Annotated in this window: 322 protein-coding genes, 3 pseudogenes and 1 riboswitch (2 of these 326 cut by a window edge); of the genes and pseudogenes, 62 read left to right on the top strand and 263 right to left on the bottom strand. The window is 48.5% G+C overall.

Annotated elements, in window-relative coordinates:
* The 7 genes from ICC18_RS02220 to ICC18_RS02190 form a co-directional block, all read right to left on the bottom strand.
* Positions 1–315, bottom strand: partial view of a beta-galactosidase gene (locus ICC18_RS02220; RefSeq protein ID WP_188172739.1) — the beginning only. Its footprint begins 2,472 nt before the window's first position; 315 of the gene's 2,787 nt are visible here — the first part of the coding sequence; the start codon lies at positions 313–315; its stop codon lies off the left edge, out of view.
* A gap of 323 nt (positions 316–638) precedes the next feature.
* Positions 639–1,292: a carboxypeptidase-like regulatory domain-containing protein gene (locus tag ICC18_RS02215; RefSeq protein WP_188172738.1), complete on the bottom strand. Its 654-nt coding sequence runs from the start codon at positions 1,290–1,292 to the stop codon at positions 639–641.
* Positions 1,289–1,963, bottom strand: coding sequence for a copper amine oxidase N-terminal domain-containing protein (locus ICC18_RS02210; RefSeq protein ID WP_188172737.1), 675 nt, complete (start codon positions 1,961–1,963; stop codon positions 1,289–1,291). The genes ICC18_RS02215 and ICC18_RS02210 overlap by 4 nt, the downstream gene beginning before the upstream one ends.
* A gap of 163 nt (positions 1,964–2,126) precedes the next feature.
* Entirely contained in the window at positions 2,127–2,612 is a 486-nt protein-coding gene (locus ICC18_RS02205; RefSeq protein WP_312029481.1) for a DUF418 domain-containing protein, read from the bottom strand.
* Positions 2,576–3,265, bottom strand: a complete 690-nt coding sequence (locus ICC18_RS02200) for a DUF418 domain-containing protein (RefSeq protein WP_188172736.1) — start codon at positions 3,263–3,265, stop codon at positions 2,576–2,578. Before ICC18_RS02200 ends, ICC18_RS02205 begins: the two co-directional genes overlap by 37 nt.
* Before the next feature lie 364 nt (positions 3,266–3,629).
* Positions 3,630–4,148, bottom strand: a complete 519-nt coding sequence (locus ICC18_RS02195) for a DinB family protein (protein WP_188172735.1) — start codon at positions 4,146–4,148, stop codon at positions 3,630–3,632.
* Between the two features lie 129 nt (positions 4,149–4,277).
* A complete protein-coding gene (locus tag ICC18_RS02190; RefSeq protein WP_188172734.1) occupies positions 4,278–4,661 on the bottom strand; it encodes a DinB family protein in 384 nt (127 codons plus the stop codon).
* 726 nt (positions 4,662–5,387) lie between these two features.
* Between ICC18_RS02190 and ICC18_RS02185 the strand changes: the two genes are divergently transcribed.
* A complete protein-coding gene (locus ICC18_RS02185; protein WP_188172733.1) occupies positions 5,388–10,862 on the top strand; it encodes an S-layer homology domain-containing protein in 5,475 nt (1,824 codons plus the stop codon).
* 165 nt (positions 10,863–11,027) lie between these two features.
* On the opposite strand, the gene ICC18_RS02180 is transcribed toward ICC18_RS02185, so the two are convergent.
* On the bottom strand, positions 11,028–11,966 hold the full coding sequence (locus tag ICC18_RS02180; protein ID WP_223192254.1) for a nucleoside hydrolase: 939 nt from the start codon (positions 11,964–11,966) through the stop codon (positions 11,028–11,030).
* Between the two features lie 221 nt (positions 11,967–12,187).
* Entirely contained in the window at positions 12,188–13,369 is a 1,182-nt protein-coding gene (locus ICC18_RS02175; RefSeq protein ID WP_188172732.1) for a stalk domain-containing protein, read from the bottom strand.
* A gap of 389 nt (positions 13,370–13,758) precedes the next feature.
* On the opposite strand from ICC18_RS02175, the gene ICC18_RS02170 reads away from it, so the two are divergent.
* Positions 13,759–14,673 carry an NADP-dependent oxidoreductase gene (locus ICC18_RS02170; RefSeq protein ID WP_188172731.1) on the top strand — a complete coding sequence of 305 codons (915 nt, stop codon included), beginning with the start codon at positions 13,759–13,761 and terminating at the stop codon, positions 14,671–14,673.
* A gap of 124 nt (positions 14,674–14,797) precedes the next feature.
* On the opposite strand, the gene ICC18_RS02165 is transcribed toward ICC18_RS02170, so the two are convergent.
* From ICC18_RS02165 to ICC18_RS02135, 7 genes are all read right to left on the bottom strand, one after another.
* Complete coding sequence (locus ICC18_RS02165; RefSeq protein ID WP_188172730.1) at positions 14,798–16,288, bottom strand: WG repeat-containing protein; 1,491 nt, start codon at positions 16,286–16,288, stop codon at positions 14,798–14,800.
* Positions 16,289–16,327: 39 nt separating this feature from the next.
* The gene (locus ICC18_RS02160; RefSeq protein WP_188172729.1) at positions 16,328–17,872 is read right to left on the bottom strand and encodes a response regulator; all 1,545 of its coding nucleotides are present in this window, start codon (positions 17,870–17,872) and stop codon (positions 16,328–16,330) included.
* An 11-nt stretch (positions 17,873–17,883) separates the two neighbouring features.
* Positions 17,884–19,680, bottom strand: a complete 1,797-nt coding sequence (locus tag ICC18_RS02155; protein WP_188172728.1) for a sensor histidine kinase — start codon at positions 19,678–19,680, stop codon at positions 17,884–17,886.
* A gap of 25 nt (positions 19,681–19,705) precedes the next feature.
* Positions 19,706–21,010: an ABC transporter substrate-binding protein gene (locus ICC18_RS02150; protein WP_188172727.1), complete on the bottom strand. Its 1,305-nt coding sequence runs from the start codon at positions 21,008–21,010 to the stop codon at positions 19,706–19,708.
* A gap of 108 nt (positions 21,011–21,118) precedes the next feature.
* A complete protein-coding gene (gene pckA, locus ICC18_RS02145; RefSeq protein WP_188172726.1) occupies positions 21,119–22,687 on the bottom strand; it encodes a phosphoenolpyruvate carboxykinase (ATP) in 1,569 nt (522 codons plus the stop codon).
* 341 nt (positions 22,688–23,028) lie between these two features.
* Complete coding sequence (locus ICC18_RS02140) at positions 23,029–23,793, bottom strand: hydroxypyruvate isomerase family protein (RefSeq protein WP_223192253.1); 765 nt, start codon at positions 23,791–23,793, stop codon at positions 23,029–23,031.
* 66 nt (positions 23,794–23,859) lie between these two features.
* Positions 23,860–25,509, bottom strand: a complete 1,650-nt coding sequence (locus ICC18_RS02135; protein WP_188172725.1) for a GMC family oxidoreductase — start codon at positions 25,507–25,509, stop codon at positions 23,860–23,862.
* A gap of 190 nt (positions 25,510–25,699) precedes the next feature.
* Here ICC18_RS02135 and ICC18_RS02130 point away from each other — a divergent pair, with 190 nt between their 5' ends.
* The 5 genes from ICC18_RS02130 (at position 25,700) to ICC18_RS02110 (ending at position 29,766) form a co-directional block, all read left to right on the top strand.
* The gene (locus ICC18_RS02130; protein WP_188172724.1) at positions 25,700–26,137 is read left to right on the top strand and encodes a DUF1259 domain-containing protein; all 438 of its coding nucleotides are present in this window, start codon (positions 25,700–25,702) and stop codon (positions 26,135–26,137) included.
* A gap of 149 nt (positions 26,138–26,286) precedes the next feature.
* Positions 26,287–27,201, top strand: a complete 915-nt coding sequence (locus tag ICC18_RS02125) for a decaprenyl-phosphate phosphoribosyltransferase (RefSeq protein WP_188172723.1) — start codon at positions 26,287–26,289, stop codon at positions 27,199–27,201.
* Between the two features lie 22 nt (positions 27,202–27,223).
* Positions 27,224–27,583, top strand: a complete 360-nt coding sequence (locus ICC18_RS02120; RefSeq protein WP_188172722.1) for a DMT family transporter — start codon at positions 27,224–27,226, stop codon at positions 27,581–27,583.
* On the top strand, positions 27,570–29,360 hold the full coding sequence (locus tag ICC18_RS02115; RefSeq protein ID WP_188172721.1) for a hypothetical protein: 1,791 nt from the start codon (positions 27,570–27,572) through the stop codon (positions 29,358–29,360). The genes ICC18_RS02120 and ICC18_RS02115 overlap by 14 nt, the downstream gene beginning before the upstream one ends.
* Position 29,361: 1 nt before the next feature.
* Positions 29,362–29,766, top strand: coding sequence for a divergent PAP2 family protein (locus ICC18_RS02110; RefSeq protein WP_188173194.1), 405 nt, complete (start codon positions 29,362–29,364; stop codon positions 29,764–29,766).
* Here the strand turns inward: ICC18_RS02110 and ICC18_RS02105 are convergent.
* The 3 genes from ICC18_RS02105 to tdh all read right to left on the bottom strand — a co-directional run bounded on the left by ICC18_RS02105 (position 29,761) and on the right by tdh (position 33,196).
* Complete coding sequence (locus ICC18_RS02105; protein WP_188172720.1) at positions 29,761–30,525, bottom strand: SDR family oxidoreductase; 765 nt, start codon at positions 30,523–30,525, stop codon at positions 29,761–29,763. The genes ICC18_RS02110 and ICC18_RS02105 overlap by 6 nt on opposite strands.
* A gap of 433 nt (positions 30,526–30,958) precedes the next feature.
* A complete protein-coding gene (locus ICC18_RS02100; RefSeq protein WP_188172719.1) occupies positions 30,959–32,137 on the bottom strand; it encodes a glycine C-acetyltransferase in 1,179 nt (392 codons plus the stop codon).
* An 18-nt stretch (positions 32,138–32,155) separates the two neighbouring features.
* Positions 32,156–33,196, bottom strand: coding sequence for an L-threonine 3-dehydrogenase (tdh, locus tag ICC18_RS02095; RefSeq protein WP_188173193.1), 1,041 nt, complete (start codon positions 33,194–33,196; stop codon positions 32,156–32,158).
* Positions 33,197–33,333: 137 nt separating this feature from the next.
* Between tdh and ICC18_RS02090 the strand changes: the two genes are divergently transcribed.
* Positions 33,334–33,894, top strand: a complete 561-nt coding sequence (locus ICC18_RS02090) for a helix-turn-helix domain-containing protein (RefSeq protein WP_188172718.1) — start codon at positions 33,334–33,336, stop codon at positions 33,892–33,894.
* 124 nt (positions 33,895–34,018) lie between these two features.
* On the opposite strand, the gene ICC18_RS02085 is transcribed toward ICC18_RS02090, so the two are convergent.
* On the bottom strand, positions 34,019–34,306 hold the full coding sequence (locus ICC18_RS02085) for a late competence development ComFB family protein (RefSeq protein WP_188172717.1): 288 nt from the start codon (positions 34,304–34,306) through the stop codon (positions 34,019–34,021).
* 194 nt (positions 34,307–34,500) lie between these two features.
* Between ICC18_RS02085 and ICC18_RS02080 the strand changes: the two genes are divergently transcribed.
* The gene (locus ICC18_RS02080; protein WP_223192252.1) at positions 34,501–34,986 is read left to right on the top strand and encodes a GNAT family N-acetyltransferase; all 486 of its coding nucleotides are present in this window, start codon (positions 34,501–34,503) and stop codon (positions 34,984–34,986) included.
* Between the two features lie 64 nt (positions 34,987–35,050).
* On the opposite strand, the gene ICC18_RS02075 is transcribed toward ICC18_RS02080, so the two are convergent.
* From ICC18_RS02075 to ICC18_RS02050, 6 genes are all read right to left on the bottom strand, one after another.
* Positions 35,051–36,682: a hypothetical protein gene (locus ICC18_RS02075; protein WP_188172716.1), complete on the bottom strand. Its 1,632-nt coding sequence runs from the start codon at positions 36,680–36,682 to the stop codon at positions 35,051–35,053.
* A gap of 88 nt (positions 36,683–36,770) precedes the next feature.
* Positions 36,771–37,478: an anti-sigma factor domain-containing protein gene (locus tag ICC18_RS02070; protein ID WP_188172715.1), complete on the bottom strand. Its 708-nt coding sequence runs from the start codon at positions 37,476–37,478 to the stop codon at positions 36,771–36,773.
* Positions 37,479–37,481: 3 nt separating this feature from the next.
* Positions 37,482–38,048, bottom strand: a complete 567-nt coding sequence (locus tag ICC18_RS02065) for an RNA polymerase sigma factor (RefSeq protein WP_188172714.1) — start codon at positions 38,046–38,048, stop codon at positions 37,482–37,484.
* Positions 38,049–38,193: 145 nt separating this feature from the next.
* Complete coding sequence (locus ICC18_RS02060) at positions 38,194–39,876, bottom strand: hypothetical protein (protein ID WP_188172713.1); 1,683 nt, start codon at positions 39,874–39,876, stop codon at positions 38,194–38,196.
* A 440-nt stretch (positions 39,877–40,316) separates the two neighbouring features.
* A complete protein-coding gene (locus ICC18_RS02055) occupies positions 40,317–40,523 on the bottom strand; it encodes a hypothetical protein (RefSeq protein ID WP_223192251.1) in 207 nt (68 codons plus the stop codon).
* A 135-nt stretch (positions 40,524–40,658) separates the two neighbouring features.
* Positions 40,659–42,092, bottom strand: a complete 1,434-nt coding sequence (locus ICC18_RS02050; protein WP_188172712.1) for a serine hydrolase domain-containing protein — start codon at positions 42,090–42,092, stop codon at positions 40,659–40,661.
* Positions 42,093–42,240: 148 nt separating this feature from the next.
* Here ICC18_RS02050 and ICC18_RS02045 point away from each other — a divergent pair, with 148 nt between their 5' ends.
* The 4 genes from ICC18_RS02045 to ICC18_RS02030 all read left to right on the top strand — a co-directional run bounded on the left by ICC18_RS02045 (position 42,241) and on the right by ICC18_RS02030 (position 46,955).
* Positions 42,241–43,845 carry a LytS/YhcK type 5TM receptor domain-containing protein gene (locus tag ICC18_RS02045; RefSeq protein ID WP_188172711.1) on the top strand — a complete coding sequence of 535 codons (1,605 nt, stop codon included), beginning with the start codon at positions 42,241–42,243 and terminating at the stop codon, positions 43,843–43,845.
* Between the two features lie 6 nt (positions 43,846–43,851).
* Positions 43,852–44,598 (top strand): LytR/AlgR family response regulator transcription factor, encoded by a 747-nt coding sequence (locus tag ICC18_RS02040; protein WP_188172710.1) that lies wholly within the window; start codon positions 43,852–43,854, stop codon positions 44,596–44,598.
* Positions 44,599–44,695: 97 nt separating this feature from the next.
* Entirely contained in the window at positions 44,696–46,756 is a 2,061-nt protein-coding gene (locus tag ICC18_RS02035; protein WP_312029467.1) for a carbon starvation CstA family protein, read from the top strand.
* Between the two features lie 4 nt (positions 46,757–46,760).
* On the top strand, positions 46,761–46,955 hold the full coding sequence (locus tag ICC18_RS02030) for a YbdD/YjiX family protein (protein ID WP_188172709.1): 195 nt from the start codon (positions 46,761–46,763) through the stop codon (positions 46,953–46,955).
* 158 nt (positions 46,956–47,113) lie between these two features.
* Here ICC18_RS02030 and ICC18_RS02025 read toward each other — a convergent pair whose 3' ends face one another.
* The 5 genes from ICC18_RS02025 to ICC18_RS02005 are packed head-to-tail and all read right to left on the bottom strand — an operon-like array spanning position 47,114 to position 50,699.
* Positions 47,114–47,305 carry a hypothetical protein gene (locus ICC18_RS02025; RefSeq protein ID WP_188172708.1) on the bottom strand — a complete coding sequence of 64 codons (192 nt, stop codon included), beginning with the start codon at positions 47,303–47,305 and terminating at the stop codon, positions 47,114–47,116.
* A complete protein-coding gene (locus ICC18_RS02020; protein WP_188172707.1) occupies positions 47,298–48,101 on the bottom strand; it encodes a serine/threonine protein kinase in 804 nt (267 codons plus the stop codon). The genes ICC18_RS02025 and ICC18_RS02020 overlap by 8 nt, the downstream gene beginning before the upstream one ends.
* 44 nt (positions 48,102–48,145) lie before the next feature.
* Positions 48,146–49,681, bottom strand: a complete 1,536-nt coding sequence (locus tag ICC18_RS02015) for a polyamine aminopropyltransferase (RefSeq protein ID WP_188172706.1) — start codon at positions 49,679–49,681, stop codon at positions 48,146–48,148.
* 27 nt (positions 49,682–49,708) lie between these two features.
* On the bottom strand, positions 49,709–50,101 hold the full coding sequence (locus tag ICC18_RS02010) for a DUF350 domain-containing protein (protein WP_188172705.1): 393 nt from the start codon (positions 50,099–50,101) through the stop codon (positions 49,709–49,711).
* Positions 50,102–50,120: 19 nt separating this feature from the next.
* Positions 50,121–50,699 carry a DUF4247 domain-containing protein gene (locus ICC18_RS02005; RefSeq protein WP_188172704.1) on the bottom strand — a complete coding sequence of 193 codons (579 nt, stop codon included), beginning with the start codon at positions 50,697–50,699 and terminating at the stop codon, positions 50,121–50,123.
* Between the two features lie 125 nt (positions 50,700–50,824).
* Between ICC18_RS02005 and ICC18_RS02000 the strand changes: the two genes are divergently transcribed.
* Positions 50,825–51,235: a cupin domain-containing protein gene (locus ICC18_RS02000; RefSeq protein WP_188172703.1), complete on the top strand. Its 411-nt coding sequence runs from the start codon at positions 50,825–50,827 to the stop codon at positions 51,233–51,235.
* 49 nt (positions 51,236–51,284) lie between these two features.
* On the opposite strand, the gene ICC18_RS01995 is transcribed toward ICC18_RS02000, so the two are convergent.
* The 4 genes from ICC18_RS01995 to ICC18_RS01980 all read right to left on the bottom strand — a co-directional run bounded on the left by ICC18_RS01995 (position 51,285) and on the right by ICC18_RS01980 (position 54,585).
* Positions 51,285–51,884, bottom strand: a complete 600-nt coding sequence (locus ICC18_RS01995; RefSeq protein ID WP_188172702.1) for a hypothetical protein — start codon at positions 51,882–51,884, stop codon at positions 51,285–51,287.
* 146 nt (positions 51,885–52,030) lie between these two features.
* Positions 52,031–52,528, bottom strand: coding sequence for a hypothetical protein (locus ICC18_RS01990; protein WP_188172701.1), 498 nt, complete (start codon positions 52,526–52,528; stop codon positions 52,031–52,033).
* 139 nt (positions 52,529–52,667) lie between these two features.
* Positions 52,668–54,125: a catalase KatA gene (gene katA / locus ICC18_RS01985; protein WP_188172700.1), complete on the bottom strand. Its 1,458-nt coding sequence runs from the start codon at positions 54,123–54,125 to the stop codon at positions 52,668–52,670.
* Between the two features lie 166 nt (positions 54,126–54,291).
* The gene (locus ICC18_RS01980; protein WP_188172699.1) at positions 54,292–54,585 is read right to left on the bottom strand and encodes a Dabb family protein; all 294 of its coding nucleotides are present in this window, start codon (positions 54,583–54,585) and stop codon (positions 54,292–54,294) included.
* Positions 54,586–54,989: 404 nt separating this feature from the next.
* Here ICC18_RS01980 and ICC18_RS01975 point away from each other — a divergent pair, with 404 nt between their 5' ends.
* The gene (locus tag ICC18_RS01975; RefSeq protein ID WP_188172698.1) at positions 54,990–55,577 is read left to right on the top strand and encodes a response regulator transcription factor; all 588 of its coding nucleotides are present in this window, start codon (positions 54,990–54,992) and stop codon (positions 55,575–55,577) included.
* Positions 55,578–55,585: 8 nt separating this feature from the next.
* Here the strand turns inward: ICC18_RS01975 and ICC18_RS34510 are convergent, their stop codons facing one another.
* On the bottom strand, positions 55,586–57,043 hold the full coding sequence (locus tag ICC18_RS34510; protein WP_188172697.1) for a sensor histidine kinase: 1,458 nt from the start codon (positions 57,041–57,043) through the stop codon (positions 55,586–55,588).
* A 155-nt stretch (positions 57,044–57,198) separates the two neighbouring features.
* Here ICC18_RS34510 and ICC18_RS01965 point away from each other — a divergent pair, with 155 nt between their 5' ends.
* Positions 57,199–57,528, top strand: coding sequence for an ArsR/SmtB family transcription factor (locus ICC18_RS01965; protein WP_188172696.1), 330 nt, complete (start codon positions 57,199–57,201; stop codon positions 57,526–57,528).
* A gap of 89 nt (positions 57,529–57,617) precedes the next feature.
* On the opposite strand, the gene pruA is transcribed toward ICC18_RS01965, so the two are convergent.
* Positions 57,618–59,186, bottom strand: a complete 1,569-nt coding sequence (gene pruA, locus ICC18_RS01960; RefSeq protein ID WP_188172695.1) for an L-glutamate gamma-semialdehyde dehydrogenase — start codon at positions 59,184–59,186, stop codon at positions 57,618–57,620.
* Positions 59,187–59,213: 27 nt separating this feature from the next.
* On the bottom strand, positions 59,214–60,128 hold the full coding sequence (locus ICC18_RS01955) for a proline dehydrogenase family protein (protein WP_188172694.1): 915 nt from the start codon (positions 60,126–60,128) through the stop codon (positions 59,214–59,216).
* A gap of 242 nt (positions 60,129–60,370) precedes the next feature.
* Between ICC18_RS01955 and ICC18_RS01950 the strand changes: the two genes are divergently transcribed.
* The gene (locus ICC18_RS01950) at positions 60,371–62,116 is read left to right on the top strand and encodes a sigma-54 interaction domain-containing protein (RefSeq protein ID WP_188172693.1); all 1,746 of its coding nucleotides are present in this window, start codon (positions 60,371–60,373) and stop codon (positions 62,114–62,116) included.
* Positions 62,117–62,551: 435 nt separating this feature from the next.
* On the opposite strand, the gene rocF (ICC18_RS01945) is transcribed toward ICC18_RS01950, so the two are convergent.
* From rocF (ICC18_RS01945) to ICC18_RS01930, 4 genes are all read right to left on the bottom strand, one after another.
* The gene (gene rocF / locus ICC18_RS01945; protein ID WP_188172692.1) at positions 62,552–63,457 is read right to left on the bottom strand and encodes an arginase; all 906 of its coding nucleotides are present in this window, start codon (positions 63,455–63,457) and stop codon (positions 62,552–62,554) included.
* A 31-nt stretch (positions 63,458–63,488) separates the two neighbouring features.
* Complete coding sequence (locus tag ICC18_RS01940; protein ID WP_188172691.1) at positions 63,489–64,676, bottom strand: ornithine--oxo-acid transaminase; 1,188 nt, start codon at positions 64,674–64,676, stop codon at positions 63,489–63,491.
* A gap of 18 nt (positions 64,677–64,694) precedes the next feature.
* Positions 64,695–65,606 (bottom strand): arginase, encoded by a 912-nt coding sequence (gene rocF / locus ICC18_RS01935; protein WP_188172690.1) that lies wholly within the window; start codon positions 65,604–65,606, stop codon positions 64,695–64,697.
* Positions 65,607–65,784: 178 nt separating this feature from the next.
* Positions 65,785–66,660: a LysR family transcriptional regulator gene (locus tag ICC18_RS01930; RefSeq protein WP_188172689.1), complete on the bottom strand. Its 876-nt coding sequence runs from the start codon at positions 66,658–66,660 to the stop codon at positions 65,785–65,787.
* A 144-nt stretch (positions 66,661–66,804) separates the two neighbouring features.
* A riboswitch (cyclic di-GMP riboswitch) is annotated at positions 66,805–66,888 on the top strand.
* A 359-nt stretch (positions 66,889–67,247) separates the two neighbouring features.
* Between ICC18_RS01930 and ICC18_RS01925 the strand changes: the two genes are divergently transcribed.
* From ICC18_RS01925 to ICC18_RS01915, 3 genes are all read left to right on the top strand, one after another.
* Positions 67,248–68,207, top strand: a complete 960-nt coding sequence (locus ICC18_RS01925) for a ParB/RepB/Spo0J family partition protein (protein ID WP_188172688.1) — start codon at positions 67,248–67,250, stop codon at positions 68,205–68,207.
* A gap of 21 nt (positions 68,208–68,228) precedes the next feature.
* On the top strand, positions 68,229–69,227 hold the full coding sequence (locus tag ICC18_RS01920) for a zinc-binding dehydrogenase (RefSeq protein WP_188172687.1): 999 nt from the start codon (positions 68,229–68,231) through the stop codon (positions 69,225–69,227).
* Positions 69,228–69,815: 588 nt separating this feature from the next.
* Positions 69,816–70,331 carry a hypothetical protein gene (locus ICC18_RS01915; RefSeq protein ID WP_188172686.1) on the top strand — a complete coding sequence of 172 codons (516 nt, stop codon included), beginning with the start codon at positions 69,816–69,818 and terminating at the stop codon, positions 70,329–70,331.
* Between the two features lie 33 nt (positions 70,332–70,364).
* On the opposite strand, the gene ICC18_RS01910 is transcribed toward ICC18_RS01915, so the two are convergent.
* The 18 genes from ICC18_RS01910 to ICC18_RS01825 all read right to left on the bottom strand — a co-directional run bounded on the left by ICC18_RS01910 (position 70,365) and on the right by ICC18_RS01825 (position 94,262).
* Complete coding sequence (locus tag ICC18_RS01910; RefSeq protein WP_188172685.1) at positions 70,365–71,417, bottom strand: substrate-binding domain-containing protein; 1,053 nt, start codon at positions 71,415–71,417, stop codon at positions 70,365–70,367.
* Positions 71,418–71,452: 35 nt separating this feature from the next.
* Complete coding sequence (locus ICC18_RS01905) at positions 71,453–72,475, bottom strand: ABC transporter permease (RefSeq protein ID WP_188172684.1); 1,023 nt, start codon at positions 72,473–72,475, stop codon at positions 71,453–71,455.
* 6 nt (positions 72,476–72,481) lie between these two features.
* Positions 72,482–73,999, bottom strand: a complete 1,518-nt coding sequence (locus ICC18_RS01900) for a sugar ABC transporter ATP-binding protein (RefSeq protein ID WP_188172683.1) — start codon at positions 73,997–73,999, stop codon at positions 72,482–72,484.
* Positions 74,000–74,096: 97 nt separating this feature from the next.
* Complete coding sequence (locus ICC18_RS01895) at positions 74,097–75,041, bottom strand: substrate-binding domain-containing protein (protein ID WP_312029466.1); 945 nt, start codon at positions 75,039–75,041, stop codon at positions 74,097–74,099.
* Positions 75,038–76,234, bottom strand: coding sequence for a response regulator transcription factor (locus ICC18_RS01890; RefSeq protein WP_188172682.1), 1,197 nt, complete (start codon positions 76,232–76,234; stop codon positions 75,038–75,040). Before ICC18_RS01890 ends, ICC18_RS01895 begins: the two co-directional genes overlap by 4 nt.
* A gap of 7 nt (positions 76,235–76,241) precedes the next feature.
* On the bottom strand, positions 76,242–78,020 hold the full coding sequence (locus ICC18_RS01885; protein ID WP_188172681.1) for a cache domain-containing sensor histidine kinase: 1,779 nt from the start codon (positions 78,018–78,020) through the stop codon (positions 76,242–76,244).
* Between the two features lie 740 nt (positions 78,021–78,760).
* A complete protein-coding gene (locus ICC18_RS01880) occupies positions 78,761–79,771 on the bottom strand; it encodes a zinc-dependent alcohol dehydrogenase family protein (RefSeq protein ID WP_188172680.1) in 1,011 nt (336 codons plus the stop codon).
* Between the two features lie 86 nt (positions 79,772–79,857).
* On the bottom strand, positions 79,858–80,835 hold the full coding sequence (locus ICC18_RS01875; protein WP_223192310.1) for a LacI family DNA-binding transcriptional regulator: 978 nt from the start codon (positions 80,833–80,835) through the stop codon (positions 79,858–79,860).
* A 161-nt stretch (positions 80,836–80,996) separates the two neighbouring features.
* Positions 80,997–82,091 carry a glycoside hydrolase family 172 protein gene (locus tag ICC18_RS01870; protein WP_188172678.1) on the bottom strand — a complete coding sequence of 365 codons (1,095 nt, stop codon included), beginning with the start codon at positions 82,089–82,091 and terminating at the stop codon, positions 80,997–80,999.
* A 35-nt stretch (positions 82,092–82,126) separates the two neighbouring features.
* On the bottom strand, positions 82,127–82,939 hold the full coding sequence (locus ICC18_RS01865) for a carbohydrate ABC transporter permease (protein ID WP_188172677.1): 813 nt from the start codon (positions 82,937–82,939) through the stop codon (positions 82,127–82,129).
* 11 nt (positions 82,940–82,950) lie between these two features.
* The gene (locus ICC18_RS01860) at positions 82,951–83,838 is read right to left on the bottom strand and encodes a carbohydrate ABC transporter permease (protein ID WP_312029465.1); all 888 of its coding nucleotides are present in this window, start codon (positions 83,836–83,838) and stop codon (positions 82,951–82,953) included.
* Positions 83,839–83,919: 81 nt separating this feature from the next.
* Positions 83,920–85,251 (bottom strand): ABC transporter substrate-binding protein, encoded by a 1,332-nt coding sequence (locus ICC18_RS01855; RefSeq protein WP_188172676.1) that lies wholly within the window; start codon positions 85,249–85,251, stop codon positions 83,920–83,922.
* Between the two features lie 88 nt (positions 85,252–85,339).
* Entirely contained in the window at positions 85,340–86,683 is a 1,344-nt protein-coding gene (locus ICC18_RS01850; RefSeq protein ID WP_188172675.1) for an ABC transporter substrate-binding protein, read from the bottom strand.
* Between the two features lies 1 nt (position 86,684).
* Entirely contained in the window at positions 86,685–88,253 is a 1,569-nt protein-coding gene (locus ICC18_RS01845; RefSeq protein ID WP_188172674.1) for a response regulator transcription factor, read from the bottom strand.
* A 21-nt stretch (positions 88,254–88,274) separates the two neighbouring features.
* Complete coding sequence (locus tag ICC18_RS01840) at positions 88,275–90,053, bottom strand: cache domain-containing sensor histidine kinase (RefSeq protein ID WP_188172673.1); 1,779 nt, start codon at positions 90,051–90,053, stop codon at positions 88,275–88,277.
* A gap of 137 nt (positions 90,054–90,190) precedes the next feature.
* Complete coding sequence (locus ICC18_RS01835; RefSeq protein WP_188172672.1) at positions 90,191–91,864, bottom strand: ribulokinase; 1,674 nt, start codon at positions 91,862–91,864, stop codon at positions 90,191–90,193.
* Between the two features lie 135 nt (positions 91,865–91,999).
* Entirely contained in the window at positions 92,000–93,793 is a 1,794-nt protein-coding gene (locus ICC18_RS01830; RefSeq protein WP_188172671.1) for an L-fucose isomerase, read from the bottom strand.
* A 31-nt stretch (positions 93,794–93,824) separates the two neighbouring features.
* Complete coding sequence (locus tag ICC18_RS01825) at positions 93,825–94,262, bottom strand: RbsD/FucU family protein (RefSeq protein WP_188172670.1); 438 nt, start codon at positions 94,260–94,262, stop codon at positions 93,825–93,827.
* A 335-nt stretch (positions 94,263–94,597) separates the two neighbouring features.
* Here ICC18_RS01825 and ICC18_RS01820 point away from each other — a divergent pair, with 335 nt between their 5' ends.
* Both ICC18_RS01820 and ICC18_RS01815 read left to right on the top strand, forming a co-directional pair.
* Positions 94,598–95,485, top strand: a complete 888-nt coding sequence (locus ICC18_RS01820) for a helix-turn-helix domain-containing protein (RefSeq protein ID WP_188172669.1) — start codon at positions 94,598–94,600, stop codon at positions 95,483–95,485.
* Positions 95,486–95,663: 178 nt separating this feature from the next.
* Positions 95,664–96,938: a glycoside hydrolase family 27 protein gene (locus ICC18_RS01815; protein ID WP_188173188.1), complete on the top strand. Its 1,275-nt coding sequence runs from the start codon at positions 95,664–95,666 to the stop codon at positions 96,936–96,938.
* A 79-nt stretch (positions 96,939–97,017) separates the two neighbouring features.
* Here the strand turns inward: ICC18_RS01815 and ICC18_RS01810 are convergent, their stop codons facing one another.
* On the bottom strand, positions 97,018–97,785 hold the full coding sequence (locus tag ICC18_RS01810) for a cyclase family protein (RefSeq protein WP_188172668.1): 768 nt from the start codon (positions 97,783–97,785) through the stop codon (positions 97,018–97,020).
* 3 nt (positions 97,786–97,788) lie between these two features.
* Positions 97,789–98,871, bottom strand: coding sequence for a glycoside hydrolase family 172 protein (locus tag ICC18_RS01805; protein ID WP_188172667.1), 1,083 nt, complete (start codon positions 98,869–98,871; stop codon positions 97,789–97,791).
* 179 nt (positions 98,872–99,050) lie between these two features.
* Between ICC18_RS01805 and ICC18_RS01800 the strand changes: the two genes are divergently transcribed.
* From ICC18_RS01800 to ICC18_RS01785, 4 genes are all read left to right on the top strand, one after another.
* Entirely contained in the window at positions 99,051–99,947 is an 897-nt protein-coding gene (locus tag ICC18_RS01800; RefSeq protein ID WP_188172666.1) for a helix-turn-helix domain-containing protein, read from the top strand.
* A 113-nt stretch (positions 99,948–100,060) separates the two neighbouring features.
* A complete protein-coding gene (locus tag ICC18_RS01795) occupies positions 100,061–100,258 on the top strand; it encodes a hypothetical protein (RefSeq protein WP_188172665.1) in 198 nt (65 codons plus the stop codon).
* Between the two features lie 237 nt (positions 100,259–100,495).
* Entirely contained in the window at positions 100,496–100,741 is a 246-nt protein-coding gene (locus tag ICC18_RS01790; RefSeq protein WP_188172664.1) for a hypothetical protein, read from the top strand.
* Positions 100,742–101,154: 413 nt separating this feature from the next.
* On the top strand, positions 101,155–101,373 hold the full coding sequence (locus tag ICC18_RS01785; protein ID WP_188172663.1) for a hypothetical protein: 219 nt from the start codon (positions 101,155–101,157) through the stop codon (positions 101,371–101,373).
* 63 nt (positions 101,374–101,436) lie between these two features.
* Here ICC18_RS01785 and ICC18_RS01780 read toward each other — a convergent pair whose 3' ends face one another.
* The 9 genes from ICC18_RS01780 to ICC18_RS01740 form a co-directional block, all read right to left on the bottom strand.
* The gene (locus ICC18_RS01780) at positions 101,437–102,135 is read right to left on the bottom strand and encodes a hypothetical protein (protein ID WP_188172662.1); all 699 of its coding nucleotides are present in this window, start codon (positions 102,133–102,135) and stop codon (positions 101,437–101,439) included.
* 90 nt (positions 102,136–102,225) lie between these two features.
* Complete coding sequence (locus tag ICC18_RS01775; protein ID WP_188172661.1) at positions 102,226–103,158, bottom strand: dihydrodipicolinate synthase family protein; 933 nt, start codon at positions 103,156–103,158, stop codon at positions 102,226–102,228.
* A gap of 118 nt (positions 103,159–103,276) precedes the next feature.
* Entirely contained in the window at positions 103,277–104,917 is a 1,641-nt protein-coding gene (locus ICC18_RS01770; protein WP_188172660.1) for a sensor histidine kinase, read from the bottom strand.
* Positions 104,914–106,491: a response regulator gene (locus ICC18_RS34505; RefSeq protein ID WP_188172659.1), complete on the bottom strand. Its 1,578-nt coding sequence runs from the start codon at positions 106,489–106,491 to the stop codon at positions 104,914–104,916. Before ICC18_RS34505 ends, ICC18_RS01770 begins: the two co-directional genes overlap by 4 nt.
* Before the next feature lie 124 nt (positions 106,492–106,615).
* A complete protein-coding gene (locus ICC18_RS01760) occupies positions 106,616–107,434 on the bottom strand; it encodes a carbohydrate ABC transporter permease (RefSeq protein WP_188172658.1) in 819 nt (272 codons plus the stop codon).
* Positions 107,435–107,477: 43 nt separating this feature from the next.
* Positions 107,478–108,341: a carbohydrate ABC transporter permease gene (locus ICC18_RS01755; protein ID WP_188172657.1), complete on the bottom strand. Its 864-nt coding sequence runs from the start codon at positions 108,339–108,341 to the stop codon at positions 107,478–107,480.
* 108 nt (positions 108,342–108,449) lie between these two features.
* Positions 108,450–109,805, bottom strand: a complete 1,356-nt coding sequence (locus ICC18_RS01750; RefSeq protein ID WP_188172656.1) for an ABC transporter substrate-binding protein — start codon at positions 109,803–109,805, stop codon at positions 108,450–108,452.
* A gap of 754 nt (positions 109,806–110,559) precedes the next feature.
* Positions 110,560–111,027, bottom strand: a complete 468-nt coding sequence (locus ICC18_RS01745; RefSeq protein ID WP_188172655.1) for a NanQ anomerase/TabA/YiaL family protein — start codon at positions 111,025–111,027, stop codon at positions 110,560–110,562.
* A gap of 11 nt (positions 111,028–111,038) precedes the next feature.
* Entirely contained in the window at positions 111,039–111,986 is a 948-nt protein-coding gene (locus ICC18_RS01740; RefSeq protein ID WP_188172654.1) for an N-acetylneuraminate lyase, read from the bottom strand.
* 253 nt (positions 111,987–112,239) lie between these two features.
* Here ICC18_RS01740 and ICC18_RS01735 point away from each other — a divergent pair, with 253 nt between their 5' ends.
* Entirely contained in the window at positions 112,240–113,025 is a 786-nt protein-coding gene (locus ICC18_RS01735; RefSeq protein ID WP_188172653.1) for a helix-turn-helix domain-containing protein, read from the top strand.
* 3 nt (positions 113,026–113,028) lie between these two features.
* Here the strand turns inward: ICC18_RS01735 and ICC18_RS01730 are convergent, their stop codons facing one another.
* From ICC18_RS01730 to ICC18_RS01705, 6 genes are all read right to left on the bottom strand, one after another.
* Positions 113,029–113,451: a DUF6526 family protein gene (locus tag ICC18_RS01730; protein ID WP_188172652.1), complete on the bottom strand. Its 423-nt coding sequence runs from the start codon at positions 113,449–113,451 to the stop codon at positions 113,029–113,031.
* Positions 113,444–113,893 (bottom strand): SRPBCC family protein, encoded by a 450-nt coding sequence (locus tag ICC18_RS01725; RefSeq protein ID WP_188172651.1) that lies wholly within the window; start codon positions 113,891–113,893, stop codon positions 113,444–113,446. Before ICC18_RS01725 ends, ICC18_RS01730 begins: the two co-directional genes overlap by 8 nt.
* Before the next feature lie 14 nt (positions 113,894–113,907).
* The gene (locus ICC18_RS01720) at positions 113,908–114,366 is read right to left on the bottom strand and encodes an SRPBCC family protein (protein ID WP_188172650.1); all 459 of its coding nucleotides are present in this window, start codon (positions 114,364–114,366) and stop codon (positions 113,908–113,910) included.
* A 14-nt stretch (positions 114,367–114,380) separates the two neighbouring features.
* Positions 114,381–114,719 carry an ArsR/SmtB family transcription factor gene (locus ICC18_RS01715; RefSeq protein ID WP_188172649.1) on the bottom strand — a complete coding sequence of 113 codons (339 nt, stop codon included), beginning with the start codon at positions 114,717–114,719 and terminating at the stop codon, positions 114,381–114,383.
* 89 nt (positions 114,720–114,808) lie between these two features.
* On the bottom strand, positions 114,809–115,645 hold the full coding sequence (locus tag ICC18_RS01710) for a sugar phosphate isomerase/epimerase family protein (protein WP_188172648.1): 837 nt from the start codon (positions 115,643–115,645) through the stop codon (positions 114,809–114,811).
* Between the two features lie 19 nt (positions 115,646–115,664).
* Positions 115,665–116,741: a Gfo/Idh/MocA family protein gene (locus ICC18_RS01705; RefSeq protein ID WP_188172647.1), complete on the bottom strand. Its 1,077-nt coding sequence runs from the start codon at positions 116,739–116,741 to the stop codon at positions 115,665–115,667.
* A gap of 149 nt (positions 116,742–116,890) precedes the next feature.
* Between ICC18_RS01705 and ICC18_RS01700 the strand changes: the two genes are divergently transcribed.
* The 3 genes from ICC18_RS01700 to ICC18_RS01690 all read left to right on the top strand — a co-directional run bounded on the left by ICC18_RS01700 (position 116,891) and on the right by ICC18_RS01690 (position 120,377).
* On the top strand, positions 116,891–117,760 hold the full coding sequence (locus ICC18_RS01700) for an AraC family transcriptional regulator (RefSeq protein WP_188172646.1): 870 nt from the start codon (positions 116,891–116,893) through the stop codon (positions 117,758–117,760).
* Complete coding sequence (locus ICC18_RS01695; protein ID WP_188172645.1) at positions 117,760–118,071, top strand: hypothetical protein; 312 nt, start codon at positions 117,760–117,762, stop codon at positions 118,069–118,071. The genes ICC18_RS01700 and ICC18_RS01695 overlap by 1 nt, the downstream gene beginning before the upstream one ends.
* A 257-nt stretch (positions 118,072–118,328) precedes the next feature.
* Positions 118,329–120,377, top strand: coding sequence for a choice-of-anchor J domain-containing protein (locus ICC18_RS01690; protein WP_188172644.1), 2,049 nt, complete (start codon positions 118,329–118,331; stop codon positions 120,375–120,377).
* A 56-nt stretch (positions 120,378–120,433) separates the two neighbouring features.
* Here the strand turns inward: ICC18_RS01690 and ICC18_RS01685 are convergent, their stop codons facing one another.
* Positions 120,434–120,781, bottom strand: coding sequence for an MFS transporter (locus tag ICC18_RS01685; RefSeq protein ID WP_188172643.1), 348 nt, complete (start codon positions 120,779–120,781; stop codon positions 120,434–120,436).
* Between the two features lie 18 nt (positions 120,782–120,799).
* Between ICC18_RS01685 and ICC18_RS01680 the strand changes: the two are divergent.
* The 3 genes and pseudogenes from ICC18_RS01680 to ICC18_RS01670 all read left to right on the top strand — a co-directional run.
* Positions 120,800–120,964 (top strand): annotated as a pseudogene (locus tag ICC18_RS01680) (winged helix-turn-helix transcriptional regulator); the annotation flags it as partial.
* 202 nt (positions 120,965–121,166) lie between these two features.
* Positions 121,167–121,304: an NIPSNAP family protein gene (locus ICC18_RS34695; RefSeq protein WP_223192250.1), complete on the top strand. Its 138-nt coding sequence runs from the start codon at positions 121,167–121,169 to the stop codon at positions 121,302–121,304.
* 206 nt (positions 121,305–121,510) lie between these two features.
* Positions 121,511–121,852, top strand: coding sequence for an NAD(P)H-dependent oxidoreductase (locus ICC18_RS01670; RefSeq protein ID WP_312029480.1), 342 nt, complete (start codon positions 121,511–121,513; stop codon positions 121,850–121,852).
* Positions 121,853–121,958: 106 nt separating this feature from the next.
* Here the strand turns inward: ICC18_RS01670 and ICC18_RS01665 are convergent, their stop codons facing one another.
* On the bottom strand, positions 121,959–122,642 hold the full coding sequence (locus ICC18_RS01665) for an SDR family oxidoreductase (RefSeq protein WP_223192249.1): 684 nt from the start codon (positions 122,640–122,642) through the stop codon (positions 121,959–121,961).
* A 282-nt stretch (positions 122,643–122,924) separates the two neighbouring features.
* Positions 122,925–123,269 carry a winged helix-turn-helix transcriptional regulator gene (locus ICC18_RS01660; protein ID WP_188172642.1) on the bottom strand — a complete coding sequence of 115 codons (345 nt, stop codon included), beginning with the start codon at positions 123,267–123,269 and terminating at the stop codon, positions 122,925–122,927.
* Between the two features lie 174 nt (positions 123,270–123,443).
* Here ICC18_RS01660 and ICC18_RS01655 point away from each other — a divergent pair, with 174 nt between their 5' ends.
* Together ICC18_RS01655 and ICC18_RS01650 are read left to right on the top strand one after the other, a co-directional pair.
* Positions 123,444–124,037 (top strand): NAD(P)H oxidoreductase, encoded by a 594-nt coding sequence (locus tag ICC18_RS01655; RefSeq protein WP_188172641.1) that lies wholly within the window; start codon positions 123,444–123,446, stop codon positions 124,035–124,037.
* Positions 124,034–125,482 carry an MFS transporter gene (locus ICC18_RS01650; RefSeq protein ID WP_188172640.1) on the top strand — a complete coding sequence of 483 codons (1,449 nt, stop codon included), beginning with the start codon at positions 124,034–124,036 and terminating at the stop codon, positions 125,480–125,482. The genes ICC18_RS01655 and ICC18_RS01650 overlap by 4 nt, the downstream gene beginning before the upstream one ends.
* A gap of 308 nt (positions 125,483–125,790) precedes the next feature.
* Here the strand turns inward: ICC18_RS01650 and ICC18_RS01645 are convergent, their stop codons facing one another.
* Positions 125,791–126,561 carry an isocitrate lyase/PEP mutase family protein gene (locus tag ICC18_RS01645; protein ID WP_188172639.1) on the bottom strand — a complete coding sequence of 257 codons (771 nt, stop codon included), beginning with the start codon at positions 126,559–126,561 and terminating at the stop codon, positions 125,791–125,793.
* A 43-nt stretch (positions 126,562–126,604) separates the two neighbouring features.
* Entirely contained in the window at positions 126,605–127,843 is a 1,239-nt protein-coding gene (locus ICC18_RS01640; RefSeq protein ID WP_188172638.1) for an MDR family MFS transporter, read from the bottom strand.
* Between the two features lie 139 nt (positions 127,844–127,982).
* Here ICC18_RS01640 and ICC18_RS01635 point away from each other — a divergent pair, with 139 nt between their 5' ends.
* From ICC18_RS01635 to ICC18_RS01625, 3 genes are all read left to right on the top strand, one after another.
* Positions 127,983–129,821, top strand: a complete 1,839-nt coding sequence (locus tag ICC18_RS01635; RefSeq protein WP_188172637.1) for an ABC transporter substrate-binding protein — start codon at positions 127,983–127,985, stop codon at positions 129,819–129,821.
* A 198-nt stretch (positions 129,822–130,019) separates the two neighbouring features.
* Positions 130,020–130,451, top strand: a complete 432-nt coding sequence (locus tag ICC18_RS01630; protein ID WP_188172636.1) for a helical membrane plugin domain-containing protein — start codon at positions 130,020–130,022, stop codon at positions 130,449–130,451.
* 22 nt (positions 130,452–130,473) lie between these two features.
* Complete coding sequence (locus ICC18_RS01625; RefSeq protein ID WP_188172635.1) at positions 130,474–131,655, top strand: NAD(P)/FAD-dependent oxidoreductase; 1,182 nt, start codon at positions 130,474–130,476, stop codon at positions 131,653–131,655.
* An 89-nt stretch (positions 131,656–131,744) separates the two neighbouring features.
* On the opposite strand, the gene ICC18_RS01620 is transcribed toward ICC18_RS01625, so the two are convergent.
* Positions 131,745–133,619 carry an LTA synthase family protein gene (locus ICC18_RS01620; protein ID WP_188172634.1) on the bottom strand — a complete coding sequence of 625 codons (1,875 nt, stop codon included), beginning with the start codon at positions 133,617–133,619 and terminating at the stop codon, positions 131,745–131,747.
* Between the two features lie 170 nt (positions 133,620–133,789).
* Between ICC18_RS01620 and ICC18_RS01615 the strand changes: the two genes are divergently transcribed.
* Positions 133,790–135,478: a DUF6044 family protein gene (locus ICC18_RS01615; RefSeq protein WP_188172633.1), complete on the top strand. Its 1,689-nt coding sequence runs from the start codon at positions 133,790–133,792 to the stop codon at positions 135,476–135,478.
* A 167-nt stretch (positions 135,479–135,645) separates the two neighbouring features.
* Entirely contained in the window at positions 135,646–136,026 is a 381-nt protein-coding gene (locus tag ICC18_RS01610) for a hypothetical protein (RefSeq protein WP_188172632.1), read from the top strand.
* A 62-nt stretch (positions 136,027–136,088) separates the two neighbouring features.
* Here ICC18_RS01610 and ICC18_RS01605 read toward each other — a convergent pair whose 3' ends face one another.
* The 6 genes from ICC18_RS01605 to ICC18_RS01580 form a co-directional block, all read right to left on the bottom strand.
* Positions 136,089–137,288, bottom strand: coding sequence for a DHH family phosphoesterase (locus tag ICC18_RS01605; protein WP_188172631.1), 1,200 nt, complete (start codon positions 137,286–137,288; stop codon positions 136,089–136,091).
* Positions 137,289–137,369: 81 nt separating this feature from the next.
* Positions 137,370–138,194, bottom strand: a complete 825-nt coding sequence (locus ICC18_RS01600) for a carbohydrate ABC transporter permease (RefSeq protein WP_188172630.1) — start codon at positions 138,192–138,194, stop codon at positions 137,370–137,372.
* Between the two features lie 52 nt (positions 138,195–138,246).
* A complete protein-coding gene (locus tag ICC18_RS01595) occupies positions 138,247–139,173 on the bottom strand; it encodes a carbohydrate ABC transporter permease (RefSeq protein ID WP_188172629.1) in 927 nt (308 codons plus the stop codon).
* A gap of 41 nt (positions 139,174–139,214) precedes the next feature.
* The gene (locus tag ICC18_RS01590; protein WP_188172628.1) at positions 139,215–140,528 is read right to left on the bottom strand and encodes an ABC transporter substrate-binding protein; all 1,314 of its coding nucleotides are present in this window, start codon (positions 140,526–140,528) and stop codon (positions 139,215–139,217) included.
* A 35-nt stretch (positions 140,529–140,563) separates the two neighbouring features.
* Complete coding sequence (locus ICC18_RS01585; protein WP_188172627.1) at positions 140,564–141,592, bottom strand: serine hydrolase domain-containing protein; 1,029 nt, start codon at positions 141,590–141,592, stop codon at positions 140,564–140,566.
* Positions 141,585–142,442: a MurR/RpiR family transcriptional regulator gene (locus ICC18_RS01580; protein WP_376745594.1), complete on the bottom strand. Its 858-nt coding sequence runs from the start codon at positions 142,440–142,442 to the stop codon at positions 141,585–141,587. Before ICC18_RS01580 ends, ICC18_RS01585 begins: the two co-directional genes overlap by 8 nt.
* A 539-nt stretch (positions 142,443–142,981) precedes the next feature.
* Between ICC18_RS01580 and hflX the strand changes: the two genes are divergently transcribed.
* The 3 genes from hflX (at position 142,982) to ICC18_RS01565 (ending at position 145,977) form a co-directional block, all read left to right on the top strand.
* Positions 142,982–144,247 carry a GTPase HflX gene (gene hflX, locus ICC18_RS01575; RefSeq protein WP_188172625.1) on the top strand — a complete coding sequence of 422 codons (1,266 nt, stop codon included), beginning with the start codon at positions 142,982–142,984 and terminating at the stop codon, positions 144,245–144,247.
* A 178-nt stretch (positions 144,248–144,425) separates the two neighbouring features.
* The gene (locus ICC18_RS01570; RefSeq protein WP_188172624.1) at positions 144,426–144,707 is read left to right on the top strand and encodes an ArsR/SmtB family transcription factor; all 282 of its coding nucleotides are present in this window, start codon (positions 144,426–144,428) and stop codon (positions 144,705–144,707) included.
* Between the two features lie 67 nt (positions 144,708–144,774).
* Positions 144,775–145,977, top strand: coding sequence for an MFS transporter (locus ICC18_RS01565; RefSeq protein ID WP_188172623.1), 1,203 nt, complete (start codon positions 144,775–144,777; stop codon positions 145,975–145,977).
* A gap of 406 nt (positions 145,978–146,383) precedes the next feature.
* Here the strand turns inward: ICC18_RS01565 and ICC18_RS01560 are convergent, their stop codons facing one another.
* From ICC18_RS01560 to ICC18_RS01540, 5 genes are all read right to left on the bottom strand, one after another.
* Entirely contained in the window at positions 146,384–147,406 is a 1,023-nt protein-coding gene (locus tag ICC18_RS01560; protein WP_188172622.1) for an S-layer homology domain-containing protein, read from the bottom strand.
* A gap of 32 nt (positions 147,407–147,438) precedes the next feature.
* The gene (locus ICC18_RS01555) at positions 147,439–152,640 is read right to left on the bottom strand and encodes a phosphodiester glycosidase family protein (protein WP_188172621.1); all 5,202 of its coding nucleotides are present in this window, start codon (positions 152,638–152,640) and stop codon (positions 147,439–147,441) included.
* Positions 152,641–152,663: 23 nt separating this feature from the next.
* Positions 152,664–155,102, bottom strand: a complete 2,439-nt coding sequence (locus ICC18_RS01550) for a SpoIID/LytB domain-containing protein (RefSeq protein WP_188172620.1) — start codon at positions 155,100–155,102, stop codon at positions 152,664–152,666.
* Between the two features lie 419 nt (positions 155,103–155,521).
* Positions 155,522–156,925 (bottom strand): MocR-like pyridoxine biosynthesis transcription factor PdxR, encoded by a 1,404-nt coding sequence (gene pdxR, locus ICC18_RS01545; RefSeq protein WP_188172619.1) that lies wholly within the window; start codon positions 156,923–156,925, stop codon positions 155,522–155,524.
* A 42-nt stretch (positions 156,926–156,967) separates the two neighbouring features.
* A complete protein-coding gene (locus ICC18_RS01540; protein ID WP_188172618.1) occupies positions 156,968–157,477 on the bottom strand; it encodes a DUF4037 domain-containing protein in 510 nt (169 codons plus the stop codon).
* Positions 157,478–157,724: 247 nt separating this feature from the next.
* Here ICC18_RS01540 and ICC18_RS01535 point away from each other — a divergent pair, with 247 nt between their 5' ends.
* Entirely contained in the window at positions 157,725–158,009 is a 285-nt protein-coding gene (locus ICC18_RS01535; protein ID WP_188172617.1) for a hypothetical protein, read from the top strand.
* 131 nt (positions 158,010–158,140) lie between these two features.
* Here the strand turns inward: ICC18_RS01535 and ICC18_RS01530 are convergent, their stop codons facing one another.
* From ICC18_RS01530 to ICC18_RS01495, 8 genes are all read right to left on the bottom strand, one after another.
* Positions 158,141–159,412, bottom strand: coding sequence for an MFS transporter (locus ICC18_RS01530; RefSeq protein ID WP_188172616.1), 1,272 nt, complete (start codon positions 159,410–159,412; stop codon positions 158,141–158,143).
* Between the two features lie 216 nt (positions 159,413–159,628).
* Positions 159,629–160,516 carry a 2-hydroxy-3-oxopropionate reductase gene (gene garR / locus ICC18_RS01525; protein ID WP_188172615.1) on the bottom strand — a complete coding sequence of 296 codons (888 nt, stop codon included), beginning with the start codon at positions 160,514–160,516 and terminating at the stop codon, positions 159,629–159,631.
* Positions 160,513–161,406, bottom strand: coding sequence for a 4-hydroxy-tetrahydrodipicolinate synthase (gene dapA, locus ICC18_RS01520; RefSeq protein ID WP_188172614.1), 894 nt, complete (start codon positions 161,404–161,406; stop codon positions 160,513–160,515). Before dapA (ICC18_RS01520) ends, garR begins: the two co-directional genes overlap by 4 nt.
* Positions 161,396–162,424: a mannonate dehydratase gene (locus ICC18_RS01515; RefSeq protein ID WP_188172613.1), complete on the bottom strand. Its 1,029-nt coding sequence runs from the start codon at positions 162,422–162,424 to the stop codon at positions 161,396–161,398. The genes dapA (ICC18_RS01520) and ICC18_RS01515 overlap by 11 nt, the downstream gene beginning before the upstream one ends.
* A gap of 28 nt (positions 162,425–162,452) precedes the next feature.
* Complete coding sequence (locus ICC18_RS01510) at positions 162,453–163,292, bottom strand: carbohydrate ABC transporter permease (protein ID WP_188172612.1); 840 nt, start codon at positions 163,290–163,292, stop codon at positions 162,453–162,455.
* A gap of 11 nt (positions 163,293–163,303) precedes the next feature.
* Positions 163,304–164,182, bottom strand: coding sequence for a carbohydrate ABC transporter permease (locus tag ICC18_RS01505; RefSeq protein WP_188172611.1), 879 nt, complete (start codon positions 164,180–164,182; stop codon positions 163,304–163,306).
* Positions 164,183–164,221: 39 nt separating this feature from the next.
* A complete protein-coding gene (locus ICC18_RS01500) occupies positions 164,222–165,562 on the bottom strand; it encodes an ABC transporter substrate-binding protein (RefSeq protein WP_188172610.1) in 1,341 nt (446 codons plus the stop codon).
* Positions 165,563–165,588: 26 nt separating this feature from the next.
* Complete coding sequence (locus tag ICC18_RS01495; protein WP_223192248.1) at positions 165,589–166,581, bottom strand: mannonate dehydratase; 993 nt, start codon at positions 166,579–166,581, stop codon at positions 165,589–165,591.
* A 278-nt stretch (positions 166,582–166,859) separates the two neighbouring features.
* Here ICC18_RS01495 and ICC18_RS01490 point away from each other — a divergent pair, with 278 nt between their 5' ends.
* From ICC18_RS01490 to ICC18_RS01480, 3 genes are all read left to right on the top strand, one after another.
* Complete coding sequence (locus ICC18_RS01490; RefSeq protein WP_188172608.1) at positions 166,860–167,585, top strand: response regulator transcription factor; 726 nt, start codon at positions 166,860–166,862, stop codon at positions 167,583–167,585.
* A gap of 1 nt (position 167,586) precedes the next feature.
* The gene (locus tag ICC18_RS01485; RefSeq protein ID WP_188172607.1) at positions 167,587–168,411 is read left to right on the top strand and encodes a cache domain-containing protein; all 825 of its coding nucleotides are present in this window, start codon (positions 167,587–167,589) and stop codon (positions 168,409–168,411) included.
* A 63-nt stretch (positions 168,412–168,474) separates the two neighbouring features.
* Positions 168,475–169,347, top strand: coding sequence for a sensor histidine kinase (locus tag ICC18_RS01480; RefSeq protein ID WP_188172606.1), 873 nt, complete (start codon positions 168,475–168,477; stop codon positions 169,345–169,347).
* An 87-nt stretch (positions 169,348–169,434) separates the two neighbouring features.
* Here the strand turns inward: ICC18_RS01480 and ICC18_RS01475 are convergent, their stop codons facing one another.
* From ICC18_RS01475 to ICC18_RS01345, 27 genes are all read right to left on the bottom strand, one after another.
* The gene (locus ICC18_RS01475) at positions 169,435–170,673 is read right to left on the bottom strand and encodes an MFS transporter (RefSeq protein ID WP_223192305.1); all 1,239 of its coding nucleotides are present in this window, start codon (positions 170,671–170,673) and stop codon (positions 169,435–169,437) included.
* A 136-nt stretch (positions 170,674–170,809) separates the two neighbouring features.
* The gene (locus ICC18_RS01470; protein WP_188172604.1) at positions 170,810–171,613 is read right to left on the bottom strand and encodes an endonuclease/exonuclease/phosphatase family protein; all 804 of its coding nucleotides are present in this window, start codon (positions 171,611–171,613) and stop codon (positions 170,810–170,812) included.
* 67 nt (positions 171,614–171,680) lie between these two features.
* Entirely contained in the window at positions 171,681–171,893 is a 213-nt protein-coding gene (locus tag ICC18_RS01465; protein WP_188172603.1) for a hypothetical protein, read from the bottom strand.
* Between the two features lie 2 nt (positions 171,894–171,895).
* The gene (locus ICC18_RS01460; RefSeq protein ID WP_188172602.1) at positions 171,896–172,780 is read right to left on the bottom strand and encodes a carbohydrate ABC transporter permease; all 885 of its coding nucleotides are present in this window, start codon (positions 172,778–172,780) and stop codon (positions 171,896–171,898) included.
* A 16-nt stretch (positions 172,781–172,796) separates the two neighbouring features.
* Positions 172,797–173,687, bottom strand: coding sequence for an ABC transporter permease (locus tag ICC18_RS01455; RefSeq protein ID WP_188172601.1), 891 nt, complete (start codon positions 173,685–173,687; stop codon positions 172,797–172,799).
* Between the two features lie 83 nt (positions 173,688–173,770).
* Entirely contained in the window at positions 173,771–175,420 is a 1,650-nt protein-coding gene (locus ICC18_RS01450; RefSeq protein WP_188172600.1) for an extracellular solute-binding protein, read from the bottom strand.
* Between the two features lie 244 nt (positions 175,421–175,664).
* On the bottom strand, positions 175,665–176,753 hold the full coding sequence (locus ICC18_RS01445; RefSeq protein WP_188172599.1) for a response regulator transcription factor: 1,089 nt from the start codon (positions 176,751–176,753) through the stop codon (positions 175,665–175,667).
* Positions 176,728–178,485, bottom strand: a complete 1,758-nt coding sequence (locus ICC18_RS01440) for a sensor histidine kinase (protein WP_188172598.1) — start codon at positions 178,483–178,485, stop codon at positions 176,728–176,730. Before ICC18_RS01440 ends, ICC18_RS01445 begins: the two co-directional genes overlap by 26 nt.
* A 207-nt stretch (positions 178,486–178,692) precedes the next feature.
* Complete coding sequence (locus tag ICC18_RS01435) at positions 178,693–181,074, bottom strand: EAL domain-containing protein (RefSeq protein WP_188172597.1); 2,382 nt, start codon at positions 181,072–181,074, stop codon at positions 178,693–178,695.
* A gap of 319 nt (positions 181,075–181,393) precedes the next feature.
* A complete protein-coding gene (locus ICC18_RS01430; RefSeq protein ID WP_223192246.1) occupies positions 181,394–182,725 on the bottom strand; it encodes an MFS transporter in 1,332 nt (443 codons plus the stop codon).
* On the bottom strand, positions 182,712–184,334 hold the full coding sequence (locus ICC18_RS01425; RefSeq protein ID WP_188172596.1) for a PEP-utilizing enzyme: 1,623 nt from the start codon (positions 184,332–184,334) through the stop codon (positions 182,712–182,714). The genes ICC18_RS01430 and ICC18_RS01425 overlap by 14 nt, the downstream gene beginning before the upstream one ends.
* A gap of 67 nt (positions 184,335–184,401) precedes the next feature.
* Positions 184,402–185,304: a PEP/pyruvate-binding domain-containing protein gene (locus ICC18_RS01420; protein ID WP_188172595.1), complete on the bottom strand. Its 903-nt coding sequence runs from the start codon at positions 185,302–185,304 to the stop codon at positions 184,402–184,404.
* A 194-nt stretch (positions 185,305–185,498) separates the two neighbouring features.
* Entirely contained in the window at positions 185,499–188,747 is a 3,249-nt protein-coding gene (locus tag ICC18_RS01415; protein WP_188172594.1) for a DUF2961 domain-containing protein, read from the bottom strand.
* 282 nt (positions 188,748–189,029) lie between these two features.
* On the bottom strand, positions 189,030–190,391 hold the full coding sequence (locus tag ICC18_RS01410; protein WP_188172593.1) for an FAD-dependent oxidoreductase: 1,362 nt from the start codon (positions 190,389–190,391) through the stop codon (positions 189,030–189,032).
* An 11-nt stretch (positions 190,392–190,402) separates the two neighbouring features.
* Positions 190,403–191,245: a carbohydrate ABC transporter permease gene (locus tag ICC18_RS01405; protein WP_188172592.1), complete on the bottom strand. Its 843-nt coding sequence runs from the start codon at positions 191,243–191,245 to the stop codon at positions 190,403–190,405.
* Positions 191,235–192,176 carry a carbohydrate ABC transporter permease gene (locus ICC18_RS01400; protein WP_188172591.1) on the bottom strand — a complete coding sequence of 314 codons (942 nt, stop codon included), beginning with the start codon at positions 192,174–192,176 and terminating at the stop codon, positions 191,235–191,237. The genes ICC18_RS01405 and ICC18_RS01400 overlap by 11 nt, the downstream gene beginning before the upstream one ends.
* A gap of 24 nt (positions 192,177–192,200) precedes the next feature.
* Positions 192,201–193,529, bottom strand: coding sequence for an ABC transporter substrate-binding protein (locus ICC18_RS01395; RefSeq protein ID WP_188172590.1), 1,329 nt, complete (start codon positions 193,527–193,529; stop codon positions 192,201–192,203).
* Positions 193,530–193,639: 110 nt separating this feature from the next.
* Positions 193,640–194,380 carry a response regulator transcription factor gene (locus ICC18_RS34500; protein WP_188172589.1) on the bottom strand — a complete coding sequence of 247 codons (741 nt, stop codon included), beginning with the start codon at positions 194,378–194,380 and terminating at the stop codon, positions 193,640–193,642.
* A 4-nt stretch (positions 194,381–194,384) separates the two neighbouring features.
* Positions 194,385–196,145: a cache domain-containing sensor histidine kinase gene (locus ICC18_RS34495; protein ID WP_188172588.1), complete on the bottom strand. Its 1,761-nt coding sequence runs from the start codon at positions 196,143–196,145 to the stop codon at positions 194,385–194,387.
* Positions 196,146–196,261: 116 nt separating this feature from the next.
* The gene (locus ICC18_RS01380; protein ID WP_188172587.1) at positions 196,262–198,022 is read right to left on the bottom strand and encodes a glycoside hydrolase family 2 protein; all 1,761 of its coding nucleotides are present in this window, start codon (positions 198,020–198,022) and stop codon (positions 196,262–196,264) included.
* A 38-nt stretch (positions 198,023–198,060) separates the two neighbouring features.
* Positions 198,061–200,448 carry a family 43 glycosylhydrolase gene (locus tag ICC18_RS01375; protein ID WP_188172586.1) on the bottom strand — a complete coding sequence of 796 codons (2,388 nt, stop codon included), beginning with the start codon at positions 200,446–200,448 and terminating at the stop codon, positions 198,061–198,063.
* Between the two features lie 32 nt (positions 200,449–200,480).
* Positions 200,481–201,497 (bottom strand): hypothetical protein, encoded by a 1,017-nt coding sequence (locus tag ICC18_RS01370; RefSeq protein ID WP_188172585.1) that lies wholly within the window; start codon positions 201,495–201,497, stop codon positions 200,481–200,483.
* A gap of 3 nt (positions 201,498–201,500) precedes the next feature.
* A complete protein-coding gene (locus ICC18_RS01365; RefSeq protein WP_188172584.1) occupies positions 201,501–202,307 on the bottom strand; it encodes a carbohydrate ABC transporter permease in 807 nt (268 codons plus the stop codon).
* Between the two features lies 1 nt (position 202,308).
* A complete protein-coding gene (locus ICC18_RS01360; RefSeq protein ID WP_312029464.1) occupies positions 202,309–203,250 on the bottom strand; it encodes a carbohydrate ABC transporter permease in 942 nt (313 codons plus the stop codon).
* An 80-nt stretch (positions 203,251–203,330) separates the two neighbouring features.
* Positions 203,331–204,680 (bottom strand): type 2 periplasmic-binding domain-containing protein, encoded by a 1,350-nt coding sequence (locus tag ICC18_RS01355; protein ID WP_223192245.1) that lies wholly within the window; start codon positions 204,678–204,680, stop codon positions 203,331–203,333.
* A 228-nt stretch (positions 204,681–204,908) separates the two neighbouring features.
* Positions 204,909–205,835: an ArsR/SmtB family transcription factor gene (locus tag ICC18_RS01350; protein ID WP_188172582.1), complete on the bottom strand. Its 927-nt coding sequence runs from the start codon at positions 205,833–205,835 to the stop codon at positions 204,909–204,911.
* A gap of 181 nt (positions 205,836–206,016) precedes the next feature.
* Positions 206,017–208,305 carry a glycoside hydrolase family 183 protein gene (locus ICC18_RS01345; RefSeq protein ID WP_188172581.1) on the bottom strand — a complete coding sequence of 763 codons (2,289 nt, stop codon included), beginning with the start codon at positions 208,303–208,305 and terminating at the stop codon, positions 206,017–206,019.
* Between the two features lie 200 nt (positions 208,306–208,505).
* On the opposite strand from ICC18_RS01345, the gene ICC18_RS01340 reads away from it, so the two are divergent.
* Both ICC18_RS01340 and ICC18_RS01335 read left to right on the top strand, forming a co-directional pair.
* Positions 208,506–208,841, top strand: coding sequence for a golvesin C-terminal-like domain-containing protein (locus ICC18_RS01340; protein ID WP_188172580.1), 336 nt, complete (start codon positions 208,506–208,508; stop codon positions 208,839–208,841).
* A 173-nt stretch (positions 208,842–209,014) separates the two neighbouring features.
* Entirely contained in the window at positions 209,015–209,995 is a 981-nt protein-coding gene (locus tag ICC18_RS01335) for an aldo/keto reductase (protein WP_188172579.1), read from the top strand.
* 405 nt (positions 209,996–210,400) lie between these two features.
* Here ICC18_RS01335 and ICC18_RS01330 read toward each other — a convergent pair whose 3' ends face one another.
* Both ICC18_RS01330 and ICC18_RS01325 read right to left on the bottom strand, forming a co-directional pair.
* Positions 210,401–210,862 carry an SRPBCC family protein gene (locus ICC18_RS01330; protein ID WP_188172578.1) on the bottom strand — a complete coding sequence of 154 codons (462 nt, stop codon included), beginning with the start codon at positions 210,860–210,862 and terminating at the stop codon, positions 210,401–210,403.
* 33 nt (positions 210,863–210,895) lie between these two features.
* On the bottom strand, positions 210,896–211,771 hold the full coding sequence (locus ICC18_RS01325) for an MBL fold metallo-hydrolase (RefSeq protein ID WP_188172577.1): 876 nt from the start codon (positions 211,769–211,771) through the stop codon (positions 210,896–210,898).
* 201 nt (positions 211,772–211,972) lie between these two features.
* Between ICC18_RS01325 and ICC18_RS01320 the strand changes: the two genes are divergently transcribed.
* The 3 genes from ICC18_RS01320 to ICC18_RS01310 all read left to right on the top strand — a co-directional run bounded on the left by ICC18_RS01320 (position 211,973) and on the right by ICC18_RS01310 (position 218,220).
* The gene (locus ICC18_RS01320) at positions 211,973–213,787 is read left to right on the top strand and encodes a bifunctional metallophosphatase/5'-nucleotidase (protein ID WP_188173185.1); all 1,815 of its coding nucleotides are present in this window, start codon (positions 211,973–211,975) and stop codon (positions 213,785–213,787) included.
* 142 nt (positions 213,788–213,929) lie between these two features.
* Positions 213,930–214,094, top strand: coding sequence for a hypothetical protein (locus tag ICC18_RS01315; protein WP_188172576.1), 165 nt, complete (start codon positions 213,930–213,932; stop codon positions 214,092–214,094).
* Between the two features lie 532 nt (positions 214,095–214,626).
* The gene (locus tag ICC18_RS01310; RefSeq protein ID WP_312029463.1) at positions 214,627–218,220 is read left to right on the top strand and encodes a family 10 glycosylhydrolase; all 3,594 of its coding nucleotides are present in this window, start codon (positions 214,627–214,629) and stop codon (positions 218,218–218,220) included.
* A gap of 394 nt (positions 218,221–218,614) precedes the next feature.
* Here ICC18_RS01310 and ICC18_RS01305 read toward each other — a convergent pair whose 3' ends face one another.
* From ICC18_RS01305 to ICC18_RS01280, 6 genes are all read right to left on the bottom strand, one after another.
* On the bottom strand, positions 218,615–219,310 hold the full coding sequence (locus tag ICC18_RS01305; RefSeq protein WP_223192244.1) for a YesU family protein: 696 nt from the start codon (positions 219,308–219,310) through the stop codon (positions 218,615–218,617).
* A 44-nt stretch (positions 219,311–219,354) separates the two neighbouring features.
* Positions 219,355–220,938, bottom strand: coding sequence for a sulfatase family protein (locus tag ICC18_RS01300; protein WP_188172574.1), 1,584 nt, complete (start codon positions 220,936–220,938; stop codon positions 219,355–219,357).
* A 2-nt stretch (positions 220,939–220,940) separates the two neighbouring features.
* A complete protein-coding gene (locus ICC18_RS01295; RefSeq protein ID WP_188172573.1) occupies positions 220,941–222,140 on the bottom strand; it encodes an oligogalacturonate lyase family protein in 1,200 nt (399 codons plus the stop codon).
* Positions 222,141–222,212: 72 nt separating this feature from the next.
* Complete coding sequence (locus ICC18_RS01290) at positions 222,213–223,775, bottom strand: extracellular solute-binding protein (protein WP_188172572.1); 1,563 nt, start codon at positions 223,773–223,775, stop codon at positions 222,213–222,215.
* 108 nt (positions 223,776–223,883) lie between these two features.
* Positions 223,884–224,765, bottom strand: coding sequence for a carbohydrate ABC transporter permease (locus ICC18_RS01285; protein WP_188172571.1), 882 nt, complete (start codon positions 224,763–224,765; stop codon positions 223,884–223,886).
* A 60-nt stretch (positions 224,766–224,825) separates the two neighbouring features.
* The gene (locus ICC18_RS01280; protein ID WP_376745604.1) at positions 224,826–225,791 is read right to left on the bottom strand and encodes an ABC transporter permease; all 966 of its coding nucleotides are present in this window, start codon (positions 225,789–225,791) and stop codon (positions 224,826–224,828) included.
* Between the two features lie 286 nt (positions 225,792–226,077).
* On the opposite strand from ICC18_RS01280, the gene ICC18_RS01275 reads away from it, so the two are divergent.
* Positions 226,078–228,078, top strand: a complete 2,001-nt coding sequence (locus ICC18_RS01275; protein ID WP_188172569.1) for a beta-galactosidase YesZ — start codon at positions 226,078–226,080, stop codon at positions 228,076–228,078.
* A 95-nt stretch (positions 228,079–228,173) separates the two neighbouring features.
* Here ICC18_RS01275 and ICC18_RS01270 read toward each other — a convergent pair whose 3' ends face one another.
* The 16 genes and pseudogenes from ICC18_RS01270 to ICC18_RS33525 form a co-directional block, all read right to left on the bottom strand.
* Positions 228,174–228,335: a hypothetical protein gene (locus tag ICC18_RS01270; protein WP_188172568.1), complete on the bottom strand. Its 162-nt coding sequence runs from the start codon at positions 228,333–228,335 to the stop codon at positions 228,174–228,176.
* Between the two features lie 106 nt (positions 228,336–228,441).
* A complete protein-coding gene (locus ICC18_RS01265; RefSeq protein ID WP_188172567.1) occupies positions 228,442–229,536 on the bottom strand; it encodes a glycoside hydrolase family 88/105 protein in 1,095 nt (364 codons plus the stop codon).
* 33 nt (positions 229,537–229,569) lie between these two features.
* Positions 229,570–232,176, bottom strand: coding sequence for an exo-rhamnogalacturonan lyase family protein (locus tag ICC18_RS01260; RefSeq protein WP_188172566.1), 2,607 nt, complete (start codon positions 232,174–232,176; stop codon positions 229,570–229,572).
* Positions 232,177–232,355: 179 nt separating this feature from the next.
* Positions 232,356–234,656, bottom strand: coding sequence for a helix-turn-helix domain-containing protein (locus ICC18_RS01255; RefSeq protein ID WP_312029462.1), 2,301 nt, complete (start codon positions 234,654–234,656; stop codon positions 232,356–232,358).
* The gene (locus ICC18_RS01250) at positions 234,643–234,921 is read right to left on the bottom strand and encodes a hypothetical protein (protein WP_223192243.1); all 279 of its coding nucleotides are present in this window, start codon (positions 234,919–234,921) and stop codon (positions 234,643–234,645) included. The genes ICC18_RS01255 and ICC18_RS01250 overlap by 14 nt, the downstream gene beginning before the upstream one ends.
* A 148-nt stretch (positions 234,922–235,069) precedes the next feature.
* Complete coding sequence (locus ICC18_RS01245) at positions 235,070–235,945, bottom strand: PRD domain-containing protein (RefSeq protein ID WP_188172563.1); 876 nt, start codon at positions 235,943–235,945, stop codon at positions 235,070–235,072.
* 31 nt (positions 235,946–235,976) lie between these two features.
* Positions 235,977–236,483 carry a PTS sugar transporter subunit IIA gene (locus ICC18_RS01240; protein WP_188172562.1) on the bottom strand — a complete coding sequence of 169 codons (507 nt, stop codon included), beginning with the start codon at positions 236,481–236,483 and terminating at the stop codon, positions 235,977–235,979.
* Positions 236,470–237,822, bottom strand: coding sequence for a PTS transporter subunit EIIC (locus tag ICC18_RS01235; protein WP_188173183.1), 1,353 nt, complete (start codon positions 237,820–237,822; stop codon positions 236,470–236,472). The genes ICC18_RS01240 and ICC18_RS01235 overlap by 14 nt, the downstream gene beginning before the upstream one ends.
* A 189-nt stretch (positions 237,823–238,011) precedes the next feature.
* Positions 238,012–239,349, bottom strand: coding sequence for a glycoside hydrolase family 68 protein (locus ICC18_RS01230; RefSeq protein ID WP_188172561.1), 1,338 nt, complete (start codon positions 239,347–239,349; stop codon positions 238,012–238,014).
* Between the two features lie 59 nt (positions 239,350–239,408).
* On the bottom strand, positions 239,409–240,752 hold the full coding sequence (locus ICC18_RS01225; protein WP_188172560.1) for a glycoside hydrolase family 68 protein: 1,344 nt from the start codon (positions 240,750–240,752) through the stop codon (positions 239,409–239,411).
* 340 nt (positions 240,753–241,092) lie between these two features.
* Positions 241,093–242,367, bottom strand: a complete 1,275-nt coding sequence (locus ICC18_RS01220) for a glycoside hydrolase family 32 protein (RefSeq protein WP_188172559.1) — start codon at positions 242,365–242,367, stop codon at positions 241,093–241,095.
* 460 nt (positions 242,368–242,827) lie between these two features.
* The gene (locus tag ICC18_RS01215) at positions 242,828–244,171 is read right to left on the bottom strand and encodes a NosD domain-containing protein (RefSeq protein ID WP_188172558.1); all 1,344 of its coding nucleotides are present in this window, start codon (positions 244,169–244,171) and stop codon (positions 242,828–242,830) included.
* Between the two features lie 529 nt (positions 244,172–244,700).
* Entirely contained in the window at positions 244,701–245,546 is an 846-nt protein-coding gene (locus tag ICC18_RS01210; RefSeq protein WP_223192242.1) for a carbohydrate ABC transporter permease, read from the bottom strand.
* 16 nt (positions 245,547–245,562) lie between these two features.
* Entirely contained in the window at positions 245,563–246,444 is an 882-nt protein-coding gene (locus ICC18_RS01205; RefSeq protein WP_188172557.1) for a carbohydrate ABC transporter permease, read from the bottom strand.
* Between the two features lie 70 nt (positions 246,445–246,514).
* A complete protein-coding gene (locus ICC18_RS01200) occupies positions 246,515–247,894 on the bottom strand; it encodes an ABC transporter substrate-binding protein (RefSeq protein ID WP_188172556.1) in 1,380 nt (459 codons plus the stop codon).
* A gap of 147 nt (positions 247,895–248,041) precedes the next feature.
* Positions 248,042–248,143, bottom strand: a pseudogene (locus ICC18_RS33525) (DUF2961 domain-containing protein); the annotation flags it as partial.
* 272 nt (positions 248,144–248,415) lie between these two features.
* On the opposite strand from ICC18_RS33525, the gene ICC18_RS01190 reads away from it, so the two are divergent.
* A complete protein-coding gene (locus ICC18_RS01190) occupies positions 248,416–249,297 on the top strand; it encodes a helix-turn-helix domain-containing protein (protein WP_188172555.1) in 882 nt (293 codons plus the stop codon).
* 31 nt (positions 249,298–249,328) lie between these two features.
* Here ICC18_RS01190 and ICC18_RS01185 read toward each other — a convergent pair whose 3' ends face one another.
* The 11 genes from ICC18_RS01185 to ICC18_RS01135 all read right to left on the bottom strand — a co-directional run bounded on the left by ICC18_RS01185 (position 249,329) and on the right by ICC18_RS01135 (position 304,237).
* Positions 249,329–250,432 (bottom strand): threonine aldolase family protein, encoded by a 1,104-nt coding sequence (locus tag ICC18_RS01185; RefSeq protein WP_188172554.1) that lies wholly within the window; start codon positions 250,430–250,432, stop codon positions 249,329–249,331.
* A 49-nt stretch (positions 250,433–250,481) separates the two neighbouring features.
* Positions 250,482–251,663 carry a hypothetical protein gene (locus tag ICC18_RS01180; protein ID WP_188172553.1) on the bottom strand — a complete coding sequence of 394 codons (1,182 nt, stop codon included), beginning with the start codon at positions 251,661–251,663 and terminating at the stop codon, positions 250,482–250,484.
* A gap of 162 nt (positions 251,664–251,825) precedes the next feature.
* Positions 251,826–253,043 (bottom strand): RNA-guided endonuclease InsQ/TnpB family protein, encoded by a 1,218-nt coding sequence (locus ICC18_RS01175; protein WP_188172552.1) that lies wholly within the window; start codon positions 253,041–253,043, stop codon positions 251,826–251,828.
* A gap of 246 nt (positions 253,044–253,289) precedes the next feature.
* Entirely contained in the window at positions 253,290–254,573 is a 1,284-nt protein-coding gene (gene ectB, locus ICC18_RS01170; RefSeq protein ID WP_188172551.1) for a diaminobutyrate--2-oxoglutarate transaminase, read from the bottom strand.
* 51 nt (positions 254,574–254,624) lie between these two features.
* Positions 254,625–256,406: an ABC transporter ATP-binding protein gene (locus tag ICC18_RS01165; RefSeq protein WP_188172550.1), complete on the bottom strand. Its 1,782-nt coding sequence runs from the start codon at positions 256,404–256,406 to the stop codon at positions 254,625–254,627.
* The gene (locus ICC18_RS01160; protein ID WP_223192241.1) at positions 256,384–258,192 is read right to left on the bottom strand and encodes an ABC transporter ATP-binding protein; all 1,809 of its coding nucleotides are present in this window, start codon (positions 258,190–258,192) and stop codon (positions 256,384–256,386) included. The genes ICC18_RS01165 and ICC18_RS01160 overlap by 23 nt, the downstream gene beginning before the upstream one ends.
* 24 nt (positions 258,193–258,216) lie before the next feature.
* Complete coding sequence (locus ICC18_RS01155; protein ID WP_188172548.1) at positions 258,217–270,900, bottom strand: non-ribosomal peptide synthetase; 12,684 nt, start codon at positions 270,898–270,900, stop codon at positions 258,217–258,219.
* A gap of 9 nt (positions 270,901–270,909) precedes the next feature.
* Positions 270,910–278,580, bottom strand: coding sequence for a non-ribosomal peptide synthetase (locus ICC18_RS01150; RefSeq protein WP_188172547.1), 7,671 nt, complete (start codon positions 278,578–278,580; stop codon positions 270,910–270,912).
* A gap of 32 nt (positions 278,581–278,612) precedes the next feature.
* Positions 278,613–286,307: a non-ribosomal peptide synthetase gene (locus ICC18_RS01145; protein ID WP_188172546.1), complete on the bottom strand. Its 7,695-nt coding sequence runs from the start codon at positions 286,305–286,307 to the stop codon at positions 278,613–278,615.
* Between the two features lie 31 nt (positions 286,308–286,338).
* Positions 286,339–303,402, bottom strand: a complete 17,064-nt coding sequence (locus tag ICC18_RS01140) for a non-ribosomal peptide synthetase (protein ID WP_188172545.1) — start codon at positions 303,400–303,402, stop codon at positions 286,339–286,341.
* 31 nt (positions 303,403–303,433) lie between these two features.
* The gene (locus ICC18_RS01135) at positions 303,434–304,237 is read right to left on the bottom strand and encodes a thioesterase II family protein (RefSeq protein ID WP_188172544.1); all 804 of its coding nucleotides are present in this window, start codon (positions 304,235–304,237) and stop codon (positions 303,434–303,436) included.
* Positions 304,238–304,660: 423 nt separating this feature from the next.
* On the opposite strand from ICC18_RS01135, the gene ICC18_RS01130 reads away from it, so the two are divergent.
* Positions 304,661–306,253: a PGAP1-like alpha/beta domain-containing protein gene (locus ICC18_RS01130; protein ID WP_188172543.1), complete on the top strand. Its 1,593-nt coding sequence runs from the start codon at positions 304,661–304,663 to the stop codon at positions 306,251–306,253.
* Between the two features lie 85 nt (positions 306,254–306,338).
* On the opposite strand, the gene ICC18_RS01125 is transcribed toward ICC18_RS01130, so the two are convergent.
* The 22 genes from ICC18_RS01125 to ICC18_RS01020 all read right to left on the bottom strand — a co-directional run bounded on the left by ICC18_RS01125 (position 306,339) and on the right by ICC18_RS01020 (position 337,919).
* Positions 306,339–307,781: an alpha/beta hydrolase family protein gene (locus ICC18_RS01125; RefSeq protein WP_188172542.1), complete on the bottom strand. Its 1,443-nt coding sequence runs from the start codon at positions 307,779–307,781 to the stop codon at positions 306,339–306,341.
* Between the two features lie 79 nt (positions 307,782–307,860).
* Positions 307,861–308,565 carry a 4'-phosphopantetheinyl transferase family protein gene (locus ICC18_RS01120; protein WP_188172541.1) on the bottom strand — a complete coding sequence of 235 codons (705 nt, stop codon included), beginning with the start codon at positions 308,563–308,565 and terminating at the stop codon, positions 307,861–307,863.
* Positions 308,566–309,768, bottom strand: coding sequence for an ABC transporter permease (locus ICC18_RS01115; RefSeq protein WP_188172540.1), 1,203 nt, complete (start codon positions 309,766–309,768; stop codon positions 308,566–308,568).
* On the bottom strand, positions 309,765–310,454 hold the full coding sequence (locus ICC18_RS01110) for an ABC transporter ATP-binding protein (RefSeq protein ID WP_188172539.1): 690 nt from the start codon (positions 310,452–310,454) through the stop codon (positions 309,765–309,767). Before ICC18_RS01110 ends, ICC18_RS01115 begins: the two co-directional genes overlap by 4 nt.
* A complete protein-coding gene (locus tag ICC18_RS01105; RefSeq protein ID WP_188172538.1) occupies positions 310,451–311,560 on the bottom strand; it encodes an efflux RND transporter periplasmic adaptor subunit in 1,110 nt (369 codons plus the stop codon). Before ICC18_RS01105 ends, ICC18_RS01110 begins: the two co-directional genes overlap by 4 nt.
* 214 nt (positions 311,561–311,774) lie before the next feature.
* Positions 311,775–313,883, bottom strand: coding sequence for a hypothetical protein (locus ICC18_RS01100; protein WP_188172537.1), 2,109 nt, complete (start codon positions 313,881–313,883; stop codon positions 311,775–311,777).
* A gap of 192 nt (positions 313,884–314,075) precedes the next feature.
* On the bottom strand, positions 314,076–315,053 hold the full coding sequence (locus tag ICC18_RS01095) for an ABC transporter permease (RefSeq protein ID WP_188172536.1): 978 nt from the start codon (positions 315,051–315,053) through the stop codon (positions 314,076–314,078).
* Positions 315,050–316,606: a sugar ABC transporter ATP-binding protein gene (locus tag ICC18_RS01090; RefSeq protein ID WP_188172535.1), complete on the bottom strand. Its 1,557-nt coding sequence runs from the start codon at positions 316,604–316,606 to the stop codon at positions 315,050–315,052. The genes ICC18_RS01095 and ICC18_RS01090 overlap by 4 nt, the downstream gene beginning before the upstream one ends.
* Positions 316,607–316,711: 105 nt before the next feature.
* Positions 316,712–317,713, bottom strand: coding sequence for a substrate-binding domain-containing protein (locus ICC18_RS01085; RefSeq protein WP_188172534.1), 1,002 nt, complete (start codon positions 317,711–317,713; stop codon positions 316,712–316,714).
* Positions 317,714–317,885: 172 nt separating this feature from the next.
* Positions 317,886–319,664 (bottom strand): sensor histidine kinase, encoded by a 1,779-nt coding sequence (locus tag ICC18_RS01080; RefSeq protein ID WP_223192239.1) that lies wholly within the window; start codon positions 319,662–319,664, stop codon positions 317,886–317,888.
* 13 nt (positions 319,665–319,677) lie between these two features.
* On the bottom strand, positions 319,678–321,285 hold the full coding sequence (locus ICC18_RS01075) for a response regulator (RefSeq protein WP_188172533.1): 1,608 nt from the start codon (positions 321,283–321,285) through the stop codon (positions 319,678–319,680).
* A gap of 4 nt (positions 321,286–321,289) precedes the next feature.
* Positions 321,290–322,297: a substrate-binding domain-containing protein gene (locus ICC18_RS01070; protein ID WP_188172532.1), complete on the bottom strand. Its 1,008-nt coding sequence runs from the start codon at positions 322,295–322,297 to the stop codon at positions 321,290–321,292.
* A gap of 157 nt (positions 322,298–322,454) precedes the next feature.
* A complete protein-coding gene (locus ICC18_RS01065; protein WP_188172531.1) occupies positions 322,455–323,492 on the bottom strand; it encodes a sialidase family protein in 1,038 nt (345 codons plus the stop codon).
* A 24-nt stretch (positions 323,493–323,516) separates the two neighbouring features.
* Positions 323,517–325,178, bottom strand: coding sequence for an extracellular solute-binding protein (locus tag ICC18_RS01060; RefSeq protein ID WP_188172530.1), 1,662 nt, complete (start codon positions 325,176–325,178; stop codon positions 323,517–323,519).
* Between the two features lie 64 nt (positions 325,179–325,242).
* Entirely contained in the window at positions 325,243–326,109 is an 867-nt protein-coding gene (locus ICC18_RS01055; protein ID WP_188172529.1) for a carbohydrate ABC transporter permease, read from the bottom strand.
* Positions 326,110–326,129: 20 nt separating this feature from the next.
* A complete protein-coding gene (locus tag ICC18_RS01050) occupies positions 326,130–327,086 on the bottom strand; it encodes an ABC transporter permease (RefSeq protein ID WP_188172528.1) in 957 nt (318 codons plus the stop codon).
* A 177-nt stretch (positions 327,087–327,263) separates the two neighbouring features.
* The gene (locus ICC18_RS01045; RefSeq protein ID WP_188172527.1) at positions 327,264–330,005 is read right to left on the bottom strand and encodes a sensor histidine kinase; all 2,742 of its coding nucleotides are present in this window, start codon (positions 330,003–330,005) and stop codon (positions 327,264–327,266) included.
* Between the two features lie 23 nt (positions 330,006–330,028).
* Entirely contained in the window at positions 330,029–331,633 is a 1,605-nt protein-coding gene (locus ICC18_RS01040; RefSeq protein WP_188172526.1) for a response regulator transcription factor, read from the bottom strand.
* Between the two features lie 235 nt (positions 331,634–331,868).
* Positions 331,869–332,744: a carbohydrate ABC transporter permease gene (locus ICC18_RS01035; protein ID WP_312029461.1), complete on the bottom strand. Its 876-nt coding sequence runs from the start codon at positions 332,742–332,744 to the stop codon at positions 331,869–331,871.
* Positions 332,745–332,760: 16 nt separating this feature from the next.
* Positions 332,761–333,696 (bottom strand): ABC transporter permease, encoded by a 936-nt coding sequence (locus ICC18_RS01030; protein WP_188172525.1) that lies wholly within the window; start codon positions 333,694–333,696, stop codon positions 332,761–332,763.
* A 72-nt stretch (positions 333,697–333,768) separates the two neighbouring features.
* On the bottom strand, positions 333,769–335,373 hold the full coding sequence (locus tag ICC18_RS01025) for an extracellular solute-binding protein (protein ID WP_188172524.1): 1,605 nt from the start codon (positions 335,371–335,373) through the stop codon (positions 333,769–333,771).
* A 182-nt stretch (positions 335,374–335,555) separates the two neighbouring features.
* A complete protein-coding gene (locus tag ICC18_RS01020; RefSeq protein WP_188172523.1) occupies positions 335,556–337,919 on the bottom strand; it encodes an AraC family transcriptional regulator in 2,364 nt (787 codons plus the stop codon).
* A gap of 544 nt (positions 337,920–338,463) precedes the next feature.
* Here ICC18_RS01020 and ICC18_RS01015 point away from each other — a divergent pair.
* Positions 338,464–338,939: pseudogene (locus ICC18_RS01015) on the top strand (CBO0543 family protein).
* A 42-nt stretch (positions 338,940–338,981) separates the two neighbouring features.
* Here ICC18_RS01015 and ICC18_RS01010 read toward each other — a convergent pair.
* The 3 genes from ICC18_RS01010 to ICC18_RS01000 are packed head-to-tail and all read right to left on the bottom strand — an operon-like array spanning position 338,982 to position 341,804.
* Positions 338,982–339,995, bottom strand: a complete 1,014-nt coding sequence (locus ICC18_RS01010; RefSeq protein WP_188172522.1) for a zinc-binding alcohol dehydrogenase family protein — start codon at positions 339,993–339,995, stop codon at positions 338,982–338,984.
* Positions 339,996–340,012: 17 nt separating this feature from the next.
* Entirely contained in the window at positions 340,013–340,957 is a 945-nt protein-coding gene (locus ICC18_RS01005; protein ID WP_188172521.1) for an aldo/keto reductase, read from the bottom strand.
* A gap of 16 nt (positions 340,958–340,973) precedes the next feature.
* Positions 340,974–341,804, bottom strand: a complete 831-nt coding sequence (locus tag ICC18_RS01000; protein ID WP_188172520.1) for an amidohydrolase family protein — start codon at positions 341,802–341,804, stop codon at positions 340,974–340,976.
* A 166-nt stretch (positions 341,805–341,970) separates the two neighbouring features.
* On the opposite strand from ICC18_RS01000, the gene ICC18_RS00995 reads away from it, so the two are divergent.
* Positions 341,971–342,834 carry an AraC family transcriptional regulator gene (locus ICC18_RS00995; protein WP_188172519.1) on the top strand — a complete coding sequence of 288 codons (864 nt, stop codon included), beginning with the start codon at positions 341,971–341,973 and terminating at the stop codon, positions 342,832–342,834.
* Between the two features lie 108 nt (positions 342,835–342,942).
* On the opposite strand, the gene ICC18_RS00990 is transcribed toward ICC18_RS00995, so the two are convergent.
* The 14 genes from ICC18_RS00990 to ICC18_RS00930 form a co-directional block, all read right to left on the bottom strand.
* On the bottom strand, positions 342,943–346,368 hold the full coding sequence (locus ICC18_RS00990) for a glycoside hydrolase family 2 TIM barrel-domain containing protein (RefSeq protein WP_188172518.1): 3,426 nt from the start codon (positions 346,366–346,368) through the stop codon (positions 342,943–342,945).
* 106 nt (positions 346,369–346,474) lie between these two features.
* Positions 346,475–346,597, bottom strand: a complete 123-nt coding sequence (locus ICC18_RS34255) for a hypothetical protein (RefSeq protein ID WP_262495824.1) — start codon at positions 346,595–346,597, stop codon at positions 346,475–346,477.
* Positions 346,598–347,198: 601 nt separating this feature from the next.
* Positions 347,199–349,439, bottom strand: coding sequence for a glycoside hydrolase family 88/105 protein (locus ICC18_RS00985; RefSeq protein WP_188172517.1), 2,241 nt, complete (start codon positions 349,437–349,439; stop codon positions 347,199–347,201).
* A 14-nt stretch (positions 349,440–349,453) separates the two neighbouring features.
* Entirely contained in the window at positions 349,454–351,190 is a 1,737-nt protein-coding gene (locus ICC18_RS00980) for a hypothetical protein (protein WP_188172516.1), read from the bottom strand.
* 1 nt (position 351,191) lies between these two features.
* Positions 351,192–352,142, bottom strand: coding sequence for a sugar phosphate isomerase/epimerase family protein (locus tag ICC18_RS00975; RefSeq protein ID WP_188172515.1), 951 nt, complete (start codon positions 352,140–352,142; stop codon positions 351,192–351,194).
* Between the two features lie 96 nt (positions 352,143–352,238).
* A complete protein-coding gene (locus ICC18_RS00970) occupies positions 352,239–353,261 on the bottom strand; it encodes a Gfo/Idh/MocA family protein (RefSeq protein ID WP_188172514.1) in 1,023 nt (340 codons plus the stop codon).
* A gap of 131 nt (positions 353,262–353,392) precedes the next feature.
* Entirely contained in the window at positions 353,393–355,072 is a 1,680-nt protein-coding gene (locus ICC18_RS00965; protein ID WP_223192237.1) for a type 2 periplasmic-binding domain-containing protein, read from the bottom strand.
* 57 nt (positions 355,073–355,129) lie between these two features.
* Positions 355,130–356,002 carry a carbohydrate ABC transporter permease gene (locus ICC18_RS00960; RefSeq protein WP_188172512.1) on the bottom strand — a complete coding sequence of 291 codons (873 nt, stop codon included), beginning with the start codon at positions 356,000–356,002 and terminating at the stop codon, positions 355,130–355,132.
* Positions 356,003–356,022: 20 nt separating this feature from the next.
* Positions 356,023–356,877, bottom strand: a complete 855-nt coding sequence (locus ICC18_RS00955; RefSeq protein WP_223192296.1) for an ABC transporter permease — start codon at positions 356,875–356,877, stop codon at positions 356,023–356,025.
* Between the two features lie 221 nt (positions 356,878–357,098).
* Complete coding sequence (locus ICC18_RS00950; protein WP_188172510.1) at positions 357,099–358,652, bottom strand: response regulator transcription factor; 1,554 nt, start codon at positions 358,650–358,652, stop codon at positions 357,099–357,101.
* Positions 358,645–360,444, bottom strand: coding sequence for a sensor histidine kinase (locus tag ICC18_RS00945; RefSeq protein ID WP_188172509.1), 1,800 nt, complete (start codon positions 360,442–360,444; stop codon positions 358,645–358,647). Before ICC18_RS00945 ends, ICC18_RS00950 begins: the two co-directional genes overlap by 8 nt.
* Positions 360,445–360,774: 330 nt before the next feature.
* Entirely contained in the window at positions 360,775–361,077 is a 303-nt protein-coding gene (locus tag ICC18_RS00940) for a DUF6223 family protein (protein ID WP_188172508.1), read from the bottom strand.
* A gap of 357 nt (positions 361,078–361,434) precedes the next feature.
* Positions 361,435–361,881 (bottom strand): DUF6220 domain-containing protein, encoded by a 447-nt coding sequence (locus ICC18_RS00935; protein ID WP_188172507.1) that lies wholly within the window; start codon positions 361,879–361,881, stop codon positions 361,435–361,437.
* Positions 361,882–361,988: 107 nt separating this feature from the next.
* Positions 361,989–362,165, bottom strand: coding sequence for a heavy-metal-associated domain-containing protein (locus ICC18_RS00930; RefSeq protein ID WP_312029479.1), 177 nt, complete (start codon positions 362,163–362,165; stop codon positions 361,989–361,991).
* A 229-nt stretch (positions 362,166–362,394) separates the two neighbouring features.
* Between ICC18_RS00930 and ICC18_RS00925 the strand changes: the two genes are divergently transcribed.
* On the top strand, positions 362,395–363,081 hold the full coding sequence (locus ICC18_RS00925) for a response regulator transcription factor (protein WP_188172506.1): 687 nt from the start codon (positions 362,395–362,397) through the stop codon (positions 363,079–363,081).
* Positions 363,078–364,220 carry a sensor histidine kinase gene (locus tag ICC18_RS00920; protein ID WP_188172505.1) on the top strand — a complete coding sequence of 381 codons (1,143 nt, stop codon included), beginning with the start codon at positions 363,078–363,080 and terminating at the stop codon, positions 364,218–364,220. The genes ICC18_RS00925 and ICC18_RS00920 overlap by 4 nt, the downstream gene beginning before the upstream one ends.
* A gap of 534 nt (positions 364,221–364,754) precedes the next feature.
* On the opposite strand, the gene ICC18_RS00915 is transcribed toward ICC18_RS00920, so the two are convergent.
* From ICC18_RS00915 to ICC18_RS00715, 41 genes are all read right to left on the bottom strand, one after another.
* A complete protein-coding gene (locus ICC18_RS00915; protein ID WP_188172504.1) occupies positions 364,755–366,053 on the bottom strand; it encodes a Gfo/Idh/MocA family protein in 1,299 nt (432 codons plus the stop codon).
* A 52-nt stretch (positions 366,054–366,105) separates the two neighbouring features.
* Positions 366,106–368,805, bottom strand: a complete 2,700-nt coding sequence (locus tag ICC18_RS00910; protein WP_188172503.1) for a glycoside hydrolase family 78 protein — start codon at positions 368,803–368,805, stop codon at positions 366,106–366,108.
* A gap of 514 nt (positions 368,806–369,319) precedes the next feature.
* Entirely contained in the window at positions 369,320–371,488 is a 2,169-nt protein-coding gene (locus tag ICC18_RS00905; protein ID WP_188172502.1) for a COG1470 family protein, read from the bottom strand.
* 19 nt (positions 371,489–371,507) lie between these two features.
* On the bottom strand, positions 371,508–373,430 hold the full coding sequence (locus tag ICC18_RS00900; protein WP_223192235.1) for an ABC transporter ATP-binding protein: 1,923 nt from the start codon (positions 373,428–373,430) through the stop codon (positions 371,508–371,510).
* A 46-nt stretch (positions 373,431–373,476) separates the two neighbouring features.
* The gene (locus ICC18_RS00895; protein ID WP_188172501.1) at positions 373,477–374,835 is read right to left on the bottom strand and encodes a four-carbon acid sugar kinase family protein; all 1,359 of its coding nucleotides are present in this window, start codon (positions 374,833–374,835) and stop codon (positions 373,477–373,479) included.
* Positions 374,836–374,875: 40 nt separating this feature from the next.
* Complete coding sequence (locus tag ICC18_RS00890; protein ID WP_188172500.1) at positions 374,876–376,135, bottom strand: ribulose-bisphosphate carboxylase large subunit family protein; 1,260 nt, start codon at positions 376,133–376,135, stop codon at positions 374,876–374,878.
* Positions 376,126–376,803 (bottom strand): aspartate/glutamate racemase family protein, encoded by a 678-nt coding sequence (locus ICC18_RS00885; RefSeq protein WP_188172499.1) that lies wholly within the window; start codon positions 376,801–376,803, stop codon positions 376,126–376,128. The genes ICC18_RS00890 and ICC18_RS00885 overlap by 10 nt, the downstream gene beginning before the upstream one ends.
* 54 nt (positions 376,804–376,857) lie before the next feature.
* On the bottom strand, positions 376,858–378,849 hold the full coding sequence (locus tag ICC18_RS00880) for an alpha/beta hydrolase family protein (protein WP_188172498.1): 1,992 nt from the start codon (positions 378,847–378,849) through the stop codon (positions 376,858–376,860).
* A complete protein-coding gene (locus ICC18_RS00875; RefSeq protein ID WP_188172497.1) occupies positions 378,842–380,167 on the bottom strand; it encodes a Gfo/Idh/MocA family protein in 1,326 nt (441 codons plus the stop codon). Before ICC18_RS00875 ends, ICC18_RS00880 begins: the two co-directional genes overlap by 8 nt.
* A gap of 180 nt (positions 380,168–380,347) precedes the next feature.
* On the bottom strand, positions 380,348–383,617 hold the full coding sequence (locus ICC18_RS00870; protein WP_188172496.1) for an S-layer homology domain-containing protein: 3,270 nt from the start codon (positions 383,615–383,617) through the stop codon (positions 380,348–380,350).
* A gap of 353 nt (positions 383,618–383,970) precedes the next feature.
* Entirely contained in the window at positions 383,971–384,852 is an 882-nt protein-coding gene (locus ICC18_RS00865; protein WP_188172495.1) for a creatininase family protein, read from the bottom strand.
* Positions 384,830–385,816, bottom strand: a complete 987-nt coding sequence (locus ICC18_RS00860) for an aldo/keto reductase (protein ID WP_188172494.1) — start codon at positions 385,814–385,816, stop codon at positions 384,830–384,832. Before ICC18_RS00860 ends, ICC18_RS00865 begins: the two co-directional genes overlap by 23 nt.
* Positions 385,817–385,830: 14 nt before the next feature.
* Positions 385,831–386,148: a MocE family 2Fe-2S type ferredoxin gene (locus ICC18_RS00855; protein WP_188172493.1), complete on the bottom strand. Its 318-nt coding sequence runs from the start codon at positions 386,146–386,148 to the stop codon at positions 385,831–385,833.
* A complete protein-coding gene (locus ICC18_RS00850; protein WP_188172492.1) occupies positions 386,145–387,239 on the bottom strand; it encodes a fatty acid desaturase family protein in 1,095 nt (364 codons plus the stop codon). The genes ICC18_RS00855 and ICC18_RS00850 overlap by 4 nt, the downstream gene beginning before the upstream one ends.
* Before the next feature lie 21 nt (positions 387,240–387,260).
* Complete coding sequence (locus ICC18_RS00845; protein WP_188172491.1) at positions 387,261–388,163, bottom strand: sugar phosphate isomerase/epimerase family protein; 903 nt, start codon at positions 388,161–388,163, stop codon at positions 387,261–387,263.
* An 18-nt stretch (positions 388,164–388,181) separates the two neighbouring features.
* A complete protein-coding gene (locus tag ICC18_RS00840) occupies positions 388,182–389,288 on the bottom strand; it encodes a Gfo/Idh/MocA family protein (RefSeq protein WP_188172490.1) in 1,107 nt (368 codons plus the stop codon).
* A gap of 20 nt (positions 389,289–389,308) precedes the next feature.
* Positions 389,309–390,295, bottom strand: a complete 987-nt coding sequence (locus tag ICC18_RS00835) for an aldose 1-epimerase (protein ID WP_188172489.1) — start codon at positions 390,293–390,295, stop codon at positions 389,309–389,311.
* Positions 390,296–390,310: 15 nt separating this feature from the next.
* Positions 390,311–392,044, bottom strand: coding sequence for a glycoside hydrolase family protein (locus tag ICC18_RS00830; protein ID WP_223192234.1), 1,734 nt, complete (start codon positions 392,042–392,044; stop codon positions 390,311–390,313).
* A gap of 18 nt (positions 392,045–392,062) precedes the next feature.
* Positions 392,063–392,947, bottom strand: coding sequence for an ABC transporter ATP-binding protein (locus ICC18_RS00825; RefSeq protein ID WP_188172488.1), 885 nt, complete (start codon positions 392,945–392,947; stop codon positions 392,063–392,065).
* Position 392,948: 1 nt separating this feature from the next.
* Positions 392,949–395,858, bottom strand: a complete 2,910-nt coding sequence (locus tag ICC18_RS00820) for an ABC transporter permease (protein WP_188172487.1) — start codon at positions 395,856–395,858, stop codon at positions 392,949–392,951.
* 12 nt (positions 395,859–395,870) lie between these two features.
* The gene (locus tag ICC18_RS00815) at positions 395,871–396,914 is read right to left on the bottom strand and encodes an efflux RND transporter periplasmic adaptor subunit (protein ID WP_188173176.1); all 1,044 of its coding nucleotides are present in this window, start codon (positions 396,912–396,914) and stop codon (positions 395,871–395,873) included.
* Positions 396,889–397,593: an ABC transporter ATP-binding protein gene (locus ICC18_RS00810; RefSeq protein ID WP_188172486.1), complete on the bottom strand. Its 705-nt coding sequence runs from the start codon at positions 397,591–397,593 to the stop codon at positions 396,889–396,891. The genes ICC18_RS00815 and ICC18_RS00810 overlap by 26 nt, the downstream gene beginning before the upstream one ends.
* An 88-nt stretch (positions 397,594–397,681) precedes the next feature.
* On the bottom strand, positions 397,682–399,064 hold the full coding sequence (locus ICC18_RS00805; protein WP_188172485.1) for an S-layer homology domain-containing protein: 1,383 nt from the start codon (positions 399,062–399,064) through the stop codon (positions 397,682–397,684).
* Between the two features lie 124 nt (positions 399,065–399,188).
* Entirely contained in the window at positions 399,189–400,553 is a 1,365-nt protein-coding gene (locus ICC18_RS00800) for an ABC transporter substrate-binding protein (RefSeq protein ID WP_188172484.1), read from the bottom strand.
* 50 nt (positions 400,554–400,603) lie between these two features.
* On the bottom strand, positions 400,604–401,617 hold the full coding sequence (locus tag ICC18_RS00795) for a hypothetical protein (RefSeq protein WP_188172483.1): 1,014 nt from the start codon (positions 401,615–401,617) through the stop codon (positions 400,604–400,606).
* Between the two features lie 78 nt (positions 401,618–401,695).
* Positions 401,696–403,009 (bottom strand): ABC transporter substrate-binding protein, encoded by a 1,314-nt coding sequence (locus ICC18_RS00790; RefSeq protein WP_188172482.1) that lies wholly within the window; start codon positions 403,007–403,009, stop codon positions 401,696–401,698.
* Between the two features lie 132 nt (positions 403,010–403,141).
* Positions 403,142–403,828: a hypothetical protein gene (locus ICC18_RS00785; protein ID WP_188172481.1), complete on the bottom strand. Its 687-nt coding sequence runs from the start codon at positions 403,826–403,828 to the stop codon at positions 403,142–403,144.
* Between the two features lie 32 nt (positions 403,829–403,860).
* A complete protein-coding gene (locus ICC18_RS00780) occupies positions 403,861–404,604 on the bottom strand; it encodes a hypothetical protein (RefSeq protein WP_188172480.1) in 744 nt (247 codons plus the stop codon).
* 36 nt (positions 404,605–404,640) lie between these two features.
* Positions 404,641–405,357, bottom strand: a complete 717-nt coding sequence (locus ICC18_RS00775; RefSeq protein ID WP_188172479.1) for a hypothetical protein — start codon at positions 405,355–405,357, stop codon at positions 404,641–404,643.
* Between the two features lie 36 nt (positions 405,358–405,393).
* Positions 405,394–406,311: a carbohydrate ABC transporter permease gene (locus tag ICC18_RS00770; protein ID WP_376745603.1), complete on the bottom strand. Its 918-nt coding sequence runs from the start codon at positions 406,309–406,311 to the stop codon at positions 405,394–405,396.
* A 66-nt stretch (positions 406,312–406,377) separates the two neighbouring features.
* Entirely contained in the window at positions 406,378–407,238 is an 861-nt protein-coding gene (locus tag ICC18_RS00765; protein WP_188172477.1) for a carbohydrate ABC transporter permease, read from the bottom strand.
* Positions 407,235–409,508 (bottom strand): DUF5696 domain-containing protein, encoded by a 2,274-nt coding sequence (locus tag ICC18_RS00760; protein ID WP_188172476.1) that lies wholly within the window; start codon positions 409,506–409,508, stop codon positions 407,235–407,237. The genes ICC18_RS00765 and ICC18_RS00760 overlap by 4 nt, the downstream gene beginning before the upstream one ends.
* Positions 409,505–411,619, bottom strand: coding sequence for a YIP1 family protein (locus ICC18_RS00755; protein ID WP_188172475.1), 2,115 nt, complete (start codon positions 411,617–411,619; stop codon positions 409,505–409,507). Before ICC18_RS00755 ends, ICC18_RS00760 begins: the two co-directional genes overlap by 4 nt.
* 54 nt (positions 411,620–411,673) lie before the next feature.
* Positions 411,674–414,808: a glycosyl hydrolase gene (locus ICC18_RS00750; RefSeq protein WP_188172474.1), complete on the bottom strand. Its 3,135-nt coding sequence runs from the start codon at positions 414,806–414,808 to the stop codon at positions 411,674–411,676.
* Positions 414,795–416,864 (bottom strand): beta-galactosidase, encoded by a 2,070-nt coding sequence (locus ICC18_RS00745; protein WP_188172473.1) that lies wholly within the window; start codon positions 416,862–416,864, stop codon positions 414,795–414,797. The genes ICC18_RS00750 and ICC18_RS00745 overlap by 14 nt, the downstream gene beginning before the upstream one ends.
* The gene (lacZ, locus tag ICC18_RS00740) at positions 416,861–420,016 is read right to left on the bottom strand and encodes a beta-galactosidase, LacZ type (protein ID WP_188172472.1); all 3,156 of its coding nucleotides are present in this window, start codon (positions 420,014–420,016) and stop codon (positions 416,861–416,863) included. Before lacZ ends, ICC18_RS00745 begins: the two co-directional genes overlap by 4 nt.
* Positions 420,017–420,041: 25 nt before the next feature.
* Positions 420,042–422,135, bottom strand: a complete 2,094-nt coding sequence (locus ICC18_RS00735; RefSeq protein WP_188172471.1) for a hypothetical protein — start codon at positions 422,133–422,135, stop codon at positions 420,042–420,044.
* Complete coding sequence (locus ICC18_RS00730) at positions 422,090–425,167, bottom strand: glycosyl hydrolase 2 galactose-binding domain-containing protein (protein ID WP_188172470.1); 3,078 nt, start codon at positions 425,165–425,167, stop codon at positions 422,090–422,092. Before ICC18_RS00730 ends, ICC18_RS00735 begins: the two co-directional genes overlap by 46 nt.
* A gap of 23 nt (positions 425,168–425,190) precedes the next feature.
* A complete protein-coding gene (locus ICC18_RS00725) occupies positions 425,191–426,846 on the bottom strand; it encodes a hypothetical protein (RefSeq protein ID WP_188172469.1) in 1,656 nt (551 codons plus the stop codon).
* Entirely contained in the window at positions 426,836–427,711 is an 876-nt protein-coding gene (locus tag ICC18_RS00720; RefSeq protein ID WP_188172468.1) for a sugar phosphate isomerase/epimerase family protein, read from the bottom strand. The genes ICC18_RS00725 and ICC18_RS00720 overlap by 11 nt, the downstream gene beginning before the upstream one ends.
* Positions 427,708–428,802, bottom strand: coding sequence for a Gfo/Idh/MocA family protein (locus tag ICC18_RS00715; protein ID WP_188172467.1), 1,095 nt, complete (start codon positions 428,800–428,802; stop codon positions 427,708–427,710). Before ICC18_RS00715 ends, ICC18_RS00720 begins: the two co-directional genes overlap by 4 nt.
* 165 nt (positions 428,803–428,967) lie before the next feature.
* Here ICC18_RS00715 and ICC18_RS00710 point away from each other — a divergent pair, with 165 nt between their 5' ends.
* The 3 genes from ICC18_RS00710 to ICC18_RS00700 all read left to right on the top strand — a co-directional run bounded on the left by ICC18_RS00710 (position 428,968) and on the right by ICC18_RS00700 (position 433,094).
* The gene (locus ICC18_RS00710; protein WP_188172466.1) at positions 428,968–430,800 is read left to right on the top strand and encodes a cache domain-containing sensor histidine kinase; all 1,833 of its coding nucleotides are present in this window, start codon (positions 428,968–428,970) and stop codon (positions 430,798–430,800) included.
* Positions 430,797–431,612 carry a response regulator transcription factor gene (locus tag ICC18_RS00705; protein ID WP_188172465.1) on the top strand — a complete coding sequence of 272 codons (816 nt, stop codon included), beginning with the start codon at positions 430,797–430,799 and terminating at the stop codon, positions 431,610–431,612. The genes ICC18_RS00710 and ICC18_RS00705 overlap by 4 nt, the downstream gene beginning before the upstream one ends.
* Positions 431,613–431,768: 156 nt before the next feature.
* A complete protein-coding gene (locus ICC18_RS00700; protein WP_188172464.1) occupies positions 431,769–433,094 on the top strand; it encodes an ABC transporter substrate-binding protein in 1,326 nt (441 codons plus the stop codon).
* A 506-nt stretch (positions 433,095–433,600) separates the two neighbouring features.
* On the opposite strand, the gene ICC18_RS00695 is transcribed toward ICC18_RS00700, so the two are convergent.
* The 19 genes from ICC18_RS00695 to dapA (ICC18_RS00605) all read right to left on the bottom strand — a co-directional run.
* Positions 433,601–435,958, bottom strand: coding sequence for a glycoside hydrolase family 95 protein (locus ICC18_RS00695; protein WP_188172463.1), 2,358 nt, complete (start codon positions 435,956–435,958; stop codon positions 433,601–433,603).
* Between the two features lie 5 nt (positions 435,959–435,963).
* Positions 435,964–437,412, bottom strand: coding sequence for a DUF5605 domain-containing protein (locus tag ICC18_RS00690; RefSeq protein WP_188172462.1), 1,449 nt, complete (start codon positions 437,410–437,412; stop codon positions 435,964–435,966).
* A 22-nt stretch (positions 437,413–437,434) separates the two neighbouring features.
* Complete coding sequence (locus tag ICC18_RS00685) at positions 437,435–438,868, bottom strand: DUF5605 domain-containing protein (RefSeq protein ID WP_188172461.1); 1,434 nt, start codon at positions 438,866–438,868, stop codon at positions 437,435–437,437.
* Between the two features lie 41 nt (positions 438,869–438,909).
* Positions 438,910–439,809 (bottom strand): carbohydrate ABC transporter permease, encoded by a 900-nt coding sequence (locus ICC18_RS00680; RefSeq protein ID WP_188172460.1) that lies wholly within the window; start codon positions 439,807–439,809, stop codon positions 438,910–438,912.
* The gene (locus ICC18_RS00675; protein ID WP_223192288.1) at positions 439,810–440,733 is read right to left on the bottom strand and encodes a carbohydrate ABC transporter permease; all 924 of its coding nucleotides are present in this window, start codon (positions 440,731–440,733) and stop codon (positions 439,810–439,812) included. It lies immediately after the preceding gene.
* Between the two features lie 37 nt (positions 440,734–440,770).
* Positions 440,771–443,746 (bottom strand): extracellular solute-binding protein, encoded by a 2,976-nt coding sequence (locus tag ICC18_RS00670; protein WP_188172458.1) that lies wholly within the window; start codon positions 443,744–443,746, stop codon positions 440,771–440,773.
* Positions 443,747–443,763: 17 nt separating this feature from the next.
* Positions 443,764–444,885 carry an ABC transporter ATP-binding protein gene (locus tag ICC18_RS00665; RefSeq protein ID WP_188172457.1) on the bottom strand — a complete coding sequence of 374 codons (1,122 nt, stop codon included), beginning with the start codon at positions 444,883–444,885 and terminating at the stop codon, positions 443,764–443,766.
* Between the two features lie 111 nt (positions 444,886–444,996).
* A complete protein-coding gene (locus tag ICC18_RS00660; RefSeq protein WP_223192232.1) occupies positions 444,997–446,055 on the bottom strand; it encodes a dienelactone hydrolase family protein in 1,059 nt (352 codons plus the stop codon).
* 63 nt (positions 446,056–446,118) lie between these two features.
* Entirely contained in the window at positions 446,119–447,009 is an 891-nt protein-coding gene (locus ICC18_RS00655; RefSeq protein ID WP_188172456.1) for an AraC family transcriptional regulator, read from the bottom strand.
* A 121-nt stretch (positions 447,010–447,130) separates the two neighbouring features.
* The gene (locus ICC18_RS00650; protein ID WP_188172455.1) at positions 447,131–448,198 is read right to left on the bottom strand and encodes a sialidase family protein; all 1,068 of its coding nucleotides are present in this window, start codon (positions 448,196–448,198) and stop codon (positions 447,131–447,133) included.
* On the bottom strand, positions 448,195–450,369 hold the full coding sequence (locus tag ICC18_RS00645; RefSeq protein WP_188172454.1) for an MGH1-like glycoside hydrolase domain-containing protein: 2,175 nt from the start codon (positions 450,367–450,369) through the stop codon (positions 448,195–448,197). The genes ICC18_RS00650 and ICC18_RS00645 overlap by 4 nt, the downstream gene beginning before the upstream one ends.
* Positions 450,370–450,484: 115 nt before the next feature.
* Complete coding sequence (locus tag ICC18_RS00640; RefSeq protein WP_223192231.1) at positions 450,485–451,465, bottom strand: sialidase family protein; 981 nt, start codon at positions 451,463–451,465, stop codon at positions 450,485–450,487.
* Positions 451,462–453,837 carry a glycoside hydrolase family 95 protein gene (locus ICC18_RS00635; RefSeq protein WP_188172453.1) on the bottom strand — a complete coding sequence of 792 codons (2,376 nt, stop codon included), beginning with the start codon at positions 453,835–453,837 and terminating at the stop codon, positions 451,462–451,464. Before ICC18_RS00635 ends, ICC18_RS00640 begins: the two co-directional genes overlap by 4 nt.
* A 16-nt stretch (positions 453,838–453,853) precedes the next feature.
* Entirely contained in the window at positions 453,854–456,565 is a 2,712-nt protein-coding gene (locus ICC18_RS00630) for a hypothetical protein (RefSeq protein ID WP_188172452.1), read from the bottom strand.
* Entirely contained in the window at positions 456,562–457,884 is a 1,323-nt protein-coding gene (locus ICC18_RS00625; protein ID WP_188172451.1) for an alpha-L-fucosidase, read from the bottom strand. The genes ICC18_RS00630 and ICC18_RS00625 overlap by 4 nt, the downstream gene beginning before the upstream one ends.
* Positions 457,885–457,912: 28 nt before the next feature.
* Positions 457,913–458,683 carry an SDR family NAD(P)-dependent oxidoreductase gene (locus tag ICC18_RS00620; RefSeq protein ID WP_188172450.1) on the bottom strand — a complete coding sequence of 257 codons (771 nt, stop codon included), beginning with the start codon at positions 458,681–458,683 and terminating at the stop codon, positions 457,913–457,915.
* 303 nt (positions 458,684–458,986) lie between these two features.
* On the bottom strand, positions 458,987–459,631 hold the full coding sequence (locus tag ICC18_RS00615) for an SGNH/GDSL hydrolase family protein (RefSeq protein WP_188172449.1): 645 nt from the start codon (positions 459,629–459,631) through the stop codon (positions 458,987–458,989).
* Positions 459,632–459,655: 24 nt separating this feature from the next.
* Complete coding sequence (locus ICC18_RS00610) at positions 459,656–460,573, bottom strand: dihydrodipicolinate synthase family protein (protein WP_188172448.1); 918 nt, start codon at positions 460,571–460,573, stop codon at positions 459,656–459,658.
* Between the two features lie 19 nt (positions 460,574–460,592).
* On the bottom strand, positions 460,593–461,373 hold the 3' portion of the coding sequence (dapA, locus tag ICC18_RS00605; protein WP_188173173.1) for a 4-hydroxy-tetrahydrodipicolinate synthase. It continues 113 nt past the right edge of the window; only the last 781 of its 894 coding nucleotides appear in the window; its start codon lies off the right edge, out of view; it ends in the stop codon at positions 460,593–460,595.

Below are 461,373 nucleotides of genomic sequence, written 5' to 3'. Positions count from 1 at the left end.
TTCAGAGCAAATATAAGGACCGGGTCTGGCTATGACCCAGAGCCCCGCCTCCGCAGCATCGCGAAGGAATTGCTCCGCATCCTTTTCCCCGGTGAAGTCCCATACGCCTTCCTCCATTTCGTGGAAATTCCAAGGGAAATATACATCGATGCAGTTATATCCGAAAGCTTTTAGTTGGCAAAGCCGTTCCTTCCATAAAGCTCTGGGGATTCGAAAATAAAACAGAGACGCACAGAGCAGTAATTCTGACTTCCCGTTAATTCGAAAAGCGTCCGGCGATAATTGAACAGCGGCTTCGCTATTTTGCAATTTCAAAGTTTTAAACCTCCCCTGCTGGACCGTTTTGTCTTTATGAAACCCATTTCATTTTCAAGTGAAACCTTCTTGCCTCTTTAAACCAATTATAGAACCGATTTAAAGCGCTTACATTGGAATAAACTTCAAGTTATATAACAAAACTACGAAGCTTTTTGCATAGGCAAATAATAACAGCCCCGAATTTTATCCTAATTCGAGACCGTTATCATTCAATTTATCTATGATTTGTTATAAAAAACACGGAAGTTTCGTATGAATAAGACAGCCTACCGAAGCAAGCTGCCTTTAACCAAATATGAGAGGCTGCGTATGCTCTGCATCTAATTTCCGGTCTGGCTGCTGAGCTTGGCTTCAAACTCGTTTAGAAAGATGGAAGGCGCTCCCAATGGATTGTGGAAATCGAATTCGGAAGACTGGACAAATTTACCGACGCCTTTTATACGTAGCAGCATAGGCATAGGATCGTGCCCCTCTGGCATCCATCTAGCAGTTAACTTGTACCGGCCGAGCGGTATTTTCTCCACTCCGTGACCGCCTGTTGAGAGTACTTCCGCACGTTTCGTTATCGTTTGGCCGGCGCTGCCATCAAGTAACGGTCCGACAGGCGTGAGTGTAACTTCCAGGTCGCTCATTTGGAATTCTGGCAAACTATCGTCAAACGACCAAAAATCAGGATTGATTTCAATGTGCCCTACGATATTCTTCAAGGTAAAATTCCGAAAAGCCCCTGTACTACCGGCGAATGGCTGATCGACGTCAGACCTTAAAAAGAATTTGAGCTCCTTGCCGTTATACTCACGGGTGAAACTCGTAGACATATTCCAGGTTGTGGCAAAGTGAGCCAATTCAATCCGATAGTATCCATTCTCATCAGTGACCCCTCCTATGTTGCTGTCATAAAGCAATTGGTTATCCGCATATACCGTAACTCCTGGTATTGGATTCCCCTGCGCGTTACGTACGTAGCCTTTCACGACGTACGGCTCAATTTCTCCAGCCGATGGCAGAGGTGTCGGTTCCGGGCTTGGTGCTGTTCCGGTGTTGGTGCCGGAGCCGGAGCCGGCGTCGGTTCCGTACCCGTGCCAGGGGCAGCGTCCTCGATCTTAATCGTCCAAACATTGCCGCTACTGGAGAAAGCAACATGGTTGCCGCTGCTCTCCGACACGAAGCGCAAAGGCACCATCGTGTGACCGTCAATGATCTGAGCAGGTACGTCCAGGGCAACAGCTTTACAGTTTACGATCCCATTCGTACTATTGATCGTCAATTCAATGGAGAGGCCGTTCTTTGTTCCGATTGCCTTCCGAACAGATCCCTCTTCCACCCATTTCACTGTAAAACCTAGAGTTTCAAAAAGTTTGCGGAACGGGACAAGCGTGCGACCGTCTTTCACCGTCAAAATGAAGTTCTGCCCCTTTGAAAAACACAAGGATCGCAATATCTTTCGATCCGTCCGCAGGAACAGGGACGGAGCTGGAACAGGACTCGGCGTTGGTACTGGCGCAGGAACAGGAGCAGGCGTCCCCTCCGAAATCATCGGATTCTTGTACTTAATCGGCTGGGATTTGATCGAACCCTCCGGCGTCTCAATTTCCAGCACATAATACTGCGTTTCCTTGATCGTGCCGTTGTCGCTGGCGTACAAGTCGAACGTAAGCTGCCCTTCATATAAGTTGAACGGATGTCAACCGATTCAACATCAAATGGAAATACAATTGGAAAGAAATGTTACACGATCGCCGATAATCGGATTTTCGATCGTTTGGCTTTTTCGATGAGGTGTCATAAGTCCGTTCCCCCTTCAATCGCTAAGCTCGCGTTGCGGTTGAAGGTGCTGAAGCCTCATTCGGCCGTACCCGCTCAAGCTTTCCGTAAATAAACCGCCGCCAAACCCATTCCATCGGTCCGAGAGGAAACCGGTTCAACCACCATTGGCTAATCCCAATTTCGGCAGCGATCACGAGCAGGCAATACCCGGCAACCTCAATAAAATCCAGTTTGGCATAGAAGCCAAGTCCTTCAAAAACCGCTATCGACAGTACCGACTGAAGAATATAATTAGTCAAACTCATGCGTCCCACGGACTTCAGCGGTTGAAGGAGCTTCTTGCCGAACGGCTTCTGAAAAAGCAGCACCAAAAGCGAGATGTACAGAAAACTGAGGAATATGCCGCAGCCATAAATAAGAAATTGACCGAGCCGCGCTTGATAGGCTCCTAATTCGAAGTATCCCAGCCGGGTGCACGCAAATAAAATAATCACAAGAAGGCTGACCATACCGCTAATGTTTCTGATACTTCGAAATAAACGCGCATATTTCCCGATATTCTCGAAAGCACCGATTCTGCCGAAAAAAATCCAAGCAGCATCATGGCGAACATGCTGGGATAGCCGATCTGTTCCGCCTTCAAATTTGGGAGTACCTCATATTCAAGATGGAAGGCCAGCCACTCGCCATAATTGCCTTGCTGGTAGGCTGCAATTGCAGCGGCGGCGGTATCTTCCGCAATCTTATAATTCGTGATGCTCCCGGAGTTCAAAGCCTCCTCCGGTTGGAGGAAGGCAAGCGAAAACATGGCGAGGAAGATGACAAGAATTGAAATGGCCCAGATGAATACGGTCTTGTCTCTACGGCGGTAAAACAACATCAATAAACAGCCGATTAAAGCATAGTTGTGCAGAACGTCGCCATTGTAAAAAAACACCATATGCACAATGCCCAGAAGGAACAGAACAAGCATCCGGCGAGAGAAAAGCCTGTACACCCACTCCCCCTTTTGCTCGGAACGGCGCATCAACAGGAAGAAGCCCAATCCGAACAAGAAAGATAGAATCGGATAAAACTTCCCTGCAAAAAACATATCGATCTCGAGCCTTACCCCTTGATTGACAGCTGACTCCTCCGGCAACACGCCGCCACGCTGGAAAAAGAGATCAGGAGTACTCATGTTGCAAGCATTCCTTCCTTTCACATAAACTCGGCGCCATTACTGCAACTATAATGAATTTCTTTCCAATAAGGTATCACCCATAGGGATAAACCGATATATACTTAGGGATAATCCGATATATGCTTAAGGTGGTTTACAAGCGATTCTGAGTCAGGGATGAAGATGAATGATCGGTTGAGTTCTTCCTAAATACTTTCCCTCAAATCGGATGCCGGTTGAAGAAACGAGAGAGAAAAAAGACCTAAAATGCTTAAGAGGTAGTACCGATGGGGCACTCACTCTTCATGCATTTTAGGTCTTGCCTGCAAACCAGAAACAATCCCAACTTATTTGATTTTAATGGAGGTTCACATGTCAATCATTACTTTTTCAATATACCCAAATATTCTATCCAAGGCCCAACGTCTGCCCTGTATCTCCCGGCCATTACCCGTAAGATTTGAGCAATGTGCGCTAAATCATGAACAACCCAGGTAGAAAGTAATTCTCTTAACTTCACTACACCTAATCTAGGGTGTATACCCGTCAATTCAAGATTCAACTCAGTTTCAATATGAATCTTAAGTTTGGTTAGATTTTGTGTTCTAAGCGTTTTAAATTTAAGCAATTTTTGTTCAATCGTTGAACTTTCATTTAAATGAGAATAGCGATCAAATGAGGGAAATGGTTTACTTTCACCTTCCTGAAGAATAAATTCTAACCTCGGTATCCAATTATCGTCCTCTAACTCAATGAGGTGGTCAATTACTTCAGTGGCATTCCAGGTTCCTTCGCCTTCATTGCAATGGAACCATCTATCAGATATACCAGATAAAAAAAACTCCAAAGCTTGTGGTGTACGTTCCAGAATCTCAATTGCTTCTTTCATATTAAAATTCATATAATCTACTCCTTTCTTTCTATGATTAATCCCGATGTTGCGAAATTCGTCTATAAGCCATATGTTTACGAACTTCACAAAAATAACAAAAGATATTTAAATATTCGCGAACTAAGCGTTACTTCCCTTTTAAGCTCCCTCAAAGAATAAGGATTTTCTCACGAATGCTGGAAGTTTTTTATCAAGATTGCCGAGACATGCATCTGTAATCTCAACCAGTTGTTTCTTTAATACATCTATTAATTCATGAATATTCGGAGGGTCAACTTCCCATGTTTTGGGGCTCGTCCCTTTTCGAAATATAAGGTGATAGTGGTGAGTAACCCTATGAATTTGTTTTAGTTTTGGAAATATCCAATGGTCACATGCAACGATAATATGTCCAACATTCCAAAGAATATTGTTATTGAATCCATCTGGAACAATATGGGCGATGTCAGAATTCATCCCTTTAACAAAGGCTATAGTTCTGTTCCGAACGTCATTAAACTGACTAATCATGTTATTATCCAATATTTATTCCTCCTCTTTGTTATTATTTCGCAATACCCTTCTACGAAGACTTCTTGAATAACTTTCTTCTGATCCCATTACAAAAAAGATGATATGAATCTATATTCAAAAAATTGTGCCCTAATGTCGAAATATGGAAGGTATTTCATATTTAGTATCGAATTATGAAATGGATAAAAAATACATCTGGAGGTATATTCTGCATGATCACAAAAGATAAAGGACTTAAGTTTTTCTGCCAATTCTCTAAACCACGGATCATTTATATTCTTGGCAAAATGAATCCTAAATTAAGTCAGTAACCTTGTGTGTAAGTTCAAAGCGGGACAATCCGTTGTCATAACGGCGCCACCGGCAATTTGGGTACGCTTATTTTACGCTCCAAGAATTGGAAGGTTGCCCATTGCTGTCCATCCCACGGTTTCAAGGGTTTATCTTACATATGCTCACTCGCAGGATTTCAACACCCATAGATCTGACGAATACTCGAAAATAAGTTCACGTAAGAACATGGTTCGCATTTGAGGCACATTTCCCTATGTTGTTATGGTCCTGTGATGGTGTCATATTCCGGGAAAGGCACTGTTAAGAAATTGTTCAGTATTTTCATATATACTAATATTTCGATGGGAATCGACAAAATTCGGAGTGAAAGAGCGGTGGTACTGTGACAAAAGCCCATAAAGAAAAGGAAGAACGTTACGAAACGAAAGGAGTTTTACCGTGTTGTTGAAAAGACATGCTTGGACCTTGATTACAGCCGGCATTCTGTTGTTATTGGCCTTCTGCGGCGCGAATCAGCACGCTTTTGCGGAAGGAAGCCGCGACCTGGTGAGCCAGGGAGGAAACAGGCCATTCATGGAATGGGATATTGAAAAGAATACATCGGGAATAACCAGAACGACGGAATTGAACGTCTATGCCAAATCAGGAGAAATCATCCATCTGGGATCAAGCATTCATACCTCTTATGACGTAGGCAGCGGTGTGCGGGAAGATATCGTGCTTATCAGCCCGTCCGGGACCAGGCAGGTGCTTGATGTCGTAAAGGACGGCGCCGGGTATATCGGCACGGTTGCCCAGGAAACGGCGGGACCGAATATCAACAATTCCGCGCCGGCAGGTTTTACGCCGCGTTCTGTTACGGCTAACGAAGGAGGCTGGTGGAAGGTTGAATTCCATGCCGCAGCCAGAAGCCGTAATGTAGCATCGGATCCTGCGGCTATTTTGACAACGGCGCAGTGGCTGGATAATGGTGGAAATACGCCAGTCGTGCCCGCATGGGATGTTACCGTTACGGATGCAGGAGGAGCTGAGAAAAAAGGGAGATTGTTCTCCTACTCGCTTGCATTGAATATGGGCGGTAACAATAACATCGCTCTTAAATCGAAAGTGTATATTTTAACAAAAGATGGATTTCAATATTTGACGGATATGAATGGCATTGATCCATTCGGATTCATCTTCTTTTCGAACAACCGCGGTTATATTGATAACGGCAAAACGCTGTATCATTCGGTAACGCTGTCCACCGATACGAATCCTGCTCCATTGGGCGGGGTAACGGTGCAAAATCCGAAACAGCCGGATACGGTTACGGGTATGACGCATCGCGTGTTTTTCAACCAGCCGAGCGAGGATTTGCCGTCCGACATTCCTACGGCGCCGCTCAGTTTGCCGGCACCGGAAAACTTCAATTTTGTCAATGCGGCCGGCGCCGGTCCGGTAACACCGGTCCAACAGGGTGGGACCTTCTCATTCACACTAAATCGTTCCGCGACGTACCAGCTTATTATCGATACGGACAGCAATGGTGTATTTGACCCGAGCGCGGACAAGGTAATTGAGGATGTCGCAAGTCCGGGATTGAATCAACTTCAGTGGAACGGGAGTAACCGCGCCGGCAATGCTGTTCCTGTAGGGGCATACAAAGCAAAGCTGCTGATCAAGGGCGGGGAGTATCACTTTCCTCTGCTCGATGTTGAACATGCTCCGAACGGGATCAAAATTAACATGCTGAATCCGCCAGGTGCTTTCCCGACGGGTGTGACGAACAGCACGGTTTATTATGATGACAGCAATTACACGACATCAAACGGTACACCTATCAGCCTTGATCCGGGAACAGGCATGGTTGCTCCCAGCCCGAGGAATGCAGTTACGGGCCAAGACAGCTCGAACGGAGCGCACGGGTTTAGCGGCAACTATGGCAACAACAAGGCAATGGATACATGGATTTACTTTCCGGGACCGAGCAGCGAGTTTACTGCTTATGTGACTGATAGTTCGATTAGCGGGGTTGTCTTTATGGACACTGACCAAGACGGCGTACAGGATTCCGGAGAAGCCGGAATTGCCGGTGTGGAAGTGAACGTGACCGATCCGTTGGCAGGAACTTTTACGGTAACGACGGATGCGAACGGGGCCTATGCGCTACCGGTTAATCGAGGTTCGGTTACGGTGGAGATTGACCCATCCTCCAATACGGAATTGAATGGAATGGCGTCCACCACCGGCGGATCAAGCCAAACGGTCAGTGTGACAATCAGCGGCAATGCTGCCGTGCCCGCGTTCGGGTATGTGAACCGGCCGCCGTCTGTAGCGAACATCGCGAAGTCTGGCATGGCCGGAGAGGACATCGCGTTTGCTGAGGCGGATTTTACGGCGAAGTTCACGGATCCTGAGCAAAGCCCGCTGGCGAAAGTGAAGATCGTGACGCTGCCGCAGGCGAGCGAAGGGACGCTGAGGCTTCTCACGGGTGCAGGCAGCACGCTTGTGACGGAGGGTCAGGAGCTTGCGCTGACCGATCTGGACAAGCTGGTATTTACGCCGGCGGCCGGCAAAACGGGCGAGGTGACGTTCCTGTGGAACGGTACGGATGGCTCGGCCTACGCGGTGGCGGACGCGCAGGTGAAGATCACACTGAACACTCCGCCTGTCGTGAGCGACATCAACAAAGCAGGCCTCAATGATACGGTGATCGAATTTACAACCGCCGATTTCGCGCAGAATCCCGCCTATCAAGATGCCGATGGCGATACGCTGGACCATGTGCTTATTACGCTGCCGAATCATTTTGATGAACAAGGCAAGCTTTGGTACACAAGCACCGTTACTGGTGTGGTATATATTAGCCCTGGAATCGATACTTTAATCAGCAGAGCGGAGCTGAACAGCTTGAAGTTTGCCCCGGCGGAAGGTTTGCCGAACGGCACAGTTTCGTTCCCTTGGCAAGCGCATGACGGACATTATTACTCAACGTCCGCTGCGCTCGTAAATATTGCCTACAACGGCAAGCCTGTGGCAGAACCGCAAACTGTAACAGCGGAGGAAGGAACAACGATAATCAGGCTTGTCTTAAAGGGCGCGGACCAAGAAACGGTTACAGGACTGGTCTACTCGATTGTATCCCAGCCAGGGAAAGGGACGCTTGCTCCTGCTTCAGACAACTTGAGTGAAGACGTGTGGAATTACACGCCGAGTGCCGGCTTTACCGGAGGAGAAGACAGTTTTAGCTTTACGGTCACGGACAGCGACGGCCAAACGAGTCAGCCTGCAACTGTGACGATTCTCATCAACAAAGCGTTAGACGGATGGGTCGGGACCAAGAATCAAGGCGACGAGACCATTGTCAAAGCAGTGCCGGGAAACCCGCTCAAGCTATCGGCGGTAAGTTCACTTCTGGCCGATGAAGTCACAGCCCTCGTTAACGGAACGCAGGTTTCGCTCCTTCTCGCAAACCCGGAAACGTACCAAACGGATGGCTTCAAGAAATGGGAGAAAGCGAATTATACACTTCCCGCTGCGACAGCGGCAGGTGAATACACCGTAACTTTTGAAGCGAAAAAAGCCGATCAAACGTTGCTGCCTGCCGAGAAGAAACTGGCAGACAATAAGTTCCGGGTTGCAGGTGCCAGTCTGCAGTTAACAGCTAATCCCGATAGCATTATTGGCGATGGCCAATCGACAACGGTGCTGACAGCCGTGATTCAGGATGTCGACGGGCAGCCGATTGCCGACGTAGAGGTGGTATTCGCTGCGCCGCCTGGTGGAGGCTCGTTTGTCGGATCGGATCGGGCCATAACGGATGCGCAGGGTAAAGCCACTGTCACCTACAGGTCAGCTAATATTTCGAGCGATGAAGCGCAAAGCATCCCAGTTACGGCCACGGTGATTGATGAAGCCAAAGGATTGGCCGCACAGGATCAAATAACCGTCATCTTTATGCCGGCGACGATCAGAGGCATTATTACGAAAGGCAGCAACAACGAGGATGTTGCTGGAGCAACGGTGAGAGTAACGCTCGATTTAGACGGAGACGGCGTCATTGAGCCGGGGGTCGATTTTGACAAGACGGTTATAACGGGTGCTGACGGTTCGTATTCCCTTCCCGTTCCCAAAGGGGACCAATTATACAGCCTGGAGATCACGCAAACGGTGGCTGTCGGCGGAGTTCAAACACCGATAACCTACAAGCAAACAGCGGAAGTGGGTAAAATATCCGGCAGCGGCGTAGAGGATTTTGATTCCAGAAAAACCGTAACAGGCATTATTCTTCTCAAGAAGCCTGACGGACTGTCCAGTTTATTCAGCAGCGATGTGATCAGCAAGACGAAGGTATATCTGAAAACGACCGAGGGAAGCTACATCATGGATGGAGCGCTCCCTAAAGCATTTGGGCTGCAAGGCAGCGGGGTATTCAGCGCAGACGGTTTAGCCGTTGGGACGTACAGCGTGGAAATCCGTTATGAAGTGGAGCCAGGCCAGGAGATTATCATCAATCGCAGCGAGGTCACCGTGAAAAAGGACGGGGAAATGAACATCTCGGAAGAACTGGTCGACCCCTACGGAACGGTTACGGACGGCGACTTCCCTCATGCAACGATTCAGGGTGCCGTAGTTACGCTGTACTATGCCAATACGGCCAGAAACGGCGCCAAAGGCGGAACCCAGGTTACGCTGCCCGGAATTCCCGGCTTCGAACCGAACAACAACGCGAGCCCGGTGCAAAACACGGACGCGAACGGATTTTATGCTTATATGGTATACCCGGACACGGATTATTATCTCATCGTAACGAAAGACGGATACGATACGTATGTGAGTCGGACGATTTCTGTCGGTAAGGAAATTGTCAAGCACAATGTGCAGCTGTTCCGTCCGGAATCAACGTCGTCCTCATCCTCTGTTACGGAATCAGCAGAGTATAAGGCAACGATCAATCTTTCCGTGGATCGTAATCTGGTGGAAGAAGGCGGCACAACCGCCATTACCGTTGATTACAAAAACATCGGATCCGGCTCCATTCCGAGCGGCGAGGTCATCATTACACTACCCAAAGGTGTGGAAGTGGTTGATGCGAATGGCGGTAAAGTGAAGGAAGACACGATTACATGGACAATCGGCAACTTGCCTGCCGGAGCCTCCGGCAGCTTTAAGATTATTGTCAAGTGGCCGCAGTTGACGACCGCGGAACAACAATTTGAACTGTCCGGACAGTTCAGGGCCGTCGGCAATAAAGCAAATACAGTCAGCTCGAATGTGCTGGTGAAGGTATTCGCGAATCGTTTTGGTCATCTGCAGCATCAGCGCTATATTCTTGGATATCCGGATAAAATGTTTAAACCGGATCGTTCGCTGACCCGCGCCGAGCTGGCTGCCATTGTGGCCCGGTTAACGGAGAACGGCAAGATCAGCGACCCGCTCCAATTTAACGATGTGACAGAAGCCCACTGGGCCGCGAACTACATCAAGATTGTAACGAAGCATCGCTATTTTGGCGGTTATGAAGACGGCAGCTTCCGACCGGAAGCAGCGGTAACCCGGGGCGAGCTGGCTTCCGTGATGACACGCTTCCTGAAATTGGAGGTTAGCCCGATAGCCGAGCTTCACTTCTCAGATGTCAAAGGCCATTGGGCTGGGGCGGCGATCGAACAGCTGTATCGAGGACATTTTCTCACGGGCTACCCCGATGCGACATTTAAGCCTGATCTCGCTATTCGCAGGGACGAAGCGGTAACCATGATCAACCGGATGCTGTATCGCGGACCGCTGAAAGGCTTGTCTCCGCAATTCCCGGATATGCCGGAAACCCATTGGGCATTTGGAGACGTACAGGAAGCAACCGTATCGCATGAATCAACCCGGAATAAAGACGGAAGCGAAACCTGGAAGAACAATATTGAAGATGATGTCCGCTAAGTTGACAAAGGCGATTTCTTAGCCTAAACAAAATGTTTAGCGAAACGAAAGACTGTCCCAAACAATAGAACTAGCGGCAGCCATGGACTAGAAAATAGTCTTAGGCTGCCGCTGTTTTATTGAACGTTTTCCGATTAATAAATGTTATTTAGCGTTTTTTAATAATCATTTCTCAGTAAGTGCAAAAAGCGTTAATTTAGCATAGAAGTCCTCTAGAATAAAACGAGAATCAACACTCCGATACACCCGTATTTTCCTGTTACCAGGTCTGGGAATATAACTCATATCTGAAGCTATTTCAGGTGCCTCTATCCAATCATAATCGAACGGTTGGTCATTAAGCAGCAAAGAAACAGCTGGGGAATCACCCAGAATCCAAATCTCGCCTTTTGGCCATTCGAGTCGATGCCCATTTTTCATATTATGACTAATTAGATATTCATACAGGTATTTCCCAACTTTTCCATGTGGATAAACTTTTACAGCTAATTCGGCTAGCTCAACACGAACCATATCGTAAACGTTCTTGGGTACCTGCCATAATCGTATAGGTGAATTAAAAACCACACGAGCCGCATCTATATCGTTGGAAAGATTAAACTCTGGATTTCCTTCAGGGTAGGTCCCACCGCCAATCCATATTGCAGTAAGACGCTCTGCGATTCCGGGCTCTTGCAGATACGCAGAAGCCAAATCTGTTAAGGGTCCTTGAAAGGTGACAAACAAGGGTAATGGGTCTTCTTTAAGGGCCTCGCGAATAATTAAATTTGAACCTTCCGAAGGAATGGGCGTATTGGGGTCGGGTAATTTACAAGGTGCACCATGCAAAACATCAAACTTTCCTAGCATCCCCATCAAATCGAGTACATGATTGATTTCATAATAGGAGTCTTCCATTGCCGTGGCACTTCTAGTACCAAAGTGCGCACCTATAATACCTTTTATTTGCAATCGGGGTGATAAAACAGCATGTACAATAGCATATTGATCATCAGCCTCACATTTAGCTTCGGTATTGATAATGAGTCTAATTTGTTTTTCTTTAGGTACTTCAAAGGGCATATTCCTAAGCAACATTTTCAACTCCCAGATTGTTTTGTTCATTCTATTTATACCTTAACGAACATCACTGGTATTAAAAATGAAGTTTATTAATTCCTTTGTGCAATTTTTTAATGTATTTCACTAATCTGCCCGTTACTTCAACGAACATCAAAAAGAAGCTGCCTTCGCGGCAGCTTGTTGACTATTATTTTGCCTCTGATCGAATGGGAGAAAAATGCAACACGTTCACATCATCTCTTGAATAAAACACGCTCTGTCATTTAAGGGAGTTTCAACTCAATCTCTATGCGGTTAATCCCGCTTGTAATGCTCGTAAAATCTGTAGTCAAGGAATCCGAGTATTTATCTTCTCTAACCTTACGAATCATCATTTGCACAGGTTCTTCACCTTCCGGCATGAATCTGGCCGTGATTGTATACCTGCCAAGAGGAACATCCTGTATGCCGAAGCCATCCGGTGAGTTCGTGCCATTGCCGGTGATCACCTGTCCGGGACTACCGTCAATAATCGTTCCTTCAGGGATCAGCGTAATCTCCACATCTTCCCTATTCGGCGGAGGAAGCGTGCTGCCTTTCGGATTGATCAAATCCATCATATAAAAGAGAACTTTCCCTTGACAGGAATAGCATCCTTCGGGCTTGGTACCGCTAGCATTCCATGTGAAATTGCGAATCGCTCCGTCATCGCTAGCGAATGGCTTGTCGTTATCGGAAATGAGGTTAAACGTATACGACTCGCCGTTATACGGACGTGTGATTCGGGCGCTCACCAGCCACGTAGTCGCTCGCATGCCTAACGGGATCCGGTAGTAACCATCCGCGTCGGTTACCGCTATCGCGTTGCTATTATACAGCAATTGATTATCGGCGACGACCTCCGCACCCTTGATCGGGTTTCCCTGAGCATCAGAAACGCGACCTTTTACAATTCCAGATTCGATCATTTCATTACTGGAGTTCTGCATTCCGCCATCGTTGGCGCCATTGCCTTCGATGTTAATTACAAACCCGCTGCCGCTATCGGCAAACATCACTTCATAACCGCTATTCTCCGAAACAAACCTCAGCGGGACCATGGTCTTGCCATTTAAGATTTGCGCAGGCACTTCCAAATCAACCGCTTCACCATTAACCATCGCTTTTAGGCTATCAAGCGTAAGTTCGATCTCCAGGCCGTCTTTGGCTCCTGTTGCCTTTCGAACTCCGCCCTTATCGGACCAATTTACTTGAAACCCTAGCGTTTCAAACAATTGTCGGAAAGGCACGAGCGTGTTCCCGTCTCTGATCACCGGGTGTGCGTCTTCAAATTTCAGCAAATCTCCATTAAAGTAGACCTTCAATGCGTTCGATGCGGCAAAAACGGACTGCCATGTCATAACAATAAAAAGCGCAATACCAAAAAAAAAGACTGACAATATTTTAAAAGCGGAAAATTTCTTCAAGATTTCATTCTCCTTTCTTGTCATAGCCATACTCTCTTATTTGCCGAGCATCGGTTCACCGACAATACTGCCGTATCCCTTAAATTCTAATTCCAGCTCAAGACCGGAATGTAACTATCTTACTGGTAAACACCGCTTTCAAACATGATGCTGCGGAACCCATTTTGTTCCATTAATCGCTGTGACTTGTCATGAATTTTCATGACTCAGTCATCTTAGAAAATAGGCGATGCATGTATTTACCCCTCTTATATACTTAAAGGAATAAGAAACATAGAATATAATATATTTTTATTTATTGAATATTCACTATAAAATAGCACTAAGCAACAACATGCAAGTTTGAAAATACTGCGAACTCGCAGCGAACAGTAAAGGAGGAGTGAAGTATGAAAGCAGCAGCATTTTCATCGATCGGCGGACCGGAAGTCTTGAAAGTCATTTCTTATCCAGATCCGCAAGCCGGTCCAGGACAAGTAAGAATTCGTGTAAAGACGGCTGGGGTACAACATTACGATTGTGCAGTCCGAAGCGGCTGGACCCCACAAGGTGTCTCTATAAATCTTCCTCAAATACCAGGTAACGAATTTGCTGGCGTCATAGACCAGATTGGGGAGGGAGTAACCGAATTCTCCGTGGGTAACGAAGTGCTTGGTTTCTCAACGTTGAATTGTTATGCCGAATATGTGGTCGCAGGTACTGATCAAATCGTGAGAAAACCGGAAACGATGTCTTGGGAAGAAGCAGGCGGGTTAACCGGAAACGGCCAGGGCGCTTATATCGCGTTAAAAGCGATCGGTGTCGGACCTGGCGATACCGTACTGATCCATGGAGCGGCTGGATCGTTAGGTGCTTTCGCCGTGCAGTTGGCAAAAGAATGGGGAGCTAAGACCATTATCGGTACCGCCAGCGAGAGTAATCACGATTATCTTCGATCCCTCGGAGCCATACCGACTACTTATGGGGAGGGTCTTGTTGATCGCGTACGTTCACTAGCACCGGGAGGTATCGATGCCGCATTCGATACGGCTGGGGCTGAAGCTTTACGGGCTTCAGTTGAATTGGTGAAGGATAAGAATCGGATCTGTACGTTCGTCGCATACGACCTCATTGAAGAGCTCGGACTTCGTGTCGTTCGTGGCGAACGCTCAGCAGCCCGCCTTGCCGAATTGGTAGATCTGCATTCAAAGGGCAAGCTGCGCATCCATATCAGACAAACGTTCCCCCTTGATCGTGCCGATGATGCGCACCGCGCTATCGAAACCAGGCATGGACGCGGCAAAATCATCCTTACAATCGATTAAACGGTACATAACGAGGCTGCCAATCAATCCAGAGGCAGCCTCGTTGTGTAGTTTATCGGACTATCGTAACCCATAAGCATAGTAATGAAGTTATTTCTCCGAAGCGGTTTCCATTCCCAGCCTTTTATATATCAAACTCTTCCAGATAAAATACAGGTTCGCCTGTTAATTTACTCATGTACATAAATCGTTCCTTGTATTTAGCTTTGAATATGGTATTTTCCCTCATTGAGAACATAATAGTATTGTAATATTTTTGAGGTTTATGTAGCAGACTGCCACTCTTGTCTATAAAAGAAGTTTTCCCCTTGATGCTGACCATTGCGATACCGTTTAAAAACTCAAAAGCTTCGTCAAATGCCGGTTCGATAACCATATTTCCGCAAATGTCTATGTATCCATATTGATGTTGAAATTTAATGCTCAGCAAACCTTCCTTAAAGCAATTCCAGGTAAACGGTAATTGCTCCAGCAACAAAATTCCCTTAGTATCAATGACACCGCATGTATGTCTCTGACTAACGACAGCCAACCCTTCCGAAAAAGAACTCCCGACTCTATACCCCTCCGGTACATGTAAAATATCTCCTTTATCATTGATAAAGAGCGTTTGTCTCGATGGCAACGTAACCCATGCATATCCATCATTAAAGTGCCCAGCCTCCTTGTAGGTTGGCTCTATGAACCACGAACCGTGTTCATTCATAAAGCCATAAAGCTTTTCCGGAGTTTCAACGTTTACTTTCCCTTCCCTAAATTTCCAATTCGATGTATAACTTTTCCTATCGATCTCCGAGATGAGCTCACCGCTTCGGTTTATTACCATAGACCGGTCTGCCTTATCCACAACACAGCGATTATCGCTAAATGATGATGCCCAGTCCAAATCAGGTTCTATGACATATTCTCCTGCATGATTTATAAATCCAATCTTACCTTTATAGTTAATTCGTCCAAGTCCATTAGAGAAATAATTTGCCCGGTCAAAAATAGGTGGAACCACGATATCCCCTTGGTCATTTATATAACCGTATTGTCCATTTTTTCGGAATGGGCTTAAATCAGTAGTTTCATTGGATATCAGGGGGATCTTTGACTCTTCACGAAGTTGGACCTCAAGAACTGTAATAGAATCTAATACATCTTCATCGCATTTATCGTAGTTTAGCCACGACATATTTTCTATTTTCAAAATCTTCTTAAACTTATCAACGTTCTTGTTTCCAGCAAGCACTTCTTGCAGTAAAATGATGTGCCTTTTTGAAAGCTTGAATATTGAAAATATATCTGCATCTGTATGTTCTCCATGGGTGCTTATGTGTTCTTCAACGTTAGTTTCATACTCCACATTGAATTCTGCATGGAGTGCCCCCCTTAGGAATACGATATACCCCCAACCATGATCCTCGTTATTCCAGAAATACAATAGCGGTAATTTATGAGACAAATTTTCACAAAATTCTTCCGTGGAAACCGTGCTAGGAGTAAATAATACCGACCATTTGGAGTTCAAGTGATTCACAATACAATTAAAATCCGTAACCCGATTAACATAATTCGCAACTAAACGTATATCTTTCCTTAAAAACAATATCCCGCTTGTAAACTCACTCATACCATTCCTCCAATGCTCACGTTTCCATGCTCCAATAATTTATCTCATTGAAGATCTATAATCCTTGACTGTCTTCCCCTCTAGCTCCTTAAAAACTTTACAGAAATAAGAAGTCTCCTGGAAGCCGGTACGTTCAGCGACTTCGTACACTTTTAAGGTGGAACCGCGAAGTAATTGCTTGGCCTTTTGAATCCGGAAACGGTTCATATATTCGATGATGCGCATGCCGGTTTCATTTTTAAACAAATTGGATAAGTAGTTCGTACTTAAGTTCAGCACTTCGGCCATCTTGGCAACGGTTACATCTTCTGCGTAGTGATCGTGAATATAGGCTATGGCCAATTGAATTTCCCAGCGAACTGCTGAACGATCCATGGAACTCCCCATCACTTGACGGACCATTTCCAGAAACAACTGCTCGAAACGAACCAAAGGCTGCAGCGTATCGATGGCTTCAAGCAATTCCCCGTTCCATTGCTGCATCTGATCGGTGAGCTTGTTTTTTTCCAAAGCTAGTGCTTTGATCAGCGCATATAAATCAATCAGCAGTTGACGAAGCTCAGCAAATACAAGCTTACACTCACCCAACTTTTGAAATAAAACTTCGATTTGTTTTTCCACATCCGTAATATGGCTGTTTTTCATCGTTGTGATTAATGGCTCCAAAGACTGCGCGTTCATCGTGCGTTCAGCAGTAGATTTGCCTAAGAGATGTATGGTTGAATACGTATACACTTTACCCAATCCCTCATAAATAGCATGATGCAAAGCCGCTTGAGCCTGTCCGTACAAAGCTGCCAAATCTTTCAAGCCATAACCGATGGAGCTGATGCCAACAGTCAAGGTACCGTCCCGCTGCTTAACACGTGCATACAGTTGTAACACTGCTGCTTGCGCCTCCTCCGCGCATTTCCGTTCGCTCTTCTCATCAGGAAAGGAGTAGATCACAGCCGTCTTCCGCTCAGTAATGGGTACGATCATACATGGCAGAGCAAGGTCACTCCGGCACTCATCCGCTGTTAGCCTGCCTTCCGCCAACAATACCATACAGGGGCCGTCATGAACAGGAAAATGAATGGCAGCGGCCTGGTCTTCCATATCCCTTAAATCCTTCAACTCGCCAAAAAGCAGCTTTCGGCCTAATATCCATTTCATCTCTAGCAGACTGGACGCGAGAATCGTTTCTTTTTTCCTCCGTTCCTGATCGGCCATGATCTGCGCCCTCATCTGCTGGAGAAGCTTCTGTATCGCTGCAGGCTCCAGATCATGCTTTAACAGATAGTCCTCCGCGCCGAGCTTCAACGCTTCTTTCACAAAACGAAAATCATCGTAGGAGCTTAACGCCACAATTTTAATAGCAGGGTCGGTGCGTTTGACGTTCTGAATGAGGTCTATACCGTTCATTTCCGGCATCGTGATATCGGTTACGATCAAATCCACATGATGATGCTGAAGCAAGCCCAGCGCATGGCTTCCGTTCAGCGCCTCGCTGACAATCCGGAAGCCGTAATCTTCCCAGCGGATAATGGTTTTAATGGCATATCGGTAAATGGCGTTGTCTTCTACTATCATCGCATTCAGCATATCCGGTCCTCCTAAGAGCTTTTATATGGCAAACGCAAAATCGCTTTCGTCCCTTGCCCCGGAACACTTTCGTAGCTTAAACCATACCTCTCCCCGTAGTATAAGTGCATCCTTTCGTTCACATTGCGAATACCTATGCTGGTTACCCCAGGCATAGCTTGTTTACGGTTTTCCCCGTTCAGAATACGGGTGATTTGCCCGGCATCCATGCCGACCCCGTTATCTTCCACGGTGATAACAAGTTGGTGTTCCTCTTTCCACGCCTGAAGATTAATGACCCCGATGCCTTTGGACATTTCAATTCCATGAAGAATAGCATTCTCCACAAGCGGTTGGAGGATAAAATAAGGCACCTCACAAGCTAATACCGAATCGTCAACCTCGTATTTCATCTGGAAAGCTTCGCCATACCCGATTTTCTGTATAAAGATATAGTTTCGCAAATGGTTGATTTCCTGTTCCAGACTATGAAACTCCCCTGCACGGCGGACCGAATACTTCAGCAAATCGATGACAGCTGTCAACATACGATCGATATCAGGCTGATTGTGCATGCGGGCATACCATTTGACGGTTCCCAAAGTATTGTAAAGAAAATGCGGGTTAATTTGGCTCATCAAGACCGTGAACTCGGCCTGCTGCTTGGCAATCCGCTCTTTATAAACCGTATTGATCAGATCGTTAATACGAGAGACCATGAAATTAAATCTCACAGATAAGCTGCCGATTTCATCCCGGCCGAGAGGGGCAATGCGAACGTCAAAATTACCGTCCTCCACTTTGCGCATTGTCTGCTCCAGTAATTTAATATTGCGCGTAGTTGAGTTAGAAAGCAGTATCGCAATGCCTGTTGAAATCAAAATAGCAATCAAGGAGACAAGGACAATGACCAGCACCAACACTCGTGTATCCGAAAGCAGATTGGACAAAGGAATAAAACAAAGCACCCGCCACCCAAGGGTTGACGTTCGTTCTTGAATAAGCAGATGTCCATCCGCCTTGGCATTATGAGCGAAAGCCGTTGAGGATTGAGTATCTTGCAAGGTGGAGGCTAAGCTACTGTTGATAAGATCATCCGCTTCCTCGGTCTCTCCCCCTGCCAACAGCTCGTTTGTTTGATTGAGAATGGCCATATTATTGGGCTGAATGATGGAACTATTCGTGCTCAAAGATAAGAAATAGTCCGCATCGACACTGAAGATGATCGTACCCAAACTTTGGTCAATTTGGCTTACATCCACAAAATCCCGAACGAGAAATACTTCTTTCCTTTGCCGAAAAGAGGGCGCCCATCCTTTGTTGTTTCCATGCGCACGCAAATAAGCGGAACCTGTATTCGTAATCTCTTGAACCGCTTTCTGGTCAAGCGCATAATCGAGCCCTTTTTTGTTTTCCCACCAATAAACCCTGCCCCCTTTCGTTTGAATGAATATCGAATTCATATAGGGGTTGCCATTACCGTATTGAGCAAGCAGATACTCCATGCGGCTGCGAAAAGCCGGATAATTCTCGTTAGTTACCGCTTCGCCTGTCTCCGAGACGATTTGCCGGATCGCGCTGTCGCTCATCACATAAACCGATGAAGTGAACACCTCTTTCGCCCGATTCTCAATGTTATCTGAAACTTGATGAATGACCTGTACGGCGAGGTCTTTCGTATTGGATTCGATGAATTGAATGGATGCATACAGGGCGACTCCACCGATCGCTAATGTAATAAATAAAATAATAATCATATTGGATAACAATATTTTTGTCCGAATGCGATAGTCTTTGATCCGACTCAGTTTCCAAGGGCTAGTCATCATAATGGGAGCTCTCCTTGCTTACTTGTCATTTCGCCCGCTTGCGTATCCGGTCAAAAGCTTGGTCCAGCTCTTGGATACACCGGTCAACATTGTGGTCCCGATCAATCACAAATTTTGTAAGCGCATCCATATAAGTTCTGAAAAGGTCTTGATTTGAAAAATCATTCGTATATGGAGACCAATCATAGACTCTTTCGGTTTTGATGTACTGCTGATCCAATTCAATGTAAGTGGGATCAAAATCGGTCGGCAAGCCCTTAATGACCGATAGCGCCTTCTTGTCCTTTTGGAACACATTGCCCATTTCTTGCGAAGCGAATAGCTCGAGCACTTGAAGCGCCGCTTCTTTATGCGGGGAATTAGGATTAATCACGATCCCGCCGGTTGATTTCAAACCGAATTTGGCGTCCTCCGGATTCTCGGAATTCGGAAAAGCAAAAAGTCCGAGATTGCTTGCCGGATTTTTGGATTTCACCCCATCAATGGTCCATGTTCCGTTCAGTATCATTCCAGCCTTCCCTTCGGCGAGCATTTGCTGAGCCTGATTCCAATCCGTTTCGAAGGGCTTGTCATTAATATAAGCTAGTCGCTCTCCGAAGCGCTTCAGCACATCCTTGAAATGAACTTGGTCGTCTGCAAAAGTGGTTTTCCCTGTCTCTACGTTGGAAATCCAATTTTGACCGCTGATGAACTGTTTCGCCATCAGATCGCCGGCAATGTCCCAAGAAAGAGTCCAGCTATCCTTATAGCCGGCAGCGATCGGGATAATGCCCGCCTTTTTTAACTTATCGCAAGTCTCCAGAAACGCAGACCAGGTCGACGGAACCGTGCGGATGCCCGCTTTGGCAAAAGCGTCCTTATTATAAATGACGCCAACGCCGTTGACATCAATTGGCAGTGCCCATATTTTTCCATCCTCAGTCTTCACCCCGTTCAAATATTTCTCGTCGATTTGCGATAGAAACGGCTGCCCGGTTAAGTCCATCGCATGCCCCGTATGGATTAAATCTTTTGCATAGCTGATCGAATCGAGCATATAAATATCCGGCATATTGTCAGATATGGCACGGGCACGTAACAGATTCATGTAGGCACCGCCGTCAACGCCCATCAGACCGAAACTATACTCCGGATGCTTCTTCGCGAACAGCTGCGTTCCGGTGTCCAGCCATTTCCTGGCGCCCTCTTCTTCAAAATGATGAATCCAAGTAAGTGTTTGCGGCTTGGCTGCTCTGGACTCCTGCGAAGGCATTAATGTCGACGTTTTCGAATGACATGCTGAAAAGATGATCGGCAACAATACTAGTAATGCAATCCTATATGGCTTCATAGTTCCCCTCACTTCCATGATAGCGGTTACAATTATTATAGCGGACATTGGCGGCAAAAGAATATATGAAAAAGCATGCTGCCGCGGCAGCATGCTTTTATTTTCTTGCTAATCTTCCAAACGTGGTCCTGCCATCACAATTTGTTCATCGACGCCGGTGAATTTCTTGAAATTTCGAATGAATCGGTTGGCCAGATCCCAAGCCGCACGCTCATATGCTGCCGGATCCTCCCACGTATTCCGGGGCTGCAGAACTTCGCTCGGTACGCCAGCCACAGAATCAGGGCACTGAAGACCGAATGTCTGATCAGCCTTGAAATTCGCCTGTTCTATGGTTCCATTTAATGCTGCCGTAACCATCGCTCTAGTATATGCTAATTGAATTCGTTTGCCTACGCCAACCGGGCCTCCAGTCCACCCGGTATTGACAAGGTACACCTTCACGCCATGCTCATCAATTTTCTGGCCAAGCATTTGTGCATAAACGGTTGGCGCAAGTGGAAGAAACGGTGCTCCAAAGCAGGATGAGAAGGTCGCCTCCGGCTCCGTAACCCCTCTTTCCGTACCCGCCAGCTTCGAGGTGTATCCGGACAAGAAGTGATACATCGCCTGCTCTTTCGTTAGCTTCGAGATCGGCGGCAGCACCCCGAAAGCATCTGCCGTTAAGAAAATGATGACGCCTGGATGGCCGGCAGTTCCCGGTATCATAGCGCCCGAAATCGCTTCGATCGGATAGGCTGCGCGCGTGTTTTCCGTAATCGTCGTATCATGATAGACAGCCTTAGCCGTTTCAGGCTCAAGCACCACATTTTCCAAGACCGAGCCATACCCGATTGCCTGCCAGATCTGCGGTTCTTTCTCCTCAGAGAGGTAAGCACATTTGGCGTAGCAGCCGCCTTCAAAATTGTACACGCCGGAATCCGTCCAACCATGCTCGTCATCCCCGATCAACCGGCGGTTCGGGTCGGCTGATAGCGTCGTTTTCCCCGTGCCCGATAGACCGAAGAACAGCGCTACGTCGCCTTCCACGCCAACGTTTGCCGAGCAGTGCATCGGGAGGGCCCCTCGAATTGGCAGCAAGTAATTCAATACGCTGAAAATTGATTTTTTCATCTCTCCTGCATATTCAGTACCGCCAATCAGAACGATTTTTTTCTCGAAGGATATGCAAATGAACGTCTCGGAGTTCGTACCATGAACGGCAGGGTCTGCTTTTAAACCCGGAAGCGCGATGACGGTAAACTCGGCTTTATGCTTCAGTAGCTCTTCGGTAGTCGGGCGAATGAACAGTTGTTTAACGAAAAGGTTATGCCACGCATATTCATTCACGACACGAATCGGCAGCCTATAGGTAGAATCCGCTCCTGCAAATCCATCGAAGATGAAAAGTTCCTTATCCGCCATGTAGTCCTGCGCCTTCTGATACAGCAGATCAAACTGCTGACGCGAGATCGGCTGGTTTACAGCCCCCCAGTCCACTTTGTCCATAACGGACGGTTCTTTGACGATAAATTTATCTTTAGGCGAGCGGCCTGTAAATGCACCTGTGAATACTTGGAGAGCTCCAGTTGACGAAAGCCCGCCTTCTTTTCTCTGCAATGCGAGTTCAACTAATTGTGAGACTGATAATTGATAATGAGTGCTTCCTTCTTTAACATGCTGAACGTTAGCTTTCATTCCCTGTTTCACCCTTTTCGCCATAATTAGTATGTTTCATTTGTTATTTAGTGTACATTATTTTTTGATTATTGTACATAAAAAATCATTAATCGGGTATAAAAAGAATGTTTATCGCTGAAAACTTTTATATATGACATATTATTGAATCAAAAAAAGAGAAACCTGATAAAGGTTTCTCAACGATCATATCCATATAAATCTGAGGGGGGATTAAGATGACACCCCTTTGTCTTTAGACGATTGAAAGGTAAGCGAGATGATTTGATCGACTTTCTTAATCACTTCATTGGAACCAAATCCAGGAGTATAGCTAAATAGGGGTGTCGCAAGCTCTCGGTTTATGATGTCGAAAGGTCGAACGCCTGCATGATTCCTTCAGCAGCATCATTTTCTGGGAAATATTCGAGACCTACGGCTCCGGTATAACCCGTCGCTTTAATGGCCTGAAAAATGCGGTCGTACGCTAGTTCGCCGGTAATCAGCTCCCGCCTGCCCGGGATCCCGGCCGCATGAAAATGGCCGATCCACTTGATGTTATTATTAATCGTTGCCATAATATGTCCTTCGGTAATCTGCTGATGATAAATATCATAGAGGACACGGACATGCGGGCTTCCAACCTGCTTGATAATATCAAATGCTTCAGACGATGAGGCCAAAAAGTAGCCCTTGTGGTCAACTCGCGTATTTAGAGGCTCAACAAGCAGCGTGATGCCCGCCTGCTCAAGCATTGGAACACAGTTTCGAAGTCCTTCGATCAGCGACTGTTTCTGCTCTTCTCTAGAAACCCCTTCTAATTCCTGACCTACTTGAGAAATTAACTGATGACAGTTCAGCCGCTGAGCGACTGCAATCGATTCTCTGAGTCCTTGCATATAAGCTTCCCGATGCGAAACATCTACCAAACTGATGAATCTCGTACAGATTGCCGCAACCGATACGCCATTTTCACTCACTGCTTGCCCCACCGCTTCAAGATCCTTATCCCACCACGTCCAAAACTCAATCGTATCGCACCCGGCAGCCTTAATCTTCCTCACGCTTTCAGTAAAATCCTGATTTCGGAACAGCGCATCTACACAAACGGATAGTTTCATCATCATCCCTCTTTCTGCACGATTACCTGCATCATCTATTTTCTCATAAATTCGGATAGATTGCTTTATCGTTCATTCTTCATACTCTCCATATCGTTTACTTTTGTTTCTATGAGTTCGAAAATATCTATTTCTTAATCGTAATTGCCGTGCAATTGTATAACCAACGAGATATGCAGGGGCTGCCGTATTACCGTCCACGGTAAATGGAAAAATGGAAGCATCGGCAACTACCAAGTTTTTGACTCCATGAACCCGTCCCCGGCGATCGACAACACCTCCCCTTTGTAGAGGGGCCATTCGAAGTGAACTTTGTTGATGATGATTATGTGCAAAATTTTGCTTGATAAACTCCTCGAGCTGCGTGTCGTCATCGATTACCTCCGGCGTTGGAGACATGAGCCGATATGCAGGGTCAATTCGCGCAAGCTCTTCTGCGATATTTCTTATATAAATTTTATAAATGTTTTTGACTGTATCCAAATCGCCGGGAATCGTAAGAAATCCCTCGTCGGCTAGCACAATTTTCATTGGATCGTTATTCTGTATTTTAATGGACCCGCGGCTTCTGGGGCGTAAGAAAATGATAGCGATAGCTAATGAACTGTTTGAGCCGATTCCAACAAGCTGCACCTCCCGGCGTTTCGGATCCGCCCCGGGTGTCGGATTAGGCAAGAATGCACCGCCAGTGTAAAGGGCATTTGGATCGTCAGAAGGCAATGCTCTATCATTCGGATTGGTCGTAAAAACCGCAAAATTAAGTGTGTGATTTCTGAGGTGTTTACCCACATTCGGATTATTAAATAGAACAGGAATTCCTGCTTTTCTAAGAAGTTGAGCGGGTCCTATTCCGGACAGCATTAAAAGCTGGGTGCTATTAATACCTGCAGAAACGATGACCATCTTGCGAGCGAAAACGCGTATGCACTTGCCCTCTTTGAGAAATTCCACTCCAACAGCGCGTTTATTGGAAAAAAGCACACGAAGAACTGTAGATTTATAGAGAACTCTCAACTTTCGTCCTTTTATACCATGACCGTTTGAGGTCATAATATCTGATGAGAGAAAGGCAGTTGAGGCGCTTTCCCTGCGACCGTTTGGCTTCTGATACAATTGCCAGCGGGTAAAGGGACCAAGGGGCGTTTTAGGATCATTATAGTCAAGAATCTCTTGGAATCCGGTCGCTAGTTCGATGGCTGTAACTAGTTTCTCTGCCATGACGGTAGGATTTACCGGAGCCTGCCTTATGTGGATACGGCCCTTAAACCCGTGTGCACCGGGGTTATTGGTCTCGCCGTTATATTTCTCCAATCTTTTAAAATGGCGAATAGCCCGTCCGGGCGACCAAAGCGGTCCTAGAAGCCGTTCCCACTCCCTAAAAACTACTGATGTAGGCCGTACATACTGTTCGCCGTTAATCGAAGAACCGCCTCCTGAGAGTCGCCCTGTTGTCCATTCAAAAGTACGCTCATCAAGTTCTTCCTGCGGCACTCCTTCTCCTTGCCAGAAGTATTGCGGAAAAAAACTTTCTTCAAGCTCGGGAGCAAATGTAGAATCCCTAATCGGCTCATCTCTGTCGTTATTTTCCCCTGCTTCCAGGACAAGAACGGAAGTCTTTTTATCATCCGTAAGCATCTTTGCAATCACGGAACCGGCTGGACCCGTCCCAATTACAATATAGTCAAAAATGAGTTTCCTGCCGTTCTTTTTAAGATTATTCATTAAATGATCTCCTTATTGTAGAGTTGGGCTATTGTAGCGTATTAGTCTGTTTTGTCCGGTGTGCCGAACTATTTTAAAAATCATAACGATTGCTGGAAAAACAAACGAATCATCCGTATGTTAAGCCCTTACCTAAAATTGTTCTCTTCCATAGTATGTGGATAGATTAATGGATATGGAGGAGTGTTCAATGGCAGTAAGCCCGCTTTGTCAACAGTTTGCTTCAATTCTAAGAGCCCAGCCGCAAATCATTAATGGTGTTTGTACGGCTTCTTCGGTCAGAAACAATATTAGACCGACCATCTTAGGTAAAAACTCAAGATCATTTCTGACGATCCCTCAAGCTTTTTCTTTTGAAAGTGTCGGCCGCGATGGAAGAGCCTTATGCCTGGGTGAAACCGTTATTTTAACGGCAGAAATAAATCCTTTTATATCGCGGCTCCGCAGACATGGAGTGATAGTAACGGCTTTGCATAACCACTGGCTGTTTACAAATCCCAATCTGTGGTACATCCATTTCGAAAAGGTAGACAGACCGTTAAATTTTGCAAGAGGCGTGCGTGATTCCCTCAATGTATTGACAACAAGAATAGTAAGACCGACTGTTCTGAAAAAAAGAACCAGATAATCGTAAAAGCATGGCTCGACCAGCATAATGGCTGATCGAACCATGCTTTTTCTTATTACTCCTTTACAAAATCACCACAATAAATCAGTGAAAAATTAATATTGCAATGACAAATATCAATTAAGGTGTAAAAAAAGGAGTTGATGGAAATGATTCCAAGTCGCGATGCGTTACCCGCCAGAACTTCAACATCGTTTGTAGAAACCGTGAAACTCTTGCTTTTGCAGCTTCGCCCCAAACAATGGAGTAAAAATTTGCTCGTATTCGCCGCACTTATTTTTTCCGTCGATAATGATCAGGTCATGAATTGGCAACTTGGCGTAGGTGCCTTCTTCCTCTTTTCCTTTGTATCGGGATGCGTTTATATTTTGAACGATTTTATGGATCGGGAAGCCGATCGGCTGCATCCTGAAAAACGCTTGCGTCCGATGGCTTCTGGAGCGCTTCATCCTGGACTGGCGCTTACTGTAGGAGCAATCTTATTAGTTAGTTCCTTGATTGTTGCCTTTACGATGCATCCTTTGTTCATGCTGCTGCTTACTCTTTACTTTGTCATGAATGTCGCTTATTCCATCAAGCTTAAGCATGTCGTGATTATCGATCTGATGATTTTGGCCTCGGGTTTTGTCATTCGGGCGCTCTGCGGGGGTATTGTCGTCGGTTTGATATTCACACCGTGGTTCCTGCTTTGTGTATTCCTTCTATCTTTATTTCTGGCTATCGGCAAACGCCGCCACGAACTTCTGCTGCTTCAGAATAACAAGGGCTCGCACCGCAAAGTGCTTGATTCGTATTCGGAGCCGCTGCTGAATCAAATGTCCATGATCGTCACGACGATGGCGATTATGTGCTACTCCATGTTCACATTCATGTCCGGGCATTCCATCTATTTGATGTGGACGATACCGCTAGTCATTTACGGCATTTTCCGTTATTTGTATTTGATTCACGTTCTGGGCAAAGGCGGAAAGCCCGATGCGCTGCTTTTTGAAGATAAAGGCATCTTGTCCTGCGCCCTTTTGTTCGGTATTTCCGTCGTCGTTATTTTACACTTGTTTGGTTGATCTCAAGAAAGGAGCTGTGCCGATGCAGGCTTACATATTTGTCTTTTCTTCGATTTTGCTCGGTGCGGTCGGGCAGGTGCTGATGAAGCTAGGAGCAACCAAGTTGAATATGGCTGCCGCCACTTCATTCTTTGCGAAGCTTCTGACGATGTTTACGCAGCCTTATATCATCGCAGGATTGTTTTGCTACGGCTTATCAGCTGTATTTTGGATATTCGGCTTAACCCGTCTTCAGTTGTCTGCGGCTTATCCGATGGTGGCTGCCGGTTATGTTATTGTGTTTATATTGGCAGTATTTCTTTTTAAAGAAACGGTTTCACTGGTGAAAATCGGAGGATTGTTAATGATTATCATGGGAGTGATTGTCCTTGCCAAATCCTAGCACTGCGCCTGCAGCCCAACCTGCGCGTTCCGTGAATCTGATAGCCGGCTTGGCTGAATGGGGACTGGCCGTTTCTTTCGGCTTGATGGGAAGTCTGGGGATTTTGTATGTCTCTGCATATTTGATTCTGCTAGCACGTTTTCCTTTTCAGCCTCTAACGGTATCAACCGTGTTCTTAATAATTGTAGGATGCCTCTTGCTATGGGGGAGGATGGTAAAACGGGTTCTTTGGCGCAAACTTGGGATCACCCTGTTGCCTGTCTGCGTGATCCTGTTATTGGCCGTTTGGGGTTCGGGGCTTATCTACGATACTTCCTTCGATGGACAAGGGTATCACCAGTTAGCCGCTTTCAGCATTCATAATGGCTGGAATCCGATCTACGAGCCTGAGTTTCACGATTCGCTCTGGGTGAATCATTATCCCAAAGGCATCTGGGTGCTGGCTGCCGCTATCTATACGCTTACCGGTCATTTGGAATCAGGAAAAGCTGTCAATCTTATTGTGATGATTGCATCTTTCTGCGCTACCTTTGGGACTCTGTTGAAATGCTGGTCTCTTTATGAACCGCAGGTGCAGGAGCGAAAACAAATCATGCCGGTTTTCCTCCGTCCCCTTATGGCTCTCCTCCTTGCTGTATGCGCAGCTTGCAATCCGGTGACGCTTGTCCAATTACTTACGAACTACAACGACGGCGCTATTGCCAGCCTATTGCTTACGTTGATAAGCGCATGCATCTGCTATGCGGTGAGTCACGATCGTAAAGCTCTTTCTTTAGCTGCAATAGCTGTAGTTATTCTGGTCAATATTAAGTTCACGGCAATTGCCTATGCCGGACTTATTTGCACATGGCTTGTCGTTGCTCTGATCGTTTTGGAACTAAGGAAGGACGGTGCGAACGGTTGGTCATTGGGAAAAAGACTTTTTCATTCCTGGAAACGGCCTCCTGTGCTTCGCGCCATCCTTGTTTTGATGGGCAGCGCGTTAGTCGGTCTCGTTGTGTTCGGATGGAACCCCTATGTTGTTAACGCCATGAACTATGGGCATCCTTTTTATCCGCTTACCGGGAAGAACGCCATCGATATTATGACTTTAAATTCTCCGCACAATTTTATCGGGGAGAACCGATTGAAAACGTTCCTGCTCTCGTATACTTCCAAAACGGTAGATGCCATCACGCCGATGGACGCTACCCGTGCGATGCTATGGCCTATCCCGTGGGAAGACTTTCAGCATGTAAACGTCGATACTCGGGTTGCGGGTTTTGGCCCTCTTTCGCCATGGATTCTGATCGGATCTGCTTTCACGTGGGTACTCGTGTGCATCTTCCGCCCGAGGACAGCTGCGTTCTCGACTCTACTCATTTTGGCATTGTTAACGACTGTATTTATTAATCCGGAGCCGTGGTGGGCCAGATACGTACCCCAATTGTGGCTCGTACCGTTACTTGTTGCCATGGCGGGTATGTGGTCACAACGACGTTTCGTTCAAGGAATCGCCTTGTTGTTGTTCATCATCATGGGCACAAATGCGTTGAAATCCGCAGACGCTATATTCCACACACACATTAAACAAAGCGTGCAAGTTCAAGAACAGTTTGCAGCCCTGACCGGAAAACAGCTTACCGTGTACCCGAACGGATTTATATCCCCTATGGTGCATTTAAAAGAACGGGGAATCGCGTATTCGCTCGCGGCGGGCAAGGAACCTATCTGCCGAAACCCTATGACATTTGCTTTTACTCAGGCCTTTTACTGTGACAATCAGGAGAGTGAATAAGATGTATGCCATGTATGCAATAGCCCCCTTTCTCGCCTGGTTATGTGCGGGGATACTGAAATTCGTCATCAATCAATTGCGTTATGGGAATGCCCGTGCGCGCATCGGTAATGGCGGATTTCCCAGCAATCACACGACGATTATGACAACCACCGTCATGCTGATCGGGTTTCGCGAGGGCTTTGATAGCGCGTTATTCGGCCTGGGGGCAGCGATCACGTTCATCGTCATCATTGACGCAACGGGTCTCCGCCGACATGTCGGCCGGCACGCCGAACGCATCAATGCGCTTCAAGAGATGAATAATGGCCCAAAGCTGCGTGAGAGCATGGGCCATAATCGGATTGAAGTATTAGGCGGTTTAGTCCTCGGAAGTCTTCTCGGGTATGTCTTGAGTCTATTATAGATGTGAGCCGCCACTGGCATCGATCAGTTGACCGGTTACCCAGCGGCCGTCGGGAGAGGCAAGAAAAGCGGCAATGTCCGCTACATCCGCAGGCTGCCCCCATCTTCCAAAAATCGAAAAATCCGCACCAAACTTTCGAGCTTCCGGATTTTCCAGTAATGCAGCATTCATGTCTGTGGCAATGAATCCTGGTTGGATCGCATTGACCGTAATCCCTCTCGGTCCAAGCTGTTTGGCCAAGGTGAGCGTAAGGGTGTTAATGGCTCCTTTCGTCATGCTGTATGCGGTAATGTCGGGAATGGCTATTCTCGTCACTGCGGATGAAAGATTAATAATACGTCCATCCTCCCGCAATCGTGGTAAAGCTTGTTGAATCAAGAAAAACGGAGCTTTTACATTGATTGCCATCGCTTCATCAAACGACGACTCCGTCAAATTTTCAACAGATCCAAATACCGGTATGCCGGCGTTGTTCACCAGAATATCGAAGTCGGAGCTTCCGGTGCGATCTTGCAGCGCCTCCGAAAATGACGCGTAAAGCGCTTCAACACCACTTAATGATCCAAGATCCGCTCCGATCGTGAAAGCAGCTCCGCCATTCTTTTCTATTTCGCGAACCACCTCTTCCGCAGCATCCCGGTTTTTCCCGTAATGAACGGCAACTAATGCACCCTCTTCTGCCAGCCGCCCCGCGATAGCGCGACCTATCCCCCGGCTTGCTCCTGTAATTAATGCAACTTTGCCTTGCAGTTTACTCACATGATCATCTCCCTAGTGAATTTCGAGAGCACCCAATTTCTTCGGTGCTTCTTGATATAGTTTTATCACAGGATGGCTTTAGAATTGTTGCCCTCTCATTCCTATAGGATGTAAATGGGAGTGGCAGCTGAGATACGTGTGTGGCGGCGGGGTAGTGAGTAAATGACGTTCCTCTTGAGAACAAAGTTCGTTATTAGAGTACTTGCTTGACGCTATTTTATTGGGGTAACCACCAAATCATAGCTTCAGCGACCAAAGTTCTCTATGTAACGAACATTGTTCGTTCATCAGCGCCACTTGGTCTCTATACCCCAATTTACGAATTTCTGGCTAGATTTAGCGCCCATAGTGTCGTTAATAACGAACGGTGGGCCCTAAAAAAGCGCAGCCCAATCAGCCGAAAGACCGATGGACTGCGCTTCTGAGCACGTTATTATGAAATAATCCCAAATTCCCGGCCGACCTTCTGCAAGCTGTTTAAAGCAAAAGCAAGATCGTCCTTCGTATGCTGCGCCGTCACGATGAGTCTTACGCGGCCTTTATCCATCGCTACCGTCGGATAGACAATGCCTTGCGCGAAAATGCCTTCCTCCAGTAGACGGTCGGAAAAGCGCATCGTTTGCGCCGGGTCGCCGATAATGACCGGAATAATCGGTGTTTCGCTAGCTCCCGTATCGAAGCCTAGCCGCTTCAGATCCGCTCGAAACCCATTGGCATTGTCCCAAAGCTTAGCGACTAGATCCGAGCTCTCTTTCAGCACTTGAATGGCGGCCAAGCAGGTCGCTGCAACCGCCGGCGCTTGCGACGTACTGAAAAGGAAAGGCCGCGCCGAGTGAATGAGATGCTCCTTCAGCAACTGAGCGCCGGCCACATAACCGCCAACAGCGCCGATCGCTTTGGATAAGGTGCCGATCTGGATGTGCACTCTGCCATGCAGGCCGAAGTGATCTGCCGAGCCTTTGCCGTTCGTACCTAACACACCGCTGGCATGGGCATCATCCACATATACGATGGCATCGTACGCTTCAGCCAATTGCACAATATCGGGAAGCGGAGCGATATCCCCGTCCATACTGAACACACCGTCGGTAACAACGACGCGCTTGCGGTGATGCTGCGTTTCTTTCAGAACTGCTTCCAGCTGATCCATGTCTTTGTGGGCGAAAATTTTACGGCTCGCCTTGGTCAGTCGAATCCCGTCAATGATACTCGCATGGTTCAATTCGTCGCTGATCACGACATCATCAGCGCCAAGTATCGCTGAAAGTGCGCCTTGATTCGTCGTGAAGCCGGATTGGAATACAAGCGCAGCTTCCGTGCCTTTGAATTTGGCCAGCTCCAGTTCCAGTTCATTGTGGATATCAAGCGTCCCTGTAATCGTCCGGACCGATCCGCTGCCTACGCCGTATTTTTCAATGGCCTCAATTGCCGCTTTCTTCAGCTCTGGATGATGAGTTAATCCTAAATAGTTATTAGAGGACATCTGGAGAATTTTTCTTCCGTTCAGATTCATCCATGTATCGGAGCCGCTTTCCCATACTTTGATCGTCCGATATCGCCCTTCGCGTTTCCAGCTATCGATATCCGCAGCCAAATCGTTCAAATAGTTCATAGTAGCCGCCTCCTGATTTTAATGGATAAATACAATTTTACCGCATTGACCGGTATCCATTAATCGAAAAGCTTTCTCGTATTGATCTAACGTGAATCTATGCGTGATGACCGATGCAAGATCAATTCGCTTCTGTTTCAGCAAACCTTTCATCTGGTACCAGGTCTCGTACATCTTGCGTCCCGTTATTCCTTCAACCTTCAACCCTTTAAAAATAATATGATTAGTCACGTCCAAACTGACCTCTCTCGTCGGGATGCCGAGCAAAGAAATTCGCCCTGCATGAGCTGCAGCTTCAAATCCGTCCACGATTGCCTGGGGGTTGCCGGACATTTCAAGAACCACGTCGACGCCCTCACCGTCAGTCAAAGCGCGCAACGCATCAGATGTACGCGCTTCCATAGCGTTGATAATTACATCCGCTCCCATCTGCACGGCCATCTCCAAGCGATTCGGATTAATGTCAACAGCAAAGATGGTTCCAGCGCCACAAGCTTTTGCAACTTTAATCGCCAGTAATCCAATTGGTCCTACGCCAATAATCGCAACTGACTTACCCACAATATCACCCGACAAAACCGTCTGAACCGCATTGCCAAGCGGGTCTTGGAGACAAGCGATTTCAAAAGGCAATTTCTCATCGTTTTGAATGATATTGCCGGCCTTCACAACCGCATACTCGGCGAAGCAACCCGGCGCCGTAATTCCAAAGCTTTTTGTATGAGGACATACATGCGCATTACCGGTTCGGCATGCTTTACAAGTTCCACACACCATATGCCCTTCAGCGGATACGTGATCTCCGATTTTAACCCCTGTCACCCGTTCTCCGGTCTCGACGACGATCCCTGCAAACTCATGTCCGAATACGTTGGGCGTTACAACTGTTTTTTCCGCCCACGCATCCCATTTATAAATGTGCAGGTCCGTTCCGCAAATTGATGTTGCTTTAATCTTAACCAGCACCTCATCCGATCCGCATGTCGGAATTGGAACTTCTTTTAGGGTGGCACCGGGTCCTCGGTGCTCTTTGACCAACCCTACCATAGCAGCGCTCATCATACATCCCCCATTACAAATGCACTATATTATACGTTTGTGCGTTTTACTATCTATGTATATGATATTACACGAGTGTATGTTATATTGTAAACAGACTTTTTATAACGGAATCCAGCAATAAAGGAGCAATCATTATGAACGAACCGATCCACAAGATGGTAGGCAGAAAGATATTGAACATACGCAAAACCAGAGGATTAAGTCTAGATCAAGTCGCCGATCTGACAGGCGTCAGCAAGGCGATGCTGGGGCAAATTGAACGCGGTGATTCGAATCCGACGATCTCGGTGCTATGGAAAATCGTGAGCGGACTGCAAATATCATTCACAAGTCTGATTGAAGACGACGAACCGAAAATTACGGTTGTCCGGGCTGCGGAGCTCTCCCCCTTCGAAGAGGAGGATGGGCAGTACCGGGCCTACCCTCTGTTCCCCTTTCATCCGCAAAAAAACTTCGAAGTATACACGGTTGAGATGGAATCCGGCTGCACCCATGCCTCCGATCCCCATAACAATGGCGTCGAAGAGTATATTTTAATGGTAGCCGGTACAATTGAATTGACGATCGCCCAGGAAAGCTACATCCTGAACGTTGGCGATGCCATACACTTCTCGGCAGATCGTCCGCATACGTATACGAACTTATCTGATACGAAGGCGGTCTGTAAGACGCTGATTTATTATCCGTCTTCGTAGGAGAGGCGCCAAGTCCATAATATAAAAAAAAGCCCTCTAAGAACGGCATTCTTAGCGGACTTCTGTGGCAATTCTTCGCTTATTATTCGATTCGGACGAATAGGTGTCATATTTGTGGCAAATATCAATGCTGCTTGACCTTGTCACTCGCATGGTTTTGATTGTGTTCGACGATTAGAGCCGCTCGCATAAGCTCACTCATGACATCAGACTGCAGTTGCGGATTTAAATAAAGGCTTTTGATAAACAGCTGTCCCTTATCGCTCGACGTATATTTGGGAGGTATACGATTTAGAACGAGAGCAAGAATGTCTTCCTTGCATTGCTCGCACTCGCACTTAAGTTCATAGCTTTTTTGAAACTCTTCATACATGTTGCTGACGATTGTTTCTACTGCATTATATAGTCCCATTTTTGTTCAGACTCCTCTACAAAAGAGATAGTTTCAGATTGTGTCCAAATCCACTATCGTCATCCTTATTAAACCATGACGCCTGATTTATATCAATCCTCCGTAATGCTCATATTGAACCATGAAAATGTTTAATAAGTGTTAGGTCATGCATGCGCTAACGCGAATTCTGAATTGAGAGAGGTGGTTATCCTATGGTAAATATTCGTCCGATTGTAATGGAAGACGTAGATTTCATGTGGGAAATGCTTTATGAGATGATTCATATTCCGGTTAACAAACCTCCTAGAGAGGAGCTGCTCAGTAAGCCGGAAGTTAAACGCTGTTTGTATGGTTGGGGAAGAACAGGAGATAGAGGGTTTATTGCTGTTGATGACGATCAAATATCTGTTGGTGCCGGATGGTATCGACTGTTTCCCGCCAATGAGCCGGGATATGGTTTTATCGACGAACAAACACCGGAAATTGAAATCGCTGTTTCCTCTTCCTCGAAAGGTCAAGGTATTGGATCCCAACTATTAAGGAGGCTGATCGAACAGGCTGGACTCGACGGATATCAAGCTATCTCCTTGAGCGTGGACCCCACCAACGCTGCTTTGCATTTGTATGAAAGATTCGGGTTCACGAAGGTTGGGACGTCGGGGACATCCTGGACGATGAAACTTGATCTGCCGAAATAATTGGTTTGCATATAAAAAGAACCTGTCGTACATCAACAGGTTCTTACTTTTGGACTGCTTTGGTTTAAAGTGCAGCCGGGGACATAAAGTATGAAAACCATAAGTTCGTCATAAAACCGTCCAATAGTACAAAATAGAAAAACTCTAATCCCACCTTGCGCTCATCCAAACCCCTTCTCCATACTCTCGTAACTGCGTAGGCAATGGCAGCGAAAAGTGTCAGAATTGCAAAATACGCGAGAAGAGACTGTAACGCAGGAGGCATAACTTGCAGCGCCGTAGCTTTACGGTAGTCTCCAATAAAGAGCGCTTTAGCCGCCAGGTACATACCGATAGACAGACCGAAGTGGAAACCGGGATGCGAATCGTAATGATGCTGGCGGAATCCGATCAATGCGAACAAATACAAGCAGGGCAGAGCGATCCATTTTAAGCCGAGCAACGCAGTGAGCAGTCCGATCCCCCATAACAGCGGTAAAGTTTGGGCAGCAATACGAATATCGTCTGTGGTCAGCTTGCTCGTTCTCTCTTTGTAAGCAGGATGATCGGTTGCATAATTCAAGTGAAATTGCCCGTCTCCCATCGGGTCAAGCCATACGACAAGAGCACTCTCTCCGATAAACGTCATCGCCGGATACTCGGCAAAGCCGCCTGACTGGCTTATCGGCATCGAAGCGGTAGGTTTACCATCTTTGAAACCTATCCGGTACACTTCTTGACTCGTCAGACGCCGATTCTTTTCGTAAACCGATGAAACAAGAAGCGATAGCTCGCCGGATGGAGCCTTGGCAAATGTCGGATGCAAAATCGTATCTGATAAGGAGGATGCCGTAACCGGAATTTGCAATTCATGGTCTTCCACCGTTACCGGGTGATCCAACGGAAAGGACAGTATCCGCAGATAGCTTTTGCCCGATTTAGATGAACTGATCCTATAAGCAGCTATCATCGATGTTCCGTATGTGCTGAACTCCAGTTCCTCCATTTTGTTGAAGGCAGCGAGCTCCACATCCTTCAGCTTATCTTCCTGTAGAGGCCGCAGCGTGTCCGCTTCCAGTTTCGCATAACCGATCGAAACTATGCCATCCTTACCCGCGCTGTAGACAACGATTATGCTGCCGTCTTTATCCAGAACGCCTTGTACCCGGCTAATGCCCGGGATATCAAGTTTCGACCAGCTAACAGCTCTTCCCGCTTTATAAATACCCGCATATAGCTCCAGCTCGCTATAAGCGAGCAGCACCCTTTTGCCATTTGGTTCACTCGTGGTTTGAAATCCTGTTATCGCACTTCCGCTCAGTTCTTTCCTTGGCGACCAAACGCCTTGACTCCACTCACTCGCGTACAGTTTGTTCCCGCTCCCGATCCAAAAAGCTTCGTTTCCGGTTAACTTGTAAGAACTGAATAGTTCAGTATCCGGTATGGGCCGTGTTTCTGAGACATACTGTCCGTCCTCCTTCACCTTCATGTAAATGAGGGTGCTTCCTGACCGGTAGGCAAAGGCGCCTTCGCCGACAATTTGCACCGGTCCCCCGTCGGTCGCCGGTTGAGGCAGGGCCGTAGCTCGACCGAACGGTTCAGGATACGGTTTCGATTGCTCTTTAGCGAGCATCCATGTGTGAATCGTTCCAATCATTAAAATGATGATTAAAAAGGGGACGCACGTATAAATATTCCTTAAAAATTTACTTTTCATTTGTAGTTTCCTTCTGAGGCTGCGCCTCGAGTCTATGACTGAACAACCTATACGATTGGGTTCGTATTCGGATTAAAAACGTTTGGCGTTAAGAACCGAGTACTTTTTTCCCCCTCGGCTGGGTGCCGTTCGGATCCGGCTCCAGCGTAACGCCGATGGAATCAATGTGCAATTCTTTAACACGAACATCATAGCTAAGTACGCCAATGCCTTTATCGTCGACTCGAAGCGTCCCGCAGTTATATTTCTTCCCGTTATGATTCAGCCAAACTTGATACGCCCAATCCCCTTGCGTTTCCTTAAGACCGGACAGATTAACGACGACATTATAGGCTTCCCCGTGTTGGACAATCCATGCCGTACCTAAGGCCGATGGCATCGAACTATCCGCCGATTTCAACGTAAACGTATTGACAACTTCAGCAGGGTTTCGCAGCAAAGCGCTTGCCGCTTCTTTGGATCGGGCAGACTCGCTGTAGTTCCACCACGTTCCCGCCATAATACCTAGTACGATAACAGCAGCAGTTCCATATAACCACGTAAACGATCGTTTGCGTTTGGGTGGTTCTGTAACACCAATTGATCTCATCACCTGCTGCTTTAAATCCGCCGGAACTTCCACTTCTTCCATGTGAAAAGGGAGCGTTTGCCATACGGCTTGCAATTCGCGCAGCTCTTCTTGACATGAGACACAGGTTCGCAGATGCCGTTCATAAGAAGCGCGTTCCAACTCCGTACACTCGCCTGTCAAATAGTTGATAATAAAGCTGCAGTCTACAGGTTCATGTTCGTTCATACGTCATCCCTCCCTCAATGATGTCAGATGCTTGCGCAATATTTTTAAACATTGGTGCAGACGGCTTTTTACCGTTCCCACAGGTTCATTCTTTTGGGTCGCAATTTCGCTTAACGAATACCCTTCCCAGTACATCAGTTCGATCAACTCGATCTGGTTCGTCGATAAATGTACGTACGCCTGTTGAATCTGCTCTCCCATCCACTTACGGGATAAAACGGACTCCGGGTCAGGTTCCCCGGAAATCAAAGCTTGCTCCCACTCTCGCGGCTCAAATCGGACCACTTCTTTCAGCTTGCGGTTCTTGCGAACGTAGTCAATAGTTATGTTGCGTGTGATCGTAATGATCCAGTTGACAAAGCCGCCTTTACTTGCGTCATAACCTTTTCCCGTCGTCCAGAGCCGTGTAAACACCAATTGTACAATTTCTCTGGCGGCTTGCTCATCCTTCATGGATTTCATGGCAAATGAATAGACCAGCTTGGCATAACGATCGTAGAGTTCTTCCAAAGCAGGATGCTCTTTGGCCATGACCAGCTTCATGAGCTCCCCATCTGTTCGATTTCGCATAGTTCGGCACTCCCCGAGTCGAAAATGACGTTTTTTTCAGTCTACCACAGATTGGGCTGAAAAAGACAAACACTCCAACCCGGCTGCCGATTGGCAGCGGGTTGGAGCTTGAATGTCAGTTTAATTTGTGATAGAACGAAGGCTTCTATCTATTTTCAGTTTTTGCCGGGTCGAGGACAAACCAAACTTTCCCTACATTTTGCCCTGTCGTATCTCCTGGGTTCTTATCCTTAATCCAATAATACAGCGGCCAGCCTTTATAAGTGTTCTGCATCGTGCCGTCGTTTCGTGTCAACACACCAAAGTCGCTTGCGTTCAAATCGCCTGATACGGTTAGATTTGCATCATAGAAAATTGGCCAGTTGACCAAACATTGGCCGACGCATGAATTCGGATCCGCTTTATCCTTCGTGAACAAATACAAAGCCATACCGTTCGAATCAACCAGATACGTGCCGAGCTGATCCGATTTGGTTGTTTTCACCGAGCTGTTCACGGCTTTCGTACCGCTGAATTTCACAGGATCAATAACGAACCATACATTTCCGACATTTTGCCCGAGTGTGTCTCCCATTTTCTTATCGTCTACCCAATAATATAAAGGGAAGCCTTTGTAGGTCGTTTGCTTTTTCCCGTCGGCACGAATGATCGTGCCAAAATCGGCCTGATTCACACCAGTAGGAGCTGAAAGGTGCTCGGCATAGAAAAGCGGCCATTTCTCCAGGCATTTGCCGGAACAGTTGCTGACACCTTTGGTATCTTTATCATAATAATAAAGCGCCATCCCGTTCGCATCCGTCAAAAAGTTCCCCAGATCAGCTTTTGTCCCAACAGAGATTCCGTTAGAAGGCTTAATGACATACCAGACCTTCCCTACCGCTTCACCAATCGTATCGCCAACTTTTTGGTCTTTCGCGAAATAATATAGCGGCCAGCCTTTATAAGTCACATGTTGTTTACCGTCTTTTCGTACGAAAACGCTGAAGTCCGCAGCATTGAACCCGGCAGGTACTATAAATTGATCATCATAAAAGATCGGCCAATTGACGAGACAGTCACCCACACAGGAATTGATGTCGGCAACATCTTTCGTAAAATAGTAAAGCGTCATCCCTTTGGAGTCGGAAAGATAGCTGCCCAGTTTTTCAGATTGTTTTAGTTGCAAGGAAGGGTATGTAAGCACATCAAGCTTATTCGAGGAGAGAATCCCCTTTGTAGATAAGTCAGCTGCCAAAGTGTTGGTACTGCCCTTCACCGGTGCCCCCAATGCCTCGATCGATGCGGTTGCTATGTTCATGTTGACGATGTTCTGCACGCCGGCGATTTTAGACAAACCCTTTTGCTCCGCAAAAGCAAGCGCCCCGGCGAACTCAAAATCCACGCCTTGCTTGTAGCCGAGCGCTTCCAGCATGACTTTGTAATAGGCCTGCGCGGTGATACCGGCTTGCGGATCGAACATATTGTCACCAGTTCCCTGCCAGCCCAGCTCAGGATGCGCTTTCAAATAGGCAAGAATCGATTGGCCTTCTTTGTACACAAGGCTCGCATCTCTAAAATTATCCTGTCCGCTGCTAAAAGCGAGTGCTTCTCGCTCCAACCCCTTCAGTCTGAGAAACATGATCGCCGCTTGAAACCTTGTGGTTGACTTGCTCAAGTACTCCGCTGTGAGTCCGTTCCCGTCCCCTTGCAAAATACCGAGATCACCCGCAACATCGGTTTCAGATTTCACAATCACTTGTTCGGCCGCCGCCGCTGTCAAGGCGGTAAGTCCCATGACAAGACCTAGCAGTAAAAGAGCTGAAAAGATCAATTTTCTAAAATTCCGCATACGTGATACCACGCCTCCTTAATAAGATGAAGATCATTCAATTCTGTATGAATGCCTTTCCTATTTAAGGTAACGAAGCTAGGATGGGATCGGTTTGATATATCTGCAAGAAAAAACTATGGCCGTACAATTATCGAAATTAGAGCACATCGCACCGAGAGTACTTTAGGTTCCGATTGTGTTGATCGTAGTCCGATTTCGCCCAATTGCAAAAGCATGGTAAATGGAGTTAGCGGCTGGAGTTTGATTTTGCCAGCTAATATTGCGCTCATCGAACACCCTCTTGCACAAACCAAGCTGCAATTATGTAAAATCGGACTTCAAACTATGTTGGTGGTTTTATCTTATATGCAATTGTGTTTTTCCGGACTTTAGTAGCAAAATGCTCGATTCCTGCACCTTTTAGATATGGCTTTTAACAAGGTGTAAGACCCAACAGCCTACGGTCGAGCCGAGGTACCGTCCGGCGTACGTGCCAGCGTCCACTCGGGAAGACGGTTGGTGCATAGATATTTGGCGGCCAGCTTCTCGTCGATATCGATTCCCAGGCCGGTGCCCTCGTTCAGATATATATATCCGCCTTTCAGCTCTGGACAGCCGGGGAACACTTCCCTGATCGTTTCGGAAAATCCGTACCATTCCTGCACACCGAAATTGGGAACGCACAGATCGAGTCTCCAGCCAGTTCAAATCCGTGTTTATGCCAATCAATCGTTGTTCTTAAGCCTAATCTCACAAGATATTCATCATCAACGATTAGAATTCTCAATGTAACCGGCTCCTTAGCTGCGTACTTTCCCTACAATCGTTATCGGCTCAACACCGCCGAACGAAACGTTCTGGTGAATTTGCAATTGAAAGGTATCCTCCGGGAACGTACATACAATCGTTAGACAGAATGGTGTCTCCACATATCTTAACGTTAACACAAGGGTATCGGCATCCCGCCATGTCGCCGAGCCAAATGCTGTATTTGCTTCTCTCATGTGCAACGTATACGTACCCTCGGACCACTCGTTTCTGCCAAAGTGTACGCCATGCTTGCCCTTATCGTTTTCTATGCTAACGATGACATGTGTTTCTTTGAAATCAAATGAAAACGCTCGAAGCCCCACTTCGTTGTCATCCAGCACATACTCAATTCCGGAAATGTCTGCTTCCATAGGAGAATGCTCAGCCGTTCTTGGAGGTTCCAAACTTAGTCCCTTCAGCAGTTTGTTCAACGACTCATCCGCCTCCCTGTCAGCAGGCAGCTCCCCGGCATTCATCGCAGGCAGCAGATGTTCCCAAATCACGTCGAGAACGTGCTGCATATCCCCCACGCCCGACGTAATCGCGATGACGGCATCCTGTTCAGGCATGACGATACAGTATTGTCCGAATGCGCCGTCTCCACGGTATGCCCCGTGACGGCATCTCCAAAATTGATAGCCGTACCCTTGCGCCCAATCCGAATTCTCATTCGAGCCATTGGCAATTTGTTTAGACGACGCTGCTTCCACCCACGCTTCAGGAAGGAGCTGTTTCCCTTGCCATCGTCCTTTTTGCAAATAAAGCTGTCCAAACTTGGCAATATCTTCAGTTGTAATCTTCATCCCCCAGCCGCCAATGTTGATGCCGCGGGGACAGCTCTCCCAAGTTGCGCCCACGATGCCAAGCGGCTCCAGCAGTCGAGGTTCAAGGTATTCAAGCAATGTAATCCCCGTTACCTTCTGTAGAATGGCGGAAAGCATATAGGTAGCCCCGTTATTGTACACAAAGTGCGTCCCTGGCTCATGATCTACAGGAAGCTGCAAAAAATTACCTGCCCAGTTATCGGAGACTTGCATCTTTCCTGAAGTGTCTTCCGCGTGGCCTGTTCCCATCATGAGCAAATGCCGAATGCTCATCGCAGATAAATGAGGTGAAATATCGGCTGGAGCTTCCTTTGGAAAAAAAGAGACTACCCGTTCATCCAGCGTAATTAGGCCCTCAGCTTCTAACAAGCCAATGGCTGTAGAAGTAAAGCTTTTACTTAATGAAAACAGCATATGAGGACGTTCAGGCAAATAAGGCGCCCACCAGCCTTCCGAAACAACATGTCCATGTCGTACGAGCATGAAACTGTGAAGCTCCAGACCGCTTTCTTGAATTTCTTTAAGAAAACTCGTTACACCAGTTGCTGGAATACCTTGAGACTCAGGCAAACTTCTTAGTAAGGATTGATTTGCGCTCATTGACTTCTCTCCTTTGACGTATCCAGAAAATGTAAATCTCCTTATCTAGTATATCATTTCATACTGCAAGTTAAATCATTTTCTGCTAGGATTACCTTATAAAAGGTTTTAAACATTTACTAACAGATTATTCAAAGGTGTGAGAACCATGCTGCAATTGTTCGTCGATATGATCGAGCGGGTCGGATTTCTGATAGCGCTTGCATTCGCCTTCTCCCGCAGCCGTTGGATGCGCAGCTATATGAGCTATCAGGGCGATAAGACGTACCAGTGGCGGTTTCTTTTCTTTTTCACCGCTTATGCGATTCTTGCCACCTACTCCGGTGTAACCGTTACGGAATATTCCTACCGGCCGGCCCCATGGATCGGCGAGGTTTCTCCGACAGCGGCAATCGCCAATTCACGAACGGTAGGCGTCGTCATTGCGGGTCTGCTTGGCGGGGCCAAAAGCGGGCTCATCGTCGGTATTGCGGCCGGTTTGCATCGCTACAGCTTAGGCGGCTTTGTTGCTTTTGCTTGCATGATCGCCCCTATCCTGCAAGGTTTCCTGGCGGGACTTTGCCGCAACGCATTCAAGAAACGATTCCGCAAGGTGGCCTCCGTGCAGCTCGCCTTTCTCGTCGGTTTCATGGCTGAAGCGCTGCAAATGGCGCTTATTCTCGCGCTGGCTAGGCCCTGGGAGAGTGCGCTGAACCTCGTTGCGCTCATTGGTTTGCCTCAAATGCTCGCTAACGGCGTAGGCGTTGCACTCTACTTCGTGCTGTACAATACGATGGAGCGCGAAGAAGATCGTATCGGTGCGGAGCATGCGAATAAAGCGCTGCAAATCGCCGATATGACCTTGCCGCTGTGGCGGCTCGAGTTCAATATGGCGGTGCGCGAAATCGCCAAAGTGTTGAATGAGGAAATGAAAGCGGCCGGCGCTTTCTTCAGCAAAGACGGCTCATCATGGATTGCTGAAGGCAGAAAAACGAAGTATGGGATCGACCTGTTCATCGGCAGTCCGAATCAGCGTCCGATCGGGCAATTCCGCTTGTATTTTGAGCGGGAGCAAGAAGATAATCCGTATCGCAGACGCATGCTGGCGTCGCTAGCCGGACTGCTCTCCCAGCAGTATGCATTCGTCGAATCCGAGAGGCAGACGCAGCTGCTGGCCGATGCGGAAATTCGCTCGCTGCAGGCGCAGATGAACCCGCATTTCCTGTTTAACGTGCTGAACACCGTTAAATCGTTCATCCGGACCAAGCCGGAAGAGGCCCGCCAGTTGGTCATGCATTTGTCCAAATTTTTGCGCAAAAATATGGGCAACGGCAACCAGAGGATGATTACGATCCGTGATGAATATGAATTGGTTATTTCCTACCTGAGCTTGAACAAATCCCGTCTTGGGGATCAGCTGGAGTTTTCCGCGGATATCGATGAAAGCATACTGGATCATCAGATTCCCCCTTTTACCATTCAGCCTCTCGTCGAGAACGCGATCGTTCATGGCATCAAAAACATAGAGGGAATTGGTGTGATCCGGCTTTCCGTGAAGGAAGAAATCGAAGGTGGAGTACGTCATGCGCGCGTTACCGTCGAAGATAACGGGGTCGGATTGGAAACCGCCCGTCTTCAGAATGGGGAAGAACACGCAGGCATGGCACTGCGCAATATTGAACAGCGTCTTAGCTACCACTATGGCAAGGAGCATCCGCTCGAGATTGACAGCAAGCCGGGTGCAGGCACAAGAATCAGATTTTGGGTGAGGTGATTGGCGTTGGGCTGGAATATTGTGATTGCGGACGATGAGGCACCGGCTAGGGAAGAACTGGTGTATCTCCTGGAGCAGTTCCATGATGTGGACAAGGTGACTCATGCGACCTGTGGCATGGATGCCATTAAGAAAGTAAAAGAACAAACCCCGGATGTGCTGTTTCTCGATATGGAAATGCCGGATTTGAACGGGCTGCAGATCGCCGAAATCGTGGGCGAAATTCAGCCGCAGGTGAAGATTGTCTTCTCCACTGCGTACGATCAGTATGCGGTCCATGCGTTTAAGCTGCGGGCATTCCACTACATGCTCAAGCCTTACGACGAAGAAGACTTAGCCATCGTCTTTCGTGAGCTGCGTAAGAGTCAGCTGGAGACGGCATCTGTTATCCCGGTTAACGCGACGACTGCCGGAGCGACGAGCGTGAAGCTGGCTCTTGAATTGGAAGAAGGTATCAAGTATGTCTTTCCGAAGGACATTGTTTATATCAGCAAAGAAGGCAAATATGTCCAGGTTCATATTCGCGATCAAGCTTATGACGTCACTTATACGTTATCAGAGCTCGAACAAAAACTGGAACCTTTCGGATTCTTTCGCTGTCACAAAAGTTACCTGGTCAACTTAGGCTCTATTGCCGAATTGAAGTCATGGGTCAACGGTGCTTATAACCTCTTAATGGACGATGCGCTGCGCAGCAGTATCCCTGTCAGCCGGAATTACGTGAAAATGCTGCGTTTGAAACTTGAAATTTAACATCATACCAGCCCAAATCAGCATGATACGCTCCAGGTATTTCGTGTGGGCAACAAAACATTTATACTTCATGTAAACGCTTACTAGGAGTGATAATGTGAAGAACAAACTATTGTCCTATTTGATCTGGGGGGCCATTGCGGCGCTTGGCGCAGCGGGTTTCGCGATGCTGGCGCTTTCCAATGGAGAGAAAATTTCCGCAGCGTGGCTGATTATCGCCGCAATCTGTACGTATGCTTTTGGCTATCGATTTTATAGCCGCTTTATCGCAAAAAAGATCTACGAGCTAAACGACAGCCGTGCTACACCGGCTCATGTGCATAACGATTCCAAAGACTACGTCCCTACGAATAAATTTGTACTGTTTGGCCATCACTTTGCAGCCATCGCCGGCGCAGGGCCGCTTGTCGGTCCGATCTTGGCGGCACAAATGGGCTATTTGCCCAGCATCCTGTGGATTATTATCGGAGCGGTGCTGGCCGGCTGTGTACAGGACTTCGTAACTCTCGTCGGTTCCATGCGGAGAGACGGAAAGTCGCTCGGGCAAATGGCCAAAGACGAAGTCGGACGATTCGGCGGTACGTTAGCGTCAATTGCAACGCTAGCCATCCTCATTATTATCGTCGCTGTTCTTGGACTCGTTGTCGTTAAAGCTTTAGCCGAGTCGCCTTGGGGCATGTTTACGATCGCTATGACCATGCCGATTGCCGTATTCATGGGCTTTTATATGCGATATATTCGCCCTGGCAAAGTGATTGAGGGCTCCATTATCGGTTTTGTCTTACTGATGATTGCTTTATGGGCAGGACAATTCGTAGCGGAAAGTCCGGCACTCGCCAAACTATTCACTTTCACCGCTCCGCAAATCGCCATCATGATGGTCATATACGGATTGATTGCTTCCATTTTACCGGTATGGGTACTGCTTGCTCCCCGTGACTATTTAAGCTCTTTCTTGAAAATCGGCGTCATTATTCTTCTTGCCGGCGGCATCATGGTTATTTTACCGGAATTGAAAATGCCGGCCGTGACCAAATTTATTGACGGCACAGGACCGGTATTCTCCGGCAATTTATTCCCGTTCTTATTCATTACGATCGCATGCGGCGCAGTTTCCGGATTCCATTCCTTAATTTCTTCCGGTACGACACCGAAAATGATCGATCGCGAAAGTCATGCTCCCTTTATCGGTTTTGCCGGTATGGCCGCCGAGTCTTTCGTCGCAGTCATGGCACTGATCGCGGCATGCGCCCTTGAGCCAGGCATCTATTTCGCGATGAACTCTTCGCCTGCTGTAATCGGAACCGATGCAGCTGCCGCAGCAGCCAAAATCTCATCGTGGGGCTTCACGCTGACTCCGGATCAGATAACAGCCACGGCCAAAGAAATCGGCGAAAAAACGATTCTCTCCAGAACAGGCGGGGCACCAACGCTTGCTGTAGGTATGGCTGAGATTTTCTCTTCGTTCCTGGCAGGAGCCAAAGCGTTCTGGTATCACTTTGCCATCCTTTTCGAAGCCGTATTTATCTTAACAGCGGTGGATGCCGGTACTCGGGTAGGCCGCTTTATGCTCCAGGATTTAATCGGTAATTTCTACAAGCCGTTTGCCAAAACCAATGTTTTCGCCTATAACTTCATTGCTTCGATTCTTGTTTGTTCCGCTTGGGGCTACTTCTTGTATCAAGGGGCAGTCGATCCGTTCGGCGGCATCAATTCCTTATGGGCGCTGTTCGGTATCGCCAATCAAATGCTGGCAGCAATTGCACTCGCCGTAGCCGCCACCATCATGATCAAGATGGGCAAAGCCCGCTACGCCTGGGTCGGCATCGTTCCTTTCGTGTTCCTGGCGGTGACGACTTTAACGGCAGGATTCCAAAAAGCATTCTCCGCTAACGCCAGCATCGGATTTTTGGCAGCAGCGAAAAAATACCAAACAGGCATCGACAACGGTCAAGTCATCGCGCCTGCAAAGAATATGGACGTCATGCATCAAATCGTGACGAACAACTATGTGGATGCAATTCTTACGATCTTCTTCGGTATCGTCGTTATTCTCATGATTATTGAATCTTTACGAGTCTGGTATCGAATCCTGATTCAAAAACAGCGGCCGAAATTACATGAAGCGCCGTTTGTACAATCCACTTTCGGAGCGTGATGCCATGAAAACGGTAACGAACCTTGTTCGGAAGGCCAGAGCGACCATCAAGATCATTTTCAGCATCCCGGATTATGACAAATATTTGAAGCATCAGCAAGAGCATCATCCCGAGGCAACGCCAATGACGGAAAAAGAGTTCTACATGTGCTCGCTGCATGAGCGTTACAATAGCGGCAAAATAAATCGCTGCTGTTAACGTAGCGGGCTGTCCGACTTGAAACCCCTTGGCTTTCTTTTCGTAGTAATAAGTAAAGCCAAAGGAGGAATGCAGAGTGCTCAAACATTTGCTTCATAAACTATTAGGATCTGTTCTCCATTCCAAGCATAATCAATACCGCCGCGGAGGCAACAATTTCAATCCTCATTACGGTCGCCGCCATTCATCATCGGATCATCGTGCGGGATATGGACATAATCAGCACGGGCATGGCTATTACAAAAATAGAAATAGAAGCTCCAGCTAAACAAAGTCCCCCAAAAGTGATCCTTAACCTTCGAAGTATATTCCGATAGGCCGCGACCAGCGGCTTTTTCTTTTTCAATCATTCAACGCAGCGTCCAAATCCACGATAAATGCTTGCGCACTCACGTATGTCGGGTCGATTTGAAGCAGTTTGCGTAATATTTTCTTCATATTCGGAGAGACTTCGAGCTCCTCTTCCCAGCCGCCGGATGCTTCCACGCCAGGTACTTTCGGTTCAAATGCCGAATACAGCATAAACAAAATAAAATGACCGATCGCATAAAGATCGGAGGAGACTTCAACCTTTCTTCTCCGAGCGAGCTCCATATCTGCTCCGGGATCTATGTGGGCAGGCTCCCCCAAGCGTGAGGCAAGACCAAAATCAATCAAGCTTATCCGCTCCCCCTGCAGGATAACGTTAGGAATCCTGATATCGAGATGGACAAATCCCTTATCGTGCACGTAACACACAATCTCCATTAATTTGCGAACGATGCCAAACGCCTCTTTTTCCGTGAAGAGCGCTCCCCTTTCGAATATCAGCTCTTCCACCGTTTGTCCTTTCACATATTCGGTCACCATATACAGCCGCTTCTGCTCTTCAAACGATGCCAAGCACCTCGGAATGGATCTATGATTCAATTGTCCCATAATCTCGATTTCCCTGCGCAATAGCTCTTGACCCAGCCGTCCCTTGCTTGGCTTAGCTTGCTTAAGCACGATCTCCTCGCCGGATTGAACATCCTGACACAAATAAGTCAATCCGTAACTCCCGATCCCGAGGAAACGTTCTATTCGGTATTGGCCGGCAAGCACCTTCCCTACTCTTTGCGGATAGTCGATCCAAGCCTCATACACGCGTTTAAAGTATCCCGACAAGTCCTGGCGCCTCCTTATCCTGTGATCAATATCCCTGACGCAACCTAGTAATTTCGCCAACCTTCGTAATAATAGTCCAGCAGCACGGGCCGATTCATTGTATTGATCTGCAGGTTAAATGGCTTACCTTCCTCGATCAAGTCATTATCTTCATCTTTTCCAAAGTGGAATAAGCTCGGAAGCATGTTATTATGCAAATACTTCGTTTCAACTTGAATGCGCAACTTATTGGGATTCATCGGATACTTGGAAGCCAGAACAAAGCCCCAACTTCCAAAGGAAGGAATTTCAGCATGATAGTTATTGACAAAAAGCCCTGTACTTTCGATGGTTTTGCTAATACTCCAGTACGCTTTCGTGGCAAATAACGGGCTCGTCGCCTGAATGCCGGCAGCCCCATTTTCCGTGAGATGACTTTGAACAAGCCTATAAAACTCCGACGTGTACAGCTTGTTCAGCGCTTCATTATTCGGATCCGGCAGATCCACGATGATCGCATCATACTTCTCCGGCTGCGCTATCAAAAACTGAAACGCATCATCATAAACAAGCTGCATCTTGCTGCTGCTTAATGAACGCTGGTTTAGCTTCGTCATTAATGGATCATTAGCGGAGAACTCCACCATTTCTTTATCCAGATCGACTAGAGTCACGTGCTCGACGTCTTCATACTTACATATTTCACGCAGCGCCAGCCCGTCTCCGCCGCCTAGCACAAGGACTTTTCGTCTGACGTCCAGCGAGCTCATTAACGGATGCACAAGCGCTTCATGATACCGGTATTCGTCAGAAGAAGAAAACTGCAGGTTACCGTTCAAATACAACCTCAAATCATCCTGCGCTTTAGTTACAATAATCCGTTGGTACTTGGATTGAAATGCCCGTATCACCGGATCCCGATAAAGCTTTTTCTCCCAGTCCGAAGCGAGCTGTTCCCCGAGCAAAAATCCGGCTGCCAGCAAGACTAAACAAATAAATCCTGCTGCTAATAGTAGGCGGAATCGCTGCAATTCTCTGCGAAATGATAGTATCAACCATAAGGCAACGCCTGCATTGATAAGCCCAATAAAAAATGCCGACTTAATCAGCCCGAGCCACGGTCTTAGCCATATAACGAAACATACGGCGCCGATTAAGCTGCCCGCATAGTCAAAAAATAATATACGAGCAGCGCTTTTATTTAACTGAAGCCCGATTTCATTCGCCTTTCGAATTAATATAGGCAATTCCACGCCTGTTAAGCCGCCGATGATTAAAGTAACTGCAAACAGATACATTTGGGCGGTCACAGGATCAAAATGAGATAAGCAGTAAAAAAGCCAGAAGCTCGAAAAGCCTCCGACCAAAGCGATTGCCAGTTCTATTTGTATGAATTTAGATACCAGAGCATGCGCAAGCCGTTCGCTGAAAGCCGATCCAATACCCATTCCGCTTAAAAATAAGCCGATCGTGAGCGCGTATTGTTTGACACTATCGCCGAACGTATAGCTGCCCGCAGCCCCTAAAAGCACTTCAAAAATAATTCCGCAGATGGATACGATGGCACTGGATATGTATAATTTTCTAAGATGAGATTCCACGCGTTCACCTCAATACCTAAGTTTTCGTTATGTAATGCTAGCACCGACGATGAAGGATAATCCAACCGATATGAAAAAGGACAACCAGCCGACAGCACGGTTATCTCGGCCTATTTCTTCATCGACGTGAATTTTTTGAGTTAGAAATTCAAAGACGAAATAGCTAAGCACTAGCAGGAAGAAGCCGTATACTCCCCAAATAAGCGTTTCTGCAATCGTATCATTATGCTCAATGGAATATCGGAAAATATTACAAATCCCGAGCAGTTTGCCGCCAGTTGCGAGCGCAACTGCAACGTTACCTTTTCTAATCTCCTCCCAGTCCTTGTATTTTGTCACCAATTCGAAGACATACAAGAAGATAATAATGCTGATTCCGGCTGCAGCGTAATAAAGCAGTGTATTGATATAAGGGTTCATCGTATTGTTGCTCCTTTCATTATTTTCCGGCGGATATCCCGCCGCCGCGCTGTGGCACGAATCCGCTTGATTCATAAACAACTTGTTGGGACGGCGCTACCATACGTGCAAATTGTCCTGATAGATCAATATAACCTTCATATTTGCCGTTAATGGTCTTCGATAGGTTCCATTGTTTTGCAGCTATATTCGAAACCTGATACCGCTCAAGCATGGATATATTCATAACCTCGGCCACGAGATCCTTGTTTGCAAGCTCTATCCAAATCAAGTCCGGTTTACTGGAGTCACGCATGATGAGTACGAGGTCCTCGGGATACACCATTATGGCGCGGTGATCCTCTATTTTACCTAGCTGATTAGGTTTTACTTGTTGTGTCAATTGATCCACGATTTGCTGAGCGGTCTTATTTTCGGCCGAATAAATCCTCGTTATCGAATCTTCATCCTGCTGGGCAACAGGATACCCGTTATCATGAAACGTGAAACTGTCTCTGATCACTCTGTCTATTCGGTTATCCCGATAATCTTTGACAATGAAAAAAACCAAGAATAGGAGAAAAGCTGCAACGATTAAAGCAATAATCTTTTTTGTCATTCTTCATCACCTCCGGTTTATTTTCCTATATTTTCAAAAAACGTTCAACCCGATTCATGAATTCTTTTCCAATTTCTTTTTCATATCATGAGATGATGAGTAATTTTTTGGAGGTGTGTGGACAAATGAGTCTGGTCCGTAATTGCAAGGTCATTCGTTCCTCGAAAACATATCACGGGAAACAAGGGTTTGACTATGGAGAAGCGATATCAACCGAGAGCGTTGGTTCAGAGGGGATTTGTATGCATTTACTCACGATTCCGCCAGGCCAAAGAGCAAAAGCGCATCTTCACGAAAACCACGAAACAGCGATCTACATGATTCAAGGCAAAGCAGCAATGTGGTTCGGTGAAAAGCTTGAGCAGCATATGGAAGTAGAAGCCGGAGATTTTTTGTATATTCCTGCCGGCATGCCCCATCTGCCTTATAATCCGAGTGAATCGGAAACTTGCACAGCAGTAATCGCCCGGACGGATCCAAATGAACAAGAAAGCGTCGTTCTGCTTCCGGAGCTTGATGACATTGTTGGAAAATAAAAAAATCACCGGATGGTGATTTTTTTATTTTGTACGCTATATTTTTAGATCAAGCTATTATGCTGTAATAAAGCCTATTGTTCAAGCGGAAGAACAAAGAAAATCCGATGTCAGGTTCAAATTCCGGCGAAGGCTGCTCGCGGGTAACCTCAACGCGAACGAGCTGCGGTGCGGTTACAACTTCGCGGACTGCCTTCGTGAGATCCGCCGAATTGTTCGTGTTGATTGCACGGACAAGCCTGGCGGCGTACACGCGATCCAAGGAGATTCGTAGGTACAGCGGGATCATCGCCAGAGCGATGGTTCTTAGCTGTGCCGCATTGGGGGCCGGTGTTCGGAGCGCGAATGGGAATGTCCCGAAGCAATTAGTCGGTCGCGGCGATGTAAAGCAGACAAAAAATCCGCCAAGCTCTGTAACGGAAATACGTCTGGTATATAAGGTTTGAATAAGCTTTTCCACTTCTAACGTTGAAAGCTGATCTTTGAGCAGGGCCGCCAAACGTGCAGCAAAAGCACTATCGGTTGCGATTTTCCGATATAGCCGCAAAGCCCTGACGGATGTGATCCTGAGGGAGTTCACATTTGCAAGCGGCAGCGCCTGGCCCGGCCGTACTCTCTTACATTTTCTTTTACGATGAAGAATACTCATCAAGTACCTCCTCTGAATATTGCACAATCCCCACAATACGTATTGCGGTAACGGATTATTTTTATTCATCTGAGAAGGTTGTTGCGTGGACCTTTGAAGGTCAGCCTATCCTGATTTAATATCGACTTATATTCTGTGAAAGTTACTCAATGAAAATTCACGTCACATTTTGACCCTACGGGAATGATTTCCTGCAAATAATGGATAATTAACTTCTGATCACTTTCGTCCACTGCCATGATGGAATGGAAATCAAAATGGATCGTTCCAACCGCAGAATCGTAACTATTAAAAGCCAATCGGCCGTAAGAGAACAATTTATTGATAACCGCAGTAATTCCATATTGGTTCAAGCCTCTATTCATAGCCGCTTTAATGATTACTTCCGGCAGCTCCCTTTCAACCACTTGCGGAACATGATCGTCTTGGATCATGTTGTACGATTTGACTTTGAAGCAGACATACGGTTGTAAATATTCAGATGCGAATTGCTTCAAACTGCGAATCTCGTTATCAAGCAAATGTAAATCCTCATTCCACGCATAGATGGTAGCTGCATATTTGCCATGTGTATGGACTCTTACATACCTGATTTTAGGGAAATGGTTTTTAATTAAATGTTCAGATAATAAACGCGTTCCCACTGTGATCACCTCGTTTTCTTGTTAACGCTTACATCTAAGCTTAGTTTATTAATCGTCATTCAAAAATAATACGGCAATTTGCCCATAAATGAGAGAAAACAGCTACCCTTTACGAATAAAGGATAGCTGCCTAAGACGTTTAAATGTCTTCAGGTATCGATAAACCAAGCCCCGCAGCAATGCGTTGTCCATAGTCCGGATCCGCTTTATAAAAGTGTCCGATTTGTCTTAACTTGATTTCGTCGCTTTCAACGGGCTTCATCGCGCCAACAATCGTTTGAACCAACCGCGAGCGTTCTTCTTCGCTTAACAGCCGATATAAATCGCCCGGTTGGGTGTAGTGATCATGATGATCGTAGGCTACGCTATCTGCAGTACCAGACACCTCATACGCTGCCGGCTTATTTTCGGGCGTTTCTTTGGGCCCGCCAAAGCTGTTAGGCTCATAATACACGGAACCTCCGCCATTATTATCGAAGCGCATTTGACCGTCTCGTTGATAATTGTTCACGGCATTACGCGCAGCATTAATCGGCAAAGCCTGATGGTTCGCCCCTACCCGGTAGCGATGCGCATCATGGTAGGCAAACAACCGGCCCTGCAGCATTTTATCCGGAGAGACGTCGATACCGGGGACTAAGGTTCCCGGAGAAAATGTAGCTTGCTCAACCTCGGCAAAATAATTGTCCGGATTGCGGTCCAGAACCATACGGCCTACTTCAATGAGCGGATAGTCTTTTTGAGACCATACTTTGGTTACGTCGAATGGATCAAAGCGATACGTATTGGCGTCTTCGAGCGGCATGATTTGCACGCACAATCTCCATGCGGGGTAGTCACCGTTTGCGATAGCGTTGAATAGATCTTCCGTATGATAATCCGCGTTCTCTCCGGCGATTTGCGCAGCCAGTTCCGGAGCCAGGTTTTGAATCCCTTGTTCGGTTTTGAAATGATACTTGACCCATACGCCTTGACCTTCCGCATTCACCCATTTGAACGTATGGCTTCCGAAGCCATGCATATGACGGAACGTAGCCGGAATACCGCGGTCGGACATCAGAATCGTCACTTGATGCAAAGATTCCGGAGAGAGAGACCAGAAATCCCAGATCGCATTCGGGTTTTTCAAATGCGTCTGCGGATGACGTTTCTGCGTATGAATGAAGTCCGGGAATTTAATGGCATCACGAATGAAGAACACGGGCGTATTGTTCCCCACCAGGTCATAATTGCCCTCTTCCGTATAAAACTTCACCGCGAATCCGCGCGGATCGCGAACCGTATCCGCAGAGCCGTTCTCGCCGGCTACCGTTGAGAAGCGAACGAACAAGGGCGTACGTTTCCCTACATCTGATAAGAAGTTAGCTTTGGTATATTTCGTCAAATCGTTCGTTACTTCAAAATAGCCGTGTGCTCCGGCACCTTTCGCATGGACGACCCGTTCAGGCACACGCTCTCTGTTGAAGTGCGCCAACTTCTCCAGGAGGTGGACATCTTGAATTAATGTTGGTCCGCGCGAACCGGCTGTAATGGAGTTCTGGTTATCCCCAACGGGAGCCCCCCAACTCGTCGTAAGCTTGTTCTTATCCGTACTCATAATAGAATCACCTCATTGATATATTTTGCTGTTTAACGTGAAGCGTTTGCATATATATCTATTCATACAAGTTGTCGTTCAGACCAACAGGTAGACAAGTTTCGAGGAAAAGAAAAAAGCCTGCATAAGGTTTATGCGGCTTCTCTTGAACATTTTCATAGCGTTTTTAGACTTCCATATCGACAATGATGCTGTCCACTCTGCCAACTTCCCTAATATAAGCGGCAACAGCTTGATGCTCAGGGTTCGGCCCATACGCTTCCAAAGCTGCCCGATCTTCAAAACGAACTGACAGGATGACTTGATAGCCTTGATTTTTCTCTGAGAAATTGAGACCTGCTTGAAGATCGACGATCCCGGTAAGATGGCTTCTTAACGCTTTAAATCGGGTCACAACTTCCTGCAGCTGCTCTTGAGTTGTCGTTTCGCTAAATTTAACAAGTACAATGTGATCAATCATGGTCGTGCCTCTCTCTGTTTTAGATTTATGACTCTCTCATTCTAGCTCATTCCAGAGCTTCGTATCAATATACTCTTAGAGCTGCTATAAAAGAGGAAGTGCCCAGCATGCTGTATGTTCAGCAACCGGGCACATGGAATGAAGATATGAGAGGATGATTGGATCATCAATCGAGGAATATCTCAAGGGAAGAGAGGTTTGGCGGGGGATAATACTAAGCAAATCTTCATGCATCGCATTTCTTTATACTTTGGATTATACAAGTAGACGGTAATGCTGAGTAGGATGAACTTTTATCACCCCCCGGGGTTAAAAAAGATCACCCTTTAGATCGCCACTATGACTTGGTATAATATGATAGATGACGCAAACGGCGTATTTGAAAAAATTAGGGGTGGCTATAAGTGAACAGCATTCGCGTGATGCTCGTCGAAGATGACCCGTTCTGGCAGCAAAATTTGACATCGGATTTGGATATTGAGCCTGATATCGAAGTTGTGGCTCTGGCTGCAACGAAAGAACAAGCGGTCCAATTCGCGTGTGACAAGCAGATCGACGTCATTTTAATGGATATCAATCTGACCGGGAATAACCTGGACGGCCTTGAGGCGACAAGCGAAATTTTGTCTTTATCTCAGCAAAACAATATCAAAATCATTATGCTTACGTCACTCACTGAAAAAGAAATAATTGTGAAATCGTTCCAGATAGGCGCCCTTAACTATATTAATAAATCAAGCTACAAGGACATCGTCCGTGCGATACGGGAGGCTTACAGCGATCGGTCTTCGATCCACTCTGACGCAGCCCGGATCATGCGCAATGAAATCCAGTTGATGACTTTGACCGCTACCGAGAGAGAAGTATTCGATTTGCGGAAGGAAGGCTTGAGTAAACAGCAAATTTCCGAGAAGCTGCATAAATCCGCCAATACGATTAAAACCCAGCTTAAGAGCATTAAAGCGAAATTAACACACGCTAAAGAAGAATAAAATAGAGGCTAAAACACGGATGGCGCCTTCCACTCCGAAGTAGGAATCACCTTGGAAGACGGCGTAAATTTCTGTATCGGAAACTGCAGACGAACGGTGGTTCCTTTGTTTATTTCACTTTCAGGTATACTCAATTGCCCGCCGTGCTTTAACAATACACTGTAACAGTATGACAACCCTAGACCGTGATTCAGGGTGTTTTTTTTCGTTGTATAAAAAGGTTCAAATATTTTGGACAGATTTTCTTTTGGAATCCCCGCACCATTGTCTTTCAGTTCGATATAAAATCCTTTTCTTGTCACATAGGTTCGTAGTTGGAGCACCCCGCCCTGGCTGGGCATCGCATCGATCGCATTTTGGATCAAATTGGACAGCGTTTCTTTCAAATGGACCGGATCGCAGTAAAGCTCCCCATCGGCTTCCATACTCAATGTAATTCCGATCTCCTTATGCTCTACGGAAGGCTTCATGAAATCCACAGCCGCTTCAAGCAGCTCGCGAATCGGATAATTTTTCTCTTGAAGCACGACATCGTCCGCTTTCTCTTTGATGCTGCTCACCATATTCAACAAGTGTGCCGTAATGGTATGGACTTGTTCCATCGCTTGCAGCGATCGTTCGGGCTGATTGCCCCGAATCAAATCACTGCTTTTCTCGGTTAAATAATTGATTTTTTGAATCTCGTTTTTGATCGAGTGATTCAGAATCGACACGCCCATCGTTAACGCCCGCATCGAATAGTCTAACCGCTCCCGCTCAATTTTGAGCTTGATGCCCAGAAATCCATACCTCACGGTATTATAAATGACGAGACCGACCAACAGGAGAATCAAAATAAAATTGTACTGCCAAGTACCATTGCTTTGAAGCTCAAACTTCCACATGCCCAATTTCAACTGTTCGAAACCCACATAGTCGCTAAAAAATGCCCACGTCATTCCCGAACTGAAAATGAAGCCCACCCGGCGTTTGCTTTTCTTCGAAAATGCATCTGTTTCTTTTTGAACGGACATAAAGTAAAAAACGCATCCTAATGCCACATAAGCGCCGTCCCACCAGCGGAAACGGCTTACATCAAATTGATTCCAGCCTTCAACCCACGCGTGATTCAGCATAAGAACGACCGGAATAACCGCCATCGCTGTGGACAGAACGACCCTTATCTTTATTGAAAAGTTGTTGCTGAGCCATAAGCCCCCCATGCTAAATATATAAGGCAGAAAATAAAAATAAAGATTCATCGCAATCACACTTACGACATAGAGAAATGCGCTAACTATAGGATGAACGAGATCATACTTTAGCAGTACTGGCATGATTGACAAATGCATGGCAAAAGTAAAACTGGCCATCCCTCCGACCAATAAGCACATCCCGCTCCAAAAGTTATTTTTATTGGAATTCAACAAGAATAAAATACCTGTCGTCCACATGGAAACGAACATCAGTACATAAATGACTTTCACTACATGATCCCCATCCAATCCTCCGGTCTTGTTATAAATTATAACATTACAAGCCGACGATTGACTACGAAAAGAGCCCTTGTTCTGTTCGCTATTTCGATAATTATAGAACTATGATATTATTGTCATAATAACTTCCGGGTAGGTGATCGAACTTGAGAACGCTCTATCATCCAAGTTTGAATGAAATGAATCTGTCTACTGTGCTTTACGCACTTAGTGATCAGATTAGGCTTGATATTGTCAAAAGTTTAGATGAAAATGGCGAAGAATCGTGCAGCGCCATGGAAATACCCATTCCCAATTCGACCCTCTCCCATCACTACAAGGTGCTTAGAGAATCAGGCGTTACTCGAACGAGACTAGAAGGTACGCAACGATTAATATCTCTTCGATATGATGATTTGAATTCGCGTTTTCCTGGTGTACTGCCAGCCGTTCTTCAAGGCTTGAAAAATAAAAAGTCCCCCAAAAGCAACGCTTAACCTTCGAAGCATATTCCTGTTACTTTGAGGAGCCTCCGTACTACAAAAAGAGCCTTCCGCGCTTTGAAGCCGGAGGGCTCTTTTCATGATTATATTTTACGGGACGTCATTTTCGCTTGAGTGAACAGCAACAGATAATCATAGCCGCCAGCCTTGGAATCCGTGCCTGACATGTTGAAGCCGCCGAATGGGTGAACGCCGACTAATGCGCCTGTACATTTGCGGTTAATGTAGAGGTTGCCGCAGTGTACGGTTTCCAGCGCCTCAGCGATACGCTCCTCATCCGTAGAGAAGTAAGACCCTGTCAAACCAAATTCAGTATCGTTGTACATGGCGATCGCTTCTTGCCAATCTTTCGCTTTCGCCAGTGCCAGAACAGGTCCGAAAATCTCTTCCTGCATGATGCGCGCTTTACCGCTCACATCGCCAAATACAGTCGGTTGAATGTAATAACCGTTACCGTCAGCCTTGTTGCCGCCGACAAGCAAAGTTCCTTCTTGTTTGCCAATTTCAATGTATTCCAGAATCTTATTGTAAGAGTTCTTGTCGATAACCGGACCCGCTGCGAAGTTATCCTCCGGAAGACCGACTTGCAGCTGCTTCGTCAATGCGACTACTTTATCTGCAACTTGATCGTATACGGATTCGACGATAATCGCTCTGGAGCCTGCCGAGCATTTCTGGCCTTGGAACCCGAATGCAGATGCAACAATTGCCGCAGCCGCAGCCTCTAGATCAGCCGTTTCGTCAACGACGATGCCGTCTTTGCCGCCCATTTCCGCAACGACGCGTTTGATCCATATTTGACCTGGAACCGTATCCGCGGCTAATTTGTTGATTCGAAGCCCAACTTCTTTAGAACCGGTAAAGCTGATGAATCTTGTCTTTGGATGTGTCGTCAAGTAATCGCCGACTTCAGCGCCGCTTCCCGGAATGAAGTTGATAACGCCCGCAGGAAGGCCGACCTCTTGCATCAAAGCAACAAACTTATGCGCAATCACCGGCGTTGTCGATGCCGGCTTCAACAGAACCGTATTCCCCGATACAACGGCAGCAGTCGTCATTCCTACGCAGATCGCCAGCGGGAAGTTCCACGGCGGAATAATAACGCCAACTCCAAGAGGGATATATGAAATATTATTGTCTTCTCCGGCAATTTTAGTTAGAGGCTGAGTTTCACTGATTTCACTGAGACGGATCATCTCGCGTGCATAGAATTCCATGAAATCAATCGCTTCAGCGGTATCAACATCCGCTTCCACATAGTTTTTGCCTGATTCCAAAATCATCAATGCAGAGAATTCATGTTTGCGCTCACGCATAAGCTTTGCTGCTCTGAACAAGTATTCCGCACGTTCTCTAGCGGGAACCTTTTTCCAGGATTCGAACGTTTCCAGAGCTACGCCCATCGCTTTCTCCGCCAAAACTTGATCCGCTTTGCTGACATAACCGATCACTTCATCCACATTCCCCGGATTAATGGAAGTGATTTTTGCTTCAGTAACGACTTTTTCCGCACCGATATAAAGCGGGTACTCTCGGCCGAGTTCCGTTTTCACCTTCGCGATAGCGGCTTCCATCGCTTTTTTATTTTCTTCTAATGCGAAATTAGTAAAAGGTTCGTTGGCATAGGTAGTTACTTTTGTAAATGTAGTCATTGTAATTGCTCCTCTCCGTATGCGGATCTATTTAAACATATTTTTAAGGACAAACCAGACATTCGCCGGCCGTTCGGCCAACCGTCTCATGAAATAACCAAACCAATCGACACCATAGGGAACATAAACGCGCACCCGGTATCCTTCTCTCACTAATTGCTTTTGCAGGTCTTCACAAATACCGTATAGCATTTGAAATTCAAATTGTTCTCTGTCAATGCCGCGAGCGCTGACGAATTGTTTCGTGAAATTAATGATCGCCTCGTCATGGCTTGCGACTGCGGTATAATTGCCATTGGCAAGATGCATTTCAATGATTTTTTTGTAATTATCGTCAACATCCCGCTTTTCAGGGAAAGCGACTTGCGGGGACTCTTTATAAGCGCCCTTAACCAGACGCAGGTTGGCTTTCAGAGCGTTCAGATCTTGGATATCTTGTACGGTTCTGAACAGGTAAGCTTGAATGACGATACCCACATTATCATACTGCTCCCGCAGTTCTCTATAGATATCCAGCGAGATTTGGCAGTGGGCGTAATCCTCCATGTCAATACGCACAAAATTACCATGCTGGCGCGCACGATCGAGTATTCGCTTCATGTTCTTCATACAAAGCTCACGGCTGATATCCAAGCCTAGCGATGTCATTTTCAAGGAGAGATTAGATTGAACGCCTGAGCTCGCAATGGCATCCAAAGTTTGTATGCACATGTCCGCAGATTGTATAGCTTCCTCTTCACTGAATACGAACTCGCCGAGATGGTCCAAAGTCGCCACGCGCCCGTCTTGGTTAAGCTGCCTTACTGCGTCAATGGACTGTTTAATTGTTTCGCCGGCTACAAACCGGGCAGCGCCAAAGCGTAGACCATACTTTTTCGCTAATTTATTTGCTGAACGGCTTTTACCCAGTGCTTGAAACATATTTTTCAGCATCATTTCCATATGTGTGATTCCTCCGTCGGAATTGTACAATGTTGTATAATTTAATGTCTTAATTATACACTATACTCAAGAATTTGAACAGTTTTTGTTTAACAATTCTGAACGTTGGACAAACTTATCAGAAGAGATTGTACAAATCCGTCTAAGATAGGAATGTTTGTATACTTTCTTTACCGTGTTGAATCGATAAGGCTTTCATGGTAAATTTATACGAAACGAATGTTACGCGTGCGAGGTACAATATGTTCAAAAATGAACAGTTTCCGTTGAACAATCATTTTCATGAGCTTACTGTTGATTCAAAGATCGAAGAGCTGGTCACCTATTTAAATAAAGAACAAGCTGTACTAGTCGCTGTCGGCAGCCAGTATTGTCTGTTTATACCTGAGGATCTTGGTCTGATCCGCAATAACACTGAGATGAATATCGGAGCGTTCGTGCAAGCAAACGAGCACCTCATGTCCGCCATCCTCCCTTACGACGAGACCCATTTGCTCGATATATTATTGCTTCATATTCCACTAACGACGAATCGTCCGCTTCTTATTCAAGATTCAGGGGGCAGCATACGGGGATTCGCTTACTTATCTGCGCTGTTGCATTATTCGATTCGGGAACAGCAGCGATGGTCCGCCTATTTTTCAACATTGGCCCGGACGGTTACAGATGCCGTTACGGTTGTAGACCGCAATGGAGAGGTTATCTGCTGGAACCCGATTGCTGAAGAACTCTATAATCTCCCGCAAGCCGATATATTGGGAAGACGAATCGGTGAACACTTCGAGACTGAAACACTCATGGTTCTAAAAATTCTCGACGAAGGTCGCATGATTCGTAACACCTACCATCGTCCGCGGCCAGATACACACGTGCTAATCAACGCCTCACCGATTCGGGATGTTCAAGGTCATATCATTGGCGGCATCGCCACCGAACAGGACATTACGCAGCTGGTTCGTTTGAACGAGCAATTAACCGCGTCCCACACCTTCGAACCGCATCATAAACCGAATACGGAAGATCTATTTTCTTTTATTAAAGGTAAGGGACCCGCCATCGGAAAAGTAGTGCAGTGGGCCAAAAAGGTCGCCGCCACCGAAACTCCCGTGCTCCTGATCGGCGAAACGGGCGTCGGAAAAGAACAGCTTGCTCAGATCATTCACAACGCAAGTCCGCGTTCGGAACAGTTATTTCTGTCCGTCAATTGCGGTATCGTTCCCGCGGGACTTCTCGAAACCGAGCTGTTTGGTTTTCAAGGCGGAGCCTTTACGGGCAATCAGTCGGGACAGGCCGGCAAGCTGGAGCAGGCGAAGGACGGCACATTATTTATTAACGAAATCGACAGACTGCCATTGGATTTACAAGCCAAACTGTACGACTACATCAGTCAACAAACGATTATCCGCACGGGCGGGAATACGCCGATAGCCGTTCGGACCCGCATTATCGCTGCCTCCACACAAGATTTGTCCGTCTTGGTTCAGAATCACGAATTCCGCTCGGACTTGTACTATGCGCTCCATGTAATCTCCATTCGCATACCGCCTTTGCGTGAGCGAATCGAGGACATTCCTGCGATGGTCCATATGTATCTCAAACAGTTTTCCTTGCAGTATCAAAAGCCGCTTCCAACGCTTTCTCCTGAAGTTATCCTGGCTTTCACCAACTATGATTGGCCGGGAAATTTGCAAGAGCTTAGAAATGTTGTAGAGCGGTGCGTTATTCTAAGCGATGAGGACATGATCACGCTCGATCACTTGCCTCCATCCTTGCAAGAACGACAGCCGAGTCTTCTCTATCCGGAGACAGAAGAGATGCTCTCTTCAAGTGATAAAGCATTGAAGCCTAAAATATCTGAGCAAGATGAAATAGGCATGATTGAAGAAGCATTGGCGAAAACAGCCGGGAACAAAAGCGCGGCAGCCAAACTCCTGGGTATCTCCCGAGGGACACTGTACAATAAGATGAAAGAGTACGAAATGGAATGAAAGCTGCATGGAGCTAAATTCAATAATGATGACAAAAAATGCTTCTTCCTAGATGGGAAAAGTACAGCCAGAACACATGCATGGCGGGTTGATCCGACTTGTAAGCGCCTTTGTTGAGCGGTGAGCGCTGTAGTACGATTTCACCCAATTATGTATAGCTGATGAGGAAAATAGTTGATGCAGTCCTATTTTAACCACTTACGACGACTTTACTGAACTTGTGATCGTACAACCCATTTGTAATTAGGTAAAATCGGACTGCAGATATTTGGCCGGATACAGCTTTCTACGCAATTGGGCGTTTTCGGACAGCATTATATTTTCCTGGAATGTTCGTAAGAGAGGGGAGCATAATACTTTCGTTCTGAAAAGAACATTCTGGCAAAAAAAGCCGCTGCGAATGGTCCGAACCGAACCAATCGTAACGGCTTTTTTTCATAGAATTCGCTTGCCGAGCAGGGAAGCGATCAAACCAACTGCAAGCCGTGCGGTACGCCGGCTTTCATCCTGCAACGAATTGACTTCTACAACATCGATGGACGTTATTCGGCCTGATTCCGCAAGCAGCTCGCAGGCAAAATGCGCTTCCCGGTAAGTCAACCCTCCAGGCACGGACAAGCCAACCCCCGGAGCTTCCAGTGGATCCAGGCAATCGGCATCAAAGCTTATATGGATACCGTCAGTACCATCTCCGGCAATTTCCATCGCTTTTTGGATTACCTTCTCAATGCCCATCCGATCGATATCATGCATCGTAAAGCAGGTAATGCCTTCGGATTGAATCAGTTCTCTCTCCTCCGGCTCTACATCGCGAACCCCGATGATGACCAAGTTCTCCTTCTTAATCGGCATCGCACCGTCCGCCGCATCGCTCAGCTTCAACCCCGCCTTGCCTAGAGCCACCGCCAGTGACATCCCATTCAGATGGCCTGTCTGCGTCGTTGTCTCTGTATTCAAACCTGCGTGCGCATCAAAACAAATAACGCCAAGATTTGCATTTTGAGAAGATAGCCCGGCCAGCACGCCGATGGTCACGCTATGATCGCCTCCTAGAACTAGCGGTAAGGTATTGTTTCGAACCGCTTGCGATATCTGCTTCGCCACCAGCCTGCTCATCTCTTTCACTTCCGGCAGATGTTTGACCTGACCATCGTTTGAATTTGCCGTAGCCGGCAGCGGACATCTCACCTTATATTCACCGGCTAGTTCGTAGTCTGTTTTGCGAAGCTGCCGAATCAGGCCGGCCTGCATCATGCTATCCGGCCCCTCTTCCGTTCCAGGACGTCCGGCTCCAAGACCGAATGGCACTTGAATGAGGCTGAGCTGTTTGTTGGTCGACATCGTCATCACCATCTCTTTCCATTATCGAAATCTAGAGCACAAGTTTAATTCGCTCAAGCGCCCAATCTAATTGCTCCTTAGTGATCGTAAGCGGAGGTGCAAACCGTATCGTCGTCTCGTGCGTTTCTTTACAAAGAATGCCTAGTTCTTTCAATTTCTCGCAATACGGGCGGGCCTTCTCGTGTAATTCAACGCCGATGAACAAGCCGCGGCCACGCACCTCTTTGATATGCGGGCTCTCCATTTGACGCAGCTTCTGGGTAAAATACGCTCCAAGTTCTAAAGAACGGCTGGTCAATCCCTCTTCCTCCAGCACATCGAGTGCTGCGATTGCAACCGCACAGCCTAATGGATTGCCGCCGAAAGTCGACCCGTGCGAACCAGGATTAAACACGCCGAGAATGTCCTCATCCGCCGCAACAGCGGAGATCGGGAACACGCCGCCACCGAGCGCTTTACCCATTATATATACGTCCGGTTTCACCGCTTCCCATTCGCAAGCGAAAAGCTTCCCCGTGCGGCCAAACCCTGTCTGGATCTCATCCGCAACGAAGAGTACGTCATTCTCTTTACATAGCTGGTAGGCATCAAATAAGAAACCTTCTCGCGGAATCACAATTCCTGCTTCCCCTTGGATCGGCTCGACGAGAAAAGCTGCGGTATTAGCCGTAATCGCTTTCTTTAATGCTTCCAGATCTCCATAAGGAATCATTTTGAAGCCCGGAGTAAACGGTCCAAAGCCTTCTTTATATTCTTCCGAAGAGGAAAAGGAAGTCACTGTGATCGTACGACCGTGGAAATTGCCCTCGCAGACGATAATTTCAGCTTGATTCACAGGAACTTGTTTGATCTGATACGCCCAGCGTCTTACGGCTTTGAGCGCAGTCTCGACCGCCTCGGCCCCTGTATTCATGGGCAAAACCATGCTTTTCCCCGTCAAAGCGGACAACTTTTCATAAAATTCCCCAAGCTGATCATTATGAAACGCTCTCGATGTCAATGTCACTTTATCCGCCTGATCCTTGAGAGCTTGGATGATTCTCGGATGCCTGTGCCCATGATTCAAAGCCGAATAGGCACTTAACATATCCATGAAGCGGTTGCCTTCCGGATCTTCAACCCACACGCCTTCTGCCCGCGAAATGACAATTGGCAGCGGATGATAATTATGGGCACCGAATCTCTCCGTTTGTTCAATGATGCTGTTTGTTTTACTCATGCCGTCGCCCTCCTTCAGTTATAAAATCCTTTCTCCAAACACGGAGCCAATCAACTCAACGGCTGTTCTCGCTGTTTTGTTATGTTGATCCAGCATCGGGTTCACTTCGACAAACTCAGCCGAGACGAGACAATCGCGCTCATACAGCATCTCCATGGCCAAGTGGCTTTCCCGATAAGACATGCCGCCGGATACCGGCGTACCGACACCGGGCGCATCATCTGGATCCATGCCATCAAGGTCCAGACTGAGGTGAACGCCATCGGTTCCGTTCGTAACAATCTCAAGCGCCTCTTCCATAACCTGCTTCATGCCGTTCCGATCTATATCATGCATCGTAAATACACGGATGCCTTTCTCTTTGAGGAACTTCCTTTCACCCTGATCAATCGATCTGGCACCGATAATGACGACATTCTCGGATCTAATCTTTTTGTCAATACCTCCGATGGAAACAAGCTCTTGATGACCATACCCAAGAGCAACCGCCAAGGACATGCCATGAATATTGCCTGAGAATGTAGTTTCCTCCGTATTCACATCCGTATGAGCGTCAAACCAGATGACGCCAAGCTTGTTCACATGCTGTAGAACCCCTTTAATCGTGCCGATCGCAATGCTATGATCACCGCCAAGGACGAGCGGGAATTGCCCTTTACCAATTTCATCAGCAATAACTTGGCACAGCCGGCTGTTTACATTCCGGATTTCCTTCAAATGCTTAAGCTTTTCCCCTGCCGCATAAGCTTCGATCATTTTATTCACATGAATATCGCCTAAATCTTGAATCTGATAACCAAGAGCTTCCAATCTATGCTGAACATTCGATCCTCTGATTGCGCTCGGCCCCATGTCCACACCTATGCGGTCAGCACCGTGCTGCAGCGGGACGCCGATCATCGAAATCTTGTTGTTCTTCACCGCATTCATCAGACGCACCTCTTCCTATCTCCCGTAGTACCGCCATTGTACCATGCATATATTCATTAAAATAATTGAATGTTCCAATCGTTACGATTGAAAAACATTATACTTATCCCCCTATTAATTAAAAAATCCCCCTACAGCATAAACCGTTTATCACGGCCTATGACTCAGGAGGATCGAACTACATTTCCGTCCAGATTCGTTTGACGATCTCGGCGAAAGAATAAATATTTTTCTCATCCATGCGTTTCTTCAAGATGACCATCGACGTCTCGATTTTGCCGGGGAAGCGGTGAAGTTCAGCCAAAGTCCCTTTTCGAAGCTCCTCCTCCACAAGGGCGGAACCAAGCAAAGCAATCCCTGTATGATACAGGACCGTTCGTTTAATCGTTTCATCGGTTACACACTCAATGTAATTTTCCGGCGCGAATCCATACTCCTCCATACACTCGTTGACCAGACGCTGGATATTAGAGCCCGATTTATAGGTGATGAACGGATATTTTTCCATCAGAATGTTCTTATCGTCATACTTTTCATATAGCTCTCTAGTCGTCACAAGGACGAGATCCTCCTTACCGAGGGGGAGAGTTTCCATGATCGGTAAATCGCAAGGACCGGCAATGATCGCTAGGTCGGCTTCATTCGCGGCAACCTTTTTCATCGCATCGTTGCTATCGCAAGAGAACAGCTGCAGTTTCACCTGCGGATTTTGAGAAATATAGGAATGGATGATCAGCGACAAATAATGTGTGCAATAAAATTCCGGCGCAGCCACGGTCAACAATCCGTGAGGGTTCTCGAGCTTCTTGAGCTCCCGTTCCATTTCTTCGTGTAATGCAAACATTTGATCGACATATTGTTTGACCAGTTTACCGGAAGGCGTTAGGAAGGTTTTCTTCCCTACGCGATTGAATAACGTGACACCCAGCTCGCTTTCCAGCGATTGCAGCTGAAGGGTAATCGTCGGCTGCGTATAACCCAGTTGATCGGCCGCTCGGGTTAAATTCAGACAATCCGCAACAACCTGAAAGGTTTTGTATTTTCTGAAGTCCATGCTCCTTCACGCCTCTCGCTTAAATGCTTTTCATGATGATAATGTAACCAGATAATCAAATAGTTTCAAGTAAATTTGAATTTTCGTGTCATTTTTCACAGAATTCGACCGGTTATTTATGTTATTCTAGTGCATACACAATGTAAATATGTGGAAAGCAAAGAAAACGTTTCTGTATCTGGGCACTTTGAAACGTTCGAGCTATTAGTGCAACCGGCCATCTTATTCAAGATGGTCTATTTTTGTTTTTATTTTTATAGCGGAGAGGAAACCCTATGCGAATTCTAAACTGCGAAACCGTTGTCAGACAGTTAGGAATCTCCCCTGAAAGGTTCGAAATCTGGAAAAGAGAGCAAGCCGGCTCTTAGTATCCGCATCACCCATCTCCCACGGTATGTTAGCCCTTCATTGACCCCGTCTTTTAATAAATTCCCCTTTCGATTTCTCGTAATTGAAACCTAAAATTTTCATCAATTACGAGAATTTTCCTTCATTATGGTTCGCTCCTTATTTGAATTATTGTATAATACATATGACCTCTACGAGTGCTTCTTGCGAAGACTTAATCGAACGATAGGAGAAATCATATGGATATTATCGAAATTAGAGCGGATTTAATTGATGAAGATACCGATCAGCCCCGCTATCAATTTGCCGAAGAATCGCTGCAAGAATTAATGAAAAGCATCGAGGAGATCGGCCTGTTATCCCCTATCAAAGTAAGAACAACGAATAACGGCCGATATAAAATCATTTACGGAAACAGACGCTACAAAGCGTGCATGATGCTGGGCCGCCCGACAATCCCTTGCATCGTCTCGGCAGTAACGGATGAATTGGAAATCTATCTGGAACAGGTCGCAGAAAATTTAACGAGAGAGGGCTTTTCCCCGATTGAAGAAGCGGATGCGTTCGACAAACTTTTGAACAATCCGAAGTTCAGCAGTTCGATCAAATATCTCTCTAACAAGCTTGGTAAGCCGGAAACCTATATTAAAAACAAATGTGATCTGCTCAAGTTCAGCAATCCCGTCAAAAAGCTGATCGTCAGCGGAACGGAGATCAGGAAAGATAAGTTAACGGAAGATCAGCTGATGCCGATTAAAGATTTACCTATGGAGCACCGGGACTCGCTCGCTCTAATCATAGCAAGAGATGAACTGCCTGTGAGCGATGTCAAAAAAATCGCCCGCTTATTCAAGGATAAAGACATGTCGGCAAGCACAAAGGACAAGTTATTGTACAAATCCGGACCCGATCTTGTGGAAACCTGGTCGGTATATGAACAAAATAAAGCTGAAAGGGCGAAGGCAATCAAGCCAAAATCAGCATCTAAACCCGGTAAGACCGCCATTTCTATCGAAGTTAAGCTGCAGCGATTTATTGCTGCTCTGCCGGCAAACGCTGCTTTGCCGGACGAGAATATAGAAATCCAAACCGATGACAAAGAAAGCTTTTTGCGGGATGTAGATCAGCTCATCGAGAATCTGGAAAAGCATGCGGCGGAATGGAGAAAGATCAAAGATTTGGCATTGGCTAAAATTTAAGCGAGAGTAGGATGTATGGGGATGTCTAAAACGATGCATGCTGTCATGTTAAACGAATATAACGGGAGCTCGGGAATCGCCTATGGGGAAATACCGGTTCCAGCAATCAACAGTAATGAAGTGCTGATTAAAGTTCACGCCGCTTCGATTAATCCTGCCGACTTACTTTTCATCCATGGAAATTATGGGATCAAGCGGGATCTCCCTTGCGTAGGCGGTATGGAAGGATGCGGAACGGTTATTGCAACAGGAAACAGCCTTGTAGCACGGATGCTGAAAGGAAAACGCGTCGCCTTCGTATCTGAAAACTACGGTTCTTGGGCGCAATATACGAAAGCAAGCGCAATGACATGCATGGTACTTCCTGATGCAGTTTCGGACGAACAGGGCGCCGTTTTCTTCGTAAATCCGGCAAGCGCCTTGGCAATGATCCGAATAGCCAAAAAGCAAAAATCCAAAGCCATTGTACAAACAGCCGGGGCAAGCGCGCTCGGACGTATCTTAGTGAAGTTGGGTCAAGAATTCGGCATACATATTATCAGTATCGTGAGAAAAGAAGAACATATAGGACTCCTTCGGAAGGCCGGGGGCGCACATATCTTCAACAGTCAATCGGCAGCCTTTGAGAAAGATTTAAGAGTTTTATGCTATGATCTTGGGGCAACGGTATGCTTCGATGCTGTAGGCGGTGATCTGACAGGACAAGTTCTGTCAGCGCTTCCTGACGGTTCTACGTTGTTTCAGTATGGACGGCTCAGCGGCAGTACAACTACGTTGAATGCGGATGATCTTGTTTTCCGCAGCAAACGCATCGATGGCTTCTGGGCGTCCGACTGGGTCAAGACGCAGTCCATCCTGGATCTTTTGACTTTACAAACCTCGATGAAGAAGTTCATCGGCTCCATGATCCAGACTGAAATCAGCAAAACCTTTCCGTTAGAACAAACAGCCTCTGCTATAAGCCATTATCAGTCTCAAATGACTGCGGGTAAAGTTCTGCTCTACCCTTCCGAAAGCTAAACATATTTAAAGGCCTGAGACATTGTCTCAGGTCTTTTTCATATCTCTCTTTTGAGGTCAATATCCAATATCGTATAATCATTGCACATTGAATCCATACTATGGAAAATCATAATAACTACGAGGCTGATATGGTCATCTCCCTTTATATCTCTATGAGTTGGTTTCTTATTGCAAGCTCCGCTATTATGTATAAAAAGTTTCCTCGCAAAGATTTTGCCTTCGTGTTTTTGTTCGTCGATTTCCTAAATACAAATCTATATTATTTATTCGGCGATGCTTTCCATTTTTTTATGATTTCGGATGATCCCATGCTCTATGTCTCATTAGCTTTATTGCAAAGCATCATCATCCCCCTTACTATAGCGATTATGATTAATGTTTCCGTTCAAAATCAAGTAATGTCTAGAAAAGCTGCGGTTCAATTAGCTGCAATTGGTGCTCTGGTTTGCTTGGAGCTAATGAGTCACCTTTTACTACTAATCACTTATCATGGGTTCCTTACTGCGATTTGGTTATTCTTATACCGGCTGGTGCTCTTTTACATGGCTTATCTAGCTTTGAAATGCTTTAAAAGGATGTGCAGCTATGGTCTTTATTGAAGGCAAGTTTGATTTAAATGACTATTTTCTGATTTCATGCATCATCGTTGCATATGGGGTTATTTACTTTATGCCAAGACGGTTTTCAGTATCGATTAGTCTTCTCCTGCTAATATTCGGTTCTACTGTTGCGAGTATGTTAGATAATTCCATTGGGGGAGGTATTTTTGACCTTTATGACATTATGGACGGTCCTGCCTATTCGGTTATGGATCTTGTCGCTTATTTGCTTTATGCGCCTTTCGGATATTTATTAATATATTTTTACGATCTATTTCAAATAAAGGGAATGAAAACCATTGGATATATTGCACTTTGTTCTTTGATTTCAGTCATTTTCGAATGGATTTGCGTACAAGCGGGAGTATTTACTTATAAAAATTCCTATATGATTTATTACTCTTTTTGTATTTACTTATTTACTCAATCATGCACCATTTTGTTTTATCGGTTCATTGCAGAGAAAAGGACCTTCATTTCAGAAAAAGAAAACGACCGCTAATGTAATGCGGTCGTTTCGTTATTAACCTTTGACTTATTTGCCGCCAAATTGCTTATAAACGTCAGCAGCGTTATTTTTTGTAACTTCTACTGTGTCCAGCGTGATTGACTTTTCGACTTTTTCGCCGTTTTTCAAAATTTTAATAGCGTTGTCGATGGCTTCTTTACCGCCTGTTGGATATACGTAAGTCGCGGACAATCTGCCTTCGATTACCGCTTTAATACCTCCGTCAAGAGTAGGCAGCGCGTCGATGCCGATGAACTTCATTTCGCCTTCTCGCTTAGCGTTTTTAGCCGCAATATAAGCTCCCTCGGCTGCAGGATCGTTATGACCGTAAACGACATCGATCTTCTTGTTCGCTTGCAGGATGGATTCCATAACGGTAATCGCTTTGTCTCTCAACCAATCTGCGTTTTGGGAAACGATGATCTTCACGTTCGGATTGCTCTTGATACCTTCCATGAAACCGTCATGGCGTTCCTTCTGAGGCGTTGCGCCCTCGAGTCCTTTAACCTCAACTACATTCCCGCCTTTATCGCCAAGCAGCTTCGCTACGAATTCTCCGGCTTTTTTACCGATTAATTTGTTGTCGCCGCCAATATATTGCGTGTAAGCATCGCCTTCTACTTTACGATCCAGGACGATAACCGGAATACCCGAGTCATAGGCTTTTTTCACCACAGCCGTAAGGGGCTTTGCTTCGTTCGGGGAAATGATCAGCAGGTCGATTTTTTGCTGGATAAAGTTTTCGACATCTGCGATCTGCTTGCTGTTGTCCTGCGCGGCGTCGGCAAACACGACTTTTAATTCCGGATGCTTGGAAGCGGCTGCGGCAATCTGGTCATTCATCGCGACACGCCATGGCTCACCCAAGTTAGCTTGCGACATACCAATCAAGAAATTGGTTTTCTTTTTAGGCTCTTCAGGTTTCTTTTCTTCTTTAACAGCGGTTGTTGCAGCTGGGCTAGCTGCAGCAGGCTGGGCATCTTTCGATGAGCCGGAGCCGGTCGAACCGTTACCGCATGCGCTTAAAGATATTAACAGCAAGACGAGAACAAACGATGAAAAAAATTTATTTTTTATCATTTAATGGAACACCCTTCCTAATAGAGGTTGTATACTTATTTTTTTCTTTGCAGCACTACGGCGATAATAATAATTAATCCTTTGAAGACCATTTGCAGATTGTTATTGACGTTCAACAAACCTAGCATATTATCGAGTACTCCCAAAATAAGCGCTCCGATGACCGTTCCCGGAATCGTACCGATCCCGCCCGACAAGCTGGTTCCACCTATAGCGACAGCTGCAATGGCGTTAAGCTCGTAGCCGATCCCGTCATTTGGGCTGCCTTGATTTAATTGAGCCGCATGAATCAGTCCCGCTACCGCCGATAGAACTCCGCATATCATGAAGACCGCGATCTTGATTCGGGTTACCTGAATGCCGGATAGATGACTTGCCGTTGGATTGCCGCCGATGGCATACACATACCTTCCGAATCTTGTATATTTCAGTACGACCGCGATCACGATGCTGATCCCGATGAAGCAAATAGCCGGGACGGGAATCCCCGCTATTCGTTCACTAAGAATCGAATAAGACGCAGGTGCAAGATTCGATTCGTTCCCATAAGAAATGGGAATTCCGGCGCCGCCTGACCAAAATCGGGCGATGCCTCTTGCAACGCTCATGCTGGCTAATGTGACGATAAATGATTGTATGGAAAGTTTCGTGCTGACCGCACCGTTGAACAAACCGATCAGCGCACCGATCAAAAGAACGACAAGAATGGTGCTGAGCGTCCCGAACTCCCTGTGCATCATCAGATCGGCGGCGACTGTTGCCGTAAGCCCCAAGATCGCGCCAACGGACAAGTCAATTCCCGCCACCAGGATGACAAGCGTCATACCTACAGCAATAATGCCGTTTTCGGATATCGCCCTTACGACGTTGGCCAAATTGGTTGGGTTCAAAAACAAATTTTCCCCGTCCCTCACACATAGAACAGAGGCGAGAACAATGATGCCCACAAGACCAAAGACGCTTTGAAACTTTTTGATGCCCTGCCAGGAGATTAATGTTCTTCTATGCAGCAGGCTTTCTTTTCCTTGCCACTTGTCAGACCATTTGATTTCAGACATGCCGGTTCACTCCCTTAACGTCGCTGCCGATAACAATTTTTCCGGCGTTGCTTCTTCTCTGGAAAATTCTCCCGTAACTCTTCCCTCGCAAACGGTAATAATCCGATCGCAGTTACCGATTAATTCAGGAAGCTCGGAAGAAACCATGATGATGCTTTTTCCTTCGCTAGCCAGCTTTTGGATAAGCTGATAGATTTCCGCTTTCGCTCCCACATCAATCCCCCTGGTCGGTTCATCGAGCAGCAGGATGTTTGGATTCATCATCAGCCACCTGGCAAGAATGACTTTTTGCTGGTTGCCCCCGCTTAAAGTCCCCGCCGCAACATTCGCGCTATGCGCCTTGACTTTTAAATTGTCGATTTGTTCGCGGCAATACTCTTCTTCTGCGCGAAATCGGAGAAACAGCCAACGACTGAGCTGCTTGAGCAGCGGAAGCGTCATATTTTCACTGATCGGACGTCCCAGGACCAGTCCCTGACCCTTACGATCCTCCGTTACAAAAGACATCTTGTAGCCGATGGCCTCCTGCGGACTGCGAATCCGGACTTTTTTCCCCTGCAGTTTGATCGTCCCTGAGGTATGTGCGGGAAAGAGGCCGAAAAGGCATTCCAGTATCTCGGTTCTCCCGGCCCCCATCAAGCCTGCTATGCCAAGCACCTCCCCTTGATGCACCTTGAAAGAGACGTTGTAGAGCCTTTTTTTAGAACTCTCGGCAGGCGGGAGGTACGTCATTTGCTCAACGGCCATCATTTCCTGTCCGATCTTCGCACGGCGAGCCGGATATAAATCGGAGACGGTACGCCCCACCATCATCTGGACCAATTCATCTTTGGTGACGTCCTTCGTATGGACAGTCGCAATGTACTCCCCGTCTCTCATTACGGTAATGCGGTGGGTCAGCTCGAATATTTCCTCCATCCGATGAGATATGTAAATGATGGAAACCCCTTCGGATGAAAGGCGACGAATGACGGTGAACAACTTCCGGGTCTCGGCTTCGCTTAGTGCCGATGTCGGTTCGTCCATAATTAGGATGCGGGCTTGAAGAGATAATGCCTTGGCCACCTCGATCAGTTGTTGTTCCCCGAGCCGAAGTCCACCCACCTTGGCTGTTTCCTTCACGGATAAATCAAGCGCTTCCAAATACGGCTCTGTCTCCCTGTTCATTCTTGGAAAGTCTACCAAGCCGAAACGGTTCCTCGGCTCCCGTCCGAGAAAAATATTCTCCGCTACGGACAACTCCGGGACAAGCTGCAGCTCCTGATGGATCTTGGCAATCCCTAACCTTCTCGCGTCAATCGGATTGCGAATCTCCACTTTCTTATCAAGCAAATAAATGTCCCCTTCATAATCCCCGATAGCGCCTTGCATAATATTCATTAGCGTTGATTTCCCGGCTCCGTTCTCTCCCATCAACGCAAGAACCTCGCCCCTTTTTAGATCCAGGTTAACGCCTTTCAGTGCTTGTACGTTAGAGAACGATTTGCGAATGCGTTCCAAGCGAAGCAGCGTCCCTTCTTCCATTTTCATCACCTCCCCTTCTTTTTCTAAGATGATTATAGGACTCGGGACCTGTTAAAGTATTTACGAAAAAACGCCAGAATTCATAAATTTACGCAATTCATTGCGAGAGGTACTCCGATACATTTTCTTGCGTAACTTTAATGCTGTCCAAGGTGACTCTCTTAGGGAGGTTCGCTTCATGATTTAAGATGCTGAACGCATATTGCACAGCTTCTTTGCCCCCCGTTGGGTAAATGAATGTCGCTTCCAGCACCTTTCGCCCGACAAGTTGAATCCCGCCCCATTGTCCGGACAAACCGTCAATGCCTATAAATTTGATACCTTTTCTCCCCAGAGCGCTTGCCGCCCTGGACGCCCCCAATGCCATGGGATCATTTTGGGCAAAAACCACATCCACATTCGGCCACTTCCTAAGTTGTTCCTTCATGAGATCTTCCGCTTTATCTCTGAGCCAATCCGCTGTAATCGTACCGACAATATGAATATTCTCATGCTTGGCGAGCTCCGCCCTAAACCCATCGCTTCGGTCCTTGGCAGGCGTAGAACCGAGGAGACCTCCGATTTCCACTACTTTTCCCCCTCGAGCCCCCAACAATTGACTAACGAACTGCCCCGCCTTCCGGCCAATCAATTGGTTGTCGGCGCCGATGAACATGGTATAGTTACTATTTTCGATTTCACGATCCAATACGATAACGGGTATTTTTCGATAGGTCTCTTGGACAATAGGAGTTAATGGTTTTGCCTCGTTCGGTGAAATAATGAGCAGATCGATCCCCTGCTTCATGAGCCTCTCTACATCGCGAATTTGCTTTTGGCTGCTTTGTGCCGCATCTGTAAATATGACTCTTGCATTCTTGTGCTTATTTGCCTCCTCTTGGATCTCTCTATTCATGCTCACCCGCCAAGGCTCCCCAAGGTTAGCTTGCGACACCCCGATCACATATTCAATTTCACCAACCTCATCCTCCCGCCCGGTGAACGAACATCCGGTGAATGCGAGTAAACAAACGATGAGAACAGGCACTAGTATCCGCTTCACTTGACTCCACCCTTTCGATATTCAGCAGGGGAAACGCCCAATACCTTCTTAAATGCCATACTAAAATAATGCTGCCCGTTATATCCAACCCGTTTCGAAATTTCAAGTATCTTGATCATCGGATCTTGCAGTAAAATGATGGCCTGCTTGATTCGAACTTGCGTCAGATAGTCAATAAAAGACGATCCGGTTTCCTGCCTAAGCAGACGGCTTAAATAGGAAGGACTGATTTTGATCATGTCGGCCACTTCTTTTAAATTCAGATCCTCTTTGTGATAGTTGTCCCGAATATATTTTTTGGCAAGCAAAACAATCGGTGTCGCGCTGCTTTCACCGGCTGCCTCCTGATATAGCCGTTCATATGCGATAGGTGCTTCCGTCACGATGGAATCGCCTTCTCGGCAAAAAGCGAGCACCGTTTTTTTCAAAACTTGTTCGACCGTCGAGATAACCGCCGTAACGATTTCACTGCCTGTATGTTTGTTATTCAGCGTAACTAAGGCGACGATATACTCTTTGCGATCGCGAAATACGATGTATGAACCCCATTTCCGGAGTACATCCTCCACCACATTTTGCACGGCAAACAACAATAGCAGTCGATCCCATTCTTGCGGTTTGTCATGGAGTTGTATTCGGTCAATAACTTTAATCAATACCAGACAGAAAGCGGAGTCGAACGTACATTGCAGAAAGCCGAGTTGTTCCTTAACTTCCACCTCGGTTAAACTGCCTCCGATCCAGTCATTTAAAAAGCGTTCCTTCATCTGCGGCATATGTTTGGAAACCTGCTCGGCGGTCCAATGCATGTATTTTCTCTGCTGAAGACGTTCCTTCGCTGCCCCCAAGACGGCATATAATTGATCCTTGGATGCAGGCTTCAATAAATAATCAAATACGCCTAATTTTAAAGCCTTCTGCGCATATACGAATTCATTGTGACCTGTAATGACGATAATGACGGAGTCCGTTAAAAAAGCGAGCATCTTTTCAACGAATTCCAATCCGTTCAAAATCGGCATACAGATATCCACCAGCAAGACATCGGGTTTAAGCTGCTCGGACAGTTCCAGGGCTTCCAAGCCGTCTTCCGCTTCGGCAATAACTTCCATGTCAAGAGACTGCCACTCGACATTGTTACGCAATCCTCTGCGAATTTTGGGCTCGTCATCCGCGATAAGCACTCTCCACATTTTTTCCTTACCCCCTTTTTAACGGATACCAGACTTCCACAGTCGTTCCTTCGCCTACGGTACTGTATATCTTGATGCCGTACGGTTCTCCGTAAACAAGCCGAATGCGTTCATGCACATTAAATAAACCGAATCCCGTAATTTCTTCGTCAGCGGAATTTCCCGACAGCCTCGCACGCAGCTTCACTAATTGGTCAGGGGGAATACCCGCACCGTTATCCCTGACGTACATTTTCAACCTGCCCTCCGCTTTAATCACTTCGATATAAATGCGCCCTTGGCCTCGACGAGCTTTGATGCCGTGGTAGATTGCATTCTCCACCAAAGGCTGCAGCGTTAATTTGATGATAAGTTCCCGCTCGGCGTCCGGGTCTACGTATATTTCATAATTCAATTTCGATTCATACCGTGCTTTTTGTATAAATAAATAGCTCTGAATATGCTCGATTTCTTCGCTGACGAGTATCGTTTCCTTCCCCCTGCTTAAACCGATACGGAACAGATTCGTCAATTTAACGATCATCACCACGATATCGTCAGCTTTTCGCTCCTGCGCCATCCATTGGATCGTATCGAGGGTATTATAAAGAAAATGAGGTTTAATTTGCGCCTGCATAACCCTAAGCTCTGCATCCCTCTTACTCTTTTGTTCCTCATAAACCAATTCGATCAGCTTATGAATTTCCGCAATCATATTGTTGAAACTATGTCCAAGCTGACCGATTTCATCGCGGCTCGTCATCTCATACCGGACGGACAAGTCGCCGGCTTCGGCCCGCTTCATCAACTGTCTCAATCTGCCAATGGGCCTGACGATCGATCGCGTAAAAAAGAGTGAAGTGAAAACAGCCAAAATAATGGTCAATCCCCCTAATACGAATGAAATATTGCGGAGCTTCGTTACATCCTGAAGCGTTTCGTTCAACGAAAACAAACCCACTGTCTTCCATTTCGTAAAGTCGGAAAGCGTATACATAATCTGATACCGTTCGTTTCGTATCGTCTTCACAATAGATGCGCCGTTTGGTTGTCGCATCCATTCGGCCCTGACCCGGTAGACTGTCGAATTCTCAGGCGCGTAGACGATTTCCCCGTTGTTATCCATAATATAAATAAAGCCGTTTTTACCTAATGTGATGTCGCGAACCAAGGTCTCCATCCTCGTCAGCTTATAATCGATAAGTACCACACCATGATAGAGCCCTGTTTCTGAATTGCGTATCGCCTGCACCACGGATAATACATCATCCGGACTATAGTTGAAGTTCGTCGTAATGTTTCTCCCGATCGGCTTGCTGATCAAAAGCGGCTTCTCCGGAGCTTTCATCGCTTTGCTGTACCACTCTTCACTTGTCAATGGGTCCCTGGCTACACGATACATTTCGTTACTGATGTCCATATCGTTATCGTTCACAATGATGATTCCCGCAATATCCGGGTAGATGGTTGTGAAACTGCTTAACATTCTTCTTACTTCAACTTCCACGGCTTGTCGCTGCTCAGCAGAAGTCTGCGGGTTAACAGCAAGAAAACGCCCGGTCTCCGGGTTTGACGATATCAATTGGAGGGTTTGCGCTACATTTTGCACATAGAAATCAAGGTTCTTGGTAACCTGTCCAATCATCTGTTCCGTATGCGTATTCGCTTCATTCTCCAGAGTCTTAACGGAAACCCAATTTCCGATAACCCCTAAAGTTGCGACAGGCAACAAGATTAAAGTGATAAAATATATCAACAATTTAAATCGAAGTCCTTTATTGCGAAAAAGATGAAGCCAGTGCTTCAAATCGACATCTCCTTTGCCGGCAATGTCCGTCGTTTGTGAGGCTGGATGCAGATGTGAAAAATCCCTCTTGCATCACAGCAGGTACTTGACAGGCTGTCAACAAGAAGGATTATGCTGGTCGGACAGTGTCAAGCCATATCGGCGCCAGGTGCCCGCTGCACCGCCTCCAACATGATATCAAGTAGATGGTGAATGCATTCCCCCGGATCAAATAAGAACTCAATTTCAAACTCACATGCATACTTTGCTCCTCGTCTGTTACATTTGCGAAAAAGAAAGCGAAAGTTTCATCCCGATAACTCCATGCGGAATGAACGATGGCGCTTACTTCAAGCTCCCCACTGTCTTCGTATTCCTTGAATTTGATATCGCAATTATAGTGATGCCAATGCAGGGCTATCGTACCAGCTTTAAATATGAGAGGTTGAAGCATTTTGCCTTCGTCTAAATAGCGCTTGCCTACTCCTGTTCGCAATGCTGCAAATTGAGAGATGTATTGAGCTCGGGCTTTCGAAAACGCAATTTGAACCTCTCCTTTTCTAAATTGTTGATATATTGAGAAACGCCCGAAGACAGATCACCCTATGTAAGCCCTTTCATTCGTAGCAAAGGTAACGGTATCCCTTCACACAATTCTCAGTAGATGTGTAATCGTTTACATTGTTTGAATAAAATAACTCCTTTTTTCACTTTCACTATGAATGAGAGTTACGAAAAGCAGGAGTTATTTTCTTTCGCAATCATCTCACTCTAATCTGTACTTTAAGATCATCCGGATCGCGCGGTCCTTTTAAATAAGCCAGCGTGTCCTCGAGCGATATTTCCCTTGAAATGAGCGGCCCTACATCAATCCTTCCCGACTGAATCCATTGGAATGCAGGCAAGAATGTATGATTGATCGCCATGGAACCGATAAGCGTCCAGTCCTTATTATAAAGTTGAAAAGGATCCAATTCGATAACAGCATCCTTTGGCGTAACGCCGAACTGTAAATATTTGGCTCCCCTTCCCATAAACGAAAGCGCCTCTTGAATCACGGACGGAATACCTGTCGCGTCGACAACGATATCATATCCTTCCGGATTCGCATTTTTCTCCGCAGTTAATTCCGACTCATTACTGAGGATGCAGCGTGTCGCTCCCCTGGATTTGGACATTTCCAGTTTGCCGGGTGATATATCTACAACAGCAAGTTCCGAAACGCCGGAATGTACTAATGTCTGAATCAACTGCTGTCCCATAGCGCCGGCGCCAAAAAGGATCGCTTTATCCCCGGCTTTTACCCCAAGCCGGTTCATGGCATGAACAACGCAAGCCATCGGCTCAATAAATGCCGCCTCGGCAAATGACATGCTGTCGGGTATCTTCACAACATTTCCCGCCGGAACACGAACATATTCGGCCATACTGCCGTCCACGGTATTGCCTAAGGCTCCCCAATTCGTGCACTGATTCCCTTTACCCGTCTTGCAATAAGGACATTGGCCGCAAAACAGCGAAGGATCGGCACTCACTCTGTCTCCTTCGCGCAGCCCGGTTACGCCCTCCCCGATCGCATGGACGACGCCGGAAAATTCATGACCCGGCACAATCGGGTAAGGAGAAATAAATTCACCTCTGTAGATATGGATATCCGTTCCGCAAATTCCCACATTCCTGACTTCAATGGTGACTTCGCCATCCCCCGGAGCCGGGTATGGAACTTCTTTGATGACCGCTTGATAAGGCGCTTCAATCACAAGTGCTTTCATTAACGGGTCCTCCTCAAAATTGCAATTCAAGATTATGTGTTATCGTTTACACACCTTCGAAAAAAATGATCTGTAAGATCATTCATTTACCGCGATGGCACAAGACGCGGCATTAAAATACGATTCTCTTTAGCGTCGTCATCCCCGTTTAACCGCCGGATTAACAGATCGCCGATCGTTTCCCCAAGCTCCTGGGGATTTTGCATAATGACGGAAAGCTTATGCTGAAACAAGGATGAAAATTCAAGGTCCCCGAAGGAAACCACTTCTACGCTGTCGAGCGGTATCCCCAATTCCTGCAAGCCCAAATAAATGCCGAACGTCATTTCGTTATTGGAGGAAAATATGGCCGTAGGCCGATCAGGCAATTGACTGAAATGCTGAATGGCTTTGATGCCTGACTCTCTCGTATAATCGCCTTCGATCATCAGTTCCGGCAATAAGCTTATCCCCGCTTCCTCTAAACCGATAAGCGCACCTTGTCTTCTCTCCCTAGCGGTACTGATCGTCTGCGGACCATGAATGATCCCGATCCGCTCATGTTTCTTCTCCAGCAAATACTCAACCGCTGACTTGGCGGCGTAGAAATTATCTTCCGTCACGGTATCCAGTTTCAAATTGGAGAAGCGTCGGTCGAACAAAATAACGTGAATGCCCGAATCGCTGATCGTCTGGATTTGATCCCGATTCGCGCCGGTTCCTGCAAGGATCAAAGCTTCGATTCTTTTTTCGGTCAGGAAGTCAAGCGCTTCGCTTTCTTTCTCCGGATTCTCTTCGGTATCGATAAAGAGCAGATGATAGCCTTCTTGAAAGCAGCGGTGCTGTATAGTTCGGGCAATTTTCATAAAATACGGGTTCGCCATATCTGGCAGCACAATACCGATACTGCGTGATTTTTCCTGCTTTAGGCTTCTGGCAATGGCGTTAGGCTGGTAGTTGAATTTCCGGATGACTGCAAGTACCTGCTGCTTCACATCATGGCTGACATAGCCGGAATTGTTCAAAACACGCGAAATCGTTGCTGTGGAAACCCCCGCTTCTCTTGCCACATCTTTGATTGTCATTTTGGTCAAAGGGGATCCATCCTTTACATCAAAGTCATTGAGCCGTTTCTCCATGTTAACGTTATCATATTAATATTATCTGGAGAACCCGGTTTCGTCAACGACTGCAAATGCGAATAACCGCAGCTTTCAAGGATGAGAGCAGCGGCTATTCGATCGGATTAATAGTCAAAGCATTTTTTCAGGTCTTCCGGCTTGAAAGGCAAAATTTCAGGTAACGGCAATCTCTTATCCACCGGCAAAATGATCGGATGGTCTTTATGAGGCTCCGTCTGATACCAATAAGCGGTGCTGGAGTAATCGTCGCTGCGATGGTTATTGTGTCCGTGCTCGATTGTCACTTTAATGGACGTGTCAAACATCACAGGATCTTCGATATGAAACCGGTAAGCCGAGATTTTGCCTGACCAGTTAGGACCGCCGCCGAGAATGATGCCATGATTCGGAGAATGATACTCTTGCGTCGGACACCAGGCCGTGTTGAAGTAATCCTCCATTCCCGTGCCGTGCAGCGAAGGCGGCCATGGTTCCCCGTCAATGAAGATCATGTCGTCTCCCTCGCCGTACCAGTTCCATTCCCGCGTCATCCGCAAGTTATGAATGTTCAAGTTACAACCGACATAATGGCCTTTTCCGACTGCATCAAGCATCACGTAGTTTCCATCGCCTGTTGTGTTTTTGCCGCCAAATTCGAAAAACGCATTGGAAATGTTATCTTCAATACCGTCTGTAAGCTCACGGTGCCAAATCGCATGAAACCTGAGTTCGCTGTCAATCGGGAACGCGTATTGTTCGTAATCGACATAATAGTAAAATTTGATCGGTTGATCCGCATTGGATTCGACTTCAATTCTGGCATTGCGGCCAAACGGCATCGGAAAGAAACAATTAAGCGATCTTCCGTCTTCCGGGCTCATAGCAAGCGGCGTCGAGCAGTAATTTTTCGTAATGCCATGACCCATACCGAAGAAATCGCCGATCGGTGCCTGTACACTCGGATTCTCTTCGCCGTCCCAATACATTCTCAGTACAACTTTACGATGCAGGAACGTTTCAATCGCAGCGTCATCCAGGGGCGCCATCGTCATCCAGATATGGGTAATACAGCCGGATCCGGCAATATCAAAAATATTTTTTTTATCGCCAGGGTATAGCTTGAGATAATCACGGTTTCCCCCCGTTGTATCATAACTGGAAGCCCTTTTGCGTTTTCCTTGGCGCGTTCTGTATAAATCTCGTAATGATGATCCTAGCATGATCTGTTCAGCTCCCTGTTGGTTGAAATTCGGCATCATTTAATACCGGTCATTTTGATTCCTTCTACCAAATATTTCTGCATCACGAAGAATAGCAAGAAGGTAGGCAATGCAGCAATCACCGCCGCGGCAAGCACGATGTTCCATGGCGTCACGTAGCCCCCGCCGACCAAGTTAGCGAGTTGAACCTGGATAACCCACATGGTCTCTTTTTGCGTAATGATGAGGGGCCAGATATAGGAATTCCAATTAGCCAAGAAAAATCCGATCGTTAATGGGGCGATAATCGGCATGGAAAGCGGCAATGCGATCCGAAAAAACGTCCCTGCCTGAGAAAGCCCTTCTATATAGGCTGCCTCTTCCAGCTCTTTAGGAAATTCCCGGTAAAACTGACGGAACAGAAAAATTCCATAAGCGTTAAAAATGGCAGGAATGATCAAACCGGAAAAAGAGTTGGTCATGCCAAGATTCTTGGTAATCAAATACAAAGGCAGCATGATCACAGCGAACGGAATCATTAATGTACTGAGCATCCAGGCGAAGATCACGTTTTTCCCCGGAAAGTTAAAGCGGGCCAGCGCATAACCGGACATCGCGTGGAACAACATGGCTACTGCTGTAACGGTTGTGGAAACGATCAACGAGTTCATGATCGATCTAAGCAAATGGGATGAGGTTACAGCCTCCACAAAATTGGCAAACACAAACTCTGTCGGCCATAACTGAATGTTGAAAACGTTGGTCTCCGAACGAAAAGAGCTGATGAACAGCATGTAAATCGGAAAAATCATGGCGATCCCGACAATGATCGAAACCGAGGGCAATAGAAACCGGTTCATTATTCTCATAGAAGCACCGCCTAATCTTTAGAAGAGAAAAATTTAAGTTGAATCATGGAAAATGCAAAAACAATCAGGAACAGGACAAACGCGAGAGCAGAAGAATAGCCCATGTTCAGCATTTGGAAAGCTTGCTTAAAGATATAAAGCACACTGACTTCCGTGGAATCCATAGGTCCGCCTTTCGTCATCACGATGATATGATCGAAGATTTGAAAGGACGCGATTGTCGTAACAATCAAAATAAACGTATTCGTTTCCCGCAGCAAAGGGAATGTAATAAACCGGAAACTTTGAAAACGGGTTGCCCCGTCAATATGGGCCGCTTCAAAATAATCATTCGGAATTTCCTTGATCGCGGATAGAAAAATAGTCATGTTGTAACCAAGGTTGATCCAAAGCAAGGTCAGAATGACACAATAGATGGCCTGCGTAGGAGACCCGAGGAATTGTTGGGTTCCGATGCCGAACAGTGAAAGAAACTGATTGGCAAGACCGTTCCTGGGATCGAGCAAGAACATCGCAATAATGGCAGAAATGACCGATGTGACGGCAAAAGGGAGCAGAAACATCGTTCTGACGATACCCACCGTCTTCCCTTTCAATCCGTTCACGAGCAGGGCGGAAAGCAAAGCGAGACAGAATAACAATGGCACATATACGAGGCTGAATAACAACGTTCTCGTTACGGAATGCCACCACTGATCATCGGATAACAAGGTAACATAGTTTTGAAAGCCGACGTACACTTTCGGTGACAGTGCGTTCCAATCGTGCAAACTGACATAAAAAGCATATAAAATCGGAATAAACACAAAGATCATTAATCCCAAAATATTGGGAAGCAAGAAGCTGTAAGCCGTAACCCATTCTCGAATCATGCGGGCATTGGTGCGTCTTGGAGTCACTTTTTACCCCTCCCCCGGTAATAGAAAAGGGAGAAACGTCTTGCAGTATTACGGAGCAAGCCGTCTCCCCCAGATTCCAAACTATTTCTGTTTGCTTAAGATATCCGTAATTTTGGCATCAATCGTTTTGGCTGCTTCAGCACCTGACATTTTACCGTACATGACATACTGCATCGCATCGCCAACTGCATCGACCACTTCAGACGGATAACGAGGCTCTGGGATCGCGGAGTTGTAAATTTCTTCAGTGAATACTTTACGCAGACCTTTGTTATAAATGTCCTTACCCTTTTCGACTACGGATTTACGAGGGGAGTAAGCGAATTTCACTTCTGTGCCCCATTTCAAGGCATGTGTAAGATCCGATGAACCGAATGCCCACATGACGAACTTCGCAGCTTCAGCCGCATTCTTGCTTTGACCGTTAACAGCCAGTTTCCAACCGCCTGCGTCTGTTGCAGCTTTGCCGCCGGCAGGAATAGGAAGCGGAGCTAGACCGATCGGTACATCTTTATATTTCTCTTCAATTCGATTGATGGCCCATGTTCCGACAATTTGCATGGCTGCGGTTTTGTTACCGAGGTTATCGATTTCCCAAGGACCGAGCTGCAGTTTTTTCGGAGACAGACCGTCTTTGAAGAAGCTTCCCCAGAAATCGAGCGCTTTAGCCGTCTCTGGCGTGTTGAACGTTGATTTGGTTCCATCTGCACTCAGCACGTTTCCGCCTTGCTGCCACAAGAATGGATACCAGATAAAGTTAAAGTAAGGGCCTTTATCCGGCGGGATAATCAAACCTGCTACCTTATCGGTTGTCAGTTTCTTCGCAGCGGCATGGAGTTCGTCCCATGTTTTCGGAACTTGAACGCCGGCTTTATCCAGCATTTCCTTGTTGTAGTAAAGACCTAACGTTTCTAATTCAAATGGCAGAGCCATAATTTTGCCGTTATACGTTACAGCTTCGAGAGACGCAGGCAGGAAATCCTCTTTCACGCCTGCCGGGAAATCCGGAGTCAAATCTTTCATTAAGCCTGATTTAGCGAATTTCATAAAGTCGCCAGGGCTGATCATGTAGATGTCTGGACCTGCACCGCTTGCAAAACCGGTTGGAAGCTTGGTTGTCGTGTAAGAAGCCTGGTCGTATGTCGAATACTCAATTTGCACTGCATCTTGCGATTTGTTGTAGGCATCGACCAAATCTTTGAAGAACTTGCTCTCAGCTTCGGTATGCATGTCCCAGAAAGCCAGTTTGACTTTGTCTTTCTTGGCGGAGCTTGTATCCTTGGCGGCTTCTGTACCTTTCGGAGTTGCTTCGCCCGCTTTTGGAGCTTCTGTCGTTGATGCACCGCAACCCAGCTGTAAAACCAGTGCCGAACTAACCGCGGCGACCCCTAACACTTTCCATGTCTTTTTCATAGCTTGTATCCCCTTTCATTTCGTCTACATCTTGAGTATAATCCGGGGGAACAGCTGTACATAACGAGAAATAATTTAGTTAGGTGGACTATTTTTGGATTTTGGACAGGAAGCGATCGATCTTCTCTTCCATGCTTTGAGCCACTTCTTTACCTGAAAGCTTGCTGTACAATAAGCTTTGTAACGATTGGGTAAATGTCCGGTTGATTTCTTCCGGATACTGCGGCTCCATCCGCTCCGTGCCGAAAATTTCATTGGTAAAGACCGCTCGAAGGCCGCGCCGGTAATAGTCGGTTCCAGCTTCCATGACGGATTTGCGCGGGGAATAAGCAAACTTAACATCGCTGCACCACCTGAGCGGTATGCTCGTATCGCCAGAAAAAGCCCACATCACAAACTTCGCTGCTTCGCTTGCATACTCGCTTCGCGAATTCACGGCAATTTTCCAGCCGCCTGCGATGGTTAGTCGATTCCCGCCATCCGGCGTCGGCAGGGGAACAACACCGATCGGCTGATCGGCGTATTGCGTCTCCAGCATGCGAATATTCCACGTCCCGCTCACCTGCATCGCCGTTTCACCGTTCGTCAAAATGCCAATATCCGTTGCAGGGCGCGATGGCTGCATATTAATTAACCCTTGATTGACCATGCTGCGGAAAAAATTGTACATATCCTCGCCTTTCGTATGGCCCAGTCCGGAATGCTTGCCGTCTTCAGAGATCAAATCGGCACCGGTTTGCCACAAAAACGGAAACCAGGAGAAGTTCTGGTATACCCCGCCGAACGTTTCAATCGTTAAACCGCTTACGCGTGGCGATCTCAGCTTCTGCGCCGCCTCCATCATCTCATCCCAGGTTTTAGGCGGCACCAGCTCATGCTTTTGAAACATCGATTTATTGTAAAATAAACCCATCAGTTCCGTTTCAATCGGAACCGCATAAATATTGTTGTACAAAGTAACGGCATCCAGCGCGGCCGGGTAGAAATCATTTTTCATTTCCGGCGTAAAATACGAGTCCAGCGGCATTAGCATACTGACATCAACGAGCCGCTTGATCATGGGCGACGATACAAAAAAGATATCCGGACCCGTTCCGGAGGCGAATGATGAAAGCAGCCGTTCACCTGCAAAATAATCATCGCTGGACACGTACTCCACTTTGATTTCTATTTCCGGATGGAGCTGCTGATACTGCTTGGCCAGCTCCTGCCAAAATTCAAATTCCTTAGATGTATGGAACGACCATAAGCGAAGAACAGTCTTAGGTGCATTCGTCTCCTTGCTTTGCCCTGCCGCCGAACGAAACAGCTTGTCTAATTCAGGTGATTTCGTTGTCGGATCTTGCACGCAAGCGACCAGCAGGCTGAACATCGCTAATAAGATCGCCAGCTTGCGGGTAAAGTTAACCCTCATCGATGTTTTTTTTTTCATCTCAATCCTCTTTTCGGAAGAAAAATTGCCTGTATTCCACGGGGGTGACACCCATTTTTTTCTTGAATAACCGTGAAAAATATTTTACTTCCTTATAACCGACCATTTGTGCAATTTCATATAGTCTTAATTGGGAATCCATCATGAGCGTTTTCGCTTTCTCCATGCGAAGCCCCGTTAAATATTCAACAAAGGAGCTTCCGGTTTCGAGTTTAAAATAGGAGCTGAAATAGCTTGGATTCATCTGGACATGCCGCGCCGTGTCTTCTAATGAAATGTCTTGCGAATAGTTCGATTGAAGGAAAGACAGCGCCTTTTCGATTGTCCGATTCTGCTTTTGCGTTTTATTCCATTCCATCGACACCATACACGATTCAATGAGACTCAGCATAAATTCAACATACTCTTCGAGCGTAAAATTCCTGTCAAATAAGTCGATTGGACGGTCCAGATTCTGGAGCACCAGATCGTACATTTTTTGTTCATAGGTCAAACGAATAACGGAAGAAACCAATTGCAGGCAAAACCTCCGAAACAACCGGAATGAAACATTCCTTTGTTTGACCGTTTCAACGAACTCGGATAATACGCATGCAGAGTGATCCGATCGTCCGCTTCGAATCGCCTTAATGAGCTCCGTTTCTAACCCATTCGGGTAGCCAACCTCTATGATGTCCTCCATTTTCAAGTCATCGTAATCGCTTACGGTTCCACACCCGTAAATCCATTTATTTTGTAGAGCTACGCGCGCATGCTGCAGAATATCCGGCAATTCAAGGTAGGTATCGGTGACGTCGCTAATCCCGATGGAAATCGATATTTTGAGCCAGCGGCGGACTTCCTCGATGCATGTTTTGGCTAGCTGTCTCGTATTTTCTTCATTGATGGTGAGAAAGAACAATTGAGCACCGTTCACGAATAAAAAGTGGGCGTCCGAGTTTGTTCTCATCCCGGTAATGTCTTGGATAATATTACGAACGGCGAACAAGACCAACTGTCTGTCCCCCCATTGATCCTCGTTGATAAGCTCATCAATGAGATCTACTTCGATGACCATGATCCGGAACATGGAAATATCGATAGGGAATAAAGGGCTGAGCAGCTTCGGAGGTTCTTTCTCCTCCTGGAGTCCGAGCAGCCAATCCTTCCACAGCTTGGAATAATTCGGCCGATTGGAACTGGTCTGTGACACAGCCGGAACCAGTTGCCGTTCTATCTTCACTCTTTTCAACACACTCTCGATGTCTTCAGGCTTCAGCGGCTTTAACAAATAATCGAAAGCGCCATATTTAACCGCCGTTTGTGCGTATTCAAAATAACCGTATCCCGATAAGATGACGACATGCACCGGATATTCCTTCAAATGGCTAAGAAGATCCAACCCGTTCATATGCGGCATGCGGATATCCGTGATAACCAAATCAGGCATCTCTTTCTTGACTGCCTCCAGCGCATCGTACCCGTTCTTGGCTTCACCGATCACGGTCCAATCGCTGTCAAGCTTCGGAATCAGACTGGTCAGACCTCTGCGAACTCTCGGCTCGTCATCTACCACTAAAACCTTGTACATGTTGATCTCCCCCGTTATGTCTTAACGAATATAAGGCAGGATAATGGTGACGATGGTTCCTTCGCAATAGACCGATTGTATCGTTGTCCCGTAGCTCGGTCCATACTCCATCTTCAACCGCTCATCCAAATTATAGATGCCGATACCATGGCTCCGGCGTTCTTTAATTTGTTGAAGCTTATCCGCAGAAATTCCTCCGCCGTTATCTTGAACGATGACCATAAGCTTCTGATCATCCTCACTTCCGGTGCTCTGAACTGTGATCCGAATAACGCCGCCCGTGTCGATATCTTCCATCCCATGGATGATCGAATTTTCTAAATAAGGTTGGAATAGCAATCTCGGTACTTTTAGATCCATGGTGTCAATTTTCACATCAAAAACGACTTCAAATTTATCTTCAAATCTCATTTCTTGCAAGTAAGCATAATTTTGAGCCCACTTTAGCTCCTCTTCGATCGTAACCAACTGTTCGCCAGGCTTGATCGCATATCTCATAATATCGCTCAAAGAGGTAATCATACGGCTGATTCGGGTTTGGTCATTTTCGATCGCCATCCAGTTGATCGCATCGAGTGAGTTGTAAACAAAATGCGGATTGATCTGAGCCTGAAGCGCCCTGACCTCAGCTTCTTTTTCCTTATTGGAGATCAACCTTACTTCCTTGATCAGCTCGTTAATCCTTCCTCGCATACTAAGAAACGCGCCCTGCAGCATGCCCATTTCGTCTGAAGACTGGGATAGCGGCGTCATTTCGAAATTGTCCTTATGAATTTGCTTCATCGCCAGTGCCATCAGACGGATCGGACGTGTAATATAATTCGATGTAAATGCGGCCAGCAATATGAACAAAGCGGCGAAAGCGACGACTGTCGCTGCCAGGAAGCGCTTAAGATCATTGGTTTGTTCGTTTAAATCGGAATGCGGAACAAAGGAAAAGTAATACCAGCCATTATAATCGGAACGTAGAAATGTGCCCCGATAGGAAGTACCGTTAATTTCCTGGGTAAACCGCCCGTCTTTATGTTGATCCAATTGATTAAAGAAAGGATACACCGACAAATTAATGCCGTAGGCATCGGGATTTCTGTTCCATATCAAGTTACCTTGATGATCGGTAATTAATAACACGCTATTGGGACTTACTTGAACGTTACTGATGATTTTATCCAAAGCATCGATTTTGACGTTGGCAATTAAGGTGCCCAGCGTCTGCAGGGAATCATATACGTCCTTGACCTGCATGCCTACTGCAAAATAATGTGAAGGCTTTGAGTTGTACTCGTTAGGCGGAAGCTCATAGCTCGGCAGCCAGACAGCCCGTCCGGTTCCTAAAGCAATGAACCGTTCCCACATCGGATGATCACGATAGATGTGGGCAAAAAGGTTTGGTCCTTTAAAATCGCCGAAATACGTAGCCTTGAGCGTGAACAAATAAATGGAATCCAAATCATCCTTCCCTCTCAGGAAGTCGCGAAGATAGCGATTTACGGTATCGTCGCTTTGTATTATCTGCTCACCTGACTTCGTTTCAGATGAAGCGCTGATTTGCTTAATGATATCTTCATGCTCATAAATATCGTTCAATTGGGATTCATATCCCTTGAGCAGTTGATTAACGTTTTGATTGACGAGCGTAAGTACCTGCAGGCTCTCTTTATCCGTCCTTTGCGATACGAGGTCTTTGGAACTCTGATAAAACAAGATGCCGAATATCATGAGCGGCGCTAAAATAAACAACACGAGAATAATCATGAATTTTGTGCGCAGATTCAAAGTTTTCATGAATGATACATGCATCGACCGTTTCTCCAATTCGCGTAGTCTTTGACAAAAGTATAACATAAGCTGCCTGGATAGCAGTCTGTAATATCATCCATTTGCGGGATGAGAAAAAGTGCTTTTCACCTTGACAGGTTAAAGCACTTGGAGGGTATTTATGTGTTTCTGATCCGTTTCACATTCTTCATCACACTGTCTGCATCTTTACCGAATACATCATGAAGACGTTTATACTGATTGTATAAGTCCTCATAAATCTCAACGTTCCCTGGAATCGGCTTTACGGTCTCCTCTTTGACTCTGGCCATGTACACGGCCGCCTCTTGGAGCGAATGATAACCGCCTGCCTCGGAACCGGCCACAACCGCCGCGAACATCGCTGCACCAATAGCAGGAGTCAGATCTGTATCCGACAGCTTGATCTCCATATTGTTCACATCCGCGTAAATCTGCATGAGAAGCTTATTGCGTTTCGGAAGGCCTCCGCAAGCATAGAGTTCGCTCACGTCTAAACCACCCTTGCGGAAAGCTTCTACAATCGTACGTGTGCCGAACGCTGTTGCTTCGAGCAGCGCACGGTAGATTTCATGCGGCTTCGTGCTTAGTGTCATGCCAAGCATTAGTCCGGTTAGGTCAGCGTCCATTAATGTGGAGCGATTGCCGTTGTGCCAATCCAGTGCCAGTAATCCGCTTTCTCCAGGCTGGAGCTGCGAAGCCTTTTCTTCGAGCAACTCGTGAATGGAAATGTTTCTATGCGCGGCTTCGGCTTCCATATATGCCGGTACGGACTCGTCAACGAACCACCCAAAAATGTCGCCGACTGCAGATTGACCGGCTTCGTAGCCGAACAATCCCGGAATAATGCCGTCTTCCACAACGCCGCAAATGCCTTCCACCGCGCGTTCTTCTTCGGCAAGCAGCATGTGGCATGTGGATGTGCCCATAACCATGACCATCTTTCCGGGAGACACGACGCCAACCGCAGGCACTGCGGCGTGCGCGTCGATATTGCCCACGGCAACGGCAATTCCAGGGCGCAGATTCATTTGTTCGGCGATCTCCGGCAGCAAGCCTCCTGCCAAACTTCCCAGTGGCGATACTTCTCCGCGCAGCTTCGTCTCATAGAGATTGGCCAATTCAGGATGCAGCTGCTTCAAAAACTCGCTCGACGGATAGCCATCGGTTTTGTGCCAGTTGGATTTGTAACCGGCCGTGCAGCTGTTTCGTTTCAGCTGACCGGTCATTTGCGCGACGATCCAGTCTGCGGCCTCCACGAATAAATCGGCCTGAGCGTAAACCTCTGGATCCTCATTTAATATTTGCAAGCTCTTCGCCAGCATCCACTCTGAGGAAAGCTTGCCGCCGTAACGTTGCAGCCACCGCTCCCCGCGGGCTTCCGCCAGCTTATTGATGGCTGTCGCTTCCTCTTGCGCCGCATGGTGCTTCCACAGCTTTAGCCAAGCATGCGGCCGCTCTTTCCATTCGTCTTTCAGGCAAAGCGGCTGAAACTCTGCATCCACGGGCAGCATCGTGCAAGCCGTAAAATCGATGCCGATCCCGATCACTTGCGACGGATCGCTCCCGGACGCTTTGATCACGGCAGGTACGGAAGTGCGCAGCACCTCCAAATAATCTTCCGGATGCTGCAAGGCCCAATCCGGCTTCAGCTTCATGCCGTTCGAAGGAAGGAACTCATCAATGACTCCGTGGCGATACGGAGTCACATGTGTCGCTTCCTCATGTCCATTCTTTATATCTACGAGCACAGCGCGGCCCGATTGCGTACCATAGTCAATTCCGATTGTATAAAGCCTGTTTGCTGCTGGCATAAGTACCTCCTAAGAGCAATCTGTTAAGATTGCTTTCTTCGTAAGCATAAGCTGAGTTTTCCGAAGGAAAACTTGCATCGTAAGCATAAGCTGAGTTTTCCGAAGGAAAACTTGCATCGTAAGCATAAGCTAAAATTAACGATATAACGGTCCGAAGTTCGCGCATGCACGGAAATCGGCGCCTGTTGGTTCCATTACGCCGAATGCAGTCCACGTGCTTGGACGGAACACGCGATCTTCCGGGACGTTATGCATGCAAACCGGAATACGCAGCATGGATGCCAGCGTAATCAAATCGCCGCCAATATGACCGTAGCTAACCGCACCGTGATTAGAACCCCAGTTATTCATCACAGCATATACATCCTTGAAAATACCTTCTCCTGTGAGGTTCGGAACGAACCAAGTCGTCGGCCATGTCGGATTCGAACGTTGATCCAGCTTGTCATGAACGTCATCCGGCAGCTCTACCGTGTAGCCTTCGGCAAGCTGAAGAACGGGGCCAAGCCCTTTAATCAGATTGATTCGAGCCATAGTCACCGGCATTCCTTCACGCGTTGTAAAATCGGTTGAATATCCTCCACCGCGGAAGAAGTCAACCGCTGGGCACCATTTTGTCGCTTCCAAACACTGCTTCACTTCGTCCTGCGTAATTTCCCAGAACGGCTTCATCGCCGGTTTTCCGTCTTTCGTTTGTCTGCCGGTGCCATCCAGTGCCGCAGGGCCGGAGTTAATGAGATGAATAATTCCATTCGCGGCCGAACCCGTCAGTTCATGGCCTGTTACTCGCTTCACTGCATCCGGACTCCAGTACGTCCGCACATCGGCGAAAATTTGCGCAGCATCCGTCAACAGGTGACCGAAGAGCATCGTTATTCCGTTGAGCGTATCATTCTCTGTAGCCAGCATGAAAGGTTCGCGAATGCCATTCCAATCAAAAGAGCTGGTTAGAATCGCTTCCATGAAATCACCGTTCGGGAAGTGATCCGTCCAAGCGCGTTGGCCTTGGAATCCCGCTGCGATAGCATTGCGGCCTAGCGCTTCCTCGCCGTAACCCATTTGCGCGAGCTTCGGATTGCCCACCATCATGTCACGGGCGATGAGCGTCATTTTCACCACAGTCTCCCAATCGCCTTGCTTCTGTTCATCCGTCCTTGTCAGATGAGGCGGATTAACATCCTGCCCGATTTGACAGTTCTCTCTGGTCCATGCGAGGGCTTTTTCAAACTCCTCATGATCATAGATCCCGCGTTCCATTCTGCGCACGAATTCGCTCATGTCCACGTACTCGTTTCTCATGCCCAGGTAGTTCTGGAAGAAGCTTTCGTCTACAATGCAACCCGCGATTCCCATCGATACAGATCCCATCGACAAGTACGACTTTCCGCGCATCGTTGCTACCGCAAGGCCCGCTTTGGCAAATTGCAGCAATTTGGCCTGAACATCATCAGGGATGGAATTGTCCCCCATATCCTGCACGTCTTTTCCGTAAATGCTAAATGCAGGCAGCCCTTTCTGGTTGTGAGCGCTCAGCGCTGCAGCCAGATAAACGGCACCCGGGCGTTCCGTTCCATTAAAGCCCCAGATCGCTTTAGGCATATGGGGGTCCGTGTCCATCGTTTCCGTAGGGTAACACCAGGATGGGGTCACCGTAATCGTCAGCCCGACGCCCGCGCGAGCAAATTTTTCCACTGCTTGCGCAGCTTCTGCTACGCCGCCGATACAGGTGTCGGCAATTACGCATTCGACATCCAAACCGTTTGTATGCTTTATGTTCTCGCTTAAGAAACGAGCAACCGTAACGGCCATGTCCATAGTAACGTCTTCCAACGACTCGCGAATTCCGCCTCTTCTTCCATCAATGACAGGACGGATGCCGATCTTGGGCATAGAACCTTGCAAACGATTTTCAACTTTAACATTTTCCATTAGTCGATCACTCCATTATGAAATTTGGGTTTTACTTATCTTCGGGTATAACGATACCTTTTCTAATAATGACGTTGGCATATAAGGCGCTTTCACCGGTAGCCACGACGGCAAATGCATTCCTGCATCGCTCATAGAATGCGGAGCGCTCGAGCGTCATGATCGGGACAGGATGATTGTTGGCGTTCTGAACAATTTGCTTGTAATCCTCCCAGATGACCGGGATTACAGAGTCGCCGGGATCTACTTGCATGACGGTAACCGGTACGGCTGACGTATCGAGAGGGAACAGCTTAAGCACGGCTTCGAGCAGCGGTTTCGCACCGTGCCCATCCGCTCTTATTAGCCGCTTGGCGCAGCTCGCCGAAGGAAAATTGCCATCGCCTAGAACAAGCTCATCTCCGTGCCCCATTTCCATGAGGACTTTTAACAAATCAGGCGATAAAAGACTCGGTATCCCTTTTAACAAGAATCTCTACCTCTCTTCTGCAGTGAGCAAATCACGTTTTGTGTAATCGATTACGTAATCGTTTACACATATTCTAAATCTGATCTGCCGCAGCTGTCAACAACATTTTCAATTGGCAAATTAAAATACAGCTGACCGGCTGAAGGGCCGGTAAGCAGCCTTTAGCTGGTCAGCTTGGATTCATGGTACTTTTCCGGCGTGTTCCGCAAGGGTTACCTATAAGGTAAATCTACAATAACTGTGGTAAGATTAAAAGTCTGATCTCATCGTTGTATACTTGTTACTAAAATATCAATTCATCATACATCATTCGCGAAGGAGAACGTGACATTGCGATGAAGCCTCATCTCCCTTATCAAACTTTGGGCTTCCGGTTCTTGGATACCATGGATGATTCCGAACTGTACCAGCTCTTCGCCATTGGCTATGACAAAGTGACTTCCCACGCATACAATTGGGACGGCATGAAGCGAATTGACGGGCCCCTCTATTTGTTCCAATATACGGTTTCCGGTTATGGAACCGTCATCTTAGACGGTCAAACTTACCGGGTGGATCCGGGATATGCGTTTCTTGTCGATATTCCGAGTTGCCACCGTTATTTCCTGCCTAAGTCAAGCGAATCGTGGGAATTTTACTTTATCCTGTTCCGGCCGGCGAAACTGGAGAACCATTGGCAGGAGCTGATCCAAAGGCTCACTCGGGTTCCATATATCCCGCCGGACAGCTCCGTAATCCGCAGTTTGCATGATACGTTTTACGCCGGGATCAACAACCGGATTACGGACGGTTATTTGGCATCGTCTATTGTGTACCGGTTCATGATGGAGCTTCTCCGGTTCAGCACGGGCCGCACCAAAGAGAAGGAGAGTTGGCCGACTGCCGTCCGCCAAGCTGCCCAAGAGTTGGAAAAGCGCTACCGCCAAATCCAAAGCCTCGATGAAATCGCAGCGGGCGCCGGCCTGTCGAAGTATCATTTTGTCAGAGTGTTTCGGAAGTTCACAGGCTTCACGCCTATCGAATACTTGACGAAAATCCGGGTAGAACGCTCCATTGAGCTGCTTCGCAGTACCGACTTAAACATCGACGAGGTGGCCAAAGAGGTCGGCTATGCCGGCGGCAGCTATTTTATCAAGGTGTTCCGGCAGTGGGTCGGCTTTTCCCCTGGAGAATTCCGTTCGGGCCGCGAACTGGTTGGACTCCAGCGTATGAAATTCGATTGATCGTCCAGACCGCTTTTAGAGGAAGTTTTTCGGAAACTTCTAAAATTCATATGTGCTCAGAAAGAGCAATATTTTACTATCGGGAGCAAAACATTGTTATAGATACTAGCCATTTCATTCCCTATCATACAAGTAGAAGTACTATTTGAGGAATGAGAGGGGTAAAAACAATATGAGCTTGAACCATCACCGCATTGCGGCAACTCCCCCCATGGGTTGGAACAGTTGGGACTGCTACGGGGCTAGCGTGACAGAGGAGGAGGTACTCGGCAACGCCCGGTATATGGCGGAGCGCCTGAAGCCTTACGGTTGGGAATATGTCGTGGTCGATATCCAGTGGTATGAGCCGGGGGCAAACTCCTCGCAGTACAGGCCTTATGTCCCCCTGGAAATGGATGAATATTCACGCTTGATTCCGGCAACGAACCGGTTTCCGTCAGCCGCCGGCGGCAAAGGCTTCAAGCCTTTGGCGGATCAGATTCACGGCATGGGGCTGAAATTCGGCATTCATATCATGAGGGGCATACCCAGACAAGCGGTGCATGCCAATACGCCCATTCTTGGAACGGATCGCCGTGCCCGGGACATAGCCCAAAACAACATTTGCCCGTGGAATACGGATATGTACGGCGTGAACGCGGACAAAGACGGCGCGCAAGCATATTACGATTCCCTCTTCCGGCTCTACGCGGAATGGGAGGTCGATTTCGTCAAGGTGGACGATATCGCCGCTTCCCGCTTGTACCATATCCACGACCGGGAGATCACAATGATCCGCACAGCGATCGACCGCTGCGGCCGCGATATGGTGCTCAGCTTATCCCCGGGACCGGCTCCGCTGGAATTCAATGAAATGTTCGTCAGGAACGCCAACATGTGGCGGATGACGGACGATTATTGGGATTTATGGCAGCTTCTTCGCGATATGTTCGAACGGTGTGAGAAATGGTATCCGCACGTTGGTCCCGGCCATTGGCCAGACTGCGATATGCTTCCACTGGGCCACATTGGAATCCGTTCCGTAGACGGCGGCGCCAGCGACCGTTGGACACGGTTTACCAAAGAGGAACAGGTCACCATGATGACCCTGTGGACTATATTCCGGTCCCCTCTCATGTTCGGCGGTGAACTTCGCGACAATGACGAATGGACCCTTTCCCTTCTGTCCAATGAAGAGGTTCTGGCGGTTCATCGGGAGAGCACCGGTAACAAACCGCTGTACCGGGAGGGTGATCATATCGTATGGACCGCGTCCGGCCCTTCGGGCGAGCTATACGTTGCGCTATTTAATACGGGGGACGAGCTCGCAATCATCCGGACTTCTTGGGAGCAGTTGGGACTGCAGGAACCCAAACAGGCACGCGATTTGTGGGAGCGTAAGGACTTGGGCACCGTAAGCGAGCTGGCCTATGCTTTGCCGCCTCACAGCTCCATGCTGGTGAAATTGAATTGAGCCGAACAAACAGGCTCGCAGATATACAACAAAATGGGTTAGGATGTTGTCCTTAACCCATTTTATCTTCCTTATCCAATTACGGTATAACTGCGAGCGCCCTTATCGGGGATCCTGTGCCTCGGGAAATTTTTAGCGGAGCAGCCATAAAAAAACACTTGGGCGGAAGCTGTTCCAATTGATTCAAACACTCCATCAAATAGATGCCTTTCCTCAGTAACTTCTCATGAAAGTAACAAGGTCCTGCTATTGTACCGTTAACAACCGGTGTTCCTACTGCAGCAGTATCCGTGCCAACGGCTTTTACTTTCTTGTGAATGAAATAATCCGCGACATCTTCGGTGAAGCCAGGTTGGTTGTTCGCGTAGTAACTCCATGCATTCGATGTTGTCCAATAACGCATCCAACCGAAGTGGATCAACACGATGTCCCCTTCCTCAACTTCGAAATGCGTTTCTTCCAATGCCGCAGTTATGTCCGCTAAGCTTGCTCTTTCACCAGGCTTCCATCCTTTACGGGATAAATCAATGACGGTACACTTACCGATCAGTGAGCCCGGATCCATATGTTCAATGGTACAGTTCGACAAGTCGCTGTGAATATGAAATGGAGCGTCCACATGTGTCCCCGTATGTTCCCCGAGAAAGATGGATTGACATGCATACCCGTCGTGTTCATGGGTTGCCGTCGGATCGATGACAAGTGATGGATGACTGGCCCATTTAGGTATTCCTTTTTCTAAAAGCACCGATAAATCAACGATCTTAGAGGATCGAATGAGTTCGTTTAAGATCGTAATCCGATCCAATCCAAGATCAGCTAAACGATCTATCCCTCCTGGTTCCATCGGTTAGATAACCTCCCGTTCATCATTCCCAGGCAGCTCGGGAAAGCCGGCGTGCGGCTCGGTCTGGTACCAGAATGCGGTCGAAGCGATATCGCTTTGCTGCGGCAAATATCTTCTACCGGAGCGCCATCCCAAATCCTGAATCGTTACTTTCAAGTTTTGTTCAAAACGGATAGGGTCCATGACATGCCAGCGATACATCCCAAAACGCTGCTGGCTGCGGTATAAACCATCCGGTTTAATAACCTGGTGCATCCCCAAAAATGGCGTCGAATAGGTACCATATTGTCCCTGCGGTTGCTCCCAATTCCAGGCGCCGCCAAAATAATCCTCTGTCCCTGTACCGCAAATCGATGGGAATTCGTCGTCTTCGTCCATGAAAAATTTGATTTCTCCTTCTCCCCACCAGCCTGTATTGTTGACCTGCCAAGCCAGGTATGTACCTACGTAATGCCCTTTACCCTTCAATTCGTCTATGATGGTATGCACACCCTTGTAAGGTACAGGGTTGCTTCTTCGCCACCCGGCATGAAAGTAAGCCATATCTTCCGGCACATCGGTAAGCGTATAGTCGACTTGATAATAAAGAACGACTTTATCCGGCTCAAGATTTTCAACGGTGATCTTGGCGAATTTGCGGAAAGGCATTAACCAGTAGCTGTTCATGCCCCCTGCCGGATTAACCGCAACAGGCAACGAGTTGACGTTGCATCGCTCCTGCCACCCGTTGCAGAAGAAATCGCCGAGCGGAACTTCTACAGACGGCTCCGTCTCATCGTCCCAATACATCCGGATGATGAGATTGCGCCAATGGCTGGGAAAGCAGGTCAGCCAAATATGCTGAATCGCACCCGGTCCTTCGATTTCCGCCATTGTAAAAGTGGTACCCGCTGCAATCTCTACGGATGGGGACACTTTCCAGCCGATTCCCAAATCCCGCGCACAGTCGGCGCCGGTTCCTACTGACGCCATGCCTCCCTTACCTTTTTCGCCTGTAAAATTTTCCGCACTAATCGATCGTGTCTTGGCATTAGACAGTTTCGCAAGACTTCCTATTCCCATATCCAATCCATTAAACAAATACATATTGCCTCTCTCCTATCCGATTCAGTCGTTATACAGATAATATTGCTTGCTCTCCACCAATTATCCTTTATATAATGATAACGTTTACATCTCCGATATTATCAAAATTGCCTTTGCTTTTCTTTGCCCGTTATTGTTAAAACATATCTATTCTTGCTTTTTTGGAGGCGAAGTTTCATATGGATGTCACCGTGACCGATAAAAAAAATCTCTTGATACGTCTCTCTCCGAACGTGCGCAGAGCATGGAACCACCGTGCACCAGAGATGAAGTTGAAGCCGCGGATTATTTTCGATTATGAGCTTTTATATTTGGAAAGAGGCGAGCTAAGGATTCGTATCGAAGAGACCGGCTTTTCACTTGAGCCGGGTGACATGGTTCTTTTCAAGCCGGGAAAGGAGCATGAGTTTGTAGGCTCTGCCGGTGAGAGCTGGATGCCGCACATTCACTTCGATGTGCTGTATTACGATAATTTTGAGGAGGTTCCGATTAATTTCAAAAAGAAAAAAGAATGTCAGGACGAGGAGATCGCATGGATTCGACCGGACGTTCTTGGCAGCATATTAAACATTCCCGATGTCATCCGGATTAAAAATCATAGTGAAGTTCATAAAAGCCTGATTCAATTGATCCATACCTATGAAAGAAGAGATGCGGATTTCCCGATTCTTCAAAAATCCATCATGCTTAGAATCCTGTATCTGATCTTGAAAGGACTCGAGGCGAATGATAATGCCAAATTCAACCTTCATCAAACGGCTTTGGAGAACACGGTCACGCACATCATGGAAAACTATAATCAGTCTATCAGCCTGGATGATTTATCAAAAATAGCTTGTTTGAGCGTTTACCATTTCTCGAGATTATTTAAGCAAAAATTCGGCGTCTCCCCCCATCAATTTCAAATGCAATACCGGTTTGAAAAAGCGAAGGAGCTTATGATCTACAGTCAGCTTTCCTTGACATCCATCGCCGAAAAGATCGGCTATAGCAGCGTTTTTGCCTTCAGCAAAGCATTCAAACAGTCAGAGGGTGTTTCACCCAGGCAATTCATGCAGACGTTCCCAGGCGGCTAGATCCGCATCCTCTTTCAAGCATCTTGCTCCTTTCCCAAAGTGCGAATGAACTTTACCCATTTGTAGAATAATAACATGAATCTAATTACAAAATTGACATCGGAGTGATTTCAATGGATCAAAATAAACTGCAAAAACAGCTGGACCGTCCTGTTAGCTGGGCACAGACAACGAATCCGTCTGAAGCGGCCCTTTCGGATCAAGTGGAACATACGGATGAGGAAATCCCTTCAAACTATCAGGCGATGGGTGAAAGTTACAGCGATACGACCAACTTTGAAGTGAATAAATCGCCGGGAAGACTAAATTAGCAAAAATGATTCGGCCCCTGCTTGCAGAGTAACTGTGGAGATTTTGATCTTCGCAGTTATTTTGCTTTAGGGGAGCATCGTTATTTTTTTGATCAGTACGAAGCCTAAAGAGCGGCGAGGCCAATGGTATTTATGCAATTGAATACCCGTATTAATAAAGTGTAAAATGTTACTAATAAAAGAGGTTTACACAGCGCTGTTTGTGTAGACCTTTTTTCGGGAATGGAGGATTACATAATGATTCAATCATTGAGATGGGTGTTAATCGCTTCTGGAATCTTCTTAGTAGGACTAGCGGGCCTAGAAAAAGTAATTTTATTTTCAGCAGTTTTTAATAAGACACACGCGATGGGTAAAGACGCAATATTAATCAATATACCTGGATATTTTTGGAATATAACTAATTATACAGGGTACTTCGGTTTCACACTGATAGTAGCTGGAATTGCAGTAGTTGTATATTCGAAAGTTAAAGGTATTTAGCACTAATTGACAGCTGAAGGCACCCCTATATGTTGATAGCATCTGTCTATCTGAATATGTTAAGGACATACCTTTTATCATTTTATTTCGGTCCTGCCAGGCGGTGAATTATTCTACGAAGGATAAAATGATCAACGGGATCAGTGTGCCTATGTAGGCCGATCATGGTGATCTGTAGACCATAGAATGATTGACGAGCTGAAATAATCAGGTCGTCTTTTTTGCATCTTTCTCGGGTATTCCCGATTCTGATTATCACCGGTACTAGCCGATCGGAAGACGGACCACTGCTATTCAGTATGATACCAATGAATACTATATGGGGTCACGCAGAAAGCGGCGGCGTATCGTTTCATATGATTTTGGAAATAGTAACTTTGATAAATAACCCAAATTATAGGAGGTGGAGTTGGATGTCTGATCATCAATCCGAACAACAACAAAACGCAGAAATCCAGGCCCATAATGCTGTAGCTGATGCACTGCACGAATTGAATGTAGCACAGACGAGTAACAATCACAGACGACGAGCTATTCAGGAAGCTCATCAGGAACTTGACCAGGCTCATGCACAATTAGCAGAAGCCCGGGCTGCGAAATCCAATAATGCTGATCAAGAAAGTCTCACGTAAAATATAAGCCTAATCTAGCAGCGATGAAAGCTGCCTGGTTAGGCTCTTTTAATTGTCAACCCCCTAATCCTTCGAACTCAAAATTCCAAGATTGCTATCTACGAACCAATATCTTGTCGTCCAATGCCCTTGGCTGTTATCGTATGATAAGCTTCTCAATAGTTCCCGATCTCCCGAGTTAACCGGTGTCAATTCGCTTGCGAACAAGGTCGGGAACTCCTTATTGTTCAATTTGAACTTGTAAGATAATAAGCCATCGCCATCTGCAGACAGGCCAAGCAGGGCATATTCCGTTCCATTGCATGATGCATACTGCCTGACGGTCAATAAATCAGAGCCCCAATCTCCGTTATTAGGTAATACCTCCAGCATCTTTCTCTGGTCATTAAACTCAAGCGCCTCTGTCCCAAAAGGATGAATCGTCTGTAGTGCCGTAACAGTCCCTTCCTGACTTCGCAGGTAAAACGAATAATGCCCTGTTCGAAGCGTGTCTCCCGGTTGAGCTGCACAGGATGGGTCAGTAACTTGGATGATTTGCTCATCGGAGGCATACAATATCACTTCGTTTTGACTGCCCTCTTGACTGTTAAGGAACACTCTGAGATTGCTTATAGCTAAATCGCTGTCGATAGCAGCTTTCGGTCCAACTGTTTCTTGCAAAGTATCGTTTTCCGTTGGCATCTCGCTATCTTTTCCCGTTTCACAGCCGGCAAAAGCGGCTAAAGCAATCAGCAGCACAATAACGCCCCTGTGCATACCCATATCGATCTCCGCTCCCAATAATTGTAACTTCGTTAAGTAGACGTAGTCATCAACTGAAAAGTTCGCAGTTATAAGCTTACGGGGAGGGCATTAAGCCTTCATAATCTCTGGTATCAACTCGTACGCGATAGGACGCAGACGTTCTGCTTCGAATTCCGGAATACTGCGGTACGGCCAGCGCATCCTGCTGCCCACATCTGCCCAGCCCCCGACGACCGACATCAGCTTGTCACAGGCTGCATTACAATAACCTTGCTCCGTGATGAAAGGAGCGATATATTCCACCATGAACCGTTGGATCCGCTTTTCGATCTCGAGCGCGCGGGGCAAGTCGGAGATCATTAAGTCGTACCATCGCTGCGCGCCTTGCGGGTTGAGACAGGCGACGTTAGAGTAGGCTCCATGAGCACCTTGTGAATAGCCGGTAGCCAGGTAATGACCCGGAACGAAGATAGAAATCCCCTCCGCATACACCTTCATGGCTTCATACCACGACGCATCTCCCCCGGCCACCTTGATGCCGACTAGATTCGGTACCGCTTGTTTCAGCTTGCCGTAAACCTCCGGGACTAATACCCGCTTAGCGTGCGGCGGATTGTACAATACAAGACCGATGCCGTCAGCCGCCTCCGCCATCCGCAGCAGGCAGTTGATCGCTTCGTCGTCTTTGAGCGGAAACCAATCGGATAGGATCACTTGAATAGCGCCTGGCCGGTACGTCACCGCACGCTTAATCCGTTCCAGGGAAAGCTGCGGACTCATATGGCTCGCACCGATTTGAAACGGCACGCCATTCCGTTCACAACGATCCGCTACAAGCTCGCTGATGCGGATGTATTCCTCCTCGCTTTGGGTGTAGAACTCTCCGGCCGTTCCATTCGTGTAAATCCCGTTCAGTCCGATTCCCGCCATGTAATTGACGACTTGTTCCAATCGGATAAAGTCAATTCGATCATCCTCGTTTACGGGAAGCATCAGTGTTCCCCAGTTTCCTACAATTTCATCCGCTGCCATTGGTTTCATTGGTTTACCCTCCTTCTCTTTGAGAAAATACGCAGCCCCTAACGGCATATTGGCCTTCCATTTATTCCGCATCGATTGAAAAATTGTCCTCTCGAAGGCTGCATCATATGAATAGGCTTCACATAAGAGGATGACGGATCGTCGCCTTGCAGCCCCCGTTAGCTCTGCTCGTCAGCGATACGCCGTATTTGGCGCCGAATCGTATGTTCAACCTGCGGTTGACGTTGAACAAGCCGACGCCTCCGGTTTCTCCCGGCGGCAGACTCGGTCGGCTGATTTGGGCCTGAACCTCTTCGGAACAGCCGGGACCGTTATCCTCGACCGTACATACCAGTTCCTCGCCCTCGATAAACACGCGAATCAGGATTTTACCCTGCCCGGACGGCAGCTTGCTCAGACCGTGCCGCACCGAATTTTCAACAAGCGGCTGAATGATTAATTTTAAAATCGGCACATTCAATGCGCGCGGCTGTACGTTCGTGATGACCTGGAAAGTATCATGGTTTCTTAGCGATTCTATACTCAGGTAGCTTTTGACATGCTCAATTTCCCGCTCGACGGTAGTAAACTCTTCCCCGTTATTGATGCTGTAGCGGATTAAATTGCTTAACGACGTGACCATCTCCGCAATGGTTGATTCCTTCACATGATCGGCTCTCCATTTAATGGCATCGAGCGTATTGTACAGAAAGTGCGGATTGATCTGATGAATCAGCATTTGCATTTCCGTTTGCGATTTCTCGGATTCCATCTGTTTCGTCGTCGCAAGGAGCTCTTGCAAACCGAAAATTAATGAATTATACCCTCTGGCCAGCTGGCCGATTTCATCACTGCGTTCCCCATACCTTTCGCTTGGTACAAGCTGTCCCAATTGCACCTTTTTCATATGGCTCACAATGTGCTTGATCGGGGAAATAAAGCTGTTCGTAATCAGTGCCAGCAAAATCGAGATTAAGCCGATGCTTGCCAGCACCAGCAGCACGGAGAAGCGTTTAATCGTTTCCACCGGGCCGATCAAATCCTTCTCGGGAATGCTCGCGACCAGTTTCCACGGAAGCGTGCCGAGCGGAATTTCCGACATGAACACATCCTTTTCCCGGGAATGCATCTTATTATGACTTGCCAACAGGACAGCTTCACGCTCGTCGTCGACGATATAATGCTGGAAATTCGGGTATTCCGCCGGAGACAGGATCTGCTGATTGGCGAGCGCTGCCGGAAAGCTCAGCTGAATGACCGCCAAATGCCGCAGATCGGACATCGAGCGGATCAATCTGGCGAAAATGAACCTGTCGTTATCGAAATACCATAACCCTTTGCCCTGGAGCATGATAGCCTTGTGGAGCCATTCCGAATCTGCAGACTTCGCGCCAGATTGGATCAATTGCGAGTAGGATGCGTACCTCGATTCATCCGCGGGATAAATCGTCATCTCGTAGGTTCCTCTTAATTCGTTCATTAACGTAATCGATTTGCTTAGAAACGGGCGATCCTCCAGTTCATTATCAAGAATCTCCAGTTTCCCGGAGGCGATGATTGAATCCGAATGAAGTTCGGCTTGCATGAAATATTGCTCGATACGCAGACGGTTCTGCTGCAAATTCTCGGTAAGCAGAGCGGAAGTGACATGCTCGATCTGCCCGCTGGATTTGTTGAAATACCAGACGCCAAGAATCGTGACCGTCACCGATACGGAAAGAAACAATAGTATGAACATTTTGACGAACAAGGTTAAACTGCTGATTCTTAGTAGCTTCATTTGCCGTATCTGAACTCCTTTGGAGTCATGTTCGTTCTTTTCTTGAACAGCTTGCCGAAATATTGAATTTCGTGATATCCGATTTTCTCGGCGATTTCATAGATTTTCAGGTTCGTGCCGCGCAGCAGCTGCTTCGCTTGTTCGATACGGATTTCGGTCAAATAATCCAAGAAATTTTGACCCGTCTCTTTTTTGAACAGGCGGCTCAGCCACACTGGGTGAATATTGAGTTCATCGGCCACACTCTGCAGCGTAACTTCTTCCCCGTATTTCGCTTCGATGATCCGCTTCGCTTTATCGATCATGTAATTGGGATGACTCGGCTGCTGCTGATCGAGAACAAGCTTCATGAGCTCGCTAAGATGCTCTTGCAGCAAAAGCTTCAAATCGTCCACCGTCGGGCAGCGTTCCGCCTTTTCCCAAAGCTCCATCGGAAAATGGCTGATTTCCATGTCTACCTTCTCAGCCAGGCTGCTGTGAACCTCAAGTATCCATTCAAAACATTTGATCGATAAATCGCCGGTTTTACTTACGTCCCTGTCCAGCATGAAGCGCTCCATCGCTTCCCCCAGCCACCGCCGAACAGCTTCATCATCCCCATCCAGAACCGCCTCGGCCACCCATTGACTGATCCGCACATCATTCTCTTCGTCCATTCGATCGGTTATATCCGAATAGCTGACGATCCGATTGCTGCTGTTAAGTATGGCGATCTTGAGCGCTTTGCGCGCTTGTTCGTACGCTACCGATATGGCTTGAAAGGAGTGCATTCTTGGGCTGATGCCAATGGCCGGTTTTATTTTCTGATATTTCAGAACCCGATCATGGATATCTTGCGCCACATCCTGCTCCTGCTCCCAAGCCGTCAGGATGACCCAATCATGGTGGATGCTGCGGATCATGACCGAAGGCTGGTAGCTCATCATAATATCTTCCGCAATATTGCCGATAGCAAACAGGTCCAGATTAATATCCTTATCCTCTTTGCCCCGGAATTCGTCCTTATTTATGCTTAATGAAATCACAACATACGAATGTGTCTCCAGCCATTGCAGATCCCACACCTGCAGCCGGTGATGAATATGCTCTTGCAGCGCCGTTTTGTGCATGCACAGACCCAGCACGAACTTTTCCTTGAGCGCTTCCGTTCCCAAACGGGCATAGGCCATTTGGTTTTTGATCTGGTCGGCACTGATGCGCTCACGCTGAACCATATCATAGACAGAGCCGATTTTTTCGATCAGCTCCTCTTTTTGGGCAGGCTTGAGAATATAATCGACCGCTCCCAATTGAATACTCCGCTGGGCGTACATAAAATTGCTGTAGCTGCTGATGACGACGACTTTGGGCTGGTAACCGAACGCTTTGACCGATTCCAACATATCCAAACCGCTCATTTCCGGCAGCAAGATATCCGTTAATATAATTTCAGGACGGCATTGCTCAATTACTGTAAGCGCTTCCTCTGCGGTGTGTACCGCAAATACTTGCTCGAATGGCAGCCCACTCTGTTCGATGACCTCTTGAATACCTTTTAAGATGTCGACCTCGTCTTCGATGACTATGATTTTCACGCGATCACCTCATAACAATTATAACCTAAGCCGGGATATACCAGTATACCAATCCCCCGATATCCAGAACGTCCCCCAATATCCAAAAATGCAAGAAAACCCGTAAAATACGGGGTTCTCCGGCCTATCCTTTTACCGAGCCTAATGTGATTCCTTTAATGAAGCTTCGCTGCAGCAGCAGGAAAAAAATGATCATCGGCATCGCCGCCAAAGAAGCTCCCGCCATCGCATAGCCGTAATTCACGTTGTTTTCGGAATACGTAATCGTCGAGATGCCTAGCGGGAGCGTCAGCTTCTCCTTGGACTGCAAAATAATAAGCTGCCATAAGTAATCGTTCCAAGTATGCATAAAAGCAAAGATGGACAGCGCACCAAGCGCCGGCAAGAGCAACGGCAGCACGATCGTAGCGAACAACCTGATTTCGCCCGCTCCGTCGATTCTGGCCGATTCAACGATTTCATCGGGGATGGATTTGGCGAACTGCCGGACGATGAATACCCCGAACGGAAAAGCGATTGCGGGCAGAATGACACCCAGATAACTGTCGATCAAGCCAAGCTCTCTGCAAAGAATGTACAAGGGAACGAGCGTGACCTGGGTCGGCATCATCATCGTGGCAATGACGACAAAGAATAATACTTTATCACCCGGAAACTTTTTCTTCGCATACGCATACCCCGCCATCGCCGAAAAAATTACGACAAAAACGACCGTGACCAGGCTCGTAAACACACTGTTGAACATCCACAGCGGCGCAGGCGTCGTAGAAAAAATATGAACATAATTCAGCAGCCTGAACTGGGACGGAAACCATTCCGGAGGAATCGCCCAGATCGATACTTGCGTTTTAAAGGAGCCCGTAATCATCCAATACAACGGAAATATAAATATGATTGATGCCAGCAAAAGAAACGTATATCTGGAGACAACATGTAATTTCATCCGGTTCTATTCTCCTCTATCGAATCGAATCTGCGCTGTCCGTTTAATCGGTTTTGGATTTCATGAAGCGGAATTGCAGCAGCGAGATGATTAAAATAATAATAAACAGGATAACGCTTTGCGCCGAAGCTTTACCGAATTCCAAAGATACGAAAGCGGTCTGGTAAATCGTATATACGAGAGATTCGGTTCCATGATAAGGACCGCCGCCGGTAAGCAAATGGACCACGACGAAAATTTGGAACACACTGATGGTCGAGGTGATCACAATTAATATCGTCGTATGGGAGATCATCGGAAGCGTGATGCTGAAAAACGTTCGAAGCGGACCTGCCCCGTCGATTTCCGCAGCTTCGTATAACTCCTTCGATACGCCTTCCATCCCCGACAAATACAGGATAATGGGCTGACCGACCATCCAGGTGACGACAATGCCGGAAAGCGCCAAAATTGCGCTCAATTGCCCGGAAAATACATCGACCGCCCCGAAGCCGAGCAGTTCGGAGAAATACTTGATAATACCGAAGCTGGGATTGTACATCCAGCCCCAAACCAAGGAGAGTACAACCGGTGTACTGACAACCGGTAAATAAAACACGAGCCGGAAAAAACTTTTGGATATTTTATGGAATCCCTGCATAAACGCGGCGATGACCAGCGAAATGATCACAACACAGGGAACGATGATCAGAACAAAATAAAACGTGTTAACGAACGATTTGCGAAACAACTCTTCCCCGAACAAACTGCTGTAATTATCCAATCCTACGAAGGTGGACGAATAAATGTCGGCTTCGAAAAAGCTCAAATACATCGTATAAAACAAGGGAAACACCAAAAATACGGATAGAAACAACAAATTAGGTCCGATAAAAAAATAACTCCATAACCATTGTCGAAGCTTCATTTGCACAACACCTCAGCTATTCCTTATCATATCGCCTGCAGTGAAAACACCTTCGTCCTAGTAACTGGAGGACAGACTAGGACGAAGTGATGCACCGTTATTTATTTCTCACTTCTTGGCTGCCAGCTCATTTGCTTTTTTGACAAAATCGTCAAGCGCCTGCTGCGGACTCTTTGCTTTCAGGAAGGCCGCTTGCATTTCCGGGAAAAACGCTTTTCTTAGCGACGAGAAGTAAGCTCTGTTTTTGCCCAAGTCCACGATATCCAACTTGTTTAACTGTTCGAATACCTCGGAAGCGTCTTTATTTTTAATCTCGTACGTAGCCGACTTGCGTGCGGAGATCCCGTACGTCGCCTTGTTGATCGCTTTAATATTGTCCGGCTGGGTCAGAAACTTGACGAATTCAACCGCCATCTTTTTCTTTTCTGCATCGGTTTGTTTAAAGATCGCATAGCCATTCTCGCCTGTCACCGTGATTTGCGGCTTAACCCCTTCTTTCATGACAGGGATAATCCCATACGCCTCTACAGAAGGATCGACCGCTCCGTTCTTCTTTCCAGCCTCCAGATCGCCATAAACCGGGGATGTATGATTCAAAATTGCCAGCTTGCCTTGCTTGAACAGCTCGAAGTTCGCGTTGACATCCATCGTTGCCGTGCCCGGAGCTACCAATCCTTCCTCCTGCAAGCCCAGCATAAAGGTAAGAGCTTCGACGCCTTCCGGATTGTTCACCGAATACTGCGTGAAATCCTGGTTCGCCCACTTGGCGCCGGCGGAGAGCAGATTATTGACCATCAGTTGGTCCGCTTGCTCGCTTTTGGCGAAATATGCGATGCCGTACGTGTTTTTATCGGCCACTTTTTTCAGGGCATCCTTCATTTCGTTCCACGTCCAGGAGCGATCCTGCGGCATTGTAACCCCTTTTTTCTCGAAAAGGGTTTTATTCAGGAAGACGACCTGAGGAACGCTGCCTAACGGAAGCGCATACAACTTCCCATTGATCGTGCCCATGTTAAGGAAGGCTTCTTTCCAATCCGCTTTATCGTCTTTGACGACTTCATCCAGCTCGTCCAGTACACCGTTGCGCGCGTGCTTGCTAATGCGGATCGGAATGTTATCGTACAAAATGTCCGGAGGATTGTTACCCGCAACAGCTACGTTCACTTTCTGCTCGATGTCCGAAAACGGCACGGATTCGACTTTAACGGTCACATTCGGATGCAGCTTTTGGAACTCTGCCGCCTTTAGCTTTTCCCAGTCTCCATAGTTCTTGCTATCATAGCCTTCAATATCTTTGAAGCCCGTGCCCGCCCACATCGTAAGCGTAATCGGCTTGGCATTTGCATCGCCCGCTGCTCCGTTACTTGTTTGCGGCTTCGTATCCGCACCAGGGCTTGACGCGCAACCCACGGCAACGGTTGTTATTAATAAAGCAGCAACTCCTGTTTTGAACATCTTTTTCATCGTGTCACCCCTGCTTTTTTTTCTCAACAATCACTCTGGTGTGTGTTGTTATCCTGATTATAAAGAAAGTTGCAGGCCATTTTAACATGCGTATATTAGCATTTTACAATACAAAATTAACCTCAATTACATAACCATCATGAATATGGAATTGAAAATGATAAAAACGACAGAATATGTATTGGTCGGTTCGATTCATGTATTCGTTCAAAGTATGCAGATTATTTTTTAACACATTATTCAATCAAAATTACCGGCTTTGTTATTCTTCATTGTTGATTTCTAACCATGAGATAAACCTCTATCGAGGTCTTTCGAAGATGTGCGACCGCGTTCAGAGGAAGGTTTATTCGCCAATAAGAATTTCGTTTTCCGACTCATCGGAAACTTATAAATTCTTATGTGGTAAGATAAACCACCTAAACAATTAGCGATCAATTCGAAACTATCGTTCCCCCATTTATATACCCGAAAAATCATACAGATTTATCCTTCAAACGGTAATTTCCATAGTTATACACGAAAAATCATACACAAAAGCTCTAATTGAAGCGAAGAGCCCGATTTTATATGAAATTTCATACAGAATCGTTGTTTCTGTGATTTATGAACCTTCACAGTTCCACTCTTTTTTTAGTCCCGTTACTTAAATAAAGAAAATCAACAACAAAGTTTAACAGAGCCAAATTATCAAATAAAAATATCCCGTACCATGGGTAGCTCGGCCATGGTTCGGGATGTTTTTACGGTTGCTTCAAAATAGATCGCGGTGAATCTTGACTACCAGTTTCACCAAATGAACGCTGCCCTCTGGATGACAGTTCGGGCGGTGAACTTCCCCGGGCCAATAGACGCTGAAATCGCCCGGACGGAGCAGGATACGCGTCTCGTTCTCGACATGCGAATACAGCGCATAATCGTTCTCTTCCAACCGATCCTCGACTACACGGTTGTTCTCGGACGCAGGGGCGAAGCCCTGCCTTTTCTCCCCTTCCGCCACCACATGGATGTCAGCATGCTGCGCATGGCTTTCGGCAAGCTTTTCCTCGAAAGTCCCTGTTGCCGGACTCTGCTTCATGACATACATCCGTTTTCCGTCAATCTCGAGCATTGACGGCATTTCAGCGATGTTCACATTCGCGACAAAGGCAAGCGCTCGGCGCACCGCATCGCCGTACTGCCCCTGGTTATGCTTCCATTGGCTAATCGTATCGAGAATCAATGCGATCCCTCCTAACGCTCGCCATTTGCAATAAATCCATGACGACGCAGCACTTCGCTTTTCGCATAGTATGCCTCGATCCGTCCGCGCTCTTCTGCATTGAATTGCTTCAATGGCTGACGGACGGTCGGTGTCGCCAGAACACCTTGAAGATATAACATATATTTCTCGTAGGCGATCACATCGAATTGAATCATATGTGCAATCACTTCGTTAGCTTCCGCCTGCATCGACTGCAAAGCATCCATTGGCGGCCGGTCTTCAGACGAGATTAGCCCGTACATATCTGCGAACAATCCCGGCATCATGTTGAATGTGCTGCCGATGGCGCCGTCAGCGCCTGCATATGCACCGCCCGTATAGACTTCATCGTGTCCGTTATAGATGAGGAAGTCTTGCCCGCAGCGCGCTCGGATTTGCTGCATCTCAAAAAGATTCAACGAAGTGAATTTGACGCCGATGCACTGCGGATGACGGCTCATCTGCTCGTAGAAGTCCATGGATAGGCTGACGCCCGTCGCACCCGGGAAATGGTAGACGATCATTGGCAGCTCCACAGCGGCCATGATCGCTTCATAGTGCTCGCGTATTTCTTGCATGGATACTTTATAATAAAACGGAACGACCGCAGATACGGCATTGACGCCTTGAAGCTCGGCATGCTTTGCCAGCTTGATCGCTTCCCGCGTACTGATGCAGCCAACGTGAGCGATAATGGTCACGCGACCCGCAGCTGCCTTAACCACGGCTTCGAGCACCTGCTGACGCTCCTCACTAGTCAAAATAAACCCTTCGCCGGTGCTGCCGCCTACGTAAAATCCATGAATGCCTTGAGCGATCTGATGCTCAACCAGTCGAGCCAAAGAGTCGAAGTCAATGTCGCCATTCTCGTGCATAGGCGTCAGCAATGCAGTAAAAATACCGCCAAAGATTTCGCGGTTATTCGTTGTTTTGTTCATCGGATTCGTCCTCTCCCTTGCGCCATTCGCGCAATATGTCATTCGTAATGAATGTATTGTAGCCCGCGGCGCTAACATCCATTTTTCATTTTTTTTAAAATCCTTTCATTTTTTTACGAAATCTAAATGAAGTATAATAGAGCTAACACGATCAGGAGGCGAGCTTAGCGCGATGTATCCGCAATACCTTTTCGAATACCCCAATATCGATACCGACTTTCCTTTTCATATGAAAAAAAAGAGGTACACATCAGTGCCCTCTCATCGCCACGATTTTATTGAATTTTCGTTGGTTCTTGAAGGTAAAGGAAAAGAATGGATCAACGGTACCCAGCATGATATGGTCCCTGGGACTATCGTGCTCCTGCTCCCTTACCAGATTCATGAGTATAAGGCCGATACGGACGACTCCCTGCTGATGTTCATTTGCAATTTCGACATGAAGCTTCTCACAACAGGACCTGAAGCTGCCTGGGGTCTGAACGAGCTTTTGTTCGGAAGGGACAACGCTCAGCCGGCATATATCCATTTGCAGGGCAAAGAATATGAAGAAAGCTTGCAGTTATGGGAACGTCTATACCGGGAACATGAAGCGTCGCTCGCTTGGAAGCCGATCATGCTGCGCTCTTTGCTCCTGGAAGCACTATCGCTATATGCACGTAATGGCGGACAAAACCAGAAGCCGCGTTCAGAATTGCAGCGTTCCGCTCCCGCGAAGAGCATTTGGTCTGTGGTGCAATATGTGTACGACCATTACCTGGAGCCGCTATCTCTAACCTCATTGGCTGAAAAGTTTCACATCCATCCGGCGCAGCTTAGCACGCAGTTTGGAGAAACGTTAGGCATTTATTTTGTCGACTTCCTTCATGAGCTGCGGATTCGTCATGCTTGCAGCCTGCTGATTACTTCTGAATTGCCCATTTCGCAGGTAGCCTTTGAATCCGGATTTTCTTCGTATCCTACTTTTTCGCGAGCGTTCCATCGCATGAAGGGGATGACTCCGCGGCAATATCGGGAACAGAAAACTGTAAGAGCTTAACCTCTATATTCTATAATTGTCGGCTCTCCAGGTGTTAATCGACTTCTTAATCGCGTTCGGACTTAAGTTTTGTGCTGCTGCCTTCCGGCATAACTCAGGAAACTCCGCATCGCTCGCAAAACGCAAAGCGGTAATTTGAGAGATGGTGAGCCGTGAATCCAGCAATTGCCCTGTCAGCACGTAATGCCGAAGATTCTCTTCAGCTCTGATAGCTCTGTCCTGCGCTTTTAGCGGGTAAGCTCTCACTAAAAAGAAACTGACTGCAATAATGACGAAAATAAGCAAAAATAGTACGGCAGAGAGGCTCAAACCCTCTCTAATAACTAGAACAACAATTCCGGTCAAAGTTGCCAGCAGGACCAAAGTTAAGAAAAAGTGATAGATGGGGTGCAACCTGCGGTGATTGCTGTAAGTTTGGCTATCCATGGTTATGTCCTCCTTCAAGAATTTCTTTTATTTTTTTCAAGTCTTTCCGATTTGCCCGTTTCATCATGGAAGACATAAACGGAGCAAATATTCGGGAAAATCCCGACGGATTTCCCCGGTTCCGTAATGTCATTCGGGTCGAGTCGCCCCGGATCGTTTCCCAAATGTAAGTCGTCTCCATCGGAAAGGGGCCGTCCGCTGTTCTCATGACAAGCTTCTTCCCTGGATTATATTCCGCGATCTCGTAAATATATGCAAGTTCCCTGCCGAGAAATTGCGCTTTGAATGCGATTTGAGAACCGACGGCTAACGGCTTGGCCGTTTTCCACTCCGCCGATTTAATATTGACATACCACTCAGGAGCCTTGTCGGGATCGGCCGCATACGCTGAAACTTTCTCGCGCGGACACGCTATGTTGATTTCTGTTACAACGTCCACCATGTCTTATTCCCTCACTACTGTTCCAAAAATTTCTTGAAGCTGCCTTCCAATGAGCTGCTCCAACCATTGTTGTGATTTTCCGCTTCTTCCTTCGTCGAAAAGTTCTCATGTGTCATAACGAGTTCAGTTCCAGTGCCCTGCTCAAAAAATTGAATGGTTACTTGTGTCTCGTCCTGCTCCCCACCCATTGCACCATGCTCCCATTTCCAAGTAAATACCAGCTTTTCATTCGGGATAATCTCAATATACTTGCCGCCGATAATATGATTAGATCCATTCGGTGCGTGCATAATAAAACGGTAATTGCCTCCAGCAACAACTTCCATACGATCAATCGTTGTCGTAAAGCCTGCAGGTCCCCACCATTGTTGCAGCAGCTCTTGCTTCGTCCATGCTTGAAATACCCGTTCTCTGCCCGCCTTGTAGTTATGTTTGAGTTCAAGTGTAAAATGGCCGTTTTGCATGTGGATCATGATCATATTCTCCTTTAATCATCATTCGTATTTTGGTCCAAAAAGCGTTCAAGACTGAATAACTGTGAAGTCCAGAATTGCTGTAAATTCGTTATCCATTGACTCGCACGGTCTATAGCTGCAGGATTTAGATAATAATACCGATACCTCCCTTCCTTCCGCACAGAAACCAACCCAGCCTTTTCCAGCACCTTGAGATGCTTGGACACCGCGGGTAGCGACATCTGAAAAGGCTCTGCTAATTTCATGACCGTCATCTCGCCTTTGGCTAACTGTGCAATCATTTCTCGTCTCGTAGGATCCGAAAGTACAGAAAATACATCGTTGAGTATCTCGTCATCACATTTAACCATATGGTTAAATATATGAGTTTAAGTTTTGAATGTCAAGCTGTAAAATAAAAAGCCATCTCCAAGGATAACCCTTGAAGACGGCTCATACATTATAGACCGGCAGCGTTATAAACTTTGTCGAACCCTGTTTTGGATCGGGCGATCAGTCTTTCCGGCGAATCCGCCTGCGGCGTTGAAGTAAGAATTTCTTGAGCAACGACTCCCTTGTAGCCGATGCGATGAAGCGCCCCAAGAAACCCGACCAGATCAATCACGCCTTCACCGGGATATAGACGCCCGTTGTCCAGAGCTTCTTGAACAGGTACATCAGGAGCGTCATTGATATGAACATGGACGATTTGCTCTGGGCGAAGACGTTCGATATCCGCCGCGGTCAGCTCATTCGTATACCAATGGTAAGCGTCGAACAGCAAGCCTACATTGCGCTCACCGATGGTATCGATCCAGTCAAGCGTTTCTTGAAGCGTCCATATGAACGGATGCTTCCAGCGCGTACGCAGATGGTGAGGACCGACGAATTCCAGCCCAAGACGTATGCCGTAAGCGCCAAGAATTTGCGCGCAAGTCCGTAATCTGCGTGTCGCATGCGCCATAAAATGGGCAGCCTTCAGATCTGTGGAGGGCAAGATGTAAGTGCAGCAGCTTGTGCAACCCAATGCTGATGCTGCCGCTGCGTTTTGCGCCAGCTTGACTAAACCGTCGCGGAACGCCTCCTCCGTCGTTCTCCATTCTACCGGCAGGCCGATGGAGCCGATCTCGACCCCATGGTTCTGCAACAGCTCATGAGCACCTTTGATGCCATGTACATCCACTAGCCTGGAAGCGTCCAAATCCACCGCGTGAAAGCCGTATTGGGATGCTAGTCGGATGAAATGTTCATCGCTCTCGATGCTGCCGACTCCCGCATATGTTAATCCTTTGAGCATAGGTAGTCTCTCCTTTTTATTACAAATTCCAATCCAGTTTCACTTCATTCCCGGTTCTTGATGATTCATAAATGGCATCCAACACCAGATTGTTGGTAAATCCGCTTAATGCCGACGTAATCGGCTGCTTACCTTCTCGGATACACGCCAGGAAATGGCGACTTAAGCGTTGACGCTCACCTTCGTCGTTGTCAGGCTTGATCAACTCCGTCTCGATCGGGCGGTCAAATTTCTCTGTAAGCAACTTGCCTTTCGAGCCTCTATAACTGGCCCCGCCTTCGGAACCCATCAAATGGATGAACGGCGTATTGTCCGTATCCATATGAACAGCCCAGCTAACTTCAAGCGTTAATGTGCTGCCATTGTCCATTTTGATCAAGGCCGTGGCCAAATCCTCCACATCGTAGATGCCGTTCCAGTCGGGTTTCCCCCAGCTGCCGATCCCTCTCTTACGAGGTCCAAATTCCGCATAAGTTGCACCGTAGACCGATACCGGCTTAGGATTGCCCATTAAGTACAGGGCCAGATCCAGCATATGTACGCCAATATCAATTAGCGGCCCGCCTCCGGATTGATCCATCCGGGTAAACCATGTTCCCCAACCCGGAATTCCCTTGCGCCGGAACCAGCCGGTTTTGGCCGTATAGATGTTCCCGAGTTCGCCCCGCACGATTTGCTCTTTGATCTGCATCGGAACCGCTTCGAAGCGCATTTGGTGGCCGATCATCACGACTTTATCCGATGCCTCGCTCGCTTTCCAAATATGCCGGGCCGCTTCCGAGTTGATGCCCATCGGTTTTTCCAACAGCACATGTTTGCCGGCCTCAATGGCTTGTATGGCAAGAGGGGCATGGTGCTGGTTCGGCACGCCAATTATGACCGCATCCACATCCGGACTCTGTATCAACTCCTCAGGAGTAGCCGCAACCTTGGCAATGCCGTGCTCTTTCGCTCTCGCCTCGGCCAGCGGTAAATATGCGTCGGTGATCGTAGTAATATCACACGTATCAGCCAATTTGGAAAATTCCTTCATATGGACGTTGCCGATATTTCCCGCCCCGATGACTCCGATTCTAATTTTGTTTACAGCTGTCATCCTGATTCCTCCAATGAGTTTTCTGCTTTCGCAGGAAATCTTACATAGTAAGCTTATCTACTTGTTCGAGTTCTATGTTAAAATAAAAGATAAATGAAAACGCTCCCTATTTTTCGAAAATCGTCTCAATTTTTCGGAGGAATGAACGGATGACCTACTTTCCCGATTATTTAAAAACATATCCCAATATGCATACGGCTTCACCGCTTCATCTCAGCAAGAATCGTCTGAGCAACGGTTTTCGCGCGCACCGTCACGATTTTTTGGAATTTTCCTATGTGGTGGAGGGCAGCGGCTCGGAAACGATCAACGACATTCGTCATCCGATGTGTCCGGGCACTTTCACTTTCGTGCTTCCTTATCAGGTTCACGAGCTGTTCACCGATCCTGGAAGCACACTGGTCTTATATAACTGCATGTTCAGTATGGATTTGCTGATGGAAGCCGGATTGAATGACAGCTTGGCCGAACTCATCAACGATACGAGCCCTTTGCCGGCATTCGCTATTTTATCGGGACAGGATCAAGAACGAATGCACCTTTTGATCGAGGACATGTTCAGGGAATATAACGGAGAAGAGCGTCATCGGCGAATGATGCTGCAGATCAGACTGAAAGAAATCCTGGTTCATTTCGATCGTTACCGGCGTATTGGTGAAAAAGAGCGAAGCGATTCGCTCCAATTGTCCAAGGGAAGTCCCACGGTTTGGCCGATCATTCACTATATTCATCGTAACTACCAGGATGAGCTGACTCTGACGGATCTGGCGAATCTGTTCGCCATGAGCATCTCGCGGATCAGCGAGGTCATTAAGCAAACGACCGGGCAAACGTTCGTCCATTTTCTGCACGATTTGCGTCTCCGGCATGCCTGCAGCCTGCTCGTGTCTACGGATATGAGCGTGATAGAGATTGCCCATGAGGTCGGATATGGTTCCTATAAGACGTTTTCCCGTATTTTTTGTGAAAGTAAGGGGGTTGCGCCAAAGGATTACCGCAAGCAGAAAGGAGGACGCTGATGAATAGCGCGATCGAACAGGCATTTAATATCATGTTAAGAAACTGGAATTCCATGTCGGGCACGGATAATGATGAAGCGGAAGAAAATGCGAATGAGTTTGAAGCCTCTTTTTACATCTTTATCGAAGCTGTCCGTGAGTGGGTTTATGGGTTGGAGCAGCAGCCGCAGACATTGGAGGAAATGATGGGGTTGCCCGGAATGCAAATCTTGCTCGACCAGCTTCCTGCGCCGCTGCATTTGAACTTCGAAACCGAAGCAGAACTGATCATAGAGAATATAATCAGAATCGATGAGGACAAGTACGATTAGTCCAAACGGATCAGAAAACCGGGTATCACTCTTCGAGGGGTGCGCGGTTTATCATTGATCTTGTAAAAGCGGCCAATAATAAGTCGATTATCAGATGAGGTAGTTCTTTGTACTTGGGCTAGGAAGCACTTTCGGTGCTTCCTATTTTTGTTATTTAATGTGAATATCGGAAGACATGCCTGTTGATTTCTGCCGATTGATGATCCATGTAGGAAACCTTACAATGGTCAATTCTTTCAGAGGAGGAACTTATTCACATGCGCAGTCGAAAAGCACTTACCCTTGCTACATCTATTTTTTTAGCTGGAACTATTCTCACCCCCTCTTCCGCTTTGGCACAATCGAAAAGCTTCAATCCGAATCCATCCGTTCAGGATGTCGGTTCCAAACTCCGGTCTGAGTCTCTCGCCGATGTGAAAGCTGCTGGCCGACTCGATTTATCTGGTGATGCCGCAGCGAGCGGCGAGTCAGGCGCAACTTCAAGAATAACGTTAGCTGCATCCGATGTAGGCATTGTGAAGAAATGGCTAACGAATAACGATTATACAGGCAAATACGCACTGACCGATTTCACTTTACGAGCGGTAGGCACCTACGGTGAAGTGTGGGTTGCCAATAACCTCCAATACCCTAGCGGTGACCCTCGTAATTCCATGGTTTCAATTACCGATGAACAAATTCAATATATGCTGAATGAGTTCGATAACCGGATGTATCAAAAGGAAGTCGAATTCTTTGGCCCTCCTCAGGAACGCAAAGGCGAGGCTGGCTATAACGGCTGGTACAAGGATGAAAGCGGCCGCACCGTTATTCTTATTGATAACATTAAAGACCAGAGCTATTATAATTCCAATTACCCCAGCTATATTGCGGGATATTTCTCTCCAACGATCAGCGATTTTGCCGATCGGAATATCATGACGGTCGATGCATATGACTGGTTGAATCGTACAGGACCAAATGCAACGAAGCCTTATCTGTACGAGGGTACGTTTGCCCATGAATTCCAGCATCTGCTGCATCGCGACTCGGATTCCGGCGAAGAGAACTTCATTAACGAAGGGCTTTCGGATTTCGCCCAGTATCTGGTCGGATATGGTCACTCGCAGGGACATGTCGATTTCTTCATGAATCATCTCCGTAATTCACTTACCCTATGGGGGGATCAAACGGACCTGCAGATTCTCGGCGATTACGGAAACGCCTATTTGTTCCAGCTGTATCTGTATGAAAAATACGGCGAAGCTTTTATCCAAGAAGAATTTACTAGTCAAAAGCATGGCATCGACAGCATTAACGCCGCATTGGCCAAAGTCGGTGCAGGCAAAACGTTCGATCAAGTTTATGCCGATTACATGACAGCTGTCCTGCTCGACGGTACCTATAAGGGCGACAGCAAAACGTACAATTTCGATGCTATCGATCTTCATGCGAACGTGGAAAGTTCCGTGCTCGCCGATAACACTGCACCGGCATGGGGCACTGACTTCAAAACCATAGTGCCGGACAATAAAATCGACCACCTTTATTTTAAAGGGCTCGACTTCCTCGGAACGAATTGGACAACGGCTCAAGATTCTGAACGGGGAACTGTTCTCTGGGGCAATACCGGTGATCAAGCCGATAATTTCTTAATTAAAGAGCTTGATCTGACGAATCTGACGCAGGCATCGCTATCATTTGATACGAGCTACAATATCGAGGAGCAATGGGACTTCGGAAGCGTCCAAGTCTCTACTGACAGCGGTAAAACTTGGACTTCTTTGGCTAATAGCGATACTCGCAGCGACATCGTGGATAATGGCTATCCGAAAATCAAAGAGAATCTCCCGGGTTTTACAGGAAATTCCAATGGGTGGAAAACAGAAACATTTGATCTAAGCCAGTATTCCGGACAGAAAGTACTCTTAGGCTTCCGTTATATGACGGATTGGGGCACTACGGAATCAGGTTGGTATATCTCCAATCTGAAGCTAAACGGCAGTACCATTGATCCCATGACATCAACATCCGGCTTCTTAAGCTTAGAGCAAGCAATTCAAGAATATATCAACTACCAGGTCCAATTCATCGGCTACAAAAAGGGTCAAGCGAACGGCAAAGATAACCATCTGAACGTTATTCGTTTCCCTGATCTGCTCAATATGTCCGAACAAGACCGGATCGACCTGCGCGAGATGCTTCATAGCTCACAGTATGACAGGATTCTCATGATGACCACCTATGCCGCACCAGAAGGCAAAAACGGAAGTGTCTCCTACGATTACAAAGTGGAGATGAAGTCTAATAAAACGAAAGTAAAATAAGTGACCGGCAAACAAGCCTTCAACTCCACTTCGACTGTGGTTTTGAAGGCTTGTTATCATTCAACGCACCTTCTTTGAAAAAAAAATTGGCGATAAATGAATAAGAGTGCACATGCGAAAATGATCACGCAAGCATAAAACTCCAGTTGGAAACCGTAGCGGTAAAATAACGTCCCTACGACCGGACCGATTGTCATCCAAAAGTAACGAAAGAAATTGTATACGCCTGTTGATGTAGCGCGATGTTGCGGCAGAACATTAGCGAGAAGCGTTGTTTGCAAAGGCAGCGATAAACCAAGAAAAACCCCAAAGAGCGAGATGCTAACAATTAAAATGCGCAAGGAAAGCGCAGCGGTTGCTGCAAAAAACAGGATAGAGAGCATATTCAAAAATGCCGTTGCCATTAGCAATTTTTCCAAAGACAAGTCTATCCGGTAGTCCCGCCGAAGGTTGAATACGAGTTAACTCCATTAGATGAAGGTTTACGACCGGCGGTCGAACATCTGATACAGTGGGGTATGCAATTCATTTCCGTTGATCTGAATGAATTACAACCCGTAGTCGAGGACGCAAAGGAGGTACTATAGGAGCTAAAATAATAAGTGGCAGTCTAGAACATGAAACTTCGTTCTAGACTGCCACTTTTTTTCATTCGTACCATGCCCATACTTTCGTTCTAGTAAGTATTGAACGTAAAAGTGAATACTTACATTTAATTAGCTAATTACGTATGATTAGTCATGTGGACCACAATACACAGTTTCAAGGAGGCTGACATGGAGGTGAAATATGCTATACGAACTTAGAATCTACCATATACATCCTGGCAAGATGCAAGAGATCCAAGCAAGATTTAGAGATCGTACGCTGCAAATATTTGCAAAGCATGGCGCTTTGAGAAATTTCATCATGATCCGGAATGGATAAAGCTCAAACGTGCCAGTGAACAAAACGGACCTCTTTACGAGAAAATCGACGTTGTTTATATGAAGAGGGTTCCTTTTTTCACCAACCGACAAATCCAAAATTAAGGGGTAATCCATATGAAAACATTAGTTATTGTGACACAACCAAATATTAACGAATCCCGCATCAATAAGGCGTGGGTCCAAGAATTACAGTAGCACAGCAACATAACAATTCACCAATTATATCAAGCTTATCCGAACGAAGTGATTGATCTCGCCCGGGAGCAAGCGCTGTTGGAAGCGCATGACCGCAGCATTTTGCAATATCCGTTCTATTGGTATAGTACACCGCCATTATTGAAAAAATGGTTTGATTCCGTGCTGCAATACGGCTGGGCGTATGGTCCGGGTGGTGATAAAATGCATGGCAAAGAGATCGGACTTGCGATCTCCACTTATGGATCGAAAGAATCTTATCAGGAGGGCGGTGCGAATCTTTTTACGATCGATGAGTTGACCAAACCGATTGCTTCAATACGCCTAACACCAAGTCGTCTCATCAGCTAGCAGAATGATCCCGTCGCCTAAGATTTCTCAGCGAACTGTGCTACTTTGCAATTTTTGAAACTCTGCTCTTATTGTGACCTTGATCCTAAACACAACTTAATGGTTGCTATAGGCCTTGTGCAAATCCACCATCAACAGGCAATTCGACACCGGTGGTGAAGGTCGCATCGGCGGCCAAAAACAAGGCGGCGGCGGCAACCTCCCCGACCGAACCGTGCCGCTTGAGCGGAGTAATTTCGTCGCCCTGCTTCATAAACTCGGCTCGTTCTTCTTCTGTCAAGCCTGGTACACCCATGGTCGGGGTATCAATGTAGCCGGGGGCCACGGAATTCACTCGGATCTTCCTTGGCAGAAACTCGGCAGCGAGCACCTGAGCAATAGCACCTACAGCCTCCTTCGATCCGGAATATGCAGCTATTCCAGGGAAAATCCTATCATTGGCAACTGTAGTGAAGACAATCGCGCCGCCATCCTTAATAAGGGGAGCAAGCCGCTGAATCGTGAAGAACGCTCCCTTGGTGTTGATATTAAAGTGCCTATCCCAGGATGCCTCGGTCACCTGCTCAAGCAGGTTGATTTCTGCGATGCCGTGATTGACGAACACGTAGTCGATATGGCCCAGTTTTTTCTCGACGATCCCACCGAGAGCTTCGATGTCGGCCATGTTCGCCGCATCGGAGCGAACGACATGCGCCGCTTCCGATTGGAGCTCGGTCCGGGCATTATCAATGTTCTGCTCATTCCTACGTAAGCACGACTTCAGCCCCTCCTTCCAAAAGCGCCTTGACAATCGCTAATCCCATACCATGGGTACCGCCTGTGACGACGGCTTTTTTTCCAGCGTACTTGTTCATATGAATCCTCCTTGAATAGTTAAGAAAATGACTTTCGAATCAAACTCTAATGTATGAAATTCGATTTGAGAAGTACGCACTTTATTGTGCTGTTAGCACCAAAAAGTTATATAGGTACCGAGAAGTACCTGTTTGAAAATCACCTTCATCGACAGAGAGAGAATGGAGAAAATAAAAAACGGCTGCCGCAGCAACCGTTATTTCAGTATCGATCATGATTAATTCTTTCCCCGGTGAAACTGGCCCTGAATGAACTTTTCCCCCCACTCGCACAGTTGGTCCAATACCGCTTTCAGTGTCTCTCCGATTTCACTCAGTTCATAGACCACTTTCGGCGGTACTTGATTGTAGACCGTCCGGATAATAATTCCGTCGTCTTCCAATTCCCGCAATTGCTGCGTCAACATTTTTTGCGTAATACCAGGCATAGCTTTCTTAAGCTCGCTCGTTCGTTTGGAGCTATAGGACAAGTGGCATAGAATCAGCATTTTCCATTTGCCCCCTATAACTTCGATAGTTGCTTCTGCCGGCATATTGTACGTGCGTTTCGGCTGGGCTTCCATTTGTTATCTCCTCCCGTCGATAAACGTGTCATTCATTGTGTTCTTAGATACTTTTTAGTGCCTATATAACTTTTTGGTGTTAATGGCACAATAAAGTGCGTTCTTTTCAATTCCCATTATAGGGTACATAATCACCACATGCCACAAAATAATCATTGGAGGTTGGGAAACGTTATGAATGTACTTATAGTCGCAAGTCACCCAAGAACGAATTCGTTCACTTTTGCGGTTGCGGACCGCTTCGCGCAAGGTCTTCAAGATGCCGGACATCGAGCGGAGTTGCTCGATTTGTATAGCATCGGCTTCGATCCCGCTCTGAGGGAAGCGGATGAGCCCGTATTCTCGTCTACACGCAAAATGTATTCTCCCGAGGTAGAGGCTGAAATCGCGAGAATGATGAAGCACGAAGCGCTGGCCTATGTTTTCCCGATTTGGTGGTACAACATGCCGGCCATGCTGAAAGGATATATCGATCGCGTATGGAACGACGGCATTGCCTACGGTTCCGGCAAACTTCACCATGAGCGGGTGCTTTGGCTCGGTCTCGCAGGCGCTTCCCGCGAACATTTCGAGAAGAGACATTACGACGATATGCTCAAGCGTCAGCTCAATGTGGGAATGGCCTCTTACGCCGGCATCCCTGTCTCCAAAGTCGAGATCTTATACAATACTTTGGATGCAAGGCCGGGTTTGCATGAACGGCTGTTGGCGCAAGCTTATGACCTTGGTTTTCGGTATCGTGAAATGAAAGGGGATGTCTTCGAATGATAAGCAATAATTCAAGCGCACTTCGAAATGCGGACGTTAAAATTTCATGGGGGTTGTTGCTCGTACTTTGCGGGGCGATATTTCTCGAAGGGATCGACGTGTCGATGATGGGCGTCGCGCTGCCGTCGATCCGCGACGAACTGAACATGACCACCGGCGAGCTAAGTTGGGTCGCAAGCGCCTATGTGCTTGGTTACGGCGGCTTCATGCTGCTAGGGGGGCGTGCCGCCGATTTGCTTGGCCGGCGGCGGATGTTCCTGGGATGGCTTTTGGTGTTCCTTCTCTTCTCCGGACTCGGCGGGATGGCGACCGAAGGATGGATCCTGATCCTCTCGCGGTTCGTAACGGGGGTCGCCGCCGCCTTCATGACGCCGGCCGGTTTATCCATCATCACGACCAGTTTTCCCGAAGGACCGTCGCGCAATAAAGCTCTGCTCGTCTATGCGGGGACGGCGGCTGCAGGCTTCTCGCTCGGTCTCGTCGTTGGCGGTTTGTTAACCGCAGTCGATTGGAGGTGGGTATTTTTCGCTCCGGTCGCTTTGGCACTGATCATTCTGCTGGCCGGGATACGTCTTATCCCTTATTCGGGACGTCCGGAACGTTCGTCGCATGGCTTCGACCTCGCCGGAGCGGTCAGCGTGACAGGGGCGATGCTCCTACTCGTTTCTGCGGTAATCAATGCACCGGAAACGAAATGGGTCTGGACGATCGGAACGGCTGCCGCCAGTCTCGTCCTTATGATCGCATTCATTGCCATCGAACGTCGTTCTGCTTCGCCGCTTATGCGGCTCGGCATTCTCCGATCGGGTGCGCTCGTACGTGCCAACCTGGGGGCTCTATTGTTAGCCGGATCCTTCTTCGGATTCCAGTTTATCGCAGTACTTTATCTTCAAGAGCTTCGCGGTTGGTCGGCTCTCGAGACCGGGCTTGCGCTCTTGGCGATCGGCATCGACGCCGTGCTTGCTCCGACGGTTACGCCTCGTCTCGTAAACCGATTCGGCTACACCCGGGTCATTTTCGGAGGATTTTCTATCGCCGCCGTATCCTACGCTTTATTCCTGCCGGTTGATCTCGACTGGACGTATGCAGCTATGTTTCCGACCATGATTCTCACTGGTATCGCTTTTGCACTGACCTACGGGCCGCTCACCATTGCGGCCACAGACGGCATCGCAGAAGAAGAACAAGGACTTGCGAGCGGCATTCTTAGCACATCTATCCAGTTCGGCGCGGCACTTGGTCTCGCGGTTGTGACCGCCGTCAGCGTTATCTCCACTGGAACAGATGGATCCCCCCAAGCCATGTTGGACGGCTTCCGATCCGCTCTGATCGTGCCGGTTGCGGGTACCGTCCTAGGAGCAACCATTACGGCAACAGGATTTCGTAAGCGCGTGGAACGCCGTCGCGGGGAACGGCTCGATCGGACGGGAGCCACGTTCGAGTAACGTCCCCTTTCAGACTTAATCTGACTCCTTTTCGCCGGCGCCAGACCGCAGTATGCATCACTGGAGTTGTAGCCGTGTGCCGCATCCTCCAGTTTTTCAGTGAAGGTTGTCTATTCTGTAATACCGGATCACTTGTGTTGATTAAGTACTATGTAGGCACTTTTATGTCGTTAGATTTCTTCTCTTAAATCCAACGACACAAATGCCCACATTAACGAAACAATTTCCTCTACGACAACCCCGGAAATTCATAAATTCTATAATGTTAAAAAAACAGCAAAAAGCCCCATACCGGGGCTTTTTGCAAGTTACTCGTATAAAAAAGCGGTATCCCTCACCTCATAAAGCTCAGCTGCGCTCTCTTCCATAAAAGCTGCAACCTTGTCGGAAAATGCATTTCCAAAGCTAAACCGTTTCACGCCTAGCTCATTAAGCTTCTTCACATTGGTTAGTCCAGGCAATGATAGGACATTCAATGGAGCATTAACTTGCTCCGCAACCGCCTTAATCTCCTCTTCTTCTTTTAATCCGGGAACAAAAATGCCGCTTGCTCCACTTTCGACATAAGCCTTTGCCCTGCTGATGGTTTCAGCAAAAGGATCCTGAATTTGAAAGTACGTATCGATCCTAGCGTTTATATAAAAATTGTTATAACCACGATTCTCTAATGCTGCCCTTATTTTTGACAACAACTCGCAATGACCGGATAACTCTCTTAAGCCTGTTTGTTTTTTGAGAGAGTCCTCGATATTGATACCGGCAACACCCAAATCTGCCGTTCTCAACACATTTTCTATGATGGCTGTTTGGGTATCCCCATAACCTGACTCGATATCGGCGGAAACTGGAATTTTCACATGATCGACAATACTTTTAATTATGCCCAGATGAATATTAAAATCAATCTTTTCACCGTCTGAGTAGCCCAGTGTCCTGGCAATTCCCCAGCTTGTCGTCCCAAGTGCTTGAAATCCGGCTTTTTCAAGAGACAACGCGGAGAGCAAATCCCAAGCATTGCCGATAAATAATATGTCATCTCCATGATGAAGATTATGAAAATCTTGAATGTTGCTGCTCATCAAATCACCCATTCCCCATTATTATAGTTAGCTGTAACTGAACTTACGCAACCACGCCGCTAGTTCTTTCAACCCGATGCTGCTGCCCGCGCAATTGCTGGCCTCGATGAAAAAATGGAAATGCAAGGAAGGTCAACAGCATCAGAATCCCGAATATGAGCGGCCCTTGACCGAACCCGAATACATTCAGCAAGATTCCCCCCAGCCAAGCACAGGCGCTTTGCCCGATAAAGGCGAACCCGCTGGCGCCATAATAAGCGCCTCTTAGATGTTCCGGCGCAATTTCGCCGATAAGCACATCGCCGATCACAAAGCACAATATTTCACCGATCGTAAAGATCACCATCGATAAGGACAGCATAAAGATATTGTGAAAGACGCCGAATCCGAACAGCCCCAGCCCGAACAACAGACACCCTGCCTTCAATGCGGTTAGCGATGAAAAGCGCTTCATCAGTTTTGCAAGCGGATATTGAAAGACAAGTACCGATAATGTATTCACGACGAACAAGAAGGAATAAGCCTCTACCCGGTCATGTCCAATATATTGCGATAAAGTGGAATCCAGATGGGAATAAGCCCCCGCCACGAATACATTCCCTAAAAGGAAGTATAGGAACACTTTGTCCGTAAACACGATTTGCACCATTTTCCTCATAGCAACAGGCGCCGACTTTTCCGGAAGCTGTTGATTAAAGGCAATCATGAAAAACACTAAGACAACCGCGTAAACAGCGAAGATTCCCGCACTCACCATGAACGGTAAAAATGATGAAGCCCCCCCTGCGCCAAGCTTCAATCCCACTAACGGTCCTATGGCTCCCCCAATGTTAATGGCAAAATATCTCGCGTTAAACACATCCGAACGCTGCTCAGCGGGCGTGACATCCGCCAGCAAAGCTCTTGCGGTCGGTTCGAAAATACTGCGGCAGAGGCCGTTTAATCCGCTCAATACAAAAAACATCCACGTAGCATTCGCAAAAGCAAACCCTGCGAGAACCAGACTCCATAGCGCCATGGATGCAATCATAACCAAGTATCTCCCAAGCCGGTCGGATAGCGCCCCTCCGACAAAGCTGCATAATGTCCCAGCGAACAAGCTGACCGCTAAAATCGCCCCGATCGTGGCGGGATCGATGCCTTTGACTTTACCCAAATAAATGCCCAAAAACGGCAAAGTCATAAAAAAGCCGGTACGTGATAAAAAGGTTCCGATGATGACCCCCCATGCAACCGGATGAAAGGCCGGTAGTCTCATTCGTCTTTTTGCGTTTATTTTCATACATGTGTCCTCAACTTTCTATCTAGTTATCATTAGCGGAAAAGATTCAATGTCTTAAGTATACCTATCCAAAAGGGGATGAAAAGTGTATGATTTGAGTAAATCACTTCACCTTTTACGGAAGGAGATGAGGCTCATTATGCAAACTACACATCATTTTTTGGAGCTTCGCTTATCTTTTGCCGATCAAGCCATGAATACCCCTTTTCCAGTTACCGTTGAAAAGCTTACAGGTATCTGGCACTGTTCGCCCCGTTACGCGAAATTAATCGTCCGTAAGCTTTGCGAATTAAGCTGGATCGGATGGCAAGCCGGACAGGGCCGAGGTCATACCTCGGTGATGACGCTGCTGACGGATGCTGATGACATCCTTTTGGAAGAAGTCAAGAACCGGATGGGGAGAGGCGATATCAAGGAAGCGATGGAGCTCATGAACCGGTACGGGGGGACTGCCGTCAAAGACCAAGTGATGGACTGGCTCTCTGAGGGAATGGGCTTCTCAACGCAAACCATTTCGAATATGCCGCAAGATACGCTGCGGTTCCCCGCGTACCGAAACATTTTCACCCTGGACCCCGGTTTGGTTTATTACGCTTTCGACTTCCACATGACAGGGCAAATATTCAATACGCTCGTGGAATACGATCCCGAGAGTCGAACGATTATTCCTTGCATCGCGCACTCATGGGAAAGTGACCGTAATGCGTTGGAATGGACGTTGCATTTGAAAAAAGGGGTGATGTTCCATCACGGCCGGGAACTGACGGCTGATGATGTCGTTTATTCCATTCAACGACTTCGCATGAAGCCGGAACACTATGAGGCTGGTTGGATGTTTCAAGACATTGAACGGATCGAGGCCATGGATCATAAAACCGTTCGGATCCGCCTCAAGGAGCCGAATTATTTATTCCTGCGGTTTCTGTGCGCAATTCCGGCCAGTATCGTGCCAGAAGATATCGGAAGTAAAAGCGAAGCGGATTTTGCCAAAAATCCGGTAGGGACAGGGCCCTTCCGTTTGGTGCGCCTAAGTGAAGGAATTTGTGTTCTTGAAGCCTTTCCTCTGCATTTTCGCGGCAGGCCGCATCTGGATCGTGTCGAGGTGCTCATCTTCCCCAAGGAGGAGACCGGCCGTCTTAAGGAACCCGACTGGACGTCCGTTATGTCAGGGGACGGCGATGCAACCCATATGCTGAAGAAATCCAGCATCCGTCAGGATGATGACTGGCATGAAATGGAGAATTTATTCTCCTGCTGCAGTCTGCTTGTCTTTAACCAATGGAAGACGGGTCCGCAGAATCATTACAAATTCCGCCAAGCGATGCATCATATTCTTGACCGGCAGCAGATGATTGCCGATTTGGGAGATAACCTGATCTATCCGGGGTGCGGCTTCCGTCCTCTGCTGCCCGCTTCCGGGAATACGGCTGAGGATCCCCCCTTAGACCATGATGAAATCATGGCACTGCTGGATGCAAGCGGCTATAACGGCGAAACATTCCGCTTGGCCACGAACTACTATCACCAGGAGGAAGCGGCTTGGATTGAGGAGCGCTGCAGATCGTTCGGCATCCATGTGGAAACCTATATGAAGATGGAGCTTGCTGATTTGAACCATTCAGCTGCTTTGCCGGAGCACGATGGTCAATTGTTTGGTTATGTACTTAATAACGACGAAGTTCGTGAATTAGAGGTATATGCCCAGAGAAATTTTTTCTTATCGGCATTTGACGAACAGCTTGCAGCTAACGTGAAGAGAACTATGCATGCCATATTTCGGGAACCCGATGAGAAGGAGCGCCAGAGCAAACTGGGGATGCTGGAGGATTTGGTCAGGCAAAAGCATGCTGTCCTGTTCCTTGTCCACACAAAGAGCAACACCGCGTTCCATAAATCGGTTCGCGGCGTGAGCATTAACGCTTACGGCTGGCTCGATTTTCATAAAATTTGGTTTCATCCTCAGATTAATTATTCATGAATTTGAAATATTTTCTTTTATAAATTTGCTGTCAAAAGGTGTAGAATAGATGAATGAGGTTCAAATCCAATTGTGTCATTGTTGCCGGACGTTTTCTTATGTGAAAAAAGTTACAATCTTTAGGGAATAACGTCTTTCGTTCGTAACACAATCGCGACTGCACCCGATTTTTTTTATAGCGCAAAGGAGGATTTTCAGATGACACAGACACCTGCTGTTCAAGAAGTGGCGGCGACGCTTGCCGCGGAACCAAAATCGTTAGATATACTTGAGCAATTGCTGAAGCCTGAGGTACAGCAATCTTTGACTGTACTGGTCGATAATCTGCCTAAATTGGCGGAAATGGTGACATTGTTGACTAAAGCCTATGATTTCGCGCAGAACGTTGCCACAGACAAAGTACTGATCAACGATTTTGCCCAAGGCATTGGCGAATTCGTCAAACCGGTGCAAGAAAAAGCAAAAGACATCGCCGCGGCAGCGATCGAGGCCGGCGAACGTTCGCAGGCAGAGGCCGGAACGACCATCGGTCTTTTCGGAATTCTTAAAATGCTGAAAGATCCTGAAGTGCAGAAGACGCTTCGTTTCGCTCAAGCATTCTTGAACGTACTCGCTGAACGCAAAAATTAATACAGGCAAGGAGATGTTAACGATGTCGAAACAAATACTCATTCTTGGCGGCGGTTACGGCGGTCTTCTGACCGCGCTGACAGCGCGAAAGCACCTGACGGCAGCGGAAGCAAGCATAACGGTCATCAACCGTTTTCCAACACACCAAATTATTACGGAACTTCACCGTTTGGCTGGCGGCACGATCAAGGAGAAAGCCGTTGCGCTTCCTCTACATAAATTGCTTGGCGACAAAGACGTGAATATCCTTGTCGATACGGTTAAAGAAATAAATCCGAATGAAAAACAAGTCGTGTTAGGCGGCGGCACTACCCGCGCCTATGATGCGCTTGTCGTTGCGCTTGGCAGCGAAACGAACTATTTCGGCATTCCAGGATTGGAAGAGAACAGCTTCGTGCTCAAATCTGCTGCTGATGCAAACCGGATTCGCGAGCATGTAGAAGCTCGTCTGGACGCTTACAAAGCTTCGGGCAACAAAGCGGATGCAACGATCGTTGTAGGCGGCGGCGGTTTGACCGGGGTTGAGCTTGTCGGCGAATTTGCGGATAAACTGCCTGAAGTTTGCCGCAGCAAAGGTATTGATTTTGGCGATATTTCGATCTACTGTGTAGAAGCAGGACCGGCTATTCTTCCGGTATTCCCTAAAGTGCTCATTGAGCGTGCAATGACGAGCCTTGAAAAGCGCGGCGTAACGTTCCTTACGGGCGTTGCGATTACAGAAGCTACGAAAAACTCCGTTTCGCTGAAAAGCGGACAAACGATCGAGTCGAACACCATCATCTGGACGGGCGGCGTCAAAGGAAACCCTGTTGTCGGAAGCTGCGGCATCGCTGAGGACCGCGGGCGCGCAACAGTGAAACCGACGCTGCAATCCACATCTCATTCCGATATCTTCCTTGCAGGCGACTGCGCGGTTGTGTTCCCGGAAGGCAGCGAACGCCCGTATCCGCCAACTGCCCAACTTGCTTGGCAAATGGGCGAAACGGTCGGTTATAACTTATCCGTTCAGATCAAGGGCGGCGTTATGGACAAATTCACACCTGTATTCTCTGGAACACTCGGCAGCTTGGGCCGTAAAGACGGCATAGGCACGATCGGCGGCAATAACACGCAGCTCAAAGGCTTACCGGCCTCACTTATGAAAGAAGCGAGCAACGTTCGCTATCTGTCCCATATTCACGGTCTGTTCGCTCTAGCTTATTAAGATATTAAAAGGATGTCCCGCAAAGCCTAAGAAGACGGCGGGACATCCTTTTTTTTCTATTTGAGACAGCCTCTATTCATTCCCCCTTCTTAACTTTTCGCCTTAAAGTTGAGGAAGCGAAGTAAGTCCCCGTAAATGATGTCATCGGAAAATTTCAGGGAATTAACTGCATTTTCCTTGTAATTTTTACACACTTCTATGTCTATTTTTTCAGCCGTCGATTTGTCGTAGCATCCATTCTTGGTGTATACATACTTGTCCGTCACAAAGTTGCCGTTTCTAAGTACAACAAATTCAGGCTTGTTCACGGCAAATAGATCATTGCCGAAATCAGGCTCTTGCTTTGTTTCGATACCTAGAAGATGAAGAATGGTTGGCTTCAAATCAACTTGCCCTCCGACCGTATTGATTTTTTTTCCTGCTACGCCGGGAATATGAATAATTAGCGGTACCCGTTCAAGCTGTATTTGATCAAGCGCTGTCTTTTTTTCTTTGCCGAGTAATTGGGCCATTGCTTTACTGTGTTTTTTCGAAATGCCGTTATGGTCACCATAAAGGATAAAAATGGAATGCTCATATGCCCCTATGGCTTTGACCCTTTCAAAGAAATGCTTCAGTGCCTCGTCCATATAACGGACAGTCGGAATATAACGATTTACCGTTGCTGATTTCGATGTAAATTCCGGGATCATCCGGTCCTCTTCTTTAAGATCGAAAGGATAATGGTTCGTTAATGTGACCAGCTTGCAGTAAAAAGGTTGCGGAAGTGAACGGATTTTCTCTATGGACTGCTCGAAGAACGGAATGTCCTTCAGACCCCATCCGACCGAGTTCTCTGCAGTAATTGAATAATCGCCAGAAGCAAAAAATTTCTCATATCCCATGTTCGGATACATCTGGTTACGATTCCAGAATGACTGGTGATTGGCGTGAAACACCACAGGGTAATAACCGTGCTCCTTCACGATGTTCGGTACGGTACGATAAGTATTCCGTGGATGCGAAAAGAAAACGGCACCTCTCGGAAGCGGATATAAGGAGGTGTCGACAGCGAATTCGGCATCTGAAGTTTTTCCTTGTCCGGTTTGATGATAGAAGTTCTCAAAATAAAAGCTGTCTTTAAGTAAGGTGTTTAAAAAAGGAGTGATTTCTTGGCCGGATACCTGCCGATTGATAACGAAACTTTGCAGAGATTCCAAGGAAATTAGAAAAACATTGCGCCCTTTGGCTATCCCAAACGTATTCGGATCCATTATATCTTTGGGCAATTGCAGCATGAAATTTTCAATGGCAGCTAAATCGTCTTTTCTTGCGAATACTTTTTTGGATTCCATCTTGAAGTTCATCACAGCATCATATACGTGATAGTTGTAAGTGCCAATGCTTTTTACAACAATATTTCGGTCAAACGTGCGGGTTAACAACTCAGGCCGAACATGCTCCGCCATTAACAAATTAACAATAAAAAGTAAAAATGAAAAATGAATGACCGAAATCATTTGAATAGGATTGAATGCCTGAGCCCGGTATTTTTTTACGAATATCATAAAGATGAAGAAAAGCGTATCGGTAAATACCAGAAGGTCAACCGGACGAAAAAGGGCAAAGATACTGCTCCACAAATCCCCGATAAGTTTGAACTGTTCCCAAGCAGGTATGGTAATAAAATCATTAAAACAACGATAATATAGCAGGTTTGCAAACAATATGAACGATGATGCAGCACTGATTACGATAACTGCCGCGTGCGAATGTCCTTTGAAAAAAAACATACCAAAACAAAGCGCAAGCAGAATAGAGCTTACAGGATTTATTAACAGTATGAACTCCTGATACCAGCCTTCTACCGGAAGGTCAAAACCGAAGCGCTGCACAATGTAGGTTTTAGCCCAAATTAACATAGTCACAACAATGAAATAAACATATTGATCTATCGAATGCTTAAAATAGGCTATTAATTTCATCGTTTCCCCCGCACAGAATTATCTTAATAATCGAATAAAATTATGGTTTACCTCAAGTTTCCTAAGTATACATAATCTAACTCGTCAGATGCATAACCGTTGACCTGAATCCTCATGATAACTACGTGGGCACAATTATTCATCATATTTTGGGGATCAGGAGTTATCGAATGCGAATTTCTTCCTTTGAACAAAAGTCATTATGGACTGCCGTTGTCGTTATGATCATCTATCTGTCCCCTTTGTTTATTTTGGGGCAAGATGCACATATCCGGGTTCATGATAATTTGGATTCTAATATTGTCTGGTACAAAGTTCTGATCCAAAGCGGCGAATGGTTTGGCTCGATATCAGCGGTAATTCCGCAAGTAATTAATGGCTTACAGCGAAACGCCATGGGAACAGAATTTAGCGGAATCGTCGTTTTGCATGCATTTTTTCCAGCGATGGCAGCCTATGCATGGAGCCAAACCATCACTAGAGTTTTCGCCTTCCTTGGTATGTATTTACTATTAAAAGATCACCTTGTTCCAGATTCGGATGCGACTTGGATTCGCGTCGGCGTTGCCCTTACCTTTGCATTAACACCGTTCTGGCCTTCGGGAATGCTCAGTACTCTTGGACAACCCTTAGCATTATGGGCTTTCCTCAACATCCGGAAGGGGAGTTGGACCTGGAAAGAATGGTTCATTATAATAGCTCTCCCCTTCTACTCCAGTCTGGTTCTTGGTTTTTTCTTTTTCCAGACAGCCATTGCTTTGGTCTGGGTATGGGATACCATCATGAACAAACGATGGAACCTGCCATTTTTGGGAAGCGTCTTCCTTATGGGTCTCGTTTATCTCGCTATCGAATATCGCCTTCTTGCTTCTCTTGTGATAACGAATACACCGACAAACCGGAATGAATTCGTCTCGTCCCGATTGAACGTATGGCAATGTGCTCGATTGACCGTCAAAAATTTCATATTTGGGCATCATCATGTAGGCACCGTTCATACCTGGATCATACTTCCGCTTATGGTTCTTACTGTTTACTTCTGCATAGTAAACCAACAATGGAGAAAGGATTCAACGTCTCGTTTATTTATCATTCTCTTCGTACTTAATGTTGCGCTTTCAACATGGTATGCATTTTGGTTCCATACTGTCTGGCAGCCTTTAAAAGAACAATTCGAGCTATTAACTACGTTTAACTTTGCCCGGTTTCACTTTCTTAGACCGCTAGTCATTTATATGGGGTTTGCTGCAGGATGTGTCCTGCTTTGGCGCAAAGGGGGGAGCAAGGGAAGATTATTAACAAAATTAGCAGTCGCCGGACAGATTATTTTGCTATTTGCCTATAACGAAGAAATTATGTATCGCTCTGCAAACAAGCCTTCATTTCGGCAATTTTATGCCGAAGAACAATTTCAGGAGATCGGAGAATATATTGGAGAGCCTAAAGCGTCGTATCGTGTGGCCAGTATCGGCTTGCATCCGGCAATAGCGCAGTATAACGGCTTTTATACCTTGGATACCTACAATAACTTTTATTCACTGTCGTACAAACATACGTTTAGAGAAATCATTGCCAAGGAATTAGACAAAAGTAAAAAGCTTAAGACCTACTTTGATACTTGGGGCGGACGATGTTATCTATTTGTCGCAGAACTCGGGAAAAAATATGACTATAGCAAAACGTCAAAAAAACAAATCCGGAATCTTGAGCTTAACACGGATGTTTTCAAGAAATTAGGCGGAAAGTATATCTTTTCCTCGGTACCCATCCGGAACGCGTCATCTAACCGTCTATTACTTCGCAAAACATTCAATCATGAACATTCCGCATGGAAAGTATATCTTTATGAAGTGAAATGAGAAACACGAAGCTTCATCATTAATAGTTAGAAAACGACAACGATTTTCGAGCGACATTTTAGTTATAATCCGTTAATCTATGAAAAAAACATCTATCGACGTACTTTCATAGAGGAATAAGATATCCCCTTCAATGAGGAAATCCATCCAAAAAAGGAGGCCGTACCGTGGCACACCAGGTAATCAGTGAAGAAGAGTTACAATTGCTGCTATCGTCCAATTACCATAAGGAGGAACCGTCAGAGAAACCGAAGCTTACCTTGAAATTTCTGCATGAGCTAATCAGAAAGCTCCAGCATGAGAATCTATTGCTTGCTAAGCGTGTAGTCGAATTGGAGCAGCAATTGGAGTCATTCCAGCGGATTCAAGTGGAGGCGGCCGCCTCGCTTGAAGTTCCCGTACTCGCTGAACCTGAAGCAGAAAGGACGGAAACAAATCTTGATACCGATCTCCCTGGCACGTTCCTTATTCCCCGCTCCGAGCGTCACTCCTCTGAAAAAAAGAAGCAGAAGCCGTTCTGGAGCCTATGGTTTCGTCCTAGCAATTAAAGTCGAAACAAAAATAAGCAAAGCCAAGGCAGCTGAAACGTCCTTGACTTTGCTTTTTTTATTCATACAGGCTCAGGAGTTTTAGTTTTTCTCGCAGCCATATGTTCCATAAGGAAGGCGACATAGGTTTCGTCTCGGGCTAACCAGGCTGCATACTCCCTTTTCACATAATGCTCCGCCTCTTCGAATGTTGAAAAAGATCGGTTCAATTCGACCCCGTCCACATCGATTTCCCACTTCCCCGCAGAAGGAAAAATGAACGCTTGCTGATCATTCCTATTTTCGTAAAGCGATCCGTAAACGGAGCTCTTCAGGTTAAAGGCATTTTTAGTTGCATCTGCGCGTATGGGTTCCATCGGAAACGGCTTCGCTACATATAATTGATAGGCTTCCTCCGTCAGTGAGCAGCCGGCAGCTTTCGCATGGCCTCCTCCACCGTAAAAACCCGCTATTTCGGAAACGTCGATATGATCGTGAATCGTTCGAAAGCTCATCTTTTTACCACCCATATTCATGATGGCAACATAATCCAGGTGAGGGTTTTCTTTGCCTAGATCATTACCGAGTTCAGAATGATACGATTCTGCATGAACGATGCCTACAATATGATCGCGAATGCTCGATTGAATGATCTCTCTCTTTTTTCTACGCAAATAGCGTTCGATTTTGTCTTCTTCCATATCCAAAATTTTTTCTTCGAATTCATCGAACGCAAAATGCTCGCTTTGTCTGAGGCGCGATACCATCTTTTCCTCAAATTCTTCAATGGAAACCAGATAAAAGAGATCGTTTAACCGCTTGGCCTGTATGTTATCGTTCTGATCCCATTCCCAAGTATCGTATTGCCGGACCAGCTCGACAAATTCATCTGTCGCCTTCTCGGGCTTCAATAAACCGTTTTGGATTAAATACTCATAAAATAGAGAGGTTGCCGAAGCGAGCTTTCCATTTTCATATACGACCTGAACCAAGCTCCATGGATATTTGCCCATATGGAGAGAGGTTTTATGATGATCGATAAGCTTTACTTTTCCGCCCGATTTCACAAACTCGTTAAGTCCTTGTTCATTCGCTTCATCTACGGATAAATCGGTAATAAACAAATCGTTCTTTTTTCTTGATTTTTCCAAAAAACGTTTGACTTGCAGATTTAACCCTCCGACCGAATTGTACCGGATTTCTACCTTTTCACCAAATGCCAATCTGGCTACGATACCGCAACCTACTCCATCCAGATCATTATGCGTATACAAATGATACAAGGGTACAGCCTCCTGTTAATGATTTCCATTAGGGTACCCTTGATAAAGTCATATTATTCTTGTTCCGCATTTTCAATCATGCTACTTCACCGCTCCCGCCGTCATGCCTTCCATGAATTGTTTCGACGCCAGGAAAAACATGACGATCATCGGCACGGATGCCAGCGTTAATCCCGCGAACAGCATGCTCAAATCCGTGGAGTATTGCCCGAACAGCGATAACATCCCGACGGGTATCGTCTTTTTCAAATCGTCTTGGATAAAGATAAGCGGGAAGAAGAAATCGTTCCACGCCGTAATGAAATTCATAATCATAACCGTCCCGAGCGCCGGACGGATAAGCGGCATCAGCACGTGCCACATCACACCGAAATCCGAGGCTCCATCGATTCGCGCCGCTTCCTCCAGCTCCTTCGGCAGCGTCCGGAAGAAACCGGTTAAGATCAGCACCGCCAGAGGCAAACCGATCGCCGTATACACGCTAACCAGCGACCACATGCTGTTCAACATGGCAAGCTGCTTCATCAAAAGGAATAGGGGTACAATCCCAAGCTTGATGGGAATCATCATGCCCAGGAGAAAAAAGAAGAATAGCGCGCCGTTCCAACGGAACGGATATCTGGCGATATAAAACGACGCCAAGACGGCAAACAGCAGAATCAGCGCGACGGAAACGACGCTGACTGCGAGACTGTTCCAAAAATACGTCCCGAACGGAATTTGATGGATCAGTTTGTTATAAGCCGTGAACGACAATGAGGTCGGCAGCGACATCGGATTTTTCAAAATCTGTATATTCGTCTTTAAGGAGGAGGTCAGCATCAGAAAGATCGGATACAAACTGACCAGAGCTCCCAAGTACGCCGCAACGTACTGGAGCCCCCGAACGGATTTGTTTGTTTTCATCGTCTACCACCATTTATAGGGATCTTTGGTCGGAGAGCAAAGTCTCTCCTTATTAGTCCGCCGATTGGTTCCTGGTGAAATACAAGAACAAAGCGGATATCGTTGCGATGATGAAAAACAGGACGACGGCGAGAGCCGATCCGAGCCCTAATGCGACCGAATCGCCGCCCGACGAGCCGCCGAATGCAATGCGATAGAAGAAAACGGCCAGCGTGTCGGTGGAATTGAACGGTTCTCCCTGCGAACCTTCCATCGCATAGATAAGCTCAAACGCCTCGAAAGCGTGGATAAACGTAAACACCGTGACGATGATCAGTGACTGGCTCATCATCGGCAGGATGATGGAACGAATCAGCCGCAAGCCTTTTACTCCGTCCAGCCGCGCCGCTTCAATGATTTCCGTTGAAATCGATTGAAGACCGGCGAGGAAAATCAGCATGGAGAAGCCGATGCCGAACCAGCTGTTGACGAGCGTAATTGAGGTCAACGCCGTAGCCGGGTCTCCGAGCCAAGGCTTAGCCCACGAAACAAGGCCGATCTTTTTGAGCAGCACATTGACCACGCCATTGTTCGGATTCAGCATAAGCTTCCACAAAAAGCCTACGACGATGACAGAAAGCAGCCGTGGCAAAAAGTAAGCCATTTTCAGAAAGCCCGAGCCCTTTAGTTTGCTGTACACAAGGTAGGCGAGCACGAACGCTAGCACGTTCTGCACGGCCATTTCAATAAAGAAATAGTAAACATTATGGCCAAAAGCATTCCAAAACAAATGGTTGAACGGTTCCTTCGTAAACAGGCTCACAAAGTTGCCTAGCCCGATAAAGTCCCCTCGGACAAGACCTTTCCAATCATAAAAACTGTAGCCGAACGCCGCCACGATCGGATATATCACGAACAGGATGTAAACGGCGAGGGCAGGAACCGGGAACAGATGAACCGCTCCCTTTTTCCACCCGGACGATTTGGCCAAGTTATTCATGCCCCACACCTCATTTTAAACATATTCAGATCATCTACTGCTTACTTCTTAGGCTTAAACCATGTATCGGCGCTCTTCTGCACTTCTTCAGTAACCTGCTCCGGTGTCAATTTGTTCAAATACATGCCTTGAATCGAGTTTTCCAGTGTAGCTTTTGTTGTCGGGTTGCCCGCGTTGAAATAAACGACTGCTGCGTAAGGTGTTGAGATCGTGTCGGCATTCTTGGCGATTTTGGCCACCAGCGGATCTTTCGCCGCCACTCCTGGGATGGTGCTTGGTTTTTGCAGCTCATTAACGGCAAGCGCGCCGAATTCCTTCGTGGTCAAGAACTCCATAAATTTAAGAGCTTCTGCTTTATGAGCAGATTTGGCATTCACAGCAAACGAGCCGTCTACCCAAGTCGTCACCGTTGCCTTACCATCCGCTTTCATCGGAGGAACGGGGAATACATCCATTTGCAGATCCGGATTCGTTTTCTTCATGACCGCGTACTCCCAATCACCCATGACCATCATTGCGGCCTGCTCGGTAACGAACATGTTTCTCATGTCATCCATGCCGATGCCTACGTAATTATCCGCGAAATACGGCGTCAAATCTTTCAGCATTTTGATGGAGCTCACGAATTCGGGACTTTTAAAATTAGCATCGCCTGCGAGGATTTTTTTGATGAAATCCGTACCGTAGACGGAAGGGGCAAGTGTACCTTGAGTCAGGGATAGAATCCAACCTTCCTTGGAGCCAAAAGCAAACGGGGTTACTTTATTTTTCTTCAGCGTATCGGCCGTTTTCAGCAGTTCATCCCACGTTTTGGGCTCCTGAAGATTGTATTTTTGGAAGATTTTCTTGTTATAAAATAATTGCGTCGAGCTGAATACCGTCGGTACGCCGTATACTTTGCCGTCCTTGCCGGTAGCGGCCAGCAGCGTATCTTTGGCGAACACATCCATTCCCTTCACGCTGCTGAGCGGCTCCAGGTAGCCGGCATCGGCCAAAGCAGCGCCGGCGGCGTAAGGGCGAAGATGAATGATATCAGGGCCGTTGCCGCTTTGCAGCGCCGTGTTCAAGGCCGTATTATATTCCGTATTTTTGGTCGGCTTGAAATCAATATCGATGTTCGGATTGCTCTTCTTGAATTCGGCAATGATTTTAGCGTAAGCTTCCGTATCTTCCGTACGCCAGCTGCCAATCGTCAGCTTTACTTTTTGCTGTAGAGCTGCCGTCGGCGCTGCTGTCGGCGCCGTACTTGCTCCACCAGGAGTTGCGCTAGGAGTTGCGGTGTTGCCGCTGCAAGCGACCAGCATGGAAGATGCAGCGACCATAGTTACCAATGCCCCACTGAATACACGTTTCATTGAGAAAAGCCTCCCTTTATTTTACGCTTATATGTTTAACCCCATGATGAACATGAGGACAAAACCGCTTCGTGCAAAACCGGCCGGAGCTCCCGGATCCGGTTATTGCGTCCGAAATGAACCGCATTGGTGAGAAACACAACGCTGAGACCCCGTACCGGCTCAATCCACAGGCTCGTGCCGGTAAAACCCGTATGGCCGAAGCTGCCATTCGGCCAGCTTTCCCCGCAACTTGGCACGTTCGACGGGTCGTGATACACTTCCCAGCCGAGTCCCCGGCCGCGGACCGGATACGCTGTGGCATCCCGCATCAGCGAGGGCGGCACAATGTCCCGGCTCTCCGGCTGCAACCACCAGGCCGCATAGCGTGCCAGGTCGTCCGCCGTCGCGAACAACCCGGCGCTGCCGGATACGCCGCCCAGATGGAAGCTCTTCTCGTCGTGAACTTTGCCGACGACGAAAGCTCCGTCCACCAGTTCCGTAGCGGCAATGCGATCTAGCAGCTCCGGACCGGGGTTGAACATCGTACTGCGCATACCTAGCGGATCGAAAACTTCCTGCTTGACGAAAAGATCAAGCGGCTCGCCGGTTACTCGTTCAATAAGGATTCCGAGGAGGATCATGCCAAGATCGCTATACTTCATATCCGCACCTGTCTGATAAGACAGATCCTGCGCCATTATCTCATCGACCAGCCCGGGACGCTGATCCTTTCGCGGCACAAACGATAAGCCAGCCGGCAATCCGGAGGCATGCATGAGCAGATGGCGCAGCGTTACTTGCGGGTGGCGGAACGCCGGCAAGTAGTCCTTCAGGGATCTGTCCAGCGACAACGTCCCCTCCGCCGCCAGCTCGAGAATGGCCGGAAGCGTGGCCGTTACTTTCGTAAGCGATGCGATGTCGAACAGTGTGTCTAGCCGGACAGGATATTCCTTAGTACCGTCTGAATACGATCCGTATGATTTGCTGAATCGGAACCTGTTCAATAAGGTAACTTCGAGAACGGCGCCCGGCAGGACTCCGTCACGTACCCAACCCTCTACCAAGCGATCCGCTTTATCCATTGCGCTTCCCCGCCTTAACCGCCTGTCGCGTCTTCTCCAGAGATTGGACGCTTTCTTCGTAATGACGACCGGCGACCCCAACATACAGAATATCGATCACGTTCAACTGAGCGATCCGGGAAGCCATCGCTCCGCTGCGAATGCTTTTCTCCAGAGTGCTGATAAATAGCTGGATATCCGCAAGATCCGCCACCGGATTTGATCCGAATCGGGTTAATGTGATGACGGAAGCGCCGTTTTGCTTGGCAATCTCAAGCGTACGGATCATATCTTCCGTCTGGCCCGCATAGGAAATGCCAAAGACAGCGTCGCCGGGAAGCAGATTGGCGGCAATCGTGGCTTGCGCATCGAACCCGGTACCGATTTCACACCAGCGGTTGATACGGGACAGCTTTTGCTTGAAATCTTCCGCGATGACCGCCGATGCCCCGACGCCGAACAGGCCGATTTTTCTTGCGCCGCTCAACGCAGTTATCGCCTTCTCCACACTTTCCGGTGAGAGCACCGTTAATGTATCTTGGATGGAAACTATATTATTATGGGACACCGACTTGATGAGCTCCCCAATCGAGCCGTCAGTCCGGATCTCCTGATACGACTCAGCAGGCAGCGACGATTGCGATAAATCGCCGGCGATTCGCAGCTTTAACTCCTGAAAGCCCTTACAGTGCAGGGACCGTGAAAGCCGTACGATCGTCGCTTCGCTCACGTCGGCGTACTCCGCCAGCTTCTGCACCGAAAGGCTGACTACTTCTTCCGGATGTTCTAAAATGTACTGCGCAACTTTGCGCTCCATCGGCTTTAAACTGCCCATGGCCGCTTCTATGCTCACTAAGCCACCCTTTAGCATAAGAATCATCCTCTATGATTTTGTAATTTGTTCCTTCTTAAACTTATTATATAGAATTTTATTTCACATTGTAAATATATTTTTGAAATATTGTTTCTTTGCACAATGATTGATATCGGTATAACAAGTACTGTGTTGAAATCGTTTTCAATATGAATAAAAAACAATTATATCTTTTCTTGCCCGTGAAAAAGCACTTACGCTTGTGTTAATATAAGCTTACTTTAGAGAACGGAGGGGTTACCTGTGATTGATTTTATCCGAGTTAGATCTTTGCGCGGCTAATTAGATTGCGCCAAAGACTCTGTGTGTGTACAGAGGACTCAGGATAGGTCTGTCCATTTTTAAAGGTAACCCTATGATCAGAACATGCGTCGGGGCTGTATCGCTTTGCCTGCTTCGCACATACCTTTAGATTTAGGCGTATTTTCATTGCGGTATATTTCCCTTTGAAAAGCCATGTCATGCGTCCTCCTTACCGAAAACACAGGCAGTCTGTCTGTGTTTTTTACTTTAAAACTTGAGAGGATGGTACCACTATGGAACAACTGAAACAGCAAGCAATTATCGTCGGGGTCAATCTTTTGAACCGCCCGGACTTTTCATACTCGATGGAAGAACTCGGCAACCTGGCTGCTGCGTGCGAGATCGAGGTAGTCGGTGAGCTTACCCAGAAAGTAAGTCGCATCAACGCCTCCCACTACCTCGGAACCGGTAAAATTCAAGAGTTATCGGCGCTTATTGAAGAGAAGGACGCTTCCGTCGTGATTTGCAATGATGAACTGTCTCCTTCCCAAATTCGAAACTTGGAGGCAGCCCTCGATCGCAAGGTGATTGACAGGACGATCTTGATTCTGGATATTTTCGCGGATCGGGCTCAAACGAAGGAAGCGCAGCTGCAAGTGGAGGTTGCCCAGCTGCAGTATATGCTCCCCCGACTGGTAGGTCTTCGGGAATCGTTAGGCCGGCAAGGCGGCGGGTCCGGTTTGAAAAATAGAGGCGCGGGTGAAACCAAGCTTGAACTCGACCGGAGGAAAATTGAGGAACGTATCACGGCCCTGCAAACGGAGCTCGAGAAACTCGTAGCCCAGCGCCAAACCCAGCGAAAGCAGCGCCGCAAGAATGAAGTTCCCGTAGTTTGTCTGGTCGGCTATACCAATGCAGGCAAATCAAGCTTGATGAACGCCATGATAGATTCTTTCAATCCGCGGGCAGTTAAGCAAGTGCTGGCCAAAGACATGTTATTCGCTACCCTGGAGACGTCGGTTCGCAGCATCCACCTGCCTGATCGCAAGTCATTCTTGTTGACGGACACGGTGGGATTCATAAGTCAGCTTCCCCATCATTTGGTTAAAGCGTTCCGTTCTACTCTGGAGGAAGTTACCGAAGCCGACCTTTTGATTCACGTCGTTGATAGTTCCAATCCGGAATACGAGCAGCACATAGCTGTTACAGTAGAAACTTTGAAAGAACTGGGCGCGGATCAAATCCCGACGATTTTCGCTTACAACAAATCGGATCTGACAGAGCATGAATATCCGCAGGTCCAAGGCGACTGCGTATACCTGTCCGCCAAACATCAAAGCGGTATGGAAGAGCTTACCCGACTGATCAGCGATCGCATTTTTCTAAATTACATGCAATGCGAAATCGTGATCCCTTACGACCAAGGCCGACTGGTGGCTTATTTTAATGAACATGCTCATGTGCAAACAACGAGCTATGAAGAGAGCGGTACACGGCTCAAAATGGAGTGCCGAGTGACCGATTTCGAACAATACCGCGGCGATTTCATTCAGCTTTAAAAATCCCCCAGTTATCCACAGAAATGTGCTTCGCATAATTTCCTTTTCCTTACAAGCTCAAGGAGCAGTCTAAATCAAAAAACTTTTAGGCTGCTCTCCTGTTTACTTTCGTGGAAACCTATGGTATCTTTATTTCGACGGTTATAGAAATAACGACTCCAGCAAGGGTGAGGTCACGATGGTAGAAGATAACGCAGATGTACGCCAAGCTGTTAAAGTATACAAAGCTCTCGGAGAACCGACTCGGCTCAAAATTGCCATGCTCCTTACCGAGGAGAGAAATTTATGCTGCTCCGATATCGGAAGCAAACTGGAATCCGTCGCAGGCTCAACCCTGTCTCATCACTTGAAGCAGTTGACGGACTGCGGTCTGCTGAATCTTCGCAAGGATGGTACTTACATCTACTACAGCGTAAACCGTGAAATGGCGCAAAAGTACGCACCATATTTGCTGGAATGATTTTTTTGTCAATATTTCTATATATTTAGAAATATAAAATAATAGAGTGGAGAGAGGTGCAATAAGTATGGCGAACACATGGAAAATTTATATGCTGGCCGTCGTCAGTTTTTTGGTAGGAACATCTGAGTTTATCATCGCAGGGATTTTGGATAAGGTCGCGGGTTCTATCGGGGTGTCGGTATCCGCAGCGGGTCAGCTCATGACCGTCTTCTCGCTGGCCTACGCCTTCGGGACTCCTGTTCTTATGGCCGCAACGGCACGACTGGAGCGTCGGAAGCTGCTGCTCTACTCGCTTGCCATATTCGTTATCGGCAACGGAATCGCTGTTGCATTGCCGGGCTTCGGATTTCTTATCGGCTCGCGGATTATACTGGCTCTCAGCACCGGGGTGTTTGTCGTTACTGCGTTAACCGTAGCTTCCAAGCTCGCCCCGGAAGGCAAACAGGGCAGCGCTATCGCAACCCTCGTAATGGGCTTCAGCACCTCCCTGATTATCGGCGTGCCGCTTGGCAGGTTGGTCGCATCCGCCTATGATTGGAAGTTGATTTTCGGAGGAATCGGCTTGCTTGGCTTGCTCGCCATCCTTGTGATTGCGTTCACGATTCCGCGTACGGACGGAGAGGAACCGGTGCCGCTTCGCAAACAGCTGGCGCTGCTGAAGGAACCGAGAATTGCCGTAGCCTTGACATTGACCTTCTTTTGGATCGTCGGGTATTCCATCGTCTACACCTATATTTCACCTTTCCTTCTCACCGTTACGGGGATGAGCGAAAAAGTAGTAAGCGCAGGTTTGTTCGCTTTCGGCGTCGCCAGTTTGATCGGTTCGAAAGTCGGAGGTTTTAGCACAGACAAATGGGGTGTGCCGCGTACCCTGGTCGGCGGCATGCTGCTTCATGCAGCGGCTTTGATCCTGATATCGCTGGCTGCCCAATCCCCTGCTCTTGTATTCCCGCTGCTTATGTTATGGTCATTCTCAGCTTGGTCGTCGGGTCCTACACAGCAATACAATCTAATAACACTTGCTCCGGAGGCATCCGGCATTATGCTTAGCCTAAATACTTCTGTTTTGCAGCTTGCCATGGCTGCAGGCGCAGGAATCGGCGGCATTGTTGTGGAGCAAGCGTCACTCACGACCCTTAGCTGGATCGGGGCGGCAGCAGTCGTCATCGCCGCGGGGATAGCCGCTGCATCCCTTGGACGATCCCGCGCCCGCTCCACGTCCACTCGCGAGTTGGAAGAACGAAATTTGCAGAAGACGGGAGCTTGATTCCAGGCTCAGTTCATAAGCGAAGCTGTCTCGCCATCCCTAGAAAAAACTGTAGCGCCCTTAATGGGCGCTACAGGCGCGGAGAAGCGCATCCTCCAGACTCTCCTACTACGCCGAGCATGCTGGTAAGAGAGTGCGATGAGCTATAAGACAGTCGGAAAACCGGTATCCGCGTTTCGAACTTATGCTTAGGCGCGATGTCATTCGGCGGGATTGCCGATGAAGCCCGCTCGGCGGCGGATTGCTGAGCGGCAAAGGCCGAATTACGGCATTATTTGCATTTTATCCAACTCTGTAAGCAAATATGGCTGAAAAACAGGCATTATTTGCAGGTATGGAGCCGGCTCGCGGGAAAAAAAGGCCTGTTCCATCAACAGCTTCAGCTGCCAGCGGAACAGACCCAATCTCATTTCTTATAAGTCATCACGGATAGAATCAGAGTGACCGCTTCCGCCCTTGTGGCATGATCGGCCGGAACGAATAGATTGCCGTCTCTTCCTTGAATTAATCCTGCCTTATGCGCTGCCGTAACGATAGGATAGGCCCAATCCGGAATATGATCCGCGTCGGCAAATGTGGATACGGCCGCTGTATCGACGTTTAACTTCACCGCCCGTGCAACCATGGCTGTCATTTCGGCACGAGTAATCCTGTTGTCGGAACGGAACGTGTTGTCATCGTAGCCGTCGACGATACCGGCTGCCATCGCCGCCGATATGCTTGACCTTGCCCACTCAGGGATACGCTCCAGATCAGCAAAGGATTGCTTCTTATCCCCGTTGTCCGGCAGCTGAAGTGCCCGAGCCAGCATCACAGTGAACTCAGCACGTGTAATGAGCCCCTGCGGTCGGAAGGTATCGTCTTCATACCCGTTCACGAACCCGAGTTTAACTGCTTTCTCAATCGCTTCTCTCGCCCAGTGACCGGCAATATCGCGGAATGCAACAAGCTTACCGTTTTGGATATCGGTTGCTATTTGCATACCGGCTTTTTGGGTCGTTGAGGCCAATTGACTATTAACCAGTTTTACATCGGTAAGCTCCACTTTGGCTTTTCCTTTGCCGATCGCTTCAAACGTAATGATACACAGTGTCGCATCCCCATTCACCCCGGGGTCATCACCGATTTTGGTGCCCGCAAATTGAATGCGGTCTTCCTTCACGAGAGCGGGTACGGTGAATCCTGGAATTTCACTCTTCGCTTGCTTAAACCGCAATCGGCCGGCATCGTAGACAAAATTAACTTCGTATGCATACAGATCCTTAAGGTTATGTCCCTTAACAGTAACTTGGACCTCTTGACCGCCTTCCGGTTTATCGTTTGAAATCGTTAGCGAGTAGGAAGCAGTATCTGCCGCCAACGCGGTTACTGGAAGCAGTAAGATGAACAGCAGCAATGCCAAGCTGACAGAAAGATGTTTGCGTCTCATGGAGAATCTTCCTTTCCCGGGGATACGGCAGATCATTCGATGATTTTCTTAGCAATCGCCGCAATGTCGACAATATCGATAATGCCATTGCCGTCATAGTCGGCTGACTTGTATCGGTTCCAATCCGGATGCTTGTTGTCGATGCCGTAGTGGGCTGCAGCGATGGAAAGATCGCCGATCGTGTACTTGTTGTCATTGTTCGAGTCGCCGGGCAGTCCAGGAGGCGGAGTCGTCACATCAACGCGGATGGTCGCCGGAAGCGCCTGACTCTCATGGCCCTGTGCGTCCCCTAAGGTCGCAGTCGTAACGGCAATCGATCCGCTGGCATTTTGCGTTACCTGCTTTGCGATGAATTGCAAATCGATATATTGCGAATCGCCCGTAATCGCATGCTCCATCCCTACGCTTACGCCAAGAAGGCGAATTTGACCGGGAGCTTGCACAGCCTTTTTATACAATTCCATTTCATCCAGGGTTGAGACCGCATCTCGGAAATCATATAGATTTGTATCATACTGAAACGTTAAATCCTGCGCCAGCACCAGGTTTTGCACATGCTTCAGTCCCAAGCGTACGGTAAACGGTGCTCCCGTCATGACAGTGGCAGGACCAATCAATGTCGTTTCCGTTTGCTGAACGGCTTGTTTCGTCACATACACCTGCGCGGTCACTGTTTCTCCGCCGTAAGCAGCTCTAATCGTCGTGCTTCCTTCCGCTACTCCGGTCAGGATGCCCTTCTGATCGATAGAAGCGATGCTGTTATCTGCCGTCGTAAATACAGTTAACGAAGTTACATCCGTTCCTGTATTCGATCCGCTGTATGTCGCCGTGACGACCGTTTGATGCGAATCGCCGATTTTCAGGTTATAAGACGGACTGTCTAGGCTGAGTGTGATTGGCTCCGGTTCCACCGTTTTATGTAGTGTAAATTCATCCACGACCCGTCCGCCTACCGTCTTGGTTACGACCTTCAGGTCGTTGCCATGAATGTCCACAACTGCATACATTTGCGTCAACTCGGCATCCGTAACCTTCTGCCATTCTCTAGGTGTGAGCGAATAAAACTTAGGTCCGGTCGAGCCTGCAACCATGTATGTCGTTCCTTGTCCTTCAGCGACAGGCTTACCGCCACTCATTGGGAACGTCCGCAAGTAAATGTGGTCATGACCGTTAATGACGAGATCGACCTTGAACTCGTCAAATACCGGCACCCACTGCTCCCTCACATTTACAGTATCATAGATGCTGCCATAAGGGCCTCTGTGAAAACCGACCACTTTCCATTTTTTCGTCGTCTTCGCAAGGTCCTGACGCAGCCACTCCTTCTGCTCCTCAATCGCATACTCGCTGTTCAGCACGATGAAATGCATGTCTTTGTAGTCGAATGAGAAGTTCGTGCCTTTCAGCGAGCTCACACCGTTGCCCGGCTGGTTAAAGTGGGCGAGAAAGTCGGTATTTTCCCGGTTGCCCATCACTTCATGGTTTCCAATGAATGCGACTAGCGTGGAATTCATGAGCTTCTGCTGCGCAGTGCTGAACCACATATTCCATTCGCTTTCTTTATAGCCGCTGTCGATCATATCGCCGGCATGCACCATAAATTCAGCATCCGGATGCTCTGCCACCGCTTTATCCACGGTATTGCCCCACAGCTTGTAACCGTTCAAGTCCGATGCTTGCGAATCGGCAAAATACAAGAACTTCGTATGATCCCCGCTCGTCTCCGTCGTTTGGAACGATCCCTGCGCACTGTAATTGCCATTGCCGTCCCCAACGCGATATACGTAACGGGTATCGGGCTCAAGTCCGTCCGCCACTGCTTTATGCACCCGGGCAGTTCCAAGGTCATACGTATTGTAAACGAAGCTGCTGCCAACAACCTTCTTGACATTCGTTTGTGAAAAGTCGGTAAACTCCGCTTCCTTCACGATCTCCACCACAGTCGGTTCCGTACCGGGATGCGTATGCCAAGCAAAAGACCTGGATACCGTCGGATCTTCACCCATCGTAACGCTGATATTGTATGGAACCGGCGTACCGGCTAGCGGCGATACTTTAAAGCTCATGACCGGGCTGTACATGGTCTCTTTGACCGCTTGCAGCTGATAAGTCTTCACTGCAGCCGTCAACGCATTCGTCTCCAGAATGCCCTGAGCGCCGGTCACACCGACCTCAATGCCGTCTGCGAGCAGCTTCGCGCCTTCGACGCCGTTTCCGTTCTCATCCGATACGGTAAACTTCGTCGTATACCCTTGTACGATACCGAATTCATCCCAGCTTACCTTCAAATGGTTCTTGATCGTTGATGCAATCGGCAAACCGAAGAAAGGAAAATGCGTATCTCCCGAGTCAATAAACGATATCGATCCTGCTTGGAAGCCGATTTCGTGCGATCCGGTTGCCGCTGCCTTCACTTTGTAACTGATTTGACCGAGCAAGTCATCATCCGATAGCCCTGCCGTATGAATCTCGTCCCAAGTTAAGCGAACCGTACCCTGTGCCGCATCGACAGAAGATTGCCACATGCTGTCAGTGAGCTTGCCGCCTTTGACCGCTTCCAACTCCTCGACTTTACCCGGATCGAAACGGAATTCGATCTGACCGTCACGGATTTGCACTGCATGAAATCCTTTTACATCAAGCATATAGGTATTGCCTGCATAGGTTTCCGCAGGGGCCTGATAAACGAGCTTAGGCGCACCCGTGTCCACCGTGAAGGTCCATTCTTTCGTCGCTTGATTGCCGGATAAATCTTTGATTTGAATCTTGACCTTGTGCACACCGTCTGTCAACGGCACATTCGGCGTATACGAAATACGGCCTTCCGGCGGGTAGAGCGCATGCGGAACACGGACATTATCAAGATAAAACCGGATTTTGTCCGGATCGATCAACGTCGTGCCCGGATGCGTCGCCGGGTCATAGCCAAAATCCTCGCCGTTCGCGCGGATCGTCGGTATGTTCGTATGCACCGTTGTACCTTCAGCCGGCGTCATATTTTTCAGTACCGGCGGATCCATATCGTCTTTGCCCGGTCCATAGAGCGCACGGATCTGATCGACGTAGATGACGCCTGCATCCTTCTTGGCTGCCTGCGTTTCCATATAGCGGACCGGCATATCCATCGTGAGCGGAAGCGTTCTTCCTTTAGGAACCGTTGCCTCTACATATTTCCATCCCGTCCAGTTAACTCCCGTACTCTGATCGGTGAAATCAATCGGTATCGCTCCCTTGGCATCGCGCATTTGCGCCCGCAGCCAGTGCATACGGCCATCGCCGTATACCCACATGCTGATTTTTTCCGGATATCCCGGAATTTGAATACGGGACGCAACGTCTTTGGCCGCCAAATACGAGCCGGAAGTGCCGGGTTTGCCGGTAAAATCATACTCCAGCTTCAACGACTTGCTCCCAAACCGCACGAAATCTTCATTCGTTTCGATGCTGGCGATACTTTTGACCGCCTGTGCGGATGAACTTGTGAGATAATTGCCCAATCCTTTTTCAAAATCTTCAAGAATGACCGGAGGCAGGCCTACATTAACATCCATGAAAGTTTCTACGCCTCGATAACTCACATAAATTTTGCCGCTTTTTTCCGTTTCGTTCGTAGCTGTAAACGTACCCTTCTCATCAATGGTGCCGATCGGTCCTTCTACCCGCCATGACAGCTTGCTGTTATCGGCCTGAACGACTTGACCGTTACGCAGCGCCGTAACCGTCAAATCGGCGGATTTACCGGACGCAAATGTCTTGAGCGCATCGGGAAACTTCAGCTCTGTCAGAACATCTACGACTTCAACCGTCGCTTTGCCTGCCGTCAAGCCGTCGCTGCTTGCCGTAATTCCGGCAGTCCCTGCTGCTGTGCCTGCGGTAAATTTGCCGGTGCCGTCCACCGTTCCTACCGCAGAATCGGCGCTCCAGGCAGCAGAACCGTTCCAAGCTGCAGGATGCCCGTTAGTATCGACAGCAACTGATTTGAACGTTACGGAAGAGCCGGCCAGCACGCGTTCCAGATTAGGCTGAACAACCAGCTTGGACGCCGCCCCTTCCGGTGCCTTGTTGACGAGCAGCAAGCCATTTGCCGTTTTACGTTCGCCTCCGTCGGAAGGTCTGTTCATTAAGGAACGCGACGTATCTCCCGGACTCCTGACAATGACAGTTGAGGAACCGCCTCCGTCCAGATTAAGTGCCTGAACAACGCCGAGATTTTTCATCATCTGACCTAATTCCTGAAGCTGCACACCTTCGCTGAAACCCGGCGCACGACCGTCAACCTCGATCATGACAACCGAGCCATCGGCTTTGGTGCCGATCGCCGACCGGGGGTGGACTGCCGTATCGCCGTTCGGCTGTACTTCGCCGTCCTTCACCAGCAGCTCCGATCCTCCGATGACTGTCCTGACATCCCGCCAAGCGGATTCCAGCTCGAAACTTGCCGTCAGTTCATCACCGATCTGCAGCCCGTTTAGCAAAGATCTGGCCGTCCCGGATGCCGATAAAACAACTTTACCTTCAGTAAGAGCGGTGTTTCCTTTATCCTTCTGAATACCAGCCACGCGCAGCTTCATCGTCTGCCCGCTTTTTACATCGCCCTCCACAATATCGAGCACAACTTCATCCCCAAGATCATTGGTGGTTGTCGTCGTATGGAAATCAGACGTATAGAGCACAAGCGCATCGGTGCCCCGCAAGCGGTTAATGTGAGTCAGCGGAGTCGTCTTACCGGTGATCGTAACCGTTCGCGTCAATTTCGGACTCGGCCCGTATATCGTCGTTCCGTCAGCTTTCAGCCCGAATGCATACCAGTTGTTCGGCGGACTCGTCAAAATCCGGCCATCGCCCATAAACATGCCGTGCGGAATACCGTTCGCTAAATCGTAAAAGTCCCCATTGATCCCCGCAATGACCCGGTTTCCTGTTTTGTCCGCATCACTGGCCATTCGGGAAACGCCCTGCATCCCATATACCTTGCCGTCCGTTTTGCCCGGCTGCAATTCGAGCTGCGAATTCTTTGGATCGAACATGACCGTATGTACCTTCTCCAGGCCCCGGTCTAACTTTATATCGTACCAGCTGTATGCAGCTCCAGGACCGATTTCCATCGTTCGTTCATCAATAATCTGACTGTTCAGCGGGGGAATCGCAGCCGCTGCCGTTCCGTATGGCAGAAGTGCCGATAATACCGTCACGCCGCATAGCAATAAGGACAAACTCCTTCGAAGCTTCTTCATTCAAAAGCATCCTCCTGATTACTTTATTCCAGAATCTTCTGTGCGATCGCCGCAATGTCGCTAATATCAATATTTCCGCTGCTATCGATATCTGCCGTTTTGATTTGATTCCAATCCGGACTGCTGCTGTTCTTGCCGTAATGAGCGGCTGCGAACGAAAGATCGCCGATCGAGAACTTGTTATCGCCGTTCGAGTCGCCCGGCAGACCAGGAGGAGGCGTCGTAACTGTAACGTTCAACGTCGCCAACTGCACTTGGCTTTCTCTTCCCTGGTCATCGCCAAGCATCGCACCGGTTACGGATATCGTACCGTAAGTCCCTTGCGTAACCGTTTTTGCTAGGAACGAAAGCTTCACAAGCTCGGCATCGCCGTTAACCGCATTGCCGGGACTTGCCAGGATCAGCCTGATTTTACCCGGCACCGCTTTCTCCGTCACAATCTCGACGCTCGGCTTCATGGATGTGGAGGAGACATAATCCGCAATATCCGTGTTGTATTCAATCGTGATGTCCTGTGCGTAGACGTTCGATGTGACGCTGTGCAGGCCGAAATTGACAGTAAAAGGCTGACCGGTAAGGACGGAGCTTGGCCCGGTTAAAACAGCTGACGGTTGTCTGAATGCGTTCAAATCCGTAAGCTGCATGCCTTTATAGTACGCGTCAAGAATCCGATCGTAGCTCCATCCCAGATTACCCAGCATTTGTGCGCCGAATTGGCTCATTCCCACGCCATGGCCATTGCCCCCGCCATAGAAGGTGACTTCGGACAAATTGCCTGAGCCGTCGCGAATCAGATCAAAAGTAAGAAATGCGGAATACAAAATGCTCGGATTTTTGAGCGTAGCCGCCTGGTCATAAGCCCCAGCTCCGCCTTTGGCCCGGTAAGCCAGCACATCTGTCGCTGACCCCGTATCCGTTTTATTCGGTCTGATCGTGAAGCGGATGTTGAATTCTTTTACAATTTTAAAAGTGCCCGTACTGCCCTCAATGACAAGTTCCATCGCGTTGCCGCCGGCACCGCGTCTCGAGACATACATATTGCTGATGGTGCCTGCACCCTCTACCGGAATCGGCTTGCTGACAAAGCTGCCGTTCGTATCTTTCGTCAAAATAAACAGAGGATCAGCCGCATAACGGAGAAGGATATTTTTATTAACCGTTTTTTCGAGTTCCGATTTCGTCAGGCTGACTTTCCAACGGAAATACAGCGAGTCCGAATCGTAGCCCTTATAGTTCAAGTTTTTGTAAAATGCATTCAGCGCTTGCTCGTTAGAGGTATTGATGTTCAGCATATTGCCGTTGTTCGCCGGATCGTAGGTATAGCTCCTTCCGGTCAAATACGGCAGCGGAGTGCCCGGGAACTGATTCGTTTCTACATCGTGCCAAACCTCGTGCTTCGACGCGCCGTAACCGCCGGATGTCGAGTAGAATCTCGCATCCACCAGTTGGCTGCCATTCTTCATGATTTTACCCGTCGTAGCGTCAACGGCTTGTGACGTCAGGGCATTCTCCGAAGTGTTGTTGTACACTTGGCTGAGTGTACTGTCGTCTATGTGAAAGCCGCGATCGGCGAACCGGCTGGTCAAATAATCGGTAAGCGCATATGTACGTGCCGCTATGGACTGCGCCTTCAGCGCTTCCAGTCCGAAGGATGACGGCATTTCACTCGGTACCACCTGGTATAAATACTTCTCGATGTCGAGCTCATTGATCAGCCTCAATTTATCCTTGGCCGGGTTCAGAAAAAGTTCGAATACACCTCTGTACTGGGGCTTGCCCTGCGCACGGGTAATCGAAGTCACCTGCAGCAGCGAATCGACGCTTGCCGGCTCTATGTACAATCGGTTTACGGTTCGGAGCAACTCCGCACCGTTCTGTGTAATGACAATCTGTCCGTTGCCGGCCGTAAACGTAACTTCTGTCCCCGCCGTTATGTCAAACTGCCGGCTGGCCGTTTTGTCTTTGATGCGATAGCCTTGCGCCGATTTCATATTGATTTGCGGGTGATCAATCTGAGTCATGTCTGCGATGTTGCTAATATCTTTGCGGATGCCGACGCGCATTCGGTTCAACGGTGTATCGCCGACGATAACGATTTTGGCGGCTTTCCCGTCATTGCCGAGATAGACATCTACGTTCTCCGCTCCAACCATCACATCGCTCAATGACTTTGCAATGACCGTACTGCCGAACTGCTGCTCAACCGTCAGCGTGTCACTGAGCCCTACCGTTCCTTTAAATTCTAGGTCGATCGTTTTGGCTGCGGCATTTTTCGCCATCACTTTTTCACGGATCGGGACAGACGCCGATGAATTTGCAGCTGTTGTGCTCGCTAAACCTTCCTGCGCATAAGCTGCCGGTAAACCGTTTCCAATTCCTGTTAAAATCGTGCCGCAAAGCAGCATAACTGCTAACGATGCATGCATTTTCTTCCGCAATGGAAATGACAAGCTACTCGTCAAAACGGACACTTCCTTTCTATTTTCTGATCAACCCAAACAAACCAATTGTAGTTTCAAAACTATGGAATCAACTCTGCATCAGCATCACCAGCCCCATGGAATTCACCTTTAAAATGATACATTTTGTATCTAAACAAATTGATCAGTGCCATTTTTCTGTAGGAAGTGTAAAATATTGTTTTAAAAAATTATTTTATATTAACAATTTATTTACAAAATTTAATTTCAAATTCTACCACTCAAGTGTAGCTTGAACTTTCTAAGTTGTACAGAGCGAAAAATGACTGTTTCTGTCTAATTATCCCTTATGTTTACCGACATTTCTCGCGAAAAAAAACACAAAAAAACCGAGGAGAGCGCTTCGGTCATCTTGTGCATATTAGAGGTGCTGGATAAAATCCAATGAAAGGGGAGTACTATCATACACTTTTCAAAACTTGTTGCAGTCGGGCCACCCCTTCTTTGATTTCTTCATTCGTCAAATGTCCATAACCGATGATAAGTTTGTCTTTATGTTTGCCTTTTTCGATGGTGTGATCCTCTACGGGATACACGTTTACTCCAGCCTCCCGAATTTCTGCAAGTAATTCTGCGTTGAATTGCACGTCCAGGAGCTGAGCGATCAAGTGCAGACCTGTGGAATGACCGGAAATATGCACCCGATGAGCGAAGGCGGATTTCAGACATTGGATGAGGATATCTCTTCGATGTTTATAAATCCTTTTCATTTTCATAATATGCCGTTCCAAATAGCCGCCCTCAATAAACCGGGCCAGGATAAGCTGATTTAGCGAAGGCGTATGCAGATCCGCAAACCATTTCAATTTGCGGCATGTTTCTACGAGTTGCGAAGGCAGTATTAAATACCCCATCCGCAGGCCTGGCGATAAAATTTTACTAAATGAACCTATATAGAGAACCCGCTCCGGATCCAATCCTTGCAGCGAGCTTACAGGAGGCCCTTCATGGCGAAATTCGCTATCGAAATCATCTTCGATCAGATAGCAATCTTTTTGCCTTGCGTATTTGATTAGTTGAACCCGCCGTTGAATGGGCAATGTTCCGCCTAAAGGATACTGATGGGAAGGAGTCGTAAAGACGAACCTGGGTTGAATATGTAAAGGCAGCAATGTTGCATCCAATCCGTCTTGATCGGCGGGAATCGGATAGATGGATGCTCCTGAACGGGTAAAAATCGTTTGAATATCATGAGTTATCGGATCTTCCATAATCACATCGTCGCCCGGCGACAACAGCAGCTTAGCGGCAAGCGTTAATGCCTGAGTCGCACCTGAAGTAATTACTAATTGCTCCGGATGGCAGTATACGCCTCTTGTTTTGAGCAAATAGCCGGATAAAACCTGCCTTAATTCAGGTCGTCCTTCGGGCATATCGTAACCGAGAGCGGATGAAGCTGCTTCATTCCACATCGTTTGCGACAATTTTGCCCAAGTTTTTCGCGGAAATAAATCCAAAGCGGGGATCCCTGAGCGAAAATTAATGATGTGACTGCCTTTATTCGTTTGTTCATCCCAGGGCAAAGCCTCAATTAACGGTGCTTTTTTATGCTGTTCTAAATAAGTTCCTTCCGCAACAAAAGTCCCCGAACCTGAACGGGCAGCCAAGAAACCTTCGGCCAATAATTGGTCGTAGGCTTCTAAAATAATGTTCCGGGACACTTGTAGCTCTGAAGACAGTTCCCGTGTTGACGGCAGTTTAGCTCCGGATGCAAGCTCCCCGCTTAATATGCGTTCCCGAATTTGCCCGTAAACCTGCCGGGTTAAAGTTAAATCAGATGATCGGTCAATAGGTAACCATAGCATGGCGTCGTGAGCCCCTTATTCCTTCTTTGATAGATGACTCGATTAAGAAGCGATCTTTTTCGTTTCACGAACAAGTGTTTCAAATAGGCCGATTGCCTTGGACAAATCGGAACGGTCAGCCGACAAGCAAGCGAAGCCTTCCCGAATGCGTGACTCGAAATCGATGGGAGCCTTTGGGAACCGGTCGCACTGGGCAACCGCCCCTTTCTCATTCAGCAGATATACTCCATTGCAAACGAACAATACTTGAACCATACAACTTACCGTCCGAAAAAGATGACCTGCCGCATAAGAAACATCATTCCGGCCAATCGCTTTCTTGGCATTCGCAACGGAAAAATCCGCTTCCCACAAGAACTTGGCTATTGTCGCTTGCCGAAGGCCATCCGGATACTGCGCTGTTCGCGTCTTCATTTCGGCGACAAGACCGTCCGGATCCCAGAGCGGCCGGCAGTACGCCGCTTCTCCCATATAAATCGATGTGCAGAATCCATGAGGGTGTCCGGGCTGATAATGGATACCGATGCGGCCTTGACGGCAATCGTCGATCACATAAACCGGCTGACCTCAAGATCCTTTAATTTAGTTCCGACTGGAAACGAATAATTTTTCAAAGAAGAATCGAACTATCTGCAAGTCTTCCTTCTTCATAAAAATTACAGATGGTGCAACAAAAACTGACAAAACTTCTTATTTTAGCACCCTACAATAATTTATGGATGTGTTATAAAATAAGGGAAAATTGTGTAAATGTCTATGAAACTATGAATTCATTCATATAAAAGAAAGGTGATGTACCATGCAGATTAAAAAGAAAAACGACATTGATATCATTTTGGACAACTTTTCTTCCATAGCTGAATGGGATCATACAGGCAAAAAACTATACCTCGTATTCCCGGACCGAAAGCGCGGAGGACAATGGACCTTGATGCGCTATGATGACAATCGTTACAGCGTACACGGCCTCGGCCAAGAATATTTGGACGAAGCCGAATTGTTTTTTGACGAACGAGACAGCATCATTTCGTTTTTATGGGATAATCGAGCAGCTTTTAACGCTAGTTTAAAAGTTGCCAGATAACAAAACGTCAATTTCCGCCGCTGCGCGGGTTAATCCTTCTTCTACGCTCAAACAAAGAAAAAATGCCGGTCCTCACCATGCAAAGCGGCGTAACCGGCATTTTTTCTTCCACCGAGGGGGAAAGATGACTCTTAAGCTTGAGCCTGCTGAAGCGAATTGCTCGCTTTGGAGATCCGGATCGCCATCAAGGCGGCAAACAAGCACACGAACCCGGCACCGATAAACGGAATGGTATAAGTCCCCAACCACTCTCTCATAACACCTGCACCATAAGCCGCTGTTGAAGCGCCTAATTGGTGAGCGACGACGACCCAGCCGAAAACCATGCCGGCCTTTTCCTTGCCGAACTCCTTCGATGCAAGTTTAACCGTCGGCGGAACGGTAGCAATCCAGTCCAGACCATAAAAGATAGAGAATATCAGAAGTGCCGTCGGACTCGTATCAAGCGCATAGGGTAAAAAAAGCAAGGAAAGTCCGCGAAGCCCGTAGTACCAAAACAGCAGCCAGCGGCTATCATACCGGTCTGACAACCAGCCTGAAGCTGTCGTGCCGATGAGGTCAAACAGCCCCATAAGCGCAAGCAGTCCAGCTGCCATCACTTCCGGAATCCCGTAATCGCCGCATGCAGGAATGAGATGTGTGCCGATTAAGCCATTGGTCGAGAAACCGCAAAAAAAGAACGTGCCTGCGAGCAGCCAAAACGTCTTATTGTTTAATGCTGACCGGAGGGTAAGCAGCGGTGTGAGAAAGATGTTTCCCTGGAACGGCGTTGGTTTGACAAGTTCCTCAGATCCATAAGCGGCAGCACCTACATCATACGGATGATTTCGCATCCAAATCGCAACAAAAACCAGCAAAATAACGATAGCTCCAACCGCCGTATATATGGCATATCGCCAGCCTATATCTACTGTTATTTTGGCAAGCATCGGCAGGAACAACAATTGGCCTGTAGCTGCACTAGCGGTTAGCAATCCCACGACAAGCCCTCTCTGCTTCACGAACCATTGATTGGACACCGTTACGCCCAGCACGTTCGCCATCATTCCTGTCCCTAACCCTGCAATAAGTCCCCATAAGATTTGAAATTGCCATAAATACTTCATCAGCGGCGTAATGGAGAGGCTCAAGGCCAACACAGCCAGAGAGATGACCATGATTCTTCGAATACCGAACTTTGCGAGCAGCGCAGCAGAAAAAGGACCTACTAAACCGTATAAAAAAATGCCGATCGAAATAACGCCGGAAATGCCGCCGCGATTCCATCCGAACTCTTTTTCAAACGGAAGCATGAGAATGCTCGGCATAGAACGAATCCCCGCTGATACGAGCAAGGTCACAAAAGTGATGAGAACAACCACCCATCCGTAATGCAATCTCAACGTTTTGACGCTTGAGTCCATCTGCTCCTCACTCCGCTTCCATTATTTTGTTTGTACATACAAATATATAATGCTGTTTTAGCATTGTCAATACAAAAAAAAATAAGCTATTCCAGTAATTGGCGTACTGAAATAGCTGCAATCTATGCTGATCATGAACTTGTGTCCTATGCTCCGCCTTCATCCGAAGTCCACTGCCGATTAATCTGTATACCCAGCGTGTCGCTCCTTCGAAATCTACCTGCTTACTTCAACCTTAGCCATTTTCTCATAATAACGAATCAGACTGCCGTGGTCGCAGTCACCCATGCCATCTACCTTCAATGCCTGCATCATTTCCATAACGGCAGCTGTAAGCGGGAGTGGCACGCCGACTTCATGGGACGTTTCCAAAACGTTGTGCAAATCCTTGATATGCAGGTTGACACGGAATCCCGGATCAAATTTGCGGTCCATGACGAGCGGCGCTTTCGCATCCAGTACGGTGCTGCCGGCGAGGCCACCGCGAACCGCCTGATAAACCAGTTCCGGCTGAACGCCAACCTTGCTGGCGAGCACGAACGCCTCGGACATCGCTGCAATGTTAATGGCTACGATGATCTGATTGGCCAGCTTAGTCACATTTCCCGCACCAATATCCCCTGTAAGTATAACAGTGGCGGCCATTGCTTTCATCACATCATAGCATCGGTCGAACACTTCCTTCTTCCCGCCGACCATCACGGACAAAGTCCCTTCAATCGCCTTGGGCTCGCCACCGCTCACCGGCGCGTCCAGCATTTCAATGCCCTTTTCCTCCAGTTTCCTGGCGATTTCCTGACTGGTCAGAGGCGCGATCGAGCTCATATCGATCACAACAGTTCCCGGTGCGGCCCCTTCGATTACGCCATTCGGACCCAGTACTACTTCTTTTACCTGCGGCGAATTCGGCAGCATTGTAACAATTACATCCACCTGCTCGGCCAAAGCTTTGGGCGTAGATGCCGTACGGGCCCCCATCGGCGCAAGTTCAGACCTGTTTTTGCTAGTTTCGAGAACAACAAGCTCATAGCCCGCTTTGAGCAAGTTTTTACTCATGGGCTTACCCATAATCCCCAACCCGATGAATCCGATTTTCATCTTCATACAAGAGCTCCCATCTGCTTTAAAATATCAGCGAGCTTACTTCTATTCATTTGCGAACAGCCGGTATTTGGTAATATAGAAGCACCAACGTCAAGACCGATCAGGTTCATGGCTTCCTTGGTTACGACCGGAAAACTGGCTAGATTAAAAGCCATGCGAAGAGGAGCCAGCTTAAACTGAGCTTCCCGGGCTCCCGCCAGATCCCCGGCAATGAACTTCTCGTAGATTTCAACAACCAACGCCGGCACAATATTAGCCGTTGACGCGACGCAGCCCACGGCACCGTAAGCCAGGGAACCGAGGATCATAACGTCCCGCCCGGCCATGACCTTAAATCCCGTATCGCGCGTTCTGCGGATATACTCGGCAGTCAAGGTTAAATCGCCGCTGCTGTCTTTTACGCCGACGATATTCGGAATACCGGCAAGCCTTTCGATCAAATTCGCCGAAATGTTGTTGCCCACGCGATCCGGGTTATTATAGAGCAGGATCGGCAAGGCCGTCGCTTCGGCTATTTTACGGAAATGCTGAAATAACTCTTCTTCCGAGGGCGTAAGAAACATGGGAGGCAAAATCGTAATCGCCTGCGCATGCTGCCTTTCACCCATTTGGGCTAACTGCACGCACTCTTTGGTCGTGATCGCCCCGATACCCATATAAACGGGGACCCGACCGGCAACCTGCTCGATCGTCATGTGAACGGCCCGCTCCTGCTGCTCATGGTCCAAGCCGTAAAACTCGCCATTACTCCCTAAAGATAATATGCCATGTACGCCGCCTGCTATGACGTGCTCTACGACTCTGCGGAGTCCTTGTTCCTCCACGCACTCTTCAGCATCAACGGGTGTAACGATCGGCGGAATGACTCCTCGAATGAAACTAGTGTCCATAGCGTATGCCCTCAAACTCAGCAAGTGCCGCCAGCAGAGCCCTTACATAACCGATGGAATACCCCCAACCGATGCTCGACGATTTCCAACTGATACCCGAATGAGCCCAGCTCTGATCCAAATCGACGCTATCCCCTTCCAACTGTGTAATATGATCGGGATTGATGCAGCCTTTATACCCGACTTTCCGCAGCTCAAGCAATATGTTGAATACGTTCAAATCGCCATCGTCGAGAAGCGCTTCTTCAAACGCTCCGGCTGTAGGAAGGCTGCCCCTCACATTACGAAGGTGCACCAAATAGATCTTGCCTTTACGCCCATAATGATTGATTTCATCCATCACCAACGAGCTTCCGCCTTCTTCGGCCCGCGTTCCGATACAGTATACGAATCCGACGTTTTTGCTTGGAAACGCATCGATGATCCGATGGAAACCAAGCCCGCCGAAAGGTGTCCCATGGTTGGGCGTATCGGATGGATGAACCGTCAACTTCACATCGTAATCCTCAGCAACCGGAACCAGTGTGCGGAATGCTTCCGTAAAGCGGCTCCACCAGCGCTCCCGCTCCCCCAAACCGGGAATTTCGGGCTTATTCTTCATTAAGCCTAGACTTTCGCCCCGCGCTATTGCACCGCCCCGCTGCACGGCTTTATAGCCGGACGTCAAGACAGGGACGGTATCGCCGGCGAAACGCTGCCTGACAATCGGCAAGCCCGCTTCGCCGAATACTTTGATGGCAGTAGCCGAATTCTCCAGCTCTTTTTCACTGCCGGGCAAATTGTTCATATACCGTTCGGTAAGGTCCGGCAGCGTAACCCGGTTCATTTCCAGTCCAAAGGAACGCACGCGTCTGCGCAATTTCAGCAGTTGATCCAAATCCGGATAACCCTGTTCCTTCACTCCAGGAAATGACGAGCCCTTGCCGAAATCGATGTAATCGATGCCGAGCTGACTCATTTGTTTTAAATCAAGATCAGTCAGTTCGCAAGTATTCACTGTAACCGATATATTCATCATTGGTTATCCCCTATTCACAGGTTATCAATCATTTGACTCCGCCGGCAGCCAATCCGCTCTTCAAAAATCGTTGTGCCAGGAAATAAAGGAAAATGGCAGGCAAGGATGCAATCACGGACGAGCCCATCAGTAATCCCCATACGGCCTGATCAGAAAACTTAAAGCCGGAAATACCGATATTGACCGTCTGCTGTCCCGGGCTGGTTGTCAACACCAAAGCGTACAAATATTCGTTCCATGCGAGTGTAAAAGCAAAGGTTGATACAACGGCAATGCCGGGAGCCGCTATGGGCAAAATGATTCTGAACAAAGCCTGTAGGCTGCTGCAGCCGTCGATCAAGGCCGCTTCCTCCAGCTCTTTGGGAATCGCCTTAAAGTAGCTGATGAGCATGTAGCAGCAGTAAGGGACGATGATGGTAGGGTAAACGATCAACAACGCATTTTTGTTATCGTTCAGTCCCAGCTTGCTTACCGCTACATACATCGGGATAAACAACACTGCGGTCGGCAGCAGATACGTATAAATAATGCTTTGCGAGAAAAAGATTCTCCCCCGGTAACGCAGCCGGGTCATGCTGTACGAGCCCAGAATACTGATGCTGACCGATATGAGGGTAACGAGCGAAGCCACATAGAGACTGTTTTTCACAAAGTTCATGAACTTTGTTTTTTGAAACAGTTCCTTGTAATGGGATACCGTCCACGCTTCAGGGATTAAGCCTGGCTTTGGCGTATACATGAGCTCGTTAGGCGTGAAGGATGATTTGACCATCCAATACACCGGAAACAACGTCCAGATGGTAAAAATAAACACAATTGCGTAGATGATCGTCTGCTTTCTTATCTTTTTCCATGTTTTCGGCTTCATGCGCGTTCCTCCTAATCATCCGCTTTCATTTTTCTCATGGAGACGACAATCATGATGACCAGAATAGGAACGACGGAACCCGCTACGGCCAGCGCCCGACCCATTAGATTTTGCTGAAATGCAACCTCATACGTATACGTCGAGATGATCGCCGATGCGTTGAGCGGGCCGCCGCCCGTGATCAAATAAACACTTTCAAAATTGTTAAATGTCCAAATGCAGGAAAGCAGCGTCGTAATGGTGATGACCGGCATGATCGAAGGTACCGTAATCGCGAAAAACTGTCTTACCCACCCCGCTCCGTCGATTGTTGCCGCTTCATACATTTGCGAATCGATGGTCTGCAAACCGCCCAGTAAGCTGAAGATGAAAAAAGGGAGACCTTTCCAGACGTTCACGATGATGACCGAAACAAGTGCGATATGAATGCCTGAAGTCCAAGGAATGGGCGTATCCGTAATGTTCAGGCGAAGCAGCAAGGAATTGATGATACCGTAAGTATCGTCGTACATCCAACGCCAAGTGATGGCGGCCACCATGCCGGAGAGTGCCCATGGAATCAGCAAGATCATGCGAAATAATCCCCGGCCGAAGAAAGACTCGTTCACGACGACCGCCAACATCAGACCAACGGCTAACTTGATGCCGACGCTGAAGATCATATAGATGAGCGTGTTTTTGAGCACCTTCCAGTATTCTCTGTCCGTGAGAATATGAAAATAGTTGTCGAGTCCGACAAATCGGGGCTCCACGCCGACAACTTTGTCCGTAAAGCTTAAATAGATGGCATTGATAAACGGGAACCCGATGACCACAAAGATGACGAAAGCTACCGGTATAATTAATATATATCCAAGCGTCATATCATATTTTCTGCCTAGCTGTCCCATGTCAGGGATCACCGCCTTATTGCGTATACTTTGAGCCCGTTACTTCTTGCCGTAAAGCTGTTTTAGTTCTTGTTCAAGCTGATTGAGAGATTTCTGGGGATCCATCTTCTCGACTACAATTCTTTGCACCGCTCTCGTCGTAAGCTGCATCGATTTGGCCTTCGACCCGAGATCGTCCTCCGGACCCGGATAATTGCTCGAACCGACGACGCTGTCGACCATTTTCATCCAACCGGCGGCTTTATTGTTCGGATCCTTCCAGAATGGCATCTCTTCCGAGCCTTTGAGCACAGGCTGGAATTTCCCGCCCATCACTTCCACGAATTTATTGTAGAAATCTTTGTCAAAAAATTCAGTTACGAATTTTTTGGCCCACTTCGTGCCCTTGGCGTTCTTGAATATGGCGAATACGTTGCCGCCTCCCAGTATAAAATCGCCCTTAGGGCCGGCGAGCTTCGGAATCAGAAGCGTATTTTTTTCCAGCTCCGGCTTATCCTTCTTGGCCTGATCGTATACGCTTCCGCTGTTGATGATGAAGCCGACCGTGCCTGCGAGATAAGCGTTGTTATTGCCGTTATCGTCCCAAGTCACGGAAGACGGCGGCGTTAAGCCTTCTTTCCAAAATTGAGCGAGAAACGTGAAGGCTTCAAGCGTCTCTTTCGAATTGACCACGATATTGTTATCCTTATCGACAACGGCTCCGCCATAAGCAAGAATCACATCACGGACAAAGCTCTCGGCGTCGCCACCCCCGGACTGTCCGAGCGGAAGGCCTACGGCATAAATGCCGTTTTTCGGATCATTGACGATTTTGGCTTGCTCGTAAAGCTCCTGCCATGTTTTCGGGATAGGTAAATTATGCTTTTCCCATAAATCTTTACGCAGGTAGGCTCCGCCCATTTGGAAAGACTGAGGAACCATGAAATATTTATCTTGCACGACGGAAAACTTTTTGGCGCCCTCCGTAAAATTAATTTTCGTAATAATGTCCGAAGTGTCCACCAGTTGGTCGGAAGCGACAAACTGCTTCGCCACAGGGTCATTCGCCACAATCAGATCAGGCGGGTTTTTGGCTTCAATCGCAGCAAGCAGCTTCGTTTTCAAGTCGTTCTGGGATACGACCACGTATTCCGTTTCAATATTGTTCGCCTTTCCGAATGCCTCTACGCGTTCCTTCATCAGGTTGTTATAGGCCTGCGTGTATTCCCCTTTATCCCAAAAAACGAATTTCTCTTTGGCTCCGTTAGATACAGCAGCCGGTGAACTCTCGTTGCCGACCGGTGTAGAAGTTGCAGCTTTATTTCCTGTCGAGCAGCCCGCAGCAATGGATCCGAACAAAACTGTAACCGCTAAAACAGAACTCCATCTATGCCAATTCATTGTCTCACCCCGTCATTGGATTTTGATTATATCGCGTACATGGCGCAGAGCAGCGCTCTGAGATATCCGATGGAATAGGCCAGACCGATGCCGCAGGCGCTGCGATGGTCGCCACTGTGACGAACCGGATCGTCCCCTTCAAGAACGGGAATATGATCCGGATTGATGCATCCGTCATAGCCTACCTTCCTCAATTCCATTAATATCTTGAACATATTCAAATCCCCGTCGTCTAACAGCGTCTCTTCAAACCCGCCCGAGGTCGGCAGGCTGCCACGCACATTTCTCATGTGGATCAGATGAATGCGCCCTTGTCGGCCATAATGGTTAATTTCGTCCAGCACGAGCGACGATCCGCCCGCTTCGGCCCGAGTGCCTATGCAATAGATGTAGCCCACTTGCTTACTGGGAAAAGCATCCGTAATGCGATGATATCCCAGGCCGCCGAAAGGTGTATCCGCGTTGGGCGTATCCGAGGGGTGCATCGACAGCTTCACCTTGTAGTCTTCAGCTATCGGAACCAGTTGACTATAGACGGTCAGGAAACGCTCCCACCAAGATTGCAGTTCTTCATATGTCGGCGTCTGTTGCGGTTGCTTGGTAAGACCTAGGCTTTCCCCCCGGGAGATATAGCCTCCTCGCAGCACCGCATCATACTTGGTCATCAAGTGATCGAACGTATCTCCGGCAAACCGCTGCCTGACGATGGGAACACCCGCTTCGCCGAATACCTTCATGGCGTTAACAGTATTGTCCAGTTCATTTTCGGAGCCGGGAAGATTGCGCATGAACCTTTCCGACATGTTGGGCAGCGTCACCCGGTTCATATCGAGCCCAAAGGATCGAAGCCTGCGTCTTAGTTTCAGCAGTTCATCCAAATCCGGATACCCCTGCTCCTTCACTCCTGCGAAGCTGGAGCCGTTCCCGAAATCGAGGCAATCGGCCCCCAGCTGAACAAGCTGCTTCAAATAGCTGTCGGGGTGATCCGTTCTTGCGGTTGTTACGGAAATTCTGATCAATGTCCTCATCCTTTCACTGTCGCTTAGGGCAATTGGGAAACGCTTTCATCTACCTTTGATTATAAAGACTGCAAAAAGAATAAAAAGGCGGTTCATTCCTCTTTTGGTATCATCTATTGGCTTCATAAGGACACGCCGGCTAAAAAGTATCATCTTTTAACAAAAGGGAATCATTTGATGTTCAATTGAACAAATGGAGGTACGATAGCCTGCAATCAATGCTATAATGTGCCTATATGAGGTTGTTTACACTTTTCCGAACAGAGAGGCGGGCCGCCGTGTATAAGCTCCTTATTGCTGATGATGAATTTGAAATCAGAAATGGCTTAAGCAACTACTTTCCCTGGGGTGACATTGGCTTCGAAGTCGTGAGTCAGGCTGATAATGGCGTGCAGGTTATGGATTACACCGCTAGGCACGAAGTGGACGTCCTTCTTTGCGATATCCGGATGCCGATTATGACCGGTATTGATGTGGCCAAAGAGCTTTACCATAAAAAATCACCCATTAAAGTTATTTTTTTAAGCGGTTACAAAGATTTTGAGTTTGCCCAGCAGGCGCTGATCTACGGGGTAAAAAATTATATCGTCAAGCCCACGAAATACGATGAGCTAATGAACATTTTCATGAGCATCAAAGAGGAATTAAGCCAGGAGAGGAAAAAAGATGCGGAGCCCGAAGGCGGCATTTCCGATAAAGTGATTGCGGTTATCAAAAACTACGTAAAAGAGCGCTACCGTGACGCTGCTCTGGAAGACGCTGCGGAGTTAGTTCACATGAGCCCTTACTATATCAGCAAATATTTTAAGCAGAAGACGGGTGAAAATTTTTCGGATTATGTCATTTCCGTCAAGATGGAGAAAGCCGCCCAATTTTTAAAGGAAATCGATTTTAAAACGTATGAAATCAGCGAGATGATCGGCTATAGCAACCCTAAAAACTTTACCCGCACCTTTAAAAAATATTTCGGCAAAAGCCCGCGTGAATTCAGAAATGCGGAATAAAATGAAAACCTACCATGCGTTCTTCCTGAAAAATTTATTCACCTTCTTGATCCCGATGCTTGTGCCCATTCTGATCCTGGGAACGATGTCCACGGTCATTATAAAAAGATATGTAACGGAAGAAATTAACCATAATACGACCAATATGCTGAAACAAACCAAGGAAAATGTCGAGCTGATCTTTAACGAGCTTGACTCGCTGAATATCCATTTTATGGCCAACGCCATCGAATTTGCGAATTTAAAAAGCCTTATGCTCAAACCGTCGCTCGAACTCGATGACTATAAAATACTCGCAACCATCAAAAATCTGATCGATGCGCCCGCCATGGCCATGCCTTATATCGATTCCGTCTATGTCTATTTAAATAATGACAAGAATCGTTTGCTATCCACGACCTCCGGCGGGCTGATCGAATTACATGAATTTTATGATAAGGCATGGTTCGACAGCTACAAAAAGCATCAGCATGGCGATGAGTTGGTATGGACGGAAAACCGCACCGTTAAGAAATATAACTTTGAGAATTCGGCCGTGGAGCTGATCACGCTTTACCGCAAATTGTCCCGCGATCAAGGAGACGGGCTCCTCGTATTGAACATTGACGCCAAATATATCGAAAACCACTTGTCCAACTTGTCCACGTTGCCGGATCAAACCCTGCTGATTCTTGGCGCAAACGGTGAAGTGATGTTTAAAAACAAAAAACTTCCCTATTTTAATCAGTTGAATACGAATCAACTCATTTCAGAGAAGCTTTCATTCTATGAGACGGACCTGAACGGCCAGACGTTTATCGTATCCAAGTTGAATTCGGATAAATAAGGCTGGACGTTTTTATCGATCGCCCCCAAAGCCTCGTTGTATAAGGTTCCCAATGATTTAAACTTGACGAGCCAACTGCTCCTGTTGGTTTCCTTTTTATTCGGCGGCGGGTTGACGTATTATTTGACCAGAAAAAATTACCGCGATGTGAAATCGATCGTCACGATTCTGGAATCGGCCGAAAACAACAAGCCATTGCCCGCCCTGCCTTCACGCATCAAAGACGTATACAGCTTCATCATTCACCGTATCCTGAAAAATTTTATCGAGCAAAACTATTTAACCATCCAACTTTCCGAACGCAAGTACAAAGCGCAGGCCATGGAACTGATCGCACTGCAGTCGCAGCTGAACCCTCATTTTCTGTACAATACGCTTGAGACGATCAATTGGAAAATCGCAAGCCTTACCGGCAAGCCGGGGAATTTGAATAAAATGGTCGAAAATCTGGCCGATATTTTGCGCTATGCCCTGGAAGGACACAACAAGCCGGTCATCCTGCAAAAAGAAATCGCATATACGTTAAGCTATATCGATATCCAAAAGGTCAGATACCAGGACAAATTCGACGTCATCTGGGAGTATGAGGAGTCTGTAAAAAAATACAATGTTCCGAAGCTTATCCTGCAACCGCTAATTGAAAATAGTATTTACCACGGCATTAAGGTGAAGGAAGGCAGATGCCGGATCAAAATCAAAATATGGAAAACCGGCGAGCTGCTTCATGTGGCGGTTATCGATAATGGGCTCGGCATCGACAAAGAAAGGTTGGCACAGATCAAGGATGATCTGAAGCGGGATATTGGAGAAACGGATCATATCGGCCTCTATAACACGCACAAAAGACTGAAGCTGCTCTATGGCGAATCGTTCGGCATTAGCATCCGTAGTAAATACGGCCGAGGAACGGCGGTCTACTTAACTATTCCTATATGAGCATGAAAACAAAAGGGCTGCAGCAGCAAGTCATGTTTATCGACTTCTGGCGACAACCCTCTTTTTTTTTCAATAATACGGGTGCCTCTATGCTACACCCGCTCTATCCGAAGCGGCTCTCCCTTCCGACAGTCCGCCGGAAACGAGCAGTCCTGCCAAAGCTACAGCCAGCAAGCTGTAGAACAATTCATGGTAGTCTATAAAAAGGCTAACCATGACGGATGCGGCTATGCCGCCGATATACCGGAACGTAGAGAAGATACCGGAAGCAACGCCGGATACGTCTTTAGGGACAGCTTGCAGCGAAGCGGTCTGCATGGAAGGCGTCCCCATACCCGAACCGATTCCGCCGATCAGCAAGACAAGCGCGATGTACGGGAAGGTCGGGTACCAATAAATACCGAGAAATCCCAGTAATGCTGCGCAGGATACGGCAAAAGACAATAGCACGAGCCGCTTCTTGCCCAGACGCTCGGAAAGCGCCCCACCAAACCATGAGCATGCGGACATCGCAAACGAGAATATGAACAGTAAGATACCGACGCTTTGCACCGAGTAGTCGTATTCTTTCTGCAGCAGAACGGGCATCACCAGAATCGTGCTGTACATGATCGCGTTGCTAAGCAAAATGGCGACATTGGCGCTTATGAACATACGGATCTTGAACAGTGCAAACTGGATAAGCGGCTCTTTGCATCGTCTCTCCTGCCAAATAAACAAGAAGACGGTGAGCGCCAAAATGGCTATCGTCCACATACTCAACATTTTCGGGTGGGTGACGGCCAGTGTAAACAAAGTCAGTCCGGCGGTCAAATACAAAGAACCTGGAATATTCCTGTTGGCGATAACGCCTTGCCGGGCAAGCAAATCGCCGAGATTCAGCAGGAACAATCTAGACTTGGCAGGCAGCATGGCGTCGATGTAGAAATGATGGTCTTCATCCAATCCCCAGCTGTCCCGCGCTGAGAAGAGAGATGACCAGCATCGTTTCAGGCTTTCCAGCAGATGCGGTAAGTCAGTCACATTCAGGATCGTTTCATACTGTCCGGCGAATGAAGCTTCTTCCAGATCCTCTGCACACGAGGAAGAGCGCACCGCCACCCCGCCTCCAAGTTTAGGCCCATCCTGAAGCGATTCGAAAGCAGCTGCAACCTCTCGAAATACTTCATCCGGCAATTCCTCATCGGCGAGCCGTTCATCCATGCCGGACCAATCCTGCTCATGGCTCAGCCCGTTTGCTGACATGAAACGATGTAGCGCATTGGATGTAACGACAAACCCGCCCGGTATGCTGACATTTTGATCTGTCAATTTCGCGAGTTGCAGCGCTTTTGAACCACTTTAGTCATGTCAACAAAAAAAATCGGCGATCGCTCCCTGTTGAATACAAAGTATCGATCGCCGAGTTCGGCGGGTATGTGCCGCGTCTTTCGGAAGGAGAGGGTTGAAGAGGGTTACAGCCTTAAGCGAGTTTCAATCTGGCAACAATCGGATAATGATCGGACGGGTAACCGCCGTCGATCTGTCGCCGGTCGACTAAGCATTCCATGACCGAAATTTCCGGCGAGACGAAAATGTAATCGATCGGCTTGCCTTCGTCTCCTCCATGAAAGTTGTGAGCCGTCAGGCCAGCCGATGCAGGAAGCACTGTATAGGCGTTAGTCAGCCATGGCATGCCGTCAATACCACCTTCAATCTTAGCTTCCTCCTCTAGAAACCGGATCGGCTGATGCTCAGGAAAGCTGTTCATGTCTCCCATCAGGACGGCAGGCAGCCCATAAAGAGAACGGTGGGTAATGATATATGACCAGATCACTTCAATTCCCCGGTCCCGCGCTTCCTGACTGGCGTGGTCCAAATGAGTGTTATATAGCATGAACTCCCGGTTCTCAGCGATAAGTCGGCAGCGAGCCCAGGTGCAAATACGCGGAAAGTAGCTATCCCAGCTCTTTGAGGCGACTTCCTCCGGCGATTCAGAGAGCCAGAACTGCCCGTGCTCGAGGATTACTACCCGATCATTCTTGTAAAAGATCGCGCAGTGTTCGTTATCCTGTCCGCCGAATCGCCCCGAGCCGATCCACTCGTAACCCGGCAGCTGTCCGTGAAGCTCGATCAGCATATCACGGTACCCTTCCTGCGTGCCGACGATGACCGGATCGCGATCCTGAATGATGCCGGATACGCGGTGTACGCGCAGCGGCCAAGCGTTCTCTCCGTCGTTCGGTGTGTTGTACCGCAAATTGAAAGTCATCACTGTCAATTCCATATCGAAACCCCTCGCGTTCGTTATTCGAAATAAATGGGATTCGTAATGGCTGCCAAGAGATTCTGATCTACCTCGGAAAAATGGCGCCATACTTCCGCCCTGTTAAAGTCCGTCCGACCGTTTCAGCCTCGAATTCAGTCCAAAGTTCGCCTTCCAGGCTCACTTGCAGAGCTGCCGAATCATCTCCGCCGAGCGCACCTCCGCTCCATCCCCTTACCCGCCGTTCGTCACGGAGTGACCGTTGTACACTCTTTCTCCCTTTGTTGCATCCACTGTTCATCCTTACTCCTTAACAGACCCAAGCATGATGCCGTGTATAAAATATTTTTGCAGAAAAGGGTATACCACGAGAATCGGCACCATTGACACGACGATTTTGGCGCTGTTCAGCGTTTTATCCGATATTTTGGCGAGCATTTCCTGCTGGGATGAATCGATCTCCGAGATGTTCAGCTGTACGACGAGCTGCTGAATATAAGTTTGCAGCGGATAATACTCCATGCTCCGCATGAAAATCATCCCGTCAAAGAATGCATTCCAATGGCCAACCACACTGAACAGTGTGACGGTGGCGAGCGACGGCAGGGAAAGCGGAAGGAAAATTTGCAGCAGCATGTACCAAGGTCCCGCTCCATCTATATAAGCCGCATCGGTCAATTCCTTGGGCATGTTGCGGAAAAAATTCATCAGCAGCACAACGTTGAAAACCGGCACAGCACCCGGCAGAACAAGCGCCCATATCGAGTTGAACAGACCGAGTGACTTCACCGTCAGGTAGAGAGGAATGACGCCCCCGCTGAACAACATTGTGAAAAGCATGAACCACATATAGACGTTCCGTAGCGGAAATTCTTTGCTGCTTCTGGAAAGCGGGTAAGCCATTAATACGGTTAGAAGGAAGTTAACGCCTCCCCCAATGATAACGCGCTTCACCGAAACGAAGAACGAATTGATGAAGTGAGGCTCTTCAATGATTTTACGGTAAGACTCGATATTGAAGCCCACGGGCCAAAATTTGACCAGACCTCCCGCTGCTGCCGCCGTATTGCTGAATGATACGGAAACCGTATGAACGACCGGCGCCAGCGAGATGAGCGAGATAACAAGCATAAGCGCGATCACTGCGGATTCGCCTAACCGCGCCGATAGCGTTTTATTCCGTACCATGTTTTAACCTGCCTCCTCAGAAGATGCGGTAATTAGCGAATTTGTAAGCGATGCGGTATGAAAGGACGATCAGGATAAACCCGATCACCGATTTCAGCAAACCGACGGCTGTTGCGAAGCCGTACTGGGCTTGAACCAGTCCGACCCGGTACACGTAAGTATCAATAATATCTCCCGATTGATAGACAACGGGATTGTACAGATTGAAGATTTGATCGAATCCGGCATTTAAAATGTTGCCGATGCTGAGAGTAGCGAGCAGCACCGTCGTCGTCATCAGACTTGGCAGCGTGATGTACCAAATTTGCTTGATCCTATTCGCCCCGTCTATCTCCGCAGCTTCATACAGCGAAGGATTGATGCCGGCGAGCGCGGCCAGATAGACGATGGCGGCGAATCCGAATTCTTTCCAAATATCGGTGCCGACCACAATGGCGGGAAACCAGGTATTGCTGGTCAAAAACATGACCGGTTCCATTCCCATGGCCTTCAGCGAATAGTTGATGATCCCTCTTAAAGAGAACATCTCAATAATAACTCCCGCTAGGATCACCCAGGATAAGAAGTGCGGGAGATATACGATGGTCTGCACCCACCGTTTGACCATCATGAAGCGAACTTCGTTCAACAGCACCGCAAAAATGAGCGGTACGATCAAGTGTACGATAATTTTGCATAATGAAATGAAGACCGTATTGTATAAAATAATGCCGCTATCATTAATCTCAAATAAATATTTGAAGTTCTCGAGACCGATCCATTCAGATCCTAAGATGCCTCGGCCGATCCGGAAATCTTGAAAGGCGATGGCAATACCGAACATCGGCACGATATGAAAAACGATCAAAAGGATGATGCCGGGAAGCAGCATCAGATGGTAATGCTTATAGTAAGATTTGATGTTCATGCTCGGCTCACCTCCGGTCGATAAGCGAAGAAAGCACCGCCTTACTCGAAGGGAGGTGCTTCTTTGCTTACCCGATGTCAAGATTACTTGCTGGCTGCCTTAAGCTCGTTTTGGACTTCTTTCGTGATTTCGTCGCCGCCCTGAGCTTTCCAATCGCTTACGAATTTGTCAAACGAATCAAGAGGCTGATCGCCCATGACAATTTTAAAGAACGCTTCCGTCTCCAGCTTTTGCAGATTCGCCCACTTCCGTTCCATCGTTTTGGTGACGGCCGTATATTCGCTGTACACTTTATTGTAATTCTGCTTCAGCACTTCTGCCGGAACGGTGTATCCCCAGTATCCCTTCCAGTCCTTAACGTCCTTGCGGGGATTCGCTTTGTCGCGCATCGCTTTGTCATACATATCTTTCATTTCCGGGTTCAGCTCTTCCGGCTTCATCGCGCCGCTCATTGCCTTCTTGAGCATCTCGGACTTACGTTCCACGGCGTCCGCATAGTCATAAGTGGCATTGCCAATCGGCCAATAGCTGGCATCAATGGAGAAATCCAGCTTCAAGGCGTCCGGATCCACTTTTCGCTGTGCGGCAATAAAATTGTTTGCATAAATCATCGCAGCTTCCGGATGTTTCATTCCTTTTTTGACGACGATGAAGCGGTTGCTGACCGGAACCATCAGATTGTTTTTCTGGCCTTTCGCATCCATGATCAAATAAGGGGTGAAATCGGCTTTTGGGTTGTTGGTGAACGTATCGGCGATCATGCCGGTTGCCCACCAAGGTCCGAAGAACAAACCAGATTTGCCGCTAATGACATTGGGGTTCGCATTTTTCAGGATGGCGAATTCCTTGTCAATCAAGCCTGCGGCGTACATTTCACGAAGTTTGCCGAGCGCCTGCTTCGTCTCTGGCAGCGTAGAACCATAGACGACATTCCCGGAACTGTCCTTCACCCAATTCGTAGGGTAAGCGTTATACGCCTCGAATAGCCCTTTAAAGTTATGGAAACTAGCTTTGCCTCCGTTTTCGAACGCTTTGTCGTATCCCGTCAACCCGATCGTATCGGTTTTGCCGTTGCCGTCCGGATCTTTCTCGACGAACGCTTTGGCAATCGTCGCGATATCGTCGACCGATTTCGGAGCCTGGAGGCCAAGCTTCTCCATCCAGTCCTTTCGAACCCAAAGGAAGCTCATCGCATCCGCTTGTACGCTGATGTTCGGAATCCCCATGAGTTTGCCTTTATAGGTTGCCTTCTCAATAGCCTTATTGCCGGTCGAGTTGTAAAGCTCTTTTGTCAACGGTGATGCATATTTTTCATATACTTTGGACAAATCTTCAAGTTGACCGGCGGCTGCGAGGCTCAGGAACGTCCCCTCGTCGACGAGCATAATGTCGGGAATATCATTGCTTGCTACGGCGAGGTTGAGCTTTTGCGTATAGTCCGCTCCCGAAGCGTACCAAAGCAATTTAAACGAGATGTTTGTCTTATCTTTGATGTACCGTGTGTATTGGTTATTTTCCGCCGTATCTCCTTCCGGAAGTTTCGCCCCTGCCGTAACTCCTTTAAAGGTCGTGATTTCAATCGGATTGGGCATTTTGAACTGGTCGACTTTTTCGTTTGGCACAGCTGAGGCATTGCCGCCGGTATTCGTGCTCGCCCCTGGATTCTGGCTGGTGCACGCTGACACGAACGCGGCGGTAAGTACGAGTAGAATAAGCGATTTCCCTTTTTTCATTCTTGTCCCTCCTTGTATGCCCTTCTACCTTAATCATAGTTAAAATAATGGGTATCAGCGTCAGATTGCGTCTTGAATTCGGTAACATTTCATCTCTCATTCAAACTTCCGGGTGATTGAAAAGACAAAAGTATACCGGTTCGAGGACGGATTGTAACCATGCCCTGCTAGTTCGAATGATAGTACGGAACTCTCTCCCTTTCTGCCGTTTTTTGTAAGCCTGATATGAAGAAGGGGTTAAGCGCTATACTTGGCGTTTTGATTCATTTTCTTTTTTCCGAAACTCGCTAGGCAGCATCCCGGTCACATCGCGAAACACGCGGCAAAAATATTTCTCATTCGGATAACCGGACTGAGCAGCGATCCATCCGATCGTTTTCCCGGTTTGCCGCAAGAGCGCCTTGGCGTGCTCCACCCGGATATCCCTGACGTAATCGTTAAATGTCTGCCCGACAATATCTCTGAAACAGCGGCTGAAATAACTTCGGCTCATATTGACCCGTTTGGCTACATCAAGCAAATGAAGATTCTCTTGAAGCTCGCGCTGAATGAAATCGACGGCTTTCCAGATGCTCGCTTTCACTTCAGCCGAGTAGTCCTTCGATCGGTTATAGGTCTCTGCGGCTGCACGGACTTCCTCCAGCCATGCTGCCCAATCATTCCAGTCCGCGTACTGGCGACCTGGAAAAGCTTCCGGCAAAAATTCGCTTCCGAACAGTCTCTTCCAATGATCTGCGGCAACGTAAAACAAACGTTCCAGCTGAGCGGCAGTAAGTTTCAGCCGATCGGTTTCGTCGATTAGGCCCCTGAACACTCTCTCATCCATCATCCAATCCGGCTTTGCCCAGCATTCCCCAATTTCATGAAGCTCCTGCATCGATATATGACGATCAAGGTGATCATCGTCCTTTTCACGCTGTCTGGAGGAAGCATGGGACTCCGTAAGCGCCTTCCATTGATGGATACGTTCAACAACCCGGCGCAGCACTTCATCGAGCTGCTCTTGTTCCAGTTCTATTTTGGTAATATAATCCAGAGCACCGAGCCGCAGCGCTTCCTGGATCAGTTCGAAATCCTGATGAAAAGTCAGAACGACCATATCTGTCTCCGGATAGCGATGTTTAACTTCTTTCATTAACTCGAGTCCCGACATCACCGGCATCGCCAAGTCCGTAATCAGCAAATCCACTTGGTGCCGTTCCATGAATTCCAGCGCTTTTTTGCCGTTCCCAGCTTCACCAACGACACGAAGACCGTATATTTCCCAAGGCATCATCGCGATGAAGCCCTTACGAACCAAATGATCGTCATCCACGATTAAAACATTGATCATTACGCTCCTCCTCCTGCATGACCGGCAAACGAAGCCGTATCGTCGTGCCGCCTCCCAGCTGACTCTCAATCCGAAAGCTCGCTGATGCTCCGAATTGAAATTTGATCATTCGGTTAACATATTGCAGACCGATCCCCATGCCCACTTTCTTGCGATTCTCCGTTGTCTCACTCATCAGACTGCTGATTTCTTCTTCCGACATGCCGTCCCCGTTGTCCTTGACGCTAATCATGACATGTGTTCCCCCGTCTTCTTCCACCCCAACTTCGATCACACCTTTGTCTTCAAGACCGTGATAAAGGGCATTTTCTACGAGCGGCTGAAGGATGAAACGGGGGATAGCCAATTCCAGTGCCTTATCGGATGCGTGAATCTTAATGTCGAATTCAAAATTGTAGCGGATGCCCTGCAATTCAACGTAATGTTTTAACGCTTCGATCTCGTCCTTGATGCGGGCTTGCCCGCCTTTACCCAGATTGTAATAAAGCACTTTGTTCAGTGTGGAAACCAGCCTGTCGATCTCCTTTTGCCCGTTGGCTCGAGCCAGCCAGCGAATCGTATCGAGTGTATTATGGATGAAGTGAGGGTTGATCTGCGTCATCAGCTTCTCCACCTCCAGCAGCGCCTTGCTCTGTTCTTTGCGTTCCACCTCGTCGATCAATCCCCCGATCCGGCTTCGCATCTCGGCAAACTCCCGGTAGATGACGGCGAATTCCGCGATCCGCGACCGCCTGGCCGGTGAAAATTCCGTATTGTTTTTCACATTACGGATGTCCATGATCAACAGGTTTAGCGGCCTGTACATCATACGCCAGATGATCCATGCGATGAATCCGCTTGCCGCAAGTGTCAGAAAAGCCGACAATACGAATTGCTTGATCCACCGGTTGATCTCCAGCCGGTAATCAGCCTCGGGGATCGCTGCAACAACTTTCCATGACTGGTTGCTGGTCTCCTCGAACCGGTAGTACTTGCTCCGACCGTCATCATTAGACTCAGAGGCATATAACGCTCCGACAGGAAAATCCCGTTGGTTTTCGCTGTAAGCAATCCGCCCCTCATTGTCTACAATGAAATGGGCCAGGTGATTCCCGAATTGATCGCTGCTGATGATGCTTTCCGCCAGCTTGAAATTGGTCTCGATATATACGTAGATATCGTTTCGTCCCGGAATCTCCACCTGGCGCATAATGGATAGAACCTGGTTGCCATCGATTGGATTAAGCGACAGATGAGGCCCGAAATACGTGATTGTGTTGAAGCTGAACAGCTTAGGGAGCTTGCTTAGATCGCTGTACTCGCGAACTGAGAAGTTCTCAAACAATATCTCTTTTTCATTTCCCAGATAATAGAAGATGAGCCCAAGCGTAGGATTCGTAAAATGGATCAGATTAAGCTGGCTCTGTATCTCATCGTTCAGCAGCTTTTTCTGATACAGATCAGTCGTAAGATAATTGTCCAGCTTTTGTCCGACCCGTCCGTCAAATGCAAGCTGCTGGGAGGTGTGATTTAATTGGCTGAGCGTATTTTCAAGTGAAATTCTGACCTGATGCAGATTGCTTTTTACGCCGGCTTCTGCCTTGTTCTTGAGGATCGCGTACATTGAAAAGTAGGATATCGTACCGATCAGTACTAGCGGGGTCAGAGAACTAATAAACAGCATAAAGATAAGACGATATTTCAGCGAATAAGGACGAGACGCAAACATATCCCAAAATTTCGAAGCGGACATCGATCAGCCTACTTCCCGGATTTTAGTATGGACTGCATAATGATTTTGCTGCAACTGACCTGAGCATAAAGGAAAGCGCTTTCTTTTCACTATAACAAACACCCCCCCAAGAATTCAATTTACTGAGGTATTCTGATTCATTTTAAACAGAAAAAAACAGATCATACTCCAGTAATCAGTTACATGGGTGTGATCTGCTTTTTTAGCTCATCTAACTAAATCATTTGTATGTAACAACTCAATAACCCGGTCGGCCGGTACCGGTTTACTGATAAGAAATCCTTGAATTTGATCGCACCGGTACGTTCGGAGAAGATGAAGCTGCTCCGGCAGTTCAACTCCCTCCGCCACTACGGTAAGTTTAAGCCGGTGTGCCATTTCTATTAATGTCGAGACGACAACTTGGCTTCGAACGTTATCTGCCAGTTGATCAATCAGCGTTTTATCAATTTTCATACATTGTATGGGCAGTTGGCATACATATTTCATCGAAGAGTAACCTGCTCCAAAATCGTCGATCGAAATCATAAATCCCAAATTTCGCAATTCGACAAGAATGTTGATCACTTCTTCAAAGTTTTCAATCGCAAAGCTTTCGGTCACTTCCAGTTCAAAATGGCACGGATCGACGTTTTCATCAGTAAATACGCCTTGAATCCGTTCAATAAAATTGGGCTGAAGCAACTGGACGCCTGATATATTGATGGCAACAATCAGAGACATGCCGGGAGATTGCTTTTGCCAAGCGACGAATTGCCGGCATGCCGTTCGCATAATCCATTCGCCCATATCGTTAATGATGCCGGAAGACTCGGCAATGGGAATAAATTCGTAGGGTGAAACGTGCCCAAGCTGCGGGTTCGTCCACCTGAGAAGCGCTTCCACCCCGGCAATTTTATTTTGCACAAGATCCCATTTAGGCTGGTAATGAAGGGTAAGCTCTTCGCCATTGATCGCATCTTTCAAGAATTGCTCAATAAGCATTCTTCTTGTCCGAATATCCTCAATCGTATCCGAAAACCAACGGTAATTATTTTTACCGGTTTCTTTAACATCCAGCATAGCCATGTCGGAATGATGCAGCAGGCTCTCCGAATCGGTACCGTGTTCCGGATACAAGCTTATTCCGATACTGGCCGATATCGAGGCATGATAGCCACCGAGAACATAGGGCGCATTGATCGTCTCTTTGATGACTTTCGCCAGGTGATCGATTTGGCCGAAGTCATGAACAGCCTGAGAAATGATACAAAACTCATCGCCTCCCAACCGGCAAAGGAATTCACCTTCCTTGATACAGCGCCGCAATCTCACGGAAACCTCCTTCAGCAGCAGGTCGCCCATATGATGTCCCATCGTATCGTTGATTAATTTAAACCGGTCCAGGTCGATAAAGATGACGGCAAAGCTGGAATTAACCTGTTGGCTGTGTCTGATCCTGTCCTCGAGGTACTCAAAAAAAGCTTTCCGATTAGCAAGATTAGTCAGCTTATCATGATTCGCTTGATATTGGATCTCATTTTGCGATTTTTCGAGCGACGACATCATGTGGTTAAACGACTTCTCCAGTTGAGTAATCTCGTCTCTGCCGGATTCCCGGATGCGAATCGAAAAATCTTGTTTCGTCTTAATGACATTCATACCGCCTATCGTATGGTTCAATCTGGCAAATATCGTTCGCTGAAGGACGTAACTAATGATAAAGAAGAATACCAATCCGGAAAGCCCGAAAAAGAACATGTAAAACATGATGCTTCTCTGTGCTTCTTGATATAATTCTCTTGGCTTCATGAACTGTAAAAGGATAGCAGGTTTATTATCGACGTCCGGAAGCAGAGTGAAACTTTTTATCGTCGATTCATCGGACTCTGTCCAAAATGGAAAGGACCGATTTTTGGAAATTGTTATGGCCGTGGCTTGCGCAGGTGGTCTAAAGGACGGATCCACAATAGATATTGTCATAGGGATGTCCGCTTTTTCAGAGATATACCGAATATAGTTCGAATCCAAAAAACGCGCAAAAACCAAGGTTCCGTGAACGGGTCCTTCATTATTGCTCGTTAAAACGGGGTACGAGGCAGCGATCAGAGGCTGCTTGTCCACAATCAATAACCCCTGCTTACGGGAAGAAGCATCCGGTTGTTCAAAGAAAGAAGCATGTTCTTTCATTAGCATATTGATCATTGAGCTTGGATACTCAAGAGGGAGGTTATTGGCATAATCGTAAGCTTTTCCAAAGTAGATTTGTTTGCTGTTATTCATCAGCAGCGTCATATTGAGTCGGCTTGATGTATACAAAGAATCGGTATAATTGACTGTGAGGTAAGGGTCGTTGTTACCAGGAATTGTCGGTCTGGCAACAAAGTTGTAGGTATCATCCCAGCCTGCATAGTTGATCGTAATTGCGCCTAGATTCGTATATTCATCAAAATAGGAAAGCAGGCTTTGCTTCATGTTTTCACGCAAACCGTCCAGTTCCATCCGCTTATAATTATTCAGCAATGTCCTCTCTGAAATCAGGTACAGAAGCGTCAGCAGGCTAAGTGTGGTCAACCCGACATAGATCATGATTTTCCGGCGAAGTGACATAACTGTATCAACCTCCGAAGATGAAGTTTCATTTTGCAATAACATTTAGGTTGAAGAGCTGGGTTTGCCATTAACGGTATTCATCTATGTATTTATCTGAATTGATTATAAACGATTAGGCAATGAATAGTACATAAGTATTATATAAATTAATACTTCTAGGCATTAATGACTAGTATTAAAATAAAATTAAAAAAGGATCCTCATTTACGGATATTGTAGGTTTAAGTGTAAAAGATATGTAACTTTAGTCATGTTTGAAAAACGGCGATCCTTCCCTGTTGAATACAGAGAATCGATCGCCGTGGGCAATAATTTGCTATGCCGCCCCCGCTTGATCCGAAGCGACTCGCCGCTCCGACAGTCCGCCGGAAACGAGCAGTCCTGCCAAAGCTACAGCCAGCAAGCTGTAGAACAATTCATGGTAGTCTATAAAAAGGCTAACCATGACGGATGCGGCCATGCCGCCGATATACCGGAACGTAGAGAAGATTCCCGAGGCAACGCCGGATACATCTTTAGGGACGGCTTGCAGCGAAGCGGTCTGCATGGAAGGCGTCCCCATACCCGAACCGATTCCTCCGACCAGCAAGACTAGCGCGATGTACGGGAAGGTCGGATACCAATAAATACCGAGAAATCCTAGCAATGCTGCAAAGGATATAGCGAAAGACAACAGGACAAGCCGCTTCTTGCCCAGACGCTCTGAAAGCGTCCCGCCAAACCATGAGCATGCGGACATCGCAAATGAGAAGATAAACAATAATATACCGACTCTTTGCACCGAGTAGCCGTATTCATTTTGCAGCAGAACGGGCATCACCAGAATCGTGCTGTACATGATGGCGTTGCTAAGCAAAATGGCGACGTTGGCGCTAGTGAACATACGGATCTTGAACAGTGTAAACTGGATAAGCGGCTCTCTGCATCGTCTCTCCTGCCAAATAAACAAGAAGACGGTAAGCGCCAAAATAGCTATCGTCCACACGTTCATCAACTTCGGGTGGGTGACGGCCAGTGTAAACAAAGTCAGTCCAGCGGTCAAGTACAAAGAACCTGGAATATCCAGGGCCGCTCCTCCAGCCTGTTTACGGCTTTTGGGCAAGTATCGCGCTGCGAGCAGCAGACTGAAAAGCGCGAACGGAATGTTGATCCAGAATATCGACGTCCAGCCCCATGCGCCAATCAGCACAGATCCAACAAGCGGGCCTATTGCCGCGCCTAGCCCCATTAACAGGCCGAACGTCCCGAACGTTCGGCCTAGCTTTTCCTTCGGCACAACTTCGCGTATCAATGCACTGGCGTTCGGAGACGCGATAGCGCCGCCAATCGCCTGCAGCGCCCGAAACAGGATGAGCCAAAGCAGATTAAACGACATTATGCAGGCGGCGGCTGCCACAAGAAATAGCAGCATGCCGAGCAGGAACATGTTCCGCTTTCCGTACAAATCCCCCAATTTCCCGGCAATGGGTTGAATGGTGGCCATTACAATCAAATAAATGGTAATCACCCAGGATACTTGAGTAAGGGTGACGCCAAGAGAATCGGCTATCGTCGGCAATCCTACGGCAATCATGGTGGAGTTGACGGGAACAAGGAACGTTCCCGTCAAGATGGAAGTTAAGATAAGCCGTTCATTAGGATTGCCCAAAATAAACCACTCCCTTGGTTCCGTCCACCGTCACTTTGTCCCCGTCTTTCAATAAGGAGGTGGCGACTTTGGAACCGACAACTGCAGGCAGCTTATATTCCCGGGCTACCGTCCCCGCATGAGACAAGATACCGCCGGCATCAGTCACAATCGCGCCTGCTATGGAAAACAGCACGGTCCAAGGAGGTGTCGTCGTTCTGCATACGAGAACATCACCGTTCTGCAATTTACCGAAGTCTTCCGCACCCCGTATGACTTTGACCGTACCGGTATATGTACCTTGCGAAGCCGCATATCCGGTAAATGTGCGCTCCTGCTCCTTGATTTCCGGCGGTTTGCCCCCGAATACCTTCTCGAGCACCGGATCCATCGGTACAGATGGCGTTCCGTAGAAAGGCGCCGCCTGCTTGCGCTTATTCGCCTCATGTTCGCCCTTGCGCGCTTCCACTTTGTCTTGATGGGATTCCGGCTGCGACAAAACCTCAAGCAGCTCATCCGCATAGAGATAGAAAATGTCACTCCTGCTGGCGACAATATCTTGCTCGACCAGCAAATCGCCGAGATTCAGCAGGAACAATCTCGATTTGGCAGGCAGCATCGCGTCGATGTAAAAATGATGGTCTTCATCCAATCCCCAGCTGTCGAGCGCCCACCCAAGCATGGTGATGAAAGTCTGCTTCAGTTCCCCTTCCGGCATCTTCGCAAGAACTTCGGCTGTCTTCAGTTCCCGACGCCTTACCGTCTGCTCGAATTCCCGGTCGAAATCATAGTCCTTCTGTACGTATGCGGAAATAAACTGCAAGGCATGCTCCGGATTCTCCACCCACGTCTCATCGTTGAATTCGTGAGAATTCGCCGTGCGGTAACCGTAGACCTCGAGCAGGTCCTGAAGTCGTGCAAGCAGCGTCCGTCCTGCCTCCCACTGCTGCAAATGCGTTTGGAAGCCGCCTTCCTGTGAAGATGCGAACAATGCGACCAGCTCCGGAGACGTTTTGGCCCAATCTGCCAGCTTCCACAGTTCCCGGTCTGTTTCAAGCGATTTATTCATCACGCCGGACAATAGCTCATAGATCACAACGGAATCGCTTTGGCCGGTCAATTGCGTGTACAACTGCTCAAGCGCTATAAAGGCGACGCGAGGCATAACGATCTCGAAGTGAAGCTGCCACGCTCTACGGTAAAAATCAATTAGCTCCTGTACCTTCTCCTTCGCCTCCGCCAAGCTGAGTTTCTGCTGCCTGGCATCATCCAAACGACGATAAAACGGTAAAAATTCGTTATCCACATATTCCTGAAGAATCTTATTAGACATCGGCAAGATCGGCCCTATCTGCTCCTTATGCTGCTGCAGCCGTTCCTCCGGATTGCCCGGATACGGAACATTTTCCTGATAAATACGTCCGTCCGCTAGTTTAAACCGGAACTGCAGAAGCGGAAACTTCAAATTTTCGAAGGCTAATTTGGTTCCCTCTGTTACCGCAGGGACCATAAAAGACGCGAACAACGGCGTCAGCGCATGCGACAAATGTACATCGTCCTGTACCCAAAAACCCTGCTGTTTCTCTTCTTCGGTAAGCGTGATTTGTTGTTGCAACGTTGCTTTGCTCATTGATAAACTCATCCTTTCATCATAGAACGTTGTATATTGGTGATGATTCATATAAAATGCAGCCAGTTTAGGCGGTAATCGGTCTGGCTTGCAAAATATACACGTGGCCGTCCTTCACGGCAAATTCGATATCAACCGGCATGCCGAAGAATGCCTCGATGGTTCGGGTCTGTTCGGCGATATCAAGAACCTGGGCATCGCTCAAACAGTAACGTCTTCGTTCTTCCTCTGTCGTTTCCACTTCCATCGTTTCCTTGTCCGCTGCGACGATCTTCAGTTCTTTGGGCCCGAGCTCCTTGTTCACTCGTCCATTCTGCTTCCCGACATAATAGCAATCTGGAGTGACCAGTCCTGATACAATCGCTTCCCCTAAACCGTAGCTTGCATTAATGACGATTTCATTGTGATTCCGGGTAACCGGATTCATGCTGAAGACGACGCCCGACACATCCGCCTGTACCATCTGCTGAACGAGAACGCCCATCGGCAACCTTTCGACATCCAAATCGACGTTTTTTTGACAAGCGTAATTTCGCACACGCGTCGAAAAGAGCGATGACCAGCACCGTTTCAGGCTTTCCAGCAGATGCGTCAAGTCCGTCACATTCAGAATCGTTTCATACTGCCCGGCAAATGATGCGTCTTCCAAATCCTCTGCTGACGAGGAAGAGCGCACCGCCACCCCGCCACCAAGCTTAGGCCCATCCTGAAGCGATTCGAAAGCGGCTGCAACCTCCCGAAATACTTCATCCGGCAATTCCGCATCGGCGAGCCGTTCGTCCATATCGGACCAATCCTGCTCATGTCCCAGCCCGTTAGCTGACATGAAACGATGCAGCGCGTCGGATGTAATGACAAACCCGCCCGGTATGCGGATATTTTGATTTGTCAATTTCGCGAGCTGCAGCGCTTTCGATCCAATCCTTCTTTTATGCTCACGGCAAGCCTCATGAAGTGTGACCGTATACAAAGCAAGCACTCCTTACAATGGAAATTTACAATTTCTTAACAAAACACATTGTAAGTTATTTCAGCGAAAAAACATGTAACTTTTTGTCATGCTTACAAAAAAAAATCAGCGACCGCTCCCTGTTCATACAGAGAATCGATCGCCGTGGGCAACTGCCCCCGGATCATCCGTCGGCAGCCTTGTAATATTGATGACTAGTCGTTTAGCAGCAAGCTTAATATATCGATTCCCGCGAGATAGCCGGTAGACGAGGCCGACTTACCGGTTACTTTTAGGGTGAGGGAGTGCTGGCCAGACTTCAGTTGCAGCTTTCCGAGATTGATCGGATCACTCTTCACGACGGTTGGGTTAAAGCCATCAAAGGCTTCACCTATGTTTTGCCCGTCGATTGATAACTGCACCACTCCGTAATCACGCGCTTTTGTTAATACTGCAGCAAGATCGTACAAACCATCCTGAGGCACTGTGAACGCAACGGTTGCGTAGTCACCCGGCTGCATACCAAATAACCACAGCTGTTTGTCGCCGGACCAGGTGACACCGCAGCAGTTACCCTGTGCCGTCACAAATGACGCCCTCGATTCCAATGCGGGCAGAAGCGCTTCTGCTTCTATAATTAGCTTGCTCCCGGTTGTAGCCTGAACTTCAGCGGAGGCACCGCCCGTATTACCTTCGTAATCGACGGCAGCGACCCGAAAACGCCAAGTTTCACGTAACCCTGCTTTATAGGTAATACCAGTCACGGTTGTCTCGCCTAGAAGCGTTTCCGGACCCGGCGTAAACCCGTTCTCGCGGCTTGCGTAGACCTGATAGTGCGCTACCCCTACATTGTCATTAGCGGGTTGCCACGATACACGAATTTCATTGGTCTCACCGCTTTCAGCTGAAAGCCCCGTCACTTCGTAAGGGGATTTACGGTCGTCCGACGGCTTAACGCGGCTATAAGCGATGTACTCCGCTGCGTGCCAGGCAGGTGCGCCGTCCTCGGGTACAATGCGGACCTTGATAGCCTTTTTACCGGAAGTCAGAGCAGCCGGCAGCTCAAAGCTATCGTCGAGCCAGCGCTGCTTATCGTTCCCGAGCGGTTGGAACCACCGGCCAGCGGGCTTCCCATCAATGTACACCTGCGCTGCTTGAGAGCGATCCTTCTGATCGCTAGTCCGCTGAAGCCGCACTCCGTCGTTCTGCTTATCTATTAAAAGCTGAAATTCTACAGCCCCCGTAGTGGTGCGACCAATGCCGCTAACCTGGATATGATCATCGTCGCCTTCATATACGGAAGTAAGATTCACAGGAGTGCTCACACTTTCTTCGAAGTACTGATGCGAGGTCTCACTGGCCTTATCACCGACATCAAGGGTATCCGTGCGTAGCAGTCCGTAGTTCGGTTGAGCATACATGTATGCAGTAGACGAATATAGCGCCGGTTCATTAGATACGGGACCGTGCTCGATGCCGAATCGCAGATGGTTCAAGTAAGAGATCGCATCACCGATAAAAAGCCGGTAGACGGAATCACACTCGTATGTGCAGCCGAGCCCGTTACGCTCGTGACCGGTGTTACCTGTCATCGGATTGGAATAAGTGCCGTAACTAAAGTACCAGCCCGACTCGTAAAAGTCCTCGGTTCCGGTGCCGTAGATCTGCGGAGTCTTCGCCCCGTCCACATACACCCTCTCGTCTCCCTCAAGGTAGTTGCGCGTATTTCCTGAAGTAATTTTGCCGTTCATCGTATGACTGACACCGACGAATTTACCGCGCCCGCTTATATCAGCAAAGATATAATCCTTCCCGTCAGCAACGTCTTCGCTTCGAGATAATGCTGTGAAATAGCCGGAATTACCATGTGGAGAAAGCTCTTTCGCCCATTGGTGACCAGGTGCCGATGCGACTTCTGCGTCAGCACTGCGAATCGTTTGACTTGAATGATTGATCAAGGTAACCGCTGCTGTCTCTCGATAGGGCATTAACCACCATGCCGAGTACCATCCGTCTTCGCTTGTATCCATTGCAAAGAACAATGACCGAACCGGATATTCACCAAGCCCCGATCCGAAAAATTCGCCAATCGGCGCATCGACAGTGTTTCGCCCGTCGAAAGAGATTTGAATTCGGGTATCGCGAAGTATCTCATCGGATGCAGCTATTCGCGCAGCTTCTTGCGGATCTAATGTTTCGGCCGGGTAACGGGCCGTGTTGGTGCCTTCCCACGTTTGCGCCTTGATCGAATAAGCGTGCTCATGCTCGTTCGTCTTGTGTGATGGCCCTACATCAAGGGTATCAGTCCTCTTGAGTTGTTCCCCGACATGTGAGTCAGCCCAATAGGCAAACTCATTAAAATCAAGGTCGGAAGAAATAAATTCATTGCGGATCACGACGGATGACTTCCCCCCCGTGACGGATTTAGGAAGTTCCACTGCCTGGTCGAACCACTGCCCATCCTTAGGAGGGATTGGCTTCCACTCGCCTGCTTCGACGCCGTCAACGAGGACACGAGCACGCTGGTTACCGATTTTCTGGTCAACACGGCGTATAAGCCGAACTCCCTCATTATTCGGATCGATTGAAATTCGAAACTCGCTATATCCGTTTTTGCCGAAGGCACGGCCGTCATCAGTAAAATCCTTTATTTTAGAGCCTATGACCTCGGGCAATCGCAAGCGCAGCTCATTGATCGCGCCTGGTCCGTTGAGTTTGGCCAAGGTAACCTGTTCTCCGGGTGCGAGTTCAAATTGCTTATTTGTCGTCTTAGTCCCTGAAACGATCGGTTTGGGATCACGCTGCCCTGCGGAACGCAGAAGCTCGATGACATCCTCTGCACGGTCATTAGGATCGAAAGTTTTTATGCCCTCGGCACTCGAGAAATTACGGTAGGTGACATGATAGAAAAACGGGTTATTTTGCGTCGTAATCCGCATGGATTGCCGATAGGGCATAGGCACCTTTACAACTACTCCGCCAGAGGACTCGCTGTAGCTGGCCACCAACGGATATACAAACGGGGCGCCGAGCTTCCCTTCGACCAGATCCTTCAAAGAAGCATCAATAATATGATTGCCGTCAAGCTCGATCCGGATTTTACCAGTTGCACTTAAATCACCGCCTCGTGTGAACCAGATGGACTCAATTTCACCGGGACCGGATGACTCGGCAATTACACAACCGACTGCCGATTGGCTAAGGCAGGAGTATGTGCCCTCAAAACCATCATTATTTCCCCCGCTTCGGTCGTAACTGGAAAACTGCCGGGTCTTGGTTCCTGACGCAAGCTCAGGTAACCGTTCCAAGTGCCTGTAGACATCCCAACCGACCGGCCCATTATCGTTTAATTGCATCTCTGTGTTATTCTTGGCGGTGGCAAGTGATGGAACCATCAACATACTGATGGCCATCAAGATTGTCATCGGCACGGTATAAATCTTACGAACAGGACGTTTTCGCATGCTAACATCGATCCTCTCACACGATTTATTGTAATGTTTCTTTGCCCGGCATCCTCGTTGAATTAAAGGCTGCATTGGATACCGTATAGAAATTCCCCCCTTTCATTTGGTTACATTATAAAATTTATAACAGGTACAAGTATTTATAATAAACATCAAAATTGTACGATAATACGCAAAACTCTATGGACTAGCAATTCACAATAAAAAGCTAAAAAGAAAAACCACTGCTATGAGTGGTTTCCATGTATAAAAGAAAATTCAAATCAAGACGGAACTTGTTCATTGAAATGCAATCGCATCGCCGAGATGAGCATGCCCTTCGATTAATTTCTGCTGCAGCTCTTTGACATCAATTTGATGCGGGGTAAGTCCGCGCAGCACCGCGATGCCGGCCGCTGTGCCCGCCGCTTGGCCCGTGGCCATGCAGCTTGGCGTCAGTCGCGTCGTCGCCAGCGCTTCATGCGTCGTGGAGATGCATCTTCCCGCACAAAGCAGATTGTCGATTATTTTCGGCAGCAGGCATCGGTACGGAATATCATAGGCTCCGTCTCCTTTGACCCATGCAGCGGTAACGCCATTGCCGGACGGATCGTGAATGTCGATCGGATACCCGCTGCGGGCGATGACATCATCGAACCTTCTGCCTTCCAAGACGTCCGCCACCTGCAGCGAATAACGCCCGTCGATACGGCGCGTTTCCCGAATGCCGATTTGCGCGCCGACCTGAGAGATCGACGCTTTCTCGAACCCGGGCAGACTGCTGGTCATGAAATCCGCGACCATCATCACTTGCTTGCGGCCCAATTCTTCCGCATCCGTCAATTGCTCCACGTTCGTTCCATCCAGCCCCTGTACGCGCGTCGTATTGACAAGCACCTCATCATCAGCCGGTCCGGTAAAAAACAACACCTGGTCGCGGTTGATCGGCAAATCCGCTTCCTTCCAATGCTTATAGAAGCCGAGCACGCCCGATAGCGGAAGATCCGCCAGTTCATCAAAAGGCGTTTTATGATAAAACTCCTCCGGATGCTCCAGCATATATTGCTTGACGCGGTTCAGATCAACTCCGCGCATACGGAATTTCATCGTCATCGGCTGCGTTTTGTTATCGCCGGCTCGCCCTTGCAGACATGGAGCGCCTGCTAAATAAGCAACGTCGGCGTCGCCTGTCGAGTCCACAAACACTTTGCCCCGCACATCGATGCGTCCCGATTTGGAAGTCAACTGAACCGATTGAATACGGTCTCCTTCGACTTCCACATGATCGACGAAGCTGTGAAGAATCAGCTTGACGCCGGCTTCTTTCAGCATGTCGATGGCAAGAATCTTATACACTTCAGGATGGTAAGGCGTAATCGTATGAACGAAGCCAACCGTATCTCTCAAGTGTCCCGGGGAAGCGCCCATGGCACTCAATCTGTCGATCATTTCCTGGGCAATGCCTTGAATGACCTGTTTTCCTTCCACCGTGTGGAAAGTCATCCAAGGATAGACGAGCGCTGCCGTCGACATGCCCCCGATAAATCCGTATCTCTCGATAAGTACCGTCCTCGCCCCGTTGCGCCCTGCGGCAATCGCCGCATTGACGCCTGCGGGTCCGCCGCCAATTACTACTACATCTGCATCTATCACTCGTGTCATGGTAAGTCCTCCTACTTCAAACCTGTGGTTGCGATACCGTCAATGAATTTCTTCTGTGCGACAAAAAACACCAGGAGCAGCGGCAACGTAGCCATGACTGATGCGGCCATCAAAAGATGCCAAGCGGTACCCGCCATATCCGTAAATAATTTCATCGCAACCGGAAGCGTAAACAGCTTGGATGAACTGATATAAATGAGCGGATCAAGGAAATCCTCCCAGCTGCTCAGGAATGTAAAAATAGACAGCGTGGCAAATGCGGGCGAAGCAAGCGGAACCATAATTCGCCAAAACGTCTGCCAAGGCGTGCATCCTTCGATCTCGGCAGCTTCATCCATATCTTTGGGAATCGTAATATAGAACTGTCTCAGCAGGAAAACGCCGAAGATTCCCCCCGCCCCCAAGATCGGCGGAACAATAAGCGTAAAATGGTTGTCAACCAGGTTCAGCTTGGAAAACCAAATGAAGTTCGGAATAATGGTCACTTCGTTAGGAATCATCATCCCGCTGAGTAGAATCAGAAACAGCACGTTTTTAAAACGAAATGAGATCTTCGCAAACGCATAGCCCGCCAGTGCCCCCACGATACAAGTGCCGATTGTAACAAGCACGGCAATGTATAAGCTGTTCCAGTATTGAGTCAGAAACAAAGGCTGTGTAACAAAGACTTGCTTGTAATTCTCCCAGACCATCGGGCTGGGAATCCACTGCGGAGGAAATTGAAACACTTTCGTTTCATCCTTCAGCGAAGTCGTCAGCATCCACAGAAAAGGAGTCAAAATAACGATAGAAACAAGGATAAGCAGCAAGTAGCGTATACCGTCGGTTATGATCTGCAGCGCTTTATTGTTCATGGTGCACCCACCTTTTCCGCAAATTCCATTGCATGATGGTCAAGAGCAGAACGAGGAAGAAAAGAATAAAGGCGACTGCCGAAGCATAGCCAAGGTCGAACGTCTTGAAAGCCAACTTGTAGATGTAATATACGAGCACGTGCGTACTATTCCCCGGTCCTCCATCGGTCATCACGACGATTTGCGAGAATACCTTTAAGGAACCGATAAGCGTAATAATCAAGGTTAAAAATAGCGACGGCGAAATCATCGGCAGCGTAATTTTCGTAAACTGCTTCCACTTGGAAGCGCCGTCAATCGTTGCGGCTTCGTAGTACATTTTGGGCACATCATGCAGGGCGGCCAAAAAGATAACCATATTCATGCCGACCTTCTTGAGTACGCTTACCACAATGACGACAGGCATGACAAGCTTGGTATCATACAACCATGCCGGACCTTCGATGCCCGCATAGCTGAGAAGCTGGTTCAGCAGCCCCGCATCGGTCGCAAACACATACTTCCAGACAATGGCCCAGACGATGATCGAAGTCACCACCGGGGTAAAAATGGCTGTGCGGAATATCCCCACCCCGCGCAGCTTATTGTTCAGCAGCAGCGCCAAGGACAGCGCCAGAATCAAGTTTAGCGGGATCAGTCCTGCCGAGAAGTACAGCGTATTCCACACCGATTTCCAGAACATATCATCTTTCGTCAGGACATGGATATAATTGTCCACACCGACGAAAGAAGTGGAATGAAGCAGCGAATAATCGGTAAAACTTAATCCGAGAGCGGCCACAATCGGACCCGCCATGAAGAACAGGAATCCCAGCATCATCGGGGCAATAAACAGATATCCATACACGGCGTTTCTTCGTTTCAACCGACTTCTATTCACCACGCCTGACAGATTGATCTCTCGCTTTTTCTCTATAGACACGGTACTCATGATGTTCTCCACTCCTTCGGGTTACTACTTGCCTAAGACAGGCGTGACATCCTGCTCCATTCTTTTCAATATGTCAGGGATCGGTGCGGATTGCGTGTAAATCGTGTCAAAATTCAGCCGCATCTTTTCATCGATTTTCTGGAAATTTGGGTAGCCCTGTCTGACTCGCGCCTGCGCCATCTGATCGAGTACGGCAATCTTCACGCTTTCAGGCGATGGACCTTGCTTCAGGAAGTCTTCGGATCCGAGAACGGATTTCCGGCTTGGCACAAAATACTGGGAAGTCACCGTCATATTTTCCGGATTGCTGAGGAATTTCACGAATTCTTTGGCTTCCTCTACGTTCGGGTTCCCCTTCGTTACAAAATAGGCCGCATAGCCGAGCGTTGTCCCCTGACCGCCGGGACCTTTGGGCATCGGCGCAATGTCCCACTCGAAATCTTTGACCGCCTTGGCCTTTCCCATGTAGCTGAACAGCTCCTGCTGCATGGCGATTTTGCCGGATTCAAACGTCGTTTGATCGCCTGGCTTCGGATGAATCTTGGATTTGAACATCGCGTCGCTGAAGGTTTGCAGCGCTTGTTCGCCTTGCTTCGTATTCAGCGTGAAACTCTTGCCGTCTTTGCTGAAGAAATCCGCTCCGTAAGCCCAAACCAGCGTCTGCAAAGATTCGGTCCAACTCGGATTCCAGCCGCCCGGACGAATCAGGTTAACACCGTAAATGCCTTTATCCGGCTGGGCAATCGCTGTTGCCGCCTTGGTCATCTCGTCATAAGTCCAATTGCCTTCCTTATAAAGCTCGCCAGGCGTTTTCAAGCCTTTTTCCTGGAACAGTTTCTTATTGTAGTAGATCATGTTAGGCGGTGTGGAAAAAGGAATGCCATACAGCTTCTCGCCCTGCGACACCAGCTCCAACGTAGAAGGAATCAGGTCGTCCGCTTTATAGGCGCTATCGGATTTAATGGAAGAGATATCTTCCAGCTGACCTGCATTCATAAATTGCGGAATCGCCCTTTCCATCAGCCATATCACATCCGGCGCCGTTCTGGACGCCATCATAACCGAAAGCTTTTGCTGATAGTCCGTACCCGGGATCGTCATAATTTCAACGCTTACATTTGGATGCGTTTTCCGGTATTTCTCGATCAGACCCTCGTACATTTTTTTATGCATATCATTTCCCCAAATACTGAAAGTCAGCTTAACATCCTTCGCCGGCGCTTTCGCGCTTGCCGCCGTTGCTCCCGGCGCCGCCGAGGCTCCAGCCCCGTTCCCTTTCGGTGCGGATGAACAGCCTGCGAACAGGCTAGCCGATACGATGACAGCGCTTAAACACAACAAACTTTTTCTCATATGCGAACCCTCTTTCTCATTTTTTAACCGCTTACAAGGTCGATTATAAAGAAAAAATCGCATCGAAATAACGACACGATTTCCATATTAGGTATAAAATCGTAAGATGTTTAGAGATCCCGAAATTCCGTCGGCGTGCACCCGTTATGCTGCTTAAACAAAGAAGCGAAATATTTATGGTTGGCAAATCCGCATAACTGCGCGATATCGGCAATCCGCATGGTCGTTTCCTTCAGCAGCTTCTTTGCTTTCTCAAGCCTGCGCTCCGTCACGTAATCGGACAAATTTTGTCCCGTTTCCCTTTTGAACATATCGGACAAATATTTCGGATGAAGGTAAACATGCTGCGCAAGCATCGGCAAGGAAATATCCTTATCGAGCGATTGGCCCACAAATTCCTTCACTTTACGGATCGTCAACCGTTCCTTATCGTCCTCCTGCTGCCCCGCATCTTTCGCCGCAACTTCATGCTTGCTGCCGCCGATCATCTCTTGCACCCGCCCAAGCACGCGGGCAAGCTCAACCCGGTCAATCGGCTTCAGCAAATAATCCAGCGTTCCATAACGCATCGCTTCCCTTGCGTACACGAACTCATCGTAACCGCTAATCACCACAACATGCATGCCCGAATGGGTTTGATGCACTTTTTTGATTAGTGCGATGCCATCCATTTCGCTCATCCGGATATCTGTAAGCATCAGATCTACATGATCTTGCGTTTTCAGCCACTCGATCGCTTCCTTCCCGCTGCTTGCTTCTGCGACGGAAAGTCCTGAAGTTATGACATCTTCGACGATTTTACGGAGGCCCTCTCTAATCTTCGTCTCATCCTCCACAATTAAAATCTTCACTTCGTTATTCCTCCCATTGAAAAGGCAGCCTTAATACGATAGTTGTGCCCTCCGATCCTGCCGACGACTGGATGGATAGCCCGTAAGATTCGCCATATAATAACCTGAGTCTTTGATGTATGTTACGTAAAGCGAATCCTTTTGACCTTTGACCGGATGCGGATTCTTGTGTAAGTTCATGCTGCTGCGCTAATCTTGTCTCGATCAGCTTCATTCTTTCAGCAGGTATCCCGACCCCGTTATCCTGGACATAAATAAACAGATCATTGTCCTCGGCTCTCGTATAAATCGTCACCTTCAAGGGACGGGAACCGGGGCCGTGCTCTATGGCGTTCTCTACCAACGGCTGAAGAATCAGCTTTGGTACAAGCGCATACTCATGTAAAAAATCGACCCGCAGCTCGCTGTCCAGCTTGTCTTCCAAGCGAAACGTCTGGATATTCAAGTAGCTTTCGACAAAAGCCAGCTCATCCTTCAAATAAACGAGCCGTTCCTGCTTATTCACCGTATACCTCAACAGCTTGCCAAGGCTTGTAATAACGTCCGAAAGCTCCGTGTTGCTTTGTTTGTGCGCCGCCATACTGATCGATTCCAACGTGTTATATAAAAAATGGGGATTGATCTGGCTTTGCAGCGCGTTCAATTCCGATTCCTTCTCTCTGAGCCGCAGCTCGTACATATCCTTGATCATCGACTCCAATTGGGACACCATCGTATTGAAGCCCTCCGTCAGGAGACCGATTTCATCATTCGAATAAACTTCCGCCCGCTCGTGGAATTCCCCGTTCTGCACTCGCCTCATTTTTTTCTGCAGATGCCCGATCGGCTTCACCATCCTGCTTGAGGTAAATACTGCCGCCACGTATGCCATGAGCAGGGAGCATAGAGAAATCCAGAGCGTATATGTGGTCATTTGCTTCGCTTCAGAAAGCACGTCTTCCCTTGGAATGAGCCCAACGATTTGCAGCACTCCGTAAGCCGTAGCGCGGCTGGAGACAAGGACATCTCTAGTACTCTTGTTTACAATGTCCTGGTAGCTGTCGCCGCGGCTGTCCGAAAACGGATAAACACGCTTGAAATCTTCGTTAAACACATATAACTGGCTATTCTTGGTTACTTTAACGGAAGAAACAATTTTTTGAAATCCCGCGTTAGTAAGATCCGCCTTCACGTATCCGAGATCCTGATTCGTTACCGGGTCCTTAATCAGTCTGGCTAAGGAAAGCACTTCCTTCGGCGCCTCCAGGTAGTAGCTGCCTTCCATTGGCGGAACAATCGTAAGGCCGCCGTCCTTCCACTTCGCCTGCTGCATCCAGCTGTTGGACTCCGGTTTCCAACTCAAGCGGATCGTCTCCTGCAAATTACTGAACAAACTGCCGTCGAGCGCAAAAATGAACAGACCTTCCATTTCCGTTTGCTCAATGATGCCGGTTGAAATAAGCTGATTCATCTTGGAGATCTCGTCGACCTTCAGATAGCTCTCATTTTGCAAAGGCCCCCTGTGGTTTTTCAGAATTTGCAGCACATCAGGATTATAATATAAGGCAATCGTAATCCGGTCCATCTCTTTTATATACCGTTCCAGATTAATGGTAACTTGCTCGACGATCTGCTCCGAGTAAGCCTCCGCATTTCTCTCGCTATTCGCTGAATATTTCTGATAGGCAAGCAGCCCGCTGATTATAAATGGAAGCGTAATCATTACGCAAAATAAAATGATGAACTTGGTTCGAAGCGATACAAAAAGCCGTCTTATGGCTCTCACACCCTGTCATGTAAAGGTTGCCTTATGTGTATTATATACTATATCTTCTAGACGGGCAGGACAACAAAAAAAACATAACCTAAGCCCATTCAAGGACTTAAGCTATGTTTTTTCATTTAAGAGAGATTGATTTCTTTAATAAGTTCCAACGCGACCTTTGGCTTTCGGTCCTCGGTAAGCAATCCGTTCACTTCCTGCTGAACATCCGTAATCTGCGTATAGCAATATCCGCATACATATTCCGTATCCTTGATCGCCTGCGTGATACTGCGGAATCGCTCAAGGAAAGCCGCCTCATTATCAACCTGGTTTCCATATCCCCAGCCTTTATCTGTTTTAAAAGCAATGCCCCCAAATTCTGAAATGATGATTGGCTGGCCTCGATACGCATATCCTTGAGCCATCGCGTACTTCAAATGATTAAATGAAAATTCATTGTTAGTAACCGCATGTTTGTCTGCATATCGCTTGGAAAATGCCTCGCCGCGTTCTTCGTAATCATGAAGCGTCAGTATGTCGGAAACGGTATGCTCCCAACCGTCGTTCACCACGACAGGGCGATGCGGGTCCAGCGATTTGGTCAGATGATAAATGCCCTCAGTAAATTTCTGCTGCTGGGCATGCGTTAAAATTTGCTGAATGCCCCATGATTCATTAAAAGGCACCCATGTCACAATACTTGGATGATTGTACTGCTGGCGGACGATTTCGACCCATTCCGTGGTGAAGTTGTCGACCGCCTCGTCATTGAATTCGAACGTCGCCGCCATTTCCGACCAGACAAGCAGACCTAACACATCGCACCAGTACAGAAATCTGGAATCTTCAATTTTCATGTGCTTCCGGACCCCGTTGTAACCCATCGCCTGAACAGCACGGATGTCCTCGATCAACGCTTCCTCCGAAGGCGGCGTCAGGTGGCTTTCCGGCCAGTAGCCCTGATCGAGAATGAGGCGCTGGTAGTATGGCGTGTTATTGAGCAGCACTTTGCCTTTTTCGATCGATACCTTTCGCATTCCAAAATAGGAATACACATGGTCAATAATCGTATCCTCTTCATAAAGGACGAATTCCACATCGTAAAGGTTCGGTCTCTCCGGCGACCATGTCTTCACTTTCCACGGCCCGTTCGCCTCATGGAACAACTCCACATCGAGCCCAAGCCACGGGCGATCGATGACTAAACTGGATTGTTTAATCAATTGGTCCTGAAGGCTGATCCGCGTTTCCAGACGGAGCTGTTTGGAAGAGGCAGCTCTGTGCGTCTGGTACTCAAAGCGAACCGAGTTGCGGTCGATATCGGGCGTTATTTTAACGGACTTGATATATGAAGGGGCCACATACTCCACCCATACACTCTGCCAAATGCCTGTGGTCTGCACATAAAAACACTCAAAATTGTTATCGATCCAGCGCTGTTTGCCTCGCGGTTGCGTACAGCTTTGCGAATCTTCCGCCTTCAGCACGATGCGGTTGTCCGCTCCAAATTGAATGTAAGGCGTAATGTCAAAAGAAAATGCTGCATATCCGCCTTGATGCTGACCGACTTTGGTTCCGTTAACCCATAGCTTCGCTATATAATCCACGGCCTGAAAATGGAGAATGACTTTATTGCCTTCCTGCTCCATAGGGATAGCGAGCGTGCGTTCGTACCATACGTTCGGATGAAACGTTTCTTCGCCAATGCCGCTTGCTTTCGTCTCGTAAGTAAAAGGAACCGTAATTTTGAGATTTCCATTCAACTGCCGATACCATTTCTCCGATTCTCCGGCATTGTCATCATCAAAACGGAAGTCCCATTCTCCGTTCAAGCTGAGCCAGGATTGGCGTACGAATTGCGGTCTTGGATAATCTTTGATATACATTTTAGTCGTCATGGTTTTTCTTTCGCTCCTTATGAATCTATATTTTTGTGCTATTGCAAACGAACTTGATGAAAAATAATATCGGAATGATTGGAAAGGAGACCGATCTTCCCATGCGTATAAGCTCTCGGGTCGAAATAATCGATAACGGGATCCGGCGATCCGTTCCAATAAACGCGAATTCTATTGCCGGATACTTCAACACTCATGCGGTAAGCAACTTCTTTTTGAATGTCCAAAGGTACGCTTTGCAGCACTTCCTGTTTCCCGTAATTCACTTTTTTCAGCGAAAGTCCATCTTGATCCACGGACGCGTAATATCCTGTAAATGCATCATGAACTTGATGCGGGTAGTAAGATTCATGGACGGATCGTATCAGTAAGCCGGCATCGCTTGTCGGGTCGGTCGGATAGTGGAACTCGGCATCCATTCGGTAATCGGTCCAATCTTCGCTGCCTGCGAATGTTTTGATGTACTCATGCGAGCGGGTTTCATATCCGCCGTCCACAGGAATCCACATGCCCACCATCCGTTTCGGCACATTTTCGATGGGCGTAAAAGCTTCTCCGCTTGAATAAAACGTCATCGTTCGGAACGAAAGCGAGCCTCTCAGAACACTGACTTTTAGTCCGGCATAGCCTTCTTGAAGTTCCATACTTCCTATGCGTATTCGTTCCCACTTTGAGTCCGTATGACCTCTTCCCTGCAGCACAAACTGCTGCTTCTCCCCGCCTGCGGCAATTTCAATGGTTGTCTCATCTTCAACAGGCAGCAAATCCATATCGATGCCATAAGTTCCTGCCTTCTTAACCTGAACATGATACTGAAGCCAGTCATCGGCGTTAGGCAATTCGGCTGAGCGACTGCCGTCATCCGTAACTCGTTTGTCGTCCGATCCTGCATCGGAATAACCACGGCCCTTGTCTTTCAAGTGATGCACAGCCTCGATGTTACCAGGTATCGGTTTAACGGTTTCATGGTCGCTGCTTCCCCCTGCGTCGTTGCTATAAGCTGTGAATAAAATAGCAGGAACCGCCGAGATATCGTACAAGTAGCCAATTTTACCGCCTCGGACCTGAGTATCTGCCTCGATTTTGTGCATCTGGTCCCAATACACGTGAATAGCCCCGTCATAACATTCAACCCGGACGGTATGCAGCTTGCTTAAATCCGTTTCATTAGGGAGCTGTGCTTTGGATAACAGACTCGCATTTCCATCCTTTACAGCATGTAAAGTCAGCTCATGATTTCCGTTCACACCAGCAAACATATAATTTTTCCCATTCTCGTATGCAAAAACGACACCCATGCTTGGTGAGGCTCCACCCGCTGCCATGGCGCGGAAATTATACTCCGCTGTGAACGTCGGGTCAGTCTCGGATTCGCTGACGACGAACGTCATCCCCTTCATCTGCTCTTGCTTCCAACCGGCCGTAGTTCCGGGAAGCACCTCTTTCGATGCAAAATCAGGCATGCGGGCTGCAGGCCGGTTCATGTCATAAGTAGGCCCAAGCAGCGACATGCGATCGCCGTTAAACTGCAAACGGTCAATGTTCAGCATGCGTATGGGAGGACCTTTCGTTGAAGCTCCTATCAGATTGTGATAGACCAAATAATACGAGTCCAGATCAGGCCCGAGCACCGTCGAACTGTGGCCAAGGCCGTTAAACGCGTCATCGGTGCTGATCACGAACGGATTGTTTTTCGGCGTTCGGTACGGACCTAACGTTCCTTTGTCGGAAATGGAATACTGGATTCGGTAACCGGTACTGAAGACATGATTACCTGTATACGTCATCAGGTATTTACCGTGTCTTTTCCATATCATCGAGCCCTCTGTCCAGTGCTGCATGTAGGCTTCCGGGATCAACCTGGCCGAACCGAACGTATAAGGATCGGTCATTTCGTGGGCCACGATGCCCCGGTCGGATGCACGCGTAAAATACCATTTGCCGTCATCGTCAACGAACACCGAGCCGTCGATCGTCATTCCCAGATTTTCCGTCTGAATCTTAAACGGACCTGTGGGACTGTCGCTGCGCAGCACATAATGTCCGCCGCCTCCAGGAGACGTGTACATATAGAAATAACCGTTCCAATAGACGACTTCCGGCGCGTATGCGCCTTGGGTCAAAGGCTCCTCTGTAACGAGTCCCTCCGGCTTCCAATTGGCTAGATCTGCCGAGCTCCACGCCTTAACGCCAATCTGATCGTCCCGCGTACTGCAGTACAAATAGTACATGCCGTTATAGCGAAGTACAAAGGGATCGCCGATTCCGTATTCGTCCCACTCTTCAGCCAATTCCATAGGATTGCTATAGGTAGCGGACTGACTCCACTTCTTCATATCCATGCGCTGCGGCCCCTCTTCCCGGCAAGAAGCAAGAATGAGTACAAAGCTGATCATCATCACGAGAAAAAGTATGCGCCTCTTCACATCTTCGCTCCTTCCTTGAGATATGTTTGTGCTCACCCGCTGACGGAGACCTTGGACTTCAACGTTTTCGTAATCGTGATCCGAATGAAAAAGCTAATGAGAAGGAGCATACCGACAGCGAACCAGAAGCATTCAGCCGTGCTTAACAATAGCTGTCCCTGATTGTGCTTTAAAGTAAAAATCATCATATTGCTCAGCAGCAGATAAAGCAGCACGTTTTGACCTAAAACTAGCAAAAAGCTCGCATACCTCAATCCGGAAGCCAGCGCCTTAGCAGCGAGGAAGTACACATAAAGCAGGAAAGCCGAGCTTAGAATCCAATAAATGGATGGCGGGAATCGTTCAGGCAAGCCATGCTTAACTGCGACATAAACGATAAAGATACCTGATGATATGAGCGAGCCGACCATAAACTTCCAGTCCCGGCCCAGCTTATAGCGTGATGCGTACATCCCTATCAAATAGTACGGGAAGTATTGGAGCACAGGAAAAGCGGCAAATCGCTTCGATCCTATCAATATTCCCAGCTGATTCACAGTCACTTGATCATAAGGGATCCAGGTTGCTGCCAGCAGCGCGAGAACAATCGTCCAAAATATGATTTTGCGCTCGACAAGCCAAATCAACGGTTTAAATAACGCCAACCCGACGAGCATAATCAGCGAGAACGATACGAGAAACTCCGACCATCCGGGAATATCCTGCAGAATGAGAATCGGCTTGATCGTCTCCCACTCTAAGAGCTTGTGATCCAGATACAACCGGTAATACGTACCGGATATATAGAATGCAACTAATGTTTTCAACGCAGTAGAGAGCATTCTTCCATACACGGCTCTGAATGGCTTGCTATAATAAGCCAATTGACCGACGTATCCAAAACTAAATACAAAGCCGGAAAAAGTAACGATATTCATAACATCGATCACTTGCTGCGCCCCGGCAAAAATCTTGGGATCGCTGAAAAACTGTAAAATATGGCAGTATACCATGCCGATCACGAGCAAACCTTTGAACACATCGATGCTGTAGTCTCTCTCTTGGTTCATGCATTACCCCTTAATCCCTGAAAAGCTCAACCCTTTGACGATTTGCCGCTCAAAAAATAAGAAAGCGAGCATGACAGGAATGGAGGAGACGGAGTTGATCGCCATCGGTCTCACATAATCTTCCGAATACTGGGACATGAGGGTAGGAATCCCCATTGGCAGCGTGAATAATTCTTCGGATGTAATCGCGATAAATGGCCACAAAAAGTTGTTCCATTGGCCGATGAACGTCAGAATGACGATCGATGCCAAAGCCGGCTTCGCAAGAGGCAGTACAATACTGCTGTAAATCCTCAGTTTGCTTCCCCCGTCCATCTCGGCGCTTTCCAGAAGCTCATTAGGAACCGCAGCGAAAAAGCTGGCCAACACAATAACCGCGAACGGAGATGCAACTGCCGGTAAAATCAAGCCCTGGTACGAATCCAGCATGCCCAAATCCTTGACCACCTGATAAAGCGGAATCAGCGTCGCTTCTCCAGGAATTAACAATCCGGCCAAGATGAAAACGAAGATGAATTTCCGATACCGGAACTTGATCTTGGACAGCGCAAAAGCGCTCATCGAGCAAAACAGCAACGTCATCAGCGTAACGATGGAAGCAACGACGAGGGAGTTGAACATCCACCTCATCAACGACGTTTCTTGAAAAATATATGCGTACGTCTCAAACGTATAAGGCGGCTTATACCAATCGAGTACTCCGGTAATTTTCATCCCTTCATCTTTAATCGAAACGATCAGCATCCAAGAGATCGGCACTAGAAAAAGCAGCGCTAAAATGAACGATAATGTCAAGCGAAGAGCCCGCATTTTAGATCTCCTCCTTCTTGGCGTTCATTCTCATCTGAATCAAGGATACGATCAGAAGTATGGCAAAAAGCGCATAGGACATCGTCGCTGCATAGCCCATGTGATTATTTTTGATTCCCTCTTCGTAAATGTACTGAATGATGGGGCGCGTATCTGTGCCCGGCCCGCCTCGCGTAATGATGTAGATTTGTAAAAACACTTTATAGGATGCAATAATTTGCAGCAGCAAAATAGTTTTCGTAATCGGCCCTAGCAGCGGGAGCGTAATTCGGAAAAACATTTGACGTTCCGTGGCGCCGTCAAGTCTTCCCGCTTCGTAGATATCATCCGGAATATCCTGCATCGCCGATAAATACAAGATCATATTGACACCAACCGTCCACCAAAGTGTAATGGCCGTTATCGCGATCCATGCAAGAGAGGTTTCCGTAAGCCAGAATATTTCCTGATCTGCCGAAAGAATGCCCAGTAATTTAAGTAAATTGTTCAAAAAGCCCGTGTAAGGTTGAATAACGAACAGACCTACGTAGGAAACGACCGACACCGATAAGACAGACGGCAAGAAAAATACACTGCGAAAAAACTTCTGAAGACGTGTCTTCTGATTCGCGATTACGGCGAGAAGCAAAGCGAATACCAGCATGCTTGGCGTAGATAAAATGACAAAATAAGTAGAATGCCAGATCGCGCTCCAAAAATTTGCATCCTTGAGCATTGTCGCGTAATTATCCAGGCCGACAAAGTCCATTTTTTTAATCAATGTCCAGTCGTACAGACTCATCTGGAGTCCCTTGATCATAGGGAATATCGTAAATACGACGTATAGTACCAAAAAAGGCAAAAGAAATAAGAAGGCCAGAATATCCAGCCGCCATTGTTTGGCATTGGTCTTTGCTTTTACGCTGACAGCAGTTTTCTCCAATTCGATCTCGTTTGTGGTCACGCCGGTTCTCCCCTCGCTTTCTTGAACATAACAAGCTTGAAGCATGGTCACTTCAAGCTTGTTATGGCCGTAAAATTCGCTTATTTGGACATCGTCGTTTTTAGCTCGCCCTCAATTTTCTTGAATACGGCATCCGTCGCTGTTTTATTCAACCAGATTTCATCCAAATATTTTTTCAGGATATCGTTCTTCGGCCATGTTTTTTCGGATACCTTCGGGAAGACGACATCGCCGGCAACATTGGCATAGTCGCTGCGGTATTTCAAAGCCTTAAATTCCGGAGTATCGAGGACCGTTTTGTTCGCAGGAATATGACCTGCTTTGGCCCAAATCTGTCCGCCTTTTTCCGCCACATAATTGGCGAATGTCAATGCGGCTTCGCGTTTCTTCGGATCTTCTTTCGCCGTTACCGGCAGGATGATCGTATGGGAATCGCCCCATGTTTTCGTATTTCCGAAAATATTAGGAATCGGCATAGCGCCAAAATCAAGATCTTTGGTCGTTTCCCAAGTGCCCGTTGCCCACACGCCCGTCATCATGATAGCGCCTTTGCCACTTTGGAACGTTTTGTAGAAGTCAGGGTCCTGCGGTTTGATGACCTTGCTTGTATAATATAAGTCCTTGATGTAGTTCGCCGCTTTGATCGCTTTGTCCATATCAATTGACGGTGTTTTACCGTCATCGGCAATGACGTCATTGCCGCCTTGTTGAGAATAGAGTGCCCACCACAGACGATAAGGGTCATCGGCGTTGTTGGAGAAAGCGAAAGGGGTTACATCCTTAGGCAGCTTATCTTTCAATGTCGTCAAAAACTTCACGAATCCGTCTCCGCCCGGTTCAAGGGTCGGTTTGCCATCCGCGCTAAGCAATCCGGCAGTCTGCAAATGCTTTTTATTGTAATACATGATGAAAGGATGGGTGTCGATCGGAACCGCGTAATGCTTGCCGCCGACTGTAGCCGAGCTCAAAATATTGCTGTTGTAGTTGTCCCAATTGAGGTTAATGGCTTTACCCGTAGCATCTAACTCCGTTACGACGCCGGCCTTGATAAGTTCAGGCAATTTCGACGTGTGGGAAATCCCGATATCCGGCCCTTTGCCGCCTGAAACTCCCGTCACCAGCTTCGTATAATATTCCGCCCACTCCAGCTTGACGTTCTTGATCGTAATATTGTCTTGCGATTTATTGAATGAACTGATGATTTGATCCATGTATTCTCCGTCTCCGCCGGCAAACAGCGTCCAGAATACAAGTTCCGTTTTCTTCCCGCCCGTATTATCCGCTTTAGGCGTTTCTGCCGCTTGTTCTTTCTTTGGCGCTTCGCTGCCTGCCGGTGTTGAACTTGTACCCGCGTTACTCGAGCAGCCTGCCAAAAGGGATATTGCCATCGCCCCGCCAAGCATCGACGTTAATACTTTCTTTGTTTTCAAATCAATCGCTCCCTTTTTATCATTCAAGATACATAAAACAATAAAAGTGTATTACAACCATTTTTTTGTATCTTATAGGGATATAATAACGCTTACATCAAGTCATGTCAATTAATATTTTAATATTTTTGTAATACTAGAACATGATTAGATTATTAATACAGATATTTTGTATGTAAAGACGCAGCCACACAACAATCTTGTTGGTATGGCCATATTCTCTATCGTTTAAAACGTGTAGAACACCTTCATATTGATCCCCTGTTCGTAGTCGCCAAATTTGTTGCCGAAAATGTTAATCCCGCCTTTAAAAGTTGCGTCATCTTTTACACCAAGCCTTAGGTCTATAAAACTATGACTTTCTAACGCTAATTGATGTAAATTGACGGATGATACTTGAACATTATCGATTGCCGTCATATTGCCGTCCACACTCAAAGTTTTGAGGAGCCCGAATTGCGTCGAATTGTCCGGCCACCATTCCGGATTGAGCTTTCCTTTGCGTCCCCCGAAATCGCCGGGAGAGGTCCATGATCCGACATCAACGCCGTTCACCCAGAACGAAATGTCCGATGGCCAGTTATTGTCGTAGTTCGGCGCTTCCGAACAAATCTCAAGGCTGAACTGAACCGATTGAACTTTCGCTCCTTTCGGCAGTTCCAGAGGAAACCTGTAGTCGACAAACCCTTTTCGGAACCAAATAATTTGCGCTGATGAGCGGTCGGGATGGAAAAAGCCGGCGGGCGAATCCTCCTGGATAATCATTTTATCCGTATTGGCCATCCCGCAGGTCGGCGATACCTGGCAATTCGTAAAATAGCCGATGGGCATTTCAATCTCATAGCAGTTATTCGTCGGCTGCTTGTTATAGAACTGTGAATTTAAAACAATATGAATGTCATGATACGTCCGAGTACATACCTTCATTGCGCCGCGCGTTGCCGGCAGCAGCTCCGTTTCTATAAGCCGCGCCTTCTCCAGAATCTTCACATTGGAAGCAGCGGTGGATACAGGAATCTGAAGCGCTTCAGCAATTTCATTTATATTCAGTTTTTTTGTATTTAATAATTGGATGATATTCACCCTTAAATCCGTAGACAGCGCGTGTGCAACAAGGACTAGCTCTTCCGGATTTTCAATATTTAACTCTAGCATCGAGTTCACCCCAAATTTTTTGTATGAATACACATATCATATAACAAAATGGGGGTGCGCGTCCATGTAAAGGCTTTAGCGTGCAAAAAATGAGGGAGTACCCATGCCGGCGAAAAAAATAAGAGGCCTGCTAACCCTCTCCCTAGCAGAGAACTAGCAGACGCTCTTATAGGCACATTACCTATTTAGAAACAGTAAAATAATCAAAATCCGTCGTGAGATTTACATTGGACCACGTTTTAGACATCACGCCAACAGAGATAGGCGACGCATGAGGGTAGTAGTCGCTCGAGACGTTATTCCACGGATCTCCGGCATTCGCTTTGTAGTCGACGTAATATCGCTGACCGACCTTTCTCATTCTGAGAAATACCGAAGGATCGGTATAATTCGCGACGACGCCAAGGGCAGGATAGCCGGACCTGCTGAATTCCAATCCGTTCCCTTTTAACTGACCCCATATAAAATAATTGTTAGGGCCGAATTTGACGGTAAGTCCGGTATGAAAGTTGGTATTAGCCGAATACGTAAACAAGTTCAGCTTCGTTTCTATCGTCCAGTCCCCCGCTCCCATATCGGTCCTGGTCAATTTAGGGGAATTATCGACTGAAGTCCAATTATCGTAACTGGTTGTATTCGGCAGGCTCATCCTGAAATTTCCGTTTACAAAAGAGTTCGTCGGTCCTGCCAAAGGGGCGCTCCATGTCCATGCGCCTGCAAGCGAACCATCAAATGTATCTGTTGCCGTCGACGTGTAACGATCTGAGTAGTACACTTCCAACTCACTTATGGTCGTGAAATTGGCCGTTCCTCCTGGAGTACCTATAATTCTGACGCCGTCGCCCCACGTATCGTCAAAATTAAACGTATACGTTTTATACGGAGCCGATGTGCCATCGCTGGGGTAATCCGGCGTTGCCGACAGGCCTGCAACATCGACCCAATTGAAGTTTTGTCGGACTTGAACTTTAACTCCGCTGCCGAACCAGCCGCCGTCCGGGAACGAATTTCCTGTCGTATAGACGACCTTATTCATGTTATAAGGACGCCCCCACGTATAGCCCCAATAGCTTTCCGTTTTGGCTTCTCCATTCCAATCATCGGCGTTCACATTTTTAACGCCGTCATTCAGCGCCCATGGATTGCCTTGGTGGAAGCTGGCTTTCGCAATCGGCGTTTTGTTTTCTCCGCTGACTGCGAGATTATTCGTACTGCTTTTGGCATTATTAGGTGTCAGACTTGCGTTATAAGGAGTTACAAACAATTGGCGCAATGAAAATTTATAATTATTCACCGGACCTTCGAACGTATTCGCATTAAACCACATTCTTTTCCCGTCCGCACTAATGTATTTAGACGGCATTACGGTTGTATAGCCTCCGTTTTTGGCGGTTGTCCAAGGTGAATTGTAAGGGCCTAAATCTTTGGAAAGGAATTTTTTCCACGGTCCCCAAGGCGCAGGCGCTTCGTAAAACTCAAAGGTATATTCTGTCCAGGAAAGATAAATAAATCTGTTCAAAGCGCGGTTATAGGTTACGCTGCCCTGAGAAATCTTGGTCATATCTTTAATATCGCCGCCAGGGAATCCGGCGTTTGTATTCGAGTACGCCCTTGAATCATCCTGCAGAACAGGCTTCTTTGAAGCTATGCTGCCAAAAGCCGACCAGGATTCTGCGCCTCCGCTCAATCCCCCAGTCCAAAACTGCCATTTGGAAAGATCCTGCACATTGTCTGTAGCTAAAATTCTCGCTAAATACAGCTTGGTTGGATCAGGTACCGTGTTGCTGAACGAATCGCGCCAGTTGTAGTCCATGCCGTAAGCGTAAATATAATCATCTATGGTCGAGTTCGGATCATTATCTACCCCGTCCTTCCCCCAATCCAGAAATATGATCGTCGTAAAAACATTGTTCGAAAACATAGGAGACGTATTATTATAGGTCCAAGTAACGCCTTTGTCCGTTGATTTTAATATCGTCGCATTCGGGGCGTCATTGAATGTCGGACCGTAAAATTTGGCGCCGGGGCACCGATTCAAATCTTGTACGGCCATCCATAATGTGCCGCCACGGGAGGTTAGTCCTGTCGGTTTGCGATTATAAGTTGCCGTACCGTCCGGGCACGTCGACGAATTCCACACTTTTCCCATACCGGCGCTTATCCGGTTGCCGACCAGATTTCGGCTGTCCGGATGTCCGCTGGTAATTCTGTTAAAGACGATATCTTGCCAGCCTTGATTGGTCCATCCCCATCCATCACCGTTAGCCAAATAAAGATAATCGTCATTCGACCAGGCGGACGGCCATAGATCGCCATCGCTATTTGTATTATAAATGCTGCCTTCCTCAACAAACGCTGTAGAAAAAAACGTGCTTTCTTCAGGTACAACGGCATGAGCCTGGTTATTTGTAAGCGTTATCACAAAAAGCGAAAAACAAAGACTCGTCAGCCATACTTTTAGATGTTTCATCAAATGCCTCTCCTTTTCAATCCATATGGGCAACAACAATGTTTGAAGGCACGCGTCAAGAACGCTTATTACTTACTCCCTATCTCTCAACAACCAGCATCCCCTCCTTCCTATTATTTCTACAGTGAAGAAGGCTTCTCCCTTTATCTATGTACTTTCACAATAAACGAAGGGCCTCTCTTATTTAAGGGGGAAATATTTTGTATGGGGAGATTATTTTCAGAACACGTGTCTTCAAACGAAAAAAAATCAGCGACAGTGCATGGTTCCAGGCGAACATTCCGGCGGCCGGAACTTATGACGTTTATGCATGTTGGCCTTCGAACAGCGGTTACAATACGTCGACCCCGTTCATCGTCAGCACCTCTACCGGCAATCAGACGGTATATGCGAATCAGACGCTTAACGGAGGGAAATGGAATTTGCTCGGCACCTTTACTTTGAATAGCGGCGCTTATAACGTCGTCGGCGTTTCCCGCTGGACCAGCGGTACCGCTTATGTCATGGCCGACGCCATAAAGATCGTGTCTCATTGATTGGAATGAATGTTAAACAACCCGAAGCGATAAGCTCCGGGTTATCCCGCTTACTTTAGGGTAAGTAGATAACTCCCGGCTTACTATGTAAAGGAAAAGTGCGTACTTCTGAAGCTACACGGAATCCGTTATGATGATGTTGGAGATATGACATAGAATTGGAGGCGATTGTGATGAAATACAGTTACTTGGGACGTTCCGGCTTAAAAGTAAGCAAATTGTGCCTTGGAACGATGAATTTCGGCGTGGATACCGAAGAAAAAGAAGCTTTTCGAATCATGGATGCCGCCCTGGATGCCGGGATCAATTTTTTCGATACGGCCAATATTTACGGCTGGGGTGAAAATGCGGGTCGTACCGAGGAAATTATCGGTCGATGGTTCGCCCAAGGCGGCGGTCGCAGAGACAAAACCGTCCTGGCTACCAAGTTCTATGGAGACATGCATGATAAAAACGACGGACCGAACCGGGAAGGCGGTTTATCCGCATACAAGCTTCGCCGTCATTTGGATGCATCGTTGCAACGTCTTCAAACCGATCATATTGAGCTTTATCAAATGCACCACGTGGATCGGAATGTGTCATGGGAGGAGCTCTGGGAAGCTTTTCAAGTTCCGGTGTACCAAGGAAAGATCGGTTACGTCGGCTCAAGCAACTTTGCGGGTCGCGATTTGGTGAAAGCGCAATACGAAGCCAAAGCCCGCCATCTGCTCGGTCTCGTATCCGAACAGCACAAATACAGCTTGCTGTGCAGGCTGCCCGAACTTGAAGTGCTGCCGGCCGCGGAAGAGCTGGGCATTGGCGTCATCGCCTGGAGTCCGCTGGATGGCGGCCTGCTTGGCGGTTATGCACTTAAACCGGCCCCAGGCTCCAAGCGGGCGAGCAACCCGGAAAGGGCAGAGAAACATCGCGCGAAGCTCGAAGCATTCTCTGCATTATGTAAAGAGCTTGGTGAAAGCGAAGCTAATGTAGCATTGGCATGGACGCTGGCCCACCCTGCAATGACTGCACCGATTATTGGGCCGCGTACGCTGGAACAATTACAAAATTCACTTCGTGCCATAGAAATCGAGTTGGATGAATCCACGTTGGAGAAGTTAGATGAAATTTTCCCTGGTCCTGGCGGAGAAGCTCCACGGGCATATGCTTGGTAGTAGCAAAAAGCCATTTTATCCGAGGTCGGATAGAATGGCTTTTTCGTTAACATTATGTGAGTTTCCGGGGTTGTCGAAATTACTTGTTTGGGGATGATCGACATACAGCGGTACGAAAAGATCGGCCGAAGATACGCATATTGGGAACAACGACCACTGTTCGCTAACAATGACATTCTGGACGCTAAATCGAGCAGGTAACACGTAAATGAGAGCATAGCGACCCAATGGCGCAAATTTACGAACAAAGTTTGAGAATTTGCGCCATTGGGTCGCTGAAGCCCTGTTTTGGCCCCCTCACCATTGGTTAACGTCCAAATGTTCTCAAAATAACGACTCTGTTCGTTATTCAAGCCATTTACGCAGGATCAGATCAGCGCTTGAGTGCGGCCCTGACATCCGTCATTAAAACCAAGCACTTTGTTCAGCTATCCTCTTCATATACAAGTTCCGCTTCATTAAGAACTCCCTCATATACTGCTCCAGAAAAAGCTTGTCAGCCAGCTTTCCCAGCAACCCCAAGGGCGAAATATAGTCGAACTCATCTACCATCCATGTTCCGCCATGATGCGGAGTAAATGTATGGCAATGCCAAAATCGTTTAAAAGCCCCTTCCACCTGTTCATCCACAAAGAAATGCGGGTAATCCATTTCCGTTATCTTAGCTGTAAGATGCTGCTTGATGCCAAAATGAATGGCCTCCCACGTTACGGATTGGCCTAATTCGATAAGTCCGCTGGTAACCCCGCCGATAGCTTTTTCTTTAGTCTGTGAGGTAGATTGCGTATGAATATCTATGTTCCTCGCCAAATCAAAACAAATTTCAATAGGAGCTTTAATATACAATTCTGATTTAATAATTGGCATTGAACCCAACCTCTGAAATTAATAATAACTACTTCACTCCTGCAAAAACGCTTTCGGAGACACATAAACAAAACGTTCTCCTCTTGCTAACACGTGACATTTCGGCCGCGCATGTTTTTCGTTCAGCTCATCTACAAAATTCCCCGGTCGTTCCGCATTCCCCGCAAAAGTGTCATAATGCAGCGGGATCACCGCATCAACTCCAATGTTCGCTGCTAGTTCCGCGGCTTCCCGGTAATTCATATTGCCCACGATTCCCCGCTTCGTCCGAAAATAATCGCGGCCGTTAATGGGCAGCAAGGCCAGATCAATTTCTTGATGACGCAGCCATTCCGTAAGTCCGTCATACACGAGCGTATCCCCGGCGTGATAGATTTTCACACCATTTAACTCCAATACATAGCCCACATAACGATGCTGTCCCAGGCTATTAACTTCCAGCTCTTCATGCGCCGCTGGAACCGCTCGGATTTTTATTTTCGAATCAAAAAAGGATAAGGCTTGTTCCGTATCGGCATCCACCGTTTTCATAGGATCGAATCCAATTTGTAATAGTTTTTCCCTGCACCAGGCTGGAGCCATGATGAGAGATGATTGATTTTGCTTGGCAATTAAGCGCAGCGTGCCGGGGTCCAGATGGTCTTCATGCTCATGTGTGATCAGACACATATCCGCATTTGTAATATGTTCCGGAGCGGTAGGCGGCTCATACAGCCGAACGATCCCTTGCGTTTTCTCAAGCTCGTCGGAGACGAAAGGATCGATGTAAATCGTAATTCCATCGCCCTTCAGTATCACGCTTTCTTGACCCAAAAACCAGATGCCTGCCGTTCCATATGGGACCTGCGTGTTGTTGATTTCTTGAATTAACGGATGCCCGCTGATTTGACGACGATTTTGTTCAATCATCCATATCCCTCCTATGCGTATGTTCAATGCTATAACTATATCGCAAATGAAAGCTTTTACAAATACTTAATCCCACCTTAACTCTACCAAAATATCCCTTTTCTATTATATGATTAATGTTGAATCCATAGAGAAGGAGTGAATGTTTTGACAATCCGTAAAATCAGCAGCCTTATCGTCACAGGAGCCGTCGTCTCCGCCATGCTTGCAGGAGGTGCGCTGGCAGCGCCGGTCCACCCGGTAACACACACGGAATGGATGCAGAAAAAGAGGTTCATCGAAGGTGATTTGGGAGGCAATCTTGCTCTCGATCGTCCCGTTACGATCGCTGAAGCAGCCACTGTTCTGGCCAGGTTAAAAGGCGTAACCAGTTGGTCCATCGATGCTTCATCGCATTGGGCATCGGTTCCTTTAAGCGGTGCTACCAAGTTCGGCGTTACCGCAGATGAAGTTAAGTCACCGGATAAACCCGTATCATCCGCACGTCTTATCGACATTTTCGGTCAAGCCGGTTACAAGCTGCAGCTTGCGGATGCCTCCACTGTCAACCGTGCAGATTTTTTCCAAGCTATCGGAGATGCGGCTACCTTGCATATTACAATCGGCCATACAAACGACGTACACGGTCATATTGAGGAAAACAAATCGAACAAGGAGTTCGGCTATGCCAAAATGGCAACACTGATCAAGCAGTGGCGCAGTGAAAATCCGAACTTTCTACTGATGGATGCGGGCGATACGTTCCAAGGCACGGTTTTCGTCAATCAGTTTAAGGGCGAATCGATTGTCCCGATCCTGAATTATTTGGATTATAATACAATGGCTGCCGGCAATCACGAGTTCGACTTCGGCTATCAACAACTGCTCAAGCTGCGCGACATGCTGGAATATCCGGTTATCAACGCCAACGTCTTCAAGCAGGACGGCACCGAGCTTCTCCCTCCTGTCTATTATGCGGAAATCGGCGGCAAAAAGTTTGCTTTCCTCGGCTTCGTAACGGAGGAAACGCCAATCTTGACGCACCCCGATAACGTAAAAGGACTGACATTTAAAAGTCCTGTCGAAGTCGCCAAACAACTCGTACCCGAGCTGAAAAAGAAAGCCGACCATGTCGTCGTCGTCTCCCACGTTGGCATCGAAACCGACCGCGAAATTGCGAAAAACGTGCCTGGCATCGACCTGATCATCGGCGGCCATTCCCACTCCCCGCTTCGTACGCCTGAACAGGTCAACGGCACTTATATCGTACAGGATTGGGAATACGGCAAATCACTGGGACGCGCTGATCTTTATTATCTGGGGAATGAACTGGTGAACTTCTCCGGCGGACTGCTTGAATACGACGAGAAGGTGCAGGAAGATCCGGAAATAGCAAAAATGGTGAAGAGCATCGTTGCGGACATTGACAAGGCGCTGAACGTCGTCATTGCCAAAACCGATGTCGATCTGGACGGCGACCGCAACTTCGTGCGCAAACGCGAAACGAACCTCGGCAACTTCATCACCGATACGATGATCGAGCGTTCCAAAAAAATTGACGGCTATGCGGCCGATGTTGCGCTGACGAACGGCGGCGGTATCCGCACGCAAGTGAAAAAAGGCGACATTACGAAAAAAGCGCTCTACGATGTGCTGCCGTTCCCGAATACGGTCGTTATCCTCGAAGTGAAAGGCTCTGAACTGAAAGCTGCGCTTGAGAACGGCGTCAGTCAGGTCGAAAGCGGCGGCGGAAGGTTCCCGCAAATCAGCGGTATGTCTTTCAGCTACAATCCGACGAAGCCTGCCGGTCAGCGCGTCGTTGAAGTGAAGGTTGGCGGCAAAGTGCTTGATTCCGATCAAACTTACCGATTGGCTACGAACGACTTTGTGGCCGCAGGCGGTGACGGCTATGCGATGTTCAAAGACAAAAAAGCGCTGAACACGGGCATTACGCTGTACGAGCTCATAGAAGAAGCGCTGATCGCTCGCAAGTCCATCAATCCGACTACGGAAGGCCGTATCGTAGAAGTGAAATAATGTTTAGGAAAATGAACAGCCTTTGCACGCGAATAGCGGCAAAGGCTGTTTTCAGTTAACCCTGCGACACCCTCATTCGTGAACATAATTACGAAAAATATACGTAATGATGTTGTTCAAAAAACGATGGAGGGGGCTTCAGATGTTGGCCGCTACTGAGGAAACTAAGATCACATGCGGAGATATTGACCGGATGATCGCCGAGATCGATGAAGGCTGGGAAGAGTTGACCAGCATCGGCATGTCATGTCGGGTTATTTGGGAAGATCTGGTCAGGTTATCGCAAGTTTTGAATGAAGAACTTTAAACAGAGCTCAACAGCCTTCACCGCTCCAGATGGAGTAGCTGAGGGCTGTTTTTGTGACATAGCTTCTCCCCCTCAACCAACGTTGTCACCATAACTGAAAAAAATAGTGCTCCATTCCTTAACCAACATCGGCGCAGTTAAGTGCAAAAAGTGCCGTAATTTTGCGAGTTCTCGCCAAAAAGAGGCGTTTACATGCATATCGTGCATGTAAATTCATCACAATGGTCCGTGCACAGGCGCTTGGGCTATTTTAACGGCATGTTTTGCAGGATGATGGTCTGCTAAACGTTTACAGCTGGAAAAACAGGCACTTTATGCATGTTTATGGGCATTTATCGCCATTGGGATTCTTGTGGGATTTCTGAAATAAAATTTTAATAACTGTATTGATTTTCGTAATAAAACTCTATAATCTAAAAATGAACCATTCCAAGCTTTACCAGTCCTGAACGAACGATAAGGAGGAGATGAGTCAAGAACTTAGAGTCCGGCTGTTGAAAGCGGTTTAATTCTATTTGGAGGAAGTGATTAGGTGGCAACTCGTTCACGAAAGAAAGCCAGATTGATTCCTTTTCTTACAGCACTAATCTTCTTTACAAGTACATTCATTTCAGGATTTAGCCATGAATCACCTACCGCATATGCCGATTCCGTGGCCGAAATCAATGCGGCAAGTTCGCCGGCTTACGCGAATGTGGAAAACTTTGAACAAACAACGAATCTATCTGCGTCTTCTGCACAAGCCAAGTCCGTCAGTATCGGCCTGATCAGCAGGCCGGAGACGATCTATTATGGTTATCACGCTGTAAAATTAGCCTACGACTTCACGGGAATGACGGGTACGTCAGCGGCGTATATCAATTTCAAAGACCCGAGCGGAACTGCCGGGCGCACACTGCAAGGCGTTCCGAAAAAGCTGGGGGTATGGGTTTTCGGCGACGGAAATAACCATTGGTTGCGCGCTCAATTGCAGGATGCGACAGGAACGAAAACGGCTGTTGATTTCACGAGCAGCAACGGACTTAACTGGACCGGTTGGAAATATGTCACCATTGCTGTCCCGAGCACCCTCAAAGCTCCTCTTAAGATCAATCAAATTTATGTCGTAGAAACGAAGGAAAATAACAAAAACAGCGGTGTGTTGTATTTTGACCAGTTGAATGCGTTCTATTCGGATTCAACCGTTTTTGGTCTCGATGTGGTAGGCCTACCGCCGATGCAAGTCGGGGATACGAAGCAAGCTGCCGTAAACGCTACGTATCAGAACAGCACCGAGCCGGTTCCGGTCTTAAGCGGGATCACGTATCGAAGCAGCGATGAACGGATCGCGACCATCGATGCCGGCGGAACCGTCCGGGCGCTGCAAGCAGGTACGGTAACGATAGCCGCAGCATACGGCAATGCACCTGAAGCTGCGTATACGTTGACGGTCACGGCAGAAGCGCCGATCCCCCAAAAACTGGAGCTTTCAGCGCTATCCAAGCTCGAAACCGGCGCGACTAACCGGCTAAGAGTATACGCTACATACAGCGGAGCCGCAGATCCGGTTACCATTGCGAGCGGAGCCGCATTCCAGTGCAGCAGCCCTGACATTGCGACTGTCGATGCCTCCGGACTTATTAAAGCCGTGAAGCCCGGTACGACGACGATCACTGCTTCCTATAGCGGCGTCTCCTTACAATACGTGCTCACTGTAACGAATCCGGTCCCGGTATTGCAATCGATCGCGCTCACCGGCCTGAAGGCGATGACCGTCGGCGAGTCGAGGCAAACGAAAGTGTTCGGCACCTACACATGGCTGCCCGAATCGGTCGAACTGACTAGCGGCGTTACTTTCATAAGCAGCAACCCTGGTATCGCTTCCGTCAGCGCAAGCGGGACGGTAACGGCTTTGCAGATGGGAACCTCACGAATTACGGTAACTTACGGGGGGAAATCCAACGATTTTTACTTGGTGGTGAACAAAGTGGCGACTGTGCCGAAGCGAGAGCTGAGAGCAGCCTGGATTGCTACCGTCGATAATATCGACTGGCCGAAAAAAGGCGTTGTTGAAGCGGAAGCGCAAAAACGCGAGTTTATCGAGCTGTTGGATGTTCTGCAAGAAGCCGGCATGAATGCGGTCATCGTGCAGGTGAAGCCGACTGCAGATGCCTTTTATCCTTCAGCATACGCTCCATGGTCGGAATGGCTAACGGGACAACAAGGCAAAGACCCGGGCTATAATCCTCTAGCCTTCATGCTTGAGGAAGTTCACAAGCGGAATATGGAGTTTCATGCCTGGTTCAACCCTTATCGGATCAGCCTGCAGGATCGTATTGATAAGCTTGTGCCCAATCATCCGGCGAGACTGCATCCGGATTGGGTCGTTACATACGGCGGCAAGCTTTACTTCAATCCGGGGATTCCGGAAGCGAAGCAGTTCATTACAGACAGCATCATGGAAGTGGTGAAAAATTACGATATCGACGCCGTACATTTTGACGATTATTTTTATCCGTACCCGGTTACCGGCGTGGATTTCCCCGATCAGGAAGCCTATTCGAAGTACGGCTCCTCCTTCCCGAACAAAGGCGATTGGAGACGCAGCAATGTCAACGCGTTCGTTCAGGAGATGAATGCGGCCATTAAACAAGAGAAAAGCTGGGTCAAATTCGGGATTAGTCCATTCGGGATCTGGAAAAACAAAAACCAAGATCCTTCCGGCTCCGATACGAACGGACTGAGCAGCTACGACGCCATCTACGCGGATACGAAAAAATGGGTTGATCAAGCATGGATCGATTATGTTGCGCCGCAAATTTACTGGTATATGGGCTATTCACCGGCATCCTACGATAAGCTGATCGAGTGGTGGAGCGGTGTGACGGCCGGGAAAAATGTCCACCTATACAGCGGTCAGGCGGTCTATCGGATCGGATCGGCCGATCCGGCGTGGCAAAACCCCGACGAAATGCCGAACCAAGTCGCTTATAACCGAAACTTTAACAACGTGCATGGCAGCATATTTTTCAGCTCTATATGGTTTAAGTCCAATCCTCTCGGGTTCACGGACCGATTAAAAACCGACTTTTACAGGTACCCGGCTTTAGTTCCTGCAATGCCTTGGCTGGATCAGGCTGCACCTGATGCGCCGGTCTTGGCATCCGCCGTCCGAAAAGCATCAGGCATCGAGGTTACATGGAAAAATGACGAGCAAAGTGACACAGCCTACTATGTAATTTATCGTTTTGACGGAGCGGCTGCCCAAGGTCTTCAGGATCCCACTCCTATTATCGCCAAAGTCCGCAAGCAGTCAGGCACCGATCTTACTTACGTAGATAAGACTGCTACGGATGGAAACATATATACGTACGTCGTAACGGCGATTGACCGGATTCATAATGAAAGTGCCGCCAGCAATTCCATTACGATGACCAACATTCTCGATGTAACGCCGCCTGTCTCGGCAGCTGCAATCGAAGGAACTCAAAATAACGGTTGGTACGTGTCGGAAGTTCGCGTCCAGCTATCGGCAAACGACGATCTGACGGGTGTGAAGCAAACCGAATTCAGCACGGATAACGGCTCAACCTGGAATTTATACGTATCGCCAATCTCTCTGTCGGCCGATGGCGTTCATACACTGCTGTACCGTTCTACGGATAACGCGGGCAATGTTGAGCAACCGCAAACGGCCCAAATCCCGATAGATCGGACGGCACCGACCATTCAAATTAATGGGGCGATGACCTACACCGTTGATCAGACAGTATCGATCACCTGCACTGCAGCAGATACCGTATCCGGTATCGTCTATAACCCGTGTGCACAGCCGCTCGTTAGTGCTCCGGCATATCAATTGGAGCTCGGTACTCACGATGTCACGGTTCAAGTCACGGATCGTGCAGGCAACACAGGAACCCGTTCTGAATCTTATACTGTGCAAGTTACTGAGAACAGTATCGCAAGCCTGATCGGGGAGTTCGTCACTGGACCCGGTGAACAAGGAATCGAGAATTCACTGCTGAAGAAGCTGGAACACCGGCAGACTGACGCACTTATTCATGAAATCAACGCTCAAACAGGCAACCGAATTACAGCGGAGCAAGCGGGTATTCTGATTAAATGGATTCAAGCTCTTCAATAATTTCATTGGCTGTAAAATATAACGGTTGAACAGAATCAGCTCTCAACAGATTCTGTTCAACCGTTTTTATTATCTCGTCCTTTTTTGATAAGGTGAGTAGCTGTAGTACGATTTCACCCAATTATGTATAACTGGTGAGAAAAATAGCTGATGCAGTCCTATTTTACCTACTTAAGACGACTTTACCGAACGTGCGATCGCACAAACTATGTTACAATTTGGTAAAATCGGACTACAGGCATTTGGGCTGATACAGCTTTCTCCGCAAATGGGCATTTTCGGACTACAAATATTCTTTCTGCAGCAGCTTTCTTCGCATTAGGCGTTTTCGGACAGCAGTGGGACTGGTTATTAAAAATAAAAGAAGGGATGCCTCAGCACCCCCTCTGTGCGTCTATCTTACATTTATTTTTCTTACACTCTCTACCTTCAAGTTCCGATACTCTGCAATGAGTGGCGCCATTTGGCGAAACCCGATGCGCCCTTTTTGCAGGATAGGACCGTAAGTCGTGCCGTCATCTTTCCACTTCAAAACGGAAAGATCGTTGATAGAGAATAATACTTCCCCTTGATTGACAAGTAACCGCATGCGATATGGTCCTCGCGCGTCCATCACGGACGGCAGTGGATCGGCCCCCTGCGCGGTCAAATGAAAGCCGTAGCTTTTTCTTAAGTTACACGTATGAAAGCTTCGTTCTTCCTCCCATAATCGGCGGTAATAGGAAATGTGATAAGCGTCAATGTCTCCATGATGATATTGGTCATAGACGCCAACCCGCTGTTCAAGTCCAGGATCGAACATGTCGATGCCGTTTCGCCCTGCCGCACAAAAAAACAGGATGCAAAGCCCGGGCTCCTTAACCGGCCAAAACTCCCAGCTTACCGATATACCGTCCGGAAACGTCTCCGGACACCAAAGCACAAAATTGGCTTTCTGCCCCTCCCCGGCATCCAATGCATTTTCCATGCGCATTCTCCCTTGCGGGAACGATATATTTGCGCTACCTTCCAATCGAAAATCCGCAATATCCTCCGGTGACGTAAGCGCATTCTCATAAAGCGTCTCTACAATTTCATATTCAGCGGGCAAATCGTCCACCTCCTGCGTACAATTTTCGCTTGCGGAACGGCTGCTTATTCTTTAGCTCCTAAGAATCGTATTAGGCTGCTCCAATCTCCGCCCAGCGTTTTCCAAAACCAGGTTCTCTGCCCCTCCGGAAGCAATGAAGGCGGAACTCTGGAATCCCACGGCATACGTGAGAACGGTCTCGGGTTCGCTCTTATCGCATGGGGCTGATAAGGTGTCACCTTCAGCTTACAGCCCGTCTCATCAAGCGCGATTTCAGGATTTCCGTAGTTCCGAATCCACTGGACAGCCGCCTCCTGAAGTTCTTTTTTCACAACGGCAAAATCCGGATCCTCCGCCAGATCAATAAGCTCCTGCGGATCATCGACAAGATGATAAAGTTCTTCATAACCGCCGTTCTGATAAAACAGATATTTCCACGCTTTGCTTCGGACATGCAGCATGTAGTTCGGCGCGACATAAAATTCGGAGCAAACAACATCCCTGCGAACCGAAGCGGGTTCCGCCAGCAACTTCAATAAGTCGACCCCGGACCTGCCGTCATGGTCGCGATTTCCACAGGCCCGATTTACGAAAGTCGGGAAAATATCAAGCAAGGTGGTCAGTTCGTCGCATCGGGTTCCCGGCCCTATGACACCGGGCCAACGGGCAATCATCGGCACATGCAAACTGCCCTCGTACCCCAGGTTTTTGAACCATAACCGATGATCGCCCAGCAGCTCCCCGTGATCCGATGTAAATATGACGAGGGTGTTGTCAGCCAGCCCCTCTTCTTCCAACGTTTGCGTGATTCGGCCGATCTGTTCATCGATAAATGTAATATTCGCGTAGTAATACGCCCGATTCAGAAGCAGCGCCTGCTCCGAATACAAATCGGCCTCCATGGCCCTGCGGTGGGATTGCATATACGGATTTTTCGCTGTTCCGTCCTTGTCGGAAACCCAAGGCTTCGGCATTGCCGCCGGATCGTACAAATCCGTCAAATGCCCGGGGCAATCGAAAGGCGCATGCGGCTTGACGAACGATGTCCACAAGAAAAACGGCCGGTCAACAGGTCTTTCGTTTTGGAGCCACTCTACCGTCCGGTCCCCGCACCATTGCGTGATATGGAGCTCTTTGGGCAGCCCGTTCACCAGCGGCTTCAGTTCGTTGTACCCGATCTCGGGAGGCTTCTCCCATCCCCAGACACCATGCTGAATCAGGTACTGGTCGTAGTCATCAAAATGAACATCTTCCAGGTGTTCAGCCGTGCGCACCCCTCTCATTTCCTCCGACAAAATGAGGCGGTCCATCCCGTAAGTTTGCCCGTCAGGCGTAAAATGCATCTTTCCGATCGCCTGACTGTAATAGCCTGCTTTCGACAAATAGGCCGCTATCGACTCTCCCTCGGCAATGGCAGGTGCGGATTCGTTATCGAATACTAGCGTCTTTCCCGCAGCAAATCCCGTCATCGTGCAGGCTCTGGCCGGAGCGCAGAGAGGAGAAGGGGTTATCGCATTTTCAAAAACGGCCCCTTCTTGCGCCAACCGGTCCAAATGCGGCGTATGAATCGCCCGATTGCCATAAGCTCCTAACGTGTCCCATCGCTGCTGGTCGGTAAAGATGAGAAGCAGATTCGGTTTTGTGCTCATGGTCACTTAACCGGCATCTCGGGGAGTGATTCGAATTCCGGCACATCAACCATGTACAAATTTCCGTAGCCCGACATATCGCTCGTAAACAGCACCTGTTTGCCGTCCGGACTTAACCTTGGATGCACATGGAGATTTTGCGTATGGAAACTTCCCCGGTGCTTGCATAAAATACGCGGACCCTTGAATCCGGTACCGTCATTCCGCCATACCTGGATCGTGTCTTGAAATTGCTGCCCATGATAAGCGCTCGTTTGCTGGCCGTCTCCGATAACAAGGGATAGATCATTGGAATGGACGTGCATATTTTGAAAAGGAAATTCATACTGCTCTCCGCAGCTGTTATCGAACTTGACAGCCCCGATGATTTTCCCGGCGTGATCTTCGAGAGAATTCGTAAATCCGTGGTAGCCGATATGAATGCCGTCCGACAGCCAATATTCATGCCCGACATATTCATTAGGCAGCTTATCTTTCACTTTCCAAAACTGCCCGGTTGCGATATCCAGCACCCAGATCCGGTGATCGATCTGCTCCCAAGGCCCTTCATGGCAAAAGGTCAGCAGATTCGCTTGCGTTGGCGACGTATTGACATGACCGACCCACAGCTTCTCCTCATGAAGCTTTTTCACTTTACCGTCTGCAGGGGAAACCGCCATAATCAGGCTGTGCGGCTTAGCGCGGAAATACTCCTCAAAACCCAGGTATCCGTTCTTGGTATCCATCGCGATCCGGTCCGTTAAATCCTCGTTCAGGCCGAAACATAGCCACTGCCCGTCTGCGGTGCAGCTCAAACTGCCGAATTTATACTTCGCGGGAATCGTATAGAGAATTCTTTCTTCCCTCGTTTCCAGATCGATGGCCACAATCGAATTGTCATAGTAGAAATAAGCCTCGTGCCCGTTCGGATGAAGAAAGGTCCCTTGAATCCGGGATTCACGGCTGCGCTCCAAATCCGTTAATTGCGTCATGACACCGCTTTGAAGATCCATACTGTACAGATTGGTAACATTCTCGCGGTCCGAACCGAAGAGCAAATTCCCATCTCCATAGAAGCCGTTATTCGTAAAATAGATATGGTGACTGTGCGAGCAGTGATTCGTTAGCTGGGTTACGGTTACGCCCGATATTAAATCAGTATAACTTCGTCTTTCCGAAGGCCACACCGTTCCTTTGCCGCCTCTAACCCTTGCCTCTGTCATCTCCATCTCTCCTTGTAGGTCGCGATAAAGTCCAGTCATGAGGAATGACTGGACCTTACCCGCTAAGCGTGTTTATTTGGTTGTCTTGCTTGCGGCGTATGCGTCGTTCATTTCTTTGGTATAGGCATCGCCGCCGTTCTTTTTCCACAATTCCATTTCGGCTTTGAAGCCGGCTTCATCGATTTTGCCTACAATGAATTTGATTCGTGCATCTTCAACAGCTTGATCCAATTGTGCGCCCTTTTGCGTATAGGTAGCGGTCGTAAATGGTTCTCCCGGATTGGTAACGATGATTTTTTCATTTGCTTTTTGCACTTCGACCGACTTGGCGCGAAGCGGTGTAGCCGGTTTGAACAATTCAGGTACAATGTACGGAATCGAAGGCAAGAGCTGAGTGATACTCTTGTTATTGATATCAGGAGTCATAGGGTCAGTGGCAATGAGAAGCGTTATCAGCTTGCCATCTTCCACTTTATAATGGACACCTTCGAGACCATAGCTGATTAAAATTTGCATTTCTTTATCGTTGATCTTATCCAGGAAATTTAGCACCTTCTTGAGCTCGGCTTCTGTTTTGACCGAATTTTTGGAGATTAAGAACATGCCGTTATGTCCGGCTGTCGGTTGATTACGAAGACCTGCAGGCCCGTTTACAGCGCCAATAATATCGATACTTCCCTTGAGATTTGCTTTTTTCATTTTCTCTTCAATCGAATAGGAGCGTTCCGTAACGTCAACCGCTACACCCGCTTTGCCGTTAACGATCGGATCATCCCATTTCGCCGAGTCATATACCGCAAAATCTTGATTGATTAGCTTCTCACTATACAATTTCTTGAAAAATTTGAGCGCTTCCAAATATTCAGGCGTCAAATGAGCGGGAACAAGCTTGCCGTCTTTCTCGCCCCATTTATTCGGAGCTCCGAACCATGTTTGCATAATATCAAATGGTCCTGTATATCTGGTTACGACCATGCCATAGGTATCGTTATTGCCGTTTTTATCAGGATCGTTGTTCGTGAATGCCTTTAACATATTGTAAAACTCATCAATAGTCTTCGGCTCCTGCAAGCCTAAATTATCAAGCCAGTCTTTACGGTAGCTGATTCCCATACGGCCGATCGGTCTGGATACATATAGACCATAGTATTTACCGTTTACCGAAGTATTGTTAAGCACGGTTGGATTCGCTTGCTTCAGATTCGGATAATCTTTGAGGTAAGGGCCGATTTCCCAAAATGCGCCTCCATTGATGGCGTTAGCAACGGACGACAATTTCGCATTATTCACGAAAAGAAGGGATGGTATAGAGCCGGAAGCAAGCGTGATGTTCAGTTTATCGTTGTAGCTCGCATCAGGGACAAATTGCAGATCCAGCTTCGTGTTCGTGTATTCCTCTATTTTTTTCCAAACTTTGCTTTCAGCGGTGGCCGTATCATTATGATAGCCTTTTAACATGACACTGATTTTGAACGGCGCTTCTTTTGCAGTCGCCGCTCCTGCTGTCGCATTGGGCGCAGCCGTCGATTTAGCTGTATCTGTTGGCGTACCCGAACTGCAACCCGCGATAGCTGTCACTGCGAACACAACGCTGGTCATGGCAAACAATGGTTTTTTCTTTTTATTCCAATTCATTTTCTTTTCCTCCCTTTGTACTCTCAGTGTACCTGTTTTATGTTGAAACATACACCCGGTTCTAAACGGATGCTGTGACAAACCGAACCCATTTCATTTTGAATGCGCTTACCCTTTAACCGCACCCAATAATATCCCTTTGGCAAAATACTTTTGGATAAACGGGTAAACAATCAGAATCGGCAATGTGCCCACAACGATAACGGCATTTTTAATGGATTGATCCGGAGGTTTCACATAGGTCGGATCGTACGTTCCCATTTCCAGCGCACCCGTTGCTAAAAGTACAATTTGCCGCAGTAGCACCTGCAACGGCCACTTTTTGGCATCTGATATATACATCAGCGCATTAAAGAAATCGTTCCAATGGGCAACCGCGTAGAAAAGTCCGAATGTAGCGATAACCGGTTTGGAAAGCGGAAGAACAATTCGCCACAACACACCCAGATCGTTACTCCCGTCAATGCGGGCCGATTCGATCAGTTCGTTAGGAATCTCTTGAAAAAAAGATTTAACGACAATCAAGTTAAAAGCATTGATAGCGACAGGCAGCAAGACGGCCCAATAGGTGTTCAACAACCCTAACCCTTTTACAACGAGATAAGTAGGAATAATCCCGCCACTAAACATCATCGTAAAGATAATCATGTTTAAGACCACATTGCGGCCAACCATGTGCCGCCTCGATAATGCGTAGGCCATCGTAAAGGTGAAAAATAGATTAATAATCGTTCCTACAGCGGTAACAAACACGGAAACTAATAAACTTCGCGGTAAAGCGTTATCTTTAAAAACGAATTTGTAAGCATCGAGGGTGATATCTTTGGGAATCAGGAAAAAGGATCGGGCACCTATCTCGATATCGCTGGCGAAAGAACCCGCAACGATATACAAGACCGGAAGGATCATGCAAAGGGCGACGAACCCAAGAAACAAATAGTTGGTGATATCGAATATTTTTTCACCCAAGGTATGATGGCGGGTGTTCATAGTTCTCTCCTCCTAAGAGTTTTCCGCAGGAAAACTGACTTCGTATGCATCGACTTGAGGTTAGTATATACCGGAATGTCCGGCCCTTTTGGCTAAATAGTTCGTTGTAAAGACGAGAATGACACCGATGATGGCTTTAAATAACCCTGCTGCCGCACTGTAGCTGAAAGCTCCCTGTATGATCCCCGCCGTATAAACATAAGTGTCAAACACTTCGGCGACAGGCCGGTTTAGCGCGTTGATCATTAATAAAATTTGCTCAAATCCCCGGTCCATAAAGTGTCCCATACGCAGAATCAACACTACGATGATCGTTCCCTGAATTGCAGGCAGTGTAATGTGCCACAATTGGCGGAATCGGCTCGCTCCGTCTACGATGGCCGCTTCATACTGTTCTTGATCCACCCCGGCAAGCGCCGCGAGGAAGATGATCGTCCCCCAACCCATCTCTTTCCATATGCTTTGTACGATGATCATCGGACGGAACCAGGTTTCGCTTGTCAGAAAGTCAATTTTATACCCGAATAGCTTGAAGATGACTTCATTGATGACCCCGCCTTCTGTCGTTAATAACAGATAGGAAATGCTCGCAACGATAACCATCGAAATAAAATGCGGGATATAAATCAGCGATTGGATGAAGCGTTTGTAGAAAGCTTTGCGGACTTCATTAAGCAGGAGTGCCAGTATAATCGGCGCCGGGAAGAAAAACAGCATATCGTATAAGCCGATCAGAAGCGTGTTGCGTATCAATCTGAAAAAAACAGGGTCTTGAAAGAGTTGCTTAAAGTTAGCCAATCCGACCCACTCGCTGTTAAAAAAACCGAGATAAGGCTGATAGTTTTTGAAGGCAAGCAGCACCCCCCACATCGGAACATATTTAAAAATAATAAAGTAGGCTAATCCCGGAAGCAGCAGCAGCAACAAATATTTATCTCTGATGATTTTGCTCATCAGCGTGCTCCGTTTGGGAGTACCTACGGCTGAGACAGACACTATGTGCTGTTCTGCGCGTGATTCTTTGATCATGTCCTCTCTCCTTCGCAGTTGGATGGATTTGATTGTTTACCTCTTCGTGATTCCACATTAAAGGAGTCGAACATTTCCGACAATCATACTTTTTTTATGCTGCTGAAAAGGGTGTTCTGCTCTTGTTTACCCTGTTATCAAGGCTTTTTTTCAAAAAAGTATGAACCCGGAAAAAAAGTATGAGCACTAAAAGTTGCCGCGGAAAAAAGTGCAATTGTATGCAAGTTCCAGGTTTATTACGATGTAAACAATGCAAGGTAACTTTTTACAAGGAGAGGTACAAATGAACAGAAAGTTATACCATGGAGCCGCTTATTATCCTGAACTTTGGGATGCGGATGTGATCGAACAGGATATCAAGATCATGAAGGAAACGGGAATCAATGTGGTACGGATCGGAGAATTTGCCTGGTCGAAGATGGAACCGGAAGAAGGACAGATCAACATCGGTTTCTTCACGGATATGATCAGTCAGCTATATGAGAATGGCATTGAGACCGTCATGTGCACCCCGACACCCACTCCGCCAATTTGGTTTTCATACGATCATCCGGAACGGATGTTTGTCGATGGGCAAGGAACCGTGATGGGACATGGGTCCAGACAGCATGCATGTACGAATAACGCCTATTTTCGAGAAAAAGCTGCAGTTATCACAGAGCATATTGCCCGTGCGGTCGGACATTTACCGGGAGTTATCGGTTGGCAGCTCGACAACGAGTTTAAAGCTCATGTAGCGGAATGCATGTGTCAGACATGCAAAACCTTATGGCACGGGTGGCTGGAAGAGCGTTACGGGACGATCGGCCAATTGAACGAAGCTTGGGGAACGCATATCTGGAGCGAATATTACCATCGCTTTGAGCAAGTGCCTCAGCCGGCACCGGCGCCGTTTTTACATCACTCCTCATTGAGAACGATGTACCAGTTGTTTTCTATGGAGAAGATCGCCGAATTTGCCGACGAGCAGGCAGCGATCATCCGAAAATATTCAGACGCCCCTATCACCCACAACAGCAGCGTGGCTTTTCATGTGGATAATGAACGTCTGTTTAAAAATCTTGATTTCGCATCGTTTGATACTTATGCATCGTCCACGAATACGCCCGCTTATTTAATAAACTGCGATTTATGGAGGAATTTCAAGAAAGGCCGGGCATTTTGGATTATGGAGACGAGCCCGTCATTCAGCGCCTCTTTAGAAAGCTATGCAGCGCCTCATCCGAACGGATACTTGAAAGCGGAAGCCGTGGCCGCATATGCGTTGGGAGCGGAAGCTTTCTGCTATTGGCTGTGGAGACAGCAGCGAACCGGATGCGAGCAGCCTCACGGATCGGTCATCAGCGCATGGGGCAAGCCGACGGTAGGTTATACGAATGTACTGGAAGTTGAACAAGCAAGAAAAGAAATCGAGTCGGTTCTTCTTGCGACAATTCCCGCTCAGGCGGAGCTAGCCATCACGTATTCGGATCGGTCCAAAGCGTATTTAAAAACCGAGCCGCATCAAAAACTAAATCATCGCGGCCTGGTAACCGCGTTTTATGAACGGTTTTTGACTTTGGGAATCCATAGGGATCTCATTCCGGAAGGCGCGGACTTGGACGGATATAAACTGTTGTTTACACCGTTCATCCATTATTTATCTCCTGATTATATAAACCGTGCCCAACAATTTGTGGAAAAAGGCGGGATCTGGGTGGTCGGTCCGCTCACAGGCGGCCGGACAGAACATCATACGATTCATACGGATGCAGCCTTGGGTCAGTTAGAACAGCTGGCAGGCGTCGAAACGTTGTATACTTATCCGATGGATGGAACAAACTCAATCGGTCGGGCATTCGGAGAATCCGCTCCGTTAGGGATGTGGAGCGCTGTGTTCGAAACTAAGGAAGCGGCAGCGGTAGGCATCATCGAAGAAGGCTTAGCACCAGGAAAAGCATTCATCACAGAGCAGAAGTACGGTAAAGGGAAGATCGTTATGCTTGGATCGATGCCTATGGGCGAAGAGGGGGATATGTTGTTAAAGAAACTCATCGGCCATTATGCGGGTGAAGCCCAATTATCGCTTAGAACAAATGTTACACAGGGTACCATCGTCGCGCCAAGAGTAGGGGACGGCTATACTGTTTGGGTTATCGTGAATATGGACGGGCACGGAGGCAGCGTTACGATATCTCAGGAAGGCTATGATTTGCTGAAACAGCAGCCGTTATTTCCGGGGAAATTAGAAATTGGCAAGTATGAATATCGTTTGATTCAGTTTGAGGACACCCGTCGTTATTAGATTACCGCTTGTTCGCTATATTTGTGATGGAAGGCTAAAATGTGGCTCTAACGAACAAACGTCTCAGATTAAAGCACCTTGTTCGGTATTTATAGTCATTGATTCTCTGATCTATCCTTGGTATACATTCTCGCATTTTTAGCGTCATCAAAGTCTTTATTCAACGAAGGATTGTCGTTGTTGAAGCAAGACAGGCTGGCGATACTTCCCAATGAATCAGCTAACCGGCTGCCGCGGCAGCCGGTTTTGTTATGCATCAGCGGTCCTCTTCCCCATATCCCATCCCTCCTCCATACACACTCAACGCACAGCACAGTAAAGAACCTAGCGGAGATCTGAGATCTTCTGCTAGGTTCTAATGGATCAGGATTCGATCGTTACGTCATTCGATACATTCGTGAGTTCGGTTTGTGAGTTATCCTTCACCCACTTATAATTCAAAAGCGAAGAAAGAAACACCAACGCCAGCCCCTGCCCCCAGCCTTGTATCCGCTGATGGGCAACCCCTTTGTAACCGTCTGCGTCTTTCATCACTGCCGTTCCTGCCGATACGTCCAGTACCGTGCCGTTATTCGAAATTTTCGATAATACGGCGTGGACGGATTTTTGAATATACTTATTATACATCGGGGCGCCGATGGCTTCGTTATAACGGATCAATCCGGCGGCAAGGCCCGCAGATCCCGATGTTTCTTCATATGCGCTGGGATCGTTCAGCACCGTGTGCCAAAGCCCCTGCTCGGATTGAAGGCGAACGATGCTGCTAAGCTGGTCTCGCAGCGAATCATACATTTTCATGTATGACGGATGTGTAACTTCTACGATATGAAGCGCCTCCGACATTGTATAAGCCGCCCAGGAATTGCCTCGCGCCCAATAAACGGCGGACATGTTGTTCAGGGCGATATGATCCCAACCGTGGTAATACAGGTTCGTTTCACGGTCCTGCAGGAAGCGCTCATGCGCATGATACTGCAGCAAGCCGTCCTCCAGCCAATCGTCTCTCCGTAGTAAAGTGCCGATGCGAACGAGAAAATAGCCGGCCATAAACATCGTATCGACCCAAGCTTGCTGCGGAAAATCATAATTCTGCGATACGGTGTGCTGGAACACGCCGTCAGCGAATCGAACCGCATCCGTTCTCAAAAATTCCGCCATTTGGACGGCCACTTCCAGATAACGTTCCGATTTGGTTTGCTCATACAAAGTAAGCAATGTATGGCCGATGGAAACGGCATTGACGGTCAGCGGAGGAATGCCGTCCTCCAACTGCTCGTCGATCCAGGCTTGCAATTGCTCCAAATACTTAGACTCGCCTGTAGCCAGATAGGCTTGACCTACACCGTAAAAAGCGACTCCGGCTGGCCAGTCCCATGTCATGTCCATCTGAAACGTTCTGGCTACAATCCTGTCGATGGCTTGCTCGATTTCGGTTTGATTGATTGTCACGTATTTCAACTTAGATCCTCCCTTAACTTAAATGAAATGACGTCATACCGGAAGCTCCTCCGGCAGTTCGTGTCCGATCAGTTCCAGGCACATAATGGCATTCAACGACCATTGCGAAGCCACGTTGGTGGTGATGTACGGCATTTCTTGAATCGGACGGACATACGCAAGCCCCGGCACCTGATAGGTACGCGTAGCGTCCTCGCTGCCTCCCGGCAGGCGACTCTCCAGCATGATGCGCCATGTTTCCGCGGCCAGCTCCGGATTGCCTCGCCGGTTGGCTGCGTAGGCGGCCATCGATGCGGCGAACATCGGCCAGCTGAATTGCTTCTGGTGGATGACCCCGTCCGTACGGGCTAACTTTTCTTCGGGTTCAAGGTAATAGAATGCTCCGAATTCAACAAGCATGTCATCCCACTCAGGATCGGAGAGCAGCTGCGAAAGCTCCATCCATACTTGGGGCGCGCCGAAGGAGATGACCATATGATACCCGTAGTTGCCATCATTGATATGGGAGAGAATCCCGGTTTCTGGATCGTATCCGAAGGTTGTACCGGACAAGAGCCGGAATGGTGCTGCTTTCAAGCATTTAATCCCTTGAAGTATTTTATCGCGATATTTATCATTCTCGAAACGTTCCCATTGCGACATCCAATTCGAGCTAAAGGCCGCCCAATCCGGACCGCTCCTGACGTGAGTCGGATGCTCGTCGCGCGGGAAATAGGCGCGCATGGGATCGATATGAACGGTGGAGAAATCCGCGTCGGCCACTTCCGCCAAAATATCTCCGATACGTTCATCCGCGGTCAAAAAGTAATAGTAGCGGTGCAGACCCGCCATTGCGATGCGCGCTTCCTTGCAGCCGCAGCCCCAGTGAACAACGTTATGCCGGGAACCTAAGCCTGCATATTCTCCGAAATGATAGACATCAACTTCACTTGTATGACGCGTCATCGCCTCCGCCATACGGAACAGATCTGACCGTCCCGATCGCAAAAATGAGAGCCACAGCCACATGTTTGGCACAAGCTCAGTGTTCTGCCAAGCAAAGCCGCCTACGTCGTATCTCCAATTGTGTCTTGCAGGATCGTACGTATGCATGAAATCTCCGTAGTCCCAGAAACCGTACCAGCGCCGTTGTTCAACCTCCTGCTTGTAGAAGCCCGCCAGTGCGTCCAACTGGTCTTCGATCCAAGCTTTGGCCGGCGTACTGCGGTCAGGAAGGCTCCAGATCCCGAATACGTTCGTATCATGATAGCGTACGGGTTCGCATATAAGCTGCAGCGGGGCTTGAACTTGCCTGGTCATGGAAGCTAAGTCAGCGTCACCGGGTGTCTGTTCACAGCACCATACTATAAGTTCGTTCGTATTTCCGATTCCATATGGCGTACTGCGCATTTCTTCCGCCCCTTCATAGGCGGATTCCACATACGTTGCCGTATCGTAATGACGCATATCCATCGCTGCCGCATCCGGCGACCAGAACCAGAGCGTTAACCCCGCCTCATCCGTCGTCATGCCTGTCACTTCCAGAGACGAAGGATGCTTCTGCCAAAAATTACGCAGACCTGCTGCTAGCCCGCCATGAGCGTCTCCGGCATAAACGAGCCCTCTCGCACGGTTGCCGCTGACCGCCTTTACCCAGCTGCATGCATCGCTTGTTCGTTTGACGACGGAGTAGGAATCGGCGGATAGCTGTGTTAGCTTATAGCAATCCCATGAGGCGGAATGATCCAGCAGGGACATGAATTTGGCATCCTGCTCATGATCAAATTCTATCGCTTCTCCGGCTTGCTGTTGCCGAAATTTATCCTCGTAGACGCCCTTTGTCCGCCAGGTCGATAAATGACGGGGCGATTCGCTGAAAAAGCCGGTGTCTCCCGCAAAACGAACGTACCTGTTGTATAGCGGGGCAGTCAGCGGCAAACCAAAGGTGATGCCCAGCCCTTTCACGAAATCCACCTGCGGATCGACGTTAAACAAGGTTGTATGGACGATCCGCATCGAAGCCTGGTTAGCATAAAAATAGAGACGAAGCCGGAAGGGAAGCCATGCACGCTCGCCGTCCTTTGATAAATGTACGCCCTCCGCCAATAAAACAATCCTTACGGGTCCTTCCTGTTCGACCTTGAGGGATGTGACCTCGCCATAAAACGTTTCTTCTTGGAAGATGCGTCCGTTTGGTGACTGACTGCGCTCTTCACGAAGACAGACGAGTGAGCCTTCCGAGCCAATCCGTTTCTCCCCATGGTATAAAGCTCGAATGAATGCCTTCCCCTGCTTGCCGACAATACATCGGATAACACCGGTATCGACGATCACCTCGTTATCCGTTTGCATGAGCTTCAAGCGAGATTCCGATTGTTTCACTGAGGAATGTTCTCCTGCAGCTTGCAGCATATAGCCTTCACTTTCCGGTTTATCCAACGAAACAGCATGCGCTGTCCATTTCACACTGCCATCAGGCCAATAGGCGGTAGGCCAACTCTGAAGCTCCACTGTGGACCCTGACGGGTCAATAAGGCCCAAAGAACCGGCTTGCGACCGATCCAACTCCCCCCTATGCCAAGGAACTCCCCATGTAACGCCAGTAGGATTCGTAAGCGGTTCTTCCAACCAATTGACATGGAGTTGCTTCTTCTGTCCCATTTCCGATTACCCCTTCCCGAATTGCGATGTGCTCGATTCTAGCATATTAACAGCGGAAATTTCCTGCAATTGTACTTTTTTAAACACCGTACTAGACGGTGGATCTCACTTTTTTCCGGAAATAAGACTTTTTTTCAGCCAAAAAATAAACCGCCATTGCTGGCGGTTCGGGCATTATACTATTCATTTCTGTGAAATTCCCGGTACTGACTTGGCGTTACGCCTTCTTGTTTCTTAAAGATCCGGTTAAAATAACTGGGCTGATATCCGGCTTTCTCTGCAATGTCATTGATTTTCAAATCTGTATCGCGCAAAAGCTCTTTCGCTTTTTCAATACGCAGTTCGGTTAAATAATCAATGAAGTTTTTACCGGTGACCTGCTTGAATGCTTTGCTTAGCGCAACCGTGTTCGTGCCCGCATAATCGGCGCAGCTGTCCAGCGATATTTCTTTCATATAATTATTCTGCAAATAAACCATCGCTGTTTCTACGGTCTTTTTCACCTGCGCGTCTGATCGAGATTCCAGTTCCATCATGCAAGGACTCACGACTTCATTGTGAAACCAGGCAATTATTTTTTGCGGGTCTCCGATTTGCATCAGCTGTTCATACAAATTGACCGAATGGAAAATGCGGTTAGGATCCAAGCCTGCAAGCCGGATGGCATGCAGGATGCTGCCCAGCAATTGGAGCATGCCTTGGTGAATGTCGATCACTTTGGCACCGCGTTCAATCAACTCTTCCAAGAAAATCCGGATGAGCTGATTCGCTTCATCTTTTTGGCCTGTTCGAAGCGATTGAATAATCTCTCTTTCGAGTGCAAAAGGATAATGAATCTCGCTTGGCTGCTTATCATTCTCGTCAGGAGATTCCAGATCGATGAGCAGGTTCCGGTTCTCATAGCGGCGTCTGCTGGATGCCAGCGTCGCTTCCTCAAACCGGGAAGGCACATGAACGATGGATGAAGACGTACTGCCGATTGTGACCGATACGTACATGTGGAGCACGTGATGAATCGCCTGCATCAGTTCCTGGCTAAAGGTTCTGAGCATTTCCCGCTGCTCCGTTCCTTCCGGCATAAAGATGAGCAGACCTACGGACAAATCGTGGAAATTGATCACTTCCGCTTGTTCGAAACGGCTCGTTGCGAGCTCCATCGTAATGTTGGCGGCGGCGAAAGTGACAAGCCCTTCATCCCCTGGAGAGAAGCGTCCTTCCAATTTCTTAAAGCCGCTCAAATGAATATAAAATACGGCATATTGCTGATTGTCCACCGACCAGCCGAAGTTACGCATTCTCTCCAGAAGAGCCTGCTCGGAGTACGAATAAAGATATCCTTGCACGAGCTGCAGCAGGAAGCCCTCCTTGAGATGAGGCAGCTGCTGCTCCAGTTTGTTTTGAAGCGACATGCTCTCGCGCGTCAAATGCAACCATTCTTTCTCAATAAGTTTAAAATCGTCATTCTGTTCTTTCCCCAGCGCAGATATTGCCGTATTCCCCGTCAGCATGCTGACTAACTGCGCGATCGGTGAATAGATCCGTTTAGAAGCCAGCCAAGATAAAACAAGCGCAAGCAGCAGCATCGCGATGCTTAACGTCAAAATCAGCTGGGATATAAAGACCACCGGCTTGGTAATGGCGCTGATCGGTGAAGCGGAGACGTACGTCCACTCGGTGTTGATGCGGGACATTGTGCCGAAGGAAACGGTATATGTCGTACGGTTCCAATCGAACAGGAATGAGCCTGATTTGGCCTTGCTGGCAAGCACTTGATGCCTCAGCACTTCTTCAAGCTGCGAAGGTTGCTCTTTCCCCGAGCTGGAGAACAATTGCACGCCGTTTTCTTGCAGCAGAAACGTGCTTCCATCGTGATAAGGCGTCAATGTCTGGAGCAGGTTGGCAATTTTCATAGTGTCAAGGGATGCTACGATGACTCCGTAAGGGTTTAGTTCAGTTTGAGGTATTTTTATGGCAAATGTAAATATGTTTTCGCTTGAAAACTCCGGCTGCAGCGTACGTTCTAACCAGAAAACTTTGTTGTCATTCGAAAGCAATTGTCTATACCTTTCGATCTGCGCAGCATCCATTAATGCCTCGTAATCCGGGTGAAACCGTACTGGAGACTGTCCTTCCAAGTACAGCTCCGTTGCCTTAGCCAGCGGATTGGAACCTTTCATTATGTTTAGGGTTTTGGTGATATCACGAACAATTTCGAAATCGCGTGAGAGGCTTAAACTTGCCAGAGAATAATTGAAATTGGGATCGAAAGCCCAATGTACGACCGAAGTCTCCAGGTAAGAGAACTGTTCGTTAATATTAGCCGCCCTCTGTTGAATCTGTTTATTATGCATTTGGAGCAGTTCATTCTCTAGGCGATCACCAGCAAGCCAATAAATCACGCCGCCGAAAATAAGTCCGGGAATACTGGAGATGATCAGAATTAATATCCAATTATTTCGGAAGCGCTTACTTCTCAGCACGATATTCCCTCCTTGATTCATTTATATTAAATATAATCTGCTTGGACATATAATACCATAGATTGTGAAGTTCACGTCTGTAAGAATCAAAAACATCACTACAGATGCGCTCCATCCACACCCAGTCCCACCAGCACATCGCTGCTGCTTTCACACTGACTGCCGAAACGACCCGGTTGACGTACCAATCGCTCCAAGCTGTCCGGATGGATACGCCCGAGCTGGAGCTCATCTCCTTTGACGATCCCGAAATCGCCCAGCCCATATCCCCTATGTCATGCAGGATGAGTGGAAGATGGCCCAGACGGCGGTAGAACTTTTAACTCGGGAAATCGAAAGCGAATATCATCCGCAGCACGCGGTAATTCCCCTTCACATTGGTTTTGCTGAATTAATCGGCGGCAAAGCTGCATTCAAACATCTTTTTCACAGAGTATGGAATCGTCTTGCGCTCTAAGGAATCTCGAATATATCCTCTGGATGTGCATCGAAATGTAAGCCAATTCCTCTTCCGGGAATTCAAAATTGTACGCCTCCCTCACAAATTCACCGATTTTTTGGGCGCATGCGAATGATCGGCGATACTTGTTTTTAATGATACGAACCATGTCCGGTTCCATTTCGTGAAAAGCCTCTTCCCCGCTCGAACGTTGGATTGCGAAACGCAAAAATGTAACCAACCGCTCGTAAGAGACCGTTTCATCCGATATACGGATATTTAACTCTTGTTCGATCACATCGATAATATCTCTGATCATGGTCGTAATATCCATTGTTTTCGCCATATTTCCCGCATTGATTCTTGCCGTATGGATGTGCAGGGCAATATAACCGACTTCATCTTCAGGGATTTCAATACCGATTTTCTCTTGAATCAAATTTTGCGCAAATCGGGCGATCTGAAACTCTTTGGCATATAGCACTTTTATTTCACCCAGCAGTGTATTTTGAATGACCATGCCTTTCGCCAACCGTTCGATCGCGAAGGACAGATGATCGGTTAGTGCAATATGAATATGCTCGTGCAGCACAACGCCCAGCTCGCTTTCGGCATGGGAAATGAGCTCTTCCGCCACCTGAATATGCTCTTCCGGGAGCGTAACCAATATTTGTTCAAATTTATGGTATTTGGTTGCATCTTTCATTACAAAAACTTTTTCGATTCGTGACGGGTCGATCGGATCGTTCTTCGTTTTCTGAAATCCGATACCCGCTCCCATCACAATTTGTTCTTCATCTCCGTCATTGACGACAACCGCGTTGTTGTTCAGAATTCGTTTGATTTTCATAATTCCTCCCGGTTCTTATCATCGTCTTCTGTCAATACCTCTTTAACCGGAACTTCATTAGCGGCGTTATGCCAGCTTGTGCAAGGTCCGGTATCTGTATGTCAAGCCAATCGACCACTTCCGGATTCATGATGAAAACCGGAGTAATCGTGCTTGTCGCCTTTCGCATAACCAGATCCGGGGAAAAATCGATCAACGGCTGACCGGCTGTGACCCGATCTCCGTTCCTTACAAATGCATGAAAGCCTTCCCCCTTCATGGATACGGTGTCCAGGCCGATGTGAATGATTAATTCCACGCCGCTGTCTGAACGTATAACAACCGCATGCTTGGAAGGCAGCATGGCCACCACCTCTCCGTCGATTGGAGAGAGCACTCTTCCCGCTGCAGGATCGATCGCAATCCCGCATTCCGGCGGCATCGAGGAGAATACGGGATCCGGCACGTCCGCTAGTTTAAGCACCTTGCCGCTGAGCGGTGACCAAATAGTCTCTTCCATTTGCCCTTTTTTTATACCCAACCACTTACTTAACTTCATTGGATCCTCTCTCTTCATCGATGCCTAATAGTAATGTGATTAAAAATGCGGAACCGACCGCAAGGCAAAAACCGATCAAATAATGAAGCAGATTCAGCATTCCAAGCGGGGCAATGATAGCTATCATTGGTATGCCGGTCAAACCGTACGAGTTCGCCGCTACATGCGCAAATACCACATAGGCGCCCCCTAACGCCCCGCCGACGGCGGCACCGACGAGCGGCCGGATCAGCTTTAAATTAACCCCGAAAATAACGGGCTCAATAATACCCATAAACGATGTGAGCGAGGCGGAAATGGCGGTTCTCTTCAACGTTTGATTTCGTGTCATAAAAAATACGGCCAATCCCGCACCGCCCTGAGCAACATTTGCCATTGACCAGATCGGCAGCAAGAAATTGACACCGATTGTCGGATCGGCTAATAGCCCCGCTTCGATCATATTCAAGCTGTGATGCAAACCGGTCAAAACAAGCAACGGATATAACCCTCCGAACAAGAAACCGGCTATCATTCCCGCCTTCATATAAATCATCGAACATGCACCGGAAATGAAACTGCCAATGAATGTTCCCAGCGGGCCGAGTACCAAGACGGATACCGTTCCTGTAATCAAAATCGTCGTAAACGGCACGACAAGCAGATCCAACGCTGAAGGAATGATCTTTCTTAATCCTTTTTCCAGCATGCTCATCAGGTAAACGGACAACAGGATGGGAATCACTGTGCCTTGAGCGAGTCCCATCGAATCCTGCAGTGACGGATGAGTCAAAATTCCGCCGATGATCGCCCCCATAAACGGCGAGCTGCCGAACACTTTGGCGGCACTGAAACCGATCAGCACCGGCAGGATGATGAATGATGAGCTCGAAATAATGCCAAGCATTCTGATCCAATCATTATCCGGTGCCCCAGAGAGGAATACCTTCATCATACCGAGCATTCCCGTCAATAATCCGCCGGCTACGATCACCGGGATGATCGGCACGAAAATTTGGGACAGTATTTGGAACAAGCCAACAACGGGATTCCGATTTTTCTTCACCGCAACCGAATGGTCAGCATCAGCGGGTTTTTCCGGTTCGTTATTGTAGGCTTCCATCAGTGCCCTATGCACTTTGTTCACAGTGCCGGTTCCGATAATAATTTGGTATTGGCCGCCTCGGATAAATACCCCTTCAACACCGCTCATTTGTTCGATTTCGGCTGTATTCACTTTACTGTCTTCATGAACAGTGATCCGAAGTCGGGTCGCGCAGTGGGAGACATCAACGATATTAGGCTTCCCCCCTAACAATAGCAGCAGCTTGTGGGCAATTTGTTGTAAATCGGACTTGATCTTTCTCCCCCCTAGTGAATGGCATTGTCCTTATAATATTCGTTATCATTTCCTTTTTTTCGACAGTATCGGGCTTTCATGAATGAATATGACTGTACTAGCCGGAAACGCGATGAAGAAGACTATTGACGTGAGCGTCAACAGCCTTCTCATTGAATTACTGCGATTATTCATTTTTGATTGACGGTTTTACTTGATCCAGCCTTGAGGTAGTGTCTTCTCTAGCTTCGTCGTGTTGTCACGGATGGACAACTGCACTGTCGGAGCCAGCGTACCGCCGAAGTGGCTGAACTGGTATTCCGGAGATTGATTGCCGACGTCGCCGATCGACAGATTGCCCAGATCGCCGAAATGCGCGAAACCGACAACGTTCAAGCTCGGTGTAACCAGCCAGGAATACGCTTGGTAAGGATTTTCCAGAGGATTGGCTAAAACCAGACCGCTTCCGTTCAGCGGTTGATAGCCGCCGATCAATGTATCAGAAACGAACCCGTACAGCGCGTCCGGTCCTTGAAGACCCTCTGCGTATTTGTTGATGTGGCTGTCCGTGAACAGATAGTATTTCTTATCTTTGACAACGATATGCGGACGCTCAAGCTCTTCATTGACATAATTGGCTTCAATAAGAGGCGGAAGCATTTTTAAGTTCGTTACATCGCCGTTAATGACTTCCGCGATACCGATGTTGCCGTTAGCGTGAACGGCGCCTGCCGGAACAGGATGCTGCTGCAGATACTCGGTGCTTCCGGCATATTCAGGCTTGAACTGTCTTTCTCCTACTGCACCGCCGGAATTACCTTCGAACAATAGGTACTCTTTGCCTGTTTGCGGATCTTTGAACCACATCGGATCCCGGAACGCATAGCCTCCGCCTTCTCCCTGCTGCGCTTGCTCTTTTGTCTGGTAGTACTTGCCGTCCGGTTCCAAAATAATGTGATGCGCGCCCCAATTTTCAAAATGAACCCCGTTCTTGTCGGCAACAACCTTGGCTTCAGCCGTAGCGATCCGCTGCTCGTAAGTCAGTTGGGCCTGTCCTTCACGTCCCGTCGCGGTGTAGAACGCATGAATTTTGTCTCCGTCAAGCATAGCCGATCCGGCCCATTGGCGTTGACCAAGCGCGCTTCCATGAGGGAACAATTCGCCGCCCAAGGTCCAGTCCTTGCCATTTTTCGAGTAGAAATAGCGGATGGTCGCGATATCGTGCACTTTCCCCGGCAATACATCGTTCGGAGCGGTTAGCGCAAAGATCACTTTCCAGCCCTTGATCGAGGCGATGTTTCCGTCACGGTCCGTCAGCGGCCACGTATCCCAGACGTGATAGCCAGGCGCAAACTTTTCCAGCTTGCTGATGTCAGTATAAGGCAAAGTATTGTCTTGATTCAATTCAATTTTCGAAGCTTCTTCGCGCGTCCAGTTCACAGTCAGATCTCCGCCTTGGGCAAACGCAGGCAGCGTGGCAATGCTGGATGCAACGATGCTTGTAGCCAATGCGAACACCGTTAGTGCTTTCTTTTTAATTCGAATCATTGTATGACTCCTCTCGGTTTTCGTTTATCGAACTTTTATCGGTACTTGACGATTAGCGACTAGCGATTAGCGCCGAAAGGTTTGATTTCCCCGGCTTTTCCTTCTTTGCCGACTTCCGATTTGTCACCGTTCAGGTTCACTTTCACCGTTGCGTTAAAAGTACCGGCGAATTGGACATTGCCGTTTGCATCACGAGGTTCGTTGATGAAGCTGATCACCTGCTGGTTCGGGAGCACCAACCAGGAATACGCTTGATACGGGTTGTTAGCCGGATTGCCGATGACCAGACCGCTCTCGTTCATTGGTTTGTAGTCGGCGCGGAGTCCTCCTTTGCCGTAGAAGCCGTACACGCCGTCAGGACCTGTCAGACCAGGTGCGTAAGTAAATGTATGGCTGATTGTGAACAGGTAATACTCATCGCCATTGACTACAACATGCGGACGCTCCAACTGATGGTTCGTGCCAACGGATTCAATCAGCGGAGGCAGCAATTTCAGCTTGGTGACGTCGTGGTCAAGCACTTCCGCGATACCGATATTGCCGTTGTAATATTGCGCTCTGTCCGGTACGCTGTGAGTTTTGCGGTACTCTTCATCGCCGATGTTTTCCGGTTTCACGGTCGTATTTGGGGACTGGCCTTCAAAAATGATGTACTCTTTGCCGGTGTTCGGATCCTGGAAGAAGAACGGATCGCGGAACGCCGAAATGATGTTGCCGTGCTTTTGGAACTGCTCAATCGTTTCGTAATATTTGCCGTCCGCTTCAAGAATGATTTTGTGCTCGCCTTCGTTCGTCAGACGAATGCCCTCTTTGTCCGCAACGATGTCGAACGACGCCGTGGCGATGCGTTGTTCTGCGCGCAATACCCAGTTATCTTCATTCCACTCTTTGCCGCCATTAGCGTTCATATCGGTTACTGCCGTATAGAAAAGGTTCACTTTTCCTTTCTCGTCCAGCATCGCCGTTCCGGCCCATTGATGATGACCAAGCGCTTTATCGGTGTTGTAAGGAACACCCGCGTAGGTCCAGTCTTTGCCGTTCTTCGAATAGAACATGCCGATTCGTGCATGCGTATGGCGCTCGCCCCATCCGTAAGTGCGCGGAGCAACTAACGCAAATGCAACCTTGTAGCCTTTAATAGTGGCAAGGGAACCGTCTCTGTTTTGAAGCGGCCAAGTATCCCAAACCCATTGATCCGGTGCAACCAGATCAAAGTTCATATCTACTTCTGGTGCAGTATTCTCACTTGTAAGTTTTACTTTTTCAGCTTGTTGGCGCGACCAAATGGCGGTGAAGTCGTCCGACACGCTAGGTGAACTCGCCGAAACCGGTATAGCTGCCAAGCTGCTTGCAAGAATTGTTGCGCACAAGGCCAATTTCCCAAACTTAAGTCTACTTTTCATTACATTTCCTCCTTGATTGGTTGCCAGATGGCTTTTTTTTGCAAACAAATGTGTAACTTCGAGATAACCGCTTAGCAAATTGCAACAAAAAAAGACCTAAAACGTTCAAGAATTACGCACCTACCGGTACAGTTCATTCTTAAAACATTTTAGGTCTTGCCTGCTTAACAGTAACAATCCCGCCGTATTTTGTTTGCACCCTCATTCTATCCCAATTCCAAAGTTGATATCAATAGTATATTATTCCTATCATTTCTAGGTGAAAAAACAGTAGTTTTGACACGGACTTAAAATAAAAAGAGCAACTAAGAGACTATTCATCGGCCAATAGCCGGATCATTTACCAAATCGATTCGAGTTTCCAAACGTTCAATGAAAGCATTTCAACCTTTCCTCCACGGCAAAAAACATCAATCCCCGTACTCGCAGGGTCTGGATAGATTTTGTTTGACATTACCGTACGCTCTTCATTTGCATAGATTTCAATACTTGAAGTATCAACAAAAATATGCAATACTACCCATCCATTTTCCGTTGTCTCGAGCGTACACGTCCTCACACCTTCACTAAACGAATCTGAACGGGATCTATCAAAACGGAGTACCTTGGAGTTGACATCGTAAGATATGAGTGTTTCTTCTCTACCATCTTCAGAACATCTCACTCGCATTCCGAATTGTTCCGCATCGCAATCTTCCAGTGAAAACACGACCTTGATTTCCAAACAGTCGCCATTCATTTCTTTAGGAAGGAACCTTTGTCCCTCCTCAACCCATACATTTTCCAATTCGTAGTGTTCTGTACGCAAAGTTTGCAATTGTTCAACTGGAAGAAACTTCAAACGTCCGTCTGTATCCAATTCAACCGTTCTCGGAAGGGACATGGCCCCACACCAATGATTGGCTTTTGTCGGGCCGAACGACTTAAACCACGGCAACCAATCCCAAGCGTTCAGCCAACCTATAATAATCCTTCTTCCTTTATCATCAAGGAAAGATTGTGGAGCATAGTATTCGAACCCGCAATCCACTTCTCCGCAATAATCCCAAGTAAATTTCCCGGTCGTATAGTCTAATGAACCTGTTAAATAACTCGCTTTCCTTTCACCCATTCCCATTGGCGAAAACATAAGCACATAACGATCGCCTAACTGAAAAATATCCGGACATTCCCACATCGTGCCCAACGTACCGTCACTTTCAGCCAACACACCTACATAATCCCATGCATACAGGTCATTCGACCGATATAGTAGAGCTCTGCCTTTCCCGTCTTTACTTGAACCTACAATCATATACCATTTATCTTCGTGTCTCCATACCTTCGGATCTCTAAAATCAGAGGAACTCTCTTCCGGCGGAACAGAGATAACCGGATTCCCTACATATTTTTGAAATTTTACGCCATCGGTACTGGAAGCTAAACATTGGGTTTGTATGACACGCCCCTCATTTATAACCGTGCCGGTGTAGATCAAAGTTAGTATCCCATCATCATCAACAGCGCTTCCGGAAAAGCATCCGCCTTTTTTGTCGAAATCATAAGCTTCACTTGGCGCAAGCGCGATAGGCAGGTGTTCCCAATGGACCAAATCTTTGCTTTTTGCATGTCCCAATTCATCGGCCCCCACTCAGCCGAATACGGGTGAAACTGGTAAAACATATGAATATTATTTAATCACATTGTTTAATCAAACATTTGGGATGAGTCCAATCCAATATCACCAGTTAATGCGAATAGAGAACATATCGGATTTCCGGATATTTATTCCTTCAGTAAAGACTGCAGATAACATACCGTCAATTTGCTAAAGGATTTAATGCCATTTCTGCCATTGTCATGCTTTCTCCAAACTTAAAAGAAGACATTTTCTGGCAGCCTTCCTAAAGAAACATTCCTTTTTTCTGTCTACTTTATTGGCATTTATCCAAATATGGGAAACACTATAAAAAGAGGCACTTCCATCGCTAGGAAGCACCCCAAAAATTAAATGACAAACGAAATAATTCAAGTGTCCGACTTGCAATGAAACTTTGGAACAAAAACTACCACAAAAACATAGTTGAATATATTATTTATGCTCCTGGCGTTGGAGTGGCTCTGAATGCATTTACAGTCTTGTCCATAACAACCTGTGCATCACTTCCCGAATCAAGAATCGTATTTTGAAGCGATTCTTTTTCTACCAATACTGTTGTTACGGTAAGCGGCTCTGATGCTCCGGTAGTCAACAAAGCGTCTACTTGCGCAGAGAAACAAGAATCACTTATCTTGGCATGAACCTCCGTGGCAACAACATGATTATTAGAAATATAATTTCCATTACCCGAAACAATACGTATGATTACAGGTGTTGCACCTACCGGCTTGATGTTCTGAGTATTAATTCCTTCAGAAAAGTGATTAGCAATTACAGAATTATTATTGCCACTGATATAGAGGAGGCCATACAAATCATCTAAACCATTGTCTATTCCCAGAAAAGGAGTCCAAGGTTCATGGTCACGTAAAAAGTGATTTGAAGAAACCAAGTTTTCCGAACAATTTCCCTTGAATACCACCATTCCTGGATAAAATGAATGAAGTCTATTATTTGTGATACTGGAACGTGTCACACCATCAAAATAGATACTGCTCGCACCTCGTGGAAAAACATTATTCGCTGTAATCAAAAGTCCACCAAAATTTTGAGCGTAAATTGAATATCCTTTAAAACCGGCTCCTATCAAGTTATCGGTTATTTTTGAAGCCTGTCCCCAACCTCGTAGTTCTATACAGTTACCACATTCAGCTATGAAATTATCATGTATAGTCAGTGCATCTGCATGATAAATAGTAATTCCATGCTCTAAATACACAAACCCCATGCCTGTAATCCGAAATGAGTCACAAGCACTTGCAACATAAATACCCGTTTTCCCGTTAGTGTATGTGTTTTCCGGATTTGTTTTTCCTGAACCATCTTCAATAAAATGCAAACCATCAATACAAAAGTCAGAAAACTCTACCGAACTTATTCGGGGATTTCCACTTCGTTCAACATAAAATGCAGCTCCTTTATATTCCTCGTCATTTACTTCTAGGGGAATATCTACGAGTATGCGACTTCCTCCCGGCCACAATTCATGCAAATCCGCCCATTCATTCTCAGAAGTATTAAAACGAATACTCGAAGATGTAAACCCGTGTCCAGAACCCATAATTTTAAGATAACTGATGTCTATAACTACTTGACTGCCAAGATGATAATCTCCCGGTGGAATATAGATAACCGAACCCGGCTTTCCACCTTTATTCACATCAGTGTACGTTTGCCTACTTTTAATATCTGCTATAATGCTATTAATTACCTCACCAATATCCTCATACGGATTACCGACAGGCCACTCTGTTACGTCGTAATAATTTTTACTAGCCATAAATAAATTCTCCTATCAATTTAGTGTGTTTGTTCATACACTACTTTTTCCTTGATATAGCTGGAAGTAAAGCCTTACGAATTCGTGCTTTTCCTGCAGCTTTTCTGATTATTTTCGCTCAGAAGCAGCAGCGGCAAGGGCCGTTGCCATAGGTGCCTTCTCCTACAAAAGTCTAAAGTCGATTCTTGAAAAAGGTCTGGAACAACTAGAGCTTCCTCTCTCCCTGCCTGAAGTTCCCACGCCTTGTACATGAGAATGTTTGCGGCGCCGCCTATTACCAGGAACCTCGGGCAAACAAATTGTTGCACTAATCGATTCCAGCGAAACAGCGTGGTTACCAACAATGTCGTTTCGCCCCAATATTCGTAATGGAGGTTCTGAATGCTAAACATCCTACGCAAACTGCGCTTGCAGGGCCTAGCCGACGCTTACTTACGGCAGCTCGGCTTTAGCCAACATAAGATTATGAAAAGTATGGTGATCGTAAAGCATCCGTGTATCCTCCACTCTTTTTTGCAGTATTCAGTCTCTATTCTTTAACGGCACCCATCGTCATTCCGCTAACAATGTATTTCTGCATGACGAATGAAAACAGCATGACAGGCACGCTAAATAGGGTTGCCGCAGCCGTCATGGGGCCTAGATCCAAACCGTATGCTGTTAAAAACTCTGAAATTCCCACTGGCACCGTCTTAGCCGAAGTGCTTGTTAAAAGCAACGCGAATAAGAAATCATTCCAAGAAAGCATAAAGCTAAAAATTGCGGTAGTTGCTAATCCAGGCAGCGAGATCGGCAAAATAATACGCATAAATGTTCCAAACATTCCGCAGCCGTCGACACGCCCGGATTCATCAAGCTCTTTGGGCAAATTGTCGAAAAAACCAATCATCATCCAAATGACAAACGGAATGTTGATGCTGGTGTAGACTAAGACTAATGCTATTTTTGTATCCATTAAACCTAATTGCCCAATAATACGGTACAAGGGTATTGCAACGCTGATCAGAGGCGTCATACGCACCCCTAAAGTAAACAGCAAAAACAAATTCCCGAGCTTTGATGAAAACCTGGTTAAGCCATAAGCAGCTAATGATCCCAGAAAAACACTCAATAGTGTCCCTGCCAATGCGGTTAGAAGACTGTTAATAAAATATTTGCCGATGGTCAATTGATGAAACAGGGCATTATAATTGGATAAAGTAAAAACAGAAGGAAAAAACGACGGGTTTGTGGAGATCACTTCCCTTGGCGGTTTCAATGAAGATAACACAAGGTATGCATACGGGAATAATGTAACAATCAAAAAGATACATGAGATAACGAGTACAAATAACCCGGCAACTCTGGATTTTTGTTTACTCATGGTTATAACCATCTTGCTGATCTCCTTTCTATCGAACCGCTTTCTTAGTTGGATTCCAGAATTGTTTAAAAAAGAATGAACAGATGGCCAGCAAAATAATCATAAAGATTACAGCCATTGCGCTTGCATAGCCTTCTTGATTGTATCTGGCTACCGATTTATAAATTAATGTACTTATTAACGAAGAGGACCCGCTAGGACCGCCTTGTGTCATTACCCAAATAATATCAAATGATTTAGCCGCATCAATGATACGTATGATAACTGCAACGACAATGACCGGTTTTAAACTCGGCAGCGTGATATGCAAGAAGTTCTGAAACTTATTGGCTCCGTCAATGCGCGCCGCTTCATATAAACTTTCAGGTATTCCTTGTATACCCGCTAATAGGATCAGCATCATAAATGGTGTGGTAAGCCATACGTCGGCAATCATACAGGAGATTAGCGCGTACTTGCTGTCAGATAACCACAAGATACTTTGAGGAGTCTTGACCAAACCGATGTTGTATAAAATGACATTTAAAATGCCAAATTGGTCGTTCAGCATAAACTTCCATATTAACCCGCAAACCAAAGGCGAAATCATTAACGGACTCAGTAGTAAAGTCCGAATGATGTTGGCGCCTTTGAACCCAGTACTCAGCAAAAGCGCAAGGATCATGCCTAATATCAACTCAATTGCTACTGCACCGATGACATATTCGATCGTATTAGACAAAGATTGATAGAAGGTATCCGAAGTGAGTGCCTTCGTATAATGCTGTAAACCTATAAATTTGGAAGGATCCTCATCGTCAAAAAAACTATCCTTAAAAAGCAGCAGCATCGGGTAAACAAAAAACAAGATCATGAAAACGAAAGCCGGTAAAAAAAATAAGAAAGAAAACTTCTGATCCCTTGAAGACATATCCATCATCCTTCTGCGAGAATTGAATGCGGTTAAAAAAGGGGCTTGAACCACAGCCCCTAATTCCCGCTTATCTGCCTTGTATCTCGTTAATTATCGCTGCTGCTCTGTTTAATGCTGCTTGTGGTGTTTCCTTTCCTGAGAGAGCTACTTGAATCGCAGTGACTAAGGCTTCGCTTTCGATTTCGTTCCAGTGTGTCAATACCGGGCGATTCTGTGTTTTGCTGCCGGCCAGCGTAGTTTCAAGCGCTTTCAGGTGTGCATATTCCGGTTTTTGGCCATAACTCTCAAAGACCGATTTTCGTGCAGCCACACCCAATGCATTCATAAACAATTCATTTTTTTCATAAATAAATTTCACGTATTGTTTGGCGATATCTTGTTTTTTGGACGTGCTCGGGATGACTTGATACCAAGGTCCAGGTACTACCCCTACTCCGGAATCCCCGGCAATCATGGGTGCCGCTCCCACTTTCCCCGCTACTTTCGATTTACTTGCATCATTAGAAGGGACAAAGAAATGAGCCCACTCCAGCATCATCGCCATTTTTCCATTCCAAAACATTTCAGAAATTTCAGAAGAGGCCATGTTCAGCGCACCTTCCGGCGCAGACTTATCTTCACGCAAAATCTTTGTTTCAAATTCCAGAGCTTTTACATATGGCTCCGAGTTGACTAAAGCTTTATTATCTTTGCCTACAACTAGCGGCTTGGCTCCTGCTTGCGCAGCATGGTCCAACCAACTGGCAACCGAATCACCGTTATTCATTCCTAATATGCCTGTGCCATATTGTTCAATTTTCCCATCACTATCGGTATCACGAGTAAAGAACTTAGCGACATCCCTGTATTGCTGCCAATTCGTTGGCGGTTTCAAATCATATCCATATTTAGCCTTAAATGCCTCTTGTTCCTTCGGGTCATTGAACAGATCCGTTCGATACAATAAAATTTTGGAATTCGTCCAAACCGGCATGCCCAGAATTTTACCGTTTACTTTACCGCCGTCAACTACATTTGGCACAAAATCATTTTTGACTTCGTCTGTCATGATGTCATCCATGGCTACCAAGTTTTTGGCCAGAGCAGGAAACCACAGGATATCGATCGTGGCGACATCGTACGCTCCTGAATTCGCTTTCATTTCTACGTTTAATTTATCGTAAACTCCGATGTAGGGAACCGTCTCAATTTTCACTTCATAGCCGGTCTTTTGCTTGAATTCTTCAGCCGTCTGGCTGGCGACCGTATTTGCCGGACTTCCGCCCTCAACCAGAACCGTAATGGATTTATCCGACGAGCCAGATGCGCCTTTCTCAGAAGTCTGTTGTCCTTTATTGGACGCAGAGCTTTCAGGGTTCTTTTCATTACTGGAACAGCCAGCCAATATCGCTGAAAAAGACATGCATAATACAAGACTACCGGATAATAATTTACCTTTTAATTTCATAGAAAGTTACCCCCTTATTATTATCGATCCCATAAACCATGCTCTGGCCATCTGCGAGGCAATCTTTTCTCCAGCGCCGGCAATTCCGGCTGCGTGGAAACGATATAAGCTCCATTTACCAAAATGCTCCTGGACATCGCTTCCTAATGAAATTCCATGGTAGGGAGCAGCATACTCTCCGCTAGGAAATCCCCAAGCTGCATTAAAATAATCCTCTGTACCTGTACCGTGCAAAGAAGGCGGCCACACTAATTCACGAAGACTGCGTGCATCTTTAATAAATGGTAGTCATCCTAAAGGACTATTTGGTTGCCAGCGTTCATAGTCAATTCCTCCATCATTTTCATTTTGATTATCCAAAATTGTGTTTCTTGAAAATGTTTGATTTTCTCGGTAAAACGTTTTCTTTTCGCAGTTAAACGTTTTCTTTTCCACAAAACCAATGATATACTAATATTGCAGCATTGTCGTTGGCTTAAATTATTATTAATTTGTCAAATATTGCGGTGGGAGGCTCATACTTGAACATACACAATCTGTCGCCTTATTTACGAATTGCTATGGATAGCTATGTTTCATTTCCTTGGTATTTGGAGGAAAGAGTATTATTTGACTATGAGATCCTTTATCTCAAAGAAGGCAGATTAAAAGTGATTATAGAGGATGATGTTTATTTCGGAGAACCGGGCGACATCTTTTTCTTTCGCCCCAAACAAAGGCATTCGATTAGCAAAGTCGGAACAGATTTAGTTCGGCAACCCCATTTACATTTTGATTTGTTCTATCAAGAAGATAGTCCCGATGTCAAAGTTTCTTTTAAAACATTTGAACATATGACGAACGATGAAATGAAGTGGTTCCGAAGCGACGAGATTGACAGATTAACGATTCCTTTGGCTAGTCATTTACGGTTGCGGCATCATTTAGCTATCGAGAAAATACTTTTTGAAATTATACGAGAATTTCAAATGAAGCTGCCATTTTATGAATTGAATATGAAAGGATTATTTACTCAATTATTCACCGCATTATTACGCGAGAACTATTGGAACAAAAATCCTCACATACTTTCCAATATCAATGAGCTGGAGCAAGTCAGAATTTTTCTAAAGCATAACATTGGTCAAAAGGTGACTTTAGATGAACTGGCCAAAATATCCGGAATCAGCAAGTACTATTTGATCACCCTGTTTAATCAAACATTCGGGATGAGTCCTATCCAATATCACCAATTAATGAGAATCGAAAAAGCAAGAGAGATGATCCAGTTTACTGATGAACCTTTAAAACGAATTGCGGAACTTATCGGATTTCCGGATATTCATTCTTTTAGTAAAGCATTCAAAAAAATTGAAGGCGTTAATCCTTCTTTTTATCGTAAAAAGAATAGATCTAACTCATAATTTTTCGGTCTACAAACAAAGAAACCTCCGGTCAATGAAGACCTGAGGTTTCTTTTATCCTCTCATCGAGCATTTGAAAAGCTTTTATTATCCCCACTTTGGGAACATGTGCATACCGATCACCGATATTCACTTCGAAAGAGCAGGCGGTCTCGCTGGATTCTCTTAAGTAAGAGGTTAAACCGATTGCCGTTGCCTCATAAATGTGTATTAAAATAGCCTCCAGTTTCTCTTTTGGCAAATCAATATGAACATGAAACATATTCGAAACAGGCTCTGGTGGCTTTGTTACAACAGCATGGCACTGATTATACAAACCAGCCAACTCTTTAGCTTCTTCGTAATACTGGCCCATTTTAGGCAACCTTTGCGTGAAATAGTAATCTGCGCTGATGATATAAGGATAAAGGCTGATTAAATCACCGCCGTGTCGCCTTTTCCATACTTTTGATTCCTTTGTAAAAGCATCGTCGCCAGCAAGAATCGCTCCGGCAATCCCGCCAATCCCTTTATAGAATGAAACATAAACACTATCAAAAAGCTTGCAGATTTCCGCAGCTGACTTTTGATAATAGGGAAGTATCTCGAAAAGTCTTGCACCGTCCAGGTGTAACTTAATCCCTTTTTCCAGGCAATAAGCGGAGATAGCTTCAAGCTCGCTATAATCCGGCAATTGTCCGCCAATCTCGCGTTGAGGCAATTCCAGCAATAAACATGAAATATCCTCATTCATGCTCAGTACATCTTCCAGTTGAACCGGTCTGCTTGTATCTGCCAATAGAATCGGCTCGATTTGGTGCAATTCCTTCAGCCCGTCTTCTTCATGAATCTCTAAATGACATAAGGGATGATAGGCAACCTTTTTTAGCCCTTTCTTATCACACCAAATTCGTAAGGCGATTTGCTGTGCCATAGTTCCACTAGGGAAAAACACGGCGGATTCTTTGCCTAAATACTGCGCAATACGATTTTGAAATTCTTTTATAAGCTTACCTGCACCATACATATCACTGTCCAGATTCCCATCCGTATCGTCCAATGCATCTTTCAATATTTGAATGTTTCTTTTGCCATGACCGACTAATGGATAGGTAGTTTGATTAAATGCTTCTAATAATGAATGATTTCCGTTCATCTTGTATGCGGCTCCCTTCCTTTGATGCACCCTGCTTTGAACATCAAGTTCACTTTGCGGCTTCCTCGAGCGCATGAATCATGTTCGACATCCGTACCAGCAATTTCAGGATATCAGGATAGGCGGCAGCAAAATGCTTGGTTAGCTCGCCGGAGCCCTTCCAATGTGCCGCATCTTTCAAGCTTAAATTGTATTCGTCCGTATAGTCATCATTTACAGGAAGCATTTGCGTACTGAACTTCACCAGCCTGAAGATCGGCCTTCCCGCTGCCAAGAGATCGTGCGTCTCCATAACATCTGCGGGATCCAGCGCACGGCGTGCCCCCTTCAGCGGATTACTGTAAACCAGCTCATCAATCACTTCAGAAAGCTGCGTATAGTCAGCGATCGAGATGCCCGGACTAGAAACGAAATCATTATCGCGCTCCGCGAACGCATCCAAACGGCCGAATAGCACCTTTAGTGAATATAAAGTTTCTTGGACGTCTAGTCCCACATCCGTATCAAGCTCTATAAGGGTATCAACGAAAGACTCCGTATTGATGCTAGCCTGAAAGGTTGTTCGTCTTTCGATCACTGCCTCCGCCTTGACAGGCAGCACTATGATATTATCTTCAAGAGCATATTGCTGCCGGACTCCATCAGATAGCCGTCCTTTATAAAAATGGCCGTCTTCCGATTCCATGTGGAATGTTCTTTTTGCCAGGTTCATTGCGGTTAAGCTGCCCTTAACATGAATAGAAACCGCCGATACGGTGACTTCATTGATATACGCGCAGCCTCTTTGCAGCTGCTGGCCGTTCAGATCTGCAGATTTTTGCTCACCGTTAGGAGCAGCCCACTCCATATATACGGAAGCCGGGATTTTCAGCAATGTTTTAAGAAACCGCTCGTAAGCCAAGACGGTATTGACGGGCATCATCACAAGCCGTTTCCGAAGTATTTCCAAGTCCCGGGTATCGCTAATCAATTGGGCCATGCCGGCTGCTGCTCTCGTGGCCGGTGTAATCCCGAAAAGGTCAGCCGTGCCGTACGATGCAAGCCGGATCGAGTTGTGTCCGCGAGCCGTCTCGTAGAAAGCATTATCACCGAGTACAACAGCCGGCGGCTTCCTTCTATTTCCCTTCCAGCGGTCATCCAGCGTATAGATGAGGCTTTGCAAAGCTGCCACCAATTCGTCAGTTATTCCGTCCATTGTTTTGCCGGAGCCGTCCGTTATTGTGAGGTGCATGCCGATCACATCCCGCCCGTTTTGGACAGCTTCCGCCGCAATTGCCTTCCAAGAATGATCAGACAGTTTTCCCCACCTCATCGATCAAGTGAACGTAATAACTTAATTATAGTTTGAACTACTCGTGACTGAAGTCGCGAGATTCTTCGAGATAAAATGGTATTAAACCAATTGAATTCTCGATGGGAACGTCAAAATCCCCCTAGCCACTTCACCTTGATAGGCCTTGTGGTTACTTTTTCGCAAAATGTTGGCAGCGGCATTAACATCCGCATTTACGAACAATCCCTGTAAGGTCTGGTACAACCCGCGTTTTATTCGTTTGCCAGAGTACGTCTGCATGTTTTGAATCAAGTCATGATCAATGAATGATGCTTTAGAAGTATATGCTTCTTCCTGTTTCACGAACTCGATCCCGTATCGCGTGCAGAGGTTTTTGATGGTCTTGATTAATTGACTATGCGGAATCTGAACAAAGGTTTGATTATTCAATCGCCCCATATCACATTCATGTTTCCAACCTTCGTTATGACCTACAACAATCTTCCCGATTTGATTGGAAAGACAGTAGTCGACGATATATCGAGCCGCTTTGTTCAAATAATCGCGAGATCGGTTGTTTCGTTTGACGACAAGTTGGACTTGATTATAGGTAAGTTCTTTAATGCCTTGCTTGTCCTTGATCGACTGCAGCCTTGCATTCTCCTTGTTGTACCATTGGTTATAAGATTTTAAACGTTTCCCGTCGATAATGAACGACGTCCCAAGGGTAGTTATACAAGCAGCAAGATTGTCGATGCCAAGGTCAATAGCAAGAGCGTGGTCCGGATTTAACTCGTATTTCTGGGCTTCAATCTCATATACGTATTCAATTTCTATGTAACGAGCATCGTATTTCGGGATCAACCGAATTTCGCAAACCGATTCCGGCCGCAGATTTTTCGGGAAAGGAATCGTTACTTTTCCAAATTCTCTTTTAAATGCTGGAGACATCGGCAGGTCAAACGTACCGTCTTTTTGCATTCGAAACTGTGGGAAGGACAATTCGAAGAAACTTTCTTTATCCAGGTACTTTGGAATTCGTGGCGCTTGGCCCGGTGTTTTTAAAAGACCAAAGAAACTTTTGAATGCTTCGTCCACTTTTTTCAACGTTTGCTGTGCCGCCGCTGAGCCCATAAGTTTGTAATTTTCATTCCATTTACAGTGATGATAATTTTCTTTGTATGGAAGGTATTGTTCGGTTTCAAAAAAATGCTGACGAACGGTGTACAAACCGACGTTGAACATATTTTTACTTAGACGAAAAAGCGTTCTAAGCGCTGTAAATTCTTTTTGTGTTAACTCTCGAAGCTTTTCTTTTTGGACACCGAAAAATTTCATTTTTTCACCTCCGTTCCAACACTTATATTCTAGCATTTCTCAAGCGCCAACGGAACATACGTTTGTTATCGGAGCAAAGAAAATTCATCTCATGACTGAAGTCACGAGTGTTTTTTCTGAGACATAAATAAAATAAGCACCATTAATGTAAAATGGCGCTTATTTATATTAAATGCTTATTAAAGCATTCCAAGTGATATCACAAACCAAAAATATCCATATGGCTGCTTTCCCGCAATCGAGTCATTAGATTAAAGCGTGTTCCCTTAACCCGTATTTCTCAAAGCAATCCTGAACCGCCTGTCTTAATATGCCGCAGCCCTGCTCAAGCTCCTCCAGCGGGATGGTCAACGGCGGCATCAGCTTGATGACTTCGTCTTGACGGCCCACCCTTTCCAAAATGAGTCCCAACTCATAACAGCGCGCGGCAATTTCTTTGGAAATGTTCGCATGTTTGCTTGCCGATACATCAACCCCCCATAGCAGCCCCATCCCACGAATCTGAATATCTTCGCTTAACGGAGCGATCTCCTCTTGCAAAAACCGGCTGACGAAGTGTCCTTTCCGGTAAACCTCAGCTTCTAAGTTAGCAAACTCTCTATATTCCAGCGCTGCTGCTGCGCCTACGAACGCTAGCTGGTTGCCGCGGAAAGTTCCCGTGTGCTCCCCCGGGTTCCAGATATCCAATTCCGGTTTTAATAAGGTAATGGCCATCGGGAGACCGTAGCCGCTGATCGATTTGGACAACACGACGATATCCGGAACGATGCCCGCCCTTTCAAAGGAGAAAAATGGACCTGTCCGGCCGCAGCCAACTTGAATCTCATCGCAAATGAGCAAAATATCATGACGCGTACACAGATCGCGAAGCCTCTGCATCCACTCGATCGGCGCTTCATTGAGGCCTCCTTCCGCCTGCACGGTTTCAAAAATGATGGCGGCCGGCTTGTCGATCCCTGAATGGTCGTCCTTCAGTACAGCTTCTATATAATTGATCGTGTCAAAAGTATTCATGTAACCGTATGGAAAAGGCATGAAGGAAACATTGTGTAAATCCGTACCCGCCGCTAATCGGTGGTACAAGTTGCTGGTGACCGACAGACTGCCAAGCGACATGCCGTGAAAGGCTCCCATAAAGGAAAAAATACCCGTCCGCCCTTTGACCCTGCGAGCCAATTTTAAAGCTGCCTCCACGGCATTTGTTCCCGTCGGACCGCAAAATTGAACTTTATAATCAAGCTCTCTCGGCTTCAAAATGAGCTCTGAAAATGTATGCAAAAACGTCTCTTTTGCTGAGGTATACATATCAAGACCGTGGGATAAACCGTCGGATTCCAAGTACTCAACCAGCTTCTTTTTGATATAATCGTTATTGTGTCCGTAATTTAAAGCGCCCGCTCCTGCAAAAAAGTCGATAAATGCTCTTCCGGATTCGGCGTACAATGTAGAACCTTTCGCTTTCGTGAACACATCGGGAAAAGATCTGCAGTAAGAACGTACATTCGATTCCATTTTTTCGAAAATAGACATGAATTCCACTCCTCTTATCTTCCGATTTACTTTTTGAAAGCAACATTACCGTTAAGCAGTGACTGTTTTCATTTCTTGTCCCTTGTGCGATTCCTGCCGGTACAGATTTGCATATAAACCTCTGCCGGACAAAAGCTGTTCGTGACTTCCCATTTCCTTGACGACACCTTGGTCCATGACATAAATGATGTCCGCTTGTTCGACCGTAGACAGCCGATGAGCGATCATCAGGGTCGTCCTGTCCTTCATCAATGTATGTAAAGCCTTTTGCACCCAAAACTCGGATTCGGCGTCCAGCGCGGAGGTAGCCTCATCAAGCAGGAGAATCGGTGCGTTTTTGAGCAACGCCCGGGCGATGGCAATACGCTGGCGTTGTCCGCCGGATAATGAGGAGCCCCTCTCGCCAACCATCGTATCGTAGCCGTCCGGCAGTTCCATAATGAAATCATGCGCATAAGCGGCAATTGCCGCCTCATGCAATTCTTGATCCGTAGCATCGGGTTTGCCGAAACGTATGTTATCGCCAATCGTTCCGTGAAACAAATACGGATCCTGCGGTACATAAGCGGTTAGCTCCCTGATTTCGGAAAGCGTATAGTGGCCCAGCGGCTTACCCATGATACGGATCGTACCCTCCATTGGCGGATAAAAACCGAGAAACAGCTTCATGACTGTGCTTTTGCCGCTACCGCTGGCGCCTACAAGCGCAGCCACCTGTCCTTTCCGCACGGAGAGCGTACTTCCGTTTAAAACTCGGGCTGCCGTACCGTAATCGAAGATGACTCCGTTCATCTCCATATCTGTTTCCGGAGTCGCCTCCTGTTCGCCACTGACGGGGCCTGGCATCAAGTATCGATCGGGCTCTGACGATGCATCAAGCAGTTCGAATACGCGAGCTGCCCCGGCGAACGAATGCTGTATCAGTGAAACAATGCTGCCGAGCTGCAAGAATACCATGGAAACGCCCGTTTGCAACTGGATGATTTGGCCCAAAACGCCGAGTTCGATCATGTTCTGCGAATACATAATGATTCCGATAACAAGCATTCCGCCAAGGCTCATGAAATTAATGAGGAAATTAGCGGCCTCCAACAGACCCGTCCGATGCCCCTGCTTCATCGCCGAGACCGTGACCTCCCCGTTCATATCATAGAAACGCTTTGTAACCGCACGATGCAGCGAGAACATCTTAATGACTTGCAGTCCGGCAAGCAGGTCGGCAAGTCGTTCGGTCAAGCCGCCCGTTTGCTCTTGAAACCTGTCGCTTATTTTTCGCAAAGGCCGGGCGAATCTGGTATTGATCAAGACAGACAGAAGACCCAAAGCGACCAAAACCAAGGCGAGCCGCCAATCGAGAATAAACATCACGGTCAGGGATCCGACTAATGTCAAACACTCTACAATGATCGATTTCATATGCTCGGTGAACGTTTGTTCCATCAGCTGCATATCGTTCGTCATTCGTGAAACGATATCCCCTGAATGATGGGATTCATAGTAACGCTGGGGAAGCCGTCCGAGTCGATCGAACACGCTCAGCCGGATATCGGCCATCGTTTGCTTTACGTTCCGGTGATACATGTAGCTGAATAGCGGAGACAGCACGCTAAGCATGACGAACGTTCCGCCGACGATCCAGATTGCCTTTATCAGCACGGCCGGGTCACGGTGAACGGAATAATCGAGTAAATACTGGATGACAAAAGAGAGCAGGATGGCGATGCTGGCATTGCTGATGCTGTCTCCGATTAATCCGGTGAAATATCCTTTACGGCGCAGCTCCATCAAAGACATCAGCCGTTTGAATTCCTTATAGGACTGCCTCAGGAACATGCCTTAAGCCCTCCTCTCTATCCGCGCTGCCGGTGCTCTCTTGGAGCGCGAATTGTTTGAAATACATTTTTTTGTACGGGCCATTGCTGCGGATTAATTGTTCGTGCGTATTGCATTCCACAATATTTCCGTCGCTCATAAAAATGACCAAGTCCGCTTTATCGATGGCTGACAGACGATGCGTGATCATTAGAACGGCACGGTCTTTCATTGCCCGTTCTATAGCTTCCTGAACGATGGCTTCCGAGTGCGTGTCGAGTGCGGATGTCGGCTCATCCAGCAGCAGAATCGGCGCATCCTTCAACAGCGCGCGCGCAATGGCGATTCGCTGCTTTTGGCCCCCGGACAAGGAACCCCGCTCTCCGATGACGGTGTTGTATCCTACCGGCTGCTGCATGATAAAATCATGCGCATTCGCTTCTTTGGCTGCCCGCACGATATCGTTCATAGTAGCTTGAAGGTTCCCGAAACCGATATTCTCCGCTATCGTCCCGGGAAACAGGTGGGTATCCTGAGAAACGAGCGAAATTTGGCTGCGAAGCTGCTTCAGGCTCCATTCATTCAGCGGCCTGCCGAACACTTTAATGCTCCCGGACCCAAGCGGCAGCTCGTAAAAGCCGCAGAGCAGTTTAAACAGCGTGCTTTTCCCGCAACCGCTCGAACCTACAAGCGCGATGGTCTGCTGCTTTTGCAGCTGGAAACTTACCCCGTTCAGTACGTTCGTTTGTCCGTCGTAGGAGAACGATACGTTGTCAAATTCAATGGGTATCGAATTTACATCCAGAGCCTCGGTCGAAGGAATTTCCGGTTCCGCCGGCATATCAAGTACATCAAACAATCGACGGGCCGCTCCGCTCACTTCCTGCACCTGTGCGGAAAGCACGGGTATCATCGAGATGGGCTGAAGAACGAACGAAATCATATACAAGAAAATAATGATATTGCCGGGTGTCAATTCTCCTTTGTCAATTAAGTAGCCGCCGACGCCGACCATGAAGATGAGCGGTGTCGACAGCAGCAAAATACTGATTGGCGACATGAGCGCGCGGCGCTTTTCGAGCAGCAGGCTTTTGGACAAAACCTGCTGCATCACTTTGCCGTATTTTTCGAACATGGTGCCCTGTCTGTTAAATGCTTTGACCATCGGTATACCGCCGATCATATCTTGTGCAACGGCATTCGCATGCCCTAATTGTTCCTGCAGTTGCTCGGAGATTTTGCTGATCGGCTTGCTTAATACAACGGTGACGATAATTCCGATAGGCAGCAAGATGAGACTGAATAGGATCAGTTTCCAGCTGGTAAGCAGCAGTATCGTCAATGCAGAAATAAACACGACCGGCATATAAAATAAATTGGCAAAATGGTGGATAAAAAAGTTTTGCAGCACCGTCGTATCGTTCGTCAGTCGGGATACCAGGTCGCCGGATTGCTGCTTTTCTACGGTGGAAACCGGCAGGTTCTCCAGATGATGAGCAACCGTATTGCGCAAATCGCGCAGCGCATAGCTGCTAAACCGGGTTGAAGCATATTTAATCAAATACTTCGCAATAACCCCCGTCAGCGCCAAAATCGCAATGAAAACAGCGGAGTCCAGCAATGTTCGCGAATTGGCGTCAATCATTTGCTCAATCAGCTTCCCCATCCCGATATCGACTGCTGCAACAATAAGCGAAGTCGCAATCGTCAAAAGGACCCATAAGCTGTAGGGCTTGATGAAGGCCATTAACCGAAAGAAAATCGGCTTCGGCCTGAATTCTTGCGGCTTACTTTTTCGACTGGCCAAATTATCGCTCCTCTTCATCGCGGGTTATAAGGATAAGATTTCCTTGACGATCTCCGCGTTTTTCGCGGCATATGGCATATCCAGCATGTCTTCATGACGGCCTGCTCCTTGATAACTGCGGTACTGCGCTGATGTCGATCGGTTCCACCAAGTGCTGCGGCTTAGGATACTGCTGCCCGGTTTGATTTCATTGTGCATATGATGGATGTTTGCACGAACGGAGCCGCTGTTTTGTAAAGCGTTCAAATAGACCATGTAGCTTTTTATTTTTTGAATCACATTGTTTCTGATCCGCTCGTTATGGACATACGGCTCATATTTAGCGTCGGACTCCGCTTCTTTAAGTAAAGCATCGATCTCTTCCGCGACTTCGCGGTCGGATTGGCTGATGACTTTGTTTTTGCGGGACGCGTCCAACATGATCAAATCCGATACGACAAAGCCTTTGTTTTCCATGGCTTGGGTCAGTTCAAATATCAGATTGCCTCCGGCGGAATAACCCATAAAGATAAACGGTCCTTCCTCCTGCACGCTTGTCACAAGGTCGATGTATCGTTCCATGCGGTCTTCGCTTTCGATAAAATCAAGTCCGTACAAAGCATGCGTATCGATTCGATCCGCAAGTTCTTTAAACACAAAGCCGAAACCGCCGACCGGAGGGAAACAGAATACGTTGCGTTCCGCTTTCCGGTTCAACAAAGCAATAGGCTTGTTGAAATCGATCCTAAGCTCTTTGGAATCGATGTATTGAGCCGTCTTTTCAACAGTCGGATGCTGGAACAAGTAGTGCAGCGGAAGCTCCGTTTGCATCATCTCGAAGATTCGCGCCGCAAGCATCGTGGCTTTCAACGAATGCCCGCCAATTTCAAAGAAATTGTCGTGAATGCCGACTTGCTGCAACCCGAGAATATCTTGCCAAATGCCGGCAAGCTGCTCCTCGGTCCCGTTGCGCGGAGCGACATAGACTGCGCGTGCCAGTGAACGTTCGTCCGGCTTCGGCAGCGCTTTTTTATCCAGCTTTCCGTTCGGCGTCAGCGGCATGGCATCCATGCGGACAAAATAGCCCGGAATCATGTAGGTCGGAAGCTCGGAGGAAAGATAGGTTCTCAGCTCTGCCATGTCTTGACTGCCGGTTGCCACAATATATGCGCAAAGCGCATAATCTCCGTTCGGTTGCTCCGTAGTTACAACAACAGCTTCCTGTACCTGGTCATGACGGAGCAGTACAGCCTCAATTTCTTCCAGTTCGATCCTGTAGCCCCGGATTTTCACCTGTTCGTCTAGACGGCCGATGTATTCAAGCGTTCCATCCGGCAGCCATCTAGCCAGGTCTCCTGTCTTGTACATCCGGTCGCTTCCGCTTCCCCCGAAAGTGAACGGATTTGTTATGAATTTCTCGCTCGTCAGGTCGCCCCGATTCAAATACCCTCGGGCCAAACCGTCTCCGGCGATGCACAACTCGCCTATGATGCCGATCGGCTGAAGCTTGCGGCAGGTTTCATTCACGATGTAGACTTGCGTATTTGCAATCGGCCTTCCGATGGTAATGTCCTTATCCGGCGCCAGGTCGCGCAGGAATGTGGCTACTACACTGCTTTCCGTCGGACCGTACTCATTCACAAGCTCGATGTGCGGGAATAGCTGCTTGCTGCGTTCGATCACGTGTTTGTTCACCTTTTCACCGGCCACTGTTACAATACGGAGCGAGGCGGCTTCTTCGGCGTTCATACATTCAAGAAGCGCTGCATACAAGCTTGGTACACTGATGAAATGCGTTGTGCGATGCTGCGCGATTTGCTTTTTGATCGCAAAAGGATCTTTCGCGTCTTCATCCTGCATAAGTACAACTGTTGCTCCCGCCAGAATCGGTGTAAAGAAGCTGGTTACGAAACCGTCGAAAGCAAACGAGAACAGCTGCAGCACATTGTCGTTCGTGCTCAACGCATATTCCGACTTTCTCCACAACAGATTGCCGGCGATGCTGCGGTGCTCGATCATGACGCCTTTCGGCTTGCCCGTCGTACCCGATGTATAAATGATGTAGGCCAAATCTGTCATCGCATTGACCGGATCCAGATTGGAGCCGTCCGCAGCATAGTGCTGTTCGTCGTCCAGATCCAGCCATTCCCCGGTGAAAGCGGACCTGATTTCATCGCTCATTCCTGTGAAAAGCTTCGCCTGCGTCAGCACGAGCAAGGTGCCGCTATCCTCCAGCATGTAGCGAATCCGTTCCTGCGGATACTGCGGATCAATCGGCACATATGCCCCTCCGGCTTTCAATATCGCCATGATGCCGACAATCAGCTCAAGCGAGCGCTCCGCCATAATGCCGACCCGCGATTCCGGACGGACGCCCTTATCCCGCAGCGTCCTGGCCAAACGGTTAGCCGCCGTATTCAGCTGTGCATAGGTCAACTGTCTGTCTAAGAAGATAACCGCCGGCTGCTCTGGAGAAAGAGCCGCCTGCTCCTCAAACAGACCGTGCAGCGTTTGATCATTAGGCACGTTACGATGCGTTGCATTGAAAAGAGCCAATTGCGAATGCTCTTCTTCCGTTACGATGTTAAGATCGGCAAGCAGGGTATCGGGACGATCCATTAGGCTGTCAATCAGGGTTAACAAATGTCGGCCCATACGCTCTACCGTTGCGATGTTAAACAATTTTGTGCTGTACTCCAGATTAAATCCGATCTCACCTTCGGTCTCAACGGCTGTTAGCGCGAGATCGAATTTGGCGATTTTATGCTCGAGCGGGAACGGTTTGAATTGCAATTCGTTCAGTTCAATTTCCGCATCATCCGTATTTTGGAAAATAAAGATCGTATCGAACAACGGATTACGGCTTAAATCCCTTTGTAAGCCCAAATGTTCGACCAGCAGCTCAAATGGATAATCCTGATGCTCGTAGGCTTGCAGCGCGGTTTCTTTTACTTGCTGCAAGAACTCCAGAAACGTCAATCCTGTTTCAGGCCGGCTCCGCAGAGCCAATGTATTGACAAACATCCCGACGACGTTGTCCACGTCCGCATGCGGCCTGCCGGCGATCGGCGTTCCCACCACAAGATCATCCTGACCGGAATATTTGGCAAGCAGCACGTTAAAGGCAGCGAGCAGCACCATATACAGCGTCGTACCCTGTGAAGCGGCAAACCGGTTCAGCAACTCCATCCTTTTGGAACCGGAGCCAAAGGCGACGAAATCCCCTACGAAGCTCTTCACTTGCGGTCTTGGGTAATCGGTCGTAAGATTCAGCAGCGGCACTTCGCCGGTAAACTTGTTCAGCCAGTATTGCTCATGCTTTTGCATGATACCGCTTTGGAATTGCTCATTTTGCCAAACCGCAAAATCTTTGTACTGAATGTTCAGCTTTGGCCGCTCAGCGCCGGCGTACAAGGCGGCAAAATCGCTCGCAATAATGCCGCTCGATACGCCGTCGGAAACGATATGATGCATATCGTAGACAAAAACGTGCTTATCGGCCGCTCTTCGAATTAATACAGCGCGAATCAGCGGCGCTTCGCTTAAATTGAACGGACGGATGACGGATTGCACCAACTTCGCCGTATCCTCGTCCGAATCGGCCTGATACACCTCGATTTGAATCCGCAACTCGGTATCCTCATGCACCTTCTGCCTCGGTTCGCCATTCACCGTATGGAACGAGGTGCGAAGCGCTTCGTGACGGCGAATGAGCGCCCGGTAAGCCTGATTAAACCGCTCAACATCCAGCTCGCCCTCGATCAGCATCACATCCGGCATGTTGTAACCGACACTGTCGGCCTCAAACTGCTGTAGAATGAACATCCGTTTTTGAGCGGATGAGAGCGGGTAATATTCTTGATGTTCAGCCGGTTGAATCGATACAAAGTTTTGTGATGAAGACTGATCGATAAACTTGGCGATCTGCTGCACGGTCGGCATCTCGAACAACGTGCGCAGCGGAACCTCTACGCCCGTTTCGCGGTGAATCTGAGCGAGCAGCATCATCGCTTTGAGAGAATGACCGCCCAATTCGAAAAAGCTATCGTGAATGCAGACCCTGCCGATTCCCAGCACATGTTGCCAGATCACGCAAAGGGTACGTTCTGTCTCACTTGACGGAGCCGTATAGTCTTGCGCCCCGCCACCATCCGGTTCCGGAAGCGCTTTGCGGTTAACTTTTCCATTCGGTGTTAAGGGAAGTCGATCCATCTGTACAAAGTATGACGGCACCATGTAGCCTGGAAGTTCTTTACTTAAACTTTCCTTCAGTACCGAAGCCGGAATCATATCGTCAGAAGTGAAGTATGCGCATAAATACTTTTGACTATGGGCATCCGTCCGATCCATGACTACTGCTTCCTTAACACCTTCCTGTCTCAGCAAAATCGCCTCGATTTCGCCAAGCTCGATCCGGTAGCCTCTAATCTTGACCTGATGATCGACTCGGCCGACATATTCCAGATTGCCGTCAGGCAGGAAACGAGCCAAGTCTCCCGTTTTGTACATCCGGATACCGGATTCACCTCGGAACGGATCCTCCATAAATGCTTTTTGCGTTCTTTCCGGGTCATTCAAATAACCGCGCCCTACCCCGATGCCTGAGACGCATAATTCCCCTTGAACGCCGATTGGTACAAGCTTCATATAAGAGTCCACGACGTATACGTGCATGTTTTGCACCGGCTTGCCGATCGGAACGGTTTCCAGCTCCGGCGCATTATCCATGACATACAACGTAATGTCGTCCGACGCTTCGGTTGGCCCGTATGCGTTGACCAGCTTAATGTGCGGATAGCGCTCGAACCACTTTCGGGCCAGCGGAGGTTTGATGGATTCCCCGGTCACCAGCACAACCTGTAGGTCCGGAAGCGCAACGGTTTCCGGCAAATCCAGCATGGCGGCCATATAGGAAACGACCACCTCCAGCACAGTTGCCTTGTCAGCCGCCACTTGCTCCAAAAATTCCCGCACATTCAACACGAGCTCGTTGCTGTATATCGCCGTCCGGCCCCCGAGCACCAAAGCGGTTACCAACTGCCAGACGGAAATATCGAAGCAGTGCGGGGCATTTTGGACAATGACACTTTGTTCGTCCAGACGGAAGGCGCTGATCATCGCATCCATATGATTCAGCATGCCCGCATGCTCCAGCATGGCGCCCTTCGGCTTACCCGTAGAACCTGATGTATAAATGACATAAGCAAGGTGATTGGAAATCGTAGGCGGCAGCTTAACATTGTTTTCCTCGACCTGACGAATGACTTCATCGTCCGCGTCGATCGGAATGATCACACCGGTAAAATCATCCTTGATTTCAGGCGTTACGTAAGGCATTTCCGTCAGTAAGCACACCGCACCTGAATCAGCAAGCAGTTCGCGGATTCTTTGCTGCGGATAGTCCGGATCGATCGGCACGTAAGCACCGCCCGCTTTCCAAACGGCCAGGATACATTCAATCATTCTCGGTGAACGGTGCATCAAGATGGCCGCCAAATCTTCCTGCCCCATCCCTGTCAAGAGCAAGTAACGTGCTAATTGGTTAGCCCGTTCATTCAGTTCGCGGTAAGTCCACTGCGTCCCTTCGAAGCTGATCGCAATGCGGTCCGGCGTCTGTGCCGCCTGCTGTTCGAACAGTTGCGGCATCGTCACATCCATGCTAAACGTTACATGGGTATCGTTGAATGTATGGATGATTTCGTACCTTTCCGCATCGCTAAGCATATCGATCTCAGACAGCAAGCTATCCGGGTTCATGACGATTTGATGAAGTGTACGTAAATAGTGACCGGCTAGTCGTTCTATCGTCGTCCGGTTGAACAAACGCGTACTATATTCCAGGTTGAAACGGATCTGGTTCTCTTCTTCCGTTGCTTCCATCGATAGATCGAATTTGGCGATTCGGCTTTCTGTTTCATATGGCGTAAATTGGAGGTCGTCCAATTGCGCTGCCCTGACTGATATGTTCTGCATGCTGAACATCGTATCGAACAACGGATTGCGGCTTAAATCGCGGGCCATATTCAGCTTTTCGACAATCGCTTCGAAAGGGTAGTCTTGGTGCTCGAATGCACTGAGCGTCGTATCCTTAACGGATGCCAAAAACTGCTTGAACGTCTGACCGCCTTCCGAGCGGTTGCGAAGAGCAAGTGTATTGACAAACATGCCGATAACCGGTTCGAGCTCCGCTCTCGGTCTGCCGGCGATCGGCGTACCGATGACGATGTCTTCCTGCCCGCTGTATTTGGCGAGCAGCACATGATAAGCCGCTAAAAGCACCATATACAGTGTTGCGCCCGTTTCGACTGCTAGCTTTTTAAGTCCTTCCGCCAGCTCTCTGCCGGAGCCGACCGTCATATAATCCCCTTCAAAGCTCTGAATCGATGGTCTGGAGAAGTCCGTCGGCAAATCAAGAACCGGAATTTCCCCATCAAATTGAGATAACCAGTAGGTCTCCTGCTTTTGCATCCGCTCCGATTGGAAAAACCCGTTCTGCCAAACGGCAAAATCTTTATAATGGATCGTTAACTCAGGCAGCTGCTCGCCCTGATACAGGCGGACGAACTCGTCAACGAGGATCGCCATCGAGACGCCGTCGGAAATAATATGATGCATATCGAAAAGGAACAAATGTCGTCCGGGCTGCAGATGTATCAGACCTACGTGAAGCAGAGGCGCCCTCGATAAATCGAACGGCCGGACGAATTGTTCGACCAACTGACCCACTTCTAACGCGTCATGGACGATGTCTATGTATTCAATTTCAAATTGCAAGTTCCCGTGTACGATTTGAACGGGTTCGCCATCGATGACATCGAACGAGCTGCGGAGCGATTCATGACGCTCAACGAGACGTATGAACGACTGCCTGAAGGTATCGAGGTTCAGCTCCCCTTCGATGAACATGACGCCGGGCATGTTATAAGCCGTTCCCGTGCCTTCAAATTGCCCAAGAATATACATCCGCTTCTGCGCCGAGGAAACCGGATAATAATCGCGCGACTCCACCGGTTTGATCGCCGCATATGCCTCTTTGTCAGCCTGCTCGATATGCAAGGCAAGCGCCTCAATCGTCGGCGACTCGAACAGCACTCGCAGCGGCACGTTCGCTTGCAGCTGCTGTTTGATCCGCGCCAGCAGCGTCATCGCTTTCAGCGAGTGGCCGCCGAGCAGGAAGAAGTCGTCGCGGATGCCGACTTGCAGCACGCCGAGGACGTCCTGCCAGATGGCGACGAGCTGCTCTTCGGTCTCATTCCGGGGCGCTGCATACTCCGCTTCGGAGCCCAAACCGCCCTCCGGCTCAGGCAGCTCGCGGCGGTCGATTTTGCCGTTGGCCGTCAGCGGCAGCTTCTCCATCTGCACGATGTACGCAGGCACCATGTAGGACGGCAGCTCCTGCGACAGGAACGCCTTTACTTCCGGCGCACCCAGATCCTGTTCCCCCACGATGTAGGCGCACAGGAACTTCTGCCCGTTCGCGTCCTCGCGGGCGATCACAACGGCATCCTTCATAGCCGGATGCTTCAGCAACTCCGCTTCGATCTCGCCCAGCTCGATCCGGTATCCCCGGATCTTCACTTGCTGATCAATGCGGCCTCTATATTCGATCGCCCCGTCCGGCAGCCATTTCGCCAGGTCGCCGGTTCGGTACATCACTTCTCCCTCTACGAACGGGTTCGGAACGAAGGTCTCCGCCGTCAGCTCCGGCCTATTGGCATATCCGCGTGCCACCCCATCGCCGCCGACACACAGCTCGCCCGGCACGCCTACGGGCAGCAGCTGGTTGTACTTGTTCACGATGTAAGCGGTCGAATTGCTGATCGGCCGCCCGATCGGTATGCTGCCCTCGTAATCGCGTTCGATCGGGTACGTCGTGGAGAACGTCGTGTTCTCCGTCGGCCCGTAGCCGTTAATCAGACGCAGACCCGGGCACTTGCTGCGCACGTGGTTAATGTGGCTAGGCGATAATGCATCGCCGCCGACCAGCAGCTGTCGCAGACCGGCGAACATTCCCGCGTTCTCCTGCGAAAGCTGGTTGAACAACGGGGAAGTGAGCCACATGGTCGTGATGCGGTGTTCGGCAATAAACGCGCTGAGCTTTTCGCTATCCAAAATAACGCTCTTATCGGTCAGATACAGAGTGCCTCCGTTCAGCAGCGCACCGAAGAACTCAAACGTGACGGCATCGAAGCCAAGCGCTCCTGTCTGCAAAATGCGTTCATTCGCGCTCCACTGCACATAGTTCGTTTCTTTGACCAGCCGCACGACGCTGCGCTGCTCGATGAGCACGCCTTTCGGCTTGCCGGTGGAACCCGATGTATAGATCACGTAAGCCAGATCGCGCGGTCCGCTCTTCGGTTCTAAGTCGGAACCGTCAGTATCGAAATGGCCGGTCTCTTCATCAAGAATGTTCACTTGAACAGCGCCCAGTGCCGCTGTCTTTTGGCGCAGATGCCGTTCCGTCAGCACGATACGGGCACCACTGTCCTCGAGCATGTATTTCATGCGCTCTTCGGGAATATCGAGATCGAGAAGCAGGAAAGCTCCGCCTGCTTTCAGGATGCCGAGCAGCCCGACAATCAGTTCCATGTTACGTTCCGCGAGCAGCCCGACGGCTTGGTCGGGCCCTACACCTTGGCCCATGAGCGTCCGGGCAAGCCGGTTCGCTTTTTCATTGAGCTGGCAGTACGTGAGCTGCTTCCCGGACCAAACTAAAGCAGGATGATCCGGCGTTAGCCTTGCTTGCTGCTCAAACAATCCGGCAATGGACAGTTCGCCCGGGTAATCCGTTTTCGTATCGTTAAAATCCGTTAATATTTGCTGTTTTTCTTCATCCGATAGCATGTCGAGTTCCGCCAGCTTCCGCTCCGGCTCCTGCACAATGGATTCGAGCAGGTTGATGTAATGGCGTCCGAGCCTCTCCACAGTTTCCCTGGCAAAAAGGTTCGTACTGTATTCGAGATGAACGCTCAAACCGCTCTCCATTTCCTTCGCTTCCAGAGACAGATCGAATTTGGAGATGTAGTTCTCCACAACGTACGGTTCGATTTGCAGCTCTTCAAAGCCGGCCTCTTGCACATCGATATTTTGTACCATGAACATCGTGTCAAAAAGCGGATTGCGGCTAATATCGCGAACAATGTTCAGCTTTTCCAGCAGAGCTTCAAAGGGGTAATCCTGATTGGAGTACGCCTTCATTGCATTCAATTTGACTTCAGCTAAAAACTGCTTGAACGTTTTATGCCCTTCAGGCTTATTTCTCATTGCCAACGTACCGACAAACATGCCTATTAGGCCTTCAACATCGGCATGTGATCTACCGGCTGTCGGCGTGCCGACGATAATGTCTTCTTTCCCGGAATATTTGGCCAGCAAGACATTATAGGCGGCAAGCAGCACCATATAGAGCGTGGATCCCGTTTCTGCAGCGATGCGTTTTACGCCTTCCATAATCCGGTAACCCGCCTGCAGCGTTACATGATTGCCCTCAAAGCTTTGCACCGCAGGTCTCAAATAATCGGTTGGCAGTTCCAGTTGCGGAAGCTCTCCATGAAATGCGTCTAGCCAATAGGCTTCTTGTTTTTTTAGCTTCTCGCTTTGCAGACTGTCATGCTGCCATACGGCAAAATCTTTATACTGTATGGATAGCTCCGGCAGCGTTTCGCCATGGTACAAGGCGGTAAATTCTTTGACGAGAATCGACATGGAAACTCCATCCGAAATGATATGGTGCATGTCACACATGAAGATGTGATGATCAACGGCAAGCTGAATCAACCCAACGCGGAGCAATGGGGACGACTGCAGGTCAAAAGGCTGAATGAATGCCCGGATCAACCGCTCGATCTCGGCATGAGATGGCTCTGCCCCTATCGCCTCTATGTAACTGATCTCAAATGGTACGGATGCGTGCACCCTTTGAACCGGCTCTCCATTCACCGTCTCGAAGGATGTTCGCAGCGTCTCATGGCGTATGATCAAATGTCGGAAAGCTTGTTCCAAGCGTCCGCGGTCCAGCTTCCCATGCAATTGGAATATGCCCGGCATATTATACCCCGTGCCTGCACCTTCAAATTGATTAATGATATACATCCGCTTCTGCGCTGATGATACTGGGTATACCTCCTGCTGTGGTGCTGGGGGAATTGCAACATATCCATTATTTTCTACGACTGCGACTTCGATATAACGTGCTAACGCCTCAATATTCGACGTTTCGAACATCAGGCTTAGCGGCACTTCCACATCGTAGGCTTTATGTATCGCAGTGATAAGCGACATCGCCTTCAACGAATGCCCGCCCAGCGCGAAGAAATCGTCCAGTACACCGACTCGCTCGCAGCCGAGCACGTTCTGCCAAATCTGAGCGAGCCCTGCCTCGAGTTCTGTCCTCGGCGCCACGTAGGCCGTGCCCGAGTCCAGTCCGCCTTCCGGCTTCGGCAGCGCTTTGCGGTCGATTTTGCCGTTGGCGGTCAGCGGCATGCGGTCCAGCTTCACAAAATGCGACGGGATCATGTACGCCGGCAAATCGCTGCCGATGTGTGCCCTCAGCTCGGACACGGTCGGCTCCCCGTCTGCGATGAAGTAAGCGCACAGGAACTTCTGCCCCTGCTCGTCGTCCAGCGCCAGCACCGTCGCTTCCTGGATCCGCTCGTGCCGCAGAAGCTGCGTTTCAATCTCGCCCAGCTCGATGCGGTGCCCCCGGATCTTCACCTGATGGTCGATCCGTCCGAAATATTCCATCTCGCCGCTTGGCAGCAGACGCGTGAGGTCCCCGGACCGGTACAGCCGCTCTTCCGGCTTGTAAGGATTCATGACGAACCGCTCGGCCGTCAGCTCCTCACGGTTTAAATACCCGCGCGCGACGCCGTCTCCACCGACGTACAGCTCGCCGACGACGCCGATCGGCACCAGCCTGCGCTGCGCGTCGAAGATGTAACTCGTCAGCGTCGGAATCGGACGCCCGATGTTGCTCAGGTTCGTCTCGATTTCGCGATCCGTAATATCTTTATAAGTCACATGTACAGTTGTTTCCGTAATCCCGTACATATTGATCAGCAGCGTATTCGGATACTTCGCCTTCCACGGCTTCAGCATGACCGGGTTCAGCGCTTCCCCGCCGAAGATGACATAGCGGACGGCAAGCCCGTTGTCCGGCTGCTGCAGCTCTTCATGGATCAGCGCATAGAACGCGGTCGGCGTTTGGTTCAATACCGTTACGCCCTCCTGGCGCAGCAGCTGTGCGAACGCCTTCGGGTTTTGCGCCGTCGTTTTCGGCACGACGACACATTTTCCCCCGTATAGCAGCGCCCCGTACATCTCCCACACGGAGAAGTCGAAACAGAAGGAATGGAATACCGTCCATACGTCGCGTTCATTGAAATCGAACTGCAGCCGGTCATGAACGAGCAGACGCACGACATTCCGATGCTCGATCATGACGCCTTTCGGCTTGCCGGTCGTGCCGGACGTATAAATGATGTAGGCCATATCGTGTGGCCCATTCACCGGCTCCAAGTCCGACGTATCTCCGGCGTACAGCTCGCTGTCACTCATATCCAGTGTGATGCCATCGAATGGGACCTTGCCCATCAGGTGCGGCTGCGCCAGCAGGACACGGGCCCAGCTGTCCTCCAGCATGAACTGCGTGCGCTCCTGCGGATAGTCCGGGTCAAGCGGCACATACGCACCGCCGGCTTTGAGCGTTGCAAAAATGCCGACGATCATATCGAGCGAGCGCTCGGCGAGCAGGCCGACCCTGTCGTCCGGCCCCACGCCATGGCTGCGAAGTACGCGAGCTAGACTGTTTGCGCGTTCGTTCAGTTGACGGTATGTCAGGTTCTCCTCGCCGCAGGAGGCACCGATTTCCTCCGGTGTCCTTAACACCTGCGCCTCGAACAAGCCGTGGATCGTTTGATCCAGCGGGTAAGACGCCCCGGTCATATTGAATTCGTCCAGCAGCTTCATTTTTTCCGCCAAGGATAGAAGCTCAAGCTCACCCAGGCTCCGATCCGGTTCGTTCAATGCCGACCTTAAAAAATGAATCAGGTGAAAAGCGATTTGCTTCATCAGAAATTCGCTATACACACCCGAGTTGTAGCGAAGAACCAATTCAACCTGCTCCTCGGTATGCGAAAACTGGAAAATAACGTTGGATTGTACATGATCGATACTGCTGCGGTCATGAATGCTATCGAGCAAAACGAGCGTTGGCAGGTACGGCTGGTTGGAGTTCCCCTCCGGCAAGTCAAGCAGCTCGGTTAATTTGATATACGGAAAGTTTTGATGCTCATTGGCCGAAGTGACGGTTTCCTTCACAGCTGCCAGCCATTGCTTGAACGTGCAATCATCCTGCATCAGCGTTGTTTTCAGCAGCAGCAGCGAGTTCACCAGTACGGCATTTTGCTTATTTTGCTTGAAAACCGGCATGCCGACCGTAATCTCGGATTGGGAGGCGTAACGATGAAGCAAGTATTTGATTCCGGATAAAAGGATCATGAAAAGAGCAAAATCGGACTTATTCGCGATCGTCTGAAGCTTCTGCGAGAGCTCGGGCGGAAATCCGTATTTGATTGCCGACATGCTGCCGGACACTGTGGATGTTCGATCGGCATCTCTCGGGAACTCCGAAAGCACGATTTCACCCTGCAGCTTATTCAGCCAATACTGCTGCTCTTTTTCAAATTGACCGTCAGCAAGCATCATATTTTGCGTATATTTATCGATCATGAGATCCTCCTAAAATAGAAACTCCACTTCACCCTGCAGCACATTTTCCAGCTTGTCGTAGCGCTGCAGCGCGATTTCGCCGAGCAGAATGGCCGGATTTTCGGTAACCTGCCGCAGCAACGATTGATAATCGTCCATCATCCGTTCAATCGTCTCTTTTTTAAACAATAACGTGCCAAATTCCGCATGGACCACGATGTCGCCCTCATCCTCGAAAGCTTTGAAGGACAAATCGAACTGTGCGATTTGGTTATCCCTTTGGTAAGGCTCGAATTTAAGACCGGCAAACTCCGATGCCTGCAACTCCTGGTTCTGAACGCTGAAAACCGTATCGAAGAGCGGATTCCGGCTTAAATCTCTGCGCAGCTCCAATCGATCGATTAACATTTCCAGCGGATAATGCTGGTGTTCCAGAGCAAGCAATAAGGTTCGTTTCACTTCCTCCAAAAATTGCCCGAACGATTTGCCGCTTTCCGGTCGGCTCCGTATGGCGAGCGTATTGACGAACATGCCTAGAATGTTCTCCGTTTCAGCATGCGACCTGCCTGCAACCGGTGTGCCGACGACGACGTCCGTCTGTCCGCTGTATTTGGCAATCAGCACTTGATAAGCGGCAAGCATAATCATGTAAAACGTAGCCCCGCATTCGGACGCCAGCTTGTGTATTTGTTCGTGTAATTGCTGACCTGTTCTGACAATAACCGCATCCCCTTCAAAGCTTTGCACCGAAGGTCTCGGATAATCGGTCGGCAGCGTCAGTACCGGAATCTCGCCGGAGAACGTCTCCAGCCAGAACGACTCATGAATACGCATCGATTCGGAAGCGAGCATTCGGTTTTGCCAAACGGCAAAATCTTTATATTGGACCGTTAGCTCAGGCAGAACATCCCCGTGGTACAGACGAGCAAAATCGTGGAGCAAAATGCTCATCGACACACCGTCGGAAACGATATGGTGCATATCAAACAGCAGCAAATAACGCTGAGCACTTATATGGACAAGCTTCACTCTCAGCAGCGGCGCCTTTTGCAAATGGAATGGCCGTACAAAGTCCGTGGCGATGGCTTCCAGCCCGTCTTCTGTACTTCTGGCGTACTCAACCTGAAAATGGGCATCCGTATGCACGATTTGCATCGCTTCGCCGCCAATCGTTTCAAAAGATGTCCGCAAAGATTCATGACGGTCGATCAAGCGGCGGAACGTTTGCTCGAATGTATCCAAATCCAGCTCGCCTTCGATAAACATGGCGCCTGGAATGTTATAGCTTGTGCCCGAGCCTGTAAATTGGCTCATAATAAACATTCGCTTCTGTGCCGAAGAAACCGGGTAATAATCGCGCTGCTCCACCGGCTTAAGTGCCGCCTCAGCTTCTCTTTCAGCCTGTGCGATTTGCAGGGCGAGCGCCTCAATCGTCGGCGACTCGAACAGCACACGCAGCGGTACGTTCGCTTGCAGCTGCTGCTTGAACCGCGCCAGCAGCGTCATCGCCTTCAGCGAGTGGCCGCCGAGCAGGAAGAAGTCGTCACGGATGCCGACTTGCGGCAATCCAAGTACGTCCTGCCAGATGGCGGCGAGCCGCTCTTCGGTCTCATTCCTTGGCGCTGCATACTCCGCTACGGAGCCCAATCCGCCATCCGGCTCAGGCAGCTCGCGGCGGTCAATTTTGCCGTTGGCTGTCAGCGGCAGCTTTTCCATCTGCACGATGTACGACGGCACCATGTAGGACGGCAGCTCCTGCGCCAGGAACGCCTTTACTTCCGGCGCACCCAGCTCCAGCTCCGCCACGATGTAGGCGCACAGGAACTTCTGCCCGTTCGCGTCCTCGCGGGCGATGACGACGGCATCCTTCATGGCAGGATGCTTCATCAGTTCCGCTTCGATCTCGCCCAGCTCGATCCGGTACCCCCGGATCTTCACCTGCTGATCGATGCGGCCTCTATATTCGATCGTTCCGTCCGGCAGCCATTTCGCCAGGTCGCCGGTCCGGTACATCATCTCTCCGTGGACGAACGGGTTCGGCACGAAGGACTCGGCCGTCAGCTCCGGCCGATCCGCGTACCCGCGCGCCACCCCGTCGCCGCCGACGCACAGCTCGCCCGGTACGCCGATCGGCTGCAGCTGGTTGTATTTGTTCACGATGTACGCGGTGGAATTGCTGATCGGACGCCCGATCGGGATGCTGCTCTCGAAATCGCGTTCAATCGGAAACGTTGTGGAGAACGTCGTGTTTTCCGTCGGCCCGTAGCCGTTAATCAGATGCAGGTTGGGGCACTTACTGCGCACGTGGTTAATGTGGCTCGGCGATAACGCATCGCCGCCGACCAGCAGCTGTCGCAGACCGGCGAACATTTCCGCGTTCTCCTGCGAAAGCTGGTTGAACAACGGGGAAGTGAGCCACATGGTCGTGATGCGGTGTTCGGCAATAAACGCGCCGAGCTTTTCGCTATCCAAAATAACGCTCTTATCGGTCAGGTACAGCGTACCTCCGTTCAGCAGCGCGCCGAAGAACTCAAACGTGACGGCATCGAAGCCAAGCGCTCCTGTCTGCAAAATGCGCTCATCCGCGCACCACTGCACGTAGTCCGTTTCTTTGACCAGCCGCACGACGCTGCGCTGCTCGATAAGTACGCCTTTCGGCTTGCCGGTGGAACCCGACGTATAGATCACATAAGCCAGATCACGCGGACCACTCTGCGGCTCCAAGTTCTCTTCATGGCCACCGGCTGTGGCGTTATCCAAGTCGATCACGTTTTCGGCAAAAGTTGCCTGCGCCTTCCGACGCAAATGGCTCTGCGTCAATACGATGCGGGAACCGCTATCCTCCAGCATGAATTTTAACCGTTCCTCGGGCAGCTCGAGATCGAGCAGCAAATATGCGCCGCCAGCTTTCAGAATACCCATCAGACCGATCATTAGCTCAAGCGAACGATCAGCCAGAAGGCCAACAACCGTGTCCGGACCTACCCCCTGTTTCCTCAATTCGCTCGCAAGGTAATTAGCTCGGTCATTCAGTTCCCGATAGGTGAGCTTCTGATCCGCACAAACGACCGCCGGGTGTTCAGGCGTCAGATGCGCCTGTTCCTCAAATAGAACCGATATCGTCTTGTCTCTTGGATAGTCGGTATATGTATCGTTAAATTCCCGGGCGATTTGCCATGCTTCTTCATTGGGCAGTATGCTTATCTCCGCCAATGCCAAATCCGGCACCAGCACGATTTTTTCTAACAAGCTTATGAAATGGCTTGCCATCCGCTCCGCTGTTTCTCTCATAAACAAATTCGTGCTGTAATCCAGCTGGAATTCCAGAATTCCCGCACCTTCACGCACTTCGAGCGTCAAATCGAACTTGGCGACGCCGCTTTGCCAGATGTGCGGTATCAATGTCAGTCCCGCCACACCAGAACCGCCATCAGAGCCAAGTCCCGAGTCGATGCTTTGCATGCTGAACATCGTATCGAACAACGGATTCCGGCTGGGATCGCGCCGAATATGGAGCTTCTCGAGCAGCGTCTCAAACGGATAATCCTGCGCTTCAAAGGCTTGAAGGGCATACTCTTTGACTTCAGCCAAGAAAGTCCGAAATGTTTTCGCCCCTTCCGGACGGCTTCGCAGCGCGAGCGTACCGACGAACATCCCGACGACATGTTCCAGATCCGCATTGGATCGTCCGGCTGTCGGCGTGCCGACGATGATATCTTCCTGACCGGAATATTTGGACAGCAGAACATTGTAGGCAGCGAACAATACCATATACAGGGTCGTCCCGGTTTCCGCAGCCAAACGTTTCAAGCTATCCAGCAATTCTGTGTCCGCTTCCAGGCGTATATGCTCGCCTTCGAAGCTCTGCACTGCAGGACGAGGAAAGTCGGAAGGCAGCTCCAGCTGTGGCAGTTCCCCGGCAAACGAATGTAACCAGAACGCCTCTTGCTCCCGCATCCGTTCACTATCCAGCTGATCTTGCTGCCAAACCGCGTAGTCTTTGTACTGAATGGACAGTTCGGGTAAAGAGGCTCCGCTGTACAGCTGAATAAACTCCTTCACGATAACGGACATCGATACGCCGTCCGAAATAATGTGGTGCATATCGTACATGAACAGATGACGACGATCCTCCAGTTCTACAAGTGCTGCACGAATCAGAGGCGCCTTCCCCAGATCGAACGGGCGCATAAAGCGCTCGACCACTCTTTCAATGTCTCGAGCATGTGCAGCTGAATCCCGGTCCGTATCATTCAGTCGTGAGAATTCTATCGAGAAATCTACTTGATCATGAATCTTCTGAACCGGTTGTCCTTCCATCATCTCAAAAGACGTGCGCAGAGCTTCATGTCTATTTAAGAGACGAGAGAACGCCCGCTCGAAGCGGTCTCGGTCCAGCTCGCCTTCCACAATAAACACGCCCGGCATATGATAGCCGATGCCTGCATCATCCAGGTCTTGGAGTACGAACATCCGTTTTTGCGCAGACGACACCGGATAGTACGGCTTATTACCGGCAGGTTGGATCGCTTTGCTATCCGCCTCTTCAGCCTCGCGGATTTTGCGGGCCAGCCCTTCCACCGTTGGCGATTCAAACAACGCACGCAGCGGCATGTCGACGCTAAAATGCTTGTTCAAGCGTGCCATGAGCGTCATCGCTTTCAAAGAGTGTCCCCCGAGACTGAAGAAGTTGTCATGAATGCCGATGCGGCCAGCGCCAAGCACTTCCTGCCAAATTGCGACAAGCGCTTCTTCCACGATATTCGTCGGCGGTACGTACGCCGTTCCGCTAGGGATATCCCCATCCGGCTCAGGCAGCGCGCGACGATCCGTTTTCCCGTTCGGCGTCATAGGCAGTTTGGGCAGCTCCATGAAAAACGACGGAATCATATATTCCGGCAGTTCTTTAAGCAAATACGCCCGCAGCTCCAGCGATTGGAGCGGATGGTCCGATACATAATAAGCACACAAATAAGTCCCGCCTTGCGCATCTTTCCTATCCAGCACGGCAGCGGCCGTCACCGACGGATGGTTCAGCAGCTGCGATTCGATTTCTCCAAGCTCGATACGGTGTCCGCGGATTTTGACCTGATGGTCGATGCGGCCGAGAAACTCGATATTGCCGTCCGGCATCCACCGTGCCAGGTCTCCCGTTCGATACATGCGTTCGCCGCTGCGATAAGGGTTCTGAATGAACTTCTCCGCAGTCAGCTCGTCATTGTTTCTGTAACCACGGCCGACGTTATCCCCGGCAATGAATAATTCCCCCGGTGCGCCAAACGGTTGAAGCTGCAGTCCGTCATTCAAAATATAGATGCCGTTATTCGCAATGGGCCGTCCGATCGAAGGCAGTTCCGGGATGTCTCCGCTCGGCTCCATTTGAAAGATGGTGACGACATGGGTCTCCGACGGTCCGTAATGGTTGTGGAGATATACCCCATTTTTTTGCAAAAAGGAACGAAGCTGATTCGTGACAACCAGCTGTTCACCGGCTGTAATGATATGCCGTACACAGGATGGAAACCGGTTAATGTATGCTTGCTCGTTAAAAATGAACTTCAAAAAAGAGACCGGAAGGAACAAGACTTTAATATTCGCTTCTTCAATCAAATGAAGCAGCTTATGAACGTCGCGCTTCGTGTCTCCGTCGATCAGATATAATTTCCCTCCCGAACACAGTGTTGAAAAAATTTCCTGGTAGCACACATCAAAACTCATCGTTGTGTACTGCAGGACGGTACTTCCGTAATTTACCGGGTCATGACGGAAAACGTGATGCAGCAGATTGACCATATTGCGATGCTCAAGCATAACGCCTTTCGGCTTCCCTGTCGTACCCGACGTATAAATGATATAGAAGAGGTCGGCGGCGCTGCCGTTTATCTCGAGATTGCTGCCGTCAGTGCCATAAACGTCCTCGTTCGTCATATCGAGAATTTCCCCGCCAAACGCCGTCTTTCCGATCAAGTGGCTCTGGGTGAGCAAAATCGAAGCTCCGCTGTTATGAAGCATGTAATTGATTCGTTCTTCCGGCAGCTCCGGGTCGATCGGCACATACGCGCCTCCGGCCTTCAAAATCGCCAAGATGCCGACCACCAAATCCGGCGAACGTTCCACCATGATCCCGACGGCTTGATCCGAACATACCTGTTTACCATGAAGCGTTCGGGCCAACCGGTTTGCCTTTTCGTTCAACTCGCTGTACGTAAATTCCAGTTCCCCAAAGACGACGGCAACCCGATCCGGCGTTTGCTCGGCTTGCTCCTCAAACATCCGATGAATCGTCAGATGGCTTGGATATTCCTCCTTCGTCCCGTTCAGGTCCAGTAGAAGCCGCTGCTCTTCATCGGTGACCACAACGAGATCGCGCAAGCGCAGCTCCGGTCGTTCCACGATCGTCCTGGCCACGATGTTCAAATGCCCTTCCATGCTCCGCAAAAACTGTGCGTCATAGACGTTGGCATTATAGTTAATTCGAACAGACAGCTCACGCCCCGGCATAACCAGCAAGTTTAAATCATAGCTCGTCTGTTCAATCATATGGACATCCGTCGCCTCAAAACCCAATCGGCTTTCTGCACTCCCGTTTTGTACGGACTCTTCAACCGGGTAGTTTTCAAATATGAGAATGTGATTAAACAGATTATCCTTAATCTGACTTTGCGCCTGCACGTCGGCAAGCGGCAAATAAACGTATGATTCTGCGGCAAGTGCTTGCTGCTGCACGCTTTGCAGTACATTCAGGAAGGTTTGATCTGCGGACGACCGTACGCGTACCGGAATCGTGTTAATGAACAAACCGACCATTTTCTCAATGCCGGCAACTTGTGTCGGCCGTCCGGAAACGACGGAACCGAACACGACATCGCCGGTATGACTGTACCTTTGCAGGAGAATGCCCCAAATTGTCTGGAAAACGGTATTGAGCGTCACCTGCTGGCTGCCGGCCAGCTGCTGCAGCTGCGCAGTCAGCTTTTCATCGAGCCTGATGGTCATCTCGGCCTGCTTATACGGAGTCGCAGACGTGTCCGTATCCGTGATAGAAAGCTGCGGTACAGAAGACAGCTGTTCGTAACCGGACAGCGCTCCCTCCCAAAAACGCTTCGCTTCTTCCTTGTCCTGGCGCTCCAGCCACTTGATGTAATCGCTGTATGGATACGTCCTTTCCAAGTGAATCGTCTCTTGCTCACGCAGCGATGCATAGATTTGGAACAGCTCGCCCACGATGATGCCAAGGCACCAACCATCCATCAGAATGTGATGATGGCTCCAAAAGATTTGATACTCGGACTCTCCCGTCTGAAGGACGGAGACCCGCATCATGATGTCTTTTGACAAATCGAATCCCCGCTCCAGATCTTCCTTTTTAAACCTCTCTACGAACGACCCGAGTTCCGGCTCCCGCATTACGCTGATATTTTCGAAATGGACCTGTATGTGCCGCTCCTTCAGCACCACCTGCACCGGACGTTTCACTTTTTCATAAAGGAACACCGTGCGAAACACGTCATAACGCTGGACGATCCGGTTTAAACTGGCCTCAAACAAGCCGATATCGAGCGTCCCGCGTATGCGGATGGACATTTGTTCGAAGTAAGCGTTCGACTTGCCCTGATCCAATAAGTAATGAAACAGCATGCCTTCCTGCATCGGAGATAAAAAATACATGTCTTGGACGTGTTCTTTTTTAAATTGGCTCATACAGCGGCTTCTCTCCTTAGAGCTAGTCTTGATTACAGCTTTTCACCGAGCAGTTCGAAAATATCGTCGACCTCTGCGTTCGTTAGTCCTTTGGAGCTAAAATCGCTAGCTGTCCGTTCGCTTTCTTCCTTGTTCAGACAATGTTCGATGATGAGGAGCAGATGGTCTTTGAAAGCGGCAGATAATCGTTCTACGGTTGATTCCTCATACTGTCTAGGGCTGTAGGAAATGCGGAAGCTCAACTCGCCGTTCGCCGCCATCCCGTTCATAATGATCGGATACGTGCGGTGGGAATCCGGGTTGATCGGTTCTCCCATGTCAAATTTGGATGGGCCGAACGCATTATGGGCGAGATCCGAATCGAACTGACCCAGATAGTTGAAGCAGATTTCCGGTTTAATTCTGAATTGAAGTCCGGAACGTTTGTCTTCCGGCGTCAAATATTTCAAAATGTCGTAGCCGACGCCCTTATTCGGAATTTGTCTGAGCGTCTCTTTCACCAGCTTGATCCCTGCGGATACATCACCTGCATCCTTCAGATCCAGCACGACCGGATACATCGAAGTAAACCAGCCGATCGTCCGGGAAATATTGACGTCGCCCATGATCTCTTCGCGCCCGTGGCCTTCAAGCTGAACGGCAATCCGGTCGGTCTGTCCCCAATCCTGAACCGCCAATACGAGCGCCGTTAACAAAATATCGTTCATTTCCGTATGGTAAGCATGATGAACATGCTTAAGGAGTTGTTCGGTTTCTTCCCTGCTAAGCGTCATTTCAACCGTAGCGCTCTCCCCGAGCAAGCTCGTTTCAACCGCAAAATCTTTATACAAGCGGTCAACTTGCGTGTTCTCCAGCTGTTTCCAATAAGCAATTTCTTGCAGCAATTCCTTGCTTTCCGCGTAGGCCGTTAACCGCTGCGACCAGTACTGAAACGAATCCGTTTTTTCCTGGAGAACGGCTTCTTCGCCTTTAGCTGAGTGAGCATAGCTTATTGCCAAATCTTCAAACAGGATGCGCCATGAGATTCCGTCTACAATCAAATGGTGAGCGACAAGCAGTAAATGATCGCCATCATCGGTTTGGAACAAAGCCGCTTTCCATAGAGGACCTTGGCTTAAGTCAAAGCTTCGCTGAATGCGATTGGCCTCTGCCGCAATAAGGGATTCAACCTTAGATGTGTCCGTTCCCGTGAAATCGAAACGTTCGAACCCGATCGTCTCGCCTTCGCCTTCCAGACTGCGATTAACCTGGACGATTCGTCCGTCCTTCTCCGTATAAACCATGCGGAGGGCGTCATGGTGTCCTGCGAGCTGCCGGAGCGCCTTCTCCAGCGAGGCTGAATCGAATCCGTCCGGCTTATGCAGCATGACCGATTGATTCCAGTGATGCTGACCGGCAAACTGCTCATTGAAAAACCACTGCTGAATCGGTGTCAGACCGACTTCCCCTGTTACAGTCTCCTGACTGATCTCCCTTTTGACCCGCGTAACCAGCTCGACCAGCTCTTCGATGAACGGATAGCGGAACAGGTCTTTCATTTCCAATTGAAGACCGTGCTTGAACAGACGTGAAGCTACCTGAATCCCCTTAATCGAATCGCCGCCGAGATCGAAGAAATTGTCGCGAATTCCGATTCGCTCCGATCCAAGTACTTCCTGCCAGATCTGTACCAACGTTTGTTCCAGCTCGCTGTGGGGCGCTATGTATTCAGCGCCTGTTTGTAATCCGCCGTCCGGTTTAGGCAGCGCCTTCCGGTCCACTTTTCCGTTAGATGTCATCGGGATCTGCGGGAGCCGCACAAAATGCGACGGTATCATGTAAGCCGGCAGATCTTCCGACGCATGCGCGCGCAGCTCGGATACCGTCAGCTCCCGATCCGACAGCAAGTATGCGCACAGGAACTTTTGCCCTTGATCATCGTCCAGCGCCATCACAACGACCTCGCGAATGGCTTCGTGCTTAAGCAGCTGCGTCTCAATCTCGCCAAGTTCGATTCGGTGGCCGCGAATTTTGACCTGGTGGTCGATGCGGCCCAAGTATTCCATTTCTCCGCCGGGCAACAGTCTGGCGAGGTCGCCTGATCTGTAAAGCCGCTCTTCCGGCTTATACGGGTTCGCCACGAACCGCTCGGCGGTCAGCTCTTCGCGGTTCAAGTAACCGCGTGCGACGCCGTCTCCGCCCACATACAGCTCTCCCGCTACGCCAATCGGAACGAGCCGCTTCTCCGTATCGAAAATATAGCTCGTCAGCGTCGGAATCGGCCGTCCGATATTGCTTAAGCTGGTCTCCATATCGGCTTCCGTTATTTCTTTATAGGTGACGTGAACGGTCGTTTCCGTAATGCCGTACATGTTAATCAGATGCGTCTGCGTGTACTTCGCCTTCCAAGGCTTAAGCATGATCGGATTAAGCGCCTCGCCTCCGAATATGACATAGCGGACGCGCAGATCGTTGTCCTGCCGTTCAAGCTCCTCGTGGATCAGCGAGTAGAATGCGGTCGGCGTCTGATTCAGCACGGTTACGCCTTCATCCCGCAGCAGCTGTGCGAATGCCTTCGGGTTCTGGGCCACCGGTTTCGATACGATGACGCAGGTGCCGCCAAAGAGCAACGCGCCGTACATTTCCCACACGGAAAAATCGAAGCAGAAGGAATGGAACACGGTCCAAACGTCCCGTTCATGAAAATCGAACGGAATCCGGTCATTGACCATCAAGCGAACGACATTGCGGTGTTCAATCATGACGCCTTTAGGCTTACCGGTCGTACCAGACGTATAGATGATGTAGGCCATGTCGCTTGGCTGATTCACCGGCTTCAGATTCGAGCCATCACCGCCATACAGTTCCGGATTGCCCATATCCAGCATCGCTCCCCTAAACGGTACGTCACCGGTCAGATGCGGCTGTGTCAGGAGCACACGGGCGCCGCAGTCGTCCAGCATATACAGAAGCCGGTCCTGCGGATAGTCCGGATCGAGCGGAACGTAGGCGCCGCCAGCCTTCAGCGTGGCGAGTATGCCAACGATCATATCGAGCGAACGCTCGACGAGCAGTCCAACCCGGTCGTCCGGCTGAACGCCGTAAAAACGCAATTCCCGGGCCAGCCGGTTGGCACGCTCATTCAGCTCGCGGTAGGTCATCCGTTCCCCGCCAAAGACGACCGCGATGCGATCCGGCCAACATGCAGCCTGTTTCTCGAACATGCCGTGCAGCGTCATGCTATCCGGATATTGGGCCGCCGTGTCGTTGAAATCGACGAGCAATTGCCGCTTTTCCGCTTCGCTCAGCATATCCATATGCGATATCGTCTGATGGGGGTCCGAAACCGCAGCCTGCAAAAGATTCAGGAAATGTTCGGCGATGCGCTGCACCGTCGCCTTCTTAAACAACTTGGTCCGGTAAATAAAGCAAAGCTCAATCCCCGCTTCGTCTTCTCTCGCTTCAACCGTCAAGTCGAACTTCGCAATCGGATTGTCCATCTGGTATGGCGATATCGATATTCCATCCAGTTCCATCGATTCAAGCTCGAAGTTTTGCAGAACCAACATCGTATCGAAGAGCGGGTTGCGGCTCATATCTCTGCGCACATCGAGCTTCTCGACCAGCGTCTCGAACGGATAATCCTGATGATCATAAGCCTGCAGCAGGTTCCGCTTGACCTCAGCCAAAAACTCGACAAAGGTCAGCTTGCCTTCCGGTTGATTGCGAAGCGCCAGCGTACCCACGAACATGCCGATAATCGGCCCAAGATCGGGATGGAACCTGCCGGCAATCGGCGTCCCTACGACGATATCTTCCTGTCTGCTATATTTGGAGAGCAGCACATTGTAAGCCGCCATCATCACCATAAACAATGTCGCGCCCGATTCCGACGCCAGACGGTTTAATGCTTCTTGCAATGTTTTGCCGGTATGGACGATGACCTTGTCTCCCTCAAAACTCTGCACAAGCGGTCGCGGCTCATCCGTCGGGAATTCAAGCACCGGAAGGTCGCCGCCAAGTGTCTCGAGCCAGAAAGCCTCCTGCCGTTTCATCGCTTCGGATTCGGCCCATTCCCGCTGCCACACGGAATAATCTTTATATTGGATCGTAAGCTCCGGTAAGCTGTTCCCTTGATAGAGGAGCATGAAATCCTTGACTAAAAGCCCCATCGAAATCCCATCGGAGATAATATGATGGAGGTCGAACATAAGTAAATGACGCTCTGCAGCCAAGCGGACGATCTCCACGCGAAGCAGAGGAGCTTTGCTTAAATCAAACGGGCGAATAAATTGGCTCAGCAACGCCGCCTTCTCCTCTTCGTTCGCCTCTTTGATGTCAATCATCAGCTCAACCTGCGTATGTATGATTTGAACGGGCTCTCCGTCAACCGTATCGAAAGAAGTCCTCAATGTATCGTGGCGTGCCACCAGAGATTGGAACGCTCCGCGCAGCCTTTCTGCATCCAGTGGACCTTCAAGCAGCATCGCCCCCGGCATATTGGAGCTGGTTCCGTCAGGATCGAGACGATTCAGCACAAACATCCGTTTCTGGGCGGAAGATACCGGATAATAGTCACGCATATCAACAGGACGAATCTCGCTATGAGCTTGTTCATCTGCGCCATGTATGTAACGGGCGATCTGACGGATCGTCGGCTTCTCGAACAGGACCTTGATCGGTACTTCCACCTTCAGTTCCTGATGCATTTTCGATATGAGCAGCATGGCCTTCAAGGAATGACCGCCGTTTTCGAAAAAGTTGTCTGTAACGCCAATCGTCTCCGTTTTTAAAATCTCTTGCCACAGCGTCAGTAAATTCGCTTCCGTCACGTTAGCCGGCGCTACATACGAAGCTGCGGAATTCCACTCTCCGTCCGGCTTCGGCAGCGCTTTGCGGTCAACTTTGCCGTTTGGCGTAAGCGGCAGCCGCTCCATCCGCATAAAGTAAGAAGGCACCATGTAGGACGGAAGCTCCCGCAGCAGATCGTCTTTCAGCTCACCAGCCGTCGCCTCCGATTCGAGCGTATAGTACACGGCAAGCGCTTTTTGACCATCGCCGTCTTCAACATCGATCACAACCGCTTCATTCACCAGTCGATGTCCTGCAATCGCTTCTTCGACTTCTCCAAGCTCGATGCGATAGCCGCGTATTTTGACCTGATGGTCGATGCGGCCGATGAATTCGATATCGCCGTTTGGCAACCACATGGCCAAATCGCCGGTTTTGTACATGCGTGTACCCGGGACAAACGAGTTATCGATAAATGTTTCCAAGGTTAGCGTTTCACGGTTCCAATACCCTCTGGCCAGACCTGCTCCCGCTACGCACAATTCCCCTTTGACCCCGATCGGCAGCAGCTGGTGATGTTGATCCACGATATACGCCTGCGAGTTCGCGATCGGATGGCCGATCGTCACTGGTACTCCAGGCTCAAGGTTTCGGCATACGGTGCTAACGACGCTGTTTTCGGTCGGGCCGTACTCGTTGATGATTTCCGCACCGGGGAAAATTCGTTTACTTTTCTCCAGCAAGGATGCCGAAATGTTCTCGCCGCCGAGAGTAACAGCTTTCAGCAAAGAAGGCTTCTCTGCATCCATCGTCTCCAAGATCGCCGCATACAAGCTGGGAACGCAGCTAAAATGGGTGATCTGTGCAGAAGTGATTAGCTTTTTCAAAGCTAGCGGATCTTTCGCTTCCTCATCCCTGGCCATCACAACCGTCGATCCCGACACGAGCGGGGCGAAAAAGCTGCTCACAAAGGCATCGAACGAAAACGATAAGAATAACAGTACTCGGTCATCCGTGCCGAAGCCGTATTCCTCTTTTCTCCATTGGATCGTATTCACGATGGCTTGATGTTCAACCACGACACCCTTCGGCATACCTGTCGTACCTGACGTATAGATCATATAGGCCAAGTCTGACACGCCAACTGCTGTCGAAAGATCGGTGACATCTGACGTGTCATTCGCTTCATCTTGCAGATCCAGGAATTCACAGCCGCTTTCCCCAATTTTATGTATCAAATCTGCTTGGCTCAGGATTATCTGAGCCCCGCTATCTTCAAGCAAGTAACGGATACGCTCAGCGGGGTATTCCGGATCGCAGGGCACGTAGGCTCCGCCGGCTTTAAGAATAGCGAGCAAACCGACAGCCATTTCTAAGGAGCGTTCGGCCATAATGGCTACAATAGAGTCCTTACCGATGCCTTTATCCCGTAATTTCCGTGCGAGGCTGTTCGCTCTTTCGTTCAGTTCCCGGTATGTCAGGCTCAGCTCTCCGCAAACGATCGCCGTTTGTTGCGGCGTCTTTTCAACCTGCTCTTCAAAAAGCGCATGAAGCGATTGCCCCTGCTCCTGATAACGAATTTCCGTATCGTTGAAGGAGTTAAGAATTTGCCGTTTTTCCTGCTCGGTCACGATTTGGATATGCTTCAACAACACGCCGGGATCCGCAGCAACCTGCGCGAAGACCTGCTTCATATGCCCTTCGATACCGCTGATCCAATCCGCAGCATAGACAGCTGCATCAAAGCTGAGCTTGATTAGAAGCTCACTGCCCGGTGCAACGACGATATTGAGCGGGTAATTGGTTTGCTCTTCGACCTGCACATCGCCGATAGCAAAGCCCAGCGTATGATCCCAATCGTTGTTTTGCAGTTCTTTGGCGACCGGGTAGTTTTCAAAAATAACGATATGATCGAATAAATCCTGCTTGTGACCGTCTTGGCTCTGAATGTCATATAAGGGAACGAAATGATAGGGCTCCGAAGCCAGCGTATTGCGCTGTGCCTCTGCAAGCAGGCCGTTGAACGATTGATCGCCATGATAGGAAATGCGAACCGGAATGGTGTTAATGAACAATCCGACCATTTTCTCAATGCCTCGCACCTGCGAAGGGCGACCGGACACGACTGAACCGAAAACGACGTCGTTCGTAAAGCTATATTTGCTTAACAACAAGCCCCATATCGTTTGGAAAACTGTATTTAACGTCGTCTGACAGCTGCCGGCGAGCTGTGTCAGGCGCCTTGTCGTCGTTTCGTCGATAACGAAGCTGATTTCTTGTTTTTTATACAAGCTATCCTGAGATGCGGTCGCTTTCGGAAGATGAGCAGATTGTTCATAGCCGTCCAAATACGTTTGCCAATAAGCGAGCGCCTCGTCCTTATCCTGCTTTTCCAGCCACTTGATATAATCGCTATAGGGATATACGGCTTCTTGCTCGAGCGGCTTATTATTCTTCAGCATTTCATAAATTTGAAACAGCCGGTTGATTACGATACCCAGCCCCCACCCGTCCATCAAAATATGATGGTGGCTCCAGATGAAGCGGTATTCCTGCTCAGCCGTCTGAAAAACGGCAATGTGCATCGGGATATCTTTAGCCAAGTTGTAACGGCCGGCATGCCGTTCGCTAATATACGTCTCGATATAACGCTGACGCTCCGTTTCATACAGATGATCGATTTGTTCAAAGTGCAGCTTGATCGATCTTTCCTTTAGAACGACCTGTCTGGGCCGCTGCAAATTTTGATGTACGAAAGCGGTGCGCAAAATATCGTACTCAGCGATGAGCACATTAAAGCTTTGTTCAAATAAGCTGACATCCAGCCGGCCGTATAGGCCGGCTTGGAGCAGGTTATGGTAGGCGTTCGAATCCGGATCCATGATCGTATGGAAGAGCATCCCTTCCTGCATGGGCGTGAGCGGATATACTTTTTGGATTGTGTCTGATTTTTTCATTATTCACCTCTATGGAGTTCGCACTCCGGATTCATGACTCGAAAATATCAACCAAACCATCAAGTTCTTCCAAGGTGAGCTCATGATCGCCGAGGTCGCTCGGGGTCAGCTCGGTTCCTTGTTTTTGGATGCAGTGTTCCATAACTTCGAGCAGGTGCTTTTTAAAATTTTGCTCCAGCTGCATGATCGTCATCTGATGGAAATCTTGAATATTGTAGGCAAAACGGACGCTTAGTTTTCCGCCTTGAATCAGCGCTGTGACGTCAAGCGTAAACAAACGCTCGGCATCCGGACTCATCGGCTCGCCCATATCGTAAGGAGATATGGTAAACCATTTTGTCGTGACATCGGAATCGAATTGGCCCAAGTAGTTGAAGCCGATTTCCGGCTTTTGCGCCATGTTCAAACGAATCTCTTCCGGAGCCATAAATCTCAGCAGATCGAATCCGATGCCTTTGTTCGGTATTCGCCTTACATGTTCTTTGATTTGTTTAATTTGAGAGCCCGTATCGTGCAAGCCATTCAAATCAAGGACAACAGGGAACTGGGCTGTGAACCAACCGACCGTTCTCGATACATTGACCTGCCCCTCCAAATCTTCCCGGCCATGCCCTTCCATGTTGACGATCACTTGATCCTGCTGCGTCCATTCTTGTACGCTTAAGCCTAAAGCTGTCAACAAAATGTCTTGAACGTCCGTATGATAAGCATGGTGAACCTGCTTCAGCAACCGTTCCGTTTCATCCCCGCTAAGCTCAAAGGCCGTACTTCGCGTATGAATGAGCTTCGATTCTTCCGATTTTTTGTCTCTCAGGAGATTAGCTTGAGACATGCCCCCAATTTCCTGCCAATAATTCCGTTCCTTTAACAACTGTTTACTTGCTGCATAAGCCTGCAGCTGATTCGTCCAAACCGGATAGGCATCCGTTTTATCCTGGAAGACAATGTCCTCGCCATTCATCGCTTGTTCATACCCCAGAGCAAAATCTTCCAAGATAATGCGCCAGGAAACTCCGTCGATCACGAGATGGTGTATGACAATCAGGAGATGGTCGCCGGTTGTCGTCTTGAACAAAGCCAGCTTCGCTAAAGGACCCTCGTTCAAATCAAAGCTCGCCTGCAGGCGGTTCGCTTCTTCCGTAATCACCGAAGCCTCATCAGCCTGATTTCTTACATCGATTACGTTCAAGTGCACCATAGTTTCTTCCAGCCTGCGAATGTGCGCAACGATCCTGTCATTATCAACCTGGAACACCGTTCTAAGCGCGTCGTGATGCGCCATTATTTTGGCAAAAACTTGGCGGACAACCGATTCCTTAAATCCATGGGTGGCCTGCAGCATGATCGACTGGTTCCAATGATGCATATCCGTGAATCGCTGTTCGAAGAACCAGCGCTGGATCGGCGACAATGCCGCTTCCCCGATCACCATATCCTGGTTGCTCTTACGGCCTGCTTTTTGCACATACGCACTAAGCTTCTCGATAACGGGATTTTGGAACAGATCCTTCATGTCCAGCTTCCAATCATGTTTATACAACCGCGTCGATACCTGGATCGCTTTGATCGAATCGCCGCCAAGCTCGAAGAAATGATCTTGGATGCCGATCGGACGAACCCCAAGAACATCTTCCCAGACTTCCGCAAGCAGCCGCTCTAATTCATTACGAGGCGCTACATAATCTACACCTGTATGAATGTCGCCCAGTTCCGGCTCCGGCAGCGCTTTGCGGTCAATTTTACCGTTAGGCGTTAAAGGCATTTGTTCCAGTTGAATGAAATACGATGGCACCATGTAATCAGGCAGCGAGCCCGCTGCAAACTCTCTCATGTTTGATACTGGAGCTGCGGAACTGCTTGTAAAATAAGCGCATAAGTAATGTTGGCCATGACGGTCTTCGCGCGCGATGACGATGGTTTCTTGAATCAGATCATGACCCTGCATGACGGATTCGATTTCGGACAATTCAATCCGGTACCCTCTGATTTTCACTTGATGGTCGATCCGGCCCAAGTATTCGATATTTCCGTCGGGCAACCAGCGGGCAAGGTCTCCGGTATGGTAAATATGTTCACCTGGGACAAAAGGACTGTCCGTGAATTTCTCGTCCGTCAGTTCCGGTTTATTCACGTATCCCCTGGCCAATCCGACACCGCCGATGCATAATTCGCCCGGCACGCCGATCGGCTGAAGCTGATTATCAGCATTCATGATGTACGCCTGCGTATTCGGGATCGGGTAACCGATCGGAACCGCACCGACGTTCAGCTTCGAAGTGTCCGCCTCCCAGACGGTCGCGCAAATCGTCGTTTCCGTCGGACCGTACGCGTTATAATACTGCACCTTGTCTTCCCACCTGCGGATCAACTCGAACGAAGTGGCGGATCCTGCGGTTATCAGCTTCTTCAGAGAGCTCATCCGGTCCGGATTCAGGTGTGTCATATAGGTCGGCGGAAGCGTCAGGATCGATATCCGATTGTCGGTGATATAATCTTCAAATTTCGTATAGTTGCCAATGATCTCTTTGGACAACACGTACAGCGAAGCTCCCGTCAGCAGCGCCATAAACGTTTCCCAAACCGAAGCGTCAAAGGAACTGCTGGCGAACTGACCGATCCGGTCATCTTCCGTCACACCGAATTGATTTACAAAATAGGTCTGTAAATTGGCAATCCCCGCATGCTCGAGCATAATCCCTTTCGGTTTGCCCGTCGTACCCGACGTGTAGATCACGTAAGCCAAATCGTAGGACGTGCTTAACGTACCTAAATTGGCGTCATTCCGGAGATACAAATCCATCTCGGCAAGCGCAACGACTTCACCTGCATATTCTGCAGGACAATCCTGCTGCGTCTGCGTAATAATGAGCTGCGCACCGCTATCTTCCAACATGTAACGAATCCGCTCCGCCGGATATTCGATGTCGATCGGCAGGTACGCCCCTCCCGCTTTAAGAATGGCGAGCATGGTGACGATCCAATCGGCGGACCGCTCCATCATGACACCGACGATGCAGTCTGTCGCGACGCCCTTCTCGCGCAGCACCCTCGCCAGTTGGTTTGCTTTCGCATTTAACTGACGATAAGTCAACCGCTCGTTATCCCATACGACCGCAACATAATCCGGCGTTTTCTCCGCCTGGCGCTCGAACAGCTCCTGGATGGTGCAATGGTAGGCATAATCGGCTTTCGTTTGGTTAAAGTCGACGATAATTTGCTTTTTTTCTTCCACAGAGAGCATATCGATTTGCGCTAGCTTCGCATCAGGCTGTATGGCGATTTCTTGAAGTATTCGAACGAAATGGCGGCCAAAACGTTCCATCGTCTCCAGTTTGAACAACGCCGTACAGAATTCAATCGTCAATTCCAATCCGTCATGATCTTCGATCGCGAGCATGGTCAGGTCGAATTTCGATGTCGTATGCGGAACTTCTTGCGGGATAAATTTCAAGGACTCGATCCCGATCGATTGGTTGCCGATATTTTGCATAATAAACATCGTATCGAACAGCGGATTTCGGCTTAAATCGCGATGAAGATCAAGCTTTTCCACCAGCGTCTCGAACGGATAATCCTGATGCTCGAAAGCCGTAAGCGCCTGTTCCTTCACTTCGGCCAAAAACTGTCTGAACGACTTGGAGCTCTCAGGCCGGCTCCTTATAGCCAGCGTATTGACGAACATCCCGATCACCGGTGCCAAATCCGCATGCGATCTGCCGGCGATCGGCGTTCCGACCACAATATCCGATTGATTGGCGTATTTCGAGAGCAGCACGTTGAATGCGGCAAGCAGCACCATATAAAGCGTCGTACCGCTCGTCGCCGCCAGCTGCTGAAGCTGTTTCAGCAAATCTTTATCCGCTCTGAACGCTCTGCTGTCTCCGGCAAAGCTGCGCATGGACGGTCTTCCATAATCCGTTGGCAGATCGAGCAGCGGAACTTCGTCTTCAAACCGGCTTAGCCAGTAGGCTTCCTGCGTTTTGATCGTTTCCGACCTGAACAGACGGTTTTGCCACGTCGAGAAATCCTTGTATTGAATCCGCAGCGGAGACAGTGATTCCATATTGTACAGCTGTACGAATTCTCGGATGAAAATGCCCATCGATACCCCGTCGGAAATGAGATGGTGCATATCGAATAAGAGCAAATGTCGTTCTTCCTCCAGCTTCACGAGTCCCACTCGGAATAGAGGTGCGGTCTTGAGGTCAAACGGCCGGACAAACCGCGCGATGAGCTCATCTGTCGACGGCAGCGAGTTCACAGCGTACTCGATATAATCCGCCTGTATCTCAATCGTAGGTTGTACGCTTTGGACCGGTTCGCCGTCAACCGTATCAAATGAAGTGCGGAGCGTTTCATGGCGGTCTGCCAAGCTCTGGAAAGCTGCTTCAAATCGCCGGACGTCCAGCTTGCCTTCGATCGTTATAGCGCCAGGCATGTTGTAGGTCGTGCTGCCGCTATCCAGCATATTCAGGATGAACAATCGCTTTTGGGCGGACGAAAGCGGATAATACGGCTGCTCCGATATCGGTTTAATCGACTCGAAACGCGAGTGCTCCGTCTCCTGAATTTGTGCTGCAAGTTCTTTGATCGTCGCTGTCTCGAAGACCGTTCTTAACGGCACTTCGACCTGGAATTGTTGGTATATTTGGGAGACCAGCGTCATGGCGCTTAGCGAATGCCCTCCAAGATCAAAGAAGTTGTCGAGCATGCCTATTTGCCCGATTTCCAGCAAATCCTGAAGGATTCGGATCAGCCTGGCTTCCACTGCCGTGGAAGGAGCGACATATTCTTTTTTGACCATCAGATCCATATCCGGCTCCGGCAGCGCATGTTTATCCACTTTGCTGTTAGGCGTAAGCGGCATCGCCAACAGTTGCACGAAATACGTTGGTACCATATAGGCAGGCAGCTTCTTTCCTGTGTGTACCTTTAAATCGTCGAGTGTAAATACGTCGTCCGCGACAATATAAGCGCACAGATACGTACTTCCGCGATGGTCTTCTTTGGCCATCACAACCGTTTCGTTAATGAGCGGATGCTGCAGGATGACGGATTCGATCTCGCCGAGCTCGATACGGTATCCTCTTACTTTCACCTGCTCGTCAAGACGTCCGATGAAATCAATCGTACCGTCCGGCAATCTGCGGGCAAGATCTCCTGTTCTGTACATCCGCCCGCTTCCGCTCGCAGCGGCCGCAATCGGATTCCGCACGAATTTCTCGCTTGTCAGATCTTCACGGTTCAAATACCCGCGGGCGAGGCCGTTGCCGGCAATACACAACTCGCCGATGACGCCGATCGGCTGCAGACCGCCGCTTCCGCTTACAATATAAATTTGCGTACCTGCAATCGGCCGTCCGATCGTAATTTCTTTATCGGTCGCAAGTCCTCTCTCGTATGTCGCAACAACGCTATTTTCCGTTGGTCCGTATTCGTTCACCAACTCGATGTGCGGGTGCAGCTGCCTGCTGCGAGCAACCACGGTACCGGTCATCTTCTCCCCGGCCAGCGTCACGATGCGCAGCGAGCTTGCTTCTTCTGCGCTCATGCACTCGAGCAGTGCCGTATACAAGCTGGGTACGCTGATGAAATGCGTAACCCGATGCGCAGAGATTTGCTTCTTCATGAGCAGCGGATCCTTCGCTTCCTCTTCGAGCGGCAGGATGACCGTTGCTCCGGCGATGATCGGCGTGAAGAAGCTGGTCACGAAACCGTCGAAAGCGAAGGAGAACAATTGCAGCACCGTATCACTGGTATCGAGCGCGTATTCGCCTTTTCTCCATAGCAGGTTGTGTGTAATACTGCGATGCTCGATCATGACACCTTTAGGCATCCCTGTCGTTCCCGAAGTGTAAATGATATACGCCAGATCAGTGGCCGCGTTAACCTTCTGCAAGTTCGAACCGTCAGAGCTATATAGTCGCTCGTCATGGAGATCGAGCCACTTCCCGTCGAAATCGGCATAACGATCTTCACTCATGATCGAGATCAGATGCGACTGACTAAGGACGAGTTGGATACGGCTGTCTTGCAGCATGTAACGGATCCGCTCTTGCGGATACTGGGGATCGATCGGCACGTAAGCACCGCCGGCTTTTAGAATCGCCAATATGCCGACAACGAGCTCTATGGAGCGATCCGCTATAATGCCCACGCTCGTCTCAGGCACGATGCCTTGCTCCCGGAGCGTCCTCGCGAGCCTGTTGGCCTTAGCATTCAGCTCCGCATAAGTAAGCATCTGCCCAGCGCATACGACCGCCGGCTGATCCGGCGTGAGCTCCGCTTGTTCTTCGAACAGCCCGTGCAGCGTCTTGTCGCTTGGCAAATCTGTACGCGTATCGTTAAAGGCAACAAGCAATTGGTGCCGTTCCGTTTCGTTCAATACCGTCATGTCGGCCAGACGGATATCCGCGTTTTGAACCGCATTCTTTAGCAATTGAACGAAATGGCGACCGATCCGTTCTACCGTTTCTTTTTTGAACAATTTCACACCATAATCGATAAACAGTTCGATTTCGCCGTTCACTTCTCTGGCTTCAAACGTTAGGTCGAACTTAGCAATGCCGTCATGGATCGCGGTCGCAGCCAATTTCAAGCCGTCGCTGGAATCATCCGCATGAGATTGCGAACTGATGTTTTGCAGGATAAACATTGTATCGAACAATGGATTTCGGCTTAAATCCCGTGCTGCGCCGATTTGCTCCACCAAGCGATCGAACGGATAATCTTGATGGGTGTAAGCTTCCAGTGCACGCTGTTTCACGCCCGCCAAAAACTCGCGGAAAGTCATTTCTTCATCGACATAGTTCCGTAGAGCCAGCGTGTTAACGAACATCCCGAGTACGCCCTCCGTATCCGGATGCGATCTTCCGGCAATCGGGGTGCCGACAACGAACTCTTGCTGCCCGCTGTATTTGGCAAGGAGCACATTGTAAGCCGCCAGCAGCAACATGAACAGGGTGCTGTCGGTTTGCGCAGCGAGCTGTTCGAGCTGACGGCAAAGCTCGCTTTCGACGACGATATGAACACGGTCGCCTTCAAAGCTTTGCACGGCAGGCCGGACATAATCGCACGGCAGATTGAGCACCGGAGTTTCTCCCGCGAATGCGCTCAACCAATAAGACTCCTGCCTTTTATATGCATCCGTTTCGAACCAGGCGTTTTGCCATACGGCAAAGTCTTTATACTGAATCCCCGGATCAGGCAGACGCTCGCCTTGATATAAGCGGACCCATTCGTCCATCATGATGCCTATGGATACACCGTCGGAAATAATATGATGCATATCGACCAGGAACAGCTGCCGCCCATCGGCCAGCTTTGCCAAACCCGCTCTAAGAAGCGGTGCTTTGTTTAATTCAAATGGGCGTATGAACGCTTTGGCGATCCCGGTAAGTTCTGTTTCATTCAAAACTTCTATCGTTTCAATCGAAAATTCGATGTCCGTGTGTACTCGCTGAACCGGTTCGCCATAAACCGTTGTAAACGAAGTTCGCAGGATCTCATGTCTGGCAATAAGCTCCTTCATAGCCGCTTCAAGCCGGATCACATCAAGCGATCCTTCGATCATGAACGCCTCCGGCATGTTATAACCGGTACCCGGCCCTTTAAACTCGCTGAGAATGTACATCCGCTTTTGCGCCGAGGATACCGGATAATGATCCTGCTCCTGAGCCACACGCCCGATGAATACATACGCCTCTTTTACGGACGCTTGGATATAAGCTGCAATAGCCTCGACAATCGGATTCTCGAACAATACCTTTAGAGGCACTTCCACTTCGTACGCTTTGTGCATCGCGGTGATGAGCGACATCGCCTTCAGCGAATGCCCGCCCAGCGCGAAGAAATCGTCCAGCACGCCGACCCGCTCGCAGCCGAGCACGTCCTGCCAAATCTGCGCCAGCCCTGCCTCGAGCTCTGTTCTCGGCGCCACGTAGGCTGTGCCCGAGTCCAGCCCGCCTTCCGGTTTCGGCAGCGCTTTGCGGTCGATTTTGCCGTTGGCGGTGAGCGGAATGCGGTCCAGCTTCACAAAATGCGACGGGATCATGTACGCCGGCAAATCGCTGCCGATGTACGCCCTCAGCTCGGAAACGGTCAATACTCCGTTTGCGATGAAGTAGGCGCACAGGAACTTCTGCCCCTGCTCGTCGTCCAGCGCCAGCACCGTCGCTTCCTGGATCCGCTCGTGCCGCAGAAGCTGCGTTTCAATCTCGCCCAGCTCGATGCGGTGCCCGCGGATCTTCACCTGATGGTCGATCCGTCCGAAATATTCCATCTCGCCGCTTGGCAGCAGACGCGCGAGGTCGCCGGACCGGTACAGCCGCTCTTCCGGCTTGTAAGGGTTCATGACGAACCGCTCGGCCGTCAGCTCCTCGCGGTTCAAGTACCCGCGCGCGACGCCGTCCCCGCCGACGTACAGCTCGCCGACGACGCCGATCGGCACCAACCTGCGCTGCGCGTCGAAGATGTAACTCGTCAGCGTCGGAATCGGACGGCCAATGTTGCTCAGGTTCGTTTCGATTTCGCGATCCGTAATTTCTTTATAGGTCACGTGTACGGTCGTTTCGGTAATCCCGTACATATTGATCAGCAGCGTATTCGGATATTTCGCCTTCCACGGCTTCAGCATGACCGGGTTCAGCGCTTCCCCGCCGAAGATGACATAGCGGACGGCAAGCCCGCTATCCGGCTGCTGCAGCTCTTCATGGATCAGCGCATAGAACGCGGTCGGCGTTTGGTTCAATACCGTTACGCCCTCCTGGCGCAGCAGCTGTGCGAACGCCTTCGGGTTTTGCGCCGTCGTTTTCGGCACGACGACACATTTTCCCCCGTATAGCAGCGCCCCGTACATCTCCCACACGGAGAAGTCGAAACAGAAGGAATGGAATACCGTCCATACGTCGAGTTCATTGAAATCGAACTGCAGCCGGTCATGAACGAGCAGACGCACGACATTCCGATGCTCGATCATGACGCCTTTCGGCTTGCCGGTCGTGCCGGACGTATAGATAATATATGCCATGTCTTGCGGACCGCTCATCGGCTTTAAGTCCGCCGTATCCCCGGCGTACAACTCGCTGTCACTCATATCCAGCGTGATGCCATCGAATGGGACCTTGCCCATCAGGTGCGGCTGCGCCAGCAGGACGCGAGCCCCGCTGTCCTCCAGCATGAACTGCGTGCGCTCCTGCGGATAGTCCGGGTCAAGCGGCACGTACGCGCCGCCGGCTTTGAGCGTCGCAAGGATGCCGACGATCATATCGAGCGAGCGCTCGGCGAGCAGTCCGACCCTGACGTCCGGCCCCACGCCGTGGCTGCGGAGCACATAAGCCAGGCTGTTTGCGCGTTCGTTCAGCTGATGGTACGTCAGCTGCTCATCGCCGCAAGAAGCAGCGATTCGCTCCGGCGTCCGCTCAGCCTGCGCCTCGAACAGGCCATGGATCGTCTGATCCTGCGGGAACGACGCTCCAGTTTGGTTAAACTCGTGCAGCTGCTGCATTTTTTCCGCAGCGGACAGCATGTCGATATCCCCTAGTCGGATAGCTGAATCAGCTGTTACGACATGCAAGATTTGCAGAAAATGCTGCGCAATCCGTTCTGCAGTCGCACGCTGATATAATGCCGTCCTGTATTCCAAGTGGAAGGATAGCCCGTCATCGCTTTCAGCAGCCTCCAGGGACAGATCGAATTTCGAGATATTTCGATCGATTCCATACGGCGAAAAGGCAAGATCGGCTGTCCGGATCGTTTCATCGCCCGTATTTTGCAATACGAACAAGACGTCAAACAGCGGATTGCGGCTCAAGTCACGTCTTACGCTCAGCTTCTCGACCAGCTCTTCGAACGGATAATCTTGATTTTCAAAGGACTTCAATGAAACTTCCTTGACTTCCGCTAAAAACTGCTTGAATGATTTATCAGCCTCAGGGAAGTTTCGGATCGCGAGTGTATTGACAAACATACCGATTGTGCGTTCCACATCCGCATGCGGTCTTCCGGCAATCGGCGAACCGATGATCACATCTTCCTGACCCGTATATTTGGCCACGAGCACGTTATAGGCCGCAAGCAGCACCATGTACAGCGTCGTTCCCGTATCCGCGGCCAGCTTGTGAAGCTGGCGCATTAATGCCTCGCCGGCCTCAAAAGTGATGCGTTCTCCCTCGAAGCTCTGCATGGCAGGTCTGGTATAGTCGGTCGGCCAATCGAGTACCGGAATGTCACCGGCAAAAGTATCCAGCCAATAGACCTCTTGGCGTTTCGACGCTTCATTTTGCAGCCGTTCGTTTTGCCATACGGCAAAATCTCTGTATTGTATGCGAAGCTCCGGAAGGGAACCGCCCTCGTACAGTTCGGCGAATTCATTAATGAGTACCGATACGGAAATGCCGTCGGAAATGATGTGATGCATATCGCACAGCAACAAGTGACGTTCCGCGGACAAGCTTACAAGCCCGACCCGCATCAAAGGAGCCTGCCCCAAATCAAATGGCTTTACTAACTCGTGAATGATTACAGAGATGTTCTCCTCATTCGCTTCCATCATCTCAATGCCGAATGGAACTTCGGCATGCACTTTCTGTACCGGCACGCCATCCACGGAATGGAAGGAAGTTCGCAGCGCTTCATGTCTACGGATCAATCCCCGGAACGCGTCGGTTAACCTCTCGCGATCCAGCTCCCCTTCCACAAGCATGGCATCCGACATGTTATAGGTTGTGCCCGTTTCATCGAGCTGATGGATCACGTACATCCGCTTTTGCGCCGAGGACACCGGATAATGCTCACTAACAGGCACGGGTTCAATGGCTGCATAACTCTGCTCATCCGAACGGATCATGTATGCGGCGACAGCGGCAATCGTCGGCGCTTGGAAGAACGTGCGCAGCGGAATTTCTACGCCGCACGCTTTGTGCATTTGTGAAATGAGCATCATTGCCTTCAGCGAGTGGCCACCGACTTGGAAGAAATCGGCATGAATGCTGATTTGGTCAATGCCCAGCACTTCCTGCCACACGGCGGCTATCTTCGCTTCGATTACATTCGTAGGCGCAACAAACTCACTTCCGAAATGCATACCGCCTTCGAGAGCCAGCAGCGCTTTACGGTCCAATTTTCCGTTAGGCGTTAGCGGCATTTTGTCCAGCTGCAAGAAATGGGAAGGGATCATATAAGCCGGCAGCAAATCTGACAAATGGTCACGAATCTCTGTAATCGTTAGCTCATCTCGAGCAACAAGATACGCGCACAAATATTTTTGCTGCATGCTGTCGTCCCTAGCGATTACAACAGCTTCCTTGACGCTGCCGTGCTTCAGCAAGCTTGCTTCGATTTCGCCCAGCTCGATGCGATAGCCTCTTATTTTAACTTGATGGTCGCCTCTTCCGAGGAACTCAATGTTACCGTCCGGCATCCATCTGGCCATATCCCCTGTGCGATACATGCGTTCCCCAGGGACAAACGGATTATCGACAAACTTGTCGGCGGTCAGCTCAGGCTGATTATAGTAACCGCGTGCAACCCCGATGCCGCCGATGCAAAGCTCGCCGGGAACACCGATCGGCTGCAGTCTAAGCTGCTGATCCAACACATAAAATTTCATGTTCGGCAGCGGCTTGCCGATCGGCACATTGCCGAAATACGGCAGTGATTCTTCCGTATGTTCATAGAAGCTGGAATCGATGCAAGCTTCCGTCACGCCATAGCTGTTCACAATGCGCATCCCGTCTCCGAAGCGTGAGCGCAGATTGGCAAAATCTTCGGCAGAACAGCTGTCCGATCCGAGGATAAGCAGCTTCAGTTGGCTAATATCCAGCCCCTGATCATAGATATATTGCATCAAAGGAACAATGAGCGCCGGCGTCGATTCAAAAATGTTGATTTGATACTTCCGTATCAATTCGTAGAGCGAAGCCGGATCCAGCTTTACATCGTTCGGGCAAATGATCAGCTTGCCTCCGTTCAGCAAGGCTCTGGCCATGTCTCCAGCAAATACGTCGAAGGCAAAGCTCGCCATCTGCAGCAAGTTGACCTGGAACGTGTCCAGCTGATATGCCTCTCTCCAGGCAAAAGCGACATTCGTATAGCTGGCGTGCTCGATCATGACGCCTTTGGGACGTCCGGTCGTGCCGGATGTATAGATAATATAGGCAAGTTGGTTCTCGGCCGGGCTGATTCCCAGATTGGAAGCAGCTTCCGAGTACAAGCCGTTATCCTCAAAACAAATGATCTCTTTATCAAAAACTACACGGCCGGCTATCGCCCGATTGGATAACAACAGCTCCGCCCGGCTGTCCTCCAGCATATATTGAATCCGATCGTCCGGATACTCGGGATCAATCGGCAAATAGGTGCCTCCCGCTTTCCAAACCGCGAGTACGCCGATAATCATATCAATCGAACGTTCAACCATAATTCCTACGACGCTCTCCGATTGAATACCCTTGATACGAAGCCTTCGAGCGAGCTGGTTTGCCATGTTGTTAAGCGTACGGTAGGTCAGCATATCCTCTTCACAAATAACGGCCACCTGATCCGGCGTTTTCTTAGCCTGCTCTTCAAAAAGCTCCGGGAATGTTTTGCCTGAAGGATATTCACGGTTCGTCTCATTGAACTCTTCCAGGAGCAACCGCTTTTCATCCCCTGTTACGATTGCGATATCTGCTAAGACGATATCCGGACTTTCCGTCACACTTTTTAAAATTTCGATATAATGTCCGGCCAATCGCTCCATCGTCGATTTCGTAAACAGCTTGGTACTGTATTCCAGTTGGAAGACAAGCTCCAGTTCTTTCTCCGTCGCTTCCAAAGAAAGATCGAATTTGGAGATGCGGTTATCCGAAACATATGGCACGAAAGTTAATGATTCGTCGAATTCCAGCTTCATCAGGTCTTTCATCTGCAGGCTGAACATCGTATCGAACAAAGGATTTCTGCTCATGTCTCTTGCGACATCCAGCTTTTCCACCAGCGACTCAAATGGATAATCCTGATGTTCAAAAGCTAGAAGCGCGTTCCGTTTTACTTCCTCCAGAAATGCACGAAAGCTTAAGTCAGCTGTCGGTCGGTTTCGGAGAGCAAGCGTGCTCACGAACATGCCGATCGTATGCTGCACATCCGGGTGTGATCGACCTGCAACAGGCGTCCCGACAACGATATCGTTCTGGTTCCCATATTTAGCGAGTAGAACGTTGTAAGCTGCAAGCAGCAGCATGTACATTGTCGTGCCTGTTTCTGCGGCTAGTTGGTTTAAACGAATCATCAATTGTTGGCCGGTTCCGAACAGGATGCTGTCGCCTTCAAAGCTTTGCACCGCCGGACGCGGGAAATCGGCAGGCATACCCAGTACAGGAATGTCCCCGGCAAAAGCTTCAAGCCAGTAAGCTTCCTGCTTTTTCAAAGCGCCTGACTGAAAAGCATCATGCTGCCAGACCGCGAAATCTTTATAAGATACCGGTTTTGCCGCAGGTTCCATGCCCCGGTATAATGCCGCCAGTTCGTCAATGAGAATCTCGATCGACAGCGCATCGGAGATGATGTGATGCATGTCAAACAGGAACAGATGGCGGTGTTCATCGATTTGTGCAAGTCCGATTCGAATTAACGGTGCTTGATCCAGCTCAAATGACCGGACAAACTTGGAAACCAGGTCCTCAATAGAGTCGTTGGCCCCATGATCATAATGTTGAATGGTAAAATCTACGTGGTCGTGTACTTTTTGTACAGGGTTTCCATCAATCGTATGAAAAGAAGTTCGAAGCATGTCGTGACGAGCAGCCAATCGGTTAAAGGCAGCTTCCAATCGGCTTGGATCGAGCGGTCCTTCAACGGTAAAAACGCCGGGCATATTATAGGTCGTTCCCGTACCTTCGAATTGGTTCAACACGTAAAGTCGCTTCTGAGATGAGGATAGAGGGTAATATTCCTGCTGTTCAGCGGGTAAAATCGAGGTGTAAGTTTCTTTAGTCGCTTGATCGATATACAGAGAAATTTCAGTAATCGTTGGCGTCTCAAACAAAACGCGAAGCGGAAGTTCCACGGATAAAAGCTGATGGACGCGCGAAATGATTTGCATCGCCTTTAAGGAGTGGCCGCCCAATTCAAAAAAATTATCTTGTACGCCGATTCTTTCCTGCTCCAAGATGTCTTGCCAAATCATGACAAGCTTTTCTTCCGTTTCGGTGCTTGGCGGCATATATTCACGGCCGGTCACAGCAGCCCCTGTCGGCTTGGGCAGCGCTCTTCGGTCAATCTTGCCGTTCCCGGTGATCGGCATTTTATCCAATTGTACAAAGTGCGAAGGGATCATGTACGCCGGAAGCTCCAGCCCCAGGTGCATGCGCAGTTCAGATACCATGAGTTCCGTATCGCTGACCAGATAGGCACACAAATATTTTTGGGCTTGCGCATCCTCGAGCGCAATGACGGTCACCTCATGAATCATCGGGTGCTGAAGCAATCTCGTTTCGATTTCGCCGATTTCGATGCGGTGACCGCGTATTTTCACCTGATTGTCGATCCGGCCCAAATACTCCATTTCTCCGTTTGGCAGCATTTTGGCTAAATCACCGGATTTGTACAACCGTTCACCCGGCTTATACGGATTCATGATGAAACGATCTTGCGTCAGTTCGTCACGATTCAAATAGCCTCTGGCTACCCCTGCTCCGCCGACGTACATTTCACCCACTACGCCCATGGGCACCAGATTCCGGTTTTGGTCAAAAATATAACAGGTCAACGTCGGAATCGGCGTTCCGATATTGCTTACATTCGTCTCAATTTCCTTTTCGCCAATCTCCTTAAACGTAACATGTACCGTTGTTTCCGTAATCCCGTACATATTGATCAGCTTTGTTTCCGGATACTTGTTGCGCCACGGCTTCAGCATCATCGGGTTCAGCGCCTCACCGCCGAAAATGACATAACGGATCGATAGCTCGCTATCTTCCTGCTGCAGCTCTTCATTAATCAACGCATAAAATGCAGTAGGCGTCTGATTCAACACAGTTACTTTTTCTTGTCGGAGAAGCTGAACAAATTCCTTCGGATTCTGCGCAATAATCCTCGGAATCACCACGCATTTGCCACCGTATAATAGGGCGCCGTACATTTCCCATACCGAGAAGTCAAAGCTGAACGAATGGAATAAGGTCCACGCGTCATTGTCGCTAAAGTTAAACTGCAGCTTGTCGTTAATCAGCAGCCGGACCACATTGCGATGTTCGATCATAACACCCTTAGGCTTTCCTGTCGTACCGGAGGTGTAAATGATATAAGCCATATCGGACGGCTGGTTTACGACCGGCAAATTGGAACTATCGCCATAGGAAAGCCGATCCATATCGATGACCAAAACAATTCCCGTAAAAGGTACTTTTTCCTGCCACTGTACTTCAGTAAGCAAAAGCAGAGCCCCGCTATCTTCAAGCATAAACTGGATTCGCTCTTCGGGATAATCCGGATCCAGAGGCACATACGCGCCGCCGGCTTTTAATATGGCAAGGATGCCTACGAACATTTCCACAGTACGATCCACCATAAGACCAACCCGATCGTCAGGCTTCACGCCATAATCGCGAAGCATTCTCGCCAAACGGTTGGAACGTTCGTTCAGCTCACGGTAAGTAAGGCTCTCGCTGCCGAAACTGACCGCAATGCGATCCGGCACCCTCTCCGCTTGTATTTCAAACATCCCATGGATCGTTTGTTCTATCGGATAATCAGCATCAATACCTGATAATTGATGAAGCAGCCGATGCTTCTCCTGCTCCGTACAGAACTCCAGCGCAAACAACGGTTTGCCCGGATTTTCCAATACATCCTTTAGCAGCATGAGCATGTGCTCTAACATGGCAGAGATTTCTTCACTCGTAAATAAGCCCGTACGATAATCGATGTCCAGCTGCAGTTGGTCTATGTCCATACGATCTTTGATATGTATGATGAAGTCGTTGGCTTCGTCCCCATTGCCAAACGGTTCTGTCACGTATTCGATCCCGTCTTTTTTCTGCCATTCCATCACCTGGTATTCCACGAAAACGCCGAACAGCCTGCTGATGTCGCTGTGCTTTTCCCGCAAATCGCCCACCAGCACATTATAAGGATATTTTTGATATCTGAAAATGTTCATCTGCTTTTTGCCGACCTTGCGGATAAACGAAAGTGCGTCCAGCTCAGGCTCTACCAGCATTCTAAACGGCGTCGTGCTGACGAACATGCCGAGCATATTTTTTTCTTTTGCGTTCGTCCGATTGGAGAAATTGGTGCCAAGCACGATGTCTTCATAAGAGGTGACGCGATAAATGTATGTAAACAGCATAGCAACAAACAGCGTAAATACACTAACGTTATGTTCTTTGCAAAATCCTGTAATCTCATCGCGCAGCGTTGGTGAAATGATCAGCGATTCTCTCGCCGCTTCGGTGCTGACACGGTACAAATCGTATGTTTTCAAACTTGTAAATTCCGGTATGCTTTGAAATTCCTCATGCCAAAATTTTTGATCCTTCAGGTAACGGTCCGAAGCCTCGTATTCAGGTTCTGACCGAACGTAGTCCACGTACGACATTGGCTTATCTTGAATAGAGTCCTCTCCGTTTACCAGACCTACGTAGATATCGATGATTTCGTTAACCGCAAGCACCATCGAGATCCCGTCAGAGATCAGATGATGAATTTTGACATAAACCCGGCCCTCAACATCGCTTATTTTGAAAATAGCAAACTCAAACAAATCGGCATCGTGAAGCTGAAAAGGCTGCATCATGCCTTTTTCGCCCCACCCGCGCACCTTGGAGTCAGCATCATCTTGTCCGCTGAAATCGTAGAATGGAATTTCGAATGGAGTGAATGAAGCGATGTACTGACGCGGTTCGCTGCTGTGCTCATCCTGAACACGTAACCGAATAGAATCGTTCAGTCTAACGAACTCAAGAATCGCTTGATTTAACAACCCGTAATTCAAATTTTCATCTTTCAGATTAAACGTTCCGCCCAGGTTGGAAATACTCGTGCCCGGATAAAATTTCTCCGTATACCAGATTCTTTTTTGCGCATGTGTTAACGGGTGAGTCGGTTGGTTCGACATTAGGTTCCCTCCACCATGTTTTGTTCTCTATCTAAAGCCAGATAACGTTGCCTGTGTGAACGACTTGCTTTTGAGCAGGGATCGCAGGGATTGGGTGAATGCTATCGATAACCGTCTGCATGACATTTTCTTGCTGGTTATGCAGAAAAAAATGATCTCCATCAAACATATGCAGCTTAAATTCGTTAAGCGTATGCTCATTCCATGCGGCCAAAGAGGCAACGCTGACATCGTAATCTGCATTCCCGCTGAAAGCGGATATCGGGCATTGCAGCGGCTGATCCTGAATATAGGCATAAGTTTCACATACTTCGAAGTCGGCTCGAAGCCTTGGCATTAGAAGCTGCATCAACTCCTCATTCTGCAGCACCGCTTCCGGCGTGCCGTTCATCCGTCTCAGCTCATTTTTGAACTGGTCATCCGGAAGCTGATGAAGCTTTTTCTTCGTATAAGGAAATCTGGGACCAGAACGCCCTGAAACAAATAAATGAACGGGATGTTTTCCATACTTTTTGCTTATTTGGCGGGCTGTTTCATAGGCGATCAAGGCGCCCATGCTATGACCGAAAAAAACAAAGGGGGTATGCAGCAACGGTTCGATCTCGACAACAATTGCTTGGACGATTTGCGTTAACGAAGTCATGGGAGATTCAAGTCCCCTGCTCTCTCTGCCAGGTAACTGAACGGGACACACTTCAATATTTTTCGAAAAAAAACGAGACCATTCACGAAACACCGAAGCTCCGCCTCCAGCGTACGGAAAGCAAAATAAGCGAAGGTCGGCACGGGAATTCACATTTGCATTCAAGAACCATGAATGAAGTTTGGATGTCATCTCTCTACCTCTTCCACTCTTTTTATTTTTTTATAGAAACCCTAACAGATTGTTATTTCCCCCCTGTCCCCAAACATATTCCTGACCCATCTTTAAAGTTAATGAAGATTTATTAGCGTAGTGTTAACTGAATAAGAAAAGATTATAAAGAAAATAATGGAAATTATTTAATTTTATGTGATCGAATTGTTAATAACAGGAAAATTAACGTGGTGAAATATCGCTTCCAACCTGCATAAAACTGGTAAAAGCAATTAAACTAATCAAGTATTGAATTTACTAAAATTAAAATCATCTTTATAAAAAAAAATTATAATACACACAAATGACCCCTCTTCATAAACAATTAAAATACAAAATTAGGAAAATAGTGCGATAATTGAGTCGGCTGGCCAGCCAAGTGAAAAAAATGAGAGGAATGAAATGATGAAGAAATTTGCCGCCTCCGTCTTTCTAGCATTCATGCTGGTAGTAAGCTTCGTTATTGCGCCTGCCACCGCTGCCGTTTCTAACCCAAACCTGAACAGAGTTCCGGGCACTTGGTCGCCGGGAGCGACGCCACCTAATCTGGATTCGAAATTGCCCGTCATTTTATTCGTACAAGGTCTCGGCAGTAATGCCGGTTCCTGGTATGACACCAATGACATGTATCAAACGGCCTACAATAACGGATATCAAACCGCTTTTATTGAATTGAACGATTCAGGCGGAACTCCCAAAAATATGTGGGACAACGGACAGCTGCTAGCTCAAAAAATTGCCGTCATCTCCCAATATTTCAACAAGAAGCTTATGATTGTCGCGCACAGCAAGGGAGGCGTGGATACGCAAGCTGCTCTAGTGCACTACAAGGCTTATCCGTACGTTACTAATGTGATCACATTGAGTTCCCCGCATCGCGGTTCGGAGCTGGCCGATCTTGCTTATTCAAGCTGGGCGGGATGGCTCGCCGACCTCATCGGCTACAAAAACGACGCCACTTATTCCATGCAGACCTCCTACATGAGCTACTTCCGTTCTATTACCGATTCGAACGCCAATAGTTCCTACAATAAGTTCTACACATTTGCCGGAAAAGGCTGGGCCGCCTCACCTAGCAGCTCTTACTTTGCCGGCGGACTTTATTTGTCGCTATTCGGAAATAACGACGGTGTGGTTACCGTAAACAGTTCCTATGTACCCAAGGGTACTATGATTAAGGTCGGTGAATGGGATCATAATACGATCCGCAAAGGCTCAACCACATTTTCATTATTCAAACCGTACTTAACCGCCACAGGCACAGCATCAACTAAAGCTGACGTTCAAAGCGAGCTCGTTACAATTGCAAGCAGTAAACCCTCCGATGCTCCGCAGGATATTACAGTCGGGACAGCAAGCAACTTGCTCGTACGCGGGGGAGCGCACAATGGAACAGCCAGCGAAAGCTTTCTTGTGGAAAACGATGTTCGGAGCCTTACCATAGACTGGATCTCCGATCAGAAGGCAGATCAAGTGGAACTGATTTCACCGACGGGAAAACAAACGAGTATCCAAGTTACATCTTATCAAGACGAACAAGTGTTCAAAAATGCTTGGCATCACATTGCCGTAGTGAATAATCCCGATCAAGGCGCATGGACATTCCAGGCACAAAACGCTAAACCCGGCGGCTACTTGATGGCCGTTCATTACGATTCCGATTTGGACAAATCCATTCGATTGAAGCTTAACAATGAGAAGACGAAGGCTCAAATTGGGTGGGATAAGGCTTCATTGAAAGGAGGCAAGCTTAACGTCCAATACCAAGTTGATTTTACTCCTGAGGGCAACCATGCCGGCGGCAAAAAGCAAACGACAAAAATAAAAGGCCTCGAATCTATTGATGAAAACAGCGAGGTAAATCTCACTGACGAAAACAGTCCCGGCGTCTACCAAGCTTCTTTCATCGTAAAGGGGCAAACTGAGAAAGGTATTCCTTTCGAAAGAACGCTGATTCGTTCCATTTACGTCGACGAAAAGGGTGAAAGGCATTAAGCCATTTATTTAAAAATAGGGCTATCCCTCAGGTCAATTCAGACCTTTCGAGATAGCCCTTTTCTCATTGCGGGTCGTAACGGAATCATTTCTTCTCAATCGTTACTTCTTTAAATGGCGTTGCATCCAATAGTGCGGATGGCTTTTGCTTCAAATAGGTGTCAAAAAAAGCGAGCACATACCTATTGATGACATATCGAGCCTGCTTGGGGGATAATCGAAGACCATCCATGAGGCGAAGGCCGGGAGACCATAAATAATAGTCCGTAAAGCTCATATGCTTGATCCCGCGAATGGTTACCTCATAACCACTGCCATTCCCGAACAAGGCGCGATTGCGAACCGGAATCTCAGTCTTATATTTGTCGTACGTCTGTTTGTTAACACCGATCTTCGCCAACTGTTGTTCATTCGGTTCCGCATTTTTACTTGTTTCTTCCACTTCTGTTTTCATCTGCATGAAGGGTTGTTTGAGCCCGTTTACAATCGTTTTGCCGAAAGGAGTTCCATCCATGTTGATTCCGGCTTTTAGCCGTTGATCGGCATAAAGCGTTTGGATCGTTGCCGCCCCTCCAAAGGAATGGCCCAGCATGCCGATTTGATCCGTATTGATTTTACCGGTTAGCAAACCTTGCGGGTCTTGCTTATCCAGCCTCTCAAATTGGTCCAGCACAAACTTCGCATCCTTCACCCAGACTTCGATCAGTCGATCCCAACCGTCCATATCGATCACGGAAGGAAGCTTATTCGTCTTAGGCGCAATGCGATGATCGGGAAATACGGTAGTCATCGCATAATACGGATGCTGAATGGCAGCGACAAGATAGCCGTGGCTTGCCAGCTCCTCCATTTGAGCAGTACTCGTAAACCGCGCTCCTGGCAGCCCGTGCGAGAACACAATGAGCGGATATTCGGCTAGTTCTGTAGAAAGAGGGGCCATCGCAAAAGAATTTGTTTGTACATGGCGCAAATAATAAGTCATGATAGCAGGAATGCCGTATTCCTTCTGCAGCGGTTGCCCAATCTGACGATACTCGGGTATATATAGTTCCTTAGCGGAGCCTTGATCGGCTTTCTGAGCGGGGTACCATAATTGTACGAGCAGCTCCCGCCTATCCTCAGGCGTATCCGTTAATATTTCCTCTCTTGACGCATCGATCCAATGGTAATTGACCGTTCCGACTGAATAGGGTCCAGATGGAGAATCGATGTTAAACACAGGAAAAAGGATGGGCAGTGCCGCAGAAATCGCCAAAAAGAACGGCAGCAGGAAGCGCCAAATGAAATGGGGCCTCTTACGTCGCTCTTTGTACCGCCTGTCGTTTACAAACAAATATAGCATATAACCCGCCGTCAGGCCGTAGAGCGGAATCATTTGCCATCTGTAGCCTTCGAAAATAAAATGTAACAGGCCAGTTCCAATAACTGCCACGCAGCTTGCCAAGCCAACCGCTCTTCGTCTAAACCAACTATCAACAATCCATGCCAATACATTGCTTACAAGCAGCATGGTCTCAAATAAACGCATGGCAGCCTCCCTTCCGGATATCATTACCATTATGTGCCAATTGAGCTCATAATATAAGAGTTCGAAGGGGATTGGAAATTTATGACTCGAGCAGGTCGACGTCAATGTGAATGACTTGATCAGGAAAATGCCGGGATTTCGCACATATGGATAGTTTATAGGCCGGATCAATCTCATATTGGATAAAATGATAGTCCGGTATTTCGTCTCCGGCGACCAAATGAATATTGGCACCTTGCTTGATGATGCTAAACGAATCCAATGGGAGGCTTAGCCCTCTCCCGTCTGCTTTGATCAAGCTTTCCTTCAACGTCCAAATGTCAAAAAAATAGGCCACCCGAAGCGAGGCCGGCAAAGTCATCAATTGCTCATTCTCCGCTTGGGAAAAAAATTGGCGGGCGATTTGCAAATCAATCTTCTGAATCTTCTCAACATCAATCCCTACGGTATCAGAATCAATGGCGCAGACGACCCAGTCTCCTGAATGTGAGACATTAAAGCAGACGGCTTCATTGCCGTCGATCACAGGTTTTCCATATGCATTTACGCCAAAACGGATCTCATGGCGAGGCAAATTGGTCATGGTGCCAATGGCATACTTGACCAACAACTCCCCTACCAACGAGCGAACAGCGTCTTCATATTTCAACATCCGCCCGACTTTATATTGTTTCTTCGGCGATAAATGATGAAACATCCGGTTAAACTTCCTTTTATCCAGCTCTTCCGACAGATGCACGGCATAAACATGCAGCGTGAGCAGATCACTACCCTCCCGCTTCATTTATTCGTAACGCAAAGATTCGATTGGCTGCATGTTGGCCGCCTTTTTAGCGGGATACCAGCCAAAGAATAAACCGACAGCCGTAGAAAATCCAAAAGCGATCACGATCGTCCATCCTGACAATATGAATTGCCACTTGGTGATTAGCGAAAAGCCAAGCGAACCTAGTATGCCGATTGTAATACCGACGACCCCGCCAAGAAGGCAAAGAATGATCGCCTCCATCATAAATTGCTGCAAAATCAGCCCCGGCGTAGCTCCGATTGCTTTGCGGGTACCTATCTCTCTGGTGCGCTCCGTAACGGACACAAGCATAATATTCATGACGCCGACTCCGCCGACCAACAAGGAAATGCCGGCAATAGACCCGATCAGAATCTGCATGACATTAAATACTACATCGAGATTACGCTGGAAATCCTCTACCTTCTGAACTTCATAATCGCTGCTCTCCGCGTTGTGCGCTTTGGCTAAGTGCTTCGTTATTGCTTTTCCCGCCTTATCCTTTTGCATGGAATCTGTGGTGTCTGCAATCACCATGAGGGTATCCAGCTCATTGTTGGAGCCCTCTTTAAGCAGAGGCATGGAATCGTAAGGCATATAAGCGGAATAATTTTTACCGTCCAGACCGGATAAAATCGATTTATCGGACTTGAACACGCCAACAATCTCGTATCTATTCCCATCCAGCGTGACCTTACGGTTAATAGCCTGATCTGCAGAGCCAAACTGGCTGGCCGCAAAATCCGATTCTACGACGATCACTTTTTGGCGCGACTTTTGTTCGCCTACGGTAAAAAATCGGCCCGATTCCATTTTCAAGTTATAAAATTTGACGATGTCCGCAAAAGTGCCCGTCATGTTGAACGTGATCGCGCTGTCACCCGACTTGGAAGACATCGTCATGCCCAAAGAGCCCGAGGCCGCTTGAACGCCCTCTAGCCTGCTCACCTGCTTTAAATCCGTCATGGTGATTTGGATTTTATCTGCTTTCGTCGCGCTCGTGGACGGCGTTACGAAGAAAACGCCAGGGGAATATTTAGCGAGCTCCGACACGACGGAGCCTTTGCCGATTTGCCCGATGGAGACAACCAAGACGACCGATGCGACACCGACGATAATGCCAATCATCGTTAGCAAGGAACGGAGCTTGTTCACTCTCAAGCTGTCCAAGGAAATCAAAAGATTTTTCCAAATACTCACAATCGCACACTTCCCTTTCGGCGGTCTTCGATGATCTCACCGTCTCCGAAACGGAGAATACGTTTGGCATGCTCGGCAATGTCCATTTCATGAGTAATGACAATTACCGTAGACCCTTCATTGTTCAGCTGAGTAAATAGCGCCATGATCTCATGAGATGACTTTTGATCCAGGTTTCCTGTCGGCTCATCGGCCAGCAAAATAGACGGGTTCATCGTGAGCGCTCTCGCAATGGCGACGCGCTGTTTTTGTCCGCCGGACAGTTCGGTCGGTCGGTGATGCACGCGCCCTCCCAAGCCGACTTTCTCCAGCAAGCTGATTGCCCGATCCTTACGAACCGGAGTTGTAACGCCTCCGTACAACATCGGGAGCTCGACGTTGCTCTGAACCGTTTGCCTCGCGAGCAGGTTGAAATTTTGGAACACAAACCCGATCTTCTTATTCCGCACCTTGGCAAGTTCTTTTTCGGTCAACGATTGGACTTCTTGATGATCCAACTTATAGGTGCCGCCGCTCGGAATATCGAGACAACCCAAAATGTTCATGAGCGTCGACTTTCCTGATCCCGAAGGTCCGATGATCGCGACATAATCCCCTTTCTCGACAATCAGATTCGTCGGCTTAAGGGCTTGCACTTCCAAGGCGCCATTGCGATAAACTTTATGAATTCCCTCCAGTGCGATCATTGTATGTCCACCTGCACACCGTCCTTCACGTCAGCTGACGGTGCTTCAATAAACTGCTCACCTGCTTGCAATCCTTCAAGAACTTCGATAAATTCGTCGTTTTCCTCCCCAAGCTTCACGTTGGTTCGAACGGCTTTATTAGCGACGACCTTAAATACGTAAGATTGCTGACCGTCCCGTTTTACGGCGCCAAGCGGTACGATGATATGAGAAGAGTTCGCCATCGTGATTTGAACGGTCGCTTTATATCCGGGACGAAGCTCCGGGGAAGGTTGTTCAAGATCGACCGTAAACTCAACGACCGACTCCTTGGCATCCAGCTCGGAAGCAACGGCAACCGGTGAAATATACGAAATGCTGCCGGCATAGGAATTCGTGAATGCGTCGCCCGTTACTTTGACCTTCATACCGACTTTAGCCAGGTTGGCATCATTTTCAGCCAAGTTGGCTTTAATCTGTAATTGTGATACGTTCGTAATCATAAATGAAGACGTGCCCGTCGTGATCTCTTGTCCTTCTTTGACGGAAATTCCGGTCACAATACCGTCGATGTCTGCCAGTAACCGATTCTTCTCAAGCTTTTTCCGGATATCATCGATATTGGACTCTGCATCTTGAATTTTCAAATCGTACAATTCCACATCAGCGGCACTATTTTCGTCAAAGGTTTCCAAGCTCGCTGCTGAACCCGTTTCGTTCATTTCTTTCTTCGCCGTTTCCAACGTTTGCTTTCTCACCTTTTCCTGATCATTCAGAAACTTTTCCTTCTCAGCTAGATTCAATTGAAGTTGATGCTTCTCTTGCTTCAGCTTCGCATCTAAATCCGTCGTGGACAAGGTAAGCAGCTCCTGACCTTTTCTGACAAGATCGCCTTTTTTGACATGGATCTTCTCAATGAAACCGCCGGATGTTACAAAATGTTCTTTGATGACTTTAGACTCGATTTTACCGTTCGCGAATACTTCTTTCGTGATGCTGCCTTCTTGCGTTGTGGCGACTTTTACCGCAGCCGCCGTGCTTCCTTTTGAGAAAAATACGCTTGTAACTAGTACGGCAACAACTAATAAGACGATAACCAATGCTCCCCAAAGCGCTTTTCTTAACACGATCATTCTCTCCCCATTCTTAGACATCGTTGCTTTTATGCCAAAAAACATTAAAGCTTCTTGGCAATAAAGCATGAGCTGTAAAGTTGAAACCCTTCTTGAAGGAAGTGGAACAATCACAGATGGATGACTTGAAGGATGAATCATGATTACTTTAACCGTTGTATGTTTGCTGTGTGTTATTTCCAAATAAAGTATTTATTGAGATAACTTATTAATCCGTCGTAACGAACCAATCCGCCTTTTGCGTCGCGAGCAGCTTTCTTTGCCCTTGAAATTCATCGTATAAACTAAGCTTATACTGCTTCAAGAAAGAAGACTTAAAAAGCAAATCGGCATCGGTTACTTGTATCTTGAAGTTTTCGTGTTTGCCGAGCTTCAGCTTCGTGCCCCCTGTTTCGGGCGTTTCACCGTCCACCGGATCAAAATCCTTCATCTCGAACCACTTCTCAAACGACTTTTGCCCGCCGCCGTCCTCAAATACAAGCACGAGCTTGTGTCCGTCTACATTCGTTTCCAAATAGCCTTCGCGACTGATTTCGTAGTTGAATTTCATAGTAAACGTGCTGTTTTCGATCATCGTTGCAATTTGATAGAGCGAAATCTGATAAGGGTATACGTCTACGTTCATCAGTGAGTTCTTCACATCTGTTTTCACTTCAGGAAGCATGAATGCCACGGGTTTCACATAAGAATCGGGTGTGCCGCCGCTTTCCGTCAACTTACCTTCCGTCACGGATTCACCGATGATCAGATGCATGTTTTCCGTCGAAAATCCTTTAGGCAGCATAGCTGAGACATTCAGCAGTGCAGCACCATTTGGACTTACTTTATTGGTGACTTCGGCAACCAAGGCAGGAAGGACCGTTCCGTCAGCTGATCTAAAATGAGCGACCGGTTTCGGGATCACCGTATACCTTTTCTCCAAATTCGTCGCTTCCACTTGTGCGATAACCAATGAGCTTGTATTGCTCGCATACCGATTCAGGCTGCGGATCTTAAAACCGGTTTTTCTTCCCTCATCGGCAAGGGTATACGTCTGATCCAAACTGTGAAAGGGAATTGCTTGTACCTCGGACTGGCTTGAAAACTCAACTACATCCGTAGTGACCGTATCGCTTTCTTTCTCTTGCAGCACCAACTTGATTCGCGAATACTTCGATGTATAAGGAATTTTACCAACCATTTGCAAATTCAAGGACGATCCGGACGCTATGCCGACTACGTTCGCCGTTTGTACCACACTTGCTTCGATTTTAACCGCATCGTCAAGAAGGAAATATCCGGTCAATTTCGGTAACGCGAGCGTATCCGGTCCTTTATTGCTTAAGGCCAAATCGGCGCTGAGCAGATCCTGATCTTCCCATGGAAGCCGGTATAAAGCATTCATTTCAGCCGAATAAACACCGGATTTGCTTGTAAAAGAGTATGCTTTGCCGATGGAACCATCCGGACTTAAGGTTGCGGCAGGAAGCTGAAATGCGGCTACCGGCAAGTTTATTTTCAAATCAGCGGCTGTCTCCGTGATGATAAGCTCCCATTGATCTGATGAAACGGCAACCGGGATCGTTCCGGCTAACTGGATTTCTTTGCTTTCTTTCGGCTTGATGGCCAAATCTTTGATTCCTTTCGCTTCTAATGGATACAGAAGCCCCTCTGGTGTACGGATCGAAAACATGTATGCCGGAATGGCAACCGCATTCCCGCCGATATTCTCAAGTGTCAAATAAACGGCAGGTACATGATATTTTTCGTTTTTGTTACTGACGAGCTTCTTGATCGAAGCTTTGACTTCCGTTTCTCCCACTCGAAAGATAGATCCTTCTTGTGGTGGAGTCACATCCGTGTAAGCTGCTGGTACGTAGACCTCCCCAAGCATTCTTTCGAATTTGGGCCGGTTTAAATCCCAATTCATAAACTGTACAACCAAATCTTGGAGCTGCGTATTTTCATTCACGTTCGCATAAAACGTAAGATCCACACTTGAGCCTGGAGCAACGGATGTCTTGTCTTTATCGGAAGGAAGCGGACGTGCGGAGAACTGGCTGCCCGCTTTGTTTTTTAATCGGATCCAATAATCGATCGCTTTTAACGCGCTGCTGCCTCCGTTATGTAGCGATACGTTGATCACGGCCAGTTTACTGTTCTGGGAAGCCGTTAAGTGAATTTGCTTTAATTCAAAGTAACTTTGTTCCGAAATGGAGACCTTTCCAATGATCGCGGATCCCTCCCCATCGGCAATAGCGGGGGTTACGGTGCTTAGTGTTAGCGAAATGGAAAATGCCAATGCAGCCAGTTTCATGAATGGGGACTTCATTTTCACAATTTCATCCTTTCTCCTCTATGGGATTTTTTGTATGTATTCGTTTTGGCCGGCGATATTCCTCTCGCTTAATAAATACTTCATGTATGACTGCATACTGGAGAACTCGCATAAATAGCCCTTGATCTATCCATTAGGAGAAATCAAGGGCATACTTTGTTTATTGAAAAGAGGGTTGCATCCCACTTCCTCTTACTTATCGCTGCGCAAACGATCCAATAGCACCGCAAGTACGATAACAATACCAGTGATTACGGTTTGCCAAAAGAAGCTGACATTTAAAAGCGTCAATCCATTTCTGATAACTCCCAAAATTAACACACCAATAATCGTCATCTGAATTCGGCCGATTCCCCCAGCCAGACTCGTACCGCCGAGAACAACGGCAGCTATGGCATCAAGCTCGGCCATGCTTCCAGCATTCGGCTGACCGGAAATTAAACGCCCTGCAAGAACTACGCCAGCTAATCCGGCACATAAACCACTAATCGCGTAAACATGAATTAACGTCTTTTCAACCTTAATGCCTGTTAATCTCGCTGCCTCTTCATTTCCCCCAATCGCATAGATATGCCTGCCAAACATTGTGTATTTAAGCACGATAAACATAACGATATAGACACTAAGCATAATGTAAATGGGCGTTGGAACCGACAGTATTTTCCCCGAACCAATAAACTTAAACGGTTCAGAGGCCAGAATGGTAGGCAATCCCCCGCTAATGACGTAGGCAGCGCCTCTAATATATGTCATACTGCCTAATGTAACAATAAAGGATGGAAGCTTGGTTCTGGCCGTCAGAAAACCATTGATCCAGCCCGCTAAATATCCCACGGCAATCCCGGCAAACATCGCAATAACAGGGTTAACTCCTTGTTTGGAAAGCAATACGGAAACAACGCCTGCAAGTGCGATTGTAGACCCCACAGACAGATCAATCCCGCCGGTCAAAATAACGAGTGTCATCCCCGCCGCAAGAATTCCGTTAACGGATGATTGTTTTAATATATTGAGAATATTCCCCGTATCCGTGAAATTAGGCGCAAAAATGGCAAGTATGATACAAATAACAACCAATACAATTAACATGCCTAGTTGATTCCAAATTTTCTTCATGGATAATCCAACATTATGTTTTTTAGTAACTAATGCTTCCGCTCCAGCACTCATTTGATCTCCCCCGTTGCATAATACATGATCTTTTCTTGAGTCGCGTCTTCCCGCCCAAGGTTTGCCCGTAATTTACCCTCATGCATAACAAGTATGCGATCACTCAGCGCTAAAATTTCCGGCAGTTCCGAGGAAATCATTAACACGGCAAGACCGTTTTTGGCTAATTTATAAATGACCTTATGAATTTCAGTTTTGGCGCCAATGTCAACACCTCTTGTCGGTTCATCTAACAAAAGCACTTTAGGTTTAATGGATAACCAACGCGCAAGCAGCGCTTTTTGCTGATTTCCTCCGCTTAAGCTAACCACCTTTTGTTCTTTACTTGCCGTTTTAATGCCTAATTCTCTAATATACATGTCAGCTTCATGATTGATTTGCGACCAATCCAGGAGTGATGCTTTTCGATATTTAAACATTTCAGCCATCATAATATTTTCTTTGACCGACATATTCAGGAATAGACCTTGTTCCTTACGGCTTTCCGGAACATGGGCAATCCCATGTCGCATGGCATCCTCCGGAGAAGATATTTTTACTGATTGGCCGTTAATCAGAATTTCACCGGCTGATATTTCCGATAAACCAAAGATCGCTCTGACTAATTCCGTTCTTCCAGCCCCTACCAGTCCTGAAATCCCAACAATTTCTCCAGAATGAACCTCTAGAGAAATATCCTTAACGTTTTTGTTATCCGATAAATGTTTAATCTCTAGAACCGGCGTTTTATTTTTAATCCAGTCCGTATGTGAAGGCGGTTTTTGAAATAATTCGTTCAATTCACGGCCAACCATTGTCTTCACCAGATGTTCCGGATTGGTTTCGGTTATCGGAACGGATGTGATCCACTCCCCATCGCGCAAAATGGTACAGCGATCCGAAATTTTAAAAATTTCATCCATACGATGGGAAATATAAACAATCGCAACACCTTTTTGCTTTAATTCATTAATAATAATAAATAGCCTATCTATTTCTTTATGGGTTAATGAAGCTGTGGGTTCATCCATCACTAAAACTTCAGCTTCTATAGATAAAGCTCTCGCGATTTCCACCATTTGTTGTTGTGCAACACTCAAAGTTGAAACATATGCTCTAGGATCTAAATCAGATCCGATTGATTTTAATAGGACATGGGCTCGTTCGTGAACATTTTTCCAGTCCACCATACCGAACTTATTTTTTGGGAATTTGGTTCCCATTAATACGTTTTCACCTATGGTTATATTCGGAGAAAGATTAAGCTCTTGATGAATGACACTGATGCCTTTCTCACGAGCTTCCATGGCATTATGCCATGTGATAGATTTGCCTCGATACATGATCTCGCCTTTATCCGGACGGTATATCCCTGCCATAATCTTCATAAGCGTCGACTTACCGGCACCGTTCTCTCCCATTAAAGCATGTACTTCACCTTTGTATAGATCGATGTTGATGTTTTTTAATACGGTAACCCCTGAGAAAGACTTGGAGATCGCTCGCATGCTCAACACTTGTGACGACGATTCAGAGGAAATGTTCTTCTGAACTTCCGCTTGTACAGCTTCCATGTTCTCACTCCAACCCATTTAATAGTTAATATCACTTATGGACGATTGAATGAATACGATGTGGCCCCCTATAGAGAGTAACCACATCGCAAGAATAATTCGGTACTACCAGCCTTTGTAGTCTTTCACGTTTTCTGTAGTAATGAAATCAGTAGGAAGTTTAATTAATTCTTCTACCTTTTCACCGGCAAGAACTTTAAATGCCGTTTCAACCGCAATGGTAATCATATGAAATGGATTTTGCGCTGAGCTTCCAACAAAGCTTTTATTTTCTTTTAGTGTAGTCACTGCATCTGGTGATCCGTCCACCCCGACAATAAACATTTCCTTGTCGCGACCTGCTTGCTCTGCAGCAATTTTAGCGCCAATACCGGTCGGATCATTAATCGCAAATACGGCATCAATTTGACCTTTGCCATTTGCTTGTAAGATCGTTTCCATCTTAGCAAGCGATGTTTCACGATTACCGTTACCATTTTGATTCGCAACGATTTTAATGCCCGGAGCTGCTTTGAGCGCTTCTTTAAATCCTGCAATGCGGTCTGTTACAGCGGATACTGGCGGACCATCCAATACGGCAATATTGCCTTTTCCATTCAATCGTTTAACCAAATATTCGCCTGCGATTCTGCCTGCTTGAACGTTATCGGAAGTTACACTCGCATTAACGCCGCCTTCAGAAATGGTATCGACTGAAATGATTGGAATACCTGCTGCTTTAGCTTGACCCACAGCCGCTGCAATACCTTTGGTGTCCACAGAGCTTAGAATGATCATGCTTACTTTTTTCGTAATAAAGTCTTCGATCTGAGCGGTTTGCGTAGCCAAATTATCTTCTGCGCTAACGGCGATAACTTCACCGCCGTGTTTCTTGGCAGCTTCAGCAGCACCCTTGGACATCGCTACGAAAAAAGGATTGCTTAAGTTTTGTACGGTCAAACCGATAACTACTTTTTTCCCTTTTGCCGGATCTGCTGCTTTAGCTGTACTAGCTGCTGTTGCCGCTGGCGCCCCAGTTGCTGCTGCCGGTTTTGTTTCCGCTGCTTTACCGCAAGCCGTTAATGCAAATACTACGAATAGTAACAACAAAATTTTCACGTTTTTCATATTCAAATTCCTCCGTTTTTTTGTAATTGATGTTTGTTTTTCGTGTCTTAATCATACCTGTGATAAAAACAAAAAATAATAGAAAATTTTCTCGCAACTGTTGAAATTTTTCTACTGAACAAAAAAGCCCTGGCCTGGTTATGCATCAGGCTAGGGCTATATCTTATTGCTTTTATTCTATGACTGGCAGCCAAACATTGACGGTTGTTCCTTTCCCTAATTCACTCTCGAATTGCAGGCCATATTGATCGCCAAAATGCAGCTTGATTCTAGTATCCACATTTTGCACGCCAATACCGCTTCGCTTCCCAGATGTACGGTCTTTTCGGTACATGTTTTGGATTTCCTCTTGCGACATTCCGATTCCATTATCGATGACCTGAAGAAGAATTCTGCTCTCCATGCGAATTCCGGTTATTTGAATCGTACCTATACCCTCATTATTTCTTATTCCGTGGTAAATCGCATTTTCTACTAGAGGCTGTAAAATAATCTTGATCACCTTGTAAGAAAGGATGCCCTTATCCACATTGATTTCAAAATCCAATTTAGATTTATACCGCATTTTTTGGATCGTCAAATAATTTTTGATATGTTCGATTTCGTTAAAAATGGAAATGAATTCTTCTCCCTTACTAATGCTTAAACGGAACAACTTAGCTAAGGAAGCAGTCATTAGAGTAACCTCTTTCGACTTGCCGGACTCAGACATCCAAATAATTGAATCCAGCGTATTATAAAGGAAATGAGGATTGATCTGCGCTTGTAACACTTGCAATTCGCTCTTTCTTTTTAACTCCTGTTCTTTCACGTTTTGCAGCATCAGTTCCTTGATTTCTGTCGTCATTCGATTAAATCGATTGCTTAAGTGCCCGATTTCATTCGAGCTTTGAATATCAACCTGAATGTCGAAATTCCCCTTTTCAACTTCTTTCATTGATCTTTCAAGATGTTTGATCGGCCTTGAAATACGCAAAGATAAAATAATAGAGAGCAGCACCACAATGATAAGAAACGCTATGCCTCCAAAAAAAGTATACGTTTGCAACTCATTCTTATTGGAGACTAATTCGTCCACATAAGTGACCCCGACAATTTTCCAGCCGGTGCTTTGCGATGTTTTAATCGTGTACATCCGGCTATCTTTACCTTCAGAAGTTATAAAGTTGCTGCCGGGAGTACGCATGACTTGAGAAATCAATTCAATTTTCTGATTGTTGTTAATCATTTGCTGCTCGGGGTGATAAACAATGTTTCCCTGTGCATCCACAATGAAAACATAACCCCTATTTCCAAGTTTAATCTTGTTGCAAATATCGTTGATGACACTATAATTCAAATCTACAAGCAGAACGCCGAGTTTTTCGCCGCCGACATCACTGCTTAGTTCACGACTTAAGGATATTACTGAAGTATAGTCGTTCAGAATCATATTTTGTATATGTGAAGAAGAGATAACGACCTTCCCCTTCGCTTCAATTGCCTTCTTATACCAGCTTTGTTCCGTTGGATTGACTTGCGGATTTAGTTTAATATTTTTATTGTAAGGAATAATTTCGCCATTTGTACCAAATATAAGAATCGACGAAATATCTTTTCTTGTATTCAACACGGTATTCAGTTGGAAGGATATTTTCTGTTTCAAGTCTTCCTTCCCGTTTGCCCCCAGATATACCTGCTTCAAAAGGTACTCTTTGATATCATAGCTGGAAAGAACCATGCGTGAGATATTGTCCATATAATTGATGTAGCTATCTATATTCGAACTTACTTGTCCCATCAGCTGATACGTATAGTCGCGCGAATTTTTCTTCACTGCATCTGTGGAAAGATGATAAGACATCCAGGCAATCACCGTAATCGTGACCACAATTAAACATGAAAAAGCAACAGCAATGGTTGACTGGATACTTTTAAAACGGAAAAAATCCATGATTCGATTCCTTACCATGTTTTCGCCCCTTTTATACCATTCTACGATACACAGTCGGGGTCATACCCGTCGCTTTTTTGAAAATTAAATTGAAATAATGGGGGTCCGCATAGCCTATACGGTTTGCGATTTCGTAAGTCTTCAAATCCGTACATTTAAGCAATTCCTTCGCCTTTTCCACGCGAATCCGGGTTAGATAACTGATGAAAGTTTCTCCGGTATGGTTTTTAAAAATAAGGCTAAAGTAACTAGTGCTTAGAACCAGATACTTACAAACCATATCCATGGACATATTCGCATCCGCATAATTTTCTTTAATATATCCTTCCGCCTTCAAAGCTTGAATCTTGCAAGCATTGTTTCTTGTTTCTAGGATAATACCCGTGGTGCTCAGACAATAATTTTTCAGCCAATCTTCAACTTCATCAAGCGTTTTTAACCCGTAAATTTCGGTCAATGGGCTTGAAGACGAATTGCTATGGAGTGTTTCACAAATCTCAAGATCATCCAAAACATCCAAAATCGAGACGATGATTTGCTGGATGTGAATATAACAGCGATCCATTGGCAGATAGGATTCCTTCAGATTTTCAATGATTTTCTCAATGATCCCTTCAATCTCCTGCTGAGTTCCCGACTTTAAAGTAGTAGCGAGCTTTCTTTCCCAATGTTTATCGTAAGGAACCCTCTCCCCCGTTCCCCCTTCAATGTCGCCGATATGGATGATCCGATTCTTTCCAAGGAAAAAGCGATAATCAAGCGCATGTGAAGCCTTTTTATGAGAATGATGAATTTTATTTAGAGAGTTGCAAATATCGCCCACACCAATGGACACTGTAAACTTCAGATACTCTCTTACCGATCGATTGATCTCTTCGAAAATATGCACGGCCTCTTCACGAAGCGCTTCTATATGACCGCCAAAGAGGATGGCAATTGTTTTTTCATTATTGTTTTGGAACACAATTCCGTTCTTTTTTCTTGAAATAATTTCCCCGGCAATATTACACACGGCAAAATAGAGTAGTTCGCTCTCGCTTTCGGGGTAAAATCTTTGCAATTCCCCATGATCATCTACATCTATCACTGCGACTACATAGTAGCTTCCCGGTAAATCAATATCCAAATAGGCAAGCTTATCCCCAAGCTTGCTTTCACGGAGTTCTCCCGTAACCAACTGGTTCAAGAACCGCTCTCTGACAAGAGGCAAACTCTCTCTAAGCTGCTGCTTAAGCTTGCTTAAATCCTCTACCTTGCGATTCTCATCATCAAGATCCGCCTTTACTTTGGAGAGAATTTGAGATAATTCTTCAGCCGTATTCGGCTTTAAGATATAATCATGTACCTTCAGCTTCAAGGCTTGTTGAGCGTATTCAAACTCGTCGTAACCCGTAAGAATAATGATTTTGATCTGAGGATAATGTTCAAAGAGATAACGTGTCACTTCTAACCCATCCATCAAGGGCATGTTGATATCCGTTAAAACGACATCAGGTTGAAGTTGTTCAAGGGACTGGAGCACATCACGGCCATTTACAAAGTCGCCGACCAATTCAAATCCCAGATCTTCCCATTGCAAACTATCCCGTATTCCCTCTCTTACGTTGTCTTCATCATCCGCAATGATAATCTTATACATACCTTTACCAGCCTTTATAGGTTTCTACATTATCTTGAGTAATTAAGTCAACAGGAATTTTAATTAACGATTCTATCTTTTCACCTTTAAGAACCTTAAAGCCTTCATCCATGGCCAATTTAATCATTTCAAACGGATACTGTGCCGAGGTTGCAGCAAAGCTTTTGCCTTCTTTGATCGCCTTTATGGCATCTGGTGCTCCATCAACACCGACGATAAACATTTCTTTGTCGCGACCTGCTTGTTCCGCAGCGATTTTAGCGCCAACGCCAGACGGGTCATTCGTTGCGAATACAGCATCAATTTCCCCTTTTTTATAGGCCTGCAAAATGGTTTCCATCATTGAAAGCGATATGTCACGGTTGCCATGCCCATTTTTTTTAGCAACTACTTGAATTCCTGGAGCAGCTTTAATCGCTTCTTCAAACCCGGCGATACGATCCGTTACGGCAGATACTGGCGGGCCATCAATGACAACAACATTTCCTTTACCGTTTAAACGTTTAACTATATATTCTCCAGCCAATTTTCCGGCAAGATAGTTATCTGAGGTTACAACCGTGTTTACGCCTCCATCTGCGCCTACGTCAACTGCAATGACCGGGATTCCTGCCGCTTTAGCTTGACTGACAGCACCCGCTATACCTTTGGAATCTACAGCATTTAGCAGAATCACATTTACTTTTCTCGCTATAAAATCCTTGATTTGAGCTGTCTGCTTATCCAAATCGCCCTCTGCACTTACTGTAATTACGTCAGCACCATGCAGCATGGCGCCTGCAGTAGCGCCTTTGGACATCGCCACAAAGAATGGATTACTTAAATTTTGCAAAGTAAATCCTACCACTACTTCTTTTTCTGTATTTGCCGGTTCTGCTTTTTCTGTTGCTACAGGTGTAACGGTTGATTCAGATGGTATAGAAGGTTCCAATGTTGTACTTGAAAAGCATGCCGTAAGCGTAACCAAAGCAAGTACAAAAAATAAATATGATATTACTTTTATACTTTTCATAATAAACTAACCCCTAATTTTTTTTATGTACTATTCGACAAGTGCATCTGATTTCCTTCGATCACTGTTCTTAGATAAAATAATAAACCGGGACCCCCATATTTTCCACGGAGTCCCGGTCTTCGACATCGCTTGTTAAAATCGCTGCTTCACTGCTTTACTCACTGCTCCACAAGAAGTCATCTTCCCAAAAGCTGTATCCTCGAATTTGCGCGTTAGGCGCATCGTCGACGATATAATTGACCACATAGATCTCTCCGTCTTCGAACTGTACCCAACCGGAGTATCCCAAGTCCGAGTGTGGACTTCTGTCGAAATCGATCGGCATGATTCTCGTCGTTTGCTCTTTGCGCTCCTTTGCCACAGCAGATCCAATATCCGTAAGCGCTGCGAACAAGTTTTGCGTCCAAGCCCCCAGCCAGCCCTTACCTCCCTGATGAAACCGGTACGTAATCAGGATGCGGCCGCTTTGCAGCATACCGGATACAGGTCTGTGGCAGCCCGGCAGCGGAACCCGGTAAGGACCTTCCCAGCTTTCGCCCCGGTCATGGGATATGGCTTTGTAGCAGTCCCAGCCTTCCCCGGAATTTTCGCGAAGGAATGCAACCAGCGTTCCGTCCGGCAGCGGCAGGATGCTCGTTTCGACCAAATTCAATCCCGCCTCGCTGGCGACAGTAACAGGGCCGGTCCAACTCCTCCCCTGATCGTCGGAATACCACAGCAACTGCTCCCCATAGCCGTGAACGGGGCTTCTATCATGGGCCGACATCAGCCAGCGCCCTCCCGGCAGTTCGCACAGCTTATCCGGGACGATACCCGTTACCGGCGTTTCGATCGGTCCCTGCCATTCCGTTCCTTCCGGATCGCCGAGCCACATATAATTTTTGCCCTTCGACTCCCGCTCCCCGAAAATTTTATCGGCTACGATGACAAGCCTGTTGTCGGACAGACGGGATATTCGCGGACAGTTCCAATTCGGTCGGCCATTTGTTCCTTCCGTTAACGGGATTTTCGGGCCCCAGGTACGGCCTCGATCGGAGCTTTCCTTATATACGATCCGGGTGTAGGAACGATCATTATGGTGGGTGCATTCCGAGAACACACAGATCAGCTTTCCTTGAACGGTTAGCGTAACATCCGGCCACGCTTCATAAATGGAATCGTCCCGGCTGATTGTGAATTTTTCGATAGGCATTCTTATCACTCCAACGAGTTTATGCTATTTGTTTTTCTTATACAATTCCTGTCCATAGGTAATAACGTCCTGACCGCCTGCTGCCAGCCACTTCTTCTGAAGTTCAGCCCAAGCGCCTTCAAAATCGTCGCCCATGATAGCCTTCAACCAGCCCTCTCCAAAGGTTGATCTTAATTTGGTTTGGTCTCCAAGAAGTTTATCATCAAAAACATTCATGAGCGGTGGAGCCATTGTATACTTAGCGTTGGTAGCAAACCAATCCGTGAAAGCGCCTTCTGCCATTTCGGTAGGAATCCATGGCTGCAGCTTCTTAAACGCCTCGTCATAATTAAAATTGCTTTCTTTGATCGGAATGTAAGCATATTCAAAATAATTCATCGCACCCCATGCTAATGGATACAGATACCCGTTCTTTTTGGTGTCCCAGTCTTTGTCGGCTTCAGCCTTGTTTACAGTAAAGATTCTCTTGCCGCCTTCTTCTTTAACACCGGTAAAGTGGGTTCCATTAATTCCGAACAGAGTCAGTTCTCTGCCTTCCTTAGTTAGCGTATATTCGATTAATTCCAATGCCTTTTCAGGGTTCTTAGAAGTCTTCGGAATAATATTCCCCCTCCAGAAACCGCCTGAATGACCTAAGTTAGCAGGTACTCCGTTCATACCTTTAAGCGGTGGAAGATAGGCGATTTTGGCATTCGGATTAACAGACTTAGCCTTTTGCAAGAATAAATCAGGTTTCGTTGTAGCAGCTATGCCGTATTTCCCTGCTCCGAAATCATCCGACTCAGGACCTTGGGCACCATCGGGTTTTAAGCTCAGCCAATCCTTGTTAATAAGATCTTCTTTGACCAGCTTTCTAAAGAAAGCTGCCGAATCTTTTGCATTCTGCGATACTTCATATCTGGTAATGCTTCCATCCGGCTGGGCCACCCAGTTGTCTGTTCTGCCTGCTACGGCATGTGCTCTTGATATAAACTGTCCAAGCTGGGTAATAGAAGGATCGGACATACCGCTTGCCCTTGTATAAACGCCATAGGTGTCCGCTTTGCCATTCTTATCCGGATCTTTTTCCTTGAAGGCTTTGGCAACGTTATAAAATTCCTCGAGAGTCGTAGGCATACTTAAGCCTAAATTCTCCAGCCAGTCTGTACGAATAACCCAGCCCCACTGCATGGGAGCAAGCCCCAGTGGCTTGTAATAAGACTTTCCGTCAATCTTAAAGCCTTTGTAAACCTCAGAGTTAACAATAGCATTGATGTGCGGGTACTTACCGCTTTTTAAATAGTCATCATACGACAAAATCAAGCCATTCTTAGCCCATTCGTTCAATGTTTTGCCGGGGTCAACCGTAGCGATGTCAAATGTTTCTCCCGAAGCCATCATGAGGTTAATTTTGTTGGCAAATTGATCGCTTGGGATGCTTACAATTTCAATCTTCGTATTCGTTCTTTTCTGGAGTTCCAGAAGGATGCGATCCTTTTGGGGGTCCTGCTCGTTGGCTGCACGTACCCAGCGGATTGGAACCGGTTCAGTCGCTTTTTGCTCTTTTTGCTGGCTGCTTCCCGTATCTTTTGGCTGGCCGCTTGATTGAGCATTGGACTGGTCATTCTGTGCACATCCGCTTAATACAGTACCGGCTAGCAACAGTGACAAAGACAAGCTACTAATAATCCGATGACGCTTTTTCATCTTTTTACCTCTTCCTTTTCATATAATGACCTATTTATGTAATCCACCATGTGGGGGATTTCCATTATTCCTTTACCGCACCCATCATGATTCCTTTGGTAAAGTACTTCTGGATGAATGGATAAATGATGAGGACGGGAATCATTCCAATGATAATGCAAGCCATTTTAAACTGCTCCATATTGGATCCCGACGTCATGACGCCTACCTCCGCGGTAACCATATCCTGAATAATCATCTGTCGCAATAAAACCTGAAGCGGGAACATGTCATTTGAATTAATGAATAATGTTGCTAAAAAGTAGTCATTCCATAAAGCTACACCGTAAAATAAACTAATAGCGGCAAAAACAGGCATAGATATCGGAATAATAATCTTAAACAGTATTTGAATGTCATTATATCCGTCAATTCTCGCAGCTTCTTCAAGACTTGCGGGAATGCTGGCATAATAATTTTTCATAATAATCAGGTTATACGTGGAGATCGCAGTAGGTAAAACCAACGACCAAATGGTATCAATGAGATGCAGATTTCTAACTAGTACATAAAACGGAACCAATCCCCCACTAAAAAACATGGTAAACACAATTAAGCGAAATATGATTCCTCTGCCCGGAAGATCCTTCTTGGATAGTGCGTAAGCACCAAAACTGGTGAGTATGATGCTTATTGTTGTTCCAAGCGTCGTTATTTGAACGGATCTGAATAAAGCAGTTACAATTCCTCCGATACTGCCTAGAGCTCTCTTGTACTCTGTAAGACTGAAACTCTTGGGAATCAGGTGATACGGGTCTGTCAAATATACTTCTTGCGTGGAAAAAGAGATAACCAAGATCCTCCACAAAGGCAGTAGTATGATAAGGGCTGATAAACCAAGGATTAGATAGATGATCGTATCAGCTAGTGCAAACCTTTTTTGTATATACATGTAGAATCCTCCTCCCCGTGTTAATAGACACCTTCTTGACCAAATGCCTTTACAATCCTGTTAGAAACTATAAGTAGTACAGCGCATATAACAGACTTTAGCATTCCAGCTGCTGCCGCGTAACTAAATTTGTTATCTCCTAGAGCGGTTCTGAAAATGTAGGTATCAAGAATATCACCGGTTGAATAGACCATTGGATTGTAGAAGTTATATACTTGGTCAAATCCCCAAGTTAAAACTTTTCCGATAATTAAGATAAACATGATAAAAATGACATTACGAATGCCAGGTATTGTCACATTCCATACAAGGGACCATCTTCCGGCGCCATCCATGACAGCGGCTTCATAATGTTCCGTATTGATGCTGGCCATGGCCGCAACATAGATGACAGTGGCAAATCCCGCCTCTTTCCAGAGATCCGTTAAAATGAGCACAGGCCTAAATAGTTCCGGGTTTGTCAGCATATCCGTAGCTTGTTCTTTAAAAATGGCTGCAACAATCCCTGTCTCCGGACTAAAAAAAGTGATGAATATGGAAGCAACGATAACCCACGAAATAAAATGCGGTAAATAGATAATCGTTTGAACCGACTTACGGAATTTAATATGCCTTACTTCGTTTAGCAGCAGTGCAATCATGATAGGAATTGGAAACTGCGTAAGAAGTCGGTATACGGCAATAATGACGGTGTTCCAAAATGCCCGCCAGAAATCTTCATCACTAAATAATTCTTTAAAATGTTTCAATCCAACGAATGGGCTGTTAAAAAATCCTTTACTCATGGAAAAGTCCTGAAAAGCCATCGTTATTCCATACATGGGGATATAACAGAAGATTAGATACCAAATGAGCACAGGGAGCAGCATGAAATAGAAATATTTATATCTTGATATAAGTTTCATTTTCTTTTGATAACCAGACTTTGGTTTTTTCTTAATAAACAGTCCGGATGTTTTTATTGCTTCAGTATCCATGTTTCTTCTCCTTTTTATTTTTGTATTGGATATCCGTAAGTGATGTTGCTTGGGTTCATTATAAAGCGTTTTCATGAGTGTTGAGTACGACTCTAACTTAACATTTGTTACGTTTTCTTAACCTGTTTAATCCCCCAAAAGTGAAGCAAATCTTTGAGAAATAAGCAGCAGGGTTACTCAAATAAAGTAACCCTGTTGTTCCAACAGAGGAAAATAGATGATGACCGCGGTACCTTTTCCTAAAGTACTACTGTCTACTTCAATCCCATATTCTTCTCCGAAATATAATTTTATTCGTTCATGAACATTGATGATCCCTATGCTTTCCCCTTTTGTTTTCCCCTCGAGCCTCGCCCTGATTTCCAACAACTTGTCCTCTGTCATTCCTGCACCATTGTCACCGATTGTTATCTTCAACTTCTCCTGCATCTTTCGAACTTCGATGACGATAGTGCCTCCATGATCCGTTACCTCCAGGCCATGATAAATGGCATTTTCCACGATTGGCTGCAGCGTCAGCTTCAGAACCGGAATATCTAACGTATCGTCACTTACATCAAAAATTGCCTTAATTTTGCCCCCAAACCGCATTTGCTGTATTTCTATGTAGGTTTTCACATGTGCGATTTCCTCACTAACCTTCACCACTTTTTCTCCCCGGGTGATGCTCGTTTTAAACAATGCGATAAGCAGTTTGATCATTTTCTCTGTCCTGGGATCCTTAGCAAAAGCCATATATTGTGCGGTTTTTAAAGTGTTGTAAAGAAAATGAGGGTTGATTTGTGACTGCAGCAGATTTAATTCGTATTCCTTGGCTTTAAGTTCAGCATCTTTGATCTTAACCTCGGATATATATTTTTCTTCAATTAGCAGATTTATGCGCTCAAGCATCTCATTGAAGCTATTCCCTAATTCATAGATTTCATCCTCTGTGGAGCTCTTAAAACGGGTTTGCAGGTTTCCTCTTTTCACGTTTCTTACGGTTTTAACCAATGAGGATATGTTCCTTGAAAGAATAGAAGAGAATCCGTACGAGAACCCAAAGCTTAGTATGATAAGCCCTGAGAGAACCACTATACTGTAAAACAGTATGTACTCATTCTCATTAAAGTCCTTTAAAAGGAATACTAAACTCCACCCGTTTTCATCAAAGAACTTCGAAATCATCAAATAATTATTTCCGCCATCCCTAAAAACCGCCCTTTCATTCTGTTCTAAGGAAGGTTTATGGGTTGTTACTGCCTCTAACAAGCTTTTCTTTTCACTTCGGCCGGTATCACTGAAGATATCTTTGCCTGTTTGGTCCACAAGGTATAAATCCAAATAACTGTACTTAACAAACACATTCAGCATCTTCTCTATCTCTTCACCATTAAAATCAACTAAGATAAACCCTAATAATTTTCCAGCCTCGATGCCATCTGCAACACCTCTTATTTGCATGCCTATACGTATACCTTTTTTATTAAAGGGTGAATCCGTATAGCTTCGCCATAAAAAAGTACTAAAATGATCTTTTACGTAACCCAAATCCGTTTTGGCATCGGGACGCATCATGAATGGCCTTCCGTAGGTAGAGGAATATACCAGGCGTTCGTCTGCGTTATAAATGGTAATATTAGATATTCCTTTATCGAATAAATTTCTGGAAAGAATGATATTATTCATCTCATCCCGAATCTCTTGATCGGTATTTGAAGATTTGCTAACATCCAGAAGCTTTTGGACCTTCTCATTGAAAGAGGAAGTCTCAATGGTCAACCTCCGATAATTATTGTAAACAAACTCCATCTGTTGATAGAGAATTTGAGCACTATATTCAAAGACAGACCCTACCTGGCTTTCTACCGTGTGCTTGGCGGATATATAGGAGCTGCCTGTTATTAATACAGCCGGAACCGTTACTATAGCGGAATACAAAATGAGCAAAGTCAATTTGAAGCTTAATCGCCTCTTCGACAAAGCTATTGGCTTTTTTTCAATATAGCTGTGATTAAGCGAACCTATTTGCATTTCCATATTTTTAATAGGCTTAACAATTTTTTTACCTGTAATAGCCAGTACAATGATGGATAAAGCCAGGCATAATAAACCAATCCGAATATTGGCAGTAAAATTTTTATGAATGGACTTTTGAAGCTTGTCAAAAGTGAACGTATTGGTTATCGTCCACCCTTCATAGTTTAGAGCATTTTTAAATGAGAATTTTTGTTCAGCCCATTCACCTGCATGTTGACTAAAGGAAACTTCAGCTGAGTTCCCTGCATGATCCGTAATAAAAATTCCATTCCCTGCAAACTGCATCTCCTCAATAAGCTTTTTACTGAGCACCACAACCATATAGGCCTTTATTTCATTGGTATACGGCTCGAATACAGGACTTATGATAGCTAACCTTTCATAGATCCCTTCTCTATATCTATCAAGGAAAAACTGACTTTCAGCGTTTTGCAGCAAAGGTTTCTTTAATTGGTTATAAAATTGTGCAGATCCGTATTTGTCATAGTTTTTTCCAACAGAATTACTAGCCTTGATAAAAATATTTCTATGGTAATCAACTACAAGTACGGAATCCACCTTATCATTGGTTAGAATAAGACTTTTCAGAAAATCCTCGTAGTCCTTTTGTGCTTTTATAAGAACATAAGGGTCTGATTCATCCGCACTGATAATCCTGTCAAAATACTCATTTTTCATAGACAAACTAACCGTATTGGCGATTTCGCCCAAATACGTATTGGCCTTTTCTACTGCTGCACCTGTAGCTATCTCATTTACGCGTTCGAACTGAAACAAAATAATTTTATTTGTGACAAAATAGCATGTTAAGGTAGTTAACGATATAGATATCACTGAAAAAACAATACCGAATAAAATAATTTTCTTTTCCAGAGACTTTTTAAAGTTAAATTTAATCATGCAAACTCCTCATAAGTTTTAGGTTACCCTTTGTATTTTTCTCTGTATTCCAACGGCGTAAGTCCTGTGACGCTTCTGAAAAGTTCACTAAAATAACGAGGCTTCTCGTAACCGACCAAACTTGATATCTCATAGACTCTATAGTTTATATCCTTTAGAAGCCTTTTTGCTTCTTCAATTCGCACTTCAGTGAGGATATGCTTAAATGTTTGTCCTAAATCCTTACTGAACAGCCTGGAAACATGAACAGGATGAACATTTACATGCCTTGCTAATTCCTCAAGGCTTATTTGACCGGAATAGTTTTTCCTTATATACGCCAGGGCTTCATCCACAATCCTTCTGTTTTTCATAGGGCTCTCTTCATTAAGTAAATCAAATGCCTCGACAGTAAACGCTTCCAACTTCTTGAAAATCATTACAATCGTCTCACAATATCCGATTTCTTTTATCGCATAGTTGGATTTTTCCAAAAACACATCCGATTTTTTTCCCATTTGTCCCAATTCGCCCACTATAGATAAAACCAGTTTAACAGCAAACCCTGAAATCATATCAATATCTGTTAATTTGGAATCTATTAATTGATTTTTGAGTGTATCCAGATATTCGATTAATTTTACATGCGCTTTGCCATTAACAAGCGGCATGATTTCTTTCATCAACCTTTCTTCCTCCATGAAGGTAAATATCCGTTTGCTGTTAGGATCCAGTTCACTCTCATTGATCATACAGTTGCCAATGTAAGCTTTGTGCAGGAATGCCTCTCTTATATGTAGATACGAATGACAAAGTTCTTGTAAATTAGCTGTCGTATTTCCAATCACACAAGAAATATCAAGGCATTCATCTTCATTTTTTTTATACATGCCCAGTTCTTCCTTCAAATTGCTAAATACTTCAGTTACCGTTTGCACAAAATCTTTTTCAGGAAGCGTCCATAAAACACAGAACATTTCATTTAACGAAATAACCGTCCCTTTATTTTGAATTTCGATATGTTCATATAAATACCCTCGGATAAATTCATGGATACTTCGTACTCTGTCTGCCCCGGAATAAAAGGTCAGATGCTTATATTCATCGAGTCGAAACAAAGTAATGCGGTAATCTTTATTTTTAACAAAAACACCGGCTTTTTGAATATTTGTAACCGCTTTCTCATTTGTGTTTGAATTACTTTCCATAATTTCTTTAAAGAGAATTTCCCGCTGTCTCCAAATATCTTCACTATCCATCCTGATTTGATTTTCTTTATCTAAAACATCTTTAAGCTTTGTAAAATGATGAACAATTTCATCTTCCCCGTCAGACTTTAAAATATATCCGTAAACCCCGCACTCTAAGCCTTTCCTTGCATAGTCAAATTCATTGAAAGCACTGAATAGTGTTACCTTCGTTTTTGGAAACTTGCTCTTTACTTCCATAGCCAATTCAAGACCGTTCAATACAGGCATCCGTATATCTGTCAGAATAGCATCAACTTCTGTTTTGTCTAAAAACTCCAGAGCCTTATATCCATTTTCGCATACCCCTGCTACTTCAAAACCTATGGAATTCCAATCAATAATCGTTGGCAGAACCGTTCTGAAGATCTCTTCATCTTCAACAATAAGCAGCCTGTACAATCCCATTCACCTCCTGAATTCTCGTTAGGTAATCCCTATATTGTAGCTCGTAGGGCAGCAGCTCATATTTCATTTTTTTAGAAATCCTATCATTTCTTCATGAAAACGAAGCGTACGTGAACAATTGCTTGAAGGCGCTGGAATACACGGTAAAAATAAAAGCAAGCGTTCACCCCGCTAAGGGAAACCGCTCGCTTTTAGTTTATAAGGGGGGCAAGTCTTATTATAGACTCTCTCACCCCTTTAATGCGCCTATCATTACACCTTTGACGAAGTATTTCTGTATGAACGGATAGACAGCCAGTATCGGCAAGGTGGCCACCATAATGGTCGCGTATTTCACGGTTTCTCCGACTTGAAGCTGCTCCCCGACACCGGAGTTCGAGGTAATCGTATCTGTAGAATTCAAGATCAGGATCTCACGCAGCAATATTTGCAGCGGGTACAGCTCCCGGTCCTTTAGAAATATCGACGCGTAAAACCAGCCGTTCCACTTCTCTACCGCATAAAACATGCCCATAACCGCCATAACCGGCAAGGAAAGCGGAATAATAATCCGAAACAGGATGACCCAATGATTCGCTCCATCGATTTTGGCCGATTCCTCCAGGCTGACGGGCACGCCTTGGAAAGCGGTTCGCATGACGATCATATTGAACGTATTGACCATAAAGGGAATGACTGTCGCCCATAGTGAATTGTATAACCCAATTCCTTTGACGATCAAATAAAACGGGATCAAACCTCCGCTAAAAAACATCGTGAACATGATGATCATCATAAATGCCTTGTTCCACAGTACGTTTTTTCGGGAAAGGACATACGCCCCGAGCGCCGTGAACAACAAGTTCAATACAACGCCTGCAACGACAATAAACATCGTATTGCGATACCCTCTCAGCATCTCGCCGCTTTCGAATACTTTTTTGTAAGCGGCAAAATCGAAGCCGAGCGGTCTTAGCAATAAACCTCTATGTGCGATAAGCGCGTTACCGTCACTTACGGAAGCGAATGCGACATGCAAGAGCGGATACAGCGTGACGATCATCAGCATCGTAAGCAGCACATAGATAGTTAAGTCGAACCATTTTTCAGATAAATTTGTTCTCACCAGAATCCCTCCTTAACTACCATAAGCTGTGCTCATTGACCTTTCGACTGATCCAGTTTGCAGTTACGAGCAGAATCAGATTAACGACCGAATTGAATATGCCGACCGCCGAGCTGTAGCTCCATCCGAATTCCAGCAGACCTTTGCGGTAAACGAACGAGGAAATGACGTCTGCCGTTTCGTATATAGTCGGGTTATAGAGCAAAATAATCTTCTCGAAGCCGACATTCAGCATGTTGCCCATGCGCAGGATGAACAGAATCATAATCGTCGGCATAATGCCCGGCAGCGTAATATGCCAAATTTGTTTAAAACGTCCTGCTCCGTCGATGCGAGCTGCTTCATACTGCTCCTGATCGATGCCCATTAAAGCGGCCAAATAAATGATCGACTCCCACCCGATCCCTTGCCATATTCCCGATATGATGTATATCGGCCTAAACAGCTCGGGATGCTGTAGCATCGAAGTGCTGTCGCCCCCGAAAAACGTCCACAGATAGGTGATGATCCCGTTGCTGTTCGTAAAGTCCTTAATAATACCTGCAATGACGATCATCGAAATAAAATGCGGCATGTAGGTGATAAGCTGAACCGACTTCTTGAATACTTTGCTTCGAACTTCATTGATCATGATAGCGAGCAGGATCGGCGCCGGAAAATCAAAGATTAGATTATAAAAACTCAGAAGCAGCGTGTTTTTGAGAATACGCCAAAAATAAAAGGAGCTAAAGAACGATTCGAAATGCTCAAAGCCTACCCATTTGCTCCCCATTACGCCTTTAATGGGCGTATACTCTTTGAATGCGATAATAGCGCCATACATCGGTAAATAATGAAAGATCACATAAAACGCAATGATCGGGACCATCATGATATATAAATATTTGTTTAATATAAAATCCTTGACGAGTGTTCTGCGAAACGTGACCGGTCTTGCCGTAAGCTTCTCCATAGCGCTCTCCCTTCCTTGTGAGTGAAAAGGGACAGGAATGCAGCCGCGCTCCTGTCCCCTCCGCTCTTCCGATTAACGCTTTAAGTAACGATCGTAAGCCGACTGCTTGATTTGCAATGCACGGTCAATTTTTAAGCTTTTCAACTTTTCCATATATTTGTCGTAAGCATCCACTGGCTCAGTTCCCAAAATTATTTTTAATGTCATCTCGTCCATCAACGTATTTACATCGTTCATGATTTTCGCGAGCTCGGACGATTCCTCCGAAGTAGACGTAGAGAGTCCGAGACTGTATTTATCAGAATCCGTCTTCGCCCAAATCTTGATTGCCTCCTGCTGCTCCGGAAGCGTAAGATATTGCTCGATATAGCGCTTGTCCTGGACGAACGGACCTCCGGAATTAGCGCGAATATAGAGCGACATCGCTTGTGCCGGTGCGAGCTTTTCCGGATTCTTCATCAGTAGATCGGTATATTTCGGGTACCCGTTCTCCATCTTGTAGCTGACGCCTTCCTGCCCGAAATTGTAGAACATGTGTCCTTCTTCACTATATCCCCAGTCCAGTAATCGCACGGCAAGCTCAACGTTTTTCGAATTCCCCGAAATGGCAACATTATCGTACGTGGTATAAGCGTGGTCTTTCTGCCCGAATTTCGGTGTTTCCCCTTTGTTCAATACCGGATAAGGCGCCGGAGCCAGAATCGCTTTCGGATCCTTTTCCTTTAGAACTGGCGTCCATTTGCCAATCCCGCCGCCTGCATTGCCGATTGTGATGCCGGTTGCCCCGGATGTGATATTGGCATCCAGCGTTTTTCCGTCTACAGCTGCAATGTTTTTGTCAAGCAAGCCTTCGGCATACCATTTGCGCATCGTGGTCAAGAACTCTTTGTAGCCGGATTGCATCGGTCCGTAAAGGACCTTTCCACTTTCTTCGAAAAAGCCCCTGTTAGTGCCGTAAGCTCCGACGAAGGCTCCGTTATTGAATTGACCGATACCGGTGAAAGACAATGGCACGGTGACACCTTTTTTCTCTTTAAACGCTTTCAATACATTATAATAGTCATCGATTGTTTCCGGGACTTTCAGGCCCAGCTCATCCAGCCAGTCCTTACGGACGATCGGCCCCTGGTACACCTGCAGCATGGCGTCGCCACGAATGAAAGGAAACGTATAATAGCTTCCGTTATCGGTTTTGACCATCTTATCGACTTCCGGATGCTCCTTCAAATACTTCTTAAGGTTCGGCGCATATTTATCAATGGCGTCGTTCAGTCTCAAAATATAGCCGTCACTGATTGCTTTCTCCGGACCGCCCGGAAAACTGAACCAATCATACTCCATCATATCCGGCAGATCGCCCGAAGCGAGAAGCACATTTAACCCTTCCTTCTCCTGCCCGGCAGGAGGGCTGATGAAAGTAATGGGGACTCCCGTCCGTTTCTGCCATTCCTGGAAGAACGGAACCTCCGACATGTTCGGCTTCACCGTAATGTACTCGCCCCAGTAAGTCAGCTTCTTATCTGTTTTGATTGGATAGGATGCGGTTCCCGTAATGGCGCTAGGCTCTGATGAAGAAGAAGTATTTGTATTCTCTCCCCCCTTTGAGCAACCCATTGCGGCACCGCTCAGCATAACCAAGGATAGGATGGCTGATACTACCTTTGTTTTCGGTTTCATTGATTCGTTCGACCTCCATTGGTAATTAATATGTTTGATCAAGGCCGATGGCCTCTTGACCTAAGTATCCCGTATATTTCAGTCCATGGAAATCGTTAAAAACTAGAACGACGTCGTCAATATCAGGCAGAGAATCGACGAAATCAAAACTCCGATCATCAAAACAAGAAATAAACGTCCAGTCAGACCATTTTTTGATATTGTCCTGGCGTGACGCCCTCGTATTTTTTGAACGTTCGAATGAAAGTGTTGACGTCTTGAAACCCGACCAGCTCAGAAATAGCTTTGACGCTGGCACCTTTCCCCATAAGAAGCTTCTTGGCATGCTCCATGCGCACTTTATTGATGGTATCGAGAATCCCGCAGCCGGTCTGTTCCTTAAACAACTTGGACAAATACGTCTGGGTGATCTCAAATTGTTCGCCGATCATCGTAATGTTTAGATTCGGATCCTGATATTTCGCGTTGATGAACGCGATAATCTCAGCGCTGCGTTCTTGAAGTATTAGACTTCTTGTGGACTGGAACTGCTGCTGCCTCTTGGAAGACGTATATTCGCAAACCTTGAACAAAATGGCTCCTAACCGTTGCTCCATCTCCTTAACGGATTCGCATCCGATCAATTCGTCGATTTGTTTCCACGTTTCGATCGTCATGCTTTCCTGAACGTCCTCGATCTCATTCAGCGTATTGATCAGCGTGCCGATCAGATTGAACATTAGGCATTTAACCAGCCCGACCGATACTTTGGGACGACTGATATGCTTATGGACAATCTCTCTGATGATTGCATCTGCGCGCGTATAATCTCCCGCTCGGACTTGATTGATAAGCTGCTGCTCAACTTGTATCGGATAATAGTAACTTAACGGCAAGGTGGTCTGTCCAGCACCCGATATATCCTCATAGGCGATGATTTCACGTTCGCCTACCACGAATTTGTATTCCATCGCATTCAACGCTTCCTTGTAGGCCTCGGCGATTCCCATCTCCGTCCGTTTGATCCCGCTTATGGAAATTGTCGTATCGATCCGGAAGTTATCCAGCATAAACTTCCGCGCCTTCTCGGCCAATCCCCTCAGCCCGGCTGTATCTGCCGTTTCATCCGCCGGGTCGAGGTTCACCAGACAGGCCATGCAATCATCCACTTCCGTCATAACGCCCCGATCCTTCTGATTGACAAGCTCTTCTACGATGTTCGTCATGATAAAATGCATCAGCTTCAGCTTATCCACGCTGCCGTCCCCTTGCACGTGATCGAAGAAGGTTTGGTAATCCTGAACATAAAAGAGAATAACGGCAAACCGATCGGACTTGAAATCGATGTTAAAGGCGGCAAGCGAATCTTCAATCGGCAGCTCATGAACCGTCTGGCCTTTGAGCAGCTTGGACAGCATGTTTGAACGAAGCATAATCGTCTGCTGCTTCATCTTGTATTGAATTTTATCCTTCTCGCTTAAAGCATTGGAGATCGCCAAGTGAATATATGAAAATTCATTGCCTTCCTTAACGATCGGTTCTTTCGTTCGACCGCTTAAATCTCTGAGTATCCGGCTGACAGGATTGTAATTTTTGCGAAGCAAATACACAGTTAAGAGGATTCCACCCACAAGACTAATGAACAAAGCCGAATAGGTTAGATTGTTAACATATCGGGCCTTCTCCCAGTACAACTTGCTCGGTACGACGGTGACGAAGCTAAGATTCCGATGCTTGGACTTCATGTAGAAAACCTCTGACTTCTCCCCGAGGTAGTTATCGAAGAAGGATCCCTTATCACCTAAAAACTGTTCGCTCAACAGGTACGGATCTGAATTCATCCTTGAGCTGGAAAGAAGCACTCGATTCATCTCATCCAGAATCATGACCTCGCCACCGCTGAACTCCTTCACATTGCTTATCACTTCCAGGAGCTTGGCCGTATCCAGAAGCACCACGACCGTTCCGGGAGGAGCCTCCCCTTTATCGCCTTTAAAGGACTGAACATACGCAAGTGTACTCCCTTGTGGATCGGAGTTTTGTATTTTCAAAAACTTTCCCGTATGCGTCGTATGCATCAGTTCCAGCCATAAGTCGTAAGTAATATTATCGCCTTCATGAATCGTACTGTGTGCCAATTTACTGTCCCGATAAACCCCGGGAAGCAATACGATGTCCCCGTTCTTCCAATACACGTAGAAATTATTAATAAAGGGGTATACATTCTGAAAGAAAGCCAAATCCTTGACCGTCATAAATAAATCGTACCGAAATTCGTTATTTTGCGTATTTTGATAATAATTGGAGTACATATAAGCTCGAATCCGCGAGTTCCACGTTAATTCCGTTGTCAGTCTCACGACATTATCGATCTGATTGTCGATCAGCACCTTTACTTCCTCCAGCAGCACGTCGTTGGCTCGGTGAATTTCACTTTCCAGCATTTTTTCGGATTCGTAATTGACTGCCACACTAATTAGGATAGGCATCATCAGAATGCACAAGTAAGACAAAAGCCACGTTATAATGACACTACGGCGCTTGAACCAAAGCTTTGACCCTATCATAGAAAAACCTCCTAACTCAGAAGTGAAAGCGCATTACCTAATTATATTTCACTTGCTATGCCACTATCTTTACCTATCCAGCTCCGGGGACTCCCTGCAAAATAACTTTCCCCGACCTGTAGCCGAAAGAGATATTCTCAACTGAAAGTTACGGAGGGAGTCAAAAATGAAAAAATGATTAAGACCCGTCTATGAATAGACAGGTCTTAATCATTTGTAATCCGGATCGGTTTATGTTCTACGATTTTAAAGCGTTTTTGCTTTAAGCGTGTGGCCAGTTCTTCGTCTGAGAGCGGATTTTTGACCTCTGCTCACGGAAACCCAAATCAGGGAAACTGCTGCGTCTTTTCTATCTGGCAGGCTGCATTTCCTGTCTTACGTTCCTTGATACGGTTATTAGTACATATACGAATCTTATTAAGTACACGAAGTATTCCTGGTATTGGACCTGGATTGATTTCTTCGTGATCTTTTTGATAGCCAACATATATTGTAATTGGTTTTTTAAGCAAGGAGTATTTTATAAAGATCGGAGAACGGCGCGATGAAAGTGGAATGGACGATACTGGTTATTGTATGGATAACGGCGTTCTCCTTATTTTTCTTCATTCCGCGCAAAACATTTCGGTTGGCTCAAGTGGCAATATTATTTAAACAGTTTCTCACATGGGTGATCGGTCTTGTGGTGGTGGAACTCGGATGGATCGAGTATCCGGTACGCGAATTTGCATCGGTGAACAGATCGAGCTTTACTTTTGAGTATTTGGCTTATCCTATTATTTTTTTAATGCACGCTATCCGGAGGATAAAAGCTTATTTTTCAAACTGTTCTACTACAGCTCATACTGCACTATAATAACCGTTGTTGAAGTGCTTATTGAAGCAAATACAGATCTGGTTAGGTACATTCACTGGGCATGGTACTGGACATGGATAACGATGTTCACCACGTTTTTTATTTCCCGTAATTTTTGCAAATGGTTTTTTAGCATAAGTGTAAAAAAGGGTGAAAAAACATAAGCCTTGCAATAGTCTCATAAATAATTTCCAACTTATAAATAATCATAACTCAACTATCGCTTTGATCACTTTGGATTCAGGCTTCATCCAGCTGTCGAATTGATCGATCATCTCTTCGAAGGACGAACGGTGGGTGATAAACCGTTCCACATCGATGCCTCCACCGTGAACCGCCTTCAGCACAAGATCGAAATCTTCCTTCGTCGCATTGCGGCTGCCCGTCAGGGTCAACTCCCGTTTATGGAAGTCAGGATCATGAAAGGTAATGTCGGCTTTCACCAGTCCGACATAAACCAATGTGCCGCTGTGCGCAACCCATCCGAACGATTCCGTCATCGATCGAGCGTTCCCTGTCGCATCGAAAACGACTGTAGGAAAATTACCGTCTGTTATTTCAGCCAATTGCTCCTTGGGCTGCTGCAGCGCATTAACGGTATGACTGACTTTTGCCCAAGATCGGCAGAAAGCCAATCTCTCCTCATTAATATCCATGGCGATGACATTTGCACCCGCATATTTGGCGAAAGCCATGACGCCAAGGCCAATAGGCCCGCCGCCGATGACCAGAGCGGTTTCCCCTTGCCGGAGACCGGAACGGCGTACGGCATGTGCTCCGATCGCAAAAGGCTCCAGCATGGCTGATTGATCCAGTGTCAGTCCTTCGGTCTTGATCAAGTGCGTCACGGGAACGGAAATCAATTCCCTCATACCGCCGTCAGTATGAACGCCGAGCACTGACATATCGGTACAGCAATTCGTTTTGCCTCTCCGGCAGGCGATACAGTTGCCGCAGTGCATATAGGGGATGACACTAACCTGATCTCCTTCACTCAGCCCCGTTTCGTTTTCCCCTATTCGCTCGATGATACCTGCAAGCTCGTGCCCGAGAATCCGCGGGTACGTAAAGAAGGGCTGATTCCCTTTATAAGCATGTAAATCCGTGCCGCAAATACCGATCCGACGAATCCGGATGAGAGCCTCACCTGGAACATAAGAAGGTTCGGGCAATTCTCTGAGCGTAAACTTCTCGATCTGTTCGCACACAATGCCTCTCATTGTCGGTCCCCCCTTCTTTACAGCTTAATGTTGACATTATATTCCGGCTGACCGCTGATCCATGTTTTATCTTGAATCGGTCTCAGAATAGCAAGCACTTCCTGCAGCAGCGTTTCATCGATCGGCTCGTCGGTCCATTCGATATTTCTGCGGATATTATCGGGATTCGCGGTACTGACCAGTGTGGTAGGGATTCGCTCGTTCGCCACAGAGAATTGCACGGCCAACTTCGTGATGTCGGCTCCCTTGCTTGCACAGTAGTCGGCCGCTTGTTTGCATACCGTCTTGATCTCGCCGCTTGCCGGATGCCAGTCCGCTGCCGCTCGCGTACTAAGAAGCCCCATTGAAAGAGGAGAAGCATTAATCAAACCGATATGATGCCGCTCCAAGAGGGGAAGCAGATCCAGCAGAGAGGTATCGTTCAACGTATAGTGGCAGTAGGAAAGAACCGCATCGAGCTCTGTATGAGCGATCGTCTTCTCGAACAACGGCAGCGGGAGCCCGGATACTCCGGAAAACCGAATTTTTCCTGACTGCTTTAGCTTATCCAGTGCGGTAAACGCCCCCTCCGCCACCTGTTCGAACGGCACGAACTCGATGTCATGCAGAAAGAGAATATCGATATAATCTGTCTTTAGACGGCGTAAGCTTTCGTCCACGCTATCCAGAATTCGGCGCTCGGAGAAATCAAACTCATCAGGCCCGTATCGTCCTGCTTTTGTCGTCAAAATGAACCGGTCGCGAGACAGCTGCGAAATTGCTTTGCCAAGCACGGTCTCCGCTTTGGTAAGTCCATAATATGGTGACACATCGATTAAGTTGATACCGAGATCAACGGCCGCGTGTACGGTACGTATGCTTTCTGCATCATCTGTTGCCCGGAATACCGATCCGAGAGAAGACGCGCCGAAACTGAGTGCCGATACGAACAAGCCGGTCTTGCCTAGCGTACGATATTTCATCCGGGTTCATCATCCTTTACAACTTGTAAAATGTTTTGGCATTCCCGCCGAACAACAGCGCCCGCTCCCGCTCACCCCAACCATCAGGTAATGCTTGCTCCAGAATATCTACGACTTGGTTATAGCTTGCGGCAAGCAAGCAAACCGGCCAATCGCTTCCGAACATGACCCGTTCCGGACCAAATAAATCGAGGACATAACGGATATAGGAGGTAAAATCGCCCGGTTTCCAACTTCTATGGTCCGCCTCCGTCACCATGCCGGAAAGCTTGCAATAGATGTTTGGATAACAGGCAATCTGCCGCATCTGGCTAAGCCACGGCTCAATCTCGCTTTCGGCGATTCTCGGCTTCGCGATATGATCAATGACTCCGCGCAAACCGGGTACTTGCTCTATTAGCTTCACGAGGGGGGCTAACTGATGCGACTTGACGAGCAAGTCGACCGGCACGTCCTCTTCCGCGTAGGATTGCACCGCTTTTACGAAATGCGGCTCCAGAATGCCGTAAGAATCCGTCATCTCTTGAATCATCATGCGAAATCCGACGAACTTCGGATGCCTGCTGTACCGCTCGAAGCAGGTTCTATGCTCAGGATCATTAAGATCAAGCCATCCGACGACGCCCAAAATCGATTTGTCCTTTTCGGCGAGCGACAAAATAAATTCCGTTTCCGCGAGCGTAGGAGCTGCTTGCACCACAATGCTTCCGTCCAGCCGGTGATCATACAGATGGGGGGCCAAATGCTCCGGACCGAAGTCCCGGTACAGCTCGGGAAGCCCTGGCGTAATCCAGCCATAGTCTCCACGGGCGATTTGCCAGTAATGTTGATGGGCGTCAATCCGCATGTCGACGGTCACTCCTTTTTAAAAAAATGATATTAGGCCCTTTTATTTCTTGTGATACCGTCATTATATCAGCTTGAATGAAAGTATAAAATAGCTTATAATTGCAAAAACATACTCTATCTTGATATCATCCAAAGCATATCCTTATATTGGAGGTAATCTCAATATGCATCCCGTCCGCAAATCGTTCTTCGAGGATCCGATGTTTCCATTCGATTTCGTTTACCAGGACAAGAAGAGCCCCCAAAACGAACTTCCCGATCATCTTCACGACCGATTCGAGATGGTTTATGTATATAGCGGCAAAGGAACCTTCTTTATCAATCAAACCTTCTATGAAATGAACGCCGGTGATTTGTTCTTAATACCGGGCAATACGATTCATCGGGCGTTTCCCAACGCCGACGATCCGGTCATGTCCACTGCCGTATTTTTCTCCCCTGCCTTCAACCGGCTCGATTCATTCGGGGACTCATACTCCCACTTGTATGGGTTCGATGTGGCCCGTAAACGCAATCATTACAAAATCGAGACGACTGAACCATTGCGGTTGCAAACAGAGGCTATACTGGCGGAAATCAATGAGGAATTGCGATCGAAGCAAATCGGTTATCGGTATGCGATTCGGCTGCAATTCCAGCGATTATTGCTCGGGATTAATCGTCTTGTACAATCGAATGATCAAAATTGTTCCGAAGATGTCCAAATCGGTCCGATTTGGATGAAAGAGATTATGCAATATATCGACCACCATCACGTTGAGTCCGGCCTAAGCTTGTCCATCCTTGCGAAACGAGTGTCTGTTACTCCGGCCCATTTCTCCCGCATCTTTAAACTGCTAACCGGCATGAATGTAACCGACTATATCAACGCGAAACGAATTGCACGGGCCAAAGAGTTGCTGCTAGGCACCGATGACAGCATTGATCGGATTGCTTACCGCTGCGGCTTCGATAGCCTCCCCCATTTTCATCGTATGTTTAAGAAGCTCGGCGGGGTTACGCCTGGCGTGTACAGACGAAGTCGGTAAAATCCTTAATTAAGAAAAAGCAGGAGGAACTCAAACGAGCTCCCCCTGTTTTTCTTTCTATTTCTGGAGCTCCTTCGCGTTATCCCGCTGCGGGCGCCCTTGTTAGCCTTACCTCTCAAAACGAAACCAACCAAAATCAAAATTGGATCCCGGCAGGAAGATGAAGGTTACTTTTTGAATGCCTGTGATCTTTTCCAATTCAAAAGATTGCTCTTCATACTCATCGGAAAACGTGAAATCGACCAGCTGACTGCTTTCACCATCATGATTCGCGAACCGGATATGAATCGTATTTTTATCAATAGGAGATCTGCCGTAAACGACAAGCTTCGTTGCGCCAACGTCATCAGTGAATTCCATTTGTTCAAATTCCAGGGAAACGTTATTGCCTATCCCCTCTACACTTGTTTCTGTGATTTCAAATGTATCCCCATAAATACGGTCGCAATCCGCCGCGAAGTTAAGCTCGAAGGCTCTGTTCCTTTGTTGGAAGGAAAACCCCTTAATATGCACCTTCTGACGAAGGACGAAGCAAATCGAAGTAATGCCGCAAAGTCTCTTTGATAAATGATAGGTTTCTTCCTGATACGTATTCCACTTCGATGGTTTTTGGTAGATGACGTCTGCCAGTAATGAACTTCCTTCATCGTCAGGCATTCCTTCCCAAATTTGCAGGGAGTATTCTTCACTCGACAAGGCAAATATCGGAATGGTGATCATGTCGGAACCATAGGTACCAAAGTCGATATTATGAAAGCCTACTTGAGTTTCACCATCTCTGCTGGTGGCTACTCCTCTTTCATTCCCGTTGCCGACGTCACCCTTGCTGAAATCATAAAGACCTGCGGATATAAAACCATAAGGATCTAGATAGGCTGTACCAAGTCCCATCACCTTAAATTCCAATTGGGATATGATTTTGGTCTTGTCTGTGCCATTCCTGCTCGTGCAGCGAAGCCGGAACTCTCCATCTCCGAGCGCTTTGAGCCTAGCTTCATGACCATCCGCTTCCACTTTGGCGATATTGGATGCAATCCCTGCAGCATCCACCACACTCCACTCGACTTCTTGATAAGAAGTGTTTGCGGGGTGTAATCTTGCTCTCACCTTCATCTCTTTGATCGTTTCATCAAAGCGTTGTCCGGAATCGCTAATGATTTCTATCTTGCGCAGGGGTATTTCTTCGCTGCTTCCCATGACACACGGCAGCTCTTGGTTCCTGGTATTCGCAGAAATTCCCACAAGGCTCCCGTCCACGACCGGAAGTGACTCGAATTCCACTGATGACCGGCTTTCCAATCCTGTAGAAGATACTTCGACCTTAATCTTTCCGGGCTCCATTGCCGCACCAATGATGGCCATAGCCTTTCCGCTAAATAACCTTCTGCTCATTCCTTTATAAGGATCGTAATCTGTACTATCCCCGTTATCAAGACCAATCAACCGGCCTGCCCCCGTCACCTGAACATGCACTCGATTATTCGCATTTTCTACAGTATGGCCGTTCTCGTCCTCCATCGCAATTTCTACGAAAATAAGATCCGTGCCATTAGCAACAAGCTGTTTTTTATCCGCAGTCAAACGGATCTTCTTCGCATCTGTGAACGATCTTCTGCTGTCGGTAGCAATGATACGGCCTGCCTCATCATAGGCGATTGCCGTTAGTTCACCTTCTTGATAAGGGATCTTCCACCATCCGACAAGCTGTATGCCATGCTTATGATCAATGTCATGAGTTCCTACCGGATTGCCATTAAGCTGCAATTCAATTCTTGGCGCATTCGAGCAGACCCGAACATCAATCATCTGACCCTCATTAAAATCCCAATACGGAAAAATGTGCACCATCGGCTTCGCCTTGTAATCTGTCCATGCCGCTTGATAGATATAAAACGAATCTTTCTTCAATGTAGCCGTATCGATCTGTCCAAAATAGGAGTTCTTCGTATGATACGGAGTCGGTTCACCGATATAATCAAATCCGGTCCATATAAATTGACCGAGGGAGAATGGTGTATCCCTTTCTGCTATAATGCATGCTTCCGCCGAATTGGCCCCCCAGCTCGTCGGACTGTTTCCAAGCGCGGAGCATTGCTCGTCATCATCGGCAAGAATGGATTTTTCAAACGGGAAATGATAGATGCCCCGGCTCTGTACGACAGAAGATGTCTCACTGCCATAGATAATCCAGTCCTCATGCTCCTCATGATGCTTATGATAATATTTTTCAGCATAATTATATCCTGCGACCTTCACGATATCGGCGCACTTTTGGGCATTCTCCCAAGGCATATAATTCGAGCCGATGGTCACCTTTGCGTTTCCTTTCGGGTCAAAGGCCTTAACATATTCCATAAGCTTCTTGGTTATTTCTTGCCCTCTCTCATCCGCATGGGTATCATAAATTTCATTTCCGATACTCCACATGAGCAAGCTCGGATGATTCCGGTCCCGCATGACCCAACTCTTCACATCGGCTAAAGCCCAGTCATTAAAAAATCTTGCATAGTCAAATCTGGTTTTGGGTCTTTCCCACATATCAAAAGCTTCCGAGACTACAAGCATTCCCATCTCATCCGCCAAGTCCATCAGTTCTGAAGCCGGCATATTATGGGCCGTCCGTATCGCATTGACACCCATATCTTTGAGAATTTCGAATCTTCTTTTCATGGCCGTTTTATTAAACGCAGCCCCTAAGGCACCTAAATCATGATGCTCACAAACCCCGTTTAATTTCATCTTTTTGCCGTTTACTTGAATGCCTTGATGGGAGTCCAGGTCGATGGTCCTAAACCCGATATTCTGGGAAATGGCTTCAAGCTCACGACTCGTCCCCGCCAGCTCTAATCTGGTAATCAGTCGGTAAAGATGAGGAGCATCCGTGCTCCATAACAGAGGATTCTCGGTAAACAGCCATTGTCGGTTTACTATTGTAGAATCACTGCCCGCAGCCACTCTCTCTGCAGCAGACGCAATAATTTGATCGCCCAACAGGATCGTATGCGAAATCTGTACGTCTTCATAAATGCTCATCTCTGTATCGACTTCAACCTGCCAGCCGTCATCCGTCTTCTTCGTTGTTATGTAAACGCCATCCGTTGCAATATGATTGTTATCTCTTGTCTTGAGCCATGCATTACGATAGATGCCCGCTCCCGAATACCATCTGCTGTTCGGGCTTTGATGCACGACTTTCACAACAATTTCATTCACGCCATCTACGACGGCAGCTGTAATCTCGTGTTCGAATGAGGAGTACCCGTATATCCATTCTCCTACAAACTGCCCGTTCACATAGACGGAAGAATCCATATATACACCGTCAAAACATAGCAAAAGCTGCTTATCTTCTTTGGTACAAATGAATTTCTTACGATACCAGCCAATACTGTTTTCATAAAGATTGAGCGTATTATAGATAAGCCAATCATGGGGAATATCAACGGGCTCGAACGTTAGACCAGCACAATCTGTCACTTCCAAGCTGCTTTTCGCAAATTCCCATCCGTCATTAAAAAGCGTCTTCTTATTCATTGTCTGTTGCCGTCCTCTCTACTGTTCCCGTTTCCCACTTGCGGATCAGCTCCTCGCATACTTACACAACTTGGAAAATCGGACTTTCTTTGATATACCGCATCCCTTACATACTCGGGCGTTTCCCATTCCGGTCAGGATTGCCGAACTTCAGCGGATCTACAGTCTGCCCGAGCCTGGCAACCGGAGCTATTAACGCCTCGATAACCGTTTTTATTTTTATACTCATCGTCAAATCCTCATGTCGCTAATTTACTTGCTGCTTTCTGGCATATTAACCTTTCAACGCGCCGACCAAAACTCCTTTTACAAAATACTTTTGCAGAAAAGTAATAAAATAGGCATCGTCAATGAAGAATATAAAAGCTTACTTAATATTACATCGTCCCGCGAAAGAAAATAAGCCCCAAACGAAGTGCAAATAGACGATCGCATTGATAAAGCAGCAAAGGAGCTGTCCCACAAGGTCTGTTGCAACCTGAGGGAAGCCCCTTTTAAAAATAGCTCTGTTAAACTTTGTTGTTGATTTTCATTATTTAAGTAACGGGCCTTAAAAAAGAGCGGAACTGCGAATGTTCAGTAATCACAGAAACAACGATTCTGTATGAAATTTCATATAAAATTGGGCTCTTCGCTTCAATTAGAGTACTTTTGTATGATTTTTCGTATATAACTATGGATATTACCATTTGAAGGATAAATCTGTATGATTTTTCGAGTACATATATTGGGGAACGATAGTTTCGAATTGTTCGCTAACTGTTTGATCAGCCGATCACCGCCAAATGATCCTTCAATGCCATTCATCATATAGTCATTTTTATGATTTACTATATTGAGCTTAGCCATTCCTTCAGTTTTGCAACTTCAGTTCCCGCCAGCATCATGATACCAATCCCGTGATTATCATTGGTTACCGTGAGGAGGTCGTATTTGTAATAATCGGCGGTAAAGGAGTAGCGCGAGCCGCTGCAAACCCCGTGCACGTTGCCCTGACGGTCGATAGCGTACCGAGTCAAACCGTCCCAGGCTTTCATTGACGCTTCGATAAATCTGTCCGGATCGCTAAACCAGCCGAATCGAACACCTCTTGCAAAAGCATAGGCGAACATCGCCGTACAAGAGGCTTCCAGGTAAGCGTCCGGATCGTTCAGCACTTGATGCCAGAGCCCGCTCGGAGCCTGGAGGCTGGCGTAGCCTGCACACAACTCGTTAAAGAACGCGACCAATTCCGGCCGCGCCGAATGATCCACGGGCAGTGCTTCCAGCACCTCTGTCAGCGAAAACAGTGTCCAACCATTGCCGCGCCCCCAAGGAATGCCCGTAGCCTTGCCGTATTTAAAATCAAATACATGCGACATGATGCGCTGTTCCGGCATGAACAAGTACTTGCGGAATAACAGGAACTGGTTGGCGGCTTCATCGAGCGCTTCGCTGCTATCCGTGACCTTGGCGTACCGGCATAGAAACGGCGTGCTCATGTACAGATCATCCGCCCACATCGTATTTTCGGAGTATTCGTCATTGCATTCCCGATAAAATGCGCCGTCTTCCTTCCTTTCCAGCTTGCGGAGGATGAAATCGGCGATTCGCTCCGCAATCGGCAAGAAGCCCGGATTCGCGCATTCTTTATAGGCTTCCAGCATGGCGGAACCGAAGGAGCCGCAGTTGTCCAGCATTTTCATCATCACAAGCTGCTGATTAATCGCCGGGAAACCGTATTGCTCCCGGTCCCATAAAGAATATTCGAACATGTCCGTACAGGACCGTACATGATCCGCTGCATACCCGACGATATCCGACCGATCCAGGAATCGGCCCGTTTGCAAAAGCCCATAGATCGTTACGCCTAACGGATAATCCCATCTGGCATAATTCGTGACACTGCCTACGGTCCATTTGTTGCTCAGCATCGCGTTTTCATAGTACGGCCGAATCCAGGCATCCGGACCGTCTAAGCGCCAATACGTCTTATCACGCAGCTGAGCGGACTCCGACTCTCCTTCTTTTGCATATAACCGGTCTGTTCTTACCAGATCCTCATAATCGAACCGGACGCCAGATTCAAAAGGTCCAAGATACAACCACGGTTTATTCGAACCGAGTACATCCACAGGAGCGCTCAACGCAACCGGCACTCCCCCGACATCGGCATCCAACTTGAATTCCCACGAGTTGCCTCCACAAACGCTGCGGACGAGCAGATCGTGCTTGCCGAACGAAAGCGGCACTTCCGCCTGAAAGCTGCCTGCCTCCGAAAGCTCCAGCACCTGCCTGCCATTCACCCAAACCGTTAACGGACCTGCCGCAGTTCCCGCCAGCACGCAAGATGCTTTCCCATAGCTTACTTGATTCAGCTTCGTCCAAGCATACGCTTGTTTGCCTGGCTGTAAGCCGAATATTCGCTCACAAGCTGGCTCACCCCATTCACTCTCGCTCCAATTGTATTGAGGCAGCCACTCCAGCCCGTTCTCTAGCTCTGAAGCATGCGCGTCCGGCAGCGGTCTTCCATCGAACACATCCGTATCTACCGGAGCCGAATAGACCCATCCGGCTTGTCCTTGCCTATCGGCAAATGGAGTCAGTACATTCAGAATCCGCACCTTCGCTTCATCCGGCCCGAACAAGCAGCCGAAGCCGGCTGTCGTGTTCATAGCCTTGATAAAGAGCCGGTTCCAACCTTTAACGAAATTCAAACTTAACTTCACACTTGCATCCGGCTTGATCTCGTCAATCACATTGGAGCGGTATGCCGGTTCGCCATTAAAATAAAACCGGATCGGACCCAAGCAGCGAATCAACACATCCAAGCTCCGCTCACCGTCACTCCATACCAACCCGTAAGCATATGCATATTGGCCCGGCTTCGCCTCCGGAAACCTCCGGCCGAGATTCAAATCAAACAGTCCTTCTTCCGTCTGCCATACACCGGACTTGTGAAAAGCCCTGTAGGTAAAAGGGACCGGCGGGTTAGCCCCGATATAACGATCCGCCAGCACCTTCAAAATTTGTTTATCGTCATCTCCCAAACGGGATTGTACACTCTCAAGCTCATGAAAATAGGTTGTCATATCCGCCTTCCTTTCTACAACATGCGTATAGTGAACGTCCGCTCGAACGGAGTCAACAGGTTCACATGGACGTATTGGCAGCCTGCCGGGTGCTGGTCCTCACGATTTACGGGCAGCCAGTGCTCATAAGCCCCCCCGGTAATTTCGATCGCATCGCCGTTCACCGCGTATCGCACGGAACCGCTCTTCAGCATATATTTCCCTTCGCCTGCTGCTTGCAGATCGTTTCCGATGATCGATCCCTCAGCGCCAAAAATAAACGTGACTTGCGTGTAAACATCCTCGCGCTCATCGGACTGGACGCAAATCTTCCATTCCGATGCGCCGGGCATAATTGCCGCCTGAAGCTTATGCGTCTGCAGATGCGTCATTGAGCGGTGCTGATGCGGCAGCAAGTACCAGGGGCTGATCTCAGCAGCTCCAGATCTTTCAGGCAAAAATGGATGCGGAATCGGTCCGTTGTAGCCTTTTTGCATTTCGACTCCCAGCTTGTAGATGCCCTGCTCGACGGAAAAATCATCAAACTTGACGATTCCCGGTGAAAAGGAAGTCGACACTTTTACGCCAAGAAGCCTCACCTGACCATGTCGAAGCGAGAAAAACGAAGGCGTTCGGGTCATGATCGTCGCACTGGTATCCTTCTCACGAATCCGCACAAGTGGGGCGCCGAAGGCCAGATGCATACTGCTGTGCTCAATTTTCATATGATGGCCGACACGGTCGATCTGCTGCAAATGCTCGCTCAGCGGATGACGCCCATTGATGACTTTGACATAGCTGTCCGGCAGCGGTGCCCGCTCTAAATCAGCAATATCCGCTTCCGGAAATAAAAGAAGCCCCAGCAGCGCATGGTTATTCACTGCGTCGGAACGTTGAATAACCGAACCTGCATAATCCGACATTGCCGCAAATAACGGATCTTTATCGTGCGCCGCCATCAGCCTGTAAATCAGAAAGTAGGGTGCCATGTCAAAGCTGTGGCCAAAATCCTGACGTCCGGAGTAATCGGTTACCACTTCGCCGGACGGATGCACCAGATAAACCATCATGCGCAAATTTCGGCGTACGCCTTCCATCCATTCAGGCCGGTTCAGCAGGCGGGCCGTATGATACAGCGCAATATCGCTGACCGCATTGTAAATCCCGTTGCTTCGCTCGGTCCATTCGCCGTCTTCCGTGATGTCTACGCCTTCAGCCAGCCACTCCTCCGCTCTCGCAACCAACTCGGGCAGCGGGAAAATCTCGTGCAGCAGCGCTAATGCGGCGGTAATGACCCAACGATGGTTCGGCGTATGGCATCCGCCTGTAAGCATAGCCGGAATGGTACGCTCCAGAAAGAGCTTCACTTTCGCCGCCGCGGGCTTTACAGCCGCCCAAACCCGAGCCTCAAGCAGCTGATAAATTTGCGTTACACCGCCTACGACAAAAGCCGTATCCGGCGGGGAATTAAAGTTCGTCGAGCCAAGTGTTATCGTACCGTCCGCATGCTGGCGGTTCAGCATAAAGTCCGCTGCCCGGTCAAAAGCGGCCAAAAGCGCTTCATCCCGATAATAACGCGACTCCGGATTCACCAAAGCGGAAGCCCATTCCGCCATCACTCTGGGCGTATTCAGATGGTTTGCCCGCGCAATGCCCGTATCGTCGATGATGCCGCCGAAATATTTGGATGCAGGATCATTGACCTGCAGCTGAAGGGTCGACACGATATGCGCGTCGTTATTTTGTACCAACTTTTTATAAATGGGATCCATCCTACATACCTCTCATCGCTTCGATTTTATCCGTAATAAGCTTGTGGCTCTCATGGATTTCTTCCGGCTGGCATGCAGCCTTCAATTCATATACTTTAACTTGTGCCAAATCGATCGCTTCAAGGAAATGGTCAAAGAATTTAAGGTCCTTGCTGTGTACATATGGGCACCAATGATCGGACAGTTCGAGCGTTTCATGAATATGCACGCCATAAATATAGCGTTTAATCTCTTGCAGCTCTTTAAGATTATCGTACAAGCCCATCCGGTCCATCATCATCGCGTGGCCGATATCGTACCACAAATACACCGGGCTGCCCTTCAAGTTATCGCAAATCGTTTTCGCTTCCATCAATGCAGGCATCTGATAACAGCGGGAACGCGTTTCGATGCCGATGGCGACAGACCATCCTTTCTTTGCTGCATGCTCGCTTACATGCTCCAGACTTTCCTGGATCCTTCTTGTGTATATTGGACTTAAGCGCTCGCGTCTTTCAGACATTTCATTCCATAGTCTTTGGTACTCCGGCGAATCCTTGCCGTGTTCCCGATAGAGCTTCTTCAAATCCGAATCGATGTTATATTCGAACGGAACTTCACCCGGATGCACAACGACCGCTTTAGCTCCATAGCGATCCGCATATTCCATAGATCGAATCAGCAGCTCTACCGAACGCTTCCGCTTCGCTTCATCATCGAATCCGAGCATCACAGAATCCGTATCATAGTCTTTGTCATCAATAAAAGGAAATACATTATGCACGCTGGAAACGCCGATTTCCCCTTTTTCAATCATGGGCTCTATAGATTTCATCAGCTCGTCCGTCACGTTATAGTTCAGCTCCACATAGCGAAAGCCTAACTCTTTAATTTCCTCGATCATCTCCCGGCCGGTCGTATGTCTTTTGATGTTCCAGCATGTAGAAAATGAATATTCCCCTTTGTCCAACATCTCTGTTTCCAACTCCTCCACACACATTGATGTGAGAAAAGCCAGTCTTCCCTCGCTTTACAGGGGATAAACCGGCTTTCCTTAAAAGCTCAAGTATTACTCCTGAATATCGCTCAACCAAAATACGGAATTTGATCGTGCTGACAAATTGGAAGCTTCCATCAAGCGCGTCAAATCAAGCGCTAATTGAATGTTTTCTGTCGCTGTCGTTCCGTTTTGGATATGTGAAACCCATTGTTCGAAAGCCGATGGAAGAGGTACCGGCAGATCCGTTTGGACTTTCCATCCATTTGAAGCCTCACCTATTAGTTTGCTGCTGCGCAAAAGCAATTTATCGTCGGTTCTGGAGTAGAACAAACTGCCCCCGGTTCCCTGAATTTCGATAACAAACTGGGAATAGCTGTTCACAAATCCGGCTTCGACAATGGCCAAAGCGCCGCTTGGATAACTTAAGATGGATAAGGCATTATCCTCAACCTCTCGGCCTGTCACAAAACCGTAACTGGCACTGACACAATCCGGGAAACCCAGAAACAATCGGGCCAAGTACATAGGATGACAGCCAAGGTCAATCATCGCTCCCCCGCCGCACTGCTCCAGGTCGAAGAAATGGGCGGGAAGCCCGCCATTCGGCGCTCCTTCCGTGGGCAGCGCGCCATTGTGAGCCAGACGTATGCGCGCCAACGTTACATTGCCAAGCAGCTCATCGCGCAATATATGCTGTATGGCTTGCGTAAATGCAGTGTTCAAACGAGGCAGCGATACAACCAGCTTCACTCGGGCAGCTTCTACAGCAGCCAAAATTTCAAGACACTCTTTCGTTGATGTGGCGACTATTTTTTCGGTAAAGATATGTTTGCCCGCTTTCGACGCCGCAATGATAACGTCCCGATGCCTGTTCGTAGGGGCAGTCACAATGACGGCGTCAATTTCAGGCAAGGATAGAAGTTCTTGCAAGCTTTCGTAAAACGTGACGCCAAGCTCCTCCGCCTTGTGCCGTCCCCGCTCCGGCACTTCATCCCATACGGCCACGATTTCCGTATCCGGATGCTCAGCAGCCTGACGTGCATAATCCTTCGCATGAACATGCCAAAAGCTTAACATGGCTACTTTAATCATGTCCGACTGCCTCTTTCCGGCTAAATTAGTCAAAATAAACCGCATTTGCCCCTACATGGAAAAAGCCGGACATTCAAGCGATAACTGCGTGAGCAGTAATATCGCGTGTCCAGCCCCTCCTTTAACTTGAATTACTTCATTTGCTCCATTTGTTGTCTGGCAATTGTCAAAATATCCTTGGCAAGGAACGCTTTATCTTTATTTTCCGCATACCATTTGTTCATAAAATCTTCAAGCTGTTTGCCATTGGCTTTATCCCATGCCGCTTGTGCGTCTTTAATCGCCTGTTCCGGGCTGTATTTCGCACCGCTGATGATGGCCTTAACAAAAAGGTCTGTTTGCTCTTTAAGAATTGTTGCATTAATCGTTTGGAGATCAGCAGGATAGACCGGCATATGTTCCCCATGTGTCATTGCAGGGTATTGTCTTTGCGAATCGAAATAAATTTTCTGAAGTTCTTTATACATGTCCGAACCGGCTTTTTGTTCAGGTACCGCATTATTAAATCCGTTTAGAGTAAAGAAACACTTATCTGTTCCTGTAGAGTAAAACATTTCATAGTCTAAAGCGTAGCCGACTTCATTTTTCGATTTCAATGGATCGATGGTCTCACGGCAGCCATTGGCGCTCTTCTTCCAATGTGTCCCTTCGTCTCCGTTAATAACCTTCAAAGCGGTTTCCGGTTTCATCATGAAGTCAAGATAGCGACCGACAGCTTCCGGCTCCTTCGACTTGGCGTTCACAACCGTCGTCATTTGCACAGGATTATCTAGACCACCGGTAAATATCCCCATCGGTGATTTCGGATAGCCTAACGGAGCAATTTCCGCACTTGCAACATTTTTCTTCAGCGTTGCAAAGTCATTCATCATAAAGTCAAAAAATCCGCCGCTATATTTAACGTAAATGCCGATTCTGCCGTTCAGGAAGTCTTGTTTGGCCTTTGCGCCGTCTTTATCATTGATATAATCTTTATCGATAATGCCTTCGTCATAGAGCTTCTTCTTAAATGTTATGGAGGCTAGCTGATTTTCCCACAGCGGGACTACCTTTCCATCCTTAACTCCCCAGGCAATCAAATCCTTGGACGAATTTTCGCCGAAAATTTCGTTGATGGCTTGTTCCGAATATGTGCTCATGTTCATCCCGTACGTATCTTTCTTACCGTTGCCGTCAGGATCTTGTTCAGCAAACGCCTTGGCTACTTTCATAAGCTCTTCCGTTGTTGTCGGCATGCTCAAATTCAGCTTTTTCAACCAGTCGGTACGAATTAATAACATGTGCTGTATTGTAGCTTCTTTTACTTTACCGATTTCATAAATCTTGCCGTCCGGTTTCGTTCCCGCTTTCTTCAGCTGAGGATACTGGTCAAGCAGCTTCTGGTATTCAGGCATGTATTTTAAGATGTCGTCAATGGGAAGCAGCTGCTTTTGGTCGTACAAGCTGTTCCTAAACGGCGTGTTGTACTCGTTCACAATGTCAGGCGCAGAGCCGGATGCAAAAAGCACATTTAATTTTTTCGTAGACTCGCTGCGGAGGACGGGAACGTATTTCACATTCACAGGACCGTTTTGATTGATCCATTTGGTCCAACGATTTTCCTCATAGTTCCCCTCCGACGCAGGAACCCCTCCCCGATCATACATGGAAACAGTAACATTTCCGCGTTTGGCAGCTGCTGACTCCTTCGGAGCATTCGTAGCCGTGTTACCGGCTGCCGCACCCTCTTTCTTGTCGCTGCTGCATCCAACAAGCGTTGCCCCTAATGCTACGACCCCTATTGTCATTCCCATCCACAGCTTTCTTTTCATGCGCATACCCTCCTATTTATATTGAAAAGTTTTGGTAAACGTGGAGCCCCATTTGGTTTAACCCTTAACAGAACCAAGCATAACGCCTTTGACAAAATATTTTTGCAGAAACGGATAAACGATCAGCATCGGAACCACCATCACGACAACGCCGACAGATTTGACCATTTCCGTAGCAACCATTAGCTGCTCTTCTGGTACCAGGGAAGGTGAATTCAGGATATCGTTTTTTTGCAGCATCGCTTGGACAACGACCGTCAAATTCTGCATGCCGCCCTTATTGATGTACATCAGAACGCTCATAAACGCATTCCAATAGTTAATCCCATAGAACAAAGCTAAAGTGGCCAGCATCGGAAGCGATAACGGCAATATGATTCGAAGGAGGAGCGATACATCGCTGCAGCCGTCAATTCGCGCTGCTTCTTCCACTTCATGAGGAATATTCTCAAAGTAGCTTTTCATGAGCAGCATATTATAGGTACTGATAAACCCGGTGAGCCACAGAGACCAAAAAGAGTCGATTAAGGACAGGTTTTTTACGACAAGATAAGTAGGGATTAACCCTCCTGAGAATAGCATCGTAAACACCATGGCAAGTACAAACTTGCGCCGTCCTATCAGATAGCTTCTCGACAACGGATAGGCTGCCAATATCGTTCCCAGCATACTAATCACAACACCGACAACCGTAATGAAAATGCTATTTTTAAAAGCTGTAAAAGCAGGGGTTGTCAGAAAAAAAACCTTATATGCCGTAAACTGCAAGCCTACCGGCCAGAAGAAGACATGTCCCGAATCTACGGCCGAACGCTCGCTCAGCGATAACGCTATGATATGAATAAATGGCAGCAGACAAGTCAAGGCAATGGCCCCGAGCACAACATAATTGACTGCGTAGAAAATTTTTTCTCCTTTTGTTGCTTTCATGCGGACGCCCCTCCTCGTTATCAGAATAAAGCTTGGTCAAATTTGCGGGCGATCCTGTTAGCTACCAGTACGAGTGTACAGCCAATGACGGATTCGAACAGCCCCATCGCCGTAGTTACGCTAAATTGCGCATTTCCTAAGCCTATCTTATAAATATAAGTACTTATAACTTCCGACACGTCAGCAACCGCTGAGTTTTGAAGATTATACACCTGATCAAAACCGACCTCCATCAATTGCCCCATGGCCAATATGAGCAGAAGGATGATCGTGTGACGAATGCCGGGAATCGTAATGTGCCACATTTGCCGCCACTTCGAAGCGCCATCCATGCCTGCTGACTCGTAAAGCGCAGGATCTATGGTCGTCAATGCGGCCAAATAAATAATGGTGCTAAACCCCATCTCCTTCCAAACACCCGAACCGACGAATATGGCAACCCAGGAGCTTGACTCGTAAAGGAAGGTAATTGGTTCAATCGATAATAGTTTAAGTATCTTATTGATTGAGCCGTAATCCGTTGCAAATAAGGACAACACGAGACCTGCTACGATGACCCAAGAGAAAAAATGCGGCAAATAGATGATCGTTTGCAACCACTTCTTAAACCACGTCCGCCTCACTTCATTGAGCAGAATAGCCAGGAAGATAGGGACAGGGAATCCGACAGCCAGATTCAGAAGGCTGAGCCAAAAGGTGTTCCAAATAATTTGCAGCGTTTCCGAGCTAGAGAACAAAATCGAGAAATTTTTCAGGCCTACCCATGGACTGTGCAAAATACCATCAGCAAAATTGTAATTTTTGAAAGCGATAACAAGTCCGCCCATCGGCCAGTATTTGAACAGAATATAGTAGGCGAACACGGGGATCAGCATGATGAACAAAGGAATATTTTGTTTCAGCCTTCTTCGATTCAATATCGAAGCACGACTTACATGCTTAGCGGATATGGGGGCAGGAGATTCCTTGAGACTTCCGTTCATGAATGCTTCACTCCTTACTTCTTTGTATACCCTTATATTAAAAGTTTAGATAAAAAAAACCCTTAAAAATTTATAGAATAATCTATAAATTCATTGGGTATCCGATCTATAAACTATACCTTGTCGCAATTTCTGTACTCCTTCGGCGACATTTGATAACGCTGCTTGAATACATTTGTAAAATAATTCGGTTCGTCGAACCCGACCGCTCCGGCGATCTCGAATATTTTCATATCGGTATTCCTCAGCAGCAAAGCTGCTTTCTCGATACGGAAACGGGTTACATAGGAAGTGAAGCTTTCCCCTGTAGCCTTCTTAAATGATGCGCTGAAGTAGCTCGGATTCAGATGAACATGTGCCGCTACGTCCGTCAATCTGCATGCTTCGTGATAATGCTCCTCGATATATTGAGCCGCTTTTTCGATCACATTATCACTTTTGGAGGCCTGCCAATTGTTAAAAAGAAGTATAAAATTCTTTACTTGTTTACTTAGCCATCCGATAACTTCTTCTGAAGTCCAATAGCTTTGCGGCAATTCACCGGGGATTCTCGCCAAAGGCTCGGTTCCATCCGGATCGAATTCCTTCTGCATTAATTTTTGCAAAGCAATGGAAAGTGCCAGCGCCCCAATTTTCATCTCATCTGAAGGTTTGCCTGACAGTTCCGTAAGCATCTGATCCAAAAGCTGCTGGAGACCGATCGACTGGCCCATCAAAATAGCGGACATCAGCTGAACTTCCATTTCTTTCACCTTGGCTTGATTCAGCGACAGCAACATGCCTGGCATAGATTCTTTTTCACCTGCAAGCTTATTGTCGGCAGCGCCTTTAACGATCCCATCGGTGTTTTTATATAATTGCGTCAAATGTTCAGCAGACTGAGCCGTCCCCATTAGAATCATCTTTAAGCGAATTTTTAAAAATTGTAAGGAAGCGCTTCGAATCTCTTCTCTCAAGCTTTCCCCGACGCCATTGTGTTCTGTGACCAATACAAAGCGATCGTGCTCAACGAGAATAAGCCGGGCATCTACCCCCGAGCTTTTCATTAGCTCTTCGACGATGTTGGACAGTGCGAACTGCAGCAGGCTCCTGTCGCTTTTCTGATAGTCCGGCTTCACGAAATCATCATGGTTACATTGCAGCAACCATAATTCACTGCCGGAAAGTAATTCATTCAAACCGGGCGTGAAGCGTGAAGTATGGGGCAAATCCAGCAAAAACGCACGAAGGGCCTGATCCTGCCCCAGTCTCTGCTGTACAAACTCTTTTTGCTGCTGCGTATATCTTTCGTAGAAGCACTCAGACGCTTTGTTCAGAACCTGCCGGACATCCTGCTCCGTGCAGGGTTTGATTAAAAGATCGAGCGCTCCATGCCGCACTGCCGCTTGCGCATACTCGAAGTTCTTGTACCCGGTCAAAATGATCACAAGCAAATCCGGATAGCTCTGCCGCAAATGCCCGACAAACTCGATTCCGTCCATGATCGGCATGCGGATATCGGTCAGCACCAGATCAGGCTTCACCTGATCCAGCAGCGCCAGCGCATCCTGCCCATTGCTGGCCTCGCCCGCAACGGTCCATCCCAGTCCGCCGCTCTCAATCATCTTCACCAGTCCCCGGCGGAAATTCGACTGGTCTTCCACAATTAACACCTTGCCGTTAAGCATGCTTCAGCTCTCCTGTCTCAATGGTCGAATACGGCAGTATTAGACGCATCGTTGTTCCGCTATCTACGACACTAATCATTTCAAGCCGGTAGGGCTCTCCATAAACAAGCTCAATTCTCCTTAATACACTTTGCACGCCAAGGCTTTCACGACCATCCGTCCGCTGCCGGGAAGCCCCTTCGCGCCCAAGCAGCTTAGAGATGGTCTGCTGATCCATACCGCAGCCATTATCCATCACTTCGATTTCCAGGAAATCTCCTGCCTTCCTTGCTTTTATGAGCAATACCTTGTGGGACACTTTATTACGGAAGGCATGTATAAAGACGTTTTCAACCAGCGGCTGTAGAATGGAGCGCATCATTTTGCAGTTCGCCACCTCTTCCTCCACCTGGATGATCGTTTCCAAATCGGATTCAAACAGTTCACTTTGTACCTTGACATAGTTACGGATTTGTTGGAATTCTTCCCCTACTGTGGTTAGAGTTCGTACAGGCATTAAAGAGTACTTCAGCATTTCCGATATCGCCGCGATTAAGGATGCCGTCTCTTTCTCATCATTTAAATAAAGCTTCCAATAAATCTCGTTAAACATATTATGCAGAAAATGGGGATTTAACTGAGCCTGCAGTGCCTTAAGTTCAGCCTCCCTTTCGCTGAGCTGCGTCATGTATACTTCCTTGATCAGCCGTCCGACGTGTTCCGCCATGGCATTGAAGCTTTCACCGATGTAAGCCAGCTCATCCTTCGTACGAACCTTGATTCGGGTATCGAAATCCCCGGCTCTCACCTTGCGCAGTCCTTGCAGCAGTTCCTTAAGCGGTCTCAGCAGATTCCCCGTAGACAGCACGATCAAACCACTCGTCACAAGCACACTGATAAAGCCGGAAAATAAAATTCGCTGAGACAGGTCCCGGTTCTTCTTGTCAATCTCTTCGATCGATGTTCCGCTAACCAGCTTAAAGGAGACGGCACTCGATTCACTTTGGACAAAGAGATGTCTGCCCATCACCTGCGTATGCTGAAGATCCCTCAACAGGTTAAGAGCTTCCCTTGAATCACTTGGCGAGTTGCTGTACAGCAATTCCTTCATCTGATTGAACAAATAAACCTTGCCCGTGCCGTCCTTTGTAAGCTCCTTGACAGAGTTGGAAAAAAAGGATTCGTCCATCGTCATGACCAGCATGCCGTACGTATTCAAAGAACTGTTTTTCATCAAGCGGGACACCACAATCGATTTTCTGAATCCGCTCGATTCAAGGGAGCTTGGCAATTCCATGTTCATCCAGACCAGATTCCCGGAAGTGTCACCCAGTTTAGATCGAATGCGAGTAAACGTCTCGTCGTCCAGTTCATTAATAGACGAACTCGTGTAACTGAAATAAGAAGGGTTTCCGTTCAAGTCATACAAATACATCCCCGTAACGTAGGGTGCATCGAATTTGATTTGCATGATTTGCTCTTCGATCTGCCTTTTATCAAAGTACAAATTAAAAGAATCGGCATCTTCATTCGTATTGATTTGACTGATCATCTTCTCAATTTGCGGATTAAAGACAATCAATTGCGAGATGCGCACAATTTCCTGTACTTTTAACTCCATCTTAGCCATCGTTTCTTCGTTTGTCCGTGAAAACTGCTTGCTGATTTCATCTTCAAACAGCTTCAAGTTATATTGATAGGTGAAATAGCCGGTTATTCCGAAAGCCAGCAAAATAATGCCGGACAAGCTGAGAATCAGTTTGATCCTAAAACTCCTGTTGACTCCTACCAGGTCTCGCAACCAAATCGGCATCTCATTCCCCCGTTTGTCAGAGTTGGGACAATCCCTTATCCGACATTATAACAGTAAAATCGCTAATCCGCGCAAAAAAACTGCGTAAGCTCTTCAAGGCTCACGCAGTTGCTTAAAAGTGCGGCAGGTAGCTGACCGTCTGGACGACTCGTTTATTCCTTTTTTTTGGAATGATATCCCGCAGGATCATCGATCAGTATTTGCTTTCCGCCGTTTCCCATGACTATCTCATTTGCCTCAAACTTTTTCTCAAAATCATAGCCGGGCCCCTGCTCCCACGGAACACGCCCAGGAAGGACAGGAGCCACAATATAGGGCACCATGGCCGGTTCAGCCGGCGCGGCGGGAGCGGGCCAGAGATAGCCCAGCGAGGACCAAACCGATCAGCCCCACCACTATGGCCACGATAGCCCCGGCTCGCCCGTTGCCGGTACCGAAACCACCGGTGGTGTTGACCAGATGCAGCCCAGCTAGGACTATGCCGATCAACCCCACCACCGCGGCCACGATGGTCCTGAGTCGCCCGGGGGTTAATCCGTATCCAATATTACCGTTGGTCACTTCAGCAGAGGCAATAGTTGGCATAAGTAGAAGTGTACATAGTATTACGAATGAAACTAGCTTCATTTTCATTTGTTAATTACTCCTCTTTGTTGTTTTTGCAAACTGTATATATATCAGCTTATAGCAATCACTTCTTGTTCTTCTAATTGATGGTTAGATGCAAATGAGATATGTTAGATTACAAACGCTGTACAAAAATCAAGAGAATGACAATGCCCGTTATTCCATATAGTGCAATGATTTTAGTTCGAAACATTTGCGTTCTTCTTACATCCACATTTACAACAAAGTTAAGCGATACTCCATTAATGATCAGGAATAAAAATAAAAGCATATAATCGAATATAGTAGGAGGCATCATTTCCCTCCATTCCTATTGAAGATTACTCGGCTTCAATAAGGAAGCCCTGCTCTGCGGGTTCCTAATTATGCTTTCGCGAGGGCTTGAGTCTTCCTTGCTATTGATATCGTTGCCCCTAGTAACATGAAAGCAAGTACCGGATGAAGAGCGGATAAATATCCAATCCCAGACGGTAATTTTGCACTGACCACTATCAAAATGATGATGCCGATCAAACCTGCACTACGCAATCGAAGAGAAAGCGGCAGCCGAGCGACGAAAGTAACGACGAGCATCAGGATCGGAACAATGATTAGCAGTCTGGAAAAGCCTGCATGGCTGGCCCATTGGGCCGAATTCCAAAACAGTGCGAGACCGGCAAGAAACACCTGGATCAAAATGCAAATCGCAAATATCCATGCTATTGCTTTAAAGACCAAACGCGCTCCAACTACGAGCGGAGATAGATTGGATGCTTCCACCGCGCGATCCCCGACTTTAGGTTCACCGCGGTTTAAGGATAGGTTACTCATCTTTGAATCCTCGCTTTCGATAAAAATCTTTTTTATATGCAAGACTTTTTTCTATATAAATGACTTAGTTGTTCCGTATCTCTATTTCAACTTTACATTGCGCTACTCTACACTTTATATCCGAGGTCTTCGATAGCTTCATTAATTTGATCTAGCGCTATCGTGCTTCCGTTATACTCAATTGTTACGGAATTGCCGGATAAATCCACCGCCCCCTTAGCGCCGAGTTCAAAGAGCGCTCTCTCAATCGACATCGCACACATTCCGCAGTTCATTCCTTCCACTTTCAAAAATTACGTCTCCCTGAATCCGATCCTCCAGATGAATTGTTCTTTTTGATCTTCGCGGCTATTTCTCTCCTTTCACAGCCAGTTTACACAACAAATGTCGAGAACTTATGCAGATCTTCCTCTCTTTCCGTGCACTTCTTTAAGAACGTGCCAAATCGCGGTATAATTTCGGTAAGATTTAGATCTCGAATAGAAGCAGACTAAAATGGAAGATGGGATGGGAATGGAACCGAAATTGTTGCTTGTGGAGGACGAACCGGGCATGCTGGAGGAGATGCAGACCTATTTGCAACGTGAAGGGTTCCGGGTATTGACCGCCTGTACCGGCAAGGAAGCGCTCATCATTGCCGGGTCTGAACGGCCTGATCTCGTCGTGCTTGATTGGATGCTTCCCGGGAAAAGCGGAATCGACGTATGCCGCGAATTAAGGCAAACCTCGCATTGCGGCATTATTATGGTTACGGCCCGATCTGATGAATCGGATAAAATCGTCGGTCTGGAAATCGGCGCGGATGATTATTTAACGAAGCCGTTCAGCTTGCGCGAGCTCGCTTCGCGGATCCGGGCTTTATTTCGCCGCCTACGCGGACCTGAAGACAGGCAGATGTTCCTGGAAAGAGACAACTTGATCATTTCCGAAGCTAAATGTCAGGTATTCAAAGACGGTCAGGAAATCCTATTGACTCCTACCGAATTTAAAATTCTGTTCACGCTGGCAGCTCGTCCCGGTATCGTCTTCAGCCGTTTGCAATTGTTAAAGGCAGCGTTGGAGGATGAGTACATGGGATACGAGAGAACGATGGATTCCCATATCCGGAACCTTCGCCGCAAGCTGGGAGATGATCCGGCCAATCCCCGTTATATTCAAACGGTATATGGTTTCGGTTACCGATTCGGAGAACGTTCATGAAGATGACGGTCCGGATGAAAATATTTGCCTATATGGGACTGCTGGTGCTCATTGTAGGTATCACTTTCTCCATTACAACGAAAGTCTACACAGGCAGCTTGATCGATCAATTTCAAAGGGAACGAATCGATGACAACTATTTGAGTGCCACGCCCGAAGAGCAAATCGCGATCTTTAAAGCATATTTCCTTGACAATATGAGGCTGAGCAAACTTCTTCAAGTCACGCAGGGCGTGCGCTTGTTCTTTTTTATAGTGATCGGGTTACTCTTCAGTTATTGGATATCGGGGGTGCTGGCCCTCCCGCTCAAAAAGCTTATAGCCGCCATAGAGCGCGTGGCGCAGGGCGACCTGAACGTCAAAGTACCTGTAGAAACGAAAGATGAGTATGGGAAAGTCGCCCAAACGTTCAATGATATGACGTTTCGCCTCCGTGAAGCCGAAGAAGCCCGCAGACGATTGGTGGCTGATGTCGCTCACGAGCTTCGCACGCCGCTGTCCGTTATGCAGCTTAAACTGGAAAATTATCAGCAGGCCGGCTACCATGTCCCGCCGGAAATGCTGCTTCGGATTCATGATGAAGCGATCCGAATGAGCCAGCTTGTAGATGATCTTCATGTCTTGTCGCTCGCCGAAGCAGGCCTATTGTCGCTTGATCGCAAACCGCTCGATTTGACGGTTCACCTAGAACGAATTGTGGACGACGTGAAATACGAAGCGGAAGAAAACGGATTGGACATTCGCCTTTATACGATTTCGAGGCCGGTTACCGTGATGGCCGATGCGAGACGGATCACGCAGGTTTTCTTTAATTTGCTGACCAATGCGATTCACTACACGACACGTGGAGGGAAGATTACGGTTGAAATCGAAGACCGGGTCGTTGATCGGAATGCGCTCTTTGCACGTATCTCGGTGATCGATACCGGCATCGGCATACCGGCGGAAGAGCTGCCCCACCTATTCGATCGATTTTACCGCGTAGACGAAGCGCGCTCGCGGCATACAGGCGGTACTGGGCTCGGATTATCCATCGTCCATCATTTTGTAAGAGCCCACGGCGGTTTCATCCGCGTTGCGAGTCAGCCTGATGAAGGTACTATATTTACCGTTTATCTGCCTATAGGCAATGATATTTAAATAGTTGATAACCCCGGCGCAAAAACATGCAGGAGCGATTCGGTTACCTTAATATTGCTGCAGCCACATTAGCAACAGTCTAAGGACTATACGTCCTAGACCGCTGATCCGGACTGATTGATACATTACTTGGTTGCCATCTGATCACCAGTGTGGTGTACTCTTCTTCTGTCCAGTTGTGATATCTCCGGTTGCAAGATGATGAAGACGATACACGGTAAGCGCCACCAAATTCTTCGAACTCGTTAGAGCGGCCGGCATAGAAGGAATCGGTTAATTCTTAACGATTTCAGATACTTGTTTTTCCGTAGTATAATGTTTATTCCCTTCAATAATGTTGTTACCTGTTGACGTTGCAGCCCTTGCATTCACTATTACAATTATGGAACAAAGGAAATCCCTTGCCCTACAACGCCAAAAAGAGTCATGCAGCCGCAGCCACATGACTCATTCCTCCATCTTCCTTACATATCATGAATCCAAATTATTAGTGCCCTCGAGGTCCACGATGTCGATGCAGATCGTTAATAAACTCTAAACAACATTAAAATTTAACAAATCAGCGACTTTCACCGGCTGTCCCGTCCGGATGGCACGGTTCGCCGCTATACCGACAAGGATCGAACGGGCTCCGTCTATGTGATCTGCCGCTCTGTTGAACCGGTCATCCGCCGGCTCGCCGAATAAGTCGCGCAACAGAACCGGATCGCCTCCGCCGTGACCGCCAATGCCGCTCTCCACTTCGACCTCGTACGGCTTCCCGAACATGGGAAACATACGGATCTCTTTATTTTTTACCGCTCCTTCCAGCGCTTTGTCTCCACCCGAATTAACATACGACTGCTCGACAATTGTCATCTCCAGCCTTCCTTTGCTCCCGTTGAATGCTATGCGATAGCCTTCCCAAGGGGAATAGGCATTGAGCGAATATGTCAAAATAGCCTTGCTCTTATAGCGGACAAGCACCCCCATAGTATCCTCAATGCTGATGCCGTCGCCGAAAACATTTTGATCGCGATGGTAGCCGTCCTCGTGTTCAGCGTCCAAATACATCGCTTTCAACCGCCCGTTCCGGTCCAAATGGAGCGCGAAGGGATCGTTCTCCGCCAGCGGATTGCCCGTCGCCCTGTCGTAGAACCGGACGACGCCGCGTTTTTCCGCATTTTCCCGGCCATAGAAAAGCAAATCGCCAAAGGCGAAAACAGTGTCCGGTTCGGAGCCGATCCAGAAGCTGACGAGATCGAAGTGATGCGTCGATTTGTGCACGAGCAGTCCTCCGCTGTTCCGCTTGTCGCGGTGCCAGCGCCGGAAATAATCGGCGCCGTGCTTCGTGTTTAAGAGCCATTCGAAGTGAACAGAGTGAACCTGGCCAATGGCATCTCCTTCGATCAACTCGCGGACTTTCGAATGGTGAGGCGCGTAGCGGTAGTTGAATGTGACGCGCAAGCTGCGTCCCGTCCTCTCAACCGTATTAAGGATTTGCCGGCATTTGTCCTCGTCAATCGTCATCGGCTTCTCCGTAATCACATCGCAGCCCAGCTCCATGGCACGAATGATGTAGGTATGATGCGTGCGGTCAATGCTGGTTACGATAACGGCATCCGGCTTCTCGTTTTCGATCATTCGGTTGAAATCATCCGCTTTATAGGTACGCACCGCAGGATAATCGTATTTTTGTCCCAGCAGCCGCTTCGCGTAATCCATCCGGGTCTGGTTGACGTCGCATAACGCCAGCAGCTCCGTTGTTTCGCGAAAGTCGGTCGCCATGGCGGAATAAAAGAACCGCGCCCGACCGCCGGCTCCGACTAACACGTACTTCTTCTTGGAAGTCATGCGTTTCACCCTTTTCATGGAGATAGATACTCGAATCATTTGAAGAACGGCTTCAAACTGAAGCCTCCAGCGTAATCAGATCGCTTTCAAAGGTGTAACGTCCCGAGCCTAGCTTGAGGCGACTCTCCCCTGCCGTTAAATCAAGCAAGCGACAACCCTCTACGGCCCCGACTCCCGCTTCGATTCTTGTGCCATCGATGGCGGACACGCTGCCCGGCACATAGACGGTAGCCGTCGTATTAACGGGAATCGTCACCTCAAGCCGGAATGTCTTTTGCTCGGATACGCTCCATGCCACTTCAATACGTCCGTACAAAGAATCATAGGCTGCCTTCACCCATTTCAAACGTCCCCCCGGTCTCGGCCGGATAATCGTATGCTTAAATCCTGGTTCGGCTGGGTCTGCCTCGATGCCGGCCATATAACGGAACATCCATTCTCCGACTGATCCCAGGGAGTAATGGTTAAAAGAATTCATTGAAGGCGTCTGGAACCCGTTATGATCCGTCCAGCCGTCCCAACGTTCCCAAATGGTTGTTGCTCCATGCTTGATCGAATACATCCAGGAAGGGAAGTCCTCCTGCGTAAGCAGCGTATAGGCAACATCCAACTTGTGATGATCCGTTAAAGCAGGCAGCAAATATCCGACGCCAAGGAAGCCCGTCGATAAACGGTCTCCGCGCGCGCGGATGTCTGCGCTCAGATGCTCGGCGGCCTGTTTGTTTTGTTCCTCCGTCAACAAGCCGAACTGCAGCGCGAGGACATACACGGCCTGTGTTTCCCCGCGAATGCGTCCGTCTCCATCCACAAACGTATCCCGAAACGCTTTGGCAATCGATGCGAACATCGCTTCATAACGGATCAGATCAGGCTTCCGCCCAATTACACCGGCGATCCTTGCCAACAACTTTGCGCTGTAGGCAAAATATGCTGTTGCCAGCACTTCTTTCGGCGTGTCCGCATCGATCGACAGCCAGTCGCCATAGTTGGCATAATCCGGCCGTACGAAATCTTCGCTGTTGTCCCGAAGGTATTCCACCCAACTTGCCATCGCTTTATAATTGGATTCCAGGATGCGGATGTCACCGTACATCAAATACAAGGTCCATGGGATGATAACGCCCGCGTCGCCCCAACCTGCATTGTCAGGAGCGAACCAGTTCAGGTTCGTATTCCACATTTTGTGCCGGATCCAGCCTGCGTCCGGCGCCACATCGGCGAATGCCCCCGACGGCTGTTGGCTGTCGACCATATCCTGGATGTATTTGGTGAAGAAGCGCGACACGTTCATGTTGTACGCCGCCGTTCGGGCAAAAATTTGCGCGTCCCCGGTCCAGCCAAGCCGCTCGTCGCGTTGAGGGCAGTCCGTAGGCACGGAGAGGAAGTTGCCCCGCTGCCCCCACGTAATGTTGGCATAAAGTCGATTCACCATCGGATCATTCGTCTCAAGCCGCCCGGTCTCCGGCATATCGGAATGTACCACTTTGCCTATGATCGACTCCAAATCCGGTTCGCCGGGATAACCGATCAGCTCCACATATCGGAAGCCGTGAAATGTAAAATGCGGTTCGTATCGCTCTTCCCCGTCACCCTTCAACATATAATGGTCCTGCTGCACCGCCTCCCGCAAGTTGTCCAAATATAAACTGCCGTCAGGATTCAACATCTCAGCATGGCTGACGGTCACCTTGACCCCCTGAGGTCCCTGTACCTTCAATTCTGTCCAACCGACCATGTTCTGCCCCATATCATAAATGTATGTGCCCGTTTCCGTGCGGCGAATTGAGACAGGCTTCCGCGTTTGCATAATGCGAACCGGAGGCTCCGCAGTTCCGACGAGCAAGCCGTTGTAGCCCGAGCGAACGTCCGGCGTCTCCCAAGTGCCGGCAGCCGTATAACCGGCACGATCCCAGCCGGACAGCTCCAGGCGGGCATCATACGTCTCGCCTTTAATCAGGTCGGAATATAGGATCGGTCCTTTGGCAGTCCGCCATGACGAATCCGATCCGATGAGCTCGCTCGTGCCGTCATCATATTCGATTTTCGCCTGCAGCAGCAAAAAAGGCCGTTCCCCATACACATGATTCCCTAGGAAACCGACTGTTCCCGCAAACCAGCCGTCGCCCAGGATGACGCCGAAGACGTTTTCGCCGACTGTCAATTCGTCCGTAACATCATAAGCCTGCACTTGTACGCGTGTGTCGTAATCGGTCCAGCCGGGCGCGAAGAGCGCCCCGATCCTTTGGCCGTTAAGCCGAAGATCGTACAAACCAAGCGCGGTTGCGTAAACGATAGCACGGCGCACGGGTTTCACGATTCGGAAGCTTTTGCGCAAATAAGGGGGCGGCTGCAGCTCAACCTCGGGCTCAGCCTTGCGCCCGATCCATTTCGCCTTCCAATCTGCGCGTGACAGCAGCCCCATCGACCAGAAGGCGGGCTCACTCCAGTCCGACGCTACTCCGAGGTCGTCCCAGACGCGGACTTTCCAGTAATAGGTTTCCCCGGAGCGCAGAGTCTCCCCTGCATATTCAATGTGAGTTGATTGATCGGATGCAGTTTTTCCACTATCCCACATATCCGCTTCTTCCCGGTCGAGCCGTTCCCGAGACGAAGCGACCAGCACTTGATACATGGCCTGAACGGCCGACCGTCTTCTCGATTCCAGCTTCCAGAACAAGCGCGGCCGTCTCACATCGATCCCAAGCGGGTTACTCGCATATTCCGTTAAACAGTCAGCAATTGTTAGACTCACAACTCTACCTCCGTAAATTAAAAAATCTTAATAATTTGTATTATAGAAGGAGTTATCCCCGCAGTTATGGGGGGATCGGTAACAGTTTATAGGGCAAAATCATTAACCTTAGGCATATTGTGATCCCGGATTCCTGGTTAATTGAGTAAATGAAATAAATAACCTATAGAGTCGTTGAGCTGCCTTGATGCAGCGATCGCATGAGAAACATCTCCTATTTTGAGATGAGGCTTAGCTTTGAACATTCGCAATTCGGTTTCACCCGCTTAGAAAAGGATATTTTGTTCTTTTTTCTATATAGTCCGATTTTGCACACCTCCAGAGGATTTTGAATCGCCGTATGAGCAAATTTACCGCTCCAAGTTGGCAAAATCGGACTAGAAATCGTTTATTTGACGTCGTTTCAAAACAAGTGGGTGATTTCGGACTCTAGCTGGAGATTGGATCGATTGTAATTATAAGGGAGGCTCAAAGCCATAAAATGGCTAAAGCCTCCCCTTTTTTACCGAGGCGATCAGTCCGAGTTGACGAACCAGTCGTTTTTCATCGTTCCCACCAAACGGCGGTGACCTTGAAACTCCTCGTAAATGTTAAAGTCATACGACTTAAGAAATGACAGCTTGTAGAGCAAATCCCCGTTTTGCAAGCTGATTTTGAAGCCATTATGCTTGCCGACTTTCAACTTCGACTGCGGCGTCTCCGGCGTCTCATTAGATCGAGGCTCGAAGCTGCTCAAATCTGCGGACCACTCGATGGCCCTCACCCCGTTATTGTCGTTGATCTGAAAGACGATCTTACGCCCTTCGGTGCTTACGCGCGTGCTAGCGTCCTTCACGATCTCGTAGTTGAACTTCAACGATAACTCCTTTTCATTCAGCGTGGTGCCAAAATGATCGATGGAAAGCGTGTAAGGCGCAAGCGAAATTCCCTTCAGCGGAGTCTTCACGTCTTTCTTTTCTTGCGGCAGCCAAAACGCGAATGGCTTTACGTACATGTCCGCGCTGGACGAAGCATCATCCGCATCCGAGTCGTCATCGGAATCCGACGCTTCTCCCAAAACCAACTTGCCGTCGGATGCTACCGCCTCGCCAAGCAGCAAATTCATCCCGCTCGTATCGACACCCTTCGGAATGACGCTGGTGACGATGATCTGGGCCTTCCCTCCGGGGCCCACCTTCTCTTTCACGTCCAATACGTTGGCCGGGTAGACGGTACCGCCTGCTGCGCGAAAGCTGGCAACCAGCTTCACCGGACTAGTGAATCGCTTCTCCTGGTTCTCGATGAGCACCTGCGCCGTATACTGATCCGTCGATTGGCCTTGATAAGTCTTGACGCTCTGGATCGAAAACTTGGAGCGGTAACCCGAATCGGTGAGCTCAAACGAAGACGACGGGTCGATGATCGGCACTTTCAACATATCAGCCGGCGTCTCGAAGTCGAGGACGTCTACTGTTTTCTGATCGGACGTTTTCTCCTGCAAAACGAGTTTGAGCTTCGAGAACTCATACGTATACGGAACTTTGGCCGCCATCTGCAGGCCGACGGAGCTGCCGTTCGCAAGTCCCAGCACTTTGGCCGGAGTGATGACCTTGGCATCTACTTTCACGGTTCCGTCGAGCAGAAAGTAACCGGTCATGTCCGGGATCGGCAGCGAGTCCGATCCTTTGTTCGCCAGCGACAAGTCGGCGGTCAAGATGTCCTGGTCCTCCCAGGGCAGCCGATACATGCCGTTCAACTTCGCCGTGTACATGCCGTTCTCGTCCGTAAATTCCACTTCCACTCCTGCACCTTTCCCGTCCTGCTTCATGACATGAGGCAGCTCCAAGCAAGCGACCGGCATATTGAGCGACAGATCGGCCAAGTACTGCGTAACGACGAGCTGCCAGCCTTCGGTCGATACCGATGCCGGTACGGTGCCGGTGAGTGTAATCTCCTTCGTCTCCTGCGAATTGACGACAAGATCTTTTACCCCTTTGGCTGTCAGCGGATACGTATACCCTTCCGGCGTACGAACGGCAAACCGGTAAGCCGGCACCGTTATGCTGTGGTTGCCGACATTTTTCAGCTTCAAAGTGACGTTCGGCAAGCTGTTCTTTTCATTTTTGCCGAGTGTGAAACTCGCCACTGCCAGATTCATGGTGCTGCCCGAAAACTTAACCGTATGCGCGCGTCCTGCCGGGGTTACTTGGGTAAAATCGTCAGGTACCGTTATTTCACCGAGCATACGCTCGAAATTGTCGAGCGAGAAGTCCCACTTCATCAGACTAAACTTCAAATCATGTAATGATGTCGCTTCATTAACAATAGCGTAGTACGACAGCTCTTGCGTGGAACCCGCAGCAATCCTCGTTTTGTCTTTGTCTTGGGGCATTATTTTCGCAGTGAACGGGTCACCGTTCTTACCCAGCAGGCGCACCCAATAATCGATTAACGATAGGCTCTTTGCGCCATTGTTCGTGATGCTCAAAGTAAAGGTTACGACATTGCCGTTAGCATCCGACAGCAGGCTCAAACGGTTGATCTCGACATAAGCGCTATCGTTTAGATGAACACGGCCTATCGCCGCTGTTGTCTCGGCATTGCCTGCGCTGTCTGCAACCACAGCTGCTGGCATAGCCGAACTCATCAGGATAACCAAAGCGACAGTCAGGACGATGAGAGAACGTTTACGATTTCTGGTCATAGGCAGCTTCCTTTCAAAATTATGCTTGATGCCGGAGCGTATCTAAGCCGAGCAATTCTTCCGGTCTCATTGCCTTTAGCTGCTTTTCGTACAATTCGCGATATAGCCCTTTTTGTGCGAGCAGCACCTGGTGTTTGCCGCGCTCGACAATTCGCCCCCGGTCAATGACGAGGATTTGATCGGCTCGAACGACAGTCGCCAGGCGGTGTGCGATAACGAACGTCGTACGGCCTTCCATCAAACGTTCCAGCGCTTGCGTGACTAAATGTTCGGATTCCGCATCCAATGCCGATGTGGCCTCATCTAAAATCAAAATTCGAGGACTTTTGAGCAGCGCTCTGGCGATCGCAATTCGTTGTTTTTGTCCGCCTGAGAGCCGCACGCCGCGTTCTCCAATCACCGTATCGTAGCCAAGCTCCCACTCTTCAATGAACTCATGAGCGTTGGCTGCTACCGCCGCAGCAATGATTTGATCCCGTTCCGCTTTGGGATTGCCGTAAGCGATATTCTCATAGACGGTTCCTGAGAATAGGATATTATCCTGCAGCACAAGGGCAATATGACTGCGCAAGTCATGTAAATCATAATTTCGCAAATCCACCCCGTCTAACAAAACGGCTCCTTCATCCGGATCATAAAATCGAAGAAGCAAATTAATGATCGTGGATTTCCCAGCCCCGCTAGGGCCGACAAGCGCAATGACATCACCGCTCCTGGCATGGAAGCTGATCCCTTTAAGAACCTCCCTGGTCTCCAGCACCATTTGCGGCGGATCGGGTCTCATTTTCGGCGGAATCCAATAAAACCGTTTGGCAGGTCTTTGACGCTCCACCAGATCTTTATTTCTCTGTTCCATTTCGGCTTGCTGTTTTTCCGGCCTTTCGATGACATAATCAAATCCGACTTGATCGAATTGGATCTCGCCTCTACAAGCCTTCAGCGGTATCGGATTGTCTTTATTCCGGATTTCCGGTTCTATATCGAACACTTCAAAAATTCTTTCCACGTTGGCGAGTGAATTTTGGATCGTGACATTGACATCGGAAAAACGCTGAATGGGACCGTACAGCTGGGATAAATAGGCTTGGAACGCGATCAGCTCGCCTGCCGTCATTTTGCCCCTGATAACCATAGTCCCGCCTGCGAACCAAATGATCAATCCGCCGAAATCCTGAAAAGTTTGACTGATTCGGCCCAGCGTGTTCGATAAAAATTGAGCGGTCATCGCATACGCATAATGGGCCGAGGCCTGCTTCTTGAAGCGGTTCAGCTCCATTCGTTCCCGGTTAAACGCCTGCACAACCTTCATACCGGCAATACGTTCCACGAGCACGCCGGACATTCGCTCCATCTGCCGATGCACGGAACGCCACGCATAACGAATGTACACATTGACGTTCGTAAACGTTAAATAATAAACGGGAAGAAGCCATAAAGACAGCAAGGCCAGCTTCCATTCCATATGAAAAAGCATAAATCCGGCGAACAGCACGAGAAAAAGGTCGATCACCAGATTGATAACCCCGGCTCCGACCAAATTTTGTGCGCCGTTCACATCGTTCAGGATTCGGGATACGATACTCCCGACCTGACGGCTATCGTAAAACCGTTGAGACAGCTTTTGCATATGTTCATATAATTGAAAACGGATATCGATGACCATCGAATTCCCCATTTTGGCCATGACCCAATGACGCACATAATTCATTATCGTTCCAAAAACGTAAACTCCCGCCAAAACCGCGATCACCTTGGGCAACGTCCATGAACCGCCTTTAAGCGGAAGCACTTCGTCGATCAGGATCTTCGTCATCCAGGGGACAGTCAAAGGAACGGCGAATTGCAGGATGCCAAGCGCGACAATCGTCATGATCATGAAGCGGTATGGCTTTAAAAACTTAAAATAACGCCGTATGAGTTGGGAACTTGTATCCTTGCGCATATGAAACCTTCTTTCCGACAATGGATGTCATCCAGTTGCCCGGCCGTCACGATATTCCCCTTCGCACCCGATCGAAAAAATCCGGCGGTCCGACTTGCCCGCCTTTCAAGACGACTTGGAGCCCGTCAATACGTTCATCATTCGAATATGCACGACATAGAGGTCCGCCGGAAACGATAGGCGCAATCATTTCTAAGGCGTACAGATTCAGCCTCTTTACGGCAAAGCCCGATGTATCTCCTCCGGCGAAAATAACCCGCTTGAGTCCTGCGGACAGCACCAGCTCTCTCGCCATCTCGCCCAATCGCCCGCCGATCAGCTCACCGCTTGCCGCCAAGCTGAGCCCGCGTGTTCGCAGCCGGTTCTGTGTCTGCTCAATGGACTCGTCATGCGGTCCAAGCGCGGTGTACAAAATGACGTTCTTGCCGGCTTGCAGCATGCGGTCAGCCTCCTGCAGAAGAGAGGGCAGCGTCGTATCCGTTGCATCCTCGAAGAAAATGGACGCAGGTACGCGAATGCCCGCATAACCGTGCGCTAATGCCCATTCGATCTGAGCTTCGGTCGCCGGTGAACAACTGCCGGATACGACGAGCACCCGATCTGTGGGCTCCGCTTGCATGCGGGGGGTCGACGACGCCTCGGGCAGCAAACCGCTCCGCCGCCAGTGGGAGACAAACGCGTATTCCACGCCGGATGAGCCGACCACGAACAACGGCGCTTTATCGCTTTCCTGCTCAAGCAAACCCCCGATTTTGGTCAGATGGTCATCCGTCAGCACATCAAACAACAATATATCCGGCTCGTTGTCAAGCCTCTCGTTAAACCGCCACTCCAGCATCGTTCCGTTCTGCTCCAGGTCCAGGACATTCATGAGGCCGATCGAGCAGGATGTCTGCTCAGCCAAATGAACCCGGAGATCCGCTTCATTCATCGGCGTAACCGGGTGCTTCCTCATATTCGGATGCCGATCCAGACGAACGGTATCCGTACCCTCCGCTGTAAAATGGTTCCCGAACACCGTATAACGCTTTAAAATTGGCGAACCTGCCAAAAGTGGCGTAAAGCGCTGTTCCGGGAACACCTCCCGTCCGATCTCGATCACTTTCCCGATGCTGCCGGTTTCCGGTGATGAATCGAAAGTGGAACATATTTTGTAGTGCGTGATCGGCGCCTTGAAAGTCCGAAGTGCAGTTAGAACGGGGCGAAGCGCCCGCTCCATGTCCTCCGGACTCATCGTCCGGCTCACTCCGGCCACGCCGAAGCCATCGTAACCGGCGAATTTCTCCTTCCACAATGCCATGTCAGGGATGTCCATAAACAAAATAACGCGAAGACCGCCGGTCGTCAGCGCCTCAAGCGCATCCGTGGAACCGGTGAAATCATCCCCGTAATAACAGATCCGCATTCGCTATCTTCTCCCGCCTTCCGCCCCCTCGCTTCCGGCTTTAGCCGAAAGTTTCCAGAGCCTGCTTTAATTCCGGGTGTTTCCCGGCATGAACTTCCAATGGAATTCCCGCCAGCGCCGCCTCCCAGCCTTGCACAAGACTGCGAAAGCCTGCGCCGGGTCCGCCCGGATGCGCATGAATGCCGCCGCCGGCGATATTCATCAGATCGACCGTACGAAGCGTTCCGTACGTTTCAGGCGCCGCTCCCGCCCACTGTTTCGAAGATAACACAGGAAGCACCGTGTCGGATGGATCGTACATTGGCGTTAAGCAGTCGCGCACGCTGTCGATGACGGATGCATTGCTTTCATAAAACTTATTGTTGAGCCCATTGACATGCAGCTGATCGACGCCGGCCAACCGGCACAATTTTTGATAAGCGGCAAACGACATGCCGAGTTGCGGGTACCGCGACAGCATGCCCCATTGGTTGCGGTGACCATGAATACAGACGGGGGCGTGCTTTCTAAGATGGGCGAGACCCGCAAATCCGACGCTGTTGATGCTGACCATGACGCAGTTGCCGCCGGATTTCACGACCGTTTCAAGATGGCTCAGCATCGGATCAACATCGTCAGTGATATTAAACGCGTACATGGTTTTTTTGCCGGTCCGGTCCGCAGCCCGTTCGATTTCTTCCATGGCGACTTTCACGCGTTCGTGCAGCGGAGCATACGGCGGGTTTCCGTGAACTTCGTCGTCCTTGATAAAGTCGATGCCGGACGATGCCAATTCCCGGACAATAAGCCGCAACTGGTCGGGCGTCAAGCCGATGTTCGGTTTAATGATCGTGCCGATAATAGGCCGACCATGAACGCCGGTCAGTTCCCGCGTGCCGGAGATGCCGAACCGCGGGCCCTCATACCGCTCCCGAAACTGCGGAGGAAGTTCAAGATCGAGCAGCCGAAGCCCCGACAATTCTTCCAGCTCATAAAGATTGCCTGCAACTGTCGCCAGCAAGTTCGGAATGGAAGGACCTATGTTGGCATATGGAAAAGCGATCTTTACGATGCCTCGGCGGTATTCGCCCTTGCTGCTCGGAGGCACCTTAGCTCCAGGCAAGGAAGGGAACGCGGAGGTTTCCAGCTGCTCGACGGACAAAATCCTGGCCCGGTGCCTTTGCTTCAAGCTGTCCGTTTCGTTCGGCAGCGGCATAAACGTCCCTGTAGATTGCTCGCTCACGATAATTTCACTTGCCTGTTCAAGTGAAAAGGCGGTTTCGAGCCAGTATGTCGCAATGATCTGGTCATTCATGGACATGGATATTTCCCCTGCCTTTGTAATTCTTCTCGCACAGCCATAATGCCGAGTCGGGGACTGGCATACACGGGAAGCCCGGTTTCTCGGCTTAAAGTATCCTCCATCCTCGCCATCGAGCCCTGTGCCAGCACGAGCACATCCGCTGTCTCGGCTACCGACTTGGCAGCTTCGCGAATAAGCCGATCATGCTCCTCCGGTCGGCCCGCGACTAGCGCCTGGTAAGCCCCTTCCGCCAATGCGTCCAGTACGCGGACGTTCCGATTCTGACGTTCGGCCTCTCTTAGCAGCAGCTGCCGGGTCGGCTCCAAAGTGGTCGGCAGCGTGGCCAGCACGCCGATCTTCGCGAATTTCATGGTCGCGAGTCGCGCCATGGCATCGTCGATCTTGACGATCGGCGTGTCGAACAGCGGCCGTGCCCAATCCGCTACTTCGCCTACTGACGAACACGTATTGAAAATGATATCGGCTCCGATCTCTTCTGCGTGCCGATAGTACTGGACCAACCGACGGGTGATCGCAGAAGTCACTTTACCTGCCTGAATCGCGTCGGCGATCAGACTATCGTCAATGATGTTGACGAGACGGCAGCCCGGCAGTTCCTCCCGAAACAGCTGCCCAATGCGTTCCGAGAGCCCTTGCCCGGTATAAACCGCAACAACTGTTGTCATAACCTTCTCCCCCTTAGAGTTTTTCGCCAGAAAACTGGCTTCCGAAGCATTCGCTTAGCTTGCTGAATCGCTGATCACCGGAACGGTACCGCCTAACCGGCCTTCTTGTGAGAGCCAGTCGTCCGCATCCGGAAGATCGAAATATCGGAGCATTCCCGGGATAATAAAACTGAGGGAATCATTTTCATCATAAAAAGGTTCCCTGATCCAATCCGCAATACTGCTCATGCGGTTATCCAGACGAACGTTCCGGACGCGGGGATCGAGCAAAGCTGCGAGCTCGGCATATAAGGCGTACCGTCCGCTGCCGTAAAGCTCCATATCCTCTGCATCGATGTTCTTCATGGTCGTTGCCAATTCTACAGACCGCAAAACATCGTATGTGCGCACGGCAGCCATACTGTCGCCGAGCCACATCAACTCATCGGTATAGCGGTCCATCATGCCGAAACGTTTAAAAGGTCTCTCCTCGGGAGAATTCAAGTATGGCAGAAGCGAACCGATCCCCGTCGGGTTGAGCACCATGGCAATGCGGCCGGAGGCGCAAGTTTCTTCGATCCATTTTGCATGCGCATTGATCTCTCTCGTTCCGCCGTCCCATACGGCAATCGTAACCGGCAGTCTCCGGCCTGCAAGCTTCGAATCGAAAAATTGCAGAGCGTTGTTTAACAATCCGCGCTGGCTCCACCATACCGTCCGGAGCGCCCACAGATGCTCCACTTCTCCGCCTCCGGAAAGGCGCGGATTCAGATCGCACGGCTTGCGATTGAAGTAAACGGCATTGCGTAGCCACGCCAGTGCCTGTCTTTTTCGCACGTCATCCGGCAGTGATTGACGAGCTTTTTCGTATCCTGCCAGACGTTGAACTGTTTCGGCGTGTACATTCCGGGCATAAGCACACTCGCCGATGACTTGGCCGCTCTGTGTGCATCTGAGCTGCTCGGCAGGCAGCAGTTGGATCACTTCATCCGGTGGCACAACCGCACTTCCCAGTAAATACTTGGAAAAAAAGCCGGCCGCCGCACGGGCGAGCGGGATCGTAAAGCGGTGTACATGTTCATCCTCGAAAATATCCAGTTGTTCCCCTTTGCCGTACATGTCCCAAAATCTCCGGTTTACAGCTACCGTATGACGAGGAGCCTCGATGGGCACGGAATCGTACGTTGTAGCGAGCACGAGCACCGGCCTGGGCGCCATCGCGAGCACGATATCTTCATGATCGAAGCCGAGCGCGGAAAAACCGGGCCATTTTTGCTCTGCGTCCTGCGCTTTTCCGGTTAGCAGGAAGTACGGCCGGTTCATGATAAATCCGCCGGGCGCTGCTGCAGCGATGCGCTCGTCGTACATCATAAGGAGCGACGTTTGCGTGCCGCCTCCTGAATGGCCGGTAACCCCGATCCGTTCCGGATCGACTTCCCGTCTCGTACACAAATAATCGATCGCACGCACGGCATCGTGCAGCATATAGCGTGCCAAGCTGTCGCCGAGCGGCAAGCATTGCCGGCCGACATTTTCATGCTCCGTCACACTCGTCATCGGAGCCTGCTTCGTCTCGGGATCGTAGAAGCCAAAACGCTCTCCCTGACCTAACGGATCGAGCGACATAACGATAAGACCGGCATGTACCAAGTAATGGCACACGGTCTGATATTCGTCGCAATGCTTCGCCTGCTCGCGGTGCCCGCACAGCAGCAGCACCGCACCACGGGGCTCTGTTACCCCATCAGGTATATATAGATTAGCTGTCACATACACGTGAGGTCTCGATTCGAAGATTACTCTCTCAACGCGAAAGCCATTTCCCGGTATAGTGCCGGTAATTTGCGGCTTTAACGGGGTATCCGAAGGCGGCATGCCGCCGAGGCAGTTGACAAATCCTTCGCGAAGTTCCTTCTGCCGCAGTTCAAGGTCGGCAACGTCTACTATGGCCGCACGTGCCTGTTCTCCCATCTCGGCCGCCCGCATGGCGGATTCGTAAATCCATCTCGGCAGCTGGCTTTTGACATCAAAATGGGCAATTTGGACATTTTCAAACTTTTCAAACACGGTTAGATATTCCCCCTTTCGACATTTCGGCCAGGTCCGAATCAACCAGCAGGTCGGCCAAACGTACAGGTTGGTTCGCATGCGCCGATTTCCAGACCGCTTCCCCAGTCAGCACCGCTAGAGCCCCCGCTTCCGCACCCGCCATAATTTCATAGGGACGAAGCGGATCAGGGCCCAGGAACAAATCTTCCAAAATGAGCGGGTCTCCCCCTCCGTGCCCTCCGGATCGCGGTACGACATGGATCGTTTCTTTGGCGCCGAATAGCGGGAAATAATCGATGGCTTGCTCAGGTACATGGAAGGTCGCCCGTCCGGACATCACTTCCTTGGTTTCGATCCTGCCCTTCGTCCCATTAATGGCAAGCCGATACCCTTCGTAAGGCAGCGAAAAATTAACGGAATAGCTTAACATCGCGCCCTTGTCGTACTTGACAACCGCTGCATACGTATCTTCAATATCGATTTCCGAATCGAAAATACAGCCGTCCGGGCGGTACCCGGTAAAGCTGCCCGGCTTGACGTCCATCGTAGTCAAATGGTCGTCTTGGGGGACGATCTCCTTGCTCCGTGATGACCACCGCATGAAATACGTGCAGTTCTGCTTGACCCTGCATGTCCCGCAGTGCCTGCCGTCTTCCTTGGCGGGATTGAGCTCGCCACTGGGACCGAAATAGTGGAGCGCCCCATATGCAAACGCTTCCAATGGTTTTTGGCCGATCCACCAATTGATAAGGTCAAAATGGTGGGTGCTCTTGTGCACCGACAATCCGCCGGAATTGCTGCGTTTGCGGTTCCATCTTTTGAAGTAGCTTGCGCCGTGATACGTATCGAGGTACCAATTCAAATCGACCGATGTCACTCTGCCAATTCTGCCTTCCAGAATCAATTCCTTGATTCTCGTATGGATCGGTGAATACCGGTAATTGAAGGCTACGTGCAGTTTGCCTCTGCTGGAGTTCTGCGCATCCAGAACCCGCTTGCAATCCGCCCCGTTGGTCACCATCGGTTTCTCCGAAATGACGTCCAGATGGTGCTCTAAACCTTTCACTATATAATCGGCATGGGTATAATCCACGCCTGTGACGATCACTGCGTCGGGTTTCGTTTCCTGAATCATCCGCTCGAACTGATCCGGGGCATAAACCGGGGTTCCCGTGAGCGCCGGAAATTTCTTAAAGCAATTCGCAAAACGGCCCGGATCCGGATCGAGCAATCCGACAATTTCGCAATGCTGCTGGAACGTGTCCAGCATCGGACGGATAAACATGCCGTTCGCCCTAGTGCTGACGCCGCAGATGACGTATCTTTTTCTCGCCACGTTGTTCTCCCTCCTCGCTTCTACCGTAAGTATACAAAGAAGCCGTCGGCAAACCATTAGCGAAAACGACTGAGATTATAGGTCAATCCTCTGAAATGTGGCACCGCAAAAAGCGTCCCTGCCGGCTTTTAACCGGAGGGACGCTTGATACCGTTTAATTCAAGGTTTTGGTGGTGTACTTTAGTTGCCCAAGATAATGGTGTACTTCAACATTTGCGTTCCGCCAACGAGATACATGGTGAATTGTTGGATGTTGTTTCGGTCCGGATTACTGCTCTTCGGATTGCGGGTATAGTTCAGTGTTAATTCGGGATTGATGGAGACCGAATCCTGTTTGGAAGGATCGAGCTCATTATAAACGATATCGCCGATGAACGCCTGCATACCGATAAGGTCCATGATGGGATTGATCTGGTCCTGATTCGTGACGGCTTCGGCACAAGACTTTGCTTCTTTGTTGTCTGCGCTCTTGCAGATATTGATGAATGTACCGTAACTGTTCGTTTCCACCCGCAATTCTCCAATTAAGGTCTTATCCCATAGGTAGAGACCATTCAGCTGCTTCGACGTGCCGTCTTTGATCGTTTTTGGAGAGCCGCCGCCTTGTGCCTTGATGCCGGAAGGAAACATGGAGTCAACACCGGATCCCAGACTTTGTGTGAGCGACTTAACTCCGTTCGGAGTATCGAAATAAACGGTAAAGTTGAATTTTCCGCTGTCGAGGCCGATGATCTTCCCTACACCTTTAATGGTGCTGTAAGCCATTGCTTTCGGGTTATCTGATGTAACCGCTCTGACTTTAACGGATAACCCTGTGTCAAGACCTAAAGCATCTTTCGTAATAACATTGACGTCTTTCGCAAGCGCCGAGTAGTATGTGAACAAATAAACCGCGTTCGTAACGCTATTGATTTTTTGGGTATCGTATAAAATTCTTCCAATCGCCAGGAGATCGCCCGATTTAATGTCCAACGCATAGGTCAGATTCGGATTATTCTGATCGTCGACATCCACCACAACCGAATCGGAGCTGAGCCTTTCCTGGATTTGCCCGTTCGAATCGAGATGAACCAGCGTGGCGGTCAATTTGTAGGTTCCTTTCATTCCCGGGTTCGGTTTGAAGGTGATCGATTGACCGTCGCCGTTAGATTTGACGATATCCGTTATCTCCTTCAGTACGACCGGATTCGCATCGCTGAGCGCCACGTTTCCTGTCGTATAGACAGCTCCCGTAACACCGCTGATCTTTTCAAGCTTCATCTCAACCTTGTAATCGACCTTTTTCGTAGAGTATGCCTCGTCGAATTGATCGTAAATTTTGAACACTGCATTGGTCTTTGACTTCTCTAAGGTGTTGATCAGTAATATGTTCCGGGCGGAATTCCCCTCATCCAGCTTTATGGTATTAGGCTTGCGTGCCGGTTCGATCATGAGCGGATAGGTTACCGTCTGATTCAAACCGTTTATTCGTACATTGATGGTCGCAGGCCCTGCGGACGTGACTTGTTTTACGCGAATGGTTCCGTTGAGATTGATCGCGACGTTTCGAACCTGGCCTGTTTTCGGGTCGGTTCGCGTCGCCGGATCTGCTTCCAGAACAAGCCCTCCTGTTGCATATACAGAAATTTTCCCGGCCATTTCAAGAGGCGCGATCTCGGTTGAATCCAACTCCTTATTTGCGGAGTCGATGACCTTGAGTCCAATCTCTTTATTCTGGTCACCTTCCGTCAATGGCGTTGTTAACGGCCCGATGACAACCGTATAAGGTGACTTCGGCGTAGCTACCGTAACCGTCTGAGACACCTCTTCGCCATTAAAGATTAATTTCACGGTCACTTCCTTGTTGCTGTCCAAATCCGGGTAAGCCGCCAGTTGCAATTCCGGATAACCGTCGTTGTCAAAATCTATGAAATCATTCGGCCCATCCGTTCTAAACACATTTCCCCAAGCCCCGGCATAATTCTTGAATATTCCCATGTTCAAATACTTAGTATCCACGATGCGATTTCCGTACTGGTCGTACGCTTTGAATGTAAGGTACGCTCTCCCTCCGGCTTGAAATACCAGTTGTCCGGCAGGGAGCTTCAGATTGCTTTTCGTATCGCCCAAGTCGACTTTCTTCACTTGTGGAATATCGCCGACGGTAAACGATTTGCCTACGGAAATGTAACCGCTCTTTTCCAACAGGTTCACTGAAATTGTGCTGTCCGGAGTCAAATCGCTTAAATCGAGGACAATCGCATTACTGTCGGCCAAAATGGTCGATGTGACGCGTTTTGGCGCACCTACATAGATACTCATATTGCCAGGCGATAATTTCATATTCTCGCCATACTGGTTTACAGCCTTGTATTCGATAAGCGCTTTAGACCAAGAGAGCTTATCGGTAGCCGTGACGAATTCGACTTTAGCGGCACGTTCATTCTCCGGCATAAAAGCCATCGTTCCGTTCGCAACATCCACTCCGCTCAGCACGACATGGTATTGCGCGAATTCAAAATCATCGCTCATTTCGAGCGTAGCTGTCATGTTGTCGTCAGACCACGTGGTGTTCGGTTCGAATTCCACAGGTTTGTTGTCGGAATCCAAGAAACCTGCTTTCGTCACGGACAGTACGGCCTTATCGATATCGATGTCACGGTTCAGTCTTACCGATAACTTGTTCTTTCCGATCACCTTCAATTCGGCAATGGAAACTTTGGACGGCTTCGCTGTTGTCGTATGCAGCTTCAAAGCCTCATAGGCAGCGAGCGCCAGCGTTTTTCTAGTCACGGGCACATTGCCACCGAACTTGCCGCCAGTCTGGTTCGTCATGATTTTTTGCTGCAGCGCATAGGCTACATAGCTTTTATAGGCAGTTTCCACCGTCTCATCCTTGACTGGATCTGCCGCTTTAGCCTTTTCATCCAAGCCAAGTCCCTTGACCAGCAGCATAGCGAGCTCTTGACGGGTTACCGCCCCGGTCGGATTGTACTTGTTGTCGACAGTGTCGTAGGTGAGTGATGCTTTCTTTAAAGCTTCGATATAAGAACGTGCAGGATCGTTCGATTGGATATCCGAAAAGGTCGATAACGTAACGATGGAATCGATCGTTAATCCCAAAACAAGCGTCGCCGTTTTCGCCAATTGGGCGCGAGTTATTGGATCGTCCACACCGAAAGTGCCGGATTGCGCCTTCTCGATCGCGTCCATTTTCAATAAAACGTTGATCTTCTTCTTGTCGTCCTTCGAGAGACCCTTCAAATCACTAAGCTGGTCGGCCAAGTATGTGTCTGAAGTTACCGTCTCAGAAGAAGCTGCCGGTTTCGTTTCCGAAGGCTTCGTCGAAGGCGTTGCCGATGTCGTAGGAGTTGTTGGTGAAGCTGAAGCCGCTTCTTCCGCATAGACAAATGGAGAAAAGCAGTAACAGAACAGCATAAACGATAATATTAAAGCAATTTCTTTTCTCATTTCACGCACCTCCCGATTAAAGATGACACTTCCAGTAAAACGCTTACATTTCGTTCGAAACATACCTATTTTTTCAATCCAATCAGCCCCACTCTCTATCATTCATTTGCTTCCATGGACTAACTTTATAATAAAAAAGTGAAAGTTATATAGGGGCTTTTGTGCAACTTTATAGGTTATTTTATTCATCTGAGTTCTGGCAGCATACCTCGTTACAGCCTCATTGAGTATCTTCAACCTGCCCCATTCCCACCTATAAGAATGAAAAACATCGTTATTGCACACGCTTCTACCCCCACGCACCTCTGCAACTTCGACGTATGATGGTAGAGACACCACCAAACGAGTTATGTTTACGGAATCCTATATCGTTCATACGGCTTCCATTGCGAATGCGGGGACACTTCGTCCTGCCCAGGCCAAGGGTTGGCCGTCACCCAATCCGCAGCGTTTTGCAACACTTCACGCAAGATCGTTTCAATCAAGTCATAGGAGATTCTTGGCGTGCGGACAGCGGCGGCTTCTCGTTTCATTCGGGAAACTTCGGCGCATAGCCGGTTCAAGCACGCCTCCATGATCTGCTTCCCTAGCTCAGGACTCGCTTCACCGGCATCGGATCCGAGGGCAAGACGCCCACCGGACCCCGGCTCATCTTCATAATCCTTTGCCGTCAAATCGATAAGATCAGGCCGAACGTACATCAGCTGCGAGATTTCGTACTTCCCGGCATGGTCGCCTTCGTATAAGCCTTCCACCAGCTCGGGATCGCTTTTGACCCAGACCTGCACGGCAACGTATTTCATAAATACGTCAGCCGCATGCCGCAAATCCCGCTGATTCCCCCCGCTATGCCCTGATACGACGACAACGGTTGTAAAACCTGCATGCACAAATGCTCTCAATTGATATAAGAATAGCGAGAGGAAAACCGCCGGGGGCACAGAAGTCATGTGCGGATTTTCTTCCCCGACCGTCTCTTCCAGCCAACGGGCATGGTAGCCCGTCTCATGGATATGGTAGCCCATCGATGGGGCGACGATGCCCCCAACTTGCCGGGCTGCTTCCCGGCACAGCCATTCCGCTTTAATCGTATCGAGACCGAACGCGCTAATCTGCCCGTGCGGCTCGCAGAGACCGAGCGGCAAGTACACGACGGGGCATTCCGACAATCTTTGCTTGAACTCGAAGGGCAGCAGTTCCGCCCACAGCGTCTTATATGAAGTACTTGGTCTCATAGAAATTCCGCACCCATCTGTGGTGACGCCGTATGTTTTCAAATACGTCATCCGGTAACGGCTCCCGGTCGACCGCTGCGATGTTCTCGTCGGCATATTGCGGCACATGCATCGAAGAGATGGCTGTGGTCACGCCCGGGTGGTGAAGCACGAATTTAATCGCCAGCTCCGCCAGAGAGTGCGCATATTGCGGAATAAAGGCTTCCCGCAGCCGGTTAACGCGCTCCATGTATAAGTGGCGGGGCAAATTCTCGAAGTACGTTTTGCGGAAATCCTCTTCTTCGAATCGGGTATCTTCCTTCAGAAATCCCGTTAATCCGCCTTCATCCAAAATGCACCGTGCGATTAAGGCCACGTTGTTCTCCTGACAGAACGGGATAAGGCAATCGAGCGGTTGCGGATCAAAGATATTGAACACCGTCTGCACCGAATCGATTTTTCCGCTCTGCACGAGCGTCAGCGCGACATCATGCCGCTGATCGGGGAGCGAAATGCCGATGCCCCGGATTTTGCCTTCTTGCTTCAGCTGCAGCAGCTCATCCATCCAGTAGTCGACGCGATCCCACTGCGGCCAGTATTGGTGAAGCTGCATCAGATCGATGGTCTCGACGCCCAGCAGTCGAAGCGAGAGTTCCGTGCTCTCACGAAGCCAACCTTGCGGAAACGCGGTCTTCACCGGAATCGGGATGCCCCAGCCGATATTGCCCGGACCCTTGGATTGAATTTTGGTTGCGATAAACGGTCTCTCGCCCTTCCACTCCCGCAAGGCAAGGCCCAGAATTCGCTCCGATTCTCCATAATTCCGTGCGGTATCGATGAAATTGACGCCCCGTTCCAAGCTGTGCAGGACCGATCGCACCAGGTCTTTTTCCGAATGATGGCCGAATACGCCTTGTAACCCCATCGCTCCGAATCCGAGCCGGGAGACGGAATCTCCCAATTTTCCGAAAGCATTGTATTTCATATAATCATCTCCTCTCATATCTGGATAAACACTTTGCCCGCTTCTACTTTTACCGGGTACGTTATTAAATCCACGCATACAGGCGCCCGTTTGGCAGCACCGGTAGGTATGTCGAAACGGCCGTTATGCTTGGGACATTCGATCAAATTACCCATGACCAAACCACCCGACAAATGAACCTTTTCATGTGTGCAATAACCGTCCGATGCATAGTAGTCGCCTTTTTCCGTACGGTAGATCGCAAAAGTCCGGTCACCATGATCAAAACGGATGACATCCTCCATTTCCACTTCATCTGCGCTGCAGGCTTCGATCCATTCTCTAAGACTCATCCCAGTTCGCTCCATTCTTTGGATTCATGCAAGGGCCCGAACCTGTAAGGGTGCGCCGTTGCAGGCAAGGGTTTTACTACGACGTAATAAGGATCTTGCTTTTGCTTCCTCAGAGCGCCTATAACTTCCTTAAGTGCAGCCCATAGATTCGGTCTTGCCGCCGGACAGTCGGCTTTCATCTCTTCATGCAGCTTTGGCAGCGCGTGGTAGGGAACCATGGGAAACATATGGTGCTCGGTATGATAGTTCATGTTCCAGTATAGAAAACGCAGGATCGGATTCATATAAACGGTACGGGTATTCAGCCGATGATCGAGCACGTCTTCATAGAGACCCAGATGCTGCGTAATGCCAAACAAGATGACCACGATGCCGCCGTAAAAGGAGGGCAAAAACAAGAACATTGCGGGCAGTATGCTTCCGGAATAGATGCAAGCTGCAAGGATCCCAAGGATAATGATCATGTAAACCCGTGCTTCCCAGAACGTTTTACGGTGCTGCGAGGGAGGAATATACTCATTTTCCTGCGTATCCAGCTTGCCGAACGTATGCAGGAGGAATCGTTTAATTTCGATGGGTCCCCCATACAAATGGAAAATTTGCATGATGAGGATTTTCCAGATAGGTGGCCGTTCTGTAATGATTTCCGGATCTCGTCCGACGATGATCGTGTCGGTATGATGGCGGGCGTGGCTCCAACGCCAAGGGGTAGCCGAGCGCAGGACGAAAAAGGATGCAATCTGATAAACGACCTCGTTCATCCAAGGTGTCTTGAAAGCAGTTCCGTGCCCGCACTCGTGCCATCTGGAGTCACCCGGCGTCGCGTAGAGGATGCCATACGCCAAAAAGGCGGGAACTGCCCACCAGGTCCCCCAGGAAAGGTAGGCAAGATACCCTAAAACAAACAGTCCGCCGAACCAGATGATCGTATCGCGAATGGCCGGACCATCCTTCCGTTTCATCAATTCTTTCATCCGCTGACGGGGAATCGGGCTTGTATACCACTCGGCTTCCGCCAGTCCGCGTTCGATCGCCCGTTTATTCTCAGGACCAGTGATGCTGTAATCCCGTTTTTCCGATTTTGCAGTCATGCCAAGTACCTCCTTCTTGCATTACCCGCCGATTTTCTTCAATTTGTCGTCGAGGAATTTTTTCGCGCGCGGAATGTCCTGTTCATCCAGGTGCTCGATAATAATCGGGATATTCGGATGCAGCTTCGATAGTCTTTGCAAATATAAATCATAGTTCAGAATCCCCAGGCCGGGAGCCGGAAGCTCCACGGCGCCTGCGCCCCGGAATGTGTGCGATTCGACCGCGTCGATTTCAGCATGTTTCTCTGAAGTGTCTACGGCGGGCTTGCAGTCTTTGGCGTGCGCGATTTTGATTTTGTCGCCGAGCGTATTGAAGATGCGGTTCAGCGTTTCGTCGACATGGCCGATATTGCTGTCCGTGAAGTAGTTGGTCGGATCCATCAGCAGACCTAGACCCGGATGATTCACATCGGAAAATAAGCGGGCCAACATGTCGACGGAGCCTATAACGTTATTTACGTAGTTTTCCACCAGGAAAACCGATCCGTGGTCATAAGCGAATTTTGAAAGCTCTTCAATTTGCTTGCATATTTCCTCGTATGCTTCCTCGGTGCCATTCTTCGGATCCCACACCCAGTCGCTTTCCGTGTTGTACGTGCCCGTCTCGCTGATAACGTACGGACTTCCCAATTCGCGCGCAAACTTCAGCAATGTTTTCAAACCGAACAAATTTTGTTCCCGCTTCTTCGGGTCCGGATGAATGATATTCGTATAGCCGGAGATGCAGACGATCGGCAAATTGGCATCCCGAAACGCGTCGCGAATATGGTGGCATTTCTCCTTGGTGAGCGACTCGAAGGCAAGGTCCATGTCTTTGAAGGACAGATCCAGCTGCACGCAGGAAAACCCGTCTTTTTTGATGCGGGAAATCGTTTCCTCCAGGGAATAAGGATAGTAACCGTTAAAAATACCGACTGAGATCATACGTGAATTCCTCCTTATTTATTGAAATGAGTTTGTTACTTCGGAGAACATAACCGTCCGGCCTTCGGCAATGGACTTGTAGCAAGCGTCAATTGCCGCCATAGACTTTAAATTGTCCCGACCGCTAATTTCCGGCTCGCTATCTGTCTCTACCGCGCGCAGCAACTGTGCCATCGTGCCTTGAAAAGCATCCGGAAACCAGACTTGATCCCATTTTGGCCTGAACCATTGATTCGGCGCTTGCTTTGTCGTAAATTCCAGCGTACTCGGCGTTCTTTCCGGATAGGTCGGCCAGCCGATCGTCCCCTGGGCCATGCCGTCCAGTCCCTCAACCCGCCATTTGATGTAAATATCCTTCTCTGTTCCTTCTCCGGGCCATGCCCAGACGTCGTCCAGACTGGTCGCCATCAGATCGTTCGCATACTGGAACGTATATTGAGAAATCCCGTCAATATGCGGGAACTTCGTGCGGGGATCCCTCCGGGTGACGGCCGTAATTTTCTCCGGATCGCCGAACAAATAACGGAAAATATCAATATGATGTATGCCCATATTTAAAATCTCAATGTGCTTATACTTATGCAGGAAGTCCTGCCAATGCGGAATCGCACGCATGTCGATCGTCGCGAGCACCGGTTGCCCAAGATAACCCCGGTCAAGAATCGTCTTCAGCGCGCGCATCGATTGGTCATACCTCATATTCGAGTTAACGGCGATTTTGACGCCCGCTTTCTCGCACAAATCTACGATTTCCCGTGCTTCATGTGAATTCATAGCGAGCGGTTTCTGGCATAAGATGCCCTTAATGTGCTTCTGCTCCACCGCCTGCCTGACGACCTCGAGCTGCCGGTCCGGAGGGAACGCGATGTCTAGTATCTCGATCACCGGATCCCGGATCAGCTCTTCCCAAGTCCGGTATACGTTAGGAATGTTCCGCAGTTCAGCAACCGCCTTTGCGTTCTCATAAGTCCGCGATGCGATGGCTACCGGATTAAAGCCGGCATCGCGATATGCCACAAGATGGCAGTCCCGCATGATGAACCCGGAGCCGATGCAGCCGATGCGAAAATCTTTGCGGCCTGGTAGTTCAGGCCCGGTATTCAAGTGCAAATCAATGTTACTCACCCATTACTCCTCCTTTTTGGTCATTTCGTTTCAACCCATAAACCGGTCGTAAAGCGGACCTGTTCACCGGCCTGAATCCCCAGGGCTCCTGTCAGTTCATGCTCGTACGGGAGATTAAACGCATCCGTTACATACGTGTAAGGCTCCAGAGAAAGAGCCGATGCCCAATCCGGGCGGAACAGGACGACAAAAGGAAATGTGTGATCCAACCGGTAGGCAATCGTATAGCCCCGATCTTTCATTTCGATGCGGCAGGTACGATCCCCACCTTGATCGAGTGATAGAAATGAACAGCCGAGCGGCGGATAGTCCCCGATATTGACGCCTTCGCGAAGTCTTCGGCTGAAAGCCGTCGCCTCCGGCCTCCCGGTCACGAATGCCTGATTCGTGACGGGCCATTCCGCTGCCGCAGGCATCCGAAGGACAATCTCTTCCCCGCTCCCGAATGGAATGGGGAAGTACGGATGCAGCCCGAAAGCGAACGGCGCTTCGTCCACCCCTTCGTTCTCGATGATGCCTTCCAAAATAAGGCGTCCGTCTACAAGCCGATACGTCATTGTAAAGGTCATTAGATGAGGAAAATAGGCCATGATCTCCGGATGATCCGCGTAACGGAAACGGCTGGTGACCCAAGCCCCTTCCTCCGGTGATGCGCCGCACCCGACAACTTCCCATGCTTTGGAACAAATTTCGCCGTGCAAATGATGGTCGGGCGGCTCGTTCAAAGGCAGTTTGTATGCACGGCCTCTGAAGGAAAAACTTCCGTTTTTCACCCGGTTCGGCGGAAACAAGATGGGCGTGCCGTATTTGAAATCGGCAAACGTTTCATGCCGGAGGGAATGCAAACTCGCAGGCGGTAAAATGATCTCATGTCCGCCGCATTCGAACCGATAAAGGTTGTTGCCGATTTCCGGGATCAGTTCCGCAATGGCACCGCTCCCCGTATCGCTTAACATGATGACCGAAAATCCCTCTTTCACCACGGCCGCTGCTGAATATTTGCTCATATGCACCCCCTAATTTTACCAATAAAATTCTTCCTCTAATCTGCGATACTGCCCGGGGCGCAGAGGTGCCTTATCATAAATTTGCCGATTATTATAAAACGGATGATGCGTCCCTTCCGGACTCAAATGAACGACATCGTCACCGCGCCAGCGGGTGATAAACTCCTGGCCAACTACCCTTTCAACGGTTTGCCGCTCGCTAAGCGGGAAGGTCACCGTAATTTTCTCGCCTTCCTGGACCTCTCCCAGCGCGAGGAAGCGCTGGTTCACCCACATGCTCGGGTCGCTGCCGGTTTGCGTGCGTACCACATTGCCCTGCTCCCGGCGAACCGCGACCTTCGCATAGCCGGCCCACTCCGGGATACGGATCAGCAGTCTCGGTAAGCTCCGGTGAATATCCAGCTCTACCCGGCCATCATGGGGCAGATGGCTGCTGACATCGAGCCAGCGCGAGCCACGGTTCAGCAAGAAATTCACACTGACCGTCCCATTGTGCTCCGTGATCGTGTTGCTCCAGCCCATGAACAGGCCACGTGTGCCTGAGCCGATGCAGCAGGTCTGCAAATCGTTCGTATGCCCTCTGCCCCCGCTCACATTGCAGCAAAAGTCGTTCGGGGCGGAATAGCCGGCAAAGGCGCCACGAGCGCGCTCCGCCACGTTGAAGTACGATTTCATTCCGGTATCGTCACCCGATTTGTCGCCAGCATCCACGACCCAATCCAAATTCAGCAATTGCGACTCCGTCAGGTGATTGCGCAAAAACCGTTCTACGATGCCCCAGTATTCGACATACCCGCTCCGGGCCAATGTAATGCCTGTAGAAATCAGGTCGACGAGCGAACAGGTCTCGTGCTCAAAAGCCTGTTCATGCATATCTCCCGGCGTCCAGCCAAAAGAAGTGCAGCGTGTCAGCGCCCAATCGTAGCTCTTTTTGACAAAATGGATGATCGAAGCGTCCTGCGTGTGCCAAGCAAACCGCGCGAGCGCATCAAGCGTGCCGATGCGGGTATGGAAGTGTCCGCTGCGGTAGGCCAGCGAATCGTTGAAGCTGCCGTCCGGATTGAAGACACCGCTGCGATGAACGATGAGCGCCGAAAAAAACTGGCACAGCTCGAACGCGTCCGTATTCCCCGTCAGCTCGTAATATTTCAGCAGCGGCATCACCAAACGTCCGCAAAAAGCGGCCGGATCCGGGGCTAGCCGAAGCTGGACCGCGTTCGTGGACGGCCACCCGTTCACCGTGTACTCGGAGGCCGGATAGTACCAGACATCCTTTTCCTTGACCGCGATTCTTTTGAGCGCAGCGACATGCTTATCCGCAACGCGCTTGATCTTGCGATCGCCGGTCGACATGTACCAGGAAGTCAGCGCCAATATGACCGCCCGTTGGTCGATTAAGTTGGCGTTGGTCTCCCAGGGCGCCTTCGGATTGATTTGCCTGTAGCTGAGTCCGTCTTCCTTGAAGAAGCTCAGGAAATTTGCCCTGTACCGCTCCTCGATATCCCGCCCCCGTTCGTCGCCCGTCATATGCCGGGCCAAAATCAGGGCATCCACCAACCGGCCGTGGCTGGAGCCGTAATCCCAATCTCCATGTGTCAAAAACGCCGGCTTCTCCATCAAATTCGCTGCAAAAAAAGGAATGTAGCCGAAGTCCTCATCGGCCATGCCGATAATGGCATGAAGGACATGCCCGGCCCGTTCCTCCAGCAGGAGGGTATCCGGAATTAGCTTATTTTCCTGCATAATCATTGTTCTCGATCTCCTTCGTTATGAATTGGAAGGAGGCATAAGCACAATTTTGCCGTCCTCCATCGTAACCTGTACTTTATTCGTCTGCTTCGCTCCGATCGCTTCCAAGTAGTTCGCGGGAATTTGCAGCCGGCCCGCTTGGTCCAGCACCGCATACTCGACGTGAGACTCCTCTTCAAGCTTATAGGCTCCCTGCTCCTGGTCCAGCATCTCTTGCTCGTACGACTTGCGCCGTAATATTTCCGACGACGTCCTGCCGTCCCGAATGGCGACTACGCGGTCCACCTTTTTGGCCAGCATCGGATCGTGCGTCACGATCACGATGGTGAGCCCCAGATCCCGGGACAGCTGCCGGAACAAATCAAGGATTTGGTTCGCCATGCGCGTATCGACCGATCCGGTCGGTTCATCCGCAAGCAGCAGCTTCGGATGATTCGCCAGTGCGATCGCGATGGCCACGCGCTGCTGCTCGCCGCCGGATAACTGGTTCAATTTGTTGTTTCTTCTATGGCTAAGACCGACAGCCTCCAACAATTCCAGCGCGCGCTCCCGTTTGCGCTTGCCCCGAAGAAGAATGGGCAGTTCCACATTTTCCTGAGCCGTTAAATAAGGAATCAGATTGCGCGCATTGTTCTGCCAGACGAAACCGACCGACTCTCGCTTATATCGGACGAGGTCCTTTTCCCCTATGGAGAGCAAATCCTTGCCGTCAACCGTCAGGCGGCCCGCCGAAGGGCGGTCGAGACCTCCGAGCATGTTCAGCAGCGTCGATTTCCCGCTTCCGCTGTTCCCGATAATAGCCATTAGTTCGCCGGTCTCCACATGCAGGTCCAGCCCCTGCAAAGCAACGACTTCCAAATCGGCGATTTTATAAATTTTTACGAGATTGTCGCAATGGATCATTTTAATCCTCCCCAAGCTTGACGGCCTGATGAATGCGGATTCGCGAAACGATATGCCCCAGCACCGCGAGTCCGACTGTCATCATGACGGTAACGATCCCATACATCCGCTCGTAGTCGCGTAGGTCGAAGGTAACTTGAAACGGCGGTACTTGCGTAGCCGGATCAAACGACAATTCGAATAAAGGCACGAACAAATGGCTGGCCAGGTTCCCCGTCATAATCCCGATGCATATCGCCGCGCCGGATACCATGATCTGTTCGCCGATCAGCATGACGATGAGCTGTGGAACGGAAACGCCCATCGCCCGAAAAATGCCATACTGCAGCGTTCGTGCAGATAGCGACAGCACCCAGTACAACAAGAATCCGAAAAAGCAAACGACGGCCGAAATTAGAAATCCGAGCGTCATGACGCCGTTAATCGCCAATTGAAAAGGATCCTTAACCGCTTTGATCTGCTCCTGTTTCGCGTCGGTCAACGACTCGATGTCATAACCGTGACCTACGACCGCTTGATACACAGCATTGCTGCTCGTCTGCGGTTTCAGCTTCAGCCATACCTCGTAAGGTTCGAGCGCAATATTATTCTGAATGTAGCCCAAGTGACCGACGACAAGCATCGGCTTGTTCACCTTCGTTGTCGTTCCTTGCTTCGTTGTAACCGACACCGTATCGCCCGTTCCAGGATTGGGGTTCCAGGATGGCCAATAGTCAATAACTCCGAATACGGTAAATGGAGCCGGCTCTACATTCGGCCAGCCTACCGTTATGGTATCGCCGACTTTCACGCCGTATTCTTCAGCAATCGATCTGGATATTAGGATGGCTGACGGATTTTTGGCGATCAGATTCAAATATTCGTTCATGTGATAATCAAGCAAGCGGTCCCGCATCCAGGCCGTTTCGCCGAATGCTTTCGTATCGATGCCCATCAGCTCGACAGCCGCTTCAGTCTTGCCTTTGTGGAATGACGCATCTTTCCTGACAAACACCTTTGCCGCATGGTCCACGCCCGCAAACTGTGTAAACGGTAAGAATGACGGCTCGCTGTACTGCACCTTTGGCGGCGGGCTAGCCGGCGTGCCCGAAGCAGCTTCCTCAGATGCACTGTCTTCGTTCGAATCCTCCGTACCGAACAATATGGCCGGAGCTGCATCATTCTCCCAGTGGATCTTCATGACGATGTCTGCACCCGCAGCGTAACGGATTTTATCCGTCGTGTTCTGGTTGATCGTTCGAGTAGCGCTGGCGCTGAATAGTCCGGTAGCGATTGTAATGATGAGGAATACCATAATGAACTGATATTGAATAATCGAGCGGCTCACCTGGATTAATGTCGTATATAAGGTGGGCGGCCACCAGCGTTTGCCGGCCATGTACAAGAGCTTCATGAACAAGGGATACAACCGGAGCACGAGCAGCCCGAGTCCCAAAATAAACATCGCCGGAATGAGAAAAAGAAGCGGATCTACCCTCAAATCAGCGGATTTTAAGCCAAGCGAGAGAATATCGTTAACTCGCGTTTTATAATTTTGCAAACCGTACAGCGAAACGCCGATCAACACGATGTCGAGAAAAAACTTATGCCAGAAAGACCGCTTCTGAAGTCTAGCCGATTGCTGCTTGTGTCCGACAATGGTTACTCTCGTGGCGAGGATAACGGGAATCAGGGTCATCACAAGCGAGGCAGAAATTGCGATCAATGCGTACAGGAACGCATCCTCATTCAGCTTGGTTTCCAGCTTGGCGCGCTGCACGAACTCCAGAAATCCGCTGGAGGCTCCTAGTAATTTGGTGAGCAATTCGCCAAGATACGGACCGGCAGAGAAAGCAACCGCCCCAAGCACCAAACCTTCAACCGCATAGCTGGAAATAATTTGCCAGCGGCTCGCTCCCCGGCTGCGCAGCACGGCGATTTCGGTTTTCTGGCGCTCCGTAATTAAGTTAGCGACCATGAATAAGTAGAAAGCGAGCATCAGCATAACCGGCACATTAAGCGACCACAGCATTTTCCGTAAGTTCGTTTCTTTCACGTAGTAATTGCTTAGCGTTTGCAGTGCCGGAACGTTCTTGTTCCGCGTTTCGTAGCGGGCATCCATAAAGGTATCGATCTCATAGTCGTTGTAGAGGAACACGTCGGCGGATGCCAGCGTCATCATCTTATAATCAAGCGCGAAGTACCAATAGCTGGATTGGACATTCAGCTTACCGCCAGCCGTAAACTCTTTTTCGAACAAATCGAAGTCGATCAGAAAACTGTTTTTGTAACTGCTTGTATTGTTGTACCAAAAAATATCTGCATAGTCCTTGCGGTCGAACACGCCGATGGGCTTGATAGAGATAGGTTCCTCCAAACCCGCATCGTTGACGACGAAAACCGTATTCAGCACCATCCCGAGTTCGGTCAAAGCTTCCGGCGCGACGAGCGCTTCATACACGCCGTTAACCGGTTCTTTCGCCGGCAGGCGTCCGTCCACCAGCCTGATGTGGTTTTCCATTCCGTCAATGGCCGAAATATCTGCCGATCTCTGAACATTGACATCGATTTTATCCGGTTCAGCCGGCATTAAATTGTAGCGCTGCGTCGCTCTTTCGCGAACGAAAGCTTGCACGGGAATACCAAATCGGCTCCCTCTTTCCTTCAAAAACTGTTCGGTTTCCGATATGTTTACGTGCTTCTGATTTTCTTGAGCAGACAAGTTAGCCGACAGCCAAAATATGCCGGGATACTGATTGCTGCCCAACTGCAGCTGCTGCATTTCTTGAATCAATAATCTTTGCAAAATGGCGTTCGTATAAATCGGCATGCTGCTTGCCAAGGCGACTGTCAGCACGAGTCCGAACAGCAGGCTAAGCTCAAGCCATTTATTATTGATCATTTTTCGCAAGATCATGATAAATAATGCCAATGTCTTAGCCTCCTAGTTGTTTAGGATAATCTGCTGCCCTTCGCTTAGCCCTTTGCGTATTTCCACTTCCGTTGCCGCAACGATCCCTTTCTCCACATCGATCTCTTTGCGGCTTTCGCCGTCCAGCACCTGCACGTAATCGCGTCCCATATAGTTGCGCAATCCGCCTCTGGGAATAACCATCACTTGATCCCGCTTCTGGGTCACAATCGTGATATCAGCTTGGCTGCCGATCGTTACGTCCTTCGGCAGTCCCGACACTTGAATATAGATGGCTTTGGCGTTTTTGTCCTGGATCGCTTTATTGCTGTTCGGCGGTGCGGAGAGCGGCGTCTGAACAACCTTTCCGGCGTACGTCTTATCTTTGATTTTGATGGTGACATCCATCCCCACCTCAACACCTCCCACATCGTTCTGGCTGGAAGCCGTATAGACGAGCTTCATCTGTCTCGGATCGGAAAGTGTGATCAGTTGCTTGTAAGCTGCTACTTGGTCACCGGGCTGGATCGAATCGATAAACGTTACGATTCCGTCGATCGTTGACGTCAGCCTAGTGTTCTGGAGCTGATTCTGCAGGGATTTCAACTGGAGCTGAGCGCTTTCCATATCGAGCAGCTTCAACCGGATATCAGGGTCATCGGCTTCTTTGTCCGCCATGGCTTGCTGCAATGATATTTTTAGTTTCTCGATGGAAATTTGCTGCAGCTTGATCTTCATATCCAGGTCGGATGTTTCCGTGGTTGCGAGAACATCCCCGGCCTTGACCTGATCGCCTAATTTCACGTTTACTTTCTTCAACCGGCCGCCGGATTCCGAATAAAATAAGTAATCCATTTTGTCCGATGCGAATGTAGCTACACCCGTAATCTGCTGCGTAATAGTAGCCCGCTTCACGGCATACAGGCTCAATGTTTCCTTAGCCGGCTCGACAAGCGGCGGTTTCAACTCCCCTTCTTCAACAGGCAGTAGCGAGCATCCCGTTAATATCCCTGCTATGCAGATTAGCCCAAGCACCGGTCGCACGATTCGTTTAAGTCGCCTCGACAATTTGGCCATCCTCCAATGCGTAAACATGATCGGCAAAGCTCATAATCGCCGGATCGTGAGTCGTGAGTATGATCGTCATTCCCTCGCTTCGCACCAAATCCTTGAATACGCTCATCACCTGAGCCCCCATTTTGCTGTCCAGTTCGGCTGTCGGTTCGTCGGCGAGAATCAGGGGCGGCTTGTGGGCGATCGCTCTTGCAATGGCGACCCGCTGCTGCTCGCCCCCGGACATTTCAAAAGGGCGGTGCTTCATTCTCGCCTTCAAGCCCACGTACTCGAGCGCGCTTTCCGCATAATCCTTAAAAAGCGAAGACTTCACGCCTGCTACGCGCAATCCGAACTCTACATTCTCATAAGCCGTCATCAACGGGACGAGGCCGAACGATTGAAAAATGAGTCCCATTTCCTTGCGCCTGAGGGCATTGCGCTTCTTCTCCGAATATCCGCTGATTTCGTTCCCGTTAAAATACACTCGGCCTTCCGTCGGTCTGTCCAACGCACCCAAAATGTTGATTAACGTCGTTTTGCCGGAACCCGATCTTCCCCTCAGCGCAATAAGCCGTTCGGCCGGAATGCTTAAGCTCGCTCCCCTCAAGGCGTGAACCGCAGCGGGGCCGCGTCCGAATACCCTGGTAATGCCTTCCGCTTTAACAAGTGGTGCAGGGCTTGATTGTTGCTGTGCAAGCATAGCTGCTCACGCTCCTAACATTTGCGAATTGCGATTAGAAAAAAACTCCAGTCCGAAAACTGGAGTTCGACTTGATGATTCATTGCTATTAACCGTTTTGGAGCGTCCACAAAACAAGTGCATCCAGCAGCTTCCAGGTATCGTCAGTCGCATTGTCATAATTGCCGGCAAAGGAGAAGTACGAAATACGCGCTTTCACCTCATACCCGCTGTCAGAATGTGATCCTTTATTATAGTAGTAAATGGTCGCCTCTTTCGGTTTGCCCGGAATGGTGGCAATCACGTTCGCTTCCTTGCCCGGAATACCATAAGCGATTGCGGTTTTAGGATCCGTTGTTATCAGAACGTCCACTTCGCCTGAAAGTCCGGCAGCAGCCTTTTCCTTCGGTTCCGTAATCGTGATCGATTTCAAATTATATTCGTTCGTGTTTTCCTCTTGCGACGAAAGGCCGAGATAGTACATGCCGTGATTTTTCAAATAAACGGTCGGAATCGCAATATCCTTCATAATGCCGGAACGAAGATACTTGGAGTTCAAGGTATTGCTGACAAAGATCAAATCATAGCCTTCCATTTTTTCAGCAGTCAATTTATCGCAATTAATCCAGGTAACCCTAAAGCCGAGATCTTTTAGACGTTTAATAATTTTCTCATCATCCGGGTTGTCTTTGAGTTGTGTCATTTGCGAGCTTTGACGGCTAATTAAGAGCAGCTTTTTGCCTTGCGCGGAAATTTCCCCGGATGGCGCATCGGGTTTATCTCCCGGCTGTGTCGCCGGCTCATCAGGGCTGCTGCCGCCAAAAAGTTGCTTCGCTTCATAGCTTGCAAGCGCCAACATTTTGCGTGTAGCCGATACTTTGCCGCCAAACGTACCGTCAGCCTGATTCGTCAAAATGTTTTTCTCAAGCGCCAGCGCGACGTATCCTTTTGCCCAATCATCAACTGAATTGTCATTGACCGGCGAAGCCGATTTCGCTTGATCGTCCATGCCCAGTCCGCGAATGAGGAACGCTGCGAGCTCTTGGCGCGAAACATCGCCCGCCGGCTTGTAGGTTTTGCCTTCGGCGTCATACCCGTTCGTAAGCCCTGCCTTCTTCAATGCCTCGATGTAAGGAAGCGCATAGGAGTTGGCCGGGTCATCGGATCTGACATCGGTAAAAGAAGAAGTTGTCAGCGTCTCATCAACCGACAGGTCAAAAATGATCGCTGCCACTTTCGCGAACTGAGCCCGGTTCATCCTGGCGTCCAGACCGAACGTATCGTCCGTCAATCCATTAAATACGCCACCTTGGATAAGCGCATCGAATTTATCTTTTTCGTCTTGCGGCAAATCCTTTAAATCTTTGAAATCATCGGCTTTCTTCACTGCGGCGGTCTGAGTTTCCATACCTGCATCGGCAGCAAAAGCAAACGGAAGCACAGTTAATGTAAGGAGGAGTATCGATACTAGCGAGAATACAAATTTCTTCACGTGACTCACCTTCCCATATTGGATTCGTGATTGCAGTTCTTGCTTTCTCATACCTGAATGCTTTTATCAATTATCGCTTAACAGTCACGCATCATCCCTTTCCTCAAAGTTCAAGGAGCAACCGCTATTGCTTGTTCGTGCTCGCCGCCTGATTGATTTCAGATTTGGCCGCCTTCACCGTTTCGATCGCTTTGGTCGCTTGTTCCTGAACCATGCGCAGCGCCGTAACCGAGTCTTTGGACTCTTTAAAAATGAGCGGCTGGAACACGCCTTGAACGGGGACGTCATACCAAACTAAGCCTTGCGAACGGGCAGCAGGAGGCATCGCGTTCTTGCCGTAGAAAATCGACTCCACATGCTTGCCCTGCATTTGCGGCAAGTTTTTGCCGAACGCCGCTTTGACCGCATCCGACTCAAGAGGTCCGATAACGCCTTCTTTTGACAGCTCGATTTGATGCTCTTCGGACAGCAGAGCGGCCATCACCTGAAAGGCGAGGTCTTTTTTCTTCGACTGCTTCGTAATGTACATCGAATACACGTTAGGCTGATATTTCGTGTTCGGAGCATCGCTTAAGGAAGGCACGGAAGCGATATCAAAATTCAAGTTCTTGTTTTGCTCATAAAATTTGACCAGATGGTCGCTCACCGTTGCGACAGCCATGGCGATGCTCGGCTTCGAGGCGAACGTTTCTACCGTATCGAATTGATTTGCCGGTATATCATAGAACCTTCTCATGTTGTCTACCAGCTTCTTCCATCCCGGGTCGCTCATGTCTCCCTTGTCTTCCGTGCGGCTTAACGGCGATAGTGACAGCTGGTTATAATTCAGATAATGGCCGGGATTTTGCGAAAAGCCTTTGTACGTGATATCGCCTTCCACGCGGGTCAGCTTCTTGGCAAGCTCGTAAATCTCGTCGTAAGTCATTCCGTCCTTCGGATACTCGACGCCGAATTTATCGAAGATGTCTTTGTTATAAAACAAAGCATAATCGTTGTTATAGAACGGCAGCCCGTATATTTTGCCTTCCGGTGTCAAATTTCTCATTTGCGCCATGAAGGCCGGATTCAATTTGCTCGTATCGAAGTTATACTTCTTGATCAAGTCGCTAATGTCATAGTGCAGGTCGTTATCGATAATGTACCTTTGCACATTCATCCGGGTATCGTCCATAATAATGTCCGGGATCGTACCTGCTGCGATCAAGTCTTTGTACTGTCTGCCGGGATTATCCCAGTGGACATGTTTAACCGTCACATTAGGAAATTTCTTTTTGATAAAATCGCCGATCTGCTTCTGGAAAATTTCCTCTTTAACGTAATAAGCCGGCCATACCGTGTAGATGAACAACTCGTTTTCAGGCGATTGGGCTTGCGGCGAATTTTTCTCATCGGTCCCGCCGGGTTTGGTGCTCGGAACCGCTTCATTCGTGCAGCCTGCCGCCAATCCGAGCGTAAGGGCAATGGCGAAGCTTACTTTTAACCTTTTCATTCGGATAACAACCTCCTTTGCGAATAGCCCCAAAAAGTGACATTATGCTTTTACCCGTTTTGCAGCGTCCAGAGCACAATATTATCCCAGAGCTTCCACCCTGCTTCCGTCGAATTGTCCTGCATGCCGTTACTCCAATAATAGAACGATACGCGCGCTTTCACCGCATAGCCGTCATCGGCTTTCGTACCTTTATCGTAATAATACACGGCGGCTTTGGTCTTATCGCCGGGAACGGTAGCGACCACTTTCGCTTCCTTGCCCGGGATACCGTAGCTGATGCCGAATCTATCGCTGGCTTCCAAGAATACATCTACAGTGCCCGTTAGCCCGCCGGCAATCTTATGCTTGCTGTCGACGATGTCGACCGATTTGATTTTTTTAACCGTAGACCCTTCTTCTTGGGTCGACAGGCCGAGATAAAACATGCCGTGGCTTTTCACATAGACGGTTGGAATCGCGACTTCCTTCATGACGCCGGTCTTCAAAAATTTGGAGTTTGTCGTTTGACTGATATAGATTAAATCGTAGCCTTTCGCTGCATCGGATGTGAGCTCGCGATCGCTAAAATTCGTAACGCTGAACCCCATGCCCTTCAAACGATCGGCAATCGCAACGTCTTCTGCCGGGAGAGGAATGGAATCCCTTCCGACCAGAAGCACTTTCTTCCCTTTCGGCGAAATCTCAGGTTGCTGAGCGGTCGCAGGTTGACTCGCAGCTGGAGAAGCCGGTGAAGTAGGAGTCGAGGCTGGCTTGGTTGAACCGGAAGGCGTCGCTGCCGGAGCCTTGGACGAACCTGCAGGCGTTGTACTCAAAGGCTTGGGCGCATCCGCCGTTGCGGCTGCCGAAGGGGCCGGCGTTGATGCAGCCATGGCAGTTGCCGTAGGTGCCGGCGTCACCGAAGCCTTGGACACATCTGCCGTTGCAGCTGCCGTAGCTGCCGGCGTTACGGTTGCTGCAGGCGACGGCGATGCGCCCGGGTCAGACGCCTGATTCGATGAAGAGCAAGCGATCATCGTTATTGTCATAAATGCGACGATGAGCATTATGAGAATACGTTTCATATAATGAATTTCCCCCCTCAGATTATACTTGAATGAAAGGCCCCTCCAGTTTCCTGTCGGAGGAGCCTGCTATAACGGTTATTTAGCGGCTTTTTCGGTCTGAATCCCCTTCGTCGACGATTCTTCAACCATCCGCAGTGCGGTGACGGAATCTTTGGACTCTCCGAAAATCAAAGGCTGAAACACACCGTGCACCGGAACGTCGATATAAGTTAAGCCTGCAGCGCGGGCGGCCGGAGGCATCGCGTTCTTGCCGTAGAATATCGCTTGCGTGTGTTTGCCCTGCATTTGCGGCAAGTTTTTCCCGAACGCTTCTTGAACTTTAGGCGTTTGCAGCGGGCCGATAATGCCTTCTTTGGCAAAATTGATTTGCATCTCCTCGGAAAGCAGGTACTGGATTACCTGGAACGCCTGATCCTTCTTCGTCGATTGCTTCGTAATATACGCAGCGTACATGTTCGGCTGTGCCTTCACACCGGGAGCATCGGCGAAGGACGGCATTGCAGCGATATCGAAGTTCAGGTTTTTATTCTGTTCGTACCATTGAACGATTTTCTCGGACACATGGACGCTCATCGCCATTTTCCCTTTAGGGAAATCGTCAACGGATGTGAACTGGTTGGCCGGAATTTCGTAGAAGCGCCTTAAGTTGTCGACTTGCTTCTTCCATCCCGGAGTGTTCAGTTCAGCCTTGTCTTCCGTCAAGCTTAGAGGTGACAGTGACAGTTGATTATAGGACATGTACAACCCGGGATGCTGCTGATAGCCCTTGTACGTGTTCTCACCTTCCACACGGGTCAGTTTTTTGGCCAATTCATAAATTTCATCGTAAGTCATGCCGTCTTTAGGGTAATCGACCCCGAATTTATCAAAAATATCCTTGTTGTAGAAAAGCACGAAATCGCTCATTTGGAAGGGCAAGCCGTATATTTTCCCTTCCGGGGTCACATTCTTCATCTGCGTCATGGCCGCCGGATTCAAGGCGCTGGTGTCGAAATTATACTTTTTGATCAGATCGGTCATGTCGTACTGCAGATCATTTTTCAAAATATACCGTTGAAGATTCATCCTGGCGTTATCAATAATAATGTCGGGAACGGTCCCGGCTGCGATCAGATCCTTATATTGCCTGCCCGGGTTATCCCACTGAACGTGTTTAAAGGTGAGATTAGGGAACTTTTTCTTGAGGTGTTGTCCGACCTGTCTCTCCCATATCTCTTCTTTTGCGTAAAAGGCGGGATACACCGTATAAATGAATATTTCGTTGTCAGGTGGTTTGTTCTCTACGGCTACAGGCTGCTTCTCGGTTGCATCCGGTGGCGTATCCGTGCAGCCTGCCAGGATGGTAAATGCCGAGGTGATCAATAAAGATACTTTGAGAAACTTTTTCATCTTCTCTATGAACCTCCCAAATGAAATTTCAAATTTTGTATACATTTACTTTATTACGAAATGATTACGTTTACATTAGGGGGGTTCTCCGACATTATAGGTTGTTTGTTGCATCTTTCCCTTCCGTCTTCATCAGCCTTTATCCACCGCCCACCTGACGGCTGCCTCAAACAGCTTCCACCCGTTGTCGGTCCGGTTGATTTCTTCCCCTCCGGTCAAATTGAAGTACATCCGACGGGCCGGTACGGGCTGGCCGCTCATATTTTTGGTTCCTTTCTCAAATGCACAAATGACTGCCCGTTTGTCGTCATCGGGAGCAGAGGCGATAATGACGCCCCCTTGCGGCACGACATAGCCGATCTTCCCTTCCGCCTTATAGATGTCCACACTGCCTGCAAGCCCGGCCGCAAGCGGATGTTTGCTGTCTTTGACAGCGATCGTTTGACCGGTATAATCGCCATAATCCGAATCGTCTTTGCTTGCCAAACCCACTTTACCCAAAATTTTGGCATTGGCGTAAATGACGGGCGCAGGGGACGCCAGCAATTTGTCCGCGACACGATGAGAACCGGCAAATGAACTGACGTATACCAATCCGTAGGTTTGAGCTTGATCCTCAGTAAGCTCTTTGTCCGTTTGTAGCGTAACTTCGAAGCCAAGCTCTTTTAGATGCTTCATGACGATCCTGTCGTTCGCGCTGTCCGTGCCGACAAAAAGCGCTTTCTTAACCTTGCCGGGATTGCCTTGTATAGCAGCGGAACAAGCAGCCAAGGCAAGGATGATCAAGATCGTGGCGAATAAGAACAATAACCGTTTCATGTACGCCGGTACCTCCTTTTCAAGAGCTAAGGTTACTTCTTCTCCGTCGTCCAGCGAACGGCAGCGTCAAACAGCTTCCATCCATCGTCGGTCTGATTAATTTCTTCTCCGCTCATCATATAGAAAAATACTTCCCGCGCAGCCACGGGCTGCCCCTTAACGTTAGTCGCGCCTTTCTCATAAGCGAAAATGGTCGCTTTTTGCTCATCGTTCGGTACGGTTGCTACAACGATCGCGTCTTTGCCGGGCGTGGCCCAGTCCATCTTCCCGTTATCTTTATATACGTCCACATTGTTATCCAGACCGGCAGCAAGCGGATGCTTGCCGTTTCGGATTTGAATCGTTTTTGCCGCATTATTGCCTTCCAATTTACCGTTCGCGTCAGGAGCGGTCATACCTGTATCGCCAGATACCTGAGGCTCGTCATAAATGACGGGTACCGGCGTTGTGACGAATTTATCTTTGATTTTGCCGGAATTCACAGATTCGCTGACAAAGATCAGAGAGAATCCGTTCGCTTTCTCCGTCGTCACTTCCTTGTCGGATACAACGGTGACATTCATGCCGTGCTTTTCTTTGAAACGCTTGATGACGATACCGTCTCCACCGCCTTCTTGCCCGATAAAGAGCACGTTTTTCCCGTTGCTCTGCGCTTTGGCGGCATTCGTGGATGACGGTTGGTTGGAAACGGATACCGGATGATTAGTGACCGTACTGCAAGCGGAAAGCATAAATACCATTGATGCTGCTGCTGCGTTGCCGAACCATTTTTTCATAAACCGAATTCCTCCCCGGTATGATTATCACTTTCGTTACTTTTTCCCATTTTGAGCTGCCCAATTAACAGCCGCATCCAAAAGCTTCAAACCCTCATCGGTTTGGTTCATTTCTTCCCCTGCGGACAAATAGAAGAACACCTGCCGTGCGGGGACCGGCTCGTTGTTGATGTTTTTCGCACCCTTCTCATAAGCAAAAACAGCCGCTTTCTTATCGTCGCCGGGGGCAGTTACGATGGTGACGGCCTCTTTGCCCGGAATCGCATAACCGATTTTCCCGCCATTTTTATAGACAGCTACCTGGCCCTTTAGGCCTGCTGCCAACGGATGCTTATTGTCTTTGATTTGCACGGTTGTGGCCGCATCCAACTGGCCGTAATCCAGCAGCCCCGTCAAAGAGACAACACTGGCCACCTGCGGCTTGGCATAAACGACGGGGACCTGCGAACGACCCAGCTCGGCATCGATTCTGGCGGAATTGACGGTCGGGCTGACATAGACCACGCCAAAACCGTTCGCTCTTTCCGCCTTGAATACGTTATCCGCCATATCGATGACGAAATACCCGAGCTTCTCAAAATGCTTCATAACAAACGGGTCGTTCGTGCCTTCGCCTCTTTTGACATAGAGCATTTTTTTAGCGCCGGCGGGCGTGCCCGCCGTATTCTGCGAATCTCCCTGCGTCGATTTGGAGCACGCCATGCCAGAAACAACCAGTACGACAATGAATAGTAAAGCGAGAAGACGTTTCATTTCTTTTTGCCTCCTTTCTACTCTTGTACTTATCTGCTATTCCACCAAACCAGTTCGTTCCACACCCTCTACGAACCATCGCTGCGTGAACGTGTACAGGAGCAGAGGAGGGATGATCATCAAGAACGTTGTGGACATCCGAATCGCCTCGTCCGTAACGGACGGCCCGTATGCCTCGGCTTGCTGACGCAGCGCTGACGCAATTTTCTGTATGCCGAGCGACAAGGGAGCCGTCTCAATGTCGGACAAATACATGCTCGGCAAATAGAAATCGTTCCAGGTCCAAATGAAGGAAAACAAAAATACGACGAGAATCGCGGGCTTGGCAAGCGGCATCATCACCTTGTAAAAGATTTTGAACACGCCCGCCCCGTCAATTCGGGCAGCTTCCTCCAGCTCCTTCGGTTGTGTGGAGAAAAATTGGCGGTAAATGATGACGAACAGCGCTCCCTTTAAGCCGAGGCCGAAAAATGCCGGCACAATAATCGGATACACTGTATTCAGAAGACCAAACTGTCTGGCGTAAATGATGTTCGGCAGGATCGTAACCTGCATGGGCACAATAAAGGTCAACAGCAGGAAAAAAAACAGCACCCTTTTAAACGGAATTTTCAGCCTTGCAAACGCATAACCGGTTACCGCGCACGAAAACGTCTGCAAGATGGCTACAGAAATAGAGAGCCCCAGGCTGATCGACAGCGCCTTCGGATATTTCATCCATTCCCATGCTTCCTGCAGATTTCCGAGATAGATCGTCCTCGGGAACCAATTGACGGCAGGATCGAGCAAGTCGTCCGCATTTTTGACCATGGTGGCCATCATATGCAGAATCGGTTTCAAGTAAATGTAGGCCGTATCCAGCAAAATCAAATAGATAAACAGTTTAAACAACAGTCCTTTATCCGCTTCTCTTCCGATAATCGTATATCGGATCTTGCTGAGCACCTGCAGCATCCCTGAAGTCTGTTCTTCTTTCAATCGAATACGAAACATAGCTTCACCCCTTCAATCGTATGATCGTTATGCGCGATGCGACTTGGTTACCCTGCTGAAGATCAAGAACAGGATCGCCAGGAAAAAGGCGATAATCATGAAATAGATCCAGAATAACGCGCTGTATTGACCATATTCGCTTTCCCTGACCTTCGACAGAATCGGGTTGGTCGGGAACGTGAAGAGGTCGACTACGGTATAAATCATGTTGAGGAAAATGAACGGCGTCATGGCTGGCAGCGTAATTTTCCAAAATGTTTCCCAAGGACCGGCTCCGTCAATACGCGCTGCTTCATATGCTGAGTTCGAGATGGTCTGTCTTCCTCCCAGAAAGATCAAGATTTGAACGCCGGAGTACCATAGAATCAGCACAAACGAGTCCAGAATTGAAATCAGCGGGTCGGCCCATGTAGCCGACAGATTGGCTTGAATGAGGCCGGAAATATTAAACTTAGACATAAAGCCGAGGTCGCCTTCGCCCTGCGTCAAAAATTCCTTGACGACTTCGCCCGTCGCCAAGATGACGGGAAGAAAGAAAATCGCGCGAAAAAACGTGCGCCCGGGGAATTTCTGGTTCAAAATAATCGCGATCAACAGGGCGAAAATGACGATGATCGGGATCATAAACAGCGCTTGGCGCAGAAACGGCAGCAGTTGGTTATACAAGAGGCTCCCGTTCTCAAAAAGAATGTACTTGTAATGCGTCCAACCGATGTACCGGGTCGTTGTCTTCGTTGCCGTTATCGTTACATCCTGAAAACTCATAAATAACGAGTAGCCGATCGGGAACGCCATAAAAACGATAAAACCGATAAACCAAGGTGCTATGAACAGCGTTCCTTCCAAATATTCGATCAGGGATGACCTGAGTCTCGCTTTCCGATTCATTGGCCTCCCCCTCCTTCAACGACAATAAAGTCTTGCGCCGGTACGACCGAATCCCCGCTCCGGTATTCCGTCAAATTATAGTTCACGATAATTCTTTTTCCGCTCGCATACGTCGTTTCTTTAACGCCCGGAGCAAGCGTCCGGTGACCTGTGATAAACTGATCCTGCACGTCGCCCAGAGCTTCGTTATATCGCTTGTACTGCTTGGTGGCAAAGTCCTCCCAATCCGGGTAGTACGTGTTATAGTAGCGTAAGCCGTAGGAATTCACATACGTTTTCGTTTCAGCCCTCGTGAATACGAAGGAAGGCGCAGCGCCGTATTCGATATCGCGCAGAAAATCGTTCACGTCTTCCTGGCGGTTATTCACGTATTCCGACGAATACGATACCAAACCGTGTGTGGCAATCTGGGCGAAGGGAACGGATTCATCCGAAAATAAATCGTAGGAATTGTCGTAAACCATCCCCCTGATGTAATTGACATGCGGCAGCGCGTAAATATTCGCTTTTTCCCCTTGCACGCCGCCCAGTGTCTCCTTAATGCCGGACAAAATGCGCTCCTGAATATTCCGCGCTTCGTCTCTCGAAGAGCCGTACTCCGTGTTATAGTCGTTGTACAGCCGCTGCCCGAGCATGCCGACGGCAAGTCCGTCGACGCCCATTGCTTTATATTTAGGCAAATCGTTATTGACCATTTGTTCGATGAATTTATAACTGACCACAGGCGTCCGCTCACGATTGAACAACGGGCTCTGCATAAGCGTACGGCCGGCCAAATTCACCATCGCGTTAAATTTCTCGTCGAACCCCCCGCCTTTCGTATTGTTAAGGGAGTATTGCGCTTCCAAATAGACCGGATATCCGAGGCCGTGCGCATGGTCAATGAAAGTCTTCATTCCTTTGTCGCCGCCGATCCGGGAATCGACCGGGAATGTTTGGCCAAAGGAGCTGTAACCGCCATTCTGCCAGCCCGTGAACGTAAGCGACATATTTTTGATCCCTTTATCGTGCAGGGAATTGACGATTTGAACGGCTTCATCCGTTGTGGTCAAATTGAGATATCGGTCGCTTATCACGCCTTTTTCCCGATCCGCGCCGACGATATTGGCATACATCGGGATATTCGGATCTTTGACCGTAACGGGTTTCGCCCCTTTTTCCTTCAGCAAATATTGGCGGTACGCCTCAGCCATGCCGACGTAATCCGTCTTTTGACTGTCCAGCACATAATAGCGAACGACGCGATCGCTGCCGAATATCCGCTCCCGGTCATAGTCGACGTACCCCCACGAATCGGGAACATTCGTATTTCTGGTTGTAAACTGCAGGAAGCTCGAACGGTAGTTCATTTGCGCCCCGACCCAGTTGTAATTGCTCAGTACGCCGGCGGGAGCGGCAACTATGTCAGCGTACTCGTCTCCGTCGTGGACAACGGCCAGAAAACCTTTGGACCCTGACTTCATACCGAAGACCGGCATAATGATGTTATTCCGGTTGTTGTCGATCCCCGGGAATGCCTGATCTTTGCCGTACACCAATTCTTCGTACATTTTGTTGACGTTCAATTGATTGTTTTTAAATCGCAACAGCGATCCTGCGCCGTCCGGGATAAACAGGTACCCATCCTGTCCGTCCGTGTACTCGGCTCCGAAGAACGGAAACGGTCTGACCCAGACAAGACCCATTTTCGATTCCTTTACGCCTTCGCGTATGATTTTCGTCTCGACATAGTCTTGATCGATGGTTACTTGAACCGGAATCGTAAAGCCGGTGGCCGGTAGTTCGTAGACGAGCTTAAAACCGCCGGGAATCGTTTGAACATCCTTCACACGTCCGCCTTCCGCCGCCAGGTTCGTCTCCTTTGCCTGCAGGATGTTCTTCGAAAAATCGACGTATTGGACCATCAGCGGCGAGGCCAGATGCTTTTTCCAGGTTTCCGAAATTTTTTCCTGCGGCCAATATTTCGGATCCGGATAGGAGCGGTATACGTTGCCGTTCCGTTTGTCCTCGATGATAAAATGGCCGGTTTTCTCATCCATTTTCAGCCGCAGGCTCTCGGATTCCGCAACGTTGTTGAAATCGTTATCCGATGGCAGCTTAGCGGGAACGCTCGCCACGTTGGCTGCTGTGTTTTGCTGCACTGTCTGCGATATTCGATGTTCCGGAGCTTTGAACTCAATGTCGGCACGGGTCAGGAATATGACGATGGCGGCCAAGATCAAGATGGTCACGACGATGGCTGTTTTATTTGTTCGGATGATCCGGATCATCTCAAGGTCACCTCCTGGTACATCTGATAAAGTAACGAACCGAGATCGCTGGTGAGTCCGATAATAATGAAGATGAGCACGCCGATGACCAGCATCGTACATAGCGTGAGGATAATATTCATGACCGTTTCCCCAAAGCTGTAATTATGAACGTTCTGGATTTTCCAAAAGATGAGCAGCCCGATCCATACCGTCATGGCGTTGCCCACGAAATGGTAGATGGACGACTCGGACATCGTCATCACGTTTGATACGAATGCGAGCGGGACGCCGATGGCTATGTACGGTACGAGCGCATAGGCACTCCCGATAAAGATGTGTTTGAACCGCCCTTCCCCCCGGTAAATGGAGCTGACAAGGTAGTTGGCGACGACCCAAGCGATCCAGGCGATGAAAAATTGGGTGAACGTGGAATATATGTCCACGAACGTCTTCGGATTGAAGGCGAAGCTGGTCGCAAATTGGCTGATCAAAAGGGAAGCGTATACGCCAAGCAGGATGATGCTTGCGCTCAAATAGCTGCCTTTGTTCTCATAGTGGATCGCAGAAAACCCGTCGATCGGGTGTTTTAACACATACAGCGCTAGCTTTAAATTCGATATGAAGCGGTTCTGCGTTCTTGGCCGGTTATGCCATCTGGCACGGAATTCACGCTTTGCCGTGAACTTATCGACCAGCATGTATAAAATACCGCCGAACAGCATCACGCTCGCAATCCAGGAGAAATTCGACTGCAGCCATTGCATCCTGATTTGCCAGAAGGAATCGGAGTATCCTTGCTGATCTCCCGCCTCTTTAAACAAATCTTTCGCTTCCTCGTACTTTTCTTTTTTAAAAGCGGACTTGGCCAGCCCCAGATAGGCGGGGGCGAACTGTTCGTTTAAACGAAGCACATCGTTCCACGGCTGTTCGCTGGCCTCATAACGGCCTGAGAGCGTAAGCTGGTTCGCTTGATCGACCTTTTGGCCAAACTCCGATAAACGGAACACCTGTACGATATTTTCCTGATCGTCCAGCACGAATAGTTCGTTCCTGGCGTTCACGTCAAGCGCCACCGGGCTTTTTAACAGTCCGACCTGAGACGATCCGACCGCTGACGCTCCGCCCCAGAAGTACAACAAATTGCCTGACGCGTCATAGTGGCTGATATATTTATTTTGCTGATCCACGACGATCATATTACCGCTTTGATCAACGGTCACATCGATCAGCTGAGGTCCTGTCGCTGTCGGTCCCACTGGAACATCCCACGGTGCGATTTCCCCGAACGATTTGGAGGAGCTGCGCAGCAAATTGTCCCCTTTTACATTTAATTTTTTCAATTGATTCGTTGTAGCCATACCGCCTGTGACCGTAAAAATATAACCGTTTTTGTCCGTTGCGACGCTGTTGATCGGTTCCGGCCTTTTGGCGACCTCATTGGCATACATTTTTTTGGTGTACAGCATACGTTTTAATGCGTCTAGCGGGGAGATCGCCGTGCCGTTTGCGCCGAAGAACCCTTGAAACTTGCCTTTCGGATCGAGCATCACGAGCCCCTCGTAGCTGCCGTGCACCGCAATGTACATAAACTCCCGTTCGTCTACCATCACTTTGCCCGGGTCGAAAACGAACGTATCGGGAATGTACCGGGATTCCGGCCGTTTGTATTCTTGCAGCACCTTGCCGTTGTTGTCCAGCTTAAGTACGCGTTTGTTGCCCGTGTCCGCGATATAGATGCTGCCGTCCTTGGTGACGAATACGCCTTCGGGTTTATTGAACGGGCTCTCCGGAAGCGTAATATAGCGCAATAGCCGCCCCTTCTCCGTCATATGCACAATCCGGTTGTTGCCCGTATCGGCGATATAAACTTCGTTCTTCGCATCTACAAAAATGTCTTTCGGATTTTTCATCGGCGAGCTCGTCATGGCGGCGCTGTTGTTCGGATCCGGCGCAGACAAATTTTGCCCGATCACGCCAAGCGGAAAGTACGCCGGCTGAAGCCATATCAGATTACCCCGGCTATCCTTCGTATACGTGGAATATTTCACCGAGGCATGCGCAGTCGCAGGCAATAGTGCAGCGCACAGGAGGATGAAAGAAAGAAATAGCCCCCACTTATGGATTTTCATGCTCAAACCTCCTAATAATCATTTGGGGCCCCCGCAAAGTAACCGAAATATACATCAGAGCTCGGCGTCACTTTGTGGGGATAAGTATAGTTTGATTTGCCCAAACAATCCGTAAGGGCGCAGTTGATAGGCCGGGGTATAATCTTGACCTTCTTTGCGGAAAGAAGCCCAGCTGGTCGTCGCCGTATCGCCGGCTGTCTGGTGGAAAGGCCCCAGCATATTGCGAGGGCTTCCCATGACTTCGATATCGATCCTGTTCGCCCCGTCATGCACATGCGCCGTCAGATTTAGACGATTCGCCGCCCGCCAAGGTACATGCCCTGCAGTTGTACCGTTTACCCGCACTTCTACGGTAACTGCGGAATAATCGCCAAGCTCGAGCACGATCGGGCTTGCAGCCTTATTGTCCACCTGAACGTCAAAATGATAGATGATGCTGCCGCAGTAGTGGATATATCCTTGTTTGCACCAATCTCCGAATGATAGCGTCTCCGGCTCGGCCGTAATCCTTCTTCCGGCATCGACCCCGAAATCGCCGATCAGGTAAATGTCCTCCACTTCCATGCGGTTCAGGTAATTGCAGGACAAGATCAGCTCGTTCCTGCCTTCCTTTAGTCCGGATAGAAGCACTTGGTCGAATGAACGGTCGAGAAACCATCCGGCAGGCTGGTTCAGAACCGGTTCTCCGTTGAGCCTGATCTCATAATGTTCCGCGGACTCCACGATCAGATACACAGCTTCCGCCGGCATAGCCGACACTTCAAAAGAAAATTTGAATGCGACCGGCTTGCCATCCGCCGGATGAGGCTCGTGAATCCATTTGTACCTTTGCTCAATGCCGTTGCCGTAAATCTGCCTCATGCCCAAAGCCTCGCGGATCGCTCTCTGGGCTTGCCAAACTTCCTTTTCTTCCGACCAGCCGCCGTCCTCTATGGCGTACGAGCAGGTGTCCAGGGTGAGCACATTTGGCATCGAGCGCGTGAACTTGCAGACCGGCCCGAGCTCCATCACCGTTTGATCCTTCTCATGGCTGCAGCCGGGTTCCGCAAGACGGCGTTGTGGCGGTTTGTTTGTATGCCATATAAACAGCTTGGAATCCGCGGGACCGAATGCATCCTCCAAATGGATGTACCCATTGCGGTAGCTCGTCTCCACCGCCTTCACTTCGCCCGTCAGTGCCCGCCATTCTTCCATGCTTCCGGCACCATCCAAGGCTATGGCGATGTTTACGTTGTGCCCGCGCTCCCGGTCGTTATTGACGACGAATAGCGCATGGGTATCGCCCATGTCCCGTAGCATATACAACAGCTCTGCGGTTTCTTGCGATTCCGCACCGGTGATGCTCACCCGGCGGGGCAGCATACGTTCCAATGCGGCCACCGCTTGCCCGGCATCCTCCACGACGATCATGTTCTCATGATCGTACAGCTCGTTTAGAAGGCTCGTTGCCCTGCCTTCGATCATTGCCGGGCGCGGCCCGACGGCTACCGCTTTGCCGCCGGCGTTCAAAAATTGCGAAAGCAGCCGGAAGGTGCTGTTCAGCATCGTCCGGATTTCCGGGATGACGACGACACGGTACTCCGCCATATTCACGGCAAGCAGGCCCCCTCGAATGTCACCGGTTTCCGCCATGATCGTCTCATCGCCAAGATCGAAGTCGTAATGCGCCCTGAGCAGCTTGCCAAGGAATGCGTTAAATTCATGGCCGAAGCTGTTCGCGCCGGAGACGTCCCGGTCTTTGCCGCGTGCGGGGAATCCGTAAGGTCCCGTGCCGACCATACTCCATGCGGTGGAAGCAGGATGGAGCACGAGTACGTCGCGAATCGGGCGGCCTTCCGTCAATACCGCCGACAGTCTGGCGAAATAATTCTCCATGACGGAATTGTATTTCCACCAGCTTGTGTTGTAATTGAAGACGGGCGGATAATCCCGCTTCCGGCACCCTTTGATCGAGTAGAGCGCCAAGTGCTGGGATCGCAGATTGACGCCAAGCACGTACTGAAAATCTCCAATCCATTTTTGCCCTTCGAATGTGAACCCCCAGCCTGTGCAGCCGTAGGTTTCGGTGAGCACGAACTTCCGCCCGTATTGGTTGGCAACGCTTGAACATTGCTTGACCGTTATATATTCGTTCGTCTGTTCATTCAACATATCGATGCCCGGAACGTGCTGATAACGGTAATTAGGCATAATAGCCCCGCAAACACGGGTGGCTGTGCCCAAATTATTTTCCCACAAGTAATGGCCCGTAAAAGCAATTCCGTTGTTCCCGCACCACTCGCCAATCTGTTTGGCGTACGATTCGCTGAACCGTTCGGTAACCGTCCGCCAATAATCGTGACGTACCTCTGAGGAACGCTCCCCGTTGAAGAATATATAAGGGACGATGTCCAGTAGATCGTATTCGCGTTTTTCCAGGAAATATTCAGGAAACGACCAGCTCCACGGAATCCAGCCCCGGCCTTCCGTAAATTTGCAATGGCGGTCATGAATGCTCGGTTCGTCGGTAAACACGCCGCGGACGGTTTTACCGAAATGGTGTCCCACTTCCCGTTTGTAGGCTTCATAGGTGATGTCGATGAACGCCTGCACCGATTCGGGATTCAATTGGTCCGGAGGCGCTTCATTGTTGAACCAGGCGCTTCGTTCGGAAATTTCGACGCGAAACACGAGCAGCACCTCATCCTTATTCCATATACCTTGGTCTGTGACAGCATGAAGTCTCTCGCAGCGAATTAAATCTCTCTCGTCAATAACGGCTCTGAACAAAGCCACCGCATCGTCGATACCGGCGGTTAATCCATCCACCCCATCCGAACCGCTCGGCCGGAGCACCTCCAGCGTGAGTCCTTTGGCCCTGAAGGCATCCCCGCCTCTCGCCTGCACAAGTCCCCCGGCAAAGCCGGACGGCCAGCGGTCCTCGTCATACAACCATGCCTGCATGCCCAGCGTCTCGGCGGTTTCCACCGTTTTCCTGACCAGCTCCATCCATTCCCGGCCCATATAAACCGTTTCCAGCCCGTCCCTGGAATGAATGAAAAACCCGCCCATGCCTTGTTCCTTCATCTGCTGGACTTGCCGGTTCAGCTCTTCCTCTTCTAACTGATCGTTCCATGCCCAGAAAGGCAGCGACCTGTATTCGGCCGACGGATCCTCGAAATTATGACGCAATCGTTCATTTGCTTTCATCGGCATCCGCCTCCTTCTGTACCTCGAAGATCATGACGCTTTTCGGGGGAAGCCGGATGTCTCCGCTAACGCTCAAGCCGCTAAGCAGCTCCTTTTGCACGTGCTTCCCCATATCCATCGATTGCTCATGATCGCTATGATTCAATACAAAAGTAAAGATCAGCCCTTCTTTTTCGCGCTGAATGATTTCTACGTCTTGCGGCGCGTCGCAGAGCGGAGTAATCCCTTTGCAATCGCATAAAGATTTCATCCATTGCCGCATAAATTCTCGGCTCGGGTCCGTTGCCGCATACCATGCCTCCCCCAGGCCGAAGCGGTTGCGCGTCAAAGCGGGGGAACCCCCGTAGTAATCGCTCCCGAAGTCCGCGAGCGTTTCCGCGCCTTCCGGATGAACGACTTCGCACACCAGTCCGCATTCGTAGGAACCGCGAAGCTGTCCAAGCTCCTTTTTCATTACGAGTGCGTTACTTTGGCCCGGGAACAGAGCGTCGATTTCCTCCACCCAGATGCCCAAAAGCTTGCGCAGCTCGCCCGGATAGCCGCCCGCCGTAACCAGATCGTTCTCGTTCGCCACGCCGCTGTAAAACGTAGTAACGAACGTTCCTCCGTTCTCGACATAGCGCTCCAGCTTCTGCGCGTAACCGGGTTTCACCATATACAAGAGCGGCGCCACCACCAACTCGTAGGGTTGTAAATCCGTTTCCACATGGATGAGATCGACCTGGATCCCATTGTCGTAAAACGCGTCGTAATATTTCTGGATTTGATCCACATATTTCATATGTGCGGAAGGCCCGCCGCCCAGCTCGACGGCCCACCAATTATCCCAGTCAAACAATATGGCGACTTTGCTCTTCACCCGCGAATCCAACAATAGATTGCCCAATTGCCGCAATTCCGCTCCGAGTTCCGCACATTCCCTGAATACGCGCGTATGTTCGTGGCCCGCATGATCGATCACGGCTCCGTGAAATTTCTCGTAAGCGCCAAGCGAGCGGCGCAGTTGGAAAAACATCACCGATTCGGCCCCCCGGGCCACCGCCTGATAGCTTCGAAGCCGCATGACGCCGGGCCTTTTGGTTGGATTCACGGCCTTCCAGTTAAGCACGCTCGGCGTCTGCTCCATCAGCATAAAAGGAGTACCGTCCTTCAAGCCGCGCATCAGGTCGTAGCGAAGCGCCATATAGCTTTCCGGCGTATGGTTTTCGGGATATATATCGAGAGCGACAATGTCCAGATAAGGCGCCCATTTGAAATAATCGAGCGGCTTATAGGTCCCGTTTCCCTGAAAATTGGTCGTCACGACCGCATCGGGGATGAACGATTTGATCGCGTTATATTCGATGAGATAACATGCCAGCCAGCTGTCTGAATTAAAACGGTAAAAGTCCAGCGTCATTCCCTGAAACGCGGTTTGGTCCGAATTTCCTCCGGACAGGCCTTCGCTTAATGCGCTTGGAAGAACAATATCCTCCCAGTCGTAAAACGTATGCCCCCAAAACCGCGTATACCAAGCCTGATTCAGCCGCTCCAGCGTTCCGTAACGATTTTTCAACCATTCCCGGAACGCCTTTTCGCAGTTGTCGCAATAGCAGCGGTTGCCGATCTCATTGTTCACATGCCATAAAAGCAGAGCCGGGTGGCCCTTGTATCTTTCCGCCAGTATTCTGACCAAGCTTTCGGCATAATGGCGGAAGGTCGGACTGTTCGGACAGGAGTTATGTCTTCTTCCGAATTTTCTTTTTTTCCCATCGGAGGTTACGGTTAAAATGTCCGGGTATTTCCTCGCCATCCAGGCCGGATGCGCGGCCGTACCCGTTCCAAGGCAGGCATGGATGCCGTTCTCATGCAGCTTGTTCAGCACTTCGTCCAGCCATTCAAATCTGTACGTTTCTTCATCCGGTTGGTTCAATGCCCACGAGAAGACATTGACGGTTGCAATGTCAATGCCGGCAAGCTGAAACAGCCGCATATCTTCATCCCATATCTCCTTGGGAAACTGCTCCGGGTTATAATCGCCGCCATATAATATTTTCGGAAACTTCCGGCTGATCATCGTATCGCCTCCTGCTTCAGCCATGCGCCGGGTGCCGGACTGTCGACTGTTTCGAACGGCACTTGCTCCGGCCATCGTTTACTGAGCTGCATCGGCGATACGTCTCTTGCGGAAAACGGCTTCATCCGCAAACTGAATGTGGTATCCTGCGGATGCAGCATATACCGTTCCAGCGGCGGAGCTTCCCCGCAGCTGTGATTGCCTAGCGGCGCTTGCCGGTAATCCATGTTCACGATCGTTTCGTTCAGCCTAAGCAAATCGGTTGTATGTTTCGCACTCGCCAAATTCGCTGTAGAATAATGACTCGCGCTTACATCAAACACTGGCATGCCGCCGATGAACAGCCCGGTTCCCAAAGCGTTCGTTACTGCCGCCCAACGCGCGTCCGCTTTATTGCCATGCTCCTGCGGTTTGATATAAGGAACGTATTGCTCCTGGACCGTTCCTCCGTACATGCCCAGCCGCCCGCTTTCCTTCCGGTCGATATAACATTCGTGGGGTCCGAGTCCGAACCACGAGAACCGGTCGAATGCACCATGCATGACCATTTGCAAGCCAAGTCGCGGCAGCGGGGGGAGTCCCTCTCTCGGGAGAACGCGGGTTGTGATGCTGACATCCCCCGATCCGTAAACGGTGAACGTTATCCAGGTAGTAAAACATACACCCAATCCCGCTGCGCCAAGCGTCGACTTCACCATAATCTGCACAGCATGGTTTTGATAAGGATGGATGGAAAATTCGTTCACTCGCTGCTGCAGCGCATCGTATCCGCTCTTTTTCCACTCTTTCGACTGGCGGGAATCGTTATCGATCGTCGCCCGCCAAACGTTGACTTTCGGACCGGACTGCAGAAGCGGAATTCCGTTATACTCGAATGCGTTCAGGGTACCGCTGCTTTTTCCAACTTCAATGAAAAAATCGTTTCCGTTTACTTGCACGCAGTCATTCGTTTCTTCAAGCCGTAAACTCGGCATTGACTTCATGCTGATGTGCGGTGCGGCGCGAGGCAGAGCGGGAAGCGGCAGGTCGGCCCAGGCCACCTCATGGCCTTGCAGTGCCCAGCAAGTCTCATGCCTGAGCGTAAAACGGATGCGGAGCCAGCATTCGCCTCCCAGCCGTCCGTATTCTTTGTTGAAGGGAACGATCAACGTGGTCTCTCCTCCGGCCTGCACATCGAGTCCCGGCAGATCGCCCTGCTCCACGATTTCTCCGTCGTGCAGCAATTGCCACGAGCCTGAGAGGTGATCCAGAGACAAGAAATCGTAGCGGTTCTGGATGCTCACGATACCCGATCGTACATCGACCGGCTTCACTTTTACGGGTTCGATCACTTTTTTGAACTCGATCAGGGAAGACTTGACCGTCCGATCCGGGAATACTAATCCGTCAATGCAAAAATGCCCGCTGTTTGGATGATCGCCAAAATCGCCGCCGTACGCGTACCATTCTTCTCCATCGTCCGTCTTTTGCCGAATCGCAAGGTCCGCCCATTCCCAGATCATGCCGCCGAGCAGCCGGGGATATTTGTAGACGGCATCCCAATAATCCTGCAAATTGCCCGCGGCATTTCCCATCGCATGAGCGAATTCGCACATCAGGAACGGTCTGGGATCGTCCGTTTTTTCCCCTTCTTCGATCAGCGCTTCCAAAGAAGGATACATGCAGCTGACAATATCAACGACCTGCGCATCCTTGGCGCGTTCGTAATGAATCGGGCGCGTCGGATCGGTTTCGCGTACCCATTCGGCCATAGCGTCATGGTTCGCTCCGAAGCCCGACTCGTTCCCGAGGGACCAAATGATGACGGACGGGTGATTTTTATCCCTCTCTACCATGCGGCGGGCACGGTCAATAAATGCTTCTTCCCACCGGGAATCTTGCGCCAGGTGACTTTCATTGCCGATAAAATGGCAGCCGTGGGTTTCGAGGTCCGCTTCGTCGATGACGTATAATCCGTAGCGATCGCACAGATCAAGCCAGCGCGTATCGTTCGGATAATGGGATGTGCGCACCGCATTCATGTTGTGCCTCTTCATCAGACGGATGTCCTCGATCATCGATTCCAGAGGTATCGCAAACCCGAGATCCGGATGGAACTCGTTGCGGTTAACCCCCTTGAGGGTAACGGGCGTACCGTTGACAAGAAGCCGGCCGTCCAGAATGGCGATGTCGCGAAATCCGACGGAAACGCTTACAGATTCCAGCACAGCCCCTGTCTCGTCCTCCAGCTCCAAAACTAACGTATATAAGTACGGGTCCTCTGCCGACCATTTACGGGGAGCAGGGACCGGAATGTCCATATCGAGCATTTTTTCATCGAAAACAGGGGAAGCGGCGGCCGTCCCTCCGTAAACGGTTTGACCCGCCTCGTCCCGAAGCGAAACCCGCAAGTTATGATTGCCTGCATCGCGTTCCGAATAGCGTTTGACTGCAACCCGCAGGCCGAGTACGGCATCTTCGTGATTTTCACAGAAACGGGTCTGCACCGAAACGTCACGGACATGCACATGGGGAGTCGCTTTCAAATAAACGTCTCTGAAAATGCCGCTTAGCCGCCATTTGTCTTGATCCTCCAAATAGCTGCCATCGCTCCATTGATACACCTTTACGGCCACCGTGTTTTCGCCCGTATGCAACAGCGAGGTGATCCGGAATTCGCTGTGCATATGGCTGCCCTGCCCATACCCTGCGAATTGTCCGTTCACCCATACGTGAAAGGCGGAATCCACGCCTTCGAACACGAGAAACACTTGTCTGGAGTTCCAAGCGTCCGACAAATGGAAGCTTCTGCGGTAGCAGCCGACCGGATTATCGCCGGGCACGTGCGGCGGATCGATCGGAAACGGATAATAGCTGCTGGAATAATGCGGACGTCCGTATCCGTGCATTTGCCAATTACCCGGAACGGGTATCGTAGACCAGTCGTCGGTCTTATAAGACGGATCGTAAAAGCGATCCGGCGCTTGCGACGGATTTGACGCATAAAGAAATCTCCAATTCCCGTTAAGCGACTGATAGTAGGGCGAAAGCGCCCGCTCACCGATAAGCGCCGTCTCCGCATCTGCATACGGAAAGCAACCGCTATTCGGCGGTTCCGTATTGCGCCCCAGCATCTCTAGATTTTCCCAATCCGGAATATCTTTCTCTCTCATATGGTCGCCCTCCAATCGTTCTCCATCATGCCGGTGTATCCCGGAATCGCAAAGCGTTGTGCAAAACAAGCGCGATGACCCACGAAGGGTTCCATTTATTGCTATGTCCCCTGTGGTTCCAATGCGTTTGGAAAAAGCCTTCCCCCTGCTCCCCTACAACGGTAAATCCCCATTCGCCGGGTTTCGTGCAAATGCCCTGCCCCATCGCATCAAGCGCCATTCGTCCCCATCGTTCATAATGAGGCTTGCCGGTTAGCCTGCCGAACTGCCAAAACTCATAGGTCGGAAAAAATACGTCCAAGTGATGATTTTGTACGCTGACTCCGGGCCAACCGACGGCGCTGAAGTCTGTGTTCCTAAACGACGAGCCCTGATTATACGCCGGATTCCACATATAAACGAAAGTAAGCAGCCAGTCCGCCGAAATTTCGGCCCATTCGCTATACCGATCATCCCTGGTCAAAAGAAACAGTTCGTAAACGGCAAGGAAAAAATACATGCCCGCTTCCTTATCCTCGCATTTTGCATCGAGCGTGGAACGGGCAAACGGCCGTTCGAACGTCTCGGCATGAAGCTCGTAATAACGCTGCATCATCGCCTCAGCGTGATCCAAAACCCTTTTTTCCAAGGTGATCCGGTATGTTTTCACCAGAGCGATCAAGCACGGCAGGCCGGCCGCCGTTATCATCGTATCCGCCGGCTGGCCGTCCATCAGCCATGCAGCGGGATAAATGCCCGAAGGCAAGGCGCCTCCCAGGAAGAAATTGGCCGATTCGCGCAGAGCGCAGATCCAGCCCGCGGGAACTTCCCGGCCGCTTTCACGGAACAGCAGCGCGATTTCCGCCAGATCGGCCATCGTCTCACCGTAAGCCCGGCTGGAAGTGACAGGCTGCTTGTTCCAATGGAAGTCGTCCCACGTTCCATCCTCCAGCCGATAAGCGCTGTGTCTCACGCCGGGAAATTCGGTGCGGCTTTCGCGCAAATAAAAATCGACGGCCCGTTCGCAACGGGATATCCGTTCCTCCTGTCCGCCTTCGAAACCGAGCTTGGCATCGCACCAGGCCAGCTTCAAGCATTGTCCCGTCCACCCGTACATATAGTGCAGCGGATGCTTGGAAACGTTGCCGAACGGGTTCGAATCGGTAAATTTCACATATCCGGCAGCACCGTTCCCGTCGGTTCTCCAGCGGTCATCCAGCGCGTTCGTCTTCAGCCGAACCAGCTCTTCCAGCGATAGCGGCTTCTTTCCCTCCGGCGCGTACAGCTCCATTCCTTTGCGGACGATTTCCCGGTACGCATGACCGGGGCGGGATACAAAGCCCCAATCCAGCGCGTAACTCTTAGTTAAGGTATAACCTGGCGCAAAGTCCAAATATCCGCCGTGGTACGGTTCCGTTTTGTTTTTGGCCACATAATAGGTATCCTTCTCGCCGTTAAACATCAGCACCCCGCTCAGCGCCGCCGCCACGAACCGGCTCTCCTCTTGAATCGCTCCGAGGGAGCCGTAATGCACGGTACCGTCAGCCGTTTCGACATAGTTGGGGATGGAAAACATGGTGAAGTAACGCGCTCCTGTTTCCGCTGGGTCCACTGGGTCCGCCCACTCCACATTCACGCAAGGAATCGGCAAGCGATGCTCTTCACAAATGAATCCCTTTCCCGAGCCTACTCCAAGCCGGGGGACAACCCGGTTCGGATCGGAGGAAGGATTGTTGTTGTAAATCATGTGAGGAATCGTTACCTTTTCCTTGCCCCGCTTCGGCAGCGTGAACAGGAGGCCAACGGCCACTTCATTCAGCATGCAATCTGTCCGATTTTCCCAACTAACGTCCATGCGTAAGAGATGATGCTCATCAAAAGCCAGACTCAGCGTGACATGCAATCCTTCTAACGCGCCGCAGATCCGAATCAAACCGGATTGGGCGTAAATTTGCGTATCCTTAAGCCCCGGAGTGACCGTATGCCATGGTCTTCCGGCAGAATAACAAAACATCTCCTGCAAAAGCCCTGTGAAAAAGGGAGTGCGCTCACCCGCGTTGCGCATAGTAAGCTGCATACCTTCCTGCGTGATCGCTATCTCGGCTCGTCGCCTCTCATTGCGGCTAACAATGGCGTACACGTGCAGCTCTCCCCTTTCTTGCCCAGCAAAGTTATCAAAAGACGGTCCAACGTCGGATTGAAGCCTACCCTGCCGGCCAGCGGCATGCAGACGAAGAACATGAAACCTTGCCCCAACCGTTTCATGCCTACCAGAGGCAGCTTTCGCTTCCCATTCGGCTCGCCATGCGCATGATAGGCGAATACGATCGGTTCGATCCCCTCGCCTTGCAAATGACAGTTCGATATTCCATCAATTCTGTCCGTAGTCAAATTGTATAAATAAGAGAAATCGTCCGGTTTCATCCCTTGCGTCAGGGGATCGTCAGCTTGAACGGAAAGCGTATACACTTCCCGGAATTTCACCGTCCGGATCTGCGTATCTTCGAGATCCCATACCCCATTATCTGCATGCTTCAACATGCATACAGCCGTTGCGCCATTTCTAACCTTGGCGAGAACAGATGCCCGATGGCGGTCAAATGCTTCCGGAGACGAAACAACGATCGGGCCGTCCGCGGGTGCCGCATCATCATAACGCTCTCCGGCGATACCCAGAAGTGAGCTCACGAGCTCGGACGCCGTATCGAGAACCGAGACCGTTTGCGGCTTTCGGCAGCCTGCCCGCGCAAATGCCTCGAAAGCGAACCGTTCAACGTTCAGCGTGTTCCCGTTTTCATCCAGCAAACTGGCATCCACATACAAGGTCTGCCGATCTTGCACCGAAGGCACGGAGAACAGGATGGAACCTGTATAAAGCGAAGAGGTTACCGGCAGACGGCCGGTTATCTCGTAATGCCCGTAGTCCCGGGTATCGTCACGCAGCGTTGCCACGATTCGGCATTGTCCGTATGCCTTCGCCGTATCGTTCAAGAGCCAAGCTTCGATTTCCAGCGTTTCGCCTTCGTACGCTTTCCACCGATCGCAACGCAGATTGACGCGAACCGGCTCCAAACATTCCTTATACGTGAAATACGCCGGTTTCGGGATTCGATCGACGCCGACAAGCGCTTTCATCCATCCGGCAGGCCATGCGTCAATCAGCAAGTGGATGGCGGTGGACACGACTCTGTCCGCCCTTCTGCGCCAAGCATCCGTCATCAGCTTTGTTGCCAAGCATTGATGCTGCTGGCTGGCCTCGATCCATTCATGCATCGTATGCTGTTCGGCGAACCAGTCCCCGTGAAGATTGTATGTTTGGGCGCCATGGATGGCATTCGGCAGCCAGCGATCCTGTTCGGATGCGGGAAGCCACTCTTTCGGATAGCGGCTCATCATCAGCGCCGCATGATCCAAACCTTCCGTTCCGTACTCTCCGCAGCCCGACTTCCATCCCTCTTTGATGGGTGGAAGAAATCCTTTATACATTTTTCCTACCGTAATGACATTGTTCGTATACCACAAGTTATAGCAGTGAAAATCGGGCAGCCCTTCACGGGTAGGAGGATTGTAGTCCCCTTCCGCGTTTTTGACTACACGATCGGGATTTTCAACAAAAATCGCCTGCCTGGATGCAACGAAAAAAGCTTCCAGTTCATTCCGGTGCAAATGACGATGGCCCTTCCGCCTTTTTTCAGTCCGTGAAGGCTCGTTAATCAGCGATACCATGACCGAAGACGGATGGCTGCGGATCAGCCTCTCCATTTCGGCCGCCTGCCGTACGCCTTCGACGAATTGATTCCGGCGGATAAAGCCGAATGTGGGCAAGTCGCATTGATGCATCATGCCGAGCATATCGAAATAATCATAGATTTCTTCTTGAACCGGACGCTGCGTAATCCGATAAAAATTTAAATTCGCGATCTTGGCGATCAAGATATCATCGATTAATTGGTCGAAATCGTTATTCATCACACACTGCTGCAAGTGCCCCATTTCATTGGCGCCTCTTAAAATGATCGGAGAATTGTTCAGATATAGCGTGCCTTTCGGCGCTTCCTGTTCATCCATATGGAATTTTCTCATGCCGAAAATACGATCCTGGCTATCCGGGCACTCATCACCGTTCTTTACTTCGATACGCGCGATATAGAGCAGAGGGGATTCCGGCTCCCAGAGCTGAAAGGATGGAAAATCCACCTTGTACCGGAAATAATTGATGCCCGGTCCGGCGTAAGCCACTGCAAACGAGATGGGATCTACGCCTTGACCGATAAAATTTTTCGGTATAATTTCAAGCTGCAATTCGAAATTTTCCATAATTCGTGTCGTCGTGTTCACCGCATCGATCCATACTTCCACAGAGCCGTCGTCAATGTTCGGCCGTACGAACACATCCTGGATAAACAGCTCCGACCGCTGTTCCAAATACACTTTGTTGTAAATGCCGGCGCCCGGCGGACAATGATTCCAGCCGCTATAAGGGTCATCCCATCCAGGTCCGGTCGCTGCGTAAATTTTGTCGCCGTCCAGTCTCGTGCCGCCGACTCCCATCATCGGAAAATCAGTCTGCACCTCCACGACCAACGTGTTATGTTCTTGTAAAAAGTCCGTTACATCGAATTCGAACGGGGCAAAAAAACCTTCATGGCTCCCTATACACTTGTGATTGAGATACACGGTCGTTTTATAATCAACGCCTTTAAACACGATGTAAACGCGTTTACCTACAGGAATGGAGGGATAAGCGAACTCGCTGCGATAAAATCCCGTCCATTTGCCGTTTTCTCCGGTCGGTCCGCGGAAATCGGGCACCGTCACCGTCTCCCAATCTCCCGCGCCTTCCAATACGCGAGTAAAATCGGCATCTTCCGGCTTTTGATAGCGAAATTGAAATTCGCTGCATATTTGCCGATCCCGCTTTGTGGATGGAGCCGGCACCAAATTTCTCAAATAAGGACGGTATTTCTCGCGCAGCCGCTTCAGCTCCTCATGAAACCGTGCCATCTGCGCTTCGAACGTAAGCCCGGATACGTACTTCGCCTTTTCCGTCCCCGGTGCGAAATATTTTTTTTCGTAAGCTATAGGCGGAATGTCCCGCAGTTCGTCTTTATTGCCGGGATGTTCGCGAAACGCGATTTCTGCGAACTGATCCAAACGTTTTGTTGGCTCCAATCAGATCTCCACCTTACTCCTCGTCATACCGTCACGATTTCAAAATCTAACGAAAATCCTTCTTCATCCTGCGGATACATCCTCACTTCCGCTCCTCCGAAACGCTGCGTCCAGTTCTCTCCCAAGAACGGTTCGACGGTCTCTTTCACTGCACCCGCCAAAAAATCGTTTGTGACGATCCAGCGGCCGTTGCCCATTTTCCCGCTGTTCCTTAACTGCACCGGACAATCCGGAGGGAGCAGCCAGTCGGCGATCACAACGACGGCCCCGTCTTCCGCTCTTCGGGTAACCATGGATAACGTGTCTGCGGAAAGCGAGGTACCTCCGATGATAATCAATTTAGGTTGTCCGAGCTTTTCTGCGCTTACGCGGTCATCAAACGCCAGAACATTCCGCAGCGGATAGAATAACGGATGCACCCTTTTACCGCCGCTGCCGGCAAACCCCTGTTCGAGCGGAAACCGCTCGAGCGGCACTTCGCGTTTCAATTGGTGCCGAGGAAAGTCGTAACCCGGAATATGCATGCAGCTTCCATGGGCCGGAATCGCGCCCCGGCTGAGCAAATGCCAGATATGAAAGACGCTTTGACTCGGGATGATGTCCTGCGTCGGGAGCGTTCGGTTGCCGAATAACCGCACGTTTTGACCATAGTTGCCGTCGTCCGAATGAATGATCGCGATATCCGGTTCCGCCTGCGAGTGATGCCAAGTGAGCGGATGCTCCGGAATAAACTTTCTCACGAACTGCTGCCACACCTCGCCGAATTCCGTCTTTGCGAATCCAGCCGTCGTATGCTTCAACAGGACGTCGATATTTTCCACGAACAAATGGGACGGCCCCATGAAGTAACCCATCTTTAAAGCGGATTCGAATTCCTGAGGGGAATGGCCTGGAAATCCGGGAAACCTCGTAAACCAATTCCCCGTATCCGGCCCCCACAAATCGGCGCAAATCCATAGCGCTCTCCCGTACTGTTTGGCCGCCCCCAAAGCTGTAGACAACTGCAGCGATTGGAACGATTCCTTCATGATTTTCGGGCAAAGATCCATTCCCGCTCTGGCAAATGTGTGGAACATCGTAGGAAATACGTGCTCCGATATCAAAGGCACGGATTCGCCTGGCGACCCTGCCCGCTCCACAACGCTCTTGACGTGATGGGCACGGGTCAAAACCGCTTGTTCCACCTTGCTTCGCGACTGCTCCAAATTCAAACCGTCCGTGCCGCCCCAATGAGGAAACCATCCGTCTTTGCGGTACTGTCCAGCATTGATTTGCAAATGCTCCGGCTCATCGTACAGAAGCCCGATGCACCGCCCTGAGCCGGAAGCCTCAATGATGGCCTCATCCGGCACGTCATACCGGTTCGTCCCTTCGACCCAAGGTCCGTTAATGTTGCCGTATTCGTTGCCGAGGCAAATGTCCATGCCCGCTGCGGCGATATCCGCGACTACGTCCCAATGATCAACCTCCGGCAGCACATGATGAACGTAAAAGTCCGCATCCAGCTCACGGAGGATATTCACAAAAGCGCCGGTCTCCGGCTTCGGATCCTGCGAGGAACAGATGCTCCCCGTCCCCGTCCGCATAATAAGATCCGAAGCCTCTCCCGCCCACGGATCCTGCCAGGCTACGACAGGGCCCTGAATGCCCAGTTTCGGTTTATGCGAGTTATGCTCCACCGCTGTTCGTCACTCCCCTGCTTGCCTCGACGTTGTCAAAAGCTTGGCGGATTATGGCTATGCAATCGGCCACTTCTTCCGGCTTGGCATGCTCGAGAATCAACGGTACATCCGGCAGCCTGCGCGCGAGGAGTCCCGCATACACGTTCCAATCCGCTTGCCCCGCCCCGACCCGGGGTGTCGTGAATCCCCCGTCACTGTATAGTGCGTCTTTGGCATGCGCAATCGGTGAGTAATCGCCGATAGCGTCAAACATTTTCGCCATTGCCTCAGGTTGTCGGCTTAGATCTTCTTGCGTCAAGTAGTTAAAAGGATCCATGATGAACGCCAAGCCCTCGGTGCCGAGCCGTTTCAACATTTCCGCTGCTTGTTCCGTAGTGGCCAGAACGTTATGCACGAATCCTTCGGCTAACAGAATGACGCCGTTCTTCACCGCACGGTTCCGCAGCCTGTCGACGATTTGCAGCAGCTGCTCCCAAGCGTCTCCGGTCCGGTTGCCTTCAAAATCGCGCCAAGCGTTGGTCGGATGAAGGCTCCCCGTCTCCGTCGCGATATACCTAGTGCCATAGGCCGAACATAGGTCGATCATCTTCTCCAGCTGCTCAAGCTTGACTTCCCTTTTTTGAAGGTTAGGATTCATCAAATTCGTGTATCCCGACAAGCCGACGACGGAAATGCCTCTGCTCTCAAAAATCGTGCGGATTTTCTCGGCCCGGATGACTGAGAACGGCTCGTCGTCCATCACCTGCATAGCCTGCTTGGGGTCAATCTGCACATGCATCATGCCCTGATTGCCGGCGTCTTCGGCCATGGCTTCCGCACTCCAGCCCATATAGATGTAACTCATAAATCCGAGTCGGTTCATCCTGCAACGCTCCCTTTCAGCACATCCGTTCTTTCCACCACACAGCCTTCCTGGCTGGATGCTACCATTGCCGTTGTCATGGCCACGGTTTGCAAGTTATCTTCCGGCGTGACCGGCGGGAGCTTGCCTTCCTCCAAAGCGGTCATGAAGGCGATCATGGAGCCTGCGAAAGCATCCGGGAACCAAGTGCCTTTCAGCTTGATCTCGTGTACGACATTTTTTTGCTTGTTCAGCGCCATGTACAGCGTGTCCTGCGTGCACCAAAGACTGCCTTCCGTGCCGTCGATCCACCACGTATTGCCGTGGGAGCGGCTTGCTTTAACGATATTGTTAAAATTAAGCGTTGCCATTAACGGATTTCGGCCGCCCTTCGGTCCGAACTCCACGTTCGCCGAGTAAATCAGCGGGTCGATCGCGTTTTGCCGGTTCAGCTGCGCTGTCGTGCAGTGCACCCGGGACCATTCTTCAGGGTAAGGATTGAAATACCGGCACAGATCTACGTAGTGTACGCCGTGGTCGACGATGTTGAAATTGTTCATATTCGTCCACCACCAGCCGGCCTGGTCCTGGAACGAGCGCATGTAATGATGAATGCTATATATTTCGCCAATGGGGTCCTGCTCCAGCACCGTCTTTAGCGCCTTATGTGCCGGAGCCCAGCGAGCCTGTTGGTTGACGCCGAGGATGATGCCGAGCCGGTTCGCCTCTTTGCTGAGACGCTCGGCGTGAGCCAGATCCAGCGCCAACGGCTTTTGGCACAATACCGGCCTCGGAGCCTTGCCGATTAATTTCAGCACTTCGAGCCGTGGTTCGGGATGAATCGCCAAATCGATAACGCCTACTTCCTCCCTCGAGAGCAGTTCGTTCACATCGGTCGTCCAGAACGGAATATCGAACTTCTCCGCCGTGGCGCGCGCCGCTTCCTCATTGACGTCGCAGCAAGCCGCAATATGCAAACCATATTTGCGGTAGGCGGGCAAATGCGCCGTATTGGCTATGCTGCCGCACCCGATGAGGCCGATTCCGTATTCGTTCACATTCGCTATATGCTTCTTACTGGGCAAATAATGTTCTGGTCTGATGAACTCCATAGTCCCACCTCTTTATTTCTTACATTACACGAGTATGGAAAATCATTTATAGGGTGTTCATGCTTTTTTGTAGGGAGGATTCAACCACTTCGAAGTTTATGTATAGTAAGATGACCGCGAAAAACTTATGCTAGACAAAAATACGCATTCATAAAAAGGAGGATTATGCAGATATTTAAAAAGCTTGAGTTAAACTATAAAAACAAACTGATCATTACTTTTGTGCTGGTCGCGTTCTTGCCGTCAATCTTCATGCATTTTTTGACCTATATGAATTCAACGCGGGCCATGAATACAAAAATCAACGAACTCGTTACGTATAATTTGATTCAAACGAATAAAAATCTAAATGCAAGCTTATCCGAGTACGAGGATGTCCTATATCAATTGATTATTAGTGAAGACGTTATCAAATCCACCAAAAAAATACTTCATGGCTCCGACTTCGATCAGCTTACTTACTCGGACACACTTATACAGATATTTTCCGGTTACACGAACTCCAAACCAGGGATTCGAGGATTTACTTATTTCGATAATAACGGAAATATATTAGCCTCCTATGACAAAGCCACAGGTTCGTCCTTATGGAGCGAAGAGAGGAACAATATACCGTTTCTCTTGATTATGAAGCTGAATAACATCCAGCAAGGTCCCCTCATTACCTCGACGGAAAAAGTGAATGCAGACAGCAGCGACGGACAATTTGTGTTCCATATCGCACGGAGGCTGTACGGCATTTCGTCCGATCGTCTAGAGAAAATGGGCTACATCGTAATGACATTGGAAGAATCGGTTCTGGCTAACGCGTGCAGCATTTCACTGATGGATGCAAAAGCCCAGGGAATGAGCAACGCCAACATTCTCATCGATCACGCTCAGAACATCGTGTCATTCCCGGACGAAAAAAGAATCGGATCCCATTTCTCCGGCATTCTGGGCGTAAAGGACATATCTAAGGATCATCTTCCTGAGCAGGCAATGGTTCTCGGGCAGTCCTCCATGATGAACTATTACCCGAATGAGAAGACGGGCTGGACCATTGTAAGCATGACTAACGAACAGAAAATGTTCGGTGAAATGTACGCCATGCAGAAGATAAATTTATGGACAGGATTTGCGATATTCCTGGTCACTACGCTTCTCATCGTATATTTCTCAGGCTTATTGACCAAATCGATACACAAAATCGTGAATGCGATGAAACTGACGGAACATGGTAATCTCAACGTGAAAATCGAAGACAACACCGGAGATGAAATTTCGATCATTGCTTCAAGCTACAATAACATGATGACAACCATTAACGAGCTGATGGAGGAAACGAAGTTGGCCGTGCAAAAACAAAAGGAGTCGGAGATCCGGTCGTTAGAGGCTCAAATCAACCCGCATTTTTTATACAATACGCTGGATTCGATTAACTGGATGGCCATCGAGAAAGAGGAGCATGACATTAGCCAGATGATAAAGGGGCTCGCGCTTATTCTTCGCTACAGCATTAGCCATAGCAATCAGATGGTAAATCTCGCTTATGAGCTTGAATGGCTGGAGCACTACTTGTTTTTACAGCAAAATCGATTCAATGATTCGTTTCAATATTTCATTCATCTCGATCCGAGTGTGAAAGAGGTTAAACTATATAAGCTTTTGCTTCAGCCTTTCGTAGAAAATACGATCATACATGGCTTTGCCGGGAAAAAATCCGGCGCCGAACTCCATATCCGCTTCCGGCTCAATGATGAGGGCTTCTTATGCGTAGAAATCGAAGATAACGGTTGCGGCATGGACGAATCCACCGTAAGAACGATGCTGGATGGCGGTGCCCGGGAGTTTGGGGCAATCGGATCCGGAATAGGCATACGGAACGTGATCGAAAGGCTGCATTTGTACTATGGGGACAAAGCACAATGCAGAGTCGAGAGCACAATAGGCAAGGGAACCAAGGTGAGTCTGATTTTTCCGATTGATGCCAATGCGCAAAAGGATGGTGATTTATGAGAATCGTGGTTGTTGAGGATGAAGAGAAAGTACGTAAAGGGATTATTCGTTTGATTCACAAATTGAGCGACGCCTATCAAGTTGTTGGAGAATGCGAGAACGGTTTGGAAGGGGTGGCGATCATTAAACAAACAAAGCCGGATTTAGTCGTTACGGACATTCGAATGCCCGTCATGAGCGGGATTGACATGCTAGAGATGTTGAAAAAGGAAGGAATCACTCCCAGAACGATCATATTAAGCGGATATTCCGAATTTGAATTTGCCCGAAAAGCTCTTCATATCGGTGTCGTGATCGAGTATTTACTGAAACCGATTACAGCCGATGATTTACAGCAGGTGCTGCTTCATGCGGAAAAAGACGTTACAAACCAGCTGCTGAACGGGATGCCGCAAAGCCAAACGGGTACAGATCTCGAACAAGATGACTTGCGAAAAGCTTTGCTCGAAACCGCAGACAAAATTGCCGAACAATTGGCGCAGATGCCCAAAAGCCATAGTCTAGTGATCCATAAATCAATGAAAATCATTCAGGATAAATTCAGCAGCGGAATTACGCTGGAGGAATTGGCGAACTCATTGAACATTACTCCGGAATACTTAAGCTCTTTGTTTCAAAAAGAATTGGGCATCTCATTTACTGCTTATATCAAGGATATCAGAATCAAAAAGGCCAAAGAATTGTTGATGAGTCGCTTGAAAGCGTTTGAAGTCGCGCAGCAGGTAGGATATTCGGATGCAAAGTATTTTACCCGTGTGTTTAAAGAGGCAACGGGATTAACGCCGGGCGAATTTCAAAAGCTTTACCGCTAAGAAAAACTTTGCAGGCAATGCAATCTACTTTAAAACTGTCCACCTATCTTAAAATATTAGAATTATCAACTCTCAAGGTTTGGATTATGATAATCTTGCTTCACAAATATGAAACAAAATTTAACCGTTTTCATGCACAAATCAAGGAGGGTGAAAATGAAAAAACGCATGATTTTTGCAACGCTATTGACAACTTTGGTCGGCGCGGGATTGATTGGTTGCACGGCCATCAATGAAAGCGCAGAGGTCACGGAGGTTCCTGTCAAGCCCGCAGAAAACGAATTGTTCATCTACACGGCATGGCCTGCATTTTACGTCAAAGAAGATATTTTCGAGAAGCAGATCGGCCAATTACTCAAAAAGAAGTTTCCGGATGTCAAGATCAAGCATGTTGCTTGGGATAATCCGGGCAGAAGGTATGAAGACTTGATTGCGGCAGGCACCATCCCCGACATTATATTCGATGAAGTCAGACGCAACTCGTACAGACAGGTCGGAAGGTTCAAAATGGAATATGACATGACCGATCTGATCAAAAAACACAATTTCGACACCGGCAGGTTGAATCCGTCCGACATGCAGCGTTCCATTGCTGCTTCCGAAGGAAAACTGTACTCGCTGCCCTTCAATAATAACGAATGGGTGCTGGTTTATAACAAAGATATTTTTGACAAGTTTGGTGTGGAATACCCAAAAGACGGCATGACATGGGATGAAGCCTTTGAAAAGACACAGAAGCTGACCCGTCAGGAGGGAGAAGTCACCTACAAAGGCTTCCAGATGAATCCCGCCCACTATATGAGATTTAATCAGCTTTCGGAGCCAGGACTCGACCCCAATGAAGACAAGGCTGCCATGACCTCCGACAACTGGGTGAAGATTGTAAACAATATTAGACGCTTCTACGAGATTCCCGGCAATCAGCTGGTCAAAACGAACCAATTCTCTAAAGGGAACGTTGCGATGATCGTGGATTCATTGGAAAATGCGACAAGACTGATCAACGAGAACAAAAGTATCAATTTTGATGTCTCTTCGGTGCCTGTATTTCCGGAGACGCCCAAGTCCAAATTTCAGCCCAACACGAATGGAATGTTTATTACGAATCAATCCACCAAGAAGGATCTGGCGTTTCAAGTGATCGCTTATCTGCTGTCGCCGGAGTATCAAATCGAACTGTCAAAACAAGGTGTCATCACTTCGCTCATGGATCCGGCAGTTCAACAAGCCTTCGCGAAAGACTTGCCGGAATGGAATGGCAAGCACACCCAGTCGCTCTTTTATTTAAACAGCGCCAAACCTCCGCTTCGCAAACCGGGTTTGACATTTATAGACACGAATTCGGACAGTGTATGGAATCTCATCGCGAAGGAATCCAAGGACAGTCAAACGGCACTGCGTATGACCAATGATTCGATGAACAAGAACATCCAAGAAGCTAAAGAGCTTGAAAAGCAAGGCGGAGTAAACCCGTACCAGTAACTTTATCGATTCAAAAATCGATGTAGGGGCAGTTTTGGGGTATGCAAAAGCCACCAGATCTCCAGGCTCGCTCTTGGTAAGCCGCGTAGCAGGAACCTCCGGAATCCCCGATTATTTTTCACTTGAACAAATACACGCTTCACCTCGAAAATGAGACACCCACCTCCTTTAAGTGAGTAAAATCGGACTGCGGCGAACGAAGAGGAATCTGGTCGCCCCTAAATCGATTTTACCCACTTGGAGTGGGCAATTTGAACAAATAGCCTTTCAAAACCGTCTGCAAGTGGGTAAAATCGGACTTGGGGGAAATAATTGAGGTACCCACCACCTCTAAGTGGGTAAAATCGGACTGCGGTAAACGAAGAGGAATCTGGTCGCCCATAAATCGATTTTACCCACATTGGGTGGGCAATTTGAACAAATGGCCCCTTCCACCAATGCACCGCAAGAGGCTACCCTTTGGGGGCAGCCTCTGTCCGTATAACTACGCTATCCTATTAGTAAAGCTAAATGTTCGTAGCCATTTTCGCTTCTATGCTTTGCGTTTGCTTTCCTGTCGTAAGCACATACGTCTTGCCTGCCTCAGCGCGGAACTGGATCACATCGCCGGAGGCAACCGCTTCAACCGCCACACCGCCCGACTCCACGATAAGAGGGAGCTCCGGACGTTTGCAGATGACGGTGCACGCCTGGTTATGCTTTGCCCGGATGACGCAACGGGTCAGCTCGCCTGCTTCCCAGGCCAAATCAATCTCGTAGCCGCCCCTGGCACGCAATCCGCTGACTTCGCCTCTCGCCCAAGCGCCCGGCAAAGCCGGGAGCAAGTTAATCTCCCCACGGTGCGATTGCAAGAGCATCTCGGCGATCCCCGCCGTTCCGCCAAAATTCCCGTCGATCTGAAACGGCGGATGATTGTCGAACATGTTCGGCAATGTAGAGTGGGACAGCAGCATGCGAAGATGCTCGTAAGACTGGTCTCCATCCTCCAATCGCGCAAAGAAATTAACGATCCACGCCCGGCTCCAGCCCGTATGGCCGCTTCCGGCTTCCAACCTGCGATCCAGAGTTCGTTTGGCAGCCTGCGCCCATTCCGGCGTATGGCGTACATGAATGATCTCGCCGGGATGGAGGGCGAACAAGTGGGAAATATGGCGATGACCCGGATGCACTTCATCCCAGTCCCTCACCCATTCCTGCAGCTGCCCGTGCTTCCCGATTTGCGGCTGCGGCAGCTTACGCAGCACACGTTCCCACTCGTGGCGGATCGCTTCATCCGTTTGCAAAATGCCGGATGCCTCGATACAAGCGCGGAACAAGGTGTAGATGATTTGGGTATCCATGGATGGACCTATCGTCAAGCACCCTACGCTGCCGTCGGAGCCGATGAATTTATTTTCGGGAGAGGTGGACGGTCCCGTGATGAGGCGTCCCTCTTCGTCTTCAAACAAATAGTCCAGGAAAAATTCAGCCGCTTCTTTCATGGCCGGATACGCCCGTTCGCGAAGGAAACGTTCGTCCAATCCATACCGGTAATGCTCCCATAGATGCAAGGTTAACCAAGCCGCACCCATCGGCCAAATCGATCCCGGCATAAAATTACCCTCGATTTGGGTGGCTCCCCACATATCGGTATTATGGTGGGCAACAAACCCTCTGCAGCCATATACCGTTTGCGCCGTTCTCCTGCCATTCACGCGCATGCGGTCGATCAAATCGAACAACGGCTCATGACATTCAGAAAGATTGCACACTTCCGCGTGCCAGTAATTCATCTCCGTGTTGATATTGATCGTATATTTACACTCCCACGGCGGAGTAAAACTTTCGTTCCATATGCCCTGCAAATTCGCAGGGTTCGAACCTGGACGGGAGGAGGCCATAAGCAAGTACCTGCCGTACTGAAAATACAGGGCGATGAGACCGGGGTCGCTCCCGCCTTCTTTGAACCGCTGCAATCGGGCATCGGTAGGCAGCAAATCGGCCTCGCCGGCATCTTCGGGCCGCCCTAGCTCCAGCTTTACTCGCCCAATCTTAGACACATGATCCGCTATGTGATCCTGCTTCACTTTTTCATACCCTTTGCTTGCCGCTTGCTCCAACTGACGAATGCACGCCACTTTCGGGTCCGAGTGCCGGAAAGATGTTGCAGCTGCGATATAAATCGTAACCGCCTCTGCCTGAACAATGAGGAAATCTCCGATCGCTTGGACCGATCCGCCATCCGGAACCGCTTTCACAGCAGCACAGTAGGTGACACCGCCTTTGCCGTTTTCTCCGCTCATTACCAAAGTGTCATTCGCAATTTTTTGAGTGCCTTCATCAAACGGTCTTCGGCTTAAGTGCATGCGAAGATTCAATTTCCCCGGACGATCGCACTTGATCCGGATCGCCATCACCTGATCGACGCTGCTACTGAACAATTCCCGCGAGTGCTGAATATCGTTAAGACAATAGCCTACATGCGCAATTCCCTGCTCAATGTCCAAATCCCTATAGTAATTCGAAATCATTTTCTTTTCGCCGTCATGGTAAATTTGAAAATCCCCGAGCGGTTGATATGGATGCAGCGATTTGGGTAGCGACATCATGCCCACTTGCGCGAGCTCTTCCGCCTCAATTTGTTTGCCTTTCATTAACAGCTGGCGGACCCTCGGAAAATATTGCCGGCCATCCGGATTATCCCCGTTAACCGGTCCGCCGTACCAGACGGAGTCTTCGTTTAATTGCAGCCTTTCGTTATTCACTTTACCGAATATCATGGCACCAAGCCGCCCGTTGCCGATCGGCAGCGCTTCCGACCACGATCTTGCCGGTTTTTCGTACCACAACATGGTGTTTCGGGCCGATTTTCTCGCTTGTTTCATTAGCATCACTCCTTGATTTGTTGTATACGTAAAGCGTAGTATAGCTTTCCTGGCAATTGGATCCGAAAACGCCCTTCAAATGTACTTTCGAGCGGAGTGACGGTCATGTTCCAGGTATCGATCAGATCCACTTTGTAGCTGCCTTCCGGCAACATAAATTCACGGTAAGCAAAGCGATGCGGACCAAAATACTGCAAATAATACTCGCCTGACGCCGACAACGTCGCCGCATCATAGCTGTCGCTGGTATAGGCCAAATGATCAGGCGCTTCCTCAAGGATTCCGCACAGAAATTCGATTCTCCGAACGCATTTTCCGTGAAGCTCTCCGCCATGCGACCACCAGAGAATCTGTTCGGGATTCCAATACGTTTCCCCGTGAGTCACATAACCGCCCCGGCACGTGCCTTCCCAGATCCGGCAAAGTAATTCTTCAGGCGTCAAACTGCCCCACCTTGCATCCAAATTCCCCTCATAGCCGCATTCGTCGATGATCGCCGGCTTGCCGTATTGCTTCGTGCATTCCGAAACGACCTTTACATCGGCATGCTGGATACTCGCATGCGTGATCCATGATGCTCCGAAATCGTACCACGTTCTGCAGTTATGAATAGAGCGCAGATGCCCTCCGTAATCGCACTCCTGCACAATTCGGAAAAGGCGGCTCCAATCATCGATTTGTTTATGCTTCATTAAATCGTACTCATTGGCTAATGACCACCACACATTGCTGTAAGCGGCAAGCCGTGCAACGACATAGCGCACATAACGGTCATCTTCTTCCGTAGACATTCGGTCAAATCCCCAGCGGCCTTCGTCATACGGGTGAAACAAGATAAGATCCGCCTGAATGCCCATTGCCGCCAGATCCTTCACCCGCTGCTCCAAATGAGCAAAATAGTCCGGATTAAAACGTGTACAATCGAAACCGGATTCCGGCGAACCCTCAAATGGATAGGAGTCGGGTTCCGTGTCATTAAACATGTAAAACTTCGGGAAAACGCACATACGAATTTTGTTAAATGGCGAATGACTGAGCGTCCACAGCGTTTGTTTTTGTACTTCTTCATTCTGTAAGTGCCACACATAACACGTCGTGCCAATCGGCGTATAACGCGTTCCGTCCGCATATTGAAATTGCGTGGTACCTTTGACCCTTACGGGACCATGATTACCAGGCGAAGGAGCGGTACACATAAACTCCCCTGCCATGCCTTCCATTTCCGCACAATCGCTCGAAGTCTCAAAAGTCCAGACACCTTCTTCCTCCGGCATAAACCGGATGCGGTACTTGCCGTTGCCGTCATAAAAGCCTTCGGCAAAAGCTTCACTTAGCCCCTTTATGAACCGGGCGCTGAGTTGAACATCAGTGAACGGGTTCCCATGAGAGGGGCCGTCCATCGTTAACTCAAACATGCCCCAGCGCTCTACAACATTTGTAAAGTCCAGAATCATCTCCTCCTTCCAGGCCATCCGTTCAAACCTTGATCATGCGCAGAGCCATATAAGGTTTTCCCGGAAGCTCCACCTTGGTTGCCCCTCTGAACGTACCTTTCAGAGGCGTAACGGTCATGTTCCATGTATCGATAATCTCCATGCGGAAGGAAATGTCTTGCCTAAGCTCCACGTATTTGTACGCATGCTGATGGCGTCCGAAGTAGAGCATTTTATAGGTGCCCTCCTGCCCCGCTTTCATCCAGTCTGCAGGCCCTTCTTCCATGATTTTGCGCAAGAATGCGATTCTCTCCGTACTTTCTCCGTACAGCTTTCCTCCGGAGGATATCCAGGCTCTTGTCTCCCTGTCGATGAACGATTCCCCGTGCCCTACAAAGCCGCCTCGAGACAAACCTTCCCAAAACCGGTAAGTCAATTCCTCTCCGGAAATGTTGCCCCATCGTCTGGAGCTGTTGCCTTCATAAGAGATCTCGTCGATGACAATCGGCTTGGCAACCGCTTCCCGCCAACCTGTCGTCAGCTCCGCATCCCAGTGCTGAATGCTTTGATGCGTAATCCAGGGCTTGCTAAAATCATATAAGCTTGAGGATTTGTACATCTTCGTACCGTTATGGATCGAACGCAAATGCTGATACGGGTCATGACGCTGAGTCAATTGAAGCAGCCTATCCCAATTGGCGACCGTTTTATTTTTATTGAAATCATATTCATTGCACAGCGACCACCATACGTTCCGAAACGAAGCAAGCCGGGCAATCACATAGCGCAAATAAAACGCATCGGTTTCCGCGTCCATGTTATCGACGCCCCAATATCCCTTATCGTACGGGTGGAATATGACAAGATCGGCTTCAATGCCGAGCTGCATCAAATCGCTGATGCGTGTTTCCAAATGGGTGAAAAATTCGGTGTTGAATCGTGTTCTGTCAACGTCTTCCGGACACGTTCCGGCGAAGGCGAGCCTTAACGGAGGCTGCATATCCCTTGTAGGCAGAAGACACATCCTTACTTTATTGAACGGGGAATTCTTCAGCGTCTGCAGCGTGAGCTCCTCTAGCTCAACGCTGCGATGATGCGTCCAATGATAGCAAGTAGTGCCGAACGGCATATAAGGCGTTCCATCCTCATAAGCGAATAAATACTGATCTTTGACCCGCACGGGCCCATGGTTCCCTGCAGACGGCGGGACGCATACGAACTCGCCGGACTGTCCGTCAAGCTCGCTGCAGCTGCTGCGGGTCACATACCGCCAAACCCCCGGCCTGTCAGGCATGAAACGGACGCGATATATGCCGTTGCCGTCATAGAAGCCGTCAGGCTCGAAGATAAGGTTCTTGTATTGAAACCGTGCGGAGAACTGAACTTCTTGGAACGGGTTTCCTTCGGAGGGTCCGTTCAGCGACATTTCAAACTGACCCCATTGTTCCACTTGCCGTCCGTTATGTTGTTTAGCCATATGTTCGAGGGTCCACTCCTTTCCGTGGAAACTGATCGGCATTATTTGATTCCGGAATGCGCCATTGTGGCGATAACCTTGCTCTGGAATACGAGGAACATGATCAGGTTCGGCAAAAACAGGAGGAGCGCAGCCGCAGCTGCAGCGCCTTGCCTTGCCACGCTGTTCGCCATTCCGCTCGTTAACGTCTCCACATAGAACGGGAATGTTTTCATCGTTTCGTCCTGCATGTAGAAGGTGGACGTGCCTGCATCCTTCCACGCGGAATCGAAGGCGATAATTCCAATCGTCGCAACCGCCGGCATCAGCATCGGGATCACAATTCGGATAAAAAGCGTGAGCTCCTTGGCTCCGTCCATACGCGCCGAATCGAGCAATTCATCCGGCAGTTGGTCAATGAACTGCTTCATGAGAAACACGCCGGTCGGCACGGCGACGAGCGGCAAGACGTGGCCCCAGTAAGTATCGAATATGTGCAGCTTGCTAACGATCAAATATTTGGGAATTTCTACGGTTTCCGGTACGAACACGAGCGTCAGCAATATCGTTGCAAACACCAGCTTATGTCCGGGAAACTTATGTTTGGATATGGCATAGGCGCACATGGCGCTTGTCATGGTGATCAAAAAGACAGCCAATGCGGTGACGACCACGCTGTTGAACAAATAGCGGGAGACCGGAACCGCCGTACTTTTGGTCGTTGCCAGGAGCTCGGCAAAGTTTTGCAGCGAAGGCTCCCTTACAAAGATGTTAGGCGGATAGATGAAAAGCTCCTGATAAGGCTTGAATGCATGGTTGATAATATAAACGATCGGCAGCAGCATGAAGATGCTTAACACGACGAGCAGCACCGCCGCAAACATCTCAAACGGGCTCAGCCGTCGAATCCCCATGCTTCTGCGCCACGCATCCAGCTTTCGCAGCGTCCCTGCGACATTCATTTATTCGTCCCCCTTCGTACCGAACAGCTTCCAGCTCAGTTTTTGGGCAAAGTACACGATCGTTAGCAGGCAAACGGTCAAAGCCGTCGCATAGCCGAGTTCAAACCGTTTCAGGCCGTAGTCGTCAATATGCGTCGTGATCATATGTCCGGCATATTCCGGCGTCGGATTCATGCCGGATAGCGCTGTTCCGATGGAAGAAATTTGGATCGCGCCGACGATGGCCATGACTGCTCCGAACAGCATTTGCGGTTTCGTGGACGGTATCGTGATGTACCATACCTCTTCAAGTCGGCTGCGAATGCCATCCAGTCTGCCGGCTTCATACAGCTCGGGATTCACGTTCAAAATGCCGGCCAACATGCCGAGGAAACCGATCCCCATGCTTTTCCACAGCGATACAACAACCATGGAAGTCATCAAATGCTCTTTGCTCGTTACCCATGCCACCGGCTCGCTAATCAGGCTCATTTTCAGTAAAAAACTGTTCAAATAACCGATTCTGTCACTGGAGAGCATCGGCGTCCATATAATGCTCATGGCGACAAGGCTCGCCAAGGACGGGGTATACATCGCAAGCGTAAACCATTTGCGGTATACGCCGGGCAGGATCGAAATGAGCCAGGCCAGCATAAAGGCGCATACATATCCGCCGGACCCGACGATCAGCGCAAACGAGAGCGTATTCGGCAGCGCGTATTTGATCAAAATCAAATCCTGGGAAAGCATGTACCGAAAGTTGTCCCAACCGACAAAGCGCGGTGCTTCGACTGCGTTGTAATACGTGAAGCTAAGCGCTAGGGCGGACAGGACGGGAAGTAATATAAAAATGATGAAACAAATGAGGAATGGCGCGATGAATAAATACGAAACCCGGTACTCCCATAACGTTTGCAAAACCGACAGCATTTTGTTTTTTCGCATTTTGGCTGGAACAAGCGTTCTGGGAAGTACCTGCACATCACTTTTTAACATACTTATCCACTCCTTCCCACGGCTTCGTAATCACCGGTAAATTCAATGAGCGTACCAAATTTCCGTTCGTATCGATAAAATGAAACTCCTGCATTTTCCTTTTGACTTCCCTGTCGACTTCTTTGATGGCTGACTCGAGAGAAGTCCGATAGTTCTCCCCGCCAATTACGGTTCGGGTCCATGCATTCATCATCTCCCGCTCCATATAATAACTGCCGGGCACTTTGGCCACTTCACGGAACCATTTCCACTGTTCCAGAATGGCTTGCTTATCATCTTCCTTCCACGGAAGCTTCGCGAACGCATCGACATTGGACGTGTACCAGCGGAACGTTACGCCGTTGAGCGTTTCCAAGTCGGTTCCGTACCTTTCCTGCACATCTGCGGACATCCACCATTTCAGGAACTCCCAGCTTTCCTGCGGTTTCTTCGTGTGCTTGAAAATCGCCGAAGCGAACTGGTCTCCACCGTTGCCTCCTGTCCACCGGACTACGGTTCCATCCTCCTGCTTAACGCCGGGAATCGGAGCCACGCCCCACACGCCGTTCAGCTCCGGTGCGGCAACAGTCAATTGGAGATACGCATTCAAGTCAGCAACGCCGATCGGATACGAGCCGTTCCGGAAATGCTGGACGAAGTTGTCACTTTTTTGATCGATCCCGTATTTGTTTTGCAAATCGGTCCATGCCTTGAACGCTTCAAAACCTTTCTCCGAACTTAATCCCGTTCCAGAACCGTCCTGCTTGTAGTATTCAAGCCCATGCATTTGCAGAAATATGCTGTGCTCGACCGGGGTAAAGTTCATGCCGTTCTGCTGAAGAACCGGGAGCATTCGGTAAACGTCATCCCATGTGTCCGGAACGCTCAACCCGAGATTCTGCAAAATATCTTTACGGTAATACATGACGGAGAACGCTTGCGTCTCCGGAACGGCATAGTACCCTCCATCATAAAAGTAAGGCATCCACGCGCCTGGAGCGAACTTGGTATAAACTTCATCGAAGTCCGGGAATTGCTTGAGATTATAAATCCCGTTGCGAATCGCGTAATCAAACGGCGTATCGTGCGGCAAACCGATCCCGACGTCGGGAGCGATTCCGGCAGCATTCATGAATAAGAGCAGCTTATCATCCTTAAGGAGGTTTACCTTCACTTTGATTCCCGTTTGCGGCGTAAAAATTTCATCCGCCATGGTTTGCAGCAAATTGACGTAATCCCGTCCGCGGTTCATCCAAACATTAAGCACTTGATCGTCCGCAGTGCCTGACTTCTCATTGGTTTTAAAGGAATTAATAAAATTGATGAGCGATCCCTGGATCTTTTCCATAAAGGTAGCTTCCATCTTCGGCAACGGCTTATTTGCCGGAACGACATAGATACGGTCTAATTGAAGCGGTTGGGAGCTGAGCTGTTTGAGCAGTTCAGCAAGCTTGCCTTGCATTTTATTCATTCGGCCTGCATCGTACGGAATTTCATCCGGATATTTCAAAAGCGTTTCAATATCTTTACTGACAGTGACTAGTCCCTGGGATATCGCATCCGGGCGTCCGTTGATCGAAATCAACTGCTCCCTGGTTGCAGTAAGCTTATCGCTTAATTCCTGCAGTTGATCGACGAATCCGGGCAAATCTTTTTTGAGATCCCATGTCCGGTTTTTATCGTCAACGCCGCCGGTTAACGTACGCAGATCGGAGGACAGCTTAACCAATGTCTCGGTGGCTTCATCCATATCGGCAGCTATCGGAATAACGGGGGCTTGTGTGACACGCATTGAAATCGTATTGGTGCCTTTTTGCAAATAAAATTCGTACGGCACGCCCTGATCGTCGGCCAGCGCGACCCCTTTCCAGCCTGATGCATACGGGAACCGATACGCTTTCAGTTCGGCAAACGGCACATTGCCGTTGATCATAATCGAGCGGAATGATGCACGGTTGGAGACGAACGACTGCTGCTCGCGCACCGCGATCTTATAAAAACCGGTCTCAGGTGCATCAAAGCTCCAGCTGATTTCCTGATTTTTCGTCGACCAGTGAGTTCCGTCGATCGTATTGTAGCTGATTTTTCCGCGTACATAAGGGCTGTTGGCGATATCGTTGTCGAAGGCCAGCGTGATGGAAGAGTCGTTCTTCCACTCAACATGCTCCGCTTCGATCACAATCGGCTCGGCCTGTACGGGAGGTGCGTCCTTCGGCAGTCCGTTTCTTACGGTTAGATAGTCCGCCACAGGGACAGGCGATTTGAACGTGATCGATTCAAGTGCCATCGGATCGCTGCCGGACAAGCGAATTTTGTGTTTCCCGGGCGTCAAATTCCATAGCAGCGGATCCAAGTATGCGCCGGACATATCGCGCAATTCCCATGTGTGCCACCCTGATATGTCTACCGCTGCCGGACGTATTTCATCGCCGTTGTCATCTTTGACAATCGGAAGCTTATCCTTCCAATGACGATAAAGCTCAAGCGACTTGGACTCTATGAACGGAGACAAGCCGTCCACAGTCAGGCCCAGAGCAATCGGTTTGCGGTCTCTCGAATCCACGAACGGATGATAGGACATTTCAATCGCATAGAGTCCGCCTTGCGCGACATCCAGCTCGTATTCGACCCATTCGTCGCCTTTGGCGCTCCAAATCAATACGCCGTTCTTCCCGTTGTAGGTCCCTACAGCAGCGTTGGCGTTAGCCGATTTAGCGGCAAGTTTAGATCCGGAAATCGTGATGCTGCTATTATGATTGGCTTTGGCGCCATTTTTTTGCCACCCGTCAAGCACTTTAGCATAAGTAGGAATCAAATTTTTGGATGCAATCGTTGTATGATCAATGCTGCCGGCCTTGGAACCTGCTTGAGGCAGGGCGCCGTTGTTATCAGCCAGTACGGATAGCGTCGGGCCCAGCACGCATAAAAGCGCCAGCATGACGGATATCCATGCCCGAGTTCTTAATAACGCTTTCAACTCCATCCCTCCCGCTGCACTGCTTAGTACGACAGATTCTCCGAGGAATCTTTATCGAAAAACAGTGCTTTCTGCATATCTAGTGTTAAAACAAGCTTCTTATTGTCCTCAAAGAAATGATCGGCCTGAGCCCTGGCGATGAGCAGTTTCGGCATGCCGATGTCCAGATACAAATACATGTCCGCCCCCATCAATTCGTTCAACTTTTGAATCCCGGTAATTTGCGCATGGGGGTTTGCGTCACGGATGACAGGGTCCAGATGAATATTTTCACAGCGAATGCCCAGTATGACGTTTCTGTCGACCTTCTTGTGCTTTCTCAACATGTCCGATTGCAGGGGCGGAATTCTCAAAAAGTACCGATTAGTATGAAACTCGAGTAACCCTCCATCGCTCTCAAGAATTTTTCCTTCAATGAAATTGATCGGAGGCGTACCGATGAAGCCGGCGACGAACATATTTTTCGGATTGTTGTAAATCAGCTTCGGCTTATCCACCTGCTGAATAACACCGTCCTTCATTACCACAATGCGATGCCCCATCGTCATCGCTTCCACCTGGTCATGCGTCACGTACACCATCGTTACACCAAGCTGCTTTTGTAGTCCGATAATCTCCGTCCGCATCTGGACTCTCAGCTTCGCGTCCAAATTCGACAAAGGCTCATCCATCAAAAAGACTTGGGGATTACGGACGATCGCCCGGCCGAGAGCCACACGCTGCCTCTGACCGCCGGATAGCTGTCTCGGCTTTCGATCCAAAAAAGGCTCGATTTCCAGTATTCTCGATGTGTTTTTGACGGCTTGATCGATCTCGTTTTTCGCCATTTTCCTAAGCCGCAATCCAAACGCGATATTTTCATATACGCTCATGTTCGGGTACAAGGCGTAGTTCTGAAATACCATCGCAATGTCCCTGTCTTTCGGGGGCAAATGATTGACCAATTTATCTCCGATATACAGTTCTCCCGATGTAATATCCTCCAGGCCCGCAATCATCCTGAGCGTCGTCGATTTCCCGCAGCCGGAGGGACCGACCATCACGATAAATTCCCCGTCCTGAATTTCCAAATTAAAATCTTTTACAGCGTAAGCTCTTTCTTTACCAAAACGTTTTTCCACGTGGTTTAATAGAATTCGCCCCATTGCAGTACCTCCTATAGGTCACATCAATACTCGATTGATAACGGTTTCAATGCTCTTGTTCTTTTATTATACACCCCTCATTTGAACGCATTATAGGTGATGATTGCTTAGTTATAGGGGGAATCCTGCTTTCAGTTCTTCCAATTGCCGCTCTAACCAGTCGAATGACTTGCGACCGGACACTTCATGTTTCCCGGGAAATAAATCGACTTCAAATCTGCCCTTGACCCCCTCCGCCTCATAAATCTCTTGCAAAACAGCGGCAGCTTCTCTGACGGAGTCAACCGGAAAAAGCGGGTCTTCCATTCCCGATTCTACAAACAGCGCTCTCGGCGCAATCAATCCGATTAATTCCGGAAGATCTGCGTAAGGAAGAATCGCCGGCATATAATTGTCAATGCAGTGGTTCATCGATAATAAACTGCCTCTAAAAGTGCTCGTGAACGCGCAAACGACGACGGCCTTGATGCGTTCATCCAACGTGGAAGAGAGCGAGGCAATCAAACCGCCGCCGGAAAATCCGATAGCGCCGATCCGTTCGGGATCCACTTCATCCCTGGTCAGCAAATAATCGAGCGAACGGATAGCTTCTTGAATCCGGAGGCCTGCCAGCGTTTTGCCGTACATGAGCAGACGCGAGGCGAGAGCGAAGCAGGAGCTGTTCTTCCTCGGATCCTTGCCCGAATCGGCCGAAAGCCTGCGATCGCCGAAACCGATAATTTCGGGGGCGATAACGACCATGCCCCTTCGCACAAGCTGCAAGGCGTAATGCTGATGGATGCCCGGCTCGCCCTCATCGGCGGTTCCATCCGGTCGCAATCCGACGATCTCCCTGCTGCCGTATCCGTGTCCGTGCCATGCAAGCACCGCCGGCGCTTTTCCATCGAGCCGGTGCGGAATCAGCACGTACGCGGGCATCTGGAGATGGGCATCGGTCTGGTAGACGACCCGTTCCAGCGTATAATCTCCCATATCCTGTCGTTCCAGCACAATCGGATTCAGGTCTGCCGATGCAGGATTGAAATTGAAATTTCCCAATGTTTCGATTAGCTTCTGGCGCAATTCGGCTTTTCGCTCGTTCCATGCTCGCTTCGGTGAAAGTCCCGCTTCTTCGCTCGCGTTTCTATACACATGTTCCAAATACGGATCCGGACACCACAAACGCTCCATCCCCCTTCATTTTCTTCCGCATAACAAAAAAAGCTGCTCCATATCGATGGCCAGCTCCATAAATTAACAAGAAATTTCTGTTTCGTCGAGCTCCTGGAAGTTTTGACGATATTGCCTTGGCGTTACCCCTGTTTTTTTACGGAAAAGGGCATGGAAAAACTTCATATCCTGATAACCCACCTGATTGGCGATCTGATAGATCGGGATATCGGTAGACTTCAACAGCTCACAGCATTTTTGGATGCGTATGTTTTGCAAATATTGCGTAAATGACAAGCCGGTCGATTTTTTAAATAAACGTTGAAAATGGCTGGCACTCAAAAAAAAGTAATCCGCCACATCCTGAACCGTAAGGTTATGCGTATAACGGGATTTGATGAAATGAACGACTTCATCGAACATCCGAAACGATGCGGTCTCCGTTTCATTAATCATCTCAAACCGCTGAAGCATTACCAGCATCTGGATCAGAAGAGCGGTTAGAACCGTCTCGAACCCTGTGCTTTTTTTTAAATATTCTCTGTACATGTTCTGAACGATCAATGAGAAGGTGTCGTGCTTATCCTGGAAGTGCAACCATCGCTCTGAGCACTTGCTTGGATCATGAATGGTATGATAGGTTACGGAATCTTGCTGTAGAAGATACTTCCATTTTTCGAGCAGTTCAAGACGGAAAATGCAATTATAAATGACTAGCATTTTATCCTGCTTCGGAGAGGATGGCCGAAATACGTGTGAGGTACCGATCGGTATGACGAACAAATCCCCCTGTTTAACGGATATAACCTGATCTTCTATGTAGTGGTAGCCGCAGCCTTCTCCAACGAAACTGATTTCAACGAAATCGTGGGTGTGCTGCAGCGTTGTAAACGATTCCAATTCACGATTCAAGAAAATATCCATATCGTCTTCAAAGAACTTATCGCCGCTTAAATGATCGATTCTCCCATTCATAACCGTCACCCTCTTGAACAAGTATTTGTGATCTGGCGTATTCATGTACATGAATCTGAAGCAAATCGGGGAAAGCGGGAACCCGCAAATGCGCGTCCCCTGCTTCATCATAACAAAGTGGCTATTGTCCCTCTCTTAGCCATTGTACCGGCAAACGAACGTATTTGATTCCTTTACGCAAATATGAAAAAGCAAGATGAATGCTGCCGTCGCGAGTCGTAATGATCGAAGGATAGGAGTAACCGACTTCGGTATCCTTATACTCCAGATCCGCCATCTGGACATTTCTGAAATACGGCCATGTTTTTCCTTCGTCTTCCGAAATGGAGACGGTAAGCGGCGTACGCAGCGGTTTTTTACGGAATTCCCCTTTTCTTTGGACCCACCGGAACTGATCGCGCTCCATCGTAGAATTGTTATAGATCAAAGCAAGGTGGCCATTCTGTAGCTTGACGAGCTGAGTGGAAGAATTGTTGTTCGGCAGATCGCTCTTGGCAGGAACCGACCAGGTCTTACCATGGTCTTGGGAAACGCTCGTATAAATCCGGTCCGCCTGACGGCTGCGGAACATCGCAAAGAGCGTACCGTCGTCCAATTCCACAACGTTCATCTGAACCCGGTGAATGCTGCCGGGCACTTCATATTCCTTCCACGTCTCACCCCGATCCGGGCTGATCAAAACTACACTGAAATGACCTTCAAGTCTGCAATAATAGGCCGGCAGCAGCCAGTCGCCGTTCTTCAGCACAAGAGGAGGATGCCGCAAAAAGATTCCCGGTCCGTCAGACAAAACCTCTGCGGCACGCCACGTAACCCCGCGATCTTCCGATATTCGATAAACGATCCTGGACGTTTTCTGATTGTGGGGTTCGTTCGACGTATGGAAGAGCCAAAGGTTTCCGTTTGGCGCTTGGAACAGGACAGGATTTTGCTCGGACCTCTCAAGGTCGTCGGATAGTTTGACCGGAGACGACCATTGGCTCGCCCCGGCCGGTAATCTCGACATGACGACGTTCGTATCGGGATTCCCCTCCCCGCTGCCGGAAAACCAAACGCACAGCAAATCTCCATTGTCTAACTCCAGCAAATTGGCCGCATGATTGTCATTCGGATGATAAGCTGGAAGGTAAGCCTCCTGAATCTGCGTATCCGTTCCGACCCGGGAGACGACACCATTAAATCTATTCATGATAGGATCGCACCCTTCTTATTTGCTAGTTCCCGCAAGGGAAGCTCTATTCGGCAAAGCGTATCGTTCGAGAAAACAAGTTCACCGTCCACATACAGACGATAGCCTTCTTCAAGATCCTGCAGATCCGGCAGCACATTCGGATTTCTATACGTAATCCGGAATTCCGAACCGGCCGCCTTCACACGCTCCAAACAAAAGTAATCCAATCCTGTATCAAGCGGGTCCAGCACGATTCGATCCGATTCAATGCTGAGACCGGCCACATGCGTAATCACCAGATCGATATAGAACGAATGATTGTATTCCTGCTCATCACTTAAAGGTTCGCCCGTTGCGCTATTGTAATGCTCGACTAGTCCGGGCTGGCTAAGGTCTCTTTTCATGAAATGCAGGAATGAATATTCACGTAATGCATAGGCAAAAAACGAGTCGTATTGATGATCGCTGCGCTTACTCTCCTTAGCGAGCGCGTCGAGCGCGATCGAGTTCGTATATGGCCAGGTTGGGCCATCCCACACACAGCCGTTGCGTCCTTTCACGTAATGGCCCATCCAGCCCCCTTCTTTCGAATAGGCAGGGCAATCGGCGGAGACGGACGGAAACGGACACTTCGTACGAAACTCGCGTTCATTGAACAAATGCCCGATCATCCCGTTATATTGTTCGTCAATAATTTGCGCCCAGCCCGGATAGAAGCCGACTATATTTTTAACGAACGCTTTCTCGTCGGTCTGATAATGGAGATCGTAAAAAAATTCAGTCTCCTCATCCCACATTTTCTCGAGAATGTCCCTTTTGATACGCTTGGCCATCCGGTGGTACACATCCGCTTCCGAATCGCCGGCGACTTCGCACATGTTGGCAACAGCCAGCGTATTCAAATAATGATACACGGTGCGATCCACCCTTTTCAGATGCGTATACGTTTCTTTATCCTTCGGGTTTTTAGGGAAGTTATGAAAATACCAATAACTCGGCTGGTATTCTTTTCCCGTGCGCGTATGCTTGTATTCGATCATCAGATGATCTTTTTCGCTCCCATGTATGCGATTACATTCTGCGATTTGTGTTTTGAACGAAGGAAGCAGTTCGGCCACCATATCCCGGTTGCGGTGCACCAGATACAGTTGGTAAGCGGCCCAACAGGAAAAGTTGGCGAACGCATGCATCACCGTGTCGACCGTCAGGCAGCAGAATTGCCCGCCTTCCCCCGGAGACGCCGCCATATTGCGAAGCGGACCTTCGCCGTATAACGGATCGTGGTACCATCTGGCATCCATAATATGAAGAGGCACGGACAAATTGATGAGCTTGCTGAACTCCCAGCCCCCTTTGCTGAAGGGCTCCTTGCTTTTCTTATGGGATCTTCCTTCATAAAACAACGGATAGGCCAAATGACCGTACTGCGGATCGGCCAAGTTGTGCCGAAGCAAAAACCAGCGATAGATCCAAGTCTTGTTGAGCAGCGGGTCGCTACTGGTAAATACGGGAGCGTGATCAAACCATTCCTGATATTCCTCGCTCTGTTTGTCGATGATCTGATCCGCTGTCCATCCGCGCTCGGCGTAATCGGCCGCCCGCTCATGCAGCATACCGATGTCGTCCTGGCCGGATATGCCGAATGCGGCCGACACGATGAACGTACCGGATTGCCCCGGTTGCAATCGCAATTCCTCGAAAAGTGCCGGATCGCTAACGGCAATTGCTCCCGCAATATCGAAGCTGTAATGCTCGATGTGAAAAAGGCCTTGCAAATGATTTCCGTTGCGCTCTTGAAACGTTTCAATATACGTGTTTAATCGCAACACAAGTTCTTCATTGCTGCGGTTGGTCCAGGTTTGACATGAAACCGCACAATCGTTCCAGGCAATGAATTTCCGTTCCGTCAATGAAAGCCGATGATCCGTATATTCCATGCGCAAGTGGCTCGGATACCATTCGGTTCGACACGGTTCGAAGCTTTCCGTCAAATTATTATCTATCTTGAACAGTAAGGGTAAATTAACTTTGTGAATAAAATCGAATCTTCCGGAAAATCCGGGCACAGGATCCAAATAATCCGCCCACAACCTTGCTCCTGTCGAACCGAGCAGCAGAGCGCCGGGGTGCGTTCGAAGCGTTTTCCTTCCCGCATGCAGTTGTTCGTCCAATCGATTGGCAGTCAGCATGAATTCGCCCCCTTCCAAATTTTGTATTGGATGCAACTCTCATCTTTATGTCATTATATAACACTATCATGAGAGATTCGTGGTCTTTTTTTACTAAAATATAGGTCAATCCTGCTCAATCGCTCAGCAAAATATGCTGGAAGGCAATGCGTTCCCTTTTCCACGTGTAGGTCATATACAGGTCTAAGCCGCTCGCGATGATGGCCGGATACGAATACTGTTTGTCCCCTTCATCCAGCAGCAGCTCGCTGTCCCAAGTTAGGCCATTGTCCCTGGAAAGGCGCATGACAAGAGGCGTTCTCGGCCCCTTCTTCTTCCCGGTTTCCGGACGAGTCGGATTATAAACGAGCGCCAGTACGCCGTTCTCCAGCTTCGCCAAGTCGATTCCGCTGTTATTGTTGGGCAGCTCGGTCGGATAAGCTTGGCACCACGTTCTTCCGCCATCCGCCGAATCGCTGCGGTAGATCGCGCCTTCGGTGCTGCGAGCGAGCATATGCACGATTCCCGGCTCGGACTCCCATAAGGTAGGCTGAATGATGCCTTTTCCCGTCAATGCGGTGCGATCCAGCGGGACAGTTTCGCTGCGGGTCCACGTTTCGCCTCCGTCGAACGAAAGGTCGACGAACGCATCCCAAGCCGGTTCGAGCGACGCAGGGGCGACAATGGTTCCGTCGTGCAGCACGATTGGCTTGTTTTTTACAGGACCTCTGCCTCCTCGGTCGCCTTCAACCAAAGGAACCGGTGGCGTCCATGTGAACCCGTTGTCCGTAGAACGCATAACCATCGTTACCCATTCGGCAATGGAAACACCGACTTTATAATATAGAAAAAGAATGCCATCCCCCCTGCGAAACAGGACGGGATTCCAATGGGGAATGTCCTCCTGGTCGGCTGCTTTCACTGGTGATGTCCACCCGCCACCCACCCTGCGCGACATCCAGATCGCAACGTCTCCGGCTTTCTCCTTCGTGCCGCCGAACCATGCTGCGATGATATCCCCGCCAGGCAGCAGCTCAAGCGTGGAGGCGTGACAGCTCGGAAAAGGTCTGTCCTCTTCAAAAATAAATTCCTTAATTTGATTTGCATATCTCATCATATATCGCTCCTTGGGACAATTTCATAGCATTGTCCCGCTTTCGTTCCTAACGTAATGGCGTTCGGTTCATTCTTCTCCATTCGGATGCCGCATCCGTCCTGAAGCACTTGCACCGGCTCCGCCGTAAGCAAGCGGAGTTCCTTACCGGCCATCGATGTGATGCGGGCGCGCAGCAGCTTGCCGCCCTCCCATTCGATGTCGACTTCGAAGGCTCCGCGCGCGCGCAGCCCTTTCACGCTGCCGCCCTTCCATGCCTGCGGCAAAGCGGGGAGAAGCTGGATAACGCCGCCATGGCTTTGCAGCAGCATTTCGGCAATTCCCGAAACACCTCCGAAATTGCCGTCAATTTGGAAAATATCCATCTTCACTTTCGGATGCCGATGCGCATTCATCATGTTCGGGTGCAAACCGGCAAGCAATTCATTCAGGAAGCGGTTCGCTTCCTCCGGCGCTCCGAGCCGTGCCCAGAAGTTGATCATCCAGGCGCAGCTCCAGCCTGTATGCGCTCCGCCGTGTTCCATGCGGCGTTCGAGCGTTCTCCTGCAGGCAGCGGCAAGTTCGGGTTCGTCATGACGCGTAATTTGGTCCAGCGGATGAAGTGCGACTAAATGCGCGATATGACGGTGTCCCGGTTCGAATTCCTCGTAGTCTTCATCCCATTCTTGAAGCTGACCGTATTTTCCGATGCGAAACGGCGGCAGCTGCGATAACGCTTGCTCCAATTGCCCCATGAACGCACGGTCCGTGTCCGATAAAATGTTGCCTGTCTCCAAACAGTGGTCAAACAAGTCCCTGATGAGCGCCAAATCCATCGTCGTCCCTTGCGTGACGCTGCTTTTTTGCCCGTCAGGGGCGATAAAGAAATTTTCCGGCGACGTGGACGGGCAAGTAACCAAGCTGCCGTCCTTTGCTTCAACGAGCCAGTCCAGAGCAAACAGTGCCGCTTCTTTCATCGCAGGGTACGCCTTTCTGAGAAATTGCTCGTTTTGGCTGAAATCGTAATGCTCCCACAAGTGCTGGCACAACCAGGCTCCGGCCATCGGCCAAAACGCCCAACTCGGCGATCCGCCGACAGGCGTCGCAGTTCTCCATAGATCGATGTTGTGATGAGCCGTCCACCCTCTGCATCGGTAATGGACGCTGGCCGCCTTACGGCCGGTGCTCCGCAGGTCTTCGACCAGGTCAAACAGCGGCAAGTGGCATTCCGCAAGATTCCCCACTTCCGCCGGCCAATAGTTCATTTCCACATTGATGTTTGTCGTCCAGCTGCTGCACCACGGCGGCCGGATTTTGTCGTTCCAGATACCTTGCAGATTCGCCGGCTGTGTGCCGGGACGGGAGCTGGAGAGCAGCAAGTATCGTCCATACTGGAAAAATAGGGCGGCAAGACCGGGATCCTCGGCGCCGTTCTTCACCGCTTGAATGCGGGCATCCGTCGGTATGCCTTCATAATCCGGACCTCCAAGATCGAGGGAAACCCTGCCGAAGAGTGAGGCGTGATCGCGTAAATGCTGCTCCTTCAATCGGTCGTATCCGATCGCAGCTGCATTCGCCAGCCTTTCTTCGCAGAGCTCGCCCGGCAGCTTGCCGGATACGGCCGGATCCTGGTCGAAGCCATTGTAGCTGGTTGCGGCGGCCAGTAGGAAAGTGATTGTTCCCGTCCCGCTGACACGTATGCGTCCACCGCTGACTTCCACTCTGCCCTTATCTGTGATCGCGAGTAGTTGAAGGTTAAAACCGATTCCTTCCCCTTCGGCATATTGAACGGGATCGTGTGATTTGACCGTATTGGGCATGATATGAACCGGGCAGCGTCCGGATAGCGTCACCTGATTCCATGACGTTTTGTTGACTTGAAATTGCAGCGGACTATGCAATACGGCGGTCACACCGATGTTACGCTCGCTATGCAAGCGGACTGCCATGACTTGATAGGCGGCCGATACGAACAGCTCCCGCGTATAGGCAGCATCATTTAGCCGATACTGCATGCGTGCAATCCCTTCTTCCAGGTCCAGTTCCCTGCGATAGTCCGAGCCGCCGCCTGCCTCATCGAAAATGAGCTCCAAATCCCCAAGCGGCAAGAACGATTCGATCTCTTGCCCTTCCATATGCCGTTCGATGATCTCCTCCGCCTCGGCGTACTTGCCCGAAAAGATCAGCTCGCGCACATGATCCAAATGATTTGCCGCTTCAGCGTTGACCGTTTCCCGCGGTTCTCCCGACCAAAGCGTATCCTCGTTCAATTGAATGCGTTCCCGGTCCATGCCGCCATATACCATCCCGCCGAAACGGCCGTTGCCGACGGGGAGCGCTTCGAACCAGGACCTGGCCGGTTGCGCATACCACAGTGTCATCCTTTTATCGGACATCCTGTTCCCTCCAGTTTCACTCGTACAACCAATCCAAGGTGTCGATGCCGTCGTTTTTATGTTCAACATCACGTGGCCGCACATCCTGATCGGCTGGGATGACGCCCAATATCAGATACGCCCCTTTGCCGAAATCCAGCGTATGCCGTCCCGTTTCATATTGAAACGCGTGGATATTCACCGATGGGTAGGCATACAGCCGAAGCCCTTTGCGCAATACCGGCGCATAACCGCCCCGGTCATCGGCATGCGTGTTTTCCTCCAGGCTTGGGACTTGCAGCCACTGCTCATCCTTCGAGTTGAAATAGCCGATGAGCACTTTGGACGGCTGCTGCAGCTCGATATCGACCGCTAAGCCGTTCAGGCCAGCCTGCCTTTGACTGAAACGGATGCCGGTCAACCCGTTTAATTCCTCCGCACAGCCGACGATGTGAATGTCGCCATCCGTGAACACTTCCATCCCTTTCTCTACACGGTACACTTCCGCATTCGCAGACAACAACTTAAACGGCGCCTCCCGGTAAGGAACGATCGGCGCTTTGGCATTCTTCAAAGCTTCGGGCAGCGTGCCTGACTTCAGCTCGTTCAGATGCGAACGGAAGCTGTTCAGCTCCGCTTCGTAAACCGGTAAACAATCGGTCCAATGCCTGAAGTCGAGACCTCCCCGAATCGGCACCTTCCGCTGCGGCGTCTGCATACTGTTCGCGAACATATACGTTTTTTCCGTAAGCGCCGTCAGCTCCCGATAACCGGCCAAGCTTTGCTCCAGCTGCGCATCAGCCTCTTCCAGCAAATCGAGCCGGTGAAAATATTCCCCTTTGACCGAATGCTTATAGGTTAAAATGAGGATCGCCGCCCGGACTTTATGCGCGTAAGCCTGCACCATATGGCGGATTGCGGCCATATCGCCGGCAAGCCGCTCGAAATCGTCCCGATTGCGGGTTACAAGCGTGCGCGCGCGCTCGATCGCCTCCACCGCTTCATCCGCATGTCTTTGAGCATCGGCGATAATATCCGTCGGCGTCTCTCCGACGTGAGGTTCGCCGACCAACTCCTTGACGACATATTCCTCCAGCCGTTCGCCCTGCGGCGACTGGGATTCCCACAAATCCGGCCACGGCATATGCCGTTCGGGATTGGTGAGCTGGCTCATCGTCATCCCGAGGCTCATCGTTTGACGATTGCCCTCTGTAATGCCGAATCTGCGCAGCAATTTGGGCGCGCATTCACCCGAGGCTTCGTAAGCGTCCAGTATCGCTTCGCCGGCCTCCCTGCCGCCGAAACGTTCGCCAAGCGTTTCGGCCCAGTAGTGCCGCTCGGCTTCCGGATCGCGATCCGGATTCCACGCATACCGGAACCAGGCCGCGAACCAAATCCAATCGCGATCCAGCTGCCGAAGACGCGGTTCCGCACGGTCCGGCGCATACGGCCAATCCCAGAAAAACAGCGGATACAAATGGAGTCCGCTTGCCTTCAGCCTGTATTTGGCCGCCTGCATGCACTTTTGAATAAACGAAGGAGCACCGTAACGGAAAGGCTCCAGATTGGCCAATATATGCACATTCACGATATGAATCGTCTGCAAGGAACCGAGACGGTTATGCGTCTCCTGCCATTTGCCCCGGGGCGTGTACGTCGTTAAAGATTCTCCGTTGTATTTGGCCTCCGTGTACAAGTTCGGGTACAGCGGCAGCGCAGCCTCGATAACCTTTTGCGGCTCGATGGCATGCGAACGCAGAATAATCGGCGGCTTTTCCTTCACGTTCGAATCCTGCAGCCCTTCCAAGAGGCCTGCAATAATCGTTTCGTTAAACCATTCCACGCCGTAAATTTGTCCCTGCAGCGCTTCGCCGAGACACACCATCATCCCCGCGTTCGGGAACGATTTGACGAAAGCGGCGATCGATTTCTTATAGTAATCGCTCGTTATTGGCAGCGGCTTCGGCTGATGCAGCTTCAGACCGTGCTTCTCGGCAAAAGGCAGCGGGATATGAATGTTGTAAAACTTCAATACGACCCATATCCCACGGCGGTCGGCTTCTTCCGTGAGCCATCGGAACGTCTCCGCATTCAGGGCTAACTCTTCTTGCGTGACCTCCAGCGCTTCCGGGTAATCTTCAAGCTTGACCAGGGAAGAGAAAGGATGGCCGGACCACAAGTAGACGACATTGCACCGCTGCTCCACCATCATGTCGAGGAAATCCCGCCACAAGGCCCGATCGTAAAACCACGGAAAACGGCCCGGCGTAATCGGATACTCATAAGTCTGGCGAGGCGGTTCAACCGTCGTTTTTTGGAGTCCGATCGCCGGTCCCCGCAATGAAAAGCGCGGCGCATCCCCATAAGCGATGTCACTTGGCAGCTTCCGAGCGGCACGGACTCGATGCGCAAGCTCCAGGCAGCCGTACAATACGCCTGAATCGCTCCCCCCGGAAACCGCCGTTAAGCTTCCCGGGCAGGAGGCCATATAAAATCCCTCCCCCTCCGGAGCTTCCGTATGGTACAAAAGGACGTCACGCTGTTCCAATTGCTGTAACAATTCCGATTCGAGGCGGTTTCCAGCATATATTTTCAATCCCGGCACCGAACGGTAGTTGTCCCACGTCCATGGCGCTTCTGCCTCAAGCACGGTATAACCGCAGTCCTGGAGCGCTTCTTTTAGCAGCCGAATGCCGTATTCCACCCGTGGTGCGGGGTTGCGGTCGTAGCCGAGCGTAATGGCTTTCATCGCAGCATAGGCCCCCCCTTCAAAAACAACTCGATGACCGGCACCGCAACGTCCGGCCTCTTCACAGGGAGCGACAAGACCAGCGTGCTCTCGTCTCTTCCTTCTTTATAAGCCCCATTGTCGATACCGCTTTCCACATAACCCTGCTTAAACCGGATTTCGGATGCATCGTTCAGCAGCTGCGCATATTCCACTTGGCCTGCCATACCATGCAGGTGGATACTTTTAAACGGCCAACTATATACATGCACATACAAACGGTTTGTCTCCGGGTTGTACGTCAGACGGCAATCTTGCGGACACTCGACCGATTCCGGAGCCTGTGTACACCCATAAATCGACCGGCTGTGGCGCTTCATCCAATCGCCGATTCCTTTTAAACGATCGATAGAGCTTTCGTCAAATTCGCCTCGTCCGGTCGGACCAACGTTCAGAAGCAAATTGCCCCCCTTGCTGACGACATCAATCAGCATTTTGACCAGCATATCTACGCTTTTCCATGATTCCTCGTCGCGGTAATACCCCCATGAACCGCTGAACGTATTCGGCGTCTCCCAGACGACGCGCTTACCGTCGATCTCAACCCACTTGGTCGGTATATACTGCTCGGGGGTCGTAATATCGCCGCCGATTTGCAAACGATCATTCAATAAAACGTCCGGCTGCAGCGAACGGATGAGTTTGATCAATTCCCCGCTGCCCCAATCGTCCTTTCCTTTACCGGGCAATCCGTTTTCATCAGGAAACGAAAAATCGTAAAACAACAGGTCCACTTTGCCATATTCGGTCAGCAATTCCTTCGTTTGCCCATACAAATACTCGCGATAAAGAGAAAAATCCTTATTGGCGCTATCAGCGACCGCTTCCGGATCGAACCGCAACGGGTGCTTGGTATCAATGGTGTAATGCGGGTGATGCCAATCGATGAGCGAATGATAAAAGCCGACTTTCATGCCCCGTTTGCGGAACGCCTCGGCCATCGGTCTGATCAAATCCCGGCCGGCCGGCGTGTTCGGCGCTTTGTAATCGGTCAGCTTGCTGTCCCATAAGCAAAATCCTTCATGGTGTTTAGTCGTCGCCACCGCGTATTTCATCCCCGCATCGGAAGCGAGCTGCGCCCACAAATCCGGATCGTACAAATCGGGGTCGAATTTATTAAAATATTTGCTGCGGTATTTCTCTCCGCTCAATCTCTCCCGGGACTGCAGCCATTCATGTCTCGCCGCCAGCGAATACAGCCCCCAATGGATAAACAAGCCGAACCGGTCATGCGTAAACCATCCGCTGTCTCCGTTTGTTCGTTCCACCTCGAATGTCATTAGCTCTCCCCCTCGTTCTTCACTGTTGTTAATCGAAAATCTGCAGGACAGACCTGCCCCCGTCCACGACAAGGTTAGCACCGGCGATGAATCCCGCTTCATCGGAAGCGAGAAACAGCGCCGCATTCGCCACGTCGGACGGCTTCCCGAAACGTCCGACCGGATGCGTCGCAAGCATGGCACCCAGCTTTTGCTCCCGATTCGGATACGACTGCAAGTATTTCTCGGCGAGCGGCGTTTCGATATACCCCGGACTGATCGTATTCGCGCGAATACCCCGCCCTGAGAAGTCGACACATATCCCTTGAGCCATAGCCAACATGCCCGCTTTGGAAGAGTGATACGGGAAATGCCCTTTCTGCGTACGGAAAACATGGGTCGAACCGATGTTGATGATGCTGCCTCCCCCATGCTCCATCATGATCGGAATCGCATGCTTGCAGCAGTACCATGCGCTTTTCAAATTTAAATTCATCACGTGTTCCCAAACCTCATCGTCAGCCGTTACGACGTTCGTATGACAGCTGACCCCGGCATTGTTGACGAGAATATGAAGCCCTCCGAAATGCCGCTTAGCGGCTTCCATCAGCGCGATCACGTTCGTTTCGATACGTATGTCTGCACGGACAAATGCGGCTTTGCCGCCCGCTTTACCGATCTCTTCGACAACCCGTTCGCCCTCTTCCGAGATGTCATTGACCATGACACTAGCCCCTTCTTCGGCGAATCTCTTGGCGATAGCCTCTCCGATTCCGGAAGCCGCCCCGGTAATAACGGCTACCTTGCGATCCAGTCTCAATGCGATTCTCCCCTTAAACGTCGAGTGCTTTGTGTTTTCTCCCGTATGTGCGGAATTGAGTTCATGATCAGTTTACAAGAAAGCCGGCTACCCATTATAGGCTGAATTTATCATATATATAGGCGACGCGCTTCACATGCGCCTATCCTCCCCTTCCTCGGCTGTAAAAATGAAAAACATCGTTAGCGGCGCCCCACCTCGCGGTCAGCGCTCCTCTAACGATGATAAACATCTTTGCAGCCTCACGCCGGCGCGCCAACCCCCGCATCTTCTCCGCGGTCCCGCCCGAGTCGGCTGCCTCCTTCAATGCCTGGCCCCGATAGTAGATCCTACTACGGCCTTCAACCATGTCGTGGCCATCAGCATATCTCCTAACGGATTCATATGTACGCCGTCGGTCGTTAAATCCTGGCCCGTTTCAAGCCGAATGAAATCGACAAATGCCAGATGTGTGGGCACTATGACAGCATCGTATTGTTCCGCCAGCCGATTAACGATGTCCACGTATGGCCTCAGCAGCTGGTTTCCCGTCGCATTCGGATACTCCTTGATGACCGTCGGCTGCATGAGGATCGCCCGGCAATCAGGGATTTGTTTCGTTTGCTCGAGCAGCTTGCTGTATACCGCTTCGAACTTATCAGGGTATACTTGTTCCGCATCCGGCGAATCCAGTTGACGCCATACGTCATTGATGCCGATGGAAACCGATACCCACTGCGGCTGATGATCGAGCACATCAAGCGTCCATCTTTTCTCCAAATCGATGACGCGGTTGCCGGATACGCCCTCATTGATGATTTTCAACCCTAGCTGCGGGTAAACCGCCGTGAGATAATCGTGAATCAAGCGAACATATCCCGATCCCAGCTTCAGGGGGTCTTTCTTTCTTCCTTTGTCGGTGATGCTATCGCCGATAAACACAATTCTGTCCTTAGCTTTAAACGGCACAATAACGCCTCCTCGTTTAAATTGTTATGCAAGCTGCCGCTTGACCAGCCGATACAGAGCATCGAGCTGCTCTACTTCAAGCTTATGATTATCCCTGAAAGCGCCGGCATCTTTGGAGCGGCAGTGCAGTGAAACCGGCAACCCCCTGCTGCGGAGATGATATTTTGCGTTGACGGGATACATTTGCAGCTCCACCAATGACGCTGCCCCAACGAACGACTGAATCGTTTCCGCCGTTGACGGTTCCTCGCGCCAGCGCTCGGTCAGCCGCACATACATATCGGGATGAAAATTGGCCATCACCCCGCTGAAGCCGGCCGCCCCCAAACGTAACGATGCGAGCAGCGTCGCTGAATTCGCATTGAATATTTGGAGCGGAGTCCCTTTCACTGCATCGATTTTCGCGGCAATTTGCCGCAAATCGCAGCACGTATCCTTGAGAAAAGCGAACCTGCCCGTATCCGCACATTGCTTTAGCAATTGGGGGGACAGGAGCTTTTTGTACGGATAAGGACATTCGTAAATGCCCAGCGGCACATCCGGGACACGGTCAATCAACTGCAGGACGCGGCCCAACCAGATTTCATCGGATTCATCCGGTCCGGCCAGCCGGTTGCTGACTAACACGACCGCCTGAACCCCAGTCTCCGCCACCCTCTGCAGCTCATCGGCCTGCTCCTCAAACGAATCGGAGATATGGCCCGAAGCAATGACCGGAACCCGGCCTGCCGCTTGACCCGTGACGAACCGCGCAATGCGCAGTCGCTCCTCCAAAGTCAAATAAAACATTTCGCTTGATTGGCATACCGCAAACAGGCCGTGTACCCCTTGGTTAATGTACCACTCAATCAGATGCTCCAATGCTCCGTAATCCACTTCGCCGGCATCGGTGAATGGCGTCACCATCGTTGGCCAAACCCCTTTCGGAATATTCACAAACATTACCTCAGCTCCTTTCGGTTCATGCGATGACGCCTTCTTCCATATAACGATCCATTACGCTTCTAAGCTCCGCTTTGGCTAATGGGCTCAGCGGTTGTACCGGCAGGCGAGGCTGCCCCGCAGGCAACCCGATCATGCACATGGCTTCCTTCAGCACGGACGGCAGCGTCCCAAGCGAAAACGAGCTGCGCAATGCACGCAGCTTCCGCTGTGAATATTCCGCTTCTTCCGGCTTCCCTTGCATCCATAATTCGTAGATGGACCTGACGGTCTCCGGAAATACGTTGGCCGTTGCAGCAATGGCTCCATGTCCGCCGGCCATCAGCGTCGGCAAGATTAAAGAATCCGTACCCGCCAACACGGCAAAATCCTGACCTGCGAACTCTATATATTGCAAAATCGTATCGAAACTGCCGCTGCTGTCTTTGATCCCGACGATGTTAGGCACAGTGCTCAGCTCCTTCACCGTCCGGGGCTGAAGGGAGTTGCCGGTCCTCGCCGGGATGTTGTACAGAAGGACGGGAAGCACCGTCGCGTCCGCAACTGTAAGAAAATGATCGGCCAGTTCCTGCTGCGTATACGTCAAAAAATACGGCGTAATGACGGATAACGCATCGGCCCCCATCCGCTCCAATTGTACGGCCAGTTGGACGGATTCATTCGTACTTGCGCATCCTGCTCCTACATAGACCGGAAGCCGCCCATGTGCTTCCTCGATAACAATCTCGGCGACCCGAAGTTTCTCCTCGAACGATAAGGAAAAAAATTCACCATTCGTACCGAGACAAAATAAGCCATGC

This window comes from Paenibacillus sedimenti (assembly GCF_014534655.1).
Lineage (GTDB): Bacteria > Bacillota > Bacilli > Paenibacillales > NBRC-103111 > Paenibacillus_E > Paenibacillus_E sedimenti.
Note: the sequence above shows the minus strand (reverse complement) of the source record. Positions and strands in the feature narration are given on the sequence as shown.

What these genes read in the sequence shown, in the direction of transcription:
- ICC18_RS02200 (WP_188172736.1), bottom strand. Translation starts at nt 3,265, where the DNA reads ATGAGTACTCCTGATCTCTTTTTCCAGCGTGGCGGCGTGTTGCCGGAG.
- ICC18_RS02195 (WP_188172735.1), bottom strand. Translation starts at nt 4,148, where the DNA reads ATGAATTTTAATATGAAAGAAGCAATTGAGATTCTGGAACGTACACCA.
- ICC18_RS02180 (WP_223192254.1), bottom strand. Translation starts at nt 11,966, where the DNA reads ATGAACAAAACAATCTGGGAGTTGAAAATGTTGCTTAGGAATATGCCC.
- ICC18_RS02170 (WP_188172731.1), top strand. Translation starts at nt 13,759, where the DNA reads ATGAAAGCAGCAGCATTTTCATCGATCGGCGGACCGGAAGTCTTGAAA.
- ICC18_RS02165 (WP_188172730.1), bottom strand. Translation starts at nt 16,288, where the DNA reads ATGAGTGAGTTTACAAGCGGGATATTGTTTTTAAGGAAAGATATACGT.
- ICC18_RS02160 (WP_188172729.1), bottom strand. Translation starts at nt 17,872, where the DNA reads ATGCTGAATGCGATGATAGTAGAAGACAACGCCATTTACCGATATGCC.
- ICC18_RS02155 (WP_188172728.1), bottom strand. Translation starts at nt 19,680, where the DNA reads ATGATGACTAGCCCTTGGAAACTGAGTCGGATCAAAGACTATCGCATT.
- ICC18_RS02150 (WP_188172727.1), bottom strand. Translation starts at nt 21,010, where the DNA reads ATGAAGCCATATAGGATTGCATTACTAGTATTGTTGCCGATCATCTTT.
- pckA (WP_188172726.1), bottom strand. Translation starts at nt 22,687, where the DNA reads ATGAAAGCTAACGTTCAGCATGTTAAAGAAGGAAGCACTCATTATCAA.
- ICC18_RS02140 (WP_223192253.1), bottom strand. Translation starts at nt 23,793, where the DNA reads ATGATGATGAAACTATCCGTTTGTGTAGATGCGCTGTTCCGAAATCAG.
- ICC18_RS02135 (WP_188172725.1), bottom strand. Translation starts at nt 25,509, where the DNA reads ATGAATAATCTTAAAAAGAACGGCAGGAAACTCATTTTTGACTATATT.
- ICC18_RS02130 (WP_188172724.1), top strand. Translation starts at nt 25,700, where the DNA reads ATGGCAGTAAGCCCGCTTTGTCAACAGTTTGCTTCAATTCTAAGAGCC.
- ICC18_RS02125 (WP_188172723.1), top strand. Translation starts at nt 26,287, where the DNA reads ATGATTCCAAGTCGCGATGCGTTACCCGCCAGAACTTCAACATCGTTT.
- ICC18_RS02120 (WP_188172722.1), top strand. Translation starts at nt 27,224, where the DNA reads ATGCAGGCTTACATATTTGTCTTTTCTTCGATTTTGCTCGGTGCGGTC.
- ICC18_RS02110 (WP_188173194.1), top strand. Translation starts at nt 29,362, where the DNA reads ATGTATGCCATGTATGCAATAGCCCCCTTTCTCGCCTGGTTATGTGCG.
- ICC18_RS02100 (WP_188172719.1), bottom strand. Translation starts at nt 32,137, where the DNA reads ATGAACTATTTGAACGATTTGGCTGCGGATATCGATAGCTGGAAACGC.
- tdh (WP_188173193.1), bottom strand. Translation starts at nt 33,196, where the DNA reads ATGAGCGCTGCTATGGTAGGGTTGGTCAAAGAGCACCGAGGACCCGGT.
- ICC18_RS02090 (WP_188172718.1), top strand. Translation starts at nt 33,334, where the DNA reads ATGAACGAACCGATCCACAAGATGGTAGGCAGAAAGATATTGAACATA.
- ICC18_RS02085 (WP_188172717.1), bottom strand. Translation starts at nt 34,306, where the DNA reads ATGGGACTATATAATGCAGTAGAAACAATCGTCAGCAACATGTATGAA.
- ICC18_RS02080 (WP_223192252.1), top strand. Translation starts at nt 34,501, where the DNA reads ATGGTAAATATTCGTCCGATTGTAATGGAAGACGTAGATTTCATGTGG.
- ICC18_RS02075 (WP_188172716.1), bottom strand. Translation starts at nt 36,682, where the DNA reads ATGAAAAGTAAATTTTTAAGGAATATTTATACGTGCGTCCCCTTTTTA.
- ICC18_RS02070 (WP_188172715.1), bottom strand. Translation starts at nt 37,478, where the DNA reads ATGAACGAACATGAACCTGTAGACTGCAGCTTTATTATCAACTATTTG.
- ICC18_RS02065 (WP_188172714.1), bottom strand. Translation starts at nt 38,048, where the DNA reads ATGCGAAATCGAACAGATGGGGAGCTCATGAAGCTGGTCATGGCCAAA.
- ICC18_RS02060 (WP_188172713.1), bottom strand. Translation starts at nt 39,876, where the DNA reads ATGCGGAATTTTAGAAAATTGATCTTTTCAGCTCTTTTACTGCTAGGT.
- ICC18_RS02050 (WP_188172712.1), bottom strand. Translation starts at nt 42,092, where the DNA reads ATGAGCGCAAATCAATCCTTACTAAGAAGTTTGCCTGAGTCTCAAGGT.
- ICC18_RS02045 (WP_188172711.1), top strand. Translation starts at nt 42,241, where the DNA reads ATGCTGCAATTGTTCGTCGATATGATCGAGCGGGTCGGATTTCTGATA.
- ICC18_RS02030 (WP_188172709.1), top strand. Translation starts at nt 46,761, where the DNA reads ATGAAAACGGTAACGAACCTTGTTCGGAAGGCCAGAGCGACCATCAAG.
- ICC18_RS02025 (WP_188172708.1), bottom strand. Translation starts at nt 47,305, where the DNA reads ATGATTGAAAAAGAAAAAGCCGCTGGTCGCGGCCTATCGGAATATACT.
- ICC18_RS02010 (WP_188172705.1), bottom strand. Translation starts at nt 50,101, where the DNA reads ATGAACCCTTATATCAATACACTGCTTTATTACGCTGCAGCCGGAATC.
- ICC18_RS02005 (WP_188172704.1), bottom strand. Translation starts at nt 50,699, where the DNA reads ATGACAAAAAAGATTATTGCTTTAATCGTTGCAGCTTTTCTCCTATTC.
- ICC18_RS02000 (WP_188172703.1), top strand. Translation starts at nt 50,825, where the DNA reads ATGAGTCTGGTCCGTAATTGCAAGGTCATTCGTTCCTCGAAAACATAT.
- ICC18_RS01995 (WP_188172702.1), bottom strand. Translation starts at nt 51,884, where the DNA reads ATGAGTATTCTTCATCGTAAAAGAAAATGTAAGAGAGTACGGCCGGGC.
- katA (WP_188172700.1), bottom strand. Translation starts at nt 54,125, where the DNA reads ATGAGTACGGATAAGAACAAGCTTACGACGAGTTGGGGGGCTCCCGTT.
- ICC18_RS01980 (WP_188172699.1), bottom strand. Translation starts at nt 54,585, where the DNA reads ATGATTGATCACATTGTACTTGTTAAATTTAGCGAAACGACAACTCAA.
- pruA (WP_188172695.1), bottom strand. Translation starts at nt 59,186, where the DNA reads ATGACTACATTTACAAAAGTAACTACCTATGCCAACGAACCTTTTACT.
- ICC18_RS01955 (WP_188172694.1), bottom strand. Translation starts at nt 60,128, where the DNA reads ATGGAAATGATGCTGAAAAATATGTTTCAAGCACTGGGTAAAAGCCGT.
- ICC18_RS01950 (WP_188172693.1), top strand. Translation starts at nt 60,371, where the DNA reads ATGTTCAAAAATGAACAGTTTCCGTTGAACAATCATTTTCATGAGCTT.
- rocF (WP_188172692.1), bottom strand. Translation starts at nt 63,457, where the DNA reads ATGTCGACCAACAAACAGCTCAGCCTCATTCAAGTGCCATTCGGTCTT.
- ICC18_RS01940 (WP_188172691.1), bottom strand. Translation starts at nt 64,676, where the DNA reads ATGAGTAAAACAAACAGCATCATTGAACAAACGGAGAGATTCGGTGCC.
- rocF (WP_188172690.1), bottom strand. Translation starts at nt 65,606, where the DNA reads ATGAATGCGGTGAAGAACAACAAGATTTCGATGATCGGCGTCCCGCTG.
- ICC18_RS01930 (WP_188172689.1), bottom strand. Translation starts at nt 66,660, where the DNA reads ATGGACTTCAGAAAATACAAAACCTTTCAGGTTGTTGCGGATTGTCTG.
- ICC18_RS01925 (WP_188172688.1), top strand. Translation starts at nt 67,248, where the DNA reads ATGGATATTATCGAAATTAGAGCGGATTTAATTGATGAAGATACCGAT.
- ICC18_RS01920 (WP_188172687.1), top strand. Translation starts at nt 68,229, where the DNA reads ATGTCTAAAACGATGCATGCTGTCATGTTAAACGAATATAACGGGAGC.
- ICC18_RS01915 (WP_188172686.1), top strand. Translation starts at nt 69,816, where the DNA reads ATGGTCTTTATTGAAGGCAAGTTTGATTTAAATGACTATTTTCTGATT.
- ICC18_RS01910 (WP_188172685.1), bottom strand. Translation starts at nt 71,417, where the DNA reads ATGATAAAAAATAAATTTTTTTCATCGTTTGTTCTCGTCTTGCTGTTA.
- ICC18_RS01905 (WP_188172684.1), bottom strand. Translation starts at nt 72,475, where the DNA reads ATGTCTGAAATCAAATGGTCTGACAAGTGGCAAGGAAAAGAAAGCCTG.
- ICC18_RS01900 (WP_188172683.1), bottom strand. Translation starts at nt 73,999, where the DNA reads ATGGAAGAAGGGACGCTGCTTCGCTTGGAACGCATTCGCAAATCGTTC.
- ICC18_RS01890 (WP_188172682.1), bottom strand. Translation starts at nt 76,234, where the DNA reads ATGTGGAGAGTGCTTATCGCGGATGACGAGCCCAAAATTCGCAGAGGA.
- ICC18_RS01880 (WP_188172680.1), bottom strand. Translation starts at nt 79,771, where the DNA reads ATGAAAGCACTTGTGATTGAAGCGCCTTATCAAGCGGTCATCAAAGAA.
- ICC18_RS01875 (WP_223192310.1), bottom strand. Translation starts at nt 80,835, where the DNA reads ATGACAATCAAAGATGTGGCAAGAGAAGCGGGGGTTTCCACAGCAACG.
- ICC18_RS01870 (WP_188172678.1), bottom strand. Translation starts at nt 82,091, where the DNA reads ATGCTAGGATCATCATTACGAGATTTATACAGAACGCGCCAAGGAAAA.
- ICC18_RS01865 (WP_188172677.1), bottom strand. Translation starts at nt 82,939, where the DNA reads ATGAGAATAATGAACCGGTTTCTATTGCCCTCGGTTTCGATCATTGTC.
- ICC18_RS01855 (WP_188172676.1), bottom strand. Translation starts at nt 85,251, where the DNA reads ATGAAAAAGACATGGAAAGTGTTAGGGGTCGCCGCGGTTAGTTCGGCA.
- ICC18_RS01850 (WP_188172675.1), bottom strand. Translation starts at nt 86,683, where the DNA reads ATGAAAAAAAAAACATCGATGAGGGTTAACTTTACCCGCAAGCTGGCG.
- ICC18_RS01845 (WP_188172674.1), bottom strand. Translation starts at nt 88,253, where the DNA reads ATGTACAAGGTTTTAGTGGTAGATGACGAGCCGAGAGTTCGCAGAGGT.
- ICC18_RS01840 (WP_188172673.1), bottom strand. Translation starts at nt 90,053, where the DNA reads ATGCATGTATCATTCATGAAAACTTTGAATCTGCGCACAAAATTCATG.
- ICC18_RS01835 (WP_188172672.1), bottom strand. Translation starts at nt 91,864, where the DNA reads ATGCCAGCAGCAAACAGGCTTTATACAATCGGAATTGACTATGGTACG.
- ICC18_RS01830 (WP_188172671.1), bottom strand. Translation starts at nt 93,793, where the DNA reads ATGGAAAATGTTAAAGTTGAAAATCGTTTGCAAGGTTCTATGCCCAAG.
- ICC18_RS01820 (WP_188172669.1), top strand. Translation starts at nt 94,598, where the DNA reads ATGAAGCCTCATCTCCCTTATCAAACTTTGGGCTTCCGGTTCTTGGAT.
- ICC18_RS01810 (WP_188172668.1), bottom strand. Translation starts at nt 97,785, where the DNA reads ATGGAACCAGGAGGGATAGATCGTTTAGCTGATCTTGGATTGGATCGG.
- ICC18_RS01805 (WP_188172667.1), bottom strand. Translation starts at nt 98,871, where the DNA reads ATGTATTTGTTTAATGGATTGGATATGGGAATAGGAAGTCTTGCGAAA.
- ICC18_RS01800 (WP_188172666.1), top strand. Translation starts at nt 99,051, where the DNA reads ATGGATGTCACCGTGACCGATAAAAAAAATCTCTTGATACGTCTCTCT.
- ICC18_RS01795 (WP_188172665.1), top strand. Translation starts at nt 100,061, where the DNA reads ATGGATCAAAATAAACTGCAAAAACAGCTGGACCGTCCTGTTAGCTGG.
- ICC18_RS01790 (WP_188172664.1), top strand. Translation starts at nt 100,496, where the DNA reads ATGATTCAATCATTGAGATGGGTGTTAATCGCTTCTGGAATCTTCTTA.
- ICC18_RS01785 (WP_188172663.1), top strand. Translation starts at nt 101,155, where the DNA reads ATGTCTGATCATCAATCCGAACAACAACAAAACGCAGAAATCCAGGCC.
- ICC18_RS01780 (WP_188172662.1), bottom strand. Translation starts at nt 102,135, where the DNA reads ATGGGTATGCACAGGGGCGTTATTGTGCTGCTGATTGCTTTAGCCGCT.
- ICC18_RS01775 (WP_188172661.1), bottom strand. Translation starts at nt 103,158, where the DNA reads ATGAAACCAATGGCAGCGGATGAAATTGTAGGAAACTGGGGAACACTG.
- ICC18_RS01770 (WP_188172660.1), bottom strand. Translation starts at nt 104,917, where the DNA reads ATGAAGCTACTAAGAATCAGCAGTTTAACCTTGTTCGTCAAAATGTTC.
- ICC18_RS01760 (WP_188172658.1), bottom strand. Translation starts at nt 107,434, where the DNA reads ATGAAATTACATGTTGTCTCCAGATATACGTTTCTTTTGCTGGCATCA.
- ICC18_RS01755 (WP_188172657.1), bottom strand. Translation starts at nt 108,341, where the DNA reads ATGAAGCTTCGACAATGGTTATGGAGTTATTTTTTTATCGGACCTAAT.
- ICC18_RS01750 (WP_188172656.1), bottom strand. Translation starts at nt 109,805, where the DNA reads ATGAAAAAGATGTTCAAAACAGGAGTTGCTGCTTTATTAATAACAACC.
- ICC18_RS01740 (WP_188172654.1), bottom strand. Translation starts at nt 111,986, where the DNA reads ATGAACAAAACAACGAATAACCGCGAAATCTTTGGCGGTATTTTTACT.
- ICC18_RS01730 (WP_188172652.1), bottom strand. Translation starts at nt 113,451, where the DNA reads ATGGATAGCCAAACTTACAGCAATCACCGCAGGTTGCACCCCATCTAT.
- ICC18_RS01725 (WP_188172651.1), bottom strand. Translation starts at nt 113,893, where the DNA reads ATGGTGGACGTTGTAACAGAAATCAACATAGCGTGTCCGCGCGAGAAA.
- ICC18_RS01720 (WP_188172650.1), bottom strand. Translation starts at nt 114,366, where the DNA reads ATGATCCACATGCAAAACGGCCATTTTACACTTGAACTCAAACATAAC.
- ICC18_RS01715 (WP_188172649.1), bottom strand. Translation starts at nt 114,719, where the DNA reads ATGGTTAAATGTGATGACGAGATACTCAACGATGTATTTTCTGTACTT.
- ICC18_RS01710 (WP_188172648.1), bottom strand. Translation starts at nt 115,645, where the DNA reads ATGCTCAAAGGATTAACATATGCGGGAGTCGGCAGCATCGAGAGCGAT.
- ICC18_RS01705 (WP_188172647.1), bottom strand. Translation starts at nt 116,741, where the DNA reads ATGACAGCTGTAAACAAAATTAGAATCGGAGTCATCGGGGCGGGAAAT.
- ICC18_RS01700 (WP_188172646.1), top strand. Translation starts at nt 116,891, where the DNA reads ATGACCTACTTTCCCGATTATTTAAAAACATATCCCAATATGCATACG.
- ICC18_RS01695 (WP_188172645.1), top strand. Translation starts at nt 117,760, where the DNA reads ATGAATAGCGCGATCGAACAGGCATTTAATATCATGTTAAGAAACTGG.
- ICC18_RS01690 (WP_188172644.1), top strand. Translation starts at nt 118,329, where the DNA reads ATGCGCAGTCGAAAAGCACTTACCCTTGCTACATCTATTTTTTTAGCT.
- ICC18_RS01685 (WP_188172643.1), bottom strand. Translation starts at nt 120,781, where the DNA reads ATGGCAACGGCATTTTTGAATATGCTCTCTATCCTGTTTTTTGCAGCA.
- ICC18_RS34695 (WP_223192250.1), top strand. Translation starts at nt 121,167, where the DNA reads ATGCTATACGAACTTAGAATCTACCATATACATCCTGGCAAGATGCAA.
- ICC18_RS01660 (WP_188172642.1), bottom strand. Translation starts at nt 123,269, where the DNA reads ATGGAAGCCCAGCCGAAACGCACGTACAATATGCCGGCAGAAGCAACT.
- ICC18_RS01655 (WP_188172641.1), top strand. Translation starts at nt 123,444, where the DNA reads ATGAATGTACTTATAGTCGCAAGTCACCCAAGAACGAATTCGTTCACT.
- ICC18_RS01650 (WP_188172640.1), top strand. Translation starts at nt 124,034, where the DNA reads ATGATAAGCAATAATTCAAGCGCACTTCGAAATGCGGACGTTAAAATT.
- ICC18_RS01645 (WP_188172639.1), bottom strand. Translation starts at nt 126,561, where the DNA reads ATGAGCAGCAACATTCAAGATTTTCATAATCTTCATCATGGAGATGAC.
- ICC18_RS01640 (WP_188172638.1), bottom strand. Translation starts at nt 127,843, where the DNA reads ATGAAAATAAACGCAAAAAGACGAATGAGACTACCGGCCTTTCATCCG.
- ICC18_RS01635 (WP_188172637.1), top strand. Translation starts at nt 127,983, where the DNA reads ATGCAAACTACACATCATTTTTTGGAGCTTCGCTTATCTTTTGCCGAT.
- ICC18_RS01630 (WP_188172636.1), top strand. Translation starts at nt 130,020, where the DNA reads ATGACACAGACACCTGCTGTTCAAGAAGTGGCGGCGACGCTTGCCGCG.
- ICC18_RS01625 (WP_188172635.1), top strand. Translation starts at nt 130,474, where the DNA reads ATGTCGAAACAAATACTCATTCTTGGCGGCGGTTACGGCGGTCTTCTG.
- ICC18_RS01620 (WP_188172634.1), bottom strand. Translation starts at nt 133,619, where the DNA reads ATGAAATTAATAGCCTATTTTAAGCATTCGATAGATCAATATGTTTAT.
- ICC18_RS01615 (WP_188172633.1), top strand. Translation starts at nt 133,790, where the DNA reads ATGCGAATTTCTTCCTTTGAACAAAAGTCATTATGGACTGCCGTTGTC.
- ICC18_RS01600 (WP_188172630.1), bottom strand. Translation starts at nt 138,194, where the DNA reads ATGAAAACAAACAAATCCGTTCGGGGGCTCCAGTACGTTGCGGCGTAC.
- ICC18_RS01595 (WP_188172629.1), bottom strand. Translation starts at nt 139,173, where the DNA reads ATGAATAACTTGGCCAAATCGTCCGGGTGGAAAAAGGGAGCGGTTCAT.
- ICC18_RS01590 (WP_188172628.1), bottom strand. Translation starts at nt 140,528, where the DNA reads ATGAAACGTGTATTCAGTGGGGCATTGGTAACTATGGTCGCTGCATCT.
- ICC18_RS01585 (WP_188172627.1), bottom strand. Translation starts at nt 141,592, where the DNA reads ATGGATAAAGCGGATCGCTTGGTAGAGGGTTGGGTACGTGACGGAGTC.
- ICC18_RS01580 (WP_376745594.1), bottom strand. Translation starts at nt 142,442, where the DNA reads ATGCTAAAGGGTGGCTTAGTGAGCATAGAAGCGGCCATGGGCAGTTTA.
- hflX (WP_188172625.1), top strand. Translation starts at nt 142,982, where the DNA reads ATGGAACAACTGAAACAGCAAGCAATTATCGTCGGGGTCAATCTTTTG.
- ICC18_RS01570 (WP_188172624.1), top strand. Translation starts at nt 144,426, where the DNA reads ATGGTAGAAGATAACGCAGATGTACGCCAAGCTGTTAAAGTATACAAA.
- ICC18_RS01565 (WP_188172623.1), top strand. Translation starts at nt 144,775, where the DNA reads ATGGCGAACACATGGAAAATTTATATGCTGGCCGTCGTCAGTTTTTTG.
- ICC18_RS01560 (WP_188172622.1), bottom strand. Translation starts at nt 147,406, where the DNA reads ATGAGACGCAAACATCTTTCTGTCAGCTTGGCATTGCTGCTGTTCATC.
- ICC18_RS01555 (WP_188172621.1), bottom strand. Translation starts at nt 152,640, where the DNA reads ATGAAGAAGCTTCGAAGGAGTTTGTCCTTATTGCTATGCGGCGTGACG.
- pdxR (WP_188172619.1), bottom strand. Translation starts at nt 156,925, where the DNA reads ATGCTATGGTTACCTATTGACCGATCATCTGATTTAACTTTAACCCGG.
- ICC18_RS01535 (WP_188172617.1), top strand. Translation starts at nt 157,725, where the DNA reads ATGCAGATTAAAAAGAAAAACGACATTGATATCATTTTGGACAACTTT.
- ICC18_RS01530 (WP_188172616.1), bottom strand. Translation starts at nt 159,412, where the DNA reads ATGGACTCAAGCGTCAAAACGTTGAGATTGCATTACGGATGGGTGGTT.
- garR (WP_188172615.1), bottom strand. Translation starts at nt 160,516, where the DNA reads ATGAAGATGAAAATCGGATTCATCGGGTTGGGGATTATGGGTAAGCCC.
- dapA (WP_188172614.1), bottom strand. Translation starts at nt 161,406, where the DNA reads ATGGACACTAGTTTCATTCGAGGAGTCATTCCGCCGATCGTTACACCC.
- ICC18_RS01515 (WP_188172613.1), bottom strand. Translation starts at nt 162,424, where the DNA reads ATGATGAATATATCGGTTACAGTGAATACTTGCGAACTGACTGATCTT.
- ICC18_RS01510 (WP_188172612.1), bottom strand. Translation starts at nt 163,292, where the DNA reads ATGAAGCCGAAAACATGGAAAAAGATAAGAAAGCAGACGATCATCTAC.
- ICC18_RS01505 (WP_188172611.1), bottom strand. Translation starts at nt 164,182, where the DNA reads ATGGGACAGCTAGGCAGAAAATATGATATGACGCTTGGATATATATTA.
- ICC18_RS01500 (WP_188172610.1), bottom strand. Translation starts at nt 165,562, where the DNA reads ATGAATTGGCATAGATGGAGTTCTGTTTTAGCGGTTACAGTTTTGTTC.
- ICC18_RS01485 (WP_188172607.1), top strand. Translation starts at nt 167,587, where the DNA reads ATGAAAACCTACCATGCGTTCTTCCTGAAAAATTTATTCACCTTCTTG.
- ICC18_RS01470 (WP_188172604.1), bottom strand. Translation starts at nt 171,613, where the DNA reads ATGGAATTGACAGTGATGACTTTCAATTTGCGGTACAACACACCGAAC.
- ICC18_RS01465 (WP_188172603.1), bottom strand. Translation starts at nt 171,893, where the DNA reads ATGAACAGTGGATGCAACAAAGGGAGAAAGAGTGTACAACGGTCACTC.
- ICC18_RS01460 (WP_188172602.1), bottom strand. Translation starts at nt 172,780, where the DNA reads ATGGTACGGAATAAAACGCTATCGGCGCGGTTAGGCGAATCCGCAGTG.
- ICC18_RS01455 (WP_188172601.1), bottom strand. Translation starts at nt 173,687, where the DNA reads ATGAACATCAAATCTTACTATAAGCATTACCATCTGATGCTGCTTCCC.
- ICC18_RS01450 (WP_188172600.1), bottom strand. Translation starts at nt 175,420, where the DNA reads ATGAAAAAAGGGAAATCGCTTATTCTACTCGTACTTACCGCCGCGTTC.
- ICC18_RS01445 (WP_188172599.1), bottom strand. Translation starts at nt 176,753, where the DNA reads ATGATCAATGTTTTAATCGTGGATGACGATCATTTGGTTCGTAAGGGC.
- ICC18_RS01440 (WP_188172598.1), bottom strand. Translation starts at nt 178,485, where the DNA reads ATGTCCGCTTCGAAATTTTGGGATATGTTTGCGTCTCGTCCTTATTCG.
- ICC18_RS01435 (WP_188172597.1), bottom strand. Translation starts at nt 181,074, where the DNA reads ATGTCACTTCGCCGGAAAATCATGATCTATGTCGGGTTGACCACACTT.
- ICC18_RS01425 (WP_188172596.1), bottom strand. Translation starts at nt 184,334, where the DNA reads ATGAGCAAAGCAACGTTGCAACAACAAATCACGCTTACCGAAGAAGAG.
- ICC18_RS01415 (WP_188172594.1), bottom strand. Translation starts at nt 188,747, where the DNA reads ATGCGAAAACGTCCTGTTCGTAAGATTTATACCGTGCCGATGACAATC.
- ICC18_RS01410 (WP_188172593.1), bottom strand. Translation starts at nt 190,391, where the DNA reads ATGACACGAGTGATAGATGCAGATGTAGTAGTAATTGGCGGCGGACCC.
- ICC18_RS01405 (WP_188172592.1), bottom strand. Translation starts at nt 191,245, where the DNA reads ATGAACAATAAAGCGCTGCAGATCATAACCGACGGTATACGCTACTTG.
- ICC18_RS01400 (WP_188172591.1), bottom strand. Translation starts at nt 192,176, where the DNA reads ATGAGTACCGTGTCTATAGAGAAAAAGCGAGAGATCAATCTGTCAGGC.
- ICC18_RS01395 (WP_188172590.1), bottom strand. Translation starts at nt 193,529, where the DNA reads ATGAGAAAAAGTTTGTTGTGTTTAAGCGCTGTCATCGTATCGGCTAGC.
- ICC18_RS01380 (WP_188172587.1), bottom strand. Translation starts at nt 198,022, where the DNA reads ATGACGACTAAAATGTATATCAAAGATTATCCAAGACCGCAATTCGTA.
- ICC18_RS01370 (WP_188172585.1), bottom strand. Translation starts at nt 201,497, where the DNA reads ATGAACCAAGAGAGAGACTACAGCATCGATGTGTTCAAAGGTTTGCTC.
- ICC18_RS01365 (WP_188172584.1), bottom strand. Translation starts at nt 202,307, where the DNA reads ATGCGGGCTCTTCGCTTGACATTATCGTTCATTTTAGCGCTGCTTTTT.
- ICC18_RS01350 (WP_188172582.1), bottom strand. Translation starts at nt 205,835, where the DNA reads ATGCTAGAGTTAAATATTGAAAATCCGGAAGAGCTAGTCCTTGTTGCA.
- ICC18_RS01345 (WP_188172581.1), bottom strand. Translation starts at nt 208,305, where the DNA reads ATGAAACATCTAAAAGTATGGCTGACGAGTCTTTGTTTTTCGCTTTTT.
- ICC18_RS01335 (WP_188172579.1), top strand. Translation starts at nt 209,015, where the DNA reads ATGAAATACAGTTACTTGGGACGTTCCGGCTTAAAAGTAAGCAAATTG.
- ICC18_RS01330 (WP_188172578.1), bottom strand. Translation starts at nt 210,862, where the DNA reads ATGCCAATTATTAAATCAGAATTGTATATTAAAGCTCCTATTGAAATT.
- ICC18_RS01325 (WP_188172577.1), bottom strand. Translation starts at nt 211,771, where the DNA reads ATGATTGAACAAAATCGTCGTCAAATCAGCGGGCATCCGTTAATTCAA.
- ICC18_RS01320 (WP_188173185.1), top strand. Translation starts at nt 211,973, where the DNA reads ATGCTTGCAGGAGGTGCGCTGGCAGCGCCGGTCCACCCGGTAACACAC.
- ICC18_RS01315 (WP_188172576.1), top strand. Translation starts at nt 213,930, where the DNA reads ATGTTGGCCGCTACTGAGGAAACTAAGATCACATGCGGAGATATTGAC.
- ICC18_RS01300 (WP_188172574.1), bottom strand. Translation starts at nt 220,938, where the DNA reads ATGAGCACAAAACCGAATCTGCTTCTCATCTTTACCGACCAGCAGCGA.
- ICC18_RS01295 (WP_188172573.1), bottom strand. Translation starts at nt 222,140, where the DNA reads ATGACAGAGGCAAGGGTTAGAGGCGGCAAAGGAACGGTGTGGCCTTCG.
- ICC18_RS01290 (WP_188172572.1), bottom strand. Translation starts at nt 223,775, where the DNA reads ATGAATTGGAATAAAAAGAAAAAACCATTGTTTGCCATGACCAGCGTT.
- ICC18_RS01285 (WP_188172571.1), bottom strand. Translation starts at nt 224,765, where the DNA reads ATGAACACCCGCCATCATACCTTGGGTGAAAAAATATTCGATATCACC.
- ICC18_RS01275 (WP_188172569.1), top strand. Translation starts at nt 226,078, where the DNA reads ATGAACAGAAAGTTATACCATGGAGCCGCTTATTATCCTGAACTTTGG.
- ICC18_RS01270 (WP_188172568.1), bottom strand. Translation starts at nt 228,335, where the DNA reads ATGCATAACAAAACCGGCTGCCGCGGCAGCCGGTTAGCTGATTCATTG.
- ICC18_RS01260 (WP_188172566.1), bottom strand. Translation starts at nt 232,176, where the DNA reads ATGGGACAGAAGAAGCAACTCCATGTCAATTGGTTGGAAGAACCGCTT.
- ICC18_RS01250 (WP_223192243.1), bottom strand. Translation starts at nt 234,921, where the DNA reads ATGGGCTGGGCGATTTCGGGATCGTCAAAGGAGATGAGCTCCAGCTCG.
- ICC18_RS01245 (WP_188172563.1), bottom strand. Translation starts at nt 235,945, where the DNA reads ATGAAAATCAAACGAATTCTGAACAACAACGCGGTTGTCGTCAATGAC.
- ICC18_RS01240 (WP_188172562.1), bottom strand. Translation starts at nt 236,483, where the DNA reads ATGAAGTTAAGTAAGTGGTTGGGTATAAAAAAAGGGCAAATGGAAGAG.
- ICC18_RS01230 (WP_188172561.1), bottom strand. Translation starts at nt 239,349, where the DNA reads ATGATTCGAATTAAAAAGAAAGCACTAACGGTGTTCGCATTGGCTACA.
- ICC18_RS01225 (WP_188172560.1), bottom strand. Translation starts at nt 240,752, where the DNA reads ATGAAAAGTAGACTTAAGTTTGGGAAATTGGCCTTGTGCGCAACAATT.
- ICC18_RS01215 (WP_188172558.1), bottom strand. Translation starts at nt 244,171, where the DNA reads ATGGCTAGTAAAAATTATTACGACGTAACAGAGTGGCCTGTCGGTAAT.
- ICC18_RS01210 (WP_223192242.1), bottom strand. Translation starts at nt 245,546, where the DNA reads ATGGTTATAACCATGAGTAAACAAAAATCCAGAGTTGCCGGGTTATTT.
- ICC18_RS01205 (WP_188172557.1), bottom strand. Translation starts at nt 246,444, where the DNA reads ATGTCTTCAAGGGATCAGAAGTTTTCTTTCTTATTTTTTTTACCGGCT.
- ICC18_RS01200 (WP_188172556.1), bottom strand. Translation starts at nt 247,894, where the DNA reads ATGAAATTAAAAGGTAAATTATTATCCGGTAGTCTTGTATTATGCATG.
- ICC18_RS01185 (WP_188172554.1), bottom strand. Translation starts at nt 250,432, where the DNA reads ATGAACGGAAATCATTCATTATTAGAAGCATTTAATCAAACTACCTAT.
- ICC18_RS01180 (WP_188172553.1), bottom strand. Translation starts at nt 251,663, where the DNA reads ATGCACCTCACAATAACGGACGGCTCCGGCAAAACAATGGACGGAATA.
- ICC18_RS01175 (WP_188172552.1), bottom strand. Translation starts at nt 253,043, where the DNA reads ATGAAATTTTTCGGTGTCCAAAAAGAAAAGCTTCGAGAGTTAACACAA.
- ectB (WP_188172551.1), bottom strand. Translation starts at nt 254,573, where the DNA reads ATGTCTATTTTCGAAAAAATGGAATCGAATGTACGTTCTTACTGCAGA.
- ICC18_RS01165 (WP_188172550.1), bottom strand. Translation starts at nt 256,406, where the DNA reads ATGTTCCTGAGGCAGTCCTATAAGGAATTCAAACGGCTGATGTCTTTG.
- ICC18_RS01155 (WP_188172548.1), bottom strand. Translation starts at nt 270,900, where the DNA reads ATGATCGATAAATATACGCAAAATATGATGCTTGCTGACGGTCAATTT.
- ICC18_RS01150 (WP_188172547.1), bottom strand. Translation starts at nt 278,580, where the DNA reads ATGAGCCAATTTAAAAAAGAACACGTCCAAGACATGTATTTTTTATCT.
- ICC18_RS01145 (WP_188172546.1), bottom strand. Translation starts at nt 286,307, where the DNA reads ATGAAAAAATCAGACACAATCCAAAAAGTATATCCGCTCACGCCCATG.
- ICC18_RS01140 (WP_188172545.1), bottom strand. Translation starts at nt 303,402, where the DNA reads ATGTCGAACCAACCGACTCACCCGTTAACACATGCGCAAAAAAGAATC.
- ICC18_RS01135 (WP_188172544.1), bottom strand. Translation starts at nt 304,237, where the DNA reads ATGACATCCAAACTTCATTCATGGTTCTTGAATGCAAATGTGAATTCC.
- ICC18_RS01130 (WP_188172543.1), top strand. Translation starts at nt 304,661, where the DNA reads ATGATGAAGAAATTTGCCGCCTCCGTCTTTCTAGCATTCATGCTGGTA.
- ICC18_RS01125 (WP_188172542.1), bottom strand. Translation starts at nt 307,781, where the DNA reads ATGCGTTTATTTGAGACCATGCTGCTTGTAAGCAATGTATTGGCATGG.
- ICC18_RS01120 (WP_188172541.1), bottom strand. Translation starts at nt 308,565, where the DNA reads ATGAAGCGGGAGGGTAGTGATCTGCTCACGCTGCATGTTTATGCCGTG.
- ICC18_RS01110 (WP_188172539.1), bottom strand. Translation starts at nt 310,454, where the DNA reads ATGATCGCACTGGAGGGAATTCATAAAGTTTATCGCAATGGCGCCTTG.
- ICC18_RS01095 (WP_188172536.1), bottom strand. Translation starts at nt 315,053, where the DNA reads ATGAGTGCTGGAGCGGAAGCATTAGTTACTAAAAAACATAATGTTGGA.
- ICC18_RS01090 (WP_188172535.1), bottom strand. Translation starts at nt 316,606, where the DNA reads ATGGAAGCTGTACAAGCGGAAGTTCAGAAGAACATTTCCTCTGAATCG.
- ICC18_RS01085 (WP_188172534.1), bottom strand. Translation starts at nt 317,713, where the DNA reads ATGAAAAACGTGAAAATTTTGTTGTTACTATTCGTAGTATTTGCATTA.
- ICC18_RS01080 (WP_223192239.1), bottom strand. Translation starts at nt 319,664, where the DNA reads ATGGTAAGGAATCGAATCATGGATTTTTTCCGTTTTAAAAGTATCCAG.
- ICC18_RS01075 (WP_188172533.1), bottom strand. Translation starts at nt 321,285, where the DNA reads ATGTATAAGATTATCATTGCGGATGATGAAGACAACGTAAGAGAGGGA.
- ICC18_RS01070 (WP_188172532.1), bottom strand. Translation starts at nt 322,297, where the DNA reads ATGAAAAGTATAAAAGTAATATCATATTTATTTTTTGTACTTGCTTTG.
- ICC18_RS01065 (WP_188172531.1), bottom strand. Translation starts at nt 323,492, where the DNA reads ATGCCTATCGAAAAATTCACAATCAGCCGGGACGATTCCATTTATGAA.
- ICC18_RS01060 (WP_188172530.1), bottom strand. Translation starts at nt 325,178, where the DNA reads ATGAAAAAGCGTCATCGGATTATTAGTAGCTTGTCTTTGTCACTGTTG.
- ICC18_RS01055 (WP_188172529.1), bottom strand. Translation starts at nt 326,109, where the DNA reads ATGTATATACAAAAAAGGTTTGCACTAGCTGATACGATCATCTATCTA.
- ICC18_RS01050 (WP_188172528.1), bottom strand. Translation starts at nt 327,086, where the DNA reads ATGGATACTGAAGCAATAAAAACATCCGGACTGTTTATTAAGAAAAAA.
- ICC18_RS01045 (WP_188172527.1), bottom strand. Translation starts at nt 330,005, where the DNA reads ATGATTAAATTTAACTTTAAAAAGTCTCTGGAAAAGAAAATTATTTTA.
- ICC18_RS01030 (WP_188172525.1), bottom strand. Translation starts at nt 333,696, where the DNA reads ATGGAGAAGCTTACGGCAAGACCGGTCACGTTTCGCAGAACACTCGTC.
- ICC18_RS01025 (WP_188172524.1), bottom strand. Translation starts at nt 335,373, where the DNA reads ATGAAACCGAAAACAAAGGTAGTATCAGCCATCCTATCCTTGGTTATG.
- ICC18_RS01020 (WP_188172523.1), bottom strand. Translation starts at nt 337,919, where the DNA reads ATGATAGGGTCAAAGCTTTGGTTCAAGCGCCGTAGTGTCATTATAACG.
- ICC18_RS01010 (WP_188172522.1), bottom strand. Translation starts at nt 339,995, where the DNA reads ATGAGAGGCATTGTGTGCGAACAGATCGAGAAGTTTACGCTCAGAGAA.
- ICC18_RS01005 (WP_188172521.1), bottom strand. Translation starts at nt 340,957, where the DNA reads ATGAAATATCGTACGCTAGGCAAGACCGGCTTGTTCGTATCGGCACTC.
- ICC18_RS01000 (WP_188172520.1), bottom strand. Translation starts at nt 341,804, where the DNA reads ATGCGGATTGACGCCCATCAACATTACTGGCAAATCGCCCGTGGAGAC.
- ICC18_RS00995 (WP_188172519.1), top strand. Translation starts at nt 341,971, where the DNA reads ATGCATCCCGTCCGCAAATCGTTCTTCGAGGATCCGATGTTTCCATTC.
- ICC18_RS00990 (WP_188172518.1), bottom strand. Translation starts at nt 346,368, where the DNA reads ATGAATAAGAAGACGCTTTTTAATGACGGATGGGAATTTGCGAAAAGC.
- ICC18_RS34255 (WP_262495824.1), bottom strand. Translation starts at nt 346,597, where the DNA reads ATGAGTATAAAAATAAAAACGGTTATCGAGGCGTTAATAGCTCCGGTT.
- ICC18_RS00985 (WP_188172517.1), bottom strand. Translation starts at nt 349,439, where the DNA reads ATGACAACCTATTTTCATGAGCTTGAGAGTGTACAATCCCGTTTGGGA.
- ICC18_RS00980 (WP_188172516.1), bottom strand. Translation starts at nt 351,190, where the DNA reads ATGGATCCCATTTATAAAAAGTTGGTACAAAATAACGACGCGCATATC.
- ICC18_RS00975 (WP_188172515.1), bottom strand. Translation starts at nt 352,142, where the DNA reads ATGTTGGACAAAGGGGAATATTCATTTTCTACATGCTGGAACATCAAA.
- ICC18_RS00970 (WP_188172514.1), bottom strand. Translation starts at nt 353,261, where the DNA reads ATGATTAAAGTAGCCATGTTAAGCTTTTGGCATGTTCATGCGAAGGAT.
- ICC18_RS00965 (WP_223192237.1), bottom strand. Translation starts at nt 355,072, where the DNA reads ATGAAAAGAAAGCTGTGGATGGGAATGACAATAGGGGTCGTAGCATTA.
- ICC18_RS00960 (WP_188172512.1), bottom strand. Translation starts at nt 356,002, where the DNA reads ATGAAAGCAACAAAAGGAGAAAAAATTTTCTACGCAGTCAATTATGTT.
- ICC18_RS00955 (WP_223192296.1), bottom strand. Translation starts at nt 356,877, where the DNA reads ATGCTGATCCCCGTGTTCGCCTACTATATTCTGTTCAAATACTGGCCG.
- ICC18_RS00950 (WP_188172510.1), bottom strand. Translation starts at nt 358,652, where the DNA reads ATGCTTAACGGCAAGGTGTTAATTGTGGAAGACCAGTCGAATTTCCGC.
- ICC18_RS00945 (WP_188172509.1), bottom strand. Translation starts at nt 360,444, where the DNA reads ATGCCGATTTGGTTGCGAGACCTGGTAGGAGTCAACAGGAGTTTTAGG.
- ICC18_RS00940 (WP_188172508.1), bottom strand. Translation starts at nt 361,077, where the DNA reads ATGAAAATGAAGCTAGTTTCATTCGTAATACTATGTACACTTCTACTT.
- ICC18_RS00935 (WP_188172507.1), bottom strand. Translation starts at nt 361,881, where the DNA reads ATGAGTAACCTATCCTTAAACCGCGGTGAACCTAAAGTCGGGGATCGC.
- ICC18_RS00925 (WP_188172506.1), top strand. Translation starts at nt 362,395, where the DNA reads ATGGAACCGAAATTGTTGCTTGTGGAGGACGAACCGGGCATGCTGGAG.
- ICC18_RS00920 (WP_188172505.1), top strand. Translation starts at nt 363,078, where the DNA reads ATGAAGATGACGGTCCGGATGAAAATATTTGCCTATATGGGACTGCTG.
- ICC18_RS00915 (WP_188172504.1), bottom strand. Translation starts at nt 366,053, where the DNA reads ATGACTTCCAAGAAGAAGTACGTGTTAGTCGGAGCCGGCGGTCGGGCG.
- ICC18_RS00905 (WP_188172502.1), bottom strand. Translation starts at nt 371,488, where the DNA reads ATGACCAGAAATCGTAAACGTTCTCTCATCGTCCTGACTGTCGCTTTG.
- ICC18_RS00900 (WP_223192235.1), bottom strand. Translation starts at nt 373,430, where the DNA reads ATGCGCAAGGATACAAGTTCCCAACTCATACGGCGTTATTTTAAGTTT.
- ICC18_RS00895 (WP_188172501.1), bottom strand. Translation starts at nt 374,835, where the DNA reads ATGCGGATCTGTTATTACGGGGATGATTTCACCGGTTCCACGGATGCG.
- ICC18_RS00890 (WP_188172500.1), bottom strand. Translation starts at nt 376,135, where the DNA reads ATGTCCATGAATGACCAGATCATTGCGACATACTGGCTCGAAACCGCC.
- ICC18_RS00885 (WP_188172499.1), bottom strand. Translation starts at nt 376,803, where the DNA reads ATGACAACAGTTGTTGCGGTTTATACCGGGCAAGGGCTCTCGGAACGC.
- ICC18_RS00870 (WP_188172496.1), bottom strand. Translation starts at nt 383,617, where the DNA reads ATGAGAAAAGAAATTGCTTTAATATTATCGTTTATGCTGTTCTGTTAC.
- ICC18_RS00865 (WP_188172495.1), bottom strand. Translation starts at nt 384,852, where the DNA reads ATGAGACCAAGTACTTCATATAAGACGCTGTGGGCGGAACTGCTGCCC.
- ICC18_RS00860 (WP_188172494.1), bottom strand. Translation starts at nt 385,816, where the DNA reads ATGAAATACAATGCTTTCGGAAAATTGGGAGATTCCGTCTCCCGGCTC.
- ICC18_RS00855 (WP_188172493.1), bottom strand. Translation starts at nt 386,148, where the DNA reads ATGAGTCTTAGAGAATGGATCGAAGCCTGCAGCGCAGATGAAGTGGAA.
- ICC18_RS00850 (WP_188172492.1), bottom strand. Translation starts at nt 387,239, where the DNA reads ATGACTGCAAAATCGGAAAAACGGGATTACAGCATCACTGGTCCTGAG.
- ICC18_RS00845 (WP_188172491.1), bottom strand. Translation starts at nt 388,163, where the DNA reads ATGATCTCAGTCGGTATTTTTAACGGTTACTATCCTTATTCCCTGGAG.
- ICC18_RS00835 (WP_188172489.1), bottom strand. Translation starts at nt 390,295, where the DNA reads ATGAGCAAATATTCAGCAGCGGCCGTGGTGAAAGAGGGATTTTCGGTC.
- ICC18_RS00830 (WP_223192234.1), bottom strand. Translation starts at nt 392,044, where the DNA reads ATGATTATGCAGGAAAATAAGCTAATTCCGGATACCCTCCTGCTGGAG.
- ICC18_RS00825 (WP_188172488.1), bottom strand. Translation starts at nt 392,947, where the DNA reads ATGATCCATTGCGACAATCTCGTAAAAATTTATAAAATCGCCGATTTG.
- ICC18_RS00815 (WP_188173176.1), bottom strand. Translation starts at nt 396,914, where the DNA reads ATGGCCAAATTGTCGAGGCGACTTAAACGAATCGTGCGACCGGTGCTT.
- ICC18_RS00810 (WP_188172486.1), bottom strand. Translation starts at nt 397,593, where the DNA reads ATGCTTGCACAGCAACAATCAAGCCCTGCACCACTTGTTAAAGCGGAA.
- ICC18_RS00800 (WP_188172484.1), bottom strand. Translation starts at nt 400,553, where the DNA reads ATGAAAAGGTTAAAAGTAAGCTTCGCCATTGCCCTTACGCTCGGATTG.
- ICC18_RS00795 (WP_188172483.1), bottom strand. Translation starts at nt 401,617, where the DNA reads ATGAAACGTATTCTCATAATGCTCATCGTCGCATTTATGACAATAACG.
- ICC18_RS00790 (WP_188172482.1), bottom strand. Translation starts at nt 403,009, where the DNA reads ATGAAAAAGTTTCTCAAAGTATCTTTATTGATCACCTCGGCATTTACC.
- ICC18_RS00785 (WP_188172481.1), bottom strand. Translation starts at nt 403,828, where the DNA reads ATGAAACGGTTATTGTTCTTATTCGCCACGATCTTGATCATCCTTGCC.
- ICC18_RS00780 (WP_188172480.1), bottom strand. Translation starts at nt 404,604, where the DNA reads ATGAAAAAATGGTTCGGCAACGCAGCAGCAGCATCAATGGTATTTATG.
- ICC18_RS00775 (WP_188172479.1), bottom strand. Translation starts at nt 405,357, where the DNA reads ATGAAACGTCTTCTCGCTTTACTATTCATTGTCGTACTGGTTGTTTCT.
- ICC18_RS00770 (WP_376745603.1), bottom strand. Translation starts at nt 406,311, where the DNA reads ATGCTGCAGGTGCTCAGCAAGATCCGATATACGATTATCGGAAGAGAA.
- ICC18_RS00765 (WP_188172477.1), bottom strand. Translation starts at nt 407,238, where the DNA reads ATGAATCGGAAAGCGAGACTCAGGTCATCCCTGATCGAATATTTGGAA.
- ICC18_RS00760 (WP_188172476.1), bottom strand. Translation starts at nt 409,508, where the DNA reads ATGATCCGGATCATCCGAACAAATAAAACAGCCATCGTCGTGACCATC.
- ICC18_RS00755 (WP_188172475.1), bottom strand. Translation starts at nt 411,619, where the DNA reads ATGAAAATCCATAAGTGGGGGCTATTTCTTTCTTTCATCCTCCTGTGC.
- ICC18_RS00750 (WP_188172474.1), bottom strand. Translation starts at nt 414,808, where the DNA reads ATGAAAGCAAATGAACGATTGCGTCATAATTTCGAGGATCCGTCGGCC.
- ICC18_RS00745 (WP_188172473.1), bottom strand. Translation starts at nt 416,864, where the DNA reads ATGATCAGCCGGAAGTTTCCGAAAATATTATATGGCGGCGATTATAAC.
- lacZ (WP_188172472.1), bottom strand. Translation starts at nt 420,016, where the DNA reads ATGAGAGAGAAAGATATTCCGGATTGGGAAAATCTAGAGATGCTGGGG.
- ICC18_RS00720 (WP_188172468.1), bottom strand. Translation starts at nt 427,711, where the DNA reads ATGAACCGACTCGGATTTATGAGTTACATCTATATGGGCTGGAGTGCG.
- ICC18_RS00715 (WP_188172467.1), bottom strand. Translation starts at nt 428,802, where the DNA reads ATGGAGTTCATCAGACCAGAACATTATTTGCCCAGTAAGAAGCATATA.
- ICC18_RS00710 (WP_188172466.1), top strand. Translation starts at nt 428,968, where the DNA reads ATGCAGATATTTAAAAAGCTTGAGTTAAACTATAAAAACAAACTGATC.
- ICC18_RS00705 (WP_188172465.1), top strand. Translation starts at nt 430,797, where the DNA reads ATGAGAATCGTGGTTGTTGAGGATGAAGAGAAAGTACGTAAAGGGATT.
- ICC18_RS00700 (WP_188172464.1), top strand. Translation starts at nt 431,769, where the DNA reads ATGAAAAAACGCATGATTTTTGCAACGCTATTGACAACTTTGGTCGGC.
- ICC18_RS00695 (WP_188172463.1), bottom strand. Translation starts at nt 435,958, where the DNA reads ATGAAACAAGCGAGAAAATCGGCCCGAAACACCATGTTGTGGTACGAA.
- ICC18_RS00690 (WP_188172462.1), bottom strand. Translation starts at nt 437,412, where the DNA reads ATGATTCTGGACTTTACAAATGTTGTAGAGCGCTGGGGCATGTTTGAG.
- ICC18_RS00685 (WP_188172461.1), bottom strand. Translation starts at nt 438,868, where the DNA reads ATGGCTAAACAACATAACGGACGGCAAGTGGAACAATGGGGTCAGTTT.
- ICC18_RS00680 (WP_188172460.1), bottom strand. Translation starts at nt 439,809, where the DNA reads ATGAATGTCGCAGGGACGCTGCGAAAGCTGGATGCGTGGCGCAGAAGC.
- ICC18_RS00675 (WP_223192288.1), bottom strand. Translation starts at nt 440,733, where the DNA reads ATGCGAAAAAACAAAATGCTGTCGGTTTTGCAAACGTTATGGGAGTAC.
- ICC18_RS00670 (WP_188172458.1), bottom strand. Translation starts at nt 443,746, where the DNA reads ATGGAGTTGAAAGCGTTATTAAGAACTCGGGCATGGATATCCGTCATG.
- ICC18_RS00665 (WP_188172457.1), bottom strand. Translation starts at nt 444,885, where the DNA reads ATGGGGCGAATTCTATTAAACCACGTGGAAAAACGTTTTGGTAAAGAA.
- ICC18_RS00660 (WP_223192232.1), bottom strand. Translation starts at nt 446,055, where the DNA reads ATGGAGCGTTTGTGGTGTCCGGATCCGTATTTGGAACATGTGTATAGA.
- ICC18_RS00655 (WP_188172456.1), bottom strand. Translation starts at nt 447,009, where the DNA reads ATGAATGGGAGAATCGATCATTTAAGCGGCGATAAGTTCTTTGAAGAC.
- ICC18_RS00650 (WP_188172455.1), bottom strand. Translation starts at nt 448,198, where the DNA reads ATGAATAGATTTAATGGTGTCGTCTCCCGGGTCGGAACGGATACGCAG.
- ICC18_RS00645 (WP_188172454.1), bottom strand. Translation starts at nt 450,369, where the DNA reads ATGCTGACTGCCAATCGATTGGACGAACAACTGCATGCGGGAAGGAAA.
- ICC18_RS00640 (WP_223192231.1), bottom strand. Translation starts at nt 451,465, where the DNA reads ATGATGAGATATGCAAATCAAATTAAGGAATTTATTTTTGAAGAGGAC.
- ICC18_RS00635 (WP_188172453.1), bottom strand. Translation starts at nt 453,837, where the DNA reads ATGTCCGATAAAAGGATGACACTGTGGTATGCGCAACCGGCCAGGTCC.
- ICC18_RS00630 (WP_188172452.1), bottom strand. Translation starts at nt 456,565, where the DNA reads ATGAAAGCCATTACGCTCGGCTACGACCGCAACCCCGCACCACGGGTG.
- ICC18_RS00625 (WP_188172451.1), bottom strand. Translation starts at nt 457,884, where the DNA reads ATGACATTCGAGGTGGAACGAACAAACGGAGACAGCGGATGGTTTACG.
- ICC18_RS00610 (WP_188172448.1), bottom strand. Translation starts at nt 460,573, where the DNA reads ATGTTTGTGAATATTCCGAAAGGGGTTTGGCCAACGATGGTGACGCCA.